Origin of the sequence: Chitinibacter sp. SCUT-21 (assembly GCA_041874755.1) — a bacterium.
Lineage (GTDB): Bacteria > Pseudomonadota > Gammaproteobacteria > Burkholderiales > Chitinibacteraceae > Chitinibacter.
The window spans coordinates 1,613,184-2,074,556 of record CP102611.1; the positions used below are offsets into that span (position 1 = coordinate 1,613,184).

Genomic DNA, 461,373 nt, shown 5'->3' on the forward strand with positions numbered 1-461,373 from the left:
AAGGCCATGCTTTGCATGGCTTTTTTGGCATATACCCCATGCCATCATGCAAGCAACCCAACCTACGTTCTTTAAGCAAGGACCAAAACCGCTGACGCGGGTGTTGATTTTTTCAACGCTCTCGATCGCGCTGATTATTGGTGATGCTTATTATCATTTGCTCGGCCGTGCTCGCGAGCAGATTTCGATCGCGCTGTATCCATTACAGTGGCTTGCCACTGCGCCGACCACGGCGGTGATTGAGGCGAGTAATTTCCTGCAAAAGCAGAGTGATCTGATCGCTGAAAATCGGGAATTGAACGATGCTCGCTTGATTGCTCAGGGGCAGGAAATGCGCCTGAAAGCACTAGAACGAGAAAATGCGCGTCTGCGCTCGCTCGCAGCGGCCGGCGAAACCACAACTCGACAAAGTAAGCTGACGCAAATTTTGTACAATGGCCGTGACCCGTTTGGCGCCAAGCTGATCGTCGATCTAGGTGAACACGCAGGCGTAACCGAAGGGCAAATTGCCTTGGATGCCAGTGGCGTTGTGGGGCAAGTGATCCGCGTACAGCCAATGACGAGTGAAGTGCGTTTGATTTCCGATCGCGATCATATGGTGCCGGTGATGGTCGAGCGCAATCAATTGCGCACGGTCGTCTATGGTAGCGGCCGCCAAAATCCGCTAGAAGTGCGCAATATGGCACCGAACGTTGATATTCAAGCTGGCGATGTGCTGCTCACCTCGGGCATTGATGGCATTTATCCTGCAGGCCTGCCAGTGGCCAAAGTCATTAAAGTTGAACGCTCAGCGGGCTCGGCTTTTGCAAGGATTCAGTGCGTGCCCGTGGCCGCCATTGATCAGCACCGCTTCTTATTGCTGCTCAATGCTCCACCGCCACTACCAGCCTATCCAGAACCATCACCAGTGCCGAAAGCCAAGGGACACTAATGCCGATTAGTCGCCAAATGCTACGCCCTGTTGGGGGCGGATTTATTTTCTTCTCCTTTATCATTGCACTTTTAATCAATTTATTGCCGTGGCAAATTACGTCGATTAATTTTGCGCCTGATTTTGTCGCGTTATTGATTATTTACTGGACGCTAAATCAACCCCGACTGTTTGGGATTGCCTGGGCCTTTTTGCTAGGCATTTTGATGGATGTCGCCGATGGCAATGTCCTCGGTCAGCATGCCTTGGCCTATTCGATCATCGCTTTTCTGACTTTGTCGCGCCAGCGCCAGATGGCAGTGTTTCCATTTTGGCAGCAAGCCCTCATCGCATTGGCTTTATTGATGCTCTCGCAAACCATCATGCTGGTTATTCGCTTGAGCATGGGCGCGAGCATGGTGGGTTGGGGTTATTTTGCTGGCAACTTGTTCGCCGCGTTTATGTGGCCTCCACTCTCAAACCTGATGATTATGTATCAACGCAAGGATGTACCAGACTCGCTATGAAGGTATTTGACTTGCTTTTTGACGCAAAGGTCGCGCAATGAACGGCCGTGTCGTAATGAATCAACATGGCGAGCGCAATGCGTTTCAAGTTCGCCTTGCTGTTGCCGCATTATTTATTTTTGTGATGTTCGGCATCTTGGTTGGCCGCTTTGTGTGGCTACAAGTGCTGCAACATGATCGCTATTTAACGCTGGCAGAGCAAAATCGCATTTCTTTGGTGCCGATTTCACCATCGCGCGGGATTATTCGCGATCGTAATGGCGTGGTTTTGGCGCACAATTTCTCGGCTTATACGCTCGAAATCACCCCCTCTAAAGTAGGCGACTTGGAAGATACCATTGCCCGCTTGAAAGGCATTATCGACATCACGCCCAAAGATCGCCGGCGCTTTAAAAAACTGCAGGACGAAACTAAAGATTTTGAAACGCTGCCCATTCGCACCAAGCTCACGGATGAAGAAGTGGCGCGTTTTGCTGCGCAAAGCTATCGCTTTCCCGGAGTAGAAATCAAAGCGCGCCTGTTTCGCCAATATCCATTGGGTGAATCAGCGAGCCATTTGATTGGCTACATAGGGCGGATTAATGATCGCGATCTAAAAAAACTCGACGAATCTGGCCGCCTCGCCAACTACCGCGGCACCGATCACATCGGTAAATTGGGTCTTGAGCAGAGCTATGAAGAGCAATTGCACGGGGTAACGGGCTTCGAGCAGGTTGAAATTGATTCGGGCGGTCGCGCGGTTCGTACCTTGAAACGCATTCCGCCGCAGTCCGGGAAAGATCTGACGCTGTCAGTGGATATTAAATTACAGCAAATGGTAGAACAGCAGTTTGCTGGCCGTCGCGGCTCGCTCGTTGCCATCGATCCACGCAATGGCGGTATTTTAGCGCTGATTTCACAGCCGGGATTTGACCCGAATTTGTTTGTGGACGGAATTGATCCACAGAGCTGGTCTGAGCTCAATGAATCGCCGGATAAACCATTACTCAATCGCGCCATTCGCGGCGAATATCCACCGGGCTCGACGTTCAAACCCTTTATGGCAATGGCCGCGCTTGAGCTCAATACGCCGATTGTGAATCAGGTCATCACAGACCCTGGTTATTTTGTTTATGGCGGACACCGCTTTAATGATTCGAAAAAAGGCGGCTACGGCTCGATGACGTTTGATCGCTCGATCGCGCTATCGTCCGACACCTATTTCTATCAAATGGCGGTACAAATGGGCATCGACAATATCGCCAAATCGATGGCTGAACTCGATTTTGGTAAATCAACGGGATCCGATTTGCCTGGCGAGCGCCCTGGCATCTTGCCAAGCCCAGAGTGGAAAAAGAAACGATTTAAGAAAGCCGCGCAACAAAAATGGTATTCGGGTGAAACCGTATCGATCGGGATCGGCCAAGGTTACAACGCTTACACCCCAATGCAAATGGCACATGCCACCGCAACGCTGGCCAATCGCGGCGTGATGTTTAAGCCGCATGCGGTGCAAACAATTACCGATCCAATTACTGGCAAAGTGACGGTCGTTGAGCCTACTCCCGTAAAAACGATGTCGTGGAAACCCGCCAATATGGAGCGCGTCATTCGCGGAATGGAAGGGGTAATGACCATCGGTACTGCTGCTGGCGTTTTTCGCAATGCACCCTACGTTTCTGCCGGCAAAACCGGTACCGCACAGGTGTATAGCTTGAAAGGTTCGAAGTACAACGCCAACGCAATTAAAGAGCATCTGCGTGACCACTCATGGTTTATTGCTTTTGCGCCCTCAGACAAACCCACCATTGCCTTGGCCGTCATTGTCGAAAATGGTGGCTTTGGTGCACAAGCTGCTGCGCCAATCGCGCGTAAAGTACTGGATTACTACCTGACAGGCAAACTACCAGTCGATCCAGCTGCGACTAGCGCAAAAAATGCCAGCGCGGCCTCATCTGCTGCGCAAGCTTCGGAAACAGAAGAAAGCATGCCAGAGCAAACCGAGGACGTGCCGCGTGATTAAAGTCATTTGGGATCGTATCAAACGGCCAGTTGATCCTTGGCTATTACTATTTATTATTCTTCTGTTTACCGTTTCGACGGTGGTACTGTACTCGGCCTCAAATCGCGACTATGAGCGCGTGATGGATAAAGTCACGTTCATGGGGGTTTCGATGTTTGGCATGTGGTGTATTGCCAATATCCAGCCGCGTATCTTGATGCACTTAGCACTACCGGCCTATATCGTCGGCGTCGTTTTATTGCTTGCGGTTGAGTTTTTCGGCATTACCAGTCACGGCGCAACACGCTGGCTCAATATCGGCATTACCCGAATTCAGCCATCCGAATTAATGCGCCTTGCCCTGCCGCTGATGCTGGCCTGGTATTTTCACCATTACGAATCAACGCTCAATTGGCGGCATTTTGTCGTTGCTGGGCTGATTATTCTGGTGCCGTTTGCGCTGATTTTGAAGCAGCCCGATCTTGGTACCGGTTTGCTGATTGCTTCGTCAGGCTTTTATGTGCTGTTTTTTGCTGGTTTATCGTGGCGCTTTTTGGGTGTCATGGCCGGCGGGATCGCGATTTTTGCCTACATCGTGACGCACTGGGATTTATGCATTAATGTGCTGCACGAATACCAATGCCGCCGCATCGCGACGATGCTCGACCCAATGGAAGACCCACTCGGCGCGGGTTATCACATTATTCAAGGCACGATTGCGATCGGCTCGGGCGGCTGGTTTGGTAAAGGTTGGCTGGCAGGCACACAAACGCATCTAGATTTCATCCCCGAGCGCACCACCGACTTTATCTTTGCCGTTTATGGCGAAGAATTTGGTCTGGTTGGCAATTGCATCTTGCTTGTGCTGTATCTATTGGTGATTTTCCGCGGTTTGATGATTTCCAATAGCGCCAATACGCTGTTTGGTCGCTTGCTGGCGGGCGCGATTGCAATGAACTTCTTTACCTATGCCCTCGTCAATATGGGCATGGTGTCCGGTATGCTGCCGGTGGTGGGCGTACCATTGCCGCTGATTTCCTACGGTGGCACCTCAATGGTGTCAATCTTGGCAACCTTTGGTTTATTGATGAGTATTCAACGTGATCGCTCATTAATGAAAGGCTAGCCAGCGACTTGCCTTTAGTTTAGGTCGAGCAGTCAATCTGCTTGACCTAATGAACACACTATTGCGCCTTCCTGCAAGGGCAATACCGCCAAAGATAGAGGTTGCGATGAAGCTAAGGACTACGGGTATTATCTTAAGTGCATTGTTTATCAACGCTTGCACAACGACACCCCAACCGAGTACCCCAAGCAAACCCGCACCCGTGCCTGCTCAGCCGAGTAGCCCAAGCACTCCTAGCATCAGCTCTAGCCCATCTCCCTACTCCTGCAGCTATGCAGCAAACGCAGGCAATGGGGCGTTTTATAAAGACGACGGCCCGATGAGTGATTTTCCGGCCAATATCGATTACGTCGCCGAACCAACGCCACGCTGGGAGCCGCTACATAAATGGGCCAATCGCCCCTACACCGTGCTGGGATTATCATTCACGCCGCTCGATACGCCGGGGCAATTGCGGGAACAAGGCATTGCCAGTTGGTACGGACGTAAATTTCACGGCCAAAAAACCAGCACTGGTGAAATCTACGATATGTTCCAAATGACCGCCGCGCACCCGACCTTGCCGCTACCGAGTTACGCGCGCGTAACCAATGTAAAAAATGGCCGCAGCGTCATCGTTCGCGTGAACGATAGAGGCCCATTTCATAAAGGCCGCGTGATGGATTTATCGTTTTTAGCCGCCTGCCGTTTGGGCTACGCGACCAATGGCAGTGCCGAAGTCAAAGTTGAAAGTCTATTACCAAGTGATGCGCCAAGTACGATTGTCGCCGCAGCCCAGCAGCCTATCGTTGCTACGCCACCGGCTAACAATAACAAGCCTTTGGTGGTGCCGATGGCGAATCAAACGGGCGGCATTTACGTTCAACTAGGCGCATTTAGTTCACAACAAAATGCCGATAATTTCAAAGCGCATTTAGCGCGCGAATTGGCGCAGGATGCAAACAAGCTGACAGTGCACAATGCGAACAACAAACTTTACCGCGTTCGCCTCGGCCCCTATGCCAGCCGTGATGCCGCACTCGATGCGATGGGGAGAGTGACCGGAGAGAAGAACCTAAAAGCTGTCATCAGCCAATAATCTGACACAAACAACATAAATACTGACGCGTAAATTATTTCATCTTGAGTAAATTGCTATAAAAACGATAGACTAAGCAATACGCCATGGTTTTTCGGGTTGGCGCCGACCTTCAACCGTCATTAGAGGCCTCAAGATGAACTTTCAAGAAGCAATCCAAACCTGCTTTAAAAAATACGCTGATTTCAACGGTCGCGCATCACGCTCGGAATATTGGTGGTGGGCTTTGTTTAATGTCATTATCGGCATCATCTCAGGCATGATTTTGGGTGAAACCTTCGGTGCAATTGCTTCATTGGCCCTGTTATTACCTAGCCTAGCCGTTGGTGCACGCCGCCTACACGATATTGGCAAAAGTGCTTGGTTTCTGCTGCTGGCGCTGATCCCGCTAATCGGTGGCTTAGTTTTACTGTATTGGTTTGTTCAACCAAGCGGTGAAGCAAATGAATTTGGCGAGGAAGCGACCAGCATAGCCTAAGAACTCCACCATAAAAAAAGCCATCCTAGGATGGCTTTTTTTATTTACAGCATTTACTGCCCGCCGCGGATTAAATAATCAAACGCACTGAGCGATGCTTTGGCCCCCTCGCCCATGGCGATAATGATTTGTTTGTACGGCGTCGTGGTCGCGTCACCTGCAGCAAATACCCCTGGCATTGAAGTGCGGCCGTGGCTGTCGATTTCAATTTCACCACGTGGGCTCAGATCAATCGTACCTTTCAACCAATCGGTATTCGGCAACAAACCGATCTGAACGAAAATGCCTTCCAGCTCGATTTGTTTTGCTTCGCCAGAAACACGGTCGGTGTACGCCAAACCATTCACTTTTTGTCCGTCGCCCAAAACTTCGGTCGTTTGTGCTTGCAGAATCACCGTCACATTCGGCAAGCTGCGCAGCTTGTTTTGCAACACGGCATCCGCACGCATCGCGTCACCAAACTCCAGCAAGGTCACGTGCGAGACGATACCCGCCAAGTCGATCGCCGCTTCAACGCCCGAATTACCACCGCCGATCACCGCAACGCGTTTGCCTTTAAACAGTGGGCCATCGCAATGCGGACAGTAAGCAACGCCGCGACCACGGTATTCTTGTTCTCCCGGAACATTCATTTCGCGCCAGCGCGCGCCGGTTGAAATAATCACGCAGCGGCTACGTACTAGCGCACCGCTGGCCAGCTCGATTTCGACCAAACCGCCAGTCGCTTCGCTTGCTGCGTGCAGTTTTTCGGCGCGCTGCAAATTCATAATCTCGACGCTGTATTCTTTAACGTGGTTTTCCAGCGCGGCAGCCAGTTTCGGGCCTTCGGTTTGGCTAACGGAAATAAAGTTTTCAATGCCCATCGTGTCGAGAACCTGACCGCCAAAGCGCTCTGCGACCACGCCAGTACGAATGCCTTTACGCGCTGCGTATACCGCAGCTGCCGAACCAGCTGGGCCACCGCCTACGACTAAGACGTCAAACGCTTCTTTGGCGTTGATTTCTTCCGCTTGACGATCTGCGCTACCGGTATCGATTTTGGCGATGATTTCTTCCAAAGTCATCCGACCTTGGCCAAATGGCTGGCCATTGAGCAAAATCGTTGGTACAGCCATGATTTGACGCTCGGTCACTTCGGCTTGGAATAGCGCACCGTCGACCATTTCGTGGCGGATATTGGGGTTCAATACCGACAGCAAATTCAAGGCTTGCACCACGTCTGGGCAGTTGTGGCAAGACAATGAAACGAAAGTGGTAAATTCAAATGAGCCTTTCAGCGCCTTGATGGTGGCAATCGTCGCATCATCAACGCGGGGTGGATGACCGCCAGTTTGCAGCAGGCCCAGCACCAAAGAAGTAAACTCGTGCCCCAGTGGAATACCGGCAAAACTCACGCGCGGCGCTTGGCCGTTTGCTGAATCTATTGTCCGGGCAATCGCAAACGAAGGTTTACGAGCATTATCGCCATCCCAGCGTACGCTGATTTTGTTATTCAGCGCCGCGATTTCGCCGAGCAAGGTGCGGATCTCGCCCGCTGCGCTGCTGTCGTCGAGCGAGGCGATCAATTCGATCGGGTGTTGCAGTTTTTCAAGGTAAGCCGATAGCTGGGCTTTGATTTGCGTATCAAGCATAGGTGTACTCCAACAGAATTTTACTGATTAGCCAACGCGAGGGGTATGTGTCTAAAGATATCTTTTGGATTGTTCTTCAGGTTAATACCTGGCTATGTATTTGGGTAAGGGCTTGGGCTGATCACTAAAATCCATGCCGCACTGAGTACGGCATAGAAGGGAGGCCTTGCAGCCTCCGCGCCGAGTTAAATAGCTATTAGCTTAGATTTTGCCGACCAGATCCAAAGATGGCTTCAGCGTAGACTCACCTGGCGTCCATTTAGCTGGGCAAACTTCACCTGGGTGGCTCGCTACGTATTGAGCAGCTTGTACTTTGCGCAACAATTCTTTCGCGTCACGGCCAATGCCCAAGTCGTGGATTTCAGCCACTTTGATTTCGCCTTCTGGGTTGATCACGAATGTACCGCGCAATGCCAGACCTTCTTCTTCGATCATTACGTCGAAGTTGCGAGTGATCGTACCAGTTGGATCGCCGATCATTGGGTAGTTGATCTTCGCGATCGTTTCAGAAGCGTCGTGCCATGCTTTGTGCGTGAAGTGAGTGTCAGTTGATACTGAGTAAACTTCAACGCCCAATTTTTGGAATTCGCCGTATACATCAGCCAAGTCACCCAATTCAGTTGGGCACACAAACGTGAAGTCAGCTGGGTAGAAGAACACAACAGACCATTTGCCTTTCAGTGTTTCATCGCTTACTGGGATGAATTGGCCGTTGTGGTATGCAGTTGCTTTGAATGGTTTGATTACGCTATTGATGATTGCCATGATGTCGTTCCTTTTTGAACTGTTTGCAAGAGACAGGACGAATATTAAGGAAGACGACTTGATAGGTAAAATTGTATGTTTAAATTATTTCATTAGTTAAAATTTATTACCGCCAAATAGCCGGCGGCGTTTTGGCTGCGGCTGCTTTTTCTTGCGGCTAGGCCAATCACAACCGTCGCAACAGCCCAACGCTTCTGGCTCACAAGGCGAATCGCAACCCAAATCACAATCGCCGCGTTGGTACGCCCATGGTTTGACCGGCTGCGCATAATATTCGCGATGAATTGCACCACAATATTTCAAGCGCTGATTCAGTAGCAAGATGCCGGCAAAAAAGCCGTAGCGACGAATGGCCCTAAAGCCTAATTGCGAACAGCTCGCCCCGCCCGTTCCAACGCGATAGGCACAATGAAAGCCTTTGTGGCGTGAGAGATTGCGCTGGTAAAAACGAATAACCAGTAAAGCACATTCTCGCAGCATTTAAGCTAAACCGGGGTGATCCCGCTGTGGCTTATCCAGCCAATAGCCTTGCACTTGATCGACGCCGAAGTCGACCAGCATATTAAAAATCGCTTCGTTTTCAACAAACTCAGCAATCGTTGTTTTACCCAAATCATGCGCAATGCTCACCATGCCGCGCACAAACACTTGGCTATCGTGGTCATTTTGCAAGTCGCGAATAAACAAGCCATCAATTTTTAACACATCGGCTTTAAGTTGCTTTAAGTAGGCAAACGAAGCAAAACCCACGCCAAAGTCATCCAAGCACACCACGCAGCCGGTGCTGCGCAGCGCATCAATAAAGCGCTGTGCATCGGTCATATCCGATACCGCCGATGTTTCAGTGAGTTCCACCAAAAGTCGTTTGGGGTTAACTTGATGCTGGGCCAGTAAGTTGTGAATATATTGCGGCAAAGCCGGGTCATCAAAAGAGCGTCCCGACACATTGACCGCAATTGATGGACAATCGGGAAAATTGGCCAATTGTTGAATCACTTGCGCGATCACCCAGCGGTCTAGGTCAAGAATCTTGCCCGTTTTTTCGGCGTGCGGGATAAAGTGATTCGGCATAATAACGCCACCGGGTGAGCTTTCATCCTTCATCCTCACCAATGCCTCTAAGTGAGCCAGCGATTTATCATGGCAGTGATAAATACCCTGAAAATGCAGCTCAAACCCCTCATTTTCCAGCGCATCAACTATGCGCTCTTTCCACGATAAACGGCTTAATTCATTGCGCGAATGATCGGCATCTGGGCGATACAAACGCCAAGTACCTTTCCCTGCTGCCTTGGCCTGATACATGGCAGAGTCAGCGTGCGCGACTAAATCCTCCGCGCTTTGCGCGTGTTGCGGGTAAAGCGCCACACCAACCGAAGTGCCAGGACGCATGAGATGTGAGCCAGCCATAAATTGAATTTGTGAAATCGAACTAACAATCCGCTCGGCCAGCTTGCTGACTTCAAATTCGCCGCACTCCGGAAGTAGAACGGCAAATTCATCCCCCCCCAAGCGCGACAGCACTTCATGGCGGCGAACTTGCTTACCTATTTCACGCGCAATAGCTTTGAGTAACTCGTCACCTACCGCGTGACCAAAACTATCGTTAACGTGTTTAAACTCGTCCAAATCGAAGAAGACCAGCGCCATCGTTTGCTGACGGCGATCGGCCTCGGACACCATGCGCTCAAGTTCTTGCTGAAAGCGGTGGCGGTTGTACAGGCCAGTTAAAGCATCACGCTCGGCCAGATTGACCATGTGTTCTGCCAGTTCACGTTGCTGCGTGACATCCTCGTACACCCACATGCGGCCATTGGTATTGCCATTTGGATCCAGAACGCGGTAACAATTTTGCGTCACGATACGACCATCGTTCATGGTAATTTCGCCGAACTCAACGCGATCTTCCATTAAGGACAGCTCTTCAAGATAAATCGACAAGATATCGCCGATTGCTGGGCGATTATCAGCTTGCTGCAGCATTTGTCCAATCGGCCGATGATTACTTAAATCCGCACTAGAAACACCCCACAGCTCGCAAAACGCCGGATTAAAAAAGACAACTCGGTTGTCATTATCCAAAAACAAAACACCAAAGCGCATTGCAGCCAATAGAGCCAACATCCGAGCACGTTCTGATTCCGCACGCTCAAGATAGCTTTGCCCCAAAGATTGGATTTGGCGCAGTTCAACCACCGCCTTGCGTAGCGCCAATCTATCGTCTTTCATCTCGGTGTTATCGCGCAAACTAGCACGTAAACCTAAATACTGACCTTGGGCATCAATCAGCGGCATCCAGTTGGCTGAAGCCCAAAATAATGAACCATCACGCCGAACGGCGCGAAACTCATAATCTTGTTGCACGCTGCGCTCACGCAGGGCCTCATGCAATGCTTGCTCTAAACGAGTCCGCTCTTCGGGTGTTGCCAGGGTAAGAGGAAAATCACTGAGCAGCTGGCATTCATTCACCGAATAACCGGTAATCCGCTCGACCGATGCATTAACCCACAGTAGTTTACCTGTGGGGTCCAACCAGAGCTCTGCGCTATAGGTGTGGTCGGCAATTGCATGAAATTTGGCTTCAGACTGCGATAAGGCAGAAACGCGATCACGAATAACACGGGCCATTTCATTGAAGCGGCGCGTAATTTGCGAGACTTCGTCGTAACCTTTGGGCTCGGCCAAAGCTTCAAAATGCCCTTGGCTGGCAGTTTCAGCGGCGCTGAGGATTCGATACAACTGCCGCGTTAGCCACACACCAAGGAACGACATCAGGGTCATGGTGATCAGTAAACCGGCAAATAAACCCAAGGTACTTTGCCACAGCAGTCGGTTGGCTGCGTCGAACAAAATAGTATTCGAGATCCCAAAGCGCAACTCCCCCAGTAGCTCGCCACCTAATTCGATGCGTGTTGCGGCATGGATTAAAAGCAACTCGTCTTCAGCAACGCTGCTTGCAGAAGTGATTTTGGGTAGTTCTTGCGCAATATCCCAGCCACGAGCGGCGATAATTTGCCCATTCTGGTCAAGTAAAATCAGATAATCGAGCCCATCGGTCGAGCGAATTCCATCCAGCAAGTCGCTGGCTTTGGCCAAATCGCCACTGGCTAATGGCGTCGTAAATGCAGCACTTAGCAGGCGTGATAGCTCTTGTACACGCACTTCGGTGACATGCAGCACCATTTCATCCCAAATGCGTGATGCATTCACGAGCAGCGCCAGCAATAGCAAGGCTTGAATCAAGACGCTAGCCGCAATCAAACGCGCGCGTAATGAGGAAAAGAAGGGATTACGTTTCATAGCATCGAGCTTACTATTTCTTGACCCTTCTGGACTAGCCTCACGCCAAAAATAGGCAAAAACCACATCAAAGAAACAGTAAGCGCAAAACAATTATCGAGCTAACGATTTAATGAAGACCTTCGATCGACGCTGGTAGTTATACAGTTGCTTTTTCTCTATCGGCAACACATCAACACTCGCTTGGCTAAAGCCACGCTCAACAAACCAATGACTAGTGCGGGTGGTAAGCGCAAAGAGTTTTTCCATGCCAAGACCACGGGCTTGTTGCTCAACGTGGCGTAATAAATCTGCACCGCGGTCTTCATCTCGGTAATCTGGATGAATCACCAAGCAGGCCAACTCTGCCATCTTGCTTTCAGCAAATGGGTGAATCGCAACAATACCAATGATCTTGCCATCGTGCTCCAATACCGAGTAGCGGTGTACCTCGCGCTCCAACAGTTCACGCCCCCGCTTGACCAATACCCCCTGATCTTCCAGTGGCTCGATCAAGGCTAACATACCGCCGATATCGTCAATCGTTGCGTGACGCAGGGTTTCCAGCGAAGCACGCGAAATCATCGTGCCGATGCCATCGTGCGTAAACAGCTCCATCAATAAGCTACCGTCGACGTGGTGCGTGACCAAGTGCGCCCGCTTCACACCGTAACGCACGGCGCGAATGGCACAGGGCAAATACAGTTGCACATCTTCATTCACATTCGGGTGATCGGCTAAAAATTGCTCAGCCTCCACCGCTGTTAATTCAGTTTGCAATTCACCCTGTTCATCTACCACACCTTGCGAGCCGAATAAGAACAGCAATTTATCGGCTTTAAGAGCAACGGCAGCACTCGTGGCGACATCTTCAAGCGTTAAGTTGAAAATCTCACCAGTTGGTGAATAACCGATGGTGGAGAGCAAGACCATCTCGCCATCATCCAGCCGGTAATTAATCGCTGTGGTATCAATTTTGCGCACTTCGCCGGTATATTGCAGATCAATCCCATCGCGTACGCCCATCGGTTGGGCGGTGACAAAATTACCCGCAGAGACGCGTATATCGGCGTTGGCCATCGGCGAATTAGCCAACCCCATCGATAGCCACGATTCAATTTCAACACGGACATGGCCTGCGGCCTGAATCACGCACTCCAGCGCTTGGCTATCGGTAACCCGCACGCCGTTATGGTATTGCGGGGCAAGATTACGCTCGGCCATGCGCGCTTCAATCTGAGGCCGTGCACCATGAACTACCACCAGACGAACACCTAAGCTGGTGAGCAAATTAATGTCGTGCGTTAAGGTGGCAAACTTACCATCGCGCACCACCTCGCCACCTAGCGCGATGACAAAAGTTCGGCCACGGAAAGCATGAATGTAAGGCGCAGCCTGACGAAACCACTGAACAAAGTCTTGCATAAGATCCTCTACATACCCACCAAGGTATCCACCTACAGGTTAAACAGGCTGCAACATAGGGTGCAATACATCACAAAATAATGCAGAAAAAATGAGCGACTGAATATTGCGCTATTCTACCGCTCAAGCCAGCTACGTGGGTAAAACCATTGCGCATTATTGACTAGCGCGAACATAGAATCACACTAGACTAAAAGCCCCACTTTAATCTGGAGCAGATGATGTCAAAGTCACTCATCTGGTTACTCAGCGCGCTTAGCTGCCATGCCGTTTTAGCCAGCGATTTAGCCATACAATTGGGTGTCATTGCTCATCCCAGTGAGAATAGTGCTCTCCTGCGGGTCGAAAACCGCACCCCCATCCTCGCCGAGACATTGAGCACTCTAGATTCACAACTCTCGGCATACTGGCAAATCAACGCCAATCTTTGGCACACCAACGAAACGCACTTCGCCCTCCGAACCGGGCTTGGCGCACAATATCAATTCAGTGAGCACTGGGCACTTGAATTGGGCTGGGGCGCTATCGCCCTAGACAACCGCTACATCAGCTCACAACATGATATGGGCAGCCAACTGCATTTTGAAACCACACTCGGTTTGCGTTACCAGCTAGATCCAAGATCCGCGATCAAACTCAATGTGTATCACTGGTCCAACGCCAACCTAGCCGACGTGAATCCAGGCTGTGAAGTTGTTTTTTTGGGTTATCAATTACGCTATTGAGCACAGAGCCGCAGCTTTGGGGACCACTTAATACGCCCCATGCCCGCTCACCACCGTGCGGATGGTTTTACATACAATCGCAATGTCGTACCACAGATTCCAGTTCTTCACATACCAAGCGTCGAGCGCTACACGCTCGGCGTAACTCGTGTCATTACGTCCAGATACTTGCCATAACCCCGTCAAACCAGGGCGAGCTTCCAGATAAAAATCGACTTTATCACCATAGCGCTCTAGCTCTGCATCAATAATTGGGCGCGGGCCAACCAAGCTCATCTCACCCTTGATTACATTCCATAGCTGCGGAATCTCATCCAAACTGGTCTTGCGCAAAAATGCACCAATCTTGGTAATCCGCGGATCGTTACGCAGTTTAAAGTCTAAATCCCATTCTGCCTTGGCTGCGGGATCGCTCGCTAATAATTTTTCGAGGACTTCTTGGCTGTTATGCACCATCGTGCGAAATTTCCAGCATTTAAACGGCACGCCATTCATCCCAACGCGAACATGGCCAAAAAACACCGCACCAGGGCCACCTTCTTTTTTAATCCGCAGTACGACATAAGCGAGCAAGGGCGATAGCAACAGCAAGCCCACGCTTGCGCCAAATAAATCAAAAGCGCGCTTGAGCAAAATCAGCGGCTTCACCATCAAATTATTGCGTACGCGCAGCAGTAATACTTCGTGGCTAAAGAAATGATGCGGCACAACGCCAAACAGCGGCAAACCAGCAATCGGCGGAATAATGTGGATGTCTTTGTAGCGCAAAGACAATTGCTCGACTTGATTTTCCAGCGCGCGTAGCTCGATTTCATCAACGGCAATCACCACATGGGGGCGACCGTTTTCGCTCAGCCAAGTGAGCAGCTCTTCTCGCTGCAATTTAACAACGGGTAAAGATTGCTGACCAAACACCAATTCGTCGGGTGCGTTACTATCGATCGAAACAAAGGCATGCACATCAAAGCCCAATTGGCGCTCTGACGTCATCGCGCGATACGCATCTTGCGCATTGATGCCCGCGCCAATAATGACAGTGGGCAATTGCCAAATTTTCGCCTTCAGCAGCAAGCCTTTCATCGCCGAGCGCGCATAAGGCAACAAGACCAAAGCCAAACCCCAAGACACCGGCCATAGGAAACGCGAAATGGTAAATTTACCCAGCAATACCAGCATGCCGTTCAGCAAGGCTGCCAGCAGCAAAGCGCGCAAAATTTCGAGTAATTCATCCCAAAACGGCAGCCGTAAGCTGTAATGCCCACGCCACCAGAAGTTAGCGACGGTAATAATGGCTAGCCCCAAAAACGCCAAACCTTGTTGCCGCCCCTCCCAAGCCCACCACAATTCCATGCTCGCGCCGATGCGGTGGTAGCGAAACACCCATAGCAACAGCATCGCCAAGCCAAATGACACGGCCAACGCGAGAAAATCGGCCAAGGCCAGCCAAGGCTTGGCACGCTCAGCGTGCAAATGTTTTTGTTCTAAGTTCAAGGCCACAATGAATCACTTCTAAAAATATCTGCAAATTAGCTTAAAAACCGTAAACGGCGTATAACTCGGCCATCATCGTATCGAGCGAATAATGCTGGCGCGCAAATTGCCGCGCTTGCTCACCCAATCGGGCACGTAGATCAGCATCGTTGACCAGTCGTTCAATCGCCTGCACAAACTCGTCAGCGCTTTCAACCAAATAGCCATTCTGATCGACTTGCACCAAATCGCGATTACCAACCACATTGGTCGCAACCACCGGCAAGCCTGCCGCCATGGCCTCAATCACCGCTACCGGCAAACCTTCCCAGCGGCTAGTTTGGATATAAATATCAAAGCTCGCCAACTGCGCAAGCGCGGCGCGGCGATCACACCAACCGCTCACAGCCACATTCGCCTGCTTCAGCGCCGTCTCGCCCGATTCATCACCGCCGCCAACCCAGACAAACTCGACAGGCAAATGCCGGCATTTCTCAGCAACTTCGGCAAATAGCTCTGGATTGCGCGCCAACGTCACCCGTCCAACCGTACCAATGCGTAATCGGCTATTTTGTTTCAGCGCGGCAGGGATTGCGGCTAAATCGACCGCGTTATTCACCACTTTGACATTGGGTGACAGATGTTGACGGATTTCCTCGCCTTCCGATGGTGAGCAGGCAATAAACGTAACCGGCACACCGGCAAGGATTTTTTCAATCCCCAAAAAAACGCTATTTTTCAGCCGCCCTTCTGCGCGCTGCAAAAAAGACAAACCATGCGGCGAGAAAAACCAACGCGGGCCATTTTTGCCAGTCCACGCCAAACTAATCAGGCGACCAATTGCACCGGCCTTGCTCGAATGCAGGTGCACCACATCGGGTTGCAAATCTTTAATCCAGCGATATAAAGCGCGGCCAGAGCGAAAATCATTTAATGGGTGAATTGCGCGCTGCATTGGCAAATGAATGCATTTAACAGCTGAAGCAAACAATTGCGGCCAATTTTCCGGCGTTTCTTCGCGCACCGAGTGAATGATTGTCACATCATGACCATCCGCGCTTTGCCGATTCGCCATCGCCGACACCATCGATAAAGTGCCCGCGCCAAATGACTCAACCACGTGCAAAATATGCTTCATGCCTTCCCCCCGCGCAGTTTGGCTTTGAGCTTAAACGCCAGTTCATACGGCATCGCCAACAAGGCCAAGGTTCTTGCCATACCTGCTATTGCGCTGGGCGAGCCATCAAAATAGCGGCGCTGCAATTTTAAGCGCGATTTAAGCTGCACTTTGCGTTTACCCAAGGAGATTCCACTCGGATCCAGCTCGTAGCGGATTAACACCTCGGGCAAGTTGGCCACTTTAAATTGGCGCGCCATCGCCCAAAACATCGCATAGTCTTCGGCCGCGGGCGTATCTAGCGGATACATCCCCACCGTTTCAGCCGCAGAGATTTTAAACATCACGCTTGGATGGATATACGCCGAGTTTTTCTTCATAAACTCGAGAATTTGCGCGTGTTCAGTTGGATGGCGCAGCACAAATTGCTCCACACCCGCCTGATCCACAAAGCTCGCAGCGCCACCAAGCAATACCACATCTGGGTATTGCTGCATAAACGCCAACTGGCGTTCGATTCGATCAGATACGTTGCAATCACCACAATCCAGCCTTGCAATCCACTGATAACCACGCGCTTTGGCCCATGCCAAACCAGCGTTGAGAGCGCCTTCGATGCCTTTGTTTTGCGGCAGATTCAAAATACGTAAAGTGCCTTGGCCTTGATATGCGGCTTGCGCTGCTGCGGCATCAATCGGCGCACGCGTGCTGCCATCGTCCACCACCAGCACATCGCAGGGCTCGTTCGCACCAATACTCGCCAGCGATTTATTCAAACCTTCCGGATTGTTGTAGTGAGGAATTAAGACCAAGACTGCTTCGCTCATTACGCCTCCAAACTAGCAAAAGCTGGGTGATACTGAATTTGCCCCTGCGCCTTTTCGGCGGCAAACGATTTAGCCAAGACAAATTGATCGGGGATTCCTGCTGAAGTGAGGCCATGAACGCGCTCAAATCCAAAGCGCTGATAGTACTCAGCCTCTCCCACAAGAACACATCCTTTTGCACCCATACTTTGCAAATCAACCAAAGCTCGGTTCATCAGCTGCGAGCCCAAGCCTTGCTTTTGAAACTCGGGCAATACGGCAACAGGAGCAATACAGTGCCAACCCCGCTTTATCCCTTCGGCTTGGTGCAAGTTAACCGCGGAAGCATAAACGCAAGCCACAACGTGGCCTTGATGCACACCCAGCAAGGCGATAGTTAGCGCCTGCTGTTGGCGCAAAGCAGTCACCAATTGATGTTCTGAATTATTACTGTATGGGTGATTGGCAAACGCCTGTTGCAGCAGTTCAGTTACAGCACGATGTTGCGCCGCATCAGTGGGCGACTCTGCCACAAATTCTAATTCCATTTTCCCACCCCAAGTATTCGCTTAATTTGACGCGCTAACGATAGTGGCAACAGGTAAGATGCGCCTGCTTTTGCCATTTTAAGTGCCGAGCGTGGGCGCCAGTCAAAATGCCGAGCCAAAAGTTTCAAACGCATCGCTTGCTGCTGGCGACGGCGGCTCATTGAAATACCTGCGTCGTTATACTCGCTTTTGGTTAAAACTTCGGCCAAATTCGCCGTTTGGTAGCGTGCAACAAATTGCCAGAAATAGGCGAAGTCTTCCGCGGCCTTGCAATCGAGGGGATAAAGGCCAATTTCTTTCACGCCTGCCATTCTGAACATCACCGTTGGATGCGTAAAGGCATTATCGTCGTGCATTTGCCGCACGATTTCTTGATGCGTTTGTGGCTGGTGAATCGTAAAGCGATCACCGCTAGCATCAAAAAAAATCACCGCTGACCCCAGCAAATACACGTCAGGGTTTGCATCAAGGAATTTGACCTGTTTCGCAAAACGATCTGGCATCACCAGATCATCACAATCGAGCCGTGCACCATACTGGTAGCCTGCGGCGAGCATCGCCTCTAAACCAGTATTGAGCGCATATTCGATGCCGCAATTGGCTGGCAAATACAAAAAATGTAATTGGCCGCGCGCCTTAAAGGCGGTTTGCGCCACTTGTTCGTCGATTATCGCCTTAGTGCTGCCATCATCAACGATAAATACATCTATTTCCTCATCCACCCCAATCGAAGCCAAGGATGCGCAAAGGCCAGCTGGGTTATTAAAATGCGGGATTAATAAAGCGGTGCGGTTCATTGCTTAGACTCAAGTTGCGGTTCTGCGCGCAAACGTTGCGCCCATTGTTTGAGAATGCGGCCTTGTGCGTAATGCTCGGCGCGATGCTCAATAAAATTTTGTAGCAGCAATGATTGCGATTGCTGGCGAATAATCAATTCAGCCAATGCGGTGCCGCTGGCTTCTTGCACGACAAAATCATCGCGGCGCGCGCCAAACAGCTCATATACCCCGCCCGCGTTTGTACTGACAACCAGCAAGCGCATTGGCATGGACTCCAATACCACCAAAGGACACCCTTCAAAACCGGAAGTCAGCAAGAGCACATCGGCATGCGCCAAATACTCACTCACATCGTCTTTGCGACCAGCAAACAGCACTTGGCTCTCCAAGCGCCGTGCTACAACCTGCGATTTTAAATCATCTTCCAGCGGGCCATCGCCAACAATGGTCAAATTCGCAGCAACACTGGCCAAATTGAGCGCGACCAAGGTATCAAGCCATAAATGCGGCTGCTTTTCTTCGGCAATGCGGCCTACAAACAAGAGGCGCAGCGGCGCATTGGACTCGCGTTCAACGCGAGCGGAAATCTCTTGCTGTGCGTCGACAAAATTAGGCAACACCGTCCAGCCCTCGCTTGGTGCCTGCTCTAACCAACGCGCCATTGAAGTGCGCGCGTGCTCGGAAACAAAAATCAGCTCTTTAAGCCGGCGATATACAAATTGGCACGCTTTGCGGTGCACAACGTTCATCCGCGCAAAAGCGTCGAGCTCATAAAATGGCCCATGCACCCACGCGATGACGCGTTTACCTAAGCCGAGACTCGCAGCGAACGTCATATACAAGGGCAGCAAAAAAGTGCCGGCAATCAGCACATCATGTTCGCGCGCGATCTGCCGCGCCGCGCGCCAACCCGCCAGCCAAGTCAGTGGCTTTAAGGGCTGCCATTGGGATGATAAATCAACCACCTTGACCTTTTTAATCCGCGAGGCCCATAAATTACGCGAGCCGCCCAGCAGCACCAGCGTCACGTCAAAACCCATTACCGCCAGACCTTCACCCACCAGCACAGCACAACGCTCAACGCCGCCCAAACCTAGATCGCGCAGAAAAATGGCGATTTTCATGGTTTCACCTTGCGCCACACATAATCCGACATCGCTAAACGTAGGCTTTGTTTGAGCATTTTTTTCCGTTCAGCTTTTGGTGGCGGCATTTGCAGCGCGAGTTTGATTGCGCGCGGAAAGTCAAAGACATTGACGCCTCGGCTGCGCTGCAGTGTATCGAGCCACATTTCGCCCAAAGCACCACGGCTTTCTGGGCGTAATGCGATTAATTGAGTAAAGAAATCAACCATCCAAGCCCATTCAGCATGCGTCAGAATGCGACTAGGCTCAGCCAGCTTGGCAAATTCAGCAGCCAAGGGTTGCAAGGCGACGGGTAAAGCGCTGCGCGCATACTGTTCGCGCACGCGTTGCGCGGTGATTAGTAGCGCGGCTTTTTTCGCCTGCGTGACCTGCCCCGCATGCGTGCGGTAATGCAGCAAAACATCGGGAACATTGGCAAAACGCGCCGACGTTGTAGCCGCAATATGACACCACAAGGCGTAATCTTCGGCATGCGGTGCGTCGTCTGGATAAGGATTGGCTTTGAGCAAACTAGCGCGAGCCAAAATCGACGGGTGCGCAATCGGGGTATTGAACAGCAAGGCCAACCGCACTTCAGCGTCGCTGACCGGCGTATGCCACTCGCCAGAACGCTCGCCAATAAAGCCAATCCAGCTACCGCAAATATCAACTTGATGCTGGGCACAATAGTCAAGTTGCTTGACCAGACGGTCAGGCAAGCAAATATCGTCGGCATCAATCCGCGCAATCCACTCGCCCTGCGCTGCGGCAATACCTTCATTGAGGCTAGCGATCAAACCGCGATTGGGGCGGCTAATTATTTTAAAGCGCGCGTCTTGCTGTGCAGCCGCTTGCAAAATGGCCAGCGTTTGATCGCTAGAACCATCGTCGATCGCAATACACTCCCAGTCCGTATGGCTTTGAGCAATAAGGCTATCAAGCGTTTGCTGCAGATACTGAGCAGCATTAAAACATGGCAACACAAAAGAGACGGTCATCCTGCTGCGCCTCCTTGCGCATTCTGCTGAGCTAGCTGATGACGAATTTCGCGACTAATTTGCCGCGCCCTCCACCAAAACGCCAGCACAATAAATCCCTCAACAATCAGCACCGACTGCGCCGCACGCACGCCAGCTTCGTTTGAACCGGGCACCAAGACGCACATCAGCAGCACATTAAGCACACCGGCAGCGACCAGCACCCGACTAAAATAACGCTCTTGCCCGAAAACCAGTAAAGTTTGCTGACCAAACACCAGCGACATGCAGCCAAGTAAAATCACTGGAGCAAACCAGACCATAATCGTTTGCGAATCGGCCAGAGCCAAAAATGCTCGCGATAAGCCAAAATCAGCACCAAACAGGCTGACACTGATCGGCGCAAATACCGGCACAAACAGCGCCAAAGCCAGTGTCATCACGACTCCCACCCCAGTTTGAATCAGCAAGGCTTTGCGAATTAGCGCCAGCGCACCGGCTTTATCGTTCACGGCCAATTGCGCAATGCGCGGATACATCGCCTGCACCAAGGGGCCGATTAAACCCTGGGCGATATACACCAGCTTGCTGGCGGCGGCAAACAAGCCCACCTGCAGTGGCGCAGCAAACATCCCAAGCAATACCGTGGTGGATGTGGTGTATAAACTGGTTGAAATGGCCGACAGGAAAAACGGCCAACTGGCTTTGAGCGCAGCGCGCAGCTCGCCCAAGGACACCGCGACCCACATCGGACGCGCAATGCCCCAGCCCGTGCTCCACCATAATACGCCAGCCAAAATCTGCGGCATCGCCTGCAGCACCACCGCCAGCATCAAGTCTTGCGGGCCACTCACCCAATACAGCAAAAAGCCCAGCATCAGCGCGCGGGCAAACACCATCAGGCCAGAGGCGAGCTGCAGTTTTTCAAAGCCTTGGAAATACCACAAGGGAAATAAAACCGAGCTGGCGATATACAACTGGCTAACGATAAACACGTCGGCATGCGTACGCCAGCTATCAAGACTAAAGGTAAGCACCAGCAAAATCAGGCTGGAGGCGAGCATTAACGCCACTTTTGCCCAGGTGACGCGCCAAAAAATTCGCGCCGCCGCCCTCGGGTCATCGCGCACCTGCGCCACATCACGCACGGCCGATAAATTAAAGCCAAAATCAGTCAGCAATACGCCGTATTGGATGCAGGCAAAGGCGAAATTCATCACGCCAAAGCCTTCCGCGCCAAGCTGGACTAATAAAAAGGGGAAAGTAACAAAGGAAACGACGTAATTGAGGCCCTGTACCAAGTACAGTGCAAAAATATTCGCCCGCAATCGTGCATCAACCACAGCTCACCTCAAACCTGCCCGCACCTGCGAGTGCGCTTATTTTACGCTTTTCACGGCCTTTGCCTGTAACAGTATTGTTATTTTCCGGGCGACATAAATTGCTCGCCCGGCTTGGCGGCTTTGGGCGCAGGGGCGACTTTGCCATCGACCCAATGCGTTTTTTGCCTTGGCGTTTGTATTAGCCCGTTATACAACTGCGGCGTGGAATCGGTTTGCGGTGCTGGGCTTTCTGCTGCAGCACTAGCGGCGACGCGTGTAGAGCCTGTCGCTCTTTGCTCGCGTGTAAAAAATAGCGATCCCCAATCATCGGCCCAAGCCGTTGGCACACACAACAGACCACACAGCACAAGGCGGATCATTGAGCGGACTCTCTGTGCGGCGCAATACTGAGCCAGTCATAGCGGCAATCAACCTCGATGCCGTTGAGCTGCGGGTTTGCAGAACGGGCGAAACGGCATTCTTTAGCGACTGCACGACCTTTTTGCTGCGCCAACCATTCGGCAAAGGCTGAAATATCCCATTCATTGGCCGCCAGCCAGCGTACTTTCATTTCACTGGCATACAGCGCCACCTGATGCGTCGGTGTAGCGCCCTCTTTCTTGTGCTGTGGCGCAAAAGCGTAATCTAGCTGCCACGCTGGATGCGCCTGCTTTAACTGCGCCAAGGCTTCAATCCAATCAAGTCTATGTTCTTGACCTATGATGCCCAAACGCTGCAAGGTCAGGTTTTGCTGTTGATACTGCTGCACTGCTTGCCACTGCAGCTGCGCTTTTTCTGCCGACTGAGTCGTCTCCTGCAAGCGGCTACGCTGGGCGTGTAATTCAGCTTCGCTAAAGTAAACATAGATTTGTGCGATGAAAATGATCAACCCTGCAACTAGCATTGCCGCACCAAACCACAACAGTTGAACTCGAATTAAGCCCCAATCACCCCGTTCAAACTGCGCAAGTTTCATAGAGCTCGCCCCGACGTCGCAGGCAATTGCAGCTCAATCACAAAATCGGCTTTTACCACCGCTTGTTCGGCGGCCGGTTTTATTTCTGATTCGGAACGTATATCAATCGGCCATTGCCGCACACGTACTTGGGCCGCTGGCCATTGTTTTAACGCCGCCTCCAATTGGCCAATCTGCGCCAAGGCGGCACGATAAGCCAAGCGATTTTGCATACGCCCAGTCAGAACGATCGTTTGGGTCAACCATGGCGTTGCCACAACACCCTGACTAGGTATCTGTGTTGGCGCATTATCCATAGGAGCATTAGTGACTATACCCACTTGCCACTGCACTTCATCAATCGTTAAGCTGGGATAATCCAGCAAAGTCATACTCAAGCGACGTAAAGTGCTGTCCAACTGCGGCGCCGATTCAATATGATCGCGATAAAACTGTGCACTGACCTGCAATTGCTCGGGCGAATGAGCGCCAGCATCATGCAATAGCGCCAAATGGCGACGCAACTGCTGCTGTACCAAAACTTGCCGCTGTGCGCCCATATCGAATTGCGCCTGTAGCTGCAAGCCTTGCAGCCAGGTCAACCCCGATAGTATCAGCGCCAAAATCAATATAATAATAGCCGCCCAAGACAAACCCCTGCCTAGTATATTCAGTTGATGGTATTTAAGTGCCTCAGTGGGCGCATACTGATTGGGCAAAGCGTAAGTCACCAGCATGGCGACCATCACATCGTGCCAACTTTGGCAGCCTTTAGGCAATTTCAAGCGTGCAGCCAGATCAGTCATATCGCTTTGAATATTGAACTGCACGTGCTCTGCCTCATCACCCATCGCAAGCAAAATTTCGCTGCGCAATTCGGCCAAATGGCTGTCAAACAAGGCCCAGATATGCAAAGCTTCTTCACGCGTCATTAAGCGTAAAGTACTCAAATATTGCCGAGCCCGAATCACCTCTTTGGCAATCATTTCTGCTTGGGTGAGCATACTGTTACGGGTATGAAACGTTCCCAAGCGCGAAAAACGTAAACCATGGCGCGTAAAATAGCTCTGCCGCAATTGCCCTGGTGAATTACACGACATCACCATCAAATGGGCATGCTCTGGTTTTAGCCGTGCAATGATTTCTTGCGTGAGCAAGGCAACCGAATAAACGCCAAAAATCGGCGCTTTCACAACGGCCAGATCGGCCAAAATTCGATCCAGTATTTCACGATGAGTGAGCGCCGAGAGCTGCAAAATATCCTGCCCGCCTTGCCGCCCCACCATGTGTATTTTGGCGCATCGGTATGGCGTTGCCCGATAATAATGTTCGAGCTTGCGCTGCAATAGCGACTGTTGATCTCGCCCAGATAAATGCGGTACGAGTTCATGCTGCAAATCTTCGTCGACCAAGTCGGTTAGGATGCCGTAACTAACGCCTTGATGCTGCAAAATCCATTCACGAAAATCGGCAATCCCGAGCTCGTTATGCGGAAAAAATGCTAGGGGCAAAGCACCTCGCTCGCTCCAGCAATAGGCCGACAAAGCGTCTTGATTGAGGAACAAAATGACTTTCTTCATCGCAATTGCCCTATCGCATCGAAAATTGGCCCTAGCACCGACGACATAATCCACGCCAGCAGAAAACCCAATATCACCGTCATCGTCGGTTCGATCAAGGCATGAAAGCGCGCAATCGATTCTTTGATATCCCGATCATAAAAATAGGACACATTGTGCAAAGCATAGTCCAATTGCCCGGTCCCCTCGCCCACACGCAGCATGCGCAAAACCAGCGGTGGAAATAGCCCGATGCGCTCAAAGCTGGCGCTCACGCCGAAGCCTTCGCGAATTTGCCCCTCAACTCGCAATAAGGCGTGGGCAATTTGCCGATTATTGACGACGCCTTGCGTAATTCGAATGCAATCTAAAATGGGGATGCCTGCGGCATAGAGCAGTGCAAAACAATTGGCAAACCGCGCCAAGATGATTTTTTGCAAAATCGCCCCAAGCGCTGGCAACTGCAACAGCCAAGCGTCGCAATGTCGACGAAATCGCTCATCGACGACATAGCGCCAGCGCCCAATCAGAATCAAAGCGATGGGCAGCCCGAGCAACAACCACCAATAACGAATAAAGGCCTCTGAAATCCACAATAAAATCTTCGTACTCAGCGGAAGGGTTTGCTTCATGGCACGCATGAACTCGAGCAATTGCGGCACCAAATACACCATCAAAAAACACATCACGCCGAAAACCACAATCCCAACAAAGGCTGGATACAGCAAGAAGCGCTGAGTTTGCGCGATGAGTTCATCCTGCCATTTCAGCGATTCACACAAACGGCCCAAGACCGCAGCTAGCTCGCCGCTTTCTTCTCCCGCCTGAATTAAATGAATAATTAATGCATCAAACACTTTGGGGTGTGCGGCTAACGCTTGTGACAATTGCTGGCCACCCTCGATGTCCTCGATGACATTGGCGATGATTTCTCGAAAATGCGGAAGCTCGACGCTGTCACGCAAATCGCTTAATGCTTGCAGTAAGGGCACGCCTGCCCGGCTTAACTGCTCTAGATGAAAACAAAAGGTAATTAGCTCTCGGCGGGAGATAGTTTGCTTTGCCCACCATTCGCTTCGTCCAACTTCACCATGGATCAGCAACAAGCCCAGTCGAGACAATCTGAGCTCTAAATCAGCTTGATTGCTGGCTTGCATCTGCCCACGCTGTATTTGTCCATCCTGATCGGCGGCGCGGTATTGAAAGCGCATAATTAAGCCACCCGGTCCGTTAAATCGACAACGCGGGCAATTTCGTCGAGCGAGGTCTCCCCCGACAATACGCGCCGACACGCATCATCGGCCAGCGGTCGAAAACCTTTATCGATCGCCAGCCGTTTCATTTCGCGCATCGAGGCTCGCAGGGCAATCAATTCATCGATATCCCCATCGACTTTAAGCAGCTCCATCACCGCGATTCGGCCTTTGTAGCCTTGATACTCACACAGCGGACAGCCCACGGCGCGATAAATCGTGCGTGCGTGATTGATTGCCAACAGCCTTTGCTCAAATTCATCGCAGCTATAGGCTTGCTTGCAATGCGGGCACAAAGTACGCACCAAGCGTTGTGCAACCATACCGATGATATTCCCTGCCAATACATCGGGTAACACGCCAATATCGAGCAAGCGTGGCAAAACGCCGAGCGCCGAACTAGTGTGCAGCGTGGCATAGACCTGATGCCCTGTCATCGCAGCACGAAACGCCATTTCCGCGGTATCGCGATCACGAATCTCGCCGATCAGAATCACATCGGGGTCTTGCCGCATCATCGAACGAATACCGTTGGCAAAATCCATTTTGCTGATTTCATTAATTGAAGTCTGCCGAATCAAAGGCAGCGGATACTCGACCGGGTCCTCCAAGGTCATGATGTTCACATCAACCGAGTTGATGTGATTCAGGATTGAGTACAGCGTCGTCGTTTTGCCCGAGCCTGTGGGCCCCGTTAGCAAAATAATCCCTTCAGGGCGCGCGATCATCAGCCGTAATAAATCGAGGTGATCGTCGGCAAGGCCCAGCTGATCCAAAGGCAGCAGGCCTTTTTGCCGATCCAAAATCCGCAGTACGATGTTTTCGCCCCACGTACTCGGCTGGGCAGAAACACGAAAATCAAGGCCACGCCCCGAGAGCGTTAATGAAATCCGCCCGTCTTGCGGCGCACGGGTTTCGGCAATATTCATCGTCGCCAATACCTTCAGTCGCACCACCATCGCGGGCCAATAGGTTTTATGCAGCGCACGAATTTGTCGCAGCACGCCATCAATGCGATAGCGAATCCGCACGAACGATTGCTCTGGTTCAAAATGGATATCCGATGCGCCACGCGTCACCGCATCCGCCAGCAAAGCATCAATTAAACGCACCACCGGCTGGCTATATTCACCCTCGGTCAACGCCACACTGGCGTAATCAATTTCGCCCGTCTCGATCTCGTTTAAAATCCCGTCAATCGATAGCTCAAAGCCATAATACTGATCGATCGCCCGTACGATATCCGACTCTGCCGCAAGCAAGGTATCAATATGATATTGATCTTGGGTTTGTAGCCGAATTTGATCCAGCGCGAGTACATTATTCGGATTGGCCATCGCGACGGACATCCGCTGCGCGTCTTGATTTAAGCCTATCGGTAAGATCAAATAACGTTTAGCCAAGTCTTTCGGGATCAAACGAATAGCTTGCACATCAGCAATGACCCGCCCTAAGTCGACGCTATCGTGTCCTAAGTTTTCAGAGAGCGCTTCGCGTAAGACGTTTTCCGAAACAAAGCCCAAGGACACCATCAGTTTACCCAGTGGCACACCGGAGCTGCGCTGTTCCTGCAAAGCGATGCGTAGCTGATCGTCGGTAATCACGCCCTTCTCGATGAGTAAAGCACCTAGCGGTAATTTAGCTTTGGCGCTCATCTTAAAACCCCGCCAAACGCAATTGTGCCAAGCGACTTTCAACCACTGTGCGCTCAAAATTTGCTGAAGTTCGCGCCGCTAAATCTAAAGCTTTTTGATAAAAATCGGCGGCCAGCCGATGTTGCGCGAGATGATCCAAGCAAATCGCCAAATTAAACGCCAAATCAGCTTGCTCTGGCTGCGCACTCCAGGCCAGAAAAAACTGCTGTTGCGCCTGCGGCCACTGGGCCTTGCTGGCGTAGTATTGGCCCAATAGCAACGGACTTGTACCCAAGGGCGGCTCTTGAGGATTGGTTTGCTGCAACAGTGCGGCTTGTTCAGCGCTGAAGCGCTGCGGCTCCAAGCTCAATTGCGCCTGCCTCACCTCTTCGTCTTGCGGATTTAATTGCAATAAATACTGATAAATCCCCGCCGCTCGCGCTGTGTTGCCGCGCCTTACCTGCACCGCGGCCAGACCAAGCAAGGCGTCGCGTTGACGTGGTTCCTGCGCCAAAACACGTTGATAGCCGCGCTCGGCGCCATCTAAGTCACCCTGCTGATACGCACGCCATGCCGCGTGGATGGGCTCACCGGAATCGCGCGCCGTTTTCTCGAAGCGCACTTCGTCAGCCTTGGCGCCAGCCACCGGCATCACCTTGGCGGCTTGCTTTATCGGCACGGGGCTGGGCGAAGCTAAAATACCCTGCGCCGTATTACCTTCTAAAGCAGAACCATCATTAACTTCAACAACATACCCCTGAGCGTTAGAAGCTTGCGGGGCATCGCTTGACGGCACCTTGCTGATTATTTCGGAGGCGACGCTGTGCGTAAGCGATTCCACTCTGGGCAACGGCGCTAGGCTATTTTGCATTAATTGCTGATATTGCCAAGTAAACCAAGCCACCAAACTACTGAGCAACACCACACCACCCAAGGCGAGCCACGGCAACATTGACCGTGGCTTATTTGCTTCAAGCCGAGACGGGCTGCGCTCAGTGCGTGTGGATGTTTCGGGCTGATTTATTGCCATCGCTTCGCGCTGATAAGGGCGCTCTTTAACGGTTGCCGCTCTTGCAAGGTTTGGCTCGACCTCGGGGCATGGCGGTGCAGGGCTTTGTGCCGTCCCCTCGTCAAGCTGCGGCACCTCGGTCTGCAAAAACTCGGCCTCAACGAGTTTTAATTCCGCACTGCTGTGCGGCGCTTGCGCGATTGAACAAGCACGCTCTCGCTTGTCTTGCTCGGCTTTCCTTAAGGCTTTGAGCAATGAGTTCATTGCAGCACCTGATTGGGCAGCAGCAAGCCACTTTGAAAGGCCGATAATTGCTGATCGCCAGCGGGCGAGAAATAATCATTTGTTGGCAAATACTGCTGATAAGCAGCCAGTTCGCCATTAACGCCGTTTTCACGTACCACAATCGGGCGCAGAAAAACCACCAGTTCAATCTTGCTAACCTTATCATCACGATAACTAAATGCATCCCCCAAAATCGGTACCCGCGATAAACCAGGTAAACCTTGGCGCGAATTGACTTGCTTATCTTGAATCAAGCCCCCCAACACCGCCGCTTGGCCGCTGGCGATCCGCAAAGTTGAGTCAAACTCCCTGACCTGTAGCACCGGGATCAAGCTTTGCACTGGTTTACTCGACGCCAGCGAAATCAAAGCAACCGCGGGATCTTCGATATAACTGCTGATATTGGTAATCGTCGGGCGCACATTCATCGAGATAGCGCCATTGTCAGCCACTTGCGGCGTCACTTGCATCACTAAACCAACGGGCACGGTATGCAGGGTCGAGGAATATGTACGTCCAGTTACGACACCATCGGTATTTTTGTCCTCTTCCAGCTCCAAGGTGAAATAGACCTGCTCTTCCACCACCTTCATCACCGCGGTTTGGTTATTGAGCGCAATCACTTTAGGGCTAGACAGCACTCGAGTGCGTCCAAATTGCTCCAGCAGCTTGATCGTGGCGGTGAAATTTTGACTGGTGAACGACAAGACACTCACGGGAGCGGCATTCAGATTGGCGCCCAGCAGGCTTTGCCCCAAGCTCCAGCCACTGCCTGATGCAATCTTGGACCAATCAACACCCGCTTGATATTGATCGCCCAACGCGACCTCAACAATGGTCGCCTCAATCATCACTTGCCGTTGCGCCGAAGCTTGCACGGCGGCAAGAAACTCAGCCACTTTCAATTGATCTTTGTGCGAAGCCCGTATCGTAATCGTGCCACTTTCAGGATTCATTACGACTAAATTGGGCAGGCTAGACGGAAGGGGATTAGGTGAAGCGGTAGTTAAATCTTGCCGTGTTTTCTCAGCCATCGCGGCATTTTTCTCAACCTTGGCCAAGCTATCGGCGAGCGCAACAGCACTTTTCACATCGGTCGATTTATTGCTTACCGCTTGGCTCAATTGCTGCGCCACCACCATGGTGACGGGTTGGGTTGCCGATGGCGTCGCTACTAAGCCCTCCTTTACGCCCAATAAATCTTTTAAATTAGTTTCGAGTCGCTTCCAAAATTGATTGAGATTTTCACTTTCAATCGCGGTGGTCGAGCTATTATTGGCGGCACTATTGGGCTGCGCGCTGGTCGACACCGAGTTTAAAATCGACACGCTTGATTTCATATTGCGCGCCAAATTAAAGTAGTCGATTCGATAGGTTTTAAGGTAAGGGCGATCTGGCGTAATCGTTAAAACGCCTTGCTCTAAAGTCCAGCGGATATCGACTTGCTTGGCAACGCGATCTAAAATTTGCGGCAAAGTTTGTGCAATGGCATTCAATGTCACCACTCCTTGCACGTCAGGGTGAACGTCCACATTGATTTTGGCGTCGCGTGCTAACGCAAACAGCAAACTATTCACTGGCAATTTGCTCACGACAACGCTATAGGTTTCGAGCTTTGGGCTTGCGCTAGGCTTAGGCAAATAGGGGATTTGCAACACTGGGGCAGGGATATGGCGGTCTATTTCTGAAGTTTTTTCAATATGCCGACCTGGAGTCTGGGCCAAACCGCTGTATGTTGCACAGGCTGTCAAGGCACTGAAGGCTAACAAAATGAGCAAAACTCTTTTCATAAATTTCAACGCAAGATGGAAGTAACACCATTCTAGGTAAGCTCGCCCATTTTTCCAGCACTAGCAATCAACATAAGAAACAAATACGAAAGCTAAAGGAAATAAAAAAAGAAGCCGCACAAGATCTACGGGTATACCGCCAAAACATATAATTTAATTGGGCCTACAAAACATACCCAAGGCAGGATAGATTAATCTTTGTTATAGTTGCACTTTTTCACAGACCAGAAGCATAAAGTGAACTAAAATTTGCGCTGCATTGCAGCACGCTCAAGCGCTCAACATCAGCACTTGGTCAATCCCTTAAGCCCCATTAAAATTCGCGAATGCCATTAATTGAATTCAAAAATGTAAGCTTTTCCTACGGCGAAACGCCCATCTTGCGCGATGTATCGTTGCAAATTGCGGCAGGGCAGCTCGTAGCGATTATGGGTGGCTCGGGCTCGGGTAAAACTACGCTATTAAAATTAACTGGCGGGCAAATTCGTGCGCAAAGTGGCGCGGTGCTGGTTGACGGCCAAGACGTTGGCACACTGGCCGAGCGAGAGCTGTATCAACTGCGACGAAAATTAGGCATGCTGTTTCAATTTGGCGCCTTATTCACTGATTTATCGGTTTTTGACAACGTCGCCTTTCCACTGCGCGAACGAACCACACTCCCCGAGAGCATGATTCGTGATTTGGTTTTAATGAAATTACACGCGGTTGGCCTGCGAGGCGCAGCTCAGTCGATGCCGCAAGAATTATCGGGCGGCATGGCACGACGTGTCGCGCTGGCGCGCGCAATCGCGCTTGATCCGCAAGTCATGTTGTACGACGAGCCATTTACGGGTCTTGACCCCATTTCCTTGGCCACTGTCGGTAAACTGATTCGCGAGCTTAACGACGCCTTGGGCACCGCATCGATTGTTGTCACGCACGATGTCGCCGAGTCTTTGGCGATTGTCGATTATGTGTATTTCCTCGCCGATGGCCAGATCGCAGCGCAGGGCACGCCTGAGCAAGTGAAAGCTTCGAGCCACCCCTTTGTGCAGCAGTTTATTAATTCGCAACCCGATGGACCTTTGCCATTTCATAAACCGGCAGCGCCGTACGCACAAGATTTGGGGCTGGCGTCATGAGCGATATGAATTTTTTTGTTAAAGCAGTCAGTCGTTTTGGCGCCCCAATTAGCAGCGCCATCATCAAATTGGGGTTTGCCTGCCGCTTTTTGATCGCGATCTTGCGCCATTCGGGCACTGCGCTCACGCGAGTGCATCTCACCTTGCGTGAAATCTGGTTCGCCGGCGTGTTATCGGTCTTGATTATTGCCGTTTCAGGCCTATTTGTAGGCATGGTGCTGGCATTACAGGGATACGACACCTTGCAGCGCTTTGGCGCATCCAGCTCGCTGGGCATTTTGGTTGCACTCTCCTTAGTCCGCGAACTGGGCCCCGTGGTCGCCGGATTATTATTTGCCAGCCGAGCCGGTAGCGCGATTACCGCTGAAATTGGTTTAATGAAAACCACCGAACAACTCTCTGCGATGGAAATGATGGCCGTTAATCCAATCGCCCGAGTTGTCGCGCCCAAGTTCTGGGGTGGTGTCATTTCGATGCCGCTCTTGGCCGCAATGTTTAGCGCAATGGGGATTTTTGGCGGCTATTTAATCGGCGTGCAATTGATTGGACTTGATGCCGGGAGTTTCTGGTCACAAATGCAAGGCGCGGTTGATTTCCGGCTCGACGTGATGAATGGCGTCATTAAAAGTATCTTTTTTGGCTTCGCTGTCTCGCTGATTGCGGTGTTTGAAGGGTATGATTCGCCCCCTACCGCGGAAGGCATTTCTAGCGCAACCACGCGCACGGTCGTCACGAGTGCGCTGGTGATTTTGGCACTCGATTTTATTTTGACTGCTTTTATGTTTCGGGGAGTTTAAATGAAACGCGGCATGATTGATTTTTGGGTTGGCCTTTTTGCGCTGGCGGGCATTGCGGCGCTGCTGTTTTTGGCATTAAAAGTCAGCAGCCAAGGCAGCTTACCCAGCGGCAGCACGTATCAATTAACGGCCAATTTTGAAAATATTGGCGGTTTAAAAGTGCGCGCACCGATTAAAAGTGCTGGCGTGGTCGTCGGCCGGGTTAGTGATATTGCGTTAGACCCCGAGCGCTTTGTGGCCAAAGTCACGATGGACATGGATAGTCGCTATCATTTCAGCCGCGATAGCTCGGCCGAAATTTTGACCTCAGGCCTCTTGGGCGAGCAATACATTGGCATTACCTCGGGTGCGGATGACAAGGTACTCACTCAAGGCAATACATTTAAAATCACGTCTTCAGCGATTGTGCTGGAGCAGTTAATCAGTCGTTTCCTGTTTAGTCAGGCCGATAAAGAAAAGGAAGAGTAATCAATGCTTAAAGTTTTACGTTATGCGTTTGCGTCAATCTGCTTGACGTTCATGGCTACTAACGCAATTGCTAACGACAGTCCTGAGCAAATCGTCCGTACTGCAAGTAAAGACGTACTCGATATTATTAAGAAAAACGAAAAAGACCCAGCCAAAACCCGTGAACTGGTTGATGCTCGCCTCTCGCCAATGGCCGACTATAAACGTATGACTGCATTGGCCACCGGCCAATACTGGAAAAGCGCAACCTCAAGCCAGCAAGATGCGCTAACCAAAGAATTTCGCACGATGATGGTGCGCACCTACTTGAGCGCGCTGACGCTATACAAAAATGCGCAAATCAATATTAAAGGGACACGGGCGGGCAATGATGCTGACGAGCAAGACGTGCGCACCGACGTCACCTTGCCGGGCCAAAAACCGATCCCGCTCGACTTTAGTTTTGAAAAGCAGGGCGCAGAATGGAAGGTGTACGACATCAGCGTTGATGGCATCAGCTTTATCAATAACCACCGCAATCAATTTGGCTCGGTGATTCGCAAAGACGGTATCGATGGACTGATTAAACAGCTTTCAAGCCGTAACAACGCCGCCAAATCGAGCAAATAAGTATGACAATCGCGTTCCAAGCCCCCGCTCAGCTCACCAGTACGCAGTGCGGCCAGTTACTTGGCGCGATTGACGCTGTTTTACAGCAGGACAATGTGGCCATCGACTTGAGTCAAGTGAACTCGCTCGATTCAAGTGCGGTCGCCCTGTTACTAGAATGGCAACGGCGTGCTTTGCGCGCCAATCGCCAGCTAGAATGGCAGGCACCGCCAGCGGCATTACGCCAGTTGGTGAAGGTGTACGGCGTGCAAGATCTCTTGCAAATCAAGCCTTAAGCAATACACAATACAAAATCCACTTCGCAACTAAGGGGCTGAGCAAATGATGCGCCGCCTGAGCTTATTTCTCGCACTGCTATGCACTGCGTGTGCCACGCCACAGAATAATTACGACCCGCTCGAATCGATCAATCGTCCGATTTACTCCTTCAATTCCACACTCGATGACAACATCGTTCGCCCTGTTGCTGTGGCGTACACCGAATATATTCCAACCCCATTGCGCTCGGCGGTTGGAAATTTCTTTGGGAATATCGATGATTTATTCGGAATTCCCGCTGCGCTATTTCAAGCCAAAGGAACTAGTGCGGCAAAAAGCACCGGCCGCGTGTTCTTTAATACAACGTTGGGCTTAGGCGGGTTGATCGATTGGGCGAGTGACTTGCCGATCGAAAAGCAAGACGAAGACTTTGGCCAAATGCTTGGCGCTTGGGGTGTACCAAGCGGCCCCTACCTGATGGTGCCATTTTATGGCCCGTTAACTTTACGAGACTCTAGCAATACGCTGGCACGTTTGGCGTGGGGTCCCATCGATTATATTGACCCACTCGCGGGGCAAATTGCGTACTACGGCACGTATCTGACCGATCTACGCGCAAGCTTGCTGCCATTTGATGCCGCAATACAAGATCAGCTCGACCCCTATGCCTTTGTGCGCGATACGTATTTGCAGCGCCGCTGGTTCAAGGTTTATGATGGCAACCCACCGCATCCGTTGCCTTTGGGTGAATCTGAAGCGAGCAACAATGCAACCGAGCCAGAGACTCAAACTGCAGCGATGCCTGCGGCCTCCACCCCCAACTCAGCCGAGCTTAATCAGTGAAAGCAATCGAATTTAGTGGCGTAGGTAAAGACTTCGGCAGTTTTACCGCGCTCAAAGAAGTGAGTTTTTCAGTCGAGCAAGGCGATTTCTTTGCGCTGCTTGGTCCCAATGGGGCGGGCAAGACCACTTTAATTTCCATTCTTGCAGGCCTCACCAAGGCCACGCGTGGCGCAACCCGCGTCATGGGCTTGGATGTGCAAGCGGATTATCGCGACGCCCGTCGCGCCGTCGGCATTGTGCCGCAGGAGTTGGTGTTTGATCCCTTCTTTAATGTGCGCGAAGCCTTGGTATTTCAATCGGGCTATTTTGGCATCAAAAATAACGATGCTTGGATCGACGAGATTTTGCACAATCTGGGCTTAAGCGAAAAAGCCCACACCAATATGCGTGCGCTATCGGGGGGTATGAAGCGGCGCGTCATGGTAGCCCAGGCTTTGGTACACAAACCCCCGGTTATTGTTCTGGATGAACCAACTGCTGGCGTTGACGTTGAACTACGCCAAACGCTGTGGTCATTTGTTCAGAGCTTGAATGACAAAGGTCATACCATCGTTTTAACTACGCATTACCTTGAAGAAGCTGAAACGCTGTGCAACCGCATTGCGATGCTCAAACGTGGCGAACTGATTGCGCTGGAAGACAAACACACGATGATGCAGCGCGGCGCTGCGCGCAGCGTGATTTTAAAGCTCAAACCTGCGCAGTTGCCGAGCAGTTTGCAGCATTTATTGATTGCACAACGCGATCAGCAATTTGAGCTAAAGCTGAGCGATTGCAACGCGCTCGAAGCCATCTTGGCCGTGCTGCGCAGCGAGCAAATCACCCTCAAAGATTTGGAAATCACCCAACCCGATCTGGAAGAAATTTTCGTCCAGATGATGCACTCTTAAGCTCGCGGCGGAACACAATGATTGGTTTTTACACGCTTTTTCGTAAAGAGATTCTGCGCTTTTGGCGCGTCGCATTTCAAACTGTCGCCGCACCAGTGCTGACGGCACTGATGTATTTGCTGATTTTTGCCCACGTGCTCGATGCGCATGTGCAGCCCTACCCCGGCGTGCGCTACACCGCGTTTTTGATTCCCGGTCTGATGATGATGAGCATGCTGCAAAATGCGTTTGCCAACACCAGTTCCAGCCTGATTCAATCAAAAATCACCGGCAATATTGTCTATATCTTGCTGCCGCCGTTGTCGCACTTTGAGTTTTTTAGCGCGTACACACTCGCAGGCGCAGTGCGCGGCATTGTCGTTGGTGCAGGGGTATTGATAGCAACTCTATATTTTTCAATACCGCCATTTAAATACCCACTATGGATATTGTTATTTGGCTTACTAGGTTGCAGTTTAATGGCGATTTTGGGGCTGATTGCCGGCATTTGGGCGGAGAAGTTCGATCAACTGGCTGCTTTTCAAAACTTCCTGATTATGCCGCTTACGTTTTTATCCGGCGTGTTTTACTCCATCCATAGCTTGCCACCGTTCTGGCAAACCGTATCGCACTTTAACCCCGTGTTTTATATGATCGACGGTTTTCGCTACGGCTTTTTTGGTGTGAGTGATGTAAATCCTTGGCATTCGCTGGCGGTTGTCGGATTTACTTTAGCAATCCTCACCTTAATCACGCTGACCTTGATAAAATCGGGCTACAAAATCCGCCGTTAATGCGACAATAGCGGCAAAATAACGCAATACTCGTCGTGATACGCCTTTACGACGCAATTTTTAGTCAAATCAAGAGTAATAATGACGCCAGAACTCGTTCAAAGCCTGATTAGTCAGGTGCTACCCTGTCAGCATATCGAAGTGGAAGGCGACGGCCATCACTTCTATGCCACGATTGTTTCAGCCCAATTTGAAGGCCTAAAATTGCTGGCACGCCATCGTTTGATTAATGATGGCCTAAAATCCTACCTCGACTCGGGCGAGCTGCACGCGCTCTCGATGCGCGCAACGCTCACGCCAGCCGAATGGGCGGCGCGTCCTTCTTCCAAGCAGTCATGAGCGAACGAGATCCGCGCTTTGATCTTGGCAGCATTGCCAAAAATAAAGCGGTTATCGAGCAAGCCAAAGTCGATGCTAACAAGCGTGAAGGCAAGTCTGGCGGCCCACTGATGGCGCTGGTCAATTTGCCATGGCTGATTGCCGCGGGTGCATGGATCTGGTGGGAATACTTTCGTTAAGCTGCGCAAGCGGCACAATTTAGCTATTTAGAATATTTATCGCAGCGCGTATCGCTGCGTATTTGTGTGCAAAGGTCAAACATGGACAAACTTAAAATTATCGGTGGCAACCCAATTGCAGGCGAAATCACCATTTCAGGCGCCAAAAACGCCGCGCTACCGATCTTGTGTGCGTCATTGCTGACCGCCGACACACTGCATTTAACCAATGTGCCGCAACTGGCCGATGTCAAAACGACACAAAAATTGCTGCAAGGCATGGGCATGCGCGTGATGACCGACAACGTGCACGAATACGAGCTGACTGCCAACAACATCACCAGCACCATCGCGCCGTACGAATTGGTGAAAACCATGCGCGCGTCGATCTTGGTACTCGGCCCAACGCTAGCGCGTTTTGGCGAAGCGCAAGTATCGTTGCCTGGCGGCTGCGCGATTGGCGCGCGCCCAATCGATCAGCACATCAAAGGCCTGCAAGCGATGGGTGCCGAGATTGTGATCGAGCACGGCTATGTCAAAGCGACTGGCAAACTGAAAGGCTGCCGCTTCCGTTCGGACATGATCACCGTGACTGGTACCGAAAACTTGCTGATGGCCGCAACCTTGGCCGAAGGCACAACGATTCTGGAAAACGCTGCGCGCGAACCTGAAGTCGTCGATTTGGCCGAATGCCTGATCAAGATGGGCGCCAAAATCAAAGGCCACGGCACCGACACAATCACGATTGAAGGCGTGAAAGAATTGCACGGCGCCAGCCACGCGATTGTGGCCGACCGTATCGAAACCGGCACCTTCCTCGTTGCTGCCGCTGCAGCGCAAGGCAAGATTTTGCTGAAAAACACCCGCGCTGATATTTTGGGGGCAGTACTCGATAAACTAACCGAAGCTGGTGCCTACATCGAAACGGGCGACACTTGGATTTCGCTCGATATGAAACAGCGCCCGAAAGCGGTAGATATTCGTACACTCGAATACCCAGCCTTCCCAACCGATATGCAAGCACAATTCACGCTGCTGAACTCAATCGCTGAAGGTACTGGCGTGATTACTGAAACCATCTTCGAAAACCGCTTTATGCACGTGCCGGAACTGGCGCGCATGGGCGCAAAAATCAAGATCGATGGTCACAGTGCGATTGTGACTGGCGTTGAAAAGCTCTCTGGCGCCACGGTGATGGCGACTGATTTGCGTGCCTCAGCCTCGCTGGTCATCGCGGGAATGATTGCAACTGGCGAAACAATTGTCGATCGTATCTATCACCTTGATCGTGGCTATGAACACATTGAAACGAAACTCGCTGGTGTGGGCGTCAACATCGAACGGATTCGCTAATGTTTATTCTTAACCCCAAACCCGCATATCAAGAAGAACAGGACGAGAAGCCTAAACCGCCGAAAGAGCACGAAAAATTCTTTGCCGTGCTCTCGCACTTGGCGGGTTTATTCTGGTTACCGATTTTGCCTGCGCCAATTGTGGCAATTGCGCTGCCGTTTATTGTGCTGCAATTTGCCCGCGTGCATTCTGACTTTGTCGAGCAGCACGCGCGTGAATCGTGCAATTTCCAAATGCTGATGGGCTGCTTTTATATTTTTGCGCTGATCGCGACCTATTTCTTGAACACGACGTTTTTACTGTGGTGGGTCGGCGTTGGCGCGTCGCTATTTAGCATGTGGCAAGGCGGGCGAGCGATTAATGCTTGGCCAGCGAAATACCCCGCCAAACTAAATATATTTAAATAATAGGTATTACTCGACAGAGCAATACCAGAAAGACATACAGGCAGATACCCCATGATCACCATCGCCCTTTCCAAAGGACGTATTTTCGAAGAAACCCTTCCCTTGCTCGCAGCGGCTGGCATCGTTCCGGCGGAAGCACCAGAGAGCACGCGCAAGCTGATCATCGGCACCAATCAGCCCGATGTGCAGTTGATTATCGTGCGCGCCTCGGATGTGCCAACGTATGTGCAATATGGCGCGGCCGATTTGGGCGTGGCGGGTAAAGACGTCTTGCTCGAGCATGGTGGTCAAGGCCTGTATCAGCCGCTGGATTTAGAAATCGCCAAATGCGCGTTGATGGTAGCGACGCAAAACGGCTTTGACTACGAAGGCGCGGTCAAACAAGGTGCGCGCATGCGGATCGCCACCAAATACACCGAACAGGCTAAAGAGCACTTCGCTGCGAAAGGCGTGCACGTTGATCTGATCAAACTGTACGGCTCGATGGAATTGGCTCCGTTAGTGGGCTTGGCCGACGCGATTGTCGATTTGGTTTCAACCGGCGGCACGCTGAAAGCCAATAATTTGGTGGCGGTTGAGCATATTCGTGATATTTCTAGCCGCTTAGTCGTGAATCAATCGTCGCTCAAACTCAAGCACGAACGCCTGCAACCGATGATTGATGCCTTCGCCGCCACTGTCGCGGCTCGCCAGAATTAAGGATCTGCGCACATGGCCAAGCTCAAAATTAACTGGCAACATGTCCCGCTCTACACGCTGTTGTTTATGTTTTGCTGGCCATGGTTAATCAAGCTTGGGCTGGTGGCCCACACCTCCAATACCTTGTATTGGTTTATCGCCGTGGTTTATCTGAACTATATGTCCTTTGTGCTCAGCATCGCCAAAGGACACCGGCTAAAAGATGGCATTGACCCAGTGCAAGCGGTATGGCTGTTTGTGCTGAGTAATATTTTATTGGTGCTGACCTTTGCCACCGGCTGGCAGATGTTCGATGTATATGGCACCAGTGCCGGCTGCACCAATAACACTAACTTCCTCGATTCGCTGTATTTTTCCTTAACCATCTTTGCGACGGTGGGCTTTGGCGACTTTTTGCCGTGCAATGCCGATGGCAAAGCATTATTTATTGCCGAATCGCTGATCGGCTCAACGCATTTCGGCATTTTTATTACGCTAATCTTTAGCCGAGTCATTTTTCCTACCGCAGAAAAAGCATAAATTCACAACAAAATAGCAAGAATGCGTCAGGAATAAATAAGTATTAGTCATATGTGAGCTAGAATACATATTTACCCTAATATGCTTCAAACTCATGAGCGCGATCTTCCGTTTAGTCCTCACTGGTAATTTTCTTCCTGGCGTCGAAACCGAACAAGCAACTGCCGCGCTCGCCAAATTGCTCCGACTAGAAATCGAGCGAACTCAAGCGTTGCTCCTTAATGCGCCGACGGTCATCAAAAAAGCGTTGCCACAGCATCAGCTCGATACCTATCTAAAATTGTTTCATCAAGCTGGTGTTGAAGTTACCGCAGTGCCAATCACGCCGAGTGCGCCAGCTGAGTCCAGCGCCTCCATCGCGAGCCCCGAAACAAACGTAGCCTCTCGATTAGAACAGCCCTTGGCAATTGCACCATTAAGCCTAGAGCCAGCGATTGAACAAATGACGTGTCCACAGTGCGGCAAAGTCCAAGCCAAACGCACGCTCTGCCTAGGCTGCGGCGCCGATATGCCACGGATGCTGGCCGCACAAGCTCAAGCGGCGATAACTGAAGCACCGATCCGAACAGAATCAGTAAGAAGTAGTACAGCACCAAGCCCACGTCGTTCACGACAAGAACCTGAATATGAAACGCCTGCATTTTGGTCGCTTAGCACCGAGGGGCGTTTAGGGCGGATGCGCTATTTCTGCAATGGTCTGTTATCAATTTTGCCCTTGCTAGCGGCGATGATTTTCGCTTTTGCGATCGGCAAAGGCGAAATGACTTTAGTTGGGGTTATTATTTTTATCGGTGCCATCGTTTGGTGCGTGGTACAAAACTATCGAATGATGGTTTTTCGCTTACACGACCTGAATAAACCAACCAAATATGCCGGTTGGATTATTGTCGGGCAAATTGCAATTAACGCCGCTACTGGCGTCAATGCCTCAACCGGCATGATCATTGTAGGCAGTCTGATTTCATTAATCGTCTATGGAGCTTTGGCTTTTGCACCCGGTGATGACGGCGAAAACGATTATGGCCTCCCCGCTGAGCCGCCCTATATCTTTCATTACATCGCTAGCTTTATCTGCGGTATTGCCATCGTGGGTACGATTATACAAACTGCCTCGATGGATTCCCCTGCGGCATCGGCACAAACGCCAAGTGAAGCCGCTTTAGCATTGAGCGACGAAGACATCGACGAGTTGATCGCACAAGTTGAGCAACAAAGCGGCGAAAAACTCACTCGCGAAGAGGCAAGACAAAGAATCAAAGAGCACTACGAGCGCCAAAGCCAGCAAGCCGAATAAGCGGGCTCCCCATACAGCCACCTTCGGGTGGCATTTTTACGCTTTACATTATATATTTTTATATATTATAATAATGCATATTGTTTGAGAGGGGATCACAATGAGTTCAATTCAAAAATTACTGATTGTCGGCGGTGTAGCAGGTGGCGCTTCGGCGGCGGCGCGGGCGCGACGCTTAAATGACAAGGCCGAAATTATTGTGTTTGAGCGTGGCCCTTATGTGTCGTTTGCCAATTGTGGTCTGCCTTATCATTTAGGCGGCGAAATTGCCGAACGCGACGCCCTACTCTTGCACACGCCCGAATCACTGAGCGCGCGTTTTGGGCTCGATGTGCGCGTCAATAGCGAAGTGCTGAGCATCAACCGCACAGCCAAAACCGTCCGTGTTCACAATGCGCAAACGGGCGAAGAATACGACGAAAGCTACGACGCGCTGATTCTAGCGCCGGGTGCAGCGCCCATCCGCCCGCCACTACCGGGGCTCGACAACCCGCGCGTCTTCACTTTGCGCAATGTGCCCGATTTAGATCGGCTAATGAACGCGATGAACAGTGATGTGAAGCATGTTAGCGTCATTGGTGCCGGTTTTATTGGCTTAGAAACCGTCGAAGCGCTGCGTCACCGTGGCTTAGCGGTCAGCTTAATCGAGCGTGCCCCGCAGGTGTTAAGCCCGCTCGACGCCGAAATGACGACGCCGCTAGCCAATACACTGAAAGCGCATGGTGTTGAATTATTGCTGGGCGAGAGCTTGAGCAGTATTAGCGATGGCGCGGCACTGACGCTCAATCTGGAATCAGGCCGTCACGTGAACACCGATCTAGTCGTGCTCGCCATCGGCGTGAAGCCAGAAAACCAACTGGCGCGCGCAGCGGGTCTCGACATTGGGACAACAGGCGGGGTATTGGTCGATAGCCATCAACAAACAAGCGATGCAAGCATATACGCCGTAGGGGATGCGGTAGAGGTTCGCCATACGGTCAGCAATCAAGCCGTATTGCTGCCACTGGCTGGCCCCGCGAATCGCCAAGGCCGTATCGCCGCCGATGCGATTTTTAGCCGCGCAGCCAGCTATCGCGGCAGCCAAGGCACGGCCATCTGCAAAGTGTTTGATCTCACCGCCGCCAGCACCGGCCTGAACGAGCGCACACTGAAAGCCGCCAATGTGCCGTATCAAAAGCTGTATTTACACGGCAACGATCACGCCAGCTATTACCCGGGCGCAGCGATGATTAGCCTAAAAGTCTTGTTCGACCCCCATAGCGGCAAGCTGTTGGGCGCGCAGGCAGTCGGCGAAAAAGGAGTGGATAAACGCATCGACGTGCTGGCCGTTGCGCTGCAAGCAGGGATGAACGTCGATGATTTGGCTGAAATGGAACTCAGCTACGCACCGCCGTATGGCTCAGCCAAAGACCCGATTAATTTAGCCGGCATGGCGGCGCAAAACTTGCAAGCAGGTTTATTAAAGTTGATCGAGCCTGAACAGTTGGCGACCAGCGACACGCAAATTATCGACGTTCGCGAAGCCGAGGAAATCGCCAGCGGCCAAATCAGCGGCGCGCGAAATTTGCCGCTGAGCCAATTGCGCGAATTGAGCCATCTGCTTGATCGAAATAAACCCGTTGTTGTGTATTGCATGGTCGGATTGCGCGGCTATATCGCCCAGCGGCATTTAAGCCAGCTTGGTTTTAACGTACGCAGCCTCAATGGCGGGTACAAAACTTGGCAGATGTGGCAGGCTGCGCAAATGCTTTAAAACAAAACAGCCCCATCGCAAAATGGGGCTGTTTTTTTAACTAGCTCAGATCAGGTACTTGGCGGAACGTTTACTCGACCGCATCCCACCCTTTTTCCGGATTAAAACTCACCATTCTATTAGCAACTTCAGCCGTCGATTTACCCAAATTACGCTGGTAAATCACGCCATCGTGGTTGGTGATAAAACTCATCACTCCCGAGCGGCCATAGCTGGCAGGCCACGCGAGCACGGCAAAACCGCCAAACATTTTGCCGTTTTCCACATAGCTATACGCGCCGTCTTTCGCTGCGGTGCCTTGCTGCTTTAAGATTTTAAAATAGTAGCCATGATAAGGCTCGCTCTTTTTCGAATAACCCTCTTGAGCGGCATTGGCAAAGAAGCTCCCCATCGGGCTAGTCGCTTCACCGTCTTTACTTGGCCAAAATAGGCCGTCTTTACGTTCGGGAGAGCTCACGATTTTATCCGCGTAATGCAAAAGGCTACTGCCTTCGGGCTGCTGCAGATAATATTCGCGCTGCGCTTGCGCGACGGTTTTTAGCGTTTCAATCGCCGATAATTCGTTCAGACCAATCCGGCGAGTGAGCATTTCGGCGCGCCCCGTCGTTCCCGCAAACACCCAACCGCCTTGATCGCGGATCAACGGAATCGCAAATGGATTCGGGTCACTCCCCACTTCGAGTACTTGCTGATTTTTGCCTTTCTCACGCCACTGGTGCGCCTCACGGTAGCTTTTGGCAAAGGCAGCGTAGCGATTTTGATCGTCCACCGTGTCACCTGAGATAATTAAATCCCAGTTCTTTTTGCCAAAAATACGCTGTAGCGCCAGTTGATCATTGCTTTCCAAAGCCTGCACCAGCGCTTCACCTGCCGCATCCGGCGTTTTAAACAATTGCGCGGCCATGGCTGACGACATCAAGAGTGGGCTCACCGCAATTGCGATCATTTGAATTAATTTTTGCTTCATCGTTTACTCCTTATCGACCACGACCGCCAGTGCGAACTGGGCGTGAGATGCTGCGCTGTGAACTCATTCCGCGTTGGCTGGCGGCACGATTCATTGAGCCACGATCGGCATGGCTAAAGGCGTTATCACGGCTAAGATTGCTGCGATCCATATTTTTCGGGCTGGTCGCTGGCTTTTTCAGATCACGGCTTGGCGACTGTTTAGCCTTCAAATCGCTTGCGCGATCTTTTAGCGCCGATTGATCGGTCGATTTCAATTTCTGATTGAGCTCATTGCGATCAACGTCTTTAAGCTGATTTTGCAAATTACTGCGATCAATATTGCTCAAATCGCCACGCGTAGCATCAGCCTTGCCACGGAAGGCATCGCGCTGTTGCTCTCGCGTTTTGCTATTTGGGCGAAATTGCTCACGCGTTTTATTGTCGCGATATTCAACTCCGCGGCGATGCTGCGGATTGTGCTTCCAATCTTTGGTATTGATATTGGTGCGGTTAAAGTTGTTATACCGATTGATATCAATATCAATATTGTGATGGTGCCAATTGCAATTACCCCAAATCGCCGCGCCGACAAAAATACCCATCGTGAAGCCGAACGCAGTACCCGGGTACATATACGTTGGCGGATACCAATAATACGGCGTGTAATAAGGGTATGGCCATGGACCATAGACTACGGTTGGGTTGTAGACAGGTACATAGATAACTTCAGATTGCGGCTCAATGCGATAAATCGTGGTCGTTGTCGCAGTAGCCTGCTCAACAATCACTTTTTGCTCTTTGGTGGTTTTCAAATTGCCTTCAGCATCGGCTTTGGCCCGCAAGCGCTGCGCCGCGTCCATCACGTCTTTTTGCTGCGCCAAAAAGGCATCGCCCAATTTCTGCGTCCAATCGATTTTGTCATTCATCATCGTGAGCACATCAGGAAAAGCCGTTAGCGATTTCACGCTGGCGTCCCAGCCCTGCTTTTGCAACGCATCTTCCAGCGCTTTATCTTTCAAATTGGGGTTTTCTTTGCGCCAGCGTGCGGCCTGCACCACTTCGAGCGGGTAAGTCGAGGCCATTAAAACTTGCGCTAATAATGAATCAGGATAAAGCGCAACCGGCGCGACCAATTGCTCTATTTCTTGCTGGCTAAATGTCGCACTGCTAGTGGTTTCTGCCGCCAAAACGGGCTGACTGAGCAAGACCATGGGCGAGGCTGCCAAGGCCGCAGAAATAAACAGGGATTGCATTAAACGGGGCATGAAAACTCCTTTTCCCAGATCGTCTTTTAATACAGTGACATAGCGAAATGTCGCTCACAATGTAATTGCGCCATTCATTTTTACAAAAATTCACATCGATTTTATCGCTATCAAGCACATTTGAAACCAGATTCTTATTATTTTCTTTCTAATTATTGACGAAATAAATTAAATATCCCCGAATAAACGATCGAAGCAACAATTAACACCGCCGCGCTGGCAGCAAGAAAAGGTATAATTGCCCCATATGTAACCACCTTGGGTCTGTGCCAATGATTCGCCGTTTAGATTCCACCTCCGCCGATTTCCAATCCGAACTCACCGCGCTGCTGGCGTTTGAAACGTCACAAGACCCGCAAGTAGATCAACGCGTCGCCGCTATTTTGGCCGACGTTAAAAGCCGCGGCGATGCGGCCGTGGTCGAATATACCAATCGTTTTGACGGCACGAGCGCCAGCTCGATGGCTGATTTGGAATTGACCCAAGCCGAGCTAAAAGCCGCCTTCGAGCGCCTGCCTGCAGATCAAGCCGCGGCGCTGCAAGCCGCAGCCGCGCGCGTGCGCAGCTATCACGAAAAGCAAAAAATGAGCTCTTGGAGCTACGAAGACGAAGACGGCACGCTGCTCGGCCAGCAAGTAACGGCGCTTGATCGCGTCGGGATTTATGTTCCGGGCGGCAAAGCGGCGTATCCATCTTCAGTATTAATGAACGCGATTCCGGCGCACGTTGCTGGCGTGGCTGAAATCATCATGGTCGTGCCAACACCAAAAGGCGAGCGCAACGATTTGGTCCTCGCTGCAGCCTATGTCGCAGGCGTATCGCGCGCGTTTACCGTCGGTGGCGCGCAAGCCGTTGGCGCACTAGCCTACGGCACGCAAACCGTACCGCAGGTCGATAAAATCACCGGCCCGGGCAATGCCTACGTCGCATCAGCCAAACGCGCGGTATTTGGCATCGTCGGCATCGATATGGTCGCGGGCCCATCCGAGATTTTAGTCTTGGCCGATGGCACAACCAATCCAGACTGGGTGGCAATGGATTTATTTAGCCAAGCCGAACACGATGAAATCGCGCAATCGATTTTGCTATGCCCAGATGCAGGGTATGTCGATGAAGTCTACGCTAGCATTGAGCGCCTGATCGATACCCAGCCACGTAAAGAGATTATCGCCGCTTCGCTGAAAAATCGTGGTGCGCTGATTGTGGTGAAAGACTTGGACGAAGCGTGCGAGATCTGTAATTACATCGCGCCGGAACACATGGAATTGTCAGTCGAAAACCCAGAGGCCTTATTGCCCAAAATCCGCCACGCTGGTGCGATTTTCATGGGTAAATTCACCTCTGAATCACTTGGCGACTACTGTGCTGGCCCAAATCACGTATTGCCAACCGCGCGTAGCGCGCGTTTCTCTAGCCCGCTGGGTGTGTATGACTTCCAAAAGCGCTCTAGCCTGATCAAAGTCTCTGAAGTGGGTGCGCAAAAACTGGGCAAGATTGCTTCGGTATTGGCACACGGCGAAGGGCTAACGGCGCACGCCAATGCAGCTGAGTTCCGTTTGAAATAACTAGCACGCGGGTGAGCCTTGCTCACCCGTCACTTTAGCGCAGCAAAGCATCGAGCTCTTGTAGATGCAAACGCTGCGCCAAGCTGTGGGTATCAACCGAATCAAAATGCAGGAAATTAGCCTGCCGTTCAAACTCACTGGCTTGCAAGTGCCAACCCAAGGCCAAACACAGCGTTTCGGCTTGGCGCAAAAATGCCAACTCCATGGTTTTAAAACCATCTTCTTGAGTGAGTAATAAGCCGCGTTTCAACACATCTAGTGCTTGCTCTAGCGCCTGCTGATTCTGCAATAATTGCGCCCACTCAAACAACAAGTTCGCCTCAACCCAATGGTAGGGAGTCTGAGCAACCACGCTAAGCCCTTCTTCAAGGCAATGCTCGGCCTCAAGCCAACGTGCTTGCGCAATCGCCACCTGTGCCAAGCGCAAATGGCATTCTGCCGCATGGTGTGGCAATTGGTGGTGCTCTGATAAGGCCAAAGCTTGTTGCAACAACTCGGCGGCGTCGTCCCAACGCTGCAAACGCTGCAAATTGACAGCCCAATTAATCATGGCCATTGTTATGGCATAGAAGTCTTCTGAAGGTAACAGCAGCTTGTGTGCATGCTGATGCATTGCCACCGCTTGCTGGTATTGCTCGGCCAAATCACACAGCCGTCCTAATCCAATAAAGGCCAGCGCACGAGTGTATGTGGCGGCAGCATGCCCACAGAGCAAAATGCACTCGCGCCAATCTTGCAGCGCCAAATCATATTGCGCCAAAGAGTAATGGCAACACCCCATTTGCTCAAAAATGGCGGCCTCAAATTCGGCCCAGTGAAATTCTTGCGCATACACCAGCGCCTCTTCTAGCGTTTTAAGCGCGGTAGGTAAATCGGCTAATTGATCTTCGATCTTGGAAAATAAGAGTGCGGCTTGGATGAAGATTTGAAAATCAGACCCTTGACGCGCCTCGTCCAGCAGCGCGACACAACGCGAGCGCGCTACCACTGGCTCAGTGAATAGACCATTCTCAATCTCTTGTAGCTGCTGTTGTCTGGCTGTTTGTTGCTCGGGCATGCGCCCCCCTTACTACTGAAACCAGCGGGTACTTAATGTTATAAGTATACAAGCTTGGTTTCAGTCGCAAAGGAAAAGCAACATACTCTGTTAACGCAACTCGCGCTGCATGTATACATTGGCGGATTTCAGTTTGCCAGCGGCGCTCAACTCAACGCTATTCACCCCTTTCGCAATCAAACCACCTTGTGCATCTAACAACTGCCAAGCAAATAAGCCTGCTTGATTAATCTGATTGGCGGCTCCCACTTGCTCCAACTTCATCCCGGGAAACTGAGCATGTAGTTGAGCCATATAATCTGAATACGCCTTAATCCCGCGCATTTGTTCACTCGCACTCGCCAACACAAAATCATCCTCTAACACTGAGGCCCATGAATCAACCTGCGCAGTATTATGCAGTTTGAAAAACAGCGGTAAAAGTTCATTCAAAGTCGGAGTAATCGGCTCAGCAACTGCAACTTTTAATTTGGGATTGAGCTTTAGCAACTGATCGACAGTCACAAAGCGATAGCCTTGCTCACGTAACGCAGGAATCATCGCCTTGACCGCGGAGATAGTCGGCTTGCGGCTGCGACCGCCGTCGTCATGCATCAACACAATCGCTTCGGGGTGAATATATTGCTGCACCACACCAGCAATTTTGGCGCTAGCAACTTCATCAACGCTGTTTTTCCAAGTATGAAACCAATCAGCGCTATCAACCGACCATAAAATCGCTGCCATGCCCTGCGCTTGCAGCTTTTTAATCTGGCTATCGTTCAAAAAGCCATACGGAGGTCGCATCATCGTTGGTTGAAAGCCAACCACTTGCTGAAACGCTTGCTGCGTTTTTTTCAGCTGCAAATCCCACCAAAACTCGCCCTCTTCCATTTTGGACAAGTTCGGGTGGCTAAAACTATGGTTGGCGAGCACATGCCCTTCCGCCAGCGCTCGTTTCACCACTTCGGGGTATTTCAGAACATTTTGTCCTTGCCAGAAAAACGTCGCTTTCACGTTTTCTTGTTTCAATACATCAAGCAAAGCCGCGGTGTGTTCGCTCGGGCCATCGTCAAAAGTGAAGGCGATTTCTTTTTTATCCCCCGCACCTTCTAAATAAAACGTCGTCGGAAATTGCTTCGCTTGCCGCTCAAGCACTGCGGCAGAGACTTGTCCCTGATTTTCGACCACGGGGGTTCTTAAGCGGGCTGGCGTTTGCGCCAGTGCAAGGTGCGAGAACATCAGACTGGCCAATATCAAACCGGAAGACAGGCGCATCACAAACTCCTTATTTCAAACCAACATTCATAAACCCGTCGATTCGCTGCAAGCGACCATCTTCGGCAAATTGAACGGCATCAACGCCATAAAACAGCACCTCACCGGCTTCGTTATAGATTTTCCATTCAAACAGCGCTGCTGTTTCAAGAAAACGTACAGGGCCGATAATTTCACCTCGCAAGCCGGGAATCTGCCCTTGCAAGGCACCTATCATCTCGCTTAGCGCGGCTTTGGATTTCACCTGATTAAATTGATCACTGTATCGCACCGAGTCCGTCACGATTTTGCCCAGCAACTTTTGCCTTTGTTCGGGCGACTTTTCACTCCAGGCCTGCATATAGGCATTGAGGACGTCAGTACCGGTAGGGGCTGCGTACGCCGAGATCGTCATCCCCATCCAGAGGGTGGCAAGTAATCCGGCTTTAACAGAAAGTGATTTCAACATTTTGCACACTCCAAGCATAAGTTTAAGAAAACCATCAAATTGTACCGATCGTTTGGTACGATAATTAATCAGCCCAGCAGCCTTGTCAAGCGCTACTGTTTTTCAGTTAAACTTTTAAGCGTTTGCGTCATAGGGCGCTAGTGCGACCCAATGCAAATAAATAGGGAGACAGTTTTGGCAATTACGCACGACGAATTAATCCAGCATTTGCGTACGGTATTTCACACCTATGGTTACGATGGCGCGTCTTTAAGCTTGATCAGCCAAGCAACAGGCTTGGGCAAAGGCAGCCTGTACCATCATTTTCCCAATGGCAAACAAGAAATGGCCAGCGCGGTTTTAGCTGCCGAAGGCGTTTGGTTTGAACAAGCTTTGACATTATTGCGCGAAGCGGGCGAGCCACAAGCACGTCTGGCTCGCTTTATCGAATTTATTCGTCTCACTGAGCAAGACAAAACCCAAGCCAGCACGCTAGATGTCTACACCATGGGCAATGCGCGCTTGTTATTTGGTGCGGACATGGGCTTGGCGGTGCAACAGTGGATAGCGGCACTCCAGCAATTAATCATCGACGCGGGGATTAACGAAGCTCAGGCCAAACAACGTGCCATTGCCGCAATTGCCCAGCTAGAAGGCGCACGCCTATTGTGCCGCTGCTTGGATGACTGGCACATTTTTGAGCAGCTGCTCCAACAATTACCGCAAGATTTATTAGCGAGCTGACCCACAATGGCAAAGTCGAGCGAATTTGTGAGTTTTTTGCTGGAGCAATTAGCGCCATTGGGCCATGTGCGCGCCAAGTCGATGTTTGGCAGCTTTGGTTTATATGCCGACGAGTTATTTTTTGCGATTGTTGCCGACGATATTTTGTATCTCAAAGCCGACGACATCAATCGCGCGCAGTTTGAAGCTTTGCACTTAGCCCCCTTTCAGTACGCAATGAAAGATGGGCGAGTTGCTCAATTGAATTTTTATCCGATCCCAGAAGCGGCATTGGAAGAGCCGGTTGAATTGCTAAAGTGGGCGCGCGAAGGCGTTGCTGCGGCCTTACGTGCACCTGAAAGAAAAAAAAGCAAAAAATCAAAAACCTAGTATTAACACCAATTGCCGAACTTTTTATGTTTGATTAAGCCCAATTCGTCGTATTTCTTGCGCCTTTGGGGGATTTTCCCCCTATCAGAGCTTCCCGCGAAGGCGAATCTATTGGAAAATGCAAGATTGTTCAGCACCGCCGTTTACGAGAATCATTGATGCGCCAAGTTACCGTTACTCGCAACACGCTAGAAACCCAAATCACCATTACGCTCAATCTGGACGGAACGGGCGTTAGTAAATTCGACACGGGTGTGCCTTTCTTCGAGCACATGCTCGACCAAGTGGCGCGCCATGGCCTATTTGATATTGAAATCAAAGCAGTTGGCGATTTGCACATCGATGCGCACCACACGGTAGAAGACGTCGGCATTACGTTGGGACAAGCATTTGCCAAAGCGGTTGGCGATAAAAAAGGTATCGTGCGTTACGGCCACAGCTATGTGCCGCTTGATGAAGCGCTTAGCCGTGTTGTCGTTGATTTATCAGGTCGCCCCTGTTTGGAATACGACTGCGAATACACCCGCGCGATGATTGGCGGCTTTGACGTCGATTTGTTTGGCGAATTTTTCCGTGGTTTTGTCAATCATGCAGCAATCAGCCTGCATATCGACAATCTAAAAGGCAAAAACGCGCACCACCAAGCTGAAACCATTTTCAAAGCCTTGGGCCGCGCATTGCGCATGGCCGTTGAACAAGACCCACGTATGGCAGGCATTACGCCATCAACCAAGGGCACTTTGGTAGGCTAAGATGACGCAAAAACAAACGATCGCCATCGTCGATTACGGCATGGGCAATTTGCACTCGGTGACCAAGGCTTTCGAATTGGTTGCCGGAGACGACGCTACTATTATTTTGACCGCCGATCCAGCAGTCGTTGCCAGCGCGGATAAAGTGGTTTTTCCAGGCCAAGGCGCCATGCCCGATTGCATGCGCGAACTCAATGAAAGTGGTCTCAAACAAGCGGTACTCGATGCCGCAGCCAGCAAGCCATTTTTAGGGATTTGCGTTGGCGCGCAATTGCTGTTTGAACACAGTGAAGAAGGCGATATGGATTGCCTGGGCGTATTTAAAGGCAAGGTAGTGAAATTTAAGTCTGAAAATATGCACGACGCTGAAGGCAATAAGCTCAAAGTGCCGCATATGGGCTGGAATGAAATGTTCATCAAACGTGAACATCCATTATGGGCGGGCATCAGCGAAGCAGAGCGTTTTTACTTCGTGCACAGCTATCATTTTGCGCCCGAGAGCGATGCCGATACCATTATTGAATCGGCCTACCCAAGCCGCTTTGCAGTGGCCGTGGCGCGCGACAATATTTTTGCGATTCAGTGCCACCCAGAGAAAAGCCATACAGCCGGCCTGCAATTACTGAAAAATTTCGTACACTGGAAACTATAAGTTTGTGACTAAACGATGAAATATCGTTTAATATCAAAAAGCTAGTTTTAATTAACCCCCTTACTATACGCTGTTAAATCATGCTGATTATTCCTGCAATTGATCTTAAAGATGGCCAATGTGTTCGTTTACGCCAAGGCGAAATGAATGATGCAACGGTATTTTCCGACGACCCGGCTAGTTTTGTGTCGCATTGGCTAGGCCAAGGCGCACGCCGTATGCATTTGGTCGATCTAAACGGCGCATTCGCTGGCAAGCCAAAAAATCTGGCGGCAGTGAAGCAAATTCTAAAAGCCATCAATGGTGAAGTGCCAGTGCAATTGGGTGGTGGCATTCGTTCACTCGAGACGATCGAGATGTATCTCGATGCAGGCATTGATTATGTCATCATCGGTACAGCAGCAATTAAACAACCTGGCTTTTTGCACGAAGCGTGTGATGCTTTCCCAGGCCAAATCATTGTAGGACTCGACGCCAAAGACGGCATGGTGGCGACCGATGGCTGGGCAAAAGTAACCGATCACGAAGTGATCGATTTGGCGAAACGCTTTGAAGGTTATGGTGTTGAAAGCGTGATTTACACCGACATTGGCCGCGATGGCATGCTCTCTGGTGTGAATATCGAAGCCACGGTAAAACTAGCACAAGCACTGACGATCCCTGTGATCGCCTCTGGCGGCTTAACTAATCTCGACGACGTACGCAAATTGTGCGAAGTAGCCGATGAAGGCATTGAAGGCGTGATTACCGGTCGTGCGATTTACGAAGGCACGATTGATTTCGCTAAAGCACAAGAGCTCGCTGACGAGTTATGTGACAACTAAATGCGATGACTGAAAATCAGGCAGACGACAATAAACCAGACTGGCTCGATTGGGCTACCGAGGAGCGGCATATTGGCCAGCTTTTGCGAGAGCAAAATCCAGTTTGGTTTAGTGAAGTCTGCCAGATTTTATTCGACACCGACCCAATGATGATTCGCTTGGTCGGAGAGCCTGAAGGTTACGCGCCTGAAGTGGGCAGCATTATTCGCAGCTTGCCACAGTGCATGAATGTCGACGATGTACAGCAGTTGATTTTTAATGTTTTTACGCAGTGGTTCACGCCTGAATTTGCAGGTGGCCGCAGCCAATATGCTGAAACGGCGCAAGCCGTCTGGGCGAGCTGGAAAGCCCAACAGCAAGAATAGCAGCCGGATCAATCCCTGATCCGCTCGGAAAAATTATGCCATTAGCCAAACGTATTATCCCTTGCCTTGATGTGACTGCAGGTCGCGTTGTGAAAGGCGTCAATTTTCTTGAATTGCGCGACGCAGGTGATCCGGTAGAAATCGCTAAACGCTACAACGATCAGGGCGCAGACGAGCTCACTTTCCTCGACATCACGGCTTCTAGCGATGATAGAGATCTGATTTTGCATGTGATCGAAGCAGTGGCATCGCAAGTCTTTATTCCACTCACCGTCGGTGGTGGGGTACGTAAAGCCGATGACGTTCGTCGCCTTCTGAACGCTGGCGCAGACAAAGTCAGCATCAATACGACTGCGGTATCTAACCCTGAAGTTGTGGAACAAGCCGCCAGCCGCTTCGGCAGCCAAGCGATTGTCGTGGCGATTGATGCCAAAGCCACTGACGCCACCAATAGCCGCTGGGAAGTCTTTACCCACGGCGGTCGTCGTGCCACCGGTTTGGACGCGGTAGAGTGGGCACTCAAAATGCAGCAACTCGGTGCAGGCGAAATTTTGCTCACCAGCATGGATAGAGATGGCACCAAAATCGGTTTTAATCTGCCGCTGACCCGCGCTGTATCTGATGCTGTCGATATTCCGGTGATTGCCTCAGGCGGCGTTGGCAATTTGCAGCATTTGGTCGATGGCGTGAAACAAGGCCACGCCGATGCAGTTTTGGCAGCCAGCATTTTCCACTTTGGCGAATATTCAGTACGTCAGGCCAAAGAAGCGATGCACGCAGCCGGTATTGAAGTTCGCTTCTAATTCAAACGGAAATTTTATGAAACGGATCGCTGCTACTGTTTTCTTGCTGCTCGCGAGCTGGGCACAAGCTTGCGATATGAGCATTCAAACGCCAGCCAATGTGTCGATGGAAGTCGACAATATGCGTCATGGTTTAAAAAATGAGCTTACGCTTTTTTTAACCGTGAAATCGGCCGTCGATACCGAATTTAAACGTCCGCCAAATGTCGTTGATGCGCAAGGCCGCGTCAGCGAACCGATTCGCATGGATGGTGAATTGGGTAAAATGAATGCCAATGAAGTACGCAAATGGGTCGTGTATTACACGCCGGTACCAGACTTCACCGCTGAAAAGGTAGTATTGCAATGAGTTGGCTAGACGAAATCAAATATGATGACGCAGGTTTAGTGCCCATCATCGCGCAAGACGAAGCAACAGGCCGCGTCATGATGTTTGCCTACGCCAATCGTGAAGCGGTTGCGCTCACAGCAGAAAAAGGCACCGCGCACTATTGGACTCGCTCTCGCCAAAAGCTGTGGCATAAAGGTGAAGAATCGGGCCATTTTCAACACGTTTCAGCCATCCAACTCGACTGCGATGGCGATGTGCTGATTTATAAAATTCGCCAAGAAGGCGGTATTGCTTGCCATACTGGCCGCGAAAGCTGTTTTTTCCGCACCTTGGTCGATGGCCAATGGCAAGTGAGCGAAGCGGTTTTAAAAGACCCTAGCGCGATTTACGGCCATAGCCATTAAATTCACCCATTAAGGGTTAGCACCTCAGTACGACACAAACTTGTCATTTAGGTGCAATATAATCGGATTGTTATTTTTGGAGCACCATATGATTTCCGCTGAAATTTTAGAGCGTTTGTCACAAACTTTAGCCGAGCGCCGCAATGCGGACGCCAGCACCTCGTATGTGGCCAAGCTTTACAGCAAAGGGCAAGAAGCGATCTTGAAAAAGGTTGGCGAAGAGGCCGTGGAAACGATTATGGCAGCCAAAGATGGCGATAAATTGCACCTAGTCCGTGAAGTGGCCGACCTATGGTTTCATACCTTGGTCTTGCTGGCGCACGAAGGCCTTAGCCATGAAGACGTGCTGGCCGAATTAGCGCGTCGTGAAGGCATTTCTGGCATCGAAGAAAAAGCATCTCGTAAACCAGCTTAAGGATACCCAAGATGAGCGACTGTATTTTTTGCAAAATCGCCCATGGCGATATTCCTGCCAGCAAAATTTATGAGGATGATGACGTCATCGCTTTCAACGATATTCGCCCGGCTGCGCCTGTGCATTTTTTGCTGATTCCGAAGCGCCACATTGAATCGATGCTCACTACCTCCAAAGAAGACGAAGCTTTGCTGGGGAAAATGTTAGCATTAACGCCTGTGCTGGCACGCGAACAAGGCTTGGCAGCGGGGTACAAAACAGCGATCAATACGGGTTTAGCAGGAGGTCAGGAAGTGTTCCATCTTCATCTGCACGTACTAGGTACTCCACAACAGTAATTAGCTCTAGGCCTTGTCCAAAAAGGCTTGGATCGATATACCTTCATAGAGAACGCATCATGGGTACATTTAGCATTTGGCACTGGCTGATTGTGTTGGCCATTATCATTTTGGTGTTTGGCACTAAAAAGCTGGGCAGCGTGGGTAAAGACCTTGGCTCGGCCATCAAAGGATTTAAAGACGGAGTAAAGGGTGAAGAAGAGCCCGCCAAAAAAGTCGATACACCACGCGTGATCGATGTGACAGAAAACGACAAGAAATAAGCCGTGTTCGACGTTAGTATCGGCGAGTTATTACTTATTGGTGCAGTTACCCTCGTGGTGGTCGGCCCGGAAAAAATGCCTAAAGTGGCCAGAACAGCCGGCATGCTGTTCGGCCGCCTGCAGCGTTTTGTCAATAATGTCAAAGTAGACCTGCAGCGCGAAATGCAAGCCAGCGAACTGGCACAAATCCAGCAAGAAATCGAGGCTGAAGCCGCCGAAATTAAAAATACGATTCATCAGCCACTCGCCGAAACCCAGCAGGCGATGAATCAATTGGAAGCAGATTTTCAGGCGACAACACAACAACGTGTCAGCGCCGAACCCGACGTGACCACAGCTAACACATCAGCAGCTGCCCCAAGCAGTCCAGCAATCGTCGACGATAAACAGCTCGATTTATTTGCAGGGATGGACGACGCAACTCCCACCGCTAATTCATCTGACCGGCGTTAACCAAAAGATACCCATTCATGAGCGAGCTCAGTGATAACCTGCAACCCCTGATCAGCCATTTGGTCGAGCTGCGCACCCGCTTAGTTCGCGGCGCGCTGGTGTTTATCGTTGGCTTTTTAATTGCCTTTGCCTTCTCGGCCAAGCTCTACGATTTACTCGTTGCGCCGCTGGCCAGCGTTTTGCCGGGCCAAAAGCTCGTTACCATCGGCATTGCCTCGCCTTTTCTGGTGCAAATTAAAATTGCCGCCTTGGTGGCCTTCGTCGTAACGCTACCGCATACGCTGTATCAAGTTTGGGCCTTTGTCGCCCCCGGTCTTTACACGCATGAAAAGAAGCTGGTCGCCCCCTTGGTGATCGCCTCGACGCTACTATTCTTATTGGGTATGAGCTTTGCCTACTTCCTCGTATTTGGCGTCGTGTTTAAATTTATCGCCTCAGTGGTGCCGGCCAGCATGCAATGGCTACCCGACTCGGGCGAATACCTCGATTTTGCGATGGGTATGTTCCTCGCCTTTGGCGTGACTTTTGAAGTGCCGATCGCCGTCATCGTTATGGTGCGGATGGGCTTTGTCACTATCGCCAAACTGCGCGAGATCCGCTCCTATGTCATTGTCGGCGCATTCGTCATCGCAGCCATTGTGACGCCACCTGATGTATTATCTCAGTGTCTTTTAGCCATCCCGCTTTGGCTGCTGTATGAAGCGGGTGTCATGGTCGCGTCTTGGCTTTACCAACCCAAAACGCAGCAACAATCCTGAACTGAGTTTAATGATGCCTTTTCAACTTCGCCTTTACCAAGGGCTGCTCTTTTTATTGGCTGCTGTTCCTTGCGGCATTCCGTTTCGCTGGGACCCCAATCCCGTTTTCCCATCTGAACTTGCAGCCTTCTTCTTCTGCGTCTTAATTACGCTGGCAGGGGTTTTAGTTCCAAGCGATAAAAATGAAAAAGCCAATCCACCTTGGGTTGCAATCATGTGGATCGCGTTTGCAGCCATGATTGGTCTGCAAGCATTAGTGTTACCGCAAGGCTATGCCACCGAACGACTGCACCCCGTTATTTATGCTTTAGGCGCCGCCGGTGCTGCGTGGTCGTTGGCGCGTGCAATTAGCGTTTATGGCGCCCAGCAGCTGATTAATTTATTTGCGTGGGGTTTATTGGCCGGCGCCATTTTCAACTCGGGCTTAGCTGTGCCGCAAATTGTGCAGCTGATTCAAGATGGACCGCGCCTGATTTTTGGCAATATTGGCCAAAAGAATATGTATGGCCACTATCTGGCTTGGGGCTTGGCGAGTGCCGCCTACTTAGTGAGCCAGAAAGACGAAATGCATAAAGGCGTGTTTTATGCGGTGGCAAGTTGGCTAGCGTTATCTTTGGCGTTCTGCGGCTCCCGCTCGCCGCTTTTATATGCGCTGGCGTGGTTGCCATTTGGCGCACTGATTTGGTGGCGTGGCGCAGAAACTTTGCGCGAGCTTGGTAAAGCCTTAACGATTGCTGCTGTCTTGATCATTGCAATGCAATTCTTGGCCCCCTTTGTCAATGAGCTGCTACAAGCATTGTTGAAAGCCAAAAATGAGGTGCCAACTGGTTTAGATCGACTCGACTCCAATGGCTCACGCCGCCTAGTTGAATGGGAAAAAGCATGGACCACCTTCCTGCAACATCCATGGCTGGGCACAGGCTGGGGTAGCTACGCAGCACAAAGTAATGCACTGCAGGTCAAACCAGAATTTGCCATCGTATCGGAAAGCGTGTTGTTTACGCATGCGCACAACTCTGTGCTCAATCTTCTGGCTGAAACTGGAATTTTTGCCACCGGCATCATCTTGGCGGGCATTAGTTACGCTTATTTCAACGTACTGCGTGCGTGGCGCAACCCCGTGGTTGTGTATGCCGCTGCTTTGGCGACGGTATCAATTCTGCATAGCCTAGTTGAATATCCGCTGTGGTATTTCCATTTCCTCGGCCCGTTTGCATTGATCTTAGTCTTTATGTGCGCAAGTGAAGCTCGCCTAGGCCTTCCTGCAACCTTCGCGCGCATGACTTGGGCGCTATGGGGTGGCGTGGCGTTGGCTCTTTCGATTATTGGTGGTCAGATTTATCTCAAAATCTATCCGATCATGGATCCTGCTGGCACCGAATCTTTAAATGCCGATCGCATCGCCCGTTTGGAAGCAATGCGCAGCAATCCGCTGATTGATTATTACGCTGAACACGCGCTATCGAACTACATCGTTGCGAGCAATACCGAAATGGAATGGAAGCTGGCCATTTTGCGCAAGCAAAATGCGATTCGCCCCTATCCTGGCCAGATGACAGATCAAGCCGTCATGGAAGCCTTAAGCGGGAATCAAGCAATCGCCCATGAGCTTATTCGCCGTGCCGCGTTTGCTTATCCTGAGAGCTTTGATTACTTCTATCAAACCATCGATAGTTTTAAAGAGCCACAAGTTCGCGCATTGCTTAAAGACGTCGACGAGGCCAGAGACTTTTTTAATGCCAAGCTCGACTTTAAAATTAAGCGACCACAGCTCAGCGATGAAAAAGCCCCAACAGCTTCAAGCACCTCTGCCGTACAATAAAGCCAAGCCCCTGATGGGGCTTTGTTTTTATCTGATAATTTAGCCAATGAAAAAAGCGATCCCTCCCCTACCGCCGATTGATGGCCTAGCTCCCAGCTGCGTGGCCTTAACACCTGGTCCTTGGCAAACCGTGCTGGAATTTTTGGAAGAAAAATTCCCTTTTCTAGAGCCCGGCATCTTGGCCGAGCGACTGCAAAATGGCGAAATATACGATGATCAAGGGCAGTCAATTCCGGCCGATTCAAAGTATCAACCTGGCCGTTATCTGTGGTACTACCGTGCCGTTCGCGAGGAAACCCGCGTACCGTTTGAGTTGGACGTGTTATATCGTGACGAGCGCATTGTGGTGGTCGATAAACCGCACTTTCTGTCGGCCATTCCTGCCGGGCGCTTTGTTAAAGAAACAGTCTTAGTGCGTTTACGCATGCTACTGGGCATACAAGATATCGCGCCAGTACACCGCTTAGATCGAGAAACGGCTGGCGTGATGATGTTATGCATCGATAAAAACAGCCGCAGCGCATACCAGCAGCTGTTCGAGAGCCGCAATGTGCAAAAAACCTATGAAGCCATTGCCCCGTATCGCGCGGATCTGGCGCTGCCCTTGGTACACCGCTCGCGCCTAGCACATGAATCAGGTAAGTTTTTTTCGATGTCTGAGGTTGAGGGCGAACCCAATAGCGAAACCAAAATCAGTTTATTGGAGCACCGTGGTGACTGGGCTCATTACCAGCTCGAACCGCATACCGGCAAAAAGCACCAGCTACGCGCGCATTTGGCCGCTTTGCAGATCCCGATTTTGAATGATCCATGGTATCCAGTGGTGCTAGATGATAAGGGTGATGATTTTAGTAAACCACTGCAATTACTGGCGCGGGAGCTGAAGTTCATTGATCCATTCACCCAGCAAGAACGGGTTTTCACATCAAAACGAGTGTTAAGCTGGCCACATTAAATTTATCGTTTGGTAAATTTACACTCGGGAATGCCGAAATACTACAAAGACTCGAATAGAGCCGAGCCGTAGAATGATTCATATGGAATACGCCTTGAACACGCATTCCACACCAAGAGAGTTAGGCCCGCCCAGATCGGCGGGCTTTTTTTTGCCCGTTAAACCGAGGTATTTAATTACAGGACAGTCGATTAAAGCTTTGCAGAAATATACCAAGCAGGGTATTAAAGCGCACGAGCATAGATAAAAAACTCGCGATTACCATCACCGCCCGCAATTGGGCTCGCAAAGTAATCCAGCACTGCAAAACCAGCGCTCGCCGCAGCGACGCGGATTTTTTCTTCCACCTGCGGATACAAGGCCTCATCGCGCACGATCCCGCCACGGGCCAAGGCTTGTGGGCCCAACTCAAACTGCGGCTTCACCAAAAACAGCAATAAACCGCCGACTGGCAATACCGAACGCAGCGCAGGCAAAACTAAGGTCAGCGAAATAAACGACACATCGCCCACAACCAAATCCAGCGGTGCATCTTGTGCTGGTGCAATCACCTCTGGGCTTAAATGCCGTGCGTTGACACCTTCAAACTGCGTCACGCGCGGATCGGCCAGCAAGCGCGGATGCAGCTGATCGTGCCCCACTTCAACACCGATCACTTTGCGTGCCCCAGCTTGCAGCAGGCAATCAGTGAAGCCTCCGGTGGAAATACCCACATCGAGCGCCAGCATCCCAGTTACAGCTAAGTTGGCACTCGCCAAAGCGCCAGCCAACTTCAAGCCCCCACGTGAAACATAGCGATCAACTTCATCGGGCGTAATCGTAATTTCAGCCAAGGCATCTAACTTTAACGCGGCCTTGCTAACGATCTTACCATCAGCAAACACCCGCCCCGCTGCAATCATCGTCTGCGCTTGGGTGCGCGAACTGGCAAAGCCTTGCTCTACGAGAAATAAATCTGCACGAATCATCTTAGTGACCACACAACTGATCTTCGCAAGGTTTACCATCACCATCGCCGTCCATGATCGTGCCGGGACAATTGTTTAAATAAAACACTGCCTCTTCACAACTCACCATTTCTGAGCAATGTGATTTATTTCCACAAGTAAATTGTTGTGATGTGGCTGCATTTGAAATTAAGCCATTTGCTTGATCAACAGATCTAGCTTTTTCCTGGCTCATCCCCGGCCACACAGCTTGGTAGATAAAAACGCCTCCGCCGATCAGCAAAGCAAAAGTCAACAAGCTACTTAGCAAATTAGATTTCCCCGCGGATTTAGGCGTTCGTTTCCGAGCCGCACCACGCTCAAACCCTTTATCGCCAACAAACCGAATTGAAGTGGCTTTCGGCCCTTTTGCATCACTGACTTTGACATCAAAAGTGACAATATCACCTATGGCTGGGCGCACTCCTCGAGGGGAGAACTCAGATATATGAGCAAATATTTCAGCTGCTTGCCCATTTTGCTGCACAAAGCCAAATCCTCTGTCATCGTTCCACTTGATGACCTTCCCCTGCATTGCCATAAACATTGAACTCAAAAATTAAATAAATGATTCATCCGCACGCAAATAACGCCACTGCCCGCGTGGCAATTCGCCCAGTAGCACGCGACCAATACGGATGCGCTGCAAGCCCACCACTTGCAAGCCAACCAGCTCGCACATCCGGCGGATTTGGCGTTTTTTACCTTCGCGTAAAATAAAGCGCAGCTGGTCTTTATTTTGCCACCACACGCGGGCGGGTTTGAGCGCTTCGCCATCGAGCGACAGGCCGTGATTCAGCAGGCGCAAACCATCCGCCTTCAAATGACCGGATACGCGCACCAGATATTCTTTTTCCACTTGCGAATTCTCGCCGATCAGCGTTTTGGCCACGACGCCGTCTTGCGTCAACACCAGCAAACCGACCGAATCAATATCGAGACGCCCAGCGGGTGCAAGGCCTTGGAAATGCACCGGAGAGAAACGAATCCCGCTGGTATCACCTTCCCAATGGTTTTCAGGCTGCACCAGCACCACGGCCGGCTCGTAGCCATCTTCGGCTTGGCCCGAAACATAACCAACGGGCTTGTTGATCAAAATGGTGACGCGATTGTCTTGGATTTGTTTGGCAATCGGGTCGAGCTCCACGGTTTGCGTTGGCAGCACTTTACTGCCCAACACATTCACCACCTCGCCATCGACCCGCACCCAACCTTTGGCAATGTATTCATCGGCTTCACGGCGCGAGCACAGGCCCAATTGGGCAAGGCGTTTTGACAGGCGCAGCGGCTCTAGCTCGCTAGCGGGTTGATCGTGTTGACCCGCTTGTTGATGATCGTCCATGATTTTTCTACGTTAAAAGCCCAATCTGCCATTTTACTGGTTTAATGGCGCAGATAGAACTTGTTTTCTGACTAGCGAACTTTCACGCGGTTGGCTAAGTCTGAGCTACGCACTCACCAATTAGGAATACACAGTGGAACACTACCTCGCTCTTCGCCATTTACATATGACGCTTGCACTGCTGTCAGGTGCATTTTTTCTTTTCCGTGGCGTATTGATGCTCAAACAATCGGCCTGGCTGCAGCATAAAATCTGCAAAATTGCCCCGCATATCATCGATACCGGTCTGCTTGCTTCTGCAATTTACCTTGCAGTCATTAGCCAACAAAGCCCGGGTAATTCACCGTGGATTGCTGCCAAAATTGGCGCGCTGCTGCTGTATATCGTGCTGGGTACAATCGCGATTAAACGCGGAAAAACACTAAAAGTTCGCACAATAGCCCTTGCTGGTGCCTTGGCGACTTTTGTGTATATTTTGTCAGTGGCACTGACGCGTAATCCGATGCCATGGCTGGCTTAATTGTGTGCTAACAAATAAAAAGGCTGCGATTGCAGCCTTTTTATTCACTTTTAGATCGATGTTAAACCAAGGGCAAAGTCGATATCGCTCCAGTCGTCCAATGCCCCGACTTGCCGCCGATTTTTTCGATCAGCCGCACATCGGTCATCACCATGCCTTTATCAACGGCTTTGCACATATCGTAAATCGTTAGCAGGCCAACTTGCACCGCGGTCAGCGCTTCCATTTCGATACCGGTACGACCAAAGGTCTCGCACGTCACCGCGCAGCGCACGGTTGATTTGACGCGATCGATAGTGAATTCAACATTCACCGCCGTTAATGGCAATGGATGGCACAGCGGAATCAAATCGCTGGTTTTTTTGGCGGCCATGATAGCGGCGATGCGGGCGATACCGAGCACATCACCCTTTTTGTGGCTACCTTCTTCAATCAAGCGTAGCGTGTCAGGCAGCATGCGGATATCGCCTTGCGCGGTTGCAATGCGTTTGGTTTCGGCTTTATCGCCGACGTTGACCATATGCGCTTGCCCTTGCGCATTAAAATGCGTCAACTCACCCGCTACCGGAATAGCTTCCACACCTGACAGCCGATTGGCAAGTTGGGCTAAATCTTCTGGCGTATTCAAATTTTTAAAATGTCCTTCGGCAAAAGTGACATGCACCGCATTCAAGCTCTGCAGCCATTGCCCTAATTTAGTTTCGCCTTTCGATAAGCACTCGACGAGTGAAGGCAAGACGGTACGATTAATCATGCAAATCGACCAATGCATTTGCCCATCTGCGGTGCGCGCCACGACGGCTGGCGCGCCTGAAGCGTTCAGCGCGGCACGAAATTGCAGCAATAGATCATTCGGCAAAAATGGCACGTCACAAGGCAGCACCAGCATCCAATCAGCAGGGCTAGCCATCATTGCGGCATGAATTCCAGCCATTGGCCCTAATTGATTGGGGTAGGCATCACGCAACACCGCGTGGCCAAAAGCGGCGTAATCGGGCAAATTGCGGTTGGCCGAAATCAGCACATGGTCGACAGGAATGGTTTGCTTATTCAACGCCTCAAGCACCCAAGCGACCATGGGTCTGCCCGATAACTCAATCAGCCCTTTGTCGCGCCCGTTCATTCGGCGCGCTTCGCCACCTGCCAGTACCACTGCGTCCAATGTCATGCTTAAATTTCCCAGCGTTGCTGAGCCGCTTGGTCAGTCTGCTTGGCCTCCACCCAAATCGATTGCGTGGCGCTGACTTCCTTCTTCCAAAACGGCGCTTTCGTTTTTAAGTAATCCATAATATACGCGTTTGCTTCGTACGCTGAAACCCGATGTGCGCTAGCGGTTAAAACCAACACAATCTGCTCAGCCGGCCCCATGCTACCTACCCGATGAATGAGGGTCACGGCGTTCAAATCCCAGCGTTGGTGCGCTTGGGCCACGATTTGCCGCAAGGCTTTTTCGGTCATCGCGGGATAATGTTCTAGATGCAAACTCGCCAATTGATCATGGCTAGGGTTTAAATCTCGCACGCGGCCGACAAACATCACCACCGCGCCCAAGCTAGCATCTCCCGCAAGGCGTTGGTATTCACTGTTGACGTCAAAATCAGCCTCTTGCACGACGATTTTATCGGGATGCATCTTAGCCCCCTGTAACCGGCGGGAAAATCGCCACTTCAGCACCGGCCGGAATCACATCGTCGAGCTGCGCCATGTCCTGATTAACCGCCACACGAAACACGCGCTCACCGCCCAATTCTTGGGCCCACACACCGCCACGTGCGATCAATTGTGCAATCAGTTCGCGTACCGTCTGCGGGCCATCTGGCAGTTGTTCTTCTGCCGTACCAAATACATCGCGCAAGCGCGCAAAATAGAGCAAGGTCATGCTTTAAATTCCTATGAAACTGGCCAAAATTTATGTCTAACTACTGAAAGCCGTAAACGGAATATAGCTGACCGTCTGGCCACGGCTAATCGTCTCTCCCGCGGGTAAATCCACGAAACCATCGCCCCACACCATCGACGTCAAAACGCCCGAGCCTTGTTTGGCAAACAGCTCCAACTGACCAGCAGCATTGAGGCGAACGCGCAAGAATTCGCGGCGATCTCCGGCCTTTTTCCAGTCAAAATCAGCAACTAGCGGCAAGCGTGGCACGCTGGTTTGCTGCACGCCTTGGCGGGCCAAAATAAACGGCCGCACCAACATCAGGAATGTGGCGTAGGCCGAAACGGGGTTACCCGGCAGGCCGATAAAGTCACAACCCATGATTTTGCCGTAGGAGTCTGTTGTATGTATTTTGCCGTAGGCAAAAGGCTTACCGGGCTTGATGGCGATTTTCCAAAGATTGAGTTGACCTAGGTATTCAACTGCAGCCTTTACATGATCTTCTTCACCGACCGATACCCCGCCAGAAGTGATTAAAATATCATGTTCGGCAGCGGCCTTTTGCAAGGCGGCGATGGTTTGCGCTCTATCATCAGGCACGATGCCCAAATCTCTCACCACGCAACCTAGAGCTTGCAAAGCATTGATCAAGACATAGCGGTTTGAGTTATAAATCTGCCCCGCTTGCAAAGGCTGGCCGGGCTCGACCAATTCGTCTCCGGTACTGAGCAAAGCCACACGGATCGGCGCAAAAACCGGCAATTTAGCCACGCCCACCGAGGCGGCTAAACCGATCATCGCTGGCGTTAAACGCTGGCCGCGCGCCAAAATCACCGCGCCTTGCGCAATGTCTTCACCGACACGACGAATATTCGCACCAGCTTTAGCCGCCGTATTCACGATCAACTGGCCATCGACCACGCTGGCTTGCTCTTGCATCACCACCATATTGGCACCCGCTGGAATCGGTGCGCCGGTAAAAATACGGGCGGCTTGGCCCGCGGCGAGTTCTGCGCCAATTTCACCAGCCGCGATGCGTTGCACTATGGGGTATTGCTCTGACGGGCAATTAAAATCTGGCACATGAATGGCATACCCATCCATTGCACTATTATCAAAACTCGGCACATTTAATTCGGAAACAATATCTTGGGCTAACACGCGCTGCAGCGCGCCAGCTAGGGCCACATACTCGATCTGGCTAGGGGCCTGCGCCTGCGCCAGTAATTGCGCCAAGGCGGTATCAAAATCTAACATCACAGGGATTCCTGTTGGCTAAAGTAATCAACAATAAACCGCGCCACAGCGCTGGGCTCATTTAAATTCAATTTTGGAAGTGAGCATTCAATCTCTTCGCCCACGGTGGCGATCGCAATCACATGTGGATCGTCGGTGAATAAATTCGGTTTGCCATTGGCAGCGCGCCACACTTCGATTTTTGGAATTGGCTCGCGCTTAAACCCTTCGACCAACACCAAATCAGCGGGAGCGAATCGCGTTATTTGATCATGCAGGCTTGGCATTTCTGGTTGCGCCAATTCATGAAATAAGGCCCAACGGTAGGGCGAGACGACCATCACTTCGCCCGCGCCCGCTGCGCGAAAGCGCGCCGAATCTTTGTGCGGCGGCTCGAATTCTAAATCATGGTGCGAGTGCTTAATCACATTCACCCGCCAACCCAGTTTGGCCAATTCCGGTAGCAAAGCGGTAATCAAGGTGGTTTTGCCACTACCGGAAAAACCGGCAATCGCGAGAACGTGCGACATAAAATACCTATCGGCGTATTGCTTGGTAGCTCAATACTAATATGATTTGCTGTGACATACCCATGGGGATGGGTAATTTAACCACCGGTTTGTGACATAAAGCGAATCAGCTTGGCTGGTTGCTCCACAAACTCGTGACGCTCCGGTTTAAGCTCAATCGCGTGCAAAATCGCCGCCTCTAGCTCTGCGTCGCTCGCGCCACCACGCAATAGCGGGCGAAACTCAAACGCGCTTTCCTGCCCCAAGCACATATACAAAGTGCCATCGACGGTAAGACGAACCCGATTGCACGTGGCGCAAAAGTGTTGCGACATTGGCGTGATAAAACCAATCCGCCCTTTGCGTCCATTAATCTCATGCGGCGTCTTCCAATAGCGCGCCGGGCCACCGCCCAATTCGATTACTTCGGGTTCAAGGCCGTAGCGCTCAATCAATCGATCGCGAATTGGGCCTAAATCTAAAAACTGCGCGTTGCGGCCAGTGTCGCCCATCGGCATCGCTTCGATCATGCGCAAGATATAGCCGTGCTCAAACGCAAACTCGGCCATGGTATCGATTTCGGCGTCGTTCACGCCACGCATCGCGACCATATTAAGCTTAATCGGCGCAAGGCCAACACGGTTAGCCGCTTGCAAGCCGGCCATCACTTGATCGAAGGAATCGCTACCGGTAATTTGGCTGACGCACTGGCGATCTAGACTATCAAGGCTCACATTGACGCGGGTAACACCGGCATCTTTTAACGCCTGTGCGTGCTTGGCCAATTGCGTGGCATTGGTCGACAGCGCCAAATCGTCCAAGCCTAAAGCGCTTAAACGGCCGGCCAATTCAGGCAAATTACGGCGCAGCAAAGGCTCACCGCCGGTTAAGCGGACTCGACGCACACCAAGCCGAGTAAATGCGCCAACTAAGCGAGTGATTTCATCAAAGGTGAGCCAGTCTTTGGGCTCTTCAAAACCTTTAAATCGCGCAGGCAGGCAGTAGCTACAGCGCAGATCACACCGATCTGTCACCGACACGCGCAAATAATCAATGGTTCGCCCAAAACGATCTTGCAGCATTGCCCCTCCCGTAAAGACACCTACCTTAAATCATTAGTTGAGTATGCCGGATTGATGATGTCGGCAACATACCCATTCAGAGCAATAAACTATTGCATTGCCCGTATGAATCGCGTCATTAGCTCACTTTAGCCCTAAGCAGCGCATAATATTTCAGAATAAAGATTACAGTAAAATTGAAGCAATAAAATAATAACCAATGACTTTAATTACAATCAACCAAAGGACAAGGCTAGCAGCAAATGCTGTCATTGTTTATGCTTGCGTCAATTGTTTTGTTTTTGGGCCATCAATATGAAAAACCGCTGCTTGCATTTTTTCGCAGCCTTACTGCTTGCGATAAGCACTTGCATCGCCTGCGCCGCTGAATCAGCTCCCGTGAAGGAGTCCGATGAAGGGTATGCCGCCACCATCAATAATCGTGAAGTATTTGTTTTTCGCAGCAAAATCTTCACCTATACCCCAGAAGATCGAGCGCTCGGCGCAGAACAACGCATCAAGCGTTTACTGGCTGAATTAAGCGAAGGCAAGGTAGATAGCACGCTCGTGAACACGCCAGAACCAGGCATCAGTATCACCATCGATGGCCAACAGGCTTTTTTGGTGCTGCAAGGTGATGTTAACTCACTCGCGGGCGACACACTCGAATCGACGGCCAATAAAGCAAAACACCAGTTGCGTATGCTCGTGTTGGAAAGCCGTGAACTACGCGACCCGAAAAGGCTGATCCATTCAGCCGCCTATGCCGCGCTGGCTTCGGTAATTTTTGCCGCGTTAATTTATGCACTATCGAAATCACGTGTCTTTTTGTTGAAAGCGGGTCGACGTTATATCAGCCGACCGATTGCGCGTCTGGCAAAAAATACGACCGGCGTGAGTTTTTCATTATTAAATCGCATGCTGCGCTGGGTTATTAATGCCCTCACCATGATGCTAGGCCTCATTTTCTTATACACGTGGACAAGTTTAGTATTTGGTTTATTTCCGTTTACCCGCGCGTGGAGCGAACGGTTAAATGACTCGATTTTTACTTTTCTCAGCGAGTTTGGCCAAGGGGTACTCAATGCCATCCCAGGCTTACTCGTCATTATTTTTATCATTATTTGCGCGCGCTACACCTCTCGTTTTCTGCATTTTGTATTTGGCCGCATCGAGCGAGGGGAGCTGCATTTAAGCTGGTTTGATCGGGAAACAGCCAGTACCACACGAAAAATCATGTCGTTTTTAGTTTGGCTACTCGCCATTGCGATGATTTACCCTTATCTACCAGGTGCCAATACTGAAGCATTTAAGGGGCTATCCGTCATGGTGGGTTTGATGGTTTCACTAGGCGCCTCTAGTGTGGTCGGACAATTTGCCTCGGGTTTGATCCTGATTTATGCCAAATCGCTCAAGCAAGGTGAATACGTGCAAATCGGTGAAACCGAAGGTACTGTCGTTCAAATTGGTTTGTTTGCCACAAAGATTCACACTAATTTACGTGAAGAAATTAGCATCCCTAATTCAGTACTAGTCGGTCAAAGTGTCAAGAACTTCTCGCGTTTGGCGGCAGGGGGCGGAGTCATTACCCAAGTTGGCGTCACGATTGGTTATGACACCCCCTGGCGACAAGTTGAGGCTATGCTGATTGAAGCTGCAGAGCAGACGCAAGGCGTGCGCAGCATTCCACGCCCCGTGGTATATCAAACGGCTTTGTCTGACTATTATGTTGAGTATTTTCTTCGGATTGCAGTTGACGAACCACGACGCAGACTGGAAATCATGAGCGAATTGCACGCGAAGATTCAAGACGTATTCAACACATATGGCGTACAAATTATGTCGCCACACTATATTGCCGACCCAGCAGAAGCAAAAGTTATTCAGGCCGAAAACTGGTACCCAGCTCCGGCTAAAGCGGACGACATACCTTATACATCATAATTTTCACGATGTACTACTGAGCAATGTTTTGTATTGCAATGCAAATGCCTCAATCGCAGTTTGGTGATCCGCATCGAACGGTGATTGAGGCAAGTGCTCCACATCATGCAGCACCAGCGGCACATGCCAAACCAAGCCCAAAGCTTCGGCGGTTAATCGCATTGGGTACCACAAAGCCTCTGTAGAGATCGTCGACGCCCCATCATAAACAGCGCCACGCGAAGCGGTACTCACCACCAACTGCAAGCTTTTACCTGCCAAGGCTTCCTTCGCGCCAAATGCCCATCCGGGCGCAAAAACTTCATCTTGCCAGCGTTTGAGCATTGCGGGGCAGCTATGCCAATACAAGGGAAATTGCCAAACAATTCGCTCTGCTTTTTGGCAAGCCTGTTGTTCTGCTAACACGTCAATACAAGCGTCCGGATACATCGCTTCTAAGTGATGGATTTTCACCTGAGCCAACTCTGCAATTGCATCGATCAAAACACGGTGCGTTTGCGACATGGCCAAATGCGGGTGCGAAAAAATAACTAGATTTCTCATCATGCACGCCCTTAGAAATATACCCCTTCAGTATGGTTGCGGCGGTATGGATTTACCTTCTATAACGAGGAAGATTAACGGATAAGAGGTTGGCTTATGTCAGATGCAGTGAGTGGAGTGATTGCCTTACGCCAATCGGTCTTGATTCACGAAGAAGTAAAAGTGGTTATACGCAATTGCTTTGAGATCAATCTGATGGGGCTTAACGCTATTTTGTTGGCCAAAAAAGCCGGTGAATCGGCGCGAGGCTTTGGTGTCATTTCCAGCGAGTTACGCTTACTCAGTATTGAATTGCAAACGGCAATGCAACATTTAAGCGAACTCACGCAAGAGCTGCTCGCCGCAGCCACGCAACGGCTACAAGCCGAACGGCGCTTATTACGCCTTGCCGATGCGTCGAGCTACTCAGATCATATCCGCGCAATCTTAGAACCAGCGATGCAACAAGCACAAAATCGCCTTGCCAATTTAGTGCCGTCTAGCCGTTTTGATGAATGCCTCACCGATGCCAACCGTGCCTGCACCTTTGGATTGGTTCTGGCGCGAGCAGCTCGCATTGAGTCGGCCTATAGCGGACAAATGCGCAGTGTTTTGGCTGAGCTTTCCGAGACATTTGCCCAAAAGATCGAAGCCATTTTGCCTCGACTCGACTCCCTGCAACGAATTACCCATAGGTTAAATTGAGCCATTATGAAAAAAGCCCAATTGATTGCAAGTGCTGGTGAACATCGCTGGTATGCCATTTCGCGTGATCCCGCTCGTCCTAATTACTTAATAGACACCAATGAATATGTCGTTACCACAGGCCAGGACAGCCTACTGTGTGACCCAGGTGGCGCGGAGGTGTTTCCGGCGGTTTTCGCGGCACTTTCCGAAGTGATTGATCCGAGAACCGTCAAACGGATCTTTTCGACCCATCAAGATCCGGATGTAATTTCATCTCTAGGCTTATGGAATGATTTTAATCCCGAGATAAGATGCCATGTGTCAGGGTTGTGGGGCGGTTTTATTCCACACTTTGGCTGTGGTGCAGATACCTTAGTTTCTATTCCCGATGAAGGTGGCGAGTTAAGTATCGGTCAAGACAAGCTACAAATCGTCCCAGCTCATTACCTGCATTCGTCCGGCAATTTCCATATTTATGACCCTGCCTGTAAATTACTATTTACTGGTGATATTGGCGCCGCTCTTTTACCGCCAGGTGATGATAAATTATTCGTAGAGGACTTCGATTCTCATATTCGTTTTGCGGAAGGGTTTCATAAACGCTGGTTAGGCTCTAATACTGCTAAGAAAAACTGGATCAATCGGGTGCGACAGCTCGACATCGAATTGTTATGCCCGCAACATGGATCGATTTATCGTGGCGCTGACGTGAAACGCTTTATCGACTGGCTTGACGAATTACATGTCGGGATCTGTTGATTTTAAAAAAAAAGGCCCCATAATCTGGAATAACCCTTCTAACGCCGCGGGAATGCGGCGTTTTTCTTAGCTCAACAGGAAAAAACTCATGGCCATTATCGTAAACGGCGTTGAAATCACCGAAGCACAAATCGCAGCCGAACAAGGCAACCACAGCGAAGCGCCTAGCGCACGTGACGCCGCAATCCAGGAGTTAATCCTGCGTGAATTGTTGCAACAAAAAGCCGCTGCGGTTGGCATCACAGCGGAAAGCCCAGAAGAAGCGATAGGCACTTTGCTGCAACAAGAAGTGCAAGTTGAAGAAGCCGACGAAGCGGCTTGCCAAGCTTTCTACAACGACAATCCTGCCAGCTTTACCCGTGGAGAAATGGCTGTTGCTAGCCACATTTTGTTCCCATTGGGTGAAGGCCTAGCCGCTAGCCTGGCTAAATCAAAAGCGGAAGGTGTTTTGGCTGAAGTTCAAGCTAATCCTGAACGTTTCGCTGCGTTGGCGAGCGAGCACTCAACTTGCCCATCTGGCAAACAAGGTGGCAGCCTAGGTCAATTTGGTCGCGGTCAAATGGTGCCAGAGTTTGAAGCTGCGGTATTTAGCACAGAAGCTGGCCAAATCACGCCGACCTTGGTAGAAACCCAATTTGGTTACCACATTATTCAAGTCAATGAGCGCAGCAACGGCGATAAAGTCAGCTATGAAGAAGTGAAAGAGCGTCTGCAAGCCTTCCTAACAGATATGGCTGGTCGTAAAATGATGCACGACTACCTCGCTAAATTAGTAGCTGATGCCAAAATTGAAGGCTACACGCTACCTGCAATGGCCTAAGCTATAGCTCTGCGAATAAAAAAACCGAGCGGTATGCTCGGTTTTTTTATTACTACTTACCTAGCTCGCGCCAACTTCGATCAAGCAGTTGCGCAATTTCTATCAAGCTCGGCTGAGTTGCTAAGGGGTTGGCTTCCAATAAAGCCCATTGTTGCGCGACGGCAATTAAACCCAGTTGTGCTGCAACGCCTTTCGCACTGTGGGCATGACGCGAGGCCGTATCGAGCTCCGCCGCTTTAATTGCTACCCCAAAATCTTGCTCGAGATTTTTTAGGCGCGCCAAACCTTTCTCTGCCAACGCGAGGAAACGCTCATCACTAAAACCCAATCGAGCTTGTGCCTGAGCACGCTCAACGATTGGCAAGTCAGCGTCGCAAGACTGGGGCGGAACTTGAATGGTCTGAGCGGCATTAAAACCCAGTAACTCAAACAAATCTTGTGATTGATACGGCTTACTCAAATAGCCATCAATAAGTTCAAAATGTGGGTGCTTACGCAGCTCATATTCAGGAGATGCCGAGATCAAGTAGATTGGTCCAGCATAGCCTTTTTGCCGCAAGATGGCGGTCGTGTCTAAACCATCCATGCCCGGCATATGATAATCCATCAAAATTTGCCCTATCCCTGGCGTGCTCTCCAACATAGCGATCGCAGCAAATCCATCCTCGACCGCCAAGGTCTTGGCCCCGACATCTTCTAAAATTTCACACAACAAATCACGATTTACCGCCTGATCTTCGACTATCAGAATGGTCTCCCCTTGCGCGGAACGTCTATGTGGCACAATTTGCTCAACGTTCGCTTGAACGACTTGCTCCAAAACTCTCGCCTTTAAGGTGACCAAAAACTCGCTACCACTCCCTTGCTGGCTTTGAGCGACAACATCCCCCCCCATTAAACGAGCGAAATCACGGCTAAGCGCCAAGCCTAGGCCAGTGCCACCAATTTGTTTACCACTTTCAGTTTGCTCAAATGGGGAAAACAAACTCGCCAACTCATGCTCGGCAATTCCACACCCACTATCACTCACTAGGGCGCTTAGTTCAAAAGTAGATTCGTCAGCGGAGCCATAGAGGCTTAATTTGACATAGCCTTGCTCAGTAAACTTCATGCTATTGCCAAGCAAATTAATCAAAATTTGTCGCACTTTACCGGCGTCAATTTCAATCAACTCAGGCAAATGCTCGGCCAATTCGATCTCGAAGCGCAAAGACTTTTCCTGCGCCATCAGGGCAAACATACTCTCGAGCTCAAGCTTCAATTGCGGCAAACTTAAAGGCTCAAGCAATAGTTCTAATTTGCCACTCTCTGACTTTGATAAATCCAGTACATGCTTCAGCAAACTGAGTAGATGCTGGCCAGAATGCGCAATATGACTCAGATAGATTTTCTGTTGCTCGCTCAAGTGCAAGTTTTGCCGTAAGCGTTCGGTATAGCCCAAGATAGACGTTAAGGGCGTACGAATTTCGTGGCTAATATGCGCCAGAAATCGACTCTTCGTCGCATTGGCCTCATCCGCAGCTTGCCTCGCCTCAATTAAGGATGCATTAAGTTCAACCAGCGCACGCCTTTGCTTTTCTCGTTGCCAAAAGACCCATAACCCCAATGCAGCAGACAATAGCAACAACACCATTTGCAAAACCGACAAAGCAACGCGGAAATAGCCTAAGCGAGTCAGGCGCTCTTTTTGGATATCGTTATGCTTCGCGTACTGCTCACGCGCCACTTGCGCCAACTCATCAACATGGTTTTGATGCTTTGCAACATCGGTTTGTAGCTTTGTCCAATTAATGGCGCTTGGCTTTTTATCCTTAATCGCCAGATCGGCGTCATCAATCATCTTCAACAAAGGGTTCAGCAAACGATTCCGCTGGCTTTGTTCATTGAATAAGCTTTTTGTCGAACCTTGCTCGATGCCGACAATTCGGCTGTAAAAAATATCGAGCCGCAATTGCAGTTCATCGAGATCTTTATCGGTGACCACCTGCCGCAGACGTTGGTACTCGCTGGTCAATTGAAAAAATTGCCATAGTTGATTGTCCATGCCTTGCTCGGCTTGGCGACTTAATTCGGCTTTTTGCTGCTGTTCGAAATGAAAAATTAGACCAAAGTTCAGCAGCAATACCGTGCCAATCGCCAACACAATGAGCAAAAAACGCTGGCTCATTGTTTACTCCAAGGTAATCTGCTTTAGCTGCCAAGCGCAGCGACTAAAATAATCGGTTTTTCTCAGCTCTGGCTGCGTATCAAAGGGATACATCACAAACAAGGGGCCTTTTTCACGCACCGACATCGTTTTTCCGTTCAGACGACTAGCTAAAATAACGTCGTATCGCTCGATATCGCTCACAGGCACCTCAATTTTGTAATCATTAAGTGCTTGTAATTTCATCACTCGCCCTTTTCCGCCGGCTAACTTAATCACATCACGTAATAAGGGGCCTTCGAAAGTTTGCGCAGTCTCGTACCAAGGGGTTTTCACCGTTTTTTTCTTTTGTGGCAGCTTGTCCAACTCTTTCAAACTCAATGCTTGCGGCTGCTTCACTTGTCCGGTCACCAGCAAAATGACTTTGTCGTTATCTTTTTCTGCGGCATATATGCTCGTACCACACAATAAAGCCACTGCCAGAAAGATTGCTCGTAGCATCTCTTTTCCTTTGAAAATCAAAATGAAAACTACTTTCGACAGTATAGAGAAATAACAGCAGGCCAAGGAATAGATTATATGTAATTAATTTTTCAGCAACTGGCCAAGCGGCAGACATAGAACCATGGGTATATCGTGAAAAACCAAATTAATAAATGGATAGCAAAGCATACCCACCATACTGGTTTACCCGCATCGCGGGCACTCAGCTAGCACGCTATGCTGTACTGAGCCGTTTAAGGATTACAGATTATGCGTGTTATTGTTATTGGAGCCGGCGTCATCGGGGTCACCAGCGCCTTTTACTTACAGCGCGCCGGCCACCAAGTCACTGTCTTGGAGCAACACCGCGCTGCAGCACAAGAAACCAGCTATGCCAATGCCGGGCAAATCTCGCCCGGTTATGCTGCGCCGTGGGCTGCGCCTGGCATTCCGCTTAAAGCGATGAAATGGTTATTGCAAGATCACAGCCCACTGCGCATTCATCCGCAAAGCGATGCTTTTCAGTGGCAATGGCTAGCTAAAATGCTCGCCAACTGCACGCTTGATGCGTACCAACGCAATAAAAACCGTATGGTCCCCCTGGCAGAATATAGCCGTGATCAACTCAAACTTTTACGCGAACAAACCCAGATTCAGTATGAAGGCCGCACACTTGGCACCCTACAGATTTTCCGCCAGGCCAAGCAACTAGAAAATGGCCGTAGAGATGCAGAGTTACTAGCCCAAATGGGGGTAGCCCATCAGTTACTTGATCGCAACGGTATCATTGAAGCCGAACCAGCCCTTGCGCATATTGCAGACCAATTAGTGGGTGCACTGCGACTGCCCAACGATGAAACTGGCGACTGCCAACTCTTTACCCAACAATTGGCCCAACTCGCCGCCAGCGAAGGTGCCGTTTTCCGCTTCGCAAGCAGTGCACTCAATTTGAGAACGCAAAAAGGGCGCATACATGAAGTCCTAGTCGCGGGCGAAACACTGCAGGCCGATGCTGTAGTCATTGCGGCGGGCTGCGCGTCTCGTCAACTAGCCCAGCAACTTGGTCTAGATTTACCCGTCTACCCAGTTAAAGGCTATTCGATTACGGTACCCCTCACCAATGTCAACGCCGCACCGTGCTCGACGGTCATGGATGAAACCTACAAGATTGCACTCACTCGCTTTGATCAGCGACTACGGGTTGGGGGTATGGCCGAATTGGCGGGGTACAACAAAAACATTAATCCTCGCCGGATTGCGACCCTCAAAATGGTGGCCCAATCCTTGTTTCCGCAGGCAGGGGATTTAACTCAGGCCCAACCATGGGCGGGATTACGACCCATGACACCTGACGGCACCCCGCTAATTGGTGCAACTTCGATCGGGAATTTATGGCTCAACACAGGACATGGCACGCTCGGGTGGACCATGGCCTGTGGCTCAGCGAAAGTACTCGCCGACCTTATCAGCGGGCAACGTCCCGAGATTCCAACCGAACAGCTCAGCTTAGCTCGATATGCTTAGCGCGCATTCTGTGCATTATTCCCAATTGTGACATTGTTGGGGTTGCCCCCAGGACGCCTTAGGATATACTTACAGATCGCGGAAGCAGGCGTTTGCCTACAGCCGCTCTGATCCATCGAGCTCCTCGTTCAATACCATCTGCCTGCACCAATATTCAGAGGAGCTTCCAACCGGAGCTCAATATGACCCACACCGCCAAGCCTCGGCACACATTTAGTATGCCGGTGCTGATTCCAAGCCTTGCGCTGATCATTGCCTTAATTGCCTTTACCACCCTTGCGCCCCAAGTTGCCGAAACGAATTTCGTCGCGGCGCAAAATTGGATTACCGTCCATTTTTCGTGGTTTTACACGCTTGCCGTTTCTGGTTTCTTTATTTTTCTCGTCGGGCTGGCGATTAGTGATTACGGCAGTATCCGCCTCGGGGCCGATGATTCAGAGCCTGAATTTAGCCTTGGATCTTGGCTTGCAATGCTATTTGCGGCGGGGATGGGCATCGGCTTGATGTATTACGGCGTAGGCGAGCCATTACAACACTACGTCAACCCACCATTGGCGCAAGGCCAAACCTTGGCAGGCGCAAGCGAAGCCATGACCAGCACCTTTTTACACTGGGGCTTTCACGCTTGGGCGATTTATGGCTTGGTGGGCTTGGTATTGGCCTATTTTGGCTTTCGCTACAATCTGCCACTCACACTGAGTTCTGGGCTGTATCCGCTGCTACGCGAGCGTGTGAATGGCCCAGCGGGACATACCGTCAATGTATTTGCGCTGTGTTGCACACTATTTGGCCTAGCGCCGTCGGTCGGTTTGGGTTCCGTGCAATTAGCGGCCGGTATTCATCAACTAACAGGTTGGGACACAAGCGGTTTAGCCGTGCAACTGGCGCTAATTGCGACCGTGATTATTTTGGCGGGTATTTCAGCCTCAACCGGGCTAGGCAAAGGCGTGCGTCGACTCTCAGAATTAAACCTGTTACTCGCAGTGATTTTGCTATTGTTTGTCCTATTCGCGGGGCCGACACTATTTTTGCTCGGCGCATTTGGTGACAATGTCGGCAATTACCTGAGCCAATTTTTGAATCTGACCTTCCGTGGCTTTACCTATACCCCGACGCAAAGTGAAGGCTGGTTTAGCGGCTGGACCATCTTGTATTGGGCATGGTGGATTTCTTGGTCACCTTTTGTCGGCTTATTTATTGCCCGTATTTCACGCGGCCGCACCATTCGTGAATTTATTACCGGCGTGATCATTATCCCGAGTATTTTCACCTTCATCTGGATGACGGTATTTGGCAATAGTGTGATTTGGCTCGATATGAACGTTGCCCAAGGCGCGCTGGCGGCCACCGCTGGCAATGTCGATGCGCTGTTATTTAGCTTCTTCTCCTACCTGCCATTTTCGAATATCGCCTCGATTATTTCGATGATGCTGATTTTGGTCTTTTTCGTTACATCCGCGGATTCGGGCGCCTTGATGCTCGATGGCTTGTCGTCGAAAGACCCTGCCAATTCACCGATCTGGCAGCGCTTATTCTGGGCGATTTTACTCGGCCTAACCGCTGGGACCTTACTTAGCGCAGGTGGGCAAAAAGCCTTGATGACGATGACCCTGATCGCCGCGCTGCCATTTGCCTTTATTATGATTTTATTGGCATTCTCACTGTGGTTGGGCTTAGTGGCCGATCAGCGTCATTCGCGCCAAAAATTCACGCCAGCTAGCTCATTCTGGACCGGCCAACACTGGAAGCAACGTCTGGAGCAGATTTTGCACCAACCAAGCAGCGATGATGTGGCGCGCTTTATTCGCGATACCGTCAGCCCAGCGCTGAATGAAGTGGCACAAGAAATGCAGCAGCGTGGCCAGGAAGCCAAGATCATCACGCACGATGATGGCGGAATTTCATTATGCGTACCACAACCGAATCTGCGTGACTTTATTTATGGTGTTCGCGCCCATGCCCGCCCGGTAGCCAGCTTTGCGCTGCGAGACACCAATATTCCAGCGAGCGAACGGCAATATACCTACGAGCCGGTCACCTTCTTTGCTGACGGGCGTCGTGGATATGATATTGAGTATCTGCGCAAAGAAGAGTTAATTGCCGATGTATTGAAGCAATATGAGAGGTATCTATCGCTAAGCCATAGCCAGAACACTCATTTGATCAATACCACCCCAGAGCATCAACCCAGCAGCAGTTAAAGCCAACCCGTCTCTGGCTCTTTGAGAACCAGAGACGGCTCCTGCACCTCAAGCCAGATTATCTCTGGCTTTTTTTTTCATGTGCGGGCTGACAGCGAGCAGAGCGCTCATGATTTAAACTTTTGCTTGCGGGTCGCGCAAAGCGCTAAAATCACGCCACTTCACCTCAAAACACGCACTCGGCTCACAAGGCCGTGCGCCACACGGAAAACCGCCATGCACAGCAACCGCCCCTTCCCTAGCACCCGTATGCGCCGTATGCGCCGCGATGATTTTTCTCGCCGCCTAATGCGCGAAAACGCGCTGACTGCCAGCGATTTAATCTTGCCGGTGTTTGTGCTTGACGGCAGCAACCGCGTTGAAGACATCGCCTCGATGCCGGGCGTGCAGCGCATGAGTATGGACAAGCTGTTTGCCGTGGCAGAAGAAGCCGTTAAGCTGGGCATCCCTGCCTTGGCGCTGTTTCCGGTGATCGAACCGCAACTGAAAACACTCGATGCGCGCGAAGCGTGGAATCAACGTGGCTTGGTGCCGCGCACGGTGGAAGCGCTAAAAATGCGCTTTCCCGAGCTGGGCATCATTACCGACGTGGCGCTTGATCCGTACACCACGCATGGGCAAGACGGCATTATTGACGACAACGGCTATGTGCTGAACGACGAAACCATCGCCGCGCTGGTCAAACAAGCCGCCAGCCACGCCGCCGCTGGTGCCGATATAGTTGCGCCATCCGATATGATGGACGGCCGTGTCGCCGCGATCCGCGCCGCGCTCGATCGCGACAACCACATCCACACCCGCATCCTCGCCTACTCGGCCAAATACGCCAGCGCCTTTTACGGCCCATTCCGCGATGCGGTCGGCTCGGCCGGCAATCTAGGCAAAGGCAATAAATATACTTATCAAATGGATCCGGCCAATAGCAACGAAGCGCTGCACGAAGTTGGCCTCGATTTGGCCGAGGGCGCTGATATGGTAATGGTAAAACCGGGCATGCCTTACTTAGATATCGTACGCCGCGTGAAAGACGAATTTGCCGCACCGACTTTCGTCTATCAGGTATCCGGTGAATACGCGATGCTCAAAGCCGCAGCGCAAAACGGCTGGCTCAATGAAGAAGCAGTGGTGATGGAAAGCCTACTCGCGTTCAAACGTGCCGGTGCTGATGCGATTTTGACTTACTATGCGCTGGATGCTGCGCGCTGGCTCAGCAAATAAACCATCGTCGTGGGCGGGTTGACCATATGGTCAATCCGCGGCACTTCGGATGCGCGGGCTCATCACAGCCCGGGGATCATTTTCCGGTACTTTTCAAACAGACCTTCACGCTTCATCTCTTTAAGCACATGCGCGAGCTTGGGTGCAAGAGCGGCCCAGCGCTGATGCAAAAAAGCATGGTGCGTGGTGAAGTCCATTTCCCCTGCTTTATGAAGACCAGCAAAAGCGGATGGATCTGATTTGCGCAATGAAGCCAACGTATCCTCAACCAGAGGGTCGTAATCAATATATAAATCGGCATGACCAGCCTGTAGCATCAGCAGCGCTTTTTCCGGATTTTCTACAAAGTACAGTCGCTCATTACCAACGATTGCGCCTAAGGTTGCCACGGTTCGACCCACGCCGCGACGTGCAACCACCGTGTATTTACTCCCCCGCAAGCTATCCCAACCCTTCAGACTGATCCCCGATTTCAGCGTAAACGCACTGTATGCATCTTGGTTGGTAGGCTCTTCAACCCGAACCAAATTAGGATGTTCGATATTGAAATCATAACCGCGCTCGATTTGCCCGTCGACTTCACCTTTATCCGCCATAAAAATAGCTCTTTGCGACGGATAGCCCACTACTTGCAGCTCGTAATCCAAACGGCGAAAAGCCTCTTTGTAAACCAGTTCAAGCCACTTGCCATAAGGTGACTGGATGAATTTTTCACCGCCAGTGAGAATGATGGTTTCTTTGGCCGAGGCCAAGCCAGTGAGACTGGCAAAAAACAAGATACACAACAATTTACCCAAGTTGACTAGGGTCTGCATGATTTCACCCCTGATTTAAAGCAGCTGCCAGCATGTAATTTGCATCAGGCTTTACCTGACTTAGCAGCAACCTATTGCAACAATATTAGTTGCGGCATTACCAAGGGGCAAAGATGAATTAGCGTGCATCAAGCGCAGCATGCGGCATAAAAAATACCCGCCAGGGTATGCAAGAAATATAAATACTGGGATTCGCTTTTAGCAAAATACCCCTGAAAAGTAAATTTCACCCCAGAGCGATTTAGCGTGCGGTGTTATGATGGAACCATCTTCCACCCCGCTCCTGCCCGCCGACTATTCTAATCGCCCTCTCAGCTCGCTAGCCCTTTAGCGCCTTGGCAGATCGAAAAGCGTCCAACGCCCGCATTTGCACCCAAGGCTCTATGTCTACCCCAACACTTGGCTATGCCATCAAACATCAGCACGTTGCCGTCGCCGGTGGCGCTGACCTGCACGTTCGCTCTTTACTCGATAAACAGCAGTTTTATGACCCATTCGGTATTGCCGAGGCTGCGGGCGTGTCGGAAGCGTGTTGGTCGCTGTTTGGCCAAGTCTGGCCATCGGCGCAAAAAATGGCTGATCTAATGCAGGACTACGCACTGGGCGAGCGACGCGTGTTGGAAATCGGCTGCGGCTTGGCGCTAGCCAGCCTGGTGATCCATCGCCGCTGCGGCGATATTACCGCCAGCGATTGCCACCCGCTGACTGAAACTTTCCTCGATGAAAACACGCTGTTGAATGCGTTGCCCAAGCTGAAATACGCCACCGGGAATTGGGGGCGTAGCAATCCTGATTTGGGCTTATTTGATCTGATCATCGGCAGCGATGTACTGTACGAGCGTGATCAGCCTTTGGCCTTGGCCGAATTCATCGAGCTGCACGCCGCAGCTACCTGTGAGGTACTGATTGTTGACCCCAATCGCGGCAACCGCAGTGCGTTCAATCGGCAGATGAGTGAGCGCGGATTTACGATGGGCGAGACCATACTCTCCGCACCGCTGGCCGACGGTTCTGCATACCGAGGCCGCTTACTGCGCTACTTGCGCGATGAAAACTAAAGTGCAGCGTGAATGCTAATTCACCCCTGAATTGAGCATGGTGATCAGCACCACATCCAATACATTAGAATTTAATTATATTTATTCACACCCCAAACCAGACCAACACACGGCGTAAGCCTAAAAAAAGCAAAGTTGCATTTTTACATCAGCACAAGCCCGAAAAGCCACGATTAATCGCGCTTGGATAGTTAGGACATAACAGATAGCCCCACGCCATTGACGCAGCTCAACATCCCCACTTACAGTAACTTATGCGATTGAAAACCAGCCGCCTTTTTACTCTACTTTTTGCGCTGTTCTTGCTGCCTGCGGTGTGGGCCAAGAGTGGTGGCATCACCATTACCTTGGCCAATGGTGAGTGGCCACCGTTACAGGGGCAGCAATTACCCGATTTTGGCCCAGCTAGCCAAGTCGTCACGCGTGCTTTGGCTTTACGCGGGATTCGAGTGCGCTATGAATTTATGCCATGGCGCCGAGCGCTCGAAGAAAGCCGCAAGGGTAACTTCGCGGGCACCTTGCTATGGTCGCTCAATGACGATAGAAAACAGCACTTTTGGTTTAGCGATGCGGTTTATCGCAGCAAGACTGTGCTGTTTTATCACCATGCAAAACCAGTTTTCTGGAAAAACCTACCCGATTTAGCGGGTAAAAAAATGGGCGTCACTAACGGTTATAGCTATGGTGACGAATGGGAAAAACTGCAGCGTGAGCAGGTGTTCCTCACCGATATCGGTAATACCGATGAGCAAAATCTCGCTAAATTACTCTCGCAGCGTATTGATGGTTTTCCCTGTGAGCTGCTGGTTTGCCAGCACTTGATCGCCACGCATTTCCCACCGATTACACAAAAAATATTATTGTTTCAGCCACGACCAGTTCACAGCGAAACCATGCATGTCCTGTTTAGTAAAAACCGCAGCAATGGCCAGTGGCTAGCCGAGCAATTTAATCTGGGCTTGCAAGAGCTGAAGCGCAGCGGTGAATTACGTCGCTTACTACCCGGTTTAGACCACTAAGCATCGCGCCATTGTGCATAAGTCGCCGCTTGTCCGTGGCAAACGCCATGCTCGTCGATGAGATTCCACACCGTCACATCCTCAATCCAAAAACGGCGCCCCGACTTTGCAATGCGCAAGCCGCGATAACCGGTGGCATACCCTTGGCGACTGACCGCATCAAGTAATTGCTGGCGTTCCTCCCGATTGGGCGCTTCGGCCGACAAGCGTGAAGGCAAACCAATCAGCTCGTCTTGCGCGTATTCAAAGCAGCGCTGTGCAGTACTATTAGCAAAAATAAAGCACGGATCTGTAGCGCCATCATGCGCCAGCACACAAAAAGGCGCCTCGTTTTGTAGCCATTGCGCGGCTTGTTCTACGCTTAAGTCAGGGGCAACCAAATCGCGCCCCAATAAACGGCGATAACTGGTACACATTAGATTTACTAGCTCGAGTTGCGGCATCGCTCATTCACATGGGTCAAATTAACTGTCATTATATCGTAAGCCGAGGAAGGCAAATCGTGCTCAGTACTACACGCCATGGCACCTGAGCCAATAGATTTGAAAAAACAGGATAAAAGAATGGCCTATTGGTTAATGAAGTCAGAGCCCGATGACGTCTCGATCGACGATCTGGCCAAACGCAATACAGTAGGGTGGTATGGCGTTAGAAACTATCAAGCACGGAACATGATGCGAGATACCCAGCAGATTGGCGATGGGGTTTTATTTTATCATTCCTCGTGCGCCGAGCCTGGCATTGCTGGCTTTGCTGAAGTGGCCAGCAGCAGCTATCCCGATCCAACCCAGTTTGACCCGAAGTCAAAATATTACGACCCCAAAGCCAGCCTAGAAAAACCCCGCTGGATGCAAGTTGACGTACGCTTTGTACGCAAAACTCGGCTACTTCCGCTCGCCGAACTACGCCAATATCCGGAATTGGCCGACATGATGGTGCTGCAAAAAGGCTCGCGCCTGTCGATTACACCCGTAACCGAAGCGCAATGGCGATTTATTCAGGATTTATTGGCATGCTAGCAATAGTTTTAGCGTGCTTGGGCGTGGGGCTAATCGCCGGATTTTTGGCGGGACTGCTGGGTGTTGGCGGCGGATTGGTCATCGTCCCTGCCCTATTGGCGGTGTTTCATTTTGCCAATATCGAGCCGGGACTCCATCAACATTTGGCGCTGGGTACAAGCTTGGCGACCATTATCGTCACTGGCGCAGCCAGCGTACGGGCACACCATGCCAAAAGCGCCGTGCGCTGGGATATTGTGGGGCAAATAACCCCGGGCATTTTGCTAGGTACTTTTGCTGGCGCGCAGATCGCAGGCTTGATTTCAAGCAAGGGCTTGCAATGGATTTTTGTCGTATTCGCCTTCCTCGTTGCGGCGCAAATGTTGCTCGATATCAAACCTAAACCCACGCGGCAATTGCCTGCGCGTCATGGACTGATCAGTATCGGCGCTTTGATCGGCATGCTGTCGAGCTGGGTGGGCATTGGCGGTGGGTCTTTATCGGTGCCCTTTATGAGCGCGTGCAATGTGCCGGTAAAAACGGCGATTGGTACTTCATCGGCAATTGGCATTCCAATTGCCATCGCCGGCACCATAGGCTATGCATATAGTGGCATGGGTATAGCTAATTTACCTAATTGTACGTTCGGTTATGTATATATACCCGCCTTTATTGCAATTGTTTTTGCCAGTTTTCCAATGGCACAATTTGGTGCCGCACTGGCCCACCGTTTACCCGTGGCGCAATTAAAAAAATGCTTTGCTGCACTATTAGTGATCTTGGCCAGCAAAATGCTGATGGGTTTGTTATGAAACGGCTAGCCGTCATTTTACTGCTGCTTAGCCACACCCTCTGGGCTGTTGAACCGATGCGCCCAGCATGCCAACAAGCTTTTATCGAGTTAAACCGCCATATCGAGCAGAACAGCACCAGCTTGTCGCAAGCCGAATTAGAAACCAGTTATGCCGCCGATGCCGTGCGCTTGCAATGCGATGGAACGGCTCATGCTTATGAACAATCGATCAGGCAAATTGCCGCCCGCTTTATTCCCCCTCCCAAGACCCCTAACGCAGGCCTGAGCGCACAAACGGAAGGGTTATTGAGCTTGGCGCTGATGATTGCACTGATTGTGTCGAGCAGTAGTGCCGTCACCGTCATTGGCGGTGGGAATGGTTTGATTATTGCGCCTCAATAACAAGGAAAATTGATGCTAAAACGTCTCGCTTTTTGCTTTGCCATCTACTCGATCAGCACGCTAGCCGCCGAATCGCGCTTTGTACAACAACTGCCCTTACCCGACAATCACAGCGTAATCCAAGTTGCCGAAGGTGATCATGAGCCGCGTAGCATCGGCAGCTATAGCATACGTTTGTATGGTGGTCGCAACCCTGATTTCCCGCTCGACGATTTTATCAGCGGACAAATATACCCACGCGACGGCCAAATTGAGCGCTTGCTGAATACCGACGCCGATGGCGATGGCCATGGTGAAGTTGTGGTCGTGATTCGTAGCGCTGGCAGCGGTGGGTATCTGCATGCGGATGTGTTTAGCTGGCAGCAAGGGCAAATCAAAAAAATCTTATCGCTACCCGATCTGCCGCCCAAAGCCGACGTGCTTACCGAGGTAAAACGCGTTGTTCGCAAGCGATGAATCTGGCCATTAGCAGCAGCTATTTAGTATTAATTGCAATTTGGTCGACGACGGCGCTCAGCATTAAATGGGGCGTGACGGGCGTACCTTTTACCTTTGCCTTAATGCTGCGATTTGTGATGGCTGCGGCATTGGGCGCGCTGATTTTGCGCTGGAAAGTCGGCAAACTGCCGCGTGATCCTGCTCATCTTCGTGCTTATTTGATCGCCGGAACGGCGACCTCGCTATCGATGTTGTGCTCTTTTTGGGCTGCGCAGTACATCGCATCGGGATTGATTGCCGTGTTGTATGGCTTAACGCCATTGGTCACCGGTATCTTAGCCGCACGCTGGCTGGCTTCGCCTTTGCTGCGTAGCGAATGGTGCGCGATCGTAGTAGGCTTGATTGGGCTGGCGATGATCTTTGGCAATAATCTCAGCTTTAGTCCTAGCGGCATCCCGGGAATGGGTGCCATCTTACTGGGTATGGCGCTACAAGCGGCAGCTGCTGTTTTGCTCAAGCGGCATACCCAACAGCAATCGCCATTAGCCGTGAATTCTGGTGCGCTCATTGTGTGCGCTATTTTATGCAGCAGCTTTTGGTTGCTTTCTGGCGCGCCATGGCCAGCGCACATTCCCTACCAGGCACTGGCGGCATTAATTTATCTGGCGTTGATCGGCTCTGTGGTTGCGTTTAGTTTGTACTACTGGCTAATTCAGCAATGCAAACCGCTCAATGTCGCCTTAATCTCTCTAATAACCCCGATCAGCTCATTGTTGCTGGGGCATTGGCTGAATCAAGAAATACTATATCGGCACGAATTGATCGGCACTGGCTTGATTCTGTTGGGATTAATCATACACACTCGCTTACGCAAGCACTGAAATCAATCGTCATACCCCCTGCCGTATCGCGCCAAAGCCTATTTTTATCAAGGCCTTACATGACATACTGCCGTCATAACCGCTCGTCGTCTTTTTCGTTAAGTTTTAATAACTTACGTCGTTTATTTTTGTGTTATTTTCGAAAAAAAGTAGTTGCCAACTTGCGAACTACATCACAAAAAGCTTATACATAAATGACCAGCACGGAGAAAGGACAAGCTCATGGACCAAGTGATCTACGCGAAAACTGCCGCTGGCGTAAAAGAGCTACAAGAGCGTAGCGGCGCCATTGGTCAAAAAGAACGTCAATTGCTATTTATGATTGATGGTCAACGCAGTTCGGCAATGCTTGTGGCAATGCTACCGGGTCAAGAGGTTTTACTTAATTTAAAAAAGTTATTCGACTTGGGCTTAATCAGTCGCAATACCACCAAACAAAGTTTAGAGCAGATTCAGTTCTCAGGTCCGACCACAATTGCGCCGCCACTACCACGTAGTAACACGGCGCAAATGAATGCCGCTCGCAAAGTCATTTTGTCAGTGACGCAAGAATTTTTGGGCAATAACTGGGAAGAAAAACTCACCATAATGCTCAACGGTGTTCGCAGTAGTGAAGAGCTCAAACCTATCGTCGAAGAATGGGCCAACGCCCTGCGCCGCTCAGGACACCGCGGTGCGGCTTACAATGGCGAAAAAGCCATTGAAGAGCTTTTCAAATAAACGCTTTCAGATCTCAGTCAAAGCGAGCCTAGGCTCGCTTTGACTATTTGATCAGCCCCGCTAAACGCTGCACCCCAGCTTCAATTTGAGTCAAATTGCTATGGCTGAAGTTCAACCTGAGCGTTGCACCTGAATGGTCGGTGGTACAAAAAGGCGCCCCCGACATCACCGCCAATCCCTGCTCCAAACCTGCACGCATTAGCGCCATGGTGTCTTGCGCTTGATTTAAGTTTAACCAGAAAAATAAGCCACCCCGAGGCTTTTCCCATGTCGCTTTATCAGCCAAATAATGCGTCAATAATTGATGCATATGATCACGTTTGGCTCGGTACACTGGCAAAATTGTCTCAATATGCGCATCAAGCTCACCGCTTTGCAACACTTGCGCCACAATCGCTTGGCTCAATCGATTGCTATGCAAGTCCGCCGCTTGCTTCAGCCGTGTTAATGACACGATTAAATCAGGATGCGCAATTAAATAACCCAAGCGCAAACCCGGCGCCAAGGTTTTAGAGAATGAACCTTGGTAAACCCATTGGACTGATTTTAAATGCGACACCAATGGCGCTGGCGCGGCGCCATCAAACGCCAGATCACGATAAGGGTCATCTTCGAATACCGGCATCTGCTTGGCATCAAAGGCCTGCGCCAAGGCCACGCGTTGCTCGGTGCTATAACATGCGCCAGTAGGGTTTTGGAAAGTGGGAATCAGATAACTAAAACGTGCAGCGCTATGTGCCACATCCTGCGGCGCCATCATCGCATCACGACTTGCTTCAAACTGAGCGCCGAATAATTCAAACACCTGCAGCGCCGCCAAATACGTAGGGGATTCGCATAAAATGCTCATCCCGTCCTCCGCCCACAACTTAGCGACCAAATCGATGCCCTGTTGCGAGCCATTCAAAATCAACACCTGATCGGCCGAGCACTGCAAACCCAGCTTTTGTGCACGTAGCGCAACCAACTCACGTAAAGTGGCTTCACCTTCTGAAACACCATACTGCCAAATCGAGGCGGGGATTTGCATTTGCGCCAGATTGGGCTGATACAGTGTTTCAGCCGCAGGTAAACCACCCGCAAAAGAAATTACCCCAGGCGCCTGTGCAGCAGCTAGAATTTCTCTAACGAGCGAGGGTTTTAGTCGTTCGATTCGCTTGGCAAACATAGCACGCACCAAATAGGTCAATAATATTTACCTATATTAACGCAAAAAGGATAAAGGTCAATATGACAGTCCCTACCGCTCATCAATCCGCGACTCACACTGAGTTTGAACTCAATTGCGCATTAGAATTGCTGTTTTATGGCTACAAAGGCTTTACCGCTCAACCCGACGCGATTCTGGCCGCGCGAGGTTTGGCACGAGTTCATCATCGCATTCTGTATTTTGTTGGGCGCCAAGGGGGATTATCGGTCAATCAATTATTGGGCAAACTCGGCGTCACCAAACAAGCGCTCAATGCCCCGCTGCGCCAATTACAAGAAGCAGGCCTAATCACAGCTAGCCCGTCCGAAATTGATAAACGAGTGAAGTGCCTGGCCTTAACTGAAGAGGGTATAGCGCTAGAAGAAAAGCTTTCTGGTGCTCAGCGCATCATACTAGATAGGGTATTTGCAGAGTGCGGCAGCCAAGCCGAATCGGGATTTAAGCAGGTTTTAGGCGTTCTAGCCAAAATCACCCAGCCTGAAAGATCATAAATTCCAGCTTAAATGAACAATCAAAATTTGTCTCATGCTTGCTCAAAATGCCTTTGCACAAGCAATGAGTTCAAATTGCCCCCTGTGAATTCGCACCTCCGAAAATGATGACCTCCACAAAAGAGCCTCAGCACTCCGTATTCATGCAAGCTGCGATCGAACTAGCAAAAATCGCACTGCTCGCTGGCAACCTGCCTATTGGCGATTCAGCAAGTAGCAGGCTTTTTGGCTGAGCATAAAAATCAATGCACGCTGTACACCACGCTTGAGCCATGCATGATGTGCTTGGGCGCGATGATTAATGTCGGCATCGATACTATCGTGGTGGCGCAAGCGGATACTTGGATCGGCACACTCAATTTGCTACTGCACGGCGATTATTATCGTCATAAGCAGCAAGGTATGACGATAATCACCGGCGTGATTGCTGAAGAATCACAGTTATTGCTCAAAGAATACGTACGTCGTTCTGGGGTACGGCAGCATTTAGCATCGGCCATTAATGAATCGGCTGAAGTAAAATCAACAAAGCCTTAAAGGTATATGCCTGTATGCATTATTTGTAATAAGCTACAGCCCTATACTCCAAACTCGGAAGCATAAATCATGCTCGATCGCTCTTATGTCGAAAAAGCCGCCGATAGCGGCCTGAATAAACTCAATTTACTGCGCACCGACCCACGCCGTTATACCGTGCGCTCGATTTTGGCCGGCATGTATTTAACCATCACCGTGTTTACATACTGGCTACTGGTACACAATCTGCACGATATTTCGCTCGGTAAAGTGATTGCTTCGCTGTTTTTTGGCGTGGGGCTGACGATTATTGTGTTCACTAACGCCGAGCTGTTTACCAGCAATACGATGTACCTCAGCGTATCCTCCGCCGAGGGCAAAACCAATTGGAAAGAAACCACGTTTTTATGGACGGTGTGTTTCTGCGGCAATTTACTCGGGGCAGCCATCGTCGCGGGCTTGTTGTACGGAGCGGGCGTGATTCAGCCGCTGCCAAGCGATCATGCACTATATGCGGGTGCGGCGCATAAGGTACATCAAAGTGCGCAGGTGATTTTCTTTAAAGGCGTGCTGGCCAACTGGATTGTTTGCCTAGCGGTCCGTTTGGCGCTGCGCTGCAAAGAAGACGTCGCCAAAATCATGGTGATGATGCTGGTGGTCTTTATTTTCCTCTACAGCGGCTTTGAGCATTCGATCGCCAATATGGGCACCTTTGCCATTTCACTCTTGGGCAACGGCAGCATTAGCGCGGGCGAAGCCTTACATAATCTGACCTACAGCACCTTGGGCAATATCGTCGGTGGCGTGGTGTTTTTAGGGTTGCCATTTGCCTATCTGAACCCGACTGAATATCACGACACTGGTTCAGAACAATAAATGAGCGGGGCTGTGCGGCTGATTTAATCGCTAGTCGCCCCCCATTCGGCAGCAAACTGCTGCCGAAATTCGCGCAACGCCGCCAAACGTTGCAGCCCAAGTTGTTGCGCAGTGGCGGTATGCATCGTTGCGGGTAAAGTCGCCAATTTAACTTCGATATGATCGAGCGCATAGCGCTTATCGTCCAGCGCCCGATTTAGCGCCAATGGGTCATCGGCATGTGCCAAAGCCGATCCCATCCGCCCGGCGGTGTAATACAGCCGTGCAAGGCCCACCGCGCCTAGTGCGTCGAGCCGATCGGCGTCTTGCACGATTTGCGCTTCAATACTGTGCGCCCCCAGCCCTGCCGAATAGCTGTGCGCGGCAATCGCATGCTGCACGCCAGCTAATTTCTCGCTTGGAAAACCCAAGCTTTGCAGTATTTCGCCCGCCTTGCTCGCTGCCAGTTGCGACGCCAGATGGCGCTGCGGGTCGTTCTTCGGCAAATTAATAATGTCGTGCAGATAACAGGCGGCCAAAACGATTAGCTGATCTGCCTCAGGATGAGACGCCAGCAGTTGCTGCGCATTCTGCCAAACCCGATGCAGGTGGTTTAAATCGTGCGCGCCATCATCCGCCGTTTGGACTCGAGCCAAGTCAATCAAGCGCTCGCGCCAATCCAAGATCATTGAACTCATTGCGTCGACTTGCAACATGTGATTACTGGATCCAAACCTTGACGGTTTGCAGCAATTTCTCGGTTGCGCCACGATGCGCCAAGCTAAACGCCACGCCAGCCTGCCCCATTTGCTGCTGCCGAGCGGGATCGTTCAGCACACGCAAAGCATCGGCGCACACGGCCGTAGCGTCTTCACCCTGCCATGCCGCACCAGCGGCAATCGCCTCACTGGAGGCTTGGGCGAAATTATATGTTGATGGGCCGATGATCACCGGGCTGCCACAGGCGGCGGCCTCGATTAGATTTTGGCTACCAAACTTTAAAATGGAGCCGCCCATGATCGTGACATCGGCGGCGCTATACCACGCCACCATTTCGCCCATGCTATCGCCCAGCAACACTTGCTGCGTCAACGCTTCGCCTTGCCAATGGCTGCGGCGAATATAGCTCAAGCCCTTTGACTCTAGTAATGCAGCGACCGCGTCAAAGCGCTGTGGGTGGCGCGGCACGATAATCAATAGCGTATCGGCTGGCAATGCGCCGAGTGCTTGCAGCACCAGCGCTTCTTCTCCGTCGCGGCTAGAGGCGAGCAGCAGTGTTTTGCGCGCTAAGTTGTTTTTCCAAGCATGCCCTTGCGCGATTAACAATGGGTCAAGTTGATTGTCAAATTTCACATTACCCATTACTTTGACGTCTTTTGCACCCATTTGCGTCAAACGAGCAGCATCTTGCTGCGTTTGAGCTAATACGGCAGCGAACTTGGGCATCACACGGCGAAACAGTGGCGCAATTTTCAAATAGCCATTTAATGATTTTTGCGACATCCGCGCATTGGCCAGCACCAGCGGAATGCCTGCGCGCTGGCATTTGCTAATACAATACGGCCAGATTTCAGTGTCGATAATCAGACCCAAACGCGGATTAAAACGCTGCAAAAAGCGGCGAATCGCCGATGGATAATCGTAGGGCAGAAATACAATCGTCGCGTTAATACCCGAGGCTGCACCATACAACTCATGCGCCGTGGCGCGGCCAGTTGGCGTCATGCAGGTGAGCAATAAGGGGATTGTGGGGTAGCGTTGCTGCAAAGCGCGAATAATCGGCTGCGCCGCACGCATCTCGCCAACCGACACTGCGTGCAACCAAATAGGACGGGTATCGCCATGTAGGTTAGATTGAATGATATCTACAGAATAATATCCCAGTCGCTCAGCCCAATTGAGTCGATACTCTGGCTGCTTGCGGCTGCGTTTGAGTAGGTAGAGCCAGACCAAAGGAAAGGCCAACCAAAGCGCGATACGGTAGAGCAACATTTATTCGCGCCAACCTGCTTGCACTGCACTCCACACCGTGTCGACGCTCGGCGCAGCACCACGCTGACCGAGATTAACCGCGTAGCCACTGGCGCGAATGCCGGTGAGTTCAGGATCAGACGCGCAGAAAATCGCGACCGTCGGCACCGCGACGGCTGCGGCCAAATGCACCAAACCGGTATCAACACCGACGACAATTCTGGCTTGCGCGAGTAAGGCCGCAGCTTCAGTCAAGCTGAGCTTGGGCGCAACGATGGCGGCGGGGAGCGCGGCGGCTAGGCGTTCGGCACGCGCTCGCTCGTTTGGGCTGCCCCATGGGAAGATCGGTCGAACGCCCAGCGCAAGCATTTTTTGCCCAAGGACGATCCAATTAGCTTCCGACCACTCTTTGTCCGCCCTACTCGTTGCCGTTAAGCACACGGCGTACGGCGTTTCAGGTAGCCACGGCAAAGCAAGGTCAGGCACTTTAAGCCCGTAGTCGATCCCGCCTTCAAATTGATAATTCAGCGCCGACGCGCTCAAGCGGCGATTACGCTCGATGGCATGCAGCGATTTACTCACCGCATATTTGCGATCGTAGGCCAAGCTGGCGAGCGGTTCGCGAATGGAATGGCGATCAAAACCCGCCACCGGACCGCAAGTGCATTTAGCAATCGCAGCACTTTTAATCAGCCCTTGTGCATCCAGAACCAAATCATAACGGCAGGCACGAAGATCAGTTTTAAATTGTGCCCATTGCTGGTGTGTTTGATCAGCGAGCAGCGATTTACGCCAGCGGCGCAAAGCGACCGGAATGACCCGTCGCACCGCAGGATGCAAACGCGGCAACTCGGCAAAGCCCTCTTCGACCACCCAATCAATGGCCGCGTCTGGGTAAGCACGCGCTAAATCGGTCACCGCAGGCCATTGATGGATAACATCCCCCATCGACGACATGCGAACTATCAAGATATTGCGGATTGGTAATTTACTTTTCATGACACTATTTTAACAGGCAATTGATAAAGACCATGCAAGGAGATCTTCGCCCGACCTAGGGTTATTTATTACGCGCCATTGTGAGCTGGAAACTGTTTTTTTTATAGAGCCTGCTACGATAAAAGTTACACCAAACGACTTTGGGCAGATTATGTGGCTGATTCTTTGTATTGGCCTTTTGGGCATTATTATTTGGCAATGGCAAACCATACGCCGCTTGCGCACGCTAGTGAATCATAGCGATGTAAATAACCAAGACCAATTAACCGGCTTATACCACCGCCAACATTTAATGGCTTTGGCTGAACACGAAATCAATCGAGCCCAACGCAGCAATAGCAAAGTATCTGCCCTTTTGGTTGATTTGGATTATTGCTCCAAAATCAACCACCAATATGGGCACCAAGCTGGCGATCTGGCCTTACGTCACGTTGCCAATGCAGCGCGCTCAGCCACCCGCGATTTTGACCTGATTGGGCGATTTTCTGGCGAAGAAATTGTCCTTATCCTACCCAATACTGATTCGGCTGGTGCGATAGTCGTTGCCGAACGCTTACGCGCCAAAGTAAAACAAAGTGCAATTCCGTTAGAAAACCAGCTGCAACTCACCGTTTCGGTCACGATAGGCGTGGCAACATTGCAATCAGAAACGCAAACCATCGATGATTTATTGCTAGATGCCGACACCGCTCTACAGCAGGCGATGCAGTACGGCATTGATCGCGTCCACACTTTTACTCTTAAAGCTGCGGCTTGAGCAAAAATTCCGATTGCCGCAATACCCGCATAAGGCTAAAGTCGGCAAATTCTGATTTCACGCTGTCTAACTATGCCAAACCCCAACTCCGCACTTGCCGATGCGGCGCGCGAGCGCCAAAGCCAACTGACCAAACCTGCCGGCAGCCTAGGTCGGCTCGAAGACCTTGCTATTTGGCTGGCGGCTCGTCTACCGCAACCCACCCCTAGTCGCGTAAAACCTGCGATTGCAGTATTTGCCGCCGATCATGGCGTTGCGGCGGAAGGGGTTTCGGCGTTTCCTGCTGAAGTGACGGCGCAAATGGTGGTTAATTTCATTAACGGCGGTGCAGCGATCAATGTTTTAGCTAATCAACATCAAGCCACGTTGGTCGTAGTCGATGTGGGTGTTGCCAGCGATTACCCCAATCCAGTGGAAAGCAAAACACGACTATTTCGCGCCCCTGTTGCTAAAGGCACGGCGAACTTGCGTCACCAAGCAGCGATGAGTAGCGAACAATGCGCTGCCGCGTTCCGTACCGGCTACGCCTGCGCCGAAGAAATGATCCGCAATGGCAAAACGCTGCTGATCGGCGGCGAAATGGGTATCGCCAATACCACCTCAGCCGCAGCGCTGATTTGCGTCTTAACAGGGTATAAAGCTGAAGAGATTGTTGGGCTTGGCACTGGGATCAATACCCAGCAGCACCAACTCAAAATTAATGTGGTGAACGATGCAATCCAACGCGCTCAAGCGCACGGAGAACTCGCCCCACTCGATTGGTTGCGCGAAGTTGGCGGATTAGAAATCGCCGCCCTCGCTGGTTTTTACACCGCAGCAGCCGATCACGGCGTGCCTGCGCTGTTAGATGGCTTTATCACCACCGCGGCCGCGCTGGTGGCGGTGAAAGCCAAACCCGAAGTTGCCGATTGGTTGCTGGCCAGCCATGTTTCGCAAGAAGCGGGGCATCGTTTCGCGCTGCAAGCGCTCGGCTTAACGCCATTGCTTGACCTAGGCATGCGCTTGGGCGAAGCCAGTGGTGCAGCGGTTTGCCTGCCGCTACTGCAAAGTGCGCTGGCCTTGCATGGTGAAATGGCAACTTTTGCAGAAGCGGGCGTCGCGGCCGCGAAGATGGTGTAAAGCATGCGCTTAACGCTGATTCGGCATGGCGAAGCAGAGGGCGCGAGCGAGGCGATTTTTGGCCAGAGCAATCCGCAGCTCTCGGCTTTAGGGCGCGCACAAATGCAGGCGCGCTGGCAGATGCTCAGCGCACAACAGGTTGATGCACTCGCCAGCTCAACCTTGGCGCGTTGCGCTGATTTTGCGCTTGATTGCGCGCAGCAATTGCAAGTACCACTCCACCTTGATCACGCCTTTCAGGAAATACACCTAGGGTGTATTGATGGCAAAGCTAAGTCTGAATGGAGCGATGAAGACCATACCCATTGGGATGCATGGCAAGCCAATCCACGTCAATCCCCTTTACCTAATGGCGAAGGCTGGGATGAATTTCAGCAGCGGGTGCTTAAAGCGCTCGACGCGTGGATCGCGCAGGGCGAAGTTGAACACCGCGTACTGATTGCGCATCAAGGCACGATTAAAGCTATTTTGCTCGCAGCGTTTAATCTGCCGCCAGAGCGCCATCAGCAATTTTGGCTCACCACGGCTGGATCGGTCACGCTGTGGTGGGATCAACATTACCCACCAATGCTGCTCGAACTCTCCAACACCTTGGCGGCCGATTAATGCGCTGGCAACACCCCATTTTGGCGATTCAGTTTTTAACTCGACTGCCTACGCCACAAATTAAGCACTTTGAGCCGAGCATGCTCGCCCAATCCGTTGGCTGGTTTCCGGCGGTGGGCTTGCTGATTGGTGGCTTTTTACTCATCCCTAGCTATTTCCTCGCCCACGAGTCTTGGCTGGCAGCGGTGCTCGGTGTTTTGCTGTGGACGTGGATTACCGGCGGTTTGCACCTAGACGGCTTGGCCGATTTATCCGACGGGCTAGGCGCCGCCCATCGCGACCCGCAACGCTTTTTGGCGGTGTTGAAAGACCCGCATCTGGGCAGCTTTGGCGTTATCAGCCTGATTTTGCAATTGATGCTCAAATTAGTGTTGCTAATGCTGTGCGTGCGCGCACAGGCGTGGTGGGCAATTGTGCTTATTCCCGCATGGGCGCGCAGCGGCGTGTATAGCTGGCAAACTTTACCAAGCTTAGCGCCCGGAATGGCCGAACAATTTGGCTGGTCTAAGTCCCCCCTCTTAGCGTGGGCGTGGTGGCTGGGCTTATTCGCGGCATCAGCTTGGCTTAGCCCATGGCTGTGTGCGGGGCTAATCGTCATCTACGCCTATCGGGCGTGGCTTAAGCGCAAGCTAGGCGGCGTCACCGGCGATTGCCTTGGCGCTGGCATTGAAGTATCGGAAACGGCTTTGCTGCTGGTCACAACACTTGCGACTGTGCTCGCGCAATAACAGTTGCCGCAACATAATAAACTTTGTCAGTGCAGTCAAAAGCAGACACGATTTCATTCCAGATCAAATCCAATGCGCGTTGAATTAATTTCAGAAAATCAGTATGAATCTTTGATTGATTTATTGCTGGAACTTCACAGCTACTACAACGAAAATTCTGCACCTAATCGAAGAGTCGTCAGAGAGCATCTGCTCAACAACATTTTGGCGCCCACATCCCCCCTGCAATTAGTAGTTGCGATCAACGGTGACGGTGTTGTGGTCGGCTTCGCCGCGATTTCCTTGACCTACTCACTTGTCGAACCGTCACCGGAAAAAAACCGACAGGTTCAACTAAAAGAACTCTTTGTGCACTCTACTCAAAGAGGGCACGGTATTGGAAAGGCTATTTTGGCTTGGATTGCTCGATATGCCATAGACAGTGGTTGCTGCCGAATTGATTGGCCAGTGAAGCACAACAATATCGCGGGCATCTCGTTCTATGAAAGTCTTGGCGCTGAATTGGTTGTAGAAAGACTTAGCTATCGGCTTTCCGGAACAAGCTTGAAAAAGCTCGCCAGCAGACTGTAACTCGAGTTTGCCCGTCGATAACTAACTGTCCTAGGTTGGGAGTTGTAGCTCACTGGAGCAATACGCGCTACTTGGCGGCGGCTACAATGACGCACAGGGTGGATGAATTGAAAGCCCCTTTACCCTGAATTAATCGCACCAAAGTCTAGACTCGACAGAGCGCTGTAGCGATAATCTGCGCTTTACCATACACCGAGCCTAAACCATGAAAATTATCCGCGTACTCGAAGTTTGGGAAAAAGGCATGGAAGGTGGCTTTGTTGGTACGCTGCCACTGAGCGACGAGCTGCAGCTGGATTTTCTATTTAGCCTATTTGCTGCCGAACAAGACAAGCCCGATCCAGAGATGAAGCTGTCGTATCTACTGGATGAGGCGCGCCTAGAAGCTTTGCAGCCATTTTTAGCGCAAGCGACTGATTTTAGCGAATTTGATTACATTCTTAGCGCACACGGCGTTCCAGATTACGAATAAGGGTATATTGCAGCAGGCCAAGCTTAAAAATTGCCACAAGCCAATACCCTTAGTCTGGATAGAATTTTAAAGCCACCGAATTGATGCAATAACGCTCACCAGTTGGCTCTGGGCCATCGGGAAACACATGGCCTAGGTGCGCATCACAACGCGCGCAGCGCACTTCTTCGCGAATCATACCGTGGCTTAAATCACGATGGCGCTCGATACTGCCGGGGACTGCTTCTTGCCAAAAGCTAGGCCAGCCGCAACCGGCGTCAAATTTAGTACCGGATTTAAACAACAGGCTATCACAACAGATACAGTGATAGTCGCCTTCTGCGGTGACGCGATACAACTCACCCGAAAAAGGCCGCTCGGTGCCGGCTTGGCGCGTGACACGAAAAGCCTCTTGGCTAAGCTGTAATTTCCATTCGGTTTCCGTCTTACGAATCTTATCCATATCTCACTCTAAATCTGGCTGTATCGAATTCGGCTTAATTCCAACCGCAGCGCCACTTCAATTTGATGAAGGGGCTTTTGAAAAACACGTGTCAATTTACGCTCAGCTTGCCGCTGAAACAAGCTTAATTGTTGCACATGAGCATAATCCAAGTGCACTAAAGCACCTTGATAATCGCCTTGCGCCGCACACAACTCCTCCAATAATTGATGCGCCTCCTGCCCCATCGCAAAACCTTTAATCTGCTCGCCTAAGTGTAAACACTGTTCAAGCGATGCCTTGGCGTCTTCTAAACGCCCTTGCTGTAAGTAAATCCGCCCCAAAATCAGCGCTACAAACGAACGACACCACAACCCGCCAAACTGTTTGGCCAGCACCCGCGCCAATTGTAAGTGCTCGAAGGCCTGATCTAGCTCATGCAGATCAAGGTGGATTAGGCCTGAGTAGATATGAAATTCAGCCTGAGTCTCAAGATGTGGCCGAAGTTTGATTTTTTCTTTTAGGCGCACCAATAAATTGCGCATTTCATCAAATAATTGCCGACGGTAACAAGTGGCAATCAAGGCAAGCAAACAATCAATTTGCAAGGCAATATCGGGAACACTATCGGCCAGCATCAAAGCCCGACGTTGATATTCCAAAGAAATATCCAATTGACCAAATACCAAGCATACCTGTGCAATACCCGAATAGCCCCGAATAAATGCACGGCTATCCTCGGCTTCAATCGCGGTTTGCAAAGCCTGCAACCAGACGTCAAGCGCACGCATATACTCGCCCTGCAATAACTGGCTTTGTGCTTGCCAATGCAGCGTTTGCGCTAATAAATTCCAATTTCGCAATTGCCGGGCAATCAGCCCTGCTTCTCGAAAATCTTTAAAGGCTAAGCCAGGTTGTTCGCCAAGGTCGATCAGGTATTCACCACGATAAAGCAAGGCCATTGCCTGACCTTGGGGATAGACCATTTTCTGCGCTTGACTCAGCGCCGCACTCATAAGTTCAGGCGCTTTGTCGTCAAACATCGCTTTTTTAATTTCAGGCAAAGCAAGATCAAACTCTTCGGGTGTCATTGATAAGACTCCACGCGATTGCGCCCCAATTCTTTGGCTCGATATAAAGCTTGGTCGGCATGCTCTAACAACGCTGCGGCATCCAGCTCTGCACTCAACTCTGCCACACCAATACTGGCGGTGACAGCTAAATCCGGGTGTACTTCATGCCAAGCATAAGCACCGATCCGTAATCGAATCCTTTCTGCGACCTCGACTGCGGTGATGCCTACCGCGCCCGGTAATAACAAAACGAACTCCTCGCCACCATAGCGCGCGACCAAATCCCCACCTCGGCACGATTGCAACAAGATTTTTGCGGTAGCCCGAATAACTTCATCGCCGATCAAGTGTCCAAACGTATCGTTAACTCGCTTGAAATAGTCTAGATCCACCATTAACACCGACAATGGCCGCTCATCTTCCCGGCACCGCTGATACAAAATCGGCATTTCTTGATCTAGTTGTCGACGATTACCCGCACCCGTTAATGGGTCTTGTAATGAGGCATGCAACAAGGTTTGCAGTAACTCGGAGTCGGCGGAGTTTTGCTGCCGCAGCATGACATTTTCTTGCCTTGTTTGTAGCACCATTAACTGGGTATCAAGCTCACGAATTCGGCGCTCTAACGCGGTATTGAGCCGTTCACTGGCTAATTTCTGGGCGTTTTGTATGGCCAGAACGTGATATTTGCGCCGATTTTCCCACGCCATTTGATAGTTTTGCGTGAGCAGCCCCAACTCTGAAAGCTGGGAGTACACCCTAAGCATTAATGTTAATGACCCAAACGAGTTAATTTTCTGCTCAGCCAAACTCAAATATTCCGCAGCTTTCTCATACCCTTGTAATGCGACATAAACTTTACCGAGGTTGAGCAAATTCAGTGATTGGCTCCATAGGTATGTCGTCTTTCGGTTGATTTCCCAGGCACGATGCAACCAATCCTTGGCTTCATCGAGTCGCTGCAGAGCCAAGCACGCCTCGCCGCGATAGCTATACCAATCCGCACGCCATGCATGGTGCTGCGTATGATGAAATGCTTGTTCACCTTTGGTAAATAAAATCAGCATCAATTCATACTGGCCTAAGGCATTTAAATCCGCAGCCACATGCAAATAGCTCTCAGCTAATAATTCGTGCTCCCCCAAGGATTGAGCGAACTCAAGGGCGACTTCATGCCAATTTAAGGCATCACCGGCCTGTTGCAGCGCAAAATACACATTCCCAACGCCTAGAGAGGCTTGGATATAGAGGTCTACAGCCGAAATACTGAGCGCTTTTCGCAGGCAGGCACTCCAACTTTTTAGCGCTGCGCCATATTCAGAAGCGGAAAAATACAGTCGCCCTCGTGCCAATTCAAAATCAGCGTTTAAGCGTGGCGACTTCACTTTGCGATCGAGCACCTCTAATCTTGCAATCGCCTGATGTCCCGCGTCTAAATTCCCTAGCGCCCAATGGCTGCGCGCCAGCCATAGCTGTGCCTGAGCCTCTTGCTCATAACACGACTCGGCTCTAGCCAATTGAGCTGCTCGTTCCATCAGCTCAATGGTGCGTGCACAATCAGGCACAAACCAGTCTCGCCCCTGGGCGATAAGCTGTTCAATTTGGCGGGTATTATCTGACACAGACATATTCGAATATCATCGACTTTGTGAGTCACTATAGCTGTTTTTACAGGTAAAAAACGAAAACCCTGCATTGCAGGGTTTTCACATAAGCGACAGTAATTACCATCTAAAATTAAGCAGGTATTCCCTCGGCAATAAATTGTCGAATCATTGTGAGCAATTCCTCTTCCTGATATGGCTTACCAAGATAGGCATTGACCCCAAGGTCAAACGCGTATTTCTTATGCTTATCAGCAGTACGCGATGTGATCATGATGATTGGAATATGGCGAGTATCCTCAGCCACACGTACATTTCGAGTTAACTCAAAGCCATCCATCCGCGGCATTTCGATGTCGACCAACATCACTGCGGGTTTCACATCGTGCAACTGCTGCAATGCATCAACTCCATCTTTTGCCGTCACGACTTGGAAACCTTCGCGAGCCAGCAATCGACCAGTGATCTTGCGCACTGTTAATGAGTCATCGACCACCATCACCACTGGTGCTGTCGCTAATTGCTCTGGCATTGTTGCTTGTGAGACTTGCTGTGGCGTTGCAGTTTGCTGACGTACAGAGCTCACGATTTGCGTCGACTGAGCCAACAACGCCAATGGATTCATAATCAGGACAATTTCACCCGTGCCTAGGACAGTTGCACCAACCACCCCTGGAATACGCGCTAGTTGCGGACCAATTGGCTTCACAACGACCTCTTGGTTCTTCACCAATTGATCCAAGTGTAGCGCAATACGCTCAGCGCCAGAACGTAGCAAGACAACGGTAGAGTAACGTTTCTGCTCGGGAACTGCTTCAATATCCCCTAAGAGACGCGGCAAATAGGCGAAACGGTAACGTTGTCCTAACCATTCTTGGTATTGGTTCTTGTACAAATCCGCCAAAGCTTCTTGCTTCAACTCTTGTACTTGCTCAACCATCACAGACGGGATTGCAATTAGGCGCTCACCACCTTTAACCAACAAGACTTGAGCAACTGCAAGCGTTAATGGCAGGTGAATAGTGAAAGTCGTCCCCTGACCAGCAACCGACGATACATCGATCTTGCCGCCCAAATTACTCACTTCATTTTTCACCACATCCATGCCGATGCCACGACCAGAAAGTTGCGTAACGGTGGTGGCGGTCGAGAAACCAGGCTCAAAAATCAATTGGCAAACGTCGGCATCCGAAACATTTTGCTCTGCATTAATTAGGCCTTTTTCAAGCGCTTTTTGACGAATGCGATCAACATCCAAACCGCGGCCATCATCTTTGAGCAAAAGAACTAACTCATTGCCTTCTTGACGAACTTCAATTTGAATCTCACCAAATTCTGGTTTACCACTTTGCCGACGCGCTTGCGCGTCTTCAAGGCCATGGTCAATCGCGTTGCGGAGCATGTGCTCAAACGGTGAGATCATTTTATCGAGCACACCGCGGTCGATATCAACCCGACCGCCTTTCAACTCTAGATTGACCTTTTTACCGACTTCTTTACCGGCTTGACGGGTCAAACGGTACAAACGTTCAGAAACGCTGGAGAACGGCACCATACGCACGCGCATCAAACTTTGTTGCAACTCTTTCGTCATACGAGATTGTGCTAGCAAAGCTGCCGATGACTCATCCAAGTTTTTCAATAAATGCTGCTGCACCGTTGCCACGTCGTTAACCGACTCGGCCATAAAGCGTGTTACTTCCTGCAAACGGCTAAAACGATCAAATTCAAGCGGATCAAACTCGCGGTGCATATCTTGCACTTCTTTCTCACGAGCTTGCATTTGAGATTCTGCTTGAATCTCCAACTCACGCAACTGAGCACGCAAACGTGCCACGTTTTCAGTCAAATCAACCAATGATGATTTCAGCGCCACCATTTCTGACTCGATACGGGTCCGAGAAATGGCAACCTCACCGGCTTGATTGACCAATTGATCAATCAATTCAGATTTAACACGAATCACTGTTTTATTATCGGGATCCGCAGCTGCTAACAATTTGGGCAATACAGGCGCAGCAGCAAACTCCGCTTGCGCCACTTTTTCTACCGGAGCTGGGGCAGGCTGGCTTAGTTCAGCAAACAGGGCCAGCACGAGGTCATAGTCCGCTTCAAGTCTTTGGGCCAGCGTAGGATCACTAGCTTGACTATCAATGAGGCGCGACTCCATGACGTGGGCTGCTTCACCCATTCGCATTGCGCCACTCATACGTGCACTGCCTTTCACTGTGTGCAGTGTACGCTTAAGTCGCTTAAATGCAGCTTCAACGTCTCCACCATGGGCAAGGCTACGAATATCCTCACCGATCAGCGGTAACAATTCCTCAGACTCTTCGATAAAGATAGGCAGCAACTGCTCATCAATATCATCGTTCAGATTGGATTCAAGCTCTAGCAACGCAGAAGCACGAGGCTCCTCGCCTGAGAGTAATTGGTTGATTGGCGACGCGCCCACCACACCAGCAACCTGCTCAGTTGAAGCGGTCAATGCTTCCAAAATTTGTTCTGCTTCTGCTTCTGCTTCTGCTTCTGCTTCTGCTTCTGCTTCTGCTTCTGCTTCTGCTTCTGCTTCTGCTTCTGCTTCTGCTTCTGCTTCTGCTTCTGCTTCTGCTTCTGCTTCTGCTTCTGCTTCTGCTTCTGCTTCTGCTTCTGCTTCTGCTTCTGCTTCTGCTTCTGCTTCTGCTTCTGCTTCTGCTTCTGCTTCTGCTTCTGCTTCTGCTTCTGCTTCTGCTTCTGCTTCTGCTTCTGCTTCTGCTTCTGCTTCTGCTTCTGCTTCTGCTTCTGCTTCTGCTTCTGCTTCTGCTTCTGCTTCTGCTTCTGCTTCTGCTTCTGCTTCTGCTTCTGCTTCTGCTTCTGCTTCTGCTTCTGCTTCTGCTTCTGCTTCTGCTTCTGCTTCTGCTTCTGCTTCTGCTTCTGCTTCTGCTTCTGCTTCTGCTTCTGCTTCTGCTTCTGCTTCTGCTTCTGCTTCTGCTTCTGCTTCTGCTTCTGCTTCTGCTTCTGCTTCTGCTTCTGCTTCTGCTTTCTGCTTCTGCTTCTGCTTCTGCTTCTGCTTCTGCTTCTGCTTCTGCTTCTGCTTCTGCTTCTGCTTCTGCTTCTGCTTCTGCTTCTGCTTCTGCTTCTGCTTCTGCTTCTGCTTCTGCTTCTGCTTCTGCTTCTGCTTCTGCTTCTGCTTCTGCTTGCAATGGTGTGCTCTCATCCAACTCTAAGTCGAGCGAAATTTCTTCTAGCTGATGACTTAATTCCAGCAACGCTAATTCGGACGCCGGACTAGTTGAGTCAACGAGGGGAGCATCAAGTAAAGCAAGATCAGTTAAATCTTCTTGGCTCGTTATTTCTGCCGGCTCAGTAGCCGCGTCACTATCGAAAGACAGGTCAAACTCTGAATCACTCGTTTGGAGTTGAGCAAAGCTCGATAACAACTCTGGCGCTGAGATTGGAGCTTGCAGCTGGAGAATATCGTTGAGCATTTGCTCCAAGGTCGCTACCGCATCAGCAAACAAACCAATGTGCTCTGCAGATGATTCACCCATATTTTGCAGCGCATGCTCAACCGCGTACGACAGCTCGCCTTGAGGAATAAAACCGGCAGTGGATGCAATCCCACCAAAGGTATGCGCGGCCAAAACGAATTGTGGCTCTACCTTATTGGACTCAGCCAACACAGCAACGCCATGCCTCATTGCACTTAAATGCTTTTGCGCTTCCTCGCAGAAAATGCCAAATAGCACGGGTGAAACTCGAACCGTACCAATTTGCAAATCTTCCTGCTCATTAGTAAATGCTGCAGCCTCATTAACAACTTCGGGCTCAATAGTTACCGACTCAACTTTGGTCTCAGGCTCAAGATCTGCATCTTGGCGCAAAGCCAATGCTTCCGCTTCAATATCACTCGCCTCAACCGCAACTTGGCCGTGAGATTGCAACTGAGCAACCCATTCCACAAAGGCTCGATGCGTTTGTGTCAGCAAACTCAATAACCGAGCTGAAACTGGTTTTTCCAGTTGCAGCCATTTATTCATCACTTGTTCAATAGACCATGCGACCTCACCAAGCTGGAACAAACCAACCATTCGACCGCTTCCTTTGAGGGTATGGAAGCTACGGCGGATCGTCGTAATGGCCTCATGTTGAAGCGGGTCATTGGCTAGGACTTGGATATTGGCATCAATAGCGGCTAGAACTTCGACGGCCTCTTCCAGATAAACCTCAAGTAACTCGGCGTCCATCGCCGCCTCAGATACCGGAAGAGGTTTGTTATCTGCAACATCCGGCGCAATAGCCACAGCTATCGCAGGAGCTGCAACAAGCCCTTGCAACTCCGGCTCGGCCTCCAATACAGCCATCGGCTCTTCAACTAACTGAGCTTCTCCAACGCTTTGGGCTGGTTGCCCCTTCAAACGCAATAAAACAGGAAAGAGCTGCTGATGATCATCGCGGCCATTGGCCATATCATCGACATAAAAACCAAGTGCCGATAAAGCTTCCGCCAAATCCTCTAGTTGATGCTGCTCAGGCGCGGTTTCTGATTCAATATACCCAGAAATATGCAATAAGCACTCATGACACAAATCAACTGCAACAGTACGATCCAGCATCATCAGAGCGCCTTGCACCTGATGTAACATCGGTTCAATCTGGTTCAATGCAGCACGCTGATTCACATCTCGGAAATATGCATCCAGTATTTCTTCGATACCAAGCAAGTTGGTGCGCATTTCGTTAGCCAATTGACCAAGCAGCATTCTTTCTTGAGCTTCTCGGCTAATTTCATCTAACTGCGGGAGTTCGAAACCCGCGTCTGGATTAGAAAAGCGCGCACAAAGGGCCTGAATTTGCTCTACAAAGTCATCAGCCTGATTGGGGTAAATTAATAATGCATTTTCGGCCAATAATAATCCGGTAGCGACTTCTAAAGCTAAGGAATCATTGGCACCTTGAGCCGCGCAGGCATTTTCTAGTGTCGCCCAAAGCTGGGGCAGTCCTTCAATTTTTAGTGGTTCAGACTTGCTAGCTAGTTGCTTTAAATTTTGGCGAACCGTATTTAGTTTTTCTAAATTGCCACTAGCAACCCGCGACCACAATTCTTTAGTTTGAGCGACTTCATCCCGCAGTGCCCGCGCCAATTGCTGACTAGCAACCGACTCGACAGAGATCACTTCCTGCTGGTTTGGGATCAAGGCGGACAATTCAAACTGTATGACAAGGCCTTTCGCAAGAGCACTATCCGTATCCATTTGCGCCAAGATATACAACAGATCGCGGAACAATCGCTCTGCCACCTTTGTAGACCCATCAGCCAAACGCCGGATTTGCAAATTCAAGCGTAACAACAATTGCTTCGCTTCAATATCTAATGCAGCTCGATTAGTCCCAAGGCCATCCACCACCGCTGCGGCAGTCCACCAAAAGGCACGCGGAACATTTGAACTTTGAGCTTTGGCTAAATCCGCCAATGCAGCAGCCATTACAGGTGTTACGCTATTTTGCCCCTTCAACCAGCGCAATAGCCCGCTTTCATAGCGTGTGCGCTGCTGACGAATCAACGCAGTCAGTGACGGCCCCGTCAACGGGTTGCTTGGTAAGCCTGCTGGCAAATCTAACATTAGCTGCGGATAAAATAGCTCGGCACCAGAATCATTGCCGTGCCTTAATTGCGCCATTTCCTTAAATGTTGGAAGCAGGCTCAACGGCACATTTGGCATTCCCGCCATTAATCGCTGTAAATATTGAGTGACGTCGATCAGGGCGCGTTGAGCAACCGCAACACATGAACTATCAAGCTCACCACGATCCAGCGCAAAGACCAACTGCTCGATCTCTTCACAAAATCGGGCTACCCCTGTCAACTCAACCAAATCTAGCGCACCAAAAGCTTGATGCAAATAACTAGCGGCGTGTTTCAAACTAGCAGCATCTGTCTTTTGCAGATATTGCGTGAGCGCGTCATTGGCTTTGCTTAGGGTGCTTTCAATTTCAGCGTTAACCCATAGCAGAGAGCTTTTATCAAATTCAGTATGCATGCTCATGGCAGAATCCCATGAAAGAAGGGCTGAGGCGAGCGCTCAGCCCTTATAGATAGAAAAATTAAGACAGCTTAAAGCCGGAAACGGAAGACTTCAGTTCTGCGGCAAGTCCAGTCAACTCACCAACTGCATTCGCAGACTGTTTCGTACCTTCTGTAGTCTGCTCAGTAATCGCCAAAATGTCGCGCATTGTAGTCGTTACTTTTGCCGCCAAGGCAGTTTGACCTTCAGTTTCATTCGCAATCGATTCAATCAAGCGCGCTAGTTCACGAGATACCTTACCGATCTCAGCCAGTGCCGTACCTGCGGCATCTGACAACTTAGCCCCCTCAACCACACCTTGAGTTGATACTTCCATCGCCGCCACCGCATCATGCGTATCGGCCTGAATCGTTTTAACAATCGCACCAATCTGCTTAGTCGCTTCGCCAGAACGCTCTGCAAGTCGTTGAACCTCTTCGGCGACCACAGAGAAGCCTCGACCGGCCTCACCAGCAGCAGCTGCTTGAATTGCTGCATTCAAAGCCAATACGTTGGTTTGCTCAGTAATATCAGAGATCAACTCAACAATCTCACCAATCTCTTGTGAAGATTCGCCCAAACGTTTAATTCGTTTGGCAGTTTCTTGAATCTGCTCGCGAATTTCACCCATACCTTTAATTTGGTTATTTACCGCTTCAGCCCCTTGCTCCGCCACCGTCAGAGAAGTTTGTGCAACCTGCGCTGATTCAGCGGCGGTACTTGAAACACCCTGAATAGAGTGAACAATTTGCTCAACGTTATGATTGGTTGTCTCAATCTCTTCTGATTGACGTTGTGCAGCAAGCAAAAGCTGCTCAGAGATTTGCTGTGCTTCAGTTGTTGCTGAGTTTACTTTCTCTGTTGCACGGTTAATACCGGTAATCAGTGAACGCAACTCTTCAATCGTAAAGTTGATCGAATCGGCAATTGCCCCCGTCAAGTCTTCTGTTACCGAGGCACGGATCGTTAAGTCGCCGTCCGCCAAATCACCCATCTCATTAAGCAAACGTAAAATCGCATCCTGATTCTTACGATTTTCACTTTCAGAGGCCAAGCGTCGTTTCACAGACTCTTGGTTGAATACTCTGACCAACAAGAGCAATGCGCCAAGAGAAAGCGCAATCAGCACAACCTCAATCAACGTAATAACAAAGCCACCAACCTTATTCTGATATTGATCAGCCAGCTCAATTGAGTCACTCAATAGCTTATCGGAATCACGAACAATTGCTTGGTTAGCTAGGCGTGTGTTAACCAGAGGTTGCATATTCTTCGAGAATGACGCAACAACCACCTCAAAATCTTTGAACAAGACATCAATTTGCTCCAGCTTTTCAGCCAGCGCAGAGGTTTGCACTGCACGCAAACCTAATTCTGCATTTCCTTCAGAAAAACCTTGAACGATTTCCTTGAATGTAGATACGTCTTTACCTAGCAAAAATACAACTTCAGGATTGATTAACTCTGATGCCAACATGGCGTTGGCATTTTTTGACATACGCTGCGAGAGCATCGATAGCTGGTTAGCGTAGTCCAATTCACGCGCATTCGCCCCTGAGTCACTTAGCATTGATGTTAATTGCTGAGTTTGCTCCAACAATTTGGCATCATTCGTGTTAATACCATCAACACTCTTACCGATCGTAATCAATTGAGGCTTTTGTTTTAAGATGGTATCAACAGTTGGACGGCTAGGATTTGGGCGATAAGAAGCATTCCAGGTTTCATTGAGCTTGGCTAATTGCTCAGATCCAGACACTTGAAACAAGTTGAAAATGCTGTTGCCATCGGTTAGCTCTTTCAAGTTTTCATCAAACTTTAAATAAGCTTCTTCCAAAATTTGGAATGATTCTGCATTACCTTGCACAGCTTGATTGGATGCTCGAGCTAAACGCTGCGAAAGCATCTGCATCTCTGTTGCAATCGCTTGATGCTTAGCGTTATTTTCGGCGGCCTTAAATGATAAAAAGGCCGTTAAGGCAAATAACACCAAGCTGCTAATCATCACAACCAGCATAATCGCCATTTGCTGACGTGGAGCTAAGTGGCCGATCAGGGGCAGTGGTTTTAGCGCGTTGCTATCCCCCCCTTCGGGTAAGCGCATTTTGTCTAAAATCCACGTCGTTCGAGAAGGATCAAAAGACTGCTTCTTGTCTGTCGTTTTTCCTGCTCGATCAGACCCCGAAAAAAGGCCTTTTATCTTATCTACCACACCCATCCTAACCTCCCAAACCACTTTAATTGTGATCTATATTTTTATGCGATCCCAGTCTGCAAAAAGCTAGGCTGCCCTACTAAGGCAGCAACATCTAAAGTCTTCCAGTTTTGCCCTGCCGCATCCTGATAAACATCACCAACCCAAGGCTTCTTATCCACCGCAGCGGGGAGCAGAGTTAAATCTGCCACATGCTTTAAACCAAGCATTCGATTCACCAACACGGCAGCATGAGGCAAATGCCGTGGCTGCAATAAAACTAAACGCGACATTGCCGTAAACCCTGGGTGCGGCAAACCAAAGAACGCCGGCAAATCCGTCACGCTCACCAAATTACCACGGATATTTGCTACACCCTTAAACCATGCAAAACCGAGCGGAACTGATGCAATCGCTGGCACTGGCATAACTTCTGCCACATCAGCCAAATCAACTAGCCAATTTTCAGTGCCAATCATAATACCGAGACAAGCATCAACCTGCGCGACAGCTGCCACGCTTTGCAGGCGATCCATTACACCTTGCTGGTACTCGCGCAAACTAATGCGTTTAGCCATTTGCAACCCCAGCTATTTACAGGTTGGCAATCTTATTCAGCAATTCTTGCGAATCAACTGGTTTAACCACGTATTCAACGGCACCTTGGCGCTTGGCCCAAACCATATCGGTTTCTTGATTTTTCGAAGTACACATAATGATAGGGATGTGTTTAGTTGCTTCATCACGACTGATTGTGCGCGTAGCTTGAAAACCATTCATCCCTGGCATCACCACATCCATCAAAATCAAATCTGGCATCAGCTCTTTTGTTTTCTGAACTGCCTCTTCACCTGACTCTAGCGTCATGATTTGAAAACCATTTTTAGTCAGTAATTCACCTAAAAAATGGCGTTCAGTTGGCGAGTCATCAACAATCAAGATTTTTTTGATCGACATAATTATTTGTGTTCCATTCATTAAATAATTCAAACAATGTCTGCATGGGCACGAACGGCCGCTAGCAAACTGTCTTTCGTAAACGGTTTAGTCAGATATTCATCCGAACCAACCATGCGGCCACGCGCACGATCGAAAAGACCATCTTTAGAGGATAACATGACGACAGGAGTTGCCTTAAAACGCGGATTTTTTTTAATCAGTGAACACGTTTGATATCCATCGAGCCGTGGCATCATCACATCAACAAAAATCACGTCTGGATGATGATCTGCAATTTTAGCAAGCGCATCAAAGCCATCTTCCGCCAAAATTACTTCGCACCCCGCTTGCCCCAAAAAAATCTCAGCGCTTCGGCGAATGGTATTGCTATCGTCAATCACCATTACCTTAACACCCGTTAAATTGGACATGAGACTCCCCCGAATTGGATCACCTAGCTCTTAGCTTTTTTGCTAGGGAACAACGATAACACACCAAAACGAAAGTGGATGCTATCTAAATTAGTTTTATATTAAGGGAAAATCATATTCTGCCGACTGAGCATAGGGCAAGATTATTCAGGAAAGCGTAGAAAAAAAGAAACCCCAATCGAAGTATCGCTTGATTGGGGCCAGATAGATTGCTTCTAAACTAGAAGCCCCGCTCAGGGAGGAAAAGCGGGAGGTGCAGGGGCGCACCTAAAGATTAAGATAGTCGTCCTGACTTATTTAGCAAGGAGAATCATTCTCCGTCCATCGGATCACTCTCAGCCATTTGCTGCATCACATCATCAAACCAGCTCCCCACCACCTTTTCGACATCAGCAACGCCTTGCTTTTTCGAACTAGAGAATAACTGGACTGTAATTTGCGGATTATTCTTGAACTCATCCTTTACTTGACGCAAGGCGAGGACTTTTTCTTGATTATTGAGCTTGTCAGACTTCGTCAGCACGCAATGTACGGGCTTTCCAGTGGGCAGAAAAAAATCCAGCATAACGCGATCTAGATCAGTGAGCGGGCGACGGCTATCCATAATCAGCACCAAACCAATCAAATTTGGACGCGTCTCTAAATATTTCCCAAGCAGTCCCTGCCAATGTTTACGCACCGCCTCCGGCACCGCGGCATAACCATACCCCGGCAAGTCCACCAAGCGGCGAGTATTACCAAAATCAAAATAATTAATATGCTGAGTACGCCCTGGTGTTTTTGATACAAAGGCCAGGCGAGTATGGTTTGCTAAAGTATTAATTGCACTGGATTTACCCGCGTTCGAGCGGCCAGCAAACGCCACCTCAAGCCCCTCTTGGGGGAGTGCCTTTAAGTCATTGACAGTAGTTAAGAATGATAAGCCTTGAAATAGGGACATCTGAGAGCGCCATAGTGGTTTGTATCGGGGTCTTGCTATAGAATACCAGCATTTGATAGACCATCGTCGGCAGACTAAGGGCAAAAGCCCACAAAAACGACCGACGTACGCTTAATTTACGGGAGCGGATTTATGCGCAGCATGACTGTGGCGGTAAAGCTAGCAGCACTTTTGATGATGGCACCAGCTGTTTTTGCCGCTGGCGCCAAGGGTGACCCTGCCAAGGGCAAAATGATTGTCGATCAAGTCTGCGCGGCCTGTCACGGCGCCGACGGCAACAGCGTTGCTAGCGCCAACCCAAGCCTAGCTGGCCAGCACCCTGAATATATTGTGAAACAGCTAAAAGAATTCAAATCACAGAAACGTAAAAATGCCGTGATGTTAGGCATGGCAACACCATTGTCGGATGCCGACATGGCCAACGTAGCCGCCTACTACAGCAAACAAACACCGAAAGCGAAAGGCGCATCGAACAAAGAATTGATCGAAGCCGGCAAGAAAATCTACCGCGGTGGCATTGCTAGCAAGCATGTTCCAGCCTGTATGGCCTGTCACGGCCCAGCTGGCGCTGGTATTCCAGGCCAATACCCACGCCTATCTAGCCAGCACGCCGCGTACACCACAGCGCAGTTGAATGCATTCCGCTCAGGTGAGCGCGCAAACAACCAAGTCATGACGGATATTGCCAGCAAGATGACGGATCAAGAAATCAAAGCGGTTTCTGAATACATCCAAGCAATTCATTAATTTTCGACAGGAACTGTTTGCTCTCGCAGCAGACCAAGAGGGGTCGCGATTTAGCGCCCCCTTTTTTGTTATGACCCAAAATACTCGCCACACCTCATTTTCGCGCGCCTTGTTTGAGCTACTTTCATCAATGCGCTTTGCCATCAGCCTGCTGACGATACTGGCCATTGCGTCGATTATTGGCACCGTACTCAAACAAAATGAGCCTTACGTCAATTACCGTGTTGAGTTTGGCGATTTTTGGTTCAGCATTTTCGAGCCGATCGGCCTATTCGATGTATATCACTCAAGCTGGTTTCTGGTGATTTTGGCTTTTCTCGTGGTTTCGACAAGCTTATGCATTTGGCGTCACCTCCCTGGCGTGCTGCGCGACATCAAAGGTTATCGCGAGAAAGCGACACACAATTCTTTGCGCCTAATGAGTCACCACGCAGAAACTGAGCGTGTGCTGGAGCAAACCACAGTACAAGCGCACCTCAGCAAAAATGGCTATCGTTTTAAAACACGGCAAGATGGTGACACGCTAGTCATTGCCGCCAAAAAAGGCAGCTGGCAAAAACTCGGCTATTTATTCGCCCACGCCGCCATCGTCGTCATTTGTATTGGCGGCCTCATGGACGGCAACTTGCCACTGAAAATTTTAGAAGCCACCGGCAGCAAAACCCCTGAAACGCGTGATATCCCGCAAAGCCAAATTCCGCCTAGCGCCCGCCTAGAAAGCAATAATGTATCTTTCCGCGGTAATGTTACTTTATCGGAAGGCGGCTCAGCCTCTGTCGTGTTCCTCAATGCGGGACAAGGTTATTTTGTCCAAGAGTTACCCTTCGTGCTCAAGCTCAAGAAATTTCATATCGAGCACTATTCAACCGGCATGCCCAAATTATTTGCCAGCGATGTCGACGTCTATGATTTAGAAACCGGCAAACTGCGCACCAGCGCCACGATTAAAGTAAACCACCCTTTAATCATCGATGGTGTTGCGATTTACCAAGCTAGTTTTGGCGACGGCGGCTCTGGCCTTGAATTTGTGCAGTGGGATTTAAAATCTGGCCAAACCGAAACATTAAAAACGCGCTCACAAACATCCCAAGCGCTTAATTTAGCCGGCGCAGCGTACCAGCTCGAAGTGGGCGATTTACGGCCGTTTAATATTGAAGAACTCGGTAAAACCGAGAGCAAAACCTCGACGATGGCCGTTGACCAACTGCAAGAAGCGATGGCGAGCGCACAATCAGTCAAAGCCGACCGCAATCTGCGTAATCTAGGCCCGATGATTCAGTTCAAATTGCGCGACGACACAGGTCAGGCGGTTGAATATCAAAACTATATGGCGCCATTTTTTGAAAATGACGCCGCGTATTACATGACGGGTATGCGTCGAGAGGTAGCTGCACCATTTAGCTTTACGCGCATACCCCTTGATAACGATATGCAACTAGCAACGTTTATGCGCCTACGCCAAGTCTTGCTCGACCCAGAGTTGCATGCAGAAATCGCGCGCCGCACCGCTGCGAAAGCCCAAGCCAATGGCGGTGTTTCTAGCGAAAGCCAAGCCCAATTTACCGATGTAACGCGCAATGTCTTGGCTCAGTTCGCCAGCGGTGGTCTCCCAGCGATTGATCGCTTCCTGAGCGAAAAAGTCCCGGAGGATAAGCGCGCGGCTGTCGCCCAAACGTATCTAAAAATTTTACAAGGTGCGATGATCGATGCGATGGACGTGGCGCAAGGCAAATTAGGCTTGCCCAGCATTCCGGTCAATGAGAAACAATACCGCTTCTTGATGGATAGCTTGGTCGCCACCAGTCAGCTCTTTGAATATGGCGCACCAACCTTATTGCAACTGAATGGTTTTGATGAAGTCAAAGCCAGCGGCTTCCAATTGACCCGCTCACCCGGGAAAAATGTGGTTTACCTTGGCTCCTTACTTTTGATTATCGGGATGTATTGCATGTTCTACATTCGAGAAAATCGCGTTTGGATCCGCATTAACCCGCAAGGCACACTCATTGCGATGAGTAGCAATCGCAAAACACCAGAGCTAGAAAAAGAATTCTCAATGCATCGCGATGCATTGATCAACGAAACCAAAGAGTAAATAGTCATGACCTCACTCTTGCAAACACGCCGCTGGCCCGATTTTATCTTTGCCGCGCTGATCATCGCCACCGGCTTGGTCACATGGAATTTATACGGCAATTACCTCGATTATTATGAGCAAGGCATCTTAATTGGCTCGGCAGCAGGTCTGATTTGGCTAGGCTGGTTTTGGGCGCCATTGCGTTGGTATTTCCCAATTAGCGGCGCAGTGTCATTGCTGGCCATCGAGATGTACCAAAGCGATTTAGCACGCGGGCAAAGCGCCTTTTTACTCAAATACATCTTGTCCAGCCAATCGGCCGTGATGTGGATGTGCGTGTTGTTCTTTTTAGCGATGCTGATGTACTGGGTCGGCGTATTCAAACGCTCGTCCACCGCCTTGCGCACTGCAACAGGATTAACTTGGGCCGCAGCATACATGGCGCTGATTTCCAAGCTGGTACGCTGGTATGAAAGTTATTTAATCGGCACTGACGTTGGACATATTCCAGTTTCAAATTTATACGAAGTCTTCATTCTGTTCTGCTTGATTACGGCTTTGATGTATTTGTATTACGAAGCCAAATTTAATGCCAAAGCGATGGGCGCTTTTGTATTGCCGATTATTTGTGCTGCCGTCGCTTTTATCATTTGGTATACCTTTGATCGCCAAGCGCACGAAATTCAGCCGCTGATTCCGGCACTGCAATCGTGGTGGATGAAGATTCACGTGCCCGCCAACTTTGTCGGCTATGGGGCGTTTGCCATTGCCGCCATGCTTGGCGTTGCGTGGCTATTGGCCACACCTAAAGAAACTTCCCCTACTGCACGTAAAGGGTTACTGATTAGCTCGGCGGTCATTTTTACCGCCACGCTGATTGCACATATGAATGCTGCTAGCTTAGCTAGTGATCCAAACAATCTAACCGGCGTCGCTTTTGCCGCTAAGTTTGCCTATAGCTTTGCCCTACTGCTGCTGGTAGCAGCCAACCGTGGCGTGCTCAAAAACTACTTCCCAAAGCCAGAAATCCTGGAAGAAGTGTCGTACCAAGCGATTGCGATTGGTTTTCTCTTCTTTACGATTGCTACGGTACTGGGCGCGATGTGGGCGGCCGATGCTTGGGGTGGTTATTGGAGTTGGGATCCGAAAGAGACTTGGGCTTTGATCGTTTGGCTTAATTACGCTGCATGGCTACATATTCGTCTAGTCAAGGGCTGGCGTGGTGAAGTACTGGCTTGGTGGTCGGTCATCGGCCTTTTCATCACCACCTTTGCCTTTATCGGAGTAAATATGTTCTTGTCTGGTCTGCACTCCTACGGCGGGCTGTAATTAGTCCGAGGTTAAAATAATCAACATCAACAAGTGATATGGCCTATGGGCGATATCACTTGTTTCTAATACACAACACATTAACCCGCGCCTAGTAATAGGTTTAATCCCCTGAATTCACTGCAACTCTTTAGCTATTGCTAACAAATCAACTACACCGCGCCATTTTGTTCATCAGTTAGTCATATTCCAGTATATCCAAGTTGCAAACAGCGTTTTACCATAGACCTTTATTTTGCAGTACAGCATGAAAGGCATCAGGTCATCGCATGGATAACGGCACGATCTTCTTCCGAACCGAGTTGGGTAACCATGAATTGCAAACCCGCTCCCCTGGTTTTCCCATCAAGCAACGCCAACTCTTATTCCTGATTGATGGGCAAAAACGAATTTCTGACTTGGCCGCTTTTAATGCCGACCTTGAAGACCTCAAGCTAAAGCTAGTGAAACTGCAAGAACAAGGCTTGATCAGTACCAAATCGATACCAGCCCCCACACCACTGCCAACAATTTTCGACCCAACTATTCAGCAACTGCCTGAGCCGAAAAAAAGCAGCGGCAATGCTTTGCCATCGGCCAAAGCATTGCAAAATGTACGGCGCATTATTGCAATGACGGATCAAACCTATTTGGGCAATAAGCTTGAATACATGCTGCTGGACGTGTTTGATGTGATGAAAAGCGCCGAAGATTTGCAGTTTTGCATCGATCGCTGGCAAAAATCGCTGCGCGAAGCCGGTCTTGCTGAAATGGCCGACGCGTATATGTGGCAAGTGCGCAGCGCGCTAAGCGACTAAACGCGCCGACTAATTAATTAAGCTAGCCAGTAATTGCGTTTCAAGCAGCGTCCAATCGGGTGCTGTTTCGCTTTCTACGATCACTTCAAAACGGCTATCGCGGCGATATGCACTTGGTGCTGCGCCAACCATGCCATCAACCCAATCGAAGCGATACCAATCACGCTCGGTTTGAAAAACGCCTTTGGCGCGTGTTAAACCTTGTAAACCGCACTCTGCAGGTTGACACAGTGCTTCGAATAAAGCTGCGATTTTAGCGCTGCTAAACAGTGTTGCTGGCGAAAAAATCCAGCCACAGCTGTGCGAACCCAAGCTCGATTGCGTTTTACGCACCGGCCATACTGCCGGCATTTGCTCTGTGCTGGTATCGAGCTTTTTACGCGGCATTAAACGATGTGCAGTTACTTGCGTTGGCTCGTTAGGCAACGCAGGCCAACGCTCGGGATGCAAGTCCAAATCCAGCAACTCAGCGCCAAAAACACCTTGCCGCGCCTGCGCAATCGCGAGCTTAGGTGGAAATTGTGCCGCCGCCATTTTTTCGGCCGCAGCAATTTGCTCTACGTCGGCCAAATCGCATTTATTCAGCACCAACACATCGGCCAACTGCAATTGATCGCGCCATGTTTCGTGCGTGGTATAGCGACTATCATTCAAATGCCGAGGATCGAGCAGCGTGACAATTGCGCGCAGTTCAAACGCACTGGCCAGCATAGGGTCACGCAACAAATCCACAATACCCGCCGGGTGTCCCAAACCAGAAGGCTCTATCAGCAAGCGATCTGGGCGAATACCCCGTGCCAACTTGGTCAGTGTAACGCGCAATTGCGGGCTGGTCGTGCAGCAAATACAGCCGCCGGGCACTTCGGCCACTTGCAAGCCCTCGCCTGCCGCCGACAAACTGGCGCCATCAATCCCGACTTCGCCAAATTCGTTAACGACAATCGCCCAATATTCATTCGCAGGCTTATTCGCCAGCAAATGCATCAGCGCAGTGGTTTTCCCGACGCCGAGAAAACCAGTAACGATATTAACGGGGATGGGCGTTTTAGCTTCACTCATGGCGTGGTTTCTTTATTCTGCGGCTTTAGGGGCGGGCTTGTGCTCGCGCTTTTTGCTCTCGTCGGTGTGCAGCAAGCTCATCGCCGCCCCCGACTGACCCGCCAATAATTTAGGCAGTACGTTTAAAGATTTGATTAGCGCGTCATCAATTAACGCTTGTTCTTCTTTGCGCGGAGGCTTGAGCACAAAGTTAGCGACTTCGGCTTTATTGCCAGGATGGCCAACACCTAAGCGCAAACGCCAAAAATTGGGCGTACCGAGATGCGCTTGAATATCGCGCAAGCCATTGTGACCGCCATGGCCGCCGCCTTGTTTCAGCTTGGCTAAACCCGGCGCGATATCGAGCTCGTCGTGCACGACCAAAATTTCATCGGGAAGGATTTTATAAAACTGCGCCAAAGCGACAACGGCCAAACCGCTGCGGTTCATAAAGGTTTGCGGCTGCAGCAACCAGACATCGTGGCCAGCCAAGTTCACGCGGCCAATCAGGCCGTGAAATTTACTGTCGTAGCGCAGCATAATTTTGCCATCGCGCGCCAATTGATCTACCAGCCAGAAACCCGCATTATGCCGCGTGGCTTCGTATTCAGCGCCTGGATTGCCCAAGCCGACGATTAACTTAATGGTCATTTTTTCTAACACATAAAAACGGATGTAGCGAGAATACCTGAGGAATTGCCATTTCGTGCCACTGGCTATAAAAAAACCCCGCCGTGGCGGGGTTTTTGCTGAGGCAAAAAGCGATTAGCCTTTCGCGCCGTTCAGCATAGATACAGCCAAGTCCGCGCCACGGAGCAACGAAACCAACTGTACGCCTTCTGGCAATACCAAGTCAGACAAGTGAACTGACAAGTTGCCCACTGCCAAGTTACCTTGGTCAACAGTGATGAATTCTGGCAATTTAGAAGCCACGCAACGAACTTGAACTTCGTTCAAGATGTTGCTGATCGCGCCGCCTTGCAACTTAACGCCTTGGCAAGTATCGCCGTTAACGAAGTGCAATGGTACTTTCAATTCGATCACAGATTCAGCAGTCACACGTTGGAAGTCAATGTGTTGTACTTGCTGTTTGAATGGGTGGTACTGAACTGCACGTACCAAAACTTGACCCGCAGCTGCGCCATCGATCGACAAGTTGATCAGTGCAGTGTGGAATTTTTCGTTTTGCAGCGTGTAGTACATGCTGTTGTGGTCCAGGCTGATTGCCGTTGGTTCTGCAGAACCACCGTAAACGATACCTGGCAATTGGCCAGCTTTACGCAGGCGGCGGCTCGCACCTGTACCCTGCTGTGCACGGCTTGTTGCGTTTAATTCAAAAGTCATTTTAAAGCTCCAGTATGGAAATAAACATACGCCCCCCGCGACCAGAGAAGCATACGATTCGGGGTATAACCCCAGAATTCTTTTACAACAAAGCCTACAGCGATATACCTGTAGGCTTTGGTTTTAGTCAACGAATAGACTAGACACCGACTCTTCGTTATTAATGCGGCGCATCGTTTCAGCCAACAGGCCAGCAATCGACACCACGCGCACACGACCACTTGCTTGCGCTTCTTCTGACACGGGGATCGTATCGGTTACAACGACTTCATCCAAAGCCGATTGCAAGATACGCTCAACCGCAGCGCCAGAGAATACTGGGTGAGTGGCATACGCCATAACCTTTTTCGCGCCGAATTTTTTCAGCGCTTCAGCCGCTTTACACAGGGTATTCGCGGTATCAATCATGTCGTCGATGATGATACAGGTGCGATCTTTCACATCACCGATGATGTGCATCACCTCAGCCACATTGGCTTTCGGGCGACGCTTGTCGATGATGGCCATATCCACACCCAACTGTTTCGCCATCGCCCGCGCACGCAATACGCCGCCAACGTCAGGCGATACAATCATCAAATCTTCGTGGTTCTTCGCACGAATATCGGCGAGCAAAACTGGCGTTGAGTAGATGTTGTCGACCGGAATATCGAAGAAACCTTGGATTTGGTCAGCATGTACATCAACCGTCAACACGCGATCAACACCTGCCACTTGCAGCATATTTGCCACGACTTTGGCAGAGATCGGCACGCGAGCCGAACGTGGGCGACGGTCTTGGCGTGCATAACCAAAGTACGGGATCGCTGCAGTAATACGGCCCGCAGAGGCGCGTTTTAAAGCATCGACCATCAACATCATTTCCATGATGTTGTCGTTGGTCGGTACACACGTTGATTGCAAGACGAAGACGTCGCGACCGCGAACATTTTCCAGCAATTCAACCGTCACTTCGCCATCCGAGAAACGGCCCACAGAGGCACGCCCCAAAGAAATATCGAGGTGATTTACTACACGTTCAGCAAGGCGCGGGTTAGCGTTGCCGGTAAAAACCATGAGGCTGTCGTAAGCCATTTCCGTTTCCTGAAAAAACGAAAAGCGTGTAATTGGTGAATTACACGCTTTTCTTTTTATAGGTGGCAGGGGAAGAAGGATTCGAACCTTCGCATGTCGGAATCAAAATCCGATGCCTTAACCAACTTGGCGACTCCCCTAACGATACTGTATCAAACTAATCGAACTGACTAATCAAGTACAAAATCGAGTAACTGGTGTTGACTCAGTGTTGAACTAACAAAACCGGTCATCTCTCTAGGAAGGCAGGATATTACGGCATTTGCTCGGTTTTGTGAAGTGTTTTTTTCAACATCTTTGTCAGTAAACCGGGCAAAAACACAACTTCCAGACCCTGTCATCAGCGCTGAACCATATTGGCTAAGCCACTGGATATGCTGAGCAATTTCTGGAAACTTTCTCACCGCTACGGCTTGCAAATCATTGTGCAATAAATCTGCATCGACCGTCCCATCGAGGATGCGGACTTTAAGCGATGGCGTATTCCTTGTCAACTCAGCATCGCCAAAAATCGCTGGCGTCGGCACGTGAACTTGCGGGTGCAAAACAACAAAACTGGCGGCTGGCGTCGTCACTGGCGTCATGATTTCGCCAATGCCCTCAACCAGCGCATTGCGGCCAAAAATAAAGAACGGTACATCGGCGCCCAGCTGCAAGCCCAAATCCATCAAAGGCTGGCGGCGCAGATTCACTTGCCATAAGCGATTAAGCGCCATCAGCACCGTCGCCGCATCCGAGCTCCCCCCGCCCATTCCGCCGCCCATCGGCAAGCGTTTGTCGACGCGAATATCTACGCCCAATTTCACCCCAGAATGCGCTTGCAATAATTTGGCCGCGCGCACGGTCAAGTCGGTTTCGGCGGGCACATTTGGCATGGGGTTGTGATGGACAATCTGGCCATCGTCACGCACGCGCAACCAAATCGTATCTTGGGCGTCGATCAGTTGAAAAATCGACTCGAGTAAATGATAGCCATCAGCTCGGCGGCCCACGATGTGCAAAAATAAATTTAGCTTGGCGGGCGCTGGATAGGCGGCAAAGCCCGCCTCATCTACTAGGGGGGTATAGCTCATGGTGCAGCGGTATTCCATTCGTTGATGATGATACGTACCTTGATATCATCACGGAGTAATTCAATTCGGTAAGGTAATGTGCCATCGCGGTAATCGCTAGCGCTAATTCGCCAACCATTTTGCACCAGCACATCGCCTTCGCGGGTAAATGGCTCATTAGGCTTGCTTTGGCCGCGCAACCACCAGCGCAAGCCGGAAACCGGTAGGCTGAGCCCAGTCAATTGCTGCAATAAAGCTTCTGGATCATTGGCTTGCTCGAGTTGATCGCCACGATTAAGTACCGCCGAGCTAATCACATCCCCCTGATAGTGCAGCACCAGCTCGGCCAAACCCGTGCCAAATGGCGTGGCGAGGCTCAGTTGATCCTGCTGCGGGCTAGCGATCCAGGTAAATTGGGCGGTATCCGATTGATTGGCTTGTCGGATATTCACTTTCCCGGTTGCAGAAAAGCCCGCCGGTGGTGGCGCGAGCGGGACTTGCGTACATGCGGCCAACAGCAGCGCCACGCTCGCGCAAGCGCATTTGAACCAACGTTTAACCATGTTACAAACCTAAACGCTGGCTCACTTCGAGCGCCACTTCATCATCGGGCTGCTGGGCGAGCACATCGCGCAAAATTTGCTGCGCACGTGTTTTATCACCTTGCATCCATAATACTTCTGCTAAATGTGCGCCGACCTCGGCGTCTGGCATGGCTTTAAATGCCTTTTCCAGTAAAGCTTGCGCTTCTTTCAATTTACCCTGCTTAAAGCGCAACCACCCCATCGAATCTTGAATGACCGGATTATCCGGCTGCTGCGCCAGAGCCATACTCAGATAGGTATCTGCCTCTGCGTAACGATTGGTACGATTCGCAAGAATATACCCCAAGGCATTCATTCCATTCACACTATTGGGAACCAAAGTTAGATAATGCCGTAAATCCGCCTCGGCCCCCGCAGTGTCGCCGTTTAAATCAAGGTACAACGATCGATCGTAATACAGCTCGGCTTGATCAGGAGCTTGAGCAATTGCTTCGCTCAACACGGCAATCGAGCGAGGCAAGTCTTTACGTTCGCGCCAAACTTGCGCACTCACCTGCGCCTTGTCCACCTTGTTTTGCGGCGTAACATCAGGCAATGCCGCCAGAGCCTGATCGGCCAATTGTTGCTGCCCTAGCTTGGCGTATAAACGCGGCAGACGCTGGGTCGCGGTGGCTTTACGCTCGCCCTCTGCCTTGCTATACCAATCGATCGCCAACTGATATTGGTGCCGTTGCTCTGCTAATTGTCCGAGGTATGGCGCCAGATGCCCCACACTTTTTGGGTTTAACTGGACGGAGCGCGTCAAATATTGCTGCGCTTTCGCGATTTCATTCACTTGCATCGCAACCAAACCGGCACCGACCAAGGCCTCAAGATGGTTTGGGTCTCGCGCCAACACCATTTCGTAATACTGACCAGCCTGAGCGTACTGCCCGGCATCCGCAGCAATCCGCGCCTGCGCGAGCACAATATTGCTCGACATCGGATTAGCTTTTGCCGCATCGCTTAATAGCTGACTCATCTGCGCATGATCAGCGCCTTCATTAAGTTGCACTTTATACAATACCGCTGGCTCCCATTGCGGGCGCAATTTCAACGCAGTGTCCAATTCTTGCTGAGCCATATCGACTTGCTGAGCATTTCCGTATGCAACGGCGCGTGCAAAATGAGCCTCAGGCATTGGTGCATAGGCATCACTCAGGCGTAAAGTCAATTGAAGCACGGCTTGGCGATCAACTTCTTTACCCCACAATTGATGCATTTGCATAAAGAATGGCGCAACTTCCTGCGGCTTAGCAGCAAACATTGCGTTGAGATGCACTTCAGCATCGGCAATCCGATTGCTGCGCAAGAGCAAGCTAATCATCAGCTGGCGAGCAGGCAAAGAACTAGGTGCGGTTGCGACCCAAATTTCAGTCGCTTCCTGTGCCAAAGCCAATTGACCAGAAGCCACGGCCAGCTGGGCCGCTCGTTGCGCCACTCGAGGATCTTTAGTGCGACGCGTTAAGTCCACCCATGCCTCGGCCGCCAGCGGAATATTGCCGCGCTGCGCGGCCACATCGCCCACCAAAAAGCGCATGACCATTTCATCATCGAGCTGTTGCTTGGGCAAAATCACTGGATCGTATTCTGGCACCTCCTCAGCTGGCGCACTCGCAACCGCCGAAGCAGCCGAGGATGCGGAACTTGGGGCCGTGAGTGTTGCACAACCCGTCACGCCCATTAATAAGAGCGAAGCGAGTAAAACTGAGATGCGCAAGGTCATAGATGATCCAATAAAAGCCAATGGCAATAAGAATGCCGATATTAGGTAAACTGCTGTTTAAAGTCCAACTGCAAGCGATTGATCATGCCTGAATTACCCGAAGTAGAAACCACTCGCCGTGGAATTGAAGCGCATTTGTTACACGAATGCATCAAAGAAATCATAGTGCGAAATGGCCGCCTACGCTGGCCCGTACCGCCCAACCTTTCTAGCCTTGCGACCAATCAGACTATCTTATCCATTCGCCGTCGAGCCAAATATTTACTGTTAGAGTTAAAGAACGGCACCATCATCATCCATTTAGGGATGTCCGGCAGCCTTCGGATACTCACAGAGGCATTTCCGGCTGAGAAACACGATCATATTGATTTGGTATTACAAAACGGTATTCGTTTGCGCTATCGCGATCCACGGCGTTTTGGCGCCTGGCTTTGGGCTGAAGGCAATCCACTACTACATCCTCACTTGGCAACCTTGGGGCCAGAGCCTCTTCATCAGGAATTTAACGCCGATTACCTATCAAGCCGTATAGTGAACAAACGCACTGCGATTAAACAGTTGATCATGGACAATCACATTGTCGTAGGCGTCGGCAATATCTATGCTTCCGAATCACTATTTCGCGCCAAGATCAATCCCAGCACCGCGGGGTGCGAACTGACAAGGCCGCAAATTAGTGTTTTATGCGAACACATCAAAGCCACATTAACCGAAGCCATTGCCGCTGGCGGTAGTACTTTGCGCGATTATGTCGATAGCGACGGCAAAGAAGGCTATTTTATGATCAATAGCTATGTTTACGGTCGAACTGGCAAACCTTGCCGCCTCTGCGGCACGCCGATTCTGTCAATTCGACAAGGACAGCGTGCAACTTTCTACTGTCCAAGCTGCCAAGATTGACAACTACATTAGCAAACGGCATAAATCATTATATGAAGACGGCTTACCCAGAGCCATGCCAATGACGCCAAGCGAACAGGGGACAAGATGAGTACCGAATACCTGCATCAACAAGAAGTCGCCGCCAATGACCATTTAGTGGCCAATTTTCAAGCCTATAGCGCTTGGCGTGGCAACCTAACGCACTCGATTGCCCAGTTATCGCGCTGGCTATCAGACCAAGATCTGAATGACTCGCAAACCACAATGCGCATTCAGAGCATGATCGAACGGCTAAAAGAAGACAAACTCAATATCGCTTTCGTTGCTGAATTCTCGCGCGGCAAGTCTGAACTCATCAACGCGATATTTTTTGCTCACTACGGCAAACGGATTCTGCCTTCAAGCGCAGGCCGGACAACTATGTGCCCAACCGAGCTGCTATACGATGGGAGCAAAGCACCTTGCTTACAATTGCTACCGATCGAAACGCGTGCAGACAATGTAACCACGGTTGAATATCGCCGCTACCAAGACGAATGGCACACCATTCCCTTGGATATCGATGATGCCGATTCAATGCAAGACACATTTAAAGAAATCGGTCGCACCCAGCGCGTCAATGTCGAAACCGCGAAGAAATTCGGTCTGTTTGATGAAACCGACCCAGATCAAGTCATCGCACTCGATGCCAATGGCCAGGTTGAAATCCCTTGCTGGCGTCATGCCATCATCAACTTCCCGCACCCATTGCTTGAACAAGGCTTGGTGATTCTCGATACCCCAGGTTTAAACGCCATCGGTACTGAGCCTGAGTTGACGCTAAATTTGCTGCCGAACGCGCACGCGATTTTGTTTATTTTGGCCGCCGACACGGGCGTGACTAAATCGGACATTGAAGTATGGCGTAACCATATTGTTCGCAATCAAAGCGGCAAGCGTGGCCGCCTCGTGGTCCTCAATAAAATCGACGGTTTGTGGGATGACCTTAAATCGAGCGACGAAATCGAAGCAGAAATCGTCAAGCAAGTAAAAACAACCGCTGATTTGTTGGCGATGCCCACATCGCAGGTTTACCCTGTTTCTGCACAAAAAGCGCTCGTTGCTAAAGTACAAAACGACGACAGCCTGCTGACCAAATCTCGTTTGCTAACACTTGAAAAAGCGCTATCGGATGACTTGCTACCTGGCAAACAAGATATCGTTCGCGATGCAACGCAAAGTGAAGTCGAGGACGTCGTCACCGCCGTGCGCGCAATTTTACAGGCACGCCAAGATGGCGTTGTAGAACAGCTCAACGAACTGACCGGCTTGCGCGGTAAAAACCAAGACGTTATCGCGCAGATGATGGAAAAAGTGCAGCAAGACAAGAAGCAATTTGAACAAGGCTTGGTGCGCTTTCAGGCGTTGCGCTCGGTCTTTACCCAGCAAACGAACAAGCTATTCTCACTGCTCGGCAAAGACGCGCTAAAAGCCGAGATCGATCGCATTCGTGATCAAATGGAGCGCAGTCTGTTCTCGTTTGGTGATGGCGGTCTATCTGCAACGATGGATAAATTCTTTGTTGACGTCAACGCTTCGATCACCAAATCAGCCGAGCAAGTGGCTGAAATCCAAGCGATGATGGCGGCGATGTATAAAAAATTCAGCGAAGAGCATGGCCTAGGCACCGCAACGCCACCGCCATTCTCCACCTTGAAATACCACAAAGAATTGGCGCGTTTGGAAAAATCATTCCGCGAGCATTTCAATACCGTTGGCAATTTGCTCACTACCAGCCGCGGTCGCCTAACGCATAAATTCTTTGAAACCGTCGCCAGCCGAGTGGTTTACGTGTTTGAAGTGGCCAATCGTGACGTGGAAAACTGGCTTAAAGCCGTCATGGCACCGATGGAAACGCAAGTGCGCGAACATCAATTGCAATTACGCCGCCGTCTTGAATCAATCAAACGCATCCACAAAGCGACCGATACCTTGGAAGATCGCATCCAAGAATTGGAAGAAATGCAGCGTCAGTTGGCCGAACAAATTGGCGAACTCAACGCGCAATTGCGTGGGGTGTACGGCGCCTTGCACGCAGATATGCAGCAAAAAGCCGCTTAAGCTTTTACATTCAGCAAAAAATCGCCGCCCACGATCTCATCGTCGGCGGCGATTTTTATTCACGCCAATCAAACCCCATCCTCGCTTGCCCTGCCCTGCCTTGCGCAGCCATAATCAAACTTTCTTGCCCTCGGTTGTCCGCCATGAACGATGATATTGTCTTAGAGATTTGCGCCGGTTCAGTCACGTCTTGCCTAGCCGCACAGGAAGGCGGCGCACAGCGCGTTGAATTTTGCGACAATCTGCTAGAGGGCGGCACCACCCCGTCGTTTGGCCAACTGGCCGCTGCCCGTGATCGGCTGTGGATCACGCTCAACGCCATCATTCGCCCACGTGGCGGCGACTTTTTGTATTCCGACCTAGAGTTTGAAGTGATGGAGCGCGATGTACTGGCGTGCAAGAAGATAGGGGTAGATGGTATTGTCATCGGACTATTGAATCACGATGGTTCCATCGACATACCCCGAACTCGTCGTTTGGTTGAGTTAGCTGGCCCCATGCCCGTCACCTTCCACCGTGCTTTTGACGTTGCACGTGACCCGCAACAAGCGCTGGAAGACATCATTAGCACCGGTTGCACGCGACTTCTATCGAGCGGCCAAGCTGCGACGGCGCTAGAGGGTGCATCCTTACTCAAGCAACTGCAAGAACAAGCTGGCAATCGTCTGATCGTTATGCCGGGAGCCGGCGTGCGTGAGCACAATATCGCCGAGCTGGTCGAAAAAACGGCATGTCGCGAGTTTCATAGCTCGGGTCGCGCCGCATTTAGCAGCGCAATGACTTACCACAACCCAAACGTCAAAATGGGCGCACCAGGTCAGGACGAGTATCGTTTGATCGAAACGGATGCTAACTTGGTCCGCGCTTTACTCAAAAATGCGCGAGGATGTGCAACTTAATTACACGCAACCATCCATCACTTACACAAAAACAATGTTTTGATTTACATTAGTAGTTTCATTCAAATGCCACGCGGCAGGAAAGAAACACCATGTCACTTCAAAACAAAGTTGCTTTGATCACCGGCTCCACCAGTGGTATCGGCTTGGGTATTGCCCGCGCGTTGGCGAAAGAAGGCGCCACAATCGTCCTCAATGGTTTGGGCGACCCGACGCAGATTGAGCAAACTCGCGCCACACTGGCTGCGGAGTTTGGCGTGACGGTGCACTTCATCGGCGCCGACCTCACCCAAGCCAGCGCGGTTGAAGCCATGATTCGAGAAGTAGAGAGCCGCTGTGGTCAGCTGGATATTTTGGTGAACAATGCGGGCATGCAGCACGTAAGCCCGATTGAAGACTTCCCGCCAGAAAAATACGATCTCATTATTGCGCTCAATCTCTCGGCTGCTTTCCATGCCATTCGTTTAGCGGTACCCGGCATGAAAACCCGTGGCTGGGGTCGAATTATCAATATTGCCTCGGCCCATGCCTTGGTGGCCTCCCCCTTCAAATCGGCTTATGTGGCATCAAAACACGCCATTTTAGGCTTAACCAAAACCGTTGCGCTCGAAGTGGCGGAACACGGGGTCACAGTCAACGCGATTTGCCCAGGCTACGTAATGACTCCGCTGGTAGAAAAACAAATCCCAGACACCGCCAAAGCACGTGGCATCAGTGAAGAAGAAGTAATTCGTGATGTATTGCTCTATGCCCAATCAACGAAAAAATTTGTTGAAGTCGAAGAGCTTGGCAGTCTTGCCGCTTTTTTATGCTCCGACGGCGCACGCTCAATGACCGGGATCGCACTCCCTGTCGATGGCGGCTGGACTGCACACTAACCACACAGGCAGGTTTTAATCAGCAGCCTCACGCATGAGCGCGCTTTTAAAGGAAGAAATCCATCCATGGCCAAACAAAAACGTAAGATCGCGATTGCCTGCCAGGGCGGCGGGAGCCAAACCGCTTTTACTGCAGGCGCACTCAAAGCACTCTTTGAGGCGGGCTTTAGTGAACACTATCAATTAGTCAGTATTACCGGCACTTCAGGCGGGGCTTTATGCGCCACTTTAATGTGGTATGCGATTGCCAAAAATGACCCATATCTGCCGAAGCGCATGCTTGATTTTTGGGCGGACAACACGGCGCAATCTGCGGCTGAATCACAATTCAATCATTATGTTGTTGAGTCGATTCGTGCAGTAAATCGTGGCCAAATGCCACAATATAACTTAAGCCCGTACTCACCAATCATGCAAATCATGGCAAGCATGAGTACATCCAATTTACGCAAAAACTTCACCGATTTTCGTGGTCTACTCGAACAGCACATCGACTTTGCCGAACTGCAACGATTGGGACCTCAACCTCAATTACCTGCATTAATTCTGGGCGCCGCCGAAGTGCTTACCGGTACCTTAGCGAAGTTTAATTCACGCACCGAAGCCATTCGTGTCGAGCATATTTTGGCCTCATGTGCAGTACCCAATATTTTTGAAGCGGTTGAATTTGACGGCAAAGCCTATTGGGATGGCCTCTTTTCCGACAACCCACCGGTCGATGAAGTCATCAAGCCTGAGATGGTGGGCTTAGAAAACCTGCCCGAAGAAGTTTGGGTCATTAAGATCAACCCGAATGGTTGCAGCGAAGTACCTAAATCACCGGAAGCGATTTCAGACCGCCGCAATGAATTAATCGGGAATATGTCTTTATTCCAACAGCTCACCAGCATTCGCACCTTGAACGAGCTATTACTGAAAGACGCATTTAAACCCGAGTTTTTAGCTTCGCGTGGCATTCAAAAGCCGATTTTGCTACCCAAATGCCTCAGCAGCGATGAAGTTCGACCGTATCACATTCCATTTATTGAAATGTCAGAAGAGATCCAAAAAACGCTCGACTATGAAAGCAAGCTCGATCGCAGTAAAGAAAATATCGAGCGTTTAATGGCGGATGGGGAAAAACAGGCTCAGGCCTTTATTGTGGAACGGATCGCTGCACTAAAGTAACACTCAGCAGTATACGCTCCTAAAACCGACAAATAGAGGGGTAGAAAGCAATACCCCTCTAACTTAAATTATCGATTTAAATTACAGCGATTCGTCTACCTTCTGCCGCACTTTGCCGCGCCAAATCCAGCAACCACATCACATCACGCGCTTCGCGGGCCGGAACCGGGTTGGGGGCCCTGCCGAGCATTGCATCGCGAATTGCCGCATAGTAGGCTGCGTAATCACCTTGCGGCAAGGGCAGCGATTCGCTCGAAATTTGCTCATTATTTGAACGGTATAGCTGTGCACTGCGCGTCTCTTGGCCCCACTCAGCAAGATCGGGACGCAAACCCGCTTTAAGCCAGCCTTCTTGCATATCCAAACCATCCACTTGATAAGCCGCATCAGTTCCTTGCACCAAAAAACGTGGCGTTCCGCCGTGAACTAATGTACTCGCCGACAACACTGCACGCATGGTTTTGTAGTGCAGAACCACATGAAAATCATCAACCGCCTGCGCTCCATCGCGACGCAATGCCAAATCTGCACTCACACTATCTGGCAAGCCAAACAATCGTAACGCTTGATCAACTAAATGTGGCCCAAGGTCGTACCACAGCCCAGCCCCCGGCACATTTGCTTCGCGCCAACGCTGGCGCACTTGCGGGCGAAAGCGATCAAAATGCGAATTAAACTGGGTCACACGCCCCAAGGTCTTTTGCGCTAACAGCGATTGCAATTGCAAAAAGTCGCTATCCCAACGGCGGTTATGAAAGACCGATAGTATTTTGCCCGCCTCATCCGCTCGTTGCACTAAGTCATCGGCCTCATGCAAATCAAGGGTAAACGGTTTATCGATCACCACATGCTTGCCTGCGGCCAGAGCCGCACGGGCCAATGGATAATGGGTGTCATTCGGCGTGGCAATCACGACCAAATCCAAACCTGGATGGGTAATTAAACGGTCCGGCTCAGTTTTAACCACCATTTCAGGCCAATCAGCCAGCACGTCCGCAGGGCGTGAAGTGGCAATTGCCGTGAGTTTTAAACCCGGTGTTGCATCAATTAATGGGGCATGAAAAGTTTTAGCGGCATAGCCATACGCAATCAGCCCAACACGTAAAAGATTATTTGCCGTCAAAACAAAGCCCCCATTTTTTCTTCAGTTTCTATTTATATCGGATCGACGACATTTTGTCTGTAAGGCTTTTACTTACAAGATCGACGGCATGGGCGAGCAAAGAGCGGCAAGCGCATCAACCCGTTACTCCATCAAACTAACACTTGTCGGACTTCTACAAAGAAACGCTGCATCAGCCGTTCAATTCGTGGGTCGAGCAGCGTCTCTGGTCTTCGCCCATGTGGACACGGCAAACTCGTAGTGGTTCCAAACACGCGACAAATTAAGGGACGTTCGGCATAAACAGTGCAGCCGTTTTCCCCCAAATGCGGGCAGTTATATTCCGCCAGCGCGGCTTCACGCTGGGCGGCCGATTTAGGCGGCAAGCGAGCGATTTCAACGCTCGACGTCGTCACGGGACCACAACAATCGTGGCAGCCATCGATACAGCGAAAACTGGGAATTTGTGCGCGCAAATAACGAACTTGCTCGGCTTGCTCAAACGCGTCCATCAAGGTGCGGCTCGCAACATATCAACGTGCGCGATGCCATCTTCGTCATATTCGTCGCTAATCGTGACAAAGCCATGACGCGCATAAAAAGATTGTAAATGGGCTTGCGCACCAATGCGGTTAGCTTGCTTGGGGTATTGCTCTGCAGCGCCTAATAGACCTTGCTCAATCAGCACATGCCCCAAACCAGTACCTCGCGTGCTTGCAGCAGTAATAACGCGCCCCAAGGAAGGCTCGGCAAATTTCAGACCTGGCGGCACCAAGCGCAAGCAGGCCACAATCTCATCGCCCTGCCACGCCAGCAAATGCGTTGATACCAAGTCCAGCTCGTCAATATCGGGATAGGCGCAGTTTTGCTCGACCACAAAGACGTGTTGCCGTAAACGCAAATACTTAAACAAGGTCAACGTATCCAATTCATCGAATCGATACCAACGCCAAACTAAATCCATGAGTTTCCCCCAAAAAAATAAAAGCCCAACCGAAGTTAGGCTTTTATTTCGCAACGTTCCTAGCGCTTAACCGCCGATACGCTCACGCCATTTCGCCACTTGCACCAGTACTTGGAATGGCGCAGTGCCACCCACGTGATTACGCGCGTCGAGCGAGCCTTGCAAGGTCAGCACTTGCTGTACGTCGTCTTCGATCAATGGCGAGAATGATTTGAGTTCAACCAGCGTCAGATCCGCCAAATCTTTTTTCTTTTCTTCGGCGTAACGCACCGCCAGCGCCACGGCTTCGTGTGCGTCACGGAATGGCAGGCCGCGTTTCACCAGATAATCAGCCAAGTCGGTCGCAGTCGCAAAGCCTTGCTTGGCTGCGCGTTCCATCGCTTCTGGTTTCACGGTAATGCCGCGCATCATATCGGCGTAAATACGCAATGTGTCGGTCAGCGTGTCGACGGTGTCAAATAGGCCTTCTTTGTCTTCTTGGTTGTCTTTGTTGTACGCCAGTGGTTGACCTTTCATCAGCGTGAGCAAGGCCACCAAATGACCATTTACACGACCGGTTTTACCGCGCACCAACTCTGGCACGTCAGGGTTTTTCTTTTGCGGCATGATCGAAGAGCCGGTACAGAAACGGTCAGCGATATCGATAAAGCCGTAACGTGGACTCATCCACAAAATCAATTCTTCTGACAGGCGCGACAAGTGCGTCATGATCAGTGCGCCAGCGGCAGTAAATTCAATCGCGAAATCGCGATCTGACACCGCGTCGAGCGAGTTTTCGCAAATGCCTTCAAAGCCGAGCAATTTAGCGGTAATCGTACGATCGATTGGGAAAGTCGTACCCGCCAACGCCGCCGAGCCCAAAGGCATGCGGTTGACGCGTTTACGCGCGTCAGCCAGACGCTCAGCGTCGCGACCGAGCATTTCAACGTAGGCGAGCATATGGTGGCCAAACGTCACTGGCTGCGCCACTTGCAAATGGGTAAAGCCGGGCATCACGGTGCTGGCGTTTTTTTCGGCCAATTCGACCAGCGAGCGCTGCAAGTCGCGCACCAAACCGAGCAGCACGTCGATCGCACCGCGCAGATACAGGCGGATGTCGGTCGCCACTTGGTCGTTACGCGAACGGCCAGTGTGCAGGCGTTTACCAGCGTCGCCGATTTTATCGGTCAGGCGGCGCTCGATATTCATGTGAACGTCTTCTAAATCCAAGCTCCACTCAAAACGACCGGCGCGGATATCGTCGAGAATATCGGCCATGCCGCCTTGGATCGCGCGCAAATCTTCGTCTGACAATACGCCTACTTGATTGAGCATACCGGCATGCGCCAATGAGCCCTGAATGTCGACTTCTGCCATGCGGTTATCGAAAAAGACCGAAGCGGTGTAGCGTTTAACCAGCTCAGAAACAGGCTCGTTAAAACGGCCAGACCAGGTTTTATTGGCGGAATCAGACATTGCGGGGGTTCCGGAAAGAGGATAAGAAAACAGCGCCGATTATACGGGAAAACTGCTGGGCAGCGCAGAGTATGTCGCTCTGCGGAAGGGGACAATAGGCGGCAACATCCTCAAAGAGGATACACCGCCGGAGTATTACCCCCTGAATTAATATCAAAAAGAATCAGCGAGCAATACCCAATAGTTTCTTAGCGATTAAGGATCTGTAATTCGGCTTCAGTCAAAAAGCGCCACTCGCCCAATTCCAAATTCAAATCAGCCAATTGCAAATCGCCAATCGCCACCCGCGTTAAAGCGGCGCAATGATTGCCGGCGGCAGCGAGCATGCGTTTCACTTGGTGGTATTTACCCTGTTCGAGCACGATTTCGATTTGATTGTCGCCGCGTTTAATCGCCGACACCGCTGCAATTGGCGCGTCCTCGTCGATGAGTTGCACGCCGGCCAATAGTTCGGCCACCAGCTTGTCGGTGACTGGCTCAGCCGTCGTCGCTACATATGTTTTTGGTTGATGACGCTTCGGTGAGCTTTGCGCATGAATAAACGCGCCGTCGTCCGACAGCAGCAACATACCCGTCGTATCGTGATCGAGACGCCCCACCGGCTGCACATCGCGCCATTCCATATTTTCTGGCAGCAAGGTCAGCACCGCAGGGTGATGCGTGGGCTTGCGCGAGCACTCGTAACCGCTGGGTTTATTCAGTACCAAATACACTTTTTCGCGGTATTGCCACTCTTCGTCAAACACCGTGAACTGCAAACCTTCGGGGTCGAACTCGGTTTTCCATTTGGTCACCAGCTCGCCATTGACTTTCACCTCGCCCTCTTCAATCAGATCGCGACAGCCTTTGCGCGAGCCAAATCCCTGACTTTGTAAAATACGATCTAAAGAGGTTTTTTTCATTTTTCAGCCTTTAACAACAAACAGTTCACCGCAAGGACGCCATTGTAATTCTTGCTCGAGCGCCGTGCTGTTTTTTTGCAATCAAACGCAAAAAGCCGGAGAATGCGCAGCTTCAGGAGAGATTTAAGCGTTTGAAATTTAAGCGCTATATTAGAACAATGTCATTCTCGCTGTAAGCGCCCTGCGCAGCGAACAAAAGGGACGAGCGTGCGATTGCACAGCCTATTGAGTTTTATCTGCCTAAGCCTGCTGGCTTTGAGCGCAAATGCCGCCCAGGTTTTGCGGGTTCTATCATGGCCTGGCTATGCCGAGCCCGAACAAGTACGCCAATTTGAAGCAAAGTATGATGCGAAGCTTGAAATCACCATTGTGGGCGGCGATGACGAGCTGTGGCTGAAAGCCAGCAAAAATAAAGGCCAAAATTACGATGTGATCGCGCTGAACACTGCAATTTTACAAACCTTTATCGACCAAGGTTTAGTGCAGGCCATCAATCCCAAGCAGATTCCTAATCTTAAATATCAACTGCCGCGCTTTCGGCAAATTGCCAGCTTATCGCGTAATAAGCAGCAATATGCGGTGCCCTACACCTACTCAGAAATGGGCCTAATTTATAACCGCAAGCTAGTGAAATCTCCGCCACAATCGATTAGCGAATTATGGAATCCCACCTATCGGGATCAAGTCCTGATATTCAATGGCAGCGCGCACAACTTTAGCTTGGCCGCGATGCAACTGGGCTACTCAAATCCGTTTCAGCTCAGCGACAAACAAATCGCCAATAGCACGAAAAAACTAGTCGATCTGCGGCAAAATGTATTTAAGTTCTACAATACGCCAGAGGAAGCGACTCGCTTATTCACCAATAATCAGATCGCTTTAATTCACGCTAATTTTGGCCATCAACAAGTGATGTCCTTACGAAAAGCTGGCGCGGATATTGCCTACATCATCCCAAAGGAAGGCGCGCTAGCTTGGCTCGACTGTTGGGCGATTCTGGCAGGAGCCAAAAATATGGAGCTCGCGCATCAATGGATTAATTTCACGCTCAACAAAGAAATGAGCCAGCAATTAATCAACAAGCAAGGCTTGAATAACACCCGCCAAGAATCGCAGCACAATGTCGATCACCGCAAACTCATCTGGCTGGAGCCGGTGGAAAATGCAACCGAGCGCTCTAATTTATGGTCGCGGGTTGTAAGCGGACATAAAAAATAATTCGTCTGATGGTAACTAAACCTTTATGCCATTGATCCAATGTAATTATGAGCAGCACGCCGCAGCGATGCTGGCCATGTTCAATGATGCCATTCGTACCTCAACCGCGCTATACGAGTACCAAGAACGTAGCATGACGGATATGGCCAATTGGTTTGCTAACAAACATGCTGGACAATACCCTATTTTGGGCATCGAAAATGATCAGGGTGTATTGATGGGGTTTGCCAGTTACGGCCCATTTCGTGCTTTCCCTGCATTTAAATATACGGTTGAGCATGCGATTTATGTCGCGGCAGATTGTCGCGGTCAAGGCCTAGGCGAGCAACTGCTCAGCCAACTCATCCTCACGGCCGAGCAAGATGGCCGACATACGATGATTGGCGCAATCGACACCAATAACCATGGCAGTATTGCATTACACAAGAAGCTGGGATTTAGCTGCAACGGCATACTCCCTCAAGTGGGATTTAAATTCGGGCGCTGGCTTGATTTAGCCCTGTACCAAAAAACCTTGGCAACCCCCGACTTACCCGTCGATGGCTAAGATAGAGATCTTGTGATGACCCATCCTCACCGCAGCTGGCACCCGAAAAAACTCGCCAATACCAAATGGACGGCCGTCGAGCCGCGGCAGCGGGAAAAGCACTTTATCGTCGTAAAGGTCACGTACAACGCCGACGATGCGCAAAAAGTCGAGCAAGTTACGCTCGAAGCGGTGCTCAGCAAACGCCATTTCACTTTGCATTGGAGCGAGCTGGCCGATGAAACCCAATGGTGCAGCGGCTGGCTGTAAACGAGGCGGCATTATTACCGGCAGCTCTAGCGGCTAGCTCAGGCAAAATGGCGTTTTGATTTGCTGGCGAACGAGCGATGCTGCGATTGATCACGCTATTATTTTGTTTTCTGGCCACCACGGCTCATGCCGTTGAGCTAGAAACCTCCCCCGCGATGGCCAAGGCATTTGGCGAGCATACCGGCACTTTTGTGCTGTACGACCTAAGCCAACAACGCTGGGTCGCTCATAATCCAGAGCGCGCGGCGCAACGTTTTTCACCGGCATCCACCTTTAAAATCCCCAATAGCTTGATTGGCCTAGCCAGCGGCGCGGTCAGCAGTGTCGACGAGGTGTTTTATCGCCACGACGGCCAGCCGAAATATCTAAAAAGTTGGGAACACGATATGGGGCTGCGCGAGGCGATTAAAATATCTAATCTGCCCGCCTATCAACAGCTAGCGCGCAAAGTGGGCCTCGGCCAAATGCAGCGCCATATTAGCCGCTTAAATTATGGCAACACCGAAATCGGCACGCAGGTCGACGAATTTTGGATTAACGACACACTAAAAATCAGCGCAATTGAGCAAAGCCAATTTTTAGCCCGCTTGGCGCAAGGTCAGTTACCTTATCCAGCCGTGCAGCAGGCAGCAGTGCGTGACATTAGCGAACTTGAGCGTGGTAAAGATTGGGTGCTGTACGGCAAAACGGGTTGGAGCGGCAGCAAACAACCTTCAATTGGGTGGTTTGTAGGCTGGGTTGAGCAAGGCGGGAAGGTCTATAGCTTTGCGCTGAATATGGATGCGCCCGATGCGAAGGCTTTGCCACTTAGGTTAGAGATTGCCAAAGCGAATTTGCGGCTATACGGCCTACTCAAATAAAAAGGGTATTTCTTTTTAGGCTAGATTCAAACAAGCCCAGAATGAAATACCCCATGGATCGGCAATTTGCAGCGATCAATTAGCCGCGGCTAGTTACGACCAGCAAATGGTAGCCAAATTGCGTTTTCACTGGGCCTTGCACTTCATTCAATGGCGCGCTGAAAACGACTTTATCAAATTCTGGCACCATCATGCCTGGGCCGAATGAACCCAAAGCGCCACCTTGTGCAGCAGATGGGCAGCTAGAATGTTCTGCGGCAACCGCAGCAAAATCAGCACCAGCAAGGATTTGCTCTTTCAGGGCATTGCATTGTGCTTCGGTACTTACGAGCAAGTGGCTGGCAGTGGCTTGAACCATGGGAAAACTCCAAAATGACGCGTTATGCGTGAAAATGGCTAGATGCAGGCAGTTCGCGTTTTTTCAAGCTACGTCATGATCCTTCGCCCGCTTGGCGGGCGCATCGTCCACTTCCCCAAGTTTTAACTGCGCCAAAGCACGCTCAGCCAACTCATGGTACAGATTGGCATTAAAGCGCCGCGCCACCGTCGAGGCGATCATCGTGGCGACCATAATTGAAATCACCATCGAATGGCCATCGGTCATTTCCATCAGAATAATCGCGGCCGTAATCGGCGCGCGGGTCACCGCGGCCAGCATCGCCGCCATACCGATCGCCATCAATTTCACCGTGACATTGGCGGCAAAAAATGGCGCAAACCAGCTGCCAACGCCTGCGCCCATCGCCAGCGATGGCGCAAAAATCCCGCCGGGTAGGCCAGTTAAAAATGTAGCTAATAAGCCAAGCAATTTCAGCGGCAGAAAATACCACGGCAACGATTGATGATTTTCAATGGCGGCCCGCGTGACTTCGGCGCCGCTGCCATGAATCGGCGCTATCATGCCCAAGACAGCAATAAAAAACCCGCACGCGGCAACAAAAGCGTACGGGCGTTTCTTTTGCCAGATTTGCACTGGGATAGGCAGCCACACCTTGATATTGAGACACAGCCAAGCAAAAGCACCGCCCATTAAGCCGCATAACACACTAATCAATACAACGGGAATCAGCTCGCTGCTAGCAAACACAAACGCCGGAGCATGGATACGACCGAAATAGATGTAGTCACCCTCAATCGCTAAGGACACTAAACCGGCCAAGATTACCGCGCCGAGTAATTTGCCCGACGTTTTCTCCTCAACCGAGCGCGCCATTTCTTCAAAGGCAAACACGATTCCCGCCAAGGGCGTATTAAAGGCCGCGGCAATACCCGCCGCGCCACCGACGAGAATGAGCTGTCGGCGCATTTCGGCGCTATCGTGCGGCAACAGTTGGCGCAGCGAATACATAATACTGGCGCCAATTTGAACGGTAGGCCCCTCTCGTCCCAGTACAAAGCCGCTAAACAAGCCCAAAATAATGCCCAGCGCCTTCATCGCGGCAATGCGTAAAGACAGTAAATGCCGTGTGACCAAAGGATGATTTGACGCCTGCAGCGCCGCTTTCGCTTGCGGAATTCCACTGCCATTCGCGCCCGGGCCGCAGCGATGCATGATCCAAGTGATCAATACGCCACCCGCAGGCACCAATAGCAAGGGCGCCCACCACCAGCGCCGTTGTATCCAATGAAACCCATTTGCCGCCCAATCGGCCGCCGCAGCCAAAGTAACGGCAGCAATGCCCACTAGTGCAGCGCCCAACCAGAACAGCAAGGTGGTTTTGGTTTTTTGCGGAATATCGAGCAACTTGGCGCTTATTTCGTGTAGCCGAATCATTTGCCATTAGCCTTTTAGGGCCATCGTTAATGGAGAAACTTGTCACCCCTGAGGTGGAGTGTTGCGCTGAGCATGAGTTATGCAGCCTGCATTAGATGGGCAATTTCTTTACGCATTAGCTCATCGAAGCGATAAAAGCCCGGAGTTTGTTTTTCCATCAGCGTTAAAGCATAGGCTGCGCCAGTGCCAAAAGCTTCCCGACTGATTGAATCATGAATAAATCGTACCGTTTGATATGGAAAGCCAAACACCACTTGATGATGACCGACCACGCCGCCCAAGCGCAATGAAGTGACGTCACTGACATTGAGCTCATGCGCCAGCCGCTTAGCGGTCCCCGAGACATCGGGCTTTTCTTTGAAATGCTCTTCCAACACAGCGATATCCACATTAGGAGCAATTTGATGCAAAGCTTTGGCCACAATCATCAAAAAATTAATTCCCACCGTGATGTTTGGGCTGCACATCACCACGATTTTATCGGCCAATTGCCGGGCAAAGTCGAGTTGCTCTTCGGTATGATTTGAATTGGCAGATAGAATATTGATACCAAGCGCTGCGGCAATGGTGCCATAGTCGAGCATGCTATCTGGACTAGAGAAATCGACGATGTAATCAACGGGATGATTTTGAAAGAGGATTTCATAATCTTGTGCCGAGCGAATATTCAACACAGGGAACGCCTCGGCAAATTGGCGTTGGTGATGGTTACGGTGCGCAACCCATTTCAAATCTAGCCTTGGATCCGCGTTCAAAATTGATGCAACGGCACGCCCCGCACGCCCAAAACCAACTAAGCCAACTCTCATCATACATTCACCTTTTGAGTTAAATCGTTGCCTGTATATATTTCAGCAACCACGTCTCCCTTTGGATAGAAATACCGAGCTTGTCGCTCGAACTTATAATCATTTTTTCATTGTGCGCAATCGCTTGCGCAAGATCGATCCAAACTGCTTGCAAGCCATTTGCGATCTCGCGTGGATTTAGCTGTGCAGCGCTTAAATCCGCTTTGATATGACACTGGTAACAATAAGAGCGCAAAAACATCACATCAAATTTTGCACGTGGGCTAGGTCGATACTCATCAACATAACCGAGGTATTGCTCGACATGGACCTCATAAGCACCAGTTTCTTCCAGCAACTCTCGCCTGAGCGCCGCGATTAAATCCTCACCACGCTCGACGGTTCCCCCTGGCAAACTGTAATCATTATGCCTTGCCGAATACATCAATAAGATTTGTCCGCCTTGCATAATCACGGCACGGACCGAACGCCGGTTTAGTATTCGGCGGTCAATATTGTGGATAGATGAATGAACAATCGTCGTTAGTAATTTCATGCGATAAGCGCAATTTGGTCTACCTCAACGACTCAAATCAGGTCTGAGCAAGCGCAATCGACGTCGACGCTGGCCACATGATGAAAACCATGAGGAGCTTGGATAAGTAAAGCTCCAATATCAGAGCCAAGCCACAAAGCAGCTCATAATGAGACACTGCGTGCCCTCAATGATGCCGTCATTAGCAACCCTAGCCCACAAAAACATTTGTACAAATGTTTATTTGTGCAATTTTGCAACAACACGGCGCACCGTCTAGCTATCAGACAGCGGCGTTTTTTCGCCCGCATCCAATTCCAGCGAGCTCATATTTTCCAGCAATAAGGCAAGGTTTTGGTGTAAATCACGCAGCGTTGCATACGGCAAGCGGGCAAGTGCATCGGGCAACAAGCCCTTAACCGGACCCGGAGCCCCATCGAGTTTGGCAAGGCCACTAGTGGTGGGATACAAACGGATTGAGCGCGCGTCTTCCAATGATTTTTTGCGCTCGATTAACGACAAGGAGACCAGTTTTTCGACCAGATTACTGGTGGTTGATTGATGTAGGGCCATCGCTTTTGCCAAGCCAGATACGGTAATGCCTGGCGAACTAACAACCTCATGCAATGCCCAAAGTTGCGCGCCACTGATCTCTAACTCGTCCTCGATCGCTTGAAAGTGCTTGCGAACCGATTTAAACACCACGCGAAATTGCTTTAAGACTTCAACATCGAGTTCGAGTGCCGATAGCGCTTTGTTTGTCATGCTTTGCCCACATCAAATACATTTGCACAAAAATAATTACCAGCCCAACTCACCCACTCAATCGATCTCGTCGACCTCGGTTGCAGGGTCAAAGTGATGCAGCACAAAGCAATCTTCCCAACCATCATCGCCTTGCGCGATAGTCATTGTGGCGCGTTGCAATTGGAATGCGAGCAATGAGTTTTGGTAAATCCGCTCTTGGCACTCATGCCATAAAGCCGGCAGATCGTTGGTTTTATATTCAAAATTAATATACGCGCCATTTTCCTCACCTTCGGTGACGCGATGGGCAATCACCAAAGGCTGATCGGCAAAGGCTTGCAGTGCCGCACGTGCCTTGGCTTCATCCATCGTGGGCACTAAGTGCGGTTGTAGCTGAATCAATAAAATGCGCGTAGTCATCCCGTTTTGCCTGTAAAAGTAATCTAAAGCCGATGGCGGCATTTTACGCCGATTTTGAACCAACACGGGCGAATCAAGTTAATGGTTAATTCATAGCAAGGCATGGCGAGAAGTGTCACAATGCCCATTCGCATTTAGGCAATGGGATGAGACAAAATGGCGCAATTTCAGGTGTTTATCATTGGTGACGAAATCCTGAGCGGGCGGCGACAAGACCAGCACTTCGCCGTGGCGCTCAAAACATTGCAACAGCATGGCCATCAACTGACGGGGGTGTGCTATTTACCCGATGAACCAGCCGTATTGGTGAAGGCCTTTCGCGACACGCTGAGTAGCAACAGCAATGTCATTTCATTTGGCGGCATTGGTGCCACGCCGGACGACCATACTCGGCTTGCTTTAGCCGAGGCGGCTGGTGTTGAACTACAGCGCCACCCCGATGCCGCGACTTTGATAGAGGAAAAATACGGCGAGCAAGCTTTTCCGCATCGCATTCAGATGGCCGATTTTGCCGCAGGAAGTAGCTTAATTCCCAACCCGATCAACCAAGTGGCGGGCGCATTTTTTCGCCAGCATGCACTGCTGCCAGGCTTTCCCAATATGGCGTGGCCAATGATGGAATGGGTCTTGCAAACCCATTTCACCGACGGCCAAGCACAGCACGTCTGCAGCATTATTGTTCCCGACGCGCGCGAAGGTGAATTGGTTGGGCTAATGCAGGACTTGGTGGCGGCTCATCCAACAGTTGGCTTTAGCAGCCTGCCCAGCTTTGGCAACGCCAGATACGCCACACCGCATATTGAATTTAGCACTAGCGGCGAACCAGATGCCGCGCAAGCGGCGATGCAGTACCTCTGCGCACAATTGGATGCAGCGGGCTTAACATGGTTTACCAGTAGCCCACAGACCGCGGCTTGACCCCATCAGCCGAGGAGATTCGCTGGGCGCTTTTGATTGGTCGCAGCGCGAACTTAAGCGGGTATATCAACTAGTTCATCAAACTGCATCACATTGCGCGCCACAAAATTGGCTTAGCTAATTAGCCGCAGATACATACCCAGCGTATAGCGCTAAAGATCAATTAATCATTGGTCCAGATGCGAATACACCCAAGAGCACCCTTTCTTACTAAAACTTTCGTTTAAGCAGCTAAAACTAAAATTGTTTTCGTGCATTTCTTTGAATATAAATAAGGAACCACTAATTCCTCGTATCAACTCGTGAGCAATGAAACAAACTGACCAAACTTTACTCGAGCAAATGAGGATCTCTGATTTCGATATTGATCATCGAAAAACATTATTTGGCCTCAATCGAGCTGATATCGAAATCTTGGTGCAGTTTCACAGCACGGTCGAATTGCAAATTGATCACGTCGTTAATCAATTTTACGAGTCACAAACCAGTGTTTCTGAGATCGCTCTGTTGATCGGTGATGCAGACACACTGAATCGACTTCGCTCGGCACAACGCCGCTACGTGCTTGATTTATTTAGCGGGGTTTACGACCTTGAGTATGTTAATAATCGGCTACGAATTGGGCTTGTCCACAAACGGATTGGCGTTGAACCTAAACTCTATCTCGCGGCAATACACACGCTAAAAGAGTTACTCACGCAACTTATCAGTGATTCAATTCAAGACGATATGCGGCGCAAACAAACCCTACAAGCCCTAGAAAAACTGATGATGTTCGACATTGCGCTGGTATTTGAAACCTATATTCGCAGCTTGGTCTCTGAAATTGAGTCATCCAAAAACAAATCAGAGCAATATGCTCGTGCTCTCGAAGAAAAGGTACGGGAACGCACCAAACAGCTTGAAGAGGTATCTCGTACCGACCCCCTCACTGGCTTATTAAATGTGCGTCAACTCTCGGAAACGCTCACCAAAGCGCTGCGACAAGCTGATCGTCGACACGAACCACTTGCGCTAGCGTACATCGACATCAATGATTTCAAACTCATTAATGACACACACGGCCATCAGCGTGGCGATGAAATCTTACGCTTTGTTGCCGATGCCATTGAGCAAGTTTCCCGCGAAGAAGACACCTGCTTTCGCTATGGGGGTGACGAATTCTGCGTCTTGCTACCCAACTGCAGTCGTGAACAGGCCGAGGAAATCTTTATGCGCCGGCTTTATGAAGAAATGTTAAAGCGAGAGGAATGCATTTCACTCAGCATCGGCTGCGCCTCAACCATCCCCGGACAAGCCATGACCCCTGAAGCCTTATTACGTGCAGCCGATGCCAATATGTACATCATGAAAAATGCGTTTAAATCACGTCACCACAGTGCCGAGGGTGACACTCATGACACATCACCAACTAGCGCTTAAGAGATCGCTTGAATTTTTTTCGCCACGACAATCGCCAGTAAACCTGCGAAACAGCTCAGCAACCCTACCCAAGCATAATTAGCCAAACGACCGTCAGCTCCTTGCGTCAGAATTAGTCCTGCTGCCAATGAGGCCGCGCCTGAAGCAAAATTTTGTATCGCGGAATTAAACGCCATCAATCGCCCACGTAAATGCGGATAGCTTGCCGCAGTGACCATGGCCGTCGCCGGAATAAAGCGCCCACTCACAAAGACAAAAAACAAAATCGAGAACAACAAATGCCATGGCAAAGCCAAAGGCAAGCTTTGCGTGACTAACACAATCGGAATAAAACTCAATAAAATTAGACCACTAACAACTTTCACCTTGGGGTAGCGATCGCTCAAGCACCCAATGATCGGCCGACTCACAATCGTAGCCGCCCCACCCACCAAATAGACATACATCAGGTCATGCGGCGAAATACCCACATTGGCCACCATTGTCGGGGCAATAAAGGGAATCACCAAAAACCCAGAAACCATCAGCATCGCAGTAAGCCCCACCGCCCACCAATGATTCTGTTCTGATAATAATTCGCGATAACTCTCAACGAACGTAGCGTGCCGATTCAAAGAGGCTAAATGCGCCCGTACTGCTGGCACCCACAACACGATGGCAATCGCGATAGCGACACAAATAAGACTTAAAGCAATAAACGGCACTCGCCAACCATAATGGGCCGCGATCCACAAGCCAATTGGTACTCCTGCTACCGCAGACAGCGAAAACCCCAGCATCACCCAGCTCATAGCCTGGCCACGGCGCTCGGGCGGAATAATATCGCCGACAATCGCGAGACAAATCGAGCCAATCACTCCGCCAAAAATGCCCGCCAAAACCCGTGCGAGTAACAAGCTCACATAGCTCCCAGCCAAACCACACGCTAAGGTAGCGAGTGTTAAACCAGCGAAACAAAATAACAGCGAATGGCGACGATCGAAGCGATCGGCGATCGAAGACGCCAATAACGAGGAGGCGCCCGCCGCCAAGGAATAGGCAGAGACCAGTAGACTAAACTGGGCGGTGTTGATGTGCATTTCAGACATCAAATAAGAGGCCAGTGGCATCATGATCATGAAATCACAAATAGTGATAAACATCACCAACATCAGCGTGATCAGCATAGCCAGTTCATTACGAGCGAGAGACATGATTATCCACAATCGGCTTGATTACATCGAAAAGTCGCGGGGTATATTATGCAAAATAAATACCATTAAAGTCTGCGCACCAATACACATCTGGCGTATATCCAGACTAATTTAGTTAGGCGAAACACCATCAGCCAAGCAGCGGGTCACCAACAATTGGTCAATTTTATAGTGATCAATATCGACCACCTCAAATTTAAAGCCCGCATGCACAACAAAATCAGTCCGTTTGGGCACTTTGCGCAGCATATACATCATAAAGCCCGCGATGGTTTCGTATTGATCGTCATCGGGAAAAGATTCAATCCCAAACACACGCTCCAAATCACCAATCGCCGTCATACCATCCACCAGCCATGAGTTGGCATCACGCTGTACAATCTGCTCTTCTTCCAAGGCCAGTCCCTGATTGCCCACCAAGGCGCCGGTAATGTCGTTCATCGTGATCAGACCAACGACCAAAGCATATTCATTAATAATCAAGGCAAAATCTTCACGCGCCGCTTTAAATTGCCCCAATATTTCGGCCAGAGATAAGGTTTCGGGCAAGATTAACGCATTACGCAATAAACCATCACCACGCAGTGAAATACTCTCACCGCGCAAAACATGATTCAAAATATCTTGCGAATCAACATAACCAATCACCTGATCGATATGACCAGTGCAGACCGGAAATTTGGCGTGTGGATTAGCGAGGATCTTGGTTTTGATGCTCTCTTCAGACTCAAGGCGATCGATCCAAATAATACTCTCGCGCACCGTCATGCTGGACGGCGCGGTTCTTTCCTCCAGCTCGAACACGTTTTCAATTAATTGCTGCTCTTGTTTGGCCACCACGCCACTTAAAGCGCCTGCATTGGCCAGCGCCAAAATATCGTCGGTGGTGATGTCATTAACTCGAACTTCGGGTAGGCCAAACAGCTTCATCACTTGATTCGCCAAACCATTAAAAAACCAGATAAAGGGCCGGAGTAATTTCACGCATAACAGAATCGGCCGCACAATCCGCACTGCAACAGGTTCAGAGAGCACCATGCCGATCCGTTTTGGTATTAAATCCGCCATTAAAATAAATGCCCCTGTAACCAGCAAAAATGCCGCCGCCGAACCCAAGGTGAGCGCTGTTTCAGGTGAAAAAACATAGCTAAATAGCCCAGTGAAGGCCTGTGAATACACGCTTTCCCCGACAACACCGGCCAAAATAGCCACTGCATTCACACCAATCTGCACGGCAGTAAAAAAATGCCCCGGTTGAGCTAATAGCTCAAGGACTAAGCCAGCTCGCTCATCCCCCTCATCACGCATTTGCGCTAATTTCAATTTACGACTTGCCGCCAGAGAGATCTCGGAAATGGAGAAAAACGCACTGATCAGAATCAGCACCCCGATGAAAACTGAACTCGTCAAAACACCCATATTTAATCAGCTCCGCGAAAGCTTTTCTTACCCATAGCATAACGAGTAATCGCCGCTTCCAATAGCGATTCCTTGTTAAGCTCTAATTAAATCCGCGCAGCAAAGAAAAACATGTCGTTTTACCGGAAAAAATTTGGGCTTTGTCGCGCCAACTGCTAAACCAAAAGTAGAGCGAAGCGTATGAACTTCGCGCTCACAGCATGGAGGGCATCATGGGCAATAGCAGAACCAAAGGCCGTATTACAGTTTCATCCCGCATTGATTTTGTTCGACTTGCATCCGAGCAAATGAACGATGCCATCTTGGTCCTGATTTACGATGCCGCAGACGAGCGCACCACAAAATCTAGAACCACCTTGGTGAATTACCTGAACGACATTGGCATGATGACCTTGGCGCAGGCCATTGAGGCGCACAAATCGATTGTCATGTTTGAAAACGCCGACGATGCGATTCAAGCTTGGCAACAAGTCAGCGATCATAGCCATGCACTAGGCGCTCATTTATTCTGGCGCGGTCTACAAGATGATGCAGTTCATCATGCGGTAATGCAGGCAAGACCGAAAGAAATCAGTCCTCTTGTTCATCATTAAGAGCAACCAACAGCCTATAACAAGAGCGCCAAGGGCGCTCTTAGCATTTGTATAAGCCGTTTATTTGTTTTTTCTAGCTTCTGCGCAAATTTACATTACATTTCACGCCACAAGTCGCATCCTGCCGTTACAATTTACCCGATTCTTAAAAATGACAAATAGATTGTTTTAGCATTGCGTCAGGGAGGGGTATGCAAACGTCACATCCAGGTGGATTGTATCTATTGTTTGCCACAGAAATGTGGGAGCGTTTCTCGTATTATGGTAATCGTGCATTACTTGCCCTCTTTATGTTGTCAGCGCTGTCATTCGACAAACAATTCACCGCTGCGCTGTATGGACAATACACTGGGCTAGTCTTTCTAACGCCATTAATTGGCGGCTATATCGCCGATCGCTTCTGGGGTAATCGTCGCTCAATTATGGTCGGCGGCGGACTTATGGCCGCTGGGCAATATTGCCTCTTTGCTTCAGGGTCGTTTTATACACAACTGGATATTGCTATTCCCTTTTTCTATCTAGGCTTAGGGCTGATTATTCTAGGAAATGGCTTATTTAAACCCAATATCTCTACGCTCGTTGGTCAGTTGTATGCCCCGCAGGATAAACGTAAAGATGCCGCCTACACGATTTTTTATATGGGCATTAACCTCGGCTCCTTCTTTGCTCCGCTCATCTGTGGCACGTTAGGTGACACAGGAGACCCAGCCGACTTTCGCTGGGGTTTCTTCACCGCAGGTACGGGGATGCTGATTGCGATGCTGGTGTTTGGCTATTTCCAGAAAAAATACTTGGTCGATCCATTGGGCAACCAGATTGGGATGGCACCAGAGGCAAGAACGAAAGCTCAAACTCAGCGCCGTAATGCCCCTCTCACTCGAGTTGACTATGATCGGATGCTGGTCATCGGTGTGATCTCATTTTTTGTAATATTCTTTTGGGCTGCCTTTGAACAGGCAGGGGTTTCACTCACTTTTTTTGCAAATGAAAACCTAGATCGCGAACTATTTGGCTGGACCGTTCCAACCTCATGGTTTCAAGCACTCAACCCAATTTTTGTCTTAGTTTTTGCACCGATTTTTGCGCAATTTTGGGTGAAGCTAGCCAAAAAAGACCTAGAACCCGCTTCACCTACCAAGATGGGGCTTGGTCTATTGTTACTTTCTGCGGGTTTTTTGATTATTGCACTAGGGGTCAAACAAGTTGCTCCGGGTATTAAATTATCCATGATGTGGCTGATCGCTATGTACTGGCTGCATTCGATGGGCGAGCTGTGCCTGTCGCCGATCGGCTTATCATTGGTCAATAAACTATCGCCAGCAAAATTTGCCTCTTTGCTGATGGGGGTTTGGTTTTTATCCACCGCCGCCGCCAATTGGTTTGCCGGAATTCTGGCAGGCTTCTACCCCGAGACTGGAAAGCCAACACCAAATTTCCTAGGCTGGCCAATCGCAACATTGAACGATTTCTTTATGTTGTTCGTAATAATGTCTTTTGTGGCTGGCGCACTGCTATTGCTGAGTACCAAACTACTGCAACAACGCATGCATGGTGTGAACTAGTAGAACTCCACTCGCAAGAATGGCGCCATGTAAGCCGCAGTTGGCTCTAGATTGGAAATGCCTCTGTTTAAATTGGTAATTTTACTTCAAGGTATTGAGAAATACGTCCAAGCATCTTGAGTGTACGTCCACGATAATTTGCGTTTTCAATTCACTTTTAATGAACTTAGCCCTCAGCGGATTTGAACACTGCAGAGCGGTAAATGCATTGAATAGCTTATGTCGACTTGGAAGCAAATATACATTGGATGCTTGGCCCTATTTTCCGCGAGTGAAATCATTCCTGCAGCAGAAACTAGCCTTCGCTCTAAACCGGTTTTGGCCAGTAAAATAGCTGGCGAATATCAAAATGTGTCACAAAAGAGCAAAGTTTCGAAAAAAAAGGCCAAATTAGAGACTCGCCTGAGTGACAGCGAACGCAACATATTGATTCTGAATGCCTTTAACGAGGCCAGGGGTGAAAGCACGCATGGCATCAAAGCAGTTCTTGGCGTCACCATGGCCCGAGTCGCTTCAAGCTGCTATCCCGATTCGGTGCAAGCTGTGGTATATCAGCGTAAACAATTTTCTTGGACACATCAGAAAGGTTCAGCACGCAATCTGACGAACGCGGCGCGCATGGATGCAAAAGCACTCCATCAAGTGAAATCAATCGTCGATCAATATATTGCTGACGGTGCAAAACCCAGCAAAGCGCTGCTCTACCATGCCACGCATGTAAAACCTAAATGGACCAAATCACCTGGAGTGACTCGAGTTAAGCGCGTAGGAAGCCATCTGTTTTATGATCTCAAGAATTGCTAAACCCACCTTGCTTGCCCTCATCATTCTTGCTAGCTCTGTTAGCTACGCGGACTGTGATGGGCTCAAGAGTAAGAAAATTCGCCTCTCTAATGGCTCAACCTTACTCCATAGCGGTGGAGATTTATTTCGTGCAGAAGGATTAGAATCTGACACATATAGCCTGCAATTAAATCAGCGCAAATATGTGTTGATGCGCGTTAATTACGAGCACTTCAAATGCTTTGATTAGTTTTGCTCAACTGGTGTTGAACACGTTGAGCCAAACAACGCGGACACAAACAATCGCTGAATTGATTTTGATCCGGCACCGCCAATACCGCAGGCAGATGCATACACCAGCAGATCTCATTCTCGACCAAGGCCATACAGCTAAAAGCTGCCCCGCATTGTTGGCAGATCTTGTCAGATGGCGTGTTGCAGGACATGATCAATTAGTCGATGTAACTCAACAGTTAGTGCTCGAATTGAGCCCTCAAAATCCCATTCTTCATCACTAACCTGAACTGTATTAGAAATGGCACGCACTTGTAAGAATCGTTGCTGCTCGGCCAAACAAACCTGAAAAAACGCTGCGCCTTCCATATTTTCAATATCGATACCCTGCTCCGATGCAAATGGCGCCATCGCCACATTCAAAGAATTGCTATGCGCATGCGGCAATGGCAAGTGTTCGCGCAGGTAGGGACAATCCCAAGAGCGCGTTACATTTAAATCCATTGCCAGATCTAAATCCGCCAAATGTGTAAATCCTTGTGGAGTGAAAAAGCCTAAGTCAGCCTCACGCTCACTACGGACTAACACCACATCCCCCACTTGAAATTGAGAGCTTGGATAAACGCCCGCAATACCGGCCATAATGAGTAAATCAGCCTGGTGACGAGCAATAATTTTACTCGTTTGATACGCACTTGAGCTTAAGCCAACACCGCAAAACTCAATCTCGACATCCTCGCGGTTAAAAAATTGGGCCTCGGTGCGAGTGGGAAACACAACGACGATTTTCATTAGTCTGCTAGCAAGATAGGAGTATTCAAGAATAGCATTCTAACCGCCTTCCCTTCTTCCATCTTGGATTTAAAATTACGCCACACCAACACAAACCATTGGAAAATTCTGCAACATAATTTCATTGTTTGTTAATATTACTAGCCAAAATTAGCAACTACCCTACAATAAAAATCAAATCAGAATAACTTGATGCGCAGGGATAATCGCAATGGATCGTCAAGCAGCCCTCACGGAATTTTTCGAACAATTTTCGCTCGCATATTCATCTTTGAATGTCGATGCCGTGACATCGACATTTAGCATGCCATTTATGACTAATGTGAATGGTGATATCACCCATTGGAGTGAATTCGACCCGCTCTATCAAACCACCAAAACCTTGTTTGACTGGTATTACCAGCAAGGCTTTCGTAGTGCCCACTATGAGATTGTGGATCAGGTTTTTGTCGGCAGCGACCATGCCACAGTTGAGCTACGCTGGCATGTTGCACGCGAAGATCAGCATTATTGGATTCATTACACAGGCTACCAACTGCGTTGGATAGAGGAGCAATGGAGAATATGCGGCATTATGCAAATAAGCACGCCTGAGAAATCATCATTCATGCCGATCAATGAGAGTGAGGAAGCTTGGTCTCCACTTGCTTTGGCAGAAGCGGCACTAGGCGATGAAATTCAACGACCACAAAAAGCCCCCGTTTAAATACCCCACTAACAAAAAACCCAGCGTGATGCTGGGTTTTTTGTTAGCGGCAGGCCAATTACTTCAACCAATCCACTTTACCGGTCGATACATCCAACATTGCGCCAACAATTTTGATTTGACCTTTGTCTTCCATTTCTTTCAACACTGGGCTCATCTTACGGATTTTTTCAACCGTGAATTTCACGTTTTCAACCGTTACATCGTGAACAAACTTATAGTTTTTCGAGTTGCGTTCGCCGTCGGTTTTAGTGGCATTCACAGCTGGCATGAATTTTTCCAGCAAACCAGTCAAGTTGCCCATTTTCACGTTATCACACGCGCCTTTGATCGCACCGCAAGACGTATGGCCCAATACAACGATAGAGCGTGAGCCGGCTACTTTAGCCGCGAATTCCAAGCTGCCCAAGATATCTTCGTTTACCGTGTTACCCGCTACGCGGGCATCAAAAATTTCGCCCACGCCAGTGTTGAAAACTTGCTCTGGTGCCGAACGTGAGTCAATGCACGCCACGATACTTGCCAATGGATACTGACCCAAACCAGTTTGTTTTACTTGTGCTTTGTAATCGTATTGATATGACTTACCACTCACAAAGCGCTCGTTACCCGCTTTCAGAATTTCGATTGATTGCGCAGGCGTTACGCTAGCTTGAACAGCTTTAGTGATGGTTTTGCCCAGTGCATACGGCTCAGGCTTTACAGGTGCAGCAGCCTTGTCATCAGCAGCGTGAACTGCGCTCATCGCAAAAACAGCAGAAAACGCTAAAGCTTGGAATAGTTTGGTTTGTTTCATTGATCGCATCCTTTTTTATAAGTCATCGAATTGCGTGAAAATTAAATTCACCCACACTTTGTAAGGGTATGACTTACAAAGTTCACTGCTCAACCAAAAAAAGTTCCCTTACTGACAAACGGTAATATTACACACTCCGCGCCGTCTATTTATGCAAACCGAAAAGCAGGGTTATTTTCCGAGTGCCGACAGGATGGTTTCCGGGGTTTCATTCGCCACCATCACCTCGCGCACGCGATTAAAAGCAGCGGCGGCTTCTTCCGGGTACTTACCGAACGAGGTGAGATTGCTGTGCTTCCAGCCAGCCGCATGCATCACCTGATTACGAAATTTGGGGCCATCGAGCTTGCCTTCTGCCATTTGCAGCAAGGCTCGTTCGATTAACACGTGGGGAAATGGGTCGCGCGAAATGGTACTAAAATGTAGGGGTAAAACTTCATTAAATTGCATGATGACACCCAGATGCTTGAGATGAAGTACCTCTATCTAAGGTCATATTTGCCGATATTGCCAGCGCAAAATACGCCTTACTCAATCAAAGCGCCATGCAACAATCCGGCTGACTTTTTGTCCCTGCGCCATCTCTAGCGTTTGCACCTCGGCCGCGCCCACGCGTTTTAGTGCGCGATAAATTTGTGGCAGATTATCGCTTTTCGAGACCAAGCTGGTAAACCAACCCACTTGGCGGGCAAATTGCGCGCTCTCGGCGATCATTTGCCCAATAAAACGCGCTTCGCCCCCTTCGCACCACAATTCATTACTTTGCCCGGCGAAATTGAGCTTCGGTTGCAGCTGCGCTTTATTGGCTAAACCCAGATTGCGTAATTTACGATTGCTGCCCGCCGCCGCATCAGCCGCCGAGGCGTGAAATGGCGGGTTGCACAGCGTGAAATCAAAATAATCGTCGGGCCCAATAATGCCGCTAAAAATGTGCTTGGGCGTGGTTTGCAAGCGCGTTTCCAAGCCGTCTTTCAGCACAGCATTGCTCGCAAAAATCTGCGCGGCGTTTTGCAGCGATACCGCGTCAATGTCCGAGCCAACAAAACGCCAGCCGTAACTTGCTCGCCCCAGCATCGGGTAAATTGCATTCGCGCCCACGCCAATATCCAGCCCGCAAATTGCGTCACCGCGTGGGATGTCGCCCGTTTTGCTCGCCAATAAATCAGCGAGGGTATGTATATAGTCGGCACGGCCTGGAATAGGCGGGCACAAATACCCCTCTGGCGTATCCCACTCGCGTATACCATAAAAATGCGCGAGCAATGCCCGATTTAAGGCCTTCACTGCCTTTGGGTCAGCAAAATCAATGCTGTCGTCGCCATAGGTATTTTTCGCCACAAATGCAGCCAGCTCAGGGCTGGCCGCAATCAGCGCGGCAAAGTCATAGCGACCTTGGTGCGGATTGCGCGGATGCAGCTTGGCGGCTGGCGCTGATGTTGATCGAGTGGGCTTTTTCTTTGGATTTGGGCGGTTCATGGCAAATTCAGGCGCAAAACAAGCTGTCAGCCTAACAGAAAAACAGCAGAAAGCACGCGCTTCTTGCGCCAAAACACACACAGCCACGCGGGCTGCTGCTAGACTTGTCGGCTATTTTGTTTTGCGCTTCGTGAAGGGTAGAAAGATGAGCAGTACGCGTGTTTTAACTGGGATTACGACGACGGGCACTCCGCATTTGGGCAATTATGTTGGCGCGATCCGCCCTGCTATTGTGGCCAGCCAATCAGCCGACACCGATTGCTTCTTTTTCATGGCCGACTACCACGCGCTAATTAAGTGCGACGACCCTGCGCGTATCGAGCGCTCGCGCCTGGAAATCGCTGCGACTTGGCTGGCCGCCGGGCTTGATCCAGAACGCGTGACTTTCTATCGCCAATCCGACGTGCCTGAAGTGACTGAACTCAACTGGCTGCTGACCTGTGTGACCGCCAAAGGCCAGATGAACCGCGCACACGCGTACAAGGCCAGCACCGACATTAACGAAGCCGCCGGTGAAGATCCGGATGCCGGCATCACGATGGGCTTATTCTGCTACCCGATTTTGATGGCGGCGGATATTTTGCTGTTTAACCCGCATAAAGTGCCGGTGGGTCGCGATCAGATTCAGCACATCGAAATGGCGCGCGATGTGGCGGCGCGCTTTAATCACCTGTTTGGCGCCGGTAAAGAGCTGTTTGTGCTGCCCGAAGCGCATATCGAAGAACACGTTGCGACCTTGCCCGGCTTAGACGGCCGCAAAATGAGCAAATCGTACGACAACACGATTCCGCTGTTTGAAGGCGGCAGCAAGGCGCTGAAAGACGCGATTGCGCGCATCGTTACCAACAGCTTGTTGCCGGGCGAGCCGAAAGACCCAGATTGCCACTTGGTCACGATTTACGAAGCATTTGCCACGCCAGAACAAGCCGCGAAATTCCGCGCTGACTTGGTCGCAGGTTTGGGCTGGGGCGATGCGAAAAAACAATTGCTCGAGCTGATCGAAAGCCACGTCGGCCCAATGCGCGAAAAATATCAGGCATTGATGGCGCACCCAGAGCAGATCGAAGAATTACTGCAAATCGGCGCAGCTAAAGCGCGTGCGATTGCCGCCCCGCTGTTGAAAGAAGTGCGCGAAGCCGTGGGCCTGCGCCGCATGAACGCGTTGCCAGCCGTCAAAGAAAAAGCCGTTAAAGTGGCGCTGCCGGTGTTTAAGCAATTCCGCCTCGCCGATGGCCAATTCTATTTCAACTTTAGCGATGCGCACGGCAAACTGCTGCTCGACAGCGCCGGTTTTGCTTCGGGCAAGGACGCGGGCCAATGGGTTGGCAAGTTGAAAAAAGAGGGCGTTGCCGCGCTGGGCAGCGACGCGCCAGTGAAATTAGCCGACGGCATTAGCCTTGATGACGTTGCCGCCGCGCTGACGGCACTGACCGCCGAATAAACCCTCCTGATGTATTGCCCTGTAGCCGAATACCAAATTTAGCTACAGAGCAATACCCTAGCTAGCCTTGGCAATCGGAATATCACTCCAGCGCGTGGTCCAATATTTCGACAAGTTGTTCTGCCGCATCCCCCACGTTGGCGCGACACCAGCGCTGGCCAGTTGAATTGCGCCGCGCCCCCAGCGTTGGTTGATTTGATCGAGCGTGGCGTTCAGCTGCGCGCGCTTCAGTGGATCGGCGCTTTGCAAAAATAAATGCCCCTGAATCGCATGATTGGGCTGTAAATCGCCGAGCATCACGCCAGCTTTGGCGTAGGCAAACCCCGGTCGATAAATCCGCGCCAGCATCCACAAGGCTACCTGCGTAAGTTTCAGCGTGTCATTGCTCGGCTGCGCCAGCGGCAACACCACATGGCGGCGATATTGTGCTTCGCCGTCGCGAAACGGGCTGGTGCGGATAAATAAGCCAACGCTCCCCGCCACCGAATGCTGGCTACGCGCCTTTTCGGCAGCGCGTGCGATATAGGTGCTCACCGCCTCGGCGAGCTGTTGTTCGATTTCAATACTGCGGCCAAACGAGCGCGAGCATAAAATCTGCTGCTTATCGGGTTTGACCTCTTCCAGCTCTAAACAGCTCTGGCCGTTCAGCTCGGCAATCGTGCGTTGCACGACCACGCCATAACGCGCGCGCATTGTTTCCGCACAACTTGCCGCCAAATCGGCCACCGTATGTATGCCATCCTGCGCTAGTCTCTTAGAGAACTGGCGACCAATACCCCACACTTCTTCGCTAGGATATTCGCTCATCAACTGGTTTTGCGTCGCGGCATCGAAGCGAGTCCAATCGCACACGCCATCCAGCTCGCTGCGTTTTTTGGCCAGATGGTTGGCAAACTTGGCCAAGGTTTTGCTCGGCGCGATGCCGACACACACTGGCAAACCAGTCCACTGCAACACGGTACGGCGAATGTCTTGCCCCAGCGCGGTATAGTCGCCCGCGATGCCCGCCAGCCCCAAAAAGCACTCGTCGATCGAATAGACCTCTTGCTGTGGGCTAAACTGCGCCAGCACTTGCATCACGCGCTCGCTCATATCGGCGTACAGCGCGTAATTGCTGCTAAAAGCGTGCACGCTCTGCCTTAGGGCAAGTGCCTTGACCTGATGCCAAGCGGTTCCCATCGGAATGCCCAGCGCCTTGGCTTCGAGCGAGCGAGAGATAATGCAGCCATCGTTATTGGACAATACGACAACCGGCTTGCCATTCAGGCGTGGCTCAAACACACGCTGGCAACTCACGTAAAAATTATTCACATCGACCAGCGCGATCATCGCGATTCAACCACCCACGCGCGCACCACGCCCCAGATCGCCAGCTCTTGCTCGTCGCCCAGCACAATCGGCGTGTAGGCTGGGTTTTCGGCCAGTAGCGCCAGCTTTGCGCCACGGCGGTACAAGCGCTTCACGGTAAAATCGCCGTCCAGCACCGCCACCACCACATCATTGTGCTGCGCGGCAAGCGCACGATCGACAATCAGCAAAGCGCCGTCGGGAATACTGCGCTCGGCGTGCGCGCTCACCATGCTATCGCCCGCCACGGTAAAGTAAAAAGTCGCCTCGGGGTGCGTAATAAAGCGCCGATTTAGATCGACCCTATCCTCAACCCAATCGGCGGCGGGCGATGGAAATCCCGCCGGCACCGCCACGCCAATCAGTGGCAAGGCGCATGGCGCGGCGTTGGGCTGCGCTGGGTAAGGGCCAAATAATAAGCTCATGATTGCATTCCTCATGCCATATCAAGAGCTTTATTATAGAACGATCGTTCTATAATTTCAGTTTTTAATCTGCCGTTTGTCACTCATACGCCATACTCAGTCGAGCTGACGATTCATGGAGCGAGGATTTTTGCAGCAGTTGGATGAATTCAGCCAATGGTTGCGGGCGGCCAAAGTAATAGCCTTGGCCAAATTGCACCCCAAGTTGCTTGAGGCGTTCGGCTTGGCTGGCGTTTTCAATCCCTTCGGCAATCAGTTGCGCCCCGACCGCATCGGCAATCGCGATAATTTCTGGAATCAGGCTAGAGCGCAAAGAGGCGTCCTCCATATCCCACACAAAGGAACGATCAATTTTCAGATAATCTGGCGACAAACGTTTCACCGTGCCTAGGTTGGAATAGCCGGTACCAAAATCATCGACCGAAATCACATAGCCATCGCGACGCAAAGCTTCTACATCGGCAAATAGCTCATCACTCATGCCATATTCGGTGACTTCTACATTGAGCAAGAAACGCTCATCGTGCAGCTCGTTCAGCAACGGCGCCAAGCGAGGGTAACGTATGTTTTCAGGAAAGAAATTGAGCGCCACTTTGAATGGCTGTACGGCATGAGTCGGCAGATGTTGCTGCAGCTCATACACCGCCTTGCGTGCTACGGCAGCATCGAGCTGCCACGCTAAATTGGCCTCGCGAATCAGCGGAATCACTTGATCGGGAAAGAGGACATTCTCGCCATCTTGCAAGCGCATCAAGACCTCACAACCGATGATTTTTTGCGTGCGTAAATCAACAATCGGCTGGTACATGCAAATTACATTTTCGGCATGACACAGCTGGGCGATGCGATTGGGCAGCAAATTGGCTTTATCGAGCTTAATTTTCACAAAACTCGCCAATAGCAGCGCCAAACCAGCAGCCAAAACCAAGACCAGCGCCAGTAATGTGCGATGCTTTAACAATAATGAGCGCCACTCCAGATAACTTTGCACAAAATAACCGGTTTGCGGCACATTACTGCCCAGCACAAAGCGCTGCATAGGCCAATCGACTCGCCACCAGAAACTCCCCTGCTCGGATTGCCGCAATTCGGGCAATAAGGGTGGTAACAGCTGGTCTTGCAAACGCGGCGCAGACCAAATGATCTGGGCCTGCCCAGCAGTTTGCGAAGGATGATCGAGCCAAATAGCGTCGACATGATGAAGTTGCAAAATCTGCTCAGAGAGCTGGCGATCAAGCAAGGCGACAAAATGGCCATTGCTAACCATATTCATCAGCAGCAAAGGCGCGTGGGGGTGGGTGTAGACCTTAAAATTATGCCAACTTTGATAAGCACCCAATTGAAAATCGGCTGCGGGCAAGCTACGTGGCGGCGTGAATATGCCTTCACTACTGAGGCAAGCGAGCTGTCCGCGCTCATTTAAAAAGCCTAAGGCACGGATATGCAGACGCGTGAGCAGGTGCTGGCGCATCAGCTGCAAATTAAGCTTGGAACAATCGTGCATGCCATGGCTTTGCATAAATTGCAGCGATTGCGCGATTTCTTGATTACTCCGCGCCAAACCTTCGCTGGCCAATTGGTGATCGTGCTTCGCCTCGGCAAATAAGCCGTTGAGCAGCAACACCATTGAAATCAATACAGTGAGCGCAAAACCCAGCAGCGCCACGATACCGCTGCAGAGATAGGGATATTGCTGCGCATAGCGAAACCAGGCGGGCTGTGACATGCGGGCAAACCTGAAGGAAATAAGCCCATTATCCTGCAAGCATAAAAAAATGAAAATGTAATTTCACAGAAATAATTGGTCAGATTTTTACTAGGCTAGCATGCCGTGGCAAAGCGATCGAAATGATTGCGGCCAAGGCGATAAAGCCGACTGAGATCCACAAACACGCAGCCAAGCCGGCGGCTTGGTAAACCCCGCCCGACAGCACCGTGCCGATCAGCCGCCCCATCGCGTTGGCCATATAGTAAAAACCAACGTCGAGCGAAGCGCCGTCTTCTTTGGCGTAGCTCACGATCAAATAGCTGTGCAGCGACGAATTAATCGCAAACAACACGCCAAAGGCGAGCAGTCCACCAACCAGTATTAGCTGTAAATCCAGATTGGAATTAACCCCCAGAGCAATACCGACGGTGAGTATCATCAGCGGCAAAGCCCACAATACCGCCGCGCGGCCATCGGGCACTTTGCCCGCCTTTTTGCCGGTTAAATACGGTGCCAGCGTTTGCACGATGCCGTAGCCAATCACCCAGCTGGCAAAAAATGCCCCAACCGCCCAATCTGCCCAACCCAAAGTCGTCGCCATAAACACCGGCAGCGCCACGACAAACCACACATCGCGCGCGCCAAACAAAAACAGCCGCGCTGCGGACAAAATATTCACCGCACAGCTGCTAGAAAAAATCTCGCCAAATTTGGGCTTATTTTTCGCCTTGCCCAAATCCGCCTTTAAACTCAATAAACTCGCGACCCACACCAACAGCAGCACCAGCGCCATCGCCCACATGGCGCCAGCAAAGCCCAAGCTCGCCAGCAACACGCCACCAAGGAAAAAGCCAACGCCTTTCAGCGCGTTTTTCGAGCCAGTCAGCAGGGCCACCCATTGATACAGCTTGCCTTCCGCCGCCGCGCTGCCGGCTGGAATTAGCGCTTTCACACTACTTTTCGCGCTCATTTTATTCAGATCTTTCGCAATCCCCGACAAAGCCTGCGCAGCCATCACCCACGGCACGGTCAGCAGCGCCGTTGGCACGGTTAGCGCCAGCAGCGCAATCACCTGCAGGCCAAGGCCGATATTCATCGTTTTATTCAAGCCAATCCGCGCGCCCAGCCAGCCACCAACCAGATTAGTCACCACGCCAAACAACTCGTAAAACAAAAACAGCAGCGCGATATTGAGCGGACTAAACCCAAGCTGATGAAAATGCAGCACCACCAACATCCGCAAAGCGCCATCGGTCAGCGTGAAGGCCCAATAGTTGCCGGTGATGATTAGGTATTGGCGGATGGCGGGGGAGAGGGTGGATAGCATATTTAAATATTGCTCTGAATGCGCGTTGATGATTGTTATTTAGTGCCTTCGGCACAATGATTTACAGTCGCAATCCGCGACAAGGACTTACTTCTCTTGCTTCGCCAAGAGAAGTAAGCAAGAGAAGGCGACCCGGGCGAAAAGCGCTCCGCGCTGCCCTTGCTTCGTCGTGAGCCAAACAAAAGGCCGTTTGTCTCTCTCCTCGCCGCGGTTTTCGCTACACGGGAATTTCAACCCCAGACCTACCATCGTGCTCTGAATTAACACTATGTTGCGCAAGCACACCTAACCATAAAACTGAAGCCTACTCTTAGACCTCGTAGCCCCGCTTAGCCCAGCGTAATCTGAGGCTTCGCGCACATTCCCCGAACGGACGCTAATCGTCCCTACCGCTCTAAAAGTGGCATTTAACTAACTAGTTAGAGCGGGTAAAACTTTGGAATGATTGTGTTGTGACTATTTGCGGATTCAGAAATATTTTGCAAAAGAGTTACGTAAGAATTTTTATTTTTAATACTAGAAAATTCAGACTGCATTGAAATATAATTATGCTCACCAATATGTGGTCTTATAATGGAAAGACATTGCTCAATGTGCATTATTGCATTTGAAACATAAACTGACCGTGCGTAATTAAAACTCAAGAACAAAAAAGCAATATTGAAAATATCATGTATGCTGTTGCGAGTTTTTCCTCACTTTCTTTGATGGAGGCTTCTAGTGTTTTTATCTCACTTTTTAGAGCAATAATATCTTTGTTTTTATTCTCTTGTACGGTATTTTTTGTTATAGAATTTACCCTGTTATAATATTCCGATGTAGCCCCCGTAAGCCCAGACGACAAAATAACTAATAAGAACATCAATGTCATTATTGGCTTGTGCGTGTTTCTTCTGGCGACATCCTTATAAATTGAATCAATTGAAGCAGTAAGCCCAAGTGTGCCAATCTTTAATATGACCTTCGTTGTGCCGGATATAAATGACTTTACGAGATTTTCCCATAAAAAATTTGTCATGATACCGACGAGAAGTGGTATCAAAATTAGAAGTATTAGGTCTTGTTGAGTTAACTGGGTCATCTTTATGCTACTTAGATTGGAGAGTAAAAATCAATAGATTAATTTAAATATGGCCAAGCAATTCAATTTGTTTTTACAAAATGTTGATTGCCCATTAATCTACAAAGATATTTTCTAATTAAATAGAACTTTATTTGCCAAGCGCGTGGTAGGATGAAGGGGCGTAATCCAATAAATACATTGCATATACAATCCGAAGGGGCGATTACGCTATGCTAGTCGCCCGTACAAAATTACCCACCGCACACGAAAGAGTATATCCAATGGAAATTCTTTATAAAAAGCTCCCCCAGCATATCCCATGACTATTGATCTGCCAATCCCACCTGCTTCATCAACTCCGCCGTGCGATTCACATAACCCCATTCATTGTCGTACCACGCGTACAGCTTCAATTGCGTGCCGTTGATGACCATCGTCGATAGCGCGTCGATGATGCTGGAGCGTGCATCGCCACGATAGTCGATCGACACCAATGGGCGTTCTTCATAGCCCAAGATGTCTTTCAAATAGGTTTCGGATGCGGCTTTCAGTAGGCCGTTGACTTCGTCGACGGTCGTGGCGCGTTCTAGCTCGAATACACAATCGGTCAGCGAGGCGTTGGTCAGCGGTACGCGCACGGCGTGGCCGTTCAGGCGGCCTTTCAGTTCGGGGAAAATCTCGGTGATTGCGGTGGCTGATCCGGTTGAAGTCGGGATCAAACTGGTGCCGCACGAGCGCGCACGGCGCAGGTCTTTGTGCGGGGCGTCGATGATGGTTTGCGTGTTGGTTAGATCATGAATCGTCGTCATGCTGCCGTGGCGGATGCCGAGCTGCTCGTGGATCACTTTGACGACCGGCGCGAGGCAGTTGGTGGTGCAGCTGGCGGCAGTGACGATGCGGTGGATGCTCGGGTTGAACAAATGATGGTTCACACCAACCACCACATTCAAAACGCCCGGCTCTTTGACTGGCGCGGTGACGACGACGCGTTTAACGCCTTGATCGAGGTAGGCTTGCAGCAGCGCGGTGGTGCGCATTTTGCCTGAGGCTTCGATCACCACGTCGCAGCCGGACCAATCGGTGTCGCCAATCGCGGTATTGCGCGTGGTTTTGATGTGAGAGGTGCCAATCAGAATATCGTCGCCTTCGGTCGTGGCTTCGTGCGCAAAGCGGCCATGGATCGAGTCGAAATTGAGCAAATGCGCCAAAGTCGCCGCGTCGCCCGCCGGATCGTTGATCTGTACAAATTCAATTTCCGGCCAGCCCCACGCTGCGCGCAGTGTTAAACGTCCCATACGGCCAAAGCCGTTGATGCCTACTTTAATCGTCATTTTTTTATTCCATATTGCTGATTGATTCTGCACATTGCAGTCTTAACCCCGTTCGGCCTGAGTCTGTCGAAGGACTTGAATTCATTCATGGTTCAACAAGCTCACCACGAACAAATCAAATATCTGAGGGCAGAATCAAGAGTTAAGGTCGGCCACGTGCTGCTTAAGCGCGAGGTGATCGAGTTTTTCAAATGGCAGAGCGACGAGAAAATCTAGGCGGTGCCGGATCGTCGCCAGCGTGTGGTTAAAGCTGTGTTGTTGCGCGTCTGCGTCGCCCTCTAGCCCCGGATGCGGGATATCCCAGTGCGAAATCATCGGCACTCCGGGCCACGCGGGGCATGCTTCGCCAGCGGTGCGATCACACAGCGTAAACACCAAATCCATTTCAGGCGCTCCCGCTTGGGTAAACTCATGCCAGCTTTTGCTGCGCAAATCAGCGCTTGGAATGTGCGCGTGCTCTAGCGCCTTGAGCGCCATCGGGTGAATGTGGCCGCTTGGCTGGCTGCCAGCGCTATACGCTTTAAAGCGCCCACGCCCGATGTGATTGAGCAGGGCTTCAGCCATTTGGCTACGTGCGGCGTTTTCGGTGCAGATAAATAGCACGGTGTAAAAATCTTTCATCATGAGCCTTTTTGTTTTTTTAGGATGGTAATCATAGTAGTTCAATATTTCAATAATTGTTGTATAGTTGAGAAATGGAAAAAACTGCTGCTATCGCCATGTTTGAAAGTTTGTCGTCTGGCGTGCGACTGGATGTGTATCGGCTATTGGTGCGCCAAGGCAAAACGGGGCTGGTCGCCGGCGAAATTGCGAGCGAGCTTAATCTGCCGGCGAGCAATTTATCGTTTCACCTGAAAGCCATGGTGCATGCTGGTGTACTGACCGTAGCGCAAGAAGGTCGCTATATGCGCTATCGCGCCGATTTGGCGCAGATGCTCGATTTGATCGCCTATCTAACTGAAGAGTGCTGCGAGGGGAATCCCGAGCAATGTCTGCCGCTCCCGTCCTCTTTGTCTTGCTCGCCCAGTGAATCAGCCTGTTGCCCCAAACCGGAAGAACCTCGATGAATAGCCAAGCCTGCGTCGATGAATCCACGTCGCATAAAATGAGTTTTTTGGATCGCAATCTAACCGTATGGATTTTCCTCGCAATGGCGCTGGGTGTGGGCATCGGCGTAGTGTTTCCACAGGTGGCGCAGCTCAATGAGGCGATGTCGCTTGGTACGACCAATATCCCGCTCGCCATCGGCCTGATTCTGATGATGTATCCGCCGCTGGCCAAAGTGAATTACAGCCTGCTGGGAGCGGTGACACGCGATAAACGTGCGATTACGCTGTCGTTGATCATGAACTGGATCGTTGGCCCAATTTTGATGTTTGTGCTGGCGATTACTTTTTTGCGCGATCAGCCCGGCTATATGGTCGGGCTGATTTTGATTGGGCTGGCGCGCTGTATTGCGATGGTACTGGTGTGGAACGACATTAGCGGCGGCAGCAAGGAATATGGTGCGGCCTTGGTCGCGCTCAATAGCGTGTTTCAGATCGTGACCTACAGCGTGATGGCTTGGCTGTTTATCACCGTTTTACCGCCGATCTTTGGGCTGCAAGGCTTTGTGCTTGATATTACGATTCTGGATATTGCCAAAAGTGTACTGATTTACTTGGGTATTCCATTTCTAGCGGGATTTTTAAGCCGTAAATACTTGGTCGCAGCCAAGGGCGAGACTTGGTATAACACGGTGTTTATCCCGCGCATTTCTCCGATCACGCTAATTGCCTTGCTCGCGACCATCGTGCTGATGTTCAGTTTAAAAGGTGAAATGATTGTTGAGCTGCCAATGGATGTGCTGCAAATTGCGATTCCGCTTGTTATCTATTTTATCGTGATGTTTTTCGTGAGTTTTTTCATCGGCAAGAAAATGGGGCTGCCCTACGATCATAACGCGTCGATTGCGTTTACATCCACCGGCAATAATTTTGAGCTGGCAATTGCGGTGTCGATCGCCGTATTTGGGCTTAATTCCGATCAGGCTTTTGCGGGCGTGATTGGCCCGCTGGTTGAAGTGCCAGTCTTGATCGCATTGGTGAATGTTGCGCTCAGGATGAAAAGGAAATACACCGCATGAGCACCGACGCAAAATTGATTGAGCCTTGCAGCGCAGAGTGGCTGAATAGTCAATGCGCTTGCCAGTTTTTAGATCAAGCCTTGCTCAAGGCCGAGCTGGAAGCCAGTGCTGATTTGCTTGGGCTGGCCGACGAAATCGCGCAAACCCGCCCGCATCTTTTTTCGGCGACGATGGTGTTTATTACACCCGAGCAGCGCGACCAGATGCAGGCAATCATTCGCGCGATCAGCGATCTGGTCGCGATGCCGGCTTGGCAGGATCAAGTTTTAGCGAGCGCACCCACGGCCGCGCAAATCGATTTTGGCCAAGACAGCGTGTTTTTTGGCTATGACTTCCATTTGGGCGAGCAAGGCCCGCAGCTGATTGAAATCAATACCAATGCCGGTGGTGCCATGCTCAATTTGGCCTTGGCTCGCGCGCAAACGGCATGCTGCACCGCCTGCCCGCCGTTGACCGCGGCCCCGACGACGCTGGATGAGCTGGAAAAAATCTGGTTGGCGATGTTCGAGCAAGAATGGCAAGCGCAGCGCAATACCCCACGCCCGCGCAGCATCGCCATTATTGATGAAGCGCCGCAGCAGCAATACCTTTATCCCGAATTCTTACTGTTTCAACGCATGTTTGCAGCGGCCGATATTGAATGCCTGATTGCAGACCCCGCCGATTTGCGCTGGCACGATCAGCAATTGTGGCTAGGCGATACCGCGATTGATATGGTTTACAACCGCTTAACCGATTTTTATTTTGAGCAAGCCAATAGCCAAGCATTGCGGCAGGCTTTTGCCGCTGGTGATGTCGTCGTGACACCCACACCGCGCGCGCATGCGCTGTACGCCGATAAGCGGCATCTGGCACAGATGAGCTCGGCGCAGCAATTGGCGACTTATCAGCTACCAGAATCGAGCATAGCAATTTTGCAGGCGGGTATTCCGCGCACGTATCAAGTCTCGCCAGACAATGCAGCTGAATTGTGGGCGCAGCGGCGGCAACTTTTTTTCAAGCCGGCGACAGGCTACGGCAGCAAAGCCACGTATCGCGGTGACAAACTCACCAAACGGGTGTGGAGCGAGATTTTGGCGGGCGACTATGTGGCGCAAACCTTTGCGCCGCCAAGCGAGCGCTATGTTGCGATTGAAGCCAATCAAACCAGCGATTTGAAATTCGATATTCGCGCCTACGTTTATCGTGGCGAAATCCAGCTTTTTGCCGCGCGTTTATACAGCGGGCAAACGACCAATTTTAGAACGCAGGGCGGCGGTTTTGCGCCTGTTTACATTGCCGAAAATGCAGGAGAATGACTTTGACTCATCCGTTTGACATCATGCCTTTAGCTGAAGGCGGCAGCCTGATTTTTACCCCATGCCCAGGTACGAAAGACGTCGATCTACGCAACGCCTTGCATGAACTAAAAACGGCGGGCACTAGCGCGGTGATTACGATGATGCCGCGGCATGAATTGGCCGAGCACGGCGTGGCCGATATTGAGGCTGCGTGTACTGAATTAGGCTTGCAGTGGTTTCATTTTCCCGTGGAGGACGACGCTGCACCTGAGCATGCATTTCACACCCAATGGGCTCAGCAAAGCGCAACAATCTTGAATTTACTATCTACAGGAAACACGATCGCTGTGCATTGCAAAGGCGGCTCAGGCAGAACCGGTTTGATGGTTGCGCTCTTGCTACGCGCACGCGGTGAAACACTAGAAAATGCCACTCAGTCCGTGCAGGCCATACGGCCAAAATCACTACAATTGACAGCTCATCGCGACTTTTTGGCGAGTTTTCCGCTCTAATTTAGCAGCCAGTCGTGTTACAGCGCGGCCGGCTTAGACTTCGCGGTAGAGTTTTTTATCGGCCGATTTCATTTTTTCAAATTCGCTGCGCAAGATACACACGAGCTCACCGTCGCCGATACCGCGCACCGACACTTCACGCGTGATAATGCGATCGGTAAAAAACGGCGTGGTTCTATCGTCTTCCAGATCAAAGCCGCGGCGGTTAAAGGCGAAACTGATACCGGGCAGTTTTTGCAAGCGCGATGCCATATTAACGCATGAGCCGACGTAATCATTACCCTCGCCGACCGAATATACGGTGCCACGCGCTAAGCCAACCCGCAAACGGCTTGGCGGCTCGGCCACCTTTGATTTCAGTGACGGAAGAAAATCATGCTGATATTTTTTGCAAATACTCCACGTGCTGGCGATCACATTGCGCATCGCCGCTTGCGAAAGCCCTTTGCTTGACCAGATCACCAATAAACCGTCGCCCATAAATTTGGTAAAGAACGGCAATGGGCACCACAGTGCGACGCCTTCCTCTTCATCCTTTTGCTTCATTTCATTGCGCAGCTCTGCCATCAGCCAGCTTAAAAATGGGTGCAAAAAACTTGGTACGGATAAATGCGGGTCAATTTGATTGCAAAACTGGGTAAAACCTTCCAAATCGAAAACGGCGGCGATTGCATCAGTTGGCTTGGATTCGCGTGTTAAATCGCCCAAGCCCAGCATCGAGGCGTTGAATTGATCGAAGGCGCGGCGGCGCAGCAGCTTTCGACTTTGTCCATCAATCTCAACACGAATATAATCGGCACTGCGAGGCTTAAAGGTTGGCATACCATGGCTTGGGTGAACGATTTCAGCAGAAATAATAAGCTTTAGCGCATCAGACTGAAAGCTTTTGGCAAAAATGCCAACATAGCTGCGCAATTTGGCGCAACTCGCCGCCACTTCTCTGACAAAACTATAGGTATCTGCCAAGAGGGCTAGTAATAAAAGCCCCCCATGGCGATACCTGCTTACCTATTTTCCAAACGATTATAATCAAGCAAACCATAATCGATGCCTTGTCGCAAACGCAGGGTGTGATGCACTTCGTCGCTCAACGGCCAAAATTGTGCGCTGGTTCGGCGTACACCAAATTGATCCATCAATACGGTGTAGTCCGACTCTTGTTTCAGCGCACCAATTTGCTGCGTTAAGCTGGCCAACTGCGCTTCCGGCACCACCCAATAGGCATTCGGGTAGGCTCCGATGAACCCATTAAGCAGCGTTAAACGGTCTTCGGCGGGGAGGCGCCGTTTTTCTTCAAAGAAAATCTGCGCCACATTTTTATATGCGCTGTCGTTTAACAAAGTCAGCCAAATAGCTTGACCTTGTTTGGGCAGCACTTTGATTAACACGCTTTGCGGCAACCACTGCAAACTCTCACCACTAACCGCGCCAAGATTGTGCAAGGCTTGACGCAGCTTGCTAGATTGAATCTGGCTTAAATCAAATTGCCGATTCAAAATGGGCGCGGTGCGTTGTTTAAATCGTGCTAGCAGCCGATCAAACGCTAGCTCTGGCGACATTTGCGCCAAATCAGCCGAGACATTTGGCCCAAATGGTAAATGGCTGGCCTGAACGTACTTCAAGGTTTTTTCGGGTGCATCGCGATACCATTGCTGCTCTATGGCTTGATGCGCGGCATCGGGCAATAAAGACAGAAGATTTTGCTCGCCTTCAATGCGCAGAAAATCCATATACAAACGGCTCTTTAATTGATGTCCCACATTGCCATAGACATCAAAGCCCGCGACTAGCAAATAGTGAAAGCGCTCAAGCAAGGCATAATCAATCACCCAAGCTGTTTGTGGCCGCTCGCCCAGCAAACCTTGCTCAACGGATGCGCTATCAAAATGACGAAATACCGTCAGTGCAGCATTGGGATTGTGCTGATCGCCACTCCAAATGATTTTTGGCGCATCCACCTTGCCATCGCCGACCAAGGTTTGTACGAATTGGGATCTAGCTTGCAAATAGCGCAGTTGTGATTGCGCATAGCTGCTCCAATCGGCCAAAATCGGAGCCGAACTGCCTAAGGCATCGGGCAAGGCTAGCGCATCTTGATTCTCTTTTAGAAAGCGTGCGCTATCGTGGTTCTCAATCACATTCGGATCAACAAAAAACACCCAAAACCGATCATTGATAACATTTAATGCCTGATTTCCTCGACAAACAGGGCCTTTGATAAAGCCCATTACCGTGAACTTTGCCTCGTCGAGCAACATGCGATAACGCGAATTGACGGGAATTTGATCAAAGACGATAAACGGGTTCGATGCCGTTTGAAGATCGTAAGCCGGCAACTGCGTCACTTGATACGGCGCATCAATAAACCAGCGTTGCCAGTTTTTCATCCGCGCGGCATCCAGCCGATACGGCATATGCGTTTTGCTTAAGATCGTTTCCTGCACCGGCACAAGGCGGTAATAGGGACGAGCCACGCCCGGATCATCGTACGGGCGCGCCGTAGCGATCAGATCAACGGCTTGTGGCGCTTTGGTGCGAGAACGCACCAGCTTAAAAAAGGTTTTATCATCGCCAAAGTGCAGATGGGCGAGAAATAAATGCTCATACAAATAGCGCGCCGCCAATTGTGATTTGAGGCTATCTCCGTTAAGCCATTGCTCCCACAGGGCAATTTGTTTTGTTAGCACCGCAGGCAAAGAAGGACGAGCCTCGCGCTTGGCGCCTTGCGCAATCCAGGTTAGTAATAGCTCATGCTCGGCCGGCGGCAAACCTTGCAAACCAAACGGCATGCCAAAGAGCGGGTTTTGATGCGCGTATTGGGTAAAATTCTCGATCGTCGTGCATTGCTCACTACGGCTGAGCGAAAAATCAAATTCTTTGGGTAAGACGGACACATCGGGTAGTGGGTTTTGCTGTTTCAGCAGCAACATTTGCGCCAGAACACTGCCCTCGATGTCGTTGATCGCAGGTCTTTCATTCAAAACCGAGTGAAACCCGCGCTCACGCCAGCTAGAGGATTTGAATGCATCTTCAAATAGACGCGTAGGGGGAACAGCCTTGAGCCGCGCACCATCATAAACGGGTTGCGGATTGGCACCACGTGCAATCCCCTCCCAGGCGGTGAGTTTCAATTGGCAGGGCGCATCGTAGCAGCCGTGACAAACCGCGCAGCGCGATTCTAAAATCGGCTGTACATCTCGGTAATACACTTCGCCAGACTTTGGTGGCACTGGCACATCAAAGCGCTGTATCTGCGCATCGCCATAGTGCTTATCCCACTTCGCTTCCTTGATTGAGCTACAGGCGGCTAGCCATACCACAAGGATCAAGACACAAGCATGCTTTAGTTTCATAGCAACCCCATTTCTTATTTTGCATTGAGTGTATGCCTGTGACGCTATACCTGCATCTGGTTTTCGCAATGAATCAGCTTCATGCAATAAAAAACCACTGCACTGGCAGTGGTTTTTTATTGGTCATCGTTGTTAGGGCTTATTGAAAGCGCACATCTTCGTCGATTGGAACTAGATCGCTCACATATTCTTCAGTTTTAACGCCTTTTGGCCAGCAAACCCGAGCGCGGTTACCTTCAATTTTTAGCACGCGACCATCGTAACGCTCGCCACCAAATTGGTTCACTACATTAACCCTTGCATTCACTGGCAAAGCATTTTGGACACCAGAGAAGCGTTCCATCAGTGATGAAATCAACATTAACATGATTCACTCCTTTAGTAATTTGTGTAGTTTATGACTGTATATTACGCGCATTTACTACGTAGTCAAATTACATTTTGTGTGAATATGTACAAGTCATACGTCAAGTGCGGATTCGTTCACCGCCGCACAACACATCGCCCACCACCGATATTGATTGGCCTTAATTAGGCTCTTCGAGCGAGACTTTCAGGGTGTGCACCACTTCGGTTAATTTATCTTGTAACGCCGCTTCATCGGTATACGTGGCGGCGATCTTTTCCCAGCCAGAGCGCACAATATTAAGCAGATTCTCTTCTTGGGAATCGCTCAAACCAAAAGCCGACAGTGAGCTTTCCAATTGCATCATCACATCGCCAAATAGCACAGCGCGCTCGCTTTTACCGATCCGCTGCTGCTGATCGATTTCGGTTAGCGTGGTGGTGAGTGATTGAATCGAATTCATAATTGCCAGTTGATTTTGCGTGGCCGCCAATGTGGCTTTCACTTTAATCGCATCCAGCCGCGATTCTGCCGCCTCGATCAAAATGGCCAAATGATCGCGTAAACGCCCGCAGCGCTCTTCGTCTTCAATCGGCATATTGTTCACGATGAGATGCACATTGGGATAATGTACCGAAAGCCGCTTACGAAACTGCACAATCCGATCCATATTGGCCATCTGCTGTAATACGGCCCGCTCAACGCCCGTCGCCACACCCGAGCTATTGAGTGCGATAACCTCTTTGTCTGTCGTTAATTGCAATACGCCTTCAAGCTGAAATTGCTGCAGCGCCGACATCACTTGTTTGGCCAAACCCATTGGGGTATTGCTACCGTTGAAGTGTTTTAGCGTTTCCATCAGCAATCCCGTTTCACTCATGCTGCTCATTGCGGTGAACGCAGTCGTCGTCGCGAAATGGATTTGGGATTTGAGCTGCTCGCGATCAGCGCAGACTTGCAGCATATGGTGAATACGGCTGAGTAATACTTTGGGATTGAGTGGTTTGGTAATAAAGCCTTCGCCGCCCACGTCGTAGACTTTTAGTAATTCGTCGGTATTTTCGGCCGCCGACATCAGCATCACCGGAATATCGCTGATCTCGAAATCATCTTTGATCGCTTTACACAGCGCAAAGCCATCCATTTTTGGCATTTGCACATCGGCAATCACCGCTGCGGGCGAGATCTCACGCGCTTTTTGCAGCCCATCTTCGCCATCGACCGCCTCCAGTACGGTAAATTCATCCGCTAGTACCCGCTCGATCACCTTGCGAATAATGGCATCATCGTCGACCACCAAAATCGTGGGCTTGCTCGCTGACGTCATAACCCTCTCCCTCACTCAGACTGTACTTATTGAGTGTAGGAAAGTTTTGGCGAAAATCAGCTCGATTTACGCCGCATTTTGGCGTCCAGCTCTTCGACCTTGGCGCGCGCCCACGGCGTGCGGCGCAGGAATTTCAAGCTGGATTTGATCGACGGCTCGTTAAAAAAGCATTGCAGCGGAATCTGCTTGTGCAGCCCTTTCCAGCCAAAATAGTCGACCAAATCAGTCAACATTTGCTCCAAAGTCACACCATGCTGCGGGTTATTTTTTTGCGTTGAATTCTTATCCATACCCACCACCGTATACAGCCAAAGGCTAATTTCAAAAAGTGCCACAACAACATACCCACTCTATCGGCAAACCCCTGCACGCAAGGCGCTACACCTCTGCGTGCTGACTTTTGCGGTCTTAGCGCTGCTGCAATGCCCGGGCAATAAACTGGCGATTCACCGTTGGGCGCGGCACTTTGCAGTCAAACCACGCGCGCACGTCTTCATCAACGCCAATGCCGTGCATAAAGTTATACAGCGCTTTGTTCAGCCCTTGGCCCATTAAATCGTGGTCGATTGGCGTTTTATCGATAAAGCCGACGTCGTTTTTGCCGAACGACACCGGCGGTAGGGGGATCAGCTCAACGCCGTATTCTTCCGGATTTTTGCCGACTGGCGAGTGCACGGTGCAGGCAAAGCGGTGGAAAAAGCCTGATTGAATACAACCGTGTTCAAACAATTGGCGCACGTATTCCAGCGCGTCGACGGTGTCTTGCACCGTTTGCGTTGGAAAGCCGTACATCAAATACGCGTGCACCAAAATACCGGCCTCGGCAAAACCATACGTGACGCGCGCGACCTGATCGACCGACACGCCTTTTTTCATTAATTTGAGCAAGCGATCCGACGCGACTTCCAGCCCGCCCGAAATCGCAATACAGCCGCTATCGGCGAGCAATTGGCACAGTTCAGGCGTAAATGATTTTTCAAAGCGGATATTGCCCCACCACGAAATCGACACTTTGCGGCGGATTAGCTCCTCGGCCAACGCGCGCAGCATTTTCGGCGGCGCGGCTTCGTCGACAAAATGGAAACCTGTTTGACCTGTTTCTTCGATAATCGCCTCGATGCGATCGACCAGCATCTCGGCGGTCGTCGTTTCATAGCGCGAAATATAGTCGAGCGTCACATCGCAAAAACTGCATTTTTTCCAATAGCAGCCGTGCGCAATCGTTAGCTTATTCCAGCGCCCGTCGCTCCACAGCCGATGCATTGGGTTCAGCATATCGAGCAGCGACAGGTAGCGATCGAGCGGCAAGCCGTCCCACGTCGGGGTGCCAACGTCGGAGAACGGCACGTCGCTTTCCATTAGGTTAATGTACTTGACCTTGTCGTTCTCGCGCACGAAGGTGCGCACCAAACGCTGCTGCGAGCGCTTGCCCTGCAGGTGTTCAATCAGCGCCAGCAGCGGCTTTTCGCCATCGTCGAGCGTAATAAAATCAAAGAAATCAAACACGCGCGGCTCGGTCAGCTCGCGCAACTCGGTGTTGACAAAACCGCCGCCGAGCGCAATTTTAATCTCTGGGAATTGCTGCCGAATGCTTTGTGCAATTCGGAAAGCGGCATATACCGCCCCAGGGAATGGCACAGAAACCAAGACCAAATTCGGTTGATGCTTATTGATGGTCGCCAGCGTCAGTTCGTGCAGCGTTGCATCGACCAAGGTATGCGGCGCGGCCAGCGCGGCGGCCAGCGGATCGAACGTCGGTTGCGACATCGCCAGCGATTCGGCGTAGCGTACGAATTCAAAGCGCGGGTCGATCGCGTCGCGAATCACATCGGCCAGATCATTCAGATACATCGTCGCCAAATGGCGCGCGCGGTCTTGCGTGCCGAGCGCACCAAAGGCCCACGCCATCGTGTCTTCGTTATCATCAATCGTGTACGCGTCAATCGGCGCAAAGCGCGCGCCTTCGGGCAGGAAAGCACGCGAAACAATCCGGTGACTCACCGTGCTATCGCGCCCTTGCAAAAAGGCAATCGTCGGCGTGATTGTCGCGTCGTAATGATCGTACAAAGCCAGAAAATTTTGCACTTGATGGCTTTGTTTGCGCGGCGGGATTTTGCTCGCCGCATCGCGAATCTGCGCCAAACCTTTGCGCGAAAACAGTTTCAACACCAGCGCGAGCGCCAAATCTTCCTGCACCGCATCCATGCTACCGCCCGCAGGCGAGCGCAAAAAGCCCGTGATATACGCCGTCGACGGGTACGGCGTATTCAATTGTGTCATTGGAGGGATTAGGGATAAAACACGAAAAGCAGTCATAGCGCTCACACAAAAAACCCGCGTACCAAATGGCAGCGCGGGCTTATTTTACACGCTTACTGCGCAATGCCGGTTTTTGTGGTGATGGGTGGAAATGATCAGAGTTGTTATTTTTAGCTCTACACAGGGCTTTAGCCCTTAAGCTTGAAAAGGCAATCAACTAGAAATGTGTGGATATCCGATCTCATTTGCATCGGCCAATACCATATTTAAATCGGCATCCGGATTGAGTGCTAACACTAAAGATTCGTCTAGTGGTTGATGAGAAAACAGCGCCTCAACGGCATCAAGTGACACAGATAATTCGTAATAATCTTCCGCCCATGTCTTATAGCCCATCGGCCCCGACACGATCAGTTCAAGCATCTCTGTACCATCTTCACTTAACGTGCTTTTGACCTTGGTCCAAGCTGTGTCAGTCGATTTTCTCCAGTAGCAAAACGTGGCATTTTGCATTGAGAATGCGGGTTCATTAAGAAAGGAGGCAAAATCTGGAGGCACTTGAGCCTGAATATTTTGGGCAAGCGCTGGATCATCGTTTAATTCGTGAGCAAACCCTTTAATTGCTGCGCCCGCTGAATCAAATAACAAGAACCAATCATCACCAGAACCATTCCGCATGGATGCCATCTCCTCCCCTGGGCCCCACTGACTATTAAAGCTGTAGTAGCGGTACTCCCATTCTGGGCAAATAATGGCATCAAGCATTGCTAGTGATTGCGTAATACGACGCAATGCAGAAATTGGCGGCAGGATCTCTGGTGACATAGTTGCCTCTAGCATGAAGGTAAACCCACAAATTTGATTGTGGGGGCTTACGCATAAGAAAGATAAATTTAGCGTCTTTTTGTTTTAATTACCAATATGTAAAGCGGTACCACTCGAATTGAGCTTTAAGCCTTCTTCACAAACTCTGTTTTCAACTGCATCGCGCCGATGCCGTCGATTTTGCAGTCGATATCGTGATCGCCGTCGATCAGGCGGATGTTTTTCACTTTGGTGCCCACTTTCACGACCAAGGATGAGCCTTTCACTTTCAGGTCTTTAATCACCGTCACCGAGTCGCCATCTTGCAGCACATTGCCGTTGGCGTCTTTCCAGACTTTGGCCGCTTCTTCAGGCGCTGCCTCGCTTGGATTCCATTCATGCGCGCACTCGGGGCAAATCAGCAGCGCGCCGTCTTCGTAAACAAAGGTAGACGCGCATACTGGACAGGCTGGCAAAGTTGACATGATGGGGTTTCCACATTAATTGATTGAAGGCTGGATTATACGCCGCTCGCGCAGGCAAAGCGCGGCACTTTGTCGCAAGGCTGGATTGATTGACTCGGCCTTCTGATCTTTGAATTCGTTCGTGGTGAGCTTGTCGAACCATAAATGAATTCAAGGCCTTCGCCAGGTTCAGGCCGAACGGGGTTAAAAATTCAATGGGCCGAATCAATAGCAAACCCAGCGCAGGGTGTATGCTGGAAAGGTGTGCATGCTTTTCGAGGTTGAGATGGGAATCAATCAAGCCAAACAAGACGCCAAAGCCCTCAAACGCGCGATGCAAGAGGCGGGGCATATTGAAGATGATTTAATCAATCAAGAACGCCGCAAGGCGCTGAACGACGCGCTGCAAAACCGCAAACAGGCAGGGCGCGAGGCGGCGGCGCAGCGTTATTTAGACAAACAAGAAATTGAACAACTGAAGCGCAAAAAGAAAACCTAGGGGTATTTAACCGTAAATCTTGTTTGTATTTAAATGCGAGGCAATACCTTGGCATGTATCTACGGCGTATCCATCGGCCATTCTTGGATTGCGGCCGCCAGCGTTTCAGCGTCGACCATCCCACCCATCATCCGTGCACCGACCAACATCGTTGGCGTAGCAAAAACACGCAATTGCTCACCAAGCTGCACACTATTTTGCAAGGTTTGCGGCAGTGCTTCGTCTTTGGGCAGTAAATGATACGTGGCGGTGCTGCGCGCAATATTGCGAATATCGTATTCACTCAGGGGCTGTGGCGCTTGCATCAAGGCATTGTGCACATCGAGGTATTTGGAGCGGCGATGCCGCCAAACTTGCAGGGCGTAATGTGCGGCGTACGCACTAGTATCGCCCATCATCGTCTGCCATTTCAGCACAAAACGCACCTCAGGCCCGGCCAATTGCTGCAAAACTGAATCAAGCGAGCGGCAATACGGGCAATTAAAATCGGTAAAGACCAAGACCGTTTTATTGGCGCGCGCCGGCCCTAAGACAATATCGAGCGAGTTTTGAAACACCTCGGCGGGCTGCTTACTGGCCAAATCGCGCAGTTGCGCCAAGTAGGCCTGTTTGCGCCGCTCGGCTTCTTGCGCCAATTGCTCAAAGGTTTCTGCACGACTTAGCGTTGCAAAGCTCAAGGGTAAAACGGCTAAACACGCTAGAAAAGTTCGCCTATGCATAGTCCGATCCAAAATGAGACCAAACCATTGTTACTAAGATTTAGCGCAGTGTCATGGTAAATACTGACGTAAAAAAAGCGCGGTACAAGCGCCGCGCTTTTCAAATTGGACAAGGTCATTGCCCTTAATCGATTCTCAACCTTTGTTTGCCTTCTGGATTCGGCCGTTTTTTTGGCAACACCAAATTTAGCACGCCGTTATCGTATTTGGCCCGCGCTTGCGCTTCATCGATATCCACCGGCAGCTGAATACTGCGTGATACCGCGCCGTAATAGCGCTCTGAACGCAGCACACGCTCATCCTCTAGTCTATCGTGCTGTTTCACTTCGGCGCTGACAGTCACCAAACCCGAATCAATCGTAACGTGGATATCATCTTTGGCCACGCCAGCTAATTCGGCGATCACGGTGTAATTATCTGGAGATTCTTTTACATCGATTTTAATCTGCGCCGGCAATGGATCACCGTGCAGCGGCTTGAAGTAATAACCGGGGCTTAAATCACGGAAAAAATCATCAAAGACATGATGACGACTGGGTAGATTGCTCATTTTTGTTCACCTCCTAGCACACAAGGCGAGGCAGGTTATGCTACTGAATCTATCCTCACCTGCCCGCTGTTCACTTCAAAATTAGCCATAAACAGCGCACATTTCAAACAAGGGCAGATTAATGGTTGAGCACGTCAAAAAACAAAATACACACCCAGGGTATAATCATAAAAATCTTATTTGAAAATACCCATCGAACAATACCCTACTTATTTTTCTGCACCCATTCCATCCAGCTCAGATACAGGCTTGGCGTGCGCGCGGCCACTGCGCTGCGGTGCCATGGGTTTTCATCCCAATAGTTGTCATGAAACAACGCGCCAACTTGGCCACCAGATTCGAGCAAAATCAACACACCGGCGGCGTAATCCCACAGCTTTTGCGCGCCGTGTAGCATGACATCGGTGCGCCCTGCGGCCAGCCAGCACCAATCGATGGTCGAGGCGCCAAAATTGCGGTGGCTGTGATACGGATTCACCGTAACAACGCGGGTCGCCAAGTGGCCCGACAGCCATTTGGTTTCAATCGACGCCATCGCGTGTTTAAGCTGTTTATCGTCCTTCAGCAGCGGCAAACGCTCGTGATTCAGCCACGCGCCCTGTCCGGCTTCGGCAGCAAAACACTCGTCGAGCACCGGAATATACACCACACCCAAGACGGGGCGATGTTCGCGGTACAGCGCAATCGAGACGGCAAAATACGGCAGGCCATGCGCGAAATTGCTGGTGCCATCAATCGGATCGACAATCCACAAACCGGCAGGATGCTCGCTCCACAGCTGTTCTTGCTCGGCTTGACTCATCTCTTCGCCCAGCACTGGGCAATCGACCAGTTGCGGCAACAGGCGCTGCAGTGCAGTTTGCGCAGCCAGATCGGCCTCGGTGAATAAGCTACCGTCGTGTTTGACCTCGGCCACCACTTTTTGATAGCGCGGCATGACCTCGCTCGCGGCTACATCTCGGGCGATTTGGATCAGGGCGGTTAAAGCGGGGCTGGGTACTTTGTTCACAAATAATCTCTTTCTCTGGGCTCAACGGTACTGAGTCGCTGCGCAGTGAGGGATTGAAGCCGGTTGCAGCGATTAACAGCCTAGATTGTATGCCAAAAAAAACCCGCGCTGAGTATTCAACGCGGGTTTTGTCTTCTAGCGTGCGGGCCTTAGCCCACAACGGCTAGATTAGTAAGGCCATTTCCAGTTTTTAACTTCTGGCAAGTCATCGCCAACCACCGCGATGTATTGCGCGTGTTCAACCAATTTGTCTGCCAATTTCTGACGAACATGGGCACCAATTTTTTGCAGTTTAGGTACACGGTCGATCACGTCGATTGCCAAGTTAAAGCGGTCAAGCTGGTTAACCACAACCATGTCGAACGGAGTCGAAGTAGAACCTTCTTCGATGTAACCACGTGCATGGATGTTCGCGTGGCCGTTACGACGGTAAGTCAGACGGTGGATCAACCATGGGTAGCCGTGGAAGGCGAACATCACTGGTTTGTCAGTTGTGAAGATCGCGTCAAATTCGCGGTCTGACAAGCCGTGTGGGTGCTCTTCTTTTGGCTGCAAGGTCATCAAGTCACACACGTTCACAAAGCGGATCTTCAGATCTGGGAAGTGTTGGCGCAGCAAGTCAGTTGCAGCCAAAGCTTCCATCGTTGGGATCTCACCGGCACACGCCATCACTACGTCTGGCTCGCCACCGTCGTCGTTTGATGCCCAATCCCAGATACCCAAGCCTTTAGTCGCGTGTTTGATCGCTTGGTCCATGTTCAGGTATTGCAGCGCTGGTTGTTTACCCGCTACCACCACGTTCACATAGTGACGTGAGCGCAATACATGATCAGTTACCGACAACAAGGTGTTCGCATCAGCTGGCAAGTAAACGCGGATCACTTCAGCTTTTTTGTTCACCACGTGATCGATAAAGCCTGGATCTTGGTGAGAGAAGCCGTTGTGGTCTTGACGCCATACGTGTGAAGTCAACAAGTAGTTGAGTGATGGAATCGGTTTACGCCAGTTAATGTGACGAGTTGTTTTCAGCCATTTCGCGTGCTGGTTAAACATCGAATCGATCACGTGGATGAACGCTTCGTAGCAGCTAAAGAAACCGTGACGACCAGTCAAGTTGTACGCTTCGAGCCAACCTTGGCAAGTGTGCTCAGACAAGATTTCCATTACGCGGCCATCTTGCTGCAAGAAGTCGTTGGTTTTGTCTTCTTCGAAGTAGTTCGCCAACCAAGTTTTACCTGATACGTCGAATACGTCGTTCCAACGGTTAGATGCAGTTTCGTCTGGGCCGAAGATACGGAAGTTTTTCTCAGCTTCGTTTTCTTTCATGATATCGCGCAGGAATTTACCCATTACGCGAGTCATTTCCGCATTTTCAGTACCTGGTTTTTCAAACTTCACTTCGTAGTTACGGAAGTCTGGCATTTTCAGGTCTTTAGACACTTGGCCGTGTACGACTGGGTTAGAGCCGATACGTTTTTGGCCTTTTGGTGCCAATGACACGATGTCTTCTTTTACTGAACCGTCGTCGTTAAACAATGATTTAACGTCGTAAGAAGCCAACCATTTTTCCAAGTTCAACACATTCTCGCCGTCGATATCAGAGAATGGCACTTGGTGGCTACGCCAGTAGTCTTCTACTTTTTTGCCTTTAATTTCTTTCGGGCCAGTCCAGCCTTTTGGTGTGCGCATTACAATCATTGGCCAACGTGGGCGAACGATAGGTTGACCTGCGTCACGCTCTGCAATCGCTTTAGCGCGAATTGCAGCAAATTTATCCATACACAAGTCCATTGCCGCAGCCATGTCTTGGTGGATTTGGACGAATGTTTCTGGTTTGTCGTTGAAGGTTTCTTGTTTCAATTCAACGAAGATAGGCTCGTAACCATAACCTTCGAACAATTTAGTTACTTCTTCTTTGTCCATACGGGCAAGAAGCGTTGGGTTAGCAATCTTGTAGCCGTTCAAGTGCAAGATTGGCAATACAAAACCGTCATTGATCGGGTGGATGTATTTAGTAGAGTGCCATGAAGCTGCCAATGGGCCAGTTTCTGCTTCACCGTCACCGACTACCGCGATAACAACTTGGTCTGGATTGTCCAAAGCCGCGCCATAAGCGTGTGATACTGAGTAACCCAATTCGCCGCCTTCGTGCATAGAACCTGGAGTTTCAGGTGCTACGTGCGATGGGATGCCGCGTGGGAAAGAGAATTGTTTGAACAGGCGTTGCATACCTGCTTCAGTGCGGTCGATGTTCGGGAAGAATTCTTCGTATGAACCTTCGATCCAAGTATTTGCTACAAAACCAGGGCCGCCGTGACCAGGGCCAGTGATGTAGATCATGTTCACTTCACGCTCAGTGATGATGCGGTTTGCGTGAGCGAAGATGAAGTTCAAACCCGGTGTAGTACCCCAGTGACCCAACAAACGTGGCTTGATGTGCTCGCGTTTCAGCGGCAGTTTCAGCATTGGATTGTCGAGCAAGTAAATTTGACCAACAGACAAATAGTTTGCCGCTTGGAAGTAGCGGTGCATTCTATCTAAGACGCTTGGAGATAACGGTTGAGCCACGGTAACACCTCTTATATGGGTTGTGTTTGTGATTGTTGGTAAAAGGTTTGTCTTTCCTTCTTCCGATGAAGCCAGTATACGGAGTACTGACTAGCCGCTACTGATGCAAATCAAATCCTGCGTTGGCATTGGCTGCTTCTTGGGGCATTTACTTGATACAGCGCAAATTTCCTGCTTTGCATGTAACTTTATTACCGATTCAAGCGCCATTTTCTGTACTTACTACAACAATTCATCCCGCACAGACCTGTAACGAGTAGGCAACAGCAAGACCTATTCGCATTTGCAAGCGTCATATCATACAAGAGCAAGATGGGAATTCAAGCAAATAATTACACAATACAAACCAATACCTGACTAGATTTCTATAAATTAACCATGCAAAAACGAAAGGCGTAAAAAAACCCGCCACTAGGGCGGGTTTACTGAATTGCCTACGGCTTAATAATGGAAGAACACCAAAGTCATTACCACACACACTGGCAACAACAAGCAGATTGACCATGCCATATAGCCAAAGAAGCTTGGCATTTTAATGCCGCGATCTTCAGCCACTGCCTTGACCATAAAGTTAGGCGCATTACCGATATAACTCATCGCACCCATAAACACGGCACCACAAGAAATGGCCAATAGCGTTGATGCATATGGGCCCATCATGTGCGCAGCATCGCCGTGCGCTAGATTGAAGAACACCAGATACGTTGGGGCATTATCGAGGAAGGCCGACAAAATACCCGTCATCCAGAAATACATCGCGTCGTGCGGTGTGCCGTCTGGGTTGCTTACTAGAGCCACTAGACCGCCCATCGCGCCATCGGTACCCGCACGCAAAATCGCAATCGCTGGTGCCATCGCGATGAAGATACCGGCGAACAATTTGGCGACTTCCAAAATTGGGCCCCAATTGAAATCATTACCCGCGCGTACTTGCGCCGGCGTGATTTTCAATGAGATCAAACCAATCACCAACAAACCAAAATCGCGAACCAGGTTTTGCAACTGTAAGTGCGAACCCAACACCTCAAAGCTCACGCCCGGCTTCCAAATCCCCGACATCACGACCAAAGCGATAATCGCGCCGAGCAAGAAGAAATTGCGTTTGCCGTAGATTTTCAATTCACTATCTGGCGTTTTGTCTTTCGGCAATACGCCTTCTTTGTTGAAATAGTAGCTATCAATCGCGTAGAACATCGCCAACAGCAAGGCGCTCATCAACAAAACGGGGCCAGCCATGTGTTCCACCGTCCACATAAAGTCGACGCCCTTCAAGAAGCCGAGGAATAGCGGCGGATCGCCCAGCGGCGTTAGACCACCGCCAACGTTGGCAACAAGGAAAATAAAGAACACCACGACGTGCACATTATGCGCACGATTGTCGTTGGCCTTTAAAATCGGGCGAATCAACAGCATCGCTGCACCGGTCGTTCCCATTAAGGACGCTAGCACCGTTCCGAGCGCCAAAATACCGGTATTGAGCTTGGGCGAACCGTGCAAATTTCCCCACACCAAAATCCCGCCCGACACGGTATACAGCGCGAATAAGATCAGAATAAACGGGATGTATTCTTCCAAAATCGCATGCGCAATCACGCCAGTCGTTGCACCCAAGCCGGCATACATGGCGAATGGCAGCACGAACAAAGCCCCCCAAAATGCCGCCACCTTACCAAAGTTACCGTGCCAAAAATGCGGCGCAAAAATCGGGAATAGCGCAATCGACAACAGCAAACCCGCAAACGGAATCACCCAATTGAGCGACATACTGGCGCCATCCAAGCCTGCCGCCATGGCCATGCCTGGCAACACGCTGAGCGCAGCCAAGCCTAGTTTTAAAATATTCAAAATATCCTCCAAATACTTATCTACAGTATGCGATCAAAGCTTTTACTAAAAATCGCATACAAGAACATACCCATTAGGGCTGGATAAACTCAATCTTATAACCATCAGGATCTTCGACAAAAGCAATCACGGTAGTTCCATGCTTCATCGGACCAGGCTCGCGCACTACTTTACCACCCTTGGCGCGTACCGCTTCACAGGTCGCGACAATATCGTCCGTTTCCAGAGCAATATGGCCGTAGGCATTGCCCAAATCGTAGCTCGGCGTATCCCAGTTATGAGTCAGCTCCAATACCGAGTGATGCGCTTCGTCGCCATAGCCGACAAATGCCAAGGTAAAACGACCTTCAGGGTAATCTTTGCGCCGTAACAGCTGCATACCCAAAACTTCAGTATAAAAAGCGATGGATCTTTCCAAATCACCGACGCGTAACATCGTATGCAAAAGACGCATAATTTTTCCTTTTTTGCTGTGGTGGCAACAGTTTACCGCGCTATGCCATTTAAGTCGCGCGGCATAATGCCAAAGTTTTTTGCAAAAAATGAAAATTAGTCGTTGACTTATGCTGAAATAACCTTATAATGCGCATCTCTGTGTGTGACGACGCGGGTCGGTAGCTCAGTCGGTAGAGCAGCGGACTTTTAATCCGTTGGTCGTGGGTTCGAATCCCACCCGACCCATCATCGCCAAACACAAGACCTCTGGGTCGGTAGCTCAGTCGGTAGAGCAGCGGACTTTTAATCCGTTGGTCGTGGGTTCGAATCCCACCCGACCCACACGAATTAAGCAAAAAGCCTCAACTTCGGTTGGGGCTTTTTGTTTTCTGGTGCTTCAGCCCTAAGCCGAGCAGTACTCCTCCCAGCCTTCTCCAAACATGGTGTTTTGTTCATCAATCACTTTGCCACTGATGAAACTGCCAACTGTCAATCCGTAATAAATCTCATTTCACGCAAATACAAATATCATTCTCCTGACCTCAATGCGAACTGGGACTTTTCATTTCAGGAGAAACCAATGAAACAGCGAACCAAATATTGGGCGAATAAAGCAGTCCGTGTTGCCCGTCTGATTCCAGTCTAGGAAACCCAGGGCGATTCACTATGACACTTTTTATCGTCAATGACCAAACCTTCCATCGGAAGAAGTCAATCTTAATTTTCACTTAATTCTATTGTGAAACAATAAGTTGCCAATCAAGGTCAGGAGACGATCATGGGAACCATCACAGTATCAAATGCAGACTGGGAATCATTAGAAGCCCTTCCTAGTACTGCGATAACAGTTAGTAGCATCACAAACTCACAGATAACTATTAGCGCGGATTTGGGTTCCGGCCGAACCGCTCTGTTCTCTTTAGTTGGAGTTTATTCGGGTGGGGCTGGCAATGATCTGGGCTCCGTTAGTGGCACCGTCAATAGCATTGTTATGAGTATTGATGGCATCGAGCAATTCAATGCAACTGGTTTGACTGTTGATGTTAGTGAAGTAACGACAGAAGTTTTTGCCGAAGTAACTGTATTGTTTGAGATCGCACTAGAGGGCGGAGGAGATGTTATTGGGTCTAACAATGATGATTCATTGAGTGGCTCAATTGGCGATGATGATATTTCCGGTGACTTGGGGGATGACGACTTATTTGGCGGAGATGGCAATGATAGTTTGTCAGGAGGAGATGGGCAGGACAGTCTTTCTGGGGAAATTGGCGACGATCGCCTAGATGGCGGTATTGGCAATGACACATTACAGGGAGGCCTTGGGAATGACAATCTAATCGGAGGCGATGGTAACGACAGCATCGTCGGGGGCTCCGGCACAGACACCTTGAGTGGCGGCGCAGGTAACGACATCTATGTGGTGGACTCTTCCGCCGATGTCATCACCGAAAGCAGTACCGGTGGGATTGATACCGAATATGCAAGCTTCAACGATACATTGGACGCGTATTTGGAAAACCTAGTGTTAACCGGCACGGCGGTTACAGGCACAGGAAATGCCTTGGCTAATCGACTAACAGGCAATGCCTCCGCCAATACCCTGAACGGAGGGATTGGAGATGATTCACTCAGTGGTGGCGATGGCAATGACAATCTAATCGGAGGCGATGGTAACGACAGCATCGTCGGGGGCTCCGGCACAGACACCTTGAGTGGCGGCGCAGGTAACGACATCTATGTGGTGGACTCTTCCGCCGATGTCATCACTGAAAGCAGTACCGGTGGGATTGATACCGAATATGCAAGCTTCAACGATACATTGGACGCGTATTTGGAAAACCTAGTGTTAACCGGCACGGCGGTTACAGGCACAGGAAATGCCTTGGCTAATCGACTAACAGGCAATGCCTCCGCCAATACCCTGAACGGAGGGATTGGAGATGATTCACTCAGTGGTGGCGATGGCAATGACAATCTAATCGGAGGCGATGGTAACGACAGCATCGTCGGGGGCTCCGGCACAGACACCTTGAGTGGCGGCGCAGGTAACGACATCTATGTGGTGGACTCTTCCGCCGATGTCATCACTGAAAGCAGTACCGGTGGGATTGATACCGAATATGCAAGCTTCAACGATACATTGGACGCGTATTTGGAAAACCTAGTGTTAACCGGCACGGCGGTTACAGGCACAGGAAATGCCTTGGCTAATCGACTAACAGGCAATGCCTCCGCCAATACCCTGAACGGAGGGATTGGAGATGATTCACTCAGTGGTGGCGATGGCAATGACAATCTAATCGGAGGCGATGGTAACGACAGCATCGTCGGGGGCTCCGGCACAGACACCTTGAGTGGCGGCGCAGGTAACGACATCTATGTGGTGGACTCTTCCGCCGATGTCATCACTGAAAGCAGTACCGGTGGGATTGATACCGAATATGCAAGCTTCAACGATACATTGGACGCGTATTTGGAAAACCTAGTGTTAACCGGCACGGCGGTTACAGGCACAGGAAATGCCTTGGCTAATCGACTAACAGGCAATGCCTCCGCCAATACCCTGAACGGAGGGATTGGAGATGATTCACTCAGTGGTGGCGATGGCAATGACAATCTAATCGGAGGCGATGGTAACGACAGCATCGTCGGGGGCTCCGGCACAGACACCTTGAGTGGCGGCGCAGGTAACGACATCTATGTGGTGGACTCTTCCGCCGATGTCATCACTGAAAGCAGTACCGGTGGGATTGATACCGAATATGCAAGCTTCAACGATACATTGGACGCGTATTTGGAAAACCTAGTGTTAACCGGCACGGCGGTTACAGGCACAGGAAATGCCTTGGCTAATCGACTAACAGGCAATGCCTCCGCCAATACCCTGAACGGAGGGATTGGAGATGATTCACTCAGTGGTGGCGATGGCAATGACAATCTAATCGGAGGCGATGGTAACGACAGCATCGTCGGGGGCTCCGGCACAGACACCTTGAGTGGCGGCGCAGGTAACGACATCTATGTGGTGGACTCTTCCGCCGATGTCATCACTGAAAGCAGTACCGGTGGGATTGATACCGAATATGCAAGCTTCAACGATACATTGGACGCGTATTTGGAAAACCTAGTGTTAACCGGCACGGCGGTTACAGGCACAGGAAATGCCTTGGCTAATCGACTAACAGGCAATGCCTCCGCCAACACCCTGAATGGAGGGGGTGGTAATGACTCGCTCAGTGGCGGCGCAGGCAATGACCAATTGACCGGAGGAGCAGGCGCTGATCACTTTGTATACGACAGTAAGGTCGGACTAGATTCGATTACCGATTTTGTATCGGGTAGCGACAAGATTGTCTTTGATAATTCAGCATTAGGCCTATTGGGTGATAAAGACTCCATTCTCGAAGGTGCTGTATTGCGCTCTGCTGCAGGTGGCTTTGCTACGACTGCTGAATTGGTCATTTTCAACAGCAATATTGTGGGTGGCATTACTTCAACGACTGCTGCAGCTAAGATTGGCAGTGCAAGCAGTGCTTACGCAGTCGGTGATCAACGTCTGTTCGTGGTGGATAACGGTACACAATCAGGTGTGTTCTTGTTCAAAGCGGTAGATGCTGATGCTGCGGTTGAATCCAATGAATTGCAATTGATTGGTATGTTAAATACGGCGACCACAGTAGCGACCGACTACATGTTCCAAGCCTAAGCTTTGATGATATATTGAAGAAAATGCCTCTACAAAGGCATTTTCTTCTTTCAATTCTAATCAAAAATACTCCGGTCTATTTCTGGAGAGTAAAATGCCGCCTGGGGCAGTTCTGGGGCAGTTCTGGGACGGTTTTCAGCTCCAAAGTCGCCGATGTTGGACTGGACATGGGTTGACTACCCCTTGCCACACTTGAGTTTGACCGATCTTGTCGTGTCACAGACCAACCCAGTGAATTGGACTTTTAATCCGTTGGTCGTGGGTTCGAATCCCACCCGACCCACACGAATTAAGCAAAAAGCCTCAACTTCGGTTGGGGCTTTTTGTTTTTCTCCGCGTCAAACCGGCTCGAGCAATAGGCCGAGCCGTGCAATTAGCCGCGCATCAATTAATCAAAATACTCAAACAAATCATAACTCGCAGAGTGCTCGACCAAACGGCTGGCACGAATCGCAGCGCTCGCGTTCAGTTGATGCAGTGTTAATTCGCGCATAGGCCCAAAACTCGCACGTGGTGCGATCAACATCCGGGCAGAGCCTTTCGCTTTCCATTCGGGCAACGCCAAGGCATGCAGATAGCTTGCGTGGTAATTCTGTGTGGGTTTGATTAACGCGGCTTCAGGGGCTATCGAGATAATTTCGATCCCGATCTCAGTGCTGCCAGCACTTAAATCGATGGTTTGCCAGCGCACGGCAGCCAACATCCAACGTGGCCGACTAAATTCGCGCGCCAATAATAAATCCCCCACTCGACATGGCAAATGCTGCTCGCCCAAATCCAAACGCAACGCATAACCACCGGGGCTGACATTACTAATTTCCCACTCTTGCGGCAAAGGAAAATCGCGCCCAACGATGGCTTGCGACAATACCTCCCCCTCCTCGGTCGGCGGTACAAGTGGCCGTTGTTGATTTAAATAAAAGCAGGCAGAGCGCAAGCCATACACGATTTCAATATGACCACTATCGTGCTTACGCTCAAAACTACGCGAAGCCTCGCTATCAAAACGACGTGCAGCTCGGCGCCACACAGCCAGTGGCACATCTGGTTTTAAGCCATGGCGCAATGAATCTTGGTGGATACGCTCAATCAAACGATTGAGCTGGTTAAACAGCGCACCGGTCTCTAGCCACAACACTACCCCACTCTCGGGGCCAAGCACTTGGTTGGATACGGTCGGCGGTAAGTCTTGATCGAGCAAGAGCAAGAAACCATTCCGCTGTGAAGTGACCTCCTGGATCTTTTTCAAACTAACGGCGGCCAAATTATTTTGAATAATGCATCGCACTTGGTTTTGCTCGACAGCGCTGAAAGCCTGCGGATCGACCAAAGCCAATAACAACGCTTCTTGGTATAAAGGCCAAATACGCTGATCTGCCGCAGCCTGCTGCTGAGCAAAATCGACAATACCCTTACTGACCGCAAATTTGAATAGCGCATGCAATTGCAGCCACGTGGATTCTGGGAATGCCGCATACGCGCGGTAGCAAGTCCACATCAAGGCCAGATACGCGCTCATTAAATCGTGCAAGAGCGCGACATACGGCCGACGGCCTAGAACAAAGCGCGCCGTGTCAAAATCACACAGACATAATTTCAATCCATTGAGCAATTCCAAATGCAAAGCCTGCAAAAAGCCGATTTCACGCTTGCTCGTGGCTAGGTCTTTTTTATCGGCTTGCTGCTCAGGCTGAATCACGCGCGCCAGCTCACCTATCACGCGTTGATAGTGCTGCAGCAAAGCATAGCGATTTTTAGGGTCTAGCTCACTCGCATTGAGCTGCGTTAAGTGATCGAGCACTTGGGCCGCACTACTTTGAATATTCAAGAGTGGCAAGCTCGCCAACCAATCCCCCAAGGTATTGGCATCACGATGGCGCGGATTGGTATTTTTTTGCTGTGTTTTTGGCAGGCTTAAGGCACTGAGCATATTCAATTCCGGTCTTAGGGCAAGAGCTCGATCTTGCACTGAGTGTTATTTTTGCGAATCAATATCAGCGAGCGACTCTTCGCCTTTACTGGTAATAAAATGCCCTACTTCGCCTTCGCGCGTTTCAAGATGCCCTTTGCGCAATAAAAAGGCCAACGCTTCACCATTCACCCGCGCCACCGGGTCGGAGCGCAACAGGCGTAGCGCGTCAATGCACACCGCCATAAACAACGTTTGCTTGCCCAGCTCGGTAATTTGCAAAATACCCGTTTTACGCTCGTACGCCGCTAATTTCTGACCAGTCAGCACTTTCACATTTTTAAACAATTTATGGCTCATACGCGGGCTTTTCAGGCCTCGCGCCACTTCTTTTAGCGAGTCCATTTCATCTTTGCTTAATTTGCCACTCATAACGTCGTTCATCCCTTTTTCCAATATGCCGCTATGGTACGCGCCCTTGCGCCGCTTGGGAAAATTAGTGGGTGCAGCCACGCAAAGCACGATTGATTTGCTTTAAAGCAAATCCGATCAAATGATAACAGCTATCAATTGCATTAAAAATCAAATCAGGCTAAATTGGATAGCAACTATTGAAGTCGAGGGCCTGAAGATGGGGAATTCTTCGTTGTGGGCGGGCGCTTTAAGCCTTGTCTTGATTCATGCAGAAACAGGCTGTCAGCATGCAGCACAGCAGGCGGCCAATTTATTAGATCATCTGGCCGATGATGAGACGACGGAGCAAGAAACCCGTGCTTTGTGTGAGCGAGCAAGCGATAGATTACGCCTGTCGATAGCAATACCGAACTAGGTATATGCCTACAGCTAAATTTATAAAATATCTACAGGCATATACCTATCATATCAACCATGATATACATCCGCTGCAGAATCAGTAGACTGCGGCATCAGGCTGCGCGTTAAGCGGTAAGCATCCCACGCTTTTTCGTGGAAAAAATACGCCACGGTATTGACCATAGGCTCAATCAGCGCCAAGGCGCTCGCCACGCCAAAGCTACCCGTTAATAGATAGGCCACGCTAAAGGCCACAGTAAAGTGAACGATGGCAAAGGTAATGGTCTTAGTCATGCTATTTCTCCCAGAACAGATTCTGAGTAGATAATAAGCATTCTCAATTAATAATTAAAATTGATTGTTGCAAACAATCAAATAGAAACAAGCTATGAAAGCCAGGCAGCAGATCGCCACCTGGCTGTTACTCCGCGTTAGCAGGCCGCGCGGATTACATCGCTGCACTATAAATCGCGCACACTTCCTCGAGCGTTGGCTGTTTTGGATTGGTAAAACCGCAGGCGTCTTTTAAGGCATTGGCCGCCAAGGTCGGGATGTCTTCCGCTTTCGCACCCAATTGCGCCACGCCACTTGGAATACCCACATCCGCTGCCAAGGTGCGAATTGCATCCAGGCAGACGTCCGCCGCCGCGTTGTCGCTTAAACCCGCCGTGCTCTCGCCCATTGCCCGCGCCACATCGCCCAAGCGTTTGGCCGCCACTTGTTTGTTGTAGGCTTGAACGTGCGGCAGCAAAATCGCATTACACACGCCGTGCGGCAAATCGTAGAAACCACCGAGTTGGTGCGCCATCGCGTGCACATAACCGAGCGAGGCATTATTAAACGCCATCCCCGCCAAGAATTGCGCGTAGGCCATTTGCTCACGTGCCTCGATATCGTCGCCGTTTTTGACAGCTTGACGTAGCGATTGGCTAATGATTTCGACCGCTTTCAATGCACAGGCGTCGGTAATTGGCGTTGCTGCGGTAGAAACATACGCTTCAATCGCGTGCGTTAAAGCATCCATCCCCGTTGCAGCAGTGAGGCCAGCGGGTTTTAGCAACATCAATTCTGGATCGTTAACCGACAAAATCGGTGTGGTGTGTTTATCTACAATCGCCATTTTTACGTGGCGAGCTTCGTCGGTAATGATACAGAAGCGCGTCATTTCGCTGGCCGTACCCGCTGTGGTATTGATCGCGATCAGTGGCAATTGCGGCTTAGCCGATTTATCAACGCCTTCGTAATCTTTAATCGTACCGCCATTGACCGCGACCAGAGCAATACCCTTGGCGCAATCGTGCGGCGAGCCACCGCCTAAGGAAATCACGCAATCACAGCCATTGGCTTGCAGCAAAGCCAAACCATCGGCGACGTTTTGCGTGGTTGGATTGGGCTGCACCGCATCGAACACCACGGTGGCAATACCTTGGCTATTTAATAAATCGGTAACACGTTTTACAACGCCGATTTTAACCAGCGGCACATCCGTCACCACCAAGGCTTTTTTAAAGCCATAGGCCTGCATGGTTTTGGCTGCATCGCTCAAACAGCCTGCGCCCATTAAATTGACGTTCGGAATAAAAAAAGCAGTCGTAGCCATGATTTGCTCCATCAAAAAAGTCAAACCAGCCTACGCCCACTTGCAGCGTAAGAAATTGAGATGGCGCAAATTTATCTACCCCCTTCGGGATAGACCTTATTCTGGCTCGCTGTCGCGACGCGACAACAATGTAGCTTGCGCGCTACGCAGACCGACCGCAGCTGCAATAAGCTGCTTTTTGTAACAAGGAGCTTAGATGAACTGTACTGGTTGTGGCGCCCCACTGGCGGTGGATGCCTTGGTGTGCGGCTTTTGTGGTCTGCACAATGCCGTGGATTTACTCGCGATTCGCAATTTCAAATTGCTGGCCGAACACAGCAAATTAAATTGCCCGAATGGCTGCCAAGATTTACGGCTATTAAAACTTGGGGCCAGCCTTGATGTAACGGTGGGGCATTGTACGCACTGCAATGGGCTTCATTTCGCGCCTGGCGCGCTGCAGATTGCGCTCGAAAAAGTAGCCGCGCAGGTACGAGAAATCAATCATGGTCGCTTGTCACAAATTCTTGCACAACGCATCAAGCCAGAAGCTATCCGCTACAAACCCTGCCCTGTTTGTCGAGTGATGATGAATCGCAATGCATTCAGCCCTTATATCAATATCGTGGTCGACGAATGTAAATCACACGGCACTTGGCTCGACAGCGGCGAATTTACGGTGCTGGCGGAATGGATGGAAGCTGGCGGGCGACAGCATATTGCAGCCGAAGAAGCGAGACGCGCGCGCGTGGCACGCGCCGTCGGGCAAGTCGACCCAGTGCGAGCAGTAGAAGTAGAGGGGGCCGAGTCGCCCGATATGGATACACTACTAGCACGACCAAACAAGCGAGATAAAAACCTGCCAGCATGGGTGGTTGGCTTAGTGTTAAGCGGCGTTTTGTGGCTATTTTTGGGATTTAGCTGGCCGGTACTGCTGCTCTTGCTCGGCACAGTGGCAGGCTGGATATGGCGCGACCAGCTATAGAATAATACCTAGCTGCCGTATATTACAAAGCACGCCGTTCTGCCTGAACAATTGACAGATACACCAGGGTTTTACTCAGACCAAACTCAATCTGCGCATCATTTACAGCCTGAACCAGACTTTGTCCATGGCTCATTTTTGTGTGCACAAATGCTAATATTTCCTCATTCATAAGCTTTAAGCACCCTAAAGTTTTGTAAACTTATTGTGCACGATACAAAAAATGTAGGCTGCTCAAAATTACCGCTTGCCGAGGGCATTTTTGCCATAACAATGCTCAGGCGGGCTGAAATAATCTAGCCGTATACACATTCAATGCTTTATGGAGAGCTCAAATATGAAACAACTCTTGTTGGCTGCATTGCTGGCCAGCGCCGCAATCGGCGTCCAGGCCACTGAAATTTCAATCGATGGCATGACAATCAAAAGCGGCAGCACAACCATCCGCTTTGGCGATCAGGACAAACGCGGCTATTACTGGGACGGCAAAGTATGGCGCGATCCTGATTATTGGCACAAACATCACGGCAAAGGCGTAGGCAAAGATTGCCCGCCAGGACAGGCGAAAAAGGGCCGCTGCTAACTAGCACAGGGTATTTAATTCAAGCCATTATCAGCTATGGTTTACGATTAAATACCCATACTCCCGCTTGCAACTGCGGGGGCAACACCAAACGACTCAATTGCGGTAACTCCTGCCAATCAAATCCGGTTTGCACTTCATAATCACCCCAATTGCCAGTCAGAAAGCGTGAATGGCTACCGATAACGATATAGGTCTGCACACAACGCTGACGGAAGATTTGCCGCTCAAAACCATTATTCGCCGGTGGCCAACTACACAGCACGACCTCAGGCCGGTAACGCTGAATCGCTTCAATGGCCTCTAAACGCTGCACCTCGGCGGGATATTGCACCACTTTTTGCCAACTACCGTCGTCCGTAGCGGTGATTGGCACACCGTGCGCGGCCAAAAAGCGGCTCAAAGTACCATCGCCAGCAGCCACTTCGAGCACGCTACGCCCCGCGATCAATGTCGCCAAACCGGCAATCAACTCACGACTATAGAAGCACCAAATACCCCGTTGCTCGACCAAGGGCATTAAGCGCCGTTTTTGCCATAACAGCGGCCAAATGAGCTTAAATGCCCGCATCGACACCGGCTTACGAACTAAATCACGTTCGAAAAATAAACGCTGCGCCAAGAGCCCATTGAATAAATTAAACCGCACCTTGCCCGACTTCACGCCAGTGGCACTGGAAAATGCATATTGGCGCAAAGCCAAACTGGTCATTCGTTGCCGAATTTGTTCGGTAACAAATAACTCAAAAGCTCGCCCGTCACGCTCGCCACTTAAAAAAGTGCGACTTGGCTCGATACGCTGCGCAGCAAGCTGGGCCAATTTTTTAATTTCCGCCGCATCTTGCCGCGCATACACCGCCGCTAACTCGGCTCGCACCTGCGCCCATAGCGCAGGATGCGCTTGGGCTAGCTCGGTTAAATCAGGTTGCGATTGCAACCATTCCCAAGTTTGCGATGGGCTGGGCATTGGCATGGATCGAGATCCGAATCAAAACACCCATCATAATGAAAAGGCCAGCACAGCGCGGCAAGCCGCCAACCCATCCCATCGGCCATGTCGCGAATCGCCAACAAAATAACCAACCATCTGCTATTTTTAATTTACGGCTTGACGCCAATAAATTGATGCGGTTTAATAGCAACCCTTGTGACCGACAAGTCACTGGCCAATTAGCTCAGTTGGTAGAGCAGCGGATTGAAAATCCGCGTGTCCGTGGTTCGATTCCGCGATTGGCCACCACGATTTAATACAAAAAGCCTCATCTTCGGATGGGGCTTTTTGTATTTCAGCTCATGCTCGGCAGGCGTTTTGACCAAGCCCACTTGCGCCTAAATTAAGGTTTCCTCGCTTCAAAATACAGGCAGTTATGCCATTGCCCCGCCAATTCAAACGAAGCCTCGGTACGGCCATACTGTTGAAAACCATTGGCTTTCAGCACGGCAATGGAGGCCAGATTACTTTCCATCACCACCGCCTCAACCCGCTGCAACTGAAGCTCATCAAAAGCAAACGCCAAGATTTGCCGCACAGCCTGTTTGGCCACCCCCTGCCCTTGCGCGGCCTGGGCCACTCGGTAGCCCAATTGGGCGCTATGAAAGTGCTGACGGCGTACCTGAGTTAAGTTCACCCGCGCCAACAACTGCTGCGACAAATTGCGAACTAAAAATTGATAAGCTCGATCTTCGCTGCGCTCTTTTTGCGCCTGCTCGATCGCTGCGATCAAACCAGCTTCAGAATAATAAGATGCGGGACGGGCGTTGATTCGCGCCTCAAAAAAGGCGCGATTATCGATTTCAAATGCAAGTAGATCGGCATAGTCATTTAGACTGGGCGCGTGTAACGTTATAGTTTGCATCTTATTCTCTCGATTGCTAAACATCAGCATTCGCCTCGATACCTATCGAGGTATTTTGCCAAGGCACATTACCACAAAGCCATAGGCGAAAATACCCGTGCCAAGATGAATGACCAAGCAGCAAAAAGCCCCGAGCCTGATTAATACAAGCTGGGGGCTCTCTTTATTAGTATGCCTTGATTAATTGCGCGAGAATTTTTGCGCTAATTGGCTCAGCTTTTCTGCGCGCTGGCGGTCAGCTTCAGCGGCAGCTTCTGCGGCCTGCTGCGCCTTGCGCTCGTTAGCAGCTTTTTTGAAGTGTTCGTGCAAGCTCGTTGCGGCAAATGTGCGCTGCTCTTCGGTCACCGCATCGGCTTTCGAGCCGTCAAGATTGACGCGTTCAGTGGCATTTTGCATCACTTTCAGGTAACGCACCGAACGAGTATGCATCGCCAAGGCGCTGCGCAGCACACGGCGATTTACTTCGGGCAGGGCTGCAATGACTTGCTTATCAATCCCAATGGCAAGGGGCTGACAGTCACGAAAGACCGCAAATTGCTTTTGCAATTCCTTCAACATGCCAAAGGTGGTTGGAGTAGAAGTCGGTTTATTTTCTGGGGTGTTCATCGATCAAGCTCGTCAAAGAGTATTTTGCTAGCGCGCATTTTAGCAGATTCGGCCCACTAACCAACTGAATGTGATTGACGGTGTTCAATAGTCGAACAAATTTAGCGTGGAGGGATTACCTGCACAGGCAAGAAACACCATTTTTGCGAAGCGCATCGACTCAAAAAAGACGTTTACGATTGCGTGTAAGCAAACCAACGAGGGCAAGCCCACACAAGGCTAACAACTCCAGTTGCAGCATATTATCGGCTACAAATGTCTCAACCTGCGGTAGCTGGAGTGGCTGCTTAGCGGGTGCAATTTGGCTTAGGCCTTGGAAACTCTTGCTGGCCAGCGGTTGAATACTCACATCAACGACTGCGGCTTGGGCCGCGCCAATGGTGAAAAAAAACGTGAGCAAGCATTTTCTCATGTCAGCTATATTGGTAAAATTGTAATATTGCTACGTAATATACCAATAGAATACGACATTTGCATTACATATATTATGTCGAAATATTTACTGTGAAATAACCCACCAAGTAAAAAGCCCGCAAAGCGGGCTTTTTAGGTCTGAACGAAAGCGTTGTTAAAGTGGCAAGACTTGCGAAAACGCTGTTCGATACTGCGAAGCCAATTCAGCCAAGGTGAATTTGTGATTTTGCCCGCCACGGTGCGCGATTTTGATGCTACCCAGCAAGGACGCCAAACGGCCTGTGGTTGGCCAATCCCAACCTTGCATCAAACCATGCAATAGCCCCGCCCGAAATGCATCACCGCAGCCTGTTGGGTCGAGCACCGCCGCCGCTTTCACAGCAGGAATCTCATAACATTGGCCATCAGCATAGATCGTGGCGCCCTCAGCACCCAAAGTCACCACTAAGGCCGTGACGCGCTGAGCCAATTGCTCAAGCGATAGACCCGTGGCTTTGCACATCATTTCAGCTTCGTAATCATTGAGCGTGAGGTAGGTTGCCAAATCGATCATTTCGATCAACTCTTCGCCGCTAAACATCGGCATGCCTTGGCCTGGATCGAAAATAAAGGGCACCCCAGCTTGCGCCAACTGGCGCGCATGATCTTGCATACCTTGCTTGCCATCCGGTGACACAATACCAATTTTCAGCTTTTCTTTAACATCGGCCACCTGATTCAGATGCGACATCCCCATCGCACCAGGGTGAAAAGCTGTGATCTGGTTATCATCTAAATCAGTTGTGATGAAACACTGCCCTGTAAAACCTTCTTGTTCGGTAATATAGTCGCGGCGAATCTGCAGTTGATCTAACCACGTGGCATAGACACCAAAATCCTTACCGACGGTCGCCATAATCAGTGGCTCTGAACCCAGCATTTTTAAGGTATATGCAATATTGCCCGCGCATCCACCCAATTCACGGCGCATTTCCGGCACTAAAAATGATACTGACAGAATGTGAATTTGCTCAGGAAGGATGTGTTTTTTGAAATGATCAGGAAACACCATAATGGTGTCGTAAGCCATAGAGCCGCAAATGAGAGCAGACATTGTTTTCTCCGAGGTAGATAGACGAATTATACGTTTGCAACACACAAACATTGCCATGAATTTGATTAATAACTTGAAACCTCACTGTTGCACTGCAACCACGTGAGCGCAAAACCCAAAGCCGCTTATCAGATCTGACTTTACCCTGACTAATATTGAAGGCATATTGCACCTTATTAGGGAAATTACCTACATTAGTATCATCTTATGTATAACCAGCCTTTTTTCGTCTCGCTCGTTGCGACTATTTGTGCACTACTCGGTGCCGGCATGTACCTGAGCTTAGCCCGTGGTCACCACAGTGAGCGTGGCATTCACACGCTTGCAACGGGCGGCCTACTTCATCAAACTGGTTGGCTAATTTGGGCGCTGATGAAGTTTCAAGCAGCGAGTTATGGCGCCTGGCTTGCCGTGTTATTACTTTTACTTGGCCAGCTAGGGTTGTTGGCTGGAACACGCCGCTCATTTGCCCGACCAGCACTTTTGGGTTGGTGGGCTGCATTATTGGCGCTCTGGCTAGTTGCTGCGGTAGCTAGCATCGCGCAACTGATCACTGCTGCGCAAAGCTCAATAACTCAAGCCGCGCTACTCGCGCCATTAGCCATTCAAATAGGGAGAGAAGCTTTTCTTCCCGGCAACGATGAGGGTTGGGGGTTTCCACGCTGGCTATTGATCGGTACCACACACGCTTTAGCAGGCAGCTTGATTGCAGTAGGGCTCGGTCATTTGCTCGCCTTATTGACTGCAGCACAAACCAGCTTATTACTGGCCATCATCGCCGCCTTTGTCGGCTTATTACTGCCATACAGTTATCAGCTAATGATTTCGCATCGCCTCTATACTCGATTAGGCAAATTAGTGCGCTATGACGCTTTAACCGGCTTGCTTAATCGCCGCGGCATGGAAGAGCACGCTAGCCGCGAATTGCACCGCGCCAGAAAGCACCAAAGCTCCTTAGGTTTAATGCTGATCGACATCGATCAATTCCGGATCGTAAATCAGCGCTATGGTTACGGTGCGGGGGATGTGGCGTTGAAAAAATGCGCGAAAAGAATCCGCGAAATTGCTGGTGAAGAAGCTCTGATTGGCCGGATCGCGGGGGAGGAATTTTGCATTATTTTCCCCGAAAAAGACTCACACAGCCTACGCATTTTGGCAGTAGAAATCGAAATGGCGCTGCAAGCGCTGGTCATTGAGCATGGCGATCATAGCTTTCATGTATCCGTCACTTTATCGTTGGTTAAATTTGGCCATCACGGCAATCAATTCGAAGCTTTGTTACAACACGCAGAGGAAAAACTACAACAGCGCAAAGGTAATTTGCGTAATGAAAAGCTGCCCAACGATACCGTAGGCGCAATGACTTAATCGCCGCATCAAACCAAGCGCTTGCTTTAGATCAATGGGTCGCAAGTTAATAGTAATCAATCACTTACTAGCATAATACCGCAGTGATACAGTATTCAGGCTTCCCTTCTCGCCCACAGGAAACCTGCGATGAAATTCGACACCCTCGCTATTCACGGCGGTTACAGCCCCGACCCCACCACCAAAGCCGTTGCAGTACCAATTTACCAAACCACCAGCTATGCCTTTGACGACACTCAACACGGCGCAGATTTATTTGATCTGAAGGTCAAAGGCAATATCTATACCCGAATTATGAACCCCACTACCGATGTGCTTGAGCAGCGCGTTACTGCGCTCGAGGGCGGCATTGGGGCACTGGCACTCGCCTCAGGGCAAGCGGCCATTACGTACGCCATCTTGACCATTGCCGAAGCGGGCGACAACATCATCGCGACCAGCGCATTGTATGGCGGCACCTATAATCTTTTCGCCCATACACTGCCACAATACGGCATCAGCGTGCGTTTTGTAGATGCAAATGACCCGCAAGCCGCCGCAGCCTTAATCGATGAAAAAACCAAGGCGATCTATTGCGAATCGATTGGCAACCCATTGGGCAACGTCGTTGACTTTGCCGCATTTGCGCAAGTGGCCCATGCCGGCGGCGTACCGCTGATTGTCGACAATACCGTGCCAACGCCGTATCTGACTCGCCCGTTCGAGCACGGCGCTGACATTGTCGTGCATAGCCTCACGAAATACATGGGCGGCCACGGCACCAGCATTGGCGGCATTATTGTCGATAGCGGCAAATTCCCTTGGGCCGAGCATAAAGCGCGTTTTCGTCGTCTCAATGAGCCCGAAGTGAGCTACCACGGCGTGGTGTACACCGAAGCGCTTGGCGAAGCAGCCTTTATTGGTCGCGCACGCACCGTACCGCTGCGCAATATGGGCGCATGCATTTCGCCATTTAATGCGTTTTTAATTTTGCAGGGTTTGGAAACGCTGGCGCTGCGCATGGATAGACACGTAGACAACGCGCTAAAAGTCGCCGAATTCCTTGCCACTCATCCAAAAGTGGAATGGGTCAACTACGCTGGTCAAGCTGGTCACCCCAGCAAGGCCTTGGTCGACAAATACTTCGGTGGCAAAGCGTCAGGTTTATTGACCTTTGGCGTTAAGGGCGGTCGCGAAGCCGGTGCTCGCTTTCAAGATACGCTGCAATTGATCACTCGCCTCGTGAATATTGGCGACGCCAAATCGCTCGCTTGCCATCCGGCCAGCACGACACATCGTCAGTTGTCACCGGAAGAATTGAAAAAAGCGGGCGTTTCGGAGGACATGGTCAGATTATCGATCGGTATCGAACACATCGACGATATACTGGCCGATCTGGATCAGGCTCTGGCCAAAGCTTAATACCCACTAGGGTATATCCACCAAAACCATACTTAAAATGGAATTGATGGATATACCTTAAATTAGGTGAATGGCATTTAATGCACTTTTGCTTCTTGCCCGCCCGTGCCCTTGCACCAATACCGGCGCAATTTCTCGCTCTAACAACGCTTGCCGATACAGTTCAAACAGCATCGCCCTATCGTGTGGGTTTTCGCGTAGCGGGTCGTCCTGCCACGGTAAATCAGGCACAGTGAGTAAGTGAATCGCGTAATCGGCCGGTTGCCACAACTTCGCAAGTGCAGCTGGGCATTCGCCAAACCGTACCTGTGCCCAGATGATGCACACCAACACCGTCGTATCACAAACCAGCCATTGCGCGCCTTGCGCAAGTTGTTCTTCCAAGGCGAGTTGCCCATGCGCAATCGCGATAATGTCATCCATGCTGTAGCTATGCCGCTGCTGTGCGGCAAACCACGGGCGGGAAAACTCGGGCACCCACGGTGCCGCCAGCTCGCGCGCTAAATCACGCGCCAAGCTGGTTTTGCCGCACGCCAATTACGCCAGCCCCAAATCGCCAGCAAGGTCAGCAAGATATACAACACGCCGGTGATATACAGCGTTTTATAGAAATACACGCCGCTGGCCATTAAATTGAGCACAATCCAATATGGCCAGTTTTCGATGCGTTTTTTCGCCTGCATCCACTGCGCCAACAAGCCAAACACAAAAATCGACGAATCGAGCACTGGCACATCGGTCGGCAAGAAATGAATCTGCAGCGTCGAAACCAAGGCTGTGAGCGCAATACCAAGGCCATTGATGACAAGCCATTCATTTCGACTGAGGTGGCGGATAGGTAAAGTGGGTTGACTGGCATTTCCCCGCCATTGCAACCAGCCGTACACCGCCAGCACCGCGTACACGCCTTGCAGCGTTGCCTCACCAAATAATTGAAACTTAAAAAACAGCCCGACATATAGCAAGCTGGCCACCAATTGCAACGGCCAAGTCCAAACATGGCCGCGCGCCGCCAGCGCGATGGCGAGTAAAGTCAGCACAAAGCCAACGATTTCAATCAAAGACATAACATAGGCTTCCAAATCAGTTGCCGGCTAGTTTAACAGGCGAAGGCATCCGTGACGGCGCAATCGCCCGAGATCACAGCGTATCATGCGGCAAATCGCCTACAATTTGCGCTAATTCAAATTTTCCGTCACAGATGCATCTGCACCATTCTGCACACAGAATGTCACTGTATAATCTGTTAGACCGCAGATCAGCCCTTACCGTCGGAACAATCATCATGACCAGCACTGTGTTACCTAGCGCGCAACGCCTTGTTATTAAAGTCGGCTCCAGCCTTGTTACCAACGATGGTAAGGGTTTAGATCACACGGCCCTGAGCCGTTGGGCCAAAGAAATTGCCGAGCTTGCCCGCCAAGGCAAACAAGTGGTTTTGGTGTCGAGCGGCGCGATTGCCGAAGGCGTGGCTAGACTGGGTTGGAGTAGCAAGCCAACCGCCGTGCACGAAAAACAAGCTGCCGCAGCCGTTGGGCAAATGGGTTTGTGCCGCGCGTATGAAGCGGCCTTTCAAGAATACGGCTTAACTTGCGCCCAAGTTTTGCTAACCCACGAAGATTTATCTGATCGCACCCGCTATTTAAATGCAAGGTCAACTTTATTGACGCTATTGCAATTGGGCGTGATTCCTATCATTAACGAGAACGACACCGTCGTCACCGCCGAAATTAAATTTGGTGATAACGATACGCTAGGCGCCTTGGTCACCAATTTGATCGAAGGCGACGCACTGGTCATCCTCACCGACCAAACCGGGCTTTACACTGCCGATCCACGCAGCAATCCTGATGCGACCTTGGTGCGCTTTGCCACGGCAGGCGACGAGGCACTCGAAGCAATGGCCGGCGGCGCCGGTTCTAGCGTTGGCACCGGCGGCATGTACACCAAAATCATCGCTGCCAAACGCGCTGCGCGCAGTGGTGCCGCGACGATTATCGCCTGCGGTCGTGAGCAAGAAGTCCTCACCCGCCTTGCGGCTGGCGAAGCGATAGGCACGCAACTGACTGCTCATACCTCGCCTCTAGCGGCTAAAAAGCAATGGATTGCCGATCATTTGCAGCTCAAGGGTCGAGTGACTTTGGATGCAGGTGCGGTGCGCGCGCTCAAACAAGGTGGGTCAAGCTTATTGCCGATTGGCGTGAGCGCCGTTGAAGGCGAATTCCTGCGTGGTGAAGTGGTGAGTTGTATTGATAGCAATGGTGTGGAAATTGCACGTGGGCTGATTAATTACAGCTCGCAAGAAACCAGCCGTATTCTGCGCCACCCAACCGGTCAGATCGAAGCGATTTTGGGTTATATCGACGAAGCTGAACTGATCCATCGCGATAATCTAGTTATTTCCTAATGGGTATCGGGCTACAAGCTATACTCAAATTGGGCTTTAAACAAATACATAGGTGATAAAGTGAAAGACCCAGTCCAGCTAGCACAAATGGCCCGCGCTGCAGCGCAAAGAATGGACTGGGCCAGTGCCCAACACCTGATGCTTGAGGCACTACAACTCGCGCCTGATGCCCCTGCATTGCATTTGAATTACGGCAATATATTAAAGCAACTGGGCCGCTACGACGAAGCCCGAGTCGCGTATGAACAAGCTTTGTACTGGCAACCTAACTGGGCCGACGCACAATACAATCTGGGCAATCTAGCGCTGGTTCAGCATGATTTTATTGCCGCCACTGAGCACTACCGCGCGACACTCGACGCCAACCCAAAGCATATTGAGGCGCACTACAATTTGGCTACCTTATTGACCAATCTTGGCCAATTTGCCCCAGCGCACCAGCACTTTGCCGCCGCGCTGGCACTTAACCCGCAACACACCGATGCACTACATAACCTAGGCCGTCTGTATCGACGCGAAAATCGCCACGATCTTGCGCGGCGCTATTATCAATTGGCGCTGGCCAGCAATCCTGAACACGCTTTATCCCAATACAGCTTAGGTACGCTCGATTTATATGAGGGAAACTGGCTCAGTGGTTGGGCGGGCTATGAAAAACGCTGGGCGGCCCTGCATAAACCCTATCCGCAAACCGCACTGCCGCGCTGGTCAGGAGAAGCGGTCTCTGGCAATGCGAAATTATTAGTCATCGCAGAACAGGGTTTTGGCGATATATTACAATTTTCCCGCTTCTTTCCTAGTTTATTACAGCATTTCAGCGAAGTTAGCGTACTGATTCCTGCAGCGCTACTGCGTTTATTCACCGATAGTTTTGATAAAAAAATTCAGTTCATCACCGAACTGGACCATCATGCAGGATTTAGCCACCATATTCCGATGATGAGTGTAGCGTTCGCACTCAATATCACCGAGCAAACGCTCAGCGGCCAAGCGTATCTGCGCGCCAACTCAGCAGCGGTGCAAGCTTGGTGCGATCAGCTACCAAAGGGATTTAAAGTTGGGTTGGCATGGCAAGGCAATCCGCAACAAGTCGATAACCGTTGGCGCAGTATTCCCAGCCATTGTCTCACCCCCTTGCTGGCGATAGACCAGGTCATTTGGTGCAATCTGCAATACAGGATTGCAGCCCCCGCTCAGCTGCGTGATGACAGCACGCAATGGCAAGATTTTGCGGATGCGGCGGCGTATATTCAAAATTTGGATTTGGTGATCAGCGCGTGTACTGCAACAGTGCATTTAGCGGGCGCCTTGGGCGTTCCAACCATTTTGCTATGCCGTCATGATGCCGATTGGCGCTGGCAAGGTGAGCGCAGTGATAGCCCTTGGTATGCGTCGATCCGTATTTTACGCCAACATGCGCTGCTGGATTGGGCCACACCAATCTCAGCAGCGGTGCAGGCAGTGAAAGCTAGAATTTAACGCCTTATTTCACTTGGCAATCGTAGCACTCACTTTGCTGAATCGGTTTCCCGAAATTCTTTTTAATGCTTTCAAGTTTATGCGGCGAGCTCAAAGTACAAAACTCATCCGCCAAATAACCTTGCCAGGCATTGTGGCCATTTTTCCGGTTTGGTTTCCAATCTTTGGAGCTTAACTCGCGCCATTCGCTTTTTGACGTACTACTTGCGTAGCGACGATATTGATTCGTTTCACAATCAAGCCCCTCGTAGATCAAGGTCGTTACATTACCCTCGGCCGGCTTAATCGCCATGGCATAACGCACGATATTGTCGCTGCCGACGCTAATGCTATCGAGCGAAATCATGAAAGTATTTTTAATATTTTGCTGAGGAAAATGAAACACCGACCAATTACCGAGATTAGCAACGCTTGGCAAAGTAAATGCGGCTTCGGTCGGCACGGGAGGCTTGCCATCAACCCACTCACGAATTTCTTTTAAATTGCTACCATCGCCCGAATTACCTGTCGGTGCATTTTCTAGAGCAAAGACCACGGAAGTCGTACTCGCGCACATTATCAACGTCAATAGCGCCAAGCGCATGGTGTTTCCCCAAAGCAAAAACGAAATGCTACCACGCCGCCCTAATTAATGTGAGATTCGGATCATCGGGATCTTTTCACCTTCGTGCTCACTAACCCAAGCTGGCTGCAAGGTAACATGGTCAATGTGATACTTTTCTTCCAACATTTGATTGAGCTGCAAAATCATCTGCGGCCATGCGGCGGGATCATCGATGATTAAATGTGCCGATAATGCGGTGCGTTTGCCGCCGATGCTCCAGACGTGTAAATCATGCAATTCACGAATACCTGGCGTGGCTGAAATCTCGTTCGCCACCGCTTCCAAGTTTAAGCCGTCAGGTACGCCGTCCATTAATAAATGTGTCGATTGTTTCAGCAGCGCCCATGTTGAGCGCAAAATTAGCAGCGAAACCGCAATCGATAAAATCGGGTCGATCGGTTTCCAGCCGGTGTAGTAAATCACCGCACCGGCCGCAATCGCCGCCACCGAACCCAATAAATCTCCCAACACATGGATTAAAGCCGCGCGGCTATTGAGGTTGTCATGATCGTGCGAGAGCTGCCATGCGGAAATAATATTGATCAGCAAGCCGATCACCGCGATCACCATCACACCCAAACCGTTGACCGGCTCAGGGTTTAGTAAGCGCTGCACCGCCTCGACGATAATCCATACCACCAAGGCCATCATTGTTACGCTATTAATCAACGCGCCAATCAATTCCGCACGCGCGTAACCGTAGGATTTAGCCGCATTCGCCGGACGCTGACCGATCACATTGGCAATCAAGGCCAGTAGCAAGGCGGCGCTGTCGGTCATCATATGCCCGGCATCGGAAATCAGGGCCAAGGAGCCAGACCAAAAGCCGCCAGCCAGTTCGACAAAAGCAAAGCCAAAGGTGACGATTAGCGCAATCATCAGCCGTTTTTGCGAAGTGGGCGCACCATGGTCGTGATGGTGGTGGCTATGGTCATGGTGATGATCGTGCTTGGCATTATGGCCGCCGGGTCTGTCGTGCGGGTGCGCGTGTTGTTCGCCCTCGGGGAAATGCTTATGCGTATGGGGTGTATTGCTCACCAGATCTTTCCTCATATAGCCTTAAATTGAATACCCACCTGAAAACCACCCTCTGGGCGATTTGCAAATTCCACAGTGGCTAGGTGCAATTGCGCGATACGCAGCACAATCGACAAGCCCAAGCCTGCGCCAAGCTCTTTTTGCCCAGCCGGGCGATAAAAGCGCTCGCCCAAGCGAGCCAGTGTTTCTTCGCTCACGCCAGGCCCGTCGTCAAACACGACGATGCGCTCGCCGACGACCGCCACACCAATCATCGCCTGCTCACCCGCGTAACGACGCGCGTTGTCCAATAAATTGCGCAGCAATAATTGCAAGAGCAGTGCATGCCCCATAATTATTGCCGGCTGTTCCAACACTAAATGCGGCGCCTGGCTAGGCAAGCCTGCTTCGTCTAAAGCGGTTTGCGCCAGCGCGGCCAAATCCACCGGCGCCATCACAGGTGCTTCACCGTGCTCAAGACGCGACATTTCCAATAATTGCGCCACCAAACGCGTCGTACGATCCACGCCCTCTAGCGCGCGTTGCAATGATTTTTGCCGCGTTTGCTCGCGCGGGCTGTGTTGCGCCAATTCGATTTGCACCCGCAAGCCCGCCAATGGCGTGCGCAATTCGTGCGCGGCGTCGGCGGTAAAACGGCGCTCACGCGCCATGGTGTCGGTCAATTGTGCGAATAAATCATTCAAACGCTGGCGCAGCGGTTCAATTTCACACGGTACATTGATATCGAGCGGGCTGAGATTATTCGGCGCGCGTTGCGCCAACTCCCGATCAACCCACTGCAGAGGTCGTAAACCACGCGAAATCGCCAGCAGCAAGAGCGGCAGCAGCACCAGCAAGGCATAAGCGGCGGTTTCGCCTAAATGCTCAGCCATTTCATTGGCAATTTTGCGGTGGTTATAGACGGGCTCACCCACAATCAGCTGCCGTTGTTGATCTTGGCGAATACAAATACGCCACTCTTGATCGCCCAAACGAATATTGCGCATCTGCGGCGCTGCACCGGCTTGAAACGGAAAAGTCGGGCTGATATTGCTGGCTTGCAAAGTGCCATTCCCGTAATACAGCGTAAAAGCCAGCCGCACATGCTGATGGTTTTTTTCTGCCGGGGCGGGGTTTAAATCATCCTCGTCACCCAGGTTTTGCCACAGCATTTGCGTGTAGGCGCTTAGCTGCTTATCGAGTAATTCCGTGGTTTCTTTGCGCGCCTCGTACAGCAGGACCGCGCTAAAAACGCCCCACGCTAGCAAGGTCGCCAGCAAAATCAACACGGTGAGCCGCGATTGCAGCGAATGACTCATCCAATGCGCCAAACGCTTCATTTATTCAGCCTCACAGGCGGCCACGCCCATGCGCCAACCTAGACCACGCATGTTCTGGATCGCGTCGCTGCCAAGTTTTTTGCGTAGATGCGATAAATGCACATCCAAGGTATTACTCTCAATATCGCCGCCCCAGCCGTACAATTTGTCATCCAGTTGGGCACGCGATAAATAATTAGGCGCATTCGCAAGTAATACGTGCAGCAGGCGAAACTCCATCGCGGTGAGTAGCAAAGGCTCACCATGCAAGGTGACCGTTTGTTTGCTCGGGTCGAGACGTAAATCGCGCCACACCAGATCATTGGCGCTGCGCCCTTGAGCACGGCGCAATAGCGCATGAATTCGCGCCACCAACTCACCTAGGGCAAAGGGCTTGACCAAATAATCATCGGCGCCGGCATTCAGGCCAACTATTCGATCATCAATACTATCGCGGGCGGTGAGCAACAAGACGGGCATTTCTTTCAATGGCGGCTGGGTGCGCAGCCATGCCAGCAGTTGCAAACCATTTAGCCGAGGCAAGGCAATATCAAGCACGATGGCATCAAACTGCAAGTTGGTCGCTAAGGCGGTACGCGCGGCTTCACCATCTTGCAGCCAATCTACGGCAAAACCAGCGTCGAGCAAGCCATCTTGCACGCCTTCACCCAATAAGACATCGTCCTCAACCAATAATAAGCGCATTAGTTTTGCGTATCCTTTAGCAAAGCAGGCTGCGCTTGGGACAACTCAATTGCCCCATCAGGTAGACGTTTATAACCATGAATCATCGCAGCCGGTAGGTTTTCTTGATGACGGCGGCTTTCAATGAGCGCGGCCAGCACATGCAAGCCTACGCCTGTTAACAGGGTATACGCCATGATTTCGTGCAATTCTTCCAACCATTCTTCACCCCAAAACGCATCGGTGCCCATCATAAACCCCGTTACACCCATACCCAGCACCATGGTGAGCAAAAACAGCATCATCACTGCGCCCGCAGGGTTATGCCCGAGATAGCGTGGATGCTCACCTTGCAACATCCCTTTCACATACGGTATCAAACGGTTCGGCGTTGGAAACCATTCGCTAAAGCGCGCGTATTTACTGCCAACAAAACCCCAGATAATCCGGCTCACGACCAAGGCAACCGCAACATAACCTTCCCAGCGATGCCAAGTATCGCCGCCTTCATTCAGAAAGTTGATCAAAACGGCCGCGGCCAAACTCCAATGAAAAACCCGTACAAACGGATCCCAAACCTTAATCTTATCCATTGAACTCACCTTTCAAATAAAAGGGTATATGAATATAGGCACTGATTAACAATGCCTACCAACATATACCTACTTATTAATCAATTTCAGATTTGATGATATTCAGATTCTTAGCATCAAAATAAACCTCGGCTTTTTTGCCTTCTTTGTTGTGGCCATAAATTTCATAGCATTCGCCTGAAACTTTAAATTTCTTGATCTTGTAACCCATGCCTTCGATCTTGGCTTTCGCATCCGCCTCTTTCATCCATTGGTCTTTCGGATATTTGGGGCAATTGGCACTAGCGAAAGTCAGAGAAGACAAAGTCAGCGCGGCTACTGCGGTCAAAGCGATTAATTTCATCATCAAACTCCTGAGTCGTTGTGAAGTACTGCCAGTGTATTTAAACAAGCTTGTGTTAAGCGAAACTTAAGTTTAGAAAAAATCAGTTCTTGCTGCGCAACAAAAGCCTAGCTCACCAAGTCTGTTTGCCCCTTGGCTGCATACTTTTGGGTATGCCTGCTCGGTAAACGCTTGAATTTGCGCTAGCAGGTCGGCGCTCAAGGACTATATTTAAGCCTGTATAAGCACTCTGGCTTGATATGCGTACGTTTTATTTCCGCTTAGCACAAGGCTTACCTCTGGCGATTTTATTAGCCGGTCTGCTCGCGACTGAATGGGGTATCCGGCAGGAAAACGAGCGATCCAATCAACTTGTCTACGAACAATCTTTAACCCAAGTCACCGCTTTGCGCGCCCGAATCGAGGCAGAGCTATCGTCGACGCTCTATCTTGCCTCCGGTTTAGAGGCCTATATACGCTCTGCGCCGCAGCAGCTCAATGAAGCCCAACTCAATCACATGCTGGCAACGCTATTTGCGCAAGGACATCACATTCGCAATATCGGGGTCGCACCTGATAATCGCATACGCTATGTGTATCCGCTCAAAGGCAATGAAAAAGCCCTCGGCCTTTATTATCCGGCGAATAAATTGCAATGGCCCGCTGTCGAGCGCGTGATTAAAACGGGCAAACCCTTTCTCGCTGGGCCAGTTAAGCTGGCACAAGGCGGTGAAGGCTTGATTTATCGCGTCCCTGTCTTCAGTAATCCCGGGCGATACTGGGGCATGATCAGCACTGTGCTCGATATGCACCAATTGTTTGATGCGGTCGGACTGAATGCAGCATCGAGTCAGACGTACTTATTGCTAGGCAAAGACGCGGGCGGGCAAACAGGGAAGGTGATCTGGGGCAATACCGCGCTGCAGCAAGATAAATCAACTGTCGGGGTGTCGATTTCTGTGCCTGGCGGAAGCTGGTATTTAGTGCAAAAACACCCTACAGCGGCGCCGATGGAAATCAGGTTGCTGTTTTTCCGCCTTATGGGCTGGTTTGGCTCTATTTTTTTAGCCGTGGCCGCTTGGTTATTGCAGAGCGCATACCAACGCAGCTATCAAATGGGTGAGCAGCTAAAACAAGCGCGGGACGCTGCCGAAGCGGCATCTCGCTCGAAAAGCACTTTTCTCGCCAATATGAGCCATGAAATTCGCACCCCGATGAATGGCGTGATCGGCATGAGCCAACTGCTACTCGACACTGAGCTCTCTGAATCTCAATACGAATACGCCAACACCATTCGCCACAGCGCCGAGGCTTTGCTCACGGTGCTTAATGATATTTTGGATTACTCAAAGATCGAAAGCGGCAAACTGAGCTTTGAGAAAATTGAATTTAATTTAAGACAATTAATCGAAGAAATCACCGATCTACTCGCTATTCGTGCACAAGAAAAAGGATTGGAGTTCTTGTGCGATCTTGATCCAGCGCTCCCCGATTTTGTTCTGGGAGATCCAACCCGATTGCGGCAGATTTTGATCAATCTACTGGGTAATGCCATCAAATTTACGGCCAGCGGCGACGTGGCACTGATTTTGCACGTGCAGAGCCAAGATCAGCAACGACTGCAACTGGAGATCAGTGTACGCGACAGTGGTATTGGGATAGCTACTGCGCAACAAGCGCAGCTATTCCAAGCCTTTCACCAAGCCGATGCCAGTATCAGCCGGCGCTATGGCGGCACAGGTTTGGGTTTGGCGATTTCCCGCCAAATGGTTGAACTCATGGGGGGGCGCCTCACGCTCGCCAGCGAGCCTGGAGATGGCACTTGGTTTAATGTCGAGCTGCAACTAGAAATAGCGGATCGAGAAACGCTCCCCCTTCGATTGCCTGAATCACTGCAGGGCTCGTCCATTCTGATTGTCGATGACAGCCCCTATTGCCGGGCGCAATTGGCCGTGATGCTCGGTACACTGGCTTGTCAGTCACACCTAGCTTCATCAGGACAAGAAGCGCTTGCGCTCTTAGAAGCAAAGCCCACGGACAAAATCGATTTAATTTTGCTCGATCAAACTTTAGCGCCGCAATCGGGTCTCGAACTTGCTCAGCAAATTAGCCGCTTAGCAAATCACCCCGCCATTGTCTTAATGAGTCCACACTTAGAATTCAGCAAGGCGCAGACCATTTCGTGCGGCCTAGCTGCGGTTATCAATAAACCAATCAAATTAAGTCGCCTTCACGCCACTCTGACTCAAGTTCTATCGGGAAAAACCATCACAACACCACCTGCCAGCACTTTTAACACCATTACGCCGCTGCCAGCGCGGGTGTTGCTGGTTGAAGATAACCCAATCAATCGCAAAGTTGCGCAGGCCATGTTAATCCGGATGGGTATCAATGCCGATAGCGCCGAAAATGGCCTAGAGGCGCTGCAAATGCTAACTCAAGGTGACTATGATTTAGTGCTAATGGATATGCAAATGCCCGAAATGGATGGCATACAAACAACGCTTCAGATTCGCGACGCCCAAAGCTCGGTACGCAATCATCAGATACCCATTATCGCGATGACAGCCAACGCCATGCGTGAAGATGAAGAAGCCTGTTTAGCTGCGGGGATGAATCACTTTATTAGTAAACCAGTGCAATTTGAAAAACTACAGTCGTGTTTAAACCAATACCTAGCTCATACAGATAAGCACGCCTCAGGGGAGCGTCTGCCGTGACCATGCTAATAGCAACAAAACGCTGCGGACTCACGGTGCGCGTAATAGGCAAAATACAATGCTTGATGTATTTCGTTCTATTTTACCTATGGAGCCAATTTGTCCACGCCAGCCAGACGATCCCGTTCTACACCTATTACGACGAGCCGCCTTTTGCGCTTGAACAAGCCGATAATTTGACGCAAAAACTTGCCGATTGGCTTAGCAAAAAATCGAAAGGGCAATATCAATTCGTCCCCACGTATTTGCCGCGGCGGCGCTTAGATTTGACAGTTCTTTCACAAGCCGATTGGCAAGGTGTGGTGGTATGGGCAAGTCCCCAGTTCTTTTTAGATCAGGAGCGCAGCAAATATTTATGGACCGATACGTATATGCACGACATTAATTTGGTCGTCAGCCATCGCAATAAGCCCATTAATTTTAACGGGCCCGCATCATTGTATGGCTTAACGGTGGGCTCGGTACTTGGGCGCCAGTTGGATGATTTTCAACGCGATATTGCGGCTGGGCGGATCCGTCGTGAAGACGCTGGATCTGCACTGAGCAATTTAAAAAAACTACAATTGCAACGAATAGACGCAGCGTTCATCCCTGCCATTGCGCTGCCCTACTACCGCCAACAACTGCCGCAATTAGACCAATGGCTATATATTGCAAAACAACCCAGAAGCGAGGTCTATCGGCATTTATTTGTCGCTCGATCACAAGTACGCCTGCACCGGTTTTTGAATCAAGCGATTGTTCAGCTGGCGCACGATAAGCAATGGCAAGACTTATTAGCTCACCGCAATTCCGCGCCACCTATTCCCTAGGTCAGATTTAGTGCGATAAATCTTCCTGAATCGCCGCTTTCAGCGTGGCAAACTCAAATTGATAACCTTCATCGAGCAATCGCTTTGGCACCACGCGTTGCCCTTTGGTAAACAAGGCTGCCATTTCCCCCATCAGCAACTCAAGCAGCCACGCTGGCGTCACCATTAAATTTGGGCGATGCAATAGTTGGGCTGCAAGCTGCGCAAATTCGGCTTGAGTCGGCGCGCTGGGCGCGGTCATATTGTAAGCGCCGTTCATATTTGGATTGGCGATGGCACGAGCAATCACCGCCAACACATCGTTGCGATGCACCCAGCTCATGACTTGGCGGCCATCACCCATTCGGCCGCCTACGCCGAATTTGAAAGGCAGCAAGAGCTTTGGAAATGCACCGCCAGGGCCAAAAACCAAACCTAAGCGCAGCCGCACGACGCGTAGGCCAAAGGCTTCGGCTTTGACCGCTTCCTCTTCCCATTCGCGGCATAAATCGGACATAAATTCATTTTGTGTGCCGGCGTTTTCATCCAGCGCCTCGTCGCCTCGGCAGCCGTAATAGCCAATGGCCGAGCCATTCACCAAGACAGCGGGCTTGTGCGCCGCTTGGGCTAGCCAAGCATTCAAGCGCTGCGTCGTGCCGACGCGGCTATCGCGTAAAACTTGCTTGCGCGCTGCGCTCCAACGTGGACCAACCACGGGGCTGCCGGCTAAATTCACCACTGCAGCTATCGCCGCATCTGCTGCGATTTGCGCAAAATCAGCCACCGCAGCCAGTTGTGGCGCTTGGCCAAATGATTGCAAGGCTTGCGCTGGTTTACGGCTCAAAATGGTGACTTGATGCCCAGCCGCCAATAGTTGATTGACTAATTCGCGGCCAATAAAACCGGTTCCGCCGGTGACTAAAACATGCTGTTTTGGCATTTGAGTAAAGTAATTTGACATATTTCACCATCCTAAAAAGGTTTGTGCACCATCAAGCCATACACTGCAATTAAGCCTATAAACGCTGGAAAACCCAGCACAGTCCAAATTTTTTCATAGCGCCAATATTGGACGGGCAATGCGCTATCTGACTGCGCAGCCACCTGCGCCATATCACGCATTTTCAATTGCAGCCACAACACCGGCAACCAGCACAGCCCTGCGATTGCATACAGCAATACAGACAGCCAAACCCACAATGATTGCAGTGGAAAACCGGCCCAATAAATCATCAAGGCACCCGAAAGTGGCTGGATAATGACCGCGGGCGTGGTAAACCACATACCGGCCTTCACCACCCAATGGCTCACCACCGCCATTGCTTGCACATTGCCGCTGCGATTGGTCACAAACATATAAAACGCTGTGCCCAAACCTGTGCCAAACATGATCGTTGCCGACAAAATATGCAGCCATTTCATCCATAGATAGTATTCCATCATCTCCCCCTCGCGCGCTCACATTGTTCCACCACCAGCAATAGCGCCAAAACAGCTAGGTTTTTAAGCACCGGCCCAAATGGGTGCAGAAGGTATTCGGGTAGAGCCATTGCAATGATTAAGCTGTAGCCCAATACCAGCAGGGCTTGTGCACGCCACCAAGGCCAATTCATTAAACAAGCCACACCGAGCAACGCATCCAAAGCAATCGCGCCAACAAACATTGGCCATTGCCAAGGCGCGGGGATTCCCACTTGCGCGAGCAAAGCCAAACTCTGCTCATGTGGCCAGCCCCACCAGCACACCGCCGCAGTCAACAGCCACACCAGCGCCAAACTGAAGCGCAGCACCGGCAAAAGCCAATCGAGTTGCGCTCTGGCCGCCAAGCCAGTGTCGTGACGGGCTGGCAGCGCGGCTTGCTCCTCACGCCCAAGTAAAGCGCGCATTGCTGTGCCGTCACCACAATTGCCCGCCCGCAGCATCTGCAAACTCGCAGGCGAGAACAAACACCTCGATAGGTATTGCCCTACAGCGGCTGCGGCATCTTGCACGTGGACTGGTACCCTCAGTCGTTGTGCTTGCGTCAAACCCATTGACCTACGCAGCGCCGCCAACCATTGCCCGAGTTGATAGCGCTGCGGGCCGACCACATCAACGACTTGTGCCAGCGGAGCAGGTGCGGCGATGAGTGCCAATATCGTCGCGACCACATCAGCCAAATGCACCGGTTGCACCTCGCCGCAGCCAGCCAAATCCGGCAATAGCGGCCAGCTCGCCATTTGCAAAAACTGCCGACAGCTACGCCCTTGCGGGGCGTAAATCAGCGACGGTCGCACAATCGCCCAATCGCAGCGCCTTTGCATTAAATCGGCGTCGGCCATCCCTTTGCTGCGCCAATATTCAGTCGCCGCTTGCGGATGCGCGCCCAGCGCCGAAACCTGAATCACGCGGATTTGCGACCGCTCACATGCAGCAAACAGCGCGGTGGGCATCGCCACATGCTGCGCGGCGAAACTTTGCTGCGCAGTTTCGGCAAAAATGCCAACCGTATTAACAACCACGTCAATGCCACTCAGCAATTCATCCCAATCTTCGGGCGCAGTGTATTGGGCCAGATCGAGCGCCAAATACTCTGTAGCTGTATTGCTCTCAATAGCAGATTTCGAGATGGCTTTAACGCAATACCCCTGAGGCTTTAGCGCGTCGATTAGCGCCGAGCCGACTAAGCCAGAAGCACCCAAGACTAAGATTTTCATACCGCCTCCGCTGCAGCGCTTGGCACGTCGGGCGCTGGTACAGCTTCAGGCTGAGCTAGTGCTTGCGGTGGCACCAAACGCCGCCAAACCATTTTGGCGATGCTGGCAATGGCGATTAAATGCCCCAGTACCAAGCAAATCAGCATCGTTTGCACGGTTTCAACTGGGTTGCTAATGTGGCTATCGACAAAAAACAGCACCAGCAGCAAAGGGATTAACAGTTGCAAAGCAGCCAGCGTATGGCGCCAATAATGCGCGCCGCTACCGGGGCAACTTTCGTTCAGTAAAGGGCCTAAGGCGCGCTGCTGCCACGCCACTAAGAGCAGGCTCAAGCCTAAATTAACTGCAATTACCGCTAGCAAACTAATCCATTGAGTCATCATACCACCTCTATTTATTTTATTTCTGTTAAAACAGAAATGATTAGGCCAATTTTTTGATACTACAGCTGCCAGTAGTGCAATCTGCATGCGGTTTGAAGCCCAAGGCGCGGCTCACAGCATAGCGATGTGCGGCAACCCAGCGATACAGCGCCGCCACCGTGCCACGCGTGGCACGCCAGTGCAGCGGGCCTTGCCACCAGGTACTGCCAATCGCTTGATAAAGCGCCGCGATCGCATCGATACCAATCAGCCACGGCGCATCTGGCGTGAGCGCCCGAATATGGATTTGCGCCTCCAATGCAGCTTGGCTCACGCCAAAGTCGGCGGCGTTAAAATCGGCAGCACTAATGTCAATCAGCTCAAAGCATCCCGGCGCAGCCAAACGATCTAGCCGTAAAATTTCAAAGCGGCACATTGGGCAAGCACGGTCATAAAACACTTGGTATTGCGGCATAATGCACTCCTTGCGTGAATTTACTGCTCTTCGTCTTTACCGAAAATGGCCGCTAATTGGCCGATTTTGCTGCCCATTTTCAGCAATTTAAGCACCACTGCGGGTGGCAAATGTTTAAAGTCTTCATAGCCGGATAGCAAGACTTCAAGAAACTCCAGTACCTCATCCATCTTTTGTTTGGTTGCGGCTTCGATTTCAGCGTCGTTTTCGGCCTCAATCGCGCATTCGCGCAGCACAGTCAGGGTTGGGTCGAGTTCGCGTTTTTTGCGCTCTTCGGTAATCAGGCGGAAGATCTCCCACACGTCTTGCAGCGCGACAAAATGGTCACGCCGATCGCCCAGTACATGCTGCACCTTCACCAAACCCCAGCCCTGTAGCTCTTTAAGGCTATTGCTGACGTTTGATCGCGCCACGTTCAGCGTTTCAACGATTTCTTCGGCGTTCAGCGGGCGATTGGCCAGAAACAATAAGGCATGAATTTGCGCCACCGTGCGGTTTACGCCCCAACGCGTCCCCATTTCACCCCAGTGGACGATGTATTTCTGCATAGTTGGACTGAGTTTCATTGCCTTTCCTTTATTTCTGTCATTACAGAAATTAAATACCTCAATTTTCGATTTGGCAAGTATTTAATTGATCTGTCGTGCAAATTAATGCGGGATCTGTCTCAATCCAACAGATCAAGCCTTGGCGAATGTACTGATAGAGTGCACTCGCGTGGCGCAAAACTGGAATTTGCACATAGTGTCAACTCGCAATAGACAGTTCATTAGCAAATACTCATGATCTAACTGCTTGGCTTTTCATACTTAGTCTAACTATGCTTAATCACGCACAAGGCTAAGCAATGCCGTTACTGCAGTGGAGTCATTATGCCCATCAAATCCAAAGTGATTGCGATCACCTTGTCTGTGACCTTGTTTGCACTACTACTTAGCGCCTGGCTCACGCAAGGCTTGGCTTGGCCTGTTTGGTTAACACTTTTAATAACACTTCCTATTGCTGCAGTGTTGGAGTGGCTTGCGCTGCAATGGCTACTAAAACCTTTATTTCATCTGATGATGGCAATGAAAGGCTTAGGTGCTGGCGGCGGAGACCTGAACTTCCGTATTCCCGTCCACGGTAATGATGAATTAGCCCAAGCAGCCAGTGGATTTAATGAATTTGCGGGTCAATTGCAAAATACCTTCCGTGAAGTGCAACGCGACATGGAGGGGTTATCGTTAGGGCTGAAAGAAATCACCGTGGTGACGGGTCAACTGGTTAAAGACAGCCACACTCAAGCCGATTTTTCAGCCGCATCGGCCGCAGCAGTCGAAGAAATCACCGTCAGTATTACCCACATCGCCGATAGCGCGCACGAAGTTGATGAAGTCGTTAGCGAAACGCAATTACTTTCAGTAGAGGGCGCACAAACCGTCCATAGCGTGTCGGATGAAGTGAGCAAAATGGAGTCGTCGATTCAATCCTTAAGTGCTGCAATTAGCGATCTTGGCCAAAGATCGAAGGAAATCAGCTCGATTGTTAGCGTAATCAAAGACATTGCCGAGCAAACTAATTTATTGGCACTCAATGCCGCGATTGAAGCCGCGCGTGCGGGTGAACAAGGGCGTGGATTTGCCGTAGTAGCGGATGAAGTGCGCAAATTGGCCGAGCGCAGCGCCAAAGCCACGGTCGAAATCACCCAACGCATATCTTCGGTCAGCACCGACACCGATGCGGCGCTGAATAATATGACGCGTGCGGCGCAGGGCGTCACGTCCAGCGTGGCGCGCGCACAAGAAGCAAGCCAATTGATGAGCAATATTGGCAGCCGCATGGAAAACGTCGTTGAAGTGGTGCGCAGCATTGCTGACGCCACGCGTGAACAAACCGCCGCCAGTACGACGATGGCTCAGTCATCCGAACAAATTAACTCGATGACCCAATCTAGCGATTCCGCCCTGCAGCAAACCAAAAAAGCCCTCGAAACACTGGAAAACCGTGCCCGAGAACTGATGGGTGCGGTGGGTAAATTCAAACTCGAAGACATTACCGTCTTGCATGGCTGGTTTGCCGCCAGCGGATTTCGCGCAGTTGCCGATGTCAAAGCGCGCCTGAACCAAATTGGCCACCATTGGAGTGATAGCCACAGCGGTAAAGACGTGCCGGGCATGCTGAAAAAAGCGGTCGAAACCAATAATCTGCCGACCGCAGCGGCGATTGGTGGGGTAAAAATCCAAGCTTGGGCCGGGAAAAATGTGCTCGCCAATCTTGACGATTTGGCCCGCGAACAACGCTGGGGGCAAATTTTACCCAAAGTCATTGATGATCAAATGCATGCCGACGGGCATTATGTGGCGGTGCCATTGGGTGTTGCGCGCGTCAACGTGATCTGGGCCAACGCAGCGCTCTTACGCCGCGTCAATGTAAGCCAAGCCCCACGAAGCTGGGATGAATTTATTAGCCTGTGCCAGAAACTGCAAAATGCTGGCATTACGCCAATTGCCCATTCAGAGGTGAAATGGCAAGTGGCCACCCTGTTTGAAGCGGTGTCACTGGGCTTATGTGGCGCCAAATATTATGTCGACGCGTTTAGTAAACTCGATCACGCCACGCTATCTGGCCCCAATACGATTCGAGCCTTGGAAATGTTCCGCAGTATTAAACCGTTTTGCAGCGAAGATCCGGTCGGTCGTGATTGGAACTTAGTCTCGGCTGACATTATCAATGGCCGCGCCGCGCTGCAAATCATGGGCGATTGGGTTAAAGGCGAATTTGATACCGCAGGCAAACAAGCCGGCGGCGATTATTATTTCTGGGCCGCGCCAAATCAAAATGGCGAATATAGCTTTGCCGCCGATACGCTCACCATGTTCCGCCAAGACGATCCAAAACGAGCGCTTGCCCAGCGTAATTTTGCTTCCTTGCTAATGAGCCCCGAATGCCAAATTGCCTACAACCACCACAAAGGCTCCATCCCCGCCCGCACCGATATTGATCGCAATCGCCTAGACGCTTATGGCAAAGCATCGGCAGCCGATTTTGCCGATTCAGCCGCAAAAAACACCCTCGTACCATCATGGGCGCATAATATGGCGGTACAAGACGATATGAAAAAGGCGCTAATCGAAGTGGTGTACGAATTTTGGAATACACCATCAATGAGCGCCTCGGCTGCGGCCAATAAACTAGCCGCCACCGCCCGCCGTTAGCACACAATTAGCCAGATACGCTTGATTTGAGCTTTTTAGGCTATAAATCGAGCGTTTTGGCGCAAACAAGGTATACGGCGCACTTTATCATCAAGGCTCTTATCTAGGAGAGCCACTATGAAACTGCTTGCATCCCTCATCACCAGCATCGTGTGTTTAGGCAACGCGTATGCTAGCGACTTTCAAATAAGCAGCACCGATCTCAAAGCCAATCAATTCATGAGCAAACAGCACGAATTTGCGGGCTTTGGCTGCAATGGCGGCAATATTTCGCCGCAATTGCAGTGGAAAAATGCGCCAGCGGGCACCAAAAGCTTTGCCATTACGGTGTACGATCCAGATGCGCCCACCGGTAGCGGCTGGTGGCACTGGGGCGTAGTCAATATCCCAGCGCAGACAATGTCGGTTGCCGCAGGACAAGTTCCAGCCGGCGCAGTAGAGACGCGCACCGATTATGGTAAAGCCGGCTATGGTGGCGCATGTCCACCCGTGGGCGACAAGGCGCATCGCTATATTCACACCGTGTGGGCGCTCGATGTTGAGCAACTGCCGCTCGATAGCAACGCTAGCGGCGCTTTGGTCGGCTATATGCTTAACGCCCATAAATTGGCAAAAGCTGATCTAATGACGCTGTATCAACGCACCAAATAAGTCACCACCATCAGCTGGCGAGAACCGCATGAGCTTAGTGCACGGCAAAGTAATCCAATACAGCGTTATCCGCGCCGCTGCAACACAGCAACTGCGCGAAGTGACTCTTTTGCAGCCCACACTGATGCGTATTCGCCATGGTGAAAAGCACCTTTGGATGCACGAGCAACAGCAGATTGCCGGCAAGAGTGATATTTTAATTGGCCCTGCTGGCATGCAATTAACCCTGAGCAATGTCCCTGATGCTCAGGGTTACTACTGCGAAATTTTGCAATTTCATCCGCACTTAATCGAGCGATTTCGCCATGATTATGGCGCGATATTGCAAAACATAGCGCAACAAGCACCGCAATTTATCGCCACAATAACCCCAGTCATCGCGCAAACATGGGACGAAACCCTCGCCGCCCTCACGCGGGAGGAACCCGCTGCCATGCTTGAACACCGTGCTTTGGGCTTATTATTGGCTATTGCTTTAGCCGGATATGGCTCAGCATTGCTGAGCATTCGCAGCGATAGCCTTGCTGAGCGGGTTCAACAATTGATGATGCTGCACCCTGCTCGAAATTGGAGTGTGGATGAGGTCGCCAAGCAATTACATTTAGGCGCTTCCACGCTACGGCGACAATTAGATCAAGAAGGCAGCTCGTTTCGCAGCATACTGGATCAAGTCCGACTCAATTTAGCCTTAGGCTTAATCCAAACTTCCAAACTCGCGATCGGCGATATTGCACAGCAATGTGGCTACGCGTCTGCGTCCCGTTTTAGTGCTCGGTTTCAACAACAATTTGGCCTCAAACCCCTACAGCTACGCGCCACGGTAGCTTAACGCGTCGTTTTGGGTAGCCATTGAATCACACTAATCGCCTGCTCTAATTTCAACAGCGCTGCTTGCTGTTTGGCCAATTGCATCTTTAACGCGGCGGGCAATGCAACGGCGCGTGCAACTTCACCTTGGCTATTTTTCAAAGCCCCAGCAATCATTTTGGCATCTGCCTCGATAAAGCGCGTCGCCAACTCAAACTCAACTACTTTGGCCGCAGTAGGTTTACGATTACTCATCTCAAACTGAAACGCCTTGTCGCCTTGCATCACAATAAATTGTGTTTGGCGTGGATCAAGCGAGCGCAACACGGCTTCGGTGTCTGCAATTTGTTGGCGTAATTGAGCAGCAAGTGGCACGGCATATCCTTTGATCGGCAAGTTATGGCTGTTGGCAGCGACAATGCGCCACCAGTTCGTCGATCACGCAGCGAATTTTGGGGGGCACATAACGATGCGCAGGATAAAGCAAATACGCCATCCCTGCATATGAGGTGCCTAAACGCCAGTCGGCTAACACACGAATAAGTCGCCCATCGTTAATGGCTTGGCGCGCCGTAAAATCAGGCAAACTTGCAACCCCTAAGCCATCCAACGCAGCCTGCATACGCATTTCGCTGTGATTGATCCGTAAACGCCCTGCTATTGCTATCGTCTGCGTATCTTGCTGCCGAGTAAAACACCAGCGATGATCAATGGGTGTTTCGCCCAAACAAATGCACGAGTGCTGCAATAAATCAGTGGGCTCTAATGGCCTACCATGCTGCGCCAAATAGGCAGGGCTAGCGACCAATACCTGTTCCACCGCCATCAGTGGCAGCCCAATCAAACCCGGAGGAGGCGAATCGCCAATCCGTATCACCAGATCGACCTCATCCTCCAATGGGTCAACCACGCGATCGGTGACAAGCATGTGTAACTCAATACCAGCATGCCGCTGTAACAGAGGGGTTATTAAGGGCTGCAGCACACCACGGGCAAACCCACGTGGCACTGCCACACGCACCCGTCCTTGCGGCGCAGCCATGTATTGCGCCGAAACCTGCATCGCCTCTTGCGCCGCCGCCAGCATGGTTTGGCAACGCAGCAAGGTTTCTTGCCCCGCATCGCTTAAGCGTAAACGTCGAGTACTGCGCTCTAACAAGCGCACCGCCAAGCTTTTTTCGAGGCGCGCAATTTGGCGGCTAATTGCTGAGGCACTAACGCCCAGCTCTTTGGCTGCAGCCGAAAAACTACCACACTCCACCACACGAACAAAAACAGCCATATCAGGCAGCAGTGCAATCAATTGATTCATGCTTTTCACGCACAAATGTTATGAACACAAGCTAGATTATCACTTTCAAGGCAACAATTGATAATGGCGTTTTCTTTCAGTGAGTGGAGCAAGATGCCATTAGCGAATTCAAGCTGGTTTGCACAAATCTTATTACTGGCCGTCGCCATCATCTGGGGCAGCACGTATGGTGTCAGTAAAACAGCCTTGCTCTACTACCCGGTCTTAGGTTTTATCGCTTTGCGATTTTTAATCACCTTTGCCTGCTTATTACCGTTTTTTTGCCGACAATCAGCCGCAGAACGCACCAAGGCAATTCGCATTGGCCTTCCCTTAGGCTTGTTAATTTCGGTTATTTTCTGGTTTGAAATCTATGGCGTTTTGCTAACTAGTGCCAGTAAAGCGGCATTTTTGATCAGCCTGTGTCTGCCGCTCACGCCGGTGGCGCAGTGGATCATCCTGCGGCAAAAGCCAGCTCAAAGCACATGGTTTTGTTTGGCGCTGGCGCTATTTGGCGCAGCCTTGCTCAGCGGCTTTAACGGCCAATTGGCGGATCTAAATCGTGGTGATGTATTGATCTTGGGCGCCGCGATCCTGCGCGCCTTGGTCGTTGCTTTAAGCTGCAAATGGCTAACCGATCAGGCAATCAATGCGCTAGCGCTAACTACCGTTCAAGCAGGTATTATTGGGATAAGCTCATTCAGCATAGCCTTGCTGGCAATATCCCTCAATCAACTTTACTTACCTGCTGCACCCCAATTTTGGGGCAATTTACTTTACCTAATTATTTTCGCCACCATTTTTGCCTTCTTTGCGCAAAACTGGGCAGCGGCGCGCTTAAACCCCACCCGGGTTGCTGCGCTGCTTGGGCTAGAGCCTTTATTTGGCGCACTGTATGGCCGCCTGTTTTTAGCAGAACAATTAACAAGCGCCGCAATCTGCGGCGCGATGCTGATGCTGTTGGCGATTTTTGGCTTAAATGGTGGATTTGCCAGCGCGGGCCAACTATGCCGCAGCGCCTTGCAAATGAGCCAACACGCCTTGCGCCGCATGGCGGCCGGTGGCAAAACAGGCGGTCAATAAATACCCGCCAGTTGGCGCTTCCCAATCGATCATTTCACCGGCGACAAACACGCCAGGTGCCTCGCGCAGCATTAAATCGCTGGTCAGCGCGTCCCATTTCACGCCGCCGGCGCTACTAATCGCTTCGTCAATCGGGCGTGGCGCGATCAGCTTGATTGGTAAGGACTTAATCGATTGCGCCAGCACATCGAGCTGAGTAAATTGCGCCTTGCTTAATAATTCGTGCAACAGCGCCGCTTTAATGCCTTCGATTTTCAATTTGCGGCGCAAATGGTTGGCCATAGAATCAGCGCCGCGCGGTTGCGTTAAAGCGCTATAAACTTCAGCCGCAGTTTTTTGTGGCAGTAAATCAAGCCACAAAGTTGCAAAACCCTGCTGATTGATTTGCTCACGCAACGCGCTCGATAAGGCATAGACCAAGCTCCCCTCTACGCCACCCGCGGTAATCACAAACTCGCCGACTTTTTTCGGCTCGCCCTCATCGGCGCTGGCCGCCACAGACTTGAGTGGCGTTCCAGCAAATTTATTGCTCAAGAAGGTTGACCAATTGACATCAAAGCCACAATTAGCCGCTTGCAGCGGCGCAATTTCTACGCCTTTTGCGCTTAACAGCGGCAACCAGCGGCCATCAGAACCCAACTTCGCCCAACTTGCGCCACCCAAGGCCAAAATGGTAGCGGCAAACTCTTGCGTGATTTCTCCATCAGGCGTGCCAAATTGCAATTGCCCCGCCTCGTTCCAGCCCAGCCAGCGATGACGCGGGTGAAACTTGACACCGGACGCTTTGAGCCTTGCCAACCAGGCGCGCAGCAAGGGCGCGGCCTTCATTTCGGTGGGAAATACGCGCCCCGAAGTACCAACAAAGGTTTCAATCCCCAGCCCATGCACCCATTCGCGCAAGGCCTCGCCACCAAAGGCGTCAAGCATCGGTTTGAGATGGCCAGCTGCCGCGCCATAGCGGCTTAAAAAAGGCTCTGCAGGTTCGGAATGCGTGATATTCATGCCGCCAACACCGGCCAGTAGGAATTTGCGACCGACCGAAGGCATCGCATCAAATACCTCAACCTGCACACCCGCATTGCTGAGCACTTCAGCCGCCATTAGCCCTGCAGGGCCGCCGCCAATAATCGCGACACGTGAATGGTTGAAAGATGCAGTAGACATGGTGATTTCCAAACTAGACGGTCAATACCGCACAGCCGTATGAATAAGGGGATTGCGATAAATCGCTAATACAAGACAAAAATTAATAATGCGGAGGTATTTCGTCAAACAGGCTGCGCGGCGTTTGCTGATCGGGGCTGGCCTGCGTTTGCTGTAGTGCATGCAAGGCTGCACTAAGTTGATCGATTTGTAATTGCTGGCGCGAAATAATTTGATTGAGCTCGTCGAGCAGATCATCTTGCAAAGCCAAGCGGATTTCTAGCTCGGTGATACGCTGTTCATCATTCATCTCGTTCCCCTGCCATTGAAACGGCAAGCAACTTGCCAAGGGCGTGATTATCGCGCAATTTGGGTGCGCTCAACGAGCTTTTTTATTCCGCATTACCTTGGCGCTTTGCACCATATTGCGTGCAGATTACCTTGCCACAATTGCGGCAACACGCACCAAACCAGCCAGCAAAAGGCAAATAGACTGGCGCTCGCGCCAAAATTAACGCCTCGTAACGCCAAAGTCATGTCATTCGCTTGCAGATAAGCGGTATAAGTTGTATCGACGCAAAACACGACGATCAGCACAGCTTGCAGCCGATCTCGCCGTACGATGCAAGCCTGAAACCGCGGCATCAGGGCGTAGGTTGCCAAGGCCATCAGCACGCTAATGCCGTAATCCCAATCCGGGAAGTGATACCAATCCGCGCCCAGCACCAGCAAGGCTAGCCCGAACATCAAGGTGACGATTCGCCACGGCATTAAATACCAGCTCATTTTAATCTCCAATGGGCGCATCAAGGCTGCGCCCATGCCCGACTTGCAACCGATTATTCGACTTCAGCTTGATTGACTGCTCGATACTTGGTAGGTGTATTGCCACCCAAGGCATGCCAGTTAATATTTCTAGTCATATACATCACCACAGCCAATAGCGCGAACAAGGTCAAACTACCCATTAATAGCGCCATATCTTCTGATTGCAATATCCCGAATAGCAAACCGTACAAAGCAATCAGTACCGTAGCAAACCCCAGTCCTCGTCGCCAGCCTGCCAAGACAAAGCTGACATAAAACCCCTGCAAAGCCGCGGATGCAATTGCGGCGATCCAGTAGGCGCGATAAAAACCCAGATGCTCGGATAGCGACAAGGTCAGCAAGAAAAACATCGCCAAGCCCATTCCGACCAAGCTGTATTGCACTGGATGCACGGCCAGTCGGTGCACAACTTCCATTAAAAATACTGCGCCAAAAATGAGCAGCATAAAGAGCTCGGCGTATTTCATCGTCCGCTCGTTCAGCACATAGCGATCCACCGGGTCGATCAAGCGCAAGCCTACTCGCGCGGCGTTACACGCTTCGCCCTCATTGGTGTTGCAATTGCTCGCGCCGCCAGTAGCCAACTCACTGGTTTGCCAGCGCGCGCTAAAGTTTTCTTGCGTAATATGCCGCTCTAGCGGGGCAAAGTTGCCAGCAAAACTGGGGTGCGGCCAGTTACCCGATAGCGCTACATTACTGCTATCGCCAACGGGTTCGATCAATAGCTGCGTGCTGCCGCTTAAATTGAGCTTAAAGCTAAAGTCGAGCAACTGCCCATCACGCGCCAAGACGGCAAGATCAATCAACTTAACCGGCGCATGTACACCCGCGCCAAGTCGAGCTAGATTGGCGCCGGGTGAAAACCTCAAAGTATCATTCGCTGCGACGCCACTTAGCTGACCAATCCCACGCACATCACTGAGGCTCAGCGCCAGATACGGGGTTTGCCAATGCGTGCTGATTTTTTCCAGCTCAGAACTCGATTTTTCTTCAAAATCGGCCAATGCAGGCACTTTAAACTGACCACTCAATTGCAATTGGCTGCGATAAATCGGCGCCTCAAAAATGCCGCGCTTCAGTACTTCTACCGCCAACTGCCCGCGTGCATCAAATTGGCTAGGTCTTAAGATTATATGCTCCTGCGTTTTGCTCTCTTCCCAGTGCGCCGACTGGTCTTTATTGGCGGCAACCCATTTGGATTTCGTGCGCTCAAAAGGGAGCACCAAAAACGGTCCCGATAGTGTTTGTTCACCTGCGCTGAACTGCGCAATTTCTTGCCTAACATCGTTGGCACGCTGCTGCCGCTCGTTCACCAAATCACGCACCAACATGAGTACAAATAACATCAACACGGTCAGCCCCAGCATGGCGGCCAGTTTTACGCCTATTTTCATCATCGCTCTCCTTATGCGCTTGGCCTTCTAGCCAATGTCGCCATCATGCAGGGGGAAAATGGAAGAAATATGCGTGCAATGTGGAGATTGTGTGGAGATCAAGCCATCAGGCCTGCGTGAGGTGAAACACCTTTATTTTGACTGCAGACTGACAAATATTTACGATTACTGTTTTAAAAATTAGAGCCTAAAGAGATGAAACTGCAACCCCTACTGATCGCCTGTGCTTTAAGCATAGCGACAAGCCCATTGGTCAATGCATTTGACTTTAATAAAGCGCTGAAAGTTGGTCAGCAAGCTTTGCAGGGCGTGACCTTAACCGATAGCGATGTAAAAGCACTGGCCAATCAAGCGTGCGAGCAAAGCGACGCCGAAGAAAAAATCGCTGGCCCCAAAGATAAATACAGCAAACGCCTTGATGGGATCGCAAAAAAACTGGGCTCCGAAATCAACGGCCAGCCAGTGAATTACAAGGTTTACATGACGCCCGATGTGAATGCTTGGGCGATGGCCAATGGTTGCATTCGCGTATACAGCGGCTTGATGGACATGATGAATGACGATGAAATCATCGGCGTGCTCGGCCACGAAATGGGTCACGTTGCCCTAGGCCACACCAAAAAAGCCATGCAAACGGCCTACGGCGTAGCGACTGCCAAAGCGGCGGTGGGCGAATATGGCGGCACGGTAGGTTCGGCACTGAGCGGTTCATCGTTAGGGAAATTTACCGAAGAATTGATCAATGCGCAGTTCTCGCAATCGCAAGAATTGGATGCGGATAATTTCTCGTACGATTTGCTGACGCAAAAGAAATTAAAGCGTGAAGGCTTAATCACCGCATTCCAAAAACTGGCGCAATTGGGCGGCGGCGAGCACAGCATGCTCGATTCACACCCCGCTTCGGCTGATCGTGCCAAAAACATCGAAACACGGATTGCCACTAATAAATAAGCGCGCTATTTAGACGCTTTACGCGACTCGCGCAATTTGCTCCATTTTTCAAAAGATTGGAACAATTTGTCGCGAGTGGCGTCATCCAAACCTCCCTTGCGAAACGCCACAAAAACAGGATCTTCAGCCAGCTGATTTTTGAGCACGACAAATGCATTGGCGTTTGCGGCTAACTCAGGGTCTGCCGCTAAATAGCGCGGTAACTCTGTATCAACATTGGCCATAAAGGCCCCGTCAATCCGGCCATGCAATAGATTCTTTAAGCGCGCGGTGTTTGAAACATCGCGTATGGCTTGAAATTGCCCTTTCTTAATCGCCAAATCAATCGCGGGGCCGTAACTCACACCGATCAAAGCGCCAATCTTTTTGCCCTGCAAATCATCGATCGACTTCACCTGCAGCGGGCGGTTTTTATTCACGACCAAATACACGCCACTGTCATGAAAGACTTTGGAATAATCAAAAATCGCCTCACGCTCGCTGGTTTTCGACAAGCCCACTATCCCGCCCGAGCCATGCTGCGCCATTTTAAACGCCCGATTCCACGGCACTAGCTCGATGGTGATTTTGATCCCTGTGTCTTTTTGTACAAACTCAGCAGCATCAATCGCCAGCCCCTTGGCTTGCTGATTTTCATCCAACCAACTAATGGGCCAATAATTGTCCGAGCCAAAAATTGTAATAGCTGTAGGAACCGCGTAGCCCAGCGAGTATAAGCCTGTGACGATCAAGAAAAAAAACGAGCTTTAACATAGCAAGCTCCTAGCCAATGAATGCTCAAGCTTAGTTCGCGACTCAAATCCATGCCAGCCCAAATAACTTCTATCCGGCAAAAGGCGAGCGTGATTCAACTTGCACTTTAATAAGCCCAAAAAATCAAAACAGCGCAATATTCAGCTCATTTCATAGAAGTAAAAACCTTTCAGGAATCCTCAGCTTTACAACATAAATACCCATAATTTTTGAATGAGCATATTAAGTCTGGATAATAAGAATGTCGCACCGCTGACCACTCGCATTCTTCTAGGTGTTTTAAGAGATTTGAATATGTTGACTCCTAAAGTTAGCCGCTGTGCCATTTCCTTGCTACTCATCAGCATTTATCCCAGCTTGGCTTGGGCAGCGAACTGCGCAGATAGTTATGAATCGACTCGCTTTGATTATTTGGGTCGCAATCCTGCCAACACCAAATCATATTGGCTCACACTGAGCAATCGAGCCGATTCTTTTCGCCTGAGCGCGCCAGGTACGGGCTCAATTGATGAGTGGCAAACCGCAGGACCTTCGGTGCATATCAGCGAATCTACTTTGGTGAGCGATAATAATCTTCAAAGCTTGCACAAAATTGATCGAATGACCCCAGATGGGAAGTTCGATTGTTTTCTTCAGTCGCACTATCAAGTTGACCCACTCGTCCCGCCAACATGGCGCCCACCCGCGATCCCAGAACGCCCAGTCGTCATCCGCCCAGAAATTCCAGAGCGCCCAATTGTGATTCGCCCGGTCATTCCTGACCGCCCTGTCGCGATCAAACCTGAGTTTCCCGATTTACCTGTTGTTATTCGCCCCGAAATCCCCGATCGGCCGATTGTGATCCGCCCAGTCATTCCCGACCGCCCAATTGCGATCAAACCGGAACTGCCCGATTTACCTGTTGTTATTCGCCCCGAAATCCCCGATCGGCCGATTGTGATCCGCCCAGTTATTCCAGACCGCCCAATTGCGATCAAACCGGAACTGCCCGATTTACCTGTCGTTATTCGCCCCGAAATCCCCGATCGGCCGATTGTGATCCGCCCAGTTATTCCAGACCGCCCAATTGCGATCAAACCGGAACTGCCCGATTTACCTGTCGTTATTCGCCCCGAAATCCCCGATCGGCCGATTGTGATCCGCCCAGTTATTCCAGACCGCCCAATTGCGATCAAACCGGAACTGCCCGATTTACCTGTCGTTACTCGCCCAGAAATTCCTGAATTACCTGTGGTTGGACGACCTGAAATACCAGAGTTACCCGAGGTATCACGACCCAAACCAGAAAAGCCGGTGCTGATCAGCTTAAATGGCGCTCAATATGAATTAGCGCAAGCACAGTTATTGCAGCTTTGCCCCGCTGCTCAACTTGATGAGCAGGGCCAAGTTCTGAGTGAATCGCTACAAAACTGCCAAGCTCTTATCGATGCGCTCCAACAAGCGCCATTAACGCCGGGGCGAGATCTGGTCGCGGCCAATAATTGGAATAGCTGGGCAGATGTGCAATACCTGCGCTCAGACAATCGCCGTGGTTTTAGCCCGATCGAGGGGCGCTCTGCCACACTCAGCCTTGGCGCAGACCGTATTGTTCAAGACAATTTTGCCCTCGGGATGATGCTGACGCTCAGCGATCAAAATTCAGATAGTTTTTCTGGCAACCTGCAAAGTGAGAGCGATCAACTGATGCTTGGGCCGTATTTTGCGTACGGCTTTAACCGCAATTGGTCGCTTTTTGGCAACGCCTTGCTCGGTCGGGTTGAGCGAGATTATCGTTTGCTGGCCTTAAACGGTGAAAACTCACCCATGAAATACAGCGCTAGCCTGAATCTGCAAGGTGAATATGCGCTCAATCCAGAGAGCGTCGTGCGCCCCAAATTGGGGATTAACTACAACTACGAAAGCGGCGACGATTACCAGCTCACTGGTTCATTACTGGGCAAGCAACTGATCATCGCAGTTGATAGCCACCATCGTGACTCAGGCCAAATGCAAGCGAGTGCTGAATTCAATACCAAACTCAAAAATCAACAAGGTCAACTATTTGTACCTTATTTTGAAACCGGTGTTTTTTATAATTACCTAAATAACAACGATGATTTAAGCCCGCGCTGGCAAGGTTTAGCCCGCGCCGGTTTACGCACATTGGCGAGCAAAGCCTTGCAAATTGACGTCAACGCCAGCTACCAAAGTATTGGGGTCAATAATATGGACGTATGGGATTGCAAATTATTTATCGCCTATTCGTTCTAAATGAAGGTGAACTCAACATGGCCACTTCTGCATAAGGGAAGTGGCCTTTTTTATGCCCCAATGCTCGGCTCGCCTCACCGCGCAGGAAAGACTAAGCGAACCACAACGCCACCTGACGCTAGATTTTGAATCTGAACTTGACCGTGATGCAGCAACACAATCGCCCGCGTCAGCGCCAAGCCTAATCCGGTGCTTTTTGCACCATTGGCGCGGGGTAAAGAATAGAAGCGATCAAATAACCGACCCAGCGCATACTCGGGTATTGCCTCGCCATCATTGCTAATATTGATTTCCACCCCCATACCTGCATGGGTATTAATGTACCGAACGTCAATCTGGATTTGCCCGTGCTCGCCAGTAAAATCGATCGCGTTTTGCAAAATATTGCGGATCGCTTGGCCGAGCAAAAAGGCCTCGCCGCGCAGAGTACAGGTCTCACCGCTGTGCAAGCTGATTTGCCGCTCGCCTGCTTGGCTGTGCAAAGCGCTGATTTGCTCGCCAATCAGCGCATTCAGATCAATTTCCACTGTGTTATCCAGCTCTCGGCGCGCTTCAATCGAGGCCAATTGCAACAAATAATCAACAATATGCTGCATACGCGCAACTTCTGCGTCGATATGCTGCAAAAATCGCTCACGATCTACTGCACTGAGTTCATCGTGCAAAATCTCGGCCGAGGCGCGGATACCCGCCAGTGGTGATTTCAGTTCGTGCGTCAGCTCGTGCACATAATTTTCAACGTACGCTTTGCCGTCGAGCTCGTCGCGCATCGCGCCGAGTGCTTGCGCCAAACTCGTTAGCTCTCGGTTCGCAACAAAACGCGGCACGGCAGCACTTTTGCCTTCGCTAACGTCGCGCGCGAACGCAGTGAGCTGCGTAATGCCGCGACTTAACCACCAAGAAAACAGCGCCCCCGCCAGCAAACCCGCCAAAATCACCGCAATCACAATGCGCGACAGTTTTTGCTCGCTGCGTTCGATAAACGGCTGCATCGCCAAATTAGGGCGGCTAACCGTTAGCGAGCCGATAATCCGCTCGCCGTGCTTAATCGGCGCGGCGACGTACATCACGGTAGAGAGTGGATTTTTCGGGTCGGCCAAAGTGGTGCGCGCACCGTATTGGCCACGCAGCGTTAGCAACACATCGCGCCAGCGGCTGTAATCTTGCCCCACCGCTTTGCCTTCCGAATCAAACAACACCCGCCCTTGCCCGTCGGTGATGTATACGTGCAAATAAGTGCGTTCATGCTTTAGCCCGGAGATATTCGCCTGCGGCGAGCGCAGCGCAAATTGCGCCATTGCCGCGGCAAAGCGCCCATCGTCGAGCCGACCGGCAATTAAATCGGGCTGCACCATCGCCGCGAGCAGATTGGCGGTATCGAGCAAGACTTCCTCGGCCGATTGGCGCATCGCCGGTTTTACTTCATCGCGCACGATGCTCAGCACATACGCCGCGAGCAAGGCGACCAGCAGGAAGTAACCGAGAAATATTCGCAGCGAGAAGCGCATTAATGTTCTGCCAAGGCGTAGCCAAAGCCACGGTGCGTGGCGATGGGGTCTAGATCGGCGCGGATTTGTTTTAATTTGGCGCGCAGGCTTTTGATATGGCTATCGATGGTGCGCTCAAAGCTGTCTTCAGCCGCGTCGCCCAAAGCGTCGAGCAATTGCGCTCGGCTTAGCACATGGCCGGGATGAGAGAGCAAAGCCACGATCAGGCGGTATTCACTCGGCGTCAGCACCAGCATTGAGCTGCAGAAGCATACCCGCCTTGCCGCCTCGTCATGCACAAACAGCGCCGCCATTGATTTGCTGCTTAGCGCTTGTTGCGCTTCGACTGGAGCGGGAGGCGCGCTACGGCTACGTTTTAAAATGGCTTTGACCCGCGCCGCCACTTCGCGTGGACTAAATGGTTTGACGACATAGTCATCGGCGCCCAATTCCAAACCCAAAATCCGGTCGAACTCTTCGGCGCGCGCGGTGAGCAGCAGCACCGGCATTTCGCTATGGCGACGCAGCCGTTTGAGCACTTCAAAGCCGTTATCGTCGGGCAGGCCGATATCCAAAATCAGCAAATCGGCCGCTTGCTGCGCGAAAAAAGCCTCGCCCTCGCGCGCCAGCGCAAAATGCGCCACTTGCCAGCCTTCGCGCTGCAGCGCAAAGCGCAGTGTATCGGCAATCGCGGGTTCGTCTTCGATCAGCACAATTTGGGCAGTAGACATGGCATGCCAGCAAAAAATTAGACAGCTTATTGTAACTAGCGTGGCGCAGTGCGCGCAGCAAATACGTCAACTTACTTGCAGCAATGTGCCTGACTTAATCTTGGGAATTGAATTATTGCGGGGTATAGGCTTAGGGATATGGCCCAGAATGGACCAGAGGGAAATACATCGAGAAATTGCGAAGCGGGCCTATAAGCCGGGTCCTGTCCAAGTGTTGCCACTCGTGACCATCATTCCTCTAGGCGCGCCATTACTGACGCGCTCAAGCAACCTACCCGTAGACTCAGCGAGCAACCTCAACGCCTACTGCTTGGTCTTGCTCCGAATGGGGTTTACCCTGCCAGCGACTGTTACCAGCGCCGCGGTGCGCTCTTACCGACCCCTTGCGGGGCTTCCCGTGAGGCGGGAACACCTTTTCACCCTTACCTGCCCTCCAATCCCCACCCTCTCATTGGGCGGTTCAACTTGGGTGGCTGGCGGTTCAGCTCTCTGTTGCACTTTCCGTCGGCTCACGCCGCCTGGCCGTTAGCCAGCATTCTGCTCTATGGAGCCCGGACTTTCCTCCCCCATGGCCTAAAACCATGGCAGCGATGGTCTGTCCCGCTTCGCGGGGGCGATTATCCGCGCTCTAGCCCCTTGCAGCAAGACTATTTGCCAAAAGGTCAAAGCGCTTGGCAATTATTCATAGAGAATTCATCTACAAGTCCTTAAAATATAAGGATATTTTAAGCAAACTCATGCGAACGGGCCAACATACTCAACGGGAGTATTTTCATGCAAATCAGACCAATCAAGACTTTCAGCGCAATACTATTCGCTTGCACGCTGACACTCTTCAGCGCCAATAGCTGGGCCGAGACCAATCTGCGCTGCGGCAATTCAATCATTGGCAGCGAGGCAACAATGGCCGAAGTCGAGGCAAAATGCGGCGAGCCGGCGCAAAAGCGCCATAGCACAATTCCGGCCAAATATAAAAATCGCTGGGGCGAATGGATTATTGATAATAGCGAAACGGGCAGCGAAGTCGATGAATGGGTTTACGACTTCGGCCCGAATAAATTAATGGTGCAAGTGCGTTTTCTCGACGGCGCTTTGCAAGACGTAAAAACGCTGGGGTACGGCAACTAAGCCCTGTGCTTAGTGCCAATTCACCAAAGACACACCCAGCGCTACGCCGCGATTTTTAAAGTTATAGTCGTGCATTGAGTCCCCATAACCGTCAAAGGCCTGCACATAACCGTGCAACCTGCCCAGCAGCGGGAAAGCCCACTCCAGCTGCCAGCTGGAGCGATTGGGCACGCTGCTGTTAAAGCGCAGATTATTGCGCCAAGTTAGCGCAAACACATGGTCTTGCCACGGCACGCTAATCAACGTTTCCATCCGCCCAGCATAGTCTTCCATATCAGGGTTATCGTCTTTTTCCGGCTTTTCGGTGACTCGCCACCACGGTTTGACGATGATGGACGCATCACCCGAAGTCAGCCCCACACTGGCGTACAACCGATTCCATGAGCGCGACAGCGGGTCGCTCTGCCCATTTGATTGATGCGCAAAGCCCAAATTGATCATCCGCAGCTTGAGCCAATCGGGGCCTAGGTCGACGGGAATCGTCGCCCACATTTCGGGCTTGTAATCAGTGGTACGAAATGGCGCTGAGTTTTCCACGTCGTACACCTGCCAATAACTTTGCTGCGTATACGCGCCCCACAGGTCGATATCAGAGCCCAGAATGTCTTGCCAGAATTTGGTCTTGAACGAGAGCTGGAATTTGGCCTCGTATTTTTTATACCCATCGCCAACATTCTGCGCACAAGTGCGCATCACCGACGAGCACGGCGAGCGATTAACGTGCTCGCGAATGGAAAACGGCAAAATATAAACCGGCTGATACGGCTTGATATTGAACACACCGTCTTGCGCATCGGCGTCCAATTCCCAACGCAGCGCCATCGTTTCGGCTTGATACACTAGTGCGGGCTCGGCCTGCGCAATCACATCGGCAGGTGCTGCAACGCTCAGCGGCTGTACGCTAGACTGTTCGGCCACGATTTCTACTGCAGGCGCGGCTGGAGTGGCAGAGGCGGCCAAATGATCATAGCAGGCCAAACGCGCGCTATCTTCTGCAATCGTCTGGCATTGTGCCAAATCTGCTGCCTGAGTTGCAGTAGCGAAAAATGCCAATGAATAAAGTAGCGGTTTCATTTCCGGCGAGTGATATGAGCAATAACGAGATTGAAAATCATATCACCAAGTTCAAGTTAACATTAACAGTTAACACACACCATAAATCAGGGCTTCACTCGGCAATCTCAGTCTGCACTAAAAAAAACCAAATTAATTTGTGATTTTGCGGCATGCTGCTGGTCAGGAATTCGCATTTTCATTTTGCTCTGGGTGTGTACTTTATGGTTGGCTCAAGGTCCGGATATTGAATCCGGCATGGGTGTTAATTGGCGTATCCACCCGCGCCGCCGGCCATGATTGAATACGCCTCTGCAATTAATGCCAACTTACCGCCCAGCTCGCCCGTCAGCGCAACAAATTCGTCGTTGAATGCCTCGGCCACGCACACCAGCTGCCATTGATCGCCGTCGACGTTCAAGGCGTACAGCCGGTAGCCGTGCCCTGCCAGCCACGGCTCGAAGGCTTGCACCAGTGCTTCGCAGCGGCTGCCGCCCTGGCCAGCGATGGCAGGCGGGGTCCATTCGGGCAGCAGGCGAGCCTGGCCCAGTGCAATCAGCGCGCTTTCCAGATGGCTGTCGTCGCGCAGATCGGCGCGCACGGCCTGGCATTCGCAGGCCATGGCGTCGAGCAGCGCGTCGGTGTGTTTCAGTTTGCGCGGCTTGCCGGCGGCGGCGATGCCCGCGATGGCATCCTTGTCGCCAGCGCACGCCAGCTCCAGCCAGCGCGATACGCCGGTTTTTTTGCTGGCGGCCAGATCCAGCCGCTTGGGCGGCGGCGGCAGCAGCGCGGCGATGTCGTCCACGCCGGCGCCGGCGCCTTGAGCGCGCCAGGCGTCGCGGCGGTGGCGCTGGTGGGCGCGGTAGTAATCCACCAGCTCGGCCGGGTAGTAGGGGTGGTCGCGCCAGCTGCTGTCGTCCAGATCGTAAGCGCAAGCAGCCAGGGCGTACTCCGAGGCCAGGAAGACATCATACCAAGCACGATTGTCCGGGCTGGCTGGCAGAAAGTCCGGATCGCCGTGGCGCTGGATGCCGCGCGCCCAGCCGGCCAGTGCCTGCGCCACGGCGGCGCTGCGGCGCTCGGGCGCTTGCGCCAGCGCCTTGAGCAGCGGCACATGCAGCCAGTCGTATTCCTTGTTGGCCTTGTAGCGGCGTTGCACTTTATGCTCTGGTACAAACGCTTTAAGCATCAGGTCAAAAAAAGCGTTGTGCTTGCTTTCCGTGTCCACCCACAGCCGGTAGCGCGGCAGCCAGCCCTGCGGGTCGTGGCAGACCATGAGGAGGAGCCAGAAGACGGCCCTCCCCCCACGTACCGGCTCCGAATAATCCCAGGCTGGATAGGGTGCTGGCGTGCCTTCTGTCTCGGACAAGCGCTGCCAGGCTTGCTCGATCGATGGCCAGGCCGATGTATCGATGAAGCTGAAAACGTCTTCCAGCGGGCGACCCAGAGCGTACTGACGCCTAGCGATTGCCTCGGCCGCGTTTTGCACTTCGAAATAGCTCGCACGCTCCATGCCGGTTCGGGTGCAGTTTGCCAGGTTTTTATTCTGAGTTTCTAGGGCCGAGAGATAGTATTCTTGCAGATGGTGATCCGGGATTCTCATGTTGTTTGCTTCCGAATATTTTTGATTAAACAGCGGCCTAGCTATTGGCATTGGGGCGGGATCAATCGCTGTCTTTTATTGCGCCGCCGGCCATGATTGAATACGCCTCTGCAATTAATGCCAACTTACCGCCCAGCTCGCCCGTCAGCGCAACAAATTCGTCGTTGAATGCCTCGGCCACGCACACCAGCTGCCATTGATCGCCGTCGACGTTCAAGGCGTACAGCCGGTAGCCGTGCCCTGCCAGCCACGGCTCGAAGGCTTGCACCAGTGCTTCGCAGCGACTACCGCCCTGGCCAGCGATGGCGGGCGGGGTCCATTCGGGCAGCAGGCGGGCCTGGCCCAGTGCAATCAGCGCGCTTTCCAGATGGCTGTCGTCGCGCAGATCGGCGCGCACGGCCTGGCATTCGCAGGCCATGGCGTCGAGCAGCGCGTCGGTGTGTTTCAGTTTGCGCGGTTTGCCGGCGGCGGCGATGCCCGCGATGGCATCCTTGTCGCCGGCGCACGCCAGCTCCAGCCAGCGCGATACGCCGGTTTTTTTGCTGGCGGCCAGATCCAGCCGCTTGGGCGGCGGCGGCAGCAGCGCGGCGATGTCGTCCACGCCGGCGCCGGCGCCTTGAGCGCGCCAGGCGTCGCGGCTGTGGCGCTGGTGGGCGCGGTAGTAATCCACCAGCTCGGCCGGGTAGTAGGGGTGGTCGCGCCAGCTGCTGTCGTCCAGATCGTAAGCGCAGGCAGCCAGGGCGTACTCCGAGGCCAAGAAGATCTGGTGTGCGATCTGATTGTCCGGGCTGGCAGGCAGCCACTCCGAATTGCGATGGCGCTGGATGCCGCGCGCCCAGCCGGCCAGTGCCTGCGCCATGGCGGCGCTGCGGCGCTCGGGCGCTTGCGCCAGCGCCTTGAGCAGCGGCACATGCAGCCAGTCGTATTCCTTGTTGGCCTTGTAGCGGTGCTGCATTTTATGCTCGGGGACAAAGGCCTTGAGCATCAGGTCAAAAAAGGCATTGGGGGTTCTCTCCGTATCCACCCACATCCGGTAGCGCGGCAGCCAGCCCTGTGGGTCGTGGCAGATCATCAAGAGCAGCCAGAAAGTGACGCTCATGCCACGTACTGCATGGGTAAAGCCCCATGCCGTGTATGGCGGATTCGGCCATCCCGATTCGATTCGGCCTATTTGGGCTGCCTCGAAAGCAGGCCAGGCGGTTTCATCCATAAAGGCAAAAATATCGGCCAGCGGCGCACCCAGTGCATATTTGCGGATGGCAATGTTATGGCAATACTCTGAAATTTCTGCGTAACGCCATGCCTCATTCCCTGGCTGGCTATCACTCTGGATTTCTTTGAACAAGCTTTCAATACGTAGTGAGTAATACTCGGCATGTTGCTGGTCAGGGATTCGCATTTTCTCAACTGCCATCATTTTTATTCGAACAAATACTGACAAAAAATTAAGGCTATCCTTGCCACAAGGCGCTAGACAAGAAAGTTGATGCAATTTGATGCTTATTGTGGTGAAAGTGCCATTGCCAGACGACCGCACTAATCTGGACTATTCGGCTTGCTCTTGCACTGATTGAATCGGCAACGACGTTGCCTGCGAAAGGGCCACAGCCAAGGCCTGCGCTTTGGCCACATTGCGGTGCGTAGCCGGCCAATTGGCAAAAGCAAAGCGCTCAACTTGCGTTTGATTGCCCTGTTCGCCGCACACCATCAGCCAGATCGTGTCTTTGCGAAACAGGTTCGGGTCTTGCTCTAGGCGGATTTCGCTGAAAGCACTCACCGGCGCGCTCACTTTGCGAATCGGCAACAAGCCCAGCAGCATGGTGCGGCGCTCGAATTGGCCATCTATTAAGCGCTGCTCGCTCGGCAAAGCCCAAAACAGCGCCATGCCGCTTAAAATCGAATAATAAAACAGACCAAAAAAGTGATTTTCAAATTGATCTGAGTTGACCAAAGGCCGCCCCCACCATGCCAGCGCCAACAGCGCGATGCCGGAAAGCCACCAGCCTAAGCTCGTCGTTGTTCGATGAACAATCATTTTAACCTTGGGTATCTGTAGAAAAAATAAATCCGGCATTGCTTAGCTGGCAATACCGGATAGGAGTAATAATGCGAGGTTTAGTCTTGCAACTTCCACGCAATCGTTTCACCAGCGCGCAATGGCACGACCACGCTATCGCCGAATTGATATTCGGTCGGTACGGTCCAGCTTTCTTTCACCAGCGTCACTTTCTCGTTGCTCACTGGCAGGCCGTAGAAAGTTGGGCCGTTGATCGACGCGAATGCTTCGAGCTTATCGAGCGCGCCAGCGGCTTCAAACACTTCGGCGTACAGCGGCAAAGCGGCGTGAGCGGTGTACATACCGGCGCAACCACAGCTGTTTTCTTTGGTGCCTTTGGCGTGCGGCGCGCTATCGGTGCCGAGGAAGAATTTGCTGCGCACTGCGGCATCATGGCCCGTCACCGCGCGCACCAAAGCTTGGCGATGTACTTCGCGTTTCAATACTGGCAAGCAATACAAGTGCGGGCGAATGCCGCCAACCAGCATCGCATTGCGGTTCATCAGCAAGTGATGCGCAGTCACCGTCGCTGCGACATTCGCACCTGCGCAGGCAACAAACTCGGCCGCGTCTTTGGTGGTGATGTGCTCAAACACCACGCGCAGCGTTGGGAAGCGCTCAAGCAGCGGCTTCATAATGCGGTCGATAAACACCGCTTCGCGATCGAAAATATCGATTTCCGAATCAACCACTTCGCCGTGCACCAAGAACGGCAGGCCAACTTCGGCCATTTTCTCAATCGTTGGCAATACTTTATTGATGTCAGTACAGCCCGCGTCCGAATTGGTCGTCGCGCCTGCTGGATACAATTTCACGCCGTGGACAAAGCCGCTGTTTTTCGCCGCGACGATATCCTCTGGAGTGGTATTATCAGTCAGATATAGCGTCATCAAGGGCTGGAAAGACATACCCTGCGGTAGCGCAGCCAAAATACGGTCACGGTATTCACCGGCCAGTTTTACATTGGTCACCGGCGGTTTTAAATTCGGCATCACAATCGCGCGGCCAAATTCACGCGCGGTATGCGGCAATACGCTGGCCAGACCCGCGCCGTCACGCAGGTGTAAATGCCAATCATCTGGACGAGCAATCGTTAAAGTTTGGGTCATGTCAGCGCTTCCGAATTAGAAAAAGAAATTTGCTATTGTCTTGCCAGTGTTCGACCAGCTCGTTGCCCGTTTGTTTGCAAAACGCAGCAAAATCGGTCGGCGTAGCTGGATCGGTGCACGTCACTTGTAACAACTGACCACTTTCCAAAGCGGCCAAGGCTTTTTTAGTACGCAAAATAGGCAGCGGGCAATTTAAGCCCGATAAATCGGTGGCCAGATTGGCTTCAGGGCGGGTCGACATCGGCGTGGACTCTAGCAGCGGCTAAAAATTGAATAGTCGCTATTGTAGCAAGGCTGTCAAGGCTTGGTAGGGCAAATGCAAAAAGCCCTGCGTTCGGCAGAACGCAGGGCTGTGTGGTATCGACGAGGCGATCAGTTGTGAACGTGCGGGAATACGCCGCCAACGGCCAAGGTATGAGCCGCCAGTTTGAAGCAGCGCTCCGACTCCAAGCAGCTTGCGCTGCTTTGTTTAGTGGTGGCGCGTGTATACACCGCTTGGCCGTCTTTGATCGTTTGCTCGACTTTAATATCAGCAATCGTCAGCGGGTCTACTTTAAGCGGATTGGCCGACAAAATCACCAAATCGGCGTTTTTGCCCACTTCGATCGAGCCTTTGGATTTCTCTTCAAAATACTGATACGCCGCCCACAACGTTTGCGTTTTTAAACCGACCAATGGCGACACGCGATGTTCAGGGCCGAGCACTTCACCGCTGCGGGTCACGCGATTAACGGTGGCCGCGTACACCCGCATCGAATCAGGAAAGGCCACCGGCGCATCATGGTGCGAGGTGAAAATCATATCGCGCGCCAAGGCCCAGCCGGTGGGTGAAATATTAGCCGCGCGCTCAGCACCGAGCACCGAGTTTTTATGCCAATCGCCCCAGTAAAACGTATGCATAGGGAAGAAAGACGGCATGATGCCCAACTCTTTAAACGACTCTACCTGATCAAGGCGCGCGGTTTGCGCGTGAATCGCCACCATCCGGCGATCAGCTTTGCCGTATTTTTTCTCGGCGTTTTGAATGCTAGCGATCAATTGATCGGCTGCTGCATCGCCGTTGACGTGAGTGAGCAGCTGCCAGTTATGCTTAAATGCCATATCAATATAGCGCTGGGCTTCGGCGTTGCTCATGCTGGGGTAACCCGCATAGCCTTGCTGCTGGCCGTCTGGCGGCACCAAATAAGGCTGCGTCAGCCATGCGGTTTTGCCTTGCGGCGAGCCATCAAGGCTAAGTTTTGCTCCACCAACGCGAAAACCATTTCGGTACGCTTTACTCCAATACGGCGCTTTGATGACATCAACCGCGGTTTGAATATCGGGATAGGCAACCACATCCAGTTTCAGTTTTTTCTTTTGCGCCAAGCCATACATGGTCTTCACGCTCTCGCTCGACGCACGGCCTTCTTGCGCGGTGGTATAACCAAAACGCGCATACATATCGATGCCCGCGTTAAAGATAATTTCGTTGTCTTTCGGGTTTAATTTGGCAAACATTGGGAACAGCAACCCAAAAAGCGCTGTTTCTTCCATCACGCCATTCGGTTGCTGGCTGCCCTCTTCGCGGCGAAATTTACCGCCCGCGGGGTCTTTCGTCTGGCTATTGATGCCCAGCAATTCAAACGCCTTACTATTCATCACGCCCAAATGACCAGACTGGTGAATAATCAAAATAGGTAAGTCTTTAGATACCGCATCCAGATCTTGCCGCGTTGGGTGGCGGCCTTCGCTAAGCTGCGAATCATCATAGCCAAACCCCATAATCACGCCCAGTTTTTTGTTCTCTGGTTTAGCAGCCCAATCACGCAAAGTTTGCTGCAACGAAGCAATATCCGTCACTTGGCCATCAGGAGCAGCCAATAAGTTGGCCGACAGCGCCTGAATCCCCGCATTAAAAACGTGGCCGTGTGCATCCATAAACCCTGGGATCAGCGTTTTGCCTTGCAGATCGACCAATTTGGTTTTTTTGCCTTGGTATTTCATCACCGCATCGCGTGATCCTACTGCGACAATCTTACCGTCTTTCACCGCCACCGCTTCAGCGTAGGCTTGTAACTCATTGACAGTCACAATATCGCCGCCCGAGTAAATGGTATCGGCAAAATCTGCGCCAGCGAAGGCGACAGAGCTCATTAAACTCAGTGCAATTGCAGTTAACTTCATCATTCGCTCCTGATTGTAGTGTTTAAAATTGACACCAAACATCATACTCCCTTGTTAATCAAGCAGGCAAAACAGAAAGAAAATAGAAAGCATAAACATGCCAAATTGCATCAAGATAGCCGCGCAACGCCCAGCGACAAATATGCGAGTTTCATTGTCAAAAACAGGAACCTTTCTGCAGCGGAACACTCATATCGAGCGCGGCCATTTGGCCTATTTTGTGATGAGTTCAGCAAGATGTTTAAGAAATTGTTAGCTTCGGTTGGTGTCGGTGGTGCAACGGTTGATACCGTTTTGGATAATGCCAGCGTCTTTCCTGGCGGCACGCTCAGCGGCCATGTGTTGATCAAAGGCGGTAGCGTTGATCAGGATATCGAATACGTTGATCTAGTGTTGATGGCTGAAGCAGAACAAGAAGCGGGCGACAGCGAAATTCGTGTGGCGCAGCCGATTGGCAAATTCCGCGCCTCAAACCGCTTGGTCGCGCGCGCTGGTCAAGAGCAACGCTTGCCGTTCTCATTGCAATTGCCACTGGAAACACCAGTCAACAATGGCATCGCACTCTCTACTCCAGGGTATCCGTACCAACCTCAGGTGCGTGCTGCCGTGTGGGTGCATACCGACCTAGCGATTGCATCGGCGCTCGACGCGAAAGATCGCGACTTTCTTGATGTGCAGCCGCTACCTGCGATGCAACGCCTGATCGCAGCGATGGGTAATCTGGGTTATGCGCACGTGAGCACCGACGTTGAAGTCGGCACTGCGCGCGTGAACAATATCTACAGCTCGATCGGCTGCTACCAAGAATTTGAATTCCGTCCTAGCCAAGGCGGCTTTGGTCGCGTGCAGGAAGTCGAAATCACCTGCATCGCGCGCCCTGAAGGCGTGCACGTACTTGTCGAAGTGGACCGTCGTTTCAGCGGCGATAGCTACCGTGCGCTGTTTATGGGCGACGATTGGCAACGCGTTGATTGGGAAAGCCAATTGCGCAGCATCATCGGCTAAGGATTGCATATGAGCATGAAATCCAAATTGTTCTACACCGCGCTTGAGATGCTTTTAAAGTGGGTGATGAAGAAGAAAGGCGGCCATTCAAGTTCAAGCTTTGGCGGCTTTGGTCATCACCACCACGGTGGCCACAACCCCCACGGGGGTCATAACCCATTTGGCGGGAAAAAGTATTACGGCAAAAAGCCGTATGCCAAAAAGAAAAGTTGGTTTGATTAATCCACAAGCCTGCAAATCGCAGGCTTTTTTTTGCACCATCCACTTGCATAGCGAGGCATCCTCTCAGAGAGAGGCGGGGGAGTGAGAATAAAACATCAAAGTGGCATTCATTGCTATCATGAAGCTGACAAAACAGCCCAGTGAAGAAGCTCATGCCCAAAGTTCAGCGCCGCACCGTTGATTTATCGGCCTACCCTGATTTAGTCGTGGTGTATCTTGGTTTGCGCGTTAATGCATGGACCGGCCTTAAAACACTGTTCGGGCTAGGGCCCAAAATTGCTAAAGCGATTAAAGATCAACCCGATGGCCTACTGCGGCATGAAGACTTGGTGTTTTCGCTATTCCCACCGCATGTCGGCATGCGGCAATATTGGCGCGACTTTGAATCGCTTGAACGCTGGGCGCGCTCCGATCCGCACCGCCAATGGTGGCTGGCGTTTCTGAAAAACAGCGGCGGCACCGGCTTTTGGCACGAAAGCTATTTTATGCAAGGCGGGATGGAGGCGATTTACGACGATGTCCCTAGCGACATTGGCTTTTTGGCTTTTGCCCCGCAACGCGAGGCCAGAGGCAAGATGTATAGCGCCAGAAACCGCATGCAGAAAAAGGATGCTACCCATACCCCAAGCCCTGTCGCTGAAAATGATTACTATCAGGAATAATCACCCGCGCTAGCGCGCGAGCAATTGCTGGCGAAAATATTGGCTGACTTTTTGATTCACCAACGCCGTTTCACGACGATCAAACTGTGGCAGATCGCCCAAGAGCTTGATGAGTAGCGGATCGGTATAGTGGCGGCTCGGCGACAACATCGCGCCATGCCCACCCATTTTGAAATCGTGTAAATGAATGCAACGTTGGCAGGCGTTGAGCAAAGCATCGCTGTGAAATTGCGGGTGCAGCCAAACATCTTGGCGGGCGGTAATCAGCGCCAGCGGTACGCGTGGATTACGCAAACTATTGAGATCAAAATCCGCAGCGTATGGCACGCCAGCCACAATCGCGGCAATCCTCGGATCGTGATACGCATAAACCGTTGCATCACTAAAGCGCCAACTCAAGACCCGTTGCACCAACCATGCCTTGGCGTCATCGAGCCAATTACCCTGCTGAGCAAATACCAAACCGGCGCAGGCGTTAAAATCGGCGCGGATATGTGTTTGGCAATGCGCAATCATCCGCGCAGGAGACCAGCGACCGCCAGCGAACGTCAATGCCGTATGGCCTCCAGCGGATAAGCCATACAATCCGACGCGATCTAGTTTTAATTGCTGGGCAAAACGCGGCGTTCGCGCGATGACATCAATCGCCGCGCTGATTTCGGCGGGGCGCGTTTTCCAACTTTCTGGGCCAGCATGCTCACTATTTTGGGCATTATCTTGTTGATGCGTCGGCACTGCGACGATAAAGCCATCCTGCACCAATTGCGCAGCCAAATCTGCGTAAGCCCACGCCGTGCTGCCCGAGCCATGAGACATCACAATCAAACGCCCGTTGCCGTTTTGCACTGGAGCATCAACGGCGGCAGCAAAACGCAGCTTAGCGCGTTCTATCATAGGCGCCGCGCCCAGCGCGGGGTAAAACACCGTTACTTCTGGCGCGCCATTGCGCGCGGCAATTTGCGTCAAGCCCATTGCCGCATAAACGACATTGGTGCAAAAGCACAATGCCATCAATAAAAAACGAACAGCCAATATCACTTAAACACCCTCAGTTAAGCGCACAGCTTATTGCGCTTTAGCCAGCGCGGCAATCAATGGCCTTTGATCAATCCGTTTTTTTGTCGTGCTTTCGATGTGCAGACGCAGCAAAATCGTGACCACACGGTTTTAGCCAGCCATAATAAAAACATTCACCGTCCATGGAGAAACCAATGTCTGCCATCATCGCGCCAAAAATTGCGCCATTTTTCCCGCCCCGCCGCACCCTGATGGGCCCCGGGCCATCGGACGTGTACCCATCGGTGCTCGCCGCCGGCGCTAAGCCAACGCTAGGCCATCTCGACCCGCTGTTTGTCGGCATGATGGATGAAGTGAAAACGCTGCTGCAATACGCGCTGCAAACCCAAAACGAAATGACTTTGGCGGTGTCAGCGCCGGGCTCGGCGGGCATGGAGGCTTGCTTTGTTAATTTGGTCGAGCCGGGTGAAAAAGTCATCGTTTGCCGCAATGGCGTGTTTGGCGAGCGGATGCGTCAAAACGTTGAACGTATCGGTGCGGTGCCTGTTTTGGTTGATAACGAATGGGGCAAGCCGGTTGACGTAGCGGCCGTTGAAGCGGCGCTCAAAGCCAACCCCGACGCGAAGTTTCTCGCTTTTGTGCACGCCGAAACCTCCACCGGTGCACGATCAGACGCGCAAGCCTTGTGTGCGCTGGCCAAGCAATACGGCTGCCTGAGCATTGTTGATGCGGTGACTTCATTGGGCGGCATTGAGTTGCGGGTCGATGAATGGGGTATCGACGCGATTTATTCGGGCAGCCAAAAATGCCTGTCTTGTGTACCGGGCTTGTCGCCACTGTCTTTCTCGCCCGCCGCAGTGGAAAAGCTAAAAAACCGCAAAACGCCGATTCAAAGCTGGTTCCTCGATCAAACTTTGGTGATGGGTTACTGGGGCAATGCCACAGGCGCTAAACGCAGCTACCACCACACTGCCCCAGTCAATGCGCTGTATGCACTGCATGAATCTTTACGATTATTGGCCGATGAAGGATTGGAAAACGCGTGGGCGCGCCATGCAGCAATGCATGAATTATTGCGCGATGGTTTGGAAGAACTCGGCATCCGCTTTGTCGTCGAACCCGCCTATCGCCTGCCACAACTCAACGCCGTGTATATTCCAGATGGCGTCGACGATGCAGCGGTACGCAATCATTTACTGAACGGCTATAACTTAGAAATCGGCGCAGGCCTTGGCGCACTGGCAGGCAAAGCGTGGCGTATTGGCTTAATGGGCTACGGCGCACGGCGTGAAAATGTGGCTTTGGTGCTGAATGCTTTAAGCGACACCCTCAAAGCATAAGCCAGCACTACGCGAAGCATTTTATAAATAATCCCAATGTATTGCTAGCAAAGCCTTACTCATAATTGGCTTGCTAGCAATACCCACGAGGGTAATACCATGCAATTTGGCTATACGATTATTTATGTGCCCGATGTCGCCGCTTCGCTGGGCTTTTTTGAACGCGCTTTTGGCTTTTCGCTGCGCTTTTTGCACGAATCGGGCGAATATGGCGAGCTTGAAACCGGCGCCACCACCTTAGCGTTTGCCCATCAGCAATTGGCCAACAGCCATTTTGCCGGCGGCGTGTTAACAGGCCATGCGTCGAAACAAGCGCTAGGAGTTGAAATTGCCTTGGTTACGCCCGACGTTGCCGCCGCCCACCAACGTGCGATCGACTGTGGCGCCACGCCATTGGCCGCGCCTAGCCAAAAACCTTGGGGGCAAACCGTATCGTATCTGCGTTGCCCCGATGGCACCTTGGTCGAGCTATGCACGCCGATGGGCTAAGCACTGATTTGATATGGCGGCGTTGCATGTTTGGGCTGACGATACTTGGCGATCAATAACAAGGTGATGATGACAAAAAGCAAATTGGACGTGGCCGAAAACACCAAAGCCCAGCCGCGTCCATGCTCTAATACTTGCACCAACGCATACACGCTGGCAATCACCGACGACGCCGTCCAGATGGCCCACGAACTCAAAGCAATATTGCGGCTCGATTTAGTCTGATACAGCGTTTTCCACTGCGGCAAATAGGCCAACATAGATAAAATACCAACGCTCGCCTGTAGCAAGGTTGCCCCCTCAACGATCAAACGATTTACAGCCACCTTCATTACTCCACAGTCCTTTTTCTGTAGAGCCTCGGCAAGGGCGGAAGTTCAGCATTTTATCCATACAAATCAAAATATTACGCAGTCATACCTCAGACAAACAACGAGTCAAGCCGAGCCAAGATTACGCGAAATCTTCACAAAAACAACACGCCCTGCAAATTGGCGACCGGGAAGAATAAATTAAGCTAAGCTAAGCACAGAAGCAGTTGCCCAAACGAGCCCCCATGCTAAGCAAACCATTTACCGATCTCTCGCAATGGATTTCCTATTTCGCCGAGCAGCCCACGCCAATCTTGGCGCATACGCATATTGAAATGCGCGGCTACCACGCGCGGATCGATGAAATCGGGCTACATGAAATTGGCGAGTTGATTCGCCATGATCCGCTACTCACGCTCAACATCCTGCGCCATCAAGAAGAACACCGCCATACACGGCAAACCACCGATGTCACCACCATTGAGCGAGTATTACTGATGATCGGCGTGGTTGGTTTCTTTCGCCTATTTGGCAGCCTACCCTGCCTTGAAAATCAATCCGAAACGCAAAAAGTTACTTTGTACGGCGCGCACCGCACTTGCGCACGTTCGTACTTGGCATCGCTGCTCGCCGAGCGCATGAGCAATTACCGCCGCGATATCGAGCCCAAAGAAGTCATGACCGCCGCGCTTTTGCACGACACCGCCGAAACGCTACTGTGGCTGGCCGCGCCGCGACAAATGATGCAAATCCAAGAAACACTGCGCTCCAACCCCAGCTTGCGCAGCCAAGACGTGCAAATCAAAGTGCTAGGCTGCAAAATCAATCAAATCCAGCAAGGCTTGGTTGAAAAATGGCATTTGCCACGCACGCTATTGCATTTGATCGATGATCATTATGCAGACGAGCCGCGCGTCAAAATCGTCCATCTGGCGACATCGATGGCGCGCCACCTCGAAAAAGGCTGGGACAGCCCGTATTTTCGTGAAGACATGCACGAAGTTGCGCTGATATTTAACCAAGACCCATATTTGGTCTACGAACAAGTGCGCGACGTTGCGCTGAAAGCTGCGCAAGATTGGGCGTGGTACGACGAGCAACCCGCCGCCGCATTACTGATTCGCCAAGATTAAACCTAGGGTTTATTCACCCAATACAAACATTAATTAATTTAGAAAGATATACCGCAATGAGTATCCAATTTAACGGCGTTAAGCTCTACACCATCGCCCAAGCGCTCGAACTCGACCCCAAAGCACACGCACGTATTTTGAATCTAGGCGGTGACTGGCTAATTTTACTCGGCAAGAAAATGGCGTTTACGGATGACGCCGATCTGGTCGGCATTTTGTACGAAGCAGGCCAAACCGGCCCCGTCGCCTTCAACAGCAAAACCGCCGCCGCCGATTATCTTGACCCGCACGCGCAGTGTTTTGCCAGCGTGTCGTGCTAAAAATTGGTTAACAGCATTAGATTTTATAAGCTATCGATACTGCTACAGAATTTCTTCAATCTGCATTCATGAATATTTTTATGAAATTCCTCCCAATCGGCGGACTTAGATGTCATACCTGATTTTTCAAACCCTCTACCTACTCATCGTATCTGCGATACTCTTTCGCTATCGTCATAGTCAAAACAGATTGAGTTTTGCACTATTTTTTATAGTTTCATTGCTATTCTTTATCGGAATTCAATTATTCCTTCGGCTTGATACTGCCTTGTACAACTATGGTCCGGAGTCAGGGCGTTGGGTCACACCGATAGGTGGAATTTTGGCTCTTCCTTTACTATTCATCGTTTTTACATATAAGTACAAATCTACAATTGGACGGAGCTTTCAAGGCATACTGGCATTGGGTTTGGTTACTACGGGCTTTATCATTTCGCTAAAGTTTGGGGCAATTAGCTAGCCATATAATCGTGTTAAATGCCCCGTATGCTCGCGGAACAACACCGCAAATACCAGTACAACTCTTCACATATCACACCCTACGACCACTTTCTGCTTTAGACCGTCCACAGGCAATCAAATAGCCTCGCTGAAAGTAAAAAAGCCACCTCCAAGGTGGCTTTTCACATTCAGACAGACCGAACGATTAATGGTATTGCAAAGCAATCTGCTGGCTGGCGACTTGGGCGGTCGTTTGCAGCACGCGGTGCAGCGCCATATCACGCGCTTGCGGCGCGGGTTGCCAGTCGGTGACCGGTTTACGCTGGTCGCCACGGCAGATTACGATTTGAAACCAGCCTTCCATCTCGCTAGTGCGAGTAGATGGACGAGCTTCGATATTAAAGTCAAAAGTGGTTGAGGCCATGCTGGCTGCTCCCTTAAAAGGGCGCTTTGTTTTTCTAGATTTTATAATCAATTGGATGAAACTACGCGCCTACACACCATCACACGCTGGATGGAAAAGCACCAATAGACGAGCACCAAGTTCCAAATGGAACTCAAACTTGAAGACATTTCAAGTGGGAATCATTTGATCGGGTGAGAGGCGATCAAAACTGCAGATTCATTACCGATCAGCTGAGGATAGCTTTTAGGAGGGGAACTGCGCTAGAAACACATTACGGCAAATACTGCCGTGAATTTTGCTGTGCTCAATCAAATTAGTGCCGCGACTTTAACCGATAAAAAATATGCTGTCAAATCATATATTTGCTTATTTTCAGCTTTGAGGCTTTGCTGGCTCTAGCCGCAGCAGCGCGCCGTCGGCTTCATCGGTCAGCAGATAAATCAGCCCATCGGGGCCAAGGCGCACGTCACGGATGCGGCCAAATTGATCTTTTAGCAGACGCTCTTCGTGCACGACACGCTCGCCGTTCAGCTCCAAGCGCACCAACATTTGATATTTCAGCGCGCCGACCAATAGGTTGCCTTGCCAGTTTGCAAAAGGTTTGCCTTGATAAAAAGCCAGGCCCGATGGCGCAATCGACGGCGTCCATTGATAAATTGGCTGCTCCATACCCGCCTTGGCCTTACCTTCGCCGATACTAGTGCCAATGCCATAGTTCACACCATAAGTAATCACTGGCCAGCCATAATTGCGCCCAGCGCGGACAATATTCAGTTCATCTCCACCTTGCGGGCCATGTTCGGTCGCCCAAAGCTCACCACTAATGGGGTGTAGCGCTGCACCCTGCATATTACGATGCCCGTAGCTGTATACCTCGGCACGTACTTCGCTGCGTGCGCGAAATGGGTTATCGGCCGGATATCGGCCATCGTCGTGCAACCGCACCACTTTTCCTGCCAAATCATCAAGCCGCTGAGCGCGATCTTTATCGCCGCGATCACCTTGGCTAATCAGCAACATCCCTTGTCGATCAAACACCAAGCGCGAACCAAAATGTACGCCCGCACTGCTGCCGGGGCGCTGGCGATACACTTGCTGCACATTCTGTAGCCGATGGCCTTGCGCATCGCTGAGCCATTGCCCGCGGGCGACTTGGGTTGACGTGCCGCGCCCCTCTTTGCCTGCATAAGAAAAATACACCCAGCGATTTTTGGCAAAATCCGGGTGCAACACGACATCGAGTAAACCACCTTGACCATTTGCCGCAATCGCCGGCAATCCCTGCACTGGCCGCGCATCCAATTGGCCCTGCGGCGACACTACGCGCAAGCGCCCAGCGCGCTCGGTCACCAGCATGCGGCCATCGGGCAAAAACGCTAAGGACCACGGATGCTCTAAACCACGCGTCAGCGTTTTAACGCGAAACGTATGCCGCTCCGATTGCACGATTACATCATCTGCAGCCCACACCATGCTCAGCGAAAAACTCAGTAAAATCGGCAAAATTGTACGCATCATGCGACTCCAGTCGTGAAATTCACCCGGTCAGCAAAGCCAAACGCTATGCTGCAGTGTAGCGATCAACCCCGAGAATGCACAATATGCTCGACATCAACACGCTCCCCGCCTGCGCCTTGGCATTGCGCCGCGCCAATGACACGCATAAAGGCCACTTTGGTAGCGTCGCAGTCATCGGTGGCGCAAGGGGTATGACTGGTGCAGCCTTGCTAGCTGGGCGTGCTGCGCTGATGCTGGGGGCGGGTAAGGTGTGGGTTGGCTTGCTCGACGCCAGTATCGCCGTTGACTTCACCCAGCCCGAATTAATGCTGTGCCCAGCCGAGATGATTTTTACTCAGCACCAGCCGACTCATTTGCTAGTCGGAATGGGCATGGGTATAGCGCCAGAAGCTAAACAGATATTAGGCTTAGCACTTGATACCTCGCAGCCATTACTGCTAGATGCCGATGCGTTAAACCTGATTGCGGCCAATGAAGATTTGCAACTTCAATTACAGCAGCGCGCCGCCCCCACCCTGCTCACACCGCATCCAAGCGAAGCGGCGCGACTACTCGGCATCAGCACCGCCGCCGTCCAGCAAGACCGCGTCGCGGCGATCCGCGAATTGATTGCGCGCTACCGCTGCCACGTTGTGCTTAAAGGCCACCACAGCTTGGTGGGCAGCGCGGCGGGCGACATCACGCGCAATGTATCCGGCAATGCGGCACTAAGCAGCGCGGGGCAAGGCGACACTTTGGCCGGCATCATAATGAGTTTGTGCGCGCAAGGTTTGGATTTGCTCGACGCCGCCCGTTGCGTCGTCTGGCTGCACGGCCAGGCTGCCGATGTGTGGCGGGCAAAGCATCCAGCCGGAATCGGCCTGACTGCATCCGAAACCATCGTATTGGCGCGGCAGGTGCTCAATCACAGCTTGGGTACATAAACTATTCTGCGCTGGATAACCAACCCAATTGTCCGTGGCAAGATTCGTTTAATTGCGCGATAAGGGCATCGGCGACATCGGCGGTGACGGCAAATTCAAACACCACTTGGCTGTCGTGCTCTACATTTAAACTCGTCGCAGTATAGCTCGCCAAAGCACGCCGTACATGGCCTTCCAACGCATACGGCACACAACAGCGTAGCGAGGTCATTTTCAGTAGCGGGATTTTTTCCGTCAGCAGCAAGGCTTGCGCAACCGAATCGGTGTAGGCGCGCACCAAGCCACCCGCACCAAGCTTTACCCCACCAAAATAGCGCACCACCGTTGCCAGCACGCCTTCCAAGTCTTGATGCCGCAACACATCGAGCATCGGCCGCCCTGCCGTACCTGATGGCTCGCCATCGTCGACCGCCGCAGATTGCCCACCAGCGAGCAAAGCCCAGCACACATGCGCCGCAGTCGGGTTCGCGGCCTTGAGCCCAGCCACAATCTGCTGCGCGGTAGTACGATCGCTCATCGGCTGGACGCAGGCGATAAAGCGACTTTTTTTGATAATCAGTTCAAATTGGGCGGGGGCTTTGAGGCTAAAAGGCATAGGAAAATCATATTGGGCTGATGCCCGTGCTCGAAGCCTTCACTTCAACCGTTTTTAGCCCATACGTCAACAGCACTAGGCAAAAATCGAAATCCCAGCTGGGCTAGCCACCGCGCTCTCATTGCTCGCACCACTGGCATCATACGTCGTCGCGGCGATATTCTCGCCGTTGGGTGCGGCTGCGTTGCCCTGCTCGGCCTCTTTCAGCGCGGCATCCAGCTCGGTAATCGCTTTTTTGGCCGCCTTCAATTCATGCTGATCAATTTCGGTTTTTAGTTTGCGGTTTTCCTGCGCCAGCAATTGCTTAATGCGCGAAGCCAGTTGTTTTGCTTCGCTCAAAAAGGCTTGATCGGCCGGATCACGACCGCGGCCAGCTACATGCAGCGCTAAATGGGCAGGAGCTGTTGATGCTTGCTCGGCACTTTTTTCTGGATTACGGCCTTCGGTCTCGGTACTGCTGGTTTCAGACTGGGGATTTTGTGCAGTATCGTGCTGGCTTTCGGTATTTAAAGTCAATTTACTTGCCACAGCATCGCCCGGCGTACTGCCGCCATATTGTGCGACCAAGGCCTTCAGCTCTTTCGCCAGCTCAGCCACGATGCGCGGATTGCCTTTGCCTACCCCGGCAAAGCGCAGCAAATTATCCAGCCGCTGTTTTAATTCAGCCATTCTGGCTTTCGCCGCACTTTTACGGCTTTGCCCCGCTTGGGTATTACTTTCTTTTAAGGCACCCAACAGCGAATGACTTGGCGACTCGCTCACACGCTGATCTGCAACACGCAATGCCTGATTCCAAATACTGCGATTTGACTGCATTTTAATTGGCAGCATACGATTCACCCCATACACCAATGGAAAGTTTATCGACAGCAAATAACAAATCTAAAGTGCTTTATTTTTCACTAAATAGCAGAAAATAACCGCCCATCAGCTTACCCATAAATATCAAAACTGAAAGCTTGATCGCAGCGCAACAAAACAACCACGATACCCATGCTAGGTATGCGCCTTATCAGTTTATTTAAATTGATCTGTCATTCAATACGTGCGCACTTCGCAGGATTTTCCGCTACACATTTTTAAATCACGATTGCGATAAGCAGTTTGGATTAGCCATATTAGTCTTTGCTAATCACAAACCCATAACTAGCTTGTTAATTGCTTTCTAGAAATTTTTTATTGTTTATTTAATCTGAAAGAATTTTTGTAGATTGTTATACGAAAAAGCTGTCTAACCCAGAAAAAGGGCCATACACCATGAAGTTCATTCATTTTAAATCGCTCGCCTCGCGATTATTGTTGGGCTTGAGCTTGGCGGCCGTCATGGTCATTGTTGGGATTATTGGTTTTGTGAAATTCTCCATGATTCCACAAATGACCGATCGCGCTTTGGTCAGCACGACGGAAGCCTTGGCGTTTTCCTTAAAAGAAACCCTCAAGCATCCAGATCAATGGCAAGAATCATCGCTGGCAAAACAAAATCCACTGCTGGATGCCTACAGTAATGAAGGCAAAGCCGTTGCCACTTTATTCTTATGGAAAAATGGCGAATACACCCGGATTGCGACCACGCTGAAAAAAGAAGATGGTACCCGTGCGGTAGGTACGATCTTGAAAGCTGATTCGCCAGCCGCGATCGCCTTAAGAGCAGGTAAGGCGTACTCCGGCCCGATTGTTTTGTTTAAACGCCCCCATATGACAACCTACTTGCCCATTTCCTTCCCGAATGGGGTAAAGGGGTCAGTGTTCATCGGGATTGATAACCAATCGGCCGATCCAATGCTCGCCTTGGCACGCCAGATGGACTACATCGCAGTCGGTGTAGGGCTGATCAGTATTGTGTTACTGCTGGTTGGTATGGTGTATGTGATGCGAATCGAGCGCTCACAAAGTGAGATCGACGACATTATGCGTACCACTCAGGAAGGTTTGTTCCTGCTGGACGGTCAACTCAAAATGGGTTCGCAAACGTCCTATTCTCTGTCGAAAATTCTCGGTTTTGCGGTTCCTGCCGGCTCCCATTTCTTAGAGCTACTCAAACCTTTGGTCTCACCGAAAACCTATACCACAGCCACCGAATACACCGAGCTATTGATGCGGCACGATGTTAAAGAAAAATTGGTAGCCAGCCTTAACCCACTCGATTGTATTGAAATTACCGCCTTGCAGCCGAATGGCAATATGGAATCGCGCTTCTTGCAGATTCGTTTTAACCGAGTGATTAAAAAAGACAAAGTAACGCATTTGCTCGGCACTGCGAACGATATTACCCGCCAAGTGAAACTGGAACGCGAATTGCGTGAGAGTGAGCGCCGGATTCAAGACCAAATGGGCATGATGGTGCAGATCTTGCAAGCAGATCCTGGCTCGCTACAAGACTTTTTGGACCGCGCCAATGCCAACCTCAATCAGATGAACGAAGTGTTGCGCAGCAGTGATCCTCGCCTAGGGGTAGCTTCATTACGACTCGACGATGCCATGCGCACCTTGCATCGTCTCAAAGGCGATGCCGCTGCCTTGCAACTGGATGCGACAACTCAATCACTGCATGAACTTGAAAATCAGCTTAAAACCCTACAGCAACAAAGTAATTTCACCGCCGAAGATTTATTGCCAATCGCGGTACGGGTTAAAGCGCTGTTTAGCGAAGTGAGCTCGATTCAGGAGGTGATCGCGCGGATTGGTCAAATTCGCAACTTGGTGACCATTGAGCCAGCAAAACCCGAGCGCGATCCACAGGTTTTAGAGCAGCCATTAGTTAAACAATGGCAAAACTTCGTCCAACAACTGGCGGCCAAACAGCATAAAAAAGTAGAGCTAACTTATCAGGGCTTGCAGCTAGATCAGCTGTCTCCCGGCTTGAGCAATGCGATCAATAGCATCGTGAATCAATTTATTAGAAATTCCTTGGTGCACGGCGTTGAAAATCCGCAAGACCGTATGCTGCGCGGCAAAACCGAGGCAGGGCATTTGTCGGTGTATATCTCCGATCAAGGCGATGGCCATGTAGAGCTGAGTTTCCGCGATGATGGCCGTGGGCTGGATATCGAAGCGATCCGCAATGCGGCGATTCAATCGGGTAGGCTCAGTGCTGAAGCGGCCAAAGCACTGGATGCTCGCCAGCTAACCATGATGATTTTTGAAACCGGCCTCTCAACCCGTAAAACCGCAGACGAAGATGCGGGGCGTGGCATTGGACTTGATGCCGTCAAAGATTTAATTGCCCGAATGGGGGGGCGTATTCGAGTGGGCAGTACACGGGGCGAATATTGCCACTTCCGCGTCCAGCTACCGCTCAAAATGAAATCCAGCATTACGACGTTGATCGAGGAGGTGAGTGATGAACAAGAAGCTTATGATCGTGGATGATTCCAACATCATCCGCAGCAAAATTAACCGCACACTCAGTTTGCACAATATGGAGGTCGTCGCCACCGCCTGCAATGGCGAAGAGGCCGTTAGCCTCTTTGCCAAAACTCAGCCCGATGTGGTCACGATGGATTTAACCATGCCGCTGATGGATGGGCTCGAGTGCATCCGCGCGCTGCGTAAGCTCAACGCCAATGTCAAAGTACTTGTCATTTCGGCGCTAGCTGATAAATCAACGGCGATTCAAGCCTTGATGGAAGGCGCGCAAGGCTTTTTGTGCAAACCATTTACCGAAACCGAGCTCACCGAAGCCATCGATGAACTATTGGCTTAACTCAGGAGGACCTTCTCATGGACGAACAAGAGCTACATAGTTTCATCGACATTGTCAGTGAATATTTCGAGCGCCAAACTGGCAAAGCGCCAGAAATGGGTAGCCCCTATCTGGGCGAGCCTAACGCACTGCCGATTTATAACTACACAGGCGTCATCGGCATTTCTGGCGTACGTCAGGGCTGCGTCTATTTCACCGCGCAACGCGAATTGCTGCGCAATTTATTGCTGCATGTCGGCGAGATTGATGTGTCAGATCAAAATCTCAGCGATCTGGTGGGCGAAATTGCTAATACGATTTCTGGCAATGCACGGCGGCATTTTGGCGCGGACTTTTTAATTTCAGTCCCTGTCGTCGTCGCGGGCGATGCCGATGCCATTAAAGTACCGCGCTCGGTTAAAGCCTACATTTTGCCTTTGCGCTGGCATAAACAAGACGCTGTATTGGTCGTGAGCTTGCAATAAGCCTCAACCGCAATCACGCCAAATGCATTTGCTGGCGCGCAGTTAACGCGGCTTTCTTTTCTACACTTTCAACCGGCCGAGGCTGCTTGCCGGCGTAATCGCTGGCAAGCAAAGCTTCGGCCTCTTCTTTTTGCATACCCTGTACCTGTAACCATTGGCAAACCAATTTAGCCAGTCGATCCAAAGCAATACGGTGGGTGGCATCGGTATTGGCGTATAGCCAATCTGCAAACGCCATAAATTGCGTAAAGGGGCTTGACCCAAGTAGCACGGGCAGCGTATTGGCAAAACGCCCCGAATTGGCGACCAAATCCCAATAGCGTGCAAAGCGCACCAAGCGCTGCATCGTTGTGAAGTCGATATCGCGATTAGATAAAATCGTGTACGGCGGGAATGGATCGTACTTCATCGCAAATTCGTCGGTATGCCGGATGATCGGCGTACCGCGCAAGCGTTTCAAAATACCAAACTGAATTTCATGCGGTTGCAACGCGTACAGCGCGTCAAAGCCACGACCAAAGCTCTCGACCGTTTCGCCCGGCAAGCCGGCGATCAAATCGACGTGCAAATGCGCGTGCGTACTGCTGCTTAACCAGCGGATATTGTCGGCGGCCTTGTCGTTGTTTTGTTTGCGGCTAACCAAAGTTTGCACTTCGGGGTTAAAGCTTTGAATGCCGATCTCAAATTGCAGCGCACCGGGCGGGAATTTCATAATTCCTTCGCGCAAGGCTTCGGGCAAATGATCAGGCACCACTTCAAAATGCGCAAATACGGGGTCATCAGGATGTGCAGCGATCTTGTCGAGAAAAAACTGCATAATCCGCAAACTGCTATTGATATTCAGATTAAACGTGCGATCGACAAATTTGAATAATCGCGCACCGCGCTGATACAGCGTTTCCATTTCGGCCAGAAAACGCTCCAGCTCAAACGGCCACGCCGTTTTATCGAGCGCCGATAGGCAAAATTCGCACTTAAACGGACAGCCGCGCGAAGCTTCAACGTACAGCGTGCGGTTTTTAATGTCTTCGTCGGTGTACAGCGAGTATGGCAATTGCAAATCGGCCAGCTTGGCTTGCACGCCGGTGTGGATTTTCATAATCGGCTGCGGGCCGCGCAAAATCTGGCGGCACAGATCGGGCAAAGTCACCTCGCCCCAGCCGGTCACGACGTAATCCGCCTCCTTCACAATCGCCTGCTCGGCGGTTTCGTACGACACTTCGGGGCCGCCGAGGATGATTTTGACCTCGGGCGCAACGCGTTTGAGTAGCGCAACCAAGCGCGTGGTTTCTTCCACATTCCAGATATACACGCCAAAGCCAATGATTTTGGGCTTTTTAGCCAGCAAACGCTCGGCAAACTCGGTGGTTTTGCCACCGATAACAAACTCCATGATTTCGGTTTGCGCTTGCAATTCGCCCATATTGGCCAGCAAATAACGCAGGCCGAGTGAGGCGTGCGTGTAACGGGCGTTGAGCGTGGACAATATAATCGACATAGCAAACCAAACCAGAGGCAAAACGCTATTTTACGGCTTTACACCGTGTCGTGGCGGACGAATCAAGTGCGGCGATTAACGGTCAATTTGTATTTTGCAGTAAAGCTCTCAATGTATTGCCGTCAAAGCAATATTTATAGAGCTCCACAGACGAATACCCCAAGAACAGAGCGGTTTTATATCTATTTACGCCGCGTGATTAAGCGACGCAATGGGTAATTTTTCGCTCATCGCTGCGAAGCACGCACCGCAGGCTAAACTGAAAGTATCAAGATGAAGCCCGCGGATTGGAGGATGATATGTACCAACGCATTTTAGTACCGATGGATGAAGGTGCAACGGCAATGACCGCGTTTCATGAAGCCATCAAACTCGCCAAGCTCACTGGAGCCCAGTTGCTACTGGTTCACGTCGAAGATATTTCGCGCTCGGCCATGGCGCCCGTGGGCTTGCCGGGAATGGAATACATCAATTATGGCGAATCGTACGAGGCCAACTTAGCGCATAGCAAAGCGTTTTTGCATGATTTATGCGAAGCGGCGGTGCGCGAAGGGCTGTATTGCGAAAGCCAAGTGATTGAAAAAGTTGGCAGCTACGCAGCCAAAGCCTTGCTCGAAGCGGCAAGCGAATGGCAAGCCGATTTGATCGTGATGGGAACGCACGGTTATTCAGGCTTTATGCATTTGATTTTTGGCAGCACAGCAGAAAGCCTGCTGCATCATGCGACTATTCCGGTGCTATTGATTCGCCACAGTGGCGAAGATGACGACGAATAGTGCGAATAAAAACGCCGCAGTTTTGGGCTGCGGCGTATGTTTATTCAGCTTTCAGATCGGCAACCATTTCGGCCAATTCGCCGCTGGCGTACAGCTCTTTCATAATGTCAGAGCCACCGATGAACTCGCCCTTGATATAGAGCTGAGGAATCGTTGGCCAGTTGGCGAATTCTTTAATGCCTTGGCGAATTTCTGGGTCTGCCAGCACATTCACTGCCGCAAAATTAACGCCCAAGTTTTTCAGAATTTGTACCGCACCAGCTGAAAAGCCACATTGTGGGAAGGTTGGCGTGCCTTTCATGTACAAAATCACCGCATTGTCGGTAACTTGTTGGCGGATCGTGTCTTGAATGCTCATCGGTTTGCTCGCAAAGCTTGAATAATTTACTCGGGTATTGTAAAGCCGTTTTTGCTATCGCGGCAAGCGCCTAGCGCAATCGCCCACCACTCACCCTATCGTTTTGCCCCAAGTCTTGCCATGTTTGCACATCGCTAAAACCTGCGGCTTGCAATAATTCGCGGCAGGCCGCGCCTTGATCCCAGCCGTGCTCCAGCAAAAGCCACGCTCCAGTATTTAAATGCGCGGGCGCAGCGGCAATAATCGTCTGTAAATGGCGCAGTCCATCGTAGCCATCGGTTAAAGCGCCGCTGGGCTCAAAGCGCAGATCGCCTTGATTGAGGTGATCGTCCTCAGCATGGATATACGGCGGATTGGAGACGATTAAATCAAAAACCTCGCCGCTGACCGCGCTAAACCAGTTTGATTCCAAAAATCGTACTTGGGCACCCAAGGTTTGCGCGTTCTGGCTGGCGACGGCCAAAGCATCGCTTGATAGATCCAGTGCACTGACTGATAAATCGGGGCGTTCCAGCTTTAAGGTAATCGGAATACAACCCGAGCCCGTACCTAGGTCAATGATGTTGCCATTTTTGGGCGCGCGCTCCAGCGCCAATTCAACGAGTAATTCGGTGTCGGGGCGCGGGATCAGCACCGCTGGCGTGACGGCAAACTCGCGGCCATAAAATTCGCGGCTACCCAGCAAATACGCCACTGGTTCGCCTTCGCGGCGACGCAGCGCCAACGATTCAAACGCACGTTGCTGCGCTTCACTTACGTCTTCATCATCGTGCGCAATCAGCCATGCGCGGTTTTTTTGCAATACATGCAGCAGCAAGACCTGCGCATCAAAGCGCTCGATTTGGCTGTGTTGAATTAGATCGCGGTAAGTTGGCAAATGAAAACTCGTCCTAATAAAAAATGCATGTATTTAACTGCGAGCCAATACTAGATTAATCTAGCGAGCAATACCCTAGTCATCCCGCGTTAGCACTTCAAGTAATTCAATCTCGAAGTGCAAATTGGAATTCGGCTTGATGTGCGCGCCGATTTGGCGCTCGCCGTAGGCTAAATGCGCGGGAACAAAGAGCTTGCGCTTGCCGCCGACCTTCATCCCCATAATGCCTTGATCCCAACCTTTGATGACGCGGCCAGTGCCGATCACGCATTGGAAGGGGCGGCCTTTGGCGACCGATGAATCAAACACAGTGCCATCTTCCAAAGTGCCGGTGTAATGCGTGGTTATCAACGCGCCGCGCACGGCTTCTTTACCGTCGCCAACGACGAGATCTTCAATGATTAATTCGGTGCTCATAGCTCAACTCTAAAATAGGCTTAGGCCGCTATTTTAGCGCAGATCGGGCAAGATCATCGTAACGCGTCCGCCGCCCAATGCACCGCGCCCCAGCTCAATCTGGCCTTGGTAAGCATGAATAATATCGGCGACGACGCTCAAGCCGATGCCATGTCCAGCAACACGCTCGTCCAGGCGGATGCCACGCTGCAGCGGCGCTTGTGTGTCGCTAAAACCGGGGCCATCGTCGTCGATGATGATATTGAGTTGTCCATCAGCAACGCGCATTTGCAAGGCCACGCGCGATCGCGCCCATTTGCCGGCGTTATCGAGCACATTGCCGATAATTTCAAACGCATCGCCTTCGTCGATTGGCCACTGCAGGCTGGCATCACATTCTGCGCTAAATGCTAACTCCCGCGCCGCATGCACTTTTTGCATGCTGGTGATCAGACGTTGCGCAATCGGCGCTAGCGCCAAAACTGGCGCGAGTTCGGTCTGGCCACGCATCGCGGCGCGGCCTAATTGATGCTGAACGATATGATCCATCCGCGTGATTTGCTCGGCGATGGTTTGGCGCTGCTGCACGGCATCGCTGCTGTCTTGCTCGGCGCGCAATATCGCCAGCGGTGTTTTTAAGCTGTGCGCCAAGTCGGCCAAGGCCTCGCGGTAGCGCTGTTGCCGTGCGTGTTCTTGTTCGACCAAGCGATTCAAACGCTGCGCCAGCGGCGCGATTTCTCTTGGGTAAATACCATTGACCTGTTTTTGCTCGCCATTTTCAATCGCTGCCAGTTCAGACTCTAAACGGCGCATCGGCGATAGGCCCCAGCGTAATAGCAGCGCTTGCGCAATTAATAAGCAAATCGCCGCGGCCACCAGCCAGCCCCACAGCGCGCGCTGAAATTGCGCCAATTGCGCGGCATAACGTCGCGTGTCTTCAAACACTGCAAAACGCACCGTTTGGCTATGTTCGCCAATTTCCCAGCGCACTTGATACGCGCTGGCTAAATATTCACGGCCTGCCAAAGCCATTGTTTCATGCTGCCAAACACCCGTTTTGAGCTGTGGCATGGGTAGTGATCCTTGCTGCAGTGCCGAAGGCGAGCGCCATTGCTCGTTGTGCGATGGGTTTTCAATTTGCGCGTACAGGCCAGAATGCGGCACTGATAGCAAGGGCTCGGCAATCGTCGCGGGCAAGATCAGTTTGCCGCTCGGGCCTACCTCGGTGATCGCGATCAGCATATAGATCGCGCTTTGTAGACGCTCGAAATGGCTTTTGCGCAGATGATCAGAATAAACGCCCTGCACGGCAACACCGGCAAGGCAGAAAAAAGTCAGCATCACGACACTGGCACCGATGTGCAGTCGTGCTCGAATTGATAAATTGCGCATGCGGTTTAAACGCCGTCCACGTTCAAACGATAACCCCGACCGCGCAATGTTTCGATCAGGCCAAGCTGAGCATCAGGATCGAGTTTGCGGCGCAGACGGCCGATCAACACTTCGATCACATTGCTGTCTCTATCGTCGTCGTGCGGGTAAAGATAGTCGGATAGCGCTTGCTTGCTCACCACATTCGGGCGCTGCTGGATTAAATACTCGAGCAAGCGGTATTCAAACGCGGTCAGTTCAACTGGGCCAGCGCTGGTACTAACTTGCTGGCGCGCCAAATCGACTTGAATTGCGCCTAAATTGAGCCCAGTGGGCTGCGCTTTTAAAGCGCGGCGCAAGAGCGCCATGACACGCGCGGCCAATTCGGGGTATTCAAACGGTTTGGTCAGGTAATCATCGGCGCCCGCTTCCAGCCCGGCCACTTTGTCTTGCCAATTGGAGCGCGCGGTTAGCACTAAAATCGGTGTGCTTTTACCCGCGGCGCGAACTTTGCGAATTAATTCAACGCCATTGAGTTTAGGCAGGCCCAAATCGACAATCAGCAAATCAAATGGGTATTCGCACGCTTGGTATAGACCATCAGCGCCATCGCTGGCCGTATCGACGCGATAACCCGCTTCGACCAATTTCTTGGCCAAAGGCTCGCGCAGCGCGGCTTCGTCTTCAATCAGCAATAAACGCATAATTAGCGCACGGCACCGCTGGCTTCGTCGACAAACACCGCGCGGACATCACCACTCGGGGTGAGCACTTTTACGCGCCACACCGATTTACCCGCATCGATAAATTTTTCAACGTTCAGCACTTTGCCGCCGTTGGTTTTCTTTTGCGCCAAATCGGCAGCTTCATCGCGGTTTACAGCGGCAAAGACCGAAGTTGCACTGAAACACAGCACTAAAATCATTACTTTAATCAACGATTTCATTTGGTTTTCCCCTTCAAGCTGCCCATTGTACCCGTAAGCGCCAATTCAAGCTTTAGATTGACAGCAAACTTAATCATCCAGCTCAACGATCAACTTAACTGGAATTCGTGCGCCTGGACGACCAGGATAGCGAGTCATCGTCGTGCTATAAATTTGCGAGCGGTATTCGTAATCGACGCGATAATCACGTACTTGTTCACGATAGTCATTCACCTCGCGGCAGCGTTTTACTTCACGCTGCACCGGATCAACGCGGCGCGCGCTCGGATCAGACAAGTGATTGCCAACCATCGCACCGATCAGTGTGCCCGCCACCGTCGCCACATCTTTACCGCGCCCTTTGCCGACCTGATGCCCCAGCACCCCACCCGCAACACCACCGATAATCGTACCGGTATAGTTGGGGTTATTATTGCTAACTACGTTTTCTGTTACCCATTCACTGCTGCACTCTTGCCGTGGCTGGCTCCATCTTTCGTATTGCGGCGTAACGCTACGAATAATCGCATAATCTCGTTGCTTCCAACGTTTAGGCTGTTTGTAATCATCCCAATCATCATCGTCGTCCGCAAATGCAGTTGTATTCACGAGCAGCGCGGCTATTAATACCCAAAATAGTTGACGCATCGCCTCGACTCCATCTATCACTTGATAGCAGCAAGCATGCCTGAAGCGATCTGAATCAAAGCTGAATAAAATGCCATTTACACGCAGTGTGAATAAAAGCACAGCAGAACAGGAACTTGCCGCGACAATCGAACTCATATCGGACATAAATCCTGGAGTACCCTGAATATGAAGTCTGCTTATCCACTGAAAACCATTCGCCGCTGGGCCTTATTACCCACGCTATTGCTCGCTGGCTTGTTATCAGCCTGCGATCAAGCAAACCAGCTAACTCAAAATGTCGCCTCTTCGGTCGTCGGCATCGTTGGTGAAGAAGTGAAGCGCCAAACCGATGGCGTAATCGATCAAGTGGCGAACGAAGCCAATCAAGTCCTGCAACCACTAGGCCTTGATGCCAATCAATTGGCCAGCTCAGTCAAAGCGCAAACCACTGAATTGGCACAGCAAGTACTAAAAACCAATGGCGATTGGACACAATTGGTGCAATATAAAGGCAAATTCCCGAATGATATCGGCTTATTTACCGAAGTTAGTCCAATCATGCCCGAACTCAAATTGGTATTGGGCGATGAACTCACTCCGTTTCTAAGCCAAATGAGCACCCCAAGCTCATTGCAATTTGATCGCGTTTTGTATGTACTCGGCAATAAGCCACAAGGCGGCAAAACGGCGTGGCTATTAATTGACACCGATAATCGCAAAATCGAAGCCGGGATCATTCGCGACGGCAAAGAGAAAACCTTTAGCAGCAAAGGTGCGGCACTATATCGCCCCGCTGAAGTCACTCAATTTATCGAAAAGGCAACTACGGGTACTGCCAGCAAATAATATTCAGCATTGGCACCCATTAAAATACCCACAAAGGGTATCTTATGCTTGATGGGTAACAAACCAAGGCCGATAAATAAAGCCCTGCACCAAATCAACGCCCAATGTTCGTGCTTTCGCGAGTTGGGCGTCGTTTTCTACCCCTTCCATGACGGTTTGTTTTCCGGTCTCGCGCGCGTATGAAATCAGGCTTACCAAGGCCGCGTGGGCTTTAGGGCAATCGAGTTGACCAAACCAGCTGCGATCAAATTTAAGGCAATCTACTTGCAGTAATAGCGGCAAGGACAGCATAGAATGCGGCGCACCAATATCATCCAGCGCTAAACGCACTTGCCGCTGCGAAAATGCATCGGCCATGCGCGCACTTTGTTTGGCATCGGATAAATCACTATTCTCGATAATTTCCAGCACCACATCGGCGCGTGGGCTAATCAGCTCCAGCAAGGCGTGAGCCTCATCACCATCGTCGGCGGCCTGATAGGCATCGGGATCCAGATTCAGAAATAAAGTGCCCGCCGGAGCGCGATCGATTTGCAATTGCTTCATCTGGTATTCGACTTGAAACAAGGTTAGCGGGCTATCGTGCAGCGCGTGAAACACATGATCGGTGCGTAAAATTGCGCCGGCTTGATCATAAAAACGCGCCAATGCTTCGTAGGCCACAATTTCGCCCGTTTTGGCATGGACCAAGGGCTGATACTCAACGCCAAATCGTTGCCGCCCCAAAACATCCAGCAGCAGGCTGGCAGGTAAATCGCGCATAGGTCACACAATGAGAATAGTTCTTGTTATTCTAACTATTCTTACAGCATAAACGTAGCGATTTTTGACCTTTATTTGCGTAAAGTCGACCAGTGGCAAAGAGCGTAGGGATTAAATAAGCTAGGGGTATTTAGTCCAATCAAAATTCGGAAAGGAATTTGAAAGCTATACTCCCAAAGAGTATTTAGCGACTTGGCCACTGCCACGCTGGGCGTTCTAGTGGCGTTTGATCGCGCAGTTGCGTGGCGCCAAATTCTTTTTCCAGTTGCAAAATCTGCGCCTCCCGCACGCGGCTTAGCGCCGTGACCAATCTGGCCGCATGGCTGACGACGATGACTTGGCTATGCTGTGCCGCGGCGCTAATCAAGCGTGCCAAGGCGGGCAATAAATCGGGGTGCAAACTGGTTTCTGGCTCGTTTAGCACCAGTAATTCAGGCGGGCGAGGGCTCAAAAGTGCCGCCGCCAGCAATAAATAGCGCAAGGTGCCATCGGATAATTCCGCCGCCGACAAGGGGCGTAACAAACCAGATTGCCACATTTGCAAGCTAAAACGGCCATGTTCGACGACGATGTCGACTCGAGACCCAGCAAAAGCATCGTCAATCGCCGCATCCAACTCGTCGCCACGCCCCAATTCGCGGATCGTTTGCAGCGCAGCCGCCAAATCAGCGCCATCGTGCGCCAGCACCGGCGTATAGGTACCGATTTGCGCTTGTCGCGCTGGCGCTTGCGCATCGCTGCGCAAATGATCGTAAAAGCGCCACGCGCGCATTCGCTCACGCAGCGCCAATACTTCGGGTGCGCGCAATGGGTCGGCACAATGGCTAAATAAGCTGTCGTAATTGGGAACATGGCGGCTCAGAACTTGCCATTCACGCCCGGCGCGCACCTTGCATAAGCTGCGATCACGATCGGCTAGCAGCGCCGCCTCGCGCAGCACCGGCCCAGCCCAAATGCATTCGCGCTTAATATGCGGGTCGCTACCAAACATTGACGTGGAATCGGGCTCAGGCAAGCCTAAATCAATCGCGTAGCCAAAATCATCAGCCGCAAAGCCCAATTTCAGCGCGATCACGTCTTTGCGCACCGTGCCTTGAATCGGCACTTCGCCGCGCAGCATACCCCGGCTGATCGTCTCCGGACCCGCCCATAAGGTCGACGCAAAACCGCCCTCTTGCGCCAAACTCGCGACCATCCGCCCTTGCGCGCTTTCGGCCAAGAGTCGCAGTGCGCGGTACAAGCTCGATTTGCCGCTGCCATTGGCACCAGTCACCACATTGATCTGGCCCAGTGGCAAAATTAATTCACGCAGCGAGCGGTAATTGGCGATGGCGAGGGTGGTGAGCATAAAAATAGGCCGCTTTATTCAATTCGCACAATGTAACGATGTTCGCTGATTCGATCTTGATGATTTTCGAGCAAAACGATGGTGTCGACCCCACGCTCGATGGCCTTAAAAGTCCATGTTTGTACCATCAAGCAGCAGCCCAGATAGAGATTGTTCTTATCTGCCGGATTGCGGTAATCCATCGCAGATGTCAGGAACTTCACCTTGCGATGGCCGGATTTTAGCGTATATGACTGAGCCATAGCGGGTGCGACGAGCATTTGAATGTTAAAGTTCCTGCCCTTTTTAACCCTTAACTCGCTAGACTGATCGACTTCTGTGAAACGATTACTCACTTGGGCCTGGGCGTTTACGTGAAGTACCAACCCCAAACTCAAGAGCTGCGCCAACAGCGCAAAAACAAAGGTAAACGGCGCTTTACACATTCAAAATCTCCCTACGTATCACAATGAAGATCAATTGAATAATGGCCTGCATCCATATACCCCAAAGATTTACATCAAAAACACCGTCGCCAATCCAAGGAAAATAAAGAAGCCCAAGCTATCGGTCATTGCGGTAATCATCACCGACGAGCCGTAGGCTGGATCGCGCCCGAGCTTTTGCATGGCCAACGGCACAAAAAGCCCGACCATCGCCGCAACCAGCATATTGAGCAGCATCGCGCTGGTCATCACCAAGCCCAAATCCCATTTGCCGTACAGCGCCCACGCGATCAGGCCAAGTACGCCGCCCCACACCGCGCCGTTAATCAGCGCGATGCCGAGTTCTTTCATCATCAACATCCGCGTGTTCGACGCGGTAATTTGCCCCAGCGCCAAGCCGCGGATAATCAGCGTCGTCGTTTGCGTACCGGTATTGCCGCCAATGCCCGACACAATCGGCATCAACGCGGCGAGCGCGACCAAGTGTTGAATTGTGCCTTCAAACGCGCCGATGACACGGCTGGCGATAAAGGCGGTGCAAATATTAATCGCCAGCCACGGCCAGCGGTTTTTAACCGCTTTGCCGACGCTGGAAAATAAATCTTCGTCTTTCAAACCGGCCAAGGAGAGCACTTCGGCTTCGGATTCTTCCCGGATGACGTCGACCATTTGATCGACGGTGATGCGGCCGATTACTTTGTGGTTGGAATCAACCACCGGCGCCGAGACCAAGTCATAGCGCTCGAACGCTTGCGCCGCTTCGCCGGCGTCGTCAAAGGGCTGGAAAATCACCACGTCGTCGGCCATTACATTGCCGACGTATTGGTCTGGATCGCTTACCAATAGTTTGTTCAGGGGCAATACCCCCTTGATAATTTCATCTTCATCGACGACAAACAGCTTATCGGTATGCGTTGGCAATTCATCAAAGCGGCGTAAATAGCGCAGCACGACTTCGAGCCGCACGTCGGCGCGAATCGTCACCATATCGAAATCCATCAGCGCGCCGACTTGATCGTCGGTGTACGACATCGCCGACTGCACTTCGGCGCGATCTTCGGCGTCCAGCGTGCCCAAAACTTCGCTTTGCACGTCCTGCGGCAGATCGGGCACCAGATCGGCCAGCTCGTCGGTATCGAGTTGACCCGCTGCGGCGACCATTTCGTGCGGCGCCATATCAGCGAGCAGCGATTCGCGCACCGCATCTGAGACTTCAAGCAGAATTTCGCCGTCGTCGTCCGCATCGACCAAGCCCCAGATCGTCAAGCGATCTGCGGGTGGCAAGGCTTCCAGAATGTGCGCGATATCGGCCGGGTGCAGCGCGGCGAGCTTCATTTGCAGCTCGGCGAGGTTTTGTCGATGGACTAACTGCTCGACCAGATCATGTTTGGCCATTTCCTGCTTATGCACCATGCCCTCAACGAGCTTGTGGCGCTCGAGCAGGCGGATCACTTGTTGCAAGCTTTCTTGCAGGCTTTCTTGCGGTTTGCGGCTGATCACAGTCATAAGCTTGGCCCTGCGAGTGACTATTTCAGCAAAGAGAAATAGCTCGGGGTGAATGGTGCGGCGCAGTGTAGCACGCGGCCAATGACAACTCACCCGTTACCCTGGATTTGCACACGCTGTTTAGCTCATTTTTTAGGCACAAAGCATGGGATAACATGGATCGGCACAGCGCGGAATGGCCGACTGCCGTATAATCAAACGGCACGTTTTCTTTGCCTGGCGAATTTTTTATGCTCAATGCCTTTGTCCTCTCTGCTGGTCGTTTGATTCAAGTTCCTGCCTTAGTGCCAGAAGACTTATCACGACCGGAGGTGCTATGGGTCGATATGGTTGACCCCACCGACGAAGAGCGTGAATTGGTGCAGCGCGTGTTTCATTTGGAACTGCCCGAAGACGAAGAGCTAAAAGACTTGGAAGAGTCGGCGCGTTGCTATGTCGACGACAATGGCGTTCATATCAGCTCGTTCTTTTTGTCACACGCAGAAGATGAGCACAATAACGTGACCGTGTCGTTTTTATTGAACGAAGGCCGCTTGCTGACCATCCGCCAAGAAGAACTCGCGGTATTCCGTCTTTTCCGGCTGCGCGCTCGCGTACAACCCGGCTTTGTCGGCAGCGCGCAAGAAATTTTGCTCGCGATTTACGATGCCGCGGTCGAGTACGACGCCGATGTGTTGGAGGAAATCTACGCCAAGCTCGATGGCGTCAGCCGCCGTGTACTCGACCATAGCGCCGAAATGACCGATGAGCTGATGGGCCAAGCGCTGGCCGAGCTGGCTGGCCATGAAGACATCAACGGTAAAGTGCGGCTGGATTTAATGGACACCCGCCGCGCGCTGTCTTTTTTGCTGCGTAGCCGCCAACTGGCCGCCGCGCAAGAAAATGATTTACGCGAAATTTTGCGCGATTTGGAATCACTGAATAATCACAGCGCATTCTTGTTCGACAAGATTAACTTCTTGATGGACGCGGTGATGGGTTTGATTAATCTGGCGCAGAATAAGATTATTAAAATCTTCTCGATCGCTAGTGTGGTTTTTCTACCGCCGACCTTGGTCGCATCAATTTACGGCATGAACTTTGCTCATATGCCAGAGTTAGATCAGAACTGGGGCTACCCCGCCGCGCTGCTATTGATGGTGCTCTCTGGTATTGCGCCTTACGTGTTTTTCAAACGCAAAGGCTGGTTATAATTTTGCTTAGCCTGCATACGGGCGAATCACTTAGGTAGACAGGCTGCATATGACAGCATCAATTCTCAACGCAAGCGAACGCATCGCCCAAATTAAAAGCTGTTTATACAGCGACCCCGCCAGCGCGTTGCAGTTGAGTCAGGTCTTGTTCGACGATAGTGCAATCGCACAGGATCATTACAGCTTCATTCACGCCTGTCTGTATATTTCAATCACCCGCAATCAACTTGGTGAACGACAAGATGATTGTGCTTTGCTCCATACAGCCTTATCGCTGTGCGCAGCGCACCAATACACCCAGCTCTCGGTGCAAGTACTCGAGCGCTTGGGACGAGATCGCTATACCGGTGGCTTATACGCCGAATCGCTGGCCTATTGGAAACAATGCATCGAAACCTGTCGCGTACTGCGCCATTGCGGCCACGCGCATGTACAAGCGTTGATCGGCTTGGGCCATATTTGCAGCGCCTATAACAAACATGAACAAGCCGTTGAATTTCACCGTGCCGCACTGCAATTACTCAAACTCAACCCTGATCCATTGATTGAAATTCGCGCCAAACTCAGCTTAGGCTGGGATTTATATAATGCGGGGCACAGCCCAGAGGCCGTGCACATGTTGCTGGAAACCGAAGCCTTGGGTAGGCAGCATGACTTTGGCCACTATGTTTCTGAATCTTTATTACATTTAGGCACTATTTATCTCAAGCAACACGACTTGCTGCAAGCGGAGGAATTTTTCGAGCGCTGCCTAGAATCAATGCAAGTTACCCCATCGCATTGGGCCGAATGCAATTTATTGGGCAAGTTAGCCGAAGTTCATTTTCTGCAAGGTGAAGCACAACGTGCACGGGAAATGATTGAACGCGGTATTCGTCTCGCTCATCAAGATGGCATGCGACATATTGAAGCCAAACTTAGCGCCCAAGCTGCCGGTTATTGCGCCGCGCTCAAAGACAAAGACGGTATTCAATATTACGGGCAGCAGTTGGATTTATTGCATGAAAAAAATACCGATTCTTGGCAAATTCCACCGATTGATCTCAGCAATATCCGTCAGTATCTGCCCAACCCATAAATGTATTCAACTGAAGTGATTAATCAGCAAAGAACACGGAGCAATACCTAAGTGGGGTATATTAAAATCTTACGCCGATCTTGAATTGCGCCAGACCGACTCAATATCTTATTGAATCACTTAATCGACGCTGGAGCCGCCATGAGCGTGCCACACCTCACTACCGCCCTAACCGGGCCATTACTTGAGTTAGAACGCAAGATCCTTGCTGCGCAGCCGGAAATCGAACACTGGTTCCGCAATCAATGGCAAGAGCACACGCCGCCGTTTTACGGCTCGGTCGATTTGCGTAACGCCGGCTACAAGCTCGCTCCGGTCGATATGAATCTCTATCCGGGTGGGTTTAATAATCTAAATCCGGAATTTCACCCGCTGGCGGTGCAAGCCGCGATGATGGCGCTGGAGGGCTACTGTCCTGACGCACGCCGCATTTTGCTGATTCCGGAAAACCATACCCGCAACGGTTTTTACCTGCAAAACGTCGCGGCGCTGGCCAAAATCTTGCGCCAAGCCGGTATGGTGGTGCGTATTGGCAGTATGAACCCAGAAATCAGCGAGCCAACAGAATTAGACTTGCCCGACGGCAGCAAAATGCTGCAAGAGCCGGTAATTCGCAAGGGCAATCGCGTGGGTTTGAGCGATTTTGACCCGTGCGTGGTCTTGCTCAATAACGACTTGTCGGCCGGTATTCCCGATTTACTGAAAAACATCGAGCAAAGCCTACTGCCACCACTGCACGCTGGCTGGGCAGTGCGCCGTAAAACCGGCCATTTTGCTGCGTATGATCGCGTCGTCGCAGATTTTGCCAACATTATCGATATCGACCCGTGGTTGATTAATCCTTATTTCGAACACGTTGATGGGCTGGACTTCCATGCCCGCGAAGGCGAAGAAAAACTCGCCGCGACCGTCGACGCAATGATCGCCAAAATCGCCGCCAAATACGCCGAATACGGCATCGACCAAACGCCATTTGTCATCGTTAAAGCCAACGCCGGCACCTACGGCATGGGCATTATGAGCGTGAAATCAGGTGAAGAACTCGTTGGGCTGAACCGCAAACAGCGCAATAAAATGTCGGTGATCAAGGAAGGCGTGGAAGTGCACGATGTGATCGTGCAAGAAGGCGTGCCGACGTTTGAAACCATCGACGATGGCGTCGCTGAACCCGTGGTTTATATGCTCGATCGTTTTGTGATTGGTGGTTTTTACCGCGTCCACACGGGCCGTGGCATCGACGAAAACCTCAACGCGCCGGGCATGCACTTCAAGCCACTGGCGTTTGCCACCCCGCTATCAACGCCCGATTGTGATGGCTCGCCCGACTGCGAAGCAAATCGCTTCTACGCCTACGGCGTGGTGGCGCGCTTGGCACTGTTGGCGGGATCGCTAGAATTGGAAGAAGGAAGCCTGTAATGCGCATCCTGTTTGTCGCTGACCCGCTAGACGGATTTAAAATCTACAAAGACTCAACTTACGCGATGATGCGCGAAGCGAATGCGCGCGGCCATCAGGTTTGGGCATGTTTGGCCGCTGATTTACGGCTAAAAGACGGTGTGGTCGAAGCTGCGGCACAACAGATTGGCTTTACTGAATCGCAAGTCAATCACGATTGGTACCACATCCAACAAGCCAAGCAGATCGCCTTGCGTGATGTCGATGCGGTGGTGATGCGCAAAGACCCGCCGTTTGATCAGCAATACCTGTACGCCACGCAACTATTTAGCCTTGCTGAAGCACAAGGCGCGAAAGTATTTAACCGCGGCCAAGCGCTACGCGACTTTAACGAAAAGCTGGCAATTTTCCAGTTTGCGCAATACATCGCGCCGACAATGGTTAGCCAGAATATGGCTGATATCCGCGCCTTTGTTGCCGAGCATGGCGATGTCATCGTCAAACCGCTCGATGGCATGGGTGGGGCGGGTATCTTTCGCATCGCCAATACTGACGCTAACTTGGGCAGCATACTCGAGATGCTCAGCCACAACGGCGAACGCTTGGTGATGGCGCAAAAATATCTGCCGGCGATTAAAGACGGCGATAAACGCATTTTGCTGATTGATGGCGTGCCGGTTGATTGGTGTTTGGCGCGCATCCCACAAAACGGCGAAACACGCGGCAATTTGGCCGCTGGCGGCGCTGGCGTCGCGCGACCTTTGTCGGCGCGAGATCGCGAAATTGCCGAAGCACTGGGCCCGCAATTGGCAGCGCAAGGCTTGCTGCTGGTTGGGCTGGATGTGATTGGCGACAATCTGACCGAAGTGAACGTAACCAGCCCAACGTGCTTTCAGGAAATTACGGCGCAATCGGGCATTAATGTCGCCGCGCTCTTTATCGACGCGATCGAAAGGAAAGTCGCTTGAAGGTCAATGCAGCACTCATCCTGCGCCGTGGCCTGATCGCCACGGCTTTATTACTTTTAGCGGGCTGCGGCAAAAACGAGTTGTACCAACAAGAAAGCTATGTGTTTGGTACCCGTGTACAAATCAGTATTTACGGCCTTGACGAAGCCGTCGCCGCCAAACACGCGGGTGCGGTACTGAGCGAGCTTGATCGGCTGCATAAAAAATTACATGCGTGGCAGCCATCCGAAATTACACGGCTGAATAACGCGATAAAAAATGGCGAAACCATTACCGCCGACGTTGAGTTAATTGAAATGCTGAATGCGGCTAAAAAATACGCCCAGCAAAGCGATCAATTATTCAACCCCGCAGTAGGTGGCTTAGTGACGCTGTGGGGCTTTCATCGCGACACCTTTGCGCCTGTCACACCCGATGCACAAAGCCTTGCTATATTACTGGCTGCCCAGCCCAGCCTGAATGATCTGACGATTGATGGTGCAAGCATCAGCAGCAGTAATCCCGCCGTAGAAATTGATCTAGGCGGCTTTGCCAAAGGTTGGGCGCTCGATCATTCGGCCAAATATTTGCGCCAGCAACGGGTGCTCAATGCGCTGATCAATATCGGCGGCAATGTTTTGGCACTAGGCAAAAAAGATCAGGAACCGTGGACGGTGGGGTTGCAGCACCCACGCCAACCCGAAGCCATGGCCACCATCGCGCTGAAGAATGGCGAATCGATCGGGACGTCGGGCGATTATCAGCGCTACTTTATGCTTAATGGCAAACGTTATAGCCATTTGATCGATCCGCGCACTGGGCAACCCGCGCAAGGTGTGCAGGCTGTTAGTGTGATCGCCCCGCCTAGTTACAATGCGGGAGCAATTTCCGATGTAGCCACCAAACCCATGCTTATTGGTGGGGTGAACACCAGCTGGAAATATGCACAACGCTTTGGCCTTGAGGATGTATTACTGATCAACGAGCAAGGTGATGCTTTTATCTCCCCAAGTATGCAAGCGCGCATCAAATGGCTAAAAAAACCTACGCATTTGTACCGCTTACGCTAAGTTGAAGATATTGGGCAAGGTCAACTCGGACCTATCCGCTTTGGACTATGCTCGGCGAACGAACAATAACTGTTGCAGTCCAGTGATTTGGCATTTTTCATGCTGCTGAAATAGTAAAAACTTTATATGATGCTTCATCGAATTAAAAAACCTACTGCTCACAAGGCGATAGGACTAGCAAAAGGAAGTATTTCGGCATGGTAGGCATAATCATTGTCACTCATTACTCGATGGGTGAGGCCTTAATGACTTGTGCACAGCACATTATGGGTCGTCCTTTGCCGAATTTAGGGCAACTGGCCGTCAGTAAAGCAGACGAGCCTGAAGAAGTATTAGGTCGCGCACAAAAACTTATCGATGAGCTTGACGATGGCTCAGGTGTGCTATTGCTCACCGACATTTATGGAGGCACCCCGTCTAATGTCGCCAATCGTTTAATCTGTGCTGGTCGCATCGAGGCAGTGGCAGGAGTCAATTTGCCAATGTTGGTGCGCGCATTGTCGTACAGCCATCAGTCATTAGAAATCGCCGTCAGCAAAGCCATTACTGGTGGGCTGGAAGGTGTTTTGTATATGTTACCCAGCAATCAGCCGTAATGAGGGTTAAGTAGAATGCCGCAGCAAGAAGTTGAGATTGTTAATAAATTAGGCTTGCATGCCAGAGCGTCTAGCAAATTCACCCAATTAGCCAGCCAATTTCAGTGCGAAGTTTGGGTTAGTCGCAATCAAAAACGCGTCAATGCAAAATCCATCATGGGCGTGATGATGTTGGCTGCGGGCAAAGGTAGCAAAATCATTATTGACACCAGCAATGCACCCGATGAGCAAAAAGCACTCGATGCACTGATCGCTTTAGTCGCCGACAAATTCGGAGAAGGCGAATAAATACAACGATGATCGTTGCCAATAGAGCAAACGACATCCATAACAGCAAGCCCTAGCGCTGCAAAGATTTTGTGTCAGGAGGGAGTTGATGAGTATTAGCCTACATGGTTTAGGGGTCGGTGGTGGTATTGCCATCGGCCACGCCCATTTGGTGTCGCATGCCGATATTGAAATACTTCATTACCAAATTCCCTCTGATGGCATAGCGGCTGAACTGCAGCGCTTTGACGATGCCATTCGTAGCACGCGCAAAGAGCTAGAAATGCTCTGGGGCAGCATCCCTGACAATGCGCCCGCCGAACTCGGGGCATTTTTGAGCTTGCATATCATGCTGCTCAACGACCATACGCTATCGAAAGAACCCCGCCATATCATCGAGCAACAACGCTGCAATGCTGAATGGGCGGTCAAGCAACAACTCGACGTTCTGCTCGCGCAATTTGATGAAATTGAAGAAGAATATTTACGCGAACGTCGCACCGATGTCATTCAAGTCACTGAGCGTATCTTCAAAGCCCTTGCAGGCAAAGAGCATGGCAACCATGCCCCAAGCTGCGATGGCGACGATTGCATTCTGGTTGCGCATGATTTATCCCCGGCAGACATGGTGTTATTTAAAGACACCAGCTTCAAAGCCTTTATCACCGATGTGGGTGGACTGACATCACACACTGCCATTTTAGCGCGCTCGCTCGATTTACCCTCGGTCTTGGCTCTACGGAACGCACGTGAAATTATTCGCGAGCAAGAGCTGATCATTGTCGATGGCGTCAAAGGTTGCGTCATCGTTGCCCCTGATGACACCATTTTGGCGGAGTATCAACAACGTCAAAATGACTGGCTTGATAAACAGGCCAAGCTACAAGATATTCGAACACAAGCGGCGGTGACGCTGGATGGTACTCAAGTTGAACTCAGTGCCAATATCGAGCTACCCGAAGATTGTGATCTAGCTCTTGAAAACGACGCAAGCGGGGTTGGTTTATTCCGCTCTGAATTCTTGTTTTTAAAAGAAAATGATTTACCAAGCGAAGAAGAGCAATTTGAAGCTTATCGTGAAGTAGCCCAAACCATGCAGGGCAAACCCATCATTATCCGTACGATAGACTTGGGTAAAGATAAAATTCCGTCGTGGCAAATTGAACGTGCGGCCCCAAATCCCGCGCTGGGGCTCACAGGCATTCGACTGTGCATGGCAGAACCACAAATGTTCCGTACCCAGTTACGAGCGCTGCTGCGCGCATCAGCTTTTGGCAAGATTAAGTTGTTAATTCCAATGCTATCGTCACTCAGTGAAGTCAAGCAAACTCGCCTGCATCTCGATGACATCAAAGCCCAACTAAGGGAAGATAACATCGCTTTTGATGAAAATATCGAACTCGGTGGCATGATTGAGGTCCCCGCGGCAGCGATGGCGGTGGGCGCCTTTTTAAATCATCTTGACTTCATTTCAATTGGCACCAATGACTTAATTCAATACTCATTGGCAGTTGATCGCAATGACGATGCCGTTAGCCATTTATACGACCCACTCAATCCTGGCGTATTGCACTTCTTAAAACACATCATCAGCACTGCCGATAAAATGGGCAAGCCTGTTTCCATGTGCGGCGAAATGGCGGGAGACCCCAGCTTAACACGACTATTGCTTGGTCTAGGTCTACGGCGCTTCTCAATGCTGCCGATTCAATTGCTTAAAGTAAAACAGCAGTTACTTAGCGCAGAACTTGGCAAAATAAAACCTATAGTAAATAAGATGCTCAAGGCTGACGATGAAGATCAGTTGCGCATGTTGCTGCAACAACTGAATGCTTAGTCGTCCTTATTTTTAATTGATTTAGCAAAGATTGCTTTGCCTACAAACTTAGAAGACTATTTGCCGCCAACGCCTTGCGTTGCGGAGCAAGTATCCCGCTGCTTAAACGAGGCGCAGCGGCTGTTTGTCGTCCATTGCGAATCCAGCATTATTTTGGCGCAAGCGGCCTTAGCATCAGCCCAAGAACTCAATAGGGTTGACCTTGAAATTGAGGCATTGCTAATACTGGGCCAATCTTTGCTGGTGATTCAGCAGCTCGATGATGCCCAAGCAAAGTTCACACAGGCCCTATGTAACAGCAAACAGATTGATAATGTGCATTTTCAATGCTTGTCCTACGAAGGTTTAGCTGGCTGTTACCAACAACAACGCCAATCTTTGAATGCGATGCATGCGTGGCTAACCGCTCTTGAACTTGCGCAAGAAAATGATGACATTGAGCGGTATGTAAATGCATATTTAGGGATTGCCATCCTCTATTTTCAGCGCAGTAATTTTGAACAGGCTTTTTATTATCAATCGCAAGCACTAGAGTGGGCTCAGCTCACGCTCAATCGCGACTTGCAATCAAAAACCCAGCTGCATCTTGCTGCCACGCTGATTCAATTACACGATTACGAATTAGCCGAAAAATTACTGCTCAAAATTGAAGACAACCTCATCTTACCGGTACGTCTGTCGTGGCTAGCAGAAATCAATCATTATTTAGGTCAAATTTATTTAGCTCGCCAAGACTGGACTCGCGCTCAGGTCTATTTTCAAGCTGCTTATGATCTGAATATCAATACTCAATCGCGCTGGGGACAAACACAGAGCTTACTCAGCCTAGGGCGCTTGCATGCGCAGCAACAGCAAATTGAGCCCGCAATTCATGAGCTGCAGCAGGCATTAGAGCTAGCTCAATCACATGAAAGCGATCATTTGCAGCAGCAAATTCATTACGAGCTATCCATGCTCTATGAAGCGAAAAATGATTACATTCGCGCCACGATGCACCATATTGGCTTTCATAATTTCTACTTACAATTGCAAAAGCAAAACACGCGGGATCAACTCGATGCTTTATCCTCCCGACGTTTAAAACAAGCAGAAATGAAGCTGCAATTACTCAAAAGCGAATTAGAACTTAAACAATTGATGCAACAACGCAGCCTAGAGCATGAGCGGATGCAGCAACTAGAAAATGCAGCATTTCATGATCCACTCACTGGGGCGCTTAATCGCCGGGCACTCAATGAACAGCTACCTCTCCTCATCCAGCAGGTCCGTCACGAGCAAAGTGTTTTATGCTTGATCATGATTGATTTTGATCACTTCAAACAGGTCAACGATCTTCACTCGCATCAAATTGGCGATGAAGTGTTAAAAACCGGATTGCAAATTCTTCAGGCCCTAACGCGTGAAACGGACCTGTTAGCCCGGTTTGGCGGGGAAGAATTTGTTCTGGTTTTACCGCGCAACGATGCAAAAGTGGCGCTGCGAATTGCCAACCGAATGCGCGAAGAAATCGAGAAATTTGATTGGCAAACGATTTCTCCTGATTTAGCGGTCACAATCAGCCTAGGCTGTGCGCAATGGCAACCCCATATGACGCTTGATGCGCTGTTTGCAGCAGCGGATCATGCTCTATACCAAGCCAAACACCAAGGACGTAACCAAGTTTGCTTGTATGAAGAGGCGAACCAATGAATTCGCTGCTGGATGCAAAAGCTCATTTTGATGCGCAGTACCACGCTGCACGACATGAACATGATCCGCACAGCGCACTGCAGTTAGCCCAATCTTTGCTCACCTATAGTCAGCAAGCCCACAACCCAAATTGGTGCTCGATTTCTCAACGCCTTATCGCGAAATGTCAAAAACAAATCGGCGAACGTGCTGCCGCAATCCAAACATTACAAGCCGCAATACGTTACGCCAAACGTCATCAGCTCATGCAACAAACGATGCATGGTTATGACGAGTTAGGCACGGTACTCTATGAACAATTAGCGTATTACCCTGCACTTGATGCATGGCTTAAATCGTTGGAAATAGCCACGTTATTACAGGCCATGCATGGTTGTGTTCGTGCGTATATTGGCGTCGGCAAGGTGCATTTTGCTTTTGGTGACCATCACAAAGCGCTGCATTTTTATCAAACGGCGCATAGTTTATGCCAGCCATTGGACGATATCGAGCTCAACTGTGAGGTTTCACTCAATCTAGCCGCCTGTTTATATCGACTTGGCGAGCATGATCAGGCGCTATTTGCGCTTAGCCAAATCTCGCAACATATTCTAAATGACCTTAATCAGCCGGAATGGGAAGCGGAAGTGCTGACTTATGATGGCTTAATTCACTTGCATTTCGAGCGTTTTAGCGTGGCGCAAGAGTTACTAAGCCAAGCCTACCAGCGGTTTCGGAAAACAAAGCACGCAACAGGCCAAGGACAAGTGATGCAGGCGCTAGCCAGATGCTTTGTGCAATTGAAGCAGCTCGATTTGGCAGAAGAATGTTTACTCGAAGCTGCACGTCTGGGTGCGGAATTCCATCTTCCTACCCTCGCCGCCGAATCTCATACCGCTTTAGCGCAACTGTATCTCGACTCCGGGCAATATCAACAAGCGCTTGAGCACCGCAAACAATTACATCATGTCATCGCAGGGCAGTCGGACGAGCGTGGTTTTCCATTGCAATTGTCGAGTAAAACCCAAACTCGCTTGCGGCGCATTGAACGCGAGCTCGAAAACCGCAAAACTAAACTGCGTTTACAGCAATTTGTGTTGCAATAGCTGCCATTGGGCACCGTCGGCAATCATCGCCATGCAATGCGGTATAATCGCCCTTTTGCTGCCGCCCCTAGCCCGTCATGACCGTTAATACACTGTCTTTGTCTGATTCTTTACGCGACTATTTTTTAAATATGGCACTGCGTGAGCCAGATATTTTGCGTCAATTGCGCGAATCGACAATGACGCACCGCGTGGCAAAAATGTCGCTAGCGCCAGAACAAGGTGCGCTGTTGATTTTCCTGTTGCGACTGATCGGCGCGCAACGCTATATCGAGGTTGGCACCTTTCTGGGTTACAGCTCAACCGCGGCTGCGATCGCAATGGGAGAACAAGGTCAGGTCATCGCTTGCGATGTGTGTGAAGAATTTACCGTTGAAGCACAAGCTTGGTGGAAGCGCGCTGGCATTGATCACCGCACCCAGCTGCATTTAGGCCGTGCGGTTGATACGCTAGAGCGGCTGTTGGCCGAAGGCGCGGAAGGCAGCTTCGATTGTATGCTGATCGATGCCGACAAGCCCAATTATCCCAATTATTACGAATACGCGCTCAAACTCGTGCGGCCGCGCGGTTTGATTATTTTGGATAATATGTTCCTCAATGGCCGGGTTGCTGAACCGCAAAGCAGCCACCCGCGCAGCGTGGCTATTTTGCATGAATTTAACCGTCAGCTGCGTGATGATCGGCGCGTCGAGCATTGCATCCTCCCTGCTGGTGACGGAATGACCTTACTCTTCAAACGCTAGAGGGTATTTCTCGCAAAGCTATAACTTGAAAAGCCTTTGGCGATATACCGTGCAATGTATAAACTCGCAAAATACCCGTACACGCGAATCACCAATCACTGTGGCAAATAAGCTGGCAAGAACTAAACTAAAAGCCATCAATCTCGATGTTATGGCTTATGCAGGTGCTCACCCAACCCTTTAGCAGCACACCGCAGTTTCAGCATTTGGTCTCCCAAATTGAAGCCCAATTGCATAATGAACGCGACCAAGCCCTTGCGCCGCTGGAGCAATTATTAACACGTGCTCGCTCCGAACACGACGCCGTCGCCATCATTACCTCGGTGGAATTGATGTCGCAAATTGCCTATGGCGATAACTGCCTTGATTTGCAATATGAAGCGCTACAAATGGCGCAAAGCCACCATCTCTTTGCCGCTGAGGCACGGCTACTGAATCTCATCGGGCGCGCACTCTACGCCAGCGCACGTTACCAAGAAGCGATGCACATTTGGGCTCGCTGCCTCGAGGTGGCCGAGTTATCACAACAATATCCCACTTGGGTCAAAGCCAAAATGGGCCTAGGGCAAATTTATGATGCTTTGGGCGATGCAAATTCAGCCATTCAAATGCATAAAGAAGCGATCGCCCGTTGCGAAACAATTGATGACCGCTGGTTATTACTCCAAGCCCACATTAATTTAGGGGTGAACTTATTCAAATTACGGCAAAACGATGCGGCTTTAGCGGCCTATAATTTTGCGCTCGACACAGCTCGCGAATTAAAGCACGCTGATGATGAAGCCGAAGCCTTAATGAGAATCGGCGAAATCTATATTGCCAAGCAAGCGTTCTCACTCGCCATCACCTCGCTGGACGCGGCTCGGTTTATTGCCGAGCGCACCGGCTATCGCTGGGCTTTAGCCAATACTCTGCTCCTGTATGCAGAGTGTTTACTGCGAATGAATCGGCATAAAGATGCACTTCAGCAAGCACATGCAGGTCTGGACGTTGCGATCCAGGCCGGTGCAGGGCACGTGCGGATGAAATTATTGTTTTTACTTAGTGAAATTTGCGAAGCCTTAGAGGATTTTCCCACCGCATTAGACCGGCAAAAACAAGCGCAACAGTTAGAACGCCAAATTCAACATGCAAGTCAGCGTGATCCTTTACAGCAAATTGCGCAAATCGCTGGCGTACTTAAAAATGCCGATCAAATGTTGCTCGATTTGGCGAGCAGCTCAACGCTAGAGCACGGATCACTCAAGCGCCTCAGCCAAATACTCTGCCAGACTGCCTGCCAAATTTTGCATTTACCGCAAGCCAGCTTTTGGCAATGGAGCAATGACGACGAGTCCCTTATGTGCCTCCAACGTAGCAATAGCGCCGGAGAAGATTTAAGCACAGGTCCAGATTTACAAAGACATCAACTCGTCAGCTTATTCGATTACCTAAAAACCGGTGAAATCATTGTTGCCCATGCCGCCGCACAGCATCAATACACATGGCGCTGGAGTGAATTAACATTAGCAGCACAACACATCTGCGCCGTTTTATTAGTGCCGATACGACTGAATGATCAAACAATTGCGGTGTTGGCCTGTGAACAACTCGACCAACAACGCAATTGGCAACGCGATGAAATTCAACACGCGCATCAACTTGGCCTACTCGCTAGCCGCGCCCTCGCACAACATCAACAGCGCTTTTATCAACACCAAATTGCAGCGCTCAATGCCCAACTGCAAAGTCAAAATGAGATTCTAGAAACCCGCGTTGCCGAAAGAACACAAGCATTACAGCACGCAAGCCAAAAATTATTACAAGCTGAAAAACTCGCAGCCTTAGGTTTTTTAGTCGCGGGATTCGCCCATAAGCTCAACACACCGCTCGGTAGCATCCTCACTGCAGCGACAACTTTCACCGAAAAATCCCAAGAACTAACACAACTCTGCGCAACAGGCATGATGAAAAAAAGCCAGCTGGAGCACTTTATGCGCACAGGGAGTGAGATTGCTGAGTTAATCGAGCGCAATGCTCATCGCGCCAGCGATATCATCCGCGATCTACGTCAATTGGCCGATATCGATCAAACCGCTGAGGCTAAACCAATCAAGCTCCAACAACTCATCACACCGATGATCGAACGATGGTCAGCGACAGAAGAGGCCAAACATCTCAGCGTGATCAATCAAATCGATCCGCAGCTGACCATCGTGAGCTTTAGTGCCGCACTGGAAGTGATTGTGATGCAGTTGCTGCAAAATGCACTGCGGCATGCATTCACAGCGCAGCACGCTGGGCAAATCAGCGTTGCGGCATACCAAGCTGAAGCCGAGAAAATTAAATTGATCATCAAAGACAATGGCGTTGGCATCGCTAAGGATTTGCAGCATAAAGTATTCGAGCCGTTTTACACCACGAAATTTGGCCAAGGCCATAGCGGGCTGGGCATGTACCAAGTCTATTCACTGGTGCAGGGCAAATTAGGCGGCGAAATTGCACTGCATAGCGAAGAGGGGCAAGGTCTTGAAATTACAATCACTTTGCCGTTGCGCGCGCCATATTTGAGCAGTTAATTGATTTAAAGCAGCTCAAAAACCCTAATTTTTCTCAGGTTATTTTCTATAAAAATTTAACCTTATTCGATAAAAAACAAGTATTTAGCGACGCAAAGATTGGCAAAATCTGCGACAATGCGCGATTAGTCTTGTTTGCCGTCACCATGAATTCATCTCACACTCCTGTTACGCCGATTTACCAGCTGCCCGAAGGCTTTGCGCCGCGCAAACCCGCGCCATTCCTGCCGATGAGCCGCAAGGAAATGGATCAGCTCGGCTGGGACGAGTGCGACATCATCATTGTGACCGGCGACGCTTACATCGATCACCCGAGTTTCGGCATGGCTTTGCTCGGCCGCCTGCTGGAAGCACAAGGTTTTCGCGTGGGCGTGATTAGCCAGCCTGATTGGACTTCGGCGGACGATTTTAAACAGCTTGGTAAACCGCGACTGTATTTCGGCGTCACCGCCGGCAATATGGATTCGATGATCAACCGCTACACCGCGGACAAAAAGCCGCGCTCGGACGACGCGTACACCGCTGGCGGCATGGCGGGCAAACGCCCTGATCGCGCGCTGAACGTCTATTGCCAGCGCTGCCGCGAAGCGTATCCGGGCGTGCAAATTATGGCTGGCGGCATCGAGGCCAGCTTGCGCCGCATCGCGCAATACGATTACTGGAGCGACAAAATCCGCCAATCGGCATTGGTATATTCCAAAGCCGACCTGCTGCTATTTGGTAATGCCGAACGCGCGCTGGTTGAAGTCACACAGCGCGTGGCAGCGGGCGAGAAAATGAGCGAAATCCGCGACGTGCGCGGCACCGCTTTTCTCGCACCACACGGCTGGAAGCCCGAAGGCTGGGTGGAACTCGATTCGTCGGTGGTCGATATGCCGGGCAAAATCGACCCACACATCAACCCGTATGCCGATGAGAGCGAACGCCAGCAAGCTAATCAGAGCGAGACCCCAAGCGACGCGCCACAGCCGATTCGCATTGTTTCACGTGAAGCACGCCTTGCCGCGCGTCGCGAAGTGCGTGGCCGCACCGTGATTCGGATTCCATCGTTTGAAACCGTCACCTATGATCCAGTCAGCTACGCGCACGCCAGCCGCACGCTCCATTTGGAATCGAACCCCGGCAACGCGCGCGCAATGGTGCAACAGCACGGCGAGCGCGATGTGTGGATGAACCCGCCGCCGATTCCGCTTGAAATGGCCGAAATGGATTATGTGTTCGACCAGTATTTCGCGCGCAACCCGCACCCTAGCTACGGCGAGCAAGTGATTCCGGCGTGGGATATGATCCGTTTCTCGATCAATATCATGCGCGGCTGTTTTGGCGGCTGTACTTTCTGTTCGATCACCGAGCACGAAGGCCGCATTATTCAAAGCCGCTCGGAAGGCTCGATCCTGCGCGAAATTGAAGAAATTCGCGACAAAACCGAAGGCTTTACCGGCCACATCAGCGATTTGGGCGGGCCAACGGCGAATATGTATCGCCTGGCGTGTAAAGACCCGAAAATCGAGAAATCCTGTCGCCGTCTGAGCTGCGTGTATCCCGGCATTTGTGAAAACCTGAATACCGATCACAGCAGCTTGATTCAGCTGTACCGCAAGGCGCGCAAAATCGATGGCGTCAAAAAAATCACCATCGGTTCGGGTCTGCGTTACGACTTGGCAGTGGAATCGCCTGAATATGTCAAAGAGCTGGTCACGCATCACGTGTCGGGCTATCTGAAAATTGCACCGGAGCACACCGAAGAAGGCCCATTATCGAAGATGATGAAGCCCGGAATTGGCACGTTCGAGCGTTTTAAAGACATGTTCGAGCACTACAGCAAGCTGGCGGGTAAGAAGCAATATCTGATTCCGTACTTTATCGCTGCGCATCCGGGCACTAGCGACGAAGACATGATGAATCTGGCGCTGTGGCTGAAAGCCAATAATTTTCGCCCCGATCAGGTACAAGCCTTCACGCCAACGCCGATGGCGATGGCGACGACGATGTGGCACACCAAGCGCAACCCACTGAAACGCATTGCGCGCAGCTCGGAAAAAGTCGACATCATCAAAGACGAAAAACGCCGCCGCATTCACAAAGCGTTTTTGCGTTATCACGATCCGAAAAACTGGCCGATCTTGCGCGAAGCGCTGATCAATATGGGCCGCGCCGATTTGATCGGCACTGGGCCTAAGCAATTGATCCCGCCCGAATCAGCAGCCGAGAAAACCATGCAAGCGCCGAAGGGCAATGCACGCGGTGGCGGCGGTCCAGGCTCAGTCGGCAAAATACCTAGTCGAGGTAAAGTACCACAGAGCAATGGTAGAAATGCAGCTGGGGCAATACCCCGAGGCACGGTAACAGGTAGCGCCAAATTTGGCCAAAACCGACCAGCTGGACGCCCGGCTGGCGCGAAGCCAGTGAGCAAACCTGCTGGAGCGAGCAAAAAACCCCGCTAAGCTCCTCCCGCTCAGCTCCTAATTGTCATCCATCTGAAGCCCCGCTTGACGGGGCTTAATCTTGCGCCGAACGCTATCCCGTCCTAGCAAGCTGCAATTTTCTAGCCATAATAAATCCATGCCGCCGTTCGCTCGGCTGTTTCGCTTTGAGGATTTAGCGTGGATAGCGCACTTCGCCGTATTGATCGCATCGCCCGCGATCACCCACTGATCGCATTTCGCTTGGTCGAGCGTTATGCCGAACAAGCACATCAGGCGCACCGTATCGATTTAGAACTCGATGCGCTGTATGTCCGCTATTTAATTCACGAACGGCGTGGTGAGAATGATTTAATCGCTGACGATATCAATCAGGCGCTGCAAGAGGCGATGCGCCGTGGGCTAACCGCGCAAGGCGCTCGTCTGCTGCAAGCGCGGGGGCGGATTGCGCAGGTGCATGGTCGCTATCAGCAGGCGATCGAAGCGTGGATGCAGGCCTTGGAGCTAGCCAAACTCAATCATGACTATGTCACCGCGGTCGAAGCACGTATCGGGCTGAGCCAATCCAATATTGAATTAAAAAACCCGAGCGAGGCTTTGCGCTATTTATTAGCGGCGCAAGATGATGTGCAACAATCGGGCGACGAATATTTGATGGCGAAATACGCGATCAATTGCGGCGTTAGTAGCTTGCACCGCAATGCGCTTGAAGAATCTTTGGCGCATTTTAATGAGGGTTTGCTGCATTCACAGCTCGGCCACGTGCGCGAATACGTGGCCGAATCGTATTGGCATATTGGCCACGTTGAGATGGAGTTGGCACAATATGCCGCCGCTGAATTGCACCTCAATCAAGCCATCAAAATGGCGCAGCAATTTAGTTATTTGTGGCTTGAAAGCGTGACGCTCGACTCACTCTCGCTACTGTTTACCAAGCTGGGCCAACATCGCCAGCGGCGCGAGTGTTTACAGGCCGCCTATGCCTTGGCCGAAAAAACGCGCTCGCTGGCGCGGCAACGCGATTATGCCGCCGCGCTAGTTGATGCCTTTGAAGCCGAAGGCGATCTGAGCACGGCACTCGCTTGGGTGAAAACCGAGCGCACTTTAAGCGAAGAGCATTTCAAGCGCAGCTTAATTCCTGTGCATCGCTCGATGAAGGCGCTCGATTTAACCGAGCATGATGTGCAAGAAAAACTGCTGATGCTCTCGCTCCACGAGCAAACCGATGTTGAATTGCACCACGCCCTCGCCGCGCTGCTGGCCGAAGCGCGCAGCCTTTTGGGGGCGGAATGGCTGGGGCTGTGGTTTCTTGACCCCTACCGTGATCTGGCCGAACTCGCCGCCGAATCACCCAGCCCCACGCAAGGGCAACACATCATCAATGCCGATAGCTACCCGTGGATTTATCGTTTAATCGGCGATTTAGTCACTCCACTGCCGATTTCCCAGCTCGCGCTGCACGAGGCAGCCGCCGAATTTTATGCGCTGCTGGGTGAGCACGTGTGTTCGCTGATGATCGTGCCGATACGCCAGAGCCATCAAATGGGGCTGCTGATGTTGAGTCATCGCAGCGATGAAGGGCAACACACGTGGTCGCGCGACGATGTTTTTCGCGCCAATCTATTACAGCAAATTATCGAGCGCCAACTGGCCAATCAAGCGCGCGCGCAATTACAGTCCGAGCTTGAACGCAATGAACGAGTTGGCGCGCTCGGCACCTTGGTTGCCGCCGTCGCGCACGAGCTTAATACGCCAATTGGCGTCTGCATTACGCTCAACAGCGTGATCGACGCGGATTTACAGCAGCTCAAACACAAATTCGATACGGGGCAACTGAGTAAAACGGCTCTGGCGCAATATCTGCAAACCACGCACGACGCGCACCAAACCTTAACGCGCAATCTAAACCGCGTGGTGGGTTTAATCGAGCGCTTTCGCGCCATTCAAAACCTGCAATTTGATAGCCACTGGCAAACGATGTCACTGTCACAATTTTTGCAAGGCTTGGTCAAAGAACTCGCGCCGCCGCTGGAACAACGCGGCATTAGCATTGAATTAAGTGGCGACGACGCCATCGAAACGCCGATTCCCATGATGGCTTTGGCACAAATCATTAGCCAATTATTCGATAACGCCGAGCGCCACGCCTTTGTCGGCCAAGCGCATGGCCATGTCTCGCTACAATGGTCTAGAAAAGAGCAGCAAATCCAACTGATTTATCAAGATAACGGCGTGGGCATTGCCGAGCATTTACGCGAGAAAATTTTCGACCCTTTCTTTACCTCGCAATTTGGCCAAGGCCAAAACGGGCTGGGCCTCACGCGCGTCTATCAACTGGTGACTATCAATATGAATGGCAGTATCCGCGTTAAAAGCACGCCGGATCAGGGCTTGCGGATTATACTGCGCTGGCCAGAGCCAAAATAAGCCGCTCTAGGCAAAAAAATCGCTTGGTGAGCAGGCAAATTGCCGTTTAAACATCGCGCTAAACGCACTCGGGCTGTTATAGCCACAATCCAAAGCCACATCGATCACCCGCTCGCCCTGCGCCAGCCGCTCTAAGGCTTGCAGCAAACGCGCTTGTCGCCGCCACTCGCCCAAGGTCATGCCGGTCACTTTATTAAAGCGCCGCTGCAAGGTTCTAGCGTCCACGCCAGCGCTGGCGGCCATCAGCTCTGTCGTTTGCGTTTCATCAGGATGCGCCAAAATATCAGCGCAAATTTGCTGCAATACCCGATCGTCGGGCATTGGCAATTGCATCGCCAAGGAGGGTAAGCGCTTCATTTCATTGAGCAATAATTGCGCAATCATCGTGCTACGCGGCTGTATCGGTTGCTCACGGTAATCAATATTGATCGCCGCCAAAATCAATTCGCGCATCAGCGGCGTAATTTCCAGCACGCAGCATTCAAGCGGTAAATCAGGTGCAGCATCGGGACGGATGTAAATCGAGCGCACTTCCACATGGCCTATCATCAACACTTCGTGCCACTCGCCAGCGGGAATCCAAATGCCGCGATTGGGCGGCACTATCCACTGCCCTTGCGGCGTAATCACGCGCATCACGCCGCTGATCGCGTACAGCAATTGTGCCACTTCGTGCCAGTGGCGTATCGTCGCCGATCCCGGCAGATGATCAACCGCTTTTCCGTGCAGCAAGGCGCCGCCCATTTCGCGCAAAGGGCCCACTCTTTCAATCAGCATGTCGTTTTCTCGATAGTGTCTGCCGTATTCTCGTCAGACAGGCATTTTAGCTGTCATTATGATCAAGCTTCATTAAAACAATTTGGAGCATGAAATGACGACCGCCACGCTCACCCAGCACAGCGAAGTCGCCGCCACACGCTACCGCGTTCTGGCCGCAATTAGCAGTGCCCATTTTTTAAACGATATGATGCAATCGCTGATTTTGGCGCTGTATCCGATTTTGAAAGGCACGTTTGCGCTGAGCTTTACCCAACTGGGTTTGATCACGCTCACGTACCAACTCACCGCGTCGATTATGCAACCGCTGATCGGCAGCATCACCGATAAGCGACCGCAACCGAATTCGCTGGTCGTTGCGATGGCCAGCACTTTATGCGGGCTGTTGCTACTCTCGCAAGCCAATAGCTACCCGCTGATTTTATGCGCGGCAGCGCTCATCGGCACCGGTTCGGCGATTTTTCACCCCGAATCATCACGCATCGCCCGTTTTGCCTCGGGTGGGCAACACGGCTTGGCGCAATCTTTATTCCAAGTGGGCGGGAATGCTGGCAGCGCCACGGGCCCGCTATTGGCCGCGCTGATTGTGCTGCCGTTTGGACAAGGCAGTCTGATCTGGTTTTCACTGGCAGCCCTCTTGGCCATGGGCGTACTTTGGCGCGTGAGCCTTTGGTACGCGCAACAGCAAAAAGCCCACGGCGCAAATGCCAGCGCCAAAACAGCGCCGTTCAGCCCACGCAAAACCATTGCCATTATGGGCGTTTTGCTCGCGCTATTAACGACCAAATTTGTCTATATGGCCAGCTTTCAGAGCTACTACACCTTTTATCTGATCGAGCGCTTTGCTCTGGCGCCGCAGCAAGCACAATTGCTGCTCTTTGTGTTTTTGTTTGCCGTCGCCTTGGGCACCTTGCTCGGAGGGCCAATTGGCGATCGAATCGGACGTAAAACCGTGATTTGGTTTTCGATTTTAGGCGCAGCACCGTTTGCCCTCGCGCTGCCGTACGTGGGGCTAACGGCCACAATTGTGCTGAGCTTTATCATCGGGCTGATTATGTCATCGGCGTTTTCGGCGATGCTGGTGTATGCGCAAGAGTTAATCCCCAATAAAGTCGGCACCGTCTCTGGCCTCTTCTTTGGTTTTGCCTTTGGGATCGCCGGATTGGGCGCAGCGCTAATCGGCAAATTAGTCGACGTCCACGGCATCACCGCCATTTATCACGCCTTAGCCTATTTACCGCTGCTCGGCATAATTGCTAGCTTGCTGCCGAAAGTACGGTCTTAGTTCGACTAAAGTAAAGGGTATATTGCAATGATGAAGACTTTAATTGACCATCATGCACATACCCTCGCTTTTTAAACCAATCGCAATAATGGGGAGGCAAATAGATTTTTACAGCGGAAAAACTTTCTCAAAACGCTCAAGCACTAAATCCGATTGTTCGGTGAAAGCGACACCAATGCTGGCAGCAAAATGGGTAAAAAATTCGCGATGCGCCTGATACCAGCTTGCATAACTACGATCACCCTCTCCTTCTAACGCGGCGAAGTCGCTGCTGACTTGATTAAAAGGGCAAATTGCAACGTCAACGAGCTTTACGATACAAACCGGCTCTTGCGCCCAATTTAATACGACGCTGAGCCGGCCGATGGCAGGCAAGGGCTCGTCATCGATGTCATACGCAGCTTTTAAACTGCATGTGGCCGTTTTAATCCCTTCATTAATTAGGCGCGCGCATTCATTCGCATTGTATTCGTCAGCGCAAAAATGCTCTGCTACACATTGCGGTATCGCTGCGCGCTCAATAGGGCTGAGCGTACGCAGATATTGATTCAAAAATTCTTGTTGTTGCGTATTCATTTGCTGGTCTTATTAGATTCAGTACATTCGTGAGCTTGAAATAGTACCAACGAATGCAGCTAGCTCGGCCGATGAGAATAGTTGGGTATATACGCACAAGCAAGACAACAATTAACTCTCTGAAAAATACCCAACAAAAATGCCAATTCGAACGATAAGGCTGATAAAAAATTTCGTTCGGTTTATTTAAGCAGCAATGCTTACGTTTTGCTTCTTAGGTACTGCGCTGGTCTAACACCTGCGCGCTAGAACCCCCGCCATTCCGCCGCCCACGCTGCAAAGCGGGCGCGTGGCGTGCGATAATGGGCGATTCTGGTTTTGCGCAGGCTCAAAGCGCTCGATACCATCTTGATGTATCTTGCCATCAACAAGAATAGTATTGACCTTTGGCTATATACCCCATGCAGACAGCTCTACAGTATTGCGAACTCACCGCTCAGCATCGCGCCGTCGCGCAGCAATATATCGGCGATATCGTTCAAACGGCGATTGGCCATCGTTCCGACGAGCCAGCGCTGATTATTTTTGATACCGAATGCCCGCTCGCGCCCTTGCTCGCCGATGCGTATCAGGCCGCGCTGCCGCAGGCGCGGGTGATTGAAATCAGCACGGTGGACAACGATACGGTGATGGCGGCGTTTCACGCCCAGCCTGCTGGTGCGCTAATCGTGCTGATTCAATCGACGCATTTTCGCCTCGACGCCTACCGCCTGCGCGTGCAGCTGTTTGCGCAGGGGCTGAAAGTGATTGAACACGTGCATTTGGCGCGCATGGTCGGCGATGAAGCGCCGCGCTATCTCGACGCACTGGCGTACGACGCCGACTATTACCGTGGCACTGGTGCGGCCTTGCAAGCCAAAATTGCCGCCGCACCCTCGGCGCGCTTGGTCAGCAGCAGCGGCAATGTGCTGCATTATGCGTGCCCGCTGGAACCGGCCAAACTGAATGTCGGCGACTATCGCGCGATGAAAAACATTGGCGGTCAGTTTCCGATTGGCGAAGTGTTTACCGAGGCGACCGATCTGGAAGCGCTGAGTGGTCGCGCCGATATTTATGTATTTGGCGACACGACCTTTCACTGCAATTTCCCACCGCTGCCGATCACGATCGTCGTCGAGGCGGGGCGGATTGTTGATGTTGAAAACAGTACGCCGGAGTTTGATGCTGTTCTGGATAAAATCCGCGCGGTTGAAGGCGAAATTTGGGTTCGTGAATTGGGCTTAGGCTTAAATCGCGCCTTCACGCGCGAGCGTACCGTCAGCGATATTGGCACTTACGAGCGGCTGTGCGGCGTGCACCTATCCTTGGGCGCTAAGCACGGCAGCTATAACAAACCACAATTTAAGCGCAAAGATACGCGCTTTCATATCGACGTGTTTGTCGATGTGGGCGGCGGCGTGTGGCTGGGCGACGAAAACCTGTATCAAAATGGCTTGTGGCAGGTCTAAAGTCAGTTTAAACCTGAGGAAATACCCGACTGTTCAACTCGGGCTTTTCCCCTAAACTGCAGCCCTTTTTACGAGGAATGCGGCCATGCCCAAACGTCATACTTGGCTAGAAGACGCGCAAGGCTTGCTGTCTGGCGTGTTACTCGTCGCGCTGGCGATTCAGTTTTTTAAGCACGCCGGTTTAATCACCGGCGGCGTCACCGGTCTGGCCTTCTTGCTGCATTACCTAACGCACTGGGCTTACGGCGTAATCTTTTTTGCGATCAGCATTCCGTTTTATATTTTTGCCTACCGCGTGCTGGGGCGTGAATTCACGCTCAAAACCTTTGCCTGTATTACTAGCCTGTCGATCTTGGCCGACTGGCTACCGCGCTGGGTGAGTTTTGCCTCACTCGACCCGCTATTTGCCAGCATTATCGGCGGCCTGCTCGCCGGAGTCGGTATTTTGGTCTTGATTCGCCACAAAGCCAGCTTGGGCGGCGTGACGACTTTGGCGCTGTATATGCAACAACGCTTTGGCTGGCGCGCTGGCAATGTGCAATTGGGCTTTGATTTGCTGATTTTAAGCGGCGGTATCATGATGGTGAGCGGCCCAAAATTGCTGTATTCGGTGATCGGTGCGCTTGCACTTAATTTGGTGATTGCGATTAACCACCGTCCTGGGCGCTATATGGGGATGTAAACAAACTCAGATACATGCCTTACGTATATCAACATAAGCCATGCCATAATTGACTCATAAGAACATACCCGACACCAGTCAATAGTATTGACTCAACTCATAAAACCTTGCCGCCGTGCTCCAGCCACAGCGACATCAACTTTTCACCGTTCGTCAGTTCGTATTTTCCGCCTTAGAAGCTATACCGATGTACGGTATAGCTCGGTGTATCTATGCACCTTTATTAAGCCAGCTGCTATACCCCAAAAAAACCAAATCAAGCCCAATTTCAGCCTGCCAAAATTCACTATGACAAGCTCATTTTCATCGTCTTAACTGGTTTTACAAACATAAAAACAGCGACACGAGGACATGAAAATGCAGCTTTCAATGAAGATGTGTGTAATTCCTATTTTGTTGGGCATTGGCTGTTTATTGGCCTTCGGTATTTTAAGTAGCGTGTTTGGCAATCAATTGCAGCTGCTCTTTATGGCCTTGCTGCCGCTTGGTTGGATGCTGATTTTTGCCGGCATCTATGTGGGTCTGATGTATCTCAGCCAGGTGGCCATTAACCCGATTCGCTTTCGTCAGCACCGCCACTAAGCTGGCACAAAACTGAACAACAACCGCCTAAGGGCGGTTGTTTTATTTCTACGCTACCGTTTGGCATGCTAAGTCCACTCGCCCGCTAGCAATCGCATCACACAGCCGTAATAACGATGAAACATCAAGCAAAAGGAGCTCAGTGATGAAAACCCAATGGCTTACTTTGGCCTGTGCCACCCTCTTTAGCCTAAACGCGATCGCCAGCGATAGCGCATTACTCAAGCGTGGCAAATACCTGCTCGAAGGGCCCGTCGCTTGCGGTAATTGCCATATGGCACGTGGCGCACAGGGGCAGCCACTGCCAGAAAAAGGCTTATCGGGCGGCATGGTGTTCGACGAAGTACCGTTTAAAGCTTACGCAGCCAATATTACGCCGGACAAAAAAACCGGCATCGGCAGCTGGAGCGATCAGCAATTGGCCAAAGCGATTCGTGAAGGCATCCGCCCCGATGGATCAGTCATCGGCCCACCGATGCCGATCGAATTTTATCGCCATATTTCCGATCAAGACCTAAAAGCCATCATCGCCTATTTACGCGCCCAAGCGCCGGTGAGCAATGCTGTACCCAAATCGCAATACCATATGCCATTGCCGCCGAATTACGGGCCTAAGCTCGGCAAAGTAACAGCACCAGCGCGCAGCAATCCGGTGAAATATGGCGAATATCTCGCCAATATTGCGCACTGCATGGAATGCCACACGCCACGCGATGCCAAGGGGATGCTGCAACGCGATAAGCTGGGCGCGGGCGGGCAAAGCTTTAAGGGGCCGTGGGGTGAATCAATCTCGGCCAATTTAACGCCAGCGGGTTTAAAAAATTGGAGCGACGCTGAAATCGCCAATGCCATCCGCAATGGCAAAGACATTCAAGGTTATCCACTCAAACCACCGATGGGATTTAGCTTTTACCAAACCATCAGCGACGACGATATGAAGGCGCTGATTGCTTACCTGCGCTCACTCAAACCGCAGTCATAATATCGAGCGCTTTACGCAATACCCCTCAATAGTATTTTCATACAGGTCAAATCAATAAAAACACTCAGCAATATACCCATAGATCATTAATCTTACCCTTGCCCCATCTGGGGCGGGGGCTTTAGGCTGTGGCTTGGATTATTCCTTGGGTAGTAATATGAACTGGTTATATTTGCTGATCGCGATTGTGGCGGAAGTCATCGCAACTTCAGCGCTCAAAGCCACGGCGGGCTTTACTCGCCTGCTGCCTTCGCTGGCCGTCGTTGTCGGCTATGGCACGGCATTCTATTTTTTATCGCTCACCTTGCGCAGCATCCCGCTAGGAATCGCGTACGCACTCTGGTCAGGTATTGGGATTGTCTTGGTCAGTGTGGTGGGTTGGCTGGTTTATCGGCAAAACTTGGATATCGCCGCGATCATCGGGATAGCGTTGATCATCAGCGGCGTATTGGTGATTAATCTGTTTTCAAAATCGGCAGTGCACTAGCACCACCGACTTTGCGTGCGATAAGCCGCTTAGCGACACGCACCCGCATCTTGCCATACAACACTGGCGTTTGGCTGCTCGCCCATCGTCCACCATTTATTGCGATAGTTATGCCCTATATAGCTCACCGTTTGGCCTGCACTGGCATAGGTTTTGGTGCTCGACCAAGCGGCAGCACATTGGGTGCTAGGCGTGCTGGTCGGTTTGGCAGTAACGGTTGGATTGGGTGTCGCGGATGATTTTGGCGTCGCCGTTGGTGCGGCAGTCGGCGTTATGCTTGGCGTAGTCCACACGCCCGACGCAGGCACGGCGTTCACTGTGCGAGCAAATGGGCTGAGGCCATACATATCGAGCAGTGTGCGCAATACGCCGTAATGATCGACGCGGCTGTAGTTCACGCTAGGCGCAATGCCGGCGCCGACCCACACCATCGGGATACGATTGGCGCTACTGCTGGAATCGTCTTCATCAAAGGTCACAATCAATAAGCTATTGTGCGTTTTCGCCCACTGCGCGTAGCCATCCAGATTGGCTTTCACCCACGCATCACCGGTAGCCACCGAGCAATCGTGCATATCGTTGCACAAATCAGGCACCACAAAAGACACCGTGGGCAACTTGCTATAGTCGCTAGGGAAGCGGCTCATCATCAAATTGCTGCTTGCAGGCACATTGCTAAAGTTAACCCATGGATTGTGTTTGCGCGCGTAGCGGCCGCTTTTGCACACGGTTGAGCCATCGTTAGGCAAACCTTCTGAATAACCCGCAAAGCTATATCCTGCCGCTAACAGCGCGGCACCGAGATTATCGGCATTGCCAAAACTCTGCGGGCAGCTGTCGTTGGTCACGCCCTGGGTGTCTCCCGAAAATAGTGCGATATAGTTGGGTTGGCTGGGGTGAGTCACCGCGTAGGCCTGCGCAAAATTCGCGCCTTGCGCAGCCAAACTATTTAAATACGGCGCGCTACTGCTGCCAATCACCTGCACATCACGCTTATTTTCCAATAGTACAATCACCACGTGATCGTAGCGGGGAGGTGTTTCGGCCAACACTACCCCGCTCATTGCTGTTAAAACACCGCCGATGACCGCCGCCTTGATTTTGTTCATCTCATTCATCCCTATCATTGTGAGTGGTTGGCCGCGTACAGCGGCCAACTGCAGCTTATTAGCGTGGTGTGACATAGATAAGAAGGGATTTGAAAGTTAACTAAAATTAATTGAACCACAAAAAAGCAAATAACAAAGGGTATGCCATCAAAGCCATTAAATAATAAGGCCTTGAATTAGATACCTACATAGCGTACAAAGAGCGAATCACGTTCACCAGCAATTTCAAGCTTCGGTATTTAGATCAATCTGCCGTATCGTCCCCACTCCGCCCGATTCACCCAGCCAAACGCTACTCGCTTTAAGCTGCGCCAGCACCGTATCGGCGAGCTTTTCACTCATTGGCGTCGCCACGGCGCGCACCGCGAGGGCGCCAACGCCAGCGTCATTTAAGCTCCGCAGAGCGATTTGCCCGCCACGCCAGAGTTTTAGCTCGTTAAACACGGTATCTTGGGCATCAATCCAGCCATTGGCATCACCATCCAGTTGCGCGAGTTCAGCAAAACCATCGCCGCTCAAGGCACCAAATAATTCATGACCATTGTCGACTTTGCCGTTGCCATTGCGATCAAGAAACAGCATTTCGGCCTGAGGAAAGCGTACCGCCTCGGCCACACCATCGGCATTCAGGTCAAAATCAAATTTATGGGGCTGCAAGGCCATACTCGGGGAGCCAAAATCGACCACCAGCGGATCGCGCAACACAGCACTGCCTAGGCTAACGGCACTGAATGTCGCCGAACGGTACAGGGCAAACCCCACGCTAAATTGCCGCTGGCTACCATCGGCAAGGCAAACATTGCCGTTTCCATTCATGCTACACGACTCGCTTTCGCGCACATGGCGAATGCTGGTGAGCTGCAACTGCGGCAGCGAATCAACACTGGGCAACGGTGCGCTGCTTAGGCTGGGCAATGCTAGCGTTGAGCTACAGCGATGCGGCTCACCAAAGAGCAACTCCAGCAAAGTCTGAAACCGTCGCCGCTTGGCCGATAATCCTTCATCCGCCCTCTCGGGCGGCGCTGCACTAGAGCGCCGCTCGTCTTTGATTTGCTCGATCATTTGCGCAAAACTGGGCCCGGGATTCGCACTCACGGCAAGGCTTTGCCATTCTTCCCGTTCTTGTTGTTGAGCGCTCGTCAATTGCAATTGGCTAGCAACGATATGCATGATGCAACTCCTTAGCGAAAAAGGAATTCATTCCATGCATAAGGCATGCCAAAGATGCGGTTTTCGCTAGCGCTTCAGCTCGCCATTGCTATGCTAGCTAGATGTACTGTTGCGGAAATAAATGCTGGAGAATCCATATGTTACGCTCATTGATGATCGTCTCCATCGTCGCGCTAGCCCAAACGGCGGCAGCCCAACCGTGTACCTTGCTTATGGGCTATCGCACTACCGATCGGCTACCCTATATTGCGGCAGCGCCAGATAATACGGGTCTCTACCTCGATCTATATACCGAAGCCAGCCGACGCATCGGCTGCCAACTCAAAATTATCCGCGAGCCCAAAAATCGGGTATTAGATTCACTCAAAATCGGCCGGATTGATTTTTATCCTGGTCTGATTTTTTCACCCGAGCGCGGCAAAGATTTTTACTTTCTACCCAATGGCTTGCCATCGCAGCAAGTCGCCTTAACCCGTAGTGGTTTGCAAGCACTGAATTCTTTGCAAATCATGCGCGGCAAAACGCTGATTATGGCAATGGGAGGCGCATACAAAGAAGCGATTCAGCATGGCATTAATGTACGTACGCCACCCGAATTGACAATAGAAAAAGCGATCGAAATGATTGAAAGCAGCAAGGCCGATGTGTATGTGGATGAGCTCAGCTCGCTGACTTATTACCTCAATCATTATCCTAATCGAAATAAGTTGATGCTCCATCCCAATTGCTGCGGCGGGGTACAGCATTTTACGATGGGCATTTCGCGCCAATCGTCGAATACAAAGTATATTCCCAACCCGAAATTCAACCCGTATCACGACGTTAATGCGGAGAATGATCCGCTGAAATTAGCGCCCAACTCGACGATGAGCCGCTTTAGCCAAGCGGTGTGGCAATTGAATAAAGAGGGGTTTACTGCGAAGTTATATAAAAAGTACTACGGCATCGACATGCCCACATTAGATGAACACACGCCGATGCAATCAGAATAGCTGGTATCCACCTACAGGCAAATACCAGCATGATTTATAGAGCTATACCCTTAACGCTTCTCGTCATGCAATAGCGCTTCGTTCGCGTCGCTAAAACTCATTTCATGGTTTTTCACAAAGCGCGTTTTGTATTTGATGCGATAACCAAACCAGATCGCAAAAAACATCGGAATCCCAATATATGTCGCGATCACGCCAATCCAGTCGATATGGCCTGCGGTGAAGGCTTGGTAGTTTTGCCCCAGCATCACAATCACACACAGCGCAAACGCAAACAGTGGGCCATAGGGGAAAAACGGCGATTGATACGGCAACTCGTCCAGCGAATGGCCTTGCGCCAAAAAGCCTTGGCGGAAGCGATAGTGGCTAATCGCGATGCCCAGCCACGCGATAAAGCCGGTCATGCCCGACATATTCAACAGCCACAGGTAAACCGATTTATCCTCACCTAAAGCGGTTAAGAAGCACAGCATCCCAACGGCAGTCGTCGCATATAGCGCGTTGCGCGGCACGCCATTGGCCGAGAGTTTGCCAAAAATTTTCGGCGCCAAACCTTGCGTTGCCAGGGTATACAGCATCCGCGTTGACGCGTACATGCCCGAGTTACCGGCCGAAATAATCGCCGTTAAAATCACCGCATTCATCAAGGCCGCCGAGAACGCTAAACCGGCATTTTGGAACACCAAAGTAAACGGGCTCAAGCCAATATCGGCGATGTCGTTTTTCAATAAATGCGGGTCGGTGTACGGAATCAGCATACCGATCAGGAAAATCGCGATCACATAAAACAGCAAAATACGCCAAAACACTTGGCGAATCGCACGCGGAATCGCTTTGTGCGGGTTTTCAGCCTCGCCGGCAGCAACACCGATCAGCTCAGTACCTTGGAACGAGAAACCGGCGACCATCATCACGCCAATCATCGCGGGCAAGCCACCCACAAAGGGCGCATCGCCGGTGGTGAAGTTATGCCAACCCGCTTGTTCGCCGCCGTGCATAATGCCGGCGATCATCAAGATGCCGGTCACGATAAACACGATAACGGTCACGACCTTAATCAGCGAACACCAAAATTCAGCCTCGCCAAAGCCTTTCACCGACATATAGTTCAGGCCAAACATCACCGCTAAAAATAAGCCGCTCCAGTATATGCCTGGCACATCGGGGAACCAGAACGACATAATCAGCTGCGCGGCGACCAGCTCGACGGCGATGGTCACCGCCCAGTTGTACCAGTAATTCCAACCCAGCGCGAAGCCAAAACCAGGGTCGACAAAACGCGCGCCGTAGGTGGCAAATGAACCCGACACCGGCATATACGCCGCCAATTCGCCCAAGCTGGTCATCAGGAAATACACCATCAAGCCGATCAGCAAATAGCCGGCAATCGCGCCGCCCGGGCCTGCTTGCGCAATCGTGGCGCCCGAGGCGACGAACAAACCGGTGCCGATCGAGCCGCCAATCGCAATCATGGAAAGGTGGCGCGCTTTTAAATTGCGCCGCAAAGTATTGGGAGGGGAAGTGGTACTCATCGTAGAGGCCAAGGAATATGATCAAAAAATAATCAATGATCATGCCCGAAAAGCAGGACCTTGTCGTTTGTGACTATCCCTAGCTTTGGAACATACATATAGCCTGTATCTATGCAAATGCCATACACAAAAAGCTCTTTAGCAACATACATATGCGAATAGTTATAAATACGCGATTTGCATGGCAATATTGCCGTATGTTTAGCAGCGAAAAACACCCTAGGAATTAGGAATCTAAGATGCCAACAGGCAATCTCTTTGCAAATCAAACGCCCCCGATCTCGGGCGAGCGTTTTGACACCTTACTTCAACATCATGGCTTGCGGATCGAGCGAATTATCAGTTCAGCCGATCTCACCCCAACCGACTATCTACAGACAAACGACGAGTGGGTGTTGCTACTGCATGGCCACGCAATGCTGCGCATGGCAGGACAAGATCTCGAGCTTCACAGTGGTGATTATGTGTTCATTCCCGCGCAAACACCGCACAGTGTATTAAGCGCATCCGAAGGCGCGATTTGGTTAGCACTGCACTGGCAAGATGAGCCGAAAGCAAGCCCTGCAAGCCCGATTTAATAGCAACATACAAGACGGACGTGACCGGACCGCAAAATTAACTCGTTAGACGAAAAACGCTTTGCAGCCCTCCCATCATCCACTACTCTGAAATAGCTTTTTTGATCCTTGGTTTGCTTATCCATGACACAGCGATTGCTCCCAGCCCTACTCAGGGCGCAAGCGGCATTTTTAAGCGATACGCTTAACGATGCCGTGTGGGCGCAAGTTTTGGATGACCTGCTGGCCCTAAGCCAGAGTCGCAGTGGGCTCATTGCCGAGCTAGATCAAAGCCGAACGGCCGAATTTCATATTTTGGCGCATGCGGGCACCGACAAGAACAACAGCCATTTCAAGCTCGACAGCGAGCCATGGCAAACACTCAAGCAATCTCAAACTCTAGCCTTGCCCGTTCCCGCAGAGGCAGGCAACACTTGGTTTGTACCGGCCATTTTTGCGCCCAGCGCCGACATCGGCAAGTTAGAAATTATCCCTTTGCAGTTTCAGAACAAACTCAAGGGTATTGCAGTACTTGCCAAGAATGACGAAGAAAGCAGAGCGATACCCCCTGTTGAATTTCAGGCCTTGCTACAAACGATTGCCCAATTGATCGTTTTTAACCATCGCACGCAAATGCGACGCGCGATCGATAATGCCCACGACAAACAGCAAGCGGCCTTGCGCACTTTGAATCGCATCAACGAATTATCACCGCATGATGAACACGCGCGGATCGTCGCGGGCTTGGAGCTGGCCGGAGGTTTTTTAGGCCTGCAGTTTGGTTGCATTACACAATTAGTCGACCAGCAGCATCACGTTCTAGCTTTATGCAGCCCTGACCCGCTCAGCGATGATGGCGTGCGGCTTGCACAACGCTACTATGATTTCACCCTGCAGCAAAACGATGTGGTAGCCATCCGCAATCTGAACGATGCGCCTCTCGCCCACGCGCCCGATGCCGCAGCGTCAGGAATGGAAAGCTATTTAGCGATCCCGGTTTGGGTGGCCGGCAAACGTTTTGGGATTTTGGCTTTTTGCGCACGCGAAGCGCGGGCCTACAATTTTGACGCGGTGGACTTTGAATTTATCCGCCTGTTGGCACGCTGGGTGGGCAGCACACTGGAGCATCAAAAAAACAATAAAGAACGCAATGAGCTGATCGAACGCTTTCAGAAAATTGGCGATGAAGTACCAGGGTTGATTTTTCAAACCCGGATGAACCGAGACGGCAGTAGCGCATACTTGTACGCCAGCGCTGGCATTGAAGGCATTTATGGGCTTAAGCCCGAAGATGTGGCGAACGATGCGTCCAAAGTCCTCGCCTTGGTTCACCCCGATGATATGCAAGTCGTTGTGAATAGCTATATGCGCGCCCTAAATGACTTAACACACTGGGATACCGCGTATCGGGTTAAACACCCGACCAAGGGAACCGTCTGGATCGAAGGTCATGCAAAACCCGAGCGCACCCCTGAGGGCGACACGATTTGGTACGGCATCGCAACTGATGTCACCGAACAAAAATTGGCGCAGCAGCAATTAATTCGCGCCAAACAAGAAGCGGAAGCAGCGAATCAAGCGAAAAGCTTATTTTTGGCCAATATGAGCCATGAAATTCGCACGCCAATGAATGGCGTACTTGGCATGGCCTCCCTGCTGCTCGATTCAGATTTGTCGCCCACACAACGCGAGTACGCCCAAACGATTCAATACAGCGGCGATGTGCTCCTTGGCGTGATTAATGATATTTTGGATTTTTCAAAAATTGAGGCGGGCAGGCTTGAGCTAGAATCGCTGGATTTTGATTTAGCACGCTTAATGCACGACTTCTCGGCCATGATGTCGCAACGGCTAAAAGAAAAAGGCCTGCGCTACCATTGCTCGATTTCCGGCGACGTACCCCAACAATTGCGCGGCGATCCGGGCCGTTTGCGACAAGTACTCATTAATCTGGTCGGCAATGCCATTAAATTTACCGAGCAAGGGGAAGTCAGCGTCGAGGCTAGGCTGATTTCGCAATCGGAAGACACCTGCATTTTGCAGTTTTGCATTCAGGATACGGGAATTGGCATTCCTAGCGATAAATTGCATCGCCTATTCAGCAGTTTTAGCCAAGTCGATGAAAGTACCTCACGCCGTTTTGGCGGAACCGGCTTAGGGCTAGCGATTTGCCGTCAAATTGTATCGCTGATGGGCGGTGAAATTACGGTGCACAGTCAAGCAGAGGTCGGCTCGACGTTTTCATTTACCGTAAAAATGCAAATCCCGCCACAAATCGAGCGTACTGACAACGCCCTATGCACTGTCGCCGCAATACAAAAAGTGCTGATTGTCGATGGCATTGAAAACCAACGCAGCATATTGCATCACCTGCTCGAAAATTGGGCTGGAGAGGTCAATGAGGCCGAGAGCGGCGAACAAGCCTTGCAACAATTGCATGCCGCACAGCAGCAAGGCAAGCCTTATTCCTTGGTGTTAGTTGATATGCATTTACCCGGGATGGACGGCTTGCATTTTGCCGCCACCGTCCACGCCGATGCCAGCCTGCATGAAGCCAAGCTGATTTTGCTCACGGCGATGGGCGTTCGGGGTGACGGTAGCCGTGCGCGGCAAGCTGGCTGCGTGGGCTATCTGACCAAACCAATTAATGGCGACGAGCTTTTTCCTATTCTGGAACTGGTGCTACGCGGGGTTGGTGACAATCAGCTGATTACCCGACACACCTTGCACGAACAAGAAAGCACGGCTTATCGAGTGCTACTGGTCGAAGATAATCCTGTGAACCGGATTGTGGCGGTCAAGCTACTCGAAAAACTAGGCTGCAAGGTGCTCACAGCGGAAAACGGACAAAAAGCGGTCGATCTTTTATGCGAACGCGATTTCGATGTTGTGTTTATGGATTTGCAAATGCCAGAAATGGATGGCTTGGAAGCTACGCGCTGCATCCGGCAAAGCCTGCAACCAGTACGCGATGCCAATATTCCCATTATTGCTTTAACCGCCAATGCCTTAACTGAGGATAAACAACATTGCTTTGAGGCGGGCATGAACGATTTCTTAGTGAAACCGATTCAAACTGAAGCCTTAGAAGCGGCGCTTAAGCTCTGGGGCCAATAGGCACTCCGGCGCCCCAGCGCTGAGCAAGCGCCGCAACAAAGTCTATTTAAATCAAAATCCTGCCCTTGCTGCATGCCATAATAATGCACCTCTATTTCACCGCGCAGGAATCGCCATGACTTTGCAACAACGCTTGGGCTTTGCAGCATCCGATCGCGTTTTAATCGTACACGCCGACGATATCGGCATGTGCGAAGCCACCGTGAGCGCTTGGCGCGAGTTGCACGGCGTGAGCAATATGACGTCGGCCTCGGCGATGGCGCCGTGTCCGTGGTTTCCTGCTGCGGTTGAGGCCGCGCGTGAGGCTGGCGAGAGCGCTGATATGGGGCTGCATCTAACGCTTAATTGCGAATGGCGCGATCATTATCGCTGGGGGCCGCTGACAGGCACCAATACCCCATCTGGGTTATACGATCAAAGTGGCTATTTACATCCACTAGCGAGCGATACCTATCAAAATGCCAATTTTGAATTGGCCTATCAGGAATTAGCCGCCCAAATGCAGCGCGCACAAAGTTTGGGGCTAGCACTGAGCCACCTTGATACGCATATGATGACCGCGCTACACCCCGATTTATTTCAACACGTGCTGACCCTGAGCGAGCAAACGCAGCTGCCAGTCTTAGTACCGCATTATCACGACGCGCAAACTTTGGCCAACGAAAGCCATATGCCACTGGAACTGTGCCAGCGCACGAGCGCGCAAATTAATACCGCTGCGGCGCAAATCCAGCCGATCGATGCTTGGGCCTGCTTGCCATTTGGGCAATATCTCAGCGACGAAGAGCGATTGGGCTGGGCCTCGCACGTGCTGAAATATTACTTCACCGCGCCTGGGGTTTACTGTTTGATCGGCCATCCGGCCAACGACACGCCCGAGCTACGTGCCATCGCCGCCGATTGGCCTACCCGCGTCGCGGATCGCCGCTTGTTTGGCAGCGCAGCATTTGGCGCGGTGATTCAGCAAGAAGGCTTCAAACTGATCGGCATGAAAGCCCTCGCTGCGCTGTGTTCGAGTCATCAGGCTAGCACGCAAGCCAAGCCGCAAGACTGTATGCCGGCATAAGATCCACACTAGCAGCCGCGCTGTTCTATGCTGATCAGAATACAGATCTCAGCAAACAGGGCGGCGCAGATGAAACAGATCGCTTTACTTTTGCAAGGTGGCGGCGCACTCGGCGCGTATGAGCTAGGGGTATTGCGCCGTATGCATGAGCTAGCAATGCTTCCCGTTAAGATGGTAGCCGGGGTATCGATAGGTGCAGTCAATACCGCAGTGCTAGTTGGAAGCAAGCAGGCCGACCCACTGCCTGCACTAGAAACCCTGTGGCGCAAGCTCACCGTACCGAATATTCCGTTTGCGCCACAAATTGTGGAGCAAAATTTATCGCTGCTGGGCAACCCACATATGTCGGCCTTGCGCACCGATGTATGGAACGCCAGCCAGTGGACTTCCGTTTACAGCGCCGACCCATTGCGCGAGTTGATTAGCGAGCTGGTTGATTTTGATAAGCTCAACGACTCCGACACCATCGTACAGCTATCGGCAGTGCAAATCGAAAGCGGTGAAATCGCCACCTTTAGCAATCGCAACGGCCAGCGCATCACGAAGGAGCATGTGATCGCCTCGCTATCGATTCCGCCGATGTTTCCGCCGGTTGAGATCGAAGGCAAACATTATTGGGATGGCGGCCTGTTTGATAATGCGCCGCTGGGCGCCATGATTAATGGCCTGCCGCCGCAGAGCGACGCGCATTTTGTCATCGTGAATTTATTCCCGCTCAAAGGCCAAGTACCGCGCAATTTAATGCAAACACAAGATCGGATGCTGGAGATTATTTTCTCCAATAAAGTGCTCGGCGATATGGAACGCATGGCCGATTACAATGGCTTGGCGCAGTTGTATCGCGAGCTAGATATTGCCTTGCCAGCCAATTCGCCCATCCGCGAGATGGATGGGTTTAAAGATATTGCTCGGCTGCGCATGTTGCTCAAACCCACGGTCATCACCAACCAAATGCCTGAAGAGCAAAGCACCACGCTGGATTTCTCGCCGCGCACCATCACCGCGCGGATCGAAGCGGGCTACCGTGATGCATGCCGCCAATTCGATCCCAATCATTAAACCCATCCAGCAAGCGCGCAGATTTGCCCATGCTGAGCAGTGATGGTGTGAATTTTTCATCGAACCAAATCAATGCTGTCTGTATAATTTCTATAAACCCATACGAAAACTTTCAAACTTGAGGGGCCGGCCTATGTTAAAAACTATCGCGATTATCTGCAGTGCAGCCACACTAATTGCTTGCAGCCAAAACCCACGCCCAGCGGAGCAATGTATGCCAACAAATATGCCTGGCTCGTATCAGCTACAAGAAACCGTCAGCCCTGAAGCTCAGCAAGCTTTGGCCACGGTATTGGCGCAAATGAATACCAGTGCCAAACTCGATAAAATCATTGAAGTACGCACCCAAGTTGTTTCGGGCACCAATTATGCGATCACCTTCCAGCTCGATAATGGCGAGGTTTGGCACACGATTGTATGGCGCGATTTGAAAGGCAATTACAAAATGACACAGCCAGCGAGCAAAACTCCATTTCAACCGTTGTGCGCGAAGTAATTGCAGGGTATACCTGCCAACGCAAATCTAGATAAATCCCAAGAAAATATACCCAAGCAGGTATTAGCTAAAGGCCAATTACTGCAAATATTTGGCCTTTAGCTTTTGTATGCTGCCATCTTGCACTAACTCCTGAAAAGCCCGAGAAAAGCGCTGATAGAGATTAGGGTCGACCTTGGGATTAAATGCAAAATAGCAGCCCAGACCCGGTTTTAATTGAATTGCAGGGGTAATCTCGGAGCCAGAAAAACCCAGCATTCTGGCCTCGTACGCGTAGCTCAGTTGAATCCCAGAAATCATATCAAAGCGTTGGGCAAACAGCATTTTGGCCAAATTGCCCGATGGTGGGATTTTTTGCAGCCGTTCGGCAGGAAAGCCCAGCCGCGTTAGCGTTTCAATATCGGCGCCAAAAGCCGGCAAACCGATATTGAAACGAAAAGCATCAGAAATTTGCTTGAGCTGAATATCGTTGCGGCGATTTAACTTCAGCAACGAAATATCACATGGATCAAACGGCCCCACCCACATGTAACTGGTCTCGCGCGGCGGGGTTCTGACCGTGGTAAACAAAATGCTGTTAGCGTCTTCAGCATTTAATTTGACGGCGCGCGGCCACGGTAAAAATTCGGTGTTGATTTTCAATTTGGCCTTCGCGGCCGTCAGCATCATCACTTCATAGGCAAGGCCAGTTGGCTCGCCATCGTCTTGCTGATAATTAAACGGCGGAAAACGTTCAGTATAAGCGCGCAAATCCTCGGCCATACAAAGTGGAATGCTCAATGTGAACGGCAAAACTAGCGCAAAATGCTGCAAAGCCCGAACACTCGGTTTGAGCGCCAGCATGAAAATATGCTTACCGAGCATGGGAGTCTCCTATTTAGCGCGGATTATTTTCAGTATTGCTAGAAACTGAACGGATACAAGCACTTTGCTCAGTTGTTCCGCTTATCGTCTCACTCATTTTCCGTGCAACTATTGTTGCTAAACCTATTGCACGGGATAATCAAACGACCACTTGAACCAGCTGCGGAGAGCCCTATGCCCTATACCCTCGCCTGCGATGAAATATATTTAGATGCCAACGCCACTACCTCACTACTGCCAGCCGCATTAGTCGCCATGCAACGCACCTTGGTGGATAACTTCGGCAATCCCGGCAGCCCACATGGCGCAGGCATTCGGGCACGGCAAGAGTTAGAACGAGCCCGTTCAGCAGCCGCGAAGGTGTTACAAGTGCCCGCCTCGCAGCTCATTTTTAACTCTGGCGCCACTGAAGGCATACAAACCGCAGTGCTGTCGGCGCTGCATAGCCAAACCGCTGGCACTCAGGTGCGAGTGCTGTATGGTGCAACGGAACATAAAGCCGTCCCCGAAGCATTGGCGCACTGGGGGAATTTATTGGGCTTGCAGCTTGAGTTACTGGCGATCCCTGTGGATACGCAAGGGCAGCATGATTTAGCGTGGCTGGCCGCGCATTTACCCGGCACCACACTGGTTTGCACAATGGCTGCCAATAATGAAACCGGTGTTATTACGAATTTGGCCGCAATCAAAGCACTACTCGATCAACAGGTGCAGCGCCCGTTGTGGTTAATCGACGGCGTACAGGCTTTTGGTAAATTACAGCTCAATTGGCAACAGCTCGGTGCTGATTATGTGCCGCTATCGGGGCATAAACTGCATGCGCCTAAAGGAACAGGAATTTTATATGTGCGCGATGGTGCGCCATTTACCCGCTTACTGGCAGGTGGCGGGCAAGAAGGTAATGCGCGTTGTGGTACCGAAAACCTGCCCGGCATTGCCGCCTTGGGCGCGGTTTGCGAAGCACTACTAAATGGTGATTTGGGCGATGGCAAGGCGCTGACACAAGCCAATGCACGTTTACGTGCGGCAGTGCAAACGGCTTTTCCAACTGCGATTTTTAATAGCCCGGCGCAACATTGTTTGCCCACCACGATAAATTTTTCCGTACCCGGCGTCCCCAGCAAGCGCTTGCTTGAAGTCTTTGACGCGCTCGGTTTGCGCCTCAGTGCGGGCTCGGCCTGCTCCAGCAAGAATGCCAAACCCAGCCACGTTTTAATGGCAATGGGTCTGGGTGAAGAACGCGCATCTAGCGCCATTCGTTTATCTATTTCGCCATGGAGCAGCGCCGACGACGTCGATGCGGCCGTAACGCGTCTGCTGCATTGTGGTGAAATCTTGCACGAGCAAGCCAGTGCAATGGCGGCGTTGGAGCAAGTTGATCTCCCAGACGAAGATCAGCAACTATCCGATACCTACGCCATCAGCGCCGCCGAACTAGCCCAATGGCGCAGCGAGAACAACAAGCCATTATTTATTGATATTCGCGAGCCCTGGGAGCAAGCCGCCAGCGGCATTTGCCCAAGCCTCGATGGTATTGATGGGGTACAGCAGCCATTAAGCCAACTAGCCCAGTGGCTACCCGCTTGGCCCCGCGAGCGCAGCGTATTATTAGCTTGCCGCAGCGGTCGCCGCAGTGGCCAATTACTGAGCTATTTGCGACAACAAGGCTACGACAACGTCTGGCATGTAGCCGAAGGCCTAGCCGGTTTACCGCGCCCAGCCTAAGGCCCTAGCGCGTCGTCGCACGAAAAAAATCTACCCATGCACGCAGCGGAGCCGAGACATGCCGCTGCTGTGGGTAATACAGCTGGAAAAATTCGCGCGGCGGATTGCATTCGGGCAACACCCACTGCAATTGCCCGGCGGCCACGCGCGGCGCCAGCCAATCGCGGTAGTGATAGCACACTCCAGCCCCCGCAACAGCGGCTTCAAGCAGCAGATCAAAATCGTCCATCACCACTCTACCACGGGTATTGAGCAGCAATTTGCGGCCATCTTGCTGCAACTCCCACGGGCAATGACTACCACTGGGGAAGCGAATTTGCAAACATTGGTGCTGCAATAATGCTGCCGCATTCGCTGGCATACCATGTTGCGCCAAATAGCTGGGCGAGGCGGCCATGGCAAACTCGACTGGCTCGCCCACCGCCACCGCCACCATGTCTTGCGCCAATTGCTCACCAAACCGCACCCCAGCGTCAAATCCTTCGGCCACTATATCGACCAAGGCATCACTGGCGACAATTTCCAACTGAATCTCGGGATAAGTCGCCAACCATTGCGCCAGCCGCGGTGCGATCAGCAAGCGACTAGCGGCGCGCGGAATATTCAGCCGCAAGCGCCCCACCGACTTGCTGCGCCGCGTATTGAGCCCATCCAGCGCCGCGCCAATTTGCGCCAAGGCAGGGGAAAGCTCGGCCAATAATTGCTCGCCCGCTTCGGTTGCACTCACGCTACGGGTACTGCGCTGCAATAGCCGCACCCCCAGTTGTTCTTCGAGGCGCGACATGGTGTGACTGAGCGCCGAAGGTGTTAATTGCAAATGCTGTGCCGCCTTGCGAAAGCTACGTAAACGCGCCACGCAGGCAAAAGCATACAAGTCATTGAGGTTATGATCGACGGCCATTAGTGAATTTTATTCATTAAGCTAAATAACATTATGCGGATTGTTTCAGCAAACTGCTAGCGCGATACTGACAGCGTCTAACAACTCACTGGATTACTGCACATGTCCCACCCTACTACTTTCTCCGGCCAAATCGCACTCGTCACAGGCGCTTCCTCAGGCATAGGCTTGGCCAGCGCGCAAGCCTTGCTCGAACAAGGCGCACACCGCGTCTATATCACCGGCCGCGACGCCGCGCGCTTGCAACAAGCTGCCGCGCAATTGGGCGAGCGTGCCTATCCGATTCAAGCTGACTCCAGCCAGCTGGCTGATTTAGAAAAAATGCGCAGCATCATCGCCGCGCAAGGCGATCGCCTTGATGTGCTGTTCGTCAATGCCGGCGTCGCGCATTACAACGTCACGGGCCAAACCAGCGAGGCCGAATACGCACGAATTTTTGATACCAACGTTAAAGGCGTGTTTTTCACCGTCCAAAGCTTACTTGAGCAACTGAACGACGGCGCGAGCATTGTGCTGAATGCCTCGGTGGCCTCGCACAAAGGCATGCCCGGCCTGGCGCTGTATAACGCATCGAAAGCGGCGGTGCGCTCGTTTGCGCGGACTTGGGCGGCAGATTTAAAACCGCGCGCAATTCGCGTGAATGCCATCAGCCCCGGCGTGACGCTAACCGCAATTCAAGCCGGTGGCTTAGGGCTGAGCGAGGAGCAAATCGCTGGCTTGGGCGAATTTGTCAAAGAAGCCGTTCCCGCCGCACGCATGGCGGCACCGGCGGAAATTGCGGCCGCCGTCACCTTCCTCGCCTCGCGTGCGGCCAGCTATATCAATGGCATCGAATTGGATGTCGATGGCGGCTTCACGCAAATCTAACCAATAGGTATAGCCATCAAGACATTATCAATACTAGCCTAGTGAGATATACCCATAAAGGTCAAATAACTAGACCTAACACTGAACCCCACCCAGCTTGCTGCGGTGGGGCTTTTTGATTGCAGTCTGTGGCTGTTGGGCTACGCTCAAAGCTGATCAATCCAAGCCCTTAGGTGCACCAGAATGCGCTTTCGATTGTGCTTTGCTTTGTGCTGCTGCCTAAGCCTACCCACACTAGCGAATGAAACGGCCTGCACGCAAACCATCCAAATTGGCGCTAGTCCACTTGGCAGCAATATGACCGTCAGCGCCGACAATCAAGTCGGTGGGATGTACCCCGATTTGCTAAAGCTCATCGCCGCCAATAGCCCATGCCGCTTTAGCTATCAAATTGCCCCGCGAGTGCGCACCTTAAAATGGCTCCAAGATGGTGAAACCATTGATATGCTGGTGCCGGTGGTGCGCACCACCGAACGAGACCAAGCCGCTGAATTTGTGCATTTACTCAACGCCCAAGTGCAACTGATTTACCCCAAACGGCTGCAGGGCGACCCCATCGCCTTACTCAATAGCGGCAAATTACGCGTGAATGTGGTGCGCGGTTTTGACTATGGCCCCAGCTACCACGCCTTGCTCACGCAACTGAAAAACGCCGGGATGCTAGAAGAAGTGGTGGACGCCAAAACGCTGGTGCGCAAACTCCAAGTCCAGCGACTCGATGCCACCTTGATGGTGCCGCAAAATATGGCCAGTGAAGTAAAAGAAGCAGGGCTGGAAAGCGAGTTATCCATGGTCGCCCTAACGCAAATCCCACCCATCCAATCTGGGGCGTATTTATCCTATCGCCGCCTCGACCCGGCCACGCGGCAAGAACTACGGCGGCAATTCAATCTCTTGCTCCGCAATGGCAGCTTTTGGCGGCTATTTCAAAACAGCACGCCCAGTTGGGCGCTGACCGCCAATAGCCCCGCCACGCCACACTAAACGCACATTAGCGCAGCGGCATCTTCCTGCTATAACAAAAAAATCGCATCAGCTCACCATAACGGCAAGGAAACCATCATGAGCACTTGGTATGACAGCCTCAGGGCAAAATTTTTTTTATTTGGCATACTTTGTAGCTTGGTGATTGTATTTATGGGCTGGCGCGGTTACGTAAATGTGCGGAAAATCGACGCCCAAGCCAAGGCCAATACCCAACAAGCACTACAAATCGCCTCGGTAACCAGCGATTTTCAAATGACCAATACCGACTTTAAAACCCAGGTTCAGGAGTGGAAAAACATCCTGCTGCGCGGTAACGCCACCGATGCCTTTAAAAAACACCTCGCCGCGTTTGAAAAAGAACACTCCACCGTGCAAATGGAGCTAACAGAAGTACGGCGGCATTTTCTGGGCTTGAAATTAGATACCGCCCCAGTGGATCAAGTACTCAAAGAGCATCAACATCTGCATGATGAATATCTTAAAGCCTTGAAAAATTTTGACCCCACCAACCCCAACGCCGGCAAACTGGTCGATCAAGCCGTACGCGGCATTGATCGGCCCATGAGTAAGGCGATGGAAGAGCTCGCGAACAGTTTGCAAAAACACGTAAGCGATTTGGTGAGCAAACAAGACCAAGCCTTAGAAGCGCAAATCAAAGCCAGTAGCCAATTGGCCATTTTCAGTGGTTTGATTGCTGCCGCAATTTTACTGCTGCTGTTAGCTTGGGGCGGCCGCCGAATACTGCGCCAACTGGGCGGCGAGCCCAACTATGTGGCCCATGCCATGAATCAGCTGTCAGAGGGCGATCTAGAGGTACAAATTCAGCTCCAGCCCAATGACCGTAGCAGCATGGCCTATGCAATTAGCCAGATGATTGAACGGTTGCGCACGATTATTCTGGAGGTGAAACTCAACACCGATCAGCTCTCGGTCGCCGCCAATCAGCTCTCTAGTACCTCGGCGGCGCTCTCGATCTCCGCCAGTGAATCCGCCGCCAGTGTCGAAGAAACCAGTGCCTCAATCGAGCAAATCAGCGCCTCGATCAACCAGAATAATGTCAACGCCCAAGCTACCGAAGCCATCGCCAGCAAAGCGATGCATGAAGCCAGCCAAGGCGGGCAATCAGCGGCGGAGACCGCACAAGCCATGCGGCTGATTGCCGATAAAATCAGCATCATCGACGACATCGCATACAAAACCAATTTGCTGGCACTCAATGCCGCGATTGAAGCGGCCCGCGCGGGGGAGCATGGCCGCGGCTTTGCGGTGGTTGCCTCCGAAGTGCGTAAATTGGCCGAGAGCAGCCAGCTAGCGGCGCAAGAAATTATGACTTTAGCCAAACAAAGCGTTACTTTGTCTAATAACGCCAGTACTTTGCTGTGCGAGATTGTAAACTCCAGCACGCAAACTGCAGCGCTGGTGCAAAAAATCTCCACCACCTCCCGAGAACAATCGGCGGGGATCAATCAAATCAATAGTGCGATTCAACAACTGAACGACGCGACGCAGCAAAATGCCAGCAGCAGCGAGGAGCTCGCTGCTACAGCCGAAACGGTGAATGCCCAAGCCAGCAGCTTGCAAGAATCGATTAGTTATTTCCGTCTCGCGCAAGATCGCCGCAGCGCAGCCAGCCGCCGCGCACTCCACGGGCAGGACTAACACGCAGCAAGACGGCAAGGGTATTGCCATGAAGGGCTTATTTAGAAAAGACTATGAGGCAATACCCTTTCTAATTGCATTCAGTGGCGATAGCGCCAAAGCCAGCGATGGCGCGTTTAGTTTTGCAGCGCAATCCAGATTTGTGTTCGCAACTCGCTTGGCGGGGTATCAATTGGCAGATTCATATACGGCTCAATCACTGGCACATACCCAGCCAACTCGCCAAGACTCGGCCATGTATAAACGATTACGCCCGTGCCGCCTTGGGCATCATTTAGCTACCCTGAATAATCTCGCGCAGCTTAATGCCATTGGCGATTTGCATGTATTTCGCAAAATTATCGTTTTTATCCGCGGCAAAGGCTTTAATTTGCGCCAATTCGGTTTCGGATAAAACGTATTTCGCTTTGATTTTGGTACTTTGGCTCGCGCCAAAATACGCCAGCGGCGTATCGAGTACGGCCTCGCGCATATGGTGAACAGCGCCCATCAGCAAAGCGCCGAGTAATAACACCAGCAGGGATATTTTTTTAGCGGTTTTCATCAATGCATCTCAGTGAAATCAAGGTCTTGGATAGATTATTTTTGGGTTTATGTTTGTCGCATAAAATGCCAAATCAATTTATCACAGCGTTTTGGCAGACCATGTGCACTATTACACCGAGCAAAACCTGATTATTACCGCCAAAATTAATGCGGCGACGCCGCGATTTTGGGTAGGAATTGTGCCGCACAATCGGGAAAGTATTTTTACTTGCCCCAAGCTTCGCCACGGGCCACCCATCCTCAATCCTTCAGATGGGTATCGCCATGCAAGCTAATTAAATAAAGAGCTTTATTACGATACTCTATCGGGTATAAGCAAGGACACCAATAACTCGAATTCAGGGGCTTTGGCGGCGCTTTGCTACGCTAGGCAGTCACATGGCTCACTTCGTAATGCAACGCATCAACGGGATACGATAATACTCGTGGCTGCCGCGGTAAAAGTGCTGACCGTGGCGGTAAATCGTTAAGCCTTCGCTGCCAATCACAAAACCTTCATTACTCAGCACCACATCCACGATTTTGCCACCGCTGCCTGCAATCGCCTGATGCTTGGGCAGCACATCAACCACCATCCTCGGTGGCGTATTCATCGCCTCGGCGTAGCCAGCGGGGTCTTTTTGCTTGAGCTCTTGCAGCATTTGCTGATAACTCGGCTGCGGCTTACCACTGAGCTTACTCATCATGGCGCCCATCACTTCATAAGAACGCGCAGGGTCTTCGCACCACACGCCGATCAATTGCTGATACAGCGCCTCAGTAGGTGGCGTGGGCCTTTGCTGCACTTCATTCGGATTAAAACCCGCCGTGCTGGCCGTTTTCAGCCCCAAGCTACTTTGCTGCGCGCCCTTATTGCACGGCTGATCTTGAAAAGTGGTAGCGCCATTTTGCTGGCATTTATACATCGCAGCGGATGCGCTGCTACACAGCGCAAACAGCGCAATACAGAGAGTGAGTTTCATCTTGATCCACCAATGGCAAACGAATAAATCCATTATTCCCACGGCGCAAAGCTGACAAGGTTATTTTTTGTAAAGCAAACTGACGCAGTGCTAAATAGGTACGTTAGTTCACAATCAGGTTTTGAGGCGGCTAGACCGAAGTTTTGGCGCGGGTTTGCCTGCGTGGTATTGGCCTGCTGCGCAGCCGGTGAACCGGCGGTTTCGCCCGCCAGACGAATCAGGGGCAGTCTTGCCTTGCCCCTGATCACCCTAACGCGCCCGATCGCCGCGAAACCCCGCTTGAAAAAGCCACGGCGAGGCGCCGCTACAACTCGCTTCGCGCTAACGTCGCGAAGCTCAAACAGATCGCGGCTTAAAACCTCGCCGTAACTTTTTCAAACGGCGCGTCTCCACGGGCAATCCGTGCTAATCAGCAGCCGTTGTAAGGTCGGCTTTAGCCGACCAGACACACCCAAAAAGGTCGGCTAAAGCCGACTCTACGGGTATATCCACCAAAGCCAATCCCTGAATAATGTTCAGAGCAACACCACGGCATGTATATACAAAAATCGTAGAGCTGCGCGGTTTCCCCTGTCATCAAGCCGAGCGAGGCATGCCGTAGCTTGGCAACTAGTTGCCTTAGCGCAGGCTGTACCCTTGGGGTAAACAGGCGGGGCGGGGTTTCGGCGAGCACTGTTCGAAGGCCGCAGGCCAAGTCGCGCAGCCGCCGCCTCGACTGTCCGCAGCAAGGGCATTTTGCGTAGCAAAACTTGATGAGGGGTCGCCTTTGGGGTGAAGGGGTATTTGGCGAAGCAAATACCCCTTCCCGTCAGCGCGGCGGCACGCGCACCCAACCCCGCGGCGCACAGCCGCCAATCCCGCTTAACCCAGAAGTTAAGCGCGCAAAACACCAGCCCAATCCGCCGGATAAACGCCTTGCGCGACCAGCCTGTGAAACGTTGAATAAGGCCAATCGCTAGCACGCTCGACCAAGTGATGCTTGACTGGATTGAGATGGATGCAATCCACATGGTGGCGGAAATCATCGTCATCCTGAAGCAAGTGCTCCCAATACCGATGTTGCCAGATCGTGCCACAGCGCTTATGTGTGCGGCGCCGCGTTTGCCATTCGGGGCGGAAATACAGTTTGCCCACCGAGCGCGTGACCGCCGACTTGATCAAGCGCCAGCGCGTCGCAAAATCGGCATCGCCCACCGGCAAAGTCCAGATGGTATGCAAATGATCAGGCAACAACACCCAAGCCTCAATCTGAAATGGACGCTCACGCCGTACGTGATGAATTGCCTCGCGCAAAGCCGCGCGAAACACATCATCGGTCAAAATCCGTTGCCGTCGCTCAGTCACCACGGTAAAGAAATACGAAGCCCCCGCCACATTCGAGCGCCGATAACACGACATACGCAAACCCCAAAAAAGAAGATTTAAGCGTAGGGCGGGTTAGCCGAAGGCGTAACCCGCCAATCAGTATGGAGATGTTGAACGGTCAAAAAGGGAGTAGTTGCACAGGCGGCAGCTCAGCGCGGGTTGATAAAACCAACCCGCCCTACAAGGCTGTAAAGAAATACGAAGCACCCGCCACATTCGAACGCCGATAACACGACATACGCAAACCCCAAAAAAGAAAATTTAAGCGTAGGGCGGGTTAGCCGAAGGCGTAACCCGCCAATCAAGTATTGAGATGTTGAACGGTCAAAAAGAGAGTGGTTGTACAGGCGGCAGTTCAGCGCGGGTTGATAAAACCAACCCGCCCTACAAGGCTAACAAAAACAACCTGTATGAAATTCGCCCATCAAGATAAATTTTAAAACCAGGACCTATTTTCATTTATTACCAATACCGCATCAAAAATATTTCAAAAGGAAAAATTACATGGAAAAAACATATCGTCTCTTTATTAGCCACTCATGGAGCTACGACAAGAACTACCAAAGGGTCATTGAATTAATTAAAGAACAAGGTCTGTCATTTTATGATCACTCAGTTCGTAAGAGTGATCCAATTCATACCAATGGAACCGATGAAGAGCTCTATGCCGCAATTGAAGCAAAAATGAAAGGAACAAGCTGCATTTTGATCTTGGCAGGGGTATATGCAACCTATAGCAACTGGATCAATAAAGAAATTGAAATTGCTCAGCGTTTCAATAAATCAATAATTGCTATTGAGCCATGGGCGGCCGAAAGAACTTCAAGCGTAGTCAAAAATGCGGCTCACAAAATCGTAAAATGGCAAGGAAAGTCAATAGTTGATGCAATCAAGGAGCTGGGTTAATGCGCAAAGCTTTAATTATAGGCATAGATTACTACGACTCAATATCTAACCTATTTGGCTGCGTCAACGATGCCTATTCGGTTAAAAGCATTCTAGAAAGGCATGGGGATGGCTCGGTCAATTTCGGGATAAAATTGATAACCGCCACTAACGAAATCAATAAAATAACTCGCAAAGAGTTAAAAAACCAGATAACCGAGCTATTTAAAGATGACAGCGATATTGCTTTATTCTACTTTGCAGGTCATGGGTATATTGAAAGCACTGGCGGCTACTTAATCACCTCAGAGTGTGAAGATGGGGATGATGGTCTTCCGCTAGATGAACTCTTGACCATAGCAAATAGTTCTCCAGCAAAGAGTAAGGTAATAATTCTGGATAGCTGTCACTCTGGCATCGCAGGGAGCCCTAGTGCGGCAGGAAACTACGCACTGCTTGCTGAAGGAGTAACAATTTTAACGGCATCAAGTGCTACACAATATGCGCAAGAAAAAAATGGCTCTGGCGTATTCACTAATTTGCTAGTTGATGCCTTAAGTGGCGGTTCTGCAAATTTGGTCGGGGATATTACGCCCGGAAGTATTTACGCACATATTGATCAGTCTTTAGGGCCATGGGAACAACGACCAATATTTAAAACAAATGTAAAAAATTTTACGACATTAAGGAAGGTACAACCTCCAATTCAGCTTTCAGATTTAAAGAAAATCGTCGATCTATTTGAAGACCCAGGCATTGAGCTCCAACTGGATCCAAGTTTTGAACCAGACTCAGATGAACCAAACGACCAAAACACTGAAAAATTCGCCATTCTCCAAAAATTCAACCGAATAAACTTGGTTACTCCGGTTGGTGAAGACCACATGTACTACGCTGCGATGAATTCTAAATCGTGCAAACTAACTGTTTTAGGCGCACATTACTGGAACCTAGTCTCAAATAATCGCATATAAAAGCTAGCACTTTAATTTCTTAGAATTCTTGTTAACTCGACAATTTCAATTGAATCAAGCCCCGCATCCGCGGGGCCTTTTACATGGGTATCACTACCCAACCATCATCCAACAAGGCATCACGCCACATACCCCAAGTTCGGCGCCAAATCTCTTTCCGCCTGAGCGACCGATACCCCACGCCGCAGGGCATAATCCTCCACCTGATCTTTGGTGATCTTGCCCACGCCAAAATAGCGTGACTCTGGGTGCGCGAGGTAGAAGCCGCTGACTGCTGCGGTGGGCAGCATCGCGTAGCCTTCGGTTAGCGTCATGCCGATGTTTGGCGCGTTCAGCAGTTTGAATAGCTCCACCTTGCTGGTGTGATCCGGGCAGGCTGGGTAGCCGGGGGCGGGACGGATGCCGACGTATTTTTCGTCGACCAATTCGTCGTTGCTTAGCGATTCGCCCGCGGCGTAGCCCCAAAGCTCGGTGCGCACGCGGTAGTGCATGTGCTCGGCGAAGGCTTCGGCCAGACGGTCGGCCAGTGATTTGAGCAAGATGGCACTGTAGTCGTCGTTGGCGTCTTCAAAGCGTTTGACGTGCTCATCAATGCCGATGCCGGCGGTGACGGCAAAGGCGCCGATGTAATCGGTGATACCGGTTTCTTTCGGCGCGACAAAGTCGGCCAGACACCAGTTGGGCTTCACATCGGCCGCATTGCGCTCGTCGGTTTTGGCCTTCGGCAATTGCTGGCGCAGGTTGTGCCACAGCATGGCGGTTTCGCCGGTGGCTGGGTCGCGGATTTCGATGTCGTCGTGGTTGACCGCATTGGCGGGGAAGAAGCCGATCACGCCGGCGGCGGAGAGCCATTTCTCGTCGACGATTTGCTTGAGCATTTTTTGCGCGTCTTCAAACAACGGGCGCGCGGCTTCGCCGACGACTTCGTCGTTCAAAATCGCTGGATAGCGGCCATACAGCTCCCAGCTTTGGAAGAACGGCGTCCAGTCGATATAAGGCACCAGCTCGTTTAAATCATATTGGGTATATTCACGCACACCAGTAAAGGCAGGCGCTTTCGGCGTATACGTCGCCCAATCTTGTTTGAATTTAAATTCGCGCGCTTCATCAATGCTGATCAGCTTGGTGCGATCTTTGTTTTCAAACAGCTCACGTGCTTTGGCGTATTCGGCTTTGACGTCGGCAATGAATGGCGCTTTCAAGTCGTCCGACAGCAAGTTCGAGCACACGCCCACGGCGCGGCTGGCGTCGGCCACGTAAATCACTTGGCCGTTTTGGTAGTGCGGCTCGATTTTCACCGCGGTGTGCACTTTCGACGTCGTAGCACCGCCGATCAGCAGCGGGATATCAAAACCCTGGCGCTGCATTTCTTTGGCGACGTGCGCCATTTCTTCCAGCGATGGGGTAATCAGGCCGGAGAGGCCAATGATGTCGGCACCGACTTCTTTGGCTTTATCCAGAATCGTTTGGCACGGCACCATCACGCCGAGGTCAAACACCTGATAGTTATTACAGCGCAGCACGACGCCGACGATGTTTTTACCGATGTCGTGCACGTCGCCCTTCACCGTCGCCATAATGATCTTGCCCTTGGCCGGCGCGTCGGCCAGACCCATGGCGATTTTTTCGGCTTCGATAAATGGCTCGAGGTGCGCTACGGCGGCTTTCATCACGCGCGCGGATTTCACCACCTGCGGCAGGAACATCTTGCCGGCGCCAAACAAGTCGCCAACCACGTTCATGCCGTTCATGAGGTGGCCTTCGATCACATGGATCGGGCGCTCGACCGACTGGCGGGCTTCTTCGGTGTCTTCGGTGATGTAGGTGGTAATGCCCTTCACCAGCGAATGCGTAATGCGGCCTTGCAGCGGCAGCGTGCGCCACGACAGGTCTTCACCCGATTTTTGCGCCGCATCGCCACGGAATGATTCGGCCAGCGCGATCAGCGCGTCGGTGTCCGCCATTGGGTCGGCACCGTCCATCAACACGACGCGTTCGATGGCGTTGCGCAATTCGTGCGGCACTTCGTCGTAGTTTTCCAGTGCGCCAGCATTCACAATCCCCATCGTCATGCCGCGCTGAATCGCGTGATATAGGAACACGGCGTGGATCGCTTCGCGCACCTTGTTATTGCCACGGAAAGAGAACGAGACGTTCGACACGCCGCCGCTGATTTTGGCGTGCGGCAGGTTTTGCTTAATCCAGCCGGTGGCTTCGATAAAGTCGAGGCCGTAACGCGCATGCTCTTCAATACCGGTGGCCACAGCGAAAATATTCGGGTCGAAAATAATATCGGCCGGGTTGTAGCCGATTTCATCGACGAGGATGCGGTACGATTTTTCGCAAATCTCGACTTTACGCGCGTAGGTGTCGGCCTGACCGACTTCGTCGAACGCCATCACAATGACGGCAGCGCCGTACATTTTCAGCAAACGCGCGTGGTGTTTGAATGCTTCCACGCCCTCTTTCATCGAGATCGAGTTCACGATGCACTTGCCCTGCACGCATTTCAGGCCGGCTTCGATGACGTCCCATTTCGATGAGTCGATCATGATCGGCACGCGGCTGATATCCGGCTCGGCGGCGATCAGGTTCAGGAAGGTCACCATCGCCTTGTGGGCATCGAGCATGCCCTCGTCCATATTAATGTCGATGACCTGCGCGCCGTTTTCTACCTGCTGGCGCGCTACTTCCAGCGCCGCTGGGTAGTCGCCATTTAAAATCAGGCGGGCAAAGGCTTTCGAGCCGGTGACGTTGGTACGCTCGCCGACGTTCACAAACAAATCTTTATCGCCGATATTGAACGGCTCTAGGCCAGACAGGCGACATTTAGGCTCGATTTCTGGCAGCTTGCGCGGTGGCAAATCTTTGACCGCCGCGTAAATCGCCGCGATGTGCGCTGGCGTCGTGCCGCAACAGCCGCCGATGATATTGACCAAACCGGCTTCGGCCCATTCGCGCACTTGCGGCGCCATGTCTTCCGGCAGCAAATCATAGCCAGTCGGCGCCAGTGGATTGGGTAGACCGGCGTTGGCGTGTACCGACACATAGGTGTCGGAAATACGGCTCATTTCTTCCACATACGGGCGCAGCAAATCAGGGCCGAGCGCACAGTTTAGGCCGAACGACACGGCGTCGGCGTGGTGCAGCGAGTTGTAGAACGCTTCGGTGGTCTGGCCGGTGAGCGTGCGGCCCGATTGATCGGTAATCGTGCCGGAGATCATCACTGGCAGTTCTTCCAGCTCTGGGCGATCCGCGAAGTATTTCTTGATGGCGAACACGGCGGCTTTGGCGTTCAGCGTGTCGAAAATCGTCTCGACCATCAGAATATCGGCACCACCTTTAACGAGGCCGTCGATCGATTCGAGGTAAGCCTCCACCAGCGCGTCAAACGTCACATTACGGTAGCCGGGGTCGTTCACATCGGGCGAAATCGACGCGGTGCGGCTGGTTGGGCCAAGAATACCGGCACAAAAGCGCGGTTTGCTTGGGTCTTTGGCCGTTTGCGCCACACACAAATCTTTCACCAATTTGGCGGCGGCGTGGTTGATCTCCCACACCAGCGATTCCATTTCGTAATCGGCCATCGCCATCGATGTGGCGTTAAAGCTGTTGGTTTCGATAATGTCGGCGCCAGCGTCGAGGTATTGCTGGTGGATTTCGCTAATGATTTGCGGCTGCGTCAGCACCAGCAAATCGTTATTGCCTTTGACATCGGTATGCCAATCGGCAAAGCGCTCGCCGCGGTATTGTTCTTCGGTCAGCTTGTATTGCTGAATCATCGTCCCCATGCCGCCGTCGAGCATCATGATTTTTTCGGCGAGCAATTTCTTCAGGTGTTCGGTGCGGGTCATGGTGATTCCAGTATTCAGTCTGCGCTGCAAAGACGGCGATTTTAGCACGCAAATGGTGGCGGGCTAAGCGCGGCTAGATGGGCGAAAAAGCGGACTATGTTTGTTAAAAATTAGAAATGTATTAAATGCTAATGAACTTTGCTACCACTGCTTAATCAATTTGCATATACTGCGCTACCCAAGCGCGCAGATGAGAATTATTCCTATCTACGTATCAAAGTATGTTGTAAGGATTTTGCCATGCTTTCCCGTTTTGCTACCCGTACTAAGCTATTTTTCCTCACCGGCACCCTGCTAGTCCTAATGGTGTTACAGATCAGTTTTACGCTATTTGAGCTGGGCATCGCTGGCGAAAAGGCCGATCAATTGATCACCGATCGCTACCCAAAAATTGAACACCAAAACCACATTATCGCCAATACACTAGATATCGGTATGCTGCTGCGCGAAGCCATTATGGATAGCGATAGTGCGGCAATTGAAAACAGCTTGAGCAAAATTATGCAGCTACGAGCAGATAGCAGCAGCCGCTTGAAATACCTACACGACCACGCCACCAGCGCCGAGAGTAAGGCCATTTTGAACGAGATCGAAACCAAGCGTTCGGTCATCAGTGGGCAGTACGAGCAGTTGTTTACGATGATTCGCACCAATCAAGACGTTGAAGCAACCGCCTTTATCCAAACCCAATATGATCCAGCCTATAAAGCGTTTCAGGCTGCGGTGCAGACCATGGTGGAATCGCAAAAAGGCAAAATGAACACGCTGGCCGCCGAAACCCATACCAGCTTTGAGCAAGTGCGCAATTTAATGATAGGCAGTGGTCTAATTGCAGTGTTGCTGGGTTTAACGGCGGCGGTGTTGATCGCCAATTCAATTAGCTCGCCACTCAATCGCGCCTTGCGTGAAGCTGAGCGCATTGCTGATGGCGATTTAAGAGCTGATCGCACCAATCTACAAGACGCAATCACCGGCAATGACGAGCCGAGCCGCCTGCTGGTATCACTAGAAAAAATGCGCGCCAGCTTGGCAGAGATGGCCAAATTGATTCAGCAAAACGCCAATGAAGTAGGCCGCGCAGCGCAAGGCCTGGCACATTCGGCCAAAGAAGTCGCCAGCAGCGCGCAGAATCAATCGGCGGCCACCAGTGGTGCGGCGGCAACGCTAGAGCAATTAACGGTTAGCATCCACCATGTGGCCGACAATGCGGAAGACGCCGCCAATCAAGCCCAGAACGCAGGCAAAACTGCGCAAATGGGCGGCTCTTTTGTCGTAGATTCTTCGTCTCAGATGAGCTCAGTCGGCCAGCACGTAAGCCAATCGGCGGCACAAATGGCCGATTTGGAGCGCGATGTGGGTGAAATTGGCAAAATGGCGACGATGATTCGCGACGTGGCTGATCAGACCAATTTGCTGGCACTCAATGCCGCGATTGAAGCGGCGCGCGCAGGCGAAACCGGGCGTGGCTTTGCCGTGGTGGCCGATGAAGTGCGCAAATTGGCCGAGCGCACGACTAAATCCGCGCACGAAATCAGCGAGATGATAGGCCGCATCCAAACAGGTAGCGCAACGGTGAACCAATATATGGGGCAAAGCGTGCAAAGCGTGAAGGATGCAACGGTGAGCTCCGATTCTGCCGCATTGGCGATGCAGGAAATCGAAGGCAATGCCGAATCAGTGGTGGCCGCAGTCAACCAAATTAGCCATTCGCTGAACGAGCAAAAATTGGCCGGCCAAGATTTGGCAGCGCGCATGGAGCAAGTGGCGCAAATGGCCGAAGAAAATGGCGATACCGTGCTGCACTTGGCCAGCACCGCGACCCAGCTCACTGGCTTGGCCGAACAATTACAAACCGCAGTTAATCGCTTCCGTATTTAAGCTAATTACCAATGATAAAAAGCAGCCGTGTTCGCGCACCGCTGCTTTTTTAACGTCTAAAATTACCTTTTGATTGCGTAACTTGTTCATTTTGCACCAAAAGTCGCAGCGCTAAGATAGCTGTATCTAATCAAAGCCCCACAAGGGTGACGATCATGTATATCGCTAAAATCAGCTCACCCAGTTACAGCCAGATCAATACCAAGCCCGCCAGCAGCGGCGCGCGCAGCACCAGCAGTAGCGAAAGCCACGGTCTGTGGCGCGAAGATTTGCAGCAGACTCAGCCCCGCGACGTGCAAACCCCGTTTTTACCCGCACTCGAACAAAGTTTAGCGCTGCGCGATGAGCTATTTGACTATTACCCGCAAGCCTTGCCAACGCCTTTAACTTACGCAGAAATCGAGCCTGCCAAACGGAATCAAGCACGGCTGCAAGCGTATCGCGAGCTAGAGCATCAGCAAGCTAGCGGCACACGAATTGCAATTACCGGCTAATGGGTATGTTGCCATAGGCCAATATTGATATTGGTTACATGGCTATACATATAGAGAGTTTATTTCTAGAAAATAGCGCGCAGTAGCAAACTCAACCATTAGTCTGTCTTGCAGAAAAATGCAGTTTACTTCGCCCAAGCCAGAACTCATAAAGAGAGAAGACGTAGGCAGGAGAATCATGATGAATGTCGGTTCAACGCAATCAGTAAACACCATCAGCACTGCGCGTGAGTTGCAGGGCCAAGTACAGGAACAGCGAAAAGACACGCTGCAACAGCTCAAACCTGTTGCCGAGCAAGTGTATATCTCAAAACAAGCGCAGCAGCTGTTTGATACCTACACACAAAGCGCCAAGAACGCCAAAGACTTTTACAACGCGGATAGCACCAGCTCTAGCAATAGCGTATCCACTGAGCAAATGCTCGACACGGTGAAAATGGTGCAAAAGCGTCAAACTACGGCGGCCATTGCCGCCTATGCGCAGCAACAAGCGGGTGAAGCCGACAAACCTTCGACCAAACCCACCCCCACATCTTATTCAGCCGATCAAGCGGCGCGCAGCATTTCCATTAACACTTCGGCATGAGTTTGACAACAGCCTGACGTGTTTCATTTTATTCGTATTAAGCAATCGGTACTTGCAATTTAATGTTGCAGTGCAATAATAAATCTCCGTTGCAAACGAATAAGGTGCCAACATGCTGGATTTACAGGAAAAAACGGCGCAGTGGGGCCGTTTGAATGAGAAGGTAAGTCGACTGTTTCAAGCCAATCTGGGCAAGGCGATCGATGAGCGTTTGCAACAGATTAAACCATTCCCTATTCCGCCAGCGAGCGAATGGTGGCAATCGGGCCTAGCCTACTGGCAAGATACCCTGCAACGCCAAGCCCTGTTTTGGGATGTATTGCGTGAGCGCGGTGACCAATTTTTGCAACACGAGGCAGCAGGCAAACCGCCAGTATTGAAATTTGCTTACGAAATCGTCGTTGATGCGCGCCAATTTGCTCGCCCCGTCAATTACGCTTTGGCCAAAATCACCCCACCTGCGGGATTTCCTGCCATCGATTCGAATCAACGACCCTATCTGATTATCGATCCACGCGCCGGCCACGGCCCCGGGATTGGGGGCTTTAAACAAGATTCAGAAATCGGCGTGGCGCTGCAGGCGGGCCATCCGGTGTATGCGTTTATTTTCTTCCCGCATCCTGAAGCGGGCCAAACCTTGGCCGACGTCACCACCGCCCAACAAGCATTTTTGCGCTTTGTTAACGACGAGCATCCGCAAGCGCCCAAACCTGTATTGATCGGTAATTGCCAAGGCGGCTGGGCCGCGCTGCTACTGGCCTCGGTCTCATCCGAATTGGTCGGTGCCGTGGTCAGCAATGGCGCGCCTGTTTCCTACTGGGCGGGCAACGACAATAACCCGATGCGCTATTCTGGTGGCCTACTTGGCGGTAGTTGGAGCGCGCTTTTGGCCTCCGATTTAGGCAATGGTCTCTTTGACGGTGCGCATCTGGTCAGCAATTTTGAAAACCTTGATTTGGGCAATACGCTCGTTGGCAAGATGTATCACCTGTACGAGAACGTCGATACCGAAGCGCCGCGCTTTTTGGATTTTGAGCGCTGGTGGGGTGCCAATTACTTGATGAATGAAGAAGAAATCCGCTGGATCGTCGACAACCTGTTCATTGGCAACAATCTGGTCGAAGGCAAGGCCAAAGGCAAAAAAGGCTTTTATGATCTGAGTGCCATTCACGCGCCCATCGTGATTTTTGCTTCGCTAGGCGACAATATCACGCCACCGCAACAGGCATTTAACTGGATTTTGGATCTCTACCCCAGCACCGACGCGCTCAAAGCCGCTGGCCAAGTCGTCGTGGGCTTGGTGCATGAAAGCATCGGCCATTTGGGGATTTTCGTTAGCGCCGGGGTTGCCAAAAAAGAACATCGCCAGATCGTTGAATTAATGAGCGTGATCGAATCGCTATCGCCCGGGCTATACCAATTACACATTCAAGAAGAACAAGAAGCCGATGGCAGCAAGCAATGGCGTGCCGAGTTGCATGAACGCCAAGTTGAAGAATTGCGCCAAGCCCAACGCTTTGGCCGTCAGGAAGAAGCCTTATTCGCCGCTGTTGAGCGCGTTTCCGAGATTAATTCGCAAGCGTATCAGCATTACATTCGCCCTTATGTTCAGCCCTTGAGCAACGATATCCAAGCCGGTTTATCGCGCGCGTTTCATCCGCTACGCTGGCAGCGCTGGGGCTGGTCTAGCCTCAATCCGCTGGCCAATCTTAATCGCTATTGGGCAGAACCTGCGCGCGCGCACAGACTAGCAACCGACGAGCACAATCCTTGGCGTCAGCTCGAACGCAATCTCAGCGCACAAATGGCGGCGAGTTTGGATTTTGTCGGCCAACTGCGCGATATCAGCGCAGAAAGTACGTTTATGCTGAGCTACGGCGCGCTGACTTTAGCTGGCGTTGGCGAAGAACATCGGCAAGATCTGATAGCAAAACCGCAAGCGCTCATTGATCGCGCTCAGCTTGCCGAGCAATTGGAACAAGGCGGCTACGCCGAGGGGCTGATTCGTCTGGGCCTATTGTTACAAGATCCGAACAATATCTCGATCAGCCGTCGCCAGTTTGCGCTTGAATGGCTACAGCAACAAACAGAAATCGCCCAGCTAAGCCCTACGCAATTATGGGATATCGTGCAGCAACAATCGCTGCTGGTTTGGCAATTGCGTGAAGAAGCCCAGCAAAGCTTGCCCAAGCTGTTTGGCAGTGCGGCTGCGCTGAATCGCGGCTTTAAAGTGTATGCCCAATTGGCAGAAAATAGCCCTGTTGATGCCAGTGAACTCAGCGCGCGCGTCGAGCAATTACATGCCCAATTTAAACCCGTGCGCAAAAGTCGCAGCAAAGTTGCGCAAGCGGTATAGCCTGCAAAGCAATATCCAGCCTAAGCCACAGCCATATACATACAAAAACACCGTTATCGCCTGCTGCGACAACGGTGTTTTTTATTGCGTCAGCTTAAACGCGATACACAGCAATAGATTGATCCAATGTGCGGCCCAGTTCACCTAACCGTGCACTTTCCTGCGCGGTGCTGGCGGCGGCGGCGCTGCTTTCTTCCGACATTTGTGCCACACGCTCCACTTGCTGTGCCATGGCTGAACTCGCCGCGCTTTGCTCACGCATCGCAGTTGAAATTTCGCTAACTTGCTCAACCACACTATCGGCACTGCGACGAATATCGGCAATCGCGCCACTGGCCTGCTGCGCTTTCGCCACGCCATCATCCACTTGGCGCACCGTCAGTTGCATACTATTCACCGTGCTATTGGCTTCATTTTGAATCGCCGCCACGGTGCTGATAATTTCCTGCGTCGAGCTGGCGGTCCGCTCGGCCAATTTGCGCACTTCATCGGCCACCACGGCAAATCCACGCCCCAAATCACCGGCACGCGCCGCTTCAATTGCGGCATTCAGCGCCAGCAAATTGGTTTGATCGGCGATGTCTTTAATTACATTCACCACTGCGTTAATCGTCGCGGTACGCTCTTTCAATGAATCAATTTGTGCCGCTGAGGTACGAACCTGATCGGCGATTTGATTAATGCTGCTAATCGTATTTTCAATCACAGAGCCGCCCGCTGCGGCCAAGCGGCCCGCTTCGCGAGCGGTGTAATCGCATTCTTGCGCCCGATCGGCCACGTGCGAAATACTCACCGTCACTTGCTCAATCCCCGCAGCCATCGCGGAAGCCGATTCACTAACGGCATTTGAGGTCTGTGACATTTCATGGCTGGTGGTGGACAGGCTATTGACCGACCCCGATACCTCGCGCCCCACACGGCTCAGCTGCTGCAAGCTATGTTGCATAGCATCGAGCACGCGATTGAGTGAGCGCAGCGAAGCACCAATCTCATCGGGGCTTTGGTCGTTCAAGCGGCGGGTAAAATCGTGATCCTGTGATAATTGCTGCAAAAATTGCTGTAATTGCCCTAAAGGCACGCGCACACTGCGTACGATCAGCAAACCCAAAATCACAATCACCAGCAACAAAGCCGAGCCAACCAGCAGCAAGCTGGTAATTAAGCTGGCAATATCTTGAGCCGCTGTTTGCTCAGCTTGGGCTGTGGCCTGCTTTTTATATTCTTCCAGCTTGGCCAGCGCTTGATATACCCGTTCGGCTTGCGGGGCACATTTTTCTCGAATGAGCTGCGTTGCGAAAGTGGCATCAAGACTATCTGACACCTCTAACACCTTGGTAGTCAAAGGACGCCACGCATCCAGCTCTTGTTTCAGCGCCGCCAAATTGGTCCGCTCGGCTTCATCTGATACTTTGGCCTCATATTGCGCCACGGCTTGATCGAGTTTTTGCAAATGCCCAGCAAATTGGGTCGCCACCTGCTGTTTGCCCGCGGCATCAGTCTGCGCAATATGAAATAGCACCGCATAGCGAGCTTGCGCAAAGCTATGCTCTAAATCATTGAGCACCACCAAGCTAGGTACGATGTGCTGAGTTAGATAATCAGCATCCGCTTTGACATGATTTGATTTGTAATACGTGATCCCCGCCTGCAAGACAATCGCAACAGCTGCGACAGCCACCAAAGACCAAATCTTACTGGAAATTTTCATACCACCCTCAGATTGAAAGGCCAAACATTAACAATATTTAACCATACTCTTTATCAGGGTATTCAAATATACGGGCTTATCGCGGCAGAGTGTCTGTATTCCTTCAACAAAATGGGGTGGAACGAGGCGAAAATACTTTACCCGCAGGCAAGAGCTAAGCTTGTAAGTGCCTCAAGATATCCTATGCTAAAGCGACGTACACACCACGAATTAGGTGTTTTTACTTGCCGGGGAAAATCATGAACTTTTCAGTTGCCCATCGCCTCACCATTGGCTTTTCAATTTTGCTGCTGTTCGTGGTGCTTAGCGATATTTTCGCACTCCGCAGCATTCATAATATGAACGACGATATGCGGGAGATTGTGTATAGCAATACAGCGCAAATGCAAACGGCCAGTATCTTGATTGATAAGGTACAAGAAATGCGGATTCAATACCGGCAAATGGTATTAGAAGAAACACCGGAAGCGAAAGCCAAAGTTAAAGAAAAATATATGGCTGCGCGAGGCCTGTTTTTAGAAAATATTTCTAAGCTTCAAAAATTATTTGATGACAAAGAATTCCCAGCCTCAGATGCAAATCGTTCATTGTTAGCAAAAGTCCTCGCAGCTCAACCCCCCGCCTTTGCCGCAGCAGATAAAACCATTGAATTAGGCTTAGTGAGTGACCCGGAAACAAAAAAGACACTCGATCAATCCTCAGCTTTGATGGCTGCTTTGAATGTTGAATTGCGAGCATTAGCGAATGCACAAAAAGAAAATAATGACCAGCAAGTCAAAGAAACCGAGCAGAGTGCCCTTCAAACTCAAAACACCTTAATTGGATTAACAATTTTCGCCATCGTTGTTGGCGTAGCTGCTGCGCTCATCATTACGCGAGGCATTACCAAGCCATTAGATGAAATGCAAAAATTCATGAAAGAGCTAGGTACTAACTTCAACTTTACTCAACGCCTAAAGGTCTATAAGAAAGATGAAATTGGCGCCTCGGTTGCATCACTCAATGATTTACTCGATTCCTTACAAGAAAGCATGAAAGTGGTGAATCGCGTTGGCCAAAATGTCACTACTTCGGTCAATAGCCTGTCGACCACTAGCCATGAAATGTCGCAGACCTCCAATGCCGTAAGTGAATCGGCGTCCGCGATGGCTGCGGGGATTGAGCAAGTGACGGTGAGTATTTCGCACGTGGCCGATCGCGCGCAAGAATGTGATCACACCGCCCGCGAGGCAGGTCGCTTGGCCGCTACGGGCGGCTCGGTGATTGAAAATACGATTGCTAGCATTAATCAAATCGCCGATCAGGTGCGCGCTTCAGCAACACAAATTGATTCATTAAAAGAGCGCACCGCCACGATTAACGCAGTGGTGAATGTAATTAAAGACATCGCTGATCAAACCAATCTGCTCGCGCTCAATGCCGCAATTGAAGCGGCGCGTGCCGGTGATTTGGGCCGTGGATTTGCGGTGGTGGCCGATGAAGTACGCAAATTAGCCGAGCGAACCGCCAGCTCGACGCAGGAAATTATCAGCACCGTGGCTGCGATCCAGAACGAGGCCAATAGCACCGTACAAACCATGCAACAGACAGTGCGCCAAGTCGATGATGGCGTCGCCAAAGCGCAGGAAGCCAGCAATTCAATCCGCGATATTCGTCAAAGTGCCGACTCCGTCGTGCACCAAGTGAGCGAAATTTCAACTGCGATGCGCGAACAAAGCGCTGCTAGCGCCACGATGGCGCAGCAAGTGGAACGGGTAGCGCAAATGTCGGAAGAAAGTAGCGCAGCGGCGGCCAGTACGGCTAGCGAAAGCGGACGTCTTAATCAATTGGGCCGTGAATTGGATCAGGCGATTTCACGCTATCGCGTTTAATTTCAGCAAGATTTTCGGCAAAAAAAGAGCTGGCATCTGCCAGCTCTTTTTACATACATCACAATGTATTGCCATAAAAGGCAATCAATATGCTTACTCTACGGCAATACCCTTAGACCATCTCAACCGCTTGAATCGCCGTCAAGGCAATGGTAAAGACAATATCATCCACCAAAGCACCGCGCGACAAATCATTGACCGGTTTGCGCAAGCCCTGCAACATCGGGCCGACGCTGACCACGTTGGCGCTGCGCTGAACGGCTTTGTACGTGGTATTGCCGGTATTCAGGTCTGGGAACACAAACACCGTGGCCTGCCCTGCGACTAAGCTGCCCGGGGCTTTTTGCTTGCCGACTTCAAGTACCGATGCCGCGTCGTATTGCAATGGGCCGTCGATCGTCAGTTGCGGATTACGCGCTTTGGCGATTTCGGTCGCAGTGCGCACTTTATCCACATCGGCACCGGTGCCCGATTGCCCGGTTGAGTAGCTGATCATCGCTACTTTCGGGTCGATGCCAAAGGCTTTGGCTGAGTACGCACTTTGTGCGGCGATCTCGGCCAGTTGCTCGGCACTTGGGTTTGGATTCACCGCGCAATCGCCGTACACCAACACTTGTTCCGGCATCAGCATAAAGAACACAGACGATACAATCGACGAGCCTGGCGCGGTTTTGATCAACTGTAGCGCTGGACGAATGGTGTTGGCAGTAGTGTGAATTGCACCAGAAACCAGACCATCCACTTCATCAATCGCCAACATCATCGTGCCGAGCACGACATTGTCTTCGAGCTGGCGCAGCGCCTGAATTTCGGTCAAGCCTTTAGATTTACGCAGCTCAACCATCGGTGCGACATAGCGTGCGCGGATTTCTTCTGGATCCAAAATCTGCAAACTAGGCGGGATTTTCACGCCTTGCGTTGCAGCAACAGCCTCAATCGTTGCGCGTTTACCGAGCAAGATACATTGCGCAATGCCTTTTTCTTCACACACAATCGCAGCGCAAATCGTGCGTGGCTCTTCACCTTCTGGCAACACAATGCGTTTATTCGCTGCGCGCGCTTTTTGGATCAGCTGGTAACGGAAAGCTGGCGGGCTAAGGTGATGCACGCCTTTGGTGTTCACGCCAACCATCAGCGCTTCGACGTCCAATTGCTCGGCAACGGCATTCATCACACGTGTCATGCGATCTTTGTCATCGGCGGGCACAGCGGTCGGCACTTGGCTAATCGCCAATGCGGTTCTAAAGCTATCGCCGTCGGTGCGCAGCACTGGAATCCCAGTGTGGAAAGCCAATTGCGTGAAGTCACGTACTGTTGCGTCCATTTCAGTGTTATGTGTCAGCACCAACCCAGCCAACTGCACGCCATTGCTGGCGGCCAAGGCCGTCGCCAAAATCACATCATCACGGTCACCTGAGCTGACGATCAAAGCCCCGGGTTGCAAACGACGAATGACTTCGGGCACTGCACGCGCGGCCACCACGGTATCGGTTACACGGCGCTTGGTCAGCTCACCTTTTACAACGATTTCGGCATCTAAGTGCAACGCCACATCCAAGGTGCGCGGAGCGAGTAAGTGCGGGTCAAACTCAATCGCACCCCAGATTGGCAAATCGCCGATTTCGTCTTTCATCGCATCCAGATCAAAGTTGACCGGTGCTTTATTAAAAATCACGCCGCCAACTTGTACACCTTCGTTGCGAAATTGGCGCGCCGCTACTTTAACCTCTTCAGCCACATTGCCGGCGCTGGCATCGGTCACCAAAATCACCGTCGCCTGCAAACCCAAAGCCATCTGGGTATTCAATTGCGTGGTAAATGGATTGGCAGGATCTGGATGCAAGCCTTCAACAATTAAAATATCCGCGTCTTCTCCCGCAGACATACTCATCGTCACGATTTCTTCGAGCAAATCGTCGGTTTCGTCGATTGATACTTGCTCAATCGCGTAATTGGCAGGCAAGGCATCGGGCACATCAAGCTGGCAAATGCGACGCGCAAAATGGCTTGAACGCTCAATTTCACTCGCGGTTTGGTCTTGCGCGACTGGTTTGACAAACCCTACTTTCAAGCTTTGGTTTTGCAAGCAGCGCACCACGCCCAAAGTCACCGAGGTCAGGCCGACATTGTGGCGGGTTGGCGCAATAAAAAAGGTTTGCATGATGAAAGTCCTACTTCGTTAAGCAATATATGCCGCTACTATAAACAATCCACGTGCAGTGCAGCATGACATACCTCTAAAAAACTCGAGAAAATTCACCGAACGGAAAAATTACCAAAGCATCATTCGACATTTAGCCAGACAAGCTCGGCAGAGCGGCGCAAAATGTCTATTCTCAAGTCATCTAGCCATGGAAGATCAGCATGACGCGCACGCAAGCGACTCAAATCATCATTGAACAGCACGGCGATGTGCAACAAATGCAAGTGCGCCAAACGCCAATACCCGCAGCAGCTGAGGGAGAAGTACTGCTGCGGCAAACAGCAATCGGCGTCAATTTCATCGATACCTATCATCGTTCTGGCCTCTATCCCTTAAGCCTACCAAGTAGCCTAGGGATGGAAGCGTGCGGTGTCATCGAGGCAATAGGTGCGGGTGTCAGCGAATTCAAGGTGGGCGATCGGGTCGCCTACGCGGGCGGCACAGTTGGCGCCTATACAACGCACCGTATCATGCCAGAAGCCAAACTGGTGCTTGTTCCCGACCAAATACCTGACGATATTGCAGCGGCAACTTTATTGCGCGGCATGACGGCGCAGTATTTGCTCAAACAAACCTTCCCCGTGCAAGCCGGCCAAACGATTTTGGTCCACGCGGCGGCCGGTGGCGTGGGTCAGATTGTGTGCCAATGGGCGCAAAGCTTGGGCGTCAAAGTGATCGGCACCGTTGGCGGCGCCGCCAAACAAGTGCTGGCGCAAACTTGGTGCGATTGGGTGCTCGATTACAACGACGCGAGCTGGGTGGCCCAAGTTCGCGAGATCACGCAAGGCCAAGGCGTACCCGTGGTGTACGACGGCGTGGGAGCAGTTACGTTCCTGCCTTCACTCGATTGCCTAGCGCCGCGCGGGCTGATGGTCAGCTTTGGCAATGCCTCGGGCGCGGTGGAGGCGTTCAATTTAGGGATTTTGGCCAGCAAAGGCTCGCTGTTTGTCACACGACCCACGCTAGGGCATTACACGGCAACGCGGAGCAGCCTGCTCGCCTGCGCCAATGATTACTGGGATGCGCTACTAACGGGACGTGTGAAGCCTGATATCGGCCAGCGCTATGCACTCAGCGATGCAGCCCAAGCGCATCTGGATTTAGCGGCGCGCAAAACCACCGGTGCAACGGTACTCACTCCATGACGACCTTGGTGTATTTGCACGGCTTTTTATCCAGCCCGCTCTCAGATAAAGCGCAGCAAACCATCAACTGGATGGCTGAGCAAGGCTTGTCTGATCGCCTAATTTGCCCGCAAATCCCGATGCATCCCCGCCAAGCGATTGAGCTGTTACAGCAGTTGATCGCGCCACTGAATGGTGATTTTTGCGTCGTCGGTAGCTCGCTCGGCGGCTTTTTCGCGACCTGGGCGGTGGAAGAATTTGGCGGGCGCGCCGTGCTAATTAATCCAGCTGTGAAGCCGTATGCGCTGATTAATCAGTATTTAGGGCCACAACAAAACTACCAAACCGGCGAGATTCATCATATCGACGAATCTTTCGCCATAGAGTTACGCGAATTTGAACGCAAACCTACACAGCTAGAACGCTATTGGTTATTATCGCAAACCGATGATGAAGTATTGGATTATCGTGCCGCGGTAGACTATTACCAAGGATGCCTGCAAACCATAGAGCAAGGTGGAAATCATAGCTTCATCGGATTTGAACTATGGTTGCCTCAAATATGGGACTTCGCGAACAAGCCGAATCAGCCTGCATTTTCGATTGGGAAATCAATATGAATACTCCACAGAGCGGCATTTTGCCTGCGGCATCAAGCAACGGTTTGTTTATGCTGTTTCGCCGCCGTCTAGGTCGCCGCGCCGATCACAGCTGTAAACAAAAACTCGCACAATGGCCAGACTTGGTCGCGCAATTGGCGCAAGCCAATCCCGATGCGCAATTTTCGGCCACGCTGGGTTTTGGCGCTGATCTGTGGCCAGAAATTTATGGTCTGGAAAAACCAGCGCATTTGCGCGCTTTTCCACGCATTAGCGGCGCAATTCACCCAGCGCCATCGACACAATGCGATATGATTTTGCATCTGCGCGCCGAGCGCTACGACGTGCTGTACGACTGTGCGGATCAATTTACCCAAACAATGAATGAATGGTTTGACGCAATCGAAACCATTCACGGCTTTCGCTATCGCGACCAACGCGACCTGACAGGCTTTGTTGACGGTACCGAAAACCCGCAAGATGACGAACGCGCCGCCGTTGCGCTGGTCGGCGTCGAAGATGCTAAATGGGCGGGCGGCAGTTATCTGCATATTCAGCGCTATGTGCACCGCATGGACAACTGGAATAAATTGCCGGTGAAACAGCAAGAAGCCATTATCGGCCGCACCAAAGACAGCGACGAGGAATTACCCGATGAAGACCGGCCTCAAACCGCGCACATCAGCCGCGTGGTGATCGAAGAAGAAGGCGAGGAATTGCAGATTTTGCGTCAATCCTTGCCATATGGCACACCCAGCGGCGATAAAGGGCTGTATTTCACGTCGTACTGCAAAACGCCGGATACGTTTGAAAAAATGTTGGCGCGGATGATTTCGCCGACCACCGATGGCCGTGTCGACCATTTACTGAACTTTAGCCGTGCGGTCACTGGCGCCGCATTCTTTGTGCCTAGCATCGAAGCACTGCAAGGCCTGAAAGACTAAAGCATCGCAGCGCAAGCGCGCAGACGATTACGCACCAGCACCACACCGAAGGGACATCGCCGCAAGGCGTTGTCCCTTAATTTTTGGCAAACAGTCGTTCGGCGTACAGGGCCTCTGGGAACACATTGCGCCACCACAAGCCCTGCGTATAGAAGTCTTCATTACGCTCGCAGCGCGCGGCCACCGCGTTAAAAAATGGGCTTAAATGCTCGGTTTGGCGGGAAATTTGCGCCGGCAAACAGAACAGCGGCTTTTGATTCATTTGCTGCGCCACGGCTTCCGCCGCGCCGATCTTACTCATCCGAATATACAAAGGCACATCGCCGCGTAAACGTTGCTCATGGCCGTTCAACTGGTTTTTAAAGGCAATATCGCCTTTAGGGTCCAACTCAAACAAAGTCGCCGGCAATACGCCCGACTTTACAAACTCTTTGTTTAACGCCGGTTTATGGTCACCAAACACCACCACCATCAATTCACGCCCACGCTGCTTGGCGGCCAACTCTAGCTGCTGGTTAAACGCCAATAAATCATCCACCGCCAGGCTCAAGCGCTGCTGATACTGGCTGATTCCGGCGTCATTATTCGGAATAAATGGGCCATGCGTCGAGACGGTCACCAAGAACATCATTTGCTTTTGCTCTTTCGGGGCCGCTTTATATTGCGCCAGTGCCACATCGTACATCGCACTATCTTTTGGCCAGCCCTGTTTGCGATTCCACTTCATCTTGTCGACAAAGCGCGTTTGCTCAAAGCCAAATTTGGGGTAAACGTGATTACGTTTATAAAAATTACCATGATAGTTATGCATTCCGGTCGTTAGATAACCGGCATTTTTTAGCTCACTGACCAAAGTGGCGCTGTGCTCGTTATAGCGATCAGAGAAATTCTGAAAATCGATGCCAGGCAAGGCAAACGAAGATAAACCCGTTAAGGCTTCAAACTCGGCATCGGCCGTGCCGCCGCCGTACACCGGGCTAATGGTGCGCGTCGCGGCAAAACCGGCGTCTTTAAGCTTATCCATCGCCGTGGTCAGCTTACCGTCTTTGCTGGAATAGCACGATTCGCACATCACAACGACAATATCGGGGCTAGTTTCAACAATTTGGTTCGGCAATTGGCGCGCGTAAAAGTCGTGTTTGCCTTCCTTCGGCACGTGAATGCTTTCGGCGCTGAGCACCAAATGCCCCAAAATTCCGTTTTGTTTGACGTTTTCGCGGAAGTTGTAAAACACATAATTGGTTTTTAGCGTTTTACTCAGCACGCGCTGCGACTCGGCCGAATAATGGCCCGTGCTATCGAATTGAATGCCGACAATGCCACACAGCATTAAACCGGGCGCAACGCGCTTGGCTTTAAAGCGCGGGCGATACCAAAGCCCGACGCCTAAGGCGGCCAGCAAACTGATGGCACTCATGACGATGTCTGTGTCGATGTAGGATGTCAGCGCCAAACCTTGGCCGACCTCGAATAAGTCGCGTCCGAGCAAAGGCTCGCCGGTGGCTTTGTTTTTGACGTAACTAATATTGAACAGCAAGGCCTCAAGCGCCAGCGCCGCCCATACCGAGGCCCAGCGATTGAGCACCATCGCAAAAAAGAAAAACAACAGCGCCGAAAAACCAATTCGCGGCAAATTCCAATGGCCGTCGACCAAATAACGGCCAGCGATCAACAGGAGTGGAATCGCAATATACGGAAACCAACGTAGGAACAAAGACTTAGACCACTGCACGCGCAACTCTAAACACCACTAAAACAAAGGCGCGATTATGACTGATTTATCCCTCTGGCGCAGCCCGACAAATACCAAGCTGATATACGGGATAAACCATCACAAATACCAGCCATAGTATCGACCCAAAGATCAACCCAAAAAAGGCGTACATGAACATACCCATGAATCAGCGATAAAAACGCAGCGACTGCGGGTAGGGATAAAAGTCTTCCACCAAACCAGCCTTAATCCGCGCCTTGCAGTCTTGCCAAAACTTGGGTGTGAGTAAATCGGCGTGATACTTATTAAACGCAGCGCGCACATCAGGGCGTGTGAGCAAAAAGTTGCCAAATTCTTCGGGGTAGACTTCGTTTTTATTGCCGCTAAACCATGTCTCGCCGCTCATTTCAAACTCGGGCGAGGGCGGTGGCGGAATACGGCGAAAATCGCAGTCGGTCATGTATTCGATTTCATCGTAATCGTAAAACACCACGCGCCCTGCGTGCGTGACACCAAAGTTTTTGAACAACATATCGCCGGGGAAAATATTGGCAATCGCCAGCTCGCGCAGCGCATTGCCATAATCGCGAATCACGCCTTCCACCGCCGCGCCTTGGCGGTTTTGAATATATAAATTGAGCGGCTTCATGCGGCACTCAATAAACAAATGCCGAATCACGATATTGTCGCCATCTTCCTCAATCGCATTGGGCGCTAATTCGCGCAGCTCGGCCAATACCTCTTCGGCAAAGCGTTCTTTAGGCAGCGCCACATCGGAAAACTCTAGGGAATCGGCCATGCGCCCAACCCGATCATGCTGCTTCACCAGCAGATATTTCGCGCGCACCGTAGCGTGATCGACCTCTTTGGGCGGCGCAAACACGTCCTTGATGATTTTGAACACATACGGAAACGAGGGCAGCGTAAACACGCTCATCACCATGCCCTTGGTACCGGGCGCAAACACAAACTGATCGGATGAATGCCGCAGATGATGAAATAGCTCGCGGTAAAACATCGTTTTACCTTGTTTGCCCAAGCCCAGCATCGTATACAACTCGGCGCGCGGTTTGTTCGGCAACATATCGTGCAAAAACTGCACATACGCTGACGGCACGGCCATATCGACCAAAAAATATGCCCGCGACAGCGAAAACAGATGCCGGATATGCACCGCTTTAAACAGCGCGGCATCAATATATAACTGCCCTTGCTCGGTGCGGCACACCGGCAGTGTAAACGGGATTTTTTTGCGCCCGTAATGCGCCTCGCCAATCAAATACGCCGCCTTATTGCGATAAAACGGCGACGCGAGCACCTGAATATAGCTATTGAACTTAGTTTTTGGGGTTTTACCCAAATGACGGCGTAGCGCAATCAGAATGCGTTTGATATCACGCGGCAGATTGCGAAATGGCAAATTAAAACCAAAATCGGCAATGATCTGCTCAACCGTCGCGGCTAAGCCTTGCTCATTGGGGTAATAAGTGCGAAACGCTGGGCCATCGGCTTCGATGTATTCGGTGGAAACCGCTGGACGGTAAAAAATAAAATCATTGTGAAAATAGGTGCGATGCAAAATCCGGCAGCACACCGAATTAAAAAACGTCTCGGCCAGCTCCATCTGTTGATGATTGATCAACAGACCGATGTATTGCTGCTTCACCTTTTGCCAGACGGCATCAGGCAAAGCTTCAGCGTTAAATTCGTCTTTCAAGCGCTGCACGCATTCGAGCACGCGCAAATCGTAAAACGCAATGCGATCGCGCACTAGATTTTGCTGAGCATGAATATCGCCCGCCTCAAAATTGGCCTGCGCAGCCCGACTCGCGCCGCGAAATAATTCATAGTGATGATTAAAGCCTTGCAACAAGGCTTGTGCGATGGAATGACTGAGTTCGAGATCGGTGAGAGCAAGCGGCGCATTCATAAGACAACCTCAGCAATATTTCTTTTAGTTTAGGCCGCGCGGGCCAATTTGCTGCATTGCAATGCAAAAATGCGGCGCTTTTTCCACAATCGCAAAGGTTGATATTCAGCGCTTGAACTGCCAGCATGAAGGCATTGAATCAAAAGAGAAAATCATGATTCGACGGATTGGTTTATCTGGCCTGATTACGATGCTGTTTGTGCTCAGTATTTTTTTACTGGCTTGGCAGCACTTTGGCATGAATAAATCACTACGAATTGATGCGAATTCCGCTTTGCCTTTCAAAATCGCCGACGATAGGCTCGACGGCGGCGGCTCGATAGCCTCCCTCATAAAAAGCAAGGATGCCATTCAGCTGAAATGCCAAATGAGCGATAAATACGAATGGCCGTATTGCGAAGTGGGCATCCAATTGCGCAAACCGCCGCTAGGGATTGATCTGCGTAGCTTTGACACCATCCGCATGAAAATGAGTTACAAAGGCCCGGGCCGACACCGGGTTCGTTTGTTTTTACGCAATTTCAATCCAGCGTATAGCACGCCCCAAGAAAGTACATCGTGGAAATTGAACGAGATTCAGTTTATTGTCGAAGACGGCGTTGAGATGCAATTGCCATTGAGTAAATTTAACGTCGCATCGTGGTGGCTGGCAGATAAAAACATTCCACTTGAGCACTTCGGCGTTGATCTCAGCAATGTGCCGCTGATGATCATCTCGACTGGCGGCAACAAAGAAGCAGGTACGCACACCATTGATATCGACTATGTAGTCTTTGAAGGCAAAGTGATTCAGCGCGAAGACTTACTCATTACCATTTTGCTGCTATGGGGCTTATTGGCGCTAGGCGTGTTGGCCAAAGTACTATATCAGCTACATACTCGGCTGGATCAAATCCGCACCGAAGCATCGCAATTAGTCGCTGCCAACGCCTCGCTGAAGGAAGAAAAACAACGCATCACCGATCAAGCCAAAATTGATCCGCTAACACAAGTGCGCAATCGCGCCGGGATTCGCAATGATATTGCTCGTGAAATGGCCAATGCCAGCGAATTCTCCCCTTTAGCGATGATTATTTGCGATATCGACCATTTCAAAGCCGTCAACGATACTTATGGGCATGGCGTGGGTGATGAGGTGTTGGTGAAATTTGCCAAAACACTCAGTAGCAATGTGCGGCACGGTGATTATGTCGTGCGCTGGGGTGGTGAGGAATTTGTACTCTTTTTGCCCAATACCAAGCTGCAACAAGCGTATCAGACTGCCGAAAATTTACGCCAAACCATTGAAGAAAGCCGCTGGCCAGCCAAAATTGAGCTCACCGCCAGTTTTGGTGTCGCCATCATTGGTGAGGCTGGTTTTGCTAAGGCACTCGAAGCGGCTGACGCCGCCTTGTACGAGGCCAAAAATGCCGGGCGCAATCGCGTTGAGCTCGCCAAAGATTGATTTTTACCCATTGCGCTGGGCGGCTTTGACTCCCCAAGCGCGGCGCAAACTCTTACAATACGCAGCTTGTTGAATAAACACCAACCACGGAACCACCATGCTGCGTATTACCGAACTCAAACTGCCGCTCGATCATTCTGACGCAGAACTCAAAACCGCAATCGCCAAATATCTGGGCATTGCCGAATCCGACATCGCTGCATATCTGGTGTACAAACGTAGCTTTGACGCGCGCAAAAGCGTGATGCAGCTGGCGTACATCATCGATCTGGATGTCGGTGCGCTCGAATCCAAATTGCTGGCCAAGTTCAAAGGCGATAGCCACGTGATGGCGACGCCCGACACTGGCTACCACTACGTTGGCCAAGCACCGGCGCAACTGAAGCAGCGCCCTATCGTCGTCGGCTTTGGCCCCTGTGGCATCTTTGCCGCGCTGATTTTGGCACAAATGGGCTTTAAGCCCATCGTGCTCGAGCGCGGTAAAAAAGTACGCGAACGCACCCAAGACACTTGGGGCCTCTGGCGCAAGAACACGCTGAACCCCGAATCAAACGTGCAGTTTGGTGAAGGCGGCGCAGGGACGTTCTCCGACGGTAAGCTGTATAGCCAGATTAAAGATCCGCGCCATTTGGGGCGCAAAGTGCTCACCGAGTTTGTCAAAGCCGGTGCACCGGAAGAAATCCTCTACATCGCCAAGCCACACATCGGTACGTTCAAACTGGTCGGCATGGTCGAAAAAATGCGCGCCGAGATTGAATCGCTCGGCGGCGAAATCCGTTTTCAGCAACGCGTTGACGATTTGCTGTTGGAAGATACGGCCGATGGCAAAAAACAGGTGCGTGGTGTGCGCGTTACCGAATTGGGTGTGGAAGGCCATCCAAGCAGCGAAATTTTGAGCGATCACGTCGTCATCGCACTGGGCCACAGCGCACGCGATAGCTTTGCGATGATGCACGAGCGCGGTGTGTTTATGGAAGCCAAACCGTTCTCGGTGGGATTCCGGATCGAGCACCCACAATCCTTGATCGACAAAGCGCGCTGGGGCAAATACGCTGGCCACCCGATTTTGGGTGCGGCGGACTACAAACTGGTGCACCACGCCGCCAATGGCCGCGCGGTGTACAGCTTCTGTATGTGCCCAGGCGGCACCGTGGTGGCGGCGACGAGCGAGCCCAACCGCGTCGTCACCAATGGCATGAGCCAGTATTCGCGTAACGAGCGCAACGCCAATTCGGGCATGGTGGTTAGCATTAACCCGAGCGATTACCCCGGCGGCGCGATGGCAGGGATTGAGTTCCAGCGTCAGCTCGAAAGCCACGCCTATGTACTCGGCGGCGGCGATTACAACGCGCCAGCGCAACTCGTTGGAGATTTCTTGGCTGGACGTGCTTCCAAAGACGTCGGAAGCGTCGAGCCTTCGTACAAACCGGGCGTAAACTGGACCGATCTGGCCAGCGCCTTGCCCGATTACGCAATTAACGCAATGCGCGAAGCGCTGCCTGAATTTGGCAAGAAAATTCGTGGTTACGATATGCACGACGCGGTGCTGACCGGCGTGGAAACCCGTACTAGCTCGCCACTGCGCATCACGCGCGGCGACGATTGCCAATCGCTAAACGTGCGCGGCTTGTATCCCGCTGGTGAAGGCGCGGGTTACGCGGGCGGGATTTTATCGGCGGGGGTTGATGGCATTAAAGTCGCCGAAGCCTTGGCCTTGGATATTCTTGCCTAGGGTATAGCCAGCTAAGCAATATTGAGATTGATTTACATAAAAATACAACGGCGGGTATATCCCGCCGTTGTTATTTCGGCAATACAAACTAAGCCAATTTGGCTTTCAACAAATTATAGATTTGAAGCATCACTGGCATTAAAGCTATCGACCAATACATGGCTTTATCAAACCACGACCCTTTGTACCCAGGTTTAAATACGCCGCACTGATATGCCGCGATGAAGGCGCTGACGCCATGAGTGAGACCTTAGACCTGCCGCCGCAGCACTGGGCCACACTATGCCGACTGCTGGCGCTTTATCTGCCCAATGCTGAAGTCATTGCTTTCGGCAGCCGCGTGAAGGGGACGCATTGGGAGGCGAGCGGCATTGATCTGGTCGTTCGCAGCGAATCGGAAATTCGCAAAAAATTGAGCGCGTTACGGCAAGCGCTATCGGAGAACAATATTCCCTTGCTGGTACAAATCCACGATTGGGCCAAGATGCCGACCGCATTTCAGGAAGACATCCTGCGCTAACATCAAGTGATCAAGACCGCCAAGCCTTAGCGGCAAAACCAGCATCGCCATTAAGGGTATATCGATACAGCCCATTTCAAACAATTTCTAGAAACAGATACAACGGCGGGTATATTCCACCATTTGCTTGAGCAACATTACGGCGCGAAAATTACGGGCAACAAAAAAGCCGCTCGATGTTAAATCGTTAGCGGCTTGATTGAGTGGCAGGGGAAGAAGGATTCGAACCTTCGCATGTCGGAATCAAAATCCGATGCCTTAACCAACTTGGCGACTCCCCTACTTAGGCTGCGCATTCTATATGGGCTTTTTTAACTTGGCAAGCTATTTTGCAAAATTTTTTGCTTCTTTCCCGACTAACGCCGTTTACTCACCCACTCGCGCAGCGCTTCCAGCGCATAAATCGACACGCAAGCATAAATAGCAACCGCCACAAATAAGGCTAAACGGATCAGCGCGGCAGACAAAACATCCTTTCCGTTGGCGCTGTCTTGTACGGCAGGCCCCAAGAAAATCAGCACCGTGATCATGACATTTAGCCAGTATGACGGCGCATAGGCGCTAGGTGCCACGCGATAGAAGCGCAAAGCCATCCACAAAAAAGCCAGTGCCACCCAAAGCGTAAACATCCATAAAGTCGGGCTTAGCGAGAGCCCGGCCCAAATCAAGGAGGCTAATAAAGCGCCCAACAAGGTAGAGCCTAGTAATTCGCGAGCCGCTTCTTTGGCGTGCACGCGACTGGCTTGCTGGCCTAATGTGGCCGTTTTCATAATCGCGGCCAGATATAAGGCAGGGTTAGCCAGCGCCAGCAATAGCACCGGCACGATAATCACAACGCCCTGCAGCGCAAGCCAGCTTGCCGCCACATCGCTGGGCGCTGGCTTGGGTTTGCTGGGGGCTGGCGCTAAATCGGGTAATGTCAGGTGCGCCAACATGCTACAAAACGAAGCTAATAAGACGCCGCCGGCTAAAGACATTACCAAACCCTGCACCAGAGCCTGTGATTGCAAACCTGCGACGGGAATCATCGTAAACGTCATCAACAGCACATTGAGCAGCGGATGCCGCGTTTTTATCCCGAGGAAAAAAATCGCAAACAAAGCCACGATAATTAGCAAAATCGCAGCGTAGGCGTAGTGCTGCAATAAGGGCACCAAAACAATGCCCGCCCCGGTTAACACCATCAGCACCAACGCCAGCATTGCGCCTTTAATCAGGTTAAGAGGTGGGCCAGCAGGGCTAAGTAGCATCAGCACAATCAGCACACTCAAATGTGGCACAGCCAAGCCAAATCCATAGGCGATGACCAAGGCCAACGCCACTCCCAGCACCAGCCGTAAAACGCGACGGCTTGCGTCATCGATCAGCACCATTGGTGCCAATGGCTTAGTAAACATACGACAATAAGCTCATGGCCTGCATATACAAGCGCCCTAGCCCATTCATTAGCCACGCCTGTTCGGTCAGGATCATCACATCGGCCTGGCCACCCACGCGTAGGCCACGAATTTGCTTAAGCGTTTCGGGTGCAATTTCAATGGCAACGGGGAAGCGTTGCGCTTGACGTAACCAATCGCGATTATTTTCAATGGTCGGCAAACTGCCAGCTGCAGTGCTTTTACCCGAGCTCACCCCATTGCCTATGCTCCGCACCCGCCCAACAATCACTTCGCCCGGCATCACATCCAGCACAATGCGCGCTTCATCGCCCACTTTGACATTACCGAGATTATTTTCGGTGAGCTCAGCGCTAATCCATAAATCGTGGATGGCGATCAATGTCATCGTAGCGGTGCCCGCTTGCGCGAACTGCCCCACATCGGCACGCAAATCGGTAACAAGGCCACGGCTTGGGGCATAGACTGTCGTGCGTTTCAAATCTAACTCAGCCTTACTAATCGCCGAGCGCGCACTGATTAATTTGGCATTATTTTCCGCGCTGCCGCCAACGTTTTCTTGCGCCCGGATCACCTCAGCCTGCGCCGCATCTACCTGGGCCCGCGCCTGTTCACGCCCAGCGCGCGCGACTTCAAGGCGACGAACCGAAATCGCACCAGGATCTTCGGCGTGCAAACGCTCTTGCCTTTGTGCATCTTGCTCGGCTTTGAGTCGATTAGCTTGAGCTGCACGCAAAGAGGCTTGCGCCGAAACCACGCCAGCATTGGCTGCGCCCACGCTGCGTTGTGCTGTTTCGTAATCGGCTTTTGCTCGTTCTAAGGCAATTTGGTATTGGCTCTCGTCGATCGAAAACAAGGGCTGCCCTTGTTTCACATCGTCATTGTTTTTCACCCATACCTTTTTCATTACACCCGGCACTTCTACCGCAATCGGCACAACAAACGCTTGTACTCGTGCTTGCGAGGTATACGGCGTTAAGCGGTCGGCAGCAAAATACCAGACCAAGCTGAGGACAATCAGGATCAGAATCAGCCATTGGGCGTACTTGGCCGCCTTTCCCACCTGCGCGGCTTCTGTGTCTGCGGCGGGCTGCAATTCTTTTTCAATTTGACTCATGGTGTACTCGTATTGGACTTATCGCTGATCAGTGGGGCATCTAGTAATCCACCCCAGTCCGTTCTTTGTTTCATGCTATTCAGTGTTTCTTCGTCGAGCAGGCGATGCTGTCGCTGCACGTCCCAGCCGCCCCCCATCGCCTTATACAAAGCGATAAGGCTATTAATTAGATTGCCGCGATTACTCACCACGCGCTCTTGCTGTGAAAACAGCGCCCGCTGCGCATCCAGCACCCGCTCAAATCCCGCCATACCTTCGCGATATTGAATATTGGCAATCTCCAATGAGCGCTGCGCCGCTTGCTCGCCTTGCTCTAACAAGGCCACCTGCTCCAAGGTTTTGGCGTAGGCCACGGCCGCATCATCCACCTCACGTGCGGCCTGCAGTACGCTGTCTTGATAAACCAAATACAGTTGTTGATAGCGGGCGTCTTGGATTCGGACATTATTTTTAAGGCGCCCATAATCGAAGATATTCCACTTCAAACTCGGCCCTATGCCCAGATCAAGCGTCGTTGGGCTCGCCGCAATCGACGTCGCCGACACACCGAGCGAACCGAGCAAAGTGATCGATGGGTAGAAATCCGCTTCTGCCACGCCAATTAAGGCGGACTGTGCTTTCAATTGCATTTCAGCGGCGCGAACGTCCGGTCGACGGCGTAGCAAATCAGCGGGTAAATCGGCAATCAACATCAAATCTGCCGCTGGAATTTGCCCGGTTGCGCTCGCCATTTCCAAAATCGGCCCTGGCGGGCGGCCCAAGAGCGCGGCCAATGCGTTTTGCGTTTGGCGTAACGACGCTTCTAATGCCGGGATGGTGGACGCCGTCGCCAGATACTGCGTTTTGGCTTGCTGTACATCGAGTTCTGAATCATTGCCGCTGGCGTACAAACGTTGCGTGATTTCTAAACTGCGCTGTTGAATCGCCATATTGCTATGCGCAAACTGAAGACGCGACTCTAAAGTGCGAATACCCGCGTACAAACTTGCTGTTTGCGCGGCGAGCAATAAATACACGTCGTCGTATTTGGCGATCGAGGCTAGGTAAGCTGCGTCAGCCGCTTCAATGCTACGGCGAAAACGCCCCCAAAAATCGAGCTCCCAGCCGATATTCAAACCCGCGCTATACATCCACTGATTGGCCGAATAACCGCCCGATTGGCGACGCTCGGTATTGAGTACGCTGCCACTCAATTGCTGTACTTGTGGGTATAAAGTGCTATCGACCACGCCTAATTGCGCACGCGATTCCATCACGCGCAAAGCGGCAATCTTTAGGTTGCGATTATTGTGCAGCACATCGGCGATCAGCGCATTGAGGGTGGGGTCGTTCAACTGCTCCCACCATTGCCACTTCGCTTGCGACGATGTCACTGCGCTGGCATCGGGTAGATTGTCGCTGCGCCAATCTGAGGCTATTTCACTACTGGGGCGCTGATAATTCGGCCCCAAGACGGTACAAGCAGAACAAGCCAGCGCCAGCGTTATTGCAGCGCTGGCGCGGCGCAGAGAAAACGAGCATACCGTCATTTTATTTCTCAGCGGCGGTTTGTGCAGCTGCAGTATCGGCTGGCGTATCCGAAGAAGCCTCATTCACCCAAGCCATAAAGATCTGGTAACCCAAGGCAAGGATAACCGCCCCCACAAACATCCCCAATATCCCAGCAGACACCATGCCACCCAAAGCGCCGAGCAAAATCACCGGCATTGGGGCATCGACGCCGCGACCGAGCAAGAGTGGTTTCAACACATTATCGGCCATCCCCGAAACCGCCAACAGCACGGTATAAATCACGGCTGGGACGGTATTGTATTCACCGCTCATCCAGATGTAGGCCACCGCAGGGGCAAAAATAATAATTGCGGGCAATTGCGCAATACCCAGAATCAACGCCAGCACCGCCAAAACACCTGCAAACGGAATATGCGCAATCATTAAGGCCGTGCCCAATAACACCGCCTGAATAAACGCCACGCCAATCACACCTTGCGCCACCGCGCGAATCGTCGCGGTGGATAAAACGGCAAATTGCTCGCCTTTTTCTGGACCGACAAAACGGCGACTAATGGCTCGCGCAGCAGCATGGCCATCTTGACCGTAAGCCATAATGACGCCAGCAATAATGAATGAGAACAAAAACTGCAACATCGCGCCGCCGATACTTGCAACAAAGCCCAGCGCTTTTTTGGCTAAATCACCAATTTTTGGCTGCAACGATTGAATCAAGCTGGGCAAATCAGTCGCAGCAGTAGTCCACACCGTATAGACCTTATCGCCGATCACCGGCCAACTAACAACGCCTTCTTTGGGCAGTGGAATCGCGAGCGTGTTGTCTCGCATCCCATGTACGAAATCGGTGATCGAATCTGCCAGCGAGCTTGCGAGTAAACATAAAGGCACAAAAATCAATGCAATGCCCAATAAAATCAGCACAGTCGAAGCGCGGCCTTGCTTGCCCGATAATTTGTTGGCTAACTTTTGATGCAACGGAAATAAAGTCACAGCCAAAATCAAAGCCCACAACATTAAGGTCATAAAGGGGGCGAAGATTTTGTACGAAAATCCAATCAACGCAATAATCAAACCGGCCTGAATCAACACATCTAACAAACGACGCGATAATATTTTTTGCAATTGTGGATTATCAAACATAGCAGCAACCTTTCAGCGTTCAACAGAATAATTCAATATAACGCAATCAAATTGAGCCATTAACCATATAGGGCTGATTTAATTGAAAAGATACATATAAGCTACAAGACAACATTGCAAATACAGGCTCAAAATTAAATGCCCATAAAAAAACGGCACCCCAAGGTGCCGTTTCTGATTATTGGGTTGTTAACCCATTATTTGGCTTGGTAGCGTGTCGGGTCAGCGACACCAGCGGCGGCAAAACCTGCGGCGCGCAAACGGCAGGCGTCGCACACGCCACACGCTTCACCGGCGTCATTGGCTTGGTAGCAAGTGGTGGTCAGGCTGTAATCAACGCCCAGTTTCAAACCTTCGGCGATGATTTGCGCCTTGGTCAGCCGAATCAATGGCGTATGAATGTGCAGCGACGAGCCTTCAACGCCGACCTTGGTCGCCAAGCGTGCCATTGCCTGGAACGCAGAAATGTATTCAGGGCGACAGTCGGGGTAACCCGAGTAATCAACGGCGTTGACGCCGATATAAATATCATCGGCTTTCAGCACTTCCGACCACGCCAGCGCGTACGACAGCAGCACGGTATTGCGCGCGGGGACGTAAGTGACGGGGATTTCGTTGTCCATCGCGCCATCAACCGGCACGGCGATATTGGCATCGGTCAGCGCCGAGCCGCCAAACGCGGCCAGATCAATCTTAATCACGCGGTGCTCAACCGCGCCGAGGCTTGCCGCAACGCGCTTGGCCGCTTCAAGCTCGGCATTGTGGCGCTGGCCGTAGTCGAACGATAAGGCGTAGCAATCAAAACCCGCCGCCTTGGCCATCGCCAAACAGGTGGCTGAATCCAAACCACCCGATAATAAAATAATCGCTTTTTTATTCATCTTAAACTCCAACAGGGTATATCAACAAAAGCCAAATTTGAAAACAGCTACAGTCTTATACCCCTGGTTTTTCGCCCCAGAGAATTTTGTGCAATTGCACTTGCACGCGCACCGGCAATTTATCCGCAACAACCCAATCGGCCAAATCAACGGGTTTCAGGCTTTCCCATACGGGCGAGAAAATCACCGGTGCTTTTTCATTGAGCTTGTGTTCGCGCACATAGTCGCGTGCCCATTCGTAATCGCTGCGATCGACCAGCACAAATTTAATCTCATCGTGCTCGGTCACTGCGTCGACATTCGCCCACAGCATATTGCCCATTTCGCCCGATTTGGGCGTTTTAATATCCAAAATGCGCGACACACGTGGGTCGACGCAATCAATCGGCTGGCCGCCGCCGGTTTCGGTGCTGACACTATAGCCCGCGTCGCACAGGCGCTTGAACAGCAGATGCACTGGCTTTTGCGCCAACGGCTCGCCGCCGGTGACACAAACGGTTTTACAGCCGTAGGATTCGATCTGCGCCATGATCTCGTCCAGGCTCATCGTTTTGCCGCCGGTAAACGCATACGCGCTATCGCAATAAGTGCAGCGCATCGGGCAGCCAGTCAGGCGCACAAACACGGTAGGCAAGCCAATACGGCTGGTTTCGCCTTGCAGCGAGTGGAAAATTTCGGTGATACGCAAAGATTCGCGCATGAATTAAGGTCCTTTCCAGAAAAACAGTCTGGGGGATGTAAAAAAACGGCAGCGCTGATTAGCGTCAGGCCACACGCCATTTTATACCTGTGTGCGCTTCTGACATAGGCACGATTACCCAAACCTCATTAATTCGGCTTTGCCACGTGCGTAATAACGAAATTGCGCATTGCTTTCGATTGGCTATCAGCGTTTAATCATTGGAGCTTGGGAGAGCACCAAATAAACACCACCATGTATCACCATAAAAGCCAATTGTAATAAGGCCTAAAAAGACATACCCATAATGAATAATTCTAAATCGTCGCCCGCAGAGGGCCGCTTTGCCGGCTGGATTTTATTACTCGCCGCGCTCACCGCGCTTGGCCCGCTGTCGATTGATATGTATTTACCGGGGCTACCGGCGATTGCGCATAGCCTGCACTCCGACGACGGCACAGTGCAGCTGACGCTAGCGAGCTATTTTATCGGCCTATCGCTCGGCCAACTGCTGTACGGGCCGGTATCCGACCACTATGGCCGCAAACCACCCTTACTAGTTGGTTTGGCGCTGTATTTGCTGGCGTCGATCGCCTGCGCGTTGGCAACAAGTATTGAGGCGCTGATTGCCTTTCGCTTTATTCAAGCACTCGGCGGCTGCGCGGGCATGGTGATTGCGCGTGCTGTGGTGCGCGATCGCTGCGAGCCACGCCAAGCGGCGCAAGTGTTTTCGTCCTTGGTACTGGTAATGGGCGCGGCACCGATTTTGGCACCGCTGCTCGGAAGCTGGGTGGTCGGCGTGAGCACCTGGCGCACGATTTTTGCCCTGCTGGCGCTCTTTGCCTTGCTGTGCATCGTCGCGATTTACGGTCTGTTGCCAGAAACTCGAGCAGCGCGCACTGAGCAGAGTTTGGCGCTGGGCAAGACCTTGCACGCCTATGGCGCACTGCTGCGCGATCGGCGTTTTTTGGGTTACGCGCTCACCGGCGGCTTGGCGGTGGCGGGCCTGTTTAGCTATATCACTGGCTCGCCGATTGTGATGATGAAGGTGTATGGCCTCAGCCCCACGCAATACAGCTTCACCTTTGGCAGCATTGCCACCTGCTATATCGTCGCCAGCCAATTTAACGCGCGCGCACTAAAAACCCTGAGCATCGACCAAGTCTTGCAGCGCGCCTCGGCCCTGCTGGCGCTGGCTAGCGGCGGCCTATTGCTCGCCAGCCTCATCGGTCACCCGCCGTTTTGGCTCACCTTGGCTTGCTTATATCTGTATTTAATCGCCTTGGGTTTTGCTGCGCCCAACGCCACCGCAGGTGCGCTTGCACATCATGGCGAGCAGGCGGGCTTGGCATCCGCACTAATGGGAACGCTGCAATTTGGCATCGCGACGCTGGCGGGCGTCATTATGGGGCTTTGGCACGATGGCACCACGCTGCCGCTGGCTAGCACTTTGGCGTGTTGCGGCGTTGGCGCGGCGCTGTGTTATCGCTGCTTAGTGATTAAACTCGACAATTAAACAGTGGGTATATCGACAAAGACCATGTGGTGTATTGCAGAAATCAATATACCCAGCATTAAAAAATAGCCACTTCGCTGATCGAACGCTCAAAGCTTGCCACCACGCGCGCATCGTTCGTTTTGGACCACTTAAATAATTGCTTTTGCTGCGCCTGCGCCAAAGTGAGATTGGCGTGCAATAGCGCGTTCAAACCCGCCTCGGTCATTAAGAGTACGGTTTCATTGGGCTCGGGCGTGATATGCGACTGAACTAACACATTGCCGCCCAGCGGATCAAAGCGCGTCCAGAGGTTTGAATCGACCAAATAAACGCTAAAGCGCTCGTCCAAACCCGCTTGCTGCAAACGGCCGCGCAGTTGCTCGAGCCACTGGCTAACTCGCGCCAAACCATCTTTTCCTGTTAGCGCTGGCAGTGGGCTGATCGCGCCCTCGGTAATCGCTTGCTGCGTCTTGAGCGCCACGACCATACTACCGGGGTAGTTCAGTGTAAACGGATTATTGATGATACTATCGTAACCACAGGCGAGAGCTGGCGTGGCGATTGAGGCGATTAGGGCACTAAAAAGAGCCGGAAGCAATTTCTTCATTTTAATTCTCCTCCGAAGAAAAAACCCGGGCGAAACCCGGGTTAGGCTACTGAAAAGGTGGCAATTCAAAAATGGGCAAACACTAGAAACCCTGCTATTTGCCGCAAACATATTTGAACCCCACCCTTTCCATTCCCCTAAAGGGAAACTCGGCTTATGGCGTTACGACGTTGAACCAGAATTGGTAGTTATCCAAGGAGCCCATGAAGTCTTCGAGCACAGCAACATCACCCGTGATTTTCACTTTGCCATCGGCAACCGCTTTTTCCAGTGTCGTTTCTTTCAATTGAACGGCGTTGAGCGTGGCTTTGCTCATGGCAACACCGACATCCGCTTTTTTCGCCAAGGCTTTGTTGTAATTCAATACCGCATTTTCCACGCTCAAAGCGTAGTCTTGCTTGGTATCGGTAAAGCTCAGATTAATCGTGTATTTTTTACCCGCGGTTTTTTCTGGGTTCAAACGTACCGACAGGTAATCGAGCAACATTTCAGGCGACATGGCTTTGATGGTGTCTGGCGATGCGGTATTGATACCGCCCGCTTTCGGCACGCCATTGCGTAGTTCAAACGCGCCTTGCAAATACACTGAACGCCATGGGCCAGATTCTGCTTGGTAGCCCAATTGCTCCAGCGCATCAGCCAACAGCTCTTTGGCTTCGGTATTGCTTGGGTTAGCAAACACGGCGTGTTTCATTACTTCGGCTACCCAACGGTATTCGCCTTTATCGAATGACGCTTGGGCTTTTTTCAGCACTTCGGCTTCACCGCCCATAAACTCGATGTATTTTGGACCCACCATTTCAGGCGGCAAATTATTCAAGTTTGATGGATTACCGTTGTACCAACCCATATAGCGCTGATATACCGCGCGGCTGTTGTGGCGCAAAGTGCCGTAGTAGCCACGGTTCGGCCAGAAGTTATTCAGCTCGGGTGGCAACTGAATCATTTCAGAGATTTCTTCGCCGGTATAACCTTGGTTCATCAGACGAACTGATTGATCGTGCGTGTATTTATACAGGTCACGCTGCTTTTTGAAGTAATCGACAATATTGCTATTGCCCCAACGTGGCCAGTGGTGAGACTGGAATTTCACCTCAACCTTATCGCCCCAGGTATTGATCGTTTCGTTCAGATAGCTCGACCATTTCAAGGCATCACGTACCTGCGCACCGCGCAAAGTCAGGATATTGTGCATGGTGTTGGTCGTGTTTTCCGCCATCCACAAGCCCTTAAATTGCGGGAAGTAGGTATTCATTTCCGCTGGCGCTTCGGTGCCTGGCGTGACTTGGAACACCATTTTCACGCCGTCGATCACCACTTCTTCACCCGTTTTTTTGATGAATTGGGTTGGGAGCAATAAGCCAGCGCTACCCGTTGAAGTCGTTTGACCCAAGCCGCCATTCACACCACCTTGGGCATTACGCGGCAACATTGCGCCGTACATGTAAATCGCGCGACGCGACATCACATTACCTGCGATCACATTCTCGGATACCGCGTGCTCGGTAAAGCCTTCAGGTGCAAAAATTTTAACCTTGCCTGCTTTCAAATCAGCGTCGGATACCACGCCACGCACACCGCCGTAGTGATCAACGTGGCTGTGGCTGTAAACCACGCCAACGACAGGGCGTTTGCCAAGTTTTTCATTGATAAAATCAAGCGCCGCTTTGGCGGTTTCGGCCGAAATCAGCGGGTCCATCACGATCCAACCTTTTTTACCTTCGATAAAGGTGATGTTGGATAAGTCAAAACCGCGGATTTGGTACACTTTATCGGTCACTTTAAACAGACCATATTCCATATTCAGCTGGGCATTACGCCACAAGCTTGGATTGACCGTATCTGGCGCAGCAGCGTCGGAAGTGATGTATTTCTTATATGCCTCCAGATCCCATACCACATTACCTTTGGCGTCTTTGATCGTCAGCGTATCAGGTTTAGCAATAAAGCCCTTTTTTGCATCGGCAAAATCTTGCTTATCGTTAAATGGCAATTCTTCTAGTACTTTTTGATTGGCTTGCTTGGTAAATTCAGTTGCAGGTTTCGGCGCTGTTGCGGCATAAGACTGCAACACCAAACCGGCCATCACTAAGCCCACTGTGAGTTTGTTGAGTTTGAACATACATTTCTCCTTGGTAGTTTAATCACCACATCGCCTTAAATATTACAATGCAAATATTTTATTTTTATATTCAAGTAAGATTAAACAAATACTTAGATGCAGTCCATTACAAAATTCTACGAAAGTTGATTACGCATCAGCTTAAAAAAACAAAAACCCCGGAGTCATACTCCGGGGTTTTTGTTGGTCTGAGATACAGCTTAGTTGGGTGCTGCCAATGCTTTTTTGGCTTTGGCGGCCGCTTCTGATTGCGGATATTTTTCTAAAATATTGATCAGGTAGTTGCGCGAATCTTTTTTGTTACCCGTCGTTGCGGCAACGGATGCCAAACCAAGCAGCGCATCGGGCGCCTTGGCATCATCAGGGGCGTTTTCCACCACATTTTTAAATGCGATATTGGCCGACTTATAGTCTTTGCTAAAGGCATAGTTCATGCCCATCCAATATTGGGCCGCCGCCATTTTGTCGCTATTTGGATAATCCGCCACAAATTTAGCCCATGCGGCACCTGCTTCTTTGTGTTTTTTGTTTTGCACCAAGGCCACTGCTGCGTCAAAGCTATCTTGCTCGCTAAGTTTGGCCTCTTGCTTTGCTTCGGCTTTCGATTGCTCGATATTACGCAGGCGTGCATCTAAATCGATATATAGGTCTTTTTGGCGTTTCACCGCCTCATCCAAATTAAATTGCAGCACTTCGTTGGCGCCACGCAATTGTGCGATTTCTTCTTTTTGTGCATCCAGCTGGCGCACCAAATCGAGCATGCGGGCATTGCTGGCCTCCAGCTGTTCAAGGCGCTGCGCATTTTGCTGCTGCAAGTTTTGTACACTAGCTGCCAAGTCTGCCACTTGCTTACGAGCTACATCATCATCAAACAAACCTGCGTGGGCTTGCATGGACATACCTGCCAATACCATGGCCATTAAGGTAAATTTCAATCGTTTCATATCTTTATCTCACGGTATCTATGCATAACCCCCGCCGTAGCGGGGGTTATGAGCAATACACCCTTTGTATTCAACAAGAGCGTAGGCAGAATGCCATTCTGATGCAAGCAATTATTGCGTTTGTTCGCCGTTATACACAATGTCAGCGCGGCGGTTACGTTCCCAAGCTTCGTCGGTATCACCGTTTTCTAGCGGGCGCTCTTCACCAAAGCTCACTGCTTCGATTTGGTTTTCGTTCACCCCCAAAGCGAGCAACATTTTGGCAACTGCATCAGCGCGCTTCTGACCCAAGGCGAGGTTATATTCCGCGGTACCGCGATTATCGGTATTACCTTGCAAAATGATTTTGTAATCACGATTTTGCGCTAAAAATTGCGCGTGCGCCTTTACCATCGCATCGTAATCGCTTTTCACAGTGAAGGAATCGTAATCAAAATACACGCGACGCTGCGACAGGGTATTGTTTGGATCAGTCAGGCGTGGATCCAATTTTGAGCCTGTAGTCCCTGTGGTATCGACAGTTTTGATTTCGCTGCCCGCATTTGCCACGCCGCTGGCATTTTGGCCAGCATTAGGATCCGTTACTGGCGCAGGCGTACTCGCGCAGGCAGCCAACAAAGCAGTCATCAGCACACTGAGGGCAATCTTTTTCATCGGTTTACTCCATTAAGGTAAAAAAAACAGCATCAACGCAACATCGGGCCCCATGCAGGCTGGCGAACTTCACCACCCTGCGCTTTCAGGCGCTGCTTGACTCGGCCATCGGCCGACACAATCGCCAAAGTGCCGCGACGCCCCACATCAGTTTCGTACAAAATCATCTGGCTATTGGGCGCAAATGACGGCGAATCATCCATATTGGTATCGGTCAGCGTCATGCTCTGGCGGCTGGCCAGATCCATGATCGCAACACGGTAGCCATTATTGCGTGTGATATACGTCATCGAACGGCCATCGGGCGAAATTTTGCCACTGGCGTTATAGCCCCCCGACGTGGTCAAACGCACCGCATCACCGCCACTGATACTCTGGCGATAAATCTGTGGGCTACCCCCGCGGTCAGACGTAAAGATAAGCGTCCGACCATCGGCAAGGAAAGAAGGTTCCGTGTTAATTTCACCAGTTGTCGTTACACGGCGTGGATTCGTGCCATCGGCATTCACCACATAAATCTGGCTGCCCAAGTCTTTACTCAACACCACCGCCAGTTGCTTGCCATCGGGTGACCAAGCCGGCGATGAATTACTACCTTTAAAATTTGCCGCTTCAATGCGTTTACCCGTGGCCAACTCATGGACGTACACAACGGGTTTTTCTTTTTCAAACGACACATACGCCAGTTTGCCACCATCTGGCGACCAGCGCGGTGACATAATTGGCTTGCGCGAAGCCAAAACAGTCTGCGCACCATAGCCATCCGAATCAGCCACTTGCAACTGATAACGACCCGGCGTTTTCAGCACATACGCAATCCGCGAAGCAAAAGCTCCGGTTTTACCGGTGAGCTTGGCATAAATCATATCGGCGATTTGATGCGCTAAACGACGCGTTTGATTGGCATTACCGCGCTTTTCAAACGCAATTAATTCCTGCTTGGTCGCCAGATCTACCAACCAAAAGCGCACCGTCACTTGATTACCATCGGGAATCACTTGGCCGACCAGTGCCGTTTGCGCGCCTTTAGCTTGCAGGGCAGGGTAGTTAATCTCGGCCGAGCTAAACGGCTGCGGCGCCACATCACCAGCCGGAATTACTTTAAACAACCCACTGTTGCCCAGATCGGTATTCACCACCGGCGTAATCGCCTGCGCTAAACCGATTTCGTTTTTAAATGGCACGATGGCGATGGGGTATTGCTGGCTGCCAAACCCCACAACTTCAACGGTCATATCGGCGTGCGCTGCCGTACTCGCCAATAAAGTACTGGCTACAATCACACTACGTAAAATCGCTTTAAACAGGTTCATTCTTCTTATCCCAGTTATTTAAGACGAAAGACTATTTTTATCTTATTGAGTTGATTAGATGTTCCATATCCAGCAGGGAATGGCGGCCATTTTTCGACAGCCAAGATTGCTTTTTTAACTGCCAAGTTATATTCCTCATCACCTGAGCTACTCAGTAGCTGAATATTATCTGGCTGCACAAAACCATCTTCGGCAATCAATACCTCAAACTCCACACGTGGATTACGACCAGATTGCTCAGCAGCATAAATTAATTTTGCTTGGATTAATCCCGCTATTTTTGCCCGATATACCGTCATAGGATGTGGAGGTCCAACACCATCACTCACCCATGAAGCGCGAACCGAGGTATCGGCTTTGCTACTCAGACTTAGACCGAGTAGCAAAGCAATAACCAAGACACGCATCATTTCGGACGGAATTTCCATTCAACCCCACTGAATTCGCTAAAAGACGCATTATTCGGTGGTTTCTGGAATGGCGCGGAGCGCTGAATCGCATTCTTCACTGCATCATCCCAAGCTTTATTGCCACTCGCTTTCAATAGTTGAATATCGCGAACTTCGCCCGTCGGGAACAGCATTATTTTATAAATAACCTCTGGATTTCCTACCATTTCATTAGGGTATACGATGTTGAGCTTGATTCTGTTGCCGATTCCATCGACATACCCTCGACCAAGACCGCTACTACCTGACCCCATGCCCGAAGTGGCATTTGGGTTATTGCCCGTTCCACCGGGTTTACCACCCGCAGCGGGTCTGCTGTCGCTCTTACTACCCGACACAACATTATCAAGAGCAAGTAAATCTTTAGAAGTTGGCTCTTCATTTTTTGGGGGCTTAGCAGGTTTCGCAGTTGGTTTAACTGGGGCCTGCTGTGCGGCTTTCACTGCCGTAGCCTTTGCCGTTGCTTTCGGCGTAGCCGTTGGCGCAGCGGTCACTTTTGGCGTTGCCGTTGGTTTTACCGTCGGCTTAGGCGTTGTTTTCACCTTTTCAGTGGCGATATCCACTTTTTCTGGCACGACTTCCGGTTTGGGCGGCTCAAGCTTCACTGGCTTTTGTTTAACGGGCTCGGGCTGCGCTTGCTCCGGCGCCGCCGGCGGCGGACCGCCCCACAGCTCGACAACAACGGGAGCGGGCTTTTGCGTTTTCCACTGCACCGACAAGAGCAACGCCGCAGCCAAAATCACATGCATCACCACGGCCAGTACAAACGACAGGCCGCGTCTTTCTGCGTGTGCGGGGTTTTGCTTTTGATTCATTATTTTGGCTGCACCATCAAACCAACGCGGGCGATATTAGCGCGCTGCAATTGATCCATTGTTTGCACAACGACCTCGTACTTCACATTTTTATCCGCCGAAATAATCACTGGCCGATCGCTTTGCGCGCCCATTTTGGCTTTAATCGCTTCTACCAAAGCGGTCACATTCGCCTGCGCCTCGGCCTTGCTGCCAGGCGCATCCACTAAGCCCAAAGCGCCTTCGGCCGAGATTTCCACGGTCAACGGTTTGGCATTCACTTCGGTATTGGCTTTGCCCACGCTAGGCAGATTAATCACCGACGGCTGCATCATGGGTGCGGCAACCATAAAGATCACCAACAGCACCAACATCACGTCGATATAGGGAACGACATTGATCTCGCTTTTGGCGCGACGTGCGCGACGATTTCGCATAGCGCCGCCTTAACGCACTTGGCGTTGCAAAACGTTAGAAAACTCTTCGATAAAGGTATCAAAGCGGTTTGCCAAACGATCAACGTCATACGCAAAACGGTTATACGCTACAACAGCAGGAATCGCGGCAAACAGGCCGATCGCGGTGGCGACCAAGGCTTCAGCAATGTGCGGCGCTACTGTGGCCAAAGTGGCTTGGCCAACATTACCCAAGCCTTTGAACGCGTACATAATGCCCCATACCGTGCCAAACAGACCGATATACGGGCTCACCGAGCCGACCGAGGCCAAAAAGGCGTTGTGTTTATCTAGGAAATCCAATTCGCGCTGGCAAGACGCGCGCATCGCACGACGCGTGCCTTCCATCACGTCGGATAATTCCATGCCGCCTTTTTGGCGCAATTTTAAAAATTCGCCAAAACCCGCTTCAAAGATTTTTTCCATGCCGATACTGCGGCTACGCTTTACGTGTTCATAAAGCCCATTTAAATCCGAGCCGCTCCAGAAGCGGTCTTCAAATTCCTCGGTGTGCTTTTTGGCATTCGCCAATGTGAAATGCTTGCTGAAAATATGCCACCACGACATAAACGACAGTGCCATCAAAATCACCATCACCATCTGCACGACGAAACTGGCTTGCATCACCAAGCTAATTATCGACATATCTTGTACGCCAGCGCTGACATCCACGGGAAATACTCCAAAAAATAATCGCTTCGATTAAGAAAAAGCTCAGCTAAAAAAGTTCAGCTTGGGTGAAAAGCTGCGCAAGACGCGTTGCTTGCAAAATATATACAGCTATTGTGCATAAAAAATGCCCCTTTCGGGGCATTTAGCGTTGATTTTGTATGAAATTACCAATCATTCATCGGTTTTTGGCGCATTCAAACCAAAATGCGCGTACGCCCCCAAAGTCGCCATTCGACCGCGTGGCGTGCGCTGCATTAAACCTTGCTGAATCAAGTAGGGCTCGACGACTTCTTCAATCGTATCGGTCGACTCGCCTATCGCTGCGCCGACGTTATCCAAGCCGACCGGGCCGCCACCAAATTTTTCCAAAATCGCCAGCAATAGCTTTCTATCCATCACGTCCAAACCGGCGTGATCGACGTCGAGCATTTGCAGTGCGGCATCGGCCACTTCACGCGTCACGATGCCGTTGTGCTTCACTTCGGCGTAATCGCGCACACGGCGAAGCAAGCGATTGGCAATCCGTGGTGTACCGCGCGAACGGCGCGCGATTTCAAATGCGCCATCGTCGGCCATTTCCACATTCAGCAAACCCGCAGAACGGCTGACGATGCGCATGAGTTCTTCCGGGGTATAAAACTCCAAGCGCGCCACGATACCGAAACGGTCGCGCAGCGGATTGGTCAACATACCTGCCCGAGTCGTCGCGCCGACCAAGGTAAACGGCGGCAAGTCGAGTTTGACCGAACGCGCCGCAGGGCCTTCGCCGATCATAATATCGAGCTGAAAGTCTTCCAACGCGGGGTAGATAATTTCTTCGACTACCGGCGAAAGACGGTGAATTTCGTCAATAAACAGCACATCGTGCGGCTCTAGATTGGTCAGCAGCGCAGCCAAGTCACCGGCACGCTCGAGAACAGGTCCAGAGGTTTGACGTAAATTCACGCCCAATTCGCGCGCTATAATATGCGCCAAAGTCGTTTTACCTAGCCCCGGCGGGCCAAACAGCAGCACATGATCGAGCGCTTCGCCGCGCTTTTTCGCCGCTTCGATAAAAATCTCGAGCTGGCCGCGCGCCTTCATTTGCCCAACGTATTCGTCGAGCAATTTCGGCCGCAATGCGCGTTCGAGCTGCTCTTCATTATTCGAGAGCTTTTGCGCCGTGATCAGCCGATCAGGCGGCGGGGCGGAAAATAGCGAATCGGTTTCGATCATTGTGTTTATCCATATACTGCGGCAGGTATTGATACGTAGCCAATAATTGAACTAAGCATAATACAAATACCCCATTAGCCTTTGGCTAAAGATTTCAGCGCCATGCGAATCCCGTCGCTCACCGACGCATCCGCAGGCAGACCTTTCATCGCCATATTGGCTTCGCGCTCGTTATAACCTAGGGCGAGTAGGGCGTTTAGAATATCACTACGATCATCCGGTGTCGTCGCCAACGGCAATTCGCCTGGCATGGCCACCAAGCTGCTGGTCGCCAGTTTGCCGCGCAGTTCGAGCACCAAGCGCTCGGCGGTTTTTTTGCCGATGCCGGGTACCGCCGATAGGCGTTTGATGTCTTCTGATGCCACCGCCAGCGCCAATTCGTCCGCTGTCATGCCTGATAAAATCGCCAGCGCGATTTTGGCACCAATGCCCGACACTTTGATCAGCGTGCGAAAGCTATTGCGCTCTTCGCGCGTAGCAAAACCAAACAATAGCTGCGCGTCTTCACGCACGACAAAATGGGTAAAGAGCGTTGTCGTTTCGCCCAAATGTGGCAGCACATAAAAAGTGCTCATCGGCACGTCGACTTCATAACCGACGCCAGCGACGTCGAGCAGAATTTGCGGCGGTTGTTTTTCGAGTAATTTGCCAGTGAGACGACCGATCATGATAAAACTCGCGGCGAAGGCCAAAGTGAACGAACGTACAGTATAACGGCTTTACGGGGCGAAAATCAAAAGCGGTGACGCGCAGCGCGGCAATTGGCGCAAGAAGCAAACAGGCGGCAGATACTTGCCTATGTATCTGCATACATACGAATCAAAAATTAATTCACAGGGCAATACCCTAGGCCATCCGCCCACGTTTCATCGACATGCGATACGCCGCGAGTTGTTTGGCTGCGCCGCCCTGATGCTGAGCGTGCGTCAGTGCAACGCCGAGCGCGTCGGCCGCGTCGGCCTGCGGCACGCCAGACAGACGCAAATGCCGCTGCACCATCAGCCCAACCTGATCTTTATCCGCATGGCCATTACCGACCACGGCTTGTTTCACTTGCAGCGCGGTGTAGTCGGTGACTGGCAAGCCCGCGAGTACCAAGGCCGCCACCGCCGCACCGCGCGCTTGGCCGAGCATCAAGGTGGCAGCTGGGTTGACGTTGACAAAAACTTGTTCGATGGCGGACTCATCGGGCTTATAAGTTGCGACAATCTGCGCAATACCGTCGAGAATAACCTTAATCCGCCCCGCCAGCGGACCGCCTTGGGTTTTAATGCAACCCGAAGCCACATAAACGCGATTTTGCCCGACGACATCGATCACGCCAAAACCGGTCGTGCGCGAGCCGGGGTCGATGCCGAGGATGCGCATTATTCTGCCGTTAAAGTTTGGCGCTCAAACGTCCAAGTGCGCGTAATCACCAGCACGGTGGCGGGTTTGCCCGTGGCATCCATCATATCGGGTGGCAATTTCGAGAAGGGCGCGGACATTTTCAAAATCCGCAGCGCGGCCGCATCAAGCTGCGGGTTGCCCGATGATTTATCGATTTGTGAGCTCAGCATGCTGCCATCGGCGCCGATTTCCACCGTGACGCGCAACTGGCCATAGATTTTCTTACCCGTGGCATCGACGGGATAAGTCATCGTGCCGACGCGCTCGATTTTTTGGCGCCAGCCGTCCATATACATCGCTACGCTGGTTTGTTTGGCGCGCGCGCCAACAAAGGCTTTACGCGGTTTGCTTTGGTATTCGTGATTTTGCTTGGCAATTTGCGCGGCCAAGCCAGCGATTTCCTGCTGTTTGCGGATCTGGTCTTTTAAATCTTCCGCGTCCAGCGGCTGGCCGTCTGGATTTTGCTGTACGTTTTTCACATCGCTAGGCGCTTTTGAATTGGATTTAAGCTGAGTCATCATTTGATTGCTCTGCTCTTCCAATTTTTTGAGTTTGGATTCGACTTGCTCCAGCTCTAGCTCAGTTTGCTTGGACTTAGCGGGCAGCGCCGATTTCACGCGATGATCGGGCGCATCGGTATTGCCGCCGCCATCGAGATCCGCTTGCGCTTCAACTTCGGCATTTTTGGGCCGAGTGGTGGTTTTTTGGTTCACTAAAACGATGTCGAGCGGTTGCTGCGACATAAATTGCCGCGGATTGGGCAGCACAAATTTAATGCCAAATATGGGAAAGGCGTGCGCAATCAGCGACAAGACCATCGCCGCAGCCATAAAACGTTGCCCCCGATCCATCTTTCGCATCCTAACTATCAAATTGCACAATCGCGCGAGTGTAGCACAGCCGCGATAGAGACTTATCTCGGACACGCGAAAGGGGTGAGGTGGAGTAGAATAGAACACACTCTAAGCTTGGAATTGATGATTATGCGCAACACTTTGCTGGTTTTGGCTTTACTCTGTTCTACGTCAGTATTTGCAGCCGACGATGGCGCTAAAGTGGCGGCCAAATACAATTGCTTAGGCTGTCATGCCGTCGATAAAAAGATTGTAGGCCCGTCTTACCAGGAAGTTGCAAAGCGCTATAAAGGCCAGAAAGACGCGGAAGCGATGCTAATGGCCGAAGTGCGTAAGGGCTTGCCTGGCGGCAAGTGGGGCAAAATCCCAATGCCTGCGCAACAAATCGAAGATAAAGATTTACGCATCATTATTCGCTGGGTTTTAGCGCAATAAGACGCTAGATTTAATACGATTGTCACGCAACCGTATTGCATTGCACGGCGTAGTTGATTAAGCTGCGTGCCCTATTAGGTTGCTTATTTTGTAAGCGATCAACATTGTCAAAAGCGAGAACAACCATGGCAAAACTCACGGAACAAGACATCCGGGACTGGAATGGCCCCGAAGATGACTATATGAACGCGGATCACCTCGAGTTCTTCCGCGAGCGTCTAATTCAAATGAAGGCCGAGTTGGTCGCTAACGCGAGCCAAACGACCAGCCATTTGCAAGAGCAAGAAGCAACGCCAGATCCTGCTGACCGCGCCACACTGGAAGAAGAGTACGCGCTCGAATTGCGCACGCGCGATCGCGAACGCAAGCTATTACTGAAGATCGACTCTACTTTGCGCAAAATCGCCGAAGAAAACTACGGTTACTGTGAAGACACTGGCGAGCCAATTGGCCTGCAACGTCTGCTTGCGCGCCCAACGGCTTCTTTGTCGCTGGAAGCGCAAGAACGTCGCGAACGCCAGAAAAAACAGTACGCAGACTAATCTGCGCTGGCATGGATCACACGCACCAAGCTGATCAAGCCATCCGCGCCGCTGCGCGGGACTTAATCGCCAAAACCCGCGCTCGCGTTACGCCGGCGCGGGTTGATATTTTGGCGACCCTATTGGGCGCACAACGCCCGCTGTCGCACCTTGATATCCAAGAATTACTCGAACCCAGTCTTGATCGAGTTACCGTTTATCGGGTCCTCGATTGGCTCACCGCTGAAAATTTGGCGCACAAATTATCTGGCGACGATCGTGTATGGCGCTTTTCAGCTGCCAAAGCACCGCATCACCACGCGCATTTTCATTGCCAACAGTGTGGCCGCTTTTATTGCCTTGAAGACGTTAAAACCGACTTGCCCGTTGCCTTACCAAAGCAATTTGTCGCCGAAAGCGTCGAAATCACGGTAAAAGGCGTTTGTGCCGCGTGTAAATCGCTTTAATTTCACCTAAAAATCGTTCGCATTGCGCTTTTTGCCCGTGCTCGCTTGCCGCCAAGCGCTTTAGACGCTACTCTCTTCTCTTTGATGAATATACAGGCAATCTCTGATTGCACTTAGCCTGCAGGGAAGATCATGCACTACCAAACCGACGACGTACGCATCCGCGAAATTAAGGAATTATTGCCACCTGTGGCGGTGATTGAGAAATATCCAGTGAATGAAACGGCGTCGACTTCAGTGTTTGAGACGCGCCAAGCGATTCACCAAATGCTGGTTGGCAATGATGACCGCATGCTCGTGATCATCGGCCCCTGTTCGATTCATGATCCAAAATCAGCGCTTGAATACGGTGAACGCCTGCTGCCGCTGCGCGAAAAATACAAAGATCAGCTCGAAATCGTGATGCGCGTGTACTTTGAAAAACCACGTACCACCGTGGGTTGGAAAGGTCTCATCAACGATCCATTCCTCAACGGCAGCTTTAATATCAACGAAGGCCTACGCATCGCACGTAAATTGCTGGTTGATTTGAACAACACCGGCATGCCAACGGCTGGCGAGTTCCTCGATATGATCACGCCACAATACGTAGCGGATTTGATGAGCTGGGGCGCGATTGGCGCGCGCACGACTGAATCACAAGTTCACCGCGAGTTGGCATCGGGCTTGTCTTGCCCAGTCGGCTTTAAAAACGGCACCGACGGCAATCTGAAAATCGCGTTTGATGCGATTAAATCGGCGGGTCAGCCACACCACTTTTTATCAGTGACCAAATACGGTCACTCTGCGATTGTTGCCACTGGCGGCAACCCAGATTGCCACGTGATTTTGCGCGGCGGCAAAGAGCCAAACTACGACGAAACCCACGTTCGTGCGGCAACGGCTGATTTGGCTGCAGCAGGTTTGGCGAAGAAAATCATGATCGACTTTAGCCACGCCAACAGCCGCAAAGATTACCGTCGCCAGATGGAAGTGTGCGCCGATACGTGTGCGCAAGTCTCAGCCGGTAACGATGCGATCTTCGGCGTCATGGTAGAAAGCCACTTGGTAGAAGGCCGTCAGGACGACGGTGCGGGCAAAGAATTGTGCTATGGCCAATCGATTACCGACGCGTGCATCGGCTGGGAAGCGACTGAAAAACTGTTGGCTGATTTAGCCAACGCCGTTGCAACTCGCCGTGCTTTGGCCAAAGTAGAGCAGTAATTATTCACCTGGGTATTGCCTGCTAAATCAATGCCATATTGATCTAGCAAGCAATACCCTAATCAAAGAAATCAATCCGCGGTTTCTGCTGTTGCCGCACCAGTTTTTCCGCAAAGCGCTGCTCTTCTTGCGCCAACTGCCGCGCCTTGGGCAATTTGGCCTCTATCCGTCGACAATACACATCCCCCTTAACTGGCTCAAAAATCACTTTACGCGCCCAATTGCCACCCCAATCTACGGCGGTGAGTGGGATATGCTCAGCCTGCAGCCACGACTGAGTAAACTCGATATTTTTTTGCCCCATTCCAACCATATTATCCAGCCCAAGCATATCGCCACCACCAAAAGCTTTGGCCACTATCCGGCGCTTGGCTGCGCCGGCTTTCATCATCTCGTTCACCAGCACCTCCATAGAGGCTAACCCAGAAAAATAGCCCTCTTGGTCATCACGACTGTGGCGTAGCGGTACTAGAAAATGATTCATGCCAATTAATTTGAGTTGCGGATCAAATAAGCAAACCGCGATGCAGGAGCCCAGCACGGTTTTAATCGGATGATGATGATGCACGGCCACTTCACCCGCCATAATATTATGGGCCTGCATTTCAAGATGGTGGGGGTGTAGGCTAGAGCACTCGGTTTCAATCACCTGATGAGTGATTTTCTCTTCGATGTGTAGCCAAGCTGGTGTCGCGGTCATAGGGCATACAGCACAATTTGAATACTTTTAAACTTAGCCTGCTTAGCGCTTTTTCGCGCTGTTTTTTTCAGCAAAAATCTTACATCAACCTCAAACAGACAATATCGTTCATAATCATTTAAAACTCTTTAATTGAGCTTAAAAACAGTGATTTCACGCTATTTTTTATCACTAAAAACTTCTTTTTTATAACAAAATAGCAAAGCTAATAGACAGCTTAATGATAGACATTTAATCTTTTTCCCTTTTTGGTCAGCACTTTCGTGCCTTTATTTCGACTCATTGGCTGCATTATTGCCCTTTGCGCAAGCGCCCAGCTCTCCGCCAGCGAAACGCAGCACAGCATTTATGTCATCAATAACGGCTGACACACGGGCTTAATTGTGCCGGCAGCGCCACTGCAGCAGCAATTTCCAGCACTAAAATCGCGCTTTCCAAATACACCGAATTTTGAAATTGGTTGGGGCGATAAAGGCTTTTATCAGGCGAGCGACATAACGGCGGGGATTGTATTGAAAGCCGTCTTTGGTTTATCCGGCTCGATCATGCACATTTTTGCCGTACCAAATACACCTAGAGCGTATTTCCCTGAAAACCAGATGAAACAACTCTGCTTGAGCAATACCCAGCTAGAGCAATTGAATTCGGCAATTATCGATAGCATGGCGCTGAGCGCGAGCCATGATGTCCAAGCCCTAGGCAAAGGACTATACGGCGATAGCGAATTTTTCGCCGCGCAAGGCGCTTATCATGTGCTAAATACGTGCAACACTTGGACGGCGCAGCGCCTAAAACGCGCCGGATTCGCCATCCAGCCACGTTTTAAGCTATCGGCAAGTAGCGTAATGGACGCGATTGCCGATTTACCCGAGCACTGCACCAGCGAATAGGGCAGCCATTAAGCGGGAACCGCCTCTTCCTGATCAGCCGCCACACCCCACACCGGGAATGGGTCAGGCAGGTTGCCCCAATTTTTTGCCGCCAATTCTGCATCGGTCAGCAAACAAGCATTCAGTCGTGATTTGAGCTGATCTTCGTCCATTTCTATACCAATAAACACGATTTGCTGCTTACGGTCGCCAAAATCATCGTTCCAGCCATCGGCAATTGCGTCGAGCGATTCGTCGTCTTTCGGCCAATGCTCCTGTGGCACGCTGGCCCACCAATATCCGCCCGCGCCATGGCGGCAAGCGCCACCAGCTTGCGACCAGCTACCGGCAAAGCTTGGGCGGCTGGCCAGCCAAAAAAAGCCTTTCGAGCGCAATACGCCTTCCCATTCGCTATGGATTAAATCCCAAAACCGTTGTGGATGCAGCGGCTTGCGCGCATTCCAGACAAAGCTAGAAATCCCATATTCTTCGGTTTCCGGCACATGCTCGCCGCGCATTTCCGCCAACCAGCCCGGCGCATTGGCCGCTTCGTCCAAATCAAAGCGCCCAGTGCCCAAGATTGCATTCAGTGGCACTTGGCCATTTTCGGCAACCAGCTGTACCGCACGCGGGTTCAGCGCGGCCAAAATGCTTTGCAATTGCGCCAATTGATCTGCGCTCACCAAATCAGGCTTGCTGATTACTAGCACGTCGCAAAATTCAATTTGCTCGACCAATAGATCAACCACCGTTCGGTCGTCATCCTCGCCCGCAGTCTCGCCGCGCTCGGCCAGCAGATCGCCGCCCGCGTAATCGCGCAAGAAGTTAAACGCGTCGACCACCGTCACCATGGTATCGAGCTGCGCCAAATCGGAAAGCGATTGCCCGCTTTCGTCGCGGAAGGTAAAGGTTTCGGCCACCGGCAATGGCTCGGCAATGCCGGTGGATTCGATCAGCAAATAATCAAAGCGATTTTCTTTGGCCAAACGCGCCACTTCTTCGAGCAAATCTTCGCGCAAAGTACAGCAAATACACCCATTGCTCATCTCGACCAAACGCTCTTCACCCCGCGCAAAACCACCCTGATGGATCAGCTCGCCATCGATATTCACATCGGATAAGTCGTTGACGATCACCGCTACGCGCAAGCCATCGCGGTTTTTCAGCACATGGTTCATCAACGTCGTTTTGCCTACGCCCAAAAAACCCGATAACACAGTCACTGGCAGTTTTTTGCTCATTTGCTGCTCCAGCCAAAAAAGCGAAGCATAACTTTATGCAACAGGGTTGCGCAACTATGTTGCATTTAAACGCAAAAAAAGCGCCTAATTTTTAACTACAATTAGGCACTTTTAATCACATTAAAATACTATTTATTAATTTTTAACCTCATTAAGCGGCAAGATCGCTCATTTTTTCTCTCGCAGCTGCCAGCGCCGGATCGCGCACTGCCGGCCCCATCGCCAAGCCTTCTGCCGCAATCACGCGAATATCGCTAATCCCCAAAAAGCCGAGCAAGACACGTAGATAATCAATATGGCCAATACCCGTAGCGGTACCCGCATGCTGACCACCGGCGGTGGCAACGATCACTGCGCGCTTACCACCGGCCAAACCTTCTGGGCCATTGGCGCCATATTTAAATGTAACGCCAGCGACCGAAATCATATCGATCCATGCTTTGAGCTGGCTAGGAATCGAAAAGTTATACATCGGCGCGCCTATCACCAGCACGTCTGCCGCCAAAAACTCGGCCAGCACCGCGTCGGCAATACCCACCTGAAATGCTTGCTGTGCGTTGCGTTGCTCGGCAGGCGTGTTTTTTGCCGCTAGCAGCGAGCCATTGAGCGCAATCATGTCTTCGCTCGCCACGTCGCGGTACACCACATTCACTGCTGGCTCGGCCAAACGAATGCTTTCGACCACTTCTTTGCCCAATTGGCGCGAAACAGAGTGTTCACCCAAGATGCTGGAATCGATATGCAGTAAGTTCATGATGCTGTCCTTGTTCAATGTTTGGATGAACACATCGTATATTTGGCGCAAAATAGCGACTAGACTGCAAAAATAGGAAGGATTGTTCTATCCATGAATACAATCAACGCAGACCTGAACGATTATTTGTATTTCGCCCGCGTGATCGAACACGGCGGCTTTTCCGCGGCGGCACGGCAATTGGGCATCCCCAAATCACGGCTATCGCGCCGCATTGCCGGGCTTGAGGCGCGACTGGGCGTGCGACTACTGCAACGCAGCACACGCAAAATCACGCTGACCGACGTCGGGCAAAAATTTCTCGGCCACTGTCAAGCGCTGCTGCGCGAAGCCGAAGCCGCCGAATGCGTGGTCGCCAGCCAACGCGCCGAACCATCGGGGCGAGTGCGGCTGAGCCTACCACCGGCGATGATCGACGGGCTGTGCGACGTACTGCATCGCTTTATCGTCGCGCACCCCAAAGTCACGCTAGAAACCATCACCACCACGCGACGCGTTGATTTACTCGAAGAGGGCATCGACGTCGCGCTGCGCGTACGCGCCACCGACGATGAAGACCCGCAATGGGCCACGCGGCGGCTGCGGCCAACGCAGGCATTGCTCGTCGCCAGCCCCGCACTGATCGCGCAATACGGAGGCATCAGCACGCCCGGCGCGCTCGCGATGGCGCCAGCCATGGGCGTCGTCGCCGCCGATCAGCGCATTCACTGGCGGCTAGTCAACGCGCAAGGCGAAGTGCGTGAATTCGTATTACCCCCGCGTTTAATTAGCGAACACTTCGGTCTACGCCGCCAAGCCGCAATCGATGGGGTAGGGGTGACAATGCTGCCCGCTGACTATGCCGCCGCCGATCTAGCCAGCGGCGCGCTGGTCGAAGTGCTACCCGACTGGCGCTTCCCAGTGAGCCACGTGCAGGCGGTGTACGTTAGCCAACGGGGTTTATCGCCGGCGGTAAGGGCCTTGTTGGATGCATTAGTGGATGCGCTAGGATAGGGTATATCTCTGCATCGATTATTAAATATAGCTAATAGGTACATACCATTAGCAGTATGTCGGTACGGCTTCAGCTTGCCGTACAGCCTGCGTAACGCGAGCAGGCCAATTGCTTGCTCGCCATGTTTCACAGCAAGACCGCACTCAGGCCTGATTGGCCTCGATCAGTTGGGCACAAACTCTTTGTACTAAAGCCATCATTTGCGTTAAATCGATGCTGCGTTGCTGCTTGGTACCGTACAGCACTAAACAGCCTTCAGCACTCACGGCCACCAAGCTGGTAACCTCGCGCAGCGTTTGTTCACTCACCGTAGGATAGTACGCTTGCAACAGCGCAATCGCTTGCTCATGGATCTGATCATAAAAGCGATCTACGCTGTCGCGTACCGAAGCATCGTGCAGCGCTACCGACCATAGCTCACGAAATAAACGCACGGTGCGCTCTCGGCTGGCATCTTCCAGCACCCAGCGTATCAGGGCTTCGAGAGCATTTTCTTGTCGCTCCGCCGCTTGTGCCAAGGTCGATGCAAATTGCCTCGCGTATTGCGTTAGCAATTGCTCGATGAGTGCTAGCAACAAGCCTTGTTTATTCGGGTAGTGATAAGTCAGATTCCCCACCGCGATTCCGGCTCGCTCGGCGATTTTGCGAGTCGTAAACCCCGCCATGCCATCTTCAACAAACACATCAAGCGCCCGCGCCAAGATCAATTGCTGGGTGGATAAATGATCTGAGCTGTCTGGATAGAGCATGGCCAATTCCTAAGGCGGGGTGAATCAAACGTGCAATTTTACACTTAGCTTACTTTTACCATTTTCTTTGTTATGCCATCTAGCTAAGATGCAACACATAGGTCAAGTGTACTAGATTCTAAATCGCAAAAGACAAATGCGCTAGCGCCTATTTTTTAATTGCCCACGGAGTATTGATCATGAAACTGAAACCTCGAAATCTCATTATCTCGATGGCTGTACTTGGCTTATTTGCCAGCCCTGTGTTTGCGGCAGGCGGCGGCGGGGTGAGTGACACCGATCCGAATGCCAAGCTCGGTTTGCATTTCGATGCCAAGGGCAAAGCTCCTTCAAGCTACACCAAAGCATTGCAAAATCAGGCGCGCAAAACCCTGCCTTTTGAAGATCAGCGCGACTTTGCTGAATCGAGCAAAGGCTTGATCGCCAAGCCCGAATACAGCGTGATTCGCAACGAGAAAGGCGACATCATCTGGAATATCGGTAGCTATGATTACCTGCTCGACGGGAAAGACTTCGATAGCATCCACCCATCCTTGCAACGCCAAGCCATTTTGAATATGGGCTATGGCCTGTATGAAGTTGTGCCCAATAAAGTCTACCAAGTGCGTGGTTTCGATTTGGCGAATATGACCCTGATTAAGGGCGATACCGGCTGGATTTTATTTGACGTGCTCACGTCCAAAGAAACCGCCAAAGCCGCGCTGGATTTTGCCAATGAAAAACTTGGCCATCGTCCGGTGAAAGCCGTGGTGTTCTCGCACTCGCACGGCGACCACTTTGGTGGTGTGCGCGGTGTGGTCGATGAAAAAGACGTCGCGAGCGGCAAAGTAAAAATCATCGCGCCCGAAGGCTTTATGGAGCACGCAGTTTCGGAAAACGTTTACGCCGGTAACGCGATGGCGCGCCGTATGTTGCTGGCCTATGGCACATTGCTGCCGCACAACCCATTTGGCCACGTCGATCAGGCGATTGGTAAAAACGTCTCTTCTGGTGAATTGGGTTTGATTCCACCTACCGTTACAATCAGCAAGCCTATTGAAAATATGACGATTGACGGCGTTGAGATGGTATTCCAAAACACGCCGGGTACCGAAGCACCGTCGGAAATGAACACCTACTTCCCGCAATTCCGTGGTTTCTGGGCGGCAGAAAATGTCACCGGCACCGTGCACAATATTTATACGCTGCGCGGCGCCTTGGTGCGTGATGCGCTGGCTTGGTCAAAAAATATCAATGACGCGTTGTATATGTTTGGCGATAAAACCGACGTAATGTTTGCCTCGCACAGCTGGCCGCGTTGGGGGCAAAATCGCGTGCAGGAAGTCCTGCGTACTCAGCGTGATATTTACGCCAATTTAAATAACGACGTGCTGCACTTGGCAAACCAAGGCGTCACGATTAACGAAATCCACAACGTTTACAAACCACCCGTATCCTTGCAGCAAAACTGGGCTGCGCATTCATACCACGGCTCGGAAGAGCACAATAGCCGCGCGGTGATTAATCGCTATATCGGTTACTGGGATGGTAACCCAGCGACACTAGTGCCCTTGTCGCCACGTGATTCAGCGCCGCTTTACGTTGAAATGATGGGTGGCAGCGACAAAATCATCGCCAAAGCCAAAGCATTGCACGATGCCGGCCAGTATCGCGAAGCGGTAGAGATCTTAAATAAACTGACGCTGGCCGAGCCGAAAAACACCGCGGCCAAAGATTTGCTGGCCAATGTGTACGAGCAGTTGGGCTACCAGAAAGAAAGTGTTGCTTTGCGCAATAGCTTCTTGGCTGGCGCTTACGAGCTGCGCAATGGCGTGCCACAAGGCCGCTCAGCCAAAGGCGATGGGCCAGACATGATTTCGGCAATGTCGACCGAACTCTTTCTTGACTATATGGGCATCACAATGGACAGCAAAAAAGCCGCTGGGATGAAGTTCAAAATCAATCTGAACACGCCAGACAATGGCGAGAAATACGTGATTGAAATGAGCAACTCAACGCTGACCAACATCAAGAACTATCAAGCCAGCGACGCAAACCTGACCATTACCGTGAACCGCGCCGAGATCGACACGATCTTGCTGGGGCAGGCCACCTTTAAAGACTTGGTGAAAAACGGCAAAGCCAAACTCAACGGCAATGCCAAGGTGCTCGATCAGTTGATGAGCACGCAAGTGAAGTTTGATCCACGCTTTGAAATCTTGCCTGGCACGAAAAAAGACTAAGCCAGGCCGCCGCCACCGTAGCAAGCGCCATGGTGGCGGCAATCTAGTGAGCAAGGAAAAATCATGAAAATCAGACTACTGATCGCGCTGGCGCTCAATCTACCCGCCGCAGCGTGGGCCTCTGGCCTGTATTTGTATGAGATGGGCACCGAAGACGTCGGCTTGGCCAGCGCAGGTAGCGCCGCGCGGGCGCAAGACGCTTCCGTCATGGCATATAACCCCGCCGGTTTAACGCAACTGCAAGGCGATGTGCTCACGCTGGGCGTGCAAGCGCTCTACGGTGATACGGCTTACCAGCCCAATCGCGCGCCAGCCACAGACAGCGTGATCGGCTGGTTTCCGGGCATGAGTGCTTTTTACAGCCACAGCGTCGACGAAGATTTAAAACTGGGCTTGGGCGTGTACGGTAATTTTGGCCTATCGATGGATTTTGGCGATTGGGCCGGTAAAAGCCTGATGCAAAAAAGCACCCTCGTCGGCATGACGGTACAACCCACTGTGGCGTATCGCCTGAACGATCAATGGTCAATTGGCGCCAGCATTAACGCCAACTATGGCATCTTTGCCTTGGAGCGCAACGCACTGGGGCAAGACTATAAGCTGGACGATAGCGATTGGAGCCACAACGCCAAAATCGGCCTGCTGTACCAGCACGACGCGCAAACGCGCGTGGGGCTGAGCTACACCAGCAAAACCCAATACGAATTTACCGGCCACGCCACAGGGCTGGCCACTAGCGGATTGCCACTCTCGGGCACCGTCAATGCGCCGCAGCAATTGCTATTGAGCGCCTATCACCAAATCAACCCGCAATGGGCGGTAATGGGTAATTTAGGCTGGCAAGACTGGTCGGCCTACAATAAAAACGAGCTATGGCTAGGCCAGCAAAGCAAACCTGCGGGCACGATGATGCGCGATACCTGGCACGCCGCCGTTGGCGTGCAATATCAAGTTAATTCCGCGCTGCGGCTCAACACCGGCTTGGCGTTTGATAGCAGCATTTATCAAGACCAATCCAACACCTCGCTCGCCATCCCCGCTGGCGACACGCTACGTTGGGGCATGGGCGCGCAGTATCAAATCGATCAGCGCAGCAGCATCGGCGCCGCCTTAGAAATAGCGCGCATCGACGGCTCCAGCGTGGCCAATCCAATTGTGGGTGGTCGATACGATGATTCAACGCTGACGTTCTTGACGGTGAATTATTCGCGGAGCTTCTAAGGTTTTTGCATACTGGCAGTGGTATTGCCATATGGCGCTTTTTTAATCTGGTCCAGCGATGAATACCCATGGTGGTGTGATGGGGTGTTTCACGTGGAACAGAACGGTAGGGCGTATTCGACGCGAAACGGCAATACGCCAAGTGGCTGTATGACTGACAGTCATGGTCTCTTTGCATGCGGCGTAATGCCTTCGGCGATTACGCCCTACGCCTTACCGCGATAAACAATAGCTAGTTTCATTTCAACACAATCAACCCAAATTTTTTAGCTTGGCGCAAAACAAGCTAAATACCCGCGCCCTACAATCACTGCATCTCTATCTAGCTGGACATGGCCGCCATGCATAAGTTGATCTGCGATCTCGAATCCGCCATCTCCGCCGCCACTGGCGTGCCGTTTCACGTGAAACAACAGCGCAGCGTTGGAGGTGGGTGTATTAATCAGGCCTTTGTCATCGGCGATGCCATCGACCCGACGCGGCAGTATTTTGTGAAGACCAATCGCGCGGCTTTGCATAGCATGTTTGTGGCCGAGGCGGCGGGGCTGGCGGCTTTGGGGCAGGGGATGCGGGTGCCGCTGCCGATTGCACACGGCGTGAGCGATGGGCAGGCTTGGTTGGTGTTGGAGTATTTACCGCTGTCGGGCTCACCCGACCCTGCGGCGATGGGCGCGGCCTTGGCGCGCGTGCATCGGATTGCTCCGGCGGGAGCGCCGCGCTTTGGCTGGGAGATGGATAACACCATCGGCAGCACGCCGCAAAGTAATCGCTGGCACGATAGCTGGGTGGATTTCTGGCGCGAGGAACGATTGCTGCCGCAGTTTAAGTTGGCGCGAAACAATGGCTGTGATTTTGGCGCTGCGGGCGCGAAGTTGCTCGACAATATCCCCGATTTTTTCCGCGCTTACACCCCACAGCCGAGCTTGCTGCACGGCGATTTGTGGGGCGGCAATGCCGCGGGGCTGGCGGATGGCACGCCGGTGATCTTTGACCCCGCCTGCTATTTTGGCGATAGAGAGTGCGACTTGGCGATGACCGAGCTATTCGGCGGCTTTGGCCCGCGCTTTCTCGCCGCCTATCACGCCACGTGGCCGATTGATGCGGGCTATGCGCAGCGCAAAACGCTGTACAACTTGTACCACATCATCAACCACATTAATTTATTCGGCAGCGGCTACGAGGACCAAGCACGGCAGATGATTGCTCGTTTATTAAGCGAATTGTCTTAGGCGCGGTTGAATAAAGCGCTCAAGCGCAGGCCTTGGCTGAGCAATTGATACACTAGCCCTGTACTCGCAATGTGGTGCAATACTTGGCTTTGCCATAAATGCCGTTTGCTAGGTGGAAGATGATGGATGCGAGCTTGCTCGCGCTTTGCCTGCAAAGTTAAATCTTGCAAATGCAAAATAACCCGCTCGCCGCAATGCGCGTGGATGGCGGCACGGTTGATATTGCTATGGTCAACGGTGAAAACGGGCAAGGTTTTTCGGCCTAATTCGCTCGCTAGCTCCAGCCAAACATAGTGCCCCGCGTCGCGCAGCAAATGCAGCTCACTATTGGGCAATTGTGCGTGCAATAGCTGTGCGCCGATGCTGGCAGGGGTAATCAAATCAGCGGTGCCACAAAAAATCTGCACCGGCTTTTCAATGGCTCGCACGCTACTCGGCTGTAAAAATGGCACCATGGCCGGCGCGAATAACACTGCGCTACGGATTCGAACATCCGAAAAATCGCGCTCTGCCAATTCAAATTGCTGCGCCCAGTTTGGGTCGTGCCGCCATGCTTTTCGGCGCGCAATTAGGTCGGGAAATTCTGGCACCGAAAACTGTTTGGCCAGCGGGCTGCGGCAAAATTGATCGAACAAAGCCAAATCAAACTTTGCACCCAATAGCGCTAACGCGCTGTATGCGCCGATCGAAAAGCCGATTGCATCAATGCGCGCGGCGTCGATGGCAAATTCTTGCAGCGCAAAATCAAGCACTCGGCTTAAATCGAGCGGCCGTTGCCACCAAAACAAGCAACCCTCTAAGGTGTAGGCTTCGGTAGCGCAATTGCCATGATGATTCACTGCGATTGCGATATATCCTTGCCGTGCCAACATCGAACCCAGCCAGCCCAACTGCAAGGCCGAGCCACCAAAACCATGTGATAGCAATACGCAGGGCCAGCGCCCCTCGACGATGGCGCCGTCTTTCACGACTTTGCTGCCGACAAAACTCGCGCTTGCGGCATCCGCGCCGCCAAAGCCATAGATCTCTTCGTTGGTATCGTGGGTGGGGTACCAGATTTCACACGCTAAAGGCCGAGCCGCATCACCCGCCCAATTGCGGCGTGATGGGTCTTGCCAAAGCCGCTGACTCCAAGCTGCTTGATACATGCATGACTCCTTCAGAGCCTCGCAGCATACTGAATCAGTGCGGTAAATTTCAATTCAAATTGTGTTGATAGGGGAAAATGGCTGCGATTTTTGGCCGCCAAATGCACAATTTAGCCACGAGCAAAATCCATGGCCTTGTTCCCTGTGCTTTATTCTTTTGCAAAGTACAGTACTTGGCTGCGCGGCTGTTTTGCTTTGAGTTTAAGCGTGCTGGTCAGCGTTTCGCCTTCATACGTTGCAGCGACTTTGTATTGACCTGCGGCCAGATTCACAAACAAAAACGGCCCTGGCACTTGGACTTCGAGCAGAGCGCTTTTCTCGCCCACTTTGGTAACAACGACTTTGACATCTGCCAAATAAGCGCCGCTGGTTTTGGCAGCAAAGGTCAGCCGCAGATTGTAGTTTTTGCTTTGCTCAGCAAATTCGCTTTGCGACATTTCACCGATGCCACCCGCCATATACTGCACGCCCGTAGCATTGGTTTGCGCCATCTCGGCAGCGTGTAGCGGGCTCATCGCCGCCAAACTAACAAAGAACGTGAACGCGATGGTTTTAAGGTTAAACATATTTACTCCTTAAATTGATAGCGATAGTAGATCTTTCAATGTAGTTCGCTGTGCCATACCGATGGCATTTAGCATTAATAATTGGCCAGATAATAAGACATACGGCCGGATTACAAATCCGAACACAATAGATACATGCCAATGTATTCATCCAAAAACATTGATATAATTGGCATACGAGCAAATACCCAGCAAGCTTAGTCACTACAGACTTGATTTCGGCCATTGTGTTTAGCGCGGTAAAGCAATTGATCGGCGCGCTCGCACAATTGCGTTGCATTTTCTGCGTCCAATTGCTGCGCAACGCCAAAGCTGGCGGTGATGCTATAGGCTTGCTGGCGAAAATCAAATGAAAGCGCGGCGATACTCAGGCGCAAACGTTCGGCAACTTGTAACGCTTCAGGCAACGGCGTTTTGGGTAAAACCACTAAAAATTCTTCACCGCCAAAACGCGCAACCCAATCGCTATCAGTACGCAAGCCTTCACGCAAAATTTGGCCGCAACGATTGAGCACTTCATCACCCGCTTTATGACCAAATGTGTCGTTGATACGTTTAAAAAAATCGATATCACAAAAAATCAACGAGATCGGTTGCTGCGCTTGGCTGGCAAAAATCAACTCCAGCTGATTATTTAAATAATGGCGGTTATAGCAGCCAGTGAGTGGGTCGGTGATATACAGTTGCTGGATTGAGGCCAAGGCAGCCTCTAGCTGCGTGGTACGCTCGGCGACCATCTGATCTAGATGATTAATATGCCGGCTAAGCTCGGTTTGCAGCGTATCAAAACCCGCAACCACCAAATCGATTTCATTAGGCGTGATGTTTTCCCGATTGCTCAAACGGAGCGGCGTTAATAAGCGTTCGGCGTCGAGTGTTTGGGCAAACTGGGCGATTTCTTTCAGTGGTTTTTGTAAATGTTGGCGCAAAACCCAACGCACCAATTGGCAAATCAAAAAGGTAAGCAACACATAGCCGAGCAAGCTGGTGGCTAAATTAAATGCCAGATGTTGATAAAACGCTTTAGCATTTGGGTACACCTTCAAAGACCCAATCACATGCTCGGTGGTACCCGGTTCATAGAGTGTGAACGTTTTCGCCGGCAATCGCCCCACATCCGAAAGTTGGCCCGCAACAAATTGATAGCCAGAGAGCAAATCCAGCTGCACGTAGCCAATATTATCGTTGTTCTCGACCATCCCGTTGATGGTGGCTGCCACATTCGCGGGCTCAATATCCCACACCGAGGTGGCCAACTGGGGTACATACACAGCGCCAATCGTGGTCATCGTATCAAACAGATGATCTTCACTTTGCAAAAAAACCGTGTACGCATTGATCGCGGCAACCAATAGCGCACCCAACATCGCCAACCAGACGATTTTCCGGATCAATAAACGCGTAATGGATTGGAACTTAGGAAATCGCATCATTTAACGCAACCAAGACGCCAGAGTGAAAACGTATTTTTGATTTTTCGGGTTTTCATATTTGCTATACGCCTTGAAATTAATCTGGCTAAAGTCGTGAAAACCATACTTCTTCTGATATTTTGCAGCCATCTGCGGCGAAATAAGGCCAAACATCGGCGCCTCTAACTCTATGGACTCACGTGCAAAATCCAGCCCATGTGAATAATCGTAAATCATCACCAATGCAAATGCGCCGTTCATATGATGCCCGCCAGCCAGGGCGCTTAAACGTCCATTTTGTATTGCCGCCATCGCAGCCGGAGATGTATTAATCGCGCTAAATACGGCCGTTTTTCCCACTTGGCCGCCAGCTTGCTCCCAACTTTGCATGGCACCAAACGCCATCATGTCGCTGCCACTCCACACCAGCCTGGCCTCTGGGTAGCGCGCAAATAACCAGCGGCTTTGCTCCGCGGCTTTTTCTTGCTGCCACTTGGCGTACACCATTTGCTTGAGCACTGCGTCTGGGCTTTCCGCTATCGCGCGCTGCAAGCCTTGATTTCGTAGCACCGAGCTAGGCGTGGAGCGATCACCCGCGATGGCAATCACCTGCAAACGCCGATCCGGGCCATACAGCTGCGCTTGCCGCGCTGCAGTTAGCAGCTGTTTCGCAGACAGATACCCAGCTTGCTCGGCATCGGGCACCAAAGAGCCAATCCAATTGGGATATTTTTGTCGAGGCCCTTGAGTTTGCTCCCGCTCTTGCGGCGTTGCCATTGTGCTAAATGCTAAAAATGTTTTACTGCGCGTTTTAGCCAGTATTTTCAAAATCTCGGGGCCCGTACCATGGTCATTACTAAAAATAATATAGTCAGGCTGGTTTTGCGCTGGGCGGGCGGCAATTAAGCGCGCAATTTCGATCGCACGCAGCGGATCGCGCTGGGCATAGCTGATTTCGAGTGAAAAGCCCAATTGCTTGGCTGCATCTTGCATGGCCGAGCTGGCAGTCGACCAGTAAAGCTCGTTGTGCTTTCCTGGATTAATAAACGCCACGGTCGCAGCAGCTGCCGACGCGATACTAAGCAGGATGAAATAGAGCCCTAACAACAGTTGCAAACGACAGCGCATTACCGATATTTTCCAAATGAATCAGTCAATTAGATCGAAGTATTAGCTCATACTAGCACTCGCGCCATCCAACGGTGAAGAATCAAGGGCACATCTTAAAAAACCTAACGTTATGACATTTGATTTAACAATTTAACCTGACCTAAGGGCGAAGAAATTCCAAGCAAACGCCGACGCCTGCCATAAAAAAAGGCCAAATCAGAAATTTGGCCTTTTCGCTTTAGCTGGATATTCGGATCAATTAGAAGGGGCCCGAAGACAACCAACGCTCTAACTGTGGCAAGCGATCATTACCCCAGAAACGCTCACCATCCACAATAAAGAACGGTGAACCAAAGACTCCACGCGCCTCAGCCATATCAATTTCCGCTTTCACCCGAGCACGGCTAGCAGGGTTGCCACTGATTTCGTTGAACTCTTCGGTTGAAATATCGACTTCACTCGCAATTTGCTGCAATTCTTCAAGCACTGCGATATTACGGTTTTCAACGAAGTAGGCTTTTAATACCAGGCTAGCAAAGGCTTTACCTTGAGATGGGCTGCGGTCTTGAATCGAGAGAAATAAGCGCGATGCCATCTCAGTATTCACTCCCAGCAAAGTGGGCGTGTTAAAAGGAATGCCATAATACGCCGCCAGCCGCTCTGCATCGCGGCGAATGTAATCAGTTCGCATCAAGTTTTGCGGAATTTTAATGCGCTCAATCGATTGGAAGTGCGCATCAAGCACGATGGCATGCCAGTTAGCCACGCGCTCGTACTTGCTAGCCATATCGTCGATCAAGCAAGACGCGATATAGCCATACGGTGAAGAGAAATCAAAATAAAAATCAATTGGCGTACTCATAGCAGGATCCAATTCTTACATTGCGTCTAGCAAATACTTGCCAAACTTTGTTTTCGATTTGCCAATTCTAATTTGAATTTGACGTTCAAGGTTATTTTTACACATATAAATGTGCAACTGTGCACGTCTTCGGCGGCTTTGTAATTCTGGGAGAAGTCGCGGCAATTCACATTCACGCAGCAAGGGTATGACAACAACACCCCAACCCTTGCTGTGGATAAGTTTGTGGGCAAGTTATTAACAAGCTGTGTGTCTGCTGTGGGCCTGATCTGTATAAGCGGTGGGCAAGGCGGTATAAATTGCATTAAGCAGGCGTTGCGGTGAAGTCGAGCCCCGCTGGGTTATCGCGCACCATCATGCGTTCTGGCGTTGGGTATTCAACAAATCCAAATTGCTTGTACAAGCCCTGCGCATCGCCAGTTTGCAAAAAGCAGCGCGATACTTTGGTCAGTATGGGCTCAGACATCAATCTAGCAATCATCCGCTTTGATATACCCCTGGCTCGATACGCTTCATCGACAATCACATCGGCCAAATAAGCAAAGCGCACCGTATCGCTAATCACGCGCGCGTAGCCGACTTGCTGCTCACCAATAAACGCGCCGATCACCACCGTTGAGCCGCGCGCGGCTTGCTCGACGTAATACTGGCTAATCCCCGGCGACCAATAACTCGCCGCCAACCACGCGGTAATGCGCGGCCAATCGAGCGTGGATAAGTCGGTGCGAAAGACTAATTCATCGTTCATATAATTCTCGCTTGCGCCGTTTCAGTCGAAGCAAATAGCGCCGGCCATTGCGCGATAATGCGCTCGGCAGCTTGCGCTGGCTGGCATTGCTCGGTGTCGATCAGCATCCAATCGTCGGGCCACGGAAATTGGCCCAGACTTTGGTCTTGATATCGGCTGGCGACAAACTCCAAACGTCTACGCGCCGATTCAACATCACGCTTAGCCGGCTTCATCTGCAAGCGCTGCGGCGTACCTTCGCGCGCCATGCGCGTGGCTAAATCGGCGCTGAGTTCAACAAAGCGGATGCGGCAGCCGTGCGACAAGCATAATTCCCGCAGCGCGTGCATGCGCTCGCCATCCTCGGCGACATTAAACGCCCAGACAAAAGTAAAAATCACGCCTGGATGCGATTGATCGGCCAGCGCGGCGCGAAACAGCTGCATGCGCAAAGACCAGCTTAAATCTTGAAACTGCGGATGATCCCAGCCCAAAAGCTGGGCCACCGGGTCGGTCGTTAGATGGTTATGAAATAAGCGAAACCCCGTCTTTTCTGCCAGCGCTTGCCCCACGCTGGCCTTGCCCACTGCACCGGGGCCAAAGATGACGATTAAATCAGCCATGTTTTACCCCGCAATCTTTTGCCAAATTTCGTATTCGATCACGCGCTCGCCCTCATAACGGCGGTTGTGCCACAGATCGCCGATGAGCTGGAATTCAAATTCATACGCCTGCCCAACCATAGGCGCGTAGGACGCCATATCGGGCCGCTCGGTATACCGAGTGCCATCGATGGTGTAAGAGCCGCTGGCCGACGAATAAAACGCGCCATCTTTTAGCGTTAAAAACATAAAATGCTGCTCGCTAATCACTTTGCGCGAGCGCAGCGCATTCATGTCATACACCTGCACCGCTTGCCCCGGCTCACCACATTCGCCAGAAACCAATTGCCATACGCCAATTAGGGGATTGCTCATTACTGATCCTTTAAAAAACTTTAAAATTTTCGTCCATACGCCATAAAAACCCGATGCGGAATCAATAGCGGGTCGGCGCTAAAATCTCGCCCCCCCCATATCGCGCTCAACGACGGCGATAGCGCCAAATCAGCGCTAGGGTCGCGATGACACAAAGCCATGTTGCGGTCGTCGAGACCAATAATGGCCAAACTTGATCATTAATGCGCCACTGAATCAGCGCGTAAAAGCATGCAAACGACGACGCGAGCAGCCAAATGAGCCACGTTCGCAATGAGAAATCCTGAGCTGAGCGCGTGCGCCATAACTTGCGCCATTGCGGCAAATAACCACACAGACTCAACGCTGGCACACACACTTGCAAAAAATTGGCCGTTTTAATTAACCACAGCTCAGGCATGCTTTAACTCCGTATCTAATGCACTTAGCCAGCTTCCGTATTGCTCGTCGAGCTGAACAAGTTGGTTAAACTTTTCGTCAAACCATTGCTGGTCGTACCACGCCAAATTGCGACTGTGTTTGGCATCATCCCACAAGGAAAAAAACCAGCGCCGTGCGGGAAAACCGGCGGGGGGCGTGTAGTGCTGTAAATAGGTTTCGAGCAGATTCAGTTCGGGCGAGACGTCGGCCAGATGGAAAATATCCTGCTCACGATGGCGAAAAGCGACGTCACACGGATCGAGCACAGCAGTGAGCGCGCCGCTATGCTCGTCAAACAGGAAATTACCCGCGTGCGGATCGTCGTGCACCAAGCTCGACGGCATGCCAGCTAGTGGCGCGAGCAGACGATGGCGCGCTTGCCATAATTGTGCGTAGGCGTATTTCTGCCATGGCGTAAATGGTGAGGTTTTGCTTTGTACATAGCAATGCAAAGGCTCGGTCCACGCTTCAAAGGCCGTGATGAGATCTGCGGCGAACTCGCCATTGGGCAATTCAAACCCGCGCGGATCGCTCACGGCGTGCCAGCCGAGCAATACGTCAACCACTTGCTGCGCTGTTTGTGCCGGATTGGCCCATGGCTTGGCGACATCCCACGGAGCCACACCGGGCAGGCGATCTAGCAGCAAAATCTCTAAAGACTGATGATCCAGCTCGATGTTTTTTTGCAAAAGCACCTGCGGAAAAGCCACCGTGGTATGCGGGCGTAAACGTGCCAAACCTGCTACTTCACGATGAGTGCGTCCAGCTTGAGCGGTGGCTTTAACGACTACATCACCCGCGGGGCCTTGCAAAATCACCGCGCAACCGTAGAAACCGGCGATCGATTTGACGATGTGGGCTTGCTGCCCAAAATGCACCTGATAGCAGGCAAGGGCGGCTTGTTCGGCGATAAAGAGTGAGCTGGACATTTGCTGACCGCAGGCTGAATATTTGCATTCATTTAACCAGCTTGCAGCCTGTCTTGGAATGACCGAATATATCCGTCATTTGTCTAAAAACATCATATAAATCGCCATGCCCCAAATTTACTACGAACGTTTTGATTGCGATGAAAACGGCTGGAATCGGCAAGTGGGTGCACACGTGTTTCATCAGGCCTCGCACCCTGCGATCCGTGATAAGGGGATATTTATGTGCGGCATTTCTGAAGCCGCAGGCCAATGCGAGATTGAGCGCATCGACTTTGGTTTTCATGTACTTATTTTCTGCCTGAGCGGGCAGGGCGAATTATTTGAAGGCGAGCAAACGTGGCCGTTTCACGCCGGACAAATGGCATTTCAACCCGCGCGCGGCCAGCGCGGCTATCGCCGCATCGGCAGTGAGCCGCTGCATATTGCGTGGTTATTGCTGTGTGACGACGCACGCTGGGCGCATTTGCTACAGCAGCATTGCTACATAAAAGATCACGCTTCGGGCTGGCATATTCATGATGCAATCTCGCTGTATCAACGTGAAGCCCTGTTGCACAATGCCGGTCAGAGCCATACCCTGGTCATGCCTGCCTTAGAAATGCTCAGCCTGCAATTGGAGCGCGCAGTTGGCAGCCCCAATTCACACAGCGGTTGGTCACAGCAGATCCACGCTTTATTTCAGCGCGTTGCCAGCGATTTACGCCGCGAATGGCGAGTGGATGAATTGGCACAGCAACTGCAGATTACGCCAGCGCATTTTCACCGCCTATGTATGAATCACCTCGGGCAAGCGCCGGGCCAGTATGTATTTGCTTTGCGTATGCAACAGGCGCACCGGCTACTAAGCCAAGGCATGAGCGTGGGCGCGGTGGCGAGCGCAGTCGGCTATCAGGAAATGGCCAGTTTTTCCCGCCGCTTTCGCCAGCATTTTGCAATTGCACCTAGCCAAATCAAACAAGCCACATGTATATGATCACAGCGAATATTTAATCCAGCCTTTAAGCAAATACCCTAGGCCAGCATATTGCGGATTTTGGCGAGTGTGCGTAACTCTTGGCGCGCAAACTCAAGTACATCGTCTTCGTCGATAACGGTATCGCTGGCGATAGCGCTAAGATCTAATCCCAATTTGGCAGCCAAACGCGCCGCGGCTGGGCTGACGCTAAAAGGGGCGGCGCTGACCGCTTGATGTGCTTCGACAGTGGAGGAAGTGGGTTCCAAGCCCCATTCCGCAGTGGGCTTTTCAGCGATTTCCATCATCAACAATAAATCATTGCTGTTCACAAAATCGCCATGCGCCACCATCAAACTGCTGATTTGTCCGTCGTCGGGCGCATGAACCGGCCATTCCTGATCGGCGGCAAGCAGCGTAATGAGCACCGAGTCGGCCAGAACTTGCTGACCGGGTTTCACGTGAAACAACACGACTTCAGCAGATTCGGGAAGATCAGGGGCGCATATCAGGTGCGTGGTGTAACTGATTGTCATTATTTACGATCCAAATAATATCCAAGCATTGATATTCGCCAATAAGATATGCTGCAACGCAAACTAGACTATGCTGCATTCGCAGTAGTATCAATTAAATAAAGCGCAGCAGGCAAGGCTTATGCCTATGGGGCTGCGATTTTCACTGAATTTAGGAGTTTTCCATGAGCGATCTGGTCTTAGTCATTAATGCTGGTTCTTCAAGCATCAAGTTTTCTTTATTCGAAACCGCTGGCGCAGCCGATCCTAAAGTCTTGTTCAAGGGCCAAATGGAAGGGCTTTATGTAGAACCTAAATTCACGGCAAAAGACGCGGACGATAATAAGCTGGTCAGCGAAACCCTACCAGCCGACAAACCTAAAAACCACGACTATGCTTTGCGCCATATGTTGGCTTGGTTGCAAGAACGTCTGGGTGGCCGCGAGATCAAAGTAATTGGTCACCGCGTGGTGCACGGCGGCACGCAATACTCTAAACCTGAATTGGTAACGCCAGAATTGCTGGCGGGCTTAGAAGCGCTGATCCCATTGGCGCCATTGCACGAGCCGCACAATATTGCCCCGATCAAGATCTTGCAGGATTTGCTGCCTAATGCACCGCAAGTAACGTGCTTTGATACGGCTTTCCACACCACGCAGCCTGAGTTGAACCAACTGTTCGCGCTGCCGTACGAATTTGCGCAAAAAGAAGGCATCCGTCGTTACGGCTTCCACGGTCTGTCGTACGAATATATCGCCAGCGTTTTGCCACAAATCGACACGCGCGCCGCTGAAGGCCGCACTGTGGTGGCGCACTTGGGTAATGGCTCATCAATGGCAGCCTTGCTCGGTGGCGTTTGCCAAGCCACCACTATGGGCTTTACCGCGCTCGAAGGTCTACCGATGGGCACACGTTGCGGCAGCATCGACGGCGGCGTATTGCTGCACTTGATGAACCATCTAAAAATGGACGCGAAACAAATCGAGACGCTACTGTATAAAGAATCTGGTTTGCTGGGCTTGTCGGGCATTTCTAGCGATATGCGCGATCTGGAAGCGTCCAACGATCCGCGCGCAAAATTGGCGATCGATTATTTCGCCCGCCGCGTAGTGCGCGAAACTGCGTCTTTGGCAGCAGCAATTGGCGGCCTTGATTGCCTCGTGTTTACCGCGGGTATCGGTGAAAACGACGCGCTGACTCGCGCTAATGTGTGTCACCAATTGCGTTGGTTAGGCGTTGAGCTTGATGAAGCCGCGAATGCGGTACGCTCTGGCGAACCACGCCGCATCACACTGGCCGACAGTAAAGTGGCCGTGTATGTGATCCCAACCAATGAAGAGTTGATGATTGCTCGCCAAGCGCTGGCGACTTTATAAGCTTGATTGCAGCACAAACCGCTGGACGATCAATGATCGACAGCGGTTTTTTTTATGCCTAGCGCCAATGTGGGATACCTTCATTCAGGCTTCATACTGTTGATGAAAAATATCCTCAAGGCCAGTGCTTGCTGCTAGCATTGAGTTCTATTGCCAATTTCTTGGGTACACCATGCAAGAACAGGATGAAATCATCGATTTAGCCATTGAACCACGCAGCCTGCCGACGAGCAGTGGTTGGCAGTGGATCACACGCGCCTTCGCATTATTTCGCCAAGCGCCAACCGCGTGGGTGGGGATTACCGGCCTTTTTGTTGTGTTGATGCTGGCGATTAATTTTGTACCGATTCTGGGTGGGTTTGTTGGTACATTGCTCGGCCCAGTGATGCTGGGCGGCTTAATGATTGCCGCACAAAAAACCGATCAGGGTGAAAAACCTCAAATTAGCGATTTATTTGCCGGCTTTAAATATCGCACCATTGATTTAATCAAAGTGGGTGCTTATTACATGCTGGGTACCATGGTATTGCTATTTTTACTCTCGGGCATCGTGGGTGCGCTGGAGTTCTTAGGTGTGATTGATGCGCTGCCCGAACAAATCACCGCGGTGGATCAAGTTAAGCATTTATGGCCTTTGGGTGTTCTCATACTGGGCTGTTTTTTGCTGGTGTATAGCGCCTATTTTTACGCGCCAGCCTTGGTGATATTGGCCAATATGAGCGCCACCGAAGCGATGAAATTATCGGCCTTGGCTTTTTGGCGCAACTGGTCACCGATTTTGCTAATGTCATTACTCGGCGCGCTAATACTGATGCTGTTGATGTTGCCATTTTTTCTAGGGTTATTGATCGGCCTGCCCGTTGCTTTGATTACCAGTTATGTGTGTTACGTTGACGTATTCCCGCCGCAAGGAGAGCAGCAGTGAACGAAAGTCCATTTAAAGGCAAAACCGGCATCCAGCGTGTTTTCAATGCGCTCGGCTACTCGCTTGACGGTTTAAGTGCGGGTTGGAAAAATGAAGCGGCATTTCGGCAAGTGTTAATTTTGGCCATTGTCGGCATTCCAGTGGCTCTGTATTTATCAGTGCCAATCTGGGGCAAAGGCTTGTTGATTATCAGCCATTTGGCCTGTGTAATTGTTGAATTACTTAATTCGGCCATTGAAGCGGCCGTTGATCACACTTCGCTGGAAAAGCATCATTTAGCCAAGCGTGCTAAAGATCTGGGCAGTGCCGCACAATTAATCGGCTTGATTAATCTCACCGCGATGTGGGCGCTGGTGCTGCTAGCTTAAGCTAACAACCCACAACGCAAAAGGCCACGGTATTGCACCGTGGCCTTTATTATTTCATCGCTTCAGCGCAATACCAAGCTAGGTATTGAAAAGTATCATTCAGTGTTTGCGAATATCATCTTCGATATCGGCCAGCAAAATCTTCAGCGCGGCATCCGACATCATTACTTCCATTAAACACAGCACCAGCGAGCCGACCATCAAAATCAGACTGCCGATAAATAAAATTTGCGCCCAATCGGCATGTGAAATCGAGACCAAAACCATAGACACAATGCACAGCAGCAAGCTGCTGATGCCAAACGCCTGCATATAGCGAATCAGCCAGACGCGCATCTTCAGGTTGCCTAGCTGGCGCAAAATATTTTCGTGAGGATTGGCGCGGTGGTGTTCGTAAAGCTGGCGAATAATGCCTGAAATCGCCAGGAAACGATTGGTATACGCCAGCATGAGCAGGGAAATAGCGGGAAATAGCAGGGATGGGGTGTTGATACTGAAATTATCCATCATGGCCTTTCTTAAATTCTTTGATCACATGCTGCTGCCGCCGACTGACCGGTAAACGCTCGGGCACATCACGTAAAATCACCACCCAATGCCCATCTGCCCCATTCAGCGTAGCGCGCTCGAATCCTGCAATACTATCGCGCGCCACCAAACAATTGCGGTGAATTCGCACAAACTTTGATCCAAATTCATCTTCGAGTTTGGTTAAAGAGTCTTCCAGTAGATATTCTCGATCGTGGGTACGTAGCGTGATGTATTTTTGTTCCGCCTTTAAAAAGCGGGCTTCAGCCACCGGAATCAAGTGCACACGACCACGCTCAGACACGCTGAAATGACTGCGTGCGCCATCGTTGATTGGCGTGCTGGCCGCAGCCTCATTCGGGCCATGGCGCAACTCGAGCACGCGTTTGAGCGCAGCGAGCAAACGTTCCGGGCGGATCGGTTTAAGCAAGTAATCAATCGCCCGCACATCGAAGGCGGCAACGCCATAGTCTTCAAATGCCGTGGCGAAAATCACCGCAGGCGGACGAGATAGATTCAATAACTTGCGCGCGACTTCAATCCCACTCATTTGCGGCATTTGAATGTCTAAAATCACGACGTCGATGTCGTGCTCGGCAATTTGCGGTAGGGCTGTCATCCCATTGGTCGCAGTACCCACCACGGTATGAGGACACTCATGAGCGCAGTCGCCCAGCAAGTCTTGCAAGCGCGTGAGCGCTGGCAATTCATCATCAACTAAAAATAGGCGCAACGGTTTGTTCATTGTTTAGCTCCCGATATGGCAGCACGATATGTATTTGATAATAGTCGCTTCCACGCTGAATGCTTAAATTTGCCTCAGCATCAAAATACAGCAACAACCTTTCTCGCACATTGTCTTGGGCCATACCATTGCCGATTCTCTGTACCGCAGTTTCGACGATTGGATTGCGAATATTAATATGCACCTCATTTCGAGAACGAAAAATATCAATCTGTATCGTTCCCGTTTCGATGCTTGGCTCAATACCATGGTAGACGGCATTTTCCAAAAGTGGCTGTAAAATCAGTGGTGGAATTGACGCTTTTACTGGCATCTTCTCAATATGCCATTCCACATGCAGTCGTTCACCTAACCGGACCTTTTCGATTTCTAAGTAGCCCCGCGCCAACTCAACTTCACGCTGCAAGGTGGATAACGACGATTGCGTTCCCATTGCCACCCGAAATAATTCCGATAGATTTTGCAACAGATGTTCAGCTAGTTTTGGCTGACTGCGAATTAAAGATAGCACCGCATTCAAACTATTGAAGAAAAAATGTGGCCGAATTCTCGCTTGCAAAGCAACTAGCCGCGCTTCTGCTAAGCGTGGCGATAAGGTTTTCAACCACAATTGGTAATGCCACAACATGAAACTGGTCGCCATCAAGACCAAGAGCAGCATTTGCATCACATCGGGCTGTATGGCATCAAACAAAATTTTGCTCAAACCACGATAAACAATCGCAGTCCACGACAGTACCAACGCATACACCACAAGCACGCTGCGTCGAAATGGCCACTGTCGCAAAAAAGGTGCAATTAATGCCAACAAGCCCATCGCCCCCATCAGAATGGGCTCAACCCAAAAAGCAGCATCCGTCAAACGCACCGCCCACTCTGACCATTGATTAAGCGATGCGATGACGTAGAGTACCAGCCCAAGATGGACAAGCAATAGTGCACGGAAAATAACGCCAAAATTACGAAAATCCGGCATTAACGGCATTTTTTGATCCATTTTTCCCAAAAATCCTTCGCAAACCTTCATACACTAAAATCCAGCATAGCATTAGCAAGGTCAAAACATGTCATTAGCGGTGGTGTATTCGCGTGCTTTAGACGGTATGCAAGCACAGCAGGTTTGCGTCGAAGTCCATTTAGCCAATGGTTTACCCGCGTTTAATTTAGTCGGATTGGCCGATACTGAGGTTCGCGAATCCCGCGAACGAGTGCGGGCGGCCATTCAAGTGGCCGGTTTTGAATTTCCATCCCGCCGCATCACTGTTAATCTCGCCCCCGCAGATTTACCGAAAGGCGCAGGGCATTATGATTTGGCGATTGCGATCGGTATTTTAGCCGCAAGTGAGCAAATCCCGAGTGAGCACTTGGCCGAGTATGAGTTTGCAGGTGAACTAGGTCTCACTGGTCAACTTCGGGCTGTTCGCGGAGCATTGGCGCTGGCTTTGGCGGCGCGTCATGCTGGTCGAGCTTTAGTCATCAGTGCATGTAGCAGTACGGAAGCCGCCTTGATTAAAGAGGCCACGGTATTGGCCGCAGAGCACTTGCTGCAGGTTTGTCAGCATTTTAGCTCCCAGCAAACCGACTCACTGCATGCGGCGCAGCCACCCGTACACCAATCCGCCCCCATCTATCCCGATCTTGCCGATGTCAAAGGGCAACTCGCTGCACGCCGCGCCCTCGAAATTGCCGCGGCCGGAGGTCATTCGATCTTACTGATCGGGCCGCCAGGCACCGGTAAATCTATGCTGGCTCAAAGATTCCCTGGTCTGCTACCGCCTTTAAGCGAACATGAAGCATTAGAAGCAGCGACAATCCAATCTCTGGGGGCTAAAGGTTTAGACCCTCACCGCTTTGGGCAAAGGCCATTTCGCTCACCTCATCACACCGCATCCAGTGTTGCCCTAGTGGGCGGCGGCAGTGTGCCTCAGCCTGGAGAAATCTCGTTGGCTCACCACGGGGTGTTGTTTCTGGATGAGCTCCCTGAGTTTGACCGCAAAGTACTGGAGGTGCTGCGCGAGCCCTTAGAAAACGGCAAGATTCATATTTCTCGCGCGGCGCAGCAAGCCGAATTTCCAGCGCAATTTCAATTGATCGCGGCAATGAATCCATGTCCATGCGGTTATTTGGGGCACGGCAAGAAAGCCTGCCGTTGTACACCCGAACAGATCGCACGTTATCGCGGCAAAATTTCTGGCCCCTTGCTGGATCGAATTGATATGGTGGTTGAAGTGGGAGCTCTCTCCGATGAAGCGCTCCTAAACCGTACACAGGGTGAGAGCAGCCAGCATGTACGACAACGTGTTGCTCAGGCCAGAGCCAAACAAATGAAGCGCCAAGCTCAGCACAATGCCAAGCTACATAGCCAAACGCTAGATACTCATTGCCAACCCGATCAAGAAGGGCTGGAGTTGCTCCAAAAAGCAGTCAATCAACTCGCTTGGTCTGCGCGGGCGTATCACCGTGTTCTACGTGTAGCCCGAACCATCGCGGATTTAGCGAACAGCGAGCAAATTCATCGCCAGCATATTGCCGAAGCCATCCAATATAGACGTGGCATCGAATCACACAGTCATTAGCGCGCCAATAAAGATCGGTCCGGTGGAATCATCAATGCCTCGAAATCTGCGGCGGGCATCGGTTTTGACATGTAATAGCCTTGCAACTGATGGCAATTAAGACTGGCGAGAAATTCGGCCTCACTTTCGTTCTCCACGCCTTCGGCAATTAGCTGTAAATCTAAATTAAGCGCAATACCAATGATGGCCCGTACGATCGCGGCATTACTCGCATCATGCGGCAAACCCCGCACAAAACTTTGATCAATCTTCAAATAATCGAGCGGAAAGGCGTGCAAATAACCCAAATTAGAATAGCCTGTCCCAAAATCGTCGAGCGCCAAACTAAAACCCACTGCATGCAGCTCATCAAGCACCGTTTTAATATCCTGATCGGCCTTCATCAATAAAGTTTCGGTGATTTCAAGTTCGAGATACTCGGCTGGGATATCGTATTGATCGATTAAGGCCGTTAAATCTTGTGCCAAGTCACGACTAAATTGGCGTGGCGATAAATTAACCGCAAGCCGCTCTAGCACCAAGCCCTTAGCACGCCAAGCCGCCATTTGCTGGCAGGCAGCATTCAACACCCAATTACCAATTGGCACAATCAAGCCAGACTCCTCGGCAAAGGGGATAAACTCGCCGGGCGGCACCATACCACGCTGTGGGTGACGCCAACGGACTAGCGCTTCCGCACCACATATTTGCCCGGTCTTAGCATTCACCTGCGGCTGATAATGCAGCTCGAATTCATTGCGTTCCAAAGCATGGTGCAAATCGGTAGAGAGTTTTAGCCTAGCTAGCGAGCGCTGGTTCATATCGCTGGAATAAAACAGCACCGACTGCCGACCTTGTTTGGCCCGATTCATCGCGACCGCGGCTAAATTAATTAGCTTATCCGCGTCTCGACCGTCGTCGGGGTACACGCTCACGCCGATATGCGCTTTGATCACGATCTCTTCTTGCTGGATGTAATACGGCGCAGCAACCTCAGCCAAAATCCGCTCGGCCACAATCGCAGCATCTTCACGCTGGCGAATTTCAAATAAGCCAATACAAAACTCATCACCACCGAAGCGTGATAAAACATCTTCATCGCGCAAACATGAGCGGATTCGCTCGGATACCGCCAGCAAAATCTGATCGCCACCACGGTGGGTAAACGAATCATTCATTGCCTTAAAGCCTGCAATGTTGAAGCACAGTAAAGCACCGCTGCGTTGCTGGCGTCTCGCCTCGCTAAGCGCTTGCTCAAGCAAGGAAAACAAATGGCTGCGATTGGGTAATTTGGTTAAGGAATCAAAATACGCCAAGCGAAAAATTTGCTCTTCAGCAGCCTTGCGCTCGCTTAAATCAGCCATCACCGCAAAATAGTTTTGTAATTGATTTTGTCGCCCGTGGACGGTACTTAACGTTAGCCAAGCTGGAAAAGGCTCACCATTGGTGCGACGCGACCACAATTCGCCTTCCCAATGCCCCATGCTTTTCAGATGAGCCTCAATACTTTTCGCTTCGTCCGTCTCAGGCTGATCAGCGTTGGCCAGAAAATAGGGTACTTTGCCGACAACATGGCTCAGTTGATCGCCAATCAGGCGCAAATAGGCCGGATTACATTCGATCAATTGGCGTGATTCATTGGTAATCACAATCGCATCAGGCGTTTGCCGGAAAACGGATGCCAATAGCCGCGCTCGCAAGCGATCGGCAATTTGAGTGCTAATGTCTTGCAATAAACCAATCATGCGAATCGGTTTGCCCTGTTCATCGCGCACTAAATTAAGATGAATTTGCACCCAAAAATCTCGGCCGTTTTTATGGCGTCGTTTTACTTCCAGCGTCGATTGCCCGTGGCTTAATACCCGATTAAACAATTCAATATCATCGTCGGTCTCATCGGCGTAGAGCAACAACACGTGCTGGCCCAATACCTCATCGGCTTGGTATCCAAATAAACGCTCGGCCCCGCCATTCCAACCGGTGATATAGCCTTCCAGATCGAGCGCAATCAGCGATGCATTAATATCCCCGAGGATATGGAGCGCTGGTTCGAGCTCGTTGTAGCTCATGATTGAAAGCTCTCCGCCAAGCTCGCCACCCAGCGATACACCTCAACCTCCGATTTCACCCAAATTGCCTCGGCGCTAAATGGCCGTATCGCCCATGAGTCATCATCCCAGTATGCCTCCATAAGCTTTGTTTGTTCTAGCGCAGCGCCCAATACCCCTTCAGATTTTAACAGCGCAGCCATCATTTTTTCATTGAGCGGTAAATTGCTGATTAATTCAGGCATTGGCTTATGAAACAGACGATCCAACAAGGACAGCATGCCCAATAAAAACGCCGAATCAGGCGTGGTATTGAGCCAGCCATGCTGCGCCCAAGATTCCAATCGGCGCGCACGAATCAAGGCGGCCAGCAGCAACGGCGACATGGCAGAGGATTCGCCAAATTGTTCGGCATACATCAAGAGCTGCACCCAGCGTTGTAACTGTGTGCGGCCTAAAACCGTAATCGCGTGCCGAATGCTGCTAATTTCAATGCGTGAGCGCATCCCCACTGAATTCACCAAGCGCAGCAGCCGAAAAGTGAGATCGGGGGCACGGGAAAAAACCCGTTCTAGAGTTGCAGTCTCGGCATCGGCAGCCACCAAGGAAATCAGCTCCAGCAGTTCCGGTTTCGCAGGTGCTGTTTGCGCACTGCTGCCATTTAAATACCAAGCGCCGCAGGCGTAGACCTCGGGTGCAAGAGCCGCCAATTGCTCGCTTTGATTGATATCCAGCGCCAATTGCGCCGCGGGCAGCACCGATAGGGCGGGCCATTGCGAGTTTTGGGCAGGAATAAAACACGGCATCGTGGCTGAAATCGGCTGCTCGCTGAGTAAATCTTGCAAGCATTGCAACTGACTCTCTGCGCCAATCGCCAAAAGGCCTTGCCACTGCTGCTGTCGCCATAGCGGGGAAAGTTGAATCAAGTGCATAGCCGGATGCCCAAGTTGCATCCTCTCAAAGTAGACGCTGGCCAAGCCCGCAGCAAGGCCGATCGCAGATCCTGCGCTTTTATCGGTGTGCGCTGCAGCACACACTGACTCAACTCAACATTTAGCGCGAAGCATGTCAAAGGTATACATCAGCAAATTAACCCTGCCAAGGCTCGGAAACAGATACCCCGCTCACAAAAGCCGCCATTTGCTGCTGACTGTGTTCAGCCTGCGCTTTTATCCAGCTCATAAAATGGTGCAATTTCACGCTACCATCGAGCCGCGGCGGCCACACCAGCCAATATCGATTCGGGTGCGGCGCAAACACCCCGCCAACCGCGACCAATTCACCCGCCAGCAGCGCATCAAACACTATCGATAGCCGCGTCAGCGCCACGCCTTGCCCCAAGCGCACCGCCTGCATCGCCAGATTATTGTCATTGCAAAACAGTGCAAAATTAGGCGACCAATCGCCCAAATCAGCCGCTTTGCTCCAGCTGCTCCATTTTTCCAGCGTGCCAATAATGCGCGCATCTTTGACCTCGGCCGCAGTTTTCGGTGCTTTGGGATCATTGCTGGCGGCGACCACCAGCAGCATGTCGTCCATTAAGAGCTCAGACTTTAAGCCTTCCCAATCACCAGCGCCCATCCGAATTGCTAAATCAAGCTGGCCAGAGCTGAGATCGTCAAAACCTAAGTTGGCCCGAATATCGAGCTTGTACTGCGGAAAATGCGCCTGAAAATCGGGCAAACGCGCAATCAACCAGCCCAAACCAAACGAGGGCATGGTGGTGATTTTAATTTCATTCGGCTTAGGCCGCGCCCGCACCATGCGCGTCGCCTCGGCCATATCGCCCAAGGCCATGCGAATTTGCAGCGCGTAATGACGGCCATCTTCAGTCAGCACCAGCTTGCGCCCGCTGCGCTCAAACAAGGGCAGACCCAAATAGTCTTCCAAAGCGTGCAACTGATGGCTAATCGCGCTGTGCGTCACCGAGAGCGCATCTGCAGCTTTAACCACGCTGCCCAGCCGCGCAACCGCTTCGAATGCCCGCAAAGCGGGTAAGGGTGGTAAGGGATTCATCAGCTTCTTATGTTAAAAAAATTCACATTTCTAGATAAAAATCGTCAGTAATCACAGTCTAAATATTCGTTATAGTGAATGCAAATGACATGGGAGAAAACGATGAACACGAATACCTTACAACTTTATGTGGATCACCAGTTTCTCAGCCCGTACGCGCTGTCGGCGTTTGTGGCGCTGCAGGTCAAGCAAATCCCATTCACACTCCATACGCTCAATCTGGCGGCTGGCGAACATCAACAAGCTGCTTTTGCCCATGATTCACTGTCTGCACGCGTGCCGATGTTACAGCATGGCGATTTTTGCCTGAGCGAGTCGAGCGCGATTGCCGAATATTTGGATGAAAATTGGCCTGGCGCCGCCTTATATCCGCGTGATCCGCAACAAAAAGCGCGGGCACGACAAATTCAGGCTTGGTTGCGCAGTGATTTAATGCCCATCCGTAACGAGCGCTCGACCGAAGTCGTTTTTATTCAGCCCAGCACTCAGCCTTTGAGTAACAGCGCGCAGCAAGCCGCCGCCAAATTATTTGCCGCCGCCGAACAATTAATCGACGAGGCAGGCGGGCCGCTGTTTGGGCAATGGTGTATTGCCGATGTTGACTTAGCCTTGATGCTCAAGCGCCTGATCAATAATGGTGACGCCGTACCAGAAAAATTAGCTCGCTACGCCGCACAACAATGGCAACACCCAGCGATTGCGCTGTGGTTACAACAGCAGCGCGGAGGATAAGCGCATGGAACGCTATTTACGTTTGCAATTACACGCCGATGAATTACTCCTGGCCCGCTTGGGGCGCGATGCACAGCTCAGCTGCGAAAGCGGCCAGCTCTGGTTAGCGAGCAACCGCAATAACAAAGATATTGTGCTGAATGCCGGTGAGCAGCATGCGATTGGCGCGGGACATGTACTGATCGAAGGGCAGGGCGAATTGCGCTTTTCGGGCGAAGAACTCGATATTCGCCCCTATTATCAATCCTTAATGCGGAATCAACGCTGATGTTGCAACTGTATATTGGTTATCAAAATTACTCCTCATGGTCGCTGCGCCCATGGTTGTTGCTCAAGCATTTCAATATCCCATTTGAACAAACCGTGGTGCCCGTGGATGGCAAAGGCATTAAAGCCAGCCATCGCATGTATTCCGATAATGGTCTAGTCCCTTGCCTGCACGACAATCACTTTAGGGTATGGGACTCTATGGCAATCTGCGAATATCTTGCAGAGCAATACCCGCAGATGTGGCCTAGCCATGTAGCACTGCGGGCGCGCGCACGCAGCATTTGCGCTGAAATGCATTCCGGCTTTGGCGCGCTGCGCAGCCAATTGCCGATGAATATCCGCCTGCGCGCTAAGGGGAAAGAAAATACTCCCGAAGTCGCCGCCGATTTAACGCGCATTTTTGCCATTTGGCGCAATGCCCGCGAGTTCGCGGCCAAGCTCAACGTCGCCGGCGATTATTTATTTGGTCAGTTTTCCATCGCCGACGCGATGTTTGCGCCAGTGATTTGGCGACTTTTCTGCTATGGCGTTGCGCTGCCAAGCGATATTCAAAACTATGTGACAACCATGTTGGCACACCCAGCAATGCAGGAATGGGAAGCGGCGGCCTTCGCGGAGGAAAGCACATTACCGCACGACACGTTGATCAACATATTCGGTGGGGCACGCGTATGAGCCAATGGCATCTGGCCCAATTGAATATCGGCCGCGCCATCGCCCCGCTGGACGACCCGCTGATGCACGGCTTTACCAGCCAGCTCGATGCCATCAACCAACTGGCCGAACAAAGCCAGGGCTTTGTTTGGCGCTTGCAAAGCGACTCGGGCAACGCCACGGATATCGCGTATGATGCCGATCCATTATTGATAGCCAATTTATCGGTGTGGGAATCGGTCGAGGCGCTACAGCAATATGTGTATTCCGGCGCGCATCTGGCCAGCCTCAAACAGCGCCGCGCTTGGTTTAGCAAAATTGACGGGCCTTCGCTGGTGCTGTGGTGGATTCCGGCAGGGCATCAACCTAGCTTGAGCGAAGCCAACGCGGCGTTGGATTTACTGCGGCTCAACGGCCCGAGCAGCCTGGCATTTACTTTTGCTCAGCCTTTTCCAATGCCAGCAAACACCGAAATACCATGCCGGGTATAAGGATTAAAGCTAGTCAATAATTGATATAAAACTGAATACCCTTCGACTCCAGCAAGGGGGCGCTGAAAACTAGATTAACAATGGTTAATCCGGGCTTCAGCGTTTTGCAATCTAGATTTGCGCATAATGACCTGCATCCACTCAGCACAGCGCTGAATGGCATATGGACAAAACTCGGAGTCTTTGAAATGAAATTGGTAAAACACGTTGTATTGGCACTGGCTTTGGCTGGCTTCGGCACTGCGGCTTTTGCAGCTACACCAGCAAAACACAAAGCTTCACACGTAGCATCTAAAGCTTCAACTGCACAAAAAGCGCAAGCTAAAAAAGCTTCTCACGTAGCTTCTAAAGCCTCAACTGCACAAAAAGCACAAGCTAAAAAAGCTTCTCACGCAGCTTCTAAAGCCTCTACTGCACAAAAAGCACAAGCTAAAAAAGCATCGCACGTAGCATCTAAAGCTTCTACCGCGCAAAAAGCACAAGCCAAAAAAGCCTCCGCCGCTGCATCAAAAGCTTCAGCCGCTAAATAACCCTATCTCCTCCTCAGGGTGTGTTGAATGCCTTGCTGAGAGATCGGCAAGGCATTTTTTTCTGGAGCATTTATGTTGATTTCTGCGACACTAGCCCTCGCAGTTGCAACGGCCGCCACGCCCGTTGCCGAACGCGATCAACTGCGCCAATCCGAGCATATGTATTGGCGTGCCATTAACGCCACCCAATTTGATTTATGGTTGGGTAAAGAAGAAGCATGGCGCCTTACCGTCAGCGCGCTATGCCCAGCCTGGCCTAGCACGCATCTCACGCTCATAACCCAACAAGGCCACCTCAAACGTCAACAAGAAATCATTGCCAAAGCAAGTGCGCAATGTCGGCTTTTACGCATTGAACCCTTGCCCAGCAATGCCGACCACACTTTGCCAATACAAAAAGTGATTACAGTTGATGCTGCCAAATTAAAAGGCAACAATAAGCACTAAACCCGCCCCAGAGATCAGCGCGATGCGAATTCTATTGCTCGAAGACCAATTACAGCAGGCCCAATATACGATTAAAGCACTGCAAGAAGGTGGCCATACGGTGGACCACGCTGCAGAGGGAAGAACCGGGCTTTTCATGGCCACCACAGAAAAATACGATGCGTTGGTGCTAGATCGGATGCTGCCCTTGGTCGATGGGCTCACCATTTTGCGCACGCTGCGTGCCTCGGAGATTCATACCCCAGTGTTAATGTTATCGGCACTGGGTGAACCAGAAGATCGTGTAGATGGTCTGCGCGCGGGTGCGGATGATTATTTGGCCAAACCGTTTCACAGCGCTGAATTATTGGCACGGCTAGAAGTTATTACCCGTCGCATACCCAGCAGTAATAACGCCAACAACGCTAATTTACAAGTTGCCGATCTGGAGCTAGATCGCCTCGCGCGCACCGTGCGCCGCGATGGCAAACTCATTGATTTACAACCACGCGAATATCAATTGCTCGAATATCTGATGCGCCACGCTGGCCAAGTGGTCACGCGCACCATGCTGCTGGAAGGCGTGTGGAATTACCATTTCGACCCCAATACCAATGTGATCGACGTACACATCAGTAAATTGCGCGCCAAAATCGATGCAGCAGGCCAAAAACCGCTACTGCACACTGTACGTGGTGCGGGTTATCGCATGGCCGAGCTATGAACTTTGTGGGCCTTGCTCGTGCTTGGCGCAGCCCGTTTACCCGCTGGGCCGTTGCCTTGCCGGTGTTGATGTGTATTGTCGTCACCTTTTTTGGCTCACTAGCATTTAAAGAAACCCAACAAGCATTGATTGGTGAGTTTTACACCGCGCTGCGCGAAGAAGTCGTCATTCTGGAACTTATCTACCGCGAAGACGGATTTAACGCTTTGCAATCAGCAGTTGCGTTACGCAGTAATCGACAAGAAACCCAAAGGGTGTATTTATTAACCGACGCACAAGGCCGCTATTTAGCTGGCAATTTAAGCGAATGGCCAAGTACGGTCCCCGTTAAAGATGAATCATCGGCATTGTTTGCCGATCCAGAAACCGGTGAAACCATCGCCGCCGAGGTCTTCCTGCTATTTGGTGATAATCGCCTGCTGGTTGGCCGGCGCGCCATTTACGAGCAAGTGGCGCAACATCTGATCCAAAACTATCTGGCCTTGTGCGCCGTGATGTTGCTTGCCGCATTGATTGCTGGTTTTGTGTTTTCTCGCCTGATTCAGCGCCGCCTCAATACCATCAGCCAAACCGCGCATCACATTCGCATCGGCAATGAGGATTCGCGTATTCCCTTGGCAGGCAGTCAGGATGAAATTGATGGGGTCATTGTCGAGCTGAATGCCTTGCTCGACCAACAGCACAAATTATTATCGTACGCACGGCAAACCTCATCGGCCATCGCACACGATATGCGTCAGCCTTTATCGCTGTTACGCGGCAAATTATTGGAGCTTTCCGAAAGCGAACATGACGGCCCAATCAAACACGCCGCACTGGAGCAACTCGAGCAAATTCAAGCGCTATTTTCGGCTGTTCTGCGATTAGGTCGGCTCGAATCGGGGGCGCAGGTGTTGCGCAGCGAGATGCAATCGCTCAGTACCATCGTGCACGACGTCGCTGAACTTTATCAACCACTACTGGAAGATGATGGTTTTCAAATTCGCCTCAGTGGTGGCGAAGTGAGCAAACAGGTCGATCGCGAGCTATTGTTTTCAGCGCTGTGCAATTTAATTGAAAACGTTTTGCGTTACGCTCCCGGACATGTCGATATCGCGATCAGCGAAGCAGGAATTAGCGTGCGCGACTATGGCACAGGGGTCAGTGAAGACGAGCTGGAGCGACTGATCGAGCCGTTTTACAAAACCGAAACCAGCCGCAATAGCGCTGGCCACGGTCTGGGTTTGGCGCTGGTGAAAGCGATTACCGAGCTACACGGCGGACAGCTGCAATTGAGTAATCAAAATCCTGGTTTTATGGTCAGTATTGCACTGCCATAAACGTCAACTTCAACGAAGTTGCGGTTCTCTGCTAGACTTAGCCGCAATTCATCATCTGGTTTCACGTGAAACAATGGCAGCTCCTAAATACGACGAATCCTCGGTCAAGGTTTTAAAAGGCCTTGATCCTGTCCGCCACCGCCCCGGCATGTACACGCGCACCGATAACCCTTTGCACATCTGCCAAGAGGTCATCGACAACGCCGCCGACGAGGCCTTGGGCGGCCACGCCACGCAAATTGAAGTGACGCTGTATCGCAATCAGTCGATGCGCGTAACGGATAACGGGCGCGGGATTCCGGTGGGTTTACACCCCGAAGAGGGCGTACCAACGGTGCAAGTCGTTTTCACGCAGCTGCACGCTGGCGGTAAATTCGACAAGAAAGACGGCGGCGCGTACGCGTTCTCCGGCGGTTTGCACGGCGTTGGCGTATCAGTCACCAATGCCTTGGCTACGCGGCTTGAAGTTGAAGTGCGCCGTGAAGGCCAGATCAATCAATTGGTCTTTGCCGGCGGCGAAGTGATTTCCCCGCTGACCGTATTGGGCAGCACCACGAAGAAAGACACTGGTACGCGCGTCTTCGTGCAGCCCGATGCGCAGTATTTTGATAGCCCAACGATTCCACAAGCCGAACTCGAACACCTGCTCAAATCCAAAGCCGTGCTATTGCCCGGCTTGGTGGTGATTTTGAATGTCGAGCAAGCCAATGGCGAGTTGCTCGAAAAACGCTGGTGCTACCCAGATGGCTTGCAAGGCTATTTGAACGAGCAGGTCACCGGCTACACGCAAATCGTGCCGATTTTGCAGGGCGAGAAATACATTGAAGGCGAAGACGACACCTTCAGCCGCGGCGAAGGCTGCGCGTGGGCGCTAACGTGGACCGAAGATGGCCTCGTTAACCGCGAATCGTACGTCAATCTGATTCCAACGCCAGCAGGTGGCACGCACGAAAGCGGCTTGCGCGATGGCGTGTTCCAAGTTGTGAAAACCTTTATCGATTTTCACAACCTGTTGCCCAAGGGCGTGAAACTACTGCCAGAAGACTTGTTCAGCCGTTGCTCGTTTGTGCTCTCGGCCAAAGTGCTCGACCCGCAATTTCAAGGCCAAACCAAGGACAAACTGACCAGCCGCGACGGCCTCAAACTTGTTTCAGCGATGGTACGTGCACCGTTTGAATTGTGGCTCAATGAACACGTTGACCTCGGTAAAAAACTGGCTGAATTGGCGATTCGCGCCGCTCAATCGCGGCAGAAAAACGCGCAGAAAGTTGAAAAGAAAAAATCATCTGGCGTCGCGGTATTACCGGGCAAGCTGACCGATTGCGCATCGGATGAAACCGAGCGCTGCGAGTTGTTCCTCGTCGAGGGTGATTCGGCCGGTGGCTCGGCCAAGCTGGGTCGCGATAAAGACTTCCAAGCGATTTTGCCGCTGCGCGGTAAGGTGCTGAACACGTGGGAAGTCGATAAAGATCAGATTTTCGCCAATAACGAAGTGCACGATATGGCCGTCGCGATCGGCGTCGACCCGCACACTTTGGACAGCCCTGCCGATTTATCCGGCCTGCGCTACGGCAAAGTCATCATCATGTCCGATGCCGACGTCGATGGCTCGCACATTCAAGTGCTGCTGCTCACCTTGTTCTACCGACATTTCCCGCAGTTGATCGCGGGTGGCCACATTTACGTCGCACAACCGCCGCTGTATCGCGTTGACGTGGCGGGCAGCGGTAAAAATAAACCGCCGCGCAAATTCTACGCGCTCGACGAAGGCGAACTCACCGCCATTCTGGATAAGCTACGCGGCGAAAAAATCCGCGAAGGCGCGTGGAGCATTTCGCGCTTCAAGGGTCTAGGCGAGATGAACGCCGAACAATTGTTCGACACCACGATGAACCCCGACACCCGCCGCGTGATGCGCGTCTCGATTCCAAACGACGTCAGTACCAACACGCGCGATGTGATGAATATGCTGATGGGGAAGGGCGAAGCAAGCTCACGCCGCGCATGGCTGGAAGCGCGGGGGAATGAAGTGGAAGCGGACCTTTAATACTTAGACAGGGTATTGCCACAAGAGATTTATTCTGATTATCTTGATGGCAATACCCCTTGGTGCAATTCGCTACGCTCAGTGCACCCTACAATGAATAAAGGCAACAATGAGCCCCATCCTCCAACAAAAAATCCTCGCCGTCTGCGAGCAAAAAATCGCACAGAAAGGCGAGGGCGTGGGCTTATCGTTTTATGCTTTTTTCGCTAATAAAAACGACGACCCTGAATTATTGATGGAAGCGGCGACGTGGTGGATACAGACTCATCAACTCGATCATTTTGAAAAAGCAGTTAAAATCAAATCGCTGGTTTTGGCAGAAGTCCAGACTAACTAATATACATCGGCCGGTATTAGATCAGAACCATTTCTTAATATGGCTTTTGGCCCTATACCCAACAAGAAAATCATGCTTAAGTACTTATTTGAATTTTGCTTGGGCTTATTGATGATTTGGATTTTGGTCGGCCAAATCATACAACATCAACTCCCTGATCAAGATGAGCTGCACTGGGTGCATGGCAAAGTGTTGTCAGCCGATTGGGTAAAGCCAAAACGAGGTGATGAATATTTGAGTATTCAGCTGATTGAAAATCCGTATCGCCTTAGCAGCGTTACGACGCGTGTTGCGGATAATCCGAATGATTTTGTAAAAGATGAATTAATTAGCGTGGCAATCTACAACAATGAAGCGTGGCAAATTCAAGTGGGCGAACAGATGGTGCAAAGTTTTGACGAGACCATGCAGGCGCGAAAACAAGCGTATCGTCGGCAGCAGTATTTAACTTCACTCATGGTGGCACTATTGCTGTTATTTATGGCCAATCGCGCTAAGAATTGGTACCAAGATTCTCGTTGGCGCGTTATATAACAATAAAAATCCCGCCACTGCTGCGGGATTTTTTATTGCGGCTCGTCGAGCTTCTAAAATTAGCCAGCAATCCGATCCAAAATTGACACCATTTTGGCGCTGGTGTGCTCCATGCGATTAAGCGCGTCGAGCACCTGATTTTTTTGCCCTGCTTGCCATGCATTGACTGCGGCTGTGCCGGCTTGGTGAATTTCGTTATGCGGTGTTTCCATTTCGCGGTAGGCGGGGTGCTTGCCGACCAAGGATTGGCCTTCGCCATCATAGTACCAATGGCCAAAGCGGCATTGATGCGGATCGCTCACCACTTGCGAGCTCAATTTACTAACGCCCGATACGCTTTCGTAGACTTTGAATTTGAATAATAAATGGTCGATTTTGGCGACTTCAACAAAGCTGTGCAGCATATTTTGCGCGACTAATTCTTCCATCTCACCCGATACGGTAATCAGTAATTCCATATCGTTGGCCGCATCACGCCCCATGCTGCTGTATTGCGCAGTTTGCTCGGCCATGGCGTTCATGGTTTGTTTCACGGATTGGGTTTCTTGGCGAATTTCGCCGACCAATTGGGTGATGTCTTTGGTGGCATTGCCGGTGCGTTCCGCCAGTTTGCGCACTTCATCGGCCACCACAGCAAAGCCGCGCCCTTGCTCGCCAGCGCGGGCGGCTTCGATCGCGGCATTAAGGGCGAGCAGATTGGTTTGATCGGCGATTTCTTTAATCAATTGAACGATGCCGCTAATTTGATCCGATTGCTGATCGAGCTTGTCGACTTCGGTGACCGATTGCGCTGCGGTATTGGAAAGGGCGGTTAAGTTTTCCGCAATACTACTGATCGTTTGGCTGTTGTCGCCCGCCACACGGCTCAGTGCTGCGGCGCAGCGACGCTCTTCTTTCATTTTTTCGCTAACATGCCCAAGCGAATGCGCAGAGGCATCAAGCGTTTCGCCAAATTGGCCTAAGGATTCAAAAAGAGACTGATAGTATTTGCTATCGCCGTTATCTTGGTTTTGCAGCGTACTGATAAAGTCTTGGTCTTTACTCAGCTTGGTATTTTCTTTTTTTAGAGCTTGATTTTCTTGCTCTAGCTTGGCGATTTGCTCGTAAAGGCTCGCAATCAGCTTTTTTTGACCAAAAAACATCTCAGTCCCCTGCGCTACTTAGTAATCTAAGCAGTATAGTCAACTCAAACTAGAACTGCCTTGACTGATCCACAATAGGTGCAAAATGCAGACGATCTATTTAGCGGGGCCTGGCGTTTTTCGCCCCGATGCGCACGCATGGGGGCAAGACCTACAACAATATTGTGCCGAATTTGGTTTACGTGGGCTCTATCCACTCGATCAGGCCGCGCCAGCTGATTTAACTGCGGCGCAGGCTGCGGCTTGGATTTTCCAAGCTAATTGCGATCTGATTCGCCAATCCGATGCCATCCTTGCCGATGTACGGGCGTTTCGTAGCCGCAGCGAACCAGATAGCGGCACCGCTTTCGAAATTGGCTTTGCTCATGCACTGGGCAAACCTATTTTACTGTGGCTACCTGACCTTGAAATAGGCGCGACGATGTTAGATCGTGTGGGCTCTCATCGAGATGAAGGTGGTTTAATGGTCGAAGATTTTGGCGCGCCTCTTAACTTAATGTTGTGGCAATGCGCCAGTGCTGTGATTTATCACACACATCCCAAATTGGCGCTTCAGGAGGCCTCATTTTTCCTTATAAATTCAAGTACCTAGCATTAGCACTTAGGTGATTTCCCTAATGGTTTTCCTTACATTCTAGAGTACGATCAGTTTTTTTGTAAGAATTGCAGATTTACCAATGAAAAAATTGCTCATCGGCGCCGTTGTTATCGCAGCGGGCGCAGCTGCTGCTTGGCAGTATCTTGGCCAAAACCAGTCAAAACAAGCTTTAGCGAGCAATACTGCCAGCGGAACCGTTGCTGCAGCGCCTGAGAAAACGCTAAGAATCGCATTGGAAGGTAAATATCCACCCTTTGAATATATCGATGCGAATAACCAACTCACTGGCTTTAACGTTGATTTAGCCAACGCGCTTTGTGCTGAAATGAAGGTGAAGTGCGAATTTACTCGTTTTGATTTCGACAAACTAATCCCATCGTTGAATGAAAACAAAGCCGACGCAGTCGTTGCATCGTTATCGATCACCGAAGAGCGCGAAAAGCTGGTGCAATTTACCGATGTGTATACTCGCGTACCTGGCACGTATGTCGCTAGCAAAAAATCAAAGATCATTTGGCCAGTGATTACTGCTGAACGTATTCGTGGCGAAACCATTGGTGTCGTAGCCAAAACAACCTTTGATGATTACCTCAGCAATGAAATGGATCAAAGCAAAGTTACGATTAAACGCTTTAACAGTGCCGATGAGATGATGACAGCGCTGGAAAAAGACGAAGTAAAGCTGGTATTTGATGATAGTGCTGTGCTGGGCCACTTTTTGAAATCACCGGCCAATCAAGATCGCTTTGAAATGGTGGGCAACCGCATCGATTCCCCAAAATGGCTAGGTCGCGGCGAAGCGATTGCACTACGCAAAGATGATGTTGAACTGCGTAATCAATTTAATACCGCGTTGCAAAAATTGATTCAGAGTGGTGAACATCAGCAAATAGGTTATAAATACTTCACTTTGCGCGTGCTCTAATCACGCAAATTGTGGCTGAATCGGGGGGCTGTTTCACGTGAAACGGCCCCCTTATCATTTGTACTTGGATCAAACGCCCGATTACCCGCTAAAATAACGCCACATTTAATCGCATACCACGGAAGCCATGTCTGAAACCATAGACTTGTTAGACGACGAATCCACACCAGAGACCGCCACGCCAAGTAGCGGTGGCGGGCAGGGTGGCCGCTTTATCGAAGCACAAACCTCAGCCACGCCTGACGATGGCGAGTCGGTTCAGCTTGGCCTGTATGCGGAAAAAAGCTATCTCGAATACGCGATGAGTGTGGTCAAAAGCCGCGCCTTGCCTCAAGTCGAAGACGGGCAGAAACCGGTACAACGCCGCATTTTGTACGCGATGCACGAGCTCGGTTTAACGGCCACCGCCAAGCCAATGAAGTCGGCGCGTATCGTTGGTGACGTGCTGGGTAAATATCACCCACACGGCGACCAATCGGCGTACGACGCGTTGGTACGTATCGCGCAAGATTTCTCGCTGCGCTATCCATTGATCGATGGCCACGGTAACTTTGGTTCGCGCGACGGCGACGGTGCAGCCGCCTATCGTTACACCGAGGCGCGTTTAACGCCGGTGGCCGATTTGCTACTGGGCGAACTCGATCAAGGCACGACCGACTTTATCCCTAACTACGACGGTGCGTTTAAAGAGCCGGTCTTGCTGCCTGCACGTTTACCGATGCTGCTATTGAATGGCGCGTCGGGTATTGCCGTTGGTATGGCGACCGAGATGCCATCGCACAATTTGGGCGAAGTGGCTGACGCCAGCGTTGCCTTAATTCGCAATCCAAACCTGACCACCGCCGAATTAATGGCCTATATCCAAGGCCCGGATTTACCAGGCGGCGGGCAAATTATTTCCTCACCGCGCGATATTACCGCGGCGTATGAAAATGGCCGTGGTAGCCTGAAAGTACGCGCTCGTTGGGAAAAAGAAGACCTCGCGCGTGGCCAGTGGCAATTGATTATTACTGAATTGCCGCACGGTGCTTCGAGCCAGAAGATCCTCGAAGAAATCGAAGATCTGACCAACCCTAAGGTTAAAAAAGGCAAAAAAGCGCTCAGCCAAGAGCAAATCCAGACCAAGCAATTGATCCTCAGCGTACTCGATCGTGTGCGCGATGAATCAGGCCGTGATTGCGATGTGCGTTTGGTATTCGAGCCCAAATCGTCGCGCCAAAATCCAGACGAGCTGATGAATCTGCTGATGGCGCACACCAGCCTGGAAACCAGCTTGTCGATCAATATGGTGACGATTGGTCGCGATGGCCGTCCGGGGCAGAAAACGCTGCGCGATGTGATTGCTGAGTGGATCGACTTCCGCTTTGTCACCGTCACGCGCCGCGTTCAACACCGCCTTGGCCAAGTGAATGATCGCATCCATATTTTGGAAGGCCGCTTGCTGGTCTTGCTTAATATCGACGAAGTGATCCGCATTATCCGCAATGCCGATGATCCAAAAGCCGATTTGATGGCGGCGTTTAATTTGTCTGAGCGCCAAGCCGAAGACATATTAGAAATCCGTCTGCGCCAATTGGCACGCCTCGAAGGTATTAAGATTGAGCAAGAACTGAGCAACTTGCGCAATGAAAAAGCCGAGCTGGAAAACCTGCTGTCTAATCCACAGGCGATGCAGCGCCAAATCATTAAAGAAATCGAAGCCGATAAGAAAAAATACGCCGATCCACGCCGCACGCTGATTGAACACGCCGAACGGGCTTCGGTCGAAATCGCCGTCGTCGACGAGCCGTGCACGATTATCTTGTCGGAAAAGGGCTGGCTGCGTTCGCGCCAAGGTCATGGCCTTGATTTGCAAAATCTGACCTTTAAAGACGGCGATAGCCAACTGGCGGCGATTGAATGCCGTACCGTCGATCAACTGGCGCTGTTTGGCAGCGATGGCCGTGTGTACACGATACAAGCCTCCGTCGTACCGGGCGGACGTGGTGATGGCGTGCCGGTGACAACCTTGGTTGATCTGGTCGCGAAAACGCGTATCACGCAAATGATCGTCGCCCGCACAGGCGAATGGCTGGTGATCGCCAATTCGTCTGGCTATGGCTTTGCGTGTCAGGCCGATAATCTGATGAGCCGCCAAAAAGCGGGTAAGAGCTTTATTACGCTCGAAGGTAACGAAAGCCTGCTGCGCGTCATGCCGTTTACGCCGAGCGCCAATGCGATGGTCGCGTGTCTGTCATCTGCGGGTAAATTGCATATCTTTGCCTACAGCGAATTTAAGCAGCTTGCAGGCGGCGGTCGCGGTGTGATTACGATGGCGCTCGATGATAAAGACACATTGGCAGCGATTACCGTTTGCGATGGTGAAACGCTGAAATTATCAGGTACGGGTCGAGGCGGCGTGGCAAAAGAAATGGTGCTCGATGCCAATGAAATGGCACCGTACATCGGTAAGCGCGCCCGCAAAGGCAAGCCGATTAACGCCGGTTTGAAGTTCCCGGGGTTCTAAGATGGCGCTAAAACTGCTGGTGTTGGCGCTGATTGCGGCGATGATTTATCGCTATTACAAATCGCGCCGACAACAGGAGCAGTTTTACTATTTGAATCACTACCAATTTCCCAGCGGCATACGACGCAGATTAAGCCGCAAATATCCGCAGCTGAATGACCAGCAATGGGAATTGGTAGCGAAAGCAATGCGGCAATATTTCCGCCTACATCGCCACAGCAAACGTGCCACACTGGCGATGCCTTCGCGCGTTGTTGATGATTTCTGGCACGAATTTATTTTGCACACCGCGGTGTACCAAGAGTTCTGCCAAAAAGCTTTGGGCCGCTTTATTCATCACACGCCGGCAGAAAGCACCGTGCAAAGCAAATCAGTACGCAGAACATGGGTGCTCTCTTGCCGCGACGAAGGAATAAAAGCTGGGCAATTTGCCACCATGCCTTTGTTGTTTACGATCGATCAGCAATTACACATTACTGATGGTTTTGTGTTTAAGGCCAGCGATTTTTACAGTCTAACCAACGAGAAGAATTCATCCAGCTGCAGTGGCAGCAGCTGCGGATCAGGCTCTTCGTGCAGCAGCAACGATTGTAATGACAGTAGCTGTAGCAGTTGTAGTAGCTGCGGCGGCGGTGGTGGAGACTAAAATGCATTTACCCGAACATTTACAAACTATCTGGCTGCAATTAGGTATCGCGCCGGAAGTGCTGCAGCAAAAATCTTTATGCGTTTTTGATGAAGCGAACGAACTCGTAGACGTTGAAACCGCCGCTGATGGTCGAGTGTGGCAGCTAGTTCCAGCTGCGGCGCAAGCTTGGCAAGCGATGCAAACTGCTGCCTTAGCCGATGGCATTGAGCTAAAAATCGCATCCGCGTACCGCGCCAGCTCGCGCCAAGTAGAGCTGATTGAGCGCAAATTGAGCATGGGGCAAACCATTGATGACATCTTGCAAGTACTCGCCCCCCCTGGTTGCAGTGAGCATCATACAGGCCGCGCGATTGATATTTTCCAGCCGGGCGGCCCGATTGTTGAAGAAAGCTTTGAATTAACAAGCGCTTTTAGCTGGCTCAATCACAATGCGGCGCGCTTTGGTTTTCGCTTATCTTTTCCACGCAACAACCCCTTTGGCTATGTGTATGAGCCATGGCATTGGTGCTGGCACCCTGCGTGATACTTTTTTCCTAGGAAAAAAGTATTAGGGTTTACTCGGTACTTCATTTTTTAGCGAATGGGACGATATTGGCTTTAAGGGAATAGAAAAACTGCATCTGCAGCACACCCTAAAGAAGCTCATCATGACCTACGCTATCCACCCCGTTTGGGCCACCACCCAAAAACCCGAATCTTTGCGCTATGGACTGTATCAAGTGAGTAGCCATGGCGAAGTAGAAATTGCGCGCGCAAATCGACTTGAATCGATAGAAAGCCTGCGTCAGCACTTACTAAGTCATCAAAAAGGCAAATAATCTGTAAGTGTAGCGATTTTGACTACAATTCGCTGCGCTCAAGCACTAAGCCATAACTCATTGAAGCTGCATTGATTTTGGTGAAATAACTCACAATGCATATTGATTATGCTTACAACTTCCATCCTATGCATTTATCTTATCTACAACACCCAGTTGTCGGACCCTGCATAAAAATAAGTGTTTTCCCGAACAAAAAGCCTTAAACATCAACAATATTTACATTTAATTAATGTGTAATTTACTTTTTACTTTCTTTTTTATTTCTAGTAGTAAGTTTATATTTGAGTACAGTGAGTTATTTCATTGACAATACCCAGGTTAATTTTGACTAAAAAAGTCAGAAAATCAGGGGAAAGAATGAAGAATAAACTGAAATTGGCCGCAATCGCGGCCTTTGTTATTGGGGCTTTACCTAGCGTAGCTAGTGCCGCCTCATGCGCCGCAACTTGGCAAGCAACTAAAGCCTATGTGGCAGGAAATACGGTGAATTATCAGGGTAAAGATTACCGTGCCAAATGGTGGACTCAAGGTGAAGACCCCGCGAATAATGCAATCGCTGGAAAACCATGGGAAGTCATCGCAATTTGCTCACCCACAGCAAGCAGTCCAATACCTACCCCAAGTGTAACGCCAACAATCAAGCCAACCATTGCCCCTACGGCAATACCCAATAGCCCGATTCCTAGCTCTAAGCCAAGCGCCAGCCCAAGCCCAGCGCCAACGAATACGTCGAGCCCAACTAGCACACCAAATCCAACGCTTATTCCAACCCCCACAAGCACAGCAACGCCAAATAGCGCTAGCTGCAATCCAATATGGAGCAGCAGTGCGACTTACACAGCGGGCCAAAAAGTCACACATCAAGGAATCAACTATCAAGCCAAATGGTGGACACAAGGCAATGATCCTGCAACTAACTCAGGTGATGCACAGCCATGGCAAAAGCTCGGCACATGCGGAAATGCCGTGACGCCAAGCCCTTCGAGTAACCCAAGTACACCCGTACCATCGACACCAACACCAGCTCCGATCACAACACCAGCCGTTCCCCCAGCCAATAGCGGGCTCGATCACTTAGTGATCAATGAAATTGCAAGCGATGCTTATTCACAAGGTAGCTGGTTTGAAATTTATAACCCAACGTCGCAAAGTATTTCACTGAATGACATCAGCGCGCGGATTCAAAGCAAAACACAAAATAGCGCAAATCTTTACCCGCTTAGCGGCGTCATTGAAGCGAATTCTTACCTAGTCATCGCCGCCAATACCGAAGCCGTGGCGCCGAAAAAAACCAATCAGATCCAATACATCGGTAATTATCAAGATTGGCCAGTTTGGGGTAATGACAATGGCGCGATTGAATTGGTACGCAATGGGCAAACCATTGATTTTGTGCGCTTTGGCAATAACAACACCTCACCATTGACGGCCAATGCTTGGCTAGGTGGTGCAGCACCAGCACTCACTGGCACTGCCAATTACGCCTTGGTGCGCTACTACACCCAAACCAGCGATAACAATACCGCCGCAGATTGGCGCATCGTGCCGTTTGGTACACCAGCGGGTCGCAATGACGTCGATAGTAATGCTAGCGATGAAGACAAAGACGGAATCCCAACGAGCGCCAAAAAGCCCGGTGGTACTTACGCGGGATTAGATTTATACGCGATGGGTGCGCGCGCAGGTCGGCCGACGATTTTAGTGCATATTGATTGGATGCAAACTGCGACCGATGAAGGCATCAAGCCGCGTAAAGAAGCACTGCAAATGGTGCGCGAAGCCTTTAACCGCAAGGGCATTGATCTACTGTTTGACGCGGGCCAACTGCACAGCCCAAGCTTTAACCCGGCCGATTTTAACCTCGGCGGCGGGCAGGAAGTACCATTTGCGCGCTGCGTAACACTGTATAAAAACAATGATTGCGCCGACGTGATGGCCTACAAACAAAGCAGTATGGATGTACGCCGCCGCTTGATCTTTCACTATATGTTGATGGGATCAACGCAAAACACCAATGGTTATGGCGGCTCGTCGGGGCTAGCCGAAATTAATGGTAATGATCTATTAGTGAGCCTAGGTTTCTGGGGCCTCAATAGCAGCAGCGCCAGCAATCTGTACACGCTGATCAATTACCAAGCGGGTACGATCATGCATGAGCTAGGACACAATTTGGGCTTGCAACATGGCGGGAATGAGGCAACAAACGACAAAACCAATTATTTGAGCGTGATGAATTACCTGTATCAACTCAACGGTGTGCCTAGTGATGCAAAAGGGCAAAGTATGAGTGAGCGGATTTATTACAATCTGAACAATCGCGGCAAAGCAACGCCTGGCCGTGCCGCGAACAGTTATGGGGTCTGCGATTTGCTGGATGGGCCTTGCGGCAATCGCTTTGTGATTGATTATTCCAATGGCAGCAGTGCACCACTGAATGAAAGTGCGCTGAACGAAGCGAGCCTCGTCGGTCGTGGCACCAGCGGCGGCGCTTTTGCCGATTGGAACACCAATGGGTTTATCGATCAGCAAGTTGCCTTTGATATTAATAATGATGGCAGCACGCAAACTGCTCTAAGTGATTATGATGATTGGGGCAAAATTCAATTGTCGTTTAATGGTGGAATGGTGAGCGTATTTGGATCGAGCATCGCTGCAGAGCAGAATTCAAAAATGAATCGTTCACTCAAAGACGAGCAATTAGAAACTGCGCTAGAAAATCCACCACCGGCACATATGCTGCCGATCAACCAACGCTAACAAGCCTGAAGCCGCAGAAATGCGGCTTCTTTCATGAATGATTAGCCATGTACTTCATCGTAAGGGTCAGCAAACTCAATCGCTATCTGTTCAAAACGATCGGCTACCGAGAGAAAAGCATCGGTTAAGGCTGGATCAAAATGAGTTTCTCGACCTGCGCTGATAATCTCAACCGCTTTGGCATGACTGAAAGGGGGCTTGTAGACGCGGCGGCTGAGTAGGGCGTCATACACATCGGCAATCGCCATTAAACGCGCAGAAACTGGAATCTGCTCGCCACTCAAACCTTGCGGGTAACCGCTACCATCCCATTTTTCCTGATGCCCGTAGGCAATTTCACGGGCGTAATGCAGAAAAATACTATCTTCGCCCAACACGTTTTCCACTTCCAAAATGATGTTGCGCCCATAGGTAGGGTGGTTTTTCATGATCGCGAATTCTTCATCGGTCAATTTTGCGGGTTTATGCAAAATTGCATCAGGAATGCCGACTTTGCCGATATCGTGCAATGGCGCCGATTTAGCCATCCATTCAATATTGGCTGCAGTGAGTTCGCCGCTAAACCGCGGATGGGATGCCACTGCTTGGGCCAAAATACGTAAATACTCTTGCGTGCGTTTCAGGTGCAAGCCCGTTTCTTCATCGCGCAACTCAGCCATCACGCCCATGGCTAAAATAGTTGCATCTTGCATCTTCAGCAATTCAGCCGTGCGCTGCGCCACGCGCTCTTCCAAAGTTTGGTTGTGTAGTTTGAGCGCCGTTTTTAAATCCTGCATTTGCAAATGCGTGCGGATACGCGTTTGCACAATCACTGGCATCAAGGGCTTGTGAATGTAATCCGCCGCCCCCGCCTCAAAGCCAATCACCTCATCCGATTCTTGCGTTTTAGCCGTTAGAAAAATAATTGGAATATCGGCCGTGATTGGATTGGCTTTTAAACGCTGGCAAACCTCAATCCCATCCATATCAGGCATCATCACATCGAGCAAAATCAAATCGGGGATCGGCTCGCGCTGCGCGAGTTCAAGCGCTAATTGGCCATGCGTGGCAATCCGCAATTTGTATTGATCTTTCAAAATGGCGTTGAGTAGCGCCAAATTGGTCGGCGTATCATCCACGATCAGTAAAGTACGCCGATAAGCCTGATAAAAATCATCCATCGACCGCCCCCAACACGCTGGTTTTCAGTGCAGTTAAATCGATTAAGGCTTGGTCAAAATTAAAATCATAGCTCACCGCTCGGCTAAGCCGCTCGATCAATGGCTGCTCAGGTCGATGCGCAAGCCGCGATTTTAGCAATTCAATTTCATCTACCGCGTCGCCATCACAATTGCGAATCAGGGTTTCTAAGCGCTGGAACTGCGCCATTAACTGCGATGTATCTTCTTTCAATGCTTGATTTGATTGCTCTTCGGACGGATACACCTTGGCAATTGCATCCAACATTTGCGCAATGGCTTCGGCGAACTCTGTTTGCAGCGAGCTAGTTTGTCCAGGATGTAAGCGTAAAAATTGCTCCAATTCCATTGCCACAGCACTCAAACGCGTCATGCCTAAGGTGCCAGCCACGCCTTTGATGGAATGTACCAAGCGCTCGGCGGCGCGCGGATCTGTGACTAAATAGGCTTCAAATTGGGTATATGCTGTTTGGTAGTCATTCAAAAACTGCCGGAAAAGCGCTTCGTAAAGTTGAGCGTCACCCATTAATCTCGCTAATACATCTTGGGTATCTACTCCTGCAATAATCGGAACAATGCTTTTATCTAGATACTCCAATTGGGTATTAAATTGCTCAGGTGCGGTAATTTTGTCGCCGACCCATTTGGCAATCGTGTTAAACAACACATCAGGTTGAATCGGTTTAGTAACATAGTCATTCATTCCGCTATCCAAACAACGCTGCCTTTCATCCGACATCGCGTGTGCGGTCATAGCAATAATCGGAATCTGCTGCAGGCGAGGATCACATCGAATTAAGCGCGTCGCTTCATTGCCATCGAGTACAGGCATTTGCAAATCCATCAAGATCACATCGCAGGGCAAAGGCTCAATCGATAGCCAGCCTAAAGCCTCACCACCATGCTGGGCGAGGATCACGCTGGCGCCAACGCCGCTAAGTAATTCGCTCGCTACCTGTTGATTTAATGGATTGTCTTCGACTAACAAAACCCGTAACCCATGCAAAAACTGCGCATCAATCGGTGTATGACTATCCATTTGCGCGGCGAGCGCTTCTGATTTTTCAAGCAATAAAGTGAAATGAAAGATACTGCCCACATCAGGGGTGCTTTCAACCCAGATATCACCTTCCATTAAATTCACCAAGCGTTTACAAATCGACAAACCCAAACCCGTGCCGCCAAATTTACGCGTGGTTGAGCCATCGGCTTGAATAAATGGCTTAAATAAGCGAGTAATCTGTTCTGGTTTTAAGCCAATTCCAGAATCTTGCACGGTGAAATGCAAGCGCACTTGCGAGCCCAGCTGTGCCACCCGTTCGATTTGCACCTTCACTTCGCCTTGCGGGGTAAATTTGATTGCATTGCTCACCAGATTATTTAACACCTGACCGATGCGCAGTGGGTCACCAACCAAGGCGGTGGGGCAATCGCTCGCCACCTTTACCGTAAGTTTGAGACCTTTTTCTTCTGCTTTAACTTGATGCAATGCACACAATTGATCGGTTATCGACGCCAAGCGAAATGGTACTAATTCGATTTGTAGCCGATTAGCTTCGATTTTAGAAAAATCGAGAATATCGTTCAGTATATGTAATAAGGATTCAGCGGCGAAGCTGGTTTTTTGCAGATAATCACGCTGCTTTTGGCTCAACTCTGTTTTGAGCATTAAATGCGTCATCCCCAAAATGGCATTCATCGGGGTACGAATTTCATGGCTCATATTGGCCAAAAAATCACTTTTTAAGCGATTGGCCTGATCAGCCGCATCTTTGGCGGCCAAAAGCTGTACTTCGACTTGTTTTTTTTCCTCAACCAAGCCACGCAATAAATTACTCAATTGCTCAAGGCTGGTGTGGTCTTGTTGGATTTCTTTGTGCCCCAAATCTTTCAATAAAACATTGGCCGTATCCCACAGCGAATCCAATACGCGTTGCCTTGCAACCGCTTCTGCGCGTAAATCTTGGTTCGCTTGGGTTAATTCGGCGGAGCTTAATTCTAGGCTACGCGAACGCAATTCCAGATCACGTTCGGCTTGTTGATACGATTCATCTATTGCTAACAAGAAACGCCGCATTTGTTCATGCGAAATCAGCGACGAATCACCCGCTTCAAGCGCCGACAAAGCAGCCTCACAAGCGGCTTCATCCTGCCAGCCAAAATGGCGTTTTAATTGCCTAAGCAGCAAGCGATTCATGATCAAGCTTCACGCAAAATGCTGATCGTCATCGTTTGATTGTGTAATTTACAATCAGTTGAATTCACAAAGGGGCTGATTTCACCGTAGGAATAAAAACCCGTTAGCGTTGCACCTTGCCCCAACACTTCACCGACAGCCTCGACCTCTTCATCGACACGCCCCCCCATTACCAATTTGCGGCCAACACAACTGACCAAAATAGCTAAAGATTCATCGGTGTCTTGCAACATTTGATGCGCAGCATTCGCAGCGGCTTCAGCGCCTTCAATCAATGCATCATTGCTAGCGTGCATCAGACGCAAATAGCCATCCAGCACAATATCGCCAGCCAAAATCAGCGAACCCGCTGCTTCATCGACACCTAAAATGGTGCGAACCAAGCCCATTTCACTATGATCCTGGCCCAACATTTCGAAGGGAAACAATAAACCCGAGGTTGGCAATTGCGCTGCATAGCTTCCTAAGTAACGTTTATAAACCTCTAGCGCCGATTCACCATCCAGTTCATACAAAATATTGCCAGCACAACGGGTCACTTTGCGCGCTGGGCCAAACGGTTTCCAGCCGCCGAATGATCCATGACCAATCGCAATCCCTTTGGGTAAACCTAACGCCAAAACAGCGTGATCGTTCACGCCATCATTGGTCATTACCCCCGTTTGTTTAAAGGCACCACCATCACCAGCCAAACCACCAATAATCGGTAAACCCGCGGGCAATTGGCTGGCTAGCCCTTCAATCAAGGCACTACCATTGATATTGACGCCTTGCCCCAGCACCAGCACCCCCGCTAATTCATGTGTGGCTAACTGCGAGCCTAAACGCTGCCCTGCCGCCAGGCTATCCTCCATATTTTTTAACTCGGTACTCGCCAACGGGGGTTTGCCATACTCCCAACTCACCGTTGTAATAATGGCCGAACCATCATTCACGCCATCTGCACTGATTTCCCCTGCGGTCGAACAACCAACAAGAACTGCATCTGGAAAAGCTTGGCGCACTTGGGCGTAAAACACTGGGTTTTTGAGCAAATCAATCCCAGCAAAAACCAGCACCCAATCGGGAAAATGGTTGCTAAATTGTTGTAGCGCGGGATGCAGTTCATTAATGGCATGAATCTGTTGTTGGGCAATCTGCATGGCCATCACCTCACGAGTCTAATGCGATAAGTCTAGACAAGTAGAGGCCATAATTCAGGGAGAATCTGCAGATTTTTGCGCTTTGCATCGCGCAAAAAAACCGCCGTTACTTTCGCAAGGCGGTTTTATGTTGGTGTTGCCTCAGCAGCAGCTTCAGCCGCTTGCTGTACTTTGCGCTCATTGGCCACTTTTTTTGATGTGCTCATGCAAGCTCAATGCGAGCCATCAAATAAACTTGCCAGCAGTAACGCCGCCAAAGCAATGCTAGAAAAGAGTTACAAAGCCATACCCCAAAACACGAAATCGACCAAGCTCCAACAGAAAGTGCAATCAGACCTCGACCTGCATCAAACAGAGCGCACAAAACTACCCAACTCACATAGACCAGCATAGCGCATTGGCAGCACGCTCTACGAGACCCCACCAACAGCTAGGCCTTCAGCTGTCGATCTGCACCACTTTCGGGCTGGGTTTTGTCTATATTGCCAATGATTCAGCAATTCGGATGGTTAAACATATGCTCAGCAAAATCCTACTGGCCTTTTTTTTGCTGCACAGCACATGGCTGTATGCTGAATCTAAAATCATTACCCTAACTCGATTTGGCGAACAAGGTACACTAGAAAAGAGTGCAGAAGCCAAACTCACTCAAGCCTACGCCCAACTGGGCTATCAACTGCGATTTTCCAATTTACCCGGCAAACGCGCCCTCATTGAATCGAACGAAGGCATTTATGATGGTGAATTAATCCGCAAACCAGGCTTAAGCACGGAATACCCTAACCTCATTCAGGTAAATGTCCCCATCGCGTCGATTTCAATCGTCGCCTATGCCCGTGACCCATCAATACAGCTGGAACAGGGCTGGACCAGTTTACGTGCACACTCATTTGCTTATGAACGCGGCACCCAGCTGATTGAAAATAATATCAAAGGCTTTGCTCGGAGCTTGGCCACTAGCGACAATCAAATCGCTTTTCAAAACCTACTGCTGCATCGCGTTGATTTGGTCATTAGCCATCAAGCAGGCGCGCTGGAGATCCTGCAAAAACTACCCAATTCTCCCAAGCTATACCAACTCAGTCCGCCACTGGTCGTGTCACCGCTTTATCACTATGTGCATAAAAAACATGCCGATTTGGTTGCCCCACTGGAAGCCAAACTCAGACAATTAGAAGGACAAATTCCACAATAACCGAGACATGGCTTTTAACGGTATTTCGCTCTTTAGATTGGTCCCAAATAATCCATTTTTCCAATCTCAACGCCGTTATTGCGCAGCAAGGCGTACGCCATCGAGACGTGGAAATATAAATTGGGCGCGACAAATTGCAGTAAATACACATCAGCGCTCATCGGGTTAGGCATATACGGTAGCTGAATAGTTTTCGCTGCCGCATTGGCAAAGCTCGCCTCGGGTACGCTTTGGATAAATTTCAGTGTATCGGCAATGCGCTCTTTTAATTCGGCCAAGGTTTTTTCATTGTCTTCGTGTTTGGGCGCGGCGGTGTCGCTAAGGCGCGCAACGGCAAATTTACTGGTATCACAGGCGATCTGGATTTGCTTCACAAACGGCAACATATCTGGCGCCAAGCGTAAACCCAGCATTGTGTCGTCGCTGACTTTTTTCGCCAGCGCATAGTCACTGGCTTTATCCAGCAGATGCGAAAGCTGCTGCAAAGCGCGTGTATACACAGGAACAGATAATTGATAGTAGCTAAACATCGGACTCTCCTAATGAGTTGCGGCCAGAATCGATTAAAGGCATATGCCTTTAAGCAGCATTGCGGCTTAGCCCAACATATTCAAGTACTCGAGTGTCTCGATTGCGCCATTTAAAATACAGCCATCCTGTATATACTTATAGATCAATTGGGCGTTTTCTTCTGGCGATATACCCATGGTGGAAATTTGCAAGTCATAGCTTATTTCTTGGTGAACTCGCTCAAATTCCCACGCCGCCATACCGATCGCACGATCACCGCGCGCCTGTTCGCGTGCGGCTAATTCGTCCAGCTCGCAGTGCACGCCAACCAGCAACACCCGGTATCCCGCCAGCTCGGTAAGCAATTCACGTTTTTCGCCGCGTTCGCACCACGCATTATCCAAAATCAAATGGCAACCCGCTTGCAGCAAACCCGGAATCGCATAATGGTACGCTCGCACCAATTGGCCAAAATCATGGCCGCGCCGTTGGATAGGCTCACCGCGCTGCATTGCGGCAAGATCGCTAAGTGGCAAAGCGTAGAGCACCGAATCAATGCTGAAATTCAGGTATTGCTGCGGCAAGATTTCTTGCAGCGCTTTGGCGATACTGGTTTTGCCCGAGCTGCTACAACCATTCAAAATAATAACTTGGGGAAGGTGACTCATCATCCGGCCTAAAAAACCAAATAGAACTCGGTGTTTTTACATTAATAAATCATTGGATCGATTTTTTTCCGTCTTGATCGGCGTCGAATTCAATCACAGTAGGGGGTACTTCTTCAGCAGGTGGGCGGGCCCAAAACAAGCGATCTGGAATCATTTGCCCCATGCCCGGCCGGTAGGCATTCGATAAGGCTTGGAAGGTGTAATCCTGCGCTTCTTGCATGGCAGTGGTGATATCAGCGCCATTGGCCATTGCCCCCGCAATCGCAGATGCTAAGGTTGCACCAGCACCATGGAAGCTACCCGGCAAGCGATCCCAATTATCACTGCGAACCCGACCTAGGGCGCTATACAGCGTGTTCACAACTTTCGGCGTTTTTTCATGTGGTCCAGCGATCAGCACATATTCGCACCCGCATTGCAAAATCCGCTGCGCAGCGGCATCAAGCGGCAAATCTTCTTGCTCTTCAGGGTCTTCGCTACCCAATTTACGCGCATCATTGCTATTGCAGCTCACCAAATAGGTATGCGGAAACAATAGTTCGCGCATCGCGCTATAGAGGTCTTCATCAGCCAATTCTTCACCGCGCCCCATGCTAAACACCGGCTCTAGAATCAGCGGAATATCAGGGTAATCCGACGCAATTTCGGCGATCACGGCCAGGTTTTCTACTGAACCAACCATGCCCACTTTAATCGCATCAATTTTGATGTCTTCCAGAATAAAGCGGGCTTGTTCATCCAAAAACTCGCTATCAACCGACTGAAAACTTTGCACGCCGGCCGTATCTTGCACCGTCATTGCAGTCACAATCGGTAGCGCATGGCAGCCTAGCGAAGCCAAGGTCAAAATATCGGCCATCAGGCCTGCACCGCCTGAGGGATCATTGGCGGCAAAGACCAATACAGTGGGCGGAGTTGAAATCATAAGTAGCAATGAACCAGAATAAGTTTAAAATCAGTCCTTGAATTCTAAACCACTCTGGATGGATTAACGCGAATGAAAAAATATATGTGCCTGATTTGTGCGTTTATTTACGATGAAGCCGCTGGTCGCCCAGAAGACAATATTGCGCCAGGTACCAAATGGGAAGACGTACCGGTCAATTGGACCTGTCCAGACTGCGGTGCACGCAAAGATGACTTTGAAATGGTTGAAATTTAAAGGTTAAGCATGAAAACAACGCTTATTGTTAGCACTCTGGCTTTAGCATTGCTGGCAGGCTGTCAGCAAGTTAATACCACCCAAGGCGGAACTGTGGGAGCCAATCGCAAGCAAAATATGAGCACCCTGCTACCGAGCGAGCAGGTTGATCAAATGGCCGCTGCCGCGTATGCCGACACCATCAACCAAGCCAGACAAAAAAATGCACTACTCCCCGCCAATCACCCCACCACCGTACGTGTCAAAAATATCGCTGCACGTTTAATCCCGCAAACCACGGTATTTCGCCCTGAGGCGGCCAATTGGAAATGGGAAGTGAATGTTGAGCAAAATAAACAGCTCAACGCTTATTGCATGGCCGGCGGCAAAATTATGTTTTACACCGGCATCATCGAGCAATTGCAACTCACCGACGATGAAATCGCGCAAATTATGGGGCATGAAATCAGCCACGCCTTGCGCGAACACAGCCGCGAGCGCATGAGCGAGGAATACAATAAACAGATGGGCATGCAGGGCATTTCGATTGCAGCCTCGATTCTGAGCGGCGGTAAATATGCCGATCTCACCAATACCGCGCTCGGCGTTGGTAGCCAAGCGTATGACGTAGCTTTAGCTTTGCCCAATAGCCGTACGCATGAATCAGAAGCCGACGTCATGGGCTTGGAATTGGCAGCGCGCGCCGGTTACAACCCACAAGCAGCAGTGACCCTATGGCAAAAGATGGCAGCGGCGAGCAAAGGCGCACCGCCTGAGTTCCTGTCGACTCACCCATCCAATCAAAGCCGAATTGCCGAGCTACAAGCAAAAATTCCTATGGTGCAACCATTGTATGAAGCCGCCAAAAAAACACAGCCCCCCGCCAGCACGAAAAAGAAAAAAGGCTGATCTAGGCTAAGGTTGAACTTGCAAGCAGCACCTACAGTGTTAAGCACTTTGGTGCTGTTTTTTTAACACGCCAGCACTATCTGATCTTGCCCCTTTTTTTACCTTGCACTGGAAATCATCATGCTCTGGGTTAAAGCATTTCACCTTATTTTTGTTATCAGCTGGTTTGCCGGTTTATTTTATTTACCCCGCATTTTCGTCAATCAAGCGATGGCAACCGAGCCAGCAGAGATCGAGCGCCTTGGGCTGATGGCCCGCAAGTTGTATCGCTTTATGACACCGATTGCCGGCTTAGCGCTGATTTTTGGCATTTGGACTTGGGGCTATTACGATTTTTATATTGGGCCGGGCTGGATTTGGATGCACATCAAGCTGACACTGGTGGCGCTTTTAATTGCGTATCACGCTTGGTGTGGCAAAATCTATCGCGACTTTGCGGCTGGGAAAAACACACGTAGTCACGTTTGGTATCGCGTGTTTAACGAATTGCCAGTTCTGGTTTTATTCGCGGTCGTCATCTTAGTGATCGTCAAACCTTTTTAAAGCTGTCTGGTTCAACGCAGGCAGTTGGTAGCATTAGTTTTCCTCGCCCAGCAAGGCGGGCCTAGCGACAACTTTTGCCTTACGAATTAGAGAGAACTATGAAAACACTCCTACTAGCCACCAGCTTGGCCGCACTTTTAAGCGCCTGCGGTGAACCCAAAGCCCAATGCGGTGTTTACGCGATTGGCCCGAATCAAATTAAAGAATTTCTGAAAGAAAACAAAGCTGAACCTGCACCAGGTCGTACTGAAAAAGCCAAACTACCCGCCGACTTTCCACCGCAGCTCATCGATAAAGATGGCTATTACCGCGGCATGCAGGTCTTTTGCAAAATCGACGAAGCCAAAGCTGCGATTACTACCCAAGGCCATCAGAATTGGGGCGTTTACGAGCTCAATACAGAATGGGATAAAGGTGTATATCAAGCAGACGATCAAGCCTATCACCTGAAAGACATCACCACCATTAAGCAGGCCATCGAATAATGGCAACGGAAATCGAACGGAAATTTCTGTTAAAAAACAGCGATTGGCGCTCTTTAGTAGCTAAAAGCACGCGGATTGCACAAGGCTATCTGAATGCCGAGCCAGAGCGCACGGTAAGGGTAAGGGTCAAAGGCGACGCAGGCTTTTTAACCATTAAAGGCAAAAACGACGGCATTAGTCGGCTGGAATTTGAATACCCAATTCCTGTAGCCGATGCGCTGGAAATGCTGAAACAGTGCCCGAACGTGCTCGATAAAACCCGCCATTTGGTTGAAATCGACGGCCATACCTTTGAAATCGACGAGTTTCACGGCTTAAACGATGGCTTAATCGTCGCGGAAATCGAGCTGGCCAGCGAAGACGCCCGCTTCCCGCAACCCGAGTGGTTGGGCGATGAGGTCTCGGGCGATGCGCGCTATTACAATAGTGCGCTATCGGAAAAACCGTTTTCAAGCTGGTAAAATAGCAGAACACATCAGGGTCGACTTAGTCGGCCCCTTATTTTATCTAGGGTATATCTCTGTAATAAAATCCAGAATTATTCGCTAGATAAATACCATATAGAGGTATTTATGAATCGCAATGAACAACTCTTCGCCGCCGCGCAGCAACACATCCCTGGCGGTGTCAATTCACCCGTGCGCGCATTTGGCTCGGTCGGCGGCACGCCGCGTTTTTTCAAAAAAGGCGAGGGCGCTTATGTTTGGGATGCTGACGGTAAAAAGTATATTGATTACGTTGGCTCTTGGGGCCCGCTAATTCTAGGCCACGCGCATCCAGCAGTGATCGAGGCGGTAACGCGCACAGCAAAAAACGGTATGAGCTTTGGTGCACCGACCGAAGGCGAAATCGAAATCGCCGACCTGCTGTGCCAAATGTTGCCTTCAATGCAGCAAGTACGCCTGGTATCCAGCGGTACCGAAGCGACGATGAGCGCGATTCGCCTCGCGCGCGGTTTTACTAGTCGCGATAAATTGATCAAATTCGAAGGCTGCTACCACGGCCACGCTGATAGTTTACTGGTCAAAGCCGGCTCTGGCCTGCTGACCTTTGGTAATCCATCATCCGCGGGCGTACCTGCTGCCGTTGCCGCCGACACCATCGTGTTGCCGTACAACGACGTGGCCGCGCTAGAAGCCGTGTTTGCCGAACAAGGCGACCAAATCGCCGCGCTGATCGTCGAGCCGATCGCCGGCAATATGAATCTGGTGCAGCCAAGCAAAGAATTCGTCGCCGCTATGCGTAAATTAACGCAAGACCATGGCGCAGTACTGATTTACGATGAAGTGATGACGGGGTTTCGCGTTGGACTGCAATGCGCACAAGGCCTACACGGCATTACCCCTGATTTAACTTGCTTGGGTAAAGTGGTTGGCGGTGGTTTGCCACTGGCGGCATTTGGTGGCCGCGCCGACATCATGGCCAAGCTCGCGCCACTTGGCCCTGTTTATCAAGCCGGCACTTTATCAGGCAACCCACTCGCCGTCGCCGCGGGAATGGCGACATTGCAAGAAATCAGCAAACCGGGCTTTTTTGAAGCTTTGAGCGCCAAAACCAAAGCCTTCGCCGATGGCCTCAACGCGATTGGAGCACAATTGCCAAACGACAAAACCATCAGCGCACAAGCCGTTGGCGGCATGTTCGGAATTTACTGCAGCCCAAGCGTACCGCACAGCTACAACGACGTGATGAACAGCGAACGCGCCCGCTTCAACGCCTTCTTCCACGCCATGCTCGACGAAGGCATTTACCTAGCGCCATCCGCGTTTGAAGCAGGTTTTGTCAGCGCAGCGCATGATGAAACCGATATCAGCTACACCCTGCATTCAGCCGCGAGCGTGTTGCAGCGCATCTAAGTAGTCTTCAATACCATATTGGGTATATTGATACAGCCATTATTGATAAATAGCTGTACCAATATACCCATTTTATCTGCCAAAACAGACCTTTCATCTTCAGCACTTCCCGCCTTTCGTACGTTGCAATGCAACGTTAGTCTAGCTAACAAGACAATTTCCTAAATCTGAACTATTTTAGTAAAGCTAGTTGAAATAAAAATCAACATTGATATGTAACCAATTAGCTACATCAAACTAACCGTTTATCCATTTAAATATACAGCACATCGTTTAAGGCAGTGGCCCTACCACAAAACAAAATACTATTACTGCAACAATATTATTGGAGTGGAAAAGATGCTCGTGCGTGGTTTTACATTAATTGAAATGTTAGTAACACTGGCGATATTGGGTATATTAATGGCAATTGCAATTCCTTCGTACCTTGACTTAATTGACAGACAAAAATTAGTTGATGCAACAGAGAAAATTTATAGTGATTTGCAAATAATGCGGACTGCAACAAAGTCAAAAAGTGAAGATGTTTATATTAATGTAAATAAGACTGGAAATAATTGGTGTATCGGTTCCAATTTAAAAACAAGCTGTGATTGCACTCAAGATACAGAATGTACAACAACAAAAACAAAATCAGCAGAGTTTCCTTCCATTGATATTGATGGAATGTCATTAAATGGCCAGCAATTTGATCAAGTACGTGGGATATTAAGTTCAGGCTATGGCGATATAACTTTAATCTCAAGCAGAGGAAAAAAAACAACTATTAAGTTAAATGCTGTTGGTGATATTTCAGTTTGCTCACCAAGTGGAACAACTAGAATTGGAGATTATAAAGCATGTTAAAACAATCAGGATTTTCACTGATAGAATTAATGATCGCAATGGCAATTGGTATCTTTGCCTTATTAGCCATATCGACGGTAATGACAAACAATATTCAATTTGGAAAAAACACAATTGATTTATTAAAGCTAAACCAAACAATGAGAAGCACTATGAATATCATCAGTGATGATATTCGACGTGCAGGATATTGGAATAATGCGAGCAAATTATTAGATGGATCCGCAACACAAAATCCACATGCCTATCCAAATTCTCCGGTGACAATCGGAACCAATTGCATCATCTTTTCCTATGATAGGGATAATGTTGGCGATACGGTGAATGATAGTGAGAAATTTGGTTATGCCCTAATCAATAATACAATCTATATGCGAACACCAGGTTCATATTATGGCTGTGATCCAAGCTTAATCAGCAGTAGTAATCCTGCATGGCAAGCAATTACAGATCCAGCAAAAATTAAAGTTACAACTTTCACTTTTACAAAAACTGCACCAACTGATTCAAGCCATCAAGTTAGCTATAACTCATCAACTAATATTTGCATCACAGATATAAAAATTGAGATTAATGCAGAAACAAAAAGTATAAATAGTATCATTAAACAACCAATTCAAAAAATAATTAGAATACGGAACGACACAATCAGAACTGATACCGCATCAACCAGTAGAGTTTGTGCATAAGGAAAATAAAATGATTAAACATCAAAAAGGAACAGCAACTCTATTTGTCTCAGTGGTTGCTTTATTAATAATGACTATTGTCGCATTCTTTGTAAATAGATCAACTATTTCTGATGTATTGAATGCTTTAACAATGAATCAGAGCAGTAAGTCATTTGAAGCGGCTGAAGCAGGGCTTAATTTTGCGCTAGCCAAAATTAATGATGAAACGTTGGTGACGATAGCAGGAGTTCAAACTCAGTCATTCAAACAATATTTTTGTACAGGTAATTATGTAAAAGATAGTACTAATGGCTGCAATGCAACATTAACTAATAATTCCACTAACAAGTATATTTTTAACGAAAATGCACCTGATTCAGCATATGATTTTCAGGTCACTATGGAAAGTCCAGACCCTACCAAGGGTTTAATTATTACATCCATTGGTGGAAAAGATAATTGCTTATTTGGAATTAATTGCAATAAAAAAACAATAAAAACAACTTTTGCTATAGCACCTTTTCTAACTAAATTACCTCCTGATGCGATTTCCTCACCAGGTAGTGTAACTATTGGGGGTAGTACTTGTGCAGAAAACTCAACAGGGAATGGCGGATTTGCTGTTCGCGCAGGCTCAAGTGCCAGCACTACCAATAATCTAAACGGCACAGGCTGTACTGCTAGTGGTAATGGTTTTCATGGTGCAATCTCAACCGTTGATGGCAGTTTACAAGGGATGCAGGGTGGATTGGGTGCCATGCCATTAAGCTCAAGTGCAAACGATCTTCAAACTTACTTCCAGTATGTTTTTGGCAAATCCCCGAACGAAATGTATGCCGAAGCCGATGTTAAAGCATCAGATTCTTTAAGTAATTATTCAGGCTGTGCTAAATCATGCGGCAAAATTATCTGGCTTAATAATCCAGGTAATAATTTGGCTGGTACCTTTGGTACATTAGATGATCCAGTCATTGTAATTATTAATGGATCAGTCGATACGAGCTCAAATTTTACTATTAATGGTCTTTTATACGTATCAGGTTCTTTAACTACAAATGGTAATCAAACCGTGAATGGCGCTATTTCAGTAGCAGGTGCATATAATTCACAGGGTTCTATTGATATTAAATATGATAAGTCAATCTTTGATGCGGCCAAAAAAATTCACGCTGGTTATACTATGCTGGGTGGTGCTTGGCGTGATTGGCAATAATTGGTGGATATTGGAGCAGAATCATGCATAAGTTAAATAAATCACTCGGATTTTCCCTCGTTGAGATGTTGGTCGCCTTAGTCATTCTCGCTGTAGGTTTACTAGGATTAGCTGGATTTCAAAGTAAAATGATGTCAGAAGCCACTCGTTCGAAAGAAACGAGCATCGCAGAAATGTTGGCAAAAGAGAAAATGGAAGAATTGCGACAAAAAGGCTATGTAGCAGTGTCAGCAATGGCATCATCCGCTTCAGAAACAATTATTCAATCAAATTATTCGCAAGTAAATTTAATACGAACAGTTTCTATTGCATCTGGCCCAGCCCCTGATTCAAGATTAGTTACTGTACTAATAACTTGGCAAAATAGTGCGGGAGATAATAAGTCATTTGAGCTGAAATCGTATATTGCTAAATATGATCCAAAAGATTTTGTGACATCAACGGCAGCGAATCAAGCTGCTAATGATCCTATTGCAACGATTAGAGAATGGACTAAGGATAAAAGCTGGGGTAAAGATGTCATAGTTAAGTATAAAGATCCAACAACAGGAACAACTAAGTACTATATCTCCGAAAGTCAACATTACGATGATATAAATACTATTAGTAAGCCTTCTGATAGTAACCAATGGACTGAGGCCTATTTTTTAGAAGGTAAAGCACAATGGAGAACAAATAATCTTAGTGATGGTTCGATCTGTGAAATTCGGCTACAGGATGAAGCGACTGCTTTTGTAACTAAGCCAAAAAATCCAGGATCTGGAATTGATTATGATATTTCAAAAACAGTCCCTTCAACCACTGCACGTCGGTGTAGCCCTAACTTGATTTCTGGAAGTGGCATGTTGCAGGCTAATTTTGCTTGTGCATTGAAGGTTACTGAAATTAATCCTGGAAAAAGTATATTTTTAGGTTGTGGTATTGAAGGTGGACAAAATAATATTTTGAAATCGACTGTTGCCGGTGCTTATAAGGTTGCTACTAAGGATATTGTTTTATCTATTTGTGAAGGAAGCGGAACTTGTGCATTCCCAACACCATCACCAACACCATTAACAGCACCTAGTCCAACGCCTGTCCCAACCGTAACTCCAACGCCAGAACCTGGTACTACACCATTACCAACGGCTGAGCCGATTAGCCCGGCAACCATTAACATTAAGGTTAATTTAAGTGCAAATAATAAAGATGCAGCTACAAGTTGCACTATGAGTTATACCAATTCATGTTCGCAAACAACATATAGTACCGCGGTAAGTTCAAATAGTACTACCCGCGTTTATAGTGATTCTTGTTCAATTATTGCACCATATACAGAAGCTGTAGCGACTGCTGTTTGTAAAAGGGATAATAATAGTACAGAGACACAATCAATTACCATTAAAAATGGTGAAACATATTTAATAGATTTTAACATCTTATAGACAAAGGGGCTTCGGCCCCTTTAATATTTTATTAACTAATAATTTTGAATTTATCTAGATAGTTACCTATAAAAATCAATAAATTAATTTAATATTTAAAGCTTGGTATAACTCATTAAGATTTAAATCTTACTAATAATTTCAGCATAGTCTGGAATACCAATGTATTTCTTAACCAATTTCCCATCTTTACCTATTAAATAATTGGTCGGCGTTAATGTAACGCCTCCGTATTTCTTTGCAATTTCACCATCTGCATCATGAACTATTTTAAATGGAATATTTTCTTTTTTATTATAGTTTTTAATGTATTCAATATTGTCGTAATTCATTGCTACTGCAATCGTTTGAAAACGGTTTTCACCATATTTCAGTTGTAATTTTTTTAGCTCAGGCATCTCTTGCATACAGCCTGTACAGCTGGTTGCCCAAAAATTTACCAGTACTATCTTACCTTTGTAGTCAGATAATTTGATCTTTTGACCATCTAAGGTAGTCATTAGGTGCTCTGCTGGTAGTTGATCTTCACTTGAAAGTACAAAGTAGCTAGCTATAGCAGTGGTCAGTAGGCAAGCAATGATCACTTGTAGACGGGTTTTCATAGGGTTTTCCTTCGTTCGTTGGGTATTTTATGGCATGTAGTCTGTTTTGCGTGTGCTTTTGTTCCGTAAATCAAGGAAGGTTTTCTTTACATATATATTGATAAGAAAAGGATAGTAATAATAAATAAGGGCAGCTAAAACTTGTGGATAAGTCATTTTCTATAATTGATTCAATACTTTATACTATCCACAAGTCTTCTTACCTTTTCGGTATCCCCTGTGGGTAATTTGGTGAGGGTTTTATCCACAGATGATTTTATTGGATTATCCACAGTGCGGGTCGTTCTTGCACACATGCCAAGTATCTGATTTGTTAAGACGTTTGTGAATAAGCGTATAATCGCGCTTTTTCTTGGGGGTGCATGATGGCAATTCAGTGGTTTCCGGGACATATGCATGTGGCTCGCAAGAAAGTTGCTGAGACCTTGGCTAAGGTTGATGTGGTGATTGAGATTGTTGATGCACGTATGCCTTTGTCGAGTAGCAACCCGATGATTGAGAAGTTGCGGATGCATCGACAGCGACCAGCGTTGAAGATTTTGAATAAGGCTGATTTAGCTGATCCAACTCTGAACAAAGTCTGGTTAGAGTGGTTTCGCGCTCAGCCTGGTACCGAGGCGATTTTGCTGGGTGAAGATAACAAACAAGAAGCGTTAAAGAAGATTCCACAGCTGTGTTTGAAGTTGGCCCCGTTTCGTACTGGGGTTGAAAAACCGCTGCGTGCGATGATTATGGGTATTCCTAACGTTGGTAAATCGACTTTGCTCAATACTTTGGCGCAACGCAAAGTTGCTAAAGTGGCTGATACGCCGGGGGTGACGAAATCTCAGCAACGGATTGAAACGTTGGGCGGCGTTATTTTGTATGACACGCCGGGTTTGATGTGGCCTAAAGTCGAGCATGAGCCTTCCGGCTTTAGATTAGCGCTTGGTGGCTCGATTGGTCGTAATGCTTATGATGAAGTGGAAGTGGCGTACTTTGCGATTGAGGCTTTGAAAGCGCGCTATCCAGCCGAATTGATGAAGCGTTATAAATTGCCTGATTTGAATGGCGAAGTGGAAGAGTTGTTTGAGCGCATTGGCCGTAAGCGAGGCGCGGTGATGAGTGGCGGGATTATTGACGAGCAAAAAACGGCGGATTTGATTATTACCGATTACCGCACGAAAGCGATTGGTCGCATGACACTGGAAACGCCGGATGATTTCATTGGTGTTGACTTGGGCTCGGGTGATGATCTGGCTGAATCCGACGTTGCGGATAGCGAAGAAGCGCAATAATCATGAATAAATGAGATAGGTATTAATTTGAAGACTATGTTGGATATTGTTTTCAAGGCTATACCTATTGATGCTGTGGGTCGAGATTAGGAGTCGTTCAGATCTGAGCGCGAAATTGTTTAAAATGAGCTTAATATTGCTTGTTAAGTCCATGATTGGAAGAGTGAGATGGAAGCAGAATTAGGAACGCTGGAAGAGAAAGTGAAGCAGCTGGCTGATCTATGTCGCCATTTGCGCAATGAAAATCGTGAGTTGCGCCAAGCTTTGTTGCAGGCAAATCATGATAATCTGCATTTGCAGCAAAAATTGGCGGGAACGAAAGAGCGAGTTGCAACCATCTTGGCAAAATTGCCGGAGGATATGGCATGAGCGATGCGATCAAGCAGTTAGATATTTCAATCATGGGGCGCGAGTTCCGGGTTGCCTGCCCAGAAAGCGAAGAGGCGACGCTGCTGCAAGCAGTGCAGCTTCTTGATCAGCGTATGCACGATATTCGCAGCAATGGCAAAGTGATCGGTTTGGAAAAGATTGCGATCATGGCTGCACTGAATATGACGCACGAGTTTCTACAAACCAAGGTGCCTGGTGGAATTGACATCGGCGCTTTTCAGCGTAGAATCGATGGCATGAATTCAACGATTGATGCGGTCTTGCAAGAACAGACCGAGCTGTTTTAATCATCAATCGCACCCTTTGCTTTCCTGCGGTGTTCGTAACGGCTCAGATTCTTTGAACCGATAAGCTGTATAGCATGTCCGCCGGGTCTCCCGACGCCTGTTGTGAGCATTCACTCTGTTTCGGCAGTTTCCGAATGCACCTGATGGCATCGACTTGGTGGCAACTTGAACCATTGGGTTCAAGATGCGAGTCGGTACGGCATTCGCGGGAAGCCCCTCACTCTATGTCTTCATTGACCATCTCCACCGCCAAAGCTGATTTAAGACGCTCATTGCGTCATGCTCGTGCTGCGATTTCAGTCGAGCAACGATTAGCTGCCGCCTGGGCGGTTTGCGCTTCCCCACAAATTCGCCAACGATTACGCCGCGGCAAGAAAATTGCAGTGTATGTGCCTGTGGGTGGCGAATTTCCAACTTGGCCATTGATTCTCACTGCATTGCACCGTGGTTGTGAAGTCTATTTACCGCGTACTCCGCGCTTTGGTCGGCAATTGCAATTTGTGCGGCTAGATCAAAATTCAATTTGGCAGCTGGGAAAGTTTAATATCCCCGTTCCGTTTCATTCAGAACATTGCTCGGCCAAGAGCTTAGACACTGTATTTGTGCCATTGCTTGGCTTTGACACTCGTTGTGCTCGAATGGGGCAGGGTGGCGGTTACTACGATACGACGTTTGCATTTCGCCGTGTACGGAGAAGCTGGCAAAAACCTAAATTGATTGGCTTAGGGTTTGCAGTTCAGCAAGTGGAAGCCTTACCAATAGAGCCGTGGGATTTATTGCTCGACGCGGTACAAACCGAATGTAAATATTTGCAACCTCTTCACCGATAGTTTATTGATCAATACTGGTTATTCCGCAGGTACATCGGTGTAAAATTTCGCTATGATGTGTGCATGGTTATTTTCATGTCAGCTTTTTAGCTCTGGCTGCTTATCATTTTCACTGTAGAGGTTATCATGGCTGCAATCGTATCTAACCCTGTTAGCATTGTGAACGCGACTGGCCTTCATGCTCGTCCCGCTGCCAATGTAGTGAATGTTGCTAAACAATATCAATCAGATATCAAACTGGTTTTCAAAACGATCGAAGCGAATGCCAAATCGGTGGTTTCAGTAATGGGGCTTGATGTTAGCTTGGGCGACAAGATTCAAATCAAAGCCGATGGCCCTGATGCTCAAGCGGCGATTAATGCCTTGATTCAGGTAATTAGTAGTGGTTGTGGCGAGAAATAAGCCATTTCAATCGATAAGGGCAGCTCGCTGCCCTTTTTGTTTGCCCAATATTCTGTAATTCAGAATTAGAAATTGTAAATTTACGTAAATGCACGATCTAGTTTCACAAAGATTCTGATTAGAAACAATTTTTCGTGCAGCGCTTCGCGACACAATGCGCCGAGTGGATTTTAAACAATCATCGAATGAGTAATTTTGGCAGCCCGTAAAGCAACTATTTACCCCCATGCAGATGGAATATCGTTTTAAACTCATTCCATCAATTGATGCATAGCTTTAGCCAGATATCGAACAAAAAACGAGGTATTTTTATGTCGAGCAATCCTGTAAGCCAGATTGAACTCAAAGCGCCTATATCCGGTGTGATGGTGCCTTTAGAAAAAGTGCCTGATCCAGTTTTTGCCCAAAAAATGGTGGGTGATGGGATCTCGATTGATCCAACCAGTAATGTATTGGTAGCCCCGCTGACGGGTAAAGTCACCCAGTTGCACTCGTCAAAACATGCTGTGACTGTGACCTCCCCAACGGGAATCGAAGTGTTGATGCACATTGGTCTTGATACCGTGATGCTCAAAGGCAACGGTTTTACTGCCAAAGTAAAAGAAGGCGATATCGTTGATGCTGGCCAAGCATTGATTGAGTTTGATATGGATTTGGTGGCGCGCAAGGCGGTTTCGCTGCTGACCCAGATCGTGATTACCAATAGCGATCAGGTTGCTAAATTTACCCCTGCGACTGGCTTAGTCGTTGCAGGACAAAATACCGCATTAACATTGCAGTTAGCTGCTGGCGTTGCAGGCGCGACTCAAGCAACTACCGCATCGAGCGAAGCTTATTCTGATCCAATCAAGGTGCCTAACCATACTGGTTTGCACGCGCGCCCATCTGCTGTTTTGGCCAATGCGGCAAAAACATACCAATCAGAAATTAAATTGGTCCGCGCAGGTGAAGAAGCGAACGCGAAATCGGTCGTTGCGATTATGGGTTTAGAAGTTCAGCATAATGATGAAATTCGTGTCCGCGCCGCAGGTCCAGATGCGGCTGCGGCGGTAAAAGCATTGTCTGAGTTGATTCTCACTGGTTGTGGTGAAGATGTTGGCGGTCCTGTGCCGAAAACCAAACCAGCGCCAATGAACATCAAAACGGCCAAGCCAAAACCAAAGTCAGATGATCCAAATGTCTTGACGGGGGTTTCTGCATCGCCCGGTTTGGCGGTGGGTAATGTGTTTCATGTGAAACAAGAAGAAATCGCCGTGGTTGAAAAAGGTGAAGGGCAAGCGGTTGAAAAGCGTCGTTTGGATAAAGCGCTGAAAGATGCTCATCAGCAATTGGAAAATCTAAAAGCTGAAATTTCCGACGCCAGCAAAGCTGAAATTTTCGCCGCTCATCAAGAGTTGTTGGAAGATCCAGATTTACTAGCGATTGCTATTGCCAACATCGGCCAAGAAAAAAGCGCCGCTTTTGCCTGGAAAATCGCATTCACTACTTACGCCGACAAATTGGCAGGCTTGAAAAACGAAGTATTGGCTGGCCGTGCCAACGATATCCGCGACGTGGGTCGTCGCGGTATTGCGCTTGATCGCTGGTGTTGAAGAAGCGGCGATGGTTGTTCCTGAAAATGCGATTTTGATTGCGGAAGAACTCACGCCATCTGATACCGCCAGCATGGATCGCACCAAAGTATTGGGTTTCTGCACCACCGGTGGTGGCGCAACCAGCCACGTTGCCATCTTGGCGCGCTCGCTCAATATCCCTGCGATCTGTGGTATTGACGAAGACGTGTTGGAATTAGCCAATGGCACCCCTGTAATTCTGGATGGTACGCGCGGCACATTGCGCAAAAACCCATCGGAAGCTGAGGTGGCAGCGATTCGCGACAAACAAGCTGCGCAAGCTACAAAACGTGCGGCTGAATTGGCTGCGGCGTTTGAACCTGCGGTGACTAAAGATGGTACGCACGTTGAAGTGGTTGCCAATATTGGTGGTTTGGACGACGCGGTTGATGGTGTGAAGTTGGGCAGTGAGGGTGTGGGTCTACTACGTAGCGAGTTCCTGTACCTAGAGCGCACCGACGCGCCAACGGAAGAAGAACAAAGCCAAATTTATATCGATATTGCTAAAGCACTGGGCAACGATAAAACCTTCGTTGTACGTACGCTCGACGTCGGTGGCGACAAACCATTGGCTTACTTGCCGATGCCAGTCGAAGAAAATCCATTCTTGGGGATTCGCGGTGTGCGTTTGTGCTTGGCTGAGCCAGAAATCTTGCACACCCAAGTTCGTGCGGTATTGCGCGCTGCGCCATATTCAAAATTGGCGATCATGTTCCCAATGATTACCAGCTTGGAAGAAGTGCGCGAAGTGAAACGCGTCGTGGCCGAAGAAAAAGCCGCACTCGGTATTACGCAAGACGTGCAAGTCGGCATTATGGTTGAAGTACCTGCCACTGCAGTGATGGCGGAGCAATTTGCGCGTGAAGTTGATTTCTTCTCGATCGGTACTAACGATTTAACGCAATACACTTTGGCGATGGATCGTGGTCACCCGAAATTGGCGAAACAAGCCGACGTGATGCACCCTGGTGTATTGAATCTGATCAATATGACGGTGCAAGGTGCGCACAAACACGGTAAGTGGGTTGGCGTGTGCGGCGGTATCGCGTCTGATCCAATGGCGATTCCATTATTGCTCGGCATTGGTGTCGATGAATTGTCGGCCAGCGTGCCAACGATTCCGGCGATCAAAGCGCTGGTTCGCACTTTGGACAAAGCTGAATGCCAGAAACTGGCCGCAGAAATCTTGCAATTGGGTACCGCGGCTGAAGTGCGCGCCCGTTTATCTCAGCTGGTTGATTAAGGAGAAGCACAATGACAATGTTAATCAGTTTTTTGGTGGGCTTAGTGCTTGGCGTCATTGGAATGAAGATGACACGCAAAGCGCCTGAAGCCACAGCGAGCAGCAACGCACCCATTGCACCCGCTGCGCCGAAAGCCATTGCTCAGCCATCGTCAGCAGTCAAGCCTGCTTGGCTCGTCGGCTTGGGTGGCGAAAGCAATGTACAAGAAGCCGAAACGATCGCCGTAACTCGTGTGCGAGTAACCTTGCAAGATGGTAGCCGACTCAATGAAGCGGCTCTCAAAGCTGCAGGTGTTCAGGCGGTAGCGCCGATTAATGCGAAAGTCTTTCACTTGATTGTCGGTCAGGCTTGATTTCATTCATGATCGTATCGCTTCATTTCAAAAGCCCACCGTGATCACGGTGGGCTTTTTTTTGATTTAAATCAAAAAATACTCCGTACTAGTATTTTTATGTAGGACTTTTAATGTATTGCTTAGAGCGATATACCCAAGAATAATCGATCGAAATTAATCAAGTTTTAATGCCTGTCTTTCGGCGAGGCTAAAAAACAGGAGAAAGTCGATGTTTAAAAATGCTTTTGCTACGCTACAAAAAATCGGCAAGGCTTTAATGCTGCCGGTGGCGGTTTTACCCGTCGCAGGTTTACTGCTAGGGATTGGTGCCTCGCACTTTTCCTTTTTGCCGACCGTGGTCTCACAATTGATGGAAGCTGGTGGCGGTGCCATTTTTGGCCATCTGCCGTTGATCTTCGCGATTGGTGTCGCTTTGGGTTTAACTGAGAACGACGGTGTGGCCGCAATTGCGGCTTCGGTTGGTTTTGTCGTGTTGCTGGCGACGATGGGTGTGATGGCGCCCGTGATGGGCGTTGAGCCCGCGATGGTGATGGGCATGAAATCGATGGAAACTGGCGTCTTCGGCGGGATTATCATCGGTGGCGTGGCCGCAACTTTATTCAACAAGTACTACCGCATCGAGCTGCCACCGTATCTGGGATTTTTTGCCGGCAAACGCTTTGTTCCGATCGTAACTGGGATTGCCGCAATTTTTGTCGGTGTGATTATGTCGGTGGTGTGGCCATCGGTGCAGGGTGTGATTAATAGCTTCTCACAATGGGCTGCGCATTCTGATCCGCGCATGGCGGCAACGGTGTACGGCTTTATTGAACGTCTATTGATCCCGTTTGGTTTGCACCATATTTGGAATGTGCCGTTCTTCTTTGAAATTGGTAGCTTCACCGATGCAACGGGCAAAGTGGTGAATGGCGATATCGCGCGCTTCTTTGCTGGCGATCCAACGGCTGGGATTTTGTCGGGCGCGTTCTTCTTTAAAATGTTTGGTCTTCCAGCTGCGGCATTCGCAATTTGGCATACGGCAAAACCGGAAAACAAAGTGATGGTCGGCGGGATTATGGTGTCAGCTGCGCTGACCTCATTCCTAACCGGTATTACTGAGCCGATCGAATTTGCCTTTATGTTCGTAGCTCCGGTGCTGTATGTAATCCACGCCTTCTTAGCGGCAAGCGGCCAATTTATTGCCAATACACTCGATATGCATATGGGCTTTACCTTCTCGCAAGGTGGCATCGACTTTTTGATGTTTAATGCTTTGGGTAAATACGCGCAAAATTGGTGGTACGTGCTGATCATTGGCCCGATCTACGCGGCGATTTACTACAGCGTGTTTCGCTTCGTCATTGTGAAATGGAACCTGAAAACACCTGGTCGTGAAGATGTGAGTGCTGAAGTAGCGGGTACAAGCGCCAGTGCGGGTGGTATGGCCGAAGATTTGGTGCTGGCTTTCGGCGGTACAGGCAATATTCAATCGCTGGATGCATGTATCACCCGCCTGCGGATTACTGTGGCGGATGTAGCCAAAGTCGATCAAGCTCGTTTAAAAGCCCTTGGTGCGGCAGGCGTCATGCAAGTGGGTAATAGCATGCAAGCGATTTTCGGGACGCGTTCCGAAAACCTGAAAACCGATATGGAATTGTTTATCAAACAAGGTGGAGGCCAACTTACAACTGCAAGTAGCCCAGTCAATCAGCAGAAGACCAGTAAAGTCACTCCACAGGATCGCAATCCTGCACTATTGGCGGCTTTGGGTGGCGCTGGCAATATTCGTAGTGCGGTTCCATTGGCCGTTACACGTGTTCGGGTTGAGCTTGCCGACGTCAAATTATTAGACTTGTCCGGTTTGCAAGAGCAGGGAATTGAAGCAGTCGCGCCACTGGCAGACGGGGTCGTGCACTTAATCGTCGGTGATCGGGCCGAACAAATCGCAGGCTCCTTGCTCTGAGTGGTATGTGACAGAGAGGCCATCGCAAATTGCGATGGCTTTTTTACTTTGGGAAGCAGATCCGCGAATTTTTCTGGCTAGTCGTTCTACTTTCAGCCACACTTTCGATATGGCGCGTGAAAAGCATTTAGACCTACCTTCATATCATTCTGCATCTTGGCTTCCCGGTGGACATGCCCAGACGATTTATCCTGCCACGCTATTCTGGCAACGGCCATTGCACTACAAACGAGAGCATTGGATTACCCCTGATTTAGATTCGATTGGTTTGGATTGGACTGAAGGTCGCGCGGGAACCCCGTTGATTGTGTTATTTCATGGTTTGGAAGGCAGCTCCCGTAGTCACTATGCCGTGTCATTATTCCATCATGCATATCGCAAAGGGTGGCGCGGCGTGGTGCCGCATTTTCGAACTTGCGGCAATGTGCCTAATCGTTTGCCACGTAGTTACCACGCCGGTGATTCAGAAGAGATCGATTGGATTTTGCAGCGCTTTAAAAAACTTTACCCCGATACCCCGTTGTTTGCGGTGGGCTACTCGCTGGGCGGCAATGCTTTATTAAAATGGCTGGGTGAGCAGGGCGAAGGGGCTACGCAAATTATCCACGCCGCCGCCGCAATTTCTGCGCCGATGGATTTAGCCGCTTGTGGCAATACGCTGGATATCGGCATCAATCGCCATCTGTACACGCGCGAATTTCTGAGTACCATGCGAAAAAAAGCGCAATACAAGCTGAAGATGTCAGAAAATCCCTTTATTGACTGGCAGCAGGTAAAAAAAGTAAAAAGCCTGCGCGAGTTTGATGATTTGGTGACTGCGCCGCTACATGGATTTTTTGGCGTTGAAGATTATTGGAAGCGTGCGAGTAGCAAGGCCGTGTTGCAACACATCACAACGCCCACCTTAATCATCAACGCCTTAAACGACCCATTTATGCCCGCTCATAGCCTGCCTACCGTGCGCGATGTGTCTGAATCGGTTCGTTTGATTCAGCCACGCGAAGGCGGGCATGTGGGTTTTATGTCTGGCCCTCCGCCAGGGCGTTTGAGTTGGTTGCCTGAAACACTAATGAAGTTTTTCCAATACCACCTGCCTTTGGTGAGATAAATGAGCCGCATCCCAGCAGAAATTTTCAAAGCGTACGATGTTCGTGGCCCGGTGTCTTTATTGACGCCTGAGGTGGCGTATTGGGTGGGGCGCGCAGTGGGCGCGCAGGCCAAGCAAAGGCAGATTAAAACCATCGCTCTGGCGGGCGATGGGCGTTTATCCACGCCCGAATTAATGGCAGCCGCTGAAAAAGGCTTAGTCGAAGCAGGGGTATCGGTCTGTAACCTAGGAATGGCATGCACGCCATTGCTATACTTCGCCGCAAAATATTATGCCGATGCATCAGGGATGATGATTACCGGCTCGCATAATCCGCCCGAATATAATGGGATCAAGCTGGTGCTGGGTGGCGAAACCATTGATGGCGCTGCTTTGCAAGCCTTGCGCGAGCAAATTGAAGCGGACGAATTGCCACGCTCAGCTAGCGGTGTGGCGCAAACATACGATGTGTTTGCAGATTATTGCACGGCGGTGGCTCAAACCGTGCAGCTGGCACGGCCACTGAACATCGCCATCGACTGTGGCAACGGTGCGCCGGGAGCGGTGGCGCCGCAGTTATTTCGCAATTTGGGTTGCGAGGTCAGCGAGTTGTATTGCGAAGTGGATGGCCATTTTCCGAATCATCATCCCGATCCGCAAGTGCTCGATAATTTGCGCGAGTTGCGCGCTAAGGTTATCGAACTCAACGCCGATGTGGGCATTGCTTTTGACGGAGATGGTGATCGTTTGGGCGTGGTCACTCGCACGGGGCAAATGATTCCCGGCGATCGTTTGCTAATGATTTTCGCGACTTTGGCCTTGGCGCAGCAAAGCGGCCATGTTTTATATGATGTGAAATCGAGCCGCGCGGTAGCAAAATGGGTGCAGCAATTGGGCGGCACATCCGAAGCGATTCCGACCGGCCACTCGCATATGAAGCGCAAGCTCAAGCAAACTAAAGCGCTGCTCGCCGGTGAATTATCCGGCCATTTTGCCTTTGCTGGCTGGGATGTTGACGACGCGCTGTTTGCCGCGGCGAAATTACTTGCAGCTATTTCGCAAGGATTAGACCTTGATGCTGAGCTGGCGCGTTTGCCGCAATGCTTGGCGACACACGAATTACAAATTGCGCTGACTGGCTCGGGGCATCTTTTAGTCAAAGACATCGCAGCCAAAGCGCAGTTTCCCACCGCCAGTAGTATTAGCCTCGTCGACGGCTTGCGCATAGAATACGCCGATGGCTTTGGCTTGATTCGAGCGTCGAACACGACGCCGGTGCTAACCTTACGCATCGAAGCCGATGACGCTGCAGCGCTGCGTCGCATCGAACATGAACTTGCGGCCGCAATTGCACCGCTTCCTTTTCCACACTATACCGTCGACTAAGTATGAATTTACCTCCCCATCACATCATCGCCGCCAATGTAGCCACCGCCTTAGCTGAAGACATTGGTGAATGCGATTGGACTGCGCAATTAATTCCAGCGACGCAGCAAGCCAATGCGCGGATTATCGTGCGTGAAGATGCCGTAATTTGTGGCTTACCATGGGCAAATGAAGTCATTCGCCAAGTCGACGCCAGCATCCAAATCGACTGGCAAGTTACGGAAGGGGAGTATGTGGCTGCAGATACCGGCCTCTGTGTTCTGCAGGGCAATGCCCGCTCCTTGCTAACCGCCGAGCGCAGCATTTTAAATTTTATCCAAACATTATCAGGGGTCGCGACTGAAACACGCCGCTATGCGCACTTGATCGCAGGTACCAATGCAGTCGTGCACGACACGCGCAAAACCATCCCTGGCCTGCGTCGCGCACAAAAATACGCGGTGACTGTTGGTGGCGGAGCTAATCAGCGCATTGCTTTATATGACGGTATTTTGATTAAAGAAAACCACATTATGGCGGCGGGCAGTATTGCCAATGCTCTGGCTGCGGCACAGCAAATCGCACCAAAGCACGTCACCATCCAAATCGAAGTCGAAAACTTAAACGAACTCGAACAAGCGCTGGCCGCAGGCGCGGTATCGGTCTTGCTGGATAATATGAGTCTGGACGATATGCGCACTGCGGTGCAAATGGCACAAGGTAAAGCGGTCTTAGAAGCTTCAGGTGGCGTTGAACTGAGCACGATTCGTGCGATAGCCGAAACCGGCGTAGATCGAATTTCGGTAGGAAAGCTCACTAAAGATATCCAAGCCATCGATTTATCGATGCGCTTTAGCTAATTGGCAGATGAATCTACACCAAATAAAGCCCGCGCTAGCGGGCTTTGTGCTTTGTGCTTTGTGCTTTTTGGTGTTTGGTGTTTGGTGTTTGGTTTTTGCAGTTTTACAGTTTTGCAGTTTTGTAGTTTTGTAGTTTTGTAGTTGGGCTAGCTGGTGCTGGCCGCTGTGTTTTGATTGGCTAGGCTCAATTGTTTAAAATCGAGTTTCCTTTTTCATCAATCACTTATCGCCTTTGTTCGCTTTTCATCGTCGATAGGTGTTGACGTGTTTCAGGCCGGTGGGTATAGTTCGGCCTCTCTGCTGATGACGCAGCGAAACAAAACGAATGTTTCTCTGGTTGTTCAGCCCGATCTTTAACAAATTACAGCCGATGAGTGTGAGTGCTTGATTCGTAAGTCGAAACAAGTGCTTGCACTCAGATGATAGGAAATAAACAAGACGAACTTTATTGTTCATCTCGTTTCTTTCTTTGAGTATTGAAGTACAAGCCAAGTAGTAAAAATAGCAGAGATTAAACGAAAGAGTTTGATCCTGGCTCAGATTGAACGCTGGCGGCATGCTTTACACATGCAAGTCGAACGGCAGCACGGACTTCGGTCTGGTGGCGAGTGGCGAACGGGTGAGTAATACATCGGAACGTACCCAGTAATGGGGGATAACTATCCGAAAGGATAGCTAATACCGCATACGCCCTACGGGGGAAAGAGGGGGATCGCAAGACCTCTTGTTATTGGAGCGGCCGATGGCTGATTAGCTAGTTGGTGGGGTAAAGGCCTACCAAGGCAACGATCAGTAGCGGGTCTTAGAGGACGATCCGCCACACTGGAACTGAGACACGGTCCAGACTCCTACGGGAGGCAGCAGTGGGGAATCTTGGACAATGGGCGCAAGCCTGATCCAGCAATGCCGCGTGCGTGAAGAAGGCCTTCGGGTTGTAAAGCGCTTTTGTCAGGGAGCAAATCCTTGTGGCTAATACCCACCGGGGATGAGAGTACCTGAAGAATAAGGACCGGCTAACTACGTGCCAGCAGCCGCGGTAATACGTAGGGTCCAAGCGTTAATCGGAATTACTGGGCGTAAAGCGTGCGCAGGTGGTTTGTTAAGCACGATGTGAAATCCCCGAGCTCAACTTGGGAATTGCATTGTGAACTGGCTAACTAGAGTACGGCAGAGGGGGGTGGAATTCCACGTGTAGCAGTGAAATGCGTAGAGATGTGGAGGAACACCGATGGCGAAGGCAACCCCCTGGGCTGATACTGACACTCATGCACGAAAGCGTGGGGAGCAAACAGGATTAGATACCCTGGTAGTCCACGCCCTAAACGATGTCTACTAGTTGTTGGGCTTTTCGGAGCTTAGTAACGCAGCTAACGCGTGAAGTAGACCGCCTGGGGAGTACGGTCGCAAGACTAAAACTCAAAGGAATTGACGGGGGCCCGCACAAGCGGTGGATGATGTGGATTAATTCGATGCAACGCGAAAAACCTTACCTGGTCTTGACATGTACGGAATCCTTTAGAGATAGAGGAGTGCCTTCGGGAACCGTAACACAGGTGCTGCATGGCTGTCGTCAGCTCGTGTCGTGAGATGTTGGGTTAAGTCCCGCAACGAGCGCAACCCTTGCCACTAGTTGCTACCATTCAGTTGAGCACTTTAGTGGGACTGCCGGTGACAAACCGGAGGAAGGTGGGGATGACGTCAAGTCCTCATGGCCCTTATGACCAGGGCTTCACACGTCATACAATGGTCGGTACAGAGGGTCGCTAACCCGCGAGGGGGTGCCAATCTCACAAAACCGATCGTAGTCCGGATTGCACTCTGCAACTCGAGTGCATGAAGTCGGAATCGCTAGTAATCGCGGATCAGCATGTCGCGGTGAATACGTTCCCGGGCCTTGTACACACCGCCCGTCACACCATGGGAGTGGGTTTCACCAGAAGTAGGTAGGCTAACCGTAAGGAGGCCGCTTACCACGGTGGGATTCATGACTGGGGTGAAGTCGTAACAAGGTAGCCGTAGGGGAACCTGCGGCTGGATCACCTCCTTTCAAGAGAAAAGACCTTCGGGTCAAGTACTCACACTCATCGGCTGTAGAGTTTGAAGATACAGAGAAAGTAGCTGAGCAATGAAGCAATTCATTGCAGGGTTACGGACTTGGTTGGAAGCTGGGTCAGTAGCTCTGGCGGCGTAGATTATCTAAAAGTAATCGCGAAGTTAGAGATGATCTAGTGAAGACAAAAGCTGGGTCAGTAGCTCAGTCGGTTAGAGCACCGTCTTGATAAGGCGGGGGTCGCTGGTTCGATTCCAGCTTGACCCACCATTGATTCATCAGTGGAAACAGCTTTGTAATGCCAGATTGGGGGATTAGCTCAGTTGGGAGAGCACCTGCTTTGCAAGCAGGGGGTCGTCGGTTCGATCCCGTCATCCTCCACCACACCTTGCGGTGGGCACTACGCCTACGGCGAAAGTCTCTCTTGAGAATTTAGAATTCAGTAAGCAAGCAGAATTAATTCTGGTTTGTTTATTTTGTTCTGATTTCTTAAATCAGAATGCCTTTGGCATCTGTATCGTTCTTTAACAAAATAGAAGAAGTAATATCTCCTAATTAAACAATGTGAGCATCAAGGCAACTTGGTGTGAACAGTAAATAAATTGGGTTGATTGTATCTCTGATCGAAAGATCAGCGTTGAATGACGTGAGAACTCATTCAACAAGTCGTAAATACCGATACTCTAAACCGATGATACGGTAAAACGTGTTTGAGGTTATAGGATCAAGCGAATAAGTGCATCTGGTGGATGCCTTGGCGATGATAGGCGACGAAGGACGTGATAGCCTGCGATAAGCGTGGGGGAGCTGGCAAAGTGCTTTGATCCCACGATTTCCGAATGGGGAAACCCGGCCCTTTTGGGTCACTCATCACTGAATACATAGGTGATGTAGAGCGAACGCGGTGAACTGAAACATCTAAGTAACCGCAGGAAAAGAAATCAACCGAGATTCCCAAAGTAGTGGCGAGCGAAATGGGAAGAGCCTGTACGTGATAACAGTCGTGTTAATAGAACGGAATGGAAAGTCCGGCCATAGTGGGTGATAGCCCCGTATATGAAAACACAATTGTGGTACTAAGCGTACGATAAGTAAGGCGGGACACGAGAAATCCTGTTTGAAGATGGGGGGACCATCCTCCAAGGCTAAATACTCATCATCGACCGATAGTGAACCAGTACCGTGAGGGAAAGGCGAAAAGAACCCCGGGAGGGGAGTGAAATAGAACCTGAAACCGGATGCATACAAACAGTGGGAGCAGACTTGTTCTGTGACTGCGTACCTTTTGTATAATGGGTCAGCGACTTACGTTCAGTAGCAAGCTTAACCAAATAGGGGAGGCGTAGGGAAACCGAGTCCGAATAGGGCGCATAGTTGCTGGGCGTAGACCCGAAACCAAGTGATCTAGCCATGGCCAGGATGAAGGTGCGGTAACACGCACTGGAGGTCCGAACCCACTGACGTTGCAAAGTCAGGGGATGAGCTGTGGCTAGGGGTGAAAGGCTAAACAAACTTGGAAATAGCTGGTTCTCCTCGAAAACTATTTAGGTAGTGCCTCATGTATCACTGACGGGGGTAAAGCACTGTTATGGCTAGGGGGTCATCGCGACTTACCAAACCATGGCAAACTCTGAATACCGTCAAGTGCGAGCATGGGAGACAGTCCTGGGGTGCTAACGTCCTGGGACAAGAGGGAAACAACCCAGACCGCCGTCTAAGGTCCCAAATGATCAATTAAGTGGAAAACGAGGTGGGAAGGCATAGACAGCCAGGATGTTGGCTTAGAAGCAGCCATCATTTAAAGAAAGCGTAATAGCTCACTGGTCGAGTCGTCCTGCGCGGAAGATGTAACGGGGCTCAAATTGATAACCGAAGACGCGGATATGTACGATGTACATATGGTAGAGGAGCGTTCTGTAAGCCTGTGAAGGTGTCTTGAGAAGGATGCTGGAGGTATCAGAAGTGCGAATGCTGACATGAGTAGCGATAAAGGGGGTGAAAAGCCCCCTCACCGAAAACCCCAGGTTTCCTGCGCAACGTTCATCGGCGCAGGGTGAGTCGGCCCCTAAGGCGAGGCAGAAATGCGTAGTCGATGGGAAACAGGTTAATATTCCTGTACTTGGTATTAGTGCGATGTGGGGACGGAGAAGGTTACCTCAGCCAACGGTTGGAAGAGTTGGTTTAAGCGTGTAGGTGTGTGGCTTAGGCAAATCCGGGCTGCTTTAACACTGAGGCGTGATGACGAGTCTACTTGTAGACGAAGTGAGCGATACCCTGCTTCCAAGAAAAGCCACTAAGCTTCAGCTAATATCGAACCGTACCGCAAACCGACACAGGTGGGTAGGATGAGAATTCTAAGGTGCTTGAGAGAACTCGGGAGAAGGAACTCGGCAAATTGACACCGTAACTTCGGGAGAAGGTGTGCCTCTAGTAGGTGAAGGTGTACAACTGGAGCCCAATGAGGCCGCAGAGAAATGAGGGCTGCGACTGTTTATCAAAAACACAGCACTGTGCTAACACGAAAGTGGATGTATACGGTGTGACGCCTGCCCGGTGCTGGAAGATTAAATGATGGGGTGCAAGCTCTTGATTGAAGTCCCAGTAAACGGCGGCCGTAACTATAACGGTCCTAAGGTAGCGAAATTCCTTGTCGGGTAAGTTCCGACCCGCACGAATGGCGTAACGATGGCCCTACTGTCTCCTCCCGAGACTCAGCGAAGTTGAAGTGTTTGTGAAGATGCAATCTCCCCGCTGCTAGACGGAAAGACCCCGTGAACCTTTACTGTAGCTTTGCATTGGACTTTGAAGTGGTTTGTGTAGGATAGGTGGGAGGCTTTGAAGCAGGAACGCCAGTTTCTGTGGAGCCGTCCTTGAAATACCACCCTGACCCCTTTGAGGTTCTAACCTAGGTCCGTTATCCGGATCGGGGACCGTGCATGGTAGGCAGTTTGACTGGGGCGGTCTCCTCCCAAATTGTAACGGAGGAGCTCGAAGGTCGCCTAGGTACGGTCGGACATCGTACTGATAGTGTAATGGCAAAAGGCGGCTTAACTGCGAGACCGACAAGTCGAGCAGGTGCGAAAGCAGGACATAGTGATCCGGTGGTTCTGAATGGAAGGGCCATCGCTCAACGGATAAAAGGTACTCCGGGGATAACAGGCTGATTCCGCCCAAGAGTTCACATCGACGGCGGAGTTTGGCACCTCGATGTCGGCTCATCACATCCTGGGGCTGTAGCCGGTCCCAAGGGTATGGCTGTTCGCCATTTAAAGTGGTACGTGAGCTGGGTTCAAAACGTCGTGAGACAGTTTGGTCCCTATCTGCAGTGGGCGTTGGAAGTTTGAGGGGGGCTGCTCCTAGTACGAGAGGACCGGAGTGGACTGACCTCTGGTGTACCGGTTGTCACGCCAGTGGCATTGCCGGGTAGCTAAGTCGGGAATAGATAAGCGCTGAAAGCATCTAAGCGCGAAACTAGCCTCAAGATGAGACTTCCCTAGGTCTTTAAGACCTCTAAAGGATCGTTCGAGACCAGGACGTTGATAGGTCGGGTGTGGAAGCGTAGTAATACGTTAAGCTAACCGATACTAATTGCCCGTGAGGCTTGATCCTATAACCTGAGACGCGTTAAGCGACAGGTGCAATCGACCCGATTGTGAATGTTAAAGTTAAGAGAAATAAGATTACTTCTTCTATTGATTTCGAGTGATTGCAAACCCAATGGGGTAAGCAGTTAACTCACCCAGTTTTGTCTGGTGACCATAGCGAGGTGGTCCCACTCCTTCCCATCCCGAACAGGACAGTGAAACGCCTCAGCGCCGATGATAGTGCGGATTGCCCGTGTGAAAGTAGGTCATTGCCAGACTCCCTAATAGAAAGCCCAGCTCAACCGAGCTGGGCTTTTTGCTTTGCGCTGGAAATACAACGTAAAGATACTCCATCTTGTATTGCTTCAAGCACCAAGTCAGCGCTGTTCTTTGGCCGCATACCCTTCAATTACTTTCTGCGGTTTAATCTGATTTGGCAAAAGAAAAACACCTTAGGGCATTTTCCTTGCTGTCTTGTCGCGCGCTTGCGGTTAAAATAGCGCCAATTCTTTCGACGATATGGATTTAAGCTGATGAGCTCTGTACTGAATGTGGTGATTTTGGCTGCCGGTAAAGGCACGCGCATGTATTCTAGCCTGCCTAAAGTGCTGCATAAGCTGGCAGGTAAACCATTGGTACAGCATGTGATCGACACTGCGCGAGGCTTAGCACCAGAAAAATTGGTGGTGGTGTATGGCTTTGGCGGCGAAAAATTGCAAGAAGCGCTTGCTGGCCAAGATTTAGGTTTTGCCTTGCAGGCGGAGCAACTCGGTACTGGCCATGCTTTGGCGCAAGCCGTTCCGCAATTGAATGGCGATACCACCTTGATGCTCTATGGTGATGTGCCATTGACGCGTTTGACGACTTTGCAGCAATTACTGACTGCGTGCGAAGGCGGCAAGCTGGGCATTTTGACCGATATTCTTGATGATGCAACGGGTTATGGCCGCATCGTGCGCAATGCGCAAGGCCAGGTGACGCACATCGTTGAGCAAAAAGATTGCTCGCCAGCGGAAGCTGCGATTCGCGAAATGAATACCGGTATTTTGGTGTTACCGACGGCGAAGCTTAAAGGCTGGTTGTCGGAATTGAAAAACGATAACGCCCAAGGTGAGTATTATGCAACCGACTTAATCGCCTTGGCGGTACGGGATGGCGTTGAAATCGCTACGGTGCATCCACAAGCGCATTGGGAAGCCGAAGGCATTAACAATAAATTACAATTGGCTGCGCTAGAGCGCATTCACCAACAAGAAATTGCCAAGTCATTGCTCACCGCGGGTGTTGGCTTAGCCGATCCGGCGCGTATCGATGTGCGCGGCAATATTTCGCACGGGCAAGATGTGTTTATTGATGTCAATTGCGTCTTTGAAGGTGAAGTGCAACTCGGTAAAGGCGTGAGCATCGGTGCGAATTGTTATTTGAAAAATGTCACCATCGCAGACGGCGCAGTGATTCATCCATTCTGCCATTTGGAAGACGCAGTCGTGGGTGAAGGCAGCTTAATTGGCCCGTACGCGCGTTTGCGTCCTGGCGCTGAATTGGGGGCAGAAGTGCATATTGGCAACTTTGTCGAAGTGAAAAAATCGACGATTGCCCAAGGCAGCAAGGTGAATCACCTTACATATATCGGCGACACCACGATGGGTTCCGGCGTAAACGTGGGCGCGGGGACGATTACCGCCAATTACGATGGGGTGAATAAATTCCGCACCGTGATCGAAGACAATGTCCGGATTGGTTCTAATAATGTGTTGGTCGCACCGGTGACCATTGGTGCTGGTGCCACAACGGGTGCAGGTTCGGTCATCAGTAAAAATGCCCCACCTGGTGAGTTAACCGTTGCACGGGCGAAGCAAGTTACGATCAATGGCTGGCAACGTCCCGTTAGAAAGTAAGGTATATCCTTGCGGGCCATATTTGAATTTAGTTGTATCGATATACCTAAACCAGCTTCGGCTGGTTTTTGTGTTTTTAACGGCTGATTGATAGCTGCTAGTGTGGATCAAATGGCGTGTTGCAGTATGATAAGTAAAAGCTAAAGCGAAGGAATAAAAATGAGCAAGCAATTGAGTGGTGTGGCGATCGCAATTTCTTTAGTACTCAGTGCGTGCGGCGGCGGTGGCGGCGGAAGTGCAGCGCCAGAGCCGACTGCAGTACCAAGCTATACACCACCTCCAGCGGATGCTGTTTCGGCAGACCCAAGCTGGCCTAGCCCAGTAGCGATTCCGTTTGTTGCGGGCTCATTGCTCATTAGCGAAATTTCCAGCAGCAATTGGATCGAAATTTATAACCCGAATGATGTTCCCGTTGACCTCAGTCGCGTGAAATTGCGTACTTTTGATAATGCAAATGCCATTACTGAATTTAGCTTGCCCGCAGCGACGATTTTAGCCAAAGGTTATGTGGTGTTGGCAGCGAGGCCTTCTTCCTATTTGCAATCGTCCAATCAAATTGCATTTGTAGGGACGACGAGCCAATACCCAGTCTGGAATAGCTCGGGTTTTGTTGAGTTAATCACTGCGGATAAGTCGATCGATTTTGTGCGTTATGGTAGCGATGCCACTGCTTCAAAATTCCCGGCTCAATCTCCTCTTCCTTGGAGTGGTTCGGTCGCGAGCGCCTTAAATACCGCAAGCTATGGCAATAGCATTGTCCGACCCGCTTCAAGTATCGCGCAGGCAGAAACTAATACCGCAACAGACTGGCAAGCAGCTAATTTTGTGACGCCGTATGGGGCGAATGATGTGCCTAATGGCACAGCAGACAGTGATAATGATGGCATTCCTGATAGTGCCGAAGTTGCAGGTGGTCGTTTTGCCGGACTAGATTTATATGCCATGGGTGCAAGGACTGGGCAGCGCGATATTTTCCTTGAAATTGACTATATGTCATCGACTGATGAAGGCGTAAAACCGCGCGCAGAGGCTTTACAAAAAATTGTGAATGCTTTTGCCGCGAAAGGTTTTGCCCTGCACATTGATGCGGGTGTGAATGTTGCAGGCTTTAATTTGGGCAATAGTAAATCGGTACTGGCCTTTAATAATTGCCTCGATTTAGGCGATCCGAAAGTCGGTTGTGCCGATGTGTATCAGTTGAAAACCACGGCGTTTGATCTACGCCGTAGCCCGATTTTCCACTACGCGGTCATGGGGTATAAGCAGGGTAATTATGCGGGTTCGGCCGGGTTGGGTGAGATTGCGGGTAATGATTTTAATGTCACGTTGGGGGGCTTAAATTTAAGCGCCAAAGATACCGCCAATAAAAATTTCCTGATCAATACCCAAGCCGGCACCATCATGCACGAACTCGGCCACAATCTGGGGCTGGAGCATGGTGGTTTTGAAACGCTAAATGGCAAGCCCAATTACGTCAGCGTAATGAACTATATGTACTCGCAAGCGGGTATCCCACCGAGTACCACGGGCGCGAATGCTGGGCAGCGTTGGTATATCTACAACGACCTTAAAGGGTTAAGCCTCTGTTCAGCAGCGGTGGAATCTAATACTTGCTCAGATAGTTTAATTCTTGATTATTCCAACGGCAGCTCTGTGGATTTGAACGAAGCTAGTTTGCTGGAAAGTGAATTACTTGGCCGTGGCTCTACTGCATCAGGCGCCTTTATTGATTGGAACCGTGATGGCGCAAATAATTTAGGTCGCATCAGCAGCAATATCGATGATTCGACGGCTTTGTCGACACTGAAGGACTACAACGATTGGGCGAATTTGATTTTGCCATTCTCACGCCAATATAGTGGGCGTTTCTTACGTTTGAATGGCAAGGGTAACTCTGGCTCGGTCGATTTTTTAAATGATCAACAAACCGTTGCGCACGAAGTGCCAATGGTGAAGGCCTTTCCATGAAACGCTTTATGATTGCCGCTATGAGCCTATGTTCAGCCGCGAGCTGGGCGAATGAAATGCAGGTTGACGGTACGTGGTTGCAAAAACAGCAAATCAGCACCGTGACACGCCAAGAATCAGGCTGGCAATTGCGTAGTGATCAGCAGCAGCTGGCACTCAGTCATGTTCCCGCTTGGCTTAAAGCACCAATAATCGGAGATTGGTTGGAGCTAAAAACGCGCTTTAATCCTGCCGGCATCACGCAGCGTTTTATGTGGTCGAAAAGCGAATTCGAACCTGCATATTTACTAGCGGGGCATAGCAGCCGGCTTAATGATGCTGCGTTTGGCGAATGGCGTTGGGAAGCCAACAGCAATCCGGCGCGGCTGGTCTTGGTGAAACAAGGCCAGCGCACCACGGTCAAACTCAAACACCTGAAGAACGTGGCGGGCTGGTGCGTGTATCTGAGCGATGTACGCCCCGCCAAGCCGAGTGTGACCGGAATTGCCAATGAATCAGAAACGCGTTTTGACTGGTGGGCGCAGCGCACGGATGGTCCGTGCGCGCCAGCTTAGGCTTGTTGCGCGGCCCAGTTTTTTAGCGTGACGTAATCCGTTTTTCCGGTGCCGAGTAGCGGAATCGTCGCCACGTAGCGAATTTCACGTGGTACAGCCAATTCGGGTGAGCCCATTTCGCGCGCCGCGGCGAGCAGCGTATCGCGGTTCAGATCCGCTTGGGTGGTGAACAGCACAATCGCCTCGCCCTTGGCTTCATCGGGGCGTGAGCTGGCTGAATGCATAAATTCGGGCGACGCTTTGCGCGCGATGGCTTCAACGACTTCGAGCGAAATCATCTCGCCGGCGATTTTGGCAAAGCGTTTGGCGCGGCCTTGAATCGTGATATAGCCATCGATATCGAGCTTCACAATATCACCGGTGTCATACCACGCCACGCCGTCTTCTTGCGGCAATACTTCAAGCTGCCCCGGATTCTCATAGCGTAAATAACCCTTCATCACATTCGGCCCACTCACCAGCAATTGCCCGCCTTCTGGTACACCCTGGATAGGTATTAGCTTGTGACGCATGCCCGGTGTGAGCTGGCCGACAGTACCCAGCCTACTGGCCATCGGCACATTCACCGCGACCACCGGCGCACATTCGGTGACACCGTAACCTTCCAAAATTCGAATGCCAAATTTTTCGATATACGTTTTGCGCACAGCATCATTCAGTTTTTCAGCGCCAGCAACGACGTAACGCAGGCGACCAAAATCGTAGGGGTGCGCGTATTTGGCGTAATTGCCAAGGAAAGTGCTAGTGCCAAACAGCACCGAGCAACCACGGTCGTAAACGATTTCGGGGATGATGCGGTAATGCAGCGGCGTCGGGTACAGGAAAATCGGCACACCCGTCACCAGTGGCAAAATTGCGCAGGCGGTCAGGCCAAAGCTATGAAACAGTGGCAACGCGACCATAAATTTATCATGCGGTGTGAAATCGGCCAGTGCCCGAATTTGCGCTACATTCGCTAAGATCGAGTTGTGGCTGTGCACCACGCCCTTCGGTTTGCCTTCTGAGCCCGAAGTAAACAAAATCACCGCCGCGTCGTTGGGCGATTGTTTGCTGGCAAAGCTACTCGGGCGCAGCAGGCCGAGTAATATCCGCATTTTGTCGCCCAACCCGATTAATGGGCGTAGGTCTTCCAGATATAAAACCTGAATATTGGGCAGATTCTCGATCAAACCTTCGAGCTTTCCTTTGGCAATAAAGGTGCGCGAAGTCACGATGGTTTTGATGTTGGCGGCGATACACGCAGCAAGTATACCGTCGCGGCCTGCGCTGTAATTGAGCATGGCAGGGATACGTGCCCTTGCGCTCAGGGCGAAGAAAAAGGCTACGGTTGGCGTTGTATTGGGCAGCAAGACGCCAATGGCTTCTTGTGGCGCCGCGATCTTATCCACAATGCACGATAGGCCAAGGATTTTTTTGCTGAGGCTGCCATAGCTTTCTTCATGTTGCGAGATATCTTCAATCACGCTAAAGCGGCGGCCAAAAGCGTGTTGCGCATCTAAATAGGCTTGAAACAAGGTGCGTTCTGGCCGTGTTGCGACCAGCATCTCGAGCAAAATATCACGCATCAGTTGGCCAGCTTTGCGGCGGCGCTCTTTGGCCGAAGGTAAATCAGGCATCGCAATACTGCGCCGACCTAATACCTGCAAACTAATTTTCGGAAACAGCGTGCGTGGATAAATGCCACCTAGGCGGCTAAAAAAGGTGCGCGAAGCACCTGAAATTCGTACCGGTACAATCGTTGCGCCAGTGCGCGCCGCAGCAAAGGCCGCGCCATCGTAGACTTTCATCAGCGAGCCCGTCGTCGTGATACGCCCTTCGGGGAAAATGACGACCGGTTTGCCCGCTTCGAGCAAACGCACCACGGCTTTGATCGCCAGCGGATTGGTCGGATCGACCGCCAGAAAATCAGTCAGGCTTAAAAACGCGCGGAAAAACCAGTTTTCCGCCACCTTGGTGTGCACGACAAAAGTGGCGTCAATCGGCAAATGCGCCGCCAAAAAAATGCCGTCAAGGAAGGATTCATGGTTGGCGACAATCAGCGTGCGGGGGTTATGAAATACGCTGAAATCGCCCTTGATCGTGAGGCGATACAAAACGCGAAACAGCGTTTTCATCGAGGTGCGAAACAAGGATTTGAGCATGGCATCTACTGTGGTTGTCAACTTGACGTCATATATTAGCAATAATCATCATTGCCATTGTGCCTTTTCACAATTTCTGAACAAAAAAGCCATCAATAGCCCGCGTGTCAGAGTTCGGATAGGTATAATGAGCAATAACGCAACAAGGCTAAAATACCTACAATAGGTATTGTTATGTAAGCCCCATTCAATTTGATCTTCAGGTGAATACATCATGGCAAAAATGCTGGACCAAGCGCTAACCGATGAAGAACTCGATCAGCTCGATCAGTTTTTATATTCGGATGCAGTCGGTAAGGATGCGATGTCCTTATCCATGTTGCATGGCTACCTCACGGCGATTTTGATTGGCCCTGCCCAAGTGATGCCGACTGAATGGATGGGGCAGATTTGGGATAAACCCGAAGCTGTTATCTTCGCCCTACCCGAAGCCGATGCGATGATTGATTTGGTCATGCGTTTATATAACCAGATCGCGGATGAGCTGGCACAAGACCCACCGGTTTACGAGCCATTGCTGTATTGGGAAGACGATAGCCAGCAACATTCCAGCATCGAAGAATGGAGTTTGGGCTTCTGTTTTGGCGCGGGTTTGGCTGAAGAAGAATGGCAGCCGCTGCTCGATGAAGAAGAAGGCCAGTTTATGTTTATGGCCATCATGAGCGGCTCGGACGACGAAATGCGCGCCGACATGGAACGTGAGGGCATCAACCTGGTGCAGCACGACAATGAAATCGCTGAGCAATTGCCAGAAATGGTCCTCGAAATTCGCGATTTTTTCCGTAATCGCCAGATTAGCGAAGGCAGCAAGCATCGTTTGCACTAAGCGCTGAGCTAACAAAGAAAAAACCACCATTGCCACAAAGCCTTGGTGGTTTTTTTCTGACTGCGCGACGCGCTTTGATCGGGTAAAATGGCGTTTTGATTTTGAATAGCGGCGACGCTTCGCCGTGCAAGGATATTTATGAGCCTCAAGTGCGGCATCGTTGGCCTACCGAATGTGGGTAAGTCCACTTTATTTAATGCTTTGACCAAAGCCGGTATCGAAGCGTCAAACTACCCATTTTGTACCATCGAGCCGAACGTCGGCATCGTAGAAGTACCGGATGAGCGCCTCGCGCAATTGGCGGCGATTATTAATCCGCAGAAAATTCAGCCAGCGATCGTTGAATTTGTTGATATCGCTGGCCTTGTGGCTGGCGCGTCCAAAGGCGAAGGCTTGGGTAACCAATTCTTGGCCAATATCCGCGAAACCGACGCGATTGTGAATGTGGTGCGTTGTTTTGAAAACGACAATATCGTGCACGTCGCTGGCCGCGTTGACCCAATCGACGACATTATCGTGATTGGCACTGAGTTGGCTTTGGCCGATTTGAATACCGTTGAAAAAGCGATCCAGCGCGAAGGCAAAAAAGCCAAATCAGGCGACAAAGACGCGTTGGCGCAAATCGCCGTGCTGGAACGCTTGTTGCCACACTTGAACGAAGGCAAACCAGCGCGTTCAGCCAATCTGAGCGCTGAAGACAAGCTGGCGATCAAATCATTGTGCTTGCTGACGATTAAGCCAGCGATGTACGTGGCCAACGTGGCGGAAGATGGCTTTGAAAATAACCCGCTGCTCGACAAAGTAACCGCACACGCGAATGCCGAAGGCGCGCCTGTGGTCGCTGTTTGCGCGGCGATTGAATCTGAAATCGCTGAATTGGAAGATGCGGATAAAGCCGAGTTTTTGGAATCAATCGGCCAAGCTGAGCCAGGTCTGAATCGCCTGATCCGCGCGGGTTACGATTTGCTCGGTTTGCAAACCTACTTTACTGCGGGCGTGAAAGAAGTTCGCGCGTGGACCATCCACAAAGGCGATACTGCACCGCAAGCGGCGGGCGTAATCCATACCGACTTCGAGCGTGGCTTTATCCGTGCGCAAACCATCGCGTTTGATGATTTCATCCAATACAAGGGTGAACAAGGCGCGAAAGAGGCTGGCAAGATGCGCGCTGAGGGTAAAGATTACGTGGTTAAAGATGGCGACGTATTGAACTTCCTGTTTAACGTCTAATCCCAGCGGCATTTGATTTCAAATGCCGCAAAAGCACTTGTCATTCGGGTGTAACATTAACGTCATATTATCAAGGACTGAACGATGAGCCGCACTGTAAACTGTGTCAAACTAGGTCGTGAAGCTGAAGGCTTGGATTTTCCGCCTGTACCGGGCGAACTGGGCAAGAAAATCTACGACCACGTATCAAAAGAAGCATGGCAAGCTTGGGTTAAACACCAAACCATGCTGATCAATGAAAACCGTCTTAGCCTAGCAGATCCAAGCGCGCGCAAATATCTGCAGCAACAGCTGGAGAATTATTTCTGGGGTTCAGGCGCTGATGCCATTCAGGGTTTTGTTCCGCAGTAATACAGTAATGAATCAGGCCGCATAATGCGGCCTGATGCGCTTATAAAGGCCCAAAATTGCTTGCGTAGAAACAGTGATGTTGTCCAAAGCATGCTGCATTTGATCTAAACAATCACTAGGTTTTAGCTTATTTCAAATGAGCTGGTGACCCTGTACTGTTGTGATCGACCAAGCGATTAGCGTCTTGGTATCTAGAGAAAACAAACAATAAGAGCGATGTTATGACGTATAAACCTGCCGACAATCAATTGATGCTCAATCGTGAATTGGGCCTGCTGGAGTTTAACCGCCGTGTTTTGGCGCAAGCAGAGGATGCCCGCAACCCACTGCTGGAGCGGTTGAAGTTTCTGTGTATTGTGTCGAGCAATCTCGATGAGTTTTTCGAGGTGCGCATTGCGTGGTTAAAAGAAAATATGCGTCATAACCCGACTCGGCTGCTGCCTGAGGGTTTAACACCGCACCAAGCCTTTGATTTGGTGTGCATCGAAGCGCACGATTTGGTCGAGCGCCAATACCGTGTACTGCGCGAAACGATTTTCCCGGCGATGGAAGAAGAGGGCATTTATTTCTTCCGCCGCAGCCTGTGGACCGACGCGCAGCGCGCGTGGGTGAAGGACTATTTCTTCCGTGAATTGATGCCGATTTTAACACCGATTGGGCTTGATCCGTCGCATCCATTCCCACGCCTATCGAACAAGATTTTGAACTTTGTCGTCGAGCTCGAAGGCCGTGATGCGTTTGGTCGCAATTCTGGCATTGCAATTGTCCAAGCGCCGCGAATCTTGCCGCGTTTCGTCAAAATGCCAGCCGACATCGCTGGAACTGAACACGGCTTTGTGTTCCTGTCGTCGATTATGCACGCGCATATTGATGAGCTGTTCTCCGGCATGCACGTGCTCGGTTGCTACCAATTCCGCGTGACTCGCGACTCGGACGTATCGGTCGATGATGAAGATATCAAAGACTTGCGCGCAGCGATTGAGGGCGAATTGTCGCAACGACCATTTGGCGATGCGGTGCGTTTGGAAGTGGCCGACAATTGCCCGAAACACGTACAGGATTTCCTCTCGCAGCAATTTAATCTTTCTGATTCGGATGTGTACCGCGTCAACGGCCCAGTGAATATGGTGCGCTTGATGCAGGTGCCTGATCAGGTTGATCGCCCAGACTTGAAATACCAACCGTTTATGCCGGGTATTCCACCCGAGTTGCGCAACCAAAGCGATTACTTCGCCGCAATTCGCCATGGTGATATCTTGCTGCACCATCCGTACCAAAGCTTTACGCCGGTGGTGGATTTCTTGCAGCAAGCAGCGCGTGATCCAGCCGTGGTCGCGATCAAGATGACGATTTACCGCACTGGTGCAGAATCGATCTTGATGGACGCTTTGCAAGAGGCTGCAGCGCGCGGCAAAGAAGTGACCGTGGTCGTTGAGTTGATGGCGCGTTTTGATGAAGAAGCGAATATCAACTGGGCCGCCAAACTCGAACGTGCAGGCGCGCACGTCGTGTACGGCGTGTACGGTTATAAAACTCACGCCAAAATGCTGCTGATCGTGCGGCGGGAAGAAGGCCAGCTCAAACGCTACGCGCACGTCGGCACGGGTAATTACCACCCGCGTACCGCTAAGTTGTATACCGACTTTGGCCTATTTACCGCCAATCGCGAAGTCACTAGCGATGTGAACGATGTATTTATGCAGTTGACCGGTTTGGGTTTGGCGGGTGATCATCACCAACTGTGGCAAGCGCCATTTACGCTGCACAGCAATTTTATCGCCGCGATCGATCGTGAAATCGCGCATGCGAAAGCGGGTAAAAAAGCCGTTGTGATCGCGAAAATGAACGCGCTGCTCGAGCCGACGATCATCGATAAATTGTACGAAGCATCGGGCGCAGGGGTGACGATCCATCTGATCGTGCGCGGCGTATGCGCATTGCGCCCAGGTTTGCCAGGCATTTCGGAAAACATTCGCGTGCGCTCGATTGTGGGCCGTTTCCTAGAACACCATCGCGTGTATTACTTCTTTAATGATGGCGCTGAGGACGTGTACTTGTCGAGCGCGGACTGGATGGGTCGCAACTTATTCCGCCGCATTGAAATCGCCTTCCCTGTGCTGAGCCCGAAAGTGAAGCGCCGCGTGATTCGTGAGAGCATAAGACCATTCTTGGTCGATAACACCCAAGCGTGGGAAATGCTATCTGACGGCCGCTATCGTCGTAAGGTGGCGCGTGGCGACAAGATTCGTTCCGCACAAGGTTTGATGCTAGGTGATTTGTCCGCGGGGACAAGAACTTAACCCTATCTAGGGTATTTAATATTAAACCTTGTTAATATTGTATTAAAGCCATATACCCATAATAGGTATATGGCTTTTTATTTGCTTAAGCAAATCAGCGACTTAATTTTATGACATAAAATTGTAAATAATTTGTAACATTAAAGTGGTATTTTTCCAAAAAATATAGGGCTTGAGTTTGCTTAATTGTAAGTTAATATGGGCGAATTCAATTAGGCCGCACTAGCTCTACGGGCTGATTTGGTATTGATGTATTAGGGAGATGGAACCAATGGCTGAAACGGTAGAAAAGAAAATCGCGCAACCGACTGAGCTTGACAAGAAAAAGCAGCAGCAAAAACCGCTGGCTGAACGCCTAGAGGGTGAGCAACCATTTGATTGGATTAAGTTTCAAGAAAAAGAAACGAGCAAATAAAAAAGCGGCCATTGGCCGCTTTTTTATTTGCTGAAGTTTGACCTATTTCAGCGCCAGCGCCAAACTGGCGCGATAGTGCTGCGCGGCATCTTCATCGCGTTCAAGCTGAGTTAGCAATTCGGCCAACTCAGCATGTGCTGTTGCGCTTGGGCTCACCGCGATACTGGCTTCAAAATAGCTTTGCGCTTTACCCCATAGCTCACGTTTACGGCAGAGGCGGCCGAGTGTGAGCAGTAATAATTCATCGCGAGGGTGCGATTTGAGCCAAGTTTCGGCTTGTTGGAGCTGGGCGATTTGTCCCGCGGCATCCAGTTTCAGTTGGCTATACGCAGGAAGTAACTCGCTATTCCATTCGGCTTCCAACGCTTTTTCCAATGCGTCTTTGGCCATCTCTGGCGCTTCTTGTGCGATATAGCTGCGTGCAGCGGCATGAGCCAATTTCGGATTATGCTGTTCACTGTGCGAGAGTTTTTTCCACCAGTCTTTCAGCTCCAGCGGTGTCATTGGGTGCTGTTTCAGTAATTGCAACTGTGCAGCAATACGGATGTGTGCGGCCTGTTCGGCATCAATGGCTTCGGCTTTGCTTAATTGATCGACCAGTTTAATTACCGCTTCTGGGTTTTGTTCACGCTGGCGCAAACGCAATTCCAGTTTCATTGCATTGGTCAATTTTGGCGCTAATTCTCGCGCGGCCACGATGGCTTGCTGGGCTTCGCTATAGCGACGCTCATCGAGCAATAACTCGCCACGCGTCATCAAGGTGGCCAAATGCTGTTCGCCTAGGTGCTCGGTGAGTTGTTGGAATATTTGATCGCGTTGGGCGAAATCGCGTACGGCATGGGCTGCACGTGCGGCTAGCAAACCATTGACCGCAAACGCGTCGTTTTCGCTGCTGGCGAGCATGGCTTCGCTGGCCAAGCGCACGGCACGCTGGAATCGGCCTTCAAAAAAAGCAATCCGCGCATCGCGCTCGAGTTGAATGGATGCTGTTTTCGCTTTATTGGCTTGGTAGCGCCGCACGCGTTGCGGTAAACCTGCGACTTCAACAAACATTTGCAATAAGAAATACAGCCCAATAATGCCAACCAAGAGCAAAACGATAAATACGTTGAGCGATATTTCAACACGCCAAGGCGGTAGGAAAATCAAAGCATAGCCAGTGTTAAGTTGGGCGAATAATGTCATCCCAACTGCGACGGAGAATAGGCCAATCAGCCACAGCAATAGCTTCATGGTTTCACCCTTTCTGCGCTGGTACGTGCACTGCGCACGGCGGTTAGGCTGGCGCTGAGATCGGGTAATGCGACGCTAACTTGTTGTTCTTCCAATTGCGCAATTAAATGCAATGCGCTTTGTGTCGCCGGCATTTGTGCATCGAAATAATCTTTTAAATACTGTTTAACCGCGCTAATGTCGCTGCGGAAGGTAACTTCATTGCGCTGCAAGACCGACGAGCGCGCGCTAAGCAGGCGCAGCTTGATGTTTTCGCGTAGGAAGAAACTTTGCTCTGGGGTCAGCAATGCGGCTTCGGGTTTGTCCATGCGGCGAATTTGAATCAGCTGTCTGAATTCGTGCCAAATTTCCGACAAGAACGCGCGTACCGCACTTTCAGGCTTAGCTGTGGGTTGATGTTTTTCCGCTTCAACATGACCTTCGTCGATCAGCAGCGGAATCGTATCGACCTTGCTAATCAAACTATCAAGCCGCGTGGTCACGCCCACCACATCCAGGTATGGCAGTGCTTTAAGCGTATCCATATCGCGCGTAATGGCTTGGCGTACCCCAATCAACTCAGGGCGATTTAGCCGCGAAAGTTGCTGATCGATATTGCTCAAGCCCATTAAGGCCAAATTCACATCACCCGAGAGCTGCAATTGCTGGCTGGCAAAAGTCAGCATTTGTTCCAACTCGGCCAGCGTATGGACCGACTCGGTGCGCATCAGCATATCGTACATGCCAGTCAGTACTTCCTGCCGGCTTTCCGATTCGGCTAATTTGCCAGCTTGAGTTTCAACCTGTACCTGTAGCTTTTGCTGCAATTGCGCCATTTGGCTGTGATTGGCGCGCAATTCTTGTTGCAGCTTGGCGCTGTTTGCCAATTGGCTGGCCAGATCCGCTTTTAGCTGCTCCATCGCATTTTGTTGATATAGCCAAACGCCACCACTGGTGAGTATTGCCACCAAAGCCAAAACAAAAGCAGGCTGTGGCAGGGTACGCCGTGGGGGTACTTGCAAGGCTGCCGAAAGTGAGTCTTGAGTGTTTTCTTGGGTCATGGGCTTTACACGTCTAAAGATGAGGCAAAGTGCTGGCAAATCGAACGGGTGATGCCAAGATCGCCCGCTTCCGTCAGCGCTGTCTTTTCTGCCCCTAGGGCTTTCAGCGCGCTGATAATACGTGGATGCGGAGCGAAATACTGTACTGATTGTAGCCTGTGCCGCGCCAGCTCTCCACCTATGGTGAATAAGTGTTGTGCAGCTTCTGAGCTAGAGACTATTAGACCATCACAACCGTGCGTAAGTTGTGTCAATAATTCGCTTGCATTCAGTTGCGGCGCAAGGCGTTGATAGCTGCTGACCAACTCGACGTTTACGCCAGCTGATTGTAATGCGCGGGGTAAAATATCGCGCCCGCCTTGGCCGCGAAAAATCACCATGCGCTGACCTGCGCGGTTTTGCATTTGCGGCATCGCCAGCAGGCCTTCACTATCGAATTGCTTTGTTGGGCAGATGATAGTCTGTACGCCCAGCTTGGCGGCCCGTTTGGCGCTGCCCGGGCCAACAACTGCCACGGCAAGCTGGCCAGGCCACGGCGTGGTGAGATGCGCAAACACACTGTCGAGTGCCGACGGGCTGATAAAAATCGCCAAATCATAGCGTTCGAGCTGCGCCAAGGCTGCGTGCAAGGGGGCGGCATCAAGCGGTGGTGCGATTTCTAATAAAGGAAAAGCCAAGACTTGCGCACCGTAGGCGGCAAGAGCTTGGCTTAATTCTGCGGCTTGGGCTGCGGGTCGAGTAACCCACAGCCGCACGCCATGTAGCGAAAGCGTGGGTTTATTCATGCGCCATTTGTTTGAGAATATCGCGCGCGCCCTCGGTGCACAGCAAGTCGGCCACGGTGCGACCCAAACCATCGGCTGCGGCGTAGCTGCCATTGGATTCGGCAGTCACCACTTTGGAGCCATCAGGCAACGCAATCAGGCCACGCAGGCGCAAAAAGCCATCGTCGTTGGTGGCGTAGGCGGCGAGTGGAATCTGGCAAGAACCATTGAGGCGGCGCGATAGCGAGCGCTCGGCTTCTACGGCCGCGGCAGTGGCAACGTGGTTAAACGGTGCAAGTAGTGCAGCCAAATCCGCACGATCGCTACGAATTTCCAAGCCCAAAGCGCCTTGGCCTGGTGCTGGCAGGCTGACTTCGGGCGCGAGCTCGCAGCGAATGCGATCGCCTAAACCTAGGCGTTTTAAGCCGGCGGCGGCCAAGATAATCGCGTCAAATTCGCCGTCGTCAAGTTTACGCAGGCGGGTATTGACGTTGCCACGCAGTGGCTTGATCGTTAAATGCGGATAGCGCATCCGCAGCTGGCTTTCGCGGCGCAAGCTGGCGGTGCCAACAATGGCGCCTTCGGGTAAATCATTCAGTTGCGCGTACTTGCTCGATACGAACGCATCGCGCGGATCTTCGCGCTCGCCAATTGCGGCAATCGAAAAGCCTTCGGGCAAGACCATCGGCACGTCTTTCATCGAATGCACGGCCAAATCGGCGCGACCGTCGAGCAGCGCTTGTTCAAGTTCTTTCACGAACAGGCCTTTGCCGCCAATTTTATTCAGCGTGACGTCGAGAATTCGATCGCCTTGCGTCGTCATACCGAGCAGCTCAACGCTGATGGCTGGGTAAGTCATCTCGAGCCAATTTTTAACAAAGTTCGCTTGCCAAAGCGCCAGAGGGCTTTCCCGAGTAGCAATGACGATCTTTCGTAAAAGAGTCGATTCGGACATTAGGGCACACCTCTTCAAACATTGGCAAAGTGGCAGTTTACCACGCCCGCTGTGCGGATAGAAAAAGCGCCATGCTGGCACTGTTTTAAGGAAATCAGTGACAGCATGGCGCTGATGAATTGTAGTTCAGGGCTTTTTCGCCAAGTCGATCGGTTCGATATCAAATTCAAGTACGTTTGAATCGTGTTCAGGTTCAATGGCTTTCAGGTTTAACTCTTCGACGTCAAATTGCTCTGCCGCTTGCTCCAGTGGGGATAGATTGGCGTTGGATCCCACGTCCAAATTCGGTAGCTCGATGGTGTAATCTTGCTCGGTTGGACTGAGTAAATGAGCAAATTGATTTGGGACTCCATGGTCTTGTTTGAGCGTGGCCATCATTTGTAGATCGGCGCTGCTCGGGGCGTCTAATTCCAACTGCAATTCTTGCGCAACGGGTGGTGTTTGCTCCAGACCAAAAGCTTGGGCATAGCTGGCCGTATGGAGCGCTTGTGGTTTGTAGGGCGATTCGCGGAAATACAGTGGATTTTCAGGGTCAAGTTTCGCGCCAATATTGCGCACCAACTCCCAATCGGCTTCGTCATGCTCGATGACTTTGAGGTTTTGCGCTAAATGAGCATATTCAGTTTTCATACCTTGTTGGCGGAAGAGGCGGAATAACATCAACCAGCGTTCAATATCGCTCGGCTCCTCGTCGATACAACGATACAGAATATCAATGGCATCCATGGTTTCGCCTTGCGCAATCAAAATCTGCGCTCGCGCCATATCGTTTGCCAGGCCTTCTTCGGTGTGTTCCACTTCAATGCCATGCGGCGAGCCGCCCAAATGTAGGGCAGACATCATCGTATTAGGGCTGGCAAAGCCGGCGGGTGCTTGGTCATGATAGCTTGGGTTGGGGCCAAACTGGCTGGTATCGTGCTCGGTAAAGTAATGGTTTGTCTCAGATTTTCTCCGGCGTAGTATCCACCATACTCCTGCCAGCAATGCGCTGGTTCCCCCAATTAATAAGGCCCACCAAGCCATACCCGATTCTTGCGTTACGGGTGATGGTTCTATGATGCTACTGGCGGCTGGCGCGGGGGCGCGTTTGGGCGCTTGTGTCGCTGCGACCGAGGCTGCCGAAACAGGGGCGGCGACGATTTGTGATGCGCTGGCAGCGCTAGCGTCCATTTGGGCCAACTGGAGATTGAGCTGAGTAATTTCCAATTGCATTTTTTGTTGCAATTCATTTAACTCGAGTAATTTTTGCTCCAGCTGTCGCGTGTACTCGGCGCTATTGGAGGCAATGGCTTTCGGTTTCGTCGGAGGGGTGAGCGCTACGCCGTCGAGGCGCAAGAGACCCGTCTCGGCTAGAGGTGCTTTTGGCGGTACCTTTTTGCTGGAACGAAGCAAATCCGGGATGATAATTTTGCTTCCCGCTGCGATCGGCGTTTCGGCGCTGAGCCCCTCGTTCACACTAATCAATTTATTCAAATAGCGTGGATATTGTGGCGTACCCACTGGGTAATATCGTTTGGTAATTTCGGCCAGTGTGGTGGTTCTTTTTGCCGTGAAGGTTTCTGGATCCCGATTTGGTACCTCATTGCTCCGGCGGTTTTCGCGCGGCTCAACAGCTTTGGGCGCGGTAAAGGTTGGCGCTGGTTTGGGTTCTTCTACCGGTGCGACATTCAAAAAAGCGGTAAATGAGCGTGATATTTGCAGGCCATTACATTCGATGCGAATGCCAAAGCCCACGATGGGCTCACCTATATTTTGCCGCGAGTTGATATATAGCATTCCGCTTTGCTCGCCGCGCTGGCTGATGTTGATGCTTGCGTTGCCCAAGCTGGGGAGGTCAGCGCCTCCCTGCGTGAGGGTGACACAATCGGGGGTGAGCAACTCGCCGGCATGTGTTTTATAAGGGACTGCGGCACGAAAAGGTTGACCAACGTAAGACTGTAATTCCACATCACCGAGCGTAAAAGATTGAGCTGATGGTGACATCAGCAATCCCATCAGTGCAATTTGAGCTGCAATATGTTTTTTCTGAATGCTATGGGTGAGCTTCATACTGAATCTTTGGCCAACATAAATATTTATGAGCGGTTTATACCAGATTTATTACATTCTTGACACAAAAACAATGGATTTGAAAGCTTAGAGACAAGCTTAATTATTAATTTATAATGCACTAATGCTGTTCTTGATAATAAATTGCAACATCATTTGCAAATTAAATTTCAGGAAACTGATTTAATTAGACCAATTTCCATTTAATTGGATACAAAAAAGCCGTAGATCTGCTGCTCTGGGATGCGAGCGGAGATGGTTTTAATTCTGATTTAACGGGTATCCAGCTGGCCAAACAATCTAGCTTGGATTTGATGGCAATACCTGTGGTGGTATATCTGGATGAACGAGCTGTGCTGGTGCTGAGCGTTTAAGTGCGTTCTGGTCGGCTTATTGCCACTGTTTTGCGTAGGCGATAGTAGGCAAGAGGAACACGCATCGATTGGGTGGGGCCGCTGAGCGGTGCACGTGGATTGCTGGCCAAGATTAGCCATTCGCTGTGAAGTGCTTTCAGACGCAGATTGATCGACTCAATGATCGCATGCGGATTATGAATGTGGCAGCGTTGAATCAATTCAGCACTGGTGCATTGGCGTCGTGTACATAGCTGTTGATACACCTTGCTTTGATTGGCATCCAAGCCTAAAGCCAGCGCGTCAAAATCTGGGGTAATACTGTAAGTAGCCATGCCAATCCACGAGGGTAGAGAAAATAGAGGAGCTTAAATCTTAATGGCGGCACATTGTGCCGCAGGTGCTGAGCGGCGTTGTTGCCAAAATTTTCCCAGTTTCATGCCTGGCCGCTCAATCCACTGATAGCTGGCGCGGGCGCAGAATAAGACGCTCGCGACAACCATGAGCAGTAGCAGATTATTGCCCACTGTGCTGCCAGTATCGATGTATAACACTTTGCCGACTTGCGCGAGCCAGCTGGGGTGAAAGTGTTGCAGTGCAATCGTTAGTGCATAGAGCAATAGATAGTGCACCAAGTAAATTGAGAAGGACCACTCGCCCAGCTTGGTAAACACCCCACGCTTGAGCCAGCTTGAAATCAGCCCGCCTTCATAGGCAAAAAGCAAAATGGCGCTAGCAAAACCCCACGTTGCCCAATAGCTTTTATATGGATACTTCAGTGTAACCATCCAATACAGCGCAAATAAACACACTATCTCGAGTGCCGTCATCCAGTAGCGATGCAGCGTGCGATCACGCAGTCTTAGGTATAGCGCGTAGACCGCGGCCCCCACAAAAAAACAAATCAATCCCCGCAGCCCTGGGCTGTTGGCAATTTTGGGCTCCAGCAGCACCATTGCGGCACTACATAGTGCGATGAGTAAGCAAAATGCCTGGGTGCTGCGCCGCTGCGCCAGTAGGATGATGAGGCCAAAAGCGATGTAAATATAATATTCAACGCTGATACTCCAGGCCGGCCCATTGAAGGAGAATAAATTCGCGTCGGGTAGCCATGCATGCAATAGCGTGGCGTTATAAAGCCATTGTTCGCGCATCTGCTCATGCCAAAACCGATCATCCAAGCTTGAAAGCGAAACGCCGTCATACAACAAGGGTCGCAAAAAGATCAGCGTGGTCATGATGCATAAGGTTGCAAAATGCAGCGGTAAAATGCGGCAACTGCGGCTTATCATAAAATCAGTAAAACCTGCCGTAGTCATTCGGCGCAGGTGATAGCGGTGTGCGAGCACAAACCCGCTTAACACAAAGAAAAACTCAACCAGCAAGCCCGACGAGCGAAAGAAGCGCCATTCCCCAATACTTTGCCAAATATGTAAATGAAATAACACCACCGACACCGC

The 461,373-nt window shown here is 50.9% G+C and carries 451 protein-coding genes, 8 tRNA genes, 3 rRNA genes, 2 other RNA genes and 5 pseudogenes (1 of these 469 cut by a window edge); 238 read left to right on the plus strand and 231 right to left on the minus strand.

The window, feature by feature from the left end:
• The first annotated feature begins 46 nt into the window (after positions 1–46).
• From mreC to NT239_07455, 6 genes are all read left to right on the plus strand, one after another.
• Complete coding sequence (mreC, locus tag NT239_07430) at positions 47–931, plus strand: rod shape-determining protein MreC (protein XGA72640.1); 885 nt, start codon at positions 47–49, stop codon at positions 929–931.
• Positions 931–1,437, plus strand: coding sequence for a rod shape-determining protein MreD (mreD, locus tag NT239_07435; protein XGA72641.1), 507 nt, complete (start codon positions 931–933; stop codon positions 1,435–1,437). The genes mreC and mreD overlap by 1 nt, the downstream gene beginning before the upstream one ends.
• A gap of 37 nt (positions 1,438–1,474) precedes the next feature.
• Entirely contained in the window at positions 1,475–3,439 is a 1,965-nt protein-coding gene (gene mrdA, locus NT239_07440) for a penicillin-binding protein 2 (GenBank protein ID XGA72642.1), read from the plus strand.
• Positions 3,432–4,544 (plus strand): rod shape-determining protein RodA, encoded by a 1,113-nt coding sequence (gene rodA / locus NT239_07445; protein XGA72643.1) that lies wholly within the window; start codon positions 3,432–3,434, stop codon positions 4,542–4,544. The genes mrdA and rodA overlap by 8 nt, the downstream gene beginning before the upstream one ends.
• 319 nt (positions 4,545–4,863) lie before the next feature.
• Positions 4,864–5,622, plus strand: a complete 759-nt coding sequence (locus NT239_07450; GenBank protein ID XGA72644.1) for a septal ring lytic transglycosylase RlpA family protein — start codon at positions 4,864–4,866, stop codon at positions 5,620–5,622.
• 136 nt (positions 5,623–5,758) lie between these two features.
• Positions 5,759–6,100, plus strand: coding sequence for a DUF805 domain-containing protein (locus NT239_07455; GenBank protein XGA72645.1), 342 nt, complete (start codon positions 5,759–5,761; stop codon positions 6,098–6,100).
• Between the two features lie 53 nt (positions 6,101–6,153).
• On the opposite strand, the gene ahpF is transcribed toward NT239_07455, so the two are convergent.
• The 5 genes from ahpF to argA form a co-directional block, all read right to left on the minus strand.
• Positions 6,154–7,731 carry an alkyl hydroperoxide reductase subunit F gene (gene ahpF / locus NT239_07460; GenBank protein ID XGA72646.1) on the minus strand — a complete coding sequence of 526 codons (1,578 nt, stop codon included), beginning with the start codon at positions 7,729–7,731 and terminating at the stop codon, positions 6,154–6,156.
• A 201-nt stretch (positions 7,732–7,932) separates the two neighbouring features.
• Positions 7,933–8,496: an alkyl hydroperoxide reductase subunit C gene (gene ahpC, locus NT239_07465; GenBank protein ID XGA72647.1), complete on the minus strand. Its 564-nt coding sequence runs from the start codon at positions 8,494–8,496 to the stop codon at positions 7,933–7,935.
• A 96-nt stretch (positions 8,497–8,592) separates the two neighbouring features.
• A complete protein-coding gene (gene yidD / locus NT239_07470) occupies positions 8,593–8,976 on the minus strand; it encodes a membrane protein insertion efficiency factor YidD (protein XGA72648.1) in 384 nt (127 codons plus the stop codon).
• A complete protein-coding gene (locus NT239_07475; GenBank protein XGA72649.1) occupies positions 8,977–11,796 on the minus strand; it encodes an EAL domain-containing protein in 2,820 nt (939 codons plus the stop codon).
• 93 nt (positions 11,797–11,889) lie between these two features.
• Positions 11,890–13,200 (minus strand): amino-acid N-acetyltransferase, encoded by a 1,311-nt coding sequence (argA, locus tag NT239_07480; GenBank protein XGA72650.1) that lies wholly within the window; start codon positions 13,198–13,200, stop codon positions 11,890–11,892.
• A 221-nt stretch (positions 13,201–13,421) separates the two neighbouring features.
• Between argA and NT239_07485 the strand changes: the two genes are divergently transcribed.
• Positions 13,422–13,925, plus strand: coding sequence for an acyloxyacyl hydrolase (locus NT239_07485; GenBank protein ID XGA72651.1), 504 nt, complete (start codon positions 13,422–13,424; stop codon positions 13,923–13,925).
• 27 nt (positions 13,926–13,952) lie between these two features.
• Here NT239_07485 and wbaP read toward each other — a convergent pair whose 3' ends face one another.
• The 15 genes from wbaP to NT239_07560 form a co-directional block, all read right to left on the minus strand.
• Positions 13,953–15,422, minus strand: a complete 1,470-nt coding sequence (wbaP, locus tag NT239_07490) for an undecaprenyl-phosphate galactose phosphotransferase WbaP (GenBank protein XGA72652.1) — start codon at positions 15,420–15,422, stop codon at positions 13,953–13,955.
• Positions 15,423–15,456: 34 nt separating this feature from the next.
• Complete coding sequence (locus tag NT239_07495; protein ID XGA72653.1) at positions 15,457–16,533, minus strand: glycosyltransferase; 1,077 nt, start codon at positions 16,531–16,533, stop codon at positions 15,457–15,459.
• Positions 16,530–17,339 (minus strand): glycosyltransferase, encoded by an 810-nt coding sequence (locus tag NT239_07500; GenBank protein XGA72654.1) that lies wholly within the window; start codon positions 17,337–17,339, stop codon positions 16,530–16,532. The genes NT239_07495 and NT239_07500 overlap by 4 nt, the downstream gene beginning before the upstream one ends.
• On the minus strand, positions 17,339–17,866 hold the full coding sequence (locus NT239_07505) for an N-acetyltransferase (protein XGA72655.1): 528 nt from the start codon (positions 17,864–17,866) through the stop codon (positions 17,339–17,341). Before NT239_07505 ends, NT239_07500 begins: the two co-directional genes overlap by 1 nt.
• Positions 17,857–18,663 (minus strand): glycosyltransferase, encoded by an 807-nt coding sequence (locus tag NT239_07510; protein XGA72656.1) that lies wholly within the window; start codon positions 18,661–18,663, stop codon positions 17,857–17,859. Before NT239_07510 ends, NT239_07505 begins: the two co-directional genes overlap by 10 nt.
• Positions 18,660–19,769, minus strand: a complete 1,110-nt coding sequence (locus NT239_07515; protein XGA72657.1) for a glycosyltransferase — start codon at positions 19,767–19,769, stop codon at positions 18,660–18,662. Before NT239_07515 ends, NT239_07510 begins: the two co-directional genes overlap by 4 nt.
• Entirely contained in the window at positions 19,766–20,767 is a 1,002-nt protein-coding gene (locus tag NT239_07520) for a glycosyltransferase (protein ID XGA72658.1), read from the minus strand. The genes NT239_07515 and NT239_07520 overlap by 4 nt, the downstream gene beginning before the upstream one ends.
• A complete protein-coding gene (locus NT239_07525; protein ID XGA72659.1) occupies positions 20,764–22,089 on the minus strand; it encodes an oligosaccharide flippase family protein in 1,326 nt (441 codons plus the stop codon). The genes NT239_07520 and NT239_07525 overlap by 4 nt, the downstream gene beginning before the upstream one ends.
• A 77-nt stretch (positions 22,090–22,166) precedes the next feature.
• Complete coding sequence (locus tag NT239_07530) at positions 22,167–22,448, minus strand: hypothetical protein (protein ID XGA72660.1); 282 nt, start codon at positions 22,446–22,448, stop codon at positions 22,167–22,169.
• Positions 22,445–23,044, minus strand: coding sequence for a hypothetical protein (locus tag NT239_07535; protein ID XGA72661.1), 600 nt, complete (start codon positions 23,042–23,044; stop codon positions 22,445–22,447). The genes NT239_07530 and NT239_07535 overlap by 4 nt, the downstream gene beginning before the upstream one ends.
• Positions 23,041–24,603, minus strand: coding sequence for a hypothetical protein (locus NT239_07540; GenBank protein XGA72662.1), 1,563 nt, complete (start codon positions 24,601–24,603; stop codon positions 23,041–23,043). Before NT239_07540 ends, NT239_07535 begins: the two co-directional genes overlap by 4 nt.
• Entirely contained in the window at positions 24,600–25,793 is a 1,194-nt protein-coding gene (locus NT239_07545) for a type II secretion system F family protein (GenBank protein XGA72663.1), read from the minus strand. The genes NT239_07540 and NT239_07545 overlap by 4 nt, the downstream gene beginning before the upstream one ends.
• A gap of 2 nt (positions 25,794–25,795) precedes the next feature.
• A complete protein-coding gene (locus NT239_07550; protein ID XGA72664.1) occupies positions 25,796–27,490 on the minus strand; it encodes an ATPase, T2SS/T4P/T4SS family in 1,695 nt (564 codons plus the stop codon).
• Position 27,491: 1 nt separating this feature from the next.
• Positions 27,492–28,742 (minus strand): tetratricopeptide repeat protein, encoded by a 1,251-nt coding sequence (locus NT239_07555; GenBank protein ID XGA72665.1) that lies wholly within the window; start codon positions 28,740–28,742, stop codon positions 27,492–27,494.
• Positions 28,739–30,487, minus strand: coding sequence for a type II and III secretion system protein (locus tag NT239_07560; GenBank protein XGA72666.1), 1,749 nt, complete (start codon positions 30,485–30,487; stop codon positions 28,739–28,741). The genes NT239_07555 and NT239_07560 overlap by 4 nt, the downstream gene beginning before the upstream one ends.
• A gap of 392 nt (positions 30,488–30,879) precedes the next feature.
• On the opposite strand from NT239_07560, the gene NT239_07565 reads away from it, so the two are divergent.
• From NT239_07565 to NT239_07640, 16 genes are all read left to right on the plus strand, one after another.
• A complete protein-coding gene (locus NT239_07565; GenBank protein ID XGA72667.1) occupies positions 30,880–31,674 on the plus strand; it encodes an ABC transporter ATP-binding protein in 795 nt (264 codons plus the stop codon).
• Positions 31,671–32,471 (plus strand): lipid asymmetry maintenance ABC transporter permease subunit MlaE, encoded by an 801-nt coding sequence (mlaE, locus tag NT239_07570; protein XGA72668.1) that lies wholly within the window; start codon positions 31,671–31,673, stop codon positions 32,469–32,471. The genes NT239_07565 and mlaE overlap by 4 nt, the downstream gene beginning before the upstream one ends.
• Positions 32,472–32,939 (plus strand): outer membrane lipid asymmetry maintenance protein MlaD, encoded by a 468-nt coding sequence (gene mlaD, locus NT239_07575; GenBank protein XGA72669.1) that lies wholly within the window; start codon positions 32,472–32,474, stop codon positions 32,937–32,939.
• A 3-nt stretch (positions 32,940–32,942) separates the two neighbouring features.
• On the plus strand, positions 32,943–33,548 hold the full coding sequence (locus NT239_07580) for an ABC transporter substrate-binding protein (protein XGA72670.1): 606 nt from the start codon (positions 32,943–32,945) through the stop codon (positions 33,546–33,548).
• Between the two features lie 2 nt (positions 33,549–33,550).
• Positions 33,551–33,823, plus strand: a complete 273-nt coding sequence (locus tag NT239_07585; GenBank protein XGA72671.1) for an STAS domain-containing protein — start codon at positions 33,551–33,553, stop codon at positions 33,821–33,823.
• A gap of 46 nt (positions 33,824–33,869) precedes the next feature.
• On the plus strand, positions 33,870–34,649 hold the full coding sequence (locus tag NT239_07590; protein ID XGA72672.1) for a VacJ family lipoprotein: 780 nt from the start codon (positions 33,870–33,872) through the stop codon (positions 34,647–34,649).
• On the plus strand, positions 34,646–35,539 hold the full coding sequence (locus NT239_07595) for an ABC transporter ATP-binding protein (GenBank protein XGA72673.1): 894 nt from the start codon (positions 34,646–34,648) through the stop codon (positions 35,537–35,539). Before NT239_07590 ends, NT239_07595 begins: the two co-directional genes overlap by 4 nt.
• A gap of 17 nt (positions 35,540–35,556) precedes the next feature.
• The gene (locus NT239_07600) at positions 35,557–36,312 is read left to right on the plus strand and encodes an ABC transporter permease (GenBank protein XGA72674.1); all 756 of its coding nucleotides are present in this window, start codon (positions 35,557–35,559) and stop codon (positions 36,310–36,312) included.
• Between the two features lie 81 nt (positions 36,313–36,393).
• Positions 36,394–36,651: a BolA family transcriptional regulator gene (locus tag NT239_07605; GenBank protein XGA72675.1), complete on the plus strand. Its 258-nt coding sequence runs from the start codon at positions 36,394–36,396 to the stop codon at positions 36,649–36,651.
• The gene (locus NT239_07610; protein XGA72676.1) at positions 36,648–36,830 is read left to right on the plus strand and encodes a hypothetical protein; all 183 of its coding nucleotides are present in this window, start codon (positions 36,648–36,650) and stop codon (positions 36,828–36,830) included. Before NT239_07605 ends, NT239_07610 begins: the two co-directional genes overlap by 4 nt.
• 81 nt (positions 36,831–36,911) lie before the next feature.
• On the plus strand, positions 36,912–38,162 hold the full coding sequence (murA, locus tag NT239_07615; GenBank protein ID XGA72677.1) for a UDP-N-acetylglucosamine 1-carboxyvinyltransferase: 1,251 nt from the start codon (positions 36,912–36,914) through the stop codon (positions 38,160–38,162).
• Entirely contained in the window at positions 38,162–38,569 is a 408-nt protein-coding gene (locus tag NT239_07620) for a DUF4870 domain-containing protein (GenBank protein ID XGA72678.1), read from the plus strand. The genes murA and NT239_07620 overlap by 1 nt, the downstream gene beginning before the upstream one ends.
• A gap of 51 nt (positions 38,570–38,620) precedes the next feature.
• Positions 38,621–39,268 (plus strand): ATP phosphoribosyltransferase, encoded by a 648-nt coding sequence (gene hisG / locus NT239_07625; GenBank protein XGA72679.1) that lies wholly within the window; start codon positions 38,621–38,623, stop codon positions 39,266–39,268.
• A gap of 12 nt (positions 39,269–39,280) precedes the next feature.
• Complete coding sequence (locus tag NT239_07630; GenBank protein XGA72680.1) at positions 39,281–39,787, plus strand: potassium channel family protein; 507 nt, start codon at positions 39,281–39,283, stop codon at positions 39,785–39,787.
• 94 nt (positions 39,788–39,881) lie between these two features.
• On the plus strand, positions 39,882–41,081 hold the full coding sequence (locus NT239_07635) for a DUF805 domain-containing protein (GenBank protein XGA72681.1): 1,200 nt from the start codon (positions 39,882–39,884) through the stop codon (positions 41,079–41,081).
• 100 nt (positions 41,082–41,181) lie between these two features.
• Positions 41,182–42,834 (plus strand): FAD-dependent oxidoreductase, encoded by a 1,653-nt coding sequence (locus tag NT239_07640; GenBank protein XGA72682.1) that lies wholly within the window; start codon positions 41,182–41,184, stop codon positions 42,832–42,834.
• Positions 42,835–42,904: 70 nt separating this feature from the next.
• Here NT239_07640 and NT239_07645 read toward each other — a convergent pair whose 3' ends face one another.
• Both NT239_07645 and NT239_07650 read right to left on the minus strand, forming a co-directional pair.
• A complete protein-coding gene (locus tag NT239_07645; protein ID XGA72683.1) occupies positions 42,905–43,801 on the minus strand; it encodes a DUF2950 domain-containing protein in 897 nt (298 codons plus the stop codon).
• A gap of 10 nt (positions 43,802–43,811) precedes the next feature.
• Positions 43,812–45,047, minus strand: a complete 1,236-nt coding sequence (locus tag NT239_07650; GenBank protein ID XGA72684.1) for a DUF3300 domain-containing protein — start codon at positions 45,045–45,047, stop codon at positions 43,812–43,814.
• A 275-nt stretch (positions 45,048–45,322) separates the two neighbouring features.
• Here NT239_07650 and hisD point away from each other — a divergent pair, with 275 nt between their 5' ends.
• Positions 45,323–46,612 (plus strand): histidinol dehydrogenase, encoded by a 1,290-nt coding sequence (gene hisD, locus NT239_07655; GenBank protein ID XGA72786.1) that lies wholly within the window; start codon positions 45,323–45,325, stop codon positions 46,610–46,612.
• Between the two features lie 34 nt (positions 46,613–46,646).
• Here the strand turns inward: hisD and NT239_07660 are convergent, their stop codons facing one another.
• The 3 genes from NT239_07660 to NT239_07670 all read right to left on the minus strand — a co-directional run bounded on the left by NT239_07660 (position 46,647) and on the right by NT239_07670 (position 49,374).
• On the minus strand, positions 46,647–47,669 hold the full coding sequence (locus NT239_07660) for a tetratricopeptide repeat protein (protein XGA72685.1): 1,023 nt from the start codon (positions 47,667–47,669) through the stop codon (positions 46,647–46,649).
• Between the two features lie 90 nt (positions 47,670–47,759).
• On the minus strand, positions 47,760–48,926 hold the full coding sequence (locus tag NT239_07665) for a polysaccharide deacetylase family protein (GenBank protein ID XGA72686.1): 1,167 nt from the start codon (positions 48,924–48,926) through the stop codon (positions 47,760–47,762).
• A gap of 10 nt (positions 48,927–48,936) precedes the next feature.
• Positions 48,937–49,374, minus strand: coding sequence for a hypothetical protein (locus tag NT239_07670; protein XGA72687.1), 438 nt, complete (start codon positions 49,372–49,374; stop codon positions 48,937–48,939).
• A gap of 174 nt (positions 49,375–49,548) precedes the next feature.
• Here NT239_07670 and NT239_07675 point away from each other — a divergent pair, with 174 nt between their 5' ends.
• The 16 genes from NT239_07675 to NT239_07750 all read left to right on the plus strand — a co-directional run bounded on the left by NT239_07675 (position 49,549) and on the right by NT239_07750 (position 59,601).
• The gene (locus NT239_07675; GenBank protein ID XGA72688.1) at positions 49,549–50,097 is read left to right on the plus strand and encodes a TetR/AcrR family transcriptional regulator; all 549 of its coding nucleotides are present in this window, start codon (positions 49,549–49,551) and stop codon (positions 50,095–50,097) included.
• A gap of 6 nt (positions 50,098–50,103) precedes the next feature.
• Entirely contained in the window at positions 50,104–50,466 is a 363-nt protein-coding gene (locus NT239_07680) for a TfoX/Sxy family protein (protein XGA72689.1), read from the plus strand.
• 158 nt (positions 50,467–50,624) lie between these two features.
• Positions 50,625–51,218: an imidazoleglycerol-phosphate dehydratase HisB gene (gene hisB / locus NT239_07685; protein ID XGA72690.1), complete on the plus strand. Its 594-nt coding sequence runs from the start codon at positions 50,625–50,627 to the stop codon at positions 51,216–51,218.
• 1 nt (position 51,219) lies between these two features.
• Entirely contained in the window at positions 51,220–51,870 is a 651-nt protein-coding gene (gene hisH, locus NT239_07690; protein XGA72691.1) for an imidazole glycerol phosphate synthase subunit HisH, read from the plus strand.
• A gap of 80 nt (positions 51,871–51,950) precedes the next feature.
• On the plus strand, positions 51,951–52,694 hold the full coding sequence (gene hisA, locus NT239_07695; protein ID XGA72692.1) for a 1-(5-phosphoribosyl)-5-[(5-phosphoribosylamino)methylideneamino]imidazole-4-carboxamide isomerase: 744 nt from the start codon (positions 51,951–51,953) through the stop codon (positions 52,692–52,694).
• Positions 52,695–52,699: 5 nt separating this feature from the next.
• On the plus strand, positions 52,700–53,059 hold the full coding sequence (locus tag NT239_07700; protein XGA72693.1) for a hypothetical protein: 360 nt from the start codon (positions 52,700–52,702) through the stop codon (positions 53,057–53,059).
• Between the two features lie 35 nt (positions 53,060–53,094).
• Positions 53,095–53,862: an imidazole glycerol phosphate synthase subunit HisF gene (hisF, locus tag NT239_07705; GenBank protein XGA72694.1), complete on the plus strand. Its 768-nt coding sequence runs from the start codon at positions 53,095–53,097 to the stop codon at positions 53,860–53,862.
• Between the two features lie 16 nt (positions 53,863–53,878).
• Positions 53,879–54,211, plus strand: coding sequence for a hypothetical protein (locus NT239_07710; protein XGA72695.1), 333 nt, complete (start codon positions 53,879–53,881; stop codon positions 54,209–54,211).
• The gene (gene hisI / locus NT239_07715) at positions 54,208–54,597 is read left to right on the plus strand and encodes a phosphoribosyl-AMP cyclohydrolase (protein XGA72696.1); all 390 of its coding nucleotides are present in this window, start codon (positions 54,208–54,210) and stop codon (positions 54,595–54,597) included. Before NT239_07710 ends, hisI begins: the two co-directional genes overlap by 4 nt.
• Positions 54,598–54,685: 88 nt before the next feature.
• The gene (locus NT239_07720; GenBank protein ID XGA72697.1) at positions 54,686–55,012 is read left to right on the plus strand and encodes a phosphoribosyl-ATP diphosphatase; all 327 of its coding nucleotides are present in this window, start codon (positions 54,686–54,688) and stop codon (positions 55,010–55,012) included.
• Between the two features lie 11 nt (positions 55,013–55,023).
• The gene (locus NT239_07725; GenBank protein ID XGA72698.1) at positions 55,024–55,350 is read left to right on the plus strand and encodes a histidine triad nucleotide-binding protein; all 327 of its coding nucleotides are present in this window, start codon (positions 55,024–55,026) and stop codon (positions 55,348–55,350) included.
• A gap of 59 nt (positions 55,351–55,409) precedes the next feature.
• Positions 55,410–55,613 carry a Sec-independent protein translocase subunit TatA gene (gene tatA / locus NT239_07730; protein ID XGA72699.1) on the plus strand — a complete coding sequence of 68 codons (204 nt, stop codon included), beginning with the start codon at positions 55,410–55,412 and terminating at the stop codon, positions 55,611–55,613.
• 3 nt (positions 55,614–55,616) lie between these two features.
• Positions 55,617–56,066 carry a Sec-independent protein translocase protein TatB gene (gene tatB / locus NT239_07735; GenBank protein XGA72700.1) on the plus strand — a complete coding sequence of 150 codons (450 nt, stop codon included), beginning with the start codon at positions 55,617–55,619 and terminating at the stop codon, positions 56,064–56,066.
• Between the two features lie 17 nt (positions 56,067–56,083).
• A complete protein-coding gene (gene tatC, locus NT239_07740) occupies positions 56,084–56,824 on the plus strand; it encodes a twin-arginine translocase subunit TatC (protein XGA72701.1) in 741 nt (246 codons plus the stop codon).
• On the plus strand, positions 56,763–58,646 hold the full coding sequence (locus NT239_07745) for a Wzy polymerase domain-containing protein (protein XGA72702.1): 1,884 nt from the start codon (positions 56,763–56,765) through the stop codon (positions 58,644–58,646). The genes tatC and NT239_07745 overlap by 62 nt, the downstream gene beginning before the upstream one ends.
• A gap of 46 nt (positions 58,647–58,692) precedes the next feature.
• The gene (locus NT239_07750; protein ID XGA72703.1) at positions 58,693–59,601 is read left to right on the plus strand and encodes a pseudouridine synthase; all 909 of its coding nucleotides are present in this window, start codon (positions 58,693–58,695) and stop codon (positions 59,599–59,601) included.
• A 224-nt stretch (positions 59,602–59,825) separates the two neighbouring features.
• Here the strand turns inward: NT239_07750 and NT239_07755 are convergent, their stop codons facing one another.
• From NT239_07755 to NT239_07765, 3 genes are read right to left on the minus strand one after another with little or no spacing between them, the layout of a single operon-like run.
• On the minus strand, positions 59,826–60,569 hold the full coding sequence (locus NT239_07755; protein XGA72704.1) for a TlyA family RNA methyltransferase: 744 nt from the start codon (positions 60,567–60,569) through the stop codon (positions 59,826–59,828).
• Position 60,570: 1 nt separating this feature from the next.
• Complete coding sequence (locus tag NT239_07760; GenBank protein XGA72705.1) at positions 60,571–61,134, minus strand: cold shock domain-containing protein; 564 nt, start codon at positions 61,132–61,134, stop codon at positions 60,571–60,573.
• A gap of 12 nt (positions 61,135–61,146) precedes the next feature.
• Positions 61,147–61,929 (minus strand): rRNA pseudouridine synthase, encoded by a 783-nt coding sequence (locus NT239_07765; GenBank protein ID XGA72706.1) that lies wholly within the window; start codon positions 61,927–61,929, stop codon positions 61,147–61,149.
• A 133-nt stretch (positions 61,930–62,062) separates the two neighbouring features.
• Between NT239_07765 and NT239_07770 the strand changes: the two genes are divergently transcribed.
• Entirely contained in the window at positions 62,063–62,449 is a 387-nt protein-coding gene (locus tag NT239_07770; protein XGA72707.1) for a SirB2 family protein, read from the plus strand.
• A gap of 61 nt (positions 62,450–62,510) precedes the next feature.
• Here NT239_07770 and moaC read toward each other — a convergent pair whose 3' ends face one another.
• The 7 genes and pseudogenes from moaC to moaA all read right to left on the minus strand — a co-directional run bounded on the left by moaC (position 62,511) and on the right by moaA (position 67,155).
• Positions 62,511–63,020 (minus strand): cyclic pyranopterin monophosphate synthase MoaC, encoded by a 510-nt coding sequence (moaC, locus tag NT239_07775; GenBank protein XGA72787.1) that lies wholly within the window; start codon positions 63,018–63,020, stop codon positions 62,511–62,513.
• 45 nt (positions 63,021–63,065) lie between these two features.
• A pseudogene (mobA, locus tag NT239_07780) lies at positions 63,066–63,617 on the minus strand (molybdenum cofactor guanylyltransferase).
• 2 nt (positions 63,618–63,619) lie between these two features.
• Positions 63,620–64,081 (minus strand): molybdopterin synthase catalytic subunit MoaE, encoded by a 462-nt coding sequence (moaE, locus tag NT239_07785; protein XGA72708.1) that lies wholly within the window; start codon positions 64,079–64,081, stop codon positions 63,620–63,622.
• Position 64,082: 1 nt separating this feature from the next.
• Complete coding sequence (moaD, locus tag NT239_07790) at positions 64,083–64,328, minus strand: molybdopterin converting factor subunit 1 (GenBank protein ID XGA72709.1); 246 nt, start codon at positions 64,326–64,328, stop codon at positions 64,083–64,085.
• 36 nt (positions 64,329–64,364) lie between these two features.
• Positions 64,365–65,585, minus strand: a complete 1,221-nt coding sequence (locus NT239_07795) for a molybdopterin molybdotransferase MoeA (protein XGA72710.1) — start codon at positions 65,583–65,585, stop codon at positions 64,365–64,367.
• Positions 65,585–66,094 carry a molybdopterin-guanine dinucleotide biosynthesis protein B gene (gene mobB / locus NT239_07800; GenBank protein ID XGA72711.1) on the minus strand — a complete coding sequence of 170 codons (510 nt, stop codon included), beginning with the start codon at positions 66,092–66,094 and terminating at the stop codon, positions 65,585–65,587. The genes NT239_07795 and mobB overlap by 1 nt, the downstream gene beginning before the upstream one ends.
• Before the next feature lie 77 nt (positions 66,095–66,171).
• Positions 66,172–67,155, minus strand: a complete 984-nt coding sequence (gene moaA / locus NT239_07805; protein XGA72712.1) for a GTP 3',8-cyclase MoaA — start codon at positions 67,153–67,155, stop codon at positions 66,172–66,174.
• A gap of 378 nt (positions 67,156–67,533) precedes the next feature.
• Here moaA and NT239_07810 point away from each other — a divergent pair, with 378 nt between their 5' ends.
• A complete protein-coding gene (locus tag NT239_07810; protein XGA72713.1) occupies positions 67,534–69,078 on the plus strand; it encodes a mechanosensitive ion channel family protein in 1,545 nt (514 codons plus the stop codon).
• Between the two features lie 3 nt (positions 69,079–69,081).
• On the opposite strand, the gene NT239_07815 is transcribed toward NT239_07810, so the two are convergent.
• The gene (locus NT239_07815) at positions 69,082–69,624 is read right to left on the minus strand and encodes an NAD(P)H-dependent oxidoreductase (protein XGA72714.1); all 543 of its coding nucleotides are present in this window, start codon (positions 69,622–69,624) and stop codon (positions 69,082–69,084) included.
• Positions 69,625–69,717: 93 nt separating this feature from the next.
• Between NT239_07815 and NT239_07820 the strand changes: the two genes are divergently transcribed.
• The 3 genes from NT239_07820 to NT239_07830 all read left to right on the plus strand — a co-directional run bounded on the left by NT239_07820 (position 69,718) and on the right by NT239_07830 (position 71,866).
• Positions 69,718–70,305, plus strand: a complete 588-nt coding sequence (locus tag NT239_07820; GenBank protein ID XGA72715.1) for a hypothetical protein — start codon at positions 69,718–69,720, stop codon at positions 70,303–70,305.
• Positions 70,306–70,311: 6 nt separating this feature from the next.
• The gene (locus tag NT239_07825; GenBank protein XGA72716.1) at positions 70,312–71,046 is read left to right on the plus strand and encodes an FprA family A-type flavoprotein; all 735 of its coding nucleotides are present in this window, start codon (positions 70,312–70,314) and stop codon (positions 71,044–71,046) included.
• 88 nt (positions 71,047–71,134) lie between these two features.
• Positions 71,135–71,866: a peptidylprolyl isomerase gene (locus NT239_07830; GenBank protein ID XGA72717.1), complete on the plus strand. Its 732-nt coding sequence runs from the start codon at positions 71,135–71,137 to the stop codon at positions 71,864–71,866.
• A 52-nt stretch (positions 71,867–71,918) separates the two neighbouring features.
• On the opposite strand, the gene NT239_07835 is transcribed toward NT239_07830, so the two are convergent.
• Positions 71,919–74,033, minus strand: a complete 2,115-nt coding sequence (locus NT239_07835; GenBank protein XGA72718.1) for an ATP-binding protein — start codon at positions 74,031–74,033, stop codon at positions 71,919–71,921.
• Between the two features lie 3 nt (positions 74,034–74,036).
• Positions 74,037–74,513, minus strand: coding sequence for a molybdopterin-dependent oxidoreductase (locus NT239_07840; protein XGA72719.1), 477 nt, complete (start codon positions 74,511–74,513; stop codon positions 74,037–74,039).
• Positions 74,514–74,765: 252 nt separating this feature from the next.
• Between NT239_07840 and NT239_07845 the strand changes: the two genes are divergently transcribed.
• The 3 genes from NT239_07845 (at position 74,766) to hemB (ending at position 79,438) form a co-directional block, all read left to right on the plus strand.
• Positions 74,766–76,019 (plus strand): D-amino acid dehydrogenase, encoded by a 1,254-nt coding sequence (locus tag NT239_07845; GenBank protein ID XGA72720.1) that lies wholly within the window; start codon positions 74,766–74,768, stop codon positions 76,017–76,019.
• Positions 76,020–76,201: 182 nt separating this feature from the next.
• Positions 76,202–78,220, plus strand: a complete 2,019-nt coding sequence (locus NT239_07850; GenBank protein ID XGA72721.1) for a BCCT family transporter — start codon at positions 76,202–76,204, stop codon at positions 78,218–78,220.
• 216 nt (positions 78,221–78,436) lie between these two features.
• Positions 78,437–79,438, plus strand: coding sequence for a porphobilinogen synthase (hemB, locus tag NT239_07855; GenBank protein XGA72722.1), 1,002 nt, complete (start codon positions 78,437–78,439; stop codon positions 79,436–79,438).
• A 62-nt stretch (positions 79,439–79,500) separates the two neighbouring features.
• On the opposite strand, the gene NT239_07860 is transcribed toward hemB, so the two are convergent.
• A complete protein-coding gene (locus NT239_07860; protein ID XGA72723.1) occupies positions 79,501–80,253 on the minus strand; it encodes a hypothetical protein in 753 nt (250 codons plus the stop codon).
• A 383-nt stretch (positions 80,254–80,636) separates the two neighbouring features.
• On the opposite strand from NT239_07860, the gene NT239_07865 reads away from it, so the two are divergent.
• Both NT239_07865 and NT239_07870 read left to right on the plus strand, forming a co-directional pair.
• Positions 80,637–81,311 (plus strand): protein N-lysine methyltransferase family protein, encoded by a 675-nt coding sequence (locus NT239_07865; protein ID XGA72724.1) that lies wholly within the window; start codon positions 80,637–80,639, stop codon positions 81,309–81,311.
• A 254-nt stretch (positions 81,312–81,565) separates the two neighbouring features.
• A complete protein-coding gene (locus NT239_07870; GenBank protein ID XGA72725.1) occupies positions 81,566–82,330 on the plus strand; it encodes a transporter substrate-binding domain-containing protein in 765 nt (254 codons plus the stop codon).
• Here the strand turns inward: NT239_07870 and NT239_07875 are convergent.
• Positions 82,327–82,773: an MEKHLA domain-containing protein gene (locus NT239_07875; protein XGA72726.1), complete on the minus strand. Its 447-nt coding sequence runs from the start codon at positions 82,771–82,773 to the stop codon at positions 82,327–82,329. The genes NT239_07870 and NT239_07875 overlap by 4 nt on opposite strands.
• Before the next feature lie 120 nt (positions 82,774–82,893).
• Here NT239_07875 and NT239_07880 point away from each other — a divergent pair, with 120 nt between their 5' ends.
• From NT239_07880 to NT239_07905, 6 genes are all read left to right on the plus strand, one after another.
• Positions 82,894–83,349, plus strand: a complete 456-nt coding sequence (locus NT239_07880) for an EVE domain-containing protein (GenBank protein XGA72727.1) — start codon at positions 82,894–82,896, stop codon at positions 83,347–83,349.
• Complete coding sequence (locus tag NT239_07885; protein ID XGA72728.1) at positions 83,343–84,140, plus strand: sulfite exporter TauE/SafE family protein; 798 nt, start codon at positions 83,343–83,345, stop codon at positions 84,138–84,140. Before NT239_07880 ends, NT239_07885 begins: the two co-directional genes overlap by 7 nt.
• Positions 84,137–84,523, plus strand: a complete 387-nt coding sequence (locus NT239_07890) for a hypothetical protein (protein ID XGA72729.1) — start codon at positions 84,137–84,139, stop codon at positions 84,521–84,523. Before NT239_07885 ends, NT239_07890 begins: the two co-directional genes overlap by 4 nt.
• Positions 84,524–84,535: 12 nt before the next feature.
• Positions 84,536–84,979 (plus strand): PliI family lysozyme inhibitor of I-type lysozyme, encoded by a 444-nt coding sequence (locus tag NT239_07895; protein ID XGA72730.1) that lies wholly within the window; start codon positions 84,536–84,538, stop codon positions 84,977–84,979.
• A complete protein-coding gene (locus NT239_07900; GenBank protein XGA72731.1) occupies positions 84,976–85,842 on the plus strand; it encodes an EamA family transporter in 867 nt (288 codons plus the stop codon). Before NT239_07895 ends, NT239_07900 begins: the two co-directional genes overlap by 4 nt.
• 222 nt (positions 85,843–86,064) lie before the next feature.
• A complete protein-coding gene (locus NT239_07905; GenBank protein XGA72732.1) occupies positions 86,065–86,562 on the plus strand; it encodes a hypothetical protein in 498 nt (165 codons plus the stop codon).
• 43 nt (positions 86,563–86,605) lie between these two features.
• Here NT239_07905 and NT239_07910 read toward each other — a convergent pair whose 3' ends face one another.
• On the minus strand, positions 86,606–87,730 hold the full coding sequence (locus NT239_07910; GenBank protein XGA72733.1) for a PLP-dependent aminotransferase family protein: 1,125 nt from the start codon (positions 87,728–87,730) through the stop codon (positions 86,606–86,608).
• 62 nt (positions 87,731–87,792) lie between these two features.
• On the opposite strand from NT239_07910, the gene NT239_07915 reads away from it, so the two are divergent.
• The 3 genes from NT239_07915 (at position 87,793) to NT239_07925 (ending at position 89,655) form a co-directional block, all read left to right on the plus strand.
• The gene (locus NT239_07915) at positions 87,793–88,263 is read left to right on the plus strand and encodes a MarR family transcriptional regulator (GenBank protein XGA72734.1); all 471 of its coding nucleotides are present in this window, start codon (positions 87,793–87,795) and stop codon (positions 88,261–88,263) included.
• Positions 88,264–88,461: 198 nt separating this feature from the next.
• Positions 88,462–88,800, plus strand: coding sequence for a deaminase (locus NT239_07920; protein ID XGA72735.1), 339 nt, complete (start codon positions 88,462–88,464; stop codon positions 88,798–88,800).
• A gap of 69 nt (positions 88,801–88,869) precedes the next feature.
• Positions 88,870–89,655, plus strand: coding sequence for a formate/nitrite transporter family protein (locus NT239_07925; protein ID XGA72736.1), 786 nt, complete (start codon positions 88,870–88,872; stop codon positions 89,653–89,655).
• Between the two features lie 23 nt (positions 89,656–89,678).
• Here the strand turns inward: NT239_07925 and NT239_07930 are convergent, their stop codons facing one another.
• Genes NT239_07930 through waaC form a run of 3 tightly spaced genes read right to left on the minus strand, consistent with a single transcriptional unit; the run spans position 89,679 to position 92,604 of the window.
• The gene (locus tag NT239_07930; protein ID XGA72737.1) at positions 89,679–90,350 is read right to left on the minus strand and encodes an HD domain-containing protein; all 672 of its coding nucleotides are present in this window, start codon (positions 90,348–90,350) and stop codon (positions 89,679–89,681) included.
• Between the two features lie 4 nt (positions 90,351–90,354).
• Positions 90,355–91,626, minus strand: coding sequence for a 3-deoxy-D-manno-octulosonic acid transferase (locus NT239_07935; protein XGA72738.1), 1,272 nt, complete (start codon positions 91,624–91,626; stop codon positions 90,355–90,357).
• The gene (waaC, locus tag NT239_07940) at positions 91,627–92,604 is read right to left on the minus strand and encodes a lipopolysaccharide heptosyltransferase I (protein XGA72739.1); all 978 of its coding nucleotides are present in this window, start codon (positions 92,602–92,604) and stop codon (positions 91,627–91,629) included. It abuts the gene before it with no gap.
• A 151-nt stretch (positions 92,605–92,755) separates the two neighbouring features.
• On the opposite strand from waaC, the gene NT239_07945 reads away from it, so the two are divergent.
• From NT239_07945 to NT239_07970, 6 genes are all read left to right on the plus strand, one after another.
• Positions 92,756–93,361: a diguanylate cyclase gene (locus tag NT239_07945; GenBank protein XGA72740.1), complete on the plus strand. Its 606-nt coding sequence runs from the start codon at positions 92,756–92,758 to the stop codon at positions 93,359–93,361.
• A gap of 72 nt (positions 93,362–93,433) precedes the next feature.
• Positions 93,434–94,480: a nicotinate-nucleotide--dimethylbenzimidazole phosphoribosyltransferase gene (gene cobT, locus NT239_07950; GenBank protein XGA72741.1), complete on the plus strand. Its 1,047-nt coding sequence runs from the start codon at positions 93,434–93,436 to the stop codon at positions 94,478–94,480.
• 3 nt (positions 94,481–94,483) lie between these two features.
• On the plus strand, positions 94,484–95,086 hold the full coding sequence (locus tag NT239_07955; protein ID XGA72742.1) for a histidine phosphatase family protein: 603 nt from the start codon (positions 94,484–94,486) through the stop codon (positions 95,084–95,086).
• Positions 95,086–95,814, plus strand: a complete 729-nt coding sequence (gene cobS, locus NT239_07960) for an adenosylcobinamide-GDP ribazoletransferase (GenBank protein ID XGA72743.1) — start codon at positions 95,086–95,088, stop codon at positions 95,812–95,814. The genes NT239_07955 and cobS overlap by 1 nt, the downstream gene beginning before the upstream one ends.
• A 72-nt stretch (positions 95,815–95,886) precedes the next feature.
• Entirely contained in the window at positions 95,887–96,384 is a 498-nt protein-coding gene (locus tag NT239_07965; protein XGA72744.1) for a GNAT family N-acetyltransferase, read from the plus strand.
• A 205-nt stretch (positions 96,385–96,589) separates the two neighbouring features.
• A complete protein-coding gene (locus NT239_07970; protein XGA72745.1) occupies positions 96,590–96,856 on the plus strand; it encodes a hypothetical protein in 267 nt (88 codons plus the stop codon).
• Between the two features lie 49 nt (positions 96,857–96,905).
• Here the strand turns inward: NT239_07970 and msrB are convergent, their stop codons facing one another.
• The 10 genes from msrB to yihA all read right to left on the minus strand — a co-directional run bounded on the left by msrB (position 96,906) and on the right by yihA (position 110,502).
• The gene (gene msrB, locus NT239_07975; protein XGA72746.1) at positions 96,906–97,298 is read right to left on the minus strand and encodes a peptide-methionine (R)-S-oxide reductase MsrB; all 393 of its coding nucleotides are present in this window, start codon (positions 97,296–97,298) and stop codon (positions 96,906–96,908) included.
• A gap of 8 nt (positions 97,299–97,306) precedes the next feature.
• Positions 97,307–98,368 carry a hypothetical protein gene (locus NT239_07980; GenBank protein ID XGA72747.1) on the minus strand — a complete coding sequence of 354 codons (1,062 nt, stop codon included), beginning with the start codon at positions 98,366–98,368 and terminating at the stop codon, positions 97,307–97,309.
• Positions 98,365–99,978, minus strand: a complete 1,614-nt coding sequence (locus tag NT239_07985; GenBank protein XGA72748.1) for a GGDEF domain-containing protein — start codon at positions 99,976–99,978, stop codon at positions 98,365–98,367. The genes NT239_07980 and NT239_07985 overlap by 4 nt, the downstream gene beginning before the upstream one ends.
• Before the next feature lie 109 nt (positions 99,979–100,087).
• Positions 100,088–102,451 carry a response regulator gene (locus NT239_07990; GenBank protein XGA72749.1) on the minus strand — a complete coding sequence of 788 codons (2,364 nt, stop codon included), beginning with the start codon at positions 102,449–102,451 and terminating at the stop codon, positions 100,088–100,090.
• The gene (locus NT239_07995; GenBank protein ID XGA72750.1) at positions 102,426–105,458 is read right to left on the minus strand and encodes an Hpt domain-containing protein; all 3,033 of its coding nucleotides are present in this window, start codon (positions 105,456–105,458) and stop codon (positions 102,426–102,428) included. Before NT239_07995 ends, NT239_07990 begins: the two co-directional genes overlap by 26 nt.
• A 580-nt stretch (positions 105,459–106,038) precedes the next feature.
• Positions 106,039–108,102 carry a methyl-accepting chemotaxis protein gene (locus NT239_08000; protein ID XGA72751.1) on the minus strand — a complete coding sequence of 688 codons (2,064 nt, stop codon included), beginning with the start codon at positions 108,100–108,102 and terminating at the stop codon, positions 106,039–106,041.
• Between the two features lie 152 nt (positions 108,103–108,254).
• Complete coding sequence (locus NT239_08005) at positions 108,255–108,770, minus strand: chemotaxis protein CheW (protein XGA72752.1); 516 nt, start codon at positions 108,768–108,770, stop codon at positions 108,255–108,257.
• 16 nt (positions 108,771–108,786) lie between these two features.
• Positions 108,787–109,143 (minus strand): response regulator, encoded by a 357-nt coding sequence (locus NT239_08010; GenBank protein XGA72788.1) that lies wholly within the window; start codon positions 109,141–109,143, stop codon positions 108,787–108,789.
• A gap of 35 nt (positions 109,144–109,178) precedes the next feature.
• Positions 109,179–109,562 carry a twitching motility response regulator PilG gene (pilG, locus tag NT239_08015; protein XGA72753.1) on the minus strand — a complete coding sequence of 128 codons (384 nt, stop codon included), beginning with the start codon at positions 109,560–109,562 and terminating at the stop codon, positions 109,179–109,181.
• Positions 109,563–109,872: 310 nt separating this feature from the next.
• On the minus strand, positions 109,873–110,502 hold the full coding sequence (yihA, locus tag NT239_08020; GenBank protein XGA72754.1) for a ribosome biogenesis GTP-binding protein YihA/YsxC: 630 nt from the start codon (positions 110,500–110,502) through the stop codon (positions 109,873–109,875).
• A gap of 132 nt (positions 110,503–110,634) precedes the next feature.
• Between yihA and NT239_08025 the strand changes: the two genes are divergently transcribed.
• The 4 genes from NT239_08025 to NT239_08040 all read left to right on the plus strand — a co-directional run bounded on the left by NT239_08025 (position 110,635) and on the right by NT239_08040 (position 115,452).
• Positions 110,635–111,249, plus strand: coding sequence for a cytochrome c4 (locus tag NT239_08025; protein ID XGA72755.1), 615 nt, complete (start codon positions 110,635–110,637; stop codon positions 111,247–111,249).
• A 70-nt stretch (positions 111,250–111,319) separates the two neighbouring features.
• Complete coding sequence (locus NT239_08030; GenBank protein ID XGA72756.1) at positions 111,320–113,344, plus strand: cytochrome c biogenesis protein ResB; 2,025 nt, start codon at positions 111,320–111,322, stop codon at positions 113,342–113,344.
• Positions 113,345–113,350: 6 nt separating this feature from the next.
• Entirely contained in the window at positions 113,351–114,655 is a 1,305-nt protein-coding gene (gene ccsB / locus NT239_08035) for a c-type cytochrome biogenesis protein CcsB (GenBank protein ID XGA72757.1), read from the plus strand.
• 269 nt (positions 114,656–114,924) lie between these two features.
• Entirely contained in the window at positions 114,925–115,452 is a 528-nt protein-coding gene (locus NT239_08040; GenBank protein ID XGA69755.1) for a hypothetical protein, read from the plus strand.
• A 9-nt stretch (positions 115,453–115,461) separates the two neighbouring features.
• On the opposite strand, the gene NT239_08045 is transcribed toward NT239_08040, so the two are convergent.
• The 8 genes from NT239_08045 to NT239_08080 all read right to left on the minus strand — a co-directional run bounded on the left by NT239_08045 (position 115,462) and on the right by NT239_08080 (position 122,270).
• Positions 115,462–116,511, minus strand: coding sequence for a GTP-binding protein (locus NT239_08045; GenBank protein ID XGA69756.1), 1,050 nt, complete (start codon positions 116,509–116,511; stop codon positions 115,462–115,464).
• Between the two features lie 12 nt (positions 116,512–116,523).
• Entirely contained in the window at positions 116,524–117,141 is a 618-nt protein-coding gene (gene pth, locus NT239_08050; GenBank protein XGA69757.1) for an aminoacyl-tRNA hydrolase, read from the minus strand.
• Positions 117,142–117,255: 114 nt separating this feature from the next.
• The gene (locus tag NT239_08055) at positions 117,256–117,834 is read right to left on the minus strand and encodes a 50S ribosomal protein L25/general stress protein Ctc (GenBank protein ID XGA69758.1); all 579 of its coding nucleotides are present in this window, start codon (positions 117,832–117,834) and stop codon (positions 117,256–117,258) included.
• A gap of 123 nt (positions 117,835–117,957) precedes the next feature.
• The gene (locus tag NT239_08060) at positions 117,958–118,908 is read right to left on the minus strand and encodes a ribose-phosphate pyrophosphokinase (GenBank protein ID XGA69759.1); all 951 of its coding nucleotides are present in this window, start codon (positions 118,906–118,908) and stop codon (positions 117,958–117,960) included.
• Positions 118,909–118,971: 63 nt separating this feature from the next.
• Positions 118,972–119,048 (minus strand) — tRNA-Gln (locus NT239_08065).
• Positions 119,049–119,078: 30 nt separating this feature from the next.
• Entirely contained in the window at positions 119,079–119,981 is a 903-nt protein-coding gene (ispE, locus tag NT239_08070; GenBank protein XGA69760.1) for a 4-(cytidine 5'-diphospho)-2-C-methyl-D-erythritol kinase, read from the minus strand.
• Entirely contained in the window at positions 119,978–120,523 is a 546-nt protein-coding gene (gene lolB, locus NT239_08075; GenBank protein XGA69761.1) for a lipoprotein insertase outer membrane protein LolB, read from the minus strand. Before lolB ends, ispE begins: the two co-directional genes overlap by 4 nt.
• 1 nt (position 120,524) lies before the next feature.
• A complete protein-coding gene (locus NT239_08080; protein XGA69762.1) occupies positions 120,525–122,270 on the minus strand; it encodes a tetratricopeptide repeat protein in 1,746 nt (581 codons plus the stop codon).
• Positions 122,271–122,354: 84 nt separating this feature from the next.
• Between NT239_08080 and mutM the strand changes: the two genes are divergently transcribed.
• The 5 genes from mutM (at position 122,355) to NT239_08105 (ending at position 128,196) form a co-directional block, all read left to right on the plus strand.
• A complete protein-coding gene (mutM, locus tag NT239_08085; protein ID XGA69763.1) occupies positions 122,355–123,170 on the plus strand; it encodes a bifunctional DNA-formamidopyrimidine glycosylase/DNA-(apurinic or apyrimidinic site) lyase in 816 nt (271 codons plus the stop codon).
• A gap of 87 nt (positions 123,171–123,257) precedes the next feature.
• The gene (locus tag NT239_08090) at positions 123,258–125,252 is read left to right on the plus strand and encodes a dynamin family protein (GenBank protein XGA69764.1); all 1,995 of its coding nucleotides are present in this window, start codon (positions 123,258–123,260) and stop codon (positions 125,250–125,252) included.
• Positions 125,253–125,395: 143 nt separating this feature from the next.
• Complete coding sequence (locus NT239_08095; protein XGA69765.1) at positions 125,396–126,151, plus strand: copper homeostasis protein CutC; 756 nt, start codon at positions 125,396–125,398, stop codon at positions 126,149–126,151.
• Positions 126,152–126,243: 92 nt separating this feature from the next.
• A complete protein-coding gene (locus NT239_08100; GenBank protein ID XGA69766.1) occupies positions 126,244–127,029 on the plus strand; it encodes a 3-hydroxybutyrate dehydrogenase in 786 nt (261 codons plus the stop codon).
• Positions 127,030–127,095: 66 nt separating this feature from the next.
• The gene (locus tag NT239_08105) at positions 127,096–128,196 is read left to right on the plus strand and encodes a patatin-like phospholipase family protein (protein ID XGA69767.1); all 1,101 of its coding nucleotides are present in this window, start codon (positions 127,096–127,098) and stop codon (positions 128,194–128,196) included.
• 76 nt (positions 128,197–128,272) lie between these two features.
• Here the strand turns inward: NT239_08105 and NT239_08110 are convergent, their stop codons facing one another.
• The 5 genes from NT239_08110 to NT239_08130 form a co-directional block, all read right to left on the minus strand.
• Positions 128,273–129,319, minus strand: a complete 1,047-nt coding sequence (locus NT239_08110; GenBank protein XGA69768.1) for an oxidoreductase — start codon at positions 129,317–129,319, stop codon at positions 128,273–128,275.
• 131 nt (positions 129,320–129,450) lie between these two features.
• A complete protein-coding gene (locus NT239_08115) occupies positions 129,451–129,810 on the minus strand; it encodes a YkgJ family cysteine cluster protein (protein XGA69769.1) in 360 nt (119 codons plus the stop codon).
• Positions 129,810–130,262 (minus strand): GNAT family N-acetyltransferase, encoded by a 453-nt coding sequence (locus NT239_08120; protein XGA69770.1) that lies wholly within the window; start codon positions 130,260–130,262, stop codon positions 129,810–129,812. Before NT239_08120 ends, NT239_08115 begins: the two co-directional genes overlap by 1 nt.
• Positions 130,263–130,328: 66 nt before the next feature.
• On the minus strand, positions 130,329–131,717 hold the full coding sequence (gene argH / locus NT239_08125; GenBank protein XGA69771.1) for an argininosuccinate lyase: 1,389 nt from the start codon (positions 131,715–131,717) through the stop codon (positions 130,329–130,331).
• A 188-nt stretch (positions 131,718–131,905) separates the two neighbouring features.
• On the minus strand, positions 131,906–132,619 hold the full coding sequence (locus NT239_08130; GenBank protein XGA69772.1) for an rRNA pseudouridine synthase: 714 nt from the start codon (positions 132,617–132,619) through the stop codon (positions 131,906–131,908).
• Between the two features lie 207 nt (positions 132,620–132,826).
• Here NT239_08130 and NT239_08135 point away from each other — a divergent pair, with 207 nt between their 5' ends.
• From NT239_08135 to blaOXA, 4 genes are all read left to right on the plus strand, one after another.
• The gene (locus tag NT239_08135; protein ID XGA69773.1) at positions 132,827–133,837 is read left to right on the plus strand and encodes an extracellular solute-binding protein; all 1,011 of its coding nucleotides are present in this window, start codon (positions 132,827–132,829) and stop codon (positions 133,835–133,837) included.
• A gap of 25 nt (positions 133,838–133,862) precedes the next feature.
• Positions 133,863–134,384: a GNAT family N-acetyltransferase gene (locus NT239_08140; GenBank protein XGA69774.1), complete on the plus strand. Its 522-nt coding sequence runs from the start codon at positions 133,863–133,865 to the stop codon at positions 134,382–134,384.
• A gap of 15 nt (positions 134,385–134,399) precedes the next feature.
• On the plus strand, positions 134,400–134,633 hold the full coding sequence (locus NT239_08145; GenBank protein XGA69775.1) for a TIGR02450 family Trp-rich protein: 234 nt from the start codon (positions 134,400–134,402) through the stop codon (positions 134,631–134,633).
• 77 nt (positions 134,634–134,710) lie between these two features.
• Positions 134,711–135,493, plus strand: coding sequence for a class D beta-lactamase (blaOXA, locus tag NT239_08150; protein ID XGA69776.1), 783 nt, complete (start codon positions 134,711–134,713; stop codon positions 135,491–135,493).
• Positions 135,494–135,572: 79 nt separating this feature from the next.
• Here the strand turns inward: blaOXA and NT239_08155 are convergent, their stop codons facing one another.
• From NT239_08155 to NT239_08180, 6 genes are all read right to left on the minus strand, one after another.
• Positions 135,573–135,851 carry a peptidylprolyl isomerase gene (locus tag NT239_08155; GenBank protein XGA69777.1) on the minus strand — a complete coding sequence of 93 codons (279 nt, stop codon included), beginning with the start codon at positions 135,849–135,851 and terminating at the stop codon, positions 135,573–135,575.
• Positions 135,852–135,914: 63 nt separating this feature from the next.
• Complete coding sequence (locus NT239_08160; protein ID XGA69778.1) at positions 135,915–137,267, minus strand: chloride channel protein; 1,353 nt, start codon at positions 137,265–137,267, stop codon at positions 135,915–135,917.
• A gap of 77 nt (positions 137,268–137,344) precedes the next feature.
• Complete coding sequence (locus tag NT239_08165) at positions 137,345–138,079, minus strand: hypothetical protein (protein ID XGA69779.1); 735 nt, start codon at positions 138,077–138,079, stop codon at positions 137,345–137,347.
• 16 nt (positions 138,080–138,095) lie between these two features.
• Positions 138,096–138,611 (minus strand): NUDIX domain-containing protein, encoded by a 516-nt coding sequence (locus NT239_08170; protein ID XGA69780.1) that lies wholly within the window; start codon positions 138,609–138,611, stop codon positions 138,096–138,098.
• Positions 138,612–138,866: 255 nt separating this feature from the next.
• Entirely contained in the window at positions 138,867–139,355 is a 489-nt protein-coding gene (locus tag NT239_08175; protein XGA69781.1) for a MarR family winged helix-turn-helix transcriptional regulator, read from the minus strand.
• Positions 139,356–139,412: 57 nt separating this feature from the next.
• Positions 139,413–139,757 (minus strand): hypothetical protein, encoded by a 345-nt coding sequence (locus tag NT239_08180; GenBank protein XGA69782.1) that lies wholly within the window; start codon positions 139,755–139,757, stop codon positions 139,413–139,415.
• A 156-nt stretch (positions 139,758–139,913) separates the two neighbouring features.
• Here NT239_08180 and NT239_08185 point away from each other — a divergent pair, with 156 nt between their 5' ends.
• Both NT239_08185 and NT239_08190 read left to right on the plus strand, forming a co-directional pair.
• On the plus strand, positions 139,914–140,675 hold the full coding sequence (locus NT239_08185) for a molybdopterin-binding protein (protein ID XGA69783.1): 762 nt from the start codon (positions 139,914–139,916) through the stop codon (positions 140,673–140,675).
• A gap of 309 nt (positions 140,676–140,984) precedes the next feature.
• A complete protein-coding gene (locus NT239_08190; GenBank protein XGA69784.1) occupies positions 140,985–142,097 on the plus strand; it encodes a diguanylate cyclase in 1,113 nt (370 codons plus the stop codon).
• On the opposite strand, the gene NT239_08195 is transcribed toward NT239_08190, so the two are convergent.
• A complete protein-coding gene (locus NT239_08195) occupies positions 142,094–143,290 on the minus strand; it encodes an MFS transporter (protein XGA69785.1) in 1,197 nt (398 codons plus the stop codon). The two genes, NT239_08190 and NT239_08195, sit on opposite strands and share 4 nt — an antisense overlap.
• A gap of 111 nt (positions 143,291–143,401) precedes the next feature.
• Positions 143,402–144,709, minus strand: a complete 1,308-nt coding sequence (locus NT239_08200) for a hemolysin family protein (GenBank protein XGA69786.1) — start codon at positions 144,707–144,709, stop codon at positions 143,402–143,404.
• A 212-nt stretch (positions 144,710–144,921) separates the two neighbouring features.
• Between NT239_08200 and NT239_08205 the strand changes: the two genes are divergently transcribed.
• From NT239_08205 to NT239_08215, 3 genes are all read left to right on the plus strand, one after another.
• On the plus strand, positions 144,922–145,302 hold the full coding sequence (locus NT239_08205) for a hypothetical protein (GenBank protein ID XGA69787.1): 381 nt from the start codon (positions 144,922–144,924) through the stop codon (positions 145,300–145,302).
• A 191-nt stretch (positions 145,303–145,493) separates the two neighbouring features.
• Complete coding sequence (locus NT239_08210; protein XGA69788.1) at positions 145,494–146,864, plus strand: peptide MFS transporter; 1,371 nt, start codon at positions 145,494–145,496, stop codon at positions 146,862–146,864.
• Between the two features lie 219 nt (positions 146,865–147,083).
• Positions 147,084–147,668: a cell wall hydrolase gene (locus NT239_08215; protein ID XGA69789.1), complete on the plus strand. Its 585-nt coding sequence runs from the start codon at positions 147,084–147,086 to the stop codon at positions 147,666–147,668.
• Between the two features lie 402 nt (positions 147,669–148,070).
• On the opposite strand, the gene NT239_08220 is transcribed toward NT239_08215, so the two are convergent.
• Positions 148,071–148,673, minus strand: a complete 603-nt coding sequence (locus NT239_08220; protein XGA69790.1) for a purine phosphorylase — start codon at positions 148,671–148,673, stop codon at positions 148,071–148,073.
• A 211-nt stretch (positions 148,674–148,884) separates the two neighbouring features.
• On the opposite strand from NT239_08220, the gene NT239_08225 reads away from it, so the two are divergent.
• On the plus strand, positions 148,885–149,379 hold the full coding sequence (locus NT239_08225; GenBank protein XGA69791.1) for a hypothetical protein: 495 nt from the start codon (positions 148,885–148,887) through the stop codon (positions 149,377–149,379).
• Positions 149,380–149,437: 58 nt separating this feature from the next.
• Here NT239_08225 and NT239_08230 read toward each other — a convergent pair whose 3' ends face one another.
• The 3 genes from NT239_08230 to rlmF form a co-directional block, all read right to left on the minus strand.
• Entirely contained in the window at positions 149,438–150,175 is a 738-nt protein-coding gene (locus NT239_08230) for a carbonic anhydrase family protein (GenBank protein XGA69792.1), read from the minus strand.
• Between the two features lie 171 nt (positions 150,176–150,346).
• A complete protein-coding gene (locus NT239_08235) occupies positions 150,347–150,625 on the minus strand; it encodes a hypothetical protein (protein ID XGA69793.1) in 279 nt (92 codons plus the stop codon).
• An 81-nt stretch (positions 150,626–150,706) separates the two neighbouring features.
• Positions 150,707–151,651, minus strand: a complete 945-nt coding sequence (gene rlmF / locus NT239_08240) for a 23S rRNA (adenine(1618)-N(6))-methyltransferase RlmF (GenBank protein ID XGA69794.1) — start codon at positions 151,649–151,651, stop codon at positions 150,707–150,709.
• A 145-nt stretch (positions 151,652–151,796) separates the two neighbouring features.
• Here rlmF and NT239_08245 point away from each other — a divergent pair, with 145 nt between their 5' ends.
• On the plus strand, positions 151,797–153,092 hold the full coding sequence (locus NT239_08245; GenBank protein XGA69795.1) for a tryptophan--tRNA ligase: 1,296 nt from the start codon (positions 151,797–151,799) through the stop codon (positions 153,090–153,092).
• Positions 153,093–153,149: 57 nt separating this feature from the next.
• On the opposite strand, the gene NT239_08250 is transcribed toward NT239_08245, so the two are convergent.
• The 7 genes from NT239_08250 to NT239_08280 form a co-directional block, all read right to left on the minus strand.
• Positions 153,150–154,421, minus strand: a complete 1,272-nt coding sequence (locus NT239_08250; GenBank protein ID XGA69796.1) for a Y-family DNA polymerase — start codon at positions 154,419–154,421, stop codon at positions 153,150–153,152.
• Entirely contained in the window at positions 154,418–154,864 is a 447-nt protein-coding gene (gene umuD / locus NT239_08255; GenBank protein ID XGA69797.1) for a translesion error-prone DNA polymerase V autoproteolytic subunit, read from the minus strand. The genes NT239_08250 and umuD overlap by 4 nt, the downstream gene beginning before the upstream one ends.
• Positions 154,865–154,943: 79 nt before the next feature.
• A complete protein-coding gene (locus NT239_08260) occupies positions 154,944–156,590 on the minus strand; it encodes an EAL domain-containing protein (protein XGA69798.1) in 1,647 nt (548 codons plus the stop codon).
• Positions 156,591–156,669: 79 nt separating this feature from the next.
• Positions 156,670–157,899 carry an organoarsenical effux MFS transporter ArsJ gene (arsJ, locus tag NT239_08265; GenBank protein XGA69799.1) on the minus strand — a complete coding sequence of 410 codons (1,230 nt, stop codon included), beginning with the start codon at positions 157,897–157,899 and terminating at the stop codon, positions 156,670–156,672.
• Between the two features lie 640 nt (positions 157,900–158,539).
• Complete coding sequence (locus NT239_08270) at positions 158,540–158,980, minus strand: hypothetical protein (protein ID XGA69800.1); 441 nt, start codon at positions 158,978–158,980, stop codon at positions 158,540–158,542.
• 305 nt (positions 158,981–159,285) lie between these two features.
• Positions 159,286–160,293 carry an ArsJ-associated glyceraldehyde-3-phosphate dehydrogenase gene (locus NT239_08275; GenBank protein XGA69801.1) on the minus strand — a complete coding sequence of 336 codons (1,008 nt, stop codon included), beginning with the start codon at positions 160,291–160,293 and terminating at the stop codon, positions 159,286–159,288.
• 135 nt (positions 160,294–160,428) lie between these two features.
• Positions 160,429–160,917, minus strand: a complete 489-nt coding sequence (locus NT239_08280; protein ID XGA69802.1) for an arsenate reductase ArsC — start codon at positions 160,915–160,917, stop codon at positions 160,429–160,431.
• A 71-nt stretch (positions 160,918–160,988) separates the two neighbouring features.
• Here NT239_08280 and NT239_08285 point away from each other — a divergent pair, with 71 nt between their 5' ends.
• From NT239_08285 to NT239_08300, 4 genes are read left to right on the plus strand one after another with little or no spacing between them, the layout of a single operon-like run.
• The gene (locus NT239_08285) at positions 160,989–161,360 is read left to right on the plus strand and encodes a winged helix-turn-helix domain-containing protein (GenBank protein XGA69803.1); all 372 of its coding nucleotides are present in this window, start codon (positions 160,989–160,991) and stop codon (positions 161,358–161,360) included.
• Entirely contained in the window at positions 161,357–162,418 is a 1,062-nt protein-coding gene (gene arsB / locus NT239_08290) for an ACR3 family arsenite efflux transporter (GenBank protein ID XGA69804.1), read from the plus strand. The genes NT239_08285 and arsB overlap by 4 nt, the downstream gene beginning before the upstream one ends.
• A complete protein-coding gene (locus NT239_08295; GenBank protein XGA69805.1) occupies positions 162,415–163,716 on the plus strand; it encodes a hypothetical protein in 1,302 nt (433 codons plus the stop codon). The genes arsB and NT239_08295 overlap by 4 nt, the downstream gene beginning before the upstream one ends.
• Positions 163,713–164,210, plus strand: a complete 498-nt coding sequence (locus NT239_08300; protein ID XGA69806.1) for a tyrosine-protein phosphatase — start codon at positions 163,713–163,715, stop codon at positions 164,208–164,210. Before NT239_08295 ends, NT239_08300 begins: the two co-directional genes overlap by 4 nt.
• A 33-nt stretch (positions 164,211–164,243) precedes the next feature.
• Here NT239_08300 and NT239_08305 read toward each other — a convergent pair whose 3' ends face one another.
• From NT239_08305 to NT239_08340, 8 genes are all read right to left on the minus strand, one after another.
• Positions 164,244–165,176: a hypothetical protein gene (locus tag NT239_08305; protein XGA69807.1), complete on the minus strand. Its 933-nt coding sequence runs from the start codon at positions 165,174–165,176 to the stop codon at positions 164,244–164,246.
• A gap of 38 nt (positions 165,177–165,214) precedes the next feature.
• Positions 165,215–167,563, minus strand: a complete 2,349-nt coding sequence (locus tag NT239_08310; GenBank protein XGA69808.1) for a fatty acid cis/trans isomerase — start codon at positions 167,561–167,563, stop codon at positions 165,215–165,217.
• Positions 167,564–167,702: 139 nt separating this feature from the next.
• Complete coding sequence (locus tag NT239_08315) at positions 167,703–167,930, minus strand: hypothetical protein (protein ID XGA69809.1); 228 nt, start codon at positions 167,928–167,930, stop codon at positions 167,703–167,705.
• 160 nt (positions 167,931–168,090) lie between these two features.
• Positions 168,091–169,236: a response regulator gene (locus tag NT239_08320; protein XGA69810.1), complete on the minus strand. Its 1,146-nt coding sequence runs from the start codon at positions 169,234–169,236 to the stop codon at positions 168,091–168,093.
• A 56-nt stretch (positions 169,237–169,292) separates the two neighbouring features.
• Positions 169,293–169,526: a VF530 family protein gene (locus NT239_08325; protein XGA69811.1), complete on the minus strand. Its 234-nt coding sequence runs from the start codon at positions 169,524–169,526 to the stop codon at positions 169,293–169,295.
• Between the two features lie 118 nt (positions 169,527–169,644).
• Positions 169,645–171,552, minus strand: a complete 1,908-nt coding sequence (locus NT239_08330) for a radical SAM protein (GenBank protein XGA69812.1) — start codon at positions 171,550–171,552, stop codon at positions 169,645–169,647.
• Between the two features lie 156 nt (positions 171,553–171,708).
• Entirely contained in the window at positions 171,709–172,320 is a 612-nt protein-coding gene (locus NT239_08335; GenBank protein XGA69813.1) for a hypothetical protein, read from the minus strand.
• 125 nt (positions 172,321–172,445) lie between these two features.
• A complete protein-coding gene (locus NT239_08340) occupies positions 172,446–172,784 on the minus strand; it encodes a zinc ribbon domain-containing protein YjdM (protein XGA69814.1) in 339 nt (112 codons plus the stop codon).
• A gap of 265 nt (positions 172,785–173,049) precedes the next feature.
• Here NT239_08340 and NT239_08345 point away from each other — a divergent pair, with 265 nt between their 5' ends.
• On the plus strand, positions 173,050–173,262 hold the full coding sequence (locus NT239_08345; protein XGA69815.1) for a hypothetical protein: 213 nt from the start codon (positions 173,050–173,052) through the stop codon (positions 173,260–173,262).
• A gap of 59 nt (positions 173,263–173,321) precedes the next feature.
• Here NT239_08345 and NT239_08350 read toward each other — a convergent pair whose 3' ends face one another.
• From NT239_08350 to gloA, 6 genes are all read right to left on the minus strand, one after another.
• On the minus strand, positions 173,322–173,981 hold the full coding sequence (locus NT239_08350; protein XGA69816.1) for a thioredoxin domain-containing protein: 660 nt from the start codon (positions 173,979–173,981) through the stop codon (positions 173,322–173,324).
• 124 nt (positions 173,982–174,105) lie between these two features.
• A complete protein-coding gene (locus tag NT239_08355; protein XGA69817.1) occupies positions 174,106–174,531 on the minus strand; it encodes an Hsp20/alpha crystallin family protein in 426 nt (141 codons plus the stop codon).
• A 205-nt stretch (positions 174,532–174,736) separates the two neighbouring features.
• Positions 174,737–175,540 carry an inositol monophosphatase family protein gene (locus NT239_08360; GenBank protein XGA69818.1) on the minus strand — a complete coding sequence of 268 codons (804 nt, stop codon included), beginning with the start codon at positions 175,538–175,540 and terminating at the stop codon, positions 174,737–174,739.
• 168 nt (positions 175,541–175,708) lie between these two features.
• Entirely contained in the window at positions 175,709–178,123 is a 2,415-nt protein-coding gene (locus tag NT239_08365; GenBank protein ID XGA72789.1) for a phosphoketolase family protein, read from the minus strand.
• A 426-nt stretch (positions 178,124–178,549) separates the two neighbouring features.
• Positions 178,550–179,905 carry a sodium:proton antiporter gene (locus NT239_08370; GenBank protein ID XGA72790.1) on the minus strand — a complete coding sequence of 452 codons (1,356 nt, stop codon included), beginning with the start codon at positions 179,903–179,905 and terminating at the stop codon, positions 178,550–178,552.
• A gap of 121 nt (positions 179,906–180,026) precedes the next feature.
• Positions 180,027–180,407, minus strand: a complete 381-nt coding sequence (gene gloA / locus NT239_08375; protein ID XGA69819.1) for a lactoylglutathione lyase — start codon at positions 180,405–180,407, stop codon at positions 180,027–180,029.
• 154 nt (positions 180,408–180,561) lie between these two features.
• Here gloA and NT239_08380 point away from each other — a divergent pair.
• From NT239_08380 to NT239_08400, 5 genes and pseudogenes are all read left to right on the plus strand, one after another.
• A tRNA-Lys gene (locus NT239_08380) sits at positions 180,562–180,634 on the plus strand.
• 23 nt (positions 180,635–180,657) lie between these two features.
• Positions 180,658–180,730, plus strand: a tRNA-Lys gene (locus NT239_08385).
• A 649-nt stretch (positions 180,731–181,379) separates the two neighbouring features.
• Positions 181,380–183,422 (plus strand): annotated as a pseudogene (locus NT239_08390) (hypothetical protein).
• Between the two features lie 108 nt (positions 183,423–183,530).
• A pseudogene (locus tag NT239_08395) lies at positions 183,531–183,740 on the plus strand (calcium-binding protein).
• A gap of 567 nt (positions 183,741–184,307) precedes the next feature.
• Positions 184,308–184,377: transfer RNA gene (locus NT239_08400), tRNA-Lys, on the plus strand.
• Positions 184,378–184,482: 105 nt separating this feature from the next.
• Here the strand turns inward: NT239_08400 and NT239_08405 are convergent.
• Together NT239_08405 and NT239_08410 are read right to left on the minus strand one after the other, a co-directional pair.
• A complete protein-coding gene (locus NT239_08405) occupies positions 184,483–186,024 on the minus strand; it encodes a hypothetical protein (GenBank protein XGA69820.1) in 1,542 nt (513 codons plus the stop codon).
• A 45-nt stretch (positions 186,025–186,069) separates the two neighbouring features.
• A complete protein-coding gene (locus NT239_08410) occupies positions 186,070–186,447 on the minus strand; it encodes a hypothetical protein (protein ID XGA69821.1) in 378 nt (125 codons plus the stop codon).
• 187 nt (positions 186,448–186,634) lie between these two features.
• Here NT239_08410 and NT239_08415 point away from each other — a divergent pair, with 187 nt between their 5' ends.
• A complete protein-coding gene (locus NT239_08415; GenBank protein XGA69822.1) occupies positions 186,635–186,832 on the plus strand; it encodes a hypothetical protein in 198 nt (65 codons plus the stop codon).
• A 53-nt stretch (positions 186,833–186,885) separates the two neighbouring features.
• Here NT239_08415 and NT239_08420 read toward each other — a convergent pair whose 3' ends face one another.
• A complete protein-coding gene (locus tag NT239_08420) occupies positions 186,886–187,110 on the minus strand; it encodes a DUF2061 domain-containing protein (protein XGA69823.1) in 225 nt (74 codons plus the stop codon).
• A gap of 154 nt (positions 187,111–187,264) precedes the next feature.
• Entirely contained in the window at positions 187,265–188,416 is a 1,152-nt protein-coding gene (gene yiaY / locus NT239_08425; GenBank protein XGA69824.1) for an L-threonine dehydrogenase, read from the minus strand.
• Between the two features lie 196 nt (positions 188,417–188,612).
• Here yiaY and NT239_08430 point away from each other — a divergent pair, with 196 nt between their 5' ends.
• A complete protein-coding gene (locus tag NT239_08430; GenBank protein XGA69825.1) occupies positions 188,613–189,380 on the plus strand; it encodes a hypothetical protein in 768 nt (255 codons plus the stop codon).
• 337 nt (positions 189,381–189,717) lie between these two features.
• A complete protein-coding gene (locus NT239_08435) occupies positions 189,718–189,963 on the plus strand; it encodes a DUF2502 domain-containing protein (GenBank protein XGA69826.1) in 246 nt (81 codons plus the stop codon).
• A gap of 34 nt (positions 189,964–189,997) precedes the next feature.
• On the opposite strand, the gene NT239_08440 is transcribed toward NT239_08435, so the two are convergent.
• The gene (locus NT239_08440) at positions 189,998–190,936 is read right to left on the minus strand and encodes a hypothetical protein (GenBank protein ID XGA69827.1); all 939 of its coding nucleotides are present in this window, start codon (positions 190,934–190,936) and stop codon (positions 189,998–190,000) included.
• Positions 190,937–191,127: 191 nt separating this feature from the next.
• Between NT239_08440 and NT239_08445 the strand changes: the two genes are divergently transcribed.
• A tRNA-Phe gene (locus NT239_08445) sits at positions 191,128–191,203 on the plus strand.
• Positions 191,204–191,297: 94 nt separating this feature from the next.
• On the opposite strand, the gene NT239_08450 is transcribed toward NT239_08445, so the two are convergent.
• The 4 genes from NT239_08450 to NT239_08465 form a co-directional block, all read right to left on the minus strand.
• Positions 191,298–191,819 (minus strand): GNAT family N-acetyltransferase, encoded by a 522-nt coding sequence (locus tag NT239_08450; protein XGA69828.1) that lies wholly within the window; start codon positions 191,817–191,819, stop codon positions 191,298–191,300.
• A gap of 180 nt (positions 191,820–191,999) precedes the next feature.
• Positions 192,000–192,425, minus strand: a complete 426-nt coding sequence (locus tag NT239_08455) for a ProQ/FinO family protein (GenBank protein ID XGA69829.1) — start codon at positions 192,423–192,425, stop codon at positions 192,000–192,002.
• A gap of 160 nt (positions 192,426–192,585) precedes the next feature.
• Positions 192,586–192,825 carry a hypothetical protein gene (locus NT239_08460; GenBank protein XGA69830.1) on the minus strand — a complete coding sequence of 80 codons (240 nt, stop codon included), beginning with the start codon at positions 192,823–192,825 and terminating at the stop codon, positions 192,586–192,588.
• Positions 192,826–192,993: 168 nt separating this feature from the next.
• Complete coding sequence (locus NT239_08465; GenBank protein XGA69831.1) at positions 192,994–193,932, minus strand: carbohydrate kinase family protein; 939 nt, start codon at positions 193,930–193,932, stop codon at positions 192,994–192,996.
• A gap of 207 nt (positions 193,933–194,139) precedes the next feature.
• Between NT239_08465 and NT239_08470 the strand changes: the two genes are divergently transcribed.
• Together NT239_08470 and NT239_08475 are read left to right on the plus strand one after the other, a co-directional pair.
• Positions 194,140–195,300 carry a GGDEF domain-containing protein gene (locus NT239_08470; protein XGA69832.1) on the plus strand — a complete coding sequence of 387 codons (1,161 nt, stop codon included), beginning with the start codon at positions 194,140–194,142 and terminating at the stop codon, positions 195,298–195,300.
• Between the two features lie 129 nt (positions 195,301–195,429).
• Positions 195,430–196,701 carry an aminotransferase class I/II-fold pyridoxal phosphate-dependent enzyme gene (locus NT239_08475; GenBank protein XGA69833.1) on the plus strand — a complete coding sequence of 424 codons (1,272 nt, stop codon included), beginning with the start codon at positions 195,430–195,432 and terminating at the stop codon, positions 196,699–196,701.
• A gap of 57 nt (positions 196,702–196,758) precedes the next feature.
• Here the strand turns inward: NT239_08475 and NT239_08480 are convergent, their stop codons facing one another.
• Positions 196,759–197,238: an ATP-binding protein gene (locus NT239_08480; GenBank protein XGA69834.1), complete on the minus strand. Its 480-nt coding sequence runs from the start codon at positions 197,236–197,238 to the stop codon at positions 196,759–196,761.
• Positions 197,202–197,768 carry a nicotinamide riboside transporter PnuC gene (gene pnuC / locus NT239_08485; GenBank protein XGA69835.1) on the minus strand — a complete coding sequence of 189 codons (567 nt, stop codon included), beginning with the start codon at positions 197,766–197,768 and terminating at the stop codon, positions 197,202–197,204. Before pnuC ends, NT239_08480 begins: the two co-directional genes overlap by 37 nt.
• Before the next feature lie 218 nt (positions 197,769–197,986).
• On the opposite strand from pnuC, the gene proB reads away from it, so the two are divergent.
• Entirely contained in the window at positions 197,987–199,108 is a 1,122-nt protein-coding gene (proB, locus tag NT239_08490; GenBank protein XGA69836.1) for a glutamate 5-kinase, read from the plus strand.
• Between the two features lie 60 nt (positions 199,109–199,168).
• The gene (locus tag NT239_08495; protein XGA69837.1) at positions 199,169–200,587 is read left to right on the plus strand and encodes a tetratricopeptide repeat protein; all 1,419 of its coding nucleotides are present in this window, start codon (positions 199,169–199,171) and stop codon (positions 200,585–200,587) included.
• Positions 200,588–200,591: 4 nt separating this feature from the next.
• On the opposite strand, the gene NT239_08500 is transcribed toward NT239_08495, so the two are convergent.
• The 6 genes from NT239_08500 to NT239_08525 form a co-directional block, all read right to left on the minus strand.
• Complete coding sequence (locus tag NT239_08500; GenBank protein ID XGA69838.1) at positions 200,592–201,170, minus strand: CNP1-like family protein; 579 nt, start codon at positions 201,168–201,170, stop codon at positions 200,592–200,594.
• A 45-nt stretch (positions 201,171–201,215) separates the two neighbouring features.
• Complete coding sequence (locus NT239_08505; GenBank protein ID XGA69839.1) at positions 201,216–202,229, minus strand: cation diffusion facilitator family transporter; 1,014 nt, start codon at positions 202,227–202,229, stop codon at positions 201,216–201,218.
• A gap of 11 nt (positions 202,230–202,240) precedes the next feature.
• Positions 202,241–203,548 (minus strand): ATP-binding protein, encoded by a 1,308-nt coding sequence (locus tag NT239_08510; GenBank protein XGA69840.1) that lies wholly within the window; start codon positions 203,546–203,548, stop codon positions 202,241–202,243.
• Positions 203,549–204,232 (minus strand): response regulator transcription factor, encoded by a 684-nt coding sequence (locus NT239_08515; protein ID XGA69841.1) that lies wholly within the window; start codon positions 204,230–204,232, stop codon positions 203,549–203,551.
• Positions 204,232–204,804, minus strand: coding sequence for a cytochrome b/b6 domain-containing protein (locus NT239_08520; protein XGA69842.1), 573 nt, complete (start codon positions 204,802–204,804; stop codon positions 204,232–204,234). The genes NT239_08515 and NT239_08520 overlap by 1 nt, the downstream gene beginning before the upstream one ends.
• 76 nt (positions 204,805–204,880) lie before the next feature.
• Positions 204,881–205,150 carry a PepSY domain-containing protein gene (locus NT239_08525; GenBank protein ID XGA69843.1) on the minus strand — a complete coding sequence of 90 codons (270 nt, stop codon included), beginning with the start codon at positions 205,148–205,150 and terminating at the stop codon, positions 204,881–204,883.
• A gap of 236 nt (positions 205,151–205,386) precedes the next feature.
• Between NT239_08525 and NT239_08530 the strand changes: the two genes are divergently transcribed.
• Entirely contained in the window at positions 205,387–207,846 is a 2,460-nt protein-coding gene (locus NT239_08530) for a response regulator (protein ID XGA69844.1), read from the plus strand.
• A 65-nt stretch (positions 207,847–207,911) separates the two neighbouring features.
• Positions 207,912–208,658, plus strand: coding sequence for a transporter substrate-binding domain-containing protein (locus NT239_08535; protein XGA69845.1), 747 nt, complete (start codon positions 207,912–207,914; stop codon positions 208,656–208,658).
• Between the two features lie 7 nt (positions 208,659–208,665).
• On the opposite strand, the gene NT239_08540 is transcribed toward NT239_08535, so the two are convergent.
• The 6 genes from NT239_08540 to NT239_08565 are packed head-to-tail and all read right to left on the minus strand — an operon-like array spanning position 208,666 to position 212,736.
• Positions 208,666–209,598: a TIGR01777 family oxidoreductase gene (locus tag NT239_08540; protein XGA69846.1), complete on the minus strand. Its 933-nt coding sequence runs from the start codon at positions 209,596–209,598 to the stop codon at positions 208,666–208,668.
• Positions 209,599–209,609: 11 nt separating this feature from the next.
• Positions 209,610–210,077 (minus strand): DUF2269 domain-containing protein, encoded by a 468-nt coding sequence (locus tag NT239_08545; protein XGA72791.1) that lies wholly within the window; start codon positions 210,075–210,077, stop codon positions 209,610–209,612.
• Positions 210,077–211,333 (minus strand): SDR family oxidoreductase, encoded by a 1,257-nt coding sequence (locus NT239_08550; protein XGA69847.1) that lies wholly within the window; start codon positions 211,331–211,333, stop codon positions 210,077–210,079. The genes NT239_08545 and NT239_08550 overlap by 1 nt, the downstream gene beginning before the upstream one ends.
• Positions 211,330–211,716, minus strand: coding sequence for a hypothetical protein (locus tag NT239_08555; protein XGA69848.1), 387 nt, complete (start codon positions 211,714–211,716; stop codon positions 211,330–211,332). The genes NT239_08550 and NT239_08555 overlap by 4 nt, the downstream gene beginning before the upstream one ends.
• Before the next feature lie 40 nt (positions 211,717–211,756).
• Positions 211,757–212,170 (minus strand): DUF393 domain-containing protein, encoded by a 414-nt coding sequence (locus NT239_08560; protein XGA69849.1) that lies wholly within the window; start codon positions 212,168–212,170, stop codon positions 211,757–211,759.
• A gap of 20 nt (positions 212,171–212,190) precedes the next feature.
• Positions 212,191–212,736 (minus strand): MarR family transcriptional regulator, encoded by a 546-nt coding sequence (locus NT239_08565; GenBank protein XGA69850.1) that lies wholly within the window; start codon positions 212,734–212,736, stop codon positions 212,191–212,193.
• A 306-nt stretch (positions 212,737–213,042) separates the two neighbouring features.
• On the opposite strand from NT239_08565, the gene NT239_08570 reads away from it, so the two are divergent.
• The 3 genes from NT239_08570 (at position 213,043) to NT239_08580 (ending at position 216,844) form a co-directional block, all read left to right on the plus strand.
• Positions 213,043–215,364 (plus strand): extracellular solute-binding protein, encoded by a 2,322-nt coding sequence (locus NT239_08570; GenBank protein ID XGA69851.1) that lies wholly within the window; start codon positions 213,043–213,045, stop codon positions 215,362–215,364.
• A gap of 117 nt (positions 215,365–215,481) precedes the next feature.
• Positions 215,482–216,015, plus strand: a complete 534-nt coding sequence (locus NT239_08575) for a YbhB/YbcL family Raf kinase inhibitor-like protein (GenBank protein ID XGA69852.1) — start codon at positions 215,482–215,484, stop codon at positions 216,013–216,015.
• A 28-nt stretch (positions 216,016–216,043) separates the two neighbouring features.
• Positions 216,044–216,844 carry a helix-turn-helix transcriptional regulator gene (locus NT239_08580; GenBank protein XGA69853.1) on the plus strand — a complete coding sequence of 267 codons (801 nt, stop codon included), beginning with the start codon at positions 216,044–216,046 and terminating at the stop codon, positions 216,842–216,844.
• On the opposite strand, the gene NT239_08585 is transcribed toward NT239_08580, so the two are convergent.
• Positions 216,841–217,197, minus strand: a complete 357-nt coding sequence (locus NT239_08585; GenBank protein ID XGA69854.1) for a hypothetical protein — start codon at positions 217,195–217,197, stop codon at positions 216,841–216,843. The genes NT239_08580 and NT239_08585 overlap by 4 nt on opposite strands.
• 22 nt (positions 217,198–217,219) lie before the next feature.
• Positions 217,220–218,134, minus strand: a complete 915-nt coding sequence (locus tag NT239_08590; protein ID XGA69855.1) for a LysR family transcriptional regulator — start codon at positions 218,132–218,134, stop codon at positions 217,220–217,222.
• A 93-nt stretch (positions 218,135–218,227) separates the two neighbouring features.
• Here NT239_08590 and NT239_08595 point away from each other — a divergent pair, with 93 nt between their 5' ends.
• On the plus strand, positions 218,228–219,196 hold the full coding sequence (locus NT239_08595; protein XGA69856.1) for a DMT family transporter: 969 nt from the start codon (positions 218,228–218,230) through the stop codon (positions 219,194–219,196).
• Here the strand turns inward: NT239_08595 and NT239_08600 are convergent.
• The 4 genes from NT239_08600 to creD form a co-directional block, all read right to left on the minus strand.
• Positions 219,119–220,360: a TIGR03862 family flavoprotein gene (locus NT239_08600; protein XGA69857.1), complete on the minus strand. Its 1,242-nt coding sequence runs from the start codon at positions 220,358–220,360 to the stop codon at positions 219,119–219,121. The genes NT239_08595 and NT239_08600 overlap by 78 nt on opposite strands.
• An 82-nt stretch (positions 220,361–220,442) precedes the next feature.
• Complete coding sequence (locus tag NT239_08605) at positions 220,443–220,649, minus strand: SlyX family protein (protein ID XGA69858.1); 207 nt, start codon at positions 220,647–220,649, stop codon at positions 220,443–220,445.
• A gap of 92 nt (positions 220,650–220,741) precedes the next feature.
• The gene (locus NT239_08610) at positions 220,742–221,125 is read right to left on the minus strand and encodes a hypothetical protein (GenBank protein ID XGA69859.1); all 384 of its coding nucleotides are present in this window, start codon (positions 221,123–221,125) and stop codon (positions 220,742–220,744) included.
• A 53-nt stretch (positions 221,126–221,178) separates the two neighbouring features.
• Positions 221,179–222,564: a cell envelope integrity protein CreD gene (gene creD / locus NT239_08615; GenBank protein ID XGA69860.1), complete on the minus strand. Its 1,386-nt coding sequence runs from the start codon at positions 222,562–222,564 to the stop codon at positions 221,179–221,181.
• Positions 222,565–222,756: 192 nt separating this feature from the next.
• Here creD and NT239_08620 point away from each other — a divergent pair, with 192 nt between their 5' ends.
• Positions 222,757–223,512: a M48 family metallopeptidase gene (locus NT239_08620; protein XGA69861.1), complete on the plus strand. Its 756-nt coding sequence runs from the start codon at positions 222,757–222,759 to the stop codon at positions 223,510–223,512.
• 5 nt (positions 223,513–223,517) lie between these two features.
• Here NT239_08620 and NT239_08625 read toward each other — a convergent pair whose 3' ends face one another.
• Positions 223,518–224,243 carry a transporter substrate-binding domain-containing protein gene (locus NT239_08625; GenBank protein XGA69862.1) on the minus strand — a complete coding sequence of 242 codons (726 nt, stop codon included), beginning with the start codon at positions 224,241–224,243 and terminating at the stop codon, positions 223,518–223,520.
• Positions 224,244–224,559: 316 nt separating this feature from the next.
• On the opposite strand from NT239_08625, the gene NT239_08630 reads away from it, so the two are divergent.
• On the plus strand, positions 224,560–226,515 hold the full coding sequence (locus tag NT239_08630; protein ID XGA69863.1) for an autotransporter domain-containing protein: 1,956 nt from the start codon (positions 224,560–224,562) through the stop codon (positions 226,513–226,515).
• Between the two features lie 74 nt (positions 226,516–226,589).
• Here the strand turns inward: NT239_08630 and creC are convergent, their stop codons facing one another.
• The 3 genes from creC to rnpB all read right to left on the minus strand — a co-directional run bounded on the left by creC (position 226,590) and on the right by rnpB (position 229,340).
• The gene (creC, locus tag NT239_08635) at positions 226,590–228,023 is read right to left on the minus strand and encodes a two-component system sensor histidine kinase CreC (protein XGA69864.1); all 1,434 of its coding nucleotides are present in this window, start codon (positions 228,021–228,023) and stop codon (positions 226,590–226,592) included.
• Entirely contained in the window at positions 228,023–228,733 is a 711-nt protein-coding gene (gene creB, locus NT239_08640; protein ID XGA69865.1) for a two-component system response regulator CreB, read from the minus strand. The genes creC and creB overlap by 1 nt, the downstream gene beginning before the upstream one ends.
• Positions 228,734–228,909: 176 nt before the next feature.
• An RNA gene (gene rnpB, locus NT239_08645) (RNase P RNA component class A) lies at positions 228,910–229,340 on the minus strand.
• Positions 229,341–229,507: 167 nt separating this feature from the next.
• On the opposite strand from rnpB, the gene NT239_08650 reads away from it, so the two are divergent.
• Positions 229,508–229,861: a DUF2845 domain-containing protein gene (locus NT239_08650; protein ID XGA69866.1), complete on the plus strand. Its 354-nt coding sequence runs from the start codon at positions 229,508–229,510 to the stop codon at positions 229,859–229,861.
• A 9-nt stretch (positions 229,862–229,870) separates the two neighbouring features.
• Here NT239_08650 and NT239_08655 read toward each other — a convergent pair whose 3' ends face one another.
• The 7 genes from NT239_08655 to NT239_08685 all read right to left on the minus strand — a co-directional run bounded on the left by NT239_08655 (position 229,871) and on the right by NT239_08685 (position 237,848).
• A complete protein-coding gene (locus NT239_08655; GenBank protein XGA69867.1) occupies positions 229,871–230,935 on the minus strand; it encodes a phospholipase A in 1,065 nt (354 codons plus the stop codon).
• Between the two features lie 244 nt (positions 230,936–231,179).
• Positions 231,180–232,517 (minus strand): DUF1911 domain-containing protein, encoded by a 1,338-nt coding sequence (locus NT239_08660; protein ID XGA69868.1) that lies wholly within the window; start codon positions 232,515–232,517, stop codon positions 231,180–231,182.
• 61 nt (positions 232,518–232,578) lie between these two features.
• Positions 232,579–233,934, minus strand: coding sequence for a DUF1911 domain-containing protein (locus NT239_08665; protein XGA69869.1), 1,356 nt, complete (start codon positions 233,932–233,934; stop codon positions 232,579–232,581).
• 129 nt (positions 233,935–234,063) lie between these two features.
• On the minus strand, positions 234,064–234,552 hold the full coding sequence (locus NT239_08670) for a hypothetical protein (GenBank protein ID XGA69870.1): 489 nt from the start codon (positions 234,550–234,552) through the stop codon (positions 234,064–234,066).
• An 80-nt stretch (positions 234,553–234,632) separates the two neighbouring features.
• A complete protein-coding gene (gene pyrC, locus NT239_08675; protein ID XGA69871.1) occupies positions 234,633–235,682 on the minus strand; it encodes a dihydroorotase in 1,050 nt (349 codons plus the stop codon).
• Position 235,683: 1 nt separating this feature from the next.
• Complete coding sequence (locus NT239_08680) at positions 235,684–235,923, minus strand: sulfurtransferase TusA family protein (GenBank protein ID XGA69872.1); 240 nt, start codon at positions 235,921–235,923, stop codon at positions 235,684–235,686.
• A 131-nt stretch (positions 235,924–236,054) separates the two neighbouring features.
• Positions 236,055–237,848 (minus strand): amidohydrolase, encoded by a 1,794-nt coding sequence (locus tag NT239_08685; GenBank protein ID XGA69873.1) that lies wholly within the window; start codon positions 237,846–237,848, stop codon positions 236,055–236,057.
• A gap of 234 nt (positions 237,849–238,082) precedes the next feature.
• On the opposite strand from NT239_08685, the gene NT239_08690 reads away from it, so the two are divergent.
• The 3 genes from NT239_08690 to NT239_08700 all read left to right on the plus strand — a co-directional run bounded on the left by NT239_08690 (position 238,083) and on the right by NT239_08700 (position 239,734).
• Positions 238,083–238,850, plus strand: coding sequence for a sporulation protein (locus NT239_08690; protein XGA69874.1), 768 nt, complete (start codon positions 238,083–238,085; stop codon positions 238,848–238,850).
• 15 nt (positions 238,851–238,865) lie between these two features.
• Entirely contained in the window at positions 238,866–239,072 is a 207-nt protein-coding gene (locus NT239_08695) for a hypothetical protein (protein ID XGA69875.1), read from the plus strand.
• Positions 239,073–239,224: 152 nt separating this feature from the next.
• Entirely contained in the window at positions 239,225–239,734 is a 510-nt protein-coding gene (locus NT239_08700; GenBank protein ID XGA69876.1) for a DUF4188 domain-containing protein, read from the plus strand.
• Between the two features lie 9 nt (positions 239,735–239,743).
• On the opposite strand, the gene NT239_08705 is transcribed toward NT239_08700, so the two are convergent.
• Positions 239,744–240,772 carry a hypothetical protein gene (locus tag NT239_08705; protein XGA69877.1) on the minus strand — a complete coding sequence of 343 codons (1,029 nt, stop codon included), beginning with the start codon at positions 240,770–240,772 and terminating at the stop codon, positions 239,744–239,746.
• 173 nt (positions 240,773–240,945) lie between these two features.
• Here NT239_08705 and NT239_08710 point away from each other — a divergent pair, with 173 nt between their 5' ends.
• Entirely contained in the window at positions 240,946–242,091 is a 1,146-nt protein-coding gene (locus NT239_08710) for an alanine--glyoxylate aminotransferase family protein (GenBank protein ID XGA69878.1), read from the plus strand.
• A gap of 99 nt (positions 242,092–242,190) precedes the next feature.
• A complete protein-coding gene (locus NT239_08715) occupies positions 242,191–242,580 on the plus strand; it encodes a VOC family protein (protein ID XGA69879.1) in 390 nt (129 codons plus the stop codon).
• On the opposite strand, the gene NT239_08720 is transcribed toward NT239_08715, so the two are convergent.
• Positions 242,577–242,912 (minus strand): PQ-loop domain-containing transporter, encoded by a 336-nt coding sequence (locus tag NT239_08720; protein XGA69880.1) that lies wholly within the window; start codon positions 242,910–242,912, stop codon positions 242,577–242,579. The genes NT239_08715 and NT239_08720 overlap by 4 nt on opposite strands.
• Before the next feature lie 224 nt (positions 242,913–243,136).
• Between NT239_08720 and NT239_08725 the strand changes: the two genes are divergently transcribed.
• Together NT239_08725 and NT239_08730 are read left to right on the plus strand one after the other, a co-directional pair.
• Positions 243,137–244,024, plus strand: a complete 888-nt coding sequence (locus NT239_08725; GenBank protein XGA69881.1) for an HDOD domain-containing protein — start codon at positions 243,137–243,139, stop codon at positions 244,022–244,024.
• Between the two features lie 56 nt (positions 244,025–244,080).
• Positions 244,081–244,344 (plus strand): hypothetical protein, encoded by a 264-nt coding sequence (locus NT239_08730; GenBank protein XGA69882.1) that lies wholly within the window; start codon positions 244,081–244,083, stop codon positions 244,342–244,344.
• 646 nt (positions 244,345–244,990) lie between these two features.
• On the opposite strand, the gene NT239_08735 is transcribed toward NT239_08730, so the two are convergent.
• Together NT239_08735 and NT239_08740 are read right to left on the minus strand one after the other, a co-directional pair.
• Complete coding sequence (locus NT239_08735) at positions 244,991–245,209, minus strand: hypothetical protein (GenBank protein XGA69883.1); 219 nt, start codon at positions 245,207–245,209, stop codon at positions 244,991–244,993.
• Positions 245,210–245,563: 354 nt separating this feature from the next.
• Positions 245,564–246,709, minus strand: a complete 1,146-nt coding sequence (locus tag NT239_08740) for a PQQ-dependent sugar dehydrogenase (protein XGA69884.1) — start codon at positions 246,707–246,709, stop codon at positions 245,564–245,566.
• Positions 246,710–246,792: 83 nt separating this feature from the next.
• Here NT239_08740 and NT239_08745 point away from each other — a divergent pair, with 83 nt between their 5' ends.
• A complete protein-coding gene (locus NT239_08745; GenBank protein XGA69885.1) occupies positions 246,793–247,632 on the plus strand; it encodes an NAD(P)H-hydrate dehydratase in 840 nt (279 codons plus the stop codon).
• A 1-nt stretch (position 247,633) separates the two neighbouring features.
• On the opposite strand, the gene NT239_08750 is transcribed toward NT239_08745, so the two are convergent.
• On the minus strand, positions 247,634–248,227 hold the full coding sequence (locus NT239_08750) for an IMPACT family protein (protein ID XGA69886.1): 594 nt from the start codon (positions 248,225–248,227) through the stop codon (positions 247,634–247,636).
• A 75-nt stretch (positions 248,228–248,302) separates the two neighbouring features.
• A complete protein-coding gene (locus tag NT239_08755) occupies positions 248,303–249,058 on the minus strand; it encodes a hypothetical protein (protein ID XGA69887.1) in 756 nt (251 codons plus the stop codon).
• A 426-nt stretch (positions 249,059–249,484) separates the two neighbouring features.
• On the opposite strand from NT239_08755, the gene NT239_08760 reads away from it, so the two are divergent.
• The 3 genes from NT239_08760 to NT239_08770 are packed head-to-tail and all read left to right on the plus strand — an operon-like array spanning position 249,485 to position 252,394.
• Complete coding sequence (locus NT239_08760) at positions 249,485–251,596, plus strand: Cache 3/Cache 2 fusion domain-containing protein (protein XGA69888.1); 2,112 nt, start codon at positions 249,485–249,487, stop codon at positions 251,594–251,596.
• Positions 251,568–251,930, plus strand: coding sequence for a response regulator (locus NT239_08765; protein ID XGA69889.1), 363 nt, complete (start codon positions 251,568–251,570; stop codon positions 251,928–251,930). Before NT239_08760 ends, NT239_08765 begins: the two co-directional genes overlap by 29 nt.
• 17 nt (positions 251,931–251,947) lie before the next feature.
• On the plus strand, positions 251,948–252,394 hold the full coding sequence (locus NT239_08770; protein XGA69890.1) for a chemotaxis protein CheX: 447 nt from the start codon (positions 251,948–251,950) through the stop codon (positions 252,392–252,394).
• A 13-nt stretch (positions 252,395–252,407) separates the two neighbouring features.
• Here the strand turns inward: NT239_08770 and NT239_08775 are convergent, their stop codons facing one another.
• A complete protein-coding gene (locus NT239_08775) occupies positions 252,408–253,892 on the minus strand; it encodes a B12-binding domain-containing radical SAM protein (GenBank protein ID XGA69891.1) in 1,485 nt (494 codons plus the stop codon).
• 299 nt (positions 253,893–254,191) lie between these two features.
• On the opposite strand from NT239_08775, the gene NT239_08780 reads away from it, so the two are divergent.
• Positions 254,192–254,668 (plus strand): universal stress protein, encoded by a 477-nt coding sequence (locus tag NT239_08780; GenBank protein XGA69892.1) that lies wholly within the window; start codon positions 254,192–254,194, stop codon positions 254,666–254,668.
• 40 nt (positions 254,669–254,708) lie between these two features.
• On the opposite strand, the gene grxD is transcribed toward NT239_08780, so the two are convergent.
• From grxD to NT239_08815, 7 genes are all read right to left on the minus strand, one after another.
• Positions 254,709–255,026 (minus strand): Grx4 family monothiol glutaredoxin, encoded by a 318-nt coding sequence (grxD, locus tag NT239_08785; GenBank protein ID XGA69893.1) that lies wholly within the window; start codon positions 255,024–255,026, stop codon positions 254,709–254,711.
• A 70-nt stretch (positions 255,027–255,096) separates the two neighbouring features.
• A complete protein-coding gene (prmC, locus tag NT239_08790) occupies positions 255,097–255,903 on the minus strand; it encodes a peptide chain release factor N(5)-glutamine methyltransferase (protein XGA69894.1) in 807 nt (268 codons plus the stop codon).
• 75 nt (positions 255,904–255,978) lie between these two features.
• Positions 255,979–256,320 (minus strand): FKBP-type peptidyl-prolyl cis-trans isomerase, encoded by a 342-nt coding sequence (locus NT239_08795; protein XGA69895.1) that lies wholly within the window; start codon positions 256,318–256,320, stop codon positions 255,979–255,981.
• A gap of 33 nt (positions 256,321–256,353) precedes the next feature.
• Positions 256,354–257,691, minus strand: coding sequence for an ATP-binding protein (locus tag NT239_08800; protein ID XGA69896.1), 1,338 nt, complete (start codon positions 257,689–257,691; stop codon positions 256,354–256,356).
• A 5-nt stretch (positions 257,692–257,696) separates the two neighbouring features.
• On the minus strand, positions 257,697–258,374 hold the full coding sequence (locus NT239_08805) for a response regulator transcription factor (protein XGA69897.1): 678 nt from the start codon (positions 258,372–258,374) through the stop codon (positions 257,697–257,699).
• A gap of 2 nt (positions 258,375–258,376) precedes the next feature.
• Positions 258,377–258,616 (minus strand): PepSY domain-containing protein, encoded by a 240-nt coding sequence (locus NT239_08810; GenBank protein ID XGA69898.1) that lies wholly within the window; start codon positions 258,614–258,616, stop codon positions 258,377–258,379.
• 69 nt (positions 258,617–258,685) lie between these two features.
• Entirely contained in the window at positions 258,686–259,243 is a 558-nt protein-coding gene (locus tag NT239_08815) for a glycine zipper 2TM domain-containing protein (protein ID XGA69899.1), read from the minus strand.
• Positions 259,244–259,411: 168 nt separating this feature from the next.
• On the opposite strand from NT239_08815, the gene NT239_08820 reads away from it, so the two are divergent.
• Positions 259,412–260,071: a hypothetical protein gene (locus NT239_08820; protein XGA69900.1), complete on the plus strand. Its 660-nt coding sequence runs from the start codon at positions 259,412–259,414 to the stop codon at positions 260,069–260,071.
• Positions 260,072–260,113: 42 nt separating this feature from the next.
• On the opposite strand, the gene NT239_08825 is transcribed toward NT239_08820, so the two are convergent.
• From NT239_08825 to mgtE, 4 genes are all read right to left on the minus strand, one after another.
• Positions 260,114–260,833 (minus strand): EAL domain-containing protein, encoded by a 720-nt coding sequence (locus NT239_08825; GenBank protein XGA69901.1) that lies wholly within the window; start codon positions 260,831–260,833, stop codon positions 260,114–260,116.
• A 184-nt stretch (positions 260,834–261,017) separates the two neighbouring features.
• Positions 261,018–262,181, minus strand: coding sequence for an AAA family ATPase (locus NT239_08830; protein XGA69902.1), 1,164 nt, complete (start codon positions 262,179–262,181; stop codon positions 261,018–261,020).
• Positions 262,182–262,195: 14 nt separating this feature from the next.
• Positions 262,196–262,606 carry a hypothetical protein gene (locus NT239_08835; protein ID XGA69903.1) on the minus strand — a complete coding sequence of 137 codons (411 nt, stop codon included), beginning with the start codon at positions 262,604–262,606 and terminating at the stop codon, positions 262,196–262,198.
• A 69-nt stretch (positions 262,607–262,675) separates the two neighbouring features.
• A complete protein-coding gene (gene mgtE, locus NT239_08840; GenBank protein ID XGA69904.1) occupies positions 262,676–264,112 on the minus strand; it encodes a magnesium transporter in 1,437 nt (478 codons plus the stop codon).
• A gap of 230 nt (positions 264,113–264,342) precedes the next feature.
• Here mgtE and corA point away from each other — a divergent pair, with 230 nt between their 5' ends.
• The 14 genes from corA to NT239_08910 all read left to right on the plus strand — a co-directional run bounded on the left by corA (position 264,343) and on the right by NT239_08910 (position 283,420).
• Positions 264,343–265,305, plus strand: a complete 963-nt coding sequence (corA, locus tag NT239_08845; GenBank protein ID XGA69905.1) for a magnesium/cobalt transporter CorA — start codon at positions 264,343–264,345, stop codon at positions 265,303–265,305.
• Between the two features lie 49 nt (positions 265,306–265,354).
• Positions 265,355–266,383, plus strand: a complete 1,029-nt coding sequence (locus NT239_08850) for a tetratricopeptide repeat protein (GenBank protein ID XGA69906.1) — start codon at positions 265,355–265,357, stop codon at positions 266,381–266,383.
• A gap of 141 nt (positions 266,384–266,524) precedes the next feature.
• On the plus strand, positions 266,525–267,799 hold the full coding sequence (gene gshA, locus NT239_08855) for a glutamate--cysteine ligase (GenBank protein ID XGA69907.1): 1,275 nt from the start codon (positions 266,525–266,527) through the stop codon (positions 267,797–267,799).
• A complete protein-coding gene (gene gshB, locus NT239_08860; GenBank protein ID XGA69908.1) occupies positions 267,799–268,746 on the plus strand; it encodes a glutathione synthase in 948 nt (315 codons plus the stop codon). Before gshA ends, gshB begins: the two co-directional genes overlap by 1 nt.
• Positions 268,743–269,795, plus strand: a complete 1,053-nt coding sequence (locus NT239_08865) for an FAD:protein FMN transferase (protein XGA69909.1) — start codon at positions 268,743–268,745, stop codon at positions 269,793–269,795. Before gshB ends, NT239_08865 begins: the two co-directional genes overlap by 4 nt.
• Positions 269,796–269,992: 197 nt before the next feature.
• On the plus strand, positions 269,993–270,391 hold the full coding sequence (locus tag NT239_08870) for a PTS fructose transporter subunit IIA (GenBank protein ID XGA69910.1): 399 nt from the start codon (positions 269,993–269,995) through the stop codon (positions 270,389–270,391).
• Between the two features lie 15 nt (positions 270,392–270,406).
• Complete coding sequence (locus NT239_08875; GenBank protein XGA69911.1) at positions 270,407–270,679, plus strand: HPr family phosphocarrier protein; 273 nt, start codon at positions 270,407–270,409, stop codon at positions 270,677–270,679.
• 88 nt (positions 270,680–270,767) lie between these two features.
• Positions 270,768–272,495 (plus strand): phosphoenolpyruvate--protein phosphotransferase, encoded by a 1,728-nt coding sequence (ptsP, locus tag NT239_08880; protein XGA69912.1) that lies wholly within the window; start codon positions 270,768–270,770, stop codon positions 272,493–272,495.
• Positions 272,496–272,531: 36 nt separating this feature from the next.
• Positions 272,532–274,184: a diguanylate cyclase gene (locus tag NT239_08885; GenBank protein XGA69913.1), complete on the plus strand. Its 1,653-nt coding sequence runs from the start codon at positions 272,532–272,534 to the stop codon at positions 274,182–274,184.
• Complete coding sequence (locus NT239_08890; protein XGA69914.1) at positions 274,181–275,269, plus strand: tetratricopeptide repeat protein; 1,089 nt, start codon at positions 274,181–274,183, stop codon at positions 275,267–275,269. The genes NT239_08885 and NT239_08890 overlap by 4 nt, the downstream gene beginning before the upstream one ends.
• 77 nt (positions 275,270–275,346) lie before the next feature.
• The gene (locus NT239_08895) at positions 275,347–276,012 is read left to right on the plus strand and encodes a class I SAM-dependent methyltransferase (protein XGA69915.1); all 666 of its coding nucleotides are present in this window, start codon (positions 275,347–275,349) and stop codon (positions 276,010–276,012) included.
• A 164-nt stretch (positions 276,013–276,176) separates the two neighbouring features.
• Positions 276,177–278,570: an ATP-binding protein gene (locus NT239_08900; GenBank protein ID XGA69916.1), complete on the plus strand. Its 2,394-nt coding sequence runs from the start codon at positions 276,177–276,179 to the stop codon at positions 278,568–278,570.
• 146 nt (positions 278,571–278,716) lie between these two features.
• On the plus strand, positions 278,717–281,014 hold the full coding sequence (locus tag NT239_08905) for a YgiQ family radical SAM protein (GenBank protein ID XGA69917.1): 2,298 nt from the start codon (positions 278,717–278,719) through the stop codon (positions 281,012–281,014).
• 159 nt (positions 281,015–281,173) lie between these two features.
• Positions 281,174–283,420: an ATP-binding protein gene (locus NT239_08910; GenBank protein ID XGA69918.1), complete on the plus strand. Its 2,247-nt coding sequence runs from the start codon at positions 281,174–281,176 to the stop codon at positions 283,418–283,420.
• Between the two features lie 6 nt (positions 283,421–283,426).
• Here NT239_08910 and NT239_08915 read toward each other — a convergent pair whose 3' ends face one another.
• Positions 283,427–284,197 (minus strand): helix-turn-helix transcriptional regulator, encoded by a 771-nt coding sequence (locus NT239_08915; protein ID XGA69919.1) that lies wholly within the window; start codon positions 284,195–284,197, stop codon positions 283,427–283,429.
• A 94-nt stretch (positions 284,198–284,291) separates the two neighbouring features.
• Between NT239_08915 and NT239_08920 the strand changes: the two genes are divergently transcribed.
• Positions 284,292–285,482, plus strand: a complete 1,191-nt coding sequence (locus NT239_08920; protein XGA69920.1) for an MFS transporter — start codon at positions 284,292–284,294, stop codon at positions 285,480–285,482.
• A 108-nt stretch (positions 285,483–285,590) separates the two neighbouring features.
• Here the strand turns inward: NT239_08920 and NT239_08925 are convergent, their stop codons facing one another.
• Entirely contained in the window at positions 285,591–286,058 is a 468-nt protein-coding gene (locus NT239_08925) for an ASCH domain-containing protein (protein ID XGA69921.1), read from the minus strand.
• 401 nt (positions 286,059–286,459) lie between these two features.
• Between NT239_08925 and NT239_08930 the strand changes: the two genes are divergently transcribed.
• From NT239_08930 to NT239_08950, 5 genes are all read left to right on the plus strand, one after another.
• Positions 286,460–287,506, plus strand: coding sequence for a hypothetical protein (locus tag NT239_08930; GenBank protein ID XGA69922.1), 1,047 nt, complete (start codon positions 286,460–286,462; stop codon positions 287,504–287,506).
• An 85-nt stretch (positions 287,507–287,591) separates the two neighbouring features.
• Positions 287,592–288,188, plus strand: coding sequence for a YitT family protein (locus tag NT239_08935; protein XGA69923.1), 597 nt, complete (start codon positions 287,592–287,594; stop codon positions 288,186–288,188).
• A 369-nt stretch (positions 288,189–288,557) separates the two neighbouring features.
• On the plus strand, positions 288,558–288,770 hold the full coding sequence (locus NT239_08940; GenBank protein ID XGA69924.1) for a hypothetical protein: 213 nt from the start codon (positions 288,558–288,560) through the stop codon (positions 288,768–288,770).
• Positions 288,771–288,915: 145 nt separating this feature from the next.
• Complete coding sequence (locus tag NT239_08945) at positions 288,916–289,752, plus strand: cytochrome c (protein XGA69925.1); 837 nt, start codon at positions 288,916–288,918, stop codon at positions 289,750–289,752.
• A gap of 157 nt (positions 289,753–289,909) precedes the next feature.
• Positions 289,910–290,239, plus strand: coding sequence for a multidrug efflux SMR transporter (locus tag NT239_08950; GenBank protein ID XGA69926.1), 330 nt, complete (start codon positions 289,910–289,912; stop codon positions 290,237–290,239).
• A gap of 29 nt (positions 290,240–290,268) precedes the next feature.
• Here NT239_08950 and NT239_08955 read toward each other — a convergent pair whose 3' ends face one another.
• Positions 290,269–291,348 (minus strand): hypothetical protein, encoded by a 1,080-nt coding sequence (locus tag NT239_08955; GenBank protein ID XGA69927.1) that lies wholly within the window; start codon positions 291,346–291,348, stop codon positions 290,269–290,271.
• A gap of 225 nt (positions 291,349–291,573) precedes the next feature.
• Positions 291,574–292,518 carry a hypothetical protein gene (locus NT239_08960; protein XGA69928.1) on the minus strand — a complete coding sequence of 315 codons (945 nt, stop codon included), beginning with the start codon at positions 292,516–292,518 and terminating at the stop codon, positions 291,574–291,576.
• Between the two features lie 137 nt (positions 292,519–292,655).
• Here NT239_08960 and NT239_08965 point away from each other — a divergent pair, with 137 nt between their 5' ends.
• Positions 292,656–293,510: a transporter substrate-binding domain-containing protein gene (locus tag NT239_08965; GenBank protein XGA69929.1), complete on the plus strand. Its 855-nt coding sequence runs from the start codon at positions 292,656–292,658 to the stop codon at positions 293,508–293,510.
• Positions 293,511–293,560: 50 nt separating this feature from the next.
• Here NT239_08965 and NT239_08970 read toward each other — a convergent pair whose 3' ends face one another.
• Positions 293,561–295,042, minus strand: coding sequence for an amino acid permease (locus NT239_08970; GenBank protein XGA69930.1), 1,482 nt, complete (start codon positions 295,040–295,042; stop codon positions 293,561–293,563).
• Positions 295,043–295,281: 239 nt separating this feature from the next.
• Here NT239_08970 and NT239_08975 point away from each other — a divergent pair, with 239 nt between their 5' ends.
• From NT239_08975 to NT239_08995, 5 genes are all read left to right on the plus strand, one after another.
• Positions 295,282–295,620: a cupin domain-containing protein gene (locus NT239_08975; protein XGA69931.1), complete on the plus strand. Its 339-nt coding sequence runs from the start codon at positions 295,282–295,284 to the stop codon at positions 295,618–295,620.
• A gap of 123 nt (positions 295,621–295,743) precedes the next feature.
• Entirely contained in the window at positions 295,744–298,716 is a 2,973-nt protein-coding gene (locus tag NT239_08980) for a response regulator (GenBank protein XGA69932.1), read from the plus strand.
• A 115-nt stretch (positions 298,717–298,831) separates the two neighbouring features.
• Complete coding sequence (locus NT239_08985; protein XGA69933.1) at positions 298,832–299,782, plus strand: ChbG/HpnK family deacetylase; 951 nt, start codon at positions 298,832–298,834, stop codon at positions 299,780–299,782.
• Positions 299,783–299,851: 69 nt separating this feature from the next.
• Complete coding sequence (locus NT239_08990) at positions 299,852–300,841, plus strand: patatin-like phospholipase family protein (GenBank protein XGA69934.1); 990 nt, start codon at positions 299,852–299,854, stop codon at positions 300,839–300,841.
• A gap of 133 nt (positions 300,842–300,974) precedes the next feature.
• On the plus strand, positions 300,975–301,337 hold the full coding sequence (locus NT239_08995) for a cystatin domain-containing protein (GenBank protein XGA69935.1): 363 nt from the start codon (positions 300,975–300,977) through the stop codon (positions 301,335–301,337).
• A gap of 78 nt (positions 301,338–301,415) precedes the next feature.
• Here the strand turns inward: NT239_08995 and NT239_09000 are convergent, their stop codons facing one another.
• Positions 301,416–302,201, minus strand: a complete 786-nt coding sequence (locus NT239_09000; GenBank protein ID XGA69936.1) for a transporter substrate-binding domain-containing protein — start codon at positions 302,199–302,201, stop codon at positions 301,416–301,418.
• Between the two features lie 174 nt (positions 302,202–302,375).
• On the opposite strand from NT239_09000, the gene NT239_09005 reads away from it, so the two are divergent.
• Positions 302,376–303,926 (plus strand): aminotransferase class V-fold PLP-dependent enzyme, encoded by a 1,551-nt coding sequence (locus NT239_09005; GenBank protein XGA69937.1) that lies wholly within the window; start codon positions 302,376–302,378, stop codon positions 303,924–303,926.
• A 4-nt stretch (positions 303,927–303,930) separates the two neighbouring features.
• Here the strand turns inward: NT239_09005 and NT239_09010 are convergent, their stop codons facing one another.
• Positions 303,931–304,827: a LysR family transcriptional regulator gene (locus NT239_09010; GenBank protein XGA69938.1), complete on the minus strand. Its 897-nt coding sequence runs from the start codon at positions 304,825–304,827 to the stop codon at positions 303,931–303,933.
• Positions 304,828–304,929: 102 nt separating this feature from the next.
• Between NT239_09010 and NT239_09015 the strand changes: the two genes are divergently transcribed.
• The 3 genes from NT239_09015 (at position 304,930) to NT239_09025 (ending at position 308,340) form a co-directional block, all read left to right on the plus strand.
• Entirely contained in the window at positions 304,930–305,694 is a 765-nt protein-coding gene (locus tag NT239_09015; GenBank protein XGA69939.1) for an SDR family oxidoreductase, read from the plus strand.
• Between the two features lie 183 nt (positions 305,695–305,877).
• Positions 305,878–306,678, plus strand: a complete 801-nt coding sequence (locus NT239_09020; GenBank protein ID XGA69940.1) for a transporter substrate-binding domain-containing protein — start codon at positions 305,878–305,880, stop codon at positions 306,676–306,678.
• Between the two features lie 78 nt (positions 306,679–306,756).
• Positions 306,757–308,340 carry a methyl-accepting chemotaxis protein gene (locus NT239_09025; protein ID XGA69941.1) on the plus strand — a complete coding sequence of 528 codons (1,584 nt, stop codon included), beginning with the start codon at positions 306,757–306,759 and terminating at the stop codon, positions 308,338–308,340.
• 274 nt (positions 308,341–308,614) lie between these two features.
• On the opposite strand, the gene NT239_09030 is transcribed toward NT239_09025, so the two are convergent.
• From NT239_09030 to NT239_09040, 3 genes are all read right to left on the minus strand, one after another.
• Positions 308,615–308,884, minus strand: a complete 270-nt coding sequence (locus tag NT239_09030) for a hypothetical protein (GenBank protein ID XGA69942.1) — start codon at positions 308,882–308,884, stop codon at positions 308,615–308,617.
• A gap of 385 nt (positions 308,885–309,269) precedes the next feature.
• Positions 309,270–309,848, minus strand: a complete 579-nt coding sequence (locus tag NT239_09035) for a DUF4124 domain-containing protein (GenBank protein XGA69943.1) — start codon at positions 309,846–309,848, stop codon at positions 309,270–309,272.
• 873 nt (positions 309,849–310,721) lie between these two features.
• Positions 310,722–311,246: a transposase gene (locus NT239_09040; GenBank protein ID XGA69944.1), complete on the minus strand. Its 525-nt coding sequence runs from the start codon at positions 311,244–311,246 to the stop codon at positions 310,722–310,724.
• Positions 311,247–311,717: 471 nt separating this feature from the next.
• Here NT239_09040 and NT239_09045 point away from each other — a divergent pair, with 471 nt between their 5' ends.
• Positions 311,718–312,119 carry a TIR domain-containing protein gene (locus NT239_09045; protein ID XGA69945.1) on the plus strand — a complete coding sequence of 134 codons (402 nt, stop codon included), beginning with the start codon at positions 311,718–311,720 and terminating at the stop codon, positions 312,117–312,119.
• Positions 312,119–313,072 carry a caspase family protein gene (locus NT239_09050; GenBank protein ID XGA69946.1) on the plus strand — a complete coding sequence of 318 codons (954 nt, stop codon included), beginning with the start codon at positions 312,119–312,121 and terminating at the stop codon, positions 313,070–313,072. Before NT239_09045 ends, NT239_09050 begins: the two co-directional genes overlap by 1 nt.
• A gap of 119 nt (positions 313,073–313,191) precedes the next feature.
• On the opposite strand, the gene metH is transcribed toward NT239_09050, so the two are convergent.
• Positions 313,192–316,926: a methionine synthase gene (gene metH, locus NT239_09055; protein XGA69947.1), complete on the minus strand. Its 3,735-nt coding sequence runs from the start codon at positions 316,924–316,926 to the stop codon at positions 313,192–313,194.
• A 240-nt stretch (positions 316,927–317,166) separates the two neighbouring features.
• Between metH and NT239_09060 the strand changes: the two genes are divergently transcribed.
• From NT239_09060 to NT239_09075, 4 genes are all read left to right on the plus strand, one after another.
• Positions 317,167–318,804 (plus strand): methyl-accepting chemotaxis protein, encoded by a 1,638-nt coding sequence (locus NT239_09060; protein ID XGA69948.1) that lies wholly within the window; start codon positions 317,167–317,169, stop codon positions 318,802–318,804.
• Between the two features lie 155 nt (positions 318,805–318,959).
• Entirely contained in the window at positions 318,960–319,298 is a 339-nt protein-coding gene (locus NT239_09065) for a hypothetical protein (GenBank protein XGA69949.1), read from the plus strand.
• Between the two features lie 178 nt (positions 319,299–319,476).
• Entirely contained in the window at positions 319,477–319,884 is a 408-nt protein-coding gene (locus NT239_09070; GenBank protein XGA69950.1) for a hypothetical protein, read from the plus strand.
• 112 nt (positions 319,885–319,996) lie between these two features.
• Positions 319,997–322,240: a DUF3141 domain-containing protein gene (locus tag NT239_09075; protein ID XGA69951.1), complete on the plus strand. Its 2,244-nt coding sequence runs from the start codon at positions 319,997–319,999 to the stop codon at positions 322,238–322,240.
• Positions 322,241–322,334: 94 nt separating this feature from the next.
• Here NT239_09075 and NT239_09080 read toward each other — a convergent pair whose 3' ends face one another.
• Positions 322,335–323,948 carry a methyl-accepting chemotaxis protein gene (locus tag NT239_09080; protein ID XGA69952.1) on the minus strand — a complete coding sequence of 538 codons (1,614 nt, stop codon included), beginning with the start codon at positions 323,946–323,948 and terminating at the stop codon, positions 322,335–322,337.
• Between the two features lie 239 nt (positions 323,949–324,187).
• Between NT239_09080 and NT239_09085 the strand changes: the two genes are divergently transcribed.
• A complete protein-coding gene (locus NT239_09085; protein ID XGA69953.1) occupies positions 324,188–325,819 on the plus strand; it encodes a methyl-accepting chemotaxis protein in 1,632 nt (543 codons plus the stop codon).
• A 112-nt stretch (positions 325,820–325,931) separates the two neighbouring features.
• Here the strand turns inward: NT239_09085 and pta are convergent, their stop codons facing one another.
• The gene (gene pta, locus NT239_09090; protein XGA69954.1) at positions 325,932–327,980 is read right to left on the minus strand and encodes a phosphate acetyltransferase; all 2,049 of its coding nucleotides are present in this window, start codon (positions 327,978–327,980) and stop codon (positions 325,932–325,934) included.
• Positions 327,981–328,183: 203 nt separating this feature from the next.
• On the opposite strand from pta, the gene NT239_09095 reads away from it, so the two are divergent.
• From NT239_09095 to NT239_09105, 3 genes are read left to right on the plus strand one after another with little or no spacing between them, the layout of a single operon-like run.
• On the plus strand, positions 328,184–329,167 hold the full coding sequence (locus NT239_09095) for a quinone oxidoreductase (GenBank protein ID XGA69955.1): 984 nt from the start codon (positions 328,184–328,186) through the stop codon (positions 329,165–329,167).
• Positions 329,164–329,766 carry a hypothetical protein gene (locus tag NT239_09100; protein XGA69956.1) on the plus strand — a complete coding sequence of 201 codons (603 nt, stop codon included), beginning with the start codon at positions 329,164–329,166 and terminating at the stop codon, positions 329,764–329,766. Before NT239_09095 ends, NT239_09100 begins: the two co-directional genes overlap by 4 nt.
• Positions 329,763–330,689: a Dyp-type peroxidase gene (locus tag NT239_09105; GenBank protein XGA69957.1), complete on the plus strand. Its 927-nt coding sequence runs from the start codon at positions 329,763–329,765 to the stop codon at positions 330,687–330,689. The genes NT239_09100 and NT239_09105 overlap by 4 nt, the downstream gene beginning before the upstream one ends.
• A 76-nt stretch (positions 330,690–330,765) precedes the next feature.
• Here the strand turns inward: NT239_09105 and NT239_09110 are convergent, their stop codons facing one another.
• Both NT239_09110 and aceK read right to left on the minus strand, forming a co-directional pair.
• A complete protein-coding gene (locus tag NT239_09110; protein ID XGA69958.1) occupies positions 330,766–332,421 on the minus strand; it encodes an LTA synthase family protein in 1,656 nt (551 codons plus the stop codon).
• 169 nt (positions 332,422–332,590) lie between these two features.
• Positions 332,591–334,333 (minus strand): bifunctional isocitrate dehydrogenase kinase/phosphatase, encoded by a 1,743-nt coding sequence (gene aceK / locus NT239_09115; GenBank protein XGA69959.1) that lies wholly within the window; start codon positions 334,331–334,333, stop codon positions 332,591–332,593.
• A gap of 154 nt (positions 334,334–334,487) precedes the next feature.
• Here aceK and NT239_09120 point away from each other — a divergent pair, with 154 nt between their 5' ends.
• The 3 genes from NT239_09120 (at position 334,488) to NT239_09130 (ending at position 338,029) form a co-directional block, all read left to right on the plus strand.
• Entirely contained in the window at positions 334,488–335,777 is a 1,290-nt protein-coding gene (locus NT239_09120; GenBank protein XGA69960.1) for a GGDEF domain-containing protein, read from the plus strand.
• A gap of 97 nt (positions 335,778–335,874) precedes the next feature.
• A complete protein-coding gene (locus NT239_09125; protein ID XGA69961.1) occupies positions 335,875–337,509 on the plus strand; it encodes an NAD(P)/FAD-dependent oxidoreductase in 1,635 nt (544 codons plus the stop codon).
• A 238-nt stretch (positions 337,510–337,747) separates the two neighbouring features.
• Positions 337,748–338,029, plus strand: a complete 282-nt coding sequence (locus NT239_09130) for a nucleotidyltransferase domain-containing protein (protein XGA69962.1) — start codon at positions 337,748–337,750, stop codon at positions 338,027–338,029.
• A 204-nt stretch (positions 338,030–338,233) separates the two neighbouring features.
• Here the strand turns inward: NT239_09130 and NT239_09135 are convergent.
• The 7 genes from NT239_09135 to queE all read right to left on the minus strand — a co-directional run bounded on the left by NT239_09135 (position 338,234) and on the right by queE (position 344,776).
• Positions 338,234–338,310 (minus strand) — tRNA-Gln (locus tag NT239_09135).
• A gap of 75 nt (positions 338,311–338,385) precedes the next feature.
• Positions 338,386–339,426 carry a DUF2955 domain-containing protein gene (locus NT239_09140; GenBank protein ID XGA69963.1) on the minus strand — a complete coding sequence of 347 codons (1,041 nt, stop codon included), beginning with the start codon at positions 339,424–339,426 and terminating at the stop codon, positions 338,386–338,388.
• On the minus strand, positions 339,416–340,543 hold the full coding sequence (locus tag NT239_09145) for an HlyD family secretion protein (protein ID XGA69964.1): 1,128 nt from the start codon (positions 340,541–340,543) through the stop codon (positions 339,416–339,418). Before NT239_09145 ends, NT239_09140 begins: the two co-directional genes overlap by 11 nt.
• Positions 340,540–342,072 (minus strand): efflux transporter outer membrane subunit, encoded by a 1,533-nt coding sequence (locus NT239_09150; protein ID XGA69965.1) that lies wholly within the window; start codon positions 342,070–342,072, stop codon positions 340,540–340,542. The genes NT239_09145 and NT239_09150 overlap by 4 nt, the downstream gene beginning before the upstream one ends.
• A gap of 1 nt (position 342,073) precedes the next feature.
• The gene (locus NT239_09155; GenBank protein ID XGA69966.1) at positions 342,074–343,195 is read right to left on the minus strand and encodes an AI-2E family transporter; all 1,122 of its coding nucleotides are present in this window, start codon (positions 343,193–343,195) and stop codon (positions 342,074–342,076) included.
• Between the two features lie 197 nt (positions 343,196–343,392).
• Positions 343,393–344,076 (minus strand): 7-cyano-7-deazaguanine synthase QueC, encoded by a 684-nt coding sequence (gene queC / locus NT239_09160; GenBank protein ID XGA69967.1) that lies wholly within the window; start codon positions 344,074–344,076, stop codon positions 343,393–343,395.
• A gap of 55 nt (positions 344,077–344,131) precedes the next feature.
• Positions 344,132–344,776 carry a 7-carboxy-7-deazaguanine synthase QueE gene (gene queE, locus NT239_09165; protein XGA69968.1) on the minus strand — a complete coding sequence of 215 codons (645 nt, stop codon included), beginning with the start codon at positions 344,774–344,776 and terminating at the stop codon, positions 344,132–344,134.
• 286 nt (positions 344,777–345,062) lie between these two features.
• Here queE and NT239_09170 point away from each other — a divergent pair, with 286 nt between their 5' ends.
• On the plus strand, positions 345,063–346,271 hold the full coding sequence (locus NT239_09170; protein ID XGA69969.1) for a multidrug effflux MFS transporter: 1,209 nt from the start codon (positions 345,063–345,065) through the stop codon (positions 346,269–346,271).
• Between the two features lie 58 nt (positions 346,272–346,329).
• Here the strand turns inward: NT239_09170 and NT239_09175 are convergent, their stop codons facing one another.
• The 13 genes from NT239_09175 to NT239_09235 all read right to left on the minus strand — a co-directional run bounded on the left by NT239_09175 (position 346,330) and on the right by NT239_09235 (position 357,718).
• The gene (locus NT239_09175; protein XGA69970.1) at positions 346,330–346,860 is read right to left on the minus strand and encodes a hypothetical protein; all 531 of its coding nucleotides are present in this window, start codon (positions 346,858–346,860) and stop codon (positions 346,330–346,332) included.
• Between the two features lie 154 nt (positions 346,861–347,014).
• Positions 347,015–348,982 (minus strand): MBL fold metallo-hydrolase, encoded by a 1,968-nt coding sequence (locus NT239_09180; GenBank protein ID XGA69971.1) that lies wholly within the window; start codon positions 348,980–348,982, stop codon positions 347,015–347,017.
• Positions 348,983–349,182: 200 nt separating this feature from the next.
• On the minus strand, positions 349,183–349,926 hold the full coding sequence (gene ybgF / locus NT239_09185) for a tol-pal system protein YbgF (protein ID XGA69972.1): 744 nt from the start codon (positions 349,924–349,926) through the stop codon (positions 349,183–349,185).
• Between the two features lie 111 nt (positions 349,927–350,037).
• Positions 350,038–350,580 (minus strand): peptidoglycan-associated lipoprotein Pal, encoded by a 543-nt coding sequence (pal, locus tag NT239_09190; protein ID XGA69973.1) that lies wholly within the window; start codon positions 350,578–350,580, stop codon positions 350,038–350,040.
• 32 nt (positions 350,581–350,612) lie between these two features.
• A complete protein-coding gene (gene tolB / locus NT239_09195) occupies positions 350,613–351,893 on the minus strand; it encodes a Tol-Pal system beta propeller repeat protein TolB (GenBank protein XGA69974.1) in 1,281 nt (426 codons plus the stop codon).
• Positions 351,894–351,907: 14 nt separating this feature from the next.
• Positions 351,908–352,321 carry a TonB C-terminal domain-containing protein gene (locus NT239_09200; GenBank protein XGA69975.1) on the minus strand — a complete coding sequence of 138 codons (414 nt, stop codon included), beginning with the start codon at positions 352,319–352,321 and terminating at the stop codon, positions 351,908–351,910.
• Positions 352,300–353,157, minus strand: coding sequence for a cell envelope integrity protein TolA (locus NT239_09205; GenBank protein ID XGA69976.1), 858 nt, complete (start codon positions 353,155–353,157; stop codon positions 352,300–352,302). Before NT239_09205 ends, NT239_09200 begins: the two co-directional genes overlap by 22 nt.
• On the minus strand, positions 353,157–353,573 hold the full coding sequence (gene tolR / locus NT239_09210; protein XGA69977.1) for a protein TolR: 417 nt from the start codon (positions 353,571–353,573) through the stop codon (positions 353,157–353,159). The genes NT239_09205 and tolR overlap by 1 nt, the downstream gene beginning before the upstream one ends.
• Before the next feature lie 9 nt (positions 353,574–353,582).
• Complete coding sequence (gene tolQ, locus NT239_09215; protein XGA72792.1) at positions 353,583–354,236, minus strand: protein TolQ; 654 nt, start codon at positions 354,234–354,236, stop codon at positions 353,583–353,585.
• 198 nt (positions 354,237–354,434) lie between these two features.
• Entirely contained in the window at positions 354,435–355,478 is a 1,044-nt protein-coding gene (ruvB, locus tag NT239_09220; protein XGA69978.1) for a Holliday junction branch migration DNA helicase RuvB, read from the minus strand.
• Positions 355,479–355,552: 74 nt separating this feature from the next.
• A complete protein-coding gene (ruvA, locus tag NT239_09225) occupies positions 355,553–356,146 on the minus strand; it encodes a Holliday junction branch migration protein RuvA (GenBank protein XGA69979.1) in 594 nt (197 codons plus the stop codon).
• Between the two features lie 178 nt (positions 356,147–356,324).
• Complete coding sequence (gene ruvC / locus NT239_09230) at positions 356,325–356,846, minus strand: crossover junction endodeoxyribonuclease RuvC (GenBank protein XGA69980.1); 522 nt, start codon at positions 356,844–356,846, stop codon at positions 356,325–356,327.
• Positions 356,846–357,718 carry a TonB family protein gene (locus NT239_09235; GenBank protein XGA69981.1) on the minus strand — a complete coding sequence of 291 codons (873 nt, stop codon included), beginning with the start codon at positions 357,716–357,718 and terminating at the stop codon, positions 356,846–356,848. The genes ruvC and NT239_09235 overlap by 1 nt, the downstream gene beginning before the upstream one ends.
• A gap of 132 nt (positions 357,719–357,850) precedes the next feature.
• On the opposite strand from NT239_09235, the gene NT239_09240 reads away from it, so the two are divergent.
• From NT239_09240 to aroG, 4 genes are all read left to right on the plus strand, one after another.
• The gene (locus NT239_09240; protein XGA69982.1) at positions 357,851–358,156 is read left to right on the plus strand and encodes a c-type cytochrome; all 306 of its coding nucleotides are present in this window, start codon (positions 357,851–357,853) and stop codon (positions 358,154–358,156) included.
• Positions 358,157–358,281: 125 nt separating this feature from the next.
• A complete protein-coding gene (dksA, locus tag NT239_09245) occupies positions 358,282–358,698 on the plus strand; it encodes an RNA polymerase-binding protein DksA (GenBank protein ID XGA69983.1) in 417 nt (138 codons plus the stop codon).
• 11 nt (positions 358,699–358,709) lie between these two features.
• On the plus strand, positions 358,710–359,144 hold the full coding sequence (locus tag NT239_09250; GenBank protein XGA69984.1) for a transcriptional repressor: 435 nt from the start codon (positions 358,710–358,712) through the stop codon (positions 359,142–359,144).
• A 132-nt stretch (positions 359,145–359,276) separates the two neighbouring features.
• On the plus strand, positions 359,277–360,347 hold the full coding sequence (gene aroG, locus NT239_09255) for a 3-deoxy-7-phosphoheptulonate synthase AroG (protein ID XGA69985.1): 1,071 nt from the start codon (positions 359,277–359,279) through the stop codon (positions 360,345–360,347).
• Positions 360,348–360,405: 58 nt separating this feature from the next.
• Here aroG and NT239_09260 read toward each other — a convergent pair whose 3' ends face one another.
• Positions 360,406–361,047, minus strand: coding sequence for a chemotaxis protein CheD (locus NT239_09260; protein ID XGA69986.1), 642 nt, complete (start codon positions 361,045–361,047; stop codon positions 360,406–360,408).
• Positions 361,048–361,430: 383 nt separating this feature from the next.
• On the opposite strand from NT239_09260, the gene NT239_09265 reads away from it, so the two are divergent.
• Positions 361,431–361,937, plus strand: a complete 507-nt coding sequence (locus tag NT239_09265; protein XGA69987.1) for a DUF2459 domain-containing protein — start codon at positions 361,431–361,433, stop codon at positions 361,935–361,937.
• 8 nt (positions 361,938–361,945) lie between these two features.
• Here the strand turns inward: NT239_09265 and zigA are convergent, their stop codons facing one another.
• A complete protein-coding gene (gene zigA / locus NT239_09270; protein XGA69988.1) occupies positions 361,946–363,157 on the minus strand; it encodes a zinc metallochaperone GTPase ZigA in 1,212 nt (403 codons plus the stop codon).
• Between the two features lie 151 nt (positions 363,158–363,308).
• A complete protein-coding gene (locus NT239_09275) occupies positions 363,309–363,911 on the minus strand; it encodes an NAD(P)H-dependent oxidoreductase (protein ID XGA69989.1) in 603 nt (200 codons plus the stop codon).
• 93 nt (positions 363,912–364,004) lie between these two features.
• Between NT239_09275 and NT239_09280 the strand changes: the two genes are divergently transcribed.
• On the plus strand, positions 364,005–364,904 hold the full coding sequence (locus tag NT239_09280) for a LysR substrate-binding domain-containing protein (protein ID XGA69990.1): 900 nt from the start codon (positions 364,005–364,007) through the stop codon (positions 364,902–364,904).
• Between the two features lie 144 nt (positions 364,905–365,048).
• On the opposite strand, the gene NT239_09285 is transcribed toward NT239_09280, so the two are convergent.
• Complete coding sequence (locus NT239_09285; protein ID XGA69991.1) at positions 365,049–365,654, minus strand: TetR/AcrR family transcriptional regulator; 606 nt, start codon at positions 365,652–365,654, stop codon at positions 365,049–365,051.
• A 179-nt stretch (positions 365,655–365,833) separates the two neighbouring features.
• On the opposite strand from NT239_09285, the gene NT239_09290 reads away from it, so the two are divergent.
• The 3 genes from NT239_09290 to NT239_09300 all read left to right on the plus strand — a co-directional run bounded on the left by NT239_09290 (position 365,834) and on the right by NT239_09300 (position 370,326).
• Positions 365,834–367,876, plus strand: coding sequence for an MBL fold metallo-hydrolase (locus tag NT239_09290; GenBank protein ID XGA69992.1), 2,043 nt, complete (start codon positions 365,834–365,836; stop codon positions 367,874–367,876).
• 63 nt (positions 367,877–367,939) lie between these two features.
• On the plus strand, positions 367,940–369,097 hold the full coding sequence (locus NT239_09295; protein ID XGA69993.1) for an outer membrane protein transport protein: 1,158 nt from the start codon (positions 367,940–367,942) through the stop codon (positions 369,095–369,097).
• 341 nt (positions 369,098–369,438) lie between these two features.
• On the plus strand, positions 369,439–370,326 hold the full coding sequence (locus NT239_09300; protein ID XGA69994.1) for a fructosamine kinase family protein: 888 nt from the start codon (positions 369,439–369,441) through the stop codon (positions 370,324–370,326).
• Here the strand turns inward: NT239_09300 and NT239_09305 are convergent.
• The 10 genes from NT239_09305 to NT239_09350 all read right to left on the minus strand — a co-directional run bounded on the left by NT239_09305 (position 370,323) and on the right by NT239_09350 (position 378,477).
• Positions 370,323–371,474, minus strand: coding sequence for an alpha/beta fold hydrolase (locus NT239_09305; GenBank protein ID XGA69995.1), 1,152 nt, complete (start codon positions 371,472–371,474; stop codon positions 370,323–370,325). The genes NT239_09300 and NT239_09305 overlap by 4 nt on opposite strands.
• Positions 371,475–371,623: 149 nt before the next feature.
• Entirely contained in the window at positions 371,624–372,040 is a 417-nt protein-coding gene (locus NT239_09310; GenBank protein XGA69996.1) for a hypothetical protein, read from the minus strand.
• Between the two features lie 197 nt (positions 372,041–372,237).
• Positions 372,238–373,473, minus strand: a complete 1,236-nt coding sequence (locus NT239_09315) for a diguanylate cyclase (GenBank protein ID XGA69997.1) — start codon at positions 373,471–373,473, stop codon at positions 372,238–372,240.
• A complete protein-coding gene (locus tag NT239_09320; GenBank protein XGA69998.1) occupies positions 373,474–374,580 on the minus strand; it encodes an ABC transporter substrate-binding protein in 1,107 nt (368 codons plus the stop codon). It lies immediately after the preceding gene.
• A gap of 241 nt (positions 374,581–374,821) precedes the next feature.
• Complete coding sequence (locus NT239_09325; protein ID XGA69999.1) at positions 374,822–375,424, minus strand: 2-hydroxychromene-2-carboxylate isomerase; 603 nt, start codon at positions 375,422–375,424, stop codon at positions 374,822–374,824.
• Positions 375,425–375,728: 304 nt separating this feature from the next.
• Positions 375,729–376,172 carry a GNAT family N-acetyltransferase gene (locus NT239_09330; protein ID XGA70000.1) on the minus strand — a complete coding sequence of 148 codons (444 nt, stop codon included), beginning with the start codon at positions 376,170–376,172 and terminating at the stop codon, positions 375,729–375,731.
• Positions 376,169–376,774 carry an AAA family ATPase gene (locus NT239_09335; protein XGA70001.1) on the minus strand — a complete coding sequence of 202 codons (606 nt, stop codon included), beginning with the start codon at positions 376,772–376,774 and terminating at the stop codon, positions 376,169–376,171. The genes NT239_09330 and NT239_09335 overlap by 4 nt, the downstream gene beginning before the upstream one ends.
• A 3-nt stretch (positions 376,775–376,777) precedes the next feature.
• On the minus strand, positions 376,778–377,128 hold the full coding sequence (locus tag NT239_09340; GenBank protein ID XGA70002.1) for a hypothetical protein: 351 nt from the start codon (positions 377,126–377,128) through the stop codon (positions 376,778–376,780).
• A gap of 106 nt (positions 377,129–377,234) precedes the next feature.
• The gene (locus tag NT239_09345; protein ID XGA70003.1) at positions 377,235–377,528 is read right to left on the minus strand and encodes a PQ-loop repeat-containing protein; all 294 of its coding nucleotides are present in this window, start codon (positions 377,526–377,528) and stop codon (positions 377,235–377,237) included.
• Complete coding sequence (locus NT239_09350) at positions 377,521–378,477, minus strand: phosphotransferase (GenBank protein XGA70004.1); 957 nt, start codon at positions 378,475–378,477, stop codon at positions 377,521–377,523. Before NT239_09350 ends, NT239_09345 begins: the two co-directional genes overlap by 8 nt.
• Before the next feature lie 106 nt (positions 378,478–378,583).
• On the opposite strand from NT239_09350, the gene NT239_09355 reads away from it, so the two are divergent.
• Positions 378,584–379,453: an AraC family transcriptional regulator gene (locus NT239_09355; protein ID XGA70005.1), complete on the plus strand. Its 870-nt coding sequence runs from the start codon at positions 378,584–378,586 to the stop codon at positions 379,451–379,453.
• Positions 379,454–379,491: 38 nt separating this feature from the next.
• Here the strand turns inward: NT239_09355 and NT239_09360 are convergent, their stop codons facing one another.
• Complete coding sequence (locus NT239_09360) at positions 379,492–379,968, minus strand: hypothetical protein (GenBank protein ID XGA70006.1); 477 nt, start codon at positions 379,966–379,968, stop codon at positions 379,492–379,494.
• 164 nt (positions 379,969–380,132) lie between these two features.
• On the opposite strand from NT239_09360, the gene NT239_09365 reads away from it, so the two are divergent.
• The 3 genes from NT239_09365 to NT239_09375 all read left to right on the plus strand — a co-directional run bounded on the left by NT239_09365 (position 380,133) and on the right by NT239_09375 (position 382,616).
• A complete protein-coding gene (locus NT239_09365; protein ID XGA70007.1) occupies positions 380,133–381,323 on the plus strand; it encodes an acetate kinase in 1,191 nt (396 codons plus the stop codon).
• A 172-nt stretch (positions 381,324–381,495) separates the two neighbouring features.
• Complete coding sequence (locus NT239_09370) at positions 381,496–382,248, plus strand: BPSS1780 family membrane protein (GenBank protein ID XGA70008.1); 753 nt, start codon at positions 381,496–381,498, stop codon at positions 382,246–382,248.
• Entirely contained in the window at positions 382,245–382,616 is a 372-nt protein-coding gene (locus tag NT239_09375) for a diacylglycerol kinase (GenBank protein ID XGA70009.1), read from the plus strand. The genes NT239_09370 and NT239_09375 overlap by 4 nt, the downstream gene beginning before the upstream one ends.
• Before the next feature lie 99 nt (positions 382,617–382,715).
• Here the strand turns inward: NT239_09375 and NT239_09380 are convergent, their stop codons facing one another.
• The 3 genes from NT239_09380 to NT239_09390 are packed head-to-tail and all read right to left on the minus strand — an operon-like array spanning position 382,716 to position 384,886.
• A complete protein-coding gene (locus tag NT239_09380) occupies positions 382,716–383,126 on the minus strand; it encodes a DUF2721 domain-containing protein (GenBank protein ID XGA70010.1) in 411 nt (136 codons plus the stop codon).
• Positions 383,116–383,889 (minus strand): LytTR family DNA-binding domain-containing protein, encoded by a 774-nt coding sequence (locus tag NT239_09385; GenBank protein XGA70011.1) that lies wholly within the window; start codon positions 383,887–383,889, stop codon positions 383,116–383,118. The genes NT239_09380 and NT239_09385 overlap by 11 nt, the downstream gene beginning before the upstream one ends.
• On the minus strand, positions 383,858–384,886 hold the full coding sequence (locus NT239_09390) for a histidine kinase (GenBank protein ID XGA70012.1): 1,029 nt from the start codon (positions 384,884–384,886) through the stop codon (positions 383,858–383,860). Before NT239_09390 ends, NT239_09385 begins: the two co-directional genes overlap by 32 nt.
• A gap of 67 nt (positions 384,887–384,953) precedes the next feature.
• Between NT239_09390 and NT239_09395 the strand changes: the two genes are divergently transcribed.
• Positions 384,954–386,465 (plus strand): YifB family Mg chelatase-like AAA ATPase, encoded by a 1,512-nt coding sequence (locus NT239_09395; protein XGA70013.1) that lies wholly within the window; start codon positions 384,954–384,956, stop codon positions 386,463–386,465.
• On the opposite strand, the gene NT239_09400 is transcribed toward NT239_09395, so the two are convergent.
• The 3 genes from NT239_09400 to NT239_09410 all read right to left on the minus strand — a co-directional run bounded on the left by NT239_09400 (position 386,462) and on the right by NT239_09410 (position 390,508).
• A complete protein-coding gene (locus NT239_09400; GenBank protein ID XGA70014.1) occupies positions 386,462–388,513 on the minus strand; it encodes an EAL domain-containing protein in 2,052 nt (683 codons plus the stop codon). The genes NT239_09395 and NT239_09400 overlap by 4 nt on opposite strands.
• A complete protein-coding gene (locus NT239_09405; protein XGA70015.1) occupies positions 388,510–389,424 on the minus strand; it encodes an HDOD domain-containing protein in 915 nt (304 codons plus the stop codon). The genes NT239_09400 and NT239_09405 overlap by 4 nt, the downstream gene beginning before the upstream one ends.
• 157 nt (positions 389,425–389,581) lie before the next feature.
• Complete coding sequence (locus tag NT239_09410) at positions 389,582–390,508, minus strand: LysR substrate-binding domain-containing protein (GenBank protein XGA70016.1); 927 nt, start codon at positions 390,506–390,508, stop codon at positions 389,582–389,584.
• A 102-nt stretch (positions 390,509–390,610) separates the two neighbouring features.
• Between NT239_09410 and yfcF the strand changes: the two genes are divergently transcribed.
• The 11 genes from yfcF (at position 390,611) to NT239_09465 (ending at position 398,572) form a co-directional block, all read left to right on the plus strand.
• A complete protein-coding gene (yfcF, locus tag NT239_09415; GenBank protein ID XGA70017.1) occupies positions 390,611–391,240 on the plus strand; it encodes a glutathione transferase in 630 nt (209 codons plus the stop codon).
• Positions 391,241–391,244: 4 nt separating this feature from the next.
• Complete coding sequence (locus NT239_09420; GenBank protein XGA70018.1) at positions 391,245–391,508, plus strand: DUF2917 domain-containing protein; 264 nt, start codon at positions 391,245–391,247, stop codon at positions 391,506–391,508.
• Positions 391,508–392,185 (plus strand): glutathione S-transferase family protein, encoded by a 678-nt coding sequence (locus NT239_09425; GenBank protein ID XGA70019.1) that lies wholly within the window; start codon positions 391,508–391,510, stop codon positions 392,183–392,185. Before NT239_09420 ends, NT239_09425 begins: the two co-directional genes overlap by 1 nt.
• Positions 392,182–392,655, plus strand: coding sequence for a DUF3291 domain-containing protein (locus NT239_09430; GenBank protein XGA70020.1), 474 nt, complete (start codon positions 392,182–392,184; stop codon positions 392,653–392,655). Before NT239_09425 ends, NT239_09430 begins: the two co-directional genes overlap by 4 nt.
• Positions 392,656–392,843: 188 nt before the next feature.
• Positions 392,844–393,185 carry a hypothetical protein gene (locus tag NT239_09435; GenBank protein XGA70021.1) on the plus strand — a complete coding sequence of 114 codons (342 nt, stop codon included), beginning with the start codon at positions 392,844–392,846 and terminating at the stop codon, positions 393,183–393,185.
• Positions 393,186–393,257: 72 nt separating this feature from the next.
• Complete coding sequence (locus NT239_09440; protein XGA70022.1) at positions 393,258–393,632, plus strand: hypothetical protein; 375 nt, start codon at positions 393,258–393,260, stop codon at positions 393,630–393,632.
• Positions 393,633–393,654: 22 nt separating this feature from the next.
• On the plus strand, positions 393,655–394,335 hold the full coding sequence (locus NT239_09445; protein ID XGA70023.1) for a response regulator transcription factor: 681 nt from the start codon (positions 393,655–393,657) through the stop codon (positions 394,333–394,335).
• Positions 394,332–395,654: a HAMP domain-containing histidine kinase gene (locus tag NT239_09450; GenBank protein ID XGA70024.1), complete on the plus strand. Its 1,323-nt coding sequence runs from the start codon at positions 394,332–394,334 to the stop codon at positions 395,652–395,654. Before NT239_09445 ends, NT239_09450 begins: the two co-directional genes overlap by 4 nt.
• A gap of 73 nt (positions 395,655–395,727) precedes the next feature.
• Positions 395,728–397,701: a DNA topoisomerase IV subunit B gene (parE, locus tag NT239_09455; protein XGA70025.1), complete on the plus strand. Its 1,974-nt coding sequence runs from the start codon at positions 395,728–395,730 to the stop codon at positions 397,699–397,701.
• A gap of 109 nt (positions 397,702–397,810) precedes the next feature.
• On the plus strand, positions 397,811–398,038 hold the full coding sequence (locus NT239_09460) for a DUF6500 family protein (protein XGA70026.1): 228 nt from the start codon (positions 397,811–397,813) through the stop codon (positions 398,036–398,038).
• A gap of 72 nt (positions 398,039–398,110) precedes the next feature.
• Complete coding sequence (locus NT239_09465) at positions 398,111–398,572, plus strand: hypothetical protein (protein XGA70027.1); 462 nt, start codon at positions 398,111–398,113, stop codon at positions 398,570–398,572.
• A gap of 59 nt (positions 398,573–398,631) precedes the next feature.
• Here NT239_09465 and NT239_09470 read toward each other — a convergent pair whose 3' ends face one another.
• Complete coding sequence (locus NT239_09470; GenBank protein XGA72793.1) at positions 398,632–398,976, minus strand: CZB domain-containing protein; 345 nt, start codon at positions 398,974–398,976, stop codon at positions 398,632–398,634.
• Between the two features lie 18 nt (positions 398,977–398,994).
• A pseudogene (locus tag NT239_09475) lies at positions 398,995–399,390 on the minus strand (methyl-accepting chemotaxis protein).
• 409 nt (positions 399,391–399,799) lie between these two features.
• Between NT239_09475 and NT239_09480 the strand changes: the two are divergent.
• From NT239_09480 to NT239_09510, 7 genes are all read left to right on the plus strand, one after another.
• Positions 399,800–400,306, plus strand: coding sequence for a nucleoside 2-deoxyribosyltransferase (locus NT239_09480; GenBank protein ID XGA70028.1), 507 nt, complete (start codon positions 399,800–399,802; stop codon positions 400,304–400,306).
• 85 nt (positions 400,307–400,391) lie between these two features.
• The gene (locus NT239_09485; GenBank protein ID XGA70029.1) at positions 400,392–401,237 is read left to right on the plus strand and encodes a transporter substrate-binding domain-containing protein; all 846 of its coding nucleotides are present in this window, start codon (positions 400,392–400,394) and stop codon (positions 401,235–401,237) included.
• 127 nt (positions 401,238–401,364) lie between these two features.
• The gene (gene parC, locus NT239_09490; GenBank protein XGA70030.1) at positions 401,365–403,743 is read left to right on the plus strand and encodes a DNA topoisomerase IV subunit A; all 2,379 of its coding nucleotides are present in this window, start codon (positions 401,365–401,367) and stop codon (positions 403,741–403,743) included.
• Position 403,744: 1 nt separating this feature from the next.
• On the plus strand, positions 403,745–404,389 hold the full coding sequence (locus NT239_09495) for a hypothetical protein (GenBank protein ID XGA70031.1): 645 nt from the start codon (positions 403,745–403,747) through the stop codon (positions 404,387–404,389).
• Between the two features lies 1 nt (position 404,390).
• Positions 404,391–404,915, plus strand: coding sequence for a M15 family metallopeptidase (locus NT239_09500; GenBank protein XGA70032.1), 525 nt, complete (start codon positions 404,391–404,393; stop codon positions 404,913–404,915).
• A gap of 124 nt (positions 404,916–405,039) precedes the next feature.
• The gene (locus NT239_09505) at positions 405,040–405,210 is read left to right on the plus strand and encodes a hypothetical protein (protein XGA70033.1); all 171 of its coding nucleotides are present in this window, start codon (positions 405,040–405,042) and stop codon (positions 405,208–405,210) included.
• A 360-nt stretch (positions 405,211–405,570) separates the two neighbouring features.
• Complete coding sequence (locus NT239_09510) at positions 405,571–407,970, plus strand: carbohydrate-binding protein (protein ID XGA70034.1); 2,400 nt, start codon at positions 405,571–405,573, stop codon at positions 407,968–407,970.
• A 41-nt stretch (positions 407,971–408,011) separates the two neighbouring features.
• Here the strand turns inward: NT239_09510 and NT239_09515 are convergent, their stop codons facing one another.
• Genes NT239_09515 through NT239_09525 form a run of 3 tightly spaced genes read right to left on the minus strand, consistent with a single transcriptional unit; the run spans position 408,012 to position 412,487 of the window.
• Entirely contained in the window at positions 408,012–409,130 is a 1,119-nt protein-coding gene (locus NT239_09515) for a response regulator (protein XGA70035.1), read from the minus strand.
• Positions 409,123–411,345 (minus strand): ATP-binding protein, encoded by a 2,223-nt coding sequence (locus tag NT239_09520; protein XGA70036.1) that lies wholly within the window; start codon positions 411,343–411,345, stop codon positions 409,123–409,125. The genes NT239_09515 and NT239_09520 overlap by 8 nt, the downstream gene beginning before the upstream one ends.
• Positions 411,346–411,347: 2 nt before the next feature.
• Entirely contained in the window at positions 411,348–412,487 is a 1,140-nt protein-coding gene (locus tag NT239_09525) for an FIST C-terminal domain-containing protein (GenBank protein XGA70037.1), read from the minus strand.
• A 517-nt stretch (positions 412,488–413,004) separates the two neighbouring features.
• Between NT239_09525 and NT239_09530 the strand changes: the two genes are divergently transcribed.
• Positions 413,005–413,682, plus strand: coding sequence for a transporter substrate-binding domain-containing protein (locus tag NT239_09530; GenBank protein ID XGA70038.1), 678 nt, complete (start codon positions 413,005–413,007; stop codon positions 413,680–413,682).
• Between the two features lie 32 nt (positions 413,683–413,714).
• Here NT239_09530 and NT239_09535 read toward each other — a convergent pair whose 3' ends face one another.
• The 3 genes from NT239_09535 to NT239_09545 all read right to left on the minus strand — a co-directional run bounded on the left by NT239_09535 (position 413,715) and on the right by NT239_09545 (position 415,785).
• A complete protein-coding gene (locus tag NT239_09535; GenBank protein XGA70039.1) occupies positions 413,715–414,212 on the minus strand; it encodes a DUF1993 domain-containing protein in 498 nt (165 codons plus the stop codon).
• A 66-nt stretch (positions 414,213–414,278) separates the two neighbouring features.
• Entirely contained in the window at positions 414,279–414,860 is a 582-nt protein-coding gene (locus NT239_09540; protein XGA70040.1) for an AAA family ATPase, read from the minus strand.
• A 49-nt stretch (positions 414,861–414,909) separates the two neighbouring features.
• The gene (locus NT239_09545; GenBank protein ID XGA70041.1) at positions 414,910–415,785 is read right to left on the minus strand and encodes a hydroxymethylpyrimidine/phosphomethylpyrimidine kinase; all 876 of its coding nucleotides are present in this window, start codon (positions 415,783–415,785) and stop codon (positions 414,910–414,912) included.
• A 72-nt stretch (positions 415,786–415,857) separates the two neighbouring features.
• On the opposite strand from NT239_09545, the gene NT239_09550 reads away from it, so the two are divergent.
• From NT239_09550 to NT239_09595, 10 genes are all read left to right on the plus strand, one after another.
• The gene (locus tag NT239_09550) at positions 415,858–416,022 is read left to right on the plus strand and encodes a rubredoxin (protein ID XGA70042.1); all 165 of its coding nucleotides are present in this window, start codon (positions 415,858–415,860) and stop codon (positions 416,020–416,022) included.
• Between the two features lie 9 nt (positions 416,023–416,031).
• Positions 416,032–416,910, plus strand: a complete 879-nt coding sequence (locus NT239_09555; protein ID XGA70043.1) for a M48 family metallopeptidase — start codon at positions 416,032–416,034, stop codon at positions 416,908–416,910.
• Between the two features lie 120 nt (positions 416,911–417,030).
• A complete protein-coding gene (locus NT239_09560; GenBank protein ID XGA70044.1) occupies positions 417,031–417,453 on the plus strand; it encodes a CopD family protein in 423 nt (140 codons plus the stop codon).
• 98 nt (positions 417,454–417,551) lie between these two features.
• Positions 417,552–417,938, plus strand: a complete 387-nt coding sequence (locus tag NT239_09565) for a hypothetical protein (protein ID XGA70045.1) — start codon at positions 417,552–417,554, stop codon at positions 417,936–417,938.
• Complete coding sequence (locus NT239_09570) at positions 417,938–418,399, plus strand: CYTH domain-containing protein (GenBank protein ID XGA70046.1); 462 nt, start codon at positions 417,938–417,940, stop codon at positions 418,397–418,399. Before NT239_09565 ends, NT239_09570 begins: the two co-directional genes overlap by 1 nt.
• Positions 418,400–418,510: 111 nt before the next feature.
• A complete protein-coding gene (hemL, locus tag NT239_09575; GenBank protein XGA70047.1) occupies positions 418,511–419,794 on the plus strand; it encodes a glutamate-1-semialdehyde 2,1-aminomutase in 1,284 nt (427 codons plus the stop codon).
• A gap of 339 nt (positions 419,795–420,133) precedes the next feature.
• Positions 420,134–420,640 carry a prepilin-type N-terminal cleavage/methylation domain-containing protein gene (locus NT239_09580; GenBank protein XGA70048.1) on the plus strand — a complete coding sequence of 169 codons (507 nt, stop codon included), beginning with the start codon at positions 420,134–420,136 and terminating at the stop codon, positions 420,638–420,640.
• The gene (locus NT239_09585; protein XGA70049.1) at positions 420,634–421,329 is read left to right on the plus strand and encodes a prepilin-type N-terminal cleavage/methylation domain-containing protein; all 696 of its coding nucleotides are present in this window, start codon (positions 420,634–420,636) and stop codon (positions 421,327–421,329) included. The genes NT239_09580 and NT239_09585 overlap by 7 nt, the downstream gene beginning before the upstream one ends.
• A 10-nt stretch (positions 421,330–421,339) precedes the next feature.
• Positions 421,340–422,524, plus strand: a complete 1,185-nt coding sequence (locus tag NT239_09590; protein ID XGA70050.1) for a hypothetical protein — start codon at positions 421,340–421,342, stop codon at positions 422,522–422,524.
• Positions 422,525–422,547: 23 nt separating this feature from the next.
• The gene (locus NT239_09595) at positions 422,548–423,948 is read left to right on the plus strand and encodes a prepilin-type N-terminal cleavage/methylation domain-containing protein (protein ID XGA70051.1); all 1,401 of its coding nucleotides are present in this window, start codon (positions 422,548–422,550) and stop codon (positions 423,946–423,948) included.
• A 122-nt stretch (positions 423,949–424,070) separates the two neighbouring features.
• Here the strand turns inward: NT239_09595 and NT239_09600 are convergent, their stop codons facing one another.
• Positions 424,071–424,550 (minus strand): TlpA family protein disulfide reductase, encoded by a 480-nt coding sequence (locus NT239_09600; protein XGA70052.1) that lies wholly within the window; start codon positions 424,548–424,550, stop codon positions 424,071–424,073.
• A gap of 362 nt (positions 424,551–424,912) precedes the next feature.
• On the opposite strand from NT239_09600, the gene ylqF reads away from it, so the two are divergent.
• From ylqF to NT239_09705, 21 genes are all read left to right on the plus strand, one after another.
• Positions 424,913–425,827 (plus strand): ribosome biogenesis GTPase YlqF, encoded by a 915-nt coding sequence (gene ylqF / locus NT239_09605; protein XGA70053.1) that lies wholly within the window; start codon positions 424,913–424,915, stop codon positions 425,825–425,827.
• A 168-nt stretch (positions 425,828–425,995) separates the two neighbouring features.
• Positions 425,996–426,196 carry a hypothetical protein gene (locus NT239_09610; GenBank protein ID XGA70054.1) on the plus strand — a complete coding sequence of 67 codons (201 nt, stop codon included), beginning with the start codon at positions 425,996–425,998 and terminating at the stop codon, positions 426,194–426,196.
• A complete protein-coding gene (locus tag NT239_09615) occupies positions 426,193–426,504 on the plus strand; it encodes a cell division protein ZapA (GenBank protein ID XGA70055.1) in 312 nt (103 codons plus the stop codon). The genes NT239_09610 and NT239_09615 overlap by 4 nt, the downstream gene beginning before the upstream one ends.
• A gap of 18 nt (positions 426,505–426,522) precedes the next feature.
• A non-coding RNA gene (gene ssrS, locus NT239_09620) (6S RNA) lies at positions 426,523–426,720 on the plus strand.
• Positions 426,721–426,728: 8 nt separating this feature from the next.
• Complete coding sequence (locus tag NT239_09625) at positions 426,729–427,334, plus strand: 5-formyltetrahydrofolate cyclo-ligase (GenBank protein XGA70056.1); 606 nt, start codon at positions 426,729–426,731, stop codon at positions 427,332–427,334.
• A 126-nt stretch (positions 427,335–427,460) separates the two neighbouring features.
• Positions 427,461–427,736 carry an HPr family phosphocarrier protein gene (locus NT239_09630; protein ID XGA70057.1) on the plus strand — a complete coding sequence of 92 codons (276 nt, stop codon included), beginning with the start codon at positions 427,461–427,463 and terminating at the stop codon, positions 427,734–427,736.
• A gap of 311 nt (positions 427,737–428,047) precedes the next feature.
• Positions 428,048–429,328, plus strand: coding sequence for a glucose PTS transporter subunit IIA (locus NT239_09635; protein XGA70058.1), 1,281 nt, complete (start codon positions 428,048–428,050; stop codon positions 429,326–429,328).
• Positions 429,270–430,592 (plus strand): phosphoenolpyruvate--protein phosphotransferase, encoded by a 1,323-nt coding sequence (gene ptsP, locus NT239_09640; GenBank protein ID XGA70059.1) that lies wholly within the window; start codon positions 429,270–429,272, stop codon positions 430,590–430,592. The genes NT239_09635 and ptsP (NT239_09640) overlap by 59 nt, the downstream gene beginning before the upstream one ends.
• Before the next feature lie 11 nt (positions 430,593–430,603).
• Positions 430,604–430,945, plus strand: coding sequence for a PTS transporter subunit EIIB (locus NT239_09645; protein XGA70060.1), 342 nt, complete (start codon positions 430,604–430,606; stop codon positions 430,943–430,945).
• Positions 430,946–431,156: 211 nt separating this feature from the next.
• Complete coding sequence (gene ptsG / locus NT239_09650; GenBank protein XGA70061.1) at positions 431,157–432,890, plus strand: PTS glucose transporter subunit IIBC; 1,734 nt, start codon at positions 431,157–431,159, stop codon at positions 432,888–432,890.
• Positions 432,891–432,924: 34 nt separating this feature from the next.
• Positions 432,925–433,998 (plus strand): alpha/beta fold hydrolase, encoded by a 1,074-nt coding sequence (locus NT239_09655; GenBank protein XGA70062.1) that lies wholly within the window; start codon positions 432,925–432,927, stop codon positions 433,996–433,998.
• Entirely contained in the window at positions 433,999–435,363 is a 1,365-nt protein-coding gene (locus NT239_09660; protein ID XGA70063.1) for a phosphomannomutase/phosphoglucomutase, read from the plus strand.
• Positions 435,364–435,365: 2 nt separating this feature from the next.
• Positions 435,366–436,202, plus strand: coding sequence for a carboxylating nicotinate-nucleotide diphosphorylase (gene nadC / locus NT239_09665; GenBank protein XGA70064.1), 837 nt, complete (start codon positions 435,366–435,368; stop codon positions 436,200–436,202).
• A 513-nt stretch (positions 436,203–436,715) separates the two neighbouring features.
• Positions 436,716–438,249 (plus strand): 16S ribosomal RNA (locus NT239_09670).
• 196 nt (positions 438,250–438,445) lie between these two features.
• A tRNA-Ile gene (locus tag NT239_09675) sits at positions 438,446–438,522 on the plus strand.
• Positions 438,523–438,560: 38 nt separating this feature from the next.
• A tRNA-Ala gene (locus NT239_09680) sits at positions 438,561–438,636 on the plus strand.
• Between the two features lie 338 nt (positions 438,637–438,974).
• Positions 438,975–441,861: ribosomal RNA gene (locus NT239_09685) — 23S ribosomal RNA — on the plus strand.
• A gap of 139 nt (positions 441,862–442,000) precedes the next feature.
• Positions 442,001–442,114 (plus strand): 5S ribosomal RNA (rrf, locus tag NT239_09690).
• Together the 16S, 23S and 5S rRNA genes with 2 tRNA genes alongside form the textbook arrangement of a ribosomal RNA operon.
• A 255-nt stretch (positions 442,115–442,369) precedes the next feature.
• Complete coding sequence (glmU, locus tag NT239_09695; GenBank protein ID XGA70065.1) at positions 442,370–443,734, plus strand: bifunctional UDP-N-acetylglucosamine diphosphorylase/glucosamine-1-phosphate N-acetyltransferase GlmU; 1,365 nt, start codon at positions 442,370–442,372, stop codon at positions 443,732–443,734.
• Positions 443,735–443,893: 159 nt separating this feature from the next.
• Positions 443,894–445,702, plus strand: a complete 1,809-nt coding sequence (locus NT239_09700; GenBank protein ID XGA70066.1) for a hypothetical protein — start codon at positions 443,894–443,896, stop codon at positions 445,700–445,702.
• Positions 445,699–446,256, plus strand: coding sequence for a hypothetical protein (locus NT239_09705; protein XGA70067.1), 558 nt, complete (start codon positions 445,699–445,701; stop codon positions 446,254–446,256). The genes NT239_09700 and NT239_09705 overlap by 4 nt, the downstream gene beginning before the upstream one ends.
• Here NT239_09705 and aas read toward each other — a convergent pair.
• Positions 446,253–448,418, minus strand: coding sequence for a bifunctional acyl-ACP--phospholipid O-acyltransferase/long-chain-fatty-acid--ACP ligase (gene aas / locus NT239_09710; GenBank protein XGA70068.1), 2,166 nt, complete (start codon positions 448,416–448,418; stop codon positions 446,253–446,255). The two genes, NT239_09705 and aas, sit on opposite strands and share 4 nt — an antisense overlap.
• A 193-nt stretch (positions 448,419–448,611) precedes the next feature.
• Here aas and NT239_09715 point away from each other — a divergent pair, with 193 nt between their 5' ends.
• From NT239_09715 to NT239_09735, 5 genes and pseudogenes are all read left to right on the plus strand, one after another.
• Positions 448,612–449,223, plus strand: coding sequence for a YecA family protein (locus tag NT239_09715; GenBank protein ID XGA70069.1), 612 nt, complete (start codon positions 448,612–448,614; stop codon positions 449,221–449,223).
• 138 nt (positions 449,224–449,361) lie between these two features.
• Complete coding sequence (ychF, locus tag NT239_09720) at positions 449,362–450,453, plus strand: redox-regulated ATPase YchF (GenBank protein ID XGA70070.1); 1,092 nt, start codon at positions 449,362–449,364, stop codon at positions 450,451–450,453.
• An 84-nt stretch (positions 450,454–450,537) separates the two neighbouring features.
• Positions 450,538–450,804: an oxidative damage protection protein gene (locus NT239_09725; protein XGA70071.1), complete on the plus strand. Its 267-nt coding sequence runs from the start codon at positions 450,538–450,540 to the stop codon at positions 450,802–450,804.
• A gap of 215 nt (positions 450,805–451,019) precedes the next feature.
• A pseudogene (gene ppk1 / locus NT239_09730) lies at positions 451,020–453,104 on the plus strand (polyphosphate kinase 1).
• 271 nt (positions 453,105–453,375) lie between these two features.
• Positions 453,376–453,519 carry a hypothetical protein gene (locus NT239_09735; protein ID XGA70072.1) on the plus strand — a complete coding sequence of 48 codons (144 nt, stop codon included), beginning with the start codon at positions 453,376–453,378 and terminating at the stop codon, positions 453,517–453,519.
• 42 nt (positions 453,520–453,561) lie between these two features.
• Here NT239_09735 and NT239_09740 read toward each other — a convergent pair whose 3' ends face one another.
• The 7 genes from NT239_09740 to NT239_09770 form a co-directional block, all read right to left on the minus strand.
• Positions 453,562–454,752 (minus strand): heme biosynthesis protein HemY, encoded by a 1,191-nt coding sequence (locus tag NT239_09740; GenBank protein ID XGA70073.1) that lies wholly within the window; start codon positions 454,750–454,752, stop codon positions 453,562–453,564.
• Positions 454,749–455,792: a uroporphyrinogen-III C-methyltransferase gene (locus NT239_09745; GenBank protein XGA70074.1), complete on the minus strand. Its 1,044-nt coding sequence runs from the start codon at positions 455,790–455,792 to the stop codon at positions 454,749–454,751. Before NT239_09745 ends, NT239_09740 begins: the two co-directional genes overlap by 4 nt.
• A 5-nt stretch (positions 455,793–455,797) precedes the next feature.
• Positions 455,798–456,577 (minus strand): uroporphyrinogen-III synthase, encoded by a 780-nt coding sequence (locus NT239_09750; GenBank protein ID XGA70075.1) that lies wholly within the window; start codon positions 456,575–456,577, stop codon positions 455,798–455,800.
• Positions 456,570–457,511 (minus strand): hydroxymethylbilane synthase, encoded by a 942-nt coding sequence (hemC, locus tag NT239_09755; protein XGA70076.1) that lies wholly within the window; start codon positions 457,509–457,511, stop codon positions 456,570–456,572. The genes NT239_09750 and hemC overlap by 8 nt, the downstream gene beginning before the upstream one ends.
• Before the next feature lie 126 nt (positions 457,512–457,637).
• Positions 457,638–459,560, minus strand: a complete 1,923-nt coding sequence (locus NT239_09760) for a hypothetical protein (protein ID XGA70077.1) — start codon at positions 459,558–459,560, stop codon at positions 457,638–457,640.
• Positions 459,561–459,930: 370 nt separating this feature from the next.
• Positions 459,931–460,248, minus strand: a complete 318-nt coding sequence (locus NT239_09765) for a hypothetical protein (GenBank protein XGA70078.1) — start codon at positions 460,246–460,248, stop codon at positions 459,931–459,933.
• 33 nt (positions 460,249–460,281) lie between these two features.
• Positions 460,282–461,373, minus strand: the 3' portion of a protein-coding gene (locus tag NT239_09770; protein ID XGA70079.1) for an acyltransferase. 51 nt of this gene lie beyond the right edge of the window; the window shows 1,092 of its 1,143 coding nt (coding positions 52–1,143); its start codon lies off the right edge, out of view — the gene reads right to left on this strand; its stop codon occupies positions 460,282–460,284.

Excerpts from the sequence above, each read along its gene's own strand:
- msrB (XGA72746.1), bottom strand. The coding sequence starts at position 97,298 with ATGGATAAGATTCGTAAGACGGAAACCGAATGGAAATTACAGCTTAGC.
- yidD (XGA72648.1), bottom strand. The coding sequence starts at position 8,976 with ATGCTGCGAGAATGTGCTTTACTGGTTATTCGTTTTTACCAGCGCAAT.
- NT239_08060 (XGA69759.1), bottom strand. The coding sequence starts at position 118,908 with ATGGCTTACGACAGCCTCATGGTTTTTACCGGCAACGCTAACCCGCGC.
- NT239_07565 (XGA72667.1), top strand. The coding sequence starts at position 30,880 with ATGCCATTAATTGAATTCAAAAATGTAAGCTTTTCCTACGGCGAAACG.
- NT239_09750 (XGA70075.1), bottom strand. The coding sequence starts at position 456,577 with ATGAATAAACCCACGCTTTCGCTACATGGCGTGCGGCTGTGGGTTACT.
- NT239_09505 (XGA70033.1), top strand. The coding sequence starts at position 405,040 with ATGACCTACGCTATCCACCCCGTTTGGGCCACCACCCAAAAACCCGAA.
- NT239_09630 (XGA70057.1), top strand. The coding sequence starts at position 427,461 with ATGGCTGCAATCGTATCTAACCCTGTTAGCATTGTGAACGCGACTGGC.
- NT239_08000 (XGA72751.1), bottom strand. The coding sequence starts at position 108,102 with ATGCGCTTACCCGAAGGGGGGGATAGCAACGCGCTAAAACCACTGCCC.
- NT239_07830 (XGA72717.1), top strand. The coding sequence starts at position 71,135 with ATGGCCATTATCGTAAACGGCGTTGAAATCACCGAAGCACAAATCGCA.
- NT239_08630 (XGA69863.1), top strand. The coding sequence starts at position 224,560 with ATGTTGACTCCTAAAGTTAGCCGCTGTGCCATTTCCTTGCTACTCATC.
- NT239_08465 (XGA69831.1), bottom strand. The coding sequence starts at position 193,932 with ATGTCTGCTCTCATTTGCGGCTCTATGGCTTACGACACCATTATGGTG.
- NT239_07505 (XGA72655.1), bottom strand. The coding sequence starts at position 17,866 with ATGGAATTAGAATTTGTGGCAGAGTCGCCCACTGATGCGGCGCAACAT.
- NT239_09705 (XGA70067.1), top strand. The coding sequence starts at position 445,699 with ATGAAACGCTTTATGATTGCCGCTATGAGCCTATGTTCAGCCGCGAGC.
- NT239_08340 (XGA69814.1), bottom strand. The coding sequence starts at position 172,784 with ATGTCAACTTTGCCAGCCTGTCCAGTATGCGCGTCTACCTTTGTTTAC.
- NT239_09735 (XGA70072.1), top strand. The coding sequence starts at position 453,376 with ATGGCTGAAACGGTAGAAAAGAAAATCGCGCAACCGACTGAGCTTGAC.
- NT239_09310 (XGA69996.1), bottom strand. The coding sequence starts at position 372,040 with ATGTTTAACCTTAAAACCATCGCGTTCACGTTCTTTGTTAGTTTGGCG.
- NT239_09170 (XGA69969.1), top strand. The coding sequence starts at position 345,063 with ATGAATAATTCTAAATCGTCGCCCGCAGAGGGCCGCTTTGCCGGCTGG.
- NT239_09250 (XGA69984.1), top strand. The coding sequence starts at position 358,710 with ATGGATCACACGCACCAAGCTGATCAAGCCATCCGCGCCGCTGCGCGG.
- mreD (XGA72641.1), top strand. The coding sequence starts at position 931 with ATGCCGATTAGTCGCCAAATGCTACGCCCTGTTGGGGGCGGATTTATT.
- NT239_07520 (XGA72658.1), bottom strand. The coding sequence starts at position 20,767 with ATGACCGTCTCTTTTGTGTTGCCATGTTTTAATGCTGCTCAGTATCTG.
- NT239_08270 (XGA69800.1), bottom strand. The coding sequence starts at position 158,980 with ATGACCCAGTTAACTCAACAAGACCTAATACTTCTAATTTTGATACCA.
- NT239_08710 (XGA69878.1), top strand. The coding sequence starts at position 240,946 with ATGTCTGCCATCATCGCGCCAAAAATTGCGCCATTTTTCCCGCCCCGC.
- NT239_09330 (XGA70000.1), bottom strand. The coding sequence starts at position 376,172 with ATGAACGATGAATTAGTCTTTCGCACCGACTTATCCACGCTCGATTGG.
- NT239_09035 (XGA69943.1), bottom strand. The coding sequence starts at position 309,848 with ATGAAACTCACTCTCTGTATTGCGCTGTTTGCGCTGTGTAGCAGCGCA.
- NT239_09425 (XGA70019.1), top strand. The coding sequence starts at position 391,508 with ATGTTGCAACTGTATATTGGTTATCAAAATTACTCCTCATGGTCGCTG.
- NT239_09555 (XGA70043.1), top strand. The coding sequence starts at position 416,032 with ATGAAAACAACGCTTATTGTTAGCACTCTGGCTTTAGCATTGCTGGCA.
- NT239_07910 (XGA72733.1), bottom strand. The coding sequence starts at position 87,730 with ATGTTTGCCAAGCGAATCGAACGACTAAAACCCTCGCTCGTTAGAGAA.
- NT239_09430 (XGA70020.1), top strand. The coding sequence starts at position 392,182 with ATGAGCCAATGGCATCTGGCCCAATTGAATATCGGCCGCGCCATCGCC.
- NT239_08565 (XGA69850.1), bottom strand. The coding sequence starts at position 212,736 with ATGAAACTCAGTCCAACTATGCAGAAATACATCGTCCACTGGGGTGAA.
- NT239_08295 (XGA69805.1), top strand. The coding sequence starts at position 162,415 with ATGAGCACCGACGCAAAATTGATTGAGCCTTGCAGCGCAGAGTGGCTG.
- NT239_09530 (XGA70038.1), top strand. The coding sequence starts at position 413,005 with ATGCTCAGCAAAATCCTACTGGCCTTTTTTTTGCTGCACAGCACATGG.
- NT239_07580 (XGA72670.1), top strand. The coding sequence starts at position 32,943 with ATGCTTAAAGTTTTACGTTATGCGTTTGCGTCAATCTGCTTGACGTTC.
- hemL (XGA70047.1), top strand. The coding sequence starts at position 418,511 with ATGAATCGCAATGAACAACTCTTCGCCGCCGCGCAGCAACACATCCCT.
- NT239_08595 (XGA69856.1), top strand. The coding sequence starts at position 218,228 with ATGCCATTAGCGAATTCAAGCTGGTTTGCACAAATCTTATTACTGGCC.
- NT239_07680 (XGA72689.1), top strand. The coding sequence starts at position 50,104 with ATGGCAAAGTCGAGCGAATTTGTGAGTTTTTTGCTGGAGCAATTAGCG.
- NT239_08440 (XGA69827.1), bottom strand. The coding sequence starts at position 190,936 with ATGCCAATGCCCAGCCCATCGCAAACTTGGGAATGGTTGCAATCGCAA.
- NT239_08930 (XGA69922.1), top strand. The coding sequence starts at position 286,460 with ATGCAGACAGCTCTACAGTATTGCGAACTCACCGCTCAGCATCGCGCC.
- NT239_08700 (XGA69876.1), top strand. The coding sequence starts at position 239,225 with ATGCCCAAAGTTCAGCGCCGCACCGTTGATTTATCGGCCTACCCTGAT.
- NT239_08090 (XGA69764.1), top strand. The coding sequence starts at position 123,258 with ATGAGTACCGAATACCTGCATCAACAAGAAGTCGCCGCCAATGACCAT.
- NT239_07745 (XGA72702.1), top strand. The coding sequence starts at position 56,763 with ATGAAGCGGGTGTCATGGTCGCGTCTTGGCTTTACCAACCCAAAACGC.
- NT239_09030 (XGA69942.1), bottom strand. The coding sequence starts at position 308,884 with ATGAAAACCGCTAAAAAAATATCCCTGCTGGTGTTATTACTCGGCGCT.
- NT239_08430 (XGA69825.1), top strand. The coding sequence starts at position 188,613 with ATGAACTGTACTGGTTGTGGCGCCCCACTGGCGGTGGATGCCTTGGTG.
- NT239_08515 (XGA69841.1), bottom strand. The coding sequence starts at position 204,232 with ATGCGCTTATTATTGGTTGAGGACGATGTCTTATTGGGTGAAGGCGTG.
- NT239_08950 (XGA69926.1), top strand. The coding sequence starts at position 289,910 with ATGAACTGGTTATATTTGCTGATCGCGATTGTGGCGGAAGTCATCGCA.
- NT239_08660 (XGA69868.1), bottom strand. The coding sequence starts at position 232,517 with ATGAGAATCCCGGATCACCATCTGCAAGAATACTATCTCTCGGCCCTA.
- NT239_07930 (XGA72737.1), bottom strand. The coding sequence starts at position 90,350 with ATGTTGCAAGTCGACGCAATGAGTTCAATGATCTTGGATTGGCGCGAG.
- NT239_07700 (XGA72693.1), top strand. The coding sequence starts at position 52,700 with ATGACTGAAAATCAGGCAGACGACAATAAACCAGACTGGCTCGATTGG.
- cobT (XGA72741.1), top strand. The coding sequence starts at position 93,434 with ATGCCAAACCCCAACTCCGCACTTGCCGATGCGGCGCGCGAGCGCCAA.
- NT239_08165 (XGA69779.1), bottom strand. The coding sequence starts at position 138,079 with ATGATGAGAGTTGGCTTAGTTGGTTTTGGGCGTGCGGGGCGTGCCGTT.
- NT239_08525 (XGA69843.1), bottom strand. The coding sequence starts at position 205,150 with ATGATGAAATTAATCGCTTTGACCGCAGTAGCCGCGCTGACTTTGTCT.
- ybgF (XGA69972.1), bottom strand. The coding sequence starts at position 349,926 with ATGAAACGATTGAAATTTACCTTAATGGCCATGGTATTGGCAGGTATG.
- NT239_09405 (XGA70015.1), bottom strand. The coding sequence starts at position 389,424 with ATGCACTTGATTCAACTTTCCCCGCTATGGCGACAGCAGCAGTGGCAA.
- NT239_08715 (XGA69879.1), top strand. The coding sequence starts at position 242,191 with ATGCAATTTGGCTATACGATTATTTATGTGCCCGATGTCGCCGCTTCG.
- umuD (XGA69797.1), bottom strand. The coding sequence starts at position 154,864 with ATGAGCTTATTATTTGGCCCTTACCCAGCGCAGCCCAACGCCGCGCCA.
- NT239_08115 (XGA69769.1), bottom strand. The coding sequence starts at position 129,810 with ATGGACGCGTTTGAGCAAGCCGAGCAAGTTCGTTATTTGCGCGCACAA.
- NT239_08825 (XGA69901.1), bottom strand. The coding sequence starts at position 260,833 with ATGCGCGATTTACCTGCCAGCCTGCTGCTGGATGTTTTGGGGCGGCAA.
- NT239_08080 (XGA69762.1), bottom strand. The coding sequence starts at position 122,270 with ATGACCTTGCGCATCTCAGTTTTACTCGCTTCGCTCTTATTAATGGGC.
- NT239_08345 (XGA69815.1), top strand. The coding sequence starts at position 173,050 with ATGGGAATCAATCAAGCCAAACAAGACGCCAAAGCCCTCAAACGCGCG.
- NT239_07485 (XGA72651.1), top strand. The coding sequence starts at position 13,422 with ATGTCAAAGTCACTCATCTGGTTACTCAGCGCGCTTAGCTGCCATGCC.
- NT239_09395 (XGA70013.1), top strand. The coding sequence starts at position 384,954 with ATGTCATTAGCGGTGGTGTATTCGCGTGCTTTAGACGGTATGCAAGCA.
- NT239_09120 (XGA69960.1), top strand. The coding sequence starts at position 334,488 with ATGATTCGACGGATTGGTTTATCTGGCCTGATTACGATGCTGTTTGTG.
- gshB (XGA69908.1), top strand. The coding sequence starts at position 267,799 with ATGCGCATCCTGTTTGTCGCTGACCCGCTAGACGGATTTAAAATCTAC.
- parE (XGA70025.1), top strand. The coding sequence starts at position 395,728 with ATGGCAGCTCCTAAATACGACGAATCCTCGGTCAAGGTTTTAAAAGGC.
- NT239_09745 (XGA70074.1), bottom strand. The coding sequence starts at position 455,792 with ATGACCCAAGAAAACACTCAAGACTCACTTTCGGCAGCCTTGCAAGTA.
- NT239_07870 (XGA72725.1), top strand. The coding sequence starts at position 81,566 with ATGCGATTGAAAACCAGCCGCCTTTTTACTCTACTTTTTGCGCTGTTC.
- NT239_09420 (XGA70018.1), top strand. The coding sequence starts at position 391,245 with ATGGAACGCTATTTACGTTTGCAATTACACGCCGATGAATTACTCCTG.
- NT239_07935 (XGA72738.1), bottom strand. The coding sequence starts at position 91,626 with ATGTTGCTCTACCGTATCGCGCTTTGGTTGGCCTTTCCTTTGGTCTGG.
- NT239_08315 (XGA69809.1), bottom strand. The coding sequence starts at position 167,930 with ATGTTAATGTTGATTTCATCACTGATGGAACGCTTCTCTGGTGTCCAA.
- NT239_08220 (XGA69790.1), bottom strand. The coding sequence starts at position 148,673 with ATGAAAATCGTCGTTGTGTTTCCCACTCGCACCGAGGCCCAATTTTTT.
- hisB (XGA72690.1), top strand. The coding sequence starts at position 50,625 with ATGCGCCAAGTTACCGTTACTCGCAACACGCTAGAAACCCAAATCACC.
- NT239_09515 (XGA70035.1), bottom strand. The coding sequence starts at position 409,130 with ATGGATGATTTTTATCAGGCTTATCGGCGTACTTTACTGATCGTGGAT.
- NT239_09130 (XGA69962.1), top strand. The coding sequence starts at position 337,748 with ATGAGTGAGACCTTAGACCTGCCGCCGCAGCACTGGGCCACACTATGC.
- NT239_09550 (XGA70042.1), top strand. The coding sequence starts at position 415,858 with ATGAAAAAATATATGTGCCTGATTTGTGCGTTTATTTACGATGAAGCC.
- NT239_09565 (XGA70045.1), top strand. The coding sequence starts at position 417,552 with ATGAAAACACTCCTACTAGCCACCAGCTTGGCCGCACTTTTAAGCGCC.
- NT239_09635 (XGA70058.1), top strand. The coding sequence starts at position 428,048 with ATGTCGAGCAATCCTGTAAGCCAGATTGAACTCAAAGCGCCTATATCC.
- NT239_09320 (XGA69998.1), bottom strand. The coding sequence starts at position 374,580 with ATGCGCTGTCGTTTGCAACTGTTGTTAGGGCTCTATTTCATCCTGCTT.
- hisH (XGA72691.1), top strand. The coding sequence starts at position 51,220 with ATGACGCAAAAACAAACGATCGCCATCGTCGATTACGGCATGGGCAAT.
- NT239_07915 (XGA72734.1), top strand. The coding sequence starts at position 87,793 with ATGACAGTCCCTACCGCTCATCAATCCGCGACTCACACTGAGTTTGAA.
- NT239_08650 (XGA69866.1), top strand. The coding sequence starts at position 229,508 with ATGCAAATCAGACCAATCAAGACTTTCAGCGCAATACTATTCGCTTGC.
- NT239_08185 (XGA69783.1), top strand. The coding sequence starts at position 139,914 with ATGGCGCAATTTCAGGTGTTTATCATTGGTGACGAAATCCTGAGCGGG.
- pnuC (XGA69835.1), bottom strand. The coding sequence starts at position 197,768 with ATGTCTTTGATTGAAATCGTTGGCTTTGTGCTGACTTTACTCGCCATC.
- NT239_08620 (XGA69861.1), top strand. The coding sequence starts at position 222,757 with ATGAAACTGCAACCCCTACTGATCGCCTGTGCTTTAAGCATAGCGACA.
- NT239_09260 (XGA69986.1), bottom strand. The coding sequence starts at position 361,047 with ATGACCGCGACACCAGCTTGGCTACACATCGAAGAGAAAATCACTCAT.
- NT239_08915 (XGA69919.1), bottom strand. The coding sequence starts at position 284,197 with ATGCTGATTGAAAGAGTGGGCCCTTTGCGCGAAATGGGCGGCGCCTTG.
- NT239_07640 (XGA72682.1), top strand. The coding sequence starts at position 41,182 with ATGAGTTCAATTCAAAAATTACTGATTGTCGGCGGTGTAGCAGGTGGC.
- NT239_09445 (XGA70023.1), top strand. The coding sequence starts at position 393,655 with ATGCGAATTCTATTGCTCGAAGACCAATTACAGCAGGCCCAATATACG.
- NT239_09235 (XGA69981.1), bottom strand. The coding sequence starts at position 357,718 with ATGGATCGGGGGCAACGTTTTATGGCTGCGGCGATGGTCTTGTCGCTG.
- NT239_07755 (XGA72704.1), bottom strand. The coding sequence starts at position 60,569 with ATGATTCGTGCAGATTTATTTCTCGTAGAGCAAGGCTTTGCCAGTTCG.
- hisG (XGA72679.1), top strand. The coding sequence starts at position 38,621 with ATGATCACCATCGCCCTTTCCAAAGGACGTATTTTCGAAGAAACCCTT.
- NT239_09595 (XGA70051.1), top strand. The coding sequence starts at position 422,548 with ATGCATAAGTTAAATAAATCACTCGGATTTTCCCTCGTTGAGATGTTG.
- NT239_07515 (XGA72657.1), bottom strand. The coding sequence starts at position 19,769 with ATGAAAATCGCCATTTTTCTGCGCGATCTAGGTTTGGGCGGCGTTGAG.
- NT239_08850 (XGA69906.1), top strand. The coding sequence starts at position 265,355 with ATGACAGCATCAATTCTCAACGCAAGCGAACGCATCGCCCAAATTAAA.
- NT239_07905 (XGA72732.1), top strand. The coding sequence starts at position 86,065 with ATGGACCAAGTGATCTACGCGAAAACTGCCGCTGGCGTAAAAGAGCTA.
- metH (XGA69947.1), bottom strand. The coding sequence starts at position 316,926 with ATGACCCGCACCGAACACCTGAAGAAATTGCTCGCCGAAAAAATCATG.
- NT239_07535 (XGA72661.1), bottom strand. The coding sequence starts at position 23,044 with ATGAAACTTGCGCAGTTTGAACGGGGTGATTGGGGCTTAATTCGAGTT.
- ahpC (XGA72647.1), bottom strand. The coding sequence starts at position 8,496 with ATGGCAATCATCAATAGCGTAATCAAACCATTCAAAGCAACTGCATAC.
- pal (XGA69973.1), bottom strand. The coding sequence starts at position 350,580 with ATGAAAAAGATTGCCCTCAGTGTGCTGATGACTGCTTTGTTGGCTGCC.
- NT239_09370 (XGA70008.1), top strand. The coding sequence starts at position 381,496 with ATGCAAGAACAGGATGAAATCATCGATTTAGCCATTGAACCACGCAGC.
- NT239_07605 (XGA72675.1), top strand. The coding sequence starts at position 36,394 with ATGACGCCAGAACTCGTTCAAAGCCTGATTAGTCAGGTGCTACCCTGT.
- NT239_08945 (XGA69925.1), top strand. The coding sequence starts at position 288,916 with ATGAAAACCCAATGGCTTACTTTGGCCTGTGCCACCCTCTTTAGCCTA.
- tatC (XGA72701.1), top strand. The coding sequence starts at position 56,084 with ATGAGCGAGCTCAGTGATAACCTGCAACCCCTGATCAGCCATTTGGTC.
- NT239_09325 (XGA69999.1), bottom strand. The coding sequence starts at position 375,424 with ATGAGTACGCCAATTGATTTTTATTTTGATTTCTCTTCACCGTATGGC.
- NT239_08820 (XGA69900.1), top strand. The coding sequence starts at position 259,412 with ATGAAGTCTGCTTATCCACTGAAAACCATTCGCCGCTGGGCCTTATTA.
- NT239_09390 (XGA70012.1), bottom strand. The coding sequence starts at position 384,886 with ATGGATCAAAAAATGCCGTTAATGCCGGATTTTCGTAATTTTGGCGTT.
- NT239_09655 (XGA70062.1), top strand. The coding sequence starts at position 432,925 with ATGGCTTTTTTACTTTGGGAAGCAGATCCGCGAATTTTTCTGGCTAGT.
- NT239_09200 (XGA69975.1), bottom strand. The coding sequence starts at position 352,321 with ATGGAAATTCCGTCCGAAATGATGCGTGTCTTGGTTATTGCTTTGCTA.
- NT239_08765 (XGA69889.1), top strand. The coding sequence starts at position 251,568 with ATGAACAAGAAGCTTATGATCGTGGATGATTCCAACATCATCCGCAGC.
- grxD (XGA69893.1), bottom strand. The coding sequence starts at position 255,026 with ATGAGCATTCAAGACACGATCCGCCAACAAGTTACCGACAATGCGGTG.
- NT239_09095 (XGA69955.1), top strand. The coding sequence starts at position 328,184 with ATGACGCGCACGCAAGCGACTCAAATCATCATTGAACAGCACGGCGAT.
- NT239_09305 (XGA69995.1), bottom strand. The coding sequence starts at position 371,474 with ATGTATCAAGCAGCTTGGAGTCAGCGGCTTTGGCAAGACCCATCACGC.
- NT239_09540 (XGA70040.1), bottom strand. The coding sequence starts at position 414,860 with ATGAGTCACCTTCCCCAAGTTATTATTTTGAATGGTTGTAGCAGCTCG.
- pyrC (XGA69871.1), bottom strand. The coding sequence starts at position 235,682 with ATGACCCAAACTTTAACGATTGCTCGTCCAGATGATTGGCATTTACAC.
- NT239_08470 (XGA69832.1), top strand. The coding sequence starts at position 194,140 with ATGTATAACCAGCCTTTTTTCGTCTCGCTCGTTGCGACTATTTGTGCA.
- NT239_08005 (XGA72752.1), bottom strand. The coding sequence starts at position 108,770 with ATGGCTAAACGCATTAGTTTGCGCGAGTACCAGCAAGGTGTAATGGAT.
- NT239_09600 (XGA70052.1), bottom strand. The coding sequence starts at position 424,550 with ATGAAAACCCGTCTACAAGTGATCATTGCTTGCCTACTGACCACTGCT.
- NT239_08500 (XGA69838.1), bottom strand. The coding sequence starts at position 201,170 with ATGCGCTTGGCGCTATTGACGTTGATAATGTGCGCGAGTACGACTTCC.
- NT239_08180 (XGA69782.1), bottom strand. The coding sequence starts at position 139,757 with ATGACTACGCGCATTTTATTGATTCAGCTACAACCGCACTTAGTGCCC.
- NT239_09560 (XGA70044.1), top strand. The coding sequence starts at position 417,031 with ATGCTCTGGGTTAAAGCATTTCACCTTATTTTTGTTATCAGCTGGTTT.
- NT239_08320 (XGA69810.1), bottom strand. The coding sequence starts at position 169,236 with ATGACGTCAGCGAGCAAGCCCACGATTTTGGTGGTCGACGATGATGCC.
- NT239_07765 (XGA72706.1), bottom strand. The coding sequence starts at position 61,929 with ATGGACGATCATCAACAAGCGGGTCAACACGATCAACCCGCTAGCGAG.
- NT239_08190 (XGA69784.1), top strand. The coding sequence starts at position 140,985 with ATGAAACAAACTGACCAAACTTTACTCGAGCAAATGAGGATCTCTGAT.
- NT239_09590 (XGA70050.1), top strand. The coding sequence starts at position 421,340 with ATGATTAAACATCAAAAAGGAACAGCAACTCTATTTGTCTCAGTGGTT.
- NT239_07550 (XGA72664.1), bottom strand. The coding sequence starts at position 27,490 with ATGAGCGCCAAAGCTAAATTACCGCTAGGTGCTTTACTCATCGAGAAG.
- NT239_08610 (XGA69859.1), bottom strand. The coding sequence starts at position 221,125 with ATGAGCTGGTATTTAATGCCGTGGCGAATCGTCACCTTGATGTTCGGG.
- pta (XGA69954.1), bottom strand. The coding sequence starts at position 327,980 with ATGCAAACCTTTTTTATTGCGCCAACCCGCCACAATGTCGGCCTGACC.
- NT239_07645 (XGA72683.1), bottom strand. The coding sequence starts at position 43,801 with ATGAAGCAAAAATTAATTCAAATGATCGCAATTGCGGTGAGCCCACTC.
- NT239_07925 (XGA72736.1), top strand. The coding sequence starts at position 88,870 with ATGCTCGATCGCTCTTATGTCGAAAAAGCCGCCGATAGCGGCCTGAAT.
- NT239_08310 (XGA69808.1), bottom strand. The coding sequence starts at position 167,563 with ATGAAACTAAAGCATGCTTGTGTCTTGATCCTTGTGGTATGGCTAGCC.
- NT239_07845 (XGA72720.1), top strand. The coding sequence starts at position 74,766 with ATGCGTGTTATTGTTATTGGAGCCGGCGTCATCGGGGTCACCAGCGCC.
- NT239_09495 (XGA70031.1), top strand. The coding sequence starts at position 403,745 with ATGGCGCTAAAACTGCTGGTGTTGGCGCTGATTGCGGCGATGATTTAT.
- NT239_09275 (XGA69989.1), bottom strand. The coding sequence starts at position 363,911 with ATGAACTTACTGCATATCGATTCCAGCATCTTGGGTGAACACTCTGTT.
- NT239_07670 (XGA72687.1), bottom strand. The coding sequence starts at position 49,374 with ATGTTGAAATCACTTTCTGTTAAAGCCGGATTACTTGCCACCCTCTGG.
- pilG (XGA72753.1), bottom strand. The coding sequence starts at position 109,562 with ATGTCCAATTTAACGGGTGTTAAGGTAATGGTGATTGACGATAGCAAT.
- NT239_08680 (XGA69872.1), bottom strand. The coding sequence starts at position 235,923 with ATGTCGACCCGCCCTGAAGCCAATCTGGCCACCGATTTATCGGGCTTA.
- NT239_08520 (XGA69842.1), bottom strand. The coding sequence starts at position 204,804 with ATGGATAAGATTAAGGTTTGGGATCCGTTTGTACGGGTTTTTCATTGG.
- nadC (XGA70064.1), top strand. The coding sequence starts at position 435,366 with ATGAATTTACCTCCCCATCACATCATCGCCGCCAATGTAGCCACCGCC.
- NT239_09580 (XGA70048.1), top strand. The coding sequence starts at position 420,134 with ATGCTCGTGCGTGGTTTTACATTAATTGAAATGTTAGTAACACTGGCG.
- NT239_09125 (XGA69961.1), top strand. The coding sequence starts at position 335,875 with ATGCTGCGTATTACCGAACTCAAACTGCCGCTCGATCATTCTGACGCA.
- yihA (XGA72754.1), bottom strand. The coding sequence starts at position 110,502 with ATGTCCCTATTTCAAGGCTTATCATTCTTAACTACTGTCAATGACTTA.
- NT239_07545 (XGA72663.1), bottom strand. The coding sequence starts at position 25,793 with ATGCGCTTTCAATACCGCGCCGCCGATCAGGATGGACAAATACAGCGT.
- NT239_09140 (XGA69963.1), bottom strand. The coding sequence starts at position 339,426 with ATGTTTACTAAGCCATTGGCACCAATGGTGCTGATCGATGACGCAAGC.
- rlmF (XGA69794.1), bottom strand. The coding sequence starts at position 151,651 with ATGAACCGCCCAAATCCAAAGAAAAAGCCCACTCGATCAACATCAGCG.
- NT239_08055 (XGA69758.1), bottom strand. The coding sequence starts at position 117,834 with ATGACTTTTGAATTAAACGCAACAAGCCGTGCACAGCAGGGTACAGGT.
- queE (XGA69968.1), bottom strand. The coding sequence starts at position 344,776 with ATGCGCGAATCTTTGCGTATCACCGAAATTTTCCACTCGCTGCAAGGC.
- NT239_08590 (XGA69855.1), bottom strand. The coding sequence starts at position 218,134 with ATGAATCAATTGATTGCACTGCTGCCTGATATGGCTGTTTTTGTTCGT.
- NT239_09340 (XGA70002.1), bottom strand. The coding sequence starts at position 377,128 with ATGAGCAATCCCCTAATTGGCGTATGGCAATTGGTTTCTGGCGAATGT.
- NT239_09285 (XGA69991.1), bottom strand. The coding sequence starts at position 365,654 with ATGCTCTATCCAGACAGCTCAGATCATTTATCCACCCAGCAATTGATC.
- NT239_08535 (XGA69845.1), top strand. The coding sequence starts at position 207,912 with ATGTATTTCGTTCTATTTTACCTATGGAGCCAATTTGTCCACGCCAGC.
- ptsG (XGA70061.1), top strand. The coding sequence starts at position 431,157 with ATGTTTAAAAATGCTTTTGCTACGCTACAAAAAATCGGCAAGGCTTTA.
- mobB (XGA72711.1), bottom strand. The coding sequence starts at position 66,094 with ATGTCGCACGTTCTCGCGATTGCCGGTTTTTCCGGTAGTGGCAAAACC.
- NT239_08105 (XGA69767.1), top strand. The coding sequence starts at position 127,096 with ATGGCCAAACAAAAACGTAAGATCGCGATTGCCTGCCAGGGCGGCGGG.
- NT239_08735 (XGA69883.1), bottom strand. The coding sequence starts at position 245,209 with ATGGCCTCAACCACTTTTGACTTTAATATCGAAGCTCGTCCATCTACT.
- NT239_07600 (XGA72674.1), top strand. The coding sequence starts at position 35,557 with ATGATTGGTTTTTACACGCTTTTTCGTAAAGAGATTCTGCGCTTTTGG.
- yfcF (XGA70017.1), top strand. The coding sequence starts at position 390,611 with ATGAACACGAATACCTTACAACTTTATGTGGATCACCAGTTTCTCAGC.
- NT239_08740 (XGA69884.1), bottom strand. The coding sequence starts at position 246,709 with ATGATGCGTACAATTTTGCCGATTTTACTGAGTTTTTCGCTGAGCATG.
- blaOXA (XGA69776.1), top strand. The coding sequence starts at position 134,711 with ATGCTGCGATTGATCACGCTATTATTTTGTTTTCTGGCCACCACGGCT.
- NT239_08690 (XGA69874.1), top strand. The coding sequence starts at position 238,083 with ATGTTTAAGAAATTGTTAGCTTCGGTTGGTGTCGGTGGTGCAACGGTT.
- moaE (XGA72708.1), bottom strand. The coding sequence starts at position 64,081 with ATGCATCCCGATAAAATCGTCGTGCAAGAGGCTGATTTTGACGTCAAC.
- NT239_09020 (XGA69940.1), top strand. The coding sequence starts at position 305,878 with ATGCGCTTTCGATTGTGCTTTGCTTTGTGCTGCTGCCTAAGCCTACCC.
- NT239_09315 (XGA69997.1), bottom strand. The coding sequence starts at position 373,473 with ATGATGCGATTTCCTAAGTTCCAATCCATTACGCGTTTATTGATCCGG.
- NT239_07500 (XGA72654.1), bottom strand. The coding sequence starts at position 17,339 with ATGAGCGAAGCAGTCTTGGTCTTAATTCCTCACTACAACAATCCGGAA.
- lolB (XGA69761.1), bottom strand. The coding sequence starts at position 120,523 with ATGGTTAAACGTTGGTTCAAATGCGCTTGCGCGAGCGTGGCGCTGCTG.
- NT239_09485 (XGA70029.1), top strand. The coding sequence starts at position 400,392 with ATGAAAAAATTGCTCATCGGCGCCGTTGTTATCGCAGCGGGCGCAGCT.
- NT239_07835 (XGA72718.1), bottom strand. The coding sequence starts at position 74,033 with ATGAGCCAGCGTTTTTTGCTCATTGTGTTGGCGATTGGCACGGTATTG.
- NT239_09360 (XGA70006.1), bottom strand. The coding sequence starts at position 379,968 with ATGACAATCAGTTACACCACGCACCTGATATGCGCCCCTGATCTTCCC.
- NT239_08215 (XGA69789.1), top strand. The coding sequence starts at position 147,084 with ATGTCGACTTGGAAGCAAATATACATTGGATGCTTGGCCCTATTTTCC.
- aroG (XGA69985.1), top strand. The coding sequence starts at position 359,277 with ATGCACTACCAAACCGACGACGTACGCATCCGCGAAATTAAGGAATTA.
- NT239_07530 (XGA72660.1), bottom strand. The coding sequence starts at position 22,448 with ATGATCCGCCTTGTGCTGTGTGGTCTGTTGTGTGTGCCAACGGCTTGG.
- NT239_09000 (XGA69936.1), bottom strand. The coding sequence starts at position 302,201 with ATGCTCGGTAAGCATATTTTCATGCTGGCGCTCAAACCGAGTGTTCGG.
- ruvB (XGA69978.1), bottom strand. The coding sequence starts at position 355,478 with ATGATCGAAACCGATTCGCTATTTTCCGCCCCGCCGCCTGATCGGCTG.
- NT239_09400 (XGA70014.1), bottom strand. The coding sequence starts at position 388,513 with ATGAGCTACAACGAGCTCGAACCAGCGCTCCATATCCTCGGGGATATT.
- glmU (XGA70065.1), top strand. The coding sequence starts at position 442,370 with ATGAGCTCTGTACTGAATGTGGTGATTTTGGCTGCCGGTAAAGGCACG.
- NT239_08545 (XGA72791.1), bottom strand. The coding sequence starts at position 210,077 with ATGGAATACTATCTATGGATGAAATGGCTGCATATTTTGTCGGCAACG.
- NT239_09025 (XGA69941.1), top strand. The coding sequence starts at position 306,757 with ATGAGCACTTGGTATGACAGCCTCAGGGCAAAATTTTTTTTATTTGGC.
- NT239_08415 (XGA69822.1), top strand. The coding sequence starts at position 186,635 with ATGGGGAATTCTTCGTTGTGGGCGGGCGCTTTAAGCCTTGTCTTGATT.
- NT239_08205 (XGA69787.1), top strand. The coding sequence starts at position 144,922 with ATGGGCAATAGCAGAACCAAAGGCCGTATTACAGTTTCATCCCGCATT.
- NT239_08195 (XGA69785.1), bottom strand. The coding sequence starts at position 143,290 with ATGTCTCTCGCTCGTAATGAACTGGCTATGCTGATCACGCTGATGTTG.
- NT239_09610 (XGA70054.1), top strand. The coding sequence starts at position 425,996 with ATGGAAGCAGAATTAGGAACGCTGGAAGAGAAAGTGAAGCAGCTGGCT.
- NT239_09765 (XGA70078.1), bottom strand. The coding sequence starts at position 460,248 with ATGGCTACTTACAGTATTACCCCAGATTTTGACGCGCTGGCTTTAGGC.
- NT239_08335 (XGA69813.1), bottom strand. The coding sequence starts at position 172,320 with ATGTCACCAGAGATCCTGCCGCCAATTTCTGCATTGCGTCGTATTACG.
- NT239_08260 (XGA69798.1), bottom strand. The coding sequence starts at position 156,590 with ATGTCACAGCCCGCCTGGTTTCGCTATGCGCAGCAATATCCCTATCTC.
- NT239_09355 (XGA70005.1), top strand. The coding sequence starts at position 378,584 with ATGCCCCAAATTTACTACGAACGTTTTGATTGCGATGAAAACGGCTGG.
- NT239_07890 (XGA72729.1), top strand. The coding sequence starts at position 84,137 with ATGAAACGGCTAGCCGTCATTTTACTGCTGCTTAGCCACACCCTCTGG.
- NT239_07820 (XGA72715.1), top strand. The coding sequence starts at position 69,718 with ATGTCAGATGCAGTGAGTGGAGTGATTGCCTTACGCCAATCGGTCTTG.
- NT239_08530 (XGA69844.1), top strand. The coding sequence starts at position 205,387 with ATGCGTACGTTTTATTTCCGCTTAGCACAAGGCTTACCTCTGGCGATT.
- NT239_08810 (XGA69898.1), bottom strand. The coding sequence starts at position 258,616 with ATGAAATCGTTGATTAAAGTAATGATTTTAGTGCTGTGTTTCAGTGCA.
- NT239_07720 (XGA72697.1), top strand. The coding sequence starts at position 54,686 with ATGATTTCCGCTGAAATTTTAGAGCGTTTGTCACAAACTTTAGCCGAG.
- aceK (XGA69959.1), bottom strand. The coding sequence starts at position 334,333 with ATGAATGCGCCGCTTGCTCTCACCGATCTCGAACTCAGTCATTCCATC.
- NT239_09075 (XGA69951.1), top strand. The coding sequence starts at position 319,997 with ATGCTGGATTTACAGGAAAAAACGGCGCAGTGGGGCCGTTTGAATGAG.
- tolB (XGA69974.1), bottom strand. The coding sequence starts at position 351,893 with ATGAACCTGTTTAAAGCGATTTTACGTAGTGTGATTGTAGCCAGTACT.
- ispE (XGA69760.1), bottom strand. The coding sequence starts at position 119,981 with ATGAGCTATACCCCCCTAGTAGATGAGGCGGGCTTTGCCGCCTATCCA.
- NT239_07970 (XGA72745.1), top strand. The coding sequence starts at position 96,590 with ATGAAAATTATCCGCGTACTCGAAGTTTGGGAAAAAGGCATGGAAGGT.
- NT239_09470 (XGA72793.1), bottom strand. The coding sequence starts at position 398,976 with ATGCTGCACAGCTTTGTTGAAGTCGCCAAAATCGACCATTTATTATTC.
- mlaE (XGA72668.1), top strand. The coding sequence starts at position 31,671 with ATGAGCGATATGAATTTTTTTGTTAAAGCAGTCAGTCGTTTTGGCGCC.
- NT239_08280 (XGA69802.1), bottom strand. The coding sequence starts at position 160,917 with ATGATGAAAGATTTTTACACCGTGCTATTTATCTGCACCGAAAACGCC.
- creD (XGA69860.1), bottom strand. The coding sequence starts at position 222,564 with ATGATGAAAATAGGCGTAAAACTGGCCGCCATGCTGGGGCTGACCGTG.
- NT239_09410 (XGA70016.1), bottom strand. The coding sequence starts at position 390,508 with ATGAATCCCTTACCACCCTTACCCGCTTTGCGGGCATTCGAAGCGGTT.
- NT239_09155 (XGA69966.1), bottom strand. The coding sequence starts at position 343,195 with ATGTTTGATAATCCACAATTGCAAAAAATATTATCGCGTCGTTTGTTA.
- tolQ (XGA72792.1), bottom strand. The coding sequence starts at position 354,236 with ATGTCGATAATTAGCTTGGTGATGCAAGCCAGTTTCGTCGTGCAGATG.
- NT239_08875 (XGA69911.1), top strand. The coding sequence starts at position 270,407 with ATGCCGCAGCAAGAAGTTGAGATTGTTAATAAATTAGGCTTGCATGCC.
- NT239_07880 (XGA72727.1), top strand. The coding sequence starts at position 82,894 with ATGGCCTATTGGTTAATGAAGTCAGAGCCCGATGACGTCTCGATCGAC.
- arsB (XGA69804.1), top strand. The coding sequence starts at position 161,357 with ATGAATAGCCAAGCCTGCGTCGATGAATCCACGTCGCATAAAATGAGT.
- NT239_07955 (XGA72742.1), top strand. The coding sequence starts at position 94,484 with ATGCGCTTAACGCTGATTCGGCATGGCGAAGCAGAGGGCGCGAGCGAG.
- ychF (XGA70070.1), top strand. The coding sequence starts at position 449,362 with ATGAGCCTCAAGTGCGGCATCGTTGGCCTACCGAATGTGGGTAAGTCC.
- NT239_08905 (XGA69917.1), top strand. The coding sequence starts at position 278,717 with ATGAATTCATCTCACACTCCTGTTACGCCGATTTACCAGCTGCCCGAA.
- NT239_08285 (XGA69803.1), top strand. The coding sequence starts at position 160,989 with ATGGAAAAAACTGCTGCTATCGCCATGTTTGAAAGTTTGTCGTCTGGC.
- NT239_08580 (XGA69853.1), top strand. The coding sequence starts at position 216,044 with ATGAGCTTAGTGCACGGCAAAGTAATCCAATACAGCGTTATCCGCGCC.
- NT239_08695 (XGA69875.1), top strand. The coding sequence starts at position 238,866 with ATGAAATCCAAATTGTTCTACACCGCGCTTGAGATGCTTTTAAAGTGG.
- NT239_07885 (XGA72728.1), top strand. The coding sequence starts at position 83,343 with ATGCTAGCAATAGTTTTAGCGTGCTTGGGCGTGGGGCTAATCGCCGGA.
- ccsB (XGA72757.1), top strand. The coding sequence starts at position 113,351 with ATGACCTCACTCTTGCAAACACGCCGCTGGCCCGATTTTATCTTTGCC.
- NT239_09525 (XGA70037.1), bottom strand. The coding sequence starts at position 412,487 with ATGCAGATTGCCCAACAACAGATTCATGCCATTAATGAACTGCATCCC.
- hisA (XGA72692.1), top strand. The coding sequence starts at position 51,951 with ATGCTGATTATTCCTGCAATTGATCTTAAAGATGGCCAATGTGTTCGT.
- NT239_08745 (XGA69885.1), top strand. The coding sequence starts at position 246,793 with ATGCTCGACATCAACACGCTCCCCGCCTGCGCCTTGGCATTGCGCCGC.
- NT239_07900 (XGA72731.1), top strand. The coding sequence starts at position 84,976 with ATGAATCTGGCCATTAGCAGCAGCTATTTAGTATTAATTGCAATTTGG.
- NT239_07555 (XGA72665.1), bottom strand. The coding sequence starts at position 28,742 with ATGAACTCATTGCTCAAAGCCTTAAGGAAAGCCGAGCAAGACAAGCGA.
- NT239_09520 (XGA70036.1), bottom strand. The coding sequence starts at position 411,345 with ATGAATCGCTTGCTGCTTAGGCAATTAAAACGCCATTTTGGCTGGCAG.
- NT239_08145 (XGA69775.1), top strand. The coding sequence starts at position 134,400 with ATGACCCATCCTCACCGCAGCTGGCACCCGAAAAAACTCGCCAATACC.
- NT239_09335 (XGA70001.1), bottom strand. The coding sequence starts at position 376,774 with ATGGCTGATTTAATCGTCATCTTTGGCCCCGGTGCAGTGGGCAAGGCC.
- moaD (XGA72709.1), bottom strand. The coding sequence starts at position 64,328 with ATGACCTTGCTCTATTTTGCGCGCTTGCGCGATGTATTTGGTACGGCA.
- NT239_08980 (XGA69932.1), top strand. The coding sequence starts at position 295,744 with ATGACACAGCGATTGCTCCCAGCCCTACTCAGGGCGCAAGCGGCATTT.
- NT239_07895 (XGA72730.1), top strand. The coding sequence starts at position 84,536 with ATGCTAAAACGTCTCGCTTTTTGCTTTGCCATCTACTCGATCAGCACG.
- NT239_07450 (XGA72644.1), top strand. The coding sequence starts at position 4,864 with ATGAGTGATTTTCCGGCCAATATCGATTACGTCGCCGAACCAACGCCA.
- NT239_08965 (XGA69929.1), top strand. The coding sequence starts at position 292,656 with ATGTTACGCTCATTGATGATCGTCTCCATCGTCGCGCTAGCCCAAACG.
- NT239_08895 (XGA69915.1), top strand. The coding sequence starts at position 275,347 with ATGACCGTTAATACACTGTCTTTGTCTGATTCTTTACGCGACTATTTT.
- zigA (XGA69988.1), bottom strand. The coding sequence starts at position 363,157 with ATGAGCAAAAAACTGCCAGTGACTGTGTTATCGGGTTTTTTGGGCGTA.
- NT239_09725 (XGA70071.1), top strand. The coding sequence starts at position 450,538 with ATGAGCCGCACTGTAAACTGTGTCAAACTAGGTCGTGAAGCTGAAGGC.
- murA (XGA72677.1), top strand. The coding sequence starts at position 36,912 with ATGGACAAACTTAAAATTATCGGTGGCAACCCAATTGCAGGCGAAATC.
- NT239_09435 (XGA70021.1), top strand. The coding sequence starts at position 392,844 with ATGAAATTGGTAAAACACGTTGTATTGGCACTGGCTTTGGCTGGCTTC.
- argA (XGA72650.1), bottom strand. The coding sequence starts at position 13,200 with ATGCAAGACTTTGTTCAGTGGTTTCGTCAGGCTGCGCCTTACATTCAT.
- ptsP (XGA69912.1), top strand. The coding sequence starts at position 270,768 with ATGAGTATTAGCCTACATGGTTTAGGGGTCGGTGGTGGTATTGCCATC.
- NT239_09295 (XGA69993.1), top strand. The coding sequence starts at position 367,940 with ATGAAAATCAGACTACTGATCGCGCTGGCGCTCAATCTACCCGCCGCA.
- mreC (XGA72640.1), top strand. The coding sequence starts at position 47 with ATGCAAGCAACCCAACCTACGTTCTTTAAGCAAGGACCAAAACCGCTG.
- creB (XGA69865.1), bottom strand. The coding sequence starts at position 228,733 with ATGTCTACTGCCCAAATTGTGCTGATCGAAGACGAACCCGCGATTGCC.
- mgtE (XGA69904.1), bottom strand. The coding sequence starts at position 264,112 with ATGACTGTGATCAGCCGCAAACCGCAAGAAAGCCTGCAAGAAAGCTTG.
- NT239_07980 (XGA72747.1), bottom strand. The coding sequence starts at position 98,368 with ATGACACCCGAAGAGTTTGATCTTGCTTTGCCTGAAATTAAAAAAGCG.
- NT239_07945 (XGA72740.1), top strand. The coding sequence starts at position 92,756 with ATGTGGCTGATTCTTTGTATTGGCCTTTTGGGCATTATTATTTGGCAA.
- NT239_07540 (XGA72662.1), bottom strand. The coding sequence starts at position 24,603 with ATGAAGAAAGTCATTTTGTTCCTCAATCAAGACGCTTTGTCGGCCTAT.
- NT239_08045 (XGA69756.1), bottom strand. The coding sequence starts at position 116,511 with ATGAGTGAAGCTAAAACGCCCATCCCCGTTAATATCGTTACTGGTTTT.
- NT239_07635 (XGA72681.1), top strand. The coding sequence starts at position 39,882 with ATGAGCGCGATCTTCCGTTTAGTCCTCACTGGTAATTTTCTTCCTGGC.
- gshA (XGA69907.1), top strand. The coding sequence starts at position 266,525 with ATGAGCGTGCCACACCTCACTACCGCCCTAACCGGGCCATTACTTGAG.
- mrdA (XGA72642.1), top strand. The coding sequence starts at position 1,475 with ATGAACGGCCGTGTCGTAATGAATCAACATGGCGAGCGCAATGCGTTT.
- NT239_09070 (XGA69950.1), top strand. The coding sequence starts at position 319,477 with ATGATGAATGTCGGTTCAACGCAATCAGTAAACACCATCAGCACTGCG.
- NT239_09080 (XGA69952.1), bottom strand. The coding sequence starts at position 323,948 with ATGAAAATTTCCAGTAAGATTTGGTCTTTGGTGGCTGTCGCAGCTGTT.
- NT239_09380 (XGA70010.1), bottom strand. The coding sequence starts at position 383,126 with ATGATGGATAATTTCAGTATCAACACCCCATCCCTGCTATTTCCCGCT.
- yiaY (XGA69824.1), bottom strand. The coding sequence starts at position 188,416 with ATGGCTACGACTGCTTTTTTTATTCCGAACGTCAATTTAATGGGCGCA.
- NT239_08250 (XGA69796.1), bottom strand. The coding sequence starts at position 154,421 with ATGATCGCGCTGGTCGATGTGAATAATTTTTACGTGAGTTGCCAGCGT.
- NT239_08985 (XGA69933.1), top strand. The coding sequence starts at position 298,832 with ATGACTTTGCAACAACGCTTGGGCTTTGCAGCATCCGATCGCGTTTTA.
- NT239_09240 (XGA69982.1), top strand. The coding sequence starts at position 357,851 with ATGCGCAACACTTTGCTGGTTTTGGCTTTACTCTGTTCTACGTCAGTA.
- creC (XGA69864.1), bottom strand. The coding sequence starts at position 228,023 with ATGCGCTTCTCGCTGCGAATATTTCTCGGTTACTTCCTGCTGGTCGCC.
- NT239_08835 (XGA69903.1), bottom strand. The coding sequence starts at position 262,606 with ATGTGTAAAGCGCCGTTTACCTTTGTTTTTGCGCTGTTGGCGCAGCTC.
- NT239_08830 (XGA69902.1), bottom strand. The coding sequence starts at position 262,181 with ATGCTCACCACCCTCGCCATCGCCAATTACCGCTCGCTGCGTGAATTA.
- NT239_08575 (XGA69852.1), top strand. The coding sequence starts at position 215,482 with ATGAAACTGCTTGCATCCCTCATCACCAGCATCGTGTGTTTAGGCAAC.
- NT239_07875 (XGA72726.1), bottom strand. The coding sequence starts at position 82,773 with ATGCCGCAACTCGAGCTAGTAAATCTAATGTGTACCAGTTATCGCCGT.
- NT239_08225 (XGA69791.1), top strand. The coding sequence starts at position 148,885 with ATGGATCGTCAAGCAGCCCTCACGGAATTTTTCGAACAATTTTCGCTC.
- NT239_09365 (XGA70007.1), top strand. The coding sequence starts at position 380,133 with ATGAGCGATCTGGTCTTAGTCATTAATGCTGGTTCTTCAAGCATCAAG.
- NT239_08455 (XGA69829.1), bottom strand. The coding sequence starts at position 192,425 with ATGAACACCCCAGAAAATAAACCGACTTCTACTCCAACCACCTTTGGC.
- NT239_09465 (XGA70027.1), top strand. The coding sequence starts at position 398,111 with ATGCTTAAGTACTTATTTGAATTTTGCTTGGGCTTATTGATGATTTGG.
- waaC (XGA72739.1), bottom strand. The coding sequence starts at position 92,604 with ATGAAAAGTAAATTACCAATCCGCAATATCTTGATAGTTCGCATGTCG.
- NT239_08670 (XGA69870.1), bottom strand. The coding sequence starts at position 234,552 with ATGATTGTTCATCGAACAACGACGAGCTTAGGCTGGTGGCTTTCCGGC.
- NT239_08435 (XGA69826.1), top strand. The coding sequence starts at position 189,718 with ATGAAACAACTCTTGTTGGCTGCATTGCTGGCCAGCGCCGCAATCGGC.
- NT239_09175 (XGA69970.1), bottom strand. The coding sequence starts at position 346,860 with ATGAAGAAATTGCTTCCGGCTCTTTTTAGTGCCCTAATCGCCTCAATC.
- NT239_08605 (XGA69858.1), bottom strand. The coding sequence starts at position 220,649 with ATGAATGATGAACAGCGTATCACCGAGCTAGAAATCCGCTTGGCTTTG.
- NT239_09205 (XGA69976.1), bottom strand. The coding sequence starts at position 353,157 with ATGAATCAAAAGCAAAACCCCGCACACGCAGAAAGACGCGGCCTGTCG.
- NT239_07510 (XGA72656.1), bottom strand. The coding sequence starts at position 18,663 with ATGAACCGCACCGCTTTATTAATCCCGCATTTTAATAACCCAGCTGGC.
- NT239_08210 (XGA69788.1), top strand. The coding sequence starts at position 145,494 with ATGCAAACGTCACATCCAGGTGGATTGTATCTATTGTTTGCCACAGAA.
- NT239_07475 (XGA72649.1), bottom strand. The coding sequence starts at position 11,796 with ATGAAACGTAATCCCTTCTTTTCCTCATTACGCGCGCGTTTGATTGCG.
- NT239_09015 (XGA69939.1), top strand. The coding sequence starts at position 304,930 with ATGTCCCACCCTACTACTTTCTCCGGCCAAATCGCACTCGTCACAGGC.
- NT239_07795 (XGA72710.1), bottom strand. The coding sequence starts at position 65,585 with ATGTTAGATTTTGATACCGCCTTGGCGCAATTACTGGCGCAGGCGCAG.
- corA (XGA69905.1), top strand. The coding sequence starts at position 264,343 with ATGCTCAATGCCTTTGTCCTCTCTGCTGGTCGTTTGATTCAAGTTCCT.
- NT239_08890 (XGA69914.1), top strand. The coding sequence starts at position 274,181 with ATGAATTCGCTGCTGGATGCAAAAGCTCATTTTGATGCGCAGTACCAC.
- NT239_09510 (XGA70034.1), top strand. The coding sequence starts at position 405,571 with ATGAAGAATAAACTGAAATTGGCCGCAATCGCGGCCTTTGTTATTGGG.
- NT239_09300 (XGA69994.1), top strand. The coding sequence starts at position 369,439 with ATGCATAAGTTGATCTGCGATCTCGAATCCGCCATCTCCGCCGCCACT.
- NT239_08355 (XGA69817.1), bottom strand. The coding sequence starts at position 174,531 with ATGAGCAATCTACCCAGTCGTCATCATGTCTTTGATGATTTTTTCCGT.
- NT239_08775 (XGA69891.1), bottom strand. The coding sequence starts at position 253,892 with ATGTCGATTATATTGTCCACGCTCAACGCCCGTTACACGCACGCCTCA.
- NT239_09040 (XGA69944.1), bottom strand. The coding sequence starts at position 311,246 with ATGTCGTGTTATCGGCGCTCGAATGTGGCGGGGGCTTCGTATTTCTTT.
- NT239_07825 (XGA72716.1), top strand. The coding sequence starts at position 70,312 with ATGAAAAAAGCCCAATTGATTGCAAGTGCTGGTGAACATCGCTGGTAT.
- NT239_09450 (XGA70024.1), top strand. The coding sequence starts at position 394,332 with ATGAACTTTGTGGGCCTTGCTCGTGCTTGGCGCAGCCCGTTTACCCGC.
- NT239_09065 (XGA69949.1), top strand. The coding sequence starts at position 318,960 with ATGTATATCGCTAAAATCAGCTCACCCAGTTACAGCCAGATCAATACC.
- mlaD (XGA72669.1), top strand. The coding sequence starts at position 32,472 with ATGAAACGCGGCATGATTGATTTTTGGGTTGGCCTTTTTGCGCTGGCG.
- NT239_08870 (XGA69910.1), top strand. The coding sequence starts at position 269,993 with ATGGTAGGCATAATCATTGTCACTCATTACTCGATGGGTGAGGCCTTA.
- NT239_09050 (XGA69946.1), top strand. The coding sequence starts at position 312,119 with ATGCGCAAAGCTTTAATTATAGGCATAGATTACTACGACTCAATATCT.
- NT239_09085 (XGA69953.1), top strand. The coding sequence starts at position 324,188 with ATGAACTTTTCAGTTGCCCATCGCCTCACCATTGGCTTTTCAATTTTG.
- parC (XGA70030.1), top strand. The coding sequence starts at position 401,365 with ATGTCTGAAACCATAGACTTGTTAGACGACGAATCCACACCAGAGACC.
- NT239_07750 (XGA72703.1), top strand. The coding sequence starts at position 58,693 with ATGAAAAAAGCGATCCCTCCCCTACCGCCGATTGATGGCCTAGCTCCC.
- NT239_07760 (XGA72705.1), bottom strand. The coding sequence starts at position 61,134 with ATGTTTATGGCAATGCAGGGGAAGGTCATCAAGTGGAACGATGACAGA.
- NT239_08795 (XGA69895.1), bottom strand. The coding sequence starts at position 256,320 with ATGAGCACCGAATTAATCATTGAAGATCTCGTCGTTGGCGACGGTAAA.
- NT239_08405 (XGA69820.1), bottom strand. The coding sequence starts at position 186,024 with ATGCTCAGTGCCTTAAGCCTGCCAAAAACACAGCAAAAAAATACCAAT.
- NT239_08155 (XGA69777.1), bottom strand. The coding sequence starts at position 135,851 with ATGGTTCAAGCCACTGCCAGCCACTTGCTCGTAAGTACCGAAGCACAA.
- proB (XGA69836.1), top strand. The coding sequence starts at position 197,987 with ATGACCAGCACTGTGTTACCTAGCGCGCAACGCCTTGTTATTAAAGTC.
- tatA (XGA72699.1), top strand. The coding sequence starts at position 55,410 with ATGGGTACATTTAGCATTTGGCACTGGCTGATTGTGTTGGCCATTATC.
- NT239_09150 (XGA69965.1), bottom strand. The coding sequence starts at position 342,072 with ATGACGGTATGCTCGTTTTCTCTGCGCCGCGCCAGCGCTGCAATAACG.
- NT239_07725 (XGA72698.1), top strand. The coding sequence starts at position 55,024 with ATGAGCGACTGTATTTTTTGCAAAATCGCCCATGGCGATATTCCTGCC.
- NT239_08025 (XGA72755.1), top strand. The coding sequence starts at position 110,635 with ATGCGCAGCATGACTGTGGCGGTAAAGCTAGCAGCACTTTTGATGATG.
- ruvC (XGA69980.1), bottom strand. The coding sequence starts at position 356,846 with ATGCGCATCCTCGGCATCGACCCCGGCTCGCGCACGACCGGTTTTGGC.
- moaA (XGA72712.1), bottom strand. The coding sequence starts at position 67,155 with ATGCTGCAAGATCGTTTTGGGCGAACCATTGATTATTTGCGCGTGTCG.
- hemB (XGA72722.1), top strand. The coding sequence starts at position 78,437 with ATGCACAGCAACCGCCCCTTCCCTAGCACCCGTATGCGCCGTATGCGC.
- NT239_09570 (XGA70046.1), top strand. The coding sequence starts at position 417,938 with ATGGCAACGGAAATCGAACGGAAATTTCTGTTAAAAAACAGCGATTGG.
- NT239_07650 (XGA72684.1), bottom strand. The coding sequence starts at position 45,047 with ATGCCCCGTTTAATGCAATCCCTGTTTATTTCTGCGGCCTTGGCAGCC.
- NT239_08370 (XGA72790.1), bottom strand. The coding sequence starts at position 179,905 with ATGGCCATGGCGGCAGGCTTGGATGGCGCCAGTATGTCGCTCAATTGG.
- ruvA (XGA69979.1), bottom strand. The coding sequence starts at position 356,146 with ATGATCGGTCGTCTCACTGGCAAATTACTCGAAAAACAACCGCCGCAA.
- NT239_08230 (XGA69792.1), bottom strand. The coding sequence starts at position 150,175 with ATGAAACAAACCAAACTATTCCAAGCTTTAGCGTTTTCTGCTGTTTTT.
- hisF (XGA72694.1), top strand. The coding sequence starts at position 53,095 with ATGCCATTAGCCAAACGTATTATCCCTTGCCTTGATGTGACTGCAGGT.
- NT239_08665 (XGA69869.1), bottom strand. The coding sequence starts at position 233,934 with ATGATGGCAGTTGAGAAAATGCGAATCCCTGACCAGCAACATGCCGAG.
- ylqF (XGA70053.1), top strand. The coding sequence starts at position 424,913 with ATGATGGCAATTCAGTGGTTTCCGGGACATATGCATGTGGCTCGCAAG.
- NT239_08760 (XGA69888.1), top strand. The coding sequence starts at position 249,485 with ATGAAGTTCATTCATTTTAAATCGCTCGCCTCGCGATTATTGTTGGGC.
- NT239_07815 (XGA72714.1), bottom strand. The coding sequence starts at position 69,624 with ATGATGAGAAATCTAGTTATTTTTTCGCACCCGCATTTGGCCATGTCG.
- NT239_09700 (XGA70066.1), top strand. The coding sequence starts at position 443,894 with ATGAGCAAGCAATTGAGTGGTGTGGCGATCGCAATTTCTTTAGTACTC.
- NT239_08175 (XGA69781.1), bottom strand. The coding sequence starts at position 139,355 with ATGACAAACAAAGCGCTATCGGCACTCGAACTCGATGTTGAAGTCTTA.
- NT239_08925 (XGA69921.1), bottom strand. The coding sequence starts at position 286,058 with ATGAATACGCAACAACAAGAATTTTTGAATCAATATCTGCGTACGCTC.
- NT239_08655 (XGA69867.1), bottom strand. The coding sequence starts at position 230,935 with ATGAAACCGCTACTTTATTCATTGGCATTTTTCGCTACTGCAACTCAG.
- NT239_08720 (XGA69880.1), bottom strand. The coding sequence starts at position 242,912 with ATGAAGGTGGCTGTAAATCGTTTGATCGTTGAGGGGGCAACCTTGCTA.
- NT239_08330 (XGA69812.1), bottom strand. The coding sequence starts at position 171,552 with ATGACTGCTTTTCGTGTTTTATCCCTAATCCCTCCAATGACACAATTG.
- NT239_08570 (XGA69851.1), top strand. The coding sequence starts at position 213,043 with ATGCCCATCAAATCCAAAGTGATTGCGATCACCTTGTCTGTGACCTTG.
- NT239_09100 (XGA69956.1), top strand. The coding sequence starts at position 329,164 with ATGACGACCTTGGTGTATTTGCACGGCTTTTTATCCAGCCCGCTCTCA.
- NT239_08030 (XGA72756.1), top strand. The coding sequence starts at position 111,320 with ATGACCCAAAATACTCGCCACACCTCATTTTCGCGCGCCTTGTTTGAG.
- NT239_08995 (XGA69935.1), top strand. The coding sequence starts at position 300,975 with ATGTTAAAAACTATCGCGATTATCTGCAGTGCAGCCACACTAATTGCT.
- arsJ (XGA69799.1), bottom strand. The coding sequence starts at position 157,899 with ATGCTATCCACCCTCTCCCCCGCCATCCGCCAATACCTAATCATCACC.
- NT239_09500 (XGA70032.1), top strand. The coding sequence starts at position 404,391 with ATGCATTTACCCGAACATTTACAAACTATCTGGCTGCAATTAGGTATC.
- NT239_08325 (XGA69811.1), bottom strand. The coding sequence starts at position 169,526 with ATGGATAAGAATTCAACGCAAAAAAATAACCCGCAGCATGGTGTGACT.
- NT239_07985 (XGA72748.1), bottom strand. The coding sequence starts at position 99,978 with ATGTCTGTGTCAGATAATACCCGCCAAATTGAACAGCTTATCGCCCAG.
- NT239_09045 (XGA69945.1), top strand. The coding sequence starts at position 311,718 with ATGGAAAAAACATATCGTCTCTTTATTAGCCACTCATGGAGCTACGAC.
- NT239_08200 (XGA69786.1), bottom strand. The coding sequence starts at position 144,709 with ATGGGTGTTTTGACGAGTTCAGTTTTCATCGGGGTGCTGATTCTGATC.
- pth (XGA69757.1), bottom strand. The coding sequence starts at position 117,141 with ATGACCATTAAGTTAATCGTCGGCTTGGGCAATCCAGGCGCTGAATAC.
- NT239_08040 (XGA69755.1), top strand. The coding sequence starts at position 114,925 with ATGGATAACGGCACGATCTTCTTCCGAACCGAGTTGGGTAACCATGAA.
- NT239_09440 (XGA70022.1), top strand. The coding sequence starts at position 393,258 with ATGTTGATTTCTGCGACACTAGCCCTCGCAGTTGCAACGGCCGCCACG.
- NT239_09345 (XGA70003.1), bottom strand. The coding sequence starts at position 377,528 with ATGCCTGAGCTGTGGTTAATTAAAACGGCCAATTTTTTGCAAGTGTGT.
- NT239_07660 (XGA72685.1), bottom strand. The coding sequence starts at position 47,669 with ATGCCCGAGCAACAAACAGCCAGACAACAGCAGCTACAAGAGATTGAG.
- NT239_09660 (XGA70063.1), top strand. The coding sequence starts at position 433,999 with ATGAGCCGCATCCCAGCAGAAATTTTCAAAGCGTACGATGTTCGTGGC.
- NT239_08960 (XGA69928.1), bottom strand. The coding sequence starts at position 292,518 with ATGCATATCGTTGCTAGCCAATTGCAATTGACGAGCGCTCAACAACAA.
- NT239_09740 (XGA70073.1), bottom strand. The coding sequence starts at position 454,752 with ATGAAGCTATTGCTGTGGCTGATTGGCCTATTCTCCGTCGCAGTTGGG.
- NT239_09010 (XGA69938.1), bottom strand. The coding sequence starts at position 304,827 with ATGGCCGTCGATCATAACCTCAATGACTTGTATGCTTTTGCCTGCGTG.
- NT239_08780 (XGA69892.1), top strand. The coding sequence starts at position 254,192 with ATGTACCAACGCATTTTAGTACCGATGGATGAAGGTGCAACGGCAATG.
- NT239_07590 (XGA72672.1), top strand. The coding sequence starts at position 33,870 with ATGATGCGCCGCCTGAGCTTATTTCTCGCACTGCTATGCACTGCGTGT.
- ahpF (XGA72646.1), bottom strand. The coding sequence starts at position 7,731 with ATGCTTGATACGCAAATCAAAGCCCAGCTATCGGCTTACCTTGAAAAA.
- NT239_08170 (XGA69780.1), bottom strand. The coding sequence starts at position 138,611 with ATGAAATTACTAACGACGATTGTTCATTCATCTATCCACAATATTGAC.
- NT239_09715 (XGA70069.1), top strand. The coding sequence starts at position 448,612 with ATGGCAAAAATGCTGGACCAAGCGCTAACCGATGAAGAACTCGATCAG.
- NT239_08550 (XGA69847.1), bottom strand. The coding sequence starts at position 211,333 with ATGAAAATCTTAGTCTTGGGTGCTTCTGGCTTAGTCGGCTCGGCGCTA.
- NT239_09060 (XGA69948.1), top strand. The coding sequence starts at position 317,167 with ATGCTTTCCCGTTTTGCTACCCGTACTAAGCTATTTTTCCTCACCGGC.
- NT239_09480 (XGA70028.1), top strand. The coding sequence starts at position 399,800 with ATGCAGACGATCTATTTAGCGGGGCCTGGCGTTTTTCGCCCCGATGCG.
- NT239_09005 (XGA69937.1), top strand. The coding sequence starts at position 302,376 with ATGCCCTATACCCTCGCCTGCGATGAAATATATTTAGATGCCAACGCC.
- NT239_09350 (XGA70004.1), bottom strand. The coding sequence starts at position 378,477 with ATGTCCAGCTCACTCTTTATCGCCGAACAAGCCGCCCTTGCCTGCTAT.
- NT239_07455 (XGA72645.1), top strand. The coding sequence starts at position 5,759 with ATGAACTTTCAAGAAGCAATCCAAACCTGCTTTAAAAAATACGCTGAT.
- NT239_07620 (XGA72678.1), top strand. The coding sequence starts at position 38,162 with ATGTTTATTCTTAACCCCAAACCCGCATATCAAGAAGAACAGGACGAG.
- NT239_07710 (XGA72695.1), top strand. The coding sequence starts at position 53,879 with ATGAAACGGATCGCTGCTACTGTTTTCTTGCTGCTCGCGAGCTGGGCA.
- NT239_07850 (XGA72721.1), top strand. The coding sequence starts at position 76,202 with ATGACCCACACCGCCAAGCCTCGGCACACATTTAGTATGCCGGTGCTG.
- NT239_09535 (XGA70039.1), bottom strand. The coding sequence starts at position 414,212 with ATGTTTAGCTACTATCAATTATCTGTTCCTGTGTATACACGCGCTTTG.
- NT239_08935 (XGA69923.1), top strand. The coding sequence starts at position 287,592 with ATGCCCAAACGTCATACTTGGCTAGAAGACGCGCAAGGCTTGCTGTCT.
- NT239_07865 (XGA72724.1), top strand. The coding sequence starts at position 80,637 with ATGTCTACCCCAACACTTGGCTATGCCATCAAACATCAGCACGTTGCC.
- gloA (XGA69819.1), bottom strand. The coding sequence starts at position 180,407 with ATGCGTCTTTTGCATACGATGTTACGCGTCGGTGATTTGGAAAGATCC.
- NT239_09105 (XGA69957.1), top strand. The coding sequence starts at position 329,763 with ATGAATACTCCACAGAGCGGCATTTTGCCTGCGGCATCAAGCAACGGT.
- NT239_09625 (XGA70056.1), top strand. The coding sequence starts at position 426,729 with ATGTCTTCATTGACCATCTCCACCGCCAAAGCTGATTTAAGACGCTCA.
- NT239_08990 (XGA69934.1), top strand. The coding sequence starts at position 299,852 with ATGAAACAGATCGCTTTACTTTTGCAAGGTGGCGGCGCACTCGGCGCG.
- NT239_07585 (XGA72671.1), top strand. The coding sequence starts at position 33,551 with ATGACAATCGCGTTCCAAGCCCCCGCTCAGCTCACCAGTACGCAGTGC.
- NT239_08920 (XGA69920.1), top strand. The coding sequence starts at position 284,292 with ATGACGACCGCCACGCTCACCCAGCACAGCGAAGTCGCCGCCACACGC.
- NT239_08955 (XGA69927.1), bottom strand. The coding sequence starts at position 291,348 with ATGAACAAAATCAAGGCGGCGGTCATCGGCGGTGTTTTAACAGCAATG.
- NT239_07860 (XGA72723.1), bottom strand. The coding sequence starts at position 80,253 with ATGCAGACCCTAGTCAACTTGGGTAAATTGTTGTGTATCTTGTTTTTT.
- NT239_09385 (XGA70011.1), bottom strand. The coding sequence starts at position 383,889 with ATGAACAAACCGTTGCGCCTATTTTTAGTTGATGATGAATTGCCAGCG.
- NT239_09615 (XGA70055.1), top strand. The coding sequence starts at position 426,193 with ATGAGCGATGCGATCAAGCAGTTAGATATTTCAATCATGGGGCGCGAG.
- NT239_08300 (XGA69806.1), top strand. The coding sequence starts at position 163,713 with ATGACTTTGACTCATCCGTTTGACATCATGCCTTTAGCTGAAGGCGGC.
- NT239_09290 (XGA69992.1), top strand. The coding sequence starts at position 365,834 with ATGAAACTGAAACCTCGAAATCTCATTATCTCGATGGCTGTACTTGGC.
- NT239_08410 (XGA69821.1), bottom strand. The coding sequence starts at position 186,447 with ATGAACGACGTTATGAGTGGCAAATTAAGCAAAGATGAAATGGACTCG.
- NT239_08130 (XGA69772.1), bottom strand. The coding sequence starts at position 132,619 with ATGAAAAAAACCTCTTTAGATCGTATTTTACAAAGTCAGGGATTTGGC.
- NT239_08560 (XGA69849.1), bottom strand. The coding sequence starts at position 212,170 with ATGCCGCAATACCAAGTGTTTTATGACCGTGCTTGCCCAATGTGCCGC.
- NT239_08450 (XGA69828.1), bottom strand. The coding sequence starts at position 191,819 with ATGCAAACTATAACGTTACACGCGCCCAGTCTAAATGACTATGCCGAT.
- hisI (XGA72696.1), top strand. The coding sequence starts at position 54,208 with ATGAGTTGGCTAGACGAAATCAAATATGATGACGCAGGTTTAGTGCCC.
- NT239_07665 (XGA72686.1), bottom strand. The coding sequence starts at position 48,926 with ATGCGCCTGTCTTCCGGTTTGATATTGGCCAGTCTGATGTTCTCGCAC.
- NT239_09180 (XGA69971.1), bottom strand. The coding sequence starts at position 348,982 with ATGTTCAAACTCAACAAACTCACAGTGGGCTTAGTGATGGCCGGTTTG.
- dksA (XGA69983.1), top strand. The coding sequence starts at position 358,282 with ATGGCAAAACTCACGGAACAAGACATCCGGGACTGGAATGGCCCCGAA.
- NT239_08540 (XGA69846.1), bottom strand. The coding sequence starts at position 209,598 with ATGTCAAATTACTTTACTCAAATGCCAAAACAGCATGTTTTAGTCACC.
- NT239_08275 (XGA69801.1), bottom strand. The coding sequence starts at position 160,293 with ATGACGATTAAAGTAGGCATCAACGGCTTTGGCCGTATGGGACGTTTA.
- NT239_09545 (XGA70041.1), bottom strand. The coding sequence starts at position 415,785 with ATGATTTCAACTCCGCCCACTGTATTGGTCTTTGCCGCCAATGATCCC.
- NT239_08600 (XGA69857.1), bottom strand. The coding sequence starts at position 220,360 with ATGTCTACTGCATCTTTCAACCATTCACGTGTCGCGATTATTGGCGGC.
- NT239_08235 (XGA69793.1), bottom strand. The coding sequence starts at position 150,625 with ATGCAATTTAATGAAGTTTTACCCCTACATTTTAGTACCATTTCGCGC.
- NT239_07630 (XGA72680.1), top strand. The coding sequence starts at position 39,281 with ATGGCCAAGCTCAAAATTAACTGGCAACATGTCCCGCTCTACACGCTG.
- NT239_09145 (XGA69964.1), bottom strand. The coding sequence starts at position 340,543 with ATGAGTCAAATTGAAAAAGAATTGCAGCCCGCCGCAGACACAGAAGCC.
- hemC (XGA70076.1), bottom strand. The coding sequence starts at position 457,511 with ATGTCCGAATCGACTCTTTTACGAAAGATCGTCATTGCTACTCGGGAA.
- NT239_09585 (XGA70049.1), top strand. The coding sequence starts at position 420,634 with ATGTTAAAACAATCAGGATTTTCACTGATAGAATTAATGATCGCAATG.
- NT239_08350 (XGA69816.1), bottom strand. The coding sequence starts at position 173,981 with ATGCATAGGCGAACTTTTCTAGCGTGTTTAGCCGTTTTACCCTTGAGC.
- NT239_08725 (XGA69881.1), top strand. The coding sequence starts at position 243,137 with ATGCTAAGCAAACCATTTACCGATCTCTCGCAATGGATTTCCTATTTC.
- NT239_09460 (XGA70026.1), top strand. The coding sequence starts at position 397,811 with ATGAGCCCCATCCTCCAACAAAAAATCCTCGCCGTCTGCGAGCAAAAA.
- NT239_07610 (XGA72676.1), top strand. The coding sequence starts at position 36,648 with ATGAGCGAACGAGATCCGCGCTTTGATCTTGGCAGCATTGCCAAAAAT.
- argH (XGA69771.1), bottom strand. The coding sequence starts at position 131,717 with ATGTCTGATTCCGCCAATAAAACCTGGTCTGGCCGTTTTAACGAGCCT.
- NT239_08095 (XGA69765.1), top strand. The coding sequence starts at position 125,396 with ATGAACGATGATATTGTCTTAGAGATTTGCGCCGGTTCAGTCACGTCT.
- NT239_09645 (XGA70060.1), top strand. The coding sequence starts at position 430,604 with ATGACAATGTTAATCAGTTTTTTGGTGGGCTTAGTGCTTGGCGTCATT.
- queC (XGA69967.1), bottom strand. The coding sequence starts at position 344,076 with ATGAATAAAAAAGCGATTATTTTATTATCGGGTGGTTTGGATTCAGCC.
- NT239_07840 (XGA72719.1), bottom strand. The coding sequence starts at position 74,513 with ATGCTACGAGCAATCTTTCTGGCAGTGGCTTTATTGTGTGGTACGAGC.
- NT239_08755 (XGA69887.1), bottom strand. The coding sequence starts at position 249,058 with ATGCTGCCAATTAAAATGCAGTCAAATCGCAGTATTTGGAATCAGGCA.
- NT239_07495 (XGA72653.1), bottom strand. The coding sequence starts at position 16,533 with ATGAAGCATATTTTGCACGTGGTTGAGTCATTTGGCGCGGGCACTTTA.
- NT239_08940 (XGA69924.1), top strand. The coding sequence starts at position 288,558 with ATGAAGATGTGTGTAATTCCTATTTTGTTGGGCATTGGCTGTTTATTG.
- NT239_08975 (XGA69931.1), top strand. The coding sequence starts at position 295,282 with ATGCCAACAGGCAATCTCTTTGCAAATCAAACGCCCCCGATCTCGGGC.
- NT239_08475 (XGA69833.1), top strand. The coding sequence starts at position 195,430 with ATGAAATTCGACACCCTCGCTATTCACGGCGGTTACAGCCCCGACCCC.
- NT239_08420 (XGA69823.1), bottom strand. The coding sequence starts at position 187,110 with ATGACTAAGACCATTACCTTTGCCATCGTTCACTTTACTGTGGCCTTT.
- NT239_08555 (XGA69848.1), bottom strand. The coding sequence starts at position 211,716 with ATGATGACTCAATGGATTAGTTTGCTAGCGGTAATTGCAGTTAATTTA.
- NT239_08140 (XGA69774.1), top strand. The coding sequence starts at position 133,863 with ATGCCATTGATCCAATGTAATTATGAGCAGCACGCCGCAGCGATGCTG.
- NT239_08685 (XGA69873.1), bottom strand. The coding sequence starts at position 237,848 with ATGATGAAGTTAACTGCAATTGCACTGAGTTTAATGAGCTCTGTCGCC.
- NT239_08160 (XGA69778.1), bottom strand. The coding sequence starts at position 137,267 with ATGATTCGGCTACACGAAATAAGCGCCAAGTTGCTCGATATTCCGCAA.
- NT239_08120 (XGA69770.1), bottom strand. The coding sequence starts at position 130,262 with ATGGATTTAGTTTGGCGTTGGTATCGATTCGATGAATTGGATACGTTG.
- NT239_08970 (XGA69930.1), bottom strand. The coding sequence starts at position 295,042 with ATGAGTACCACTTCCCCTCCCAATACTTTGCGGCGCAATTTAAAAGCG.
- NT239_08800 (XGA69896.1), bottom strand. The coding sequence starts at position 257,691 with ATGCGCAATTTATCAATTCGAGCACGACTGCACATCGGTGCCAGTGTC.
- NT239_08815 (XGA69899.1), bottom strand. The coding sequence starts at position 259,243 with ATGCGTCAACTATTTTGGGTATTAATAGCCGCGCTGCTCGTGAATACA.
- NT239_09280 (XGA69990.1), top strand. The coding sequence starts at position 364,005 with ATGAATACAATCAACGCAGACCTGAACGATTATTTGTATTTCGCCCGC.
- mutM (XGA69763.1), top strand. The coding sequence starts at position 122,355 with ATGCCTGAATTACCCGAAGTAGAAACCACTCGCCGTGGAATTGAAGCG.
- NT239_09760 (XGA70077.1), bottom strand. The coding sequence starts at position 459,560 with ATGAAGCTCACCCATAGCATTCAGAAAAAACATATTGCAGCTCAAATT.
- NT239_08770 (XGA69890.1), top strand. The coding sequence starts at position 251,948 with ATGGACGAACAAGAGCTACATAGTTTCATCGACATTGTCAGTGAATAT.
- NT239_08730 (XGA69882.1), top strand. The coding sequence starts at position 244,081 with ATGAGTATCCAATTTAACGGCGTTAAGCTCTACACCATCGCCCAAGCG.
- NT239_08805 (XGA69897.1), bottom strand. The coding sequence starts at position 258,374 with ATGCGTTTATTGCTGATTGAAGACGAAGCCGCGCTGCGCGAGCCTTTG.
- NT239_08750 (XGA69886.1), bottom strand. The coding sequence starts at position 248,227 with ATGCCTTTTAGCCTCAAAGCCCCCGCCCAATTTGAACTGATTATCAAA.
- NT239_07965 (XGA72744.1), top strand. The coding sequence starts at position 95,887 with ATGCGCGTTGAATTAATTTCAGAAAATCAGTATGAATCTTTGATTGAT.
- NT239_08510 (XGA69840.1), bottom strand. The coding sequence starts at position 203,548 with ATGAAGCGTTTGGCGCATTGGATGAGTCATTCGCTGCAATCGCGGCTC.
- NT239_08245 (XGA69795.1), top strand. The coding sequence starts at position 151,797 with ATGAGCAGTACGCGTGTTTTAACTGGGATTACGACGACGGGCACTCCG.
- cobS (XGA72743.1), top strand. The coding sequence starts at position 95,086 with ATGCGCTGGCAACACCCCATTTTGGCGATTCAGTTTTTAACTCGACTG.
- tolR (XGA69977.1), bottom strand. The coding sequence starts at position 353,573 with ATGCGAAATCGTCGCGCACGTCGCGCCAAAAGCGAGATCAATGTCGTT.
- NT239_08100 (XGA69766.1), top strand. The coding sequence starts at position 126,244 with ATGTCACTTCAAAACAAAGTTGCTTTGATCACCGGCTCCACCAGTGGT.